General features: G+C 70.2%; 433 protein-coding genes, 9 tRNA genes, 1 other RNA gene and 2 riboswitches (2 of these 445 running past the window's edge). Of the genes, 260 read left to right on the forward strand and 183 right to left on the reverse strand.

The features are described from left to right. The 4 genes in view from H286_RS0102355 to H286_RS0102370 are tightly spaced (at most 8 nt apart) and all read right to left on the reverse strand, a layout consistent with a single transcriptional unit that may run on beyond the window. Positions 1–595, reverse strand: partial view of an aminotransferase class III-fold pyridoxal phosphate-dependent enzyme gene (locus H286_RS0102355; RefSeq protein WP_020665414.1) — the beginning only. Its footprint begins 671 nt before the window's first position; only the first 595 of its 1,266 coding nucleotides appear in the window; the start codon lies at positions 593–595; its stop codon lies off the left edge, out of view. Then, the gene (locus tag H286_RS0102360; protein WP_020096964.1) at positions 592–1,371 is read right to left on the reverse strand and encodes a hypothetical protein; all 780 of its coding nucleotides are present in this window, start codon (positions 1,369–1,371) and stop codon (positions 592–594) included. Before H286_RS0102360 ends, H286_RS0102355 begins: the two co-directional genes overlap by 4 nt. Continuing rightward, on the reverse strand, positions 1,352–1,978 hold the full coding sequence (locus tag H286_RS0102365) for a TetR/AcrR family transcriptional regulator (protein WP_020096965.1): 627 nt from the start codon (positions 1,976–1,978) through the stop codon (positions 1,352–1,354). The genes H286_RS0102360 and H286_RS0102365 overlap by 20 nt, the downstream gene beginning before the upstream one ends. Positions 1,979–1,986: 8 nt before the next feature. Beyond that, positions 1,987–2,760, reverse strand: a complete 774-nt coding sequence (locus H286_RS0102370) for an SDR family NAD(P)-dependent oxidoreductase (protein ID WP_020096966.1) — start codon at positions 2,758–2,760, stop codon at positions 1,987–1,989. 122 nt (positions 2,761–2,882) lie between these two features. On the opposite strand from H286_RS0102370, the gene H286_RS0102375 reads away from it, so the two are divergent. Both H286_RS0102375 and H286_RS0102380 read left to right on the forward strand, forming a co-directional pair. Further along, positions 2,883–3,245 (forward strand): PadR family transcriptional regulator, encoded by a 363-nt coding sequence (locus H286_RS0102375; protein ID WP_018188465.1) that lies wholly within the window; start codon positions 2,883–2,885, stop codon positions 3,243–3,245. Then, the gene (locus tag H286_RS0102380) at positions 3,242–4,618 is read left to right on the forward strand and encodes a hypothetical protein (protein WP_020096967.1); all 1,377 of its coding nucleotides are present in this window, start codon (positions 3,242–3,244) and stop codon (positions 4,616–4,618) included. Before H286_RS0102375 ends, H286_RS0102380 begins: the two co-directional genes overlap by 4 nt. Positions 4,619–4,657: 39 nt before the next feature. Here the strand turns inward: H286_RS0102380 and H286_RS0102385 are convergent, their stop codons facing one another. Then, positions 4,658–5,731, reverse strand: coding sequence for a Glu/Leu/Phe/Val dehydrogenase family protein (locus H286_RS0102385; protein WP_020096968.1), 1,074 nt, complete (start codon positions 5,729–5,731; stop codon positions 4,658–4,660). A 109-nt stretch (positions 5,732–5,840) separates the two neighbouring features. Between H286_RS0102385 and H286_RS0102390 the strand changes: the two genes are divergently transcribed. Continuing rightward, positions 5,841–6,644 (forward strand): methyltransferase domain-containing protein, encoded by an 804-nt coding sequence (locus H286_RS0102390; protein ID WP_020096969.1) that lies wholly within the window; start codon positions 5,841–5,843, stop codon positions 6,642–6,644. Between the two features lie 3 nt (positions 6,645–6,647). After that, entirely contained in the window at positions 6,648–7,124 is a 477-nt protein-coding gene (locus tag H286_RS0102395) for a YbaK/EbsC family protein (protein WP_020096970.1), read from the forward strand. A 7-nt stretch (positions 7,125–7,131) separates the two neighbouring features. Here the strand turns inward: H286_RS0102395 and H286_RS0102400 are convergent, their stop codons facing one another. Genes H286_RS0102400 through H286_RS0102435 form a run of 7 tightly spaced genes read right to left on the reverse strand, consistent with a single transcriptional unit; the run spans position 7,132 to position 16,244 of the window. Continuing rightward, complete coding sequence (locus H286_RS0102400; protein WP_018188459.1) at positions 7,132–7,476, reverse strand: UBP-type zinc finger domain-containing protein; 345 nt, start codon at positions 7,474–7,476, stop codon at positions 7,132–7,134. Between the two features lie 17 nt (positions 7,477–7,493). Beyond that, positions 7,494–9,140, reverse strand: coding sequence for an FAD-dependent oxidoreductase (locus tag H286_RS0102405; protein WP_231370871.1), 1,647 nt, complete (start codon positions 9,138–9,140; stop codon positions 7,494–7,496). A 10-nt stretch (positions 9,141–9,150) separates the two neighbouring features. Next, positions 9,151–10,983 (reverse strand): Na+/H+ antiporter NhaA, encoded by a 1,833-nt coding sequence (nhaA, locus tag H286_RS0102410; RefSeq protein WP_020096972.1) that lies wholly within the window; start codon positions 10,981–10,983, stop codon positions 9,151–9,153. Positions 10,984–11,040: 57 nt separating this feature from the next. Continuing rightward, positions 11,041–12,945: a glycogen debranching N-terminal domain-containing protein gene (locus H286_RS0102420; protein WP_020096973.1), complete on the reverse strand. Its 1,905-nt coding sequence runs from the start codon at positions 12,943–12,945 to the stop codon at positions 11,041–11,043. After that, positions 12,942–13,856: a carbohydrate ABC transporter permease gene (locus H286_RS0102425; protein ID WP_020096974.1), complete on the reverse strand. Its 915-nt coding sequence runs from the start codon at positions 13,854–13,856 to the stop codon at positions 12,942–12,944. Before H286_RS0102425 ends, H286_RS0102420 begins: the two co-directional genes overlap by 4 nt. Then, positions 13,853–14,974 carry a carbohydrate ABC transporter permease gene (locus H286_RS0102430; protein ID WP_020096975.1) on the reverse strand — a complete coding sequence of 374 codons (1,122 nt, stop codon included), beginning with the start codon at positions 14,972–14,974 and terminating at the stop codon, positions 13,853–13,855. The genes H286_RS0102425 and H286_RS0102430 overlap by 4 nt, the downstream gene beginning before the upstream one ends. Before the next feature lies 1 nt (position 14,975). Then, positions 14,976–16,244: a sugar ABC transporter substrate-binding protein gene (locus tag H286_RS0102435; RefSeq protein WP_036324042.1), complete on the reverse strand. Its 1,269-nt coding sequence runs from the start codon at positions 16,242–16,244 to the stop codon at positions 14,976–14,978. 136 nt (positions 16,245–16,380) lie between these two features. Here H286_RS0102435 and H286_RS0102440 point away from each other — a divergent pair, with 136 nt between their 5' ends. Beyond that, positions 16,381–17,388, forward strand: a complete 1,008-nt coding sequence (locus H286_RS0102440) for a LacI family DNA-binding transcriptional regulator (protein WP_020096977.1) — start codon at positions 16,381–16,383, stop codon at positions 17,386–17,388. Between the two features lie 291 nt (positions 17,389–17,679). Here H286_RS0102440 and H286_RS0102445 read toward each other — a convergent pair whose 3' ends face one another. Continuing rightward, positions 17,680–18,426 (reverse strand): IclR family transcriptional regulator, encoded by a 747-nt coding sequence (locus H286_RS0102445; protein WP_020096978.1) that lies wholly within the window; start codon positions 18,424–18,426, stop codon positions 17,680–17,682. 103 nt (positions 18,427–18,529) lie between these two features. On the opposite strand from H286_RS0102445, the gene hutH reads away from it, so the two are divergent. From hutH to hutI, 3 genes are read left to right on the forward strand one after another with little or no spacing between them, the layout of a single operon-like run. Continuing rightward, positions 18,530–20,170, forward strand: a complete 1,641-nt coding sequence (hutH, locus tag H286_RS0102450) for a histidine ammonia-lyase (RefSeq protein WP_020096979.1) — start codon at positions 18,530–18,532, stop codon at positions 20,168–20,170. Next, complete coding sequence (gene hutU / locus H286_RS0102455; RefSeq protein ID WP_020096980.1) at positions 20,167–21,831, forward strand: urocanate hydratase; 1,665 nt, start codon at positions 20,167–20,169, stop codon at positions 21,829–21,831. Before hutH ends, hutU begins: the two co-directional genes overlap by 4 nt. A gap of 1 nt (position 21,832) precedes the next feature. Next, a complete protein-coding gene (hutI, locus tag H286_RS0102460; RefSeq protein ID WP_020096981.1) occupies positions 21,833–23,065 on the forward strand; it encodes an imidazolonepropionase in 1,233 nt (410 codons plus the stop codon). Here the strand turns inward: hutI and H286_RS0102465 are convergent. The 5 genes from H286_RS0102465 to H286_RS0102485 are packed head-to-tail and all read right to left on the reverse strand — an operon-like array spanning position 23,052 to position 27,669. After that, a complete protein-coding gene (locus H286_RS0102465; protein WP_020665415.1) occupies positions 23,052–23,534 on the reverse strand; it encodes a SixA phosphatase family protein in 483 nt (160 codons plus the stop codon). The two genes, hutI and H286_RS0102465, sit on opposite strands and share 14 nt — an antisense overlap. After that, positions 23,531–24,427: an agmatinase family protein gene (locus H286_RS0102470; RefSeq protein ID WP_028497366.1), complete on the reverse strand. Its 897-nt coding sequence runs from the start codon at positions 24,425–24,427 to the stop codon at positions 23,531–23,533. Before H286_RS0102470 ends, H286_RS0102465 begins: the two co-directional genes overlap by 4 nt. Position 24,428: 1 nt before the next feature. After that, the gene (locus H286_RS0102475) at positions 24,429–25,700 is read right to left on the reverse strand and encodes a DUF445 domain-containing protein (protein WP_020096985.1); all 1,272 of its coding nucleotides are present in this window, start codon (positions 25,698–25,700) and stop codon (positions 24,429–24,431) included. A gap of 41 nt (positions 25,701–25,741) precedes the next feature. Next, positions 25,742–26,899, reverse strand: coding sequence for an acyl-CoA dehydrogenase family protein (locus tag H286_RS0102480; RefSeq protein ID WP_028497367.1), 1,158 nt, complete (start codon positions 26,897–26,899; stop codon positions 25,742–25,744). After that, positions 26,896–27,669: an alpha/beta fold hydrolase gene (locus H286_RS0102485; protein ID WP_020096987.1), complete on the reverse strand. Its 774-nt coding sequence runs from the start codon at positions 27,667–27,669 to the stop codon at positions 26,896–26,898. The genes H286_RS0102480 and H286_RS0102485 overlap by 4 nt, the downstream gene beginning before the upstream one ends. A gap of 52 nt (positions 27,670–27,721) precedes the next feature. On the opposite strand from H286_RS0102485, the gene H286_RS0102490 reads away from it, so the two are divergent. Continuing rightward, on the forward strand, positions 27,722–28,126 hold the full coding sequence (locus H286_RS0102490) for a hypothetical protein (protein ID WP_018188441.1): 405 nt from the start codon (positions 27,722–27,724) through the stop codon (positions 28,124–28,126). Between the two features lie 9 nt (positions 28,127–28,135). On the opposite strand, the gene H286_RS0102495 is transcribed toward H286_RS0102490, so the two are convergent. After that, entirely contained in the window at positions 28,136–29,341 is a 1,206-nt protein-coding gene (locus H286_RS0102495; protein ID WP_020096988.1) for an MFS transporter, read from the reverse strand. Positions 29,342–29,798: 457 nt separating this feature from the next. Between H286_RS0102495 and nrdH the strand changes: the two genes are divergently transcribed. The 7 genes from nrdH to H286_RS0102530 all read left to right on the forward strand — a co-directional run bounded on the left by nrdH (position 29,799) and on the right by H286_RS0102530 (position 38,201). After that, positions 29,799–30,032 (forward strand): glutaredoxin-like protein NrdH, encoded by a 234-nt coding sequence (nrdH, locus tag H286_RS0102500; RefSeq protein ID WP_018188439.1) that lies wholly within the window; start codon positions 29,799–29,801, stop codon positions 30,030–30,032. 3 nt (positions 30,033–30,035) lie between these two features. Continuing rightward, positions 30,036–30,473, forward strand: coding sequence for a class Ib ribonucleoside-diphosphate reductase assembly flavoprotein NrdI (gene nrdI, locus H286_RS0102505; protein ID WP_018188438.1), 438 nt, complete (start codon positions 30,036–30,038; stop codon positions 30,471–30,473). Between the two features lie 5 nt (positions 30,474–30,478). Beyond that, positions 30,479–32,611 carry a class 1b ribonucleoside-diphosphate reductase subunit alpha gene (gene nrdE, locus H286_RS0102510; RefSeq protein WP_020096989.1) on the forward strand — a complete coding sequence of 711 codons (2,133 nt, stop codon included), beginning with the start codon at positions 30,479–30,481 and terminating at the stop codon, positions 32,609–32,611. 31 nt (positions 32,612–32,642) lie between these two features. Next, positions 32,643–33,620 carry a class 1b ribonucleoside-diphosphate reductase subunit beta gene (gene nrdF / locus H286_RS0102515; RefSeq protein ID WP_018188436.1) on the forward strand — a complete coding sequence of 326 codons (978 nt, stop codon included), beginning with the start codon at positions 32,643–32,645 and terminating at the stop codon, positions 33,618–33,620. Next, complete coding sequence (locus tag H286_RS0102520; RefSeq protein WP_155900284.1) at positions 33,620–34,216, forward strand: hypothetical protein; 597 nt, start codon at positions 33,620–33,622, stop codon at positions 34,214–34,216. The genes nrdF and H286_RS0102520 overlap by 1 nt, the downstream gene beginning before the upstream one ends. 559 nt (positions 34,217–34,775) lie before the next feature. Next, positions 34,776–36,059, forward strand: a complete 1,284-nt coding sequence (locus H286_RS0102525) for an MFS transporter (protein WP_020096991.1) — start codon at positions 34,776–34,778, stop codon at positions 36,057–36,059. Between the two features lie 33 nt (positions 36,060–36,092). After that, positions 36,093–38,201: an acyltransferase family protein gene (locus H286_RS0102530; RefSeq protein WP_231370872.1), complete on the forward strand. Its 2,109-nt coding sequence runs from the start codon at positions 36,093–36,095 to the stop codon at positions 38,199–38,201. Positions 38,202–38,223: 22 nt separating this feature from the next. On the opposite strand, the gene H286_RS0102535 is transcribed toward H286_RS0102530, so the two are convergent. Continuing rightward, complete coding sequence (locus tag H286_RS0102535; RefSeq protein ID WP_020096993.1) at positions 38,224–38,709, reverse strand: hypothetical protein; 486 nt, start codon at positions 38,707–38,709, stop codon at positions 38,224–38,226. After that, on the reverse strand, positions 38,709–39,962 hold the full coding sequence (locus H286_RS0102540) for a hypothetical protein (protein WP_020096994.1): 1,254 nt from the start codon (positions 39,960–39,962) through the stop codon (positions 38,709–38,711). Before H286_RS0102540 ends, H286_RS0102535 begins: the two co-directional genes overlap by 1 nt. A gap of 145 nt (positions 39,963–40,107) precedes the next feature. Between H286_RS0102540 and H286_RS14410 the strand changes: the two genes are divergently transcribed. From H286_RS14410 to H286_RS0102555, 3 genes are read left to right on the forward strand one after another with little or no spacing between them, the layout of a single operon-like run. Next, positions 40,108–40,533, forward strand: a complete 426-nt coding sequence (locus tag H286_RS14410; protein WP_026303000.1) for a MarR family winged helix-turn-helix transcriptional regulator — start codon at positions 40,108–40,110, stop codon at positions 40,531–40,533. Beyond that, the gene (locus H286_RS0102550; protein WP_020096995.1) at positions 40,530–40,952 is read left to right on the forward strand and encodes a DoxX family protein; all 423 of its coding nucleotides are present in this window, start codon (positions 40,530–40,532) and stop codon (positions 40,950–40,952) included. Before H286_RS14410 ends, H286_RS0102550 begins: the two co-directional genes overlap by 4 nt. A 35-nt stretch (positions 40,953–40,987) precedes the next feature. After that, the gene (locus H286_RS0102555; RefSeq protein ID WP_020096996.1) at positions 40,988–41,449 is read left to right on the forward strand and encodes a DUF3817 domain-containing protein; all 462 of its coding nucleotides are present in this window, start codon (positions 40,988–40,990) and stop codon (positions 41,447–41,449) included. Positions 41,450–41,452: 3 nt separating this feature from the next. Here H286_RS0102555 and H286_RS0102560 read toward each other — a convergent pair whose 3' ends face one another. Beyond that, positions 41,453–42,583 carry a class I SAM-dependent methyltransferase gene (locus tag H286_RS0102560; RefSeq protein ID WP_020665416.1) on the reverse strand — a complete coding sequence of 377 codons (1,131 nt, stop codon included), beginning with the start codon at positions 42,581–42,583 and terminating at the stop codon, positions 41,453–41,455. A gap of 54 nt (positions 42,584–42,637) precedes the next feature. Here H286_RS0102560 and H286_RS0102565 point away from each other — a divergent pair, with 54 nt between their 5' ends. After that, positions 42,638–43,018, forward strand: a complete 381-nt coding sequence (locus tag H286_RS0102565; RefSeq protein ID WP_026302998.1) for a DoxX family protein — start codon at positions 42,638–42,640, stop codon at positions 43,016–43,018. Between the two features lie 65 nt (positions 43,019–43,083). Here the strand turns inward: H286_RS0102565 and H286_RS0102570 are convergent, their stop codons facing one another. The 9 genes from H286_RS0102570 to H286_RS0102610 form a co-directional block, all read right to left on the reverse strand. Further along, complete coding sequence (locus tag H286_RS0102570; protein WP_018188426.1) at positions 43,084–44,352, reverse strand: sugar ABC transporter permease; 1,269 nt, start codon at positions 44,350–44,352, stop codon at positions 43,084–43,086. Beyond that, on the reverse strand, positions 44,349–45,137 hold the full coding sequence (locus H286_RS0102575; protein WP_018188425.1) for an ATP-binding cassette domain-containing protein: 789 nt from the start codon (positions 45,135–45,137) through the stop codon (positions 44,349–44,351). Before H286_RS0102575 ends, H286_RS0102570 begins: the two co-directional genes overlap by 4 nt. A gap of 87 nt (positions 45,138–45,224) precedes the next feature. After that, a complete protein-coding gene (locus H286_RS0102580; RefSeq protein WP_018188424.1) occupies positions 45,225–46,313 on the reverse strand; it encodes a sugar ABC transporter substrate-binding protein in 1,089 nt (362 codons plus the stop codon). A 161-nt stretch (positions 46,314–46,474) separates the two neighbouring features. Next, on the reverse strand, positions 46,475–47,662 hold the full coding sequence (locus tag H286_RS0102585; protein ID WP_020096999.1) for an ABC transporter permease subunit: 1,188 nt from the start codon (positions 47,660–47,662) through the stop codon (positions 46,475–46,477). Then, positions 47,659–48,498, reverse strand: a complete 840-nt coding sequence (locus H286_RS0102590; protein WP_020097000.1) for an ATP-binding cassette domain-containing protein — start codon at positions 48,496–48,498, stop codon at positions 47,659–47,661. The genes H286_RS0102585 and H286_RS0102590 overlap by 4 nt, the downstream gene beginning before the upstream one ends. A gap of 11 nt (positions 48,499–48,509) precedes the next feature. Further along, on the reverse strand, positions 48,510–49,562 hold the full coding sequence (locus H286_RS0102595) for a substrate-binding domain-containing protein (RefSeq protein WP_020097001.1): 1,053 nt from the start codon (positions 49,560–49,562) through the stop codon (positions 48,510–48,512). Then, entirely contained in the window at positions 49,559–50,740 is a 1,182-nt protein-coding gene (locus tag H286_RS0102600) for an ROK family transcriptional regulator (RefSeq protein ID WP_028497369.1), read from the reverse strand. The genes H286_RS0102595 and H286_RS0102600 overlap by 4 nt, the downstream gene beginning before the upstream one ends. A 45-nt stretch (positions 50,741–50,785) precedes the next feature. Then, positions 50,786–51,649, reverse strand: a complete 864-nt coding sequence (locus H286_RS0102605) for an NYN domain-containing protein (protein ID WP_018188419.1) — start codon at positions 51,647–51,649, stop codon at positions 50,786–50,788. Positions 51,650–51,659: 10 nt separating this feature from the next. After that, positions 51,660–52,172: a hypothetical protein gene (locus H286_RS0102610; protein WP_020097003.1), complete on the reverse strand. Its 513-nt coding sequence runs from the start codon at positions 52,170–52,172 to the stop codon at positions 51,660–51,662. 105 nt (positions 52,173–52,277) lie between these two features. On the opposite strand from H286_RS0102610, the gene H286_RS0102615 reads away from it, so the two are divergent. The 7 genes from H286_RS0102615 (at position 52,278) to H286_RS0102645 (ending at position 58,791) form a co-directional block, all read left to right on the forward strand. After that, positions 52,278–53,288 carry a LacI family DNA-binding transcriptional regulator gene (locus H286_RS0102615; protein ID WP_018188417.1) on the forward strand — a complete coding sequence of 337 codons (1,011 nt, stop codon included), beginning with the start codon at positions 52,278–52,280 and terminating at the stop codon, positions 53,286–53,288. Positions 53,289–53,411: 123 nt separating this feature from the next. Next, on the forward strand, positions 53,412–54,107 hold the full coding sequence (locus H286_RS0102620) for a class II aldolase/adducin family protein (RefSeq protein ID WP_020097004.1): 696 nt from the start codon (positions 53,412–53,414) through the stop codon (positions 54,105–54,107). Positions 54,108–54,202: 95 nt separating this feature from the next. Further along, positions 54,203–55,327, forward strand: a complete 1,125-nt coding sequence (chvE, locus tag H286_RS0102625) for a multiple monosaccharide ABC transporter substrate-binding protein (protein WP_018188415.1) — start codon at positions 54,203–54,205, stop codon at positions 55,325–55,327. An 88-nt stretch (positions 55,328–55,415) separates the two neighbouring features. Next, positions 55,416–56,945, forward strand: coding sequence for a multiple monosaccharide ABC transporter ATP-binding protein (gene mmsA / locus H286_RS0102630; protein ID WP_018188414.1), 1,530 nt, complete (start codon positions 55,416–55,418; stop codon positions 56,943–56,945). A gap of 17 nt (positions 56,946–56,962) precedes the next feature. Further along, positions 56,963–58,195, forward strand: coding sequence for a multiple monosaccharide ABC transporter permease (mmsB, locus tag H286_RS0102635; protein ID WP_018188413.1), 1,233 nt, complete (start codon positions 56,963–56,965; stop codon positions 58,193–58,195). Between the two features lies 1 nt (position 58,196). Next, positions 58,197–58,337: a hypothetical protein gene (locus H286_RS15010; RefSeq protein WP_020097005.1), complete on the forward strand. Its 141-nt coding sequence runs from the start codon at positions 58,197–58,199 to the stop codon at positions 58,335–58,337. Between the two features lie 91 nt (positions 58,338–58,428). After that, a complete protein-coding gene (locus H286_RS0102645; protein WP_020097006.1) occupies positions 58,429–58,791 on the forward strand; it encodes a PLD nuclease N-terminal domain-containing protein in 363 nt (120 codons plus the stop codon). A 6-nt stretch (positions 58,792–58,797) separates the two neighbouring features. On the opposite strand, the gene H286_RS0102650 is transcribed toward H286_RS0102645, so the two are convergent. Next, a complete protein-coding gene (locus tag H286_RS0102650; RefSeq protein ID WP_020097007.1) occupies positions 58,798–59,778 on the reverse strand; it encodes a Gfo/Idh/MocA family protein in 981 nt (326 codons plus the stop codon). Between the two features lie 48 nt (positions 59,779–59,826). Between H286_RS0102650 and H286_RS0102655 the strand changes: the two genes are divergently transcribed. Continuing rightward, a complete protein-coding gene (locus tag H286_RS0102655) occupies positions 59,827–61,170 on the forward strand; it encodes a M20/M25/M40 family metallo-hydrolase (RefSeq protein ID WP_020097008.1) in 1,344 nt (447 codons plus the stop codon). Between the two features lies 1 nt (position 61,171). Here the strand turns inward: H286_RS0102655 and hrpA are convergent, their stop codons facing one another. From hrpA to H286_RS0102715, 12 genes are all read right to left on the reverse strand, one after another. Continuing rightward, positions 61,172–65,044: an ATP-dependent RNA helicase HrpA gene (gene hrpA / locus H286_RS0102660; RefSeq protein ID WP_020097009.1), complete on the reverse strand. Its 3,873-nt coding sequence runs from the start codon at positions 65,042–65,044 to the stop codon at positions 61,172–61,174. A gap of 61 nt (positions 65,045–65,105) precedes the next feature. Continuing rightward, complete coding sequence (locus H286_RS0102665) at positions 65,106–65,834, reverse strand: hypothetical protein (protein WP_018188407.1); 729 nt, start codon at positions 65,832–65,834, stop codon at positions 65,106–65,108. 17 nt (positions 65,835–65,851) lie between these two features. Beyond that, entirely contained in the window at positions 65,852–66,391 is a 540-nt protein-coding gene (locus tag H286_RS0102670) for a hypothetical protein (protein ID WP_020097010.1), read from the reverse strand. After that, positions 66,384–67,235 carry a PP2C family protein-serine/threonine phosphatase gene (locus H286_RS0102675; RefSeq protein ID WP_018188405.1) on the reverse strand — a complete coding sequence of 284 codons (852 nt, stop codon included), beginning with the start codon at positions 67,233–67,235 and terminating at the stop codon, positions 66,384–66,386. The genes H286_RS0102670 and H286_RS0102675 overlap by 8 nt, the downstream gene beginning before the upstream one ends. Continuing rightward, entirely contained in the window at positions 67,232–68,407 is a 1,176-nt protein-coding gene (locus H286_RS15120; RefSeq protein WP_231370873.1) for an FHA domain-containing protein, read from the reverse strand. Before H286_RS15120 ends, H286_RS0102675 begins: the two co-directional genes overlap by 4 nt. A 55-nt stretch (positions 68,408–68,462) precedes the next feature. Next, on the reverse strand, positions 68,463–70,934 hold the full coding sequence (locus H286_RS0102685; protein WP_020097012.1) for a transglutaminase domain-containing protein: 2,472 nt from the start codon (positions 70,932–70,934) through the stop codon (positions 68,463–68,465). Then, positions 70,931–72,280, reverse strand: a complete 1,350-nt coding sequence (locus H286_RS0102690) for a DUF58 domain-containing protein (RefSeq protein WP_018188403.1) — start codon at positions 72,278–72,280, stop codon at positions 70,931–70,933. The genes H286_RS0102685 and H286_RS0102690 overlap by 4 nt, the downstream gene beginning before the upstream one ends. Then, complete coding sequence (locus H286_RS0102695) at positions 72,277–73,266, reverse strand: AAA family ATPase (protein ID WP_018188402.1); 990 nt, start codon at positions 73,264–73,266, stop codon at positions 72,277–72,279. The genes H286_RS0102690 and H286_RS0102695 overlap by 4 nt, the downstream gene beginning before the upstream one ends. A gap of 39 nt (positions 73,267–73,305) precedes the next feature. Continuing rightward, the gene (locus H286_RS14420; RefSeq protein ID WP_155900286.1) at positions 73,306–79,245 is read right to left on the reverse strand and encodes an Ig-like domain-containing protein; all 5,940 of its coding nucleotides are present in this window, start codon (positions 79,243–79,245) and stop codon (positions 73,306–73,308) included. Between the two features lie 9 nt (positions 79,246–79,254). Continuing rightward, the gene (locus H286_RS0102705; RefSeq protein ID WP_020097013.1) at positions 79,255–80,412 is read right to left on the reverse strand and encodes a serine/threonine protein kinase; all 1,158 of its coding nucleotides are present in this window, start codon (positions 80,410–80,412) and stop codon (positions 79,255–79,257) included. Continuing rightward, the gene (locus tag H286_RS0102710; RefSeq protein WP_020097014.1) at positions 80,409–81,530 is read right to left on the reverse strand and encodes an FHA domain-containing protein; all 1,122 of its coding nucleotides are present in this window, start codon (positions 81,528–81,530) and stop codon (positions 80,409–80,411) included. Before H286_RS0102710 ends, H286_RS0102705 begins: the two co-directional genes overlap by 4 nt. Before the next feature lie 26 nt (positions 81,531–81,556). Next, positions 81,557–83,152 carry a dolichyl-phosphate-mannose--protein mannosyltransferase gene (locus tag H286_RS0102715; RefSeq protein WP_020097015.1) on the reverse strand — a complete coding sequence of 532 codons (1,596 nt, stop codon included), beginning with the start codon at positions 83,150–83,152 and terminating at the stop codon, positions 81,557–81,559. A gap of 23 nt (positions 83,153–83,175) precedes the next feature. On the opposite strand from H286_RS0102715, the gene rsmI reads away from it, so the two are divergent. Beyond that, positions 83,176–84,006, forward strand: coding sequence for a 16S rRNA (cytidine(1402)-2'-O)-methyltransferase (gene rsmI / locus H286_RS0102720; protein WP_018188398.1), 831 nt, complete (start codon positions 83,176–83,178; stop codon positions 84,004–84,006). On the opposite strand, the gene H286_RS0102725 is transcribed toward rsmI, so the two are convergent. The 4 genes from H286_RS0102725 to H286_RS0102740 form a co-directional block, all read right to left on the reverse strand. Continuing rightward, complete coding sequence (locus H286_RS0102725) at positions 83,996–84,925, reverse strand: sugar ABC transporter permease (protein ID WP_018188397.1); 930 nt, start codon at positions 84,923–84,925, stop codon at positions 83,996–83,998. The genes rsmI and H286_RS0102725 overlap by 11 nt on opposite strands. After that, positions 84,925–86,532, reverse strand: a complete 1,608-nt coding sequence (locus H286_RS0102730; protein ID WP_018188396.1) for an ABC transporter permease subunit — start codon at positions 86,530–86,532, stop codon at positions 84,925–84,927. The genes H286_RS0102725 and H286_RS0102730 overlap by 1 nt, the downstream gene beginning before the upstream one ends. 67 nt (positions 86,533–86,599) lie before the next feature. Further along, a complete protein-coding gene (locus H286_RS0102735) occupies positions 86,600–87,847 on the reverse strand; it encodes a sugar ABC transporter substrate-binding protein (RefSeq protein ID WP_018188395.1) in 1,248 nt (415 codons plus the stop codon). A 143-nt stretch (positions 87,848–87,990) separates the two neighbouring features. After that, the gene (locus H286_RS0102740; RefSeq protein ID WP_018188394.1) at positions 87,991–90,012 is read right to left on the reverse strand and encodes a beta-galactosidase; all 2,022 of its coding nucleotides are present in this window, start codon (positions 90,010–90,012) and stop codon (positions 87,991–87,993) included. A gap of 187 nt (positions 90,013–90,199) precedes the next feature. On the opposite strand from H286_RS0102740, the gene H286_RS0102745 reads away from it, so the two are divergent. The 3 genes from H286_RS0102745 to H286_RS0102755 all read left to right on the forward strand — a co-directional run bounded on the left by H286_RS0102745 (position 90,200) and on the right by H286_RS0102755 (position 93,736). Next, the gene (locus tag H286_RS0102745) at positions 90,200–91,213 is read left to right on the forward strand and encodes a LacI family DNA-binding transcriptional regulator (RefSeq protein WP_018188393.1); all 1,014 of its coding nucleotides are present in this window, start codon (positions 90,200–90,202) and stop codon (positions 91,211–91,213) included. Positions 91,214–91,277: 64 nt separating this feature from the next. Continuing rightward, positions 91,278–92,846: a methionine--tRNA ligase gene (metG, locus tag H286_RS0102750; protein ID WP_020097016.1), complete on the forward strand. Its 1,569-nt coding sequence runs from the start codon at positions 91,278–91,280 to the stop codon at positions 92,844–92,846. Beyond that, positions 92,843–93,736: a TatD family hydrolase gene (locus H286_RS0102755; RefSeq protein ID WP_020097017.1), complete on the forward strand. Its 894-nt coding sequence runs from the start codon at positions 92,843–92,845 to the stop codon at positions 93,734–93,736. Before metG ends, H286_RS0102755 begins: the two co-directional genes overlap by 4 nt. On the opposite strand, the gene H286_RS0102760 is transcribed toward H286_RS0102755, so the two are convergent. Continuing rightward, positions 93,715–94,752: a LacI family DNA-binding transcriptional regulator gene (locus tag H286_RS0102760; RefSeq protein WP_020097018.1), complete on the reverse strand. Its 1,038-nt coding sequence runs from the start codon at positions 94,750–94,752 to the stop codon at positions 93,715–93,717. The two genes, H286_RS0102755 and H286_RS0102760, sit on opposite strands and share 22 nt — an antisense overlap. After that, a complete protein-coding gene (locus tag H286_RS0102765) occupies positions 94,749–96,020 on the reverse strand; it encodes a glutamyl-tRNA reductase (RefSeq protein WP_020097019.1) in 1,272 nt (423 codons plus the stop codon). Before H286_RS0102765 ends, H286_RS0102760 begins: the two co-directional genes overlap by 4 nt. Positions 96,021–96,079: 59 nt before the next feature. On the opposite strand from H286_RS0102765, the gene hemE reads away from it, so the two are divergent. The 11 genes from hemE to H286_RS0102820 all read left to right on the forward strand — a co-directional run bounded on the left by hemE (position 96,080) and on the right by H286_RS0102820 (position 107,049). Further along, positions 96,080–97,201, forward strand: coding sequence for a uroporphyrinogen decarboxylase (gene hemE, locus H286_RS0102770; RefSeq protein ID WP_442852494.1), 1,122 nt, complete (start codon positions 96,080–96,082; stop codon positions 97,199–97,201). Then, complete coding sequence (locus tag H286_RS0102775; protein ID WP_020097021.1) at positions 97,198–98,559, forward strand: protoporphyrinogen/coproporphyrinogen oxidase; 1,362 nt, start codon at positions 97,198–97,200, stop codon at positions 98,557–98,559. Before hemE ends, H286_RS0102775 begins: the two co-directional genes overlap by 4 nt. Beyond that, positions 98,549–99,235, forward strand: a complete 687-nt coding sequence (gene hemQ, locus H286_RS0102780; protein WP_018188386.1) for a hydrogen peroxide-dependent heme synthase — start codon at positions 98,549–98,551, stop codon at positions 99,233–99,235. Before H286_RS0102775 ends, hemQ begins: the two co-directional genes overlap by 11 nt. After that, positions 99,232–100,470 carry a ferrochelatase gene (locus H286_RS0102785; RefSeq protein ID WP_020097022.1) on the forward strand — a complete coding sequence of 413 codons (1,239 nt, stop codon included), beginning with the start codon at positions 99,232–99,234 and terminating at the stop codon, positions 100,468–100,470. The genes hemQ and H286_RS0102785 overlap by 4 nt, the downstream gene beginning before the upstream one ends. Next, positions 100,467–101,378, forward strand: coding sequence for a hydroxymethylbilane synthase (hemC, locus tag H286_RS0102790; protein WP_020097023.1), 912 nt, complete (start codon positions 100,467–100,469; stop codon positions 101,376–101,378). The genes H286_RS0102785 and hemC overlap by 4 nt, the downstream gene beginning before the upstream one ends. Next, entirely contained in the window at positions 101,375–102,145 is a 771-nt protein-coding gene (locus H286_RS0102795; protein ID WP_020097024.1) for a uroporphyrinogen-III synthase, read from the forward strand. The genes hemC and H286_RS0102795 overlap by 4 nt, the downstream gene beginning before the upstream one ends. Then, entirely contained in the window at positions 102,142–103,137 is a 996-nt protein-coding gene (gene hemB, locus H286_RS0102800) for a porphobilinogen synthase (RefSeq protein ID WP_020097025.1), read from the forward strand. The genes H286_RS0102795 and hemB overlap by 4 nt, the downstream gene beginning before the upstream one ends. After that, a complete protein-coding gene (hemL, locus tag H286_RS0102805; protein ID WP_020097026.1) occupies positions 103,134–104,438 on the forward strand; it encodes a glutamate-1-semialdehyde 2,1-aminomutase in 1,305 nt (434 codons plus the stop codon). Before hemB ends, hemL begins: the two co-directional genes overlap by 4 nt. Positions 104,439–104,462: 24 nt before the next feature. After that, positions 104,463–105,074 (forward strand): hypothetical protein, encoded by a 612-nt coding sequence (locus H286_RS0102810; RefSeq protein ID WP_020097027.1) that lies wholly within the window; start codon positions 104,463–104,465, stop codon positions 105,072–105,074. Positions 105,075–105,141: 67 nt separating this feature from the next. Beyond that, positions 105,142–105,981 (forward strand): 16S rRNA (adenine(1518)-N(6)/adenine(1519)-N(6))-dimethyltransferase RsmA, encoded by an 840-nt coding sequence (gene rsmA, locus H286_RS0102815; protein WP_020097028.1) that lies wholly within the window; start codon positions 105,142–105,144, stop codon positions 105,979–105,981. Positions 105,982–106,134: 153 nt separating this feature from the next. Then, entirely contained in the window at positions 106,135–107,049 is a 915-nt protein-coding gene (locus H286_RS0102820) for a phosphodiesterase (protein ID WP_028497371.1), read from the forward strand. On the opposite strand, the gene H286_RS0102825 is transcribed toward H286_RS0102820, so the two are convergent. Continuing rightward, the gene (locus H286_RS0102825) at positions 107,009–108,577 is read right to left on the reverse strand and encodes a stealth conserved region 3 domain-containing protein (RefSeq protein ID WP_020097030.1); all 1,569 of its coding nucleotides are present in this window, start codon (positions 108,575–108,577) and stop codon (positions 107,009–107,011) included. The genes H286_RS0102820 and H286_RS0102825 overlap by 41 nt on opposite strands. Before the next feature lie 93 nt (positions 108,578–108,670). Between H286_RS0102825 and mgrA the strand changes: the two genes are divergently transcribed. The 4 genes from mgrA (at position 108,671) to H286_RS0102845 (ending at position 113,890) form a co-directional block, all read left to right on the forward strand. Then, complete coding sequence (gene mgrA, locus H286_RS0102830) at positions 108,671–109,744, forward strand: L-glyceraldehyde 3-phosphate reductase (protein ID WP_020097031.1); 1,074 nt, start codon at positions 108,671–108,673, stop codon at positions 109,742–109,744. Continuing rightward, positions 109,741–110,667 (forward strand): 4-(cytidine 5'-diphospho)-2-C-methyl-D-erythritol kinase, encoded by a 927-nt coding sequence (locus H286_RS0102835; protein WP_018188375.1) that lies wholly within the window; start codon positions 109,741–109,743, stop codon positions 110,665–110,667. Before mgrA ends, H286_RS0102835 begins: the two co-directional genes overlap by 4 nt. Positions 110,668–110,704: 37 nt before the next feature. Next, entirely contained in the window at positions 110,705–112,015 is a 1,311-nt protein-coding gene (locus H286_RS0102840) for a GNAT family N-acetyltransferase (RefSeq protein ID WP_020097033.1), read from the forward strand. 66 nt (positions 112,016–112,081) lie between these two features. Continuing rightward, a complete protein-coding gene (locus tag H286_RS0102845; RefSeq protein ID WP_020097034.1) occupies positions 112,082–113,890 on the forward strand; it encodes an ABC-F family ATP-binding cassette domain-containing protein in 1,809 nt (602 codons plus the stop codon). On the opposite strand, the gene H286_RS0102850 is transcribed toward H286_RS0102845, so the two are convergent. Beyond that, positions 113,891–114,715: a pseudouridine synthase gene (locus H286_RS0102850; RefSeq protein ID WP_018188371.1), complete on the reverse strand. Its 825-nt coding sequence runs from the start codon at positions 114,713–114,715 to the stop codon at positions 113,891–113,893. Positions 114,716–114,818: 103 nt separating this feature from the next. Next, a complete protein-coding gene (locus tag H286_RS0102855) occupies positions 114,819–115,316 on the reverse strand; it encodes a MarR family winged helix-turn-helix transcriptional regulator (protein ID WP_020097035.1) in 498 nt (165 codons plus the stop codon). 86 nt (positions 115,317–115,402) lie between these two features. On the opposite strand from H286_RS0102855, the gene H286_RS0102860 reads away from it, so the two are divergent. The 7 genes from H286_RS0102860 to H286_RS0102890 all read left to right on the forward strand — a co-directional run bounded on the left by H286_RS0102860 (position 115,403) and on the right by H286_RS0102890 (position 124,708). Further along, a complete protein-coding gene (locus H286_RS0102860; protein ID WP_020097037.1) occupies positions 115,403–119,026 on the forward strand; it encodes a glycosyl hydrolase 53 family protein in 3,624 nt (1,207 codons plus the stop codon). 69 nt (positions 119,027–119,095) lie between these two features. Beyond that, positions 119,096–119,167 (forward strand) — tRNA-Gln (locus H286_RS0102865). A 1-nt stretch (position 119,168) separates the two neighbouring features. Further along, the gene (gene glmU / locus H286_RS0102870; protein WP_020097038.1) at positions 119,169–120,641 is read left to right on the forward strand and encodes a bifunctional UDP-N-acetylglucosamine diphosphorylase/glucosamine-1-phosphate N-acetyltransferase GlmU; all 1,473 of its coding nucleotides are present in this window, start codon (positions 119,169–119,171) and stop codon (positions 120,639–120,641) included. Continuing rightward, on the forward strand, positions 120,613–121,650 hold the full coding sequence (locus H286_RS0102875; protein WP_020097039.1) for a ribose-phosphate diphosphokinase: 1,038 nt from the start codon (positions 120,613–120,615) through the stop codon (positions 121,648–121,650). The genes glmU and H286_RS0102875 overlap by 29 nt, the downstream gene beginning before the upstream one ends. Positions 121,651–121,815: 165 nt before the next feature. Then, positions 121,816–122,295 carry an FMN-binding protein gene (locus H286_RS0102880; protein WP_020097040.1) on the forward strand — a complete coding sequence of 160 codons (480 nt, stop codon included), beginning with the start codon at positions 121,816–121,818 and terminating at the stop codon, positions 122,293–122,295. Beyond that, on the forward strand, positions 122,292–123,158 hold the full coding sequence (locus H286_RS0102885; protein ID WP_020097041.1) for an FAD:protein FMN transferase: 867 nt from the start codon (positions 122,292–122,294) through the stop codon (positions 123,156–123,158). Before H286_RS0102880 ends, H286_RS0102885 begins: the two co-directional genes overlap by 4 nt. Further along, entirely contained in the window at positions 123,155–124,708 is a 1,554-nt protein-coding gene (locus H286_RS0102890; RefSeq protein ID WP_020097042.1) for an FAD-dependent oxidoreductase, read from the forward strand. Before H286_RS0102885 ends, H286_RS0102890 begins: the two co-directional genes overlap by 4 nt. A gap of 102 nt (positions 124,709–124,810) precedes the next feature. Here H286_RS0102890 and H286_RS0102895 read toward each other — a convergent pair whose 3' ends face one another. The 4 genes from H286_RS0102895 to gndA form a co-directional block, all read right to left on the reverse strand. Then, positions 124,811–126,295 carry a sensor histidine kinase gene (locus tag H286_RS0102895; RefSeq protein WP_020097043.1) on the reverse strand — a complete coding sequence of 495 codons (1,485 nt, stop codon included), beginning with the start codon at positions 126,293–126,295 and terminating at the stop codon, positions 124,811–124,813. Further along, positions 126,292–127,017 (reverse strand): response regulator transcription factor, encoded by a 726-nt coding sequence (locus H286_RS0102900; protein WP_018188361.1) that lies wholly within the window; start codon positions 127,015–127,017, stop codon positions 126,292–126,294. The genes H286_RS0102895 and H286_RS0102900 overlap by 4 nt, the downstream gene beginning before the upstream one ends. Positions 127,018–127,066: 49 nt before the next feature. Further along, positions 127,067–127,465 (reverse strand): VanZ family protein, encoded by a 399-nt coding sequence (locus H286_RS0102905; RefSeq protein WP_081630826.1) that lies wholly within the window; start codon positions 127,463–127,465, stop codon positions 127,067–127,069. 80 nt (positions 127,466–127,545) lie between these two features. Beyond that, complete coding sequence (gene gndA, locus H286_RS0102910) at positions 127,546–129,135, reverse strand: NADP-dependent phosphogluconate dehydrogenase (RefSeq protein WP_020097045.1); 1,590 nt, start codon at positions 129,133–129,135, stop codon at positions 127,546–127,548. A gap of 487 nt (positions 129,136–129,622) precedes the next feature. On the opposite strand from gndA, the gene H286_RS0102920 reads away from it, so the two are divergent. The 3 genes from H286_RS0102920 (at position 129,623) to mfd (ending at position 134,544) form a co-directional block, all read left to right on the forward strand. Then, positions 129,623–130,252 carry a 50S ribosomal protein L25/general stress protein Ctc gene (locus tag H286_RS0102920; protein WP_020097047.1) on the forward strand — a complete coding sequence of 210 codons (630 nt, stop codon included), beginning with the start codon at positions 129,623–129,625 and terminating at the stop codon, positions 130,250–130,252. 66 nt (positions 130,253–130,318) lie between these two features. Continuing rightward, positions 130,319–130,903 carry an aminoacyl-tRNA hydrolase gene (pth, locus tag H286_RS0102925; protein ID WP_018188356.1) on the forward strand — a complete coding sequence of 195 codons (585 nt, stop codon included), beginning with the start codon at positions 130,319–130,321 and terminating at the stop codon, positions 130,901–130,903. 53 nt (positions 130,904–130,956) lie between these two features. Continuing rightward, positions 130,957–134,544: a transcription-repair coupling factor gene (mfd, locus tag H286_RS0102930; RefSeq protein WP_020097048.1), complete on the forward strand. Its 3,588-nt coding sequence runs from the start codon at positions 130,957–130,959 to the stop codon at positions 134,542–134,544. A 59-nt stretch (positions 134,545–134,603) separates the two neighbouring features. On the opposite strand, the gene H286_RS0102935 is transcribed toward mfd, so the two are convergent. Next, entirely contained in the window at positions 134,604–137,276 is a 2,673-nt protein-coding gene (locus H286_RS0102935; RefSeq protein ID WP_020097049.1) for a phosphoenolpyruvate carboxylase, read from the reverse strand. Positions 137,277–137,348: 72 nt separating this feature from the next. After that, positions 137,349–138,776, reverse strand: coding sequence for a basic amino acid/polyamine antiporter (locus tag H286_RS0102940; protein WP_028497372.1), 1,428 nt, complete (start codon positions 138,774–138,776; stop codon positions 137,349–137,351). A gap of 65 nt (positions 138,777–138,841) precedes the next feature. Between H286_RS0102940 and H286_RS0102945 the strand changes: the two genes are divergently transcribed. The 4 genes from H286_RS0102945 to H286_RS14760 all read left to right on the forward strand — a co-directional run bounded on the left by H286_RS0102945 (position 138,842) and on the right by H286_RS14760 (position 142,227). Continuing rightward, on the forward strand, positions 138,842–139,489 hold the full coding sequence (locus tag H286_RS0102945) for a MazG family protein (RefSeq protein WP_020097051.1): 648 nt from the start codon (positions 138,842–138,844) through the stop codon (positions 139,487–139,489). A gap of 57 nt (positions 139,490–139,546) precedes the next feature. Then, a complete protein-coding gene (locus H286_RS0102950) occupies positions 139,547–140,803 on the forward strand; it encodes a histidine--tRNA ligase (RefSeq protein WP_020097052.1) in 1,257 nt (418 codons plus the stop codon). A 31-nt stretch (positions 140,804–140,834) separates the two neighbouring features. After that, a complete protein-coding gene (locus tag H286_RS0102955; protein WP_020097053.1) occupies positions 140,835–141,287 on the forward strand; it encodes a YdeI/OmpD-associated family protein in 453 nt (150 codons plus the stop codon). Between the two features lie 61 nt (positions 141,288–141,348). Then, a complete protein-coding gene (locus H286_RS14760; protein ID WP_331271194.1) occupies positions 141,349–142,227 on the forward strand; it encodes an SGNH/GDSL hydrolase family protein in 879 nt (292 codons plus the stop codon). On the opposite strand, the gene H286_RS0102965 is transcribed toward H286_RS14760, so the two are convergent. Next, positions 142,133–143,428: an amino acid permease gene (locus tag H286_RS0102965; RefSeq protein WP_020097055.1), complete on the reverse strand. Its 1,296-nt coding sequence runs from the start codon at positions 143,426–143,428 to the stop codon at positions 142,133–142,135. The genes H286_RS14760 and H286_RS0102965 overlap by 95 nt on opposite strands. Positions 143,429–143,460: 32 nt before the next feature. Between H286_RS0102965 and H286_RS0102970 the strand changes: the two genes are divergently transcribed. The 9 genes from H286_RS0102970 to H286_RS0103010 all read left to right on the forward strand — a co-directional run bounded on the left by H286_RS0102970 (position 143,461) and on the right by H286_RS0103010 (position 150,845). After that, entirely contained in the window at positions 143,461–143,817 is a 357-nt protein-coding gene (locus H286_RS0102970; RefSeq protein WP_018188347.1) for a GntR family transcriptional regulator, read from the forward strand. Then, a complete protein-coding gene (locus tag H286_RS0102975) occupies positions 143,807–144,814 on the forward strand; it encodes a DUF1648 domain-containing protein (RefSeq protein WP_020097056.1) in 1,008 nt (335 codons plus the stop codon). Before H286_RS0102970 ends, H286_RS0102975 begins: the two co-directional genes overlap by 11 nt. An 8-nt stretch (positions 144,815–144,822) precedes the next feature. Continuing rightward, a complete protein-coding gene (locus tag H286_RS0102980; RefSeq protein ID WP_020097057.1) occupies positions 144,823–145,503 on the forward strand; it encodes an O-methyltransferase in 681 nt (226 codons plus the stop codon). Positions 145,504–145,597: 94 nt separating this feature from the next. Next, complete coding sequence (gene eno / locus H286_RS0102985; RefSeq protein ID WP_018188344.1) at positions 145,598–146,878, forward strand: phosphopyruvate hydratase; 1,281 nt, start codon at positions 145,598–145,600, stop codon at positions 146,876–146,878. A 42-nt stretch (positions 146,879–146,920) separates the two neighbouring features. Then, positions 146,921–147,424, forward strand: a complete 504-nt coding sequence (locus tag H286_RS0102990) for an FtsB family cell division protein (RefSeq protein WP_231370874.1) — start codon at positions 146,921–146,923, stop codon at positions 147,422–147,424. Between the two features lie 87 nt (positions 147,425–147,511). Further along, complete coding sequence (locus H286_RS0102995) at positions 147,512–147,982, forward strand: DUF501 domain-containing protein (RefSeq protein ID WP_051090660.1); 471 nt, start codon at positions 147,512–147,514, stop codon at positions 147,980–147,982. After that, positions 147,979–149,268, forward strand: a complete 1,290-nt coding sequence (locus tag H286_RS0103000; protein WP_020097060.1) for a S8 family serine peptidase — start codon at positions 147,979–147,981, stop codon at positions 149,266–149,268. Before H286_RS0102995 ends, H286_RS0103000 begins: the two co-directional genes overlap by 4 nt. Positions 149,269–149,300: 32 nt before the next feature. Beyond that, positions 149,301–150,692 (forward strand): NAD(P)/FAD-dependent oxidoreductase, encoded by a 1,392-nt coding sequence (locus H286_RS0103005; protein WP_018188340.1) that lies wholly within the window; start codon positions 149,301–149,303, stop codon positions 150,690–150,692. Positions 150,693–150,772: 80 nt separating this feature from the next. Then, a tRNA-Leu gene (locus H286_RS0103010) sits at positions 150,773–150,845 on the forward strand. A gap of 5 nt (positions 150,846–150,850) precedes the next feature. On the opposite strand, the gene H286_RS0103015 is transcribed toward H286_RS0103010, so the two are convergent. Next, on the reverse strand, positions 150,851–151,663 hold the full coding sequence (locus H286_RS0103015) for a hypothetical protein (RefSeq protein ID WP_020097061.1): 813 nt from the start codon (positions 151,661–151,663) through the stop codon (positions 150,851–150,853). A gap of 112 nt (positions 151,664–151,775) precedes the next feature. On the opposite strand from H286_RS0103015, the gene H286_RS0103020 reads away from it, so the two are divergent. From H286_RS0103020 to ilvA, 3 genes are read left to right on the forward strand one after another with little or no spacing between them, the layout of a single operon-like run. After that, complete coding sequence (locus H286_RS0103020) at positions 151,776–152,342, forward strand: LemA family protein (protein ID WP_020097062.1); 567 nt, start codon at positions 151,776–151,778, stop codon at positions 152,340–152,342. A 58-nt stretch (positions 152,343–152,400) separates the two neighbouring features. After that, complete coding sequence (locus H286_RS0103025; protein ID WP_020097063.1) at positions 152,401–153,585, forward strand: AI-2E family transporter; 1,185 nt, start codon at positions 152,401–152,403, stop codon at positions 153,583–153,585. After that, entirely contained in the window at positions 153,582–154,829 is a 1,248-nt protein-coding gene (ilvA, locus tag H286_RS0103030; RefSeq protein WP_018188336.1) for a threonine ammonia-lyase, read from the forward strand. The genes H286_RS0103025 and ilvA overlap by 4 nt, the downstream gene beginning before the upstream one ends. 10 nt (positions 154,830–154,839) lie before the next feature. On the opposite strand, the gene greA is transcribed toward ilvA, so the two are convergent. Together greA and H286_RS0103040 are read right to left on the reverse strand one after the other, a co-directional pair. Beyond that, positions 154,840–155,319, reverse strand: coding sequence for a transcription elongation factor GreA (gene greA / locus H286_RS0103035; RefSeq protein ID WP_018188335.1), 480 nt, complete (start codon positions 155,317–155,319; stop codon positions 154,840–154,842). Positions 155,320–155,390: 71 nt separating this feature from the next. After that, the gene (locus H286_RS0103040) at positions 155,391–155,795 is read right to left on the reverse strand and encodes a DUF4307 domain-containing protein (RefSeq protein WP_020097064.1); all 405 of its coding nucleotides are present in this window, start codon (positions 155,793–155,795) and stop codon (positions 155,391–155,393) included. Between the two features lie 60 nt (positions 155,796–155,855). Between H286_RS0103040 and H286_RS0103045 the strand changes: the two genes are divergently transcribed. Next, positions 155,856–156,140: a hypothetical protein gene (locus tag H286_RS0103045; protein WP_020097065.1), complete on the forward strand. Its 285-nt coding sequence runs from the start codon at positions 155,856–155,858 to the stop codon at positions 156,138–156,140. Here H286_RS0103045 and trhA read toward each other — a convergent pair. Next, entirely contained in the window at positions 156,112–156,816 is a 705-nt protein-coding gene (gene trhA / locus H286_RS0103050; protein ID WP_028497375.1) for a PAQR family membrane homeostasis protein TrhA, read from the reverse strand. The genes H286_RS0103045 and trhA overlap by 29 nt on opposite strands. A gap of 119 nt (positions 156,817–156,935) precedes the next feature. Between trhA and H286_RS0103055 the strand changes: the two genes are divergently transcribed. Together H286_RS0103055 and H286_RS0103060 are read left to right on the forward strand one after the other, a co-directional pair. Then, on the forward strand, positions 156,936–157,721 hold the full coding sequence (locus H286_RS0103055) for an isoprenyl transferase (protein WP_018188331.1): 786 nt from the start codon (positions 156,936–156,938) through the stop codon (positions 157,719–157,721). A 258-nt stretch (positions 157,722–157,979) separates the two neighbouring features. Continuing rightward, the gene (locus H286_RS0103060; protein ID WP_018188330.1) at positions 157,980–159,290 is read left to right on the forward strand and encodes a PhoH family protein; all 1,311 of its coding nucleotides are present in this window, start codon (positions 157,980–157,982) and stop codon (positions 159,288–159,290) included. 63 nt (positions 159,291–159,353) lie between these two features. On the opposite strand, the gene H286_RS0103065 is transcribed toward H286_RS0103060, so the two are convergent. The 7 genes from H286_RS0103065 to xseA are packed head-to-tail and all read right to left on the reverse strand — an operon-like array spanning position 159,354 to position 165,229. Continuing rightward, positions 159,354–160,010: a response regulator transcription factor gene (locus H286_RS0103065; protein ID WP_018188329.1), complete on the reverse strand. Its 657-nt coding sequence runs from the start codon at positions 160,008–160,010 to the stop codon at positions 159,354–159,356. After that, on the reverse strand, positions 160,007–160,987 hold the full coding sequence (locus tag H286_RS0103070; RefSeq protein ID WP_018188328.1) for a sensor histidine kinase: 981 nt from the start codon (positions 160,985–160,987) through the stop codon (positions 160,007–160,009). The genes H286_RS0103065 and H286_RS0103070 overlap by 4 nt, the downstream gene beginning before the upstream one ends. A gap of 10 nt (positions 160,988–160,997) precedes the next feature. Further along, positions 160,998–162,395 (reverse strand): class II fumarate hydratase, encoded by a 1,398-nt coding sequence (locus H286_RS0103075; RefSeq protein ID WP_028497376.1) that lies wholly within the window; start codon positions 162,393–162,395, stop codon positions 160,998–161,000. Between the two features lie 48 nt (positions 162,396–162,443). Then, positions 162,444–163,082, reverse strand: a complete 639-nt coding sequence (locus H286_RS0103080; protein ID WP_018188326.1) for a carbonic anhydrase — start codon at positions 163,080–163,082, stop codon at positions 162,444–162,446. Next, positions 163,079–163,702 carry a DUF4245 family protein gene (locus tag H286_RS0103085; RefSeq protein WP_020097068.1) on the reverse strand — a complete coding sequence of 208 codons (624 nt, stop codon included), beginning with the start codon at positions 163,700–163,702 and terminating at the stop codon, positions 163,079–163,081. The genes H286_RS0103080 and H286_RS0103085 overlap by 4 nt, the downstream gene beginning before the upstream one ends. Continuing rightward, positions 163,702–163,923, reverse strand: coding sequence for an exodeoxyribonuclease VII small subunit (locus H286_RS0103090; RefSeq protein ID WP_018188324.1), 222 nt, complete (start codon positions 163,921–163,923; stop codon positions 163,702–163,704). Before H286_RS0103090 ends, H286_RS0103085 begins: the two co-directional genes overlap by 1 nt. Before the next feature lie 10 nt (positions 163,924–163,933). Then, entirely contained in the window at positions 163,934–165,229 is a 1,296-nt protein-coding gene (xseA, locus tag H286_RS0103095; RefSeq protein ID WP_020097069.1) for an exodeoxyribonuclease VII large subunit, read from the reverse strand. 85 nt (positions 165,230–165,314) lie between these two features. On the opposite strand from xseA, the gene H286_RS0103100 reads away from it, so the two are divergent. The 3 genes from H286_RS0103100 to H286_RS15200 all read left to right on the forward strand — a co-directional run bounded on the left by H286_RS0103100 (position 165,315) and on the right by H286_RS15200 (position 168,714). Next, on the forward strand, positions 165,315–166,349 hold the full coding sequence (locus H286_RS0103100; protein WP_020097070.1) for a 4-hydroxy-3-methylbut-2-enyl diphosphate reductase: 1,035 nt from the start codon (positions 165,315–165,317) through the stop codon (positions 166,347–166,349). After that, entirely contained in the window at positions 166,346–166,870 is a 525-nt protein-coding gene (locus H286_RS0103105; RefSeq protein ID WP_018188321.1) for a DUF6264 family protein, read from the forward strand. The genes H286_RS0103100 and H286_RS0103105 overlap by 4 nt, the downstream gene beginning before the upstream one ends. A 110-nt stretch (positions 166,871–166,980) precedes the next feature. Then, a complete protein-coding gene (locus tag H286_RS15200; RefSeq protein ID WP_018188320.1) occupies positions 166,981–168,714 on the forward strand; it encodes a peptidoglycan DD-metalloendopeptidase family protein in 1,734 nt (577 codons plus the stop codon). Between the two features lie 59 nt (positions 168,715–168,773). Here the strand turns inward: H286_RS15200 and fbaA are convergent, their stop codons facing one another. Continuing rightward, entirely contained in the window at positions 168,774–169,805 is a 1,032-nt protein-coding gene (fbaA, locus tag H286_RS0103115) for a class II fructose-bisphosphate aldolase (protein WP_018188319.1), read from the reverse strand. Between the two features lie 183 nt (positions 169,806–169,988). Between fbaA and glpX the strand changes: the two genes are divergently transcribed. Together glpX and H286_RS0103125 are read left to right on the forward strand one after the other, a co-directional pair. Further along, the gene (gene glpX / locus H286_RS0103120) at positions 169,989–170,978 is read left to right on the forward strand and encodes a class II fructose-bisphosphatase (RefSeq protein WP_020097071.1); all 990 of its coding nucleotides are present in this window, start codon (positions 169,989–169,991) and stop codon (positions 170,976–170,978) included. A gap of 135 nt (positions 170,979–171,113) precedes the next feature. Beyond that, positions 171,114–171,395 carry a hypothetical protein gene (locus tag H286_RS0103125; protein WP_018188317.1) on the forward strand — a complete coding sequence of 94 codons (282 nt, stop codon included), beginning with the start codon at positions 171,114–171,116 and terminating at the stop codon, positions 171,393–171,395. On the opposite strand, the gene rmuC is transcribed toward H286_RS0103125, so the two are convergent. Further along, a complete protein-coding gene (gene rmuC / locus H286_RS0103130; RefSeq protein ID WP_020097072.1) occupies positions 171,373–172,713 on the reverse strand; it encodes a DNA recombination protein RmuC in 1,341 nt (446 codons plus the stop codon). The two genes, H286_RS0103125 and rmuC, sit on opposite strands and share 23 nt — an antisense overlap. 28 nt (positions 172,714–172,741) lie before the next feature. Continuing rightward, positions 172,742–173,332, reverse strand: a complete 591-nt coding sequence (locus H286_RS0103135; protein ID WP_020097073.1) for a 3'-5' exonuclease — start codon at positions 173,330–173,332, stop codon at positions 172,742–172,744. Positions 173,333–173,442: 110 nt separating this feature from the next. On the opposite strand from H286_RS0103135, the gene ychF reads away from it, so the two are divergent. Both ychF and H286_RS0103145 read left to right on the forward strand, forming a co-directional pair. Continuing rightward, positions 173,443–174,516 (forward strand): redox-regulated ATPase YchF, encoded by a 1,074-nt coding sequence (gene ychF, locus H286_RS0103140; RefSeq protein WP_018188314.1) that lies wholly within the window; start codon positions 173,443–173,445, stop codon positions 174,514–174,516. A 10-nt stretch (positions 174,517–174,526) separates the two neighbouring features. Next, complete coding sequence (locus H286_RS0103145; RefSeq protein ID WP_018188313.1) at positions 174,527–175,300, forward strand: alpha/beta fold hydrolase; 774 nt, start codon at positions 174,527–174,529, stop codon at positions 175,298–175,300. 15 nt (positions 175,301–175,315) lie between these two features. Here the strand turns inward: H286_RS0103145 and H286_RS0103150 are convergent, their stop codons facing one another. Both H286_RS0103150 and H286_RS0103155 read right to left on the reverse strand, forming a co-directional pair. After that, positions 175,316–176,248 (reverse strand): helix-turn-helix transcriptional regulator, encoded by a 933-nt coding sequence (locus H286_RS0103150; RefSeq protein ID WP_018188312.1) that lies wholly within the window; start codon positions 176,246–176,248, stop codon positions 175,316–175,318. 20 nt (positions 176,249–176,268) lie between these two features. After that, the gene (locus H286_RS0103155; RefSeq protein WP_018188311.1) at positions 176,269–176,598 is read right to left on the reverse strand and encodes a DUF7882 family protein; all 330 of its coding nucleotides are present in this window, start codon (positions 176,596–176,598) and stop codon (positions 176,269–176,271) included. Between the two features lie 145 nt (positions 176,599–176,743). Here H286_RS0103155 and H286_RS0103160 point away from each other — a divergent pair, with 145 nt between their 5' ends. Beyond that, positions 176,744–177,667 (forward strand): helix-turn-helix domain-containing protein, encoded by a 924-nt coding sequence (locus H286_RS0103160; RefSeq protein WP_020097074.1) that lies wholly within the window; start codon positions 176,744–176,746, stop codon positions 177,665–177,667. Positions 177,668–177,677: 10 nt separating this feature from the next. Here the strand turns inward: H286_RS0103160 and H286_RS0103165 are convergent, their stop codons facing one another. Next, the gene (locus H286_RS0103165) at positions 177,678–177,869 is read right to left on the reverse strand and encodes a hypothetical protein (protein WP_020097075.1); all 192 of its coding nucleotides are present in this window, start codon (positions 177,867–177,869) and stop codon (positions 177,678–177,680) included. Between the two features lie 138 nt (positions 177,870–178,007). Here H286_RS0103165 and H286_RS0103170 point away from each other — a divergent pair, with 138 nt between their 5' ends. After that, positions 178,008–178,574 (forward strand): copper resistance CopC family protein, encoded by a 567-nt coding sequence (locus H286_RS0103170; protein WP_020097076.1) that lies wholly within the window; start codon positions 178,008–178,010, stop codon positions 178,572–178,574. A 30-nt stretch (positions 178,575–178,604) separates the two neighbouring features. Here H286_RS0103170 and H286_RS0103175 read toward each other — a convergent pair whose 3' ends face one another. After that, entirely contained in the window at positions 178,605–179,153 is a 549-nt protein-coding gene (locus tag H286_RS0103175) for a type 1 glutamine amidotransferase domain-containing protein (protein WP_018188307.1), read from the reverse strand. An 86-nt stretch (positions 179,154–179,239) separates the two neighbouring features. Here H286_RS0103175 and H286_RS15015 point away from each other — a divergent pair, with 86 nt between their 5' ends. Continuing rightward, positions 179,240–179,377 (forward strand): hypothetical protein, encoded by a 138-nt coding sequence (locus H286_RS15015; protein ID WP_020097077.1) that lies wholly within the window; start codon positions 179,240–179,242, stop codon positions 179,375–179,377. 48 nt (positions 179,378–179,425) lie between these two features. On the opposite strand, the gene H286_RS0103185 is transcribed toward H286_RS15015, so the two are convergent. Beyond that, a complete protein-coding gene (locus H286_RS0103185) occupies positions 179,426–180,904 on the reverse strand; it encodes an MDR family MFS transporter (RefSeq protein ID WP_020097078.1) in 1,479 nt (492 codons plus the stop codon). Positions 180,905–181,045: 141 nt separating this feature from the next. Here H286_RS0103185 and H286_RS0103190 point away from each other — a divergent pair, with 141 nt between their 5' ends. Then, complete coding sequence (locus H286_RS0103190; protein WP_018188304.1) at positions 181,046–182,923, forward strand: ABC transporter ATP-binding protein; 1,878 nt, start codon at positions 181,046–181,048, stop codon at positions 182,921–182,923. Positions 182,924–182,930: 7 nt separating this feature from the next. Here the strand turns inward: H286_RS0103190 and H286_RS0103195 are convergent, their stop codons facing one another. The 6 genes from H286_RS0103195 to H286_RS0103220 are packed head-to-tail and all read right to left on the reverse strand — an operon-like array spanning position 182,931 to position 189,441. After that, complete coding sequence (locus H286_RS0103195) at positions 182,931–183,893, reverse strand: glycosyltransferase family 2 protein (protein ID WP_020097079.1); 963 nt, start codon at positions 183,891–183,893, stop codon at positions 182,931–182,933. Beyond that, positions 183,893–185,032, reverse strand: coding sequence for a cysteine desulfurase family protein (locus H286_RS0103200; RefSeq protein ID WP_018188302.1), 1,140 nt, complete (start codon positions 185,030–185,032; stop codon positions 183,893–183,895). Before H286_RS0103200 ends, H286_RS0103195 begins: the two co-directional genes overlap by 1 nt. A gap of 1 nt (position 185,033) precedes the next feature. Beyond that, on the reverse strand, positions 185,034–185,891 hold the full coding sequence (gene nadC / locus H286_RS0103205) for a carboxylating nicotinate-nucleotide diphosphorylase (RefSeq protein ID WP_018188301.1): 858 nt from the start codon (positions 185,889–185,891) through the stop codon (positions 185,034–185,036). After that, positions 185,891–187,423 (reverse strand): L-aspartate oxidase, encoded by a 1,533-nt coding sequence (nadB, locus tag H286_RS0103210; protein ID WP_020097080.1) that lies wholly within the window; start codon positions 187,421–187,423, stop codon positions 185,891–185,893. Before nadB ends, nadC begins: the two co-directional genes overlap by 1 nt. Further along, positions 187,420–188,748 (reverse strand): quinolinate synthase NadA, encoded by a 1,329-nt coding sequence (nadA, locus tag H286_RS0103215; RefSeq protein ID WP_020097081.1) that lies wholly within the window; start codon positions 188,746–188,748, stop codon positions 187,420–187,422. Before nadA ends, nadB begins: the two co-directional genes overlap by 4 nt. A gap of 15 nt (positions 188,749–188,763) precedes the next feature. Then, the gene (locus tag H286_RS0103220; protein ID WP_028497378.1) at positions 188,764–189,441 is read right to left on the reverse strand and encodes an NUDIX hydrolase; all 678 of its coding nucleotides are present in this window, start codon (positions 189,439–189,441) and stop codon (positions 188,764–188,766) included. 151 nt (positions 189,442–189,592) lie between these two features. Between H286_RS0103220 and H286_RS0103225 the strand changes: the two genes are divergently transcribed. From H286_RS0103225 to gcvP, 5 genes are all read left to right on the forward strand, one after another. Further along, the gene (locus tag H286_RS0103225; RefSeq protein WP_020097083.1) at positions 189,593–190,765 is read left to right on the forward strand and encodes a MarP family serine protease; all 1,173 of its coding nucleotides are present in this window, start codon (positions 189,593–189,595) and stop codon (positions 190,763–190,765) included. 62 nt (positions 190,766–190,827) lie between these two features. Next, a riboswitch (glycine riboswitch) is annotated at positions 190,828–190,913 on the forward strand. Between the two features lies 1 nt (position 190,914). Continuing rightward, a riboswitch (glycine riboswitch) is annotated at positions 190,915–191,006 on the forward strand. Between the two features lie 74 nt (positions 191,007–191,080). After that, positions 191,081–192,445: an L-serine ammonia-lyase gene (locus tag H286_RS0103230; RefSeq protein ID WP_020097084.1), complete on the forward strand. Its 1,365-nt coding sequence runs from the start codon at positions 191,081–191,083 to the stop codon at positions 192,443–192,445. Between the two features lie 11 nt (positions 192,446–192,456). Next, positions 192,457–193,575 carry a glycine cleavage system aminomethyltransferase GcvT gene (gcvT, locus tag H286_RS0103235; protein WP_020097085.1) on the forward strand — a complete coding sequence of 373 codons (1,119 nt, stop codon included), beginning with the start codon at positions 192,457–192,459 and terminating at the stop codon, positions 193,573–193,575. Then, complete coding sequence (gcvH, locus tag H286_RS0103240; RefSeq protein WP_018188294.1) at positions 193,572–193,952, forward strand: glycine cleavage system protein GcvH; 381 nt, start codon at positions 193,572–193,574, stop codon at positions 193,950–193,952. Before gcvT ends, gcvH begins: the two co-directional genes overlap by 4 nt. Next, a complete protein-coding gene (gcvP, locus tag H286_RS0103245; RefSeq protein ID WP_020097086.1) occupies positions 193,949–196,813 on the forward strand; it encodes an aminomethyl-transferring glycine dehydrogenase in 2,865 nt (954 codons plus the stop codon). The genes gcvH and gcvP overlap by 4 nt, the downstream gene beginning before the upstream one ends. Before the next feature lie 189 nt (positions 196,814–197,002). Here gcvP and H286_RS0103250 read toward each other — a convergent pair whose 3' ends face one another. Next, the gene (locus H286_RS0103250; protein ID WP_020097087.1) at positions 197,003–198,025 is read right to left on the reverse strand and encodes a hypothetical protein; all 1,023 of its coding nucleotides are present in this window, start codon (positions 198,023–198,025) and stop codon (positions 197,003–197,005) included. 209 nt (positions 198,026–198,234) lie between these two features. Then, positions 198,235–199,029 (reverse strand): CPBP family intramembrane glutamic endopeptidase, encoded by a 795-nt coding sequence (locus H286_RS0103255; protein ID WP_018188291.1) that lies wholly within the window; start codon positions 199,027–199,029, stop codon positions 198,235–198,237. Between the two features lie 196 nt (positions 199,030–199,225). Between H286_RS0103255 and H286_RS0103260 the strand changes: the two genes are divergently transcribed. From H286_RS0103260 to H286_RS0103340, 17 genes are all read left to right on the forward strand, one after another. Next, complete coding sequence (locus tag H286_RS0103260) at positions 199,226–200,869, forward strand: peptide ABC transporter substrate-binding protein (protein WP_036324044.1); 1,644 nt, start codon at positions 199,226–199,228, stop codon at positions 200,867–200,869. A gap of 188 nt (positions 200,870–201,057) precedes the next feature. Then, entirely contained in the window at positions 201,058–201,987 is a 930-nt protein-coding gene (locus H286_RS0103265; protein ID WP_028497379.1) for an ABC transporter permease, read from the forward strand. Further along, complete coding sequence (locus H286_RS0103270; RefSeq protein WP_028497380.1) at positions 201,977–202,918, forward strand: ABC transporter permease; 942 nt, start codon at positions 201,977–201,979, stop codon at positions 202,916–202,918. Before H286_RS0103265 ends, H286_RS0103270 begins: the two co-directional genes overlap by 11 nt. Continuing rightward, positions 202,915–204,636 (forward strand): ABC transporter ATP-binding protein, encoded by a 1,722-nt coding sequence (locus H286_RS0103275; RefSeq protein WP_020097091.1) that lies wholly within the window; start codon positions 202,915–202,917, stop codon positions 204,634–204,636. Before H286_RS0103270 ends, H286_RS0103275 begins: the two co-directional genes overlap by 4 nt. Further along, the gene (locus H286_RS0103280) at positions 204,633–205,241 is read left to right on the forward strand and encodes a PH domain-containing protein (protein ID WP_020097092.1); all 609 of its coding nucleotides are present in this window, start codon (positions 204,633–204,635) and stop codon (positions 205,239–205,241) included. Before H286_RS0103275 ends, H286_RS0103280 begins: the two co-directional genes overlap by 4 nt. Before the next feature lie 228 nt (positions 205,242–205,469). Further along, the gene (locus tag H286_RS0103285) at positions 205,470–206,453 is read left to right on the forward strand and encodes an ABC transporter permease (protein WP_020097093.1); all 984 of its coding nucleotides are present in this window, start codon (positions 205,470–205,472) and stop codon (positions 206,451–206,453) included. Position 206,454: 1 nt separating this feature from the next. Next, positions 206,455–207,381, forward strand: coding sequence for an ABC transporter permease (locus tag H286_RS0103290; protein WP_020097094.1), 927 nt, complete (start codon positions 206,455–206,457; stop codon positions 207,379–207,381). Continuing rightward, positions 207,374–209,503 (forward strand): ABC transporter ATP-binding protein, encoded by a 2,130-nt coding sequence (locus H286_RS0103295; protein ID WP_020097095.1) that lies wholly within the window; start codon positions 207,374–207,376, stop codon positions 209,501–209,503. Before H286_RS0103290 ends, H286_RS0103295 begins: the two co-directional genes overlap by 8 nt. Before the next feature lie 64 nt (positions 209,504–209,567). Then, the gene (locus H286_RS0103300) at positions 209,568–211,253 is read left to right on the forward strand and encodes an ABC transporter family substrate-binding protein (protein ID WP_196800617.1); all 1,686 of its coding nucleotides are present in this window, start codon (positions 209,568–209,570) and stop codon (positions 211,251–211,253) included. Between the two features lie 126 nt (positions 211,254–211,379). After that, on the forward strand, positions 211,380–213,293 hold the full coding sequence (gene typA / locus H286_RS0103305; protein ID WP_020097097.1) for a translational GTPase TypA: 1,914 nt from the start codon (positions 211,380–211,382) through the stop codon (positions 213,291–213,293). Between the two features lie 2 nt (positions 213,294–213,295). After that, positions 213,296–214,003: an AzlC family ABC transporter permease gene (locus H286_RS0103310; protein WP_018188280.1), complete on the forward strand. Its 708-nt coding sequence runs from the start codon at positions 213,296–213,298 to the stop codon at positions 214,001–214,003. Beyond that, a complete protein-coding gene (locus H286_RS15020; RefSeq protein WP_026302984.1) occupies positions 214,000–214,314 on the forward strand; it encodes an AzlD domain-containing protein in 315 nt (104 codons plus the stop codon). The genes H286_RS0103310 and H286_RS15020 overlap by 4 nt, the downstream gene beginning before the upstream one ends. 32 nt (positions 214,315–214,346) lie before the next feature. Next, on the forward strand, positions 214,347–214,733 hold the full coding sequence (locus tag H286_RS0103320) for a DUF6113 family protein (protein WP_020665418.1): 387 nt from the start codon (positions 214,347–214,349) through the stop codon (positions 214,731–214,733). A 9-nt stretch (positions 214,734–214,742) separates the two neighbouring features. After that, positions 214,743–215,063: a ferredoxin gene (gene fdxA, locus H286_RS0103325; RefSeq protein ID WP_018188277.1), complete on the forward strand. Its 321-nt coding sequence runs from the start codon at positions 214,743–214,745 to the stop codon at positions 215,061–215,063. A gap of 16 nt (positions 215,064–215,079) precedes the next feature. Continuing rightward, on the forward strand, positions 215,080–216,195 hold the full coding sequence (dapC, locus tag H286_RS0103330) for a succinyldiaminopimelate transaminase (protein WP_020097099.1): 1,116 nt from the start codon (positions 215,080–215,082) through the stop codon (positions 216,193–216,195). Positions 216,196–216,305: 110 nt separating this feature from the next. Further along, the gene (locus H286_RS0103335) at positions 216,306–217,601 is read left to right on the forward strand and encodes a citrate synthase (protein WP_018188275.1); all 1,296 of its coding nucleotides are present in this window, start codon (positions 216,306–216,308) and stop codon (positions 217,599–217,601) included. Between the two features lie 28 nt (positions 217,602–217,629). Next, positions 217,630–218,055, forward strand: a complete 426-nt coding sequence (locus H286_RS0103340; RefSeq protein ID WP_231370876.1) for an SHOCT domain-containing protein — start codon at positions 217,630–217,632, stop codon at positions 218,053–218,055. Positions 218,056–218,058: 3 nt separating this feature from the next. Here the strand turns inward: H286_RS0103340 and dapD are convergent, their stop codons facing one another. Then, positions 218,059–219,003, reverse strand: a complete 945-nt coding sequence (gene dapD, locus H286_RS0103345; RefSeq protein WP_020097100.1) for a 2,3,4,5-tetrahydropyridine-2,6-dicarboxylate N-succinyltransferase — start codon at positions 219,001–219,003, stop codon at positions 218,059–218,061. A 37-nt stretch (positions 219,004–219,040) separates the two neighbouring features. Between dapD and dapE the strand changes: the two genes are divergently transcribed. The 3 genes from dapE (at position 219,041) to H286_RS14765 (ending at position 221,565) form a co-directional block, all read left to right on the forward strand. Then, the gene (gene dapE / locus H286_RS0103350) at positions 219,041–220,117 is read left to right on the forward strand and encodes a succinyl-diaminopimelate desuccinylase (RefSeq protein ID WP_018188272.1); all 1,077 of its coding nucleotides are present in this window, start codon (positions 219,041–219,043) and stop codon (positions 220,115–220,117) included. Then, positions 220,099–221,298 carry a hypothetical protein gene (locus H286_RS0103355; protein WP_028497427.1) on the forward strand — a complete coding sequence of 400 codons (1,200 nt, stop codon included), beginning with the start codon at positions 220,099–220,101 and terminating at the stop codon, positions 221,296–221,298. Before dapE ends, H286_RS0103355 begins: the two co-directional genes overlap by 19 nt. Before the next feature lie 93 nt (positions 221,299–221,391). Next, complete coding sequence (locus H286_RS14765) at positions 221,392–221,565, forward strand: DUF3117 domain-containing protein (protein ID WP_064506455.1); 174 nt, start codon at positions 221,392–221,394, stop codon at positions 221,563–221,565. A gap of 73 nt (positions 221,566–221,638) precedes the next feature. On the opposite strand, the gene H286_RS0103365 is transcribed toward H286_RS14765, so the two are convergent. Continuing rightward, positions 221,639–222,277 carry an O-methyltransferase gene (locus H286_RS0103365; RefSeq protein WP_018188269.1) on the reverse strand — a complete coding sequence of 213 codons (639 nt, stop codon included), beginning with the start codon at positions 222,275–222,277 and terminating at the stop codon, positions 221,639–221,641. Positions 222,278–222,352: 75 nt separating this feature from the next. On the opposite strand from H286_RS0103365, the gene H286_RS0103370 reads away from it, so the two are divergent. After that, positions 222,353–222,739, forward strand: a complete 387-nt coding sequence (locus tag H286_RS0103370; protein WP_020097103.1) for a hypothetical protein — start codon at positions 222,353–222,355, stop codon at positions 222,737–222,739. A gap of 28 nt (positions 222,740–222,767) precedes the next feature. Here the strand turns inward: H286_RS0103370 and H286_RS0103375 are convergent, their stop codons facing one another. The 3 genes from H286_RS0103375 to H286_RS0103385 are packed head-to-tail and all read right to left on the reverse strand — an operon-like array spanning position 222,768 to position 225,699. Then, entirely contained in the window at positions 222,768–223,904 is a 1,137-nt protein-coding gene (locus H286_RS0103375; RefSeq protein WP_018188267.1) for an Mrp/NBP35 family ATP-binding protein, read from the reverse strand. Next, a complete protein-coding gene (locus H286_RS0103380; protein ID WP_018188266.1) occupies positions 223,901–224,437 on the reverse strand; it encodes a DUF1003 domain-containing protein in 537 nt (178 codons plus the stop codon). Before H286_RS0103380 ends, H286_RS0103375 begins: the two co-directional genes overlap by 4 nt. Beyond that, positions 224,437–225,699 carry a magnesium transporter MgtE N-terminal domain-containing protein gene (locus H286_RS0103385; RefSeq protein ID WP_018188265.1) on the reverse strand — a complete coding sequence of 421 codons (1,263 nt, stop codon included), beginning with the start codon at positions 225,697–225,699 and terminating at the stop codon, positions 224,437–224,439. The genes H286_RS0103380 and H286_RS0103385 overlap by 1 nt, the downstream gene beginning before the upstream one ends. Before the next feature lie 72 nt (positions 225,700–225,771). On the opposite strand from H286_RS0103385, the gene H286_RS0103390 reads away from it, so the two are divergent. Beyond that, on the forward strand, positions 225,772–226,509 hold the full coding sequence (locus tag H286_RS0103390; protein ID WP_020097104.1) for a general stress protein: 738 nt from the start codon (positions 225,772–225,774) through the stop codon (positions 226,507–226,509). Continuing rightward, entirely contained in the window at positions 226,506–227,177 is a 672-nt protein-coding gene (locus H286_RS0103395) for an alpha/beta hydrolase family protein (RefSeq protein WP_020097105.1), read from the forward strand. The genes H286_RS0103390 and H286_RS0103395 overlap by 4 nt, the downstream gene beginning before the upstream one ends. Here the strand turns inward: H286_RS0103395 and H286_RS0103400 are convergent. From H286_RS0103400 to H286_RS0103410, 3 genes are read right to left on the reverse strand one after another with little or no spacing between them, the layout of a single operon-like run. Further along, complete coding sequence (locus tag H286_RS0103400; RefSeq protein ID WP_020097106.1) at positions 227,159–228,937, reverse strand: gamma-glutamyltransferase family protein; 1,779 nt, start codon at positions 228,935–228,937, stop codon at positions 227,159–227,161. The genes H286_RS0103395 and H286_RS0103400 overlap by 19 nt on opposite strands. Before the next feature lie 4 nt (positions 228,938–228,941). Further along, positions 228,942–230,360 (reverse strand): aminopeptidase P family protein, encoded by a 1,419-nt coding sequence (locus H286_RS0103405; RefSeq protein WP_020097107.1) that lies wholly within the window; start codon positions 230,358–230,360, stop codon positions 228,942–228,944. Positions 230,361–230,391: 31 nt separating this feature from the next. Then, the gene (locus H286_RS0103410) at positions 230,392–231,405 is read right to left on the reverse strand and encodes an endonuclease/exonuclease/phosphatase family protein (protein ID WP_020097108.1); all 1,014 of its coding nucleotides are present in this window, start codon (positions 231,403–231,405) and stop codon (positions 230,392–230,394) included. A gap of 56 nt (positions 231,406–231,461) precedes the next feature. Here H286_RS0103410 and H286_RS0103415 point away from each other — a divergent pair, with 56 nt between their 5' ends. Continuing rightward, on the forward strand, positions 231,462–232,337 hold the full coding sequence (locus H286_RS0103415) for a PHP domain-containing protein (protein WP_020097109.1): 876 nt from the start codon (positions 231,462–231,464) through the stop codon (positions 232,335–232,337). 14 nt (positions 232,338–232,351) lie between these two features. On the opposite strand, the gene H286_RS0103420 is transcribed toward H286_RS0103415, so the two are convergent. Beyond that, positions 232,352–233,869, reverse strand: coding sequence for a DEAD/DEAH box helicase (locus tag H286_RS0103420; RefSeq protein WP_020097110.1), 1,518 nt, complete (start codon positions 233,867–233,869; stop codon positions 232,352–232,354). A 144-nt stretch (positions 233,870–234,013) separates the two neighbouring features. Here H286_RS0103420 and H286_RS0103425 point away from each other — a divergent pair, with 144 nt between their 5' ends. Next, a complete protein-coding gene (locus tag H286_RS0103425) occupies positions 234,014–234,748 on the forward strand; it encodes a ferritin-like fold-containing protein (protein ID WP_020097111.1) in 735 nt (244 codons plus the stop codon). Between the two features lie 29 nt (positions 234,749–234,777). Here H286_RS0103425 and H286_RS0103430 read toward each other — a convergent pair whose 3' ends face one another. Then, entirely contained in the window at positions 234,778–235,068 is a 291-nt protein-coding gene (locus tag H286_RS0103430; protein WP_020097112.1) for a hypothetical protein, read from the reverse strand. A gap of 1 nt (position 235,069) precedes the next feature. After that, the gene (locus H286_RS0103435) at positions 235,070–235,291 is read right to left on the reverse strand and encodes a DUF3107 domain-containing protein (protein WP_020097113.1); all 222 of its coding nucleotides are present in this window, start codon (positions 235,289–235,291) and stop codon (positions 235,070–235,072) included. A gap of 167 nt (positions 235,292–235,458) precedes the next feature. On the opposite strand from H286_RS0103435, the gene H286_RS0103440 reads away from it, so the two are divergent. Together H286_RS0103440 and H286_RS0103445 are read left to right on the forward strand one after the other, a co-directional pair. Beyond that, positions 235,459–238,536, forward strand: a complete 3,078-nt coding sequence (locus H286_RS0103440) for an ATP-dependent helicase (RefSeq protein ID WP_020097114.1) — start codon at positions 235,459–235,461, stop codon at positions 238,534–238,536. Then, positions 238,533–241,811, forward strand: coding sequence for an ATP-dependent DNA helicase (locus H286_RS0103445; protein WP_020097115.1), 3,279 nt, complete (start codon positions 238,533–238,535; stop codon positions 241,809–241,811). The genes H286_RS0103440 and H286_RS0103445 overlap by 4 nt, the downstream gene beginning before the upstream one ends. Before the next feature lie 15 nt (positions 241,812–241,826). On the opposite strand, the gene H286_RS0103450 is transcribed toward H286_RS0103445, so the two are convergent. Next, positions 241,827–243,056, reverse strand: a complete 1,230-nt coding sequence (locus tag H286_RS0103450) for a phosphotransferase (protein ID WP_231370877.1) — start codon at positions 243,054–243,056, stop codon at positions 241,827–241,829. Positions 243,057–243,121: 65 nt separating this feature from the next. Between H286_RS0103450 and nudC the strand changes: the two genes are divergently transcribed. Both nudC and H286_RS0103460 read left to right on the forward strand, forming a co-directional pair. Beyond that, positions 243,122–244,024, forward strand: coding sequence for an NAD(+) diphosphatase (nudC, locus tag H286_RS0103455; RefSeq protein ID WP_020097117.1), 903 nt, complete (start codon positions 243,122–243,124; stop codon positions 244,022–244,024). After that, positions 244,021–245,733, forward strand: coding sequence for an ATP-dependent helicase (locus H286_RS0103460; RefSeq protein WP_020097118.1), 1,713 nt, complete (start codon positions 244,021–244,023; stop codon positions 245,731–245,733). The genes nudC and H286_RS0103460 overlap by 4 nt, the downstream gene beginning before the upstream one ends. 788 nt (positions 245,734–246,521) lie before the next feature. On the opposite strand, the gene H286_RS0103465 is transcribed toward H286_RS0103460, so the two are convergent. Next, positions 246,522–247,955, reverse strand: coding sequence for a zinc-dependent metalloprotease (locus H286_RS0103465; protein WP_020097119.1), 1,434 nt, complete (start codon positions 247,953–247,955; stop codon positions 246,522–246,524). Between the two features lie 126 nt (positions 247,956–248,081). Between H286_RS0103465 and H286_RS0103470 the strand changes: the two genes are divergently transcribed. Together H286_RS0103470 and H286_RS0103475 are read left to right on the forward strand one after the other, a co-directional pair. Then, a complete protein-coding gene (locus H286_RS0103470; protein ID WP_020097120.1) occupies positions 248,082–249,206 on the forward strand; it encodes a YlbL family protein in 1,125 nt (374 codons plus the stop codon). An 80-nt stretch (positions 249,207–249,286) separates the two neighbouring features. Then, positions 249,287–252,208 carry a UPF0182 family membrane protein gene (locus tag H286_RS0103475; RefSeq protein ID WP_020097121.1) on the forward strand — a complete coding sequence of 974 codons (2,922 nt, stop codon included), beginning with the start codon at positions 249,287–249,289 and terminating at the stop codon, positions 252,206–252,208. A 24-nt stretch (positions 252,209–252,232) separates the two neighbouring features. Here H286_RS0103475 and H286_RS0103480 read toward each other — a convergent pair whose 3' ends face one another. The 7 genes from H286_RS0103480 to idi are packed head-to-tail and all read right to left on the reverse strand — an operon-like array spanning position 252,233 to position 257,779. Beyond that, positions 252,233–253,108, reverse strand: coding sequence for a prenyltransferase (locus H286_RS0103480; RefSeq protein WP_020097122.1), 876 nt, complete (start codon positions 253,106–253,108; stop codon positions 252,233–252,235). Then, a complete protein-coding gene (locus H286_RS0103485; protein ID WP_020097123.1) occupies positions 253,105–253,413 on the reverse strand; it encodes a lycopene cyclase domain-containing protein in 309 nt (102 codons plus the stop codon). The genes H286_RS0103480 and H286_RS0103485 overlap by 4 nt, the downstream gene beginning before the upstream one ends. Next, a complete protein-coding gene (locus H286_RS0103490; protein ID WP_020097124.1) occupies positions 253,410–253,742 on the reverse strand; it encodes a lycopene cyclase domain-containing protein in 333 nt (110 codons plus the stop codon). Before H286_RS0103490 ends, H286_RS0103485 begins: the two co-directional genes overlap by 4 nt. A 5-nt stretch (positions 253,743–253,747) precedes the next feature. Beyond that, a complete protein-coding gene (gene crtI / locus H286_RS0103495; protein ID WP_020097125.1) occupies positions 253,748–255,301 on the reverse strand; it encodes a phytoene desaturase family protein in 1,554 nt (517 codons plus the stop codon). Continuing rightward, on the reverse strand, positions 255,298–256,176 hold the full coding sequence (locus tag H286_RS0103500; protein WP_018188242.1) for a phytoene/squalene synthase family protein: 879 nt from the start codon (positions 256,174–256,176) through the stop codon (positions 255,298–255,300). The genes crtI and H286_RS0103500 overlap by 4 nt, the downstream gene beginning before the upstream one ends. Next, positions 256,173–257,237: a polyprenyl synthetase family protein gene (locus tag H286_RS0103505; RefSeq protein ID WP_020097126.1), complete on the reverse strand. Its 1,065-nt coding sequence runs from the start codon at positions 257,235–257,237 to the stop codon at positions 256,173–256,175. The genes H286_RS0103500 and H286_RS0103505 overlap by 4 nt, the downstream gene beginning before the upstream one ends. Then, positions 257,234–257,779: an isopentenyl-diphosphate Delta-isomerase gene (gene idi, locus H286_RS0103510; RefSeq protein ID WP_018188240.1), complete on the reverse strand. Its 546-nt coding sequence runs from the start codon at positions 257,777–257,779 to the stop codon at positions 257,234–257,236. Before idi ends, H286_RS0103505 begins: the two co-directional genes overlap by 4 nt. A gap of 71 nt (positions 257,780–257,850) precedes the next feature. On the opposite strand from idi, the gene H286_RS0103515 reads away from it, so the two are divergent. Next, entirely contained in the window at positions 257,851–258,324 is a 474-nt protein-coding gene (locus tag H286_RS0103515) for a MarR family winged helix-turn-helix transcriptional regulator (RefSeq protein WP_018188239.1), read from the forward strand. 57 nt (positions 258,325–258,381) lie between these two features. On the opposite strand, the gene H286_RS0103520 is transcribed toward H286_RS0103515, so the two are convergent. Continuing rightward, positions 258,382–258,455, reverse strand: a tRNA-Met gene (locus H286_RS0103520). An 80-nt stretch (positions 258,456–258,535) separates the two neighbouring features. Here H286_RS0103520 and H286_RS0103525 point away from each other — a divergent pair. Beyond that, positions 258,536–259,045, forward strand: a complete 510-nt coding sequence (locus H286_RS0103525) for a DUF6328 family protein (RefSeq protein WP_020097127.1) — start codon at positions 258,536–258,538, stop codon at positions 259,043–259,045. Then, positions 259,042–259,851, forward strand: a complete 810-nt coding sequence (locus H286_RS0103530; RefSeq protein WP_020097128.1) for a carbon-nitrogen hydrolase family protein — start codon at positions 259,042–259,044, stop codon at positions 259,849–259,851. Before H286_RS0103525 ends, H286_RS0103530 begins: the two co-directional genes overlap by 4 nt. A 14-nt stretch (positions 259,852–259,865) precedes the next feature. On the opposite strand, the gene H286_RS0103535 is transcribed toward H286_RS0103530, so the two are convergent. Next, positions 259,866–261,074 (reverse strand): aminotransferase class I/II-fold pyridoxal phosphate-dependent enzyme, encoded by a 1,209-nt coding sequence (locus H286_RS0103535; RefSeq protein ID WP_020097129.1) that lies wholly within the window; start codon positions 261,072–261,074, stop codon positions 259,866–259,868. 147 nt (positions 261,075–261,221) lie between these two features. On the opposite strand from H286_RS0103535, the gene H286_RS0103540 reads away from it, so the two are divergent. The 3 genes from H286_RS0103540 to H286_RS0103550 are packed head-to-tail and all read left to right on the forward strand — an operon-like array spanning position 261,222 to position 265,447. Beyond that, the gene (locus H286_RS0103540) at positions 261,222–262,706 is read left to right on the forward strand and encodes a S1C family serine protease (RefSeq protein ID WP_020097130.1); all 1,485 of its coding nucleotides are present in this window, start codon (positions 261,222–261,224) and stop codon (positions 262,704–262,706) included. Between the two features lie 54 nt (positions 262,707–262,760). Then, a complete protein-coding gene (locus tag H286_RS0103545; RefSeq protein WP_020097131.1) occupies positions 262,761–264,005 on the forward strand; it encodes a CDP-glycerol glycerophosphotransferase family protein in 1,245 nt (414 codons plus the stop codon). Beyond that, on the forward strand, positions 264,002–265,447 hold the full coding sequence (locus tag H286_RS0103550) for a CDP-glycerol glycerophosphotransferase family protein (protein WP_020097132.1): 1,446 nt from the start codon (positions 264,002–264,004) through the stop codon (positions 265,445–265,447). Before H286_RS0103545 ends, H286_RS0103550 begins: the two co-directional genes overlap by 4 nt. Positions 265,448–265,465: 18 nt before the next feature. On the opposite strand, the gene H286_RS0103555 is transcribed toward H286_RS0103550, so the two are convergent. From H286_RS0103555 to H286_RS0103580, 6 genes are all read right to left on the reverse strand, one after another. Then, positions 265,466–266,482, reverse strand: coding sequence for a glycosyltransferase family 2 protein (locus H286_RS0103555; protein ID WP_231370878.1), 1,017 nt, complete (start codon positions 266,480–266,482; stop codon positions 265,466–265,468). Between the two features lie 47 nt (positions 266,483–266,529). After that, entirely contained in the window at positions 266,530–269,052 is a 2,523-nt protein-coding gene (locus H286_RS0103560; protein WP_020097134.1) for a glycosyltransferase, read from the reverse strand. Positions 269,053–269,083: 31 nt separating this feature from the next. Further along, entirely contained in the window at positions 269,084–270,226 is a 1,143-nt protein-coding gene (locus H286_RS0103565; RefSeq protein ID WP_018188230.1) for an acyltransferase family protein, read from the reverse strand. A 78-nt stretch (positions 270,227–270,304) separates the two neighbouring features. Beyond that, a complete protein-coding gene (locus H286_RS0103570) occupies positions 270,305–270,529 on the reverse strand; it encodes an SCO4848 family membrane protein (protein ID WP_018188229.1) in 225 nt (74 codons plus the stop codon). 9 nt (positions 270,530–270,538) lie between these two features. Further along, positions 270,539–271,390: a hypothetical protein gene (locus H286_RS0103575; RefSeq protein ID WP_020097135.1), complete on the reverse strand. Its 852-nt coding sequence runs from the start codon at positions 271,388–271,390 to the stop codon at positions 270,539–270,541. A 37-nt stretch (positions 271,391–271,427) separates the two neighbouring features. Next, positions 271,428–272,117 carry a phosphocholine cytidylyltransferase family protein gene (locus H286_RS0103580; protein WP_018188227.1) on the reverse strand — a complete coding sequence of 230 codons (690 nt, stop codon included), beginning with the start codon at positions 272,115–272,117 and terminating at the stop codon, positions 271,428–271,430. A 184-nt stretch (positions 272,118–272,301) separates the two neighbouring features. On the opposite strand from H286_RS0103580, the gene H286_RS0103585 reads away from it, so the two are divergent. Genes H286_RS0103585 through H286_RS0103595 form a run of 3 tightly spaced genes read left to right on the forward strand, consistent with a single transcriptional unit; the run spans position 272,302 to position 275,582 of the window. Further along, complete coding sequence (locus H286_RS0103585) at positions 272,302–273,747, forward strand: ABC transporter ATP-binding protein (protein ID WP_231370879.1); 1,446 nt, start codon at positions 272,302–272,304, stop codon at positions 273,745–273,747. Further along, complete coding sequence (locus H286_RS0103590) at positions 273,723–275,276, forward strand: hypothetical protein (RefSeq protein ID WP_020097137.1); 1,554 nt, start codon at positions 273,723–273,725, stop codon at positions 275,274–275,276. The genes H286_RS0103585 and H286_RS0103590 overlap by 25 nt, the downstream gene beginning before the upstream one ends. A gap of 39 nt (positions 275,277–275,315) precedes the next feature. Continuing rightward, the gene (locus H286_RS0103595; protein ID WP_018188224.1) at positions 275,316–275,582 is read left to right on the forward strand and encodes a DUF3039 domain-containing protein; all 267 of its coding nucleotides are present in this window, start codon (positions 275,316–275,318) and stop codon (positions 275,580–275,582) included. Here H286_RS0103595 and H286_RS0103600 read toward each other — a convergent pair. After that, positions 275,561–276,889 (reverse strand): nicotinate phosphoribosyltransferase, encoded by a 1,329-nt coding sequence (locus H286_RS0103600; protein WP_020097138.1) that lies wholly within the window; start codon positions 276,887–276,889, stop codon positions 275,561–275,563. The genes H286_RS0103595 and H286_RS0103600 overlap by 22 nt on opposite strands. 56 nt (positions 276,890–276,945) lie before the next feature. On the opposite strand from H286_RS0103600, the gene murI reads away from it, so the two are divergent. From murI to H286_RS0103620, 4 genes are all read left to right on the forward strand, one after another. Next, positions 276,946–277,773 carry a glutamate racemase gene (gene murI, locus H286_RS0103605; protein ID WP_020097139.1) on the forward strand — a complete coding sequence of 276 codons (828 nt, stop codon included), beginning with the start codon at positions 276,946–276,948 and terminating at the stop codon, positions 277,771–277,773. Then, positions 277,770–278,513: a ribonuclease PH gene (gene rph / locus H286_RS0103610; protein WP_018188221.1), complete on the forward strand. Its 744-nt coding sequence runs from the start codon at positions 277,770–277,772 to the stop codon at positions 278,511–278,513. The genes murI and rph overlap by 4 nt, the downstream gene beginning before the upstream one ends. After that, positions 278,510–279,103, forward strand: a complete 594-nt coding sequence (gene rdgB / locus H286_RS0103615; RefSeq protein ID WP_018188220.1) for an RdgB/HAM1 family non-canonical purine NTP pyrophosphatase — start codon at positions 278,510–278,512, stop codon at positions 279,101–279,103. The genes rph and rdgB overlap by 4 nt, the downstream gene beginning before the upstream one ends. 98 nt (positions 279,104–279,201) lie before the next feature. Beyond that, a complete protein-coding gene (locus tag H286_RS0103620; protein ID WP_020097140.1) occupies positions 279,202–280,113 on the forward strand; it encodes a cation diffusion facilitator family transporter in 912 nt (303 codons plus the stop codon). Between the two features lie 9 nt (positions 280,114–280,122). Here the strand turns inward: H286_RS0103620 and H286_RS0103625 are convergent, their stop codons facing one another. Then, on the reverse strand, positions 280,123–282,486 hold the full coding sequence (locus tag H286_RS0103625) for an ATP-dependent DNA ligase (RefSeq protein WP_028497381.1): 2,364 nt from the start codon (positions 282,484–282,486) through the stop codon (positions 280,123–280,125). A gap of 60 nt (positions 282,487–282,546) precedes the next feature. Here H286_RS0103625 and ku point away from each other — a divergent pair, with 60 nt between their 5' ends. Beyond that, a complete protein-coding gene (gene ku / locus H286_RS0103630) occupies positions 282,547–283,425 on the forward strand; it encodes a non-homologous end joining protein Ku (RefSeq protein ID WP_020097142.1) in 879 nt (292 codons plus the stop codon). On the opposite strand, the gene H286_RS0103635 is transcribed toward ku, so the two are convergent. Together H286_RS0103635 and H286_RS0103640 are read right to left on the reverse strand one after the other, a co-directional pair. Further along, complete coding sequence (locus H286_RS0103635) at positions 283,426–284,205, reverse strand: DedA family protein (protein ID WP_020097143.1); 780 nt, start codon at positions 284,203–284,205, stop codon at positions 283,426–283,428. 73 nt (positions 284,206–284,278) lie between these two features. Then, a tRNA-Leu gene (locus H286_RS0103640) sits at positions 284,279–284,360 on the reverse strand. 74 nt (positions 284,361–284,434) lie between these two features. Here H286_RS0103640 and H286_RS0103645 point away from each other — a divergent pair. The 9 genes from H286_RS0103645 to H286_RS0103690 all read left to right on the forward strand — a co-directional run bounded on the left by H286_RS0103645 (position 284,435) and on the right by H286_RS0103690 (position 290,368). Next, the gene (locus tag H286_RS0103645) at positions 284,435–285,034 is read left to right on the forward strand and encodes a hypothetical protein (RefSeq protein WP_231370880.1); all 600 of its coding nucleotides are present in this window, start codon (positions 284,435–284,437) and stop codon (positions 285,032–285,034) included. A gap of 429 nt (positions 285,035–285,463) precedes the next feature. Next, positions 285,464–285,718, forward strand: coding sequence for a hypothetical protein (locus H286_RS0103650; protein ID WP_036324045.1), 255 nt, complete (start codon positions 285,464–285,466; stop codon positions 285,716–285,718). A 247-nt stretch (positions 285,719–285,965) separates the two neighbouring features. Beyond that, the gene (locus H286_RS0103655) at positions 285,966–287,129 is read left to right on the forward strand and encodes a CpaF family protein (protein WP_020097146.1); all 1,164 of its coding nucleotides are present in this window, start codon (positions 285,966–285,968) and stop codon (positions 287,127–287,129) included. Beyond that, a complete protein-coding gene (locus H286_RS0103660) occupies positions 287,126–287,986 on the forward strand; it encodes a type II secretion system F family protein (protein ID WP_020097147.1) in 861 nt (286 codons plus the stop codon). The genes H286_RS0103655 and H286_RS0103660 overlap by 4 nt, the downstream gene beginning before the upstream one ends. After that, on the forward strand, positions 287,983–288,894 hold the full coding sequence (locus H286_RS14425; protein WP_018188138.1) for a type II secretion system F family protein: 912 nt from the start codon (positions 287,983–287,985) through the stop codon (positions 288,892–288,894). Before H286_RS0103660 ends, H286_RS14425 begins: the two co-directional genes overlap by 4 nt. A 25-nt stretch (positions 288,895–288,919) precedes the next feature. Continuing rightward, positions 288,920–289,123 carry a hypothetical protein gene (locus tag H286_RS0103675; protein WP_020097148.1) on the forward strand — a complete coding sequence of 68 codons (204 nt, stop codon included), beginning with the start codon at positions 288,920–288,922 and terminating at the stop codon, positions 289,121–289,123. A 9-nt stretch (positions 289,124–289,132) separates the two neighbouring features. Then, the gene (locus H286_RS0103680; protein ID WP_018188136.1) at positions 289,133–289,522 is read left to right on the forward strand and encodes a TadE/TadG family type IV pilus assembly protein; all 390 of its coding nucleotides are present in this window, start codon (positions 289,133–289,135) and stop codon (positions 289,520–289,522) included. Beyond that, a complete protein-coding gene (locus tag H286_RS0103685) occupies positions 289,497–289,964 on the forward strand; it encodes a TadE/TadG family type IV pilus assembly protein (protein ID WP_020097149.1) in 468 nt (155 codons plus the stop codon). The genes H286_RS0103680 and H286_RS0103685 overlap by 26 nt, the downstream gene beginning before the upstream one ends. After that, a complete protein-coding gene (locus H286_RS0103690; RefSeq protein WP_020097150.1) occupies positions 289,961–290,368 on the forward strand; it encodes a pilus assembly protein TadG-related protein in 408 nt (135 codons plus the stop codon). The genes H286_RS0103685 and H286_RS0103690 overlap by 4 nt, the downstream gene beginning before the upstream one ends. A 28-nt stretch (positions 290,369–290,396) precedes the next feature. Here the strand turns inward: H286_RS0103690 and H286_RS0103695 are convergent, their stop codons facing one another. Beyond that, positions 290,397–290,810, reverse strand: a complete 414-nt coding sequence (locus H286_RS0103695; RefSeq protein ID WP_020097151.1) for a hypothetical protein — start codon at positions 290,808–290,810, stop codon at positions 290,397–290,399. A gap of 166 nt (positions 290,811–290,976) precedes the next feature. Then, positions 290,977–292,251 (reverse strand): MFS transporter, encoded by a 1,275-nt coding sequence (locus tag H286_RS0103705; RefSeq protein WP_020097153.1) that lies wholly within the window; start codon positions 292,249–292,251, stop codon positions 290,977–290,979. 26 nt (positions 292,252–292,277) lie between these two features. Here H286_RS0103705 and prfB point away from each other — a divergent pair, with 26 nt between their 5' ends. The 8 genes from prfB (at position 292,278) to smpB (ending at position 298,894) form a co-directional block, all read left to right on the forward strand. Next, positions 292,278–293,387 (forward strand): peptide chain release factor 2, encoded by a 1,110-nt coding sequence (gene prfB, locus H286_RS0103710; RefSeq protein WP_020665420.1) that lies wholly within the window; start codon positions 292,278–292,280, stop codon positions 293,385–293,387. 114 nt (positions 293,388–293,501) lie between these two features. After that, positions 293,502–294,323 (forward strand): DUF4397 domain-containing protein, encoded by an 822-nt coding sequence (locus H286_RS0103715; RefSeq protein ID WP_018188129.1) that lies wholly within the window; start codon positions 293,502–293,504, stop codon positions 294,321–294,323. A gap of 10 nt (positions 294,324–294,333) precedes the next feature. Beyond that, positions 294,334–294,975, forward strand: a complete 642-nt coding sequence (locus tag H286_RS0103720) for a class F sortase (RefSeq protein WP_020097154.1) — start codon at positions 294,334–294,336, stop codon at positions 294,973–294,975. Next, positions 294,972–295,556, forward strand: coding sequence for an RNA polymerase sigma factor (locus H286_RS14430; RefSeq protein WP_018188127.1), 585 nt, complete (start codon positions 294,972–294,974; stop codon positions 295,554–295,556). Before H286_RS0103720 ends, H286_RS14430 begins: the two co-directional genes overlap by 4 nt. Further along, complete coding sequence (locus H286_RS0103730; RefSeq protein ID WP_020097155.1) at positions 295,543–296,286, forward strand: anti-sigma factor; 744 nt, start codon at positions 295,543–295,545, stop codon at positions 296,284–296,286. The genes H286_RS14430 and H286_RS0103730 overlap by 14 nt, the downstream gene beginning before the upstream one ends. 57 nt (positions 296,287–296,343) lie before the next feature. Then, entirely contained in the window at positions 296,344–297,426 is a 1,083-nt protein-coding gene (gene ftsE / locus H286_RS0103735; protein WP_020097156.1) for a cell division ATP-binding protein FtsE, read from the forward strand. Further along, the gene (gene ftsX, locus H286_RS0103740) at positions 297,423–298,337 is read left to right on the forward strand and encodes a permease-like cell division protein FtsX (RefSeq protein ID WP_020097157.1); all 915 of its coding nucleotides are present in this window, start codon (positions 297,423–297,425) and stop codon (positions 298,335–298,337) included. Before ftsE ends, ftsX begins: the two co-directional genes overlap by 4 nt. A gap of 80 nt (positions 298,338–298,417) precedes the next feature. Further along, on the forward strand, positions 298,418–298,894 hold the full coding sequence (gene smpB / locus H286_RS0103745) for an SsrA-binding protein SmpB (RefSeq protein WP_018188123.1): 477 nt from the start codon (positions 298,418–298,420) through the stop codon (positions 298,892–298,894). A 3-nt stretch (positions 298,895–298,897) separates the two neighbouring features. Here the strand turns inward: smpB and H286_RS0103750 are convergent, their stop codons facing one another. Further along, entirely contained in the window at positions 298,898–299,119 is a 222-nt protein-coding gene (locus H286_RS0103750) for a putative acetyltransferase (RefSeq protein WP_028497383.1), read from the reverse strand. Beyond that, entirely contained in the window at positions 299,113–300,582 is a 1,470-nt protein-coding gene (locus H286_RS0103755) for an SDR family oxidoreductase (RefSeq protein WP_020097159.1), read from the reverse strand. The genes H286_RS0103750 and H286_RS0103755 overlap by 7 nt, the downstream gene beginning before the upstream one ends. 38 nt (positions 300,583–300,620) lie before the next feature. On the opposite strand from H286_RS0103755, the gene H286_RS0103760 reads away from it, so the two are divergent. Then, on the forward strand, positions 300,621–301,031 hold the full coding sequence (locus H286_RS0103760; RefSeq protein WP_020097160.1) for an NUDIX hydrolase: 411 nt from the start codon (positions 300,621–300,623) through the stop codon (positions 301,029–301,031). 102 nt (positions 301,032–301,133) lie between these two features. Further along, positions 301,134–301,505: a transfer-messenger RNA gene (gene ssrA, locus H286_RS14770) on the forward strand. A gap of 61 nt (positions 301,506–301,566) precedes the next feature. Here ssrA and H286_RS0103765 read toward each other — a convergent pair. Together H286_RS0103765 and H286_RS0103770 are read right to left on the reverse strand one after the other, a co-directional pair. After that, on the reverse strand, positions 301,567–302,139 hold the full coding sequence (locus tag H286_RS0103765; protein ID WP_020097161.1) for a hypothetical protein: 573 nt from the start codon (positions 302,137–302,139) through the stop codon (positions 301,567–301,569). Further along, a complete protein-coding gene (locus H286_RS0103770; RefSeq protein WP_020097162.1) occupies positions 302,136–302,960 on the reverse strand; it encodes an inositol monophosphatase family protein in 825 nt (274 codons plus the stop codon). The genes H286_RS0103765 and H286_RS0103770 overlap by 4 nt, the downstream gene beginning before the upstream one ends. Positions 302,961–303,056: 96 nt before the next feature. On the opposite strand from H286_RS0103770, the gene H286_RS0103775 reads away from it, so the two are divergent. Then, positions 303,057–303,129, forward strand: a tRNA-Lys gene (locus tag H286_RS0103775). Positions 303,130–303,195: 66 nt separating this feature from the next. Here H286_RS0103775 and corA read toward each other — a convergent pair. The 9 genes from corA to H286_RS0103820 form a co-directional block, all read right to left on the reverse strand. After that, positions 303,196–304,194 carry a magnesium/cobalt transporter CorA gene (gene corA, locus H286_RS0103780; RefSeq protein ID WP_020097163.1) on the reverse strand — a complete coding sequence of 333 codons (999 nt, stop codon included), beginning with the start codon at positions 304,192–304,194 and terminating at the stop codon, positions 303,196–303,198. Positions 304,195–304,297: 103 nt separating this feature from the next. Further along, on the reverse strand, positions 304,298–304,510 hold the full coding sequence (locus H286_RS0103785; protein WP_018188116.1) for a DUF2945 domain-containing protein: 213 nt from the start codon (positions 304,508–304,510) through the stop codon (positions 304,298–304,300). Then, positions 304,498–305,100, reverse strand: a complete 603-nt coding sequence (locus H286_RS0103790; protein ID WP_020097164.1) for a DUF2238 domain-containing protein — start codon at positions 305,098–305,100, stop codon at positions 304,498–304,500. Before H286_RS0103790 ends, H286_RS0103785 begins: the two co-directional genes overlap by 13 nt. Beyond that, positions 305,097–305,915: an endonuclease/exonuclease/phosphatase family protein gene (locus H286_RS0103795; protein WP_231370881.1), complete on the reverse strand. Its 819-nt coding sequence runs from the start codon at positions 305,913–305,915 to the stop codon at positions 305,097–305,099. The genes H286_RS0103790 and H286_RS0103795 overlap by 4 nt, the downstream gene beginning before the upstream one ends. Beyond that, positions 305,912–306,703, reverse strand: a complete 792-nt coding sequence (locus H286_RS0103800) for a glycosyltransferase family 2 protein (RefSeq protein ID WP_020097166.1) — start codon at positions 306,701–306,703, stop codon at positions 305,912–305,914. Before H286_RS0103800 ends, H286_RS0103795 begins: the two co-directional genes overlap by 4 nt. Positions 306,704–306,706: 3 nt before the next feature. Next, positions 306,707–307,621 carry an ABC transporter substrate-binding protein gene (locus tag H286_RS0103805; RefSeq protein WP_020097167.1) on the reverse strand — a complete coding sequence of 305 codons (915 nt, stop codon included), beginning with the start codon at positions 307,619–307,621 and terminating at the stop codon, positions 306,707–306,709. 39 nt (positions 307,622–307,660) lie between these two features. Then, a complete protein-coding gene (locus H286_RS0103810) occupies positions 307,661–308,383 on the reverse strand; it encodes an ABC transporter permease (RefSeq protein ID WP_018188111.1) in 723 nt (240 codons plus the stop codon). Then, on the reverse strand, positions 308,380–309,057 hold the full coding sequence (locus H286_RS0103815) for an ABC transporter permease (RefSeq protein WP_018188110.1): 678 nt from the start codon (positions 309,055–309,057) through the stop codon (positions 308,380–308,382). Before H286_RS0103815 ends, H286_RS0103810 begins: the two co-directional genes overlap by 4 nt. A gap of 7 nt (positions 309,058–309,064) precedes the next feature. Further along, positions 309,065–309,901 (reverse strand): ABC transporter ATP-binding protein, encoded by an 837-nt coding sequence (locus H286_RS0103820; protein WP_018188109.1) that lies wholly within the window; start codon positions 309,899–309,901, stop codon positions 309,065–309,067. Positions 309,902–310,035: 134 nt separating this feature from the next. Between H286_RS0103820 and H286_RS0103825 the strand changes: the two genes are divergently transcribed. Next, on the forward strand, positions 310,036–311,451 hold the full coding sequence (locus H286_RS0103825; protein WP_020097168.1) for a dihydrolipoyl dehydrogenase family protein: 1,416 nt from the start codon (positions 310,036–310,038) through the stop codon (positions 311,449–311,451). Between the two features lie 6 nt (positions 311,452–311,457). Here the strand turns inward: H286_RS0103825 and H286_RS0103830 are convergent, their stop codons facing one another. Continuing rightward, on the reverse strand, positions 311,458–312,249 hold the full coding sequence (locus tag H286_RS0103830) for an IclR family transcriptional regulator (protein WP_020097169.1): 792 nt from the start codon (positions 312,247–312,249) through the stop codon (positions 311,458–311,460). Between the two features lie 70 nt (positions 312,250–312,319). Here H286_RS0103830 and H286_RS0103835 point away from each other — a divergent pair, with 70 nt between their 5' ends. Genes H286_RS0103835 through H286_RS0103845 form a run of 3 tightly spaced genes read left to right on the forward strand, consistent with a single transcriptional unit; the run spans position 312,320 to position 314,959 of the window. Further along, positions 312,320–313,126: a CoA transferase subunit A gene (locus H286_RS0103835; protein WP_020097170.1), complete on the forward strand. Its 807-nt coding sequence runs from the start codon at positions 312,320–312,322 to the stop codon at positions 313,124–313,126. 1 nt (position 313,127) lies between these two features. Further along, complete coding sequence (locus H286_RS0103840; RefSeq protein ID WP_026302973.1) at positions 313,128–313,781, forward strand: CoA transferase subunit B; 654 nt, start codon at positions 313,128–313,130, stop codon at positions 313,779–313,781. Further along, positions 313,778–314,959 carry an acetyl-CoA C-acetyltransferase gene (locus H286_RS0103845; protein ID WP_020097171.1) on the forward strand — a complete coding sequence of 394 codons (1,182 nt, stop codon included), beginning with the start codon at positions 313,778–313,780 and terminating at the stop codon, positions 314,957–314,959. The genes H286_RS0103840 and H286_RS0103845 overlap by 4 nt, the downstream gene beginning before the upstream one ends. Positions 314,960–314,966: 7 nt before the next feature. On the opposite strand, the gene H286_RS0103850 is transcribed toward H286_RS0103845, so the two are convergent. Further along, entirely contained in the window at positions 314,967–315,221 is a 255-nt protein-coding gene (locus H286_RS0103850) for a hypothetical protein (protein WP_018188103.1), read from the reverse strand. A gap of 73 nt (positions 315,222–315,294) precedes the next feature. Between H286_RS0103850 and H286_RS0103855 the strand changes: the two genes are divergently transcribed. From H286_RS0103855 to serA, 9 genes are all read left to right on the forward strand, one after another. After that, the gene (locus H286_RS0103855) at positions 315,295–316,707 is read left to right on the forward strand and encodes an alpha,alpha-trehalose-phosphate synthase (UDP-forming) (protein ID WP_018188102.1); all 1,413 of its coding nucleotides are present in this window, start codon (positions 315,295–315,297) and stop codon (positions 316,705–316,707) included. After that, positions 316,704–317,471, forward strand: a complete 768-nt coding sequence (otsB, locus tag H286_RS0103860; RefSeq protein WP_020097172.1) for a trehalose-phosphatase — start codon at positions 316,704–316,706, stop codon at positions 317,469–317,471. The genes H286_RS0103855 and otsB overlap by 4 nt, the downstream gene beginning before the upstream one ends. A gap of 9 nt (positions 317,472–317,480) precedes the next feature. After that, positions 317,481–319,187, forward strand: coding sequence for a dihydroxy-acid dehydratase (gene ilvD, locus H286_RS0103865; protein WP_018188100.1), 1,707 nt, complete (start codon positions 317,481–317,483; stop codon positions 319,185–319,187). A 41-nt stretch (positions 319,188–319,228) separates the two neighbouring features. Further along, the gene (locus H286_RS0103870; protein WP_028497384.1) at positions 319,229–321,022 is read left to right on the forward strand and encodes an acetolactate synthase large subunit; all 1,794 of its coding nucleotides are present in this window, start codon (positions 319,229–319,231) and stop codon (positions 321,020–321,022) included. Positions 321,023–321,024: 2 nt separating this feature from the next. Continuing rightward, positions 321,025–321,534, forward strand: a complete 510-nt coding sequence (ilvN, locus tag H286_RS0103875) for an acetolactate synthase small subunit (protein ID WP_020097174.1) — start codon at positions 321,025–321,027, stop codon at positions 321,532–321,534. A gap of 45 nt (positions 321,535–321,579) precedes the next feature. After that, positions 321,580–322,605, forward strand: a complete 1,026-nt coding sequence (gene ilvC / locus H286_RS0103880) for a ketol-acid reductoisomerase (protein WP_020097175.1) — start codon at positions 321,580–321,582, stop codon at positions 322,603–322,605. Between the two features lie 107 nt (positions 322,606–322,712). Beyond that, on the forward strand, positions 322,713–323,228 hold the full coding sequence (locus H286_RS0103885) for a hypothetical protein (RefSeq protein WP_028497385.1): 516 nt from the start codon (positions 322,713–322,715) through the stop codon (positions 323,226–323,228). Positions 323,229–323,232: 4 nt separating this feature from the next. After that, on the forward strand, positions 323,233–323,577 hold the full coding sequence (locus tag H286_RS0103890) for a hypothetical protein (protein ID WP_020097177.1): 345 nt from the start codon (positions 323,233–323,235) through the stop codon (positions 323,575–323,577). 122 nt (positions 323,578–323,699) lie between these two features. Beyond that, a complete protein-coding gene (gene serA, locus H286_RS0103895; RefSeq protein WP_020097178.1) occupies positions 323,700–325,304 on the forward strand; it encodes a phosphoglycerate dehydrogenase in 1,605 nt (534 codons plus the stop codon). Positions 325,305–325,374: 70 nt separating this feature from the next. On the opposite strand, the gene H286_RS0103900 is transcribed toward serA, so the two are convergent. Further along, the gene (locus H286_RS0103900) at positions 325,375–325,917 is read right to left on the reverse strand and encodes a TetR/AcrR family transcriptional regulator (protein WP_026302971.1); all 543 of its coding nucleotides are present in this window, start codon (positions 325,915–325,917) and stop codon (positions 325,375–325,377) included. Between the two features lie 58 nt (positions 325,918–325,975). On the opposite strand from H286_RS0103900, the gene H286_RS0103905 reads away from it, so the two are divergent. The 8 genes from H286_RS0103905 to H286_RS14435 all read left to right on the forward strand — a co-directional run bounded on the left by H286_RS0103905 (position 325,976) and on the right by H286_RS14435 (position 333,756). Beyond that, complete coding sequence (locus H286_RS0103905) at positions 325,976–327,523, forward strand: MFS transporter (protein ID WP_020097179.1); 1,548 nt, start codon at positions 325,976–325,978, stop codon at positions 327,521–327,523. Between the two features lie 34 nt (positions 327,524–327,557). Continuing rightward, positions 327,558–328,610 carry a 3-isopropylmalate dehydrogenase gene (locus H286_RS0103910; RefSeq protein ID WP_018188091.1) on the forward strand — a complete coding sequence of 351 codons (1,053 nt, stop codon included), beginning with the start codon at positions 327,558–327,560 and terminating at the stop codon, positions 328,608–328,610. A 49-nt stretch (positions 328,611–328,659) separates the two neighbouring features. Then, positions 328,660–329,754 (forward strand): branched-chain amino acid aminotransferase, encoded by a 1,095-nt coding sequence (locus H286_RS0103915; RefSeq protein WP_020097180.1) that lies wholly within the window; start codon positions 328,660–328,662, stop codon positions 329,752–329,754. A 3-nt stretch (positions 329,755–329,757) separates the two neighbouring features. Then, on the forward strand, positions 329,758–330,525 hold the full coding sequence (locus H286_RS0103920) for a fumarylacetoacetate hydrolase family protein (protein WP_020097181.1): 768 nt from the start codon (positions 329,758–329,760) through the stop codon (positions 330,523–330,525). Then, positions 330,518–331,753: an MFS transporter gene (locus tag H286_RS0103925; RefSeq protein ID WP_020097182.1), complete on the forward strand. Its 1,236-nt coding sequence runs from the start codon at positions 330,518–330,520 to the stop codon at positions 331,751–331,753. The genes H286_RS0103920 and H286_RS0103925 overlap by 8 nt, the downstream gene beginning before the upstream one ends. Positions 331,754–331,795: 42 nt before the next feature. Continuing rightward, on the forward strand, positions 331,796–333,310 hold the full coding sequence (gene gltX / locus H286_RS0103930; RefSeq protein ID WP_018188087.1) for a glutamate--tRNA ligase: 1,515 nt from the start codon (positions 331,796–331,798) through the stop codon (positions 333,308–333,310). Between the two features lie 69 nt (positions 333,311–333,379). Continuing rightward, positions 333,380–333,451 (forward strand) — tRNA-Gln (locus tag H286_RS0103935). 86 nt (positions 333,452–333,537) lie between these two features. Beyond that, complete coding sequence (locus H286_RS14435; protein ID WP_020097183.1) at positions 333,538–333,756, forward strand: hypothetical protein; 219 nt, start codon at positions 333,538–333,540, stop codon at positions 333,754–333,756. A 3-nt stretch (positions 333,757–333,759) separates the two neighbouring features. Here the strand turns inward: H286_RS14435 and H286_RS0103945 are convergent, their stop codons facing one another. Then, entirely contained in the window at positions 333,760–335,772 is a 2,013-nt protein-coding gene (locus H286_RS0103945; RefSeq protein ID WP_020097184.1) for a DUF262 domain-containing protein, read from the reverse strand. A 123-nt stretch (positions 335,773–335,895) separates the two neighbouring features. On the opposite strand from H286_RS0103945, the gene H286_RS0103950 reads away from it, so the two are divergent. From H286_RS0103950 to H286_RS0103970, 5 genes are all read left to right on the forward strand, one after another. Further along, positions 335,896–336,669 carry a hypothetical protein gene (locus H286_RS0103950; protein ID WP_018188083.1) on the forward strand — a complete coding sequence of 258 codons (774 nt, stop codon included), beginning with the start codon at positions 335,896–335,898 and terminating at the stop codon, positions 336,667–336,669. Between the two features lie 115 nt (positions 336,670–336,784). Further along, positions 336,785–337,567 carry a DeoR/GlpR family DNA-binding transcription regulator gene (locus H286_RS0103955; protein WP_020097185.1) on the forward strand — a complete coding sequence of 261 codons (783 nt, stop codon included), beginning with the start codon at positions 336,785–336,787 and terminating at the stop codon, positions 337,565–337,567. Beyond that, the gene (locus H286_RS0103960; protein ID WP_020097186.1) at positions 337,564–338,547 is read left to right on the forward strand and encodes a 1-phosphofructokinase family hexose kinase; all 984 of its coding nucleotides are present in this window, start codon (positions 337,564–337,566) and stop codon (positions 338,545–338,547) included. The genes H286_RS0103955 and H286_RS0103960 overlap by 4 nt, the downstream gene beginning before the upstream one ends. Continuing rightward, on the forward strand, positions 338,540–340,615 hold the full coding sequence (locus H286_RS0103965; RefSeq protein WP_020097187.1) for a PTS fructose transporter subunit IIABC: 2,076 nt from the start codon (positions 338,540–338,542) through the stop codon (positions 340,613–340,615). Before H286_RS0103960 ends, H286_RS0103965 begins: the two co-directional genes overlap by 8 nt. A gap of 34 nt (positions 340,616–340,649) precedes the next feature. Continuing rightward, positions 340,650–340,919 (forward strand): HPr family phosphocarrier protein, encoded by a 270-nt coding sequence (locus H286_RS0103970; RefSeq protein WP_018188079.1) that lies wholly within the window; start codon positions 340,650–340,652, stop codon positions 340,917–340,919. 71 nt (positions 340,920–340,990) lie between these two features. Here the strand turns inward: H286_RS0103970 and H286_RS0103975 are convergent, their stop codons facing one another. Beyond that, positions 340,991–341,629, reverse strand: a complete 639-nt coding sequence (locus H286_RS0103975; RefSeq protein ID WP_020097188.1) for an MBL fold metallo-hydrolase — start codon at positions 341,627–341,629, stop codon at positions 340,991–340,993. A gap of 115 nt (positions 341,630–341,744) precedes the next feature. Between H286_RS0103975 and H286_RS0103980 the strand changes: the two genes are divergently transcribed. Beyond that, positions 341,745–341,820: transfer RNA gene (locus tag H286_RS0103980), tRNA-Glu, on the forward strand. Between the two features lie 54 nt (positions 341,821–341,874). On the opposite strand, the gene H286_RS0103985 is transcribed toward H286_RS0103980, so the two are convergent. Next, positions 341,875–342,909 (reverse strand): DUF4349 domain-containing protein, encoded by a 1,035-nt coding sequence (locus tag H286_RS0103985; RefSeq protein WP_020097189.1) that lies wholly within the window; start codon positions 342,907–342,909, stop codon positions 341,875–341,877. Then, positions 342,906–343,466 (reverse strand): RNA polymerase sigma factor, encoded by a 561-nt coding sequence (locus tag H286_RS0103990; protein ID WP_020097190.1) that lies wholly within the window; start codon positions 343,464–343,466, stop codon positions 342,906–342,908. The genes H286_RS0103985 and H286_RS0103990 overlap by 4 nt, the downstream gene beginning before the upstream one ends. Positions 343,467–343,570: 104 nt before the next feature. Between H286_RS0103990 and H286_RS0103995 the strand changes: the two genes are divergently transcribed. The 7 genes from H286_RS0103995 (at position 343,571) to H286_RS0104025 (ending at position 351,190) form a co-directional block, all read left to right on the forward strand. Beyond that, positions 343,571–344,659, forward strand: coding sequence for a TerC family protein (locus H286_RS0103995; protein WP_018188075.1), 1,089 nt, complete (start codon positions 343,571–343,573; stop codon positions 344,657–344,659). 176 nt (positions 344,660–344,835) lie between these two features. After that, the gene (gene leuC, locus H286_RS0104000) at positions 344,836–346,278 is read left to right on the forward strand and encodes a 3-isopropylmalate dehydratase large subunit (RefSeq protein WP_020097191.1); all 1,443 of its coding nucleotides are present in this window, start codon (positions 344,836–344,838) and stop codon (positions 346,276–346,278) included. A 1-nt stretch (position 346,279) separates the two neighbouring features. Next, positions 346,280–346,876: a 3-isopropylmalate dehydratase small subunit gene (gene leuD / locus H286_RS0104005; protein WP_020097192.1), complete on the forward strand. Its 597-nt coding sequence runs from the start codon at positions 346,280–346,282 to the stop codon at positions 346,874–346,876. A gap of 65 nt (positions 346,877–346,941) precedes the next feature. Next, positions 346,942–348,306, forward strand: a complete 1,365-nt coding sequence (gene murA, locus H286_RS0104010; protein WP_018188072.1) for a UDP-N-acetylglucosamine 1-carboxyvinyltransferase — start codon at positions 346,942–346,944, stop codon at positions 348,304–348,306. Next, complete coding sequence (locus H286_RS0104015) at positions 348,303–349,073, forward strand: lysophospholipid acyltransferase family protein (protein ID WP_018188071.1); 771 nt, start codon at positions 348,303–348,305, stop codon at positions 349,071–349,073. Before murA ends, H286_RS0104015 begins: the two co-directional genes overlap by 4 nt. After that, entirely contained in the window at positions 349,063–350,211 is a 1,149-nt protein-coding gene (locus tag H286_RS0104020; protein WP_020097193.1) for an NAD(P)H-dependent glycerol-3-phosphate dehydrogenase, read from the forward strand. Before H286_RS0104015 ends, H286_RS0104020 begins: the two co-directional genes overlap by 11 nt. Beyond that, on the forward strand, positions 350,111–351,190 hold the full coding sequence (locus H286_RS0104025; RefSeq protein WP_081630828.1) for a D-alanine--D-alanine ligase family protein: 1,080 nt from the start codon (positions 350,111–350,113) through the stop codon (positions 351,188–351,190). Before H286_RS0104020 ends, H286_RS0104025 begins: the two co-directional genes overlap by 101 nt. Before the next feature lie 6 nt (positions 351,191–351,196). Here H286_RS0104025 and H286_RS0104030 read toward each other — a convergent pair whose 3' ends face one another. Further along, on the reverse strand, positions 351,197–351,673 hold the full coding sequence (locus H286_RS0104030; protein ID WP_020097195.1) for a DUF3515 family protein: 477 nt from the start codon (positions 351,671–351,673) through the stop codon (positions 351,197–351,199). A 22-nt stretch (positions 351,674–351,695) separates the two neighbouring features. Here H286_RS0104030 and thiL point away from each other — a divergent pair, with 22 nt between their 5' ends. After that, positions 351,696–352,667 carry a thiamine-phosphate kinase gene (gene thiL, locus H286_RS0104035; RefSeq protein ID WP_020097196.1) on the forward strand — a complete coding sequence of 324 codons (972 nt, stop codon included), beginning with the start codon at positions 351,696–351,698 and terminating at the stop codon, positions 352,665–352,667. On the opposite strand, the gene rsmD is transcribed toward thiL, so the two are convergent. Beyond that, entirely contained in the window at positions 352,637–353,245 is a 609-nt protein-coding gene (gene rsmD / locus H286_RS0104040; RefSeq protein ID WP_020665422.1) for a 16S rRNA (guanine(966)-N(2))-methyltransferase RsmD, read from the reverse strand. The genes thiL and rsmD overlap by 31 nt on opposite strands. A 38-nt stretch (positions 353,246–353,283) precedes the next feature. On the opposite strand from rsmD, the gene H286_RS0104045 reads away from it, so the two are divergent. The 6 genes from H286_RS0104045 to mutM are packed head-to-tail and all read left to right on the forward strand — an operon-like array spanning position 353,284 to position 358,415. Further along, a complete protein-coding gene (locus H286_RS0104045; protein ID WP_020097198.1) occupies positions 353,284–355,431 on the forward strand; it encodes an ATP-dependent DNA helicase RecG in 2,148 nt (715 codons plus the stop codon). A gap of 42 nt (positions 355,432–355,473) precedes the next feature. After that, on the forward strand, positions 355,474–355,971 hold the full coding sequence (coaD, locus tag H286_RS0104050) for a pantetheine-phosphate adenylyltransferase (RefSeq protein WP_018188064.1): 498 nt from the start codon (positions 355,474–355,476) through the stop codon (positions 355,969–355,971). A gap of 56 nt (positions 355,972–356,027) precedes the next feature. After that, positions 356,028–356,585, forward strand: a complete 558-nt coding sequence (locus tag H286_RS0104055; RefSeq protein WP_020097199.1) for a YceD family protein — start codon at positions 356,028–356,030, stop codon at positions 356,583–356,585. Between the two features lie 2 nt (positions 356,586–356,587). Then, positions 356,588–356,797 carry a 50S ribosomal protein L32 gene (rpmF, locus tag H286_RS0104060; protein WP_018188062.1) on the forward strand — a complete coding sequence of 70 codons (210 nt, stop codon included), beginning with the start codon at positions 356,588–356,590 and terminating at the stop codon, positions 356,795–356,797. Between the two features lie 10 nt (positions 356,798–356,807). After that, entirely contained in the window at positions 356,808–357,500 is a 693-nt protein-coding gene (gene rnc / locus H286_RS0104065) for a ribonuclease III (protein WP_020097200.1), read from the forward strand. Positions 357,501–357,506: 6 nt separating this feature from the next. Continuing rightward, the gene (mutM, locus tag H286_RS0104070) at positions 357,507–358,415 is read left to right on the forward strand and encodes a bifunctional DNA-formamidopyrimidine glycosylase/DNA-(apurinic or apyrimidinic site) lyase (protein WP_020097201.1); all 909 of its coding nucleotides are present in this window, start codon (positions 357,507–357,509) and stop codon (positions 358,413–358,415) included. On the opposite strand, the gene H286_RS0104075 is transcribed toward mutM, so the two are convergent. Beyond that, positions 358,412–359,500, reverse strand: a complete 1,089-nt coding sequence (locus H286_RS0104075; protein ID WP_028497386.1) for a GNAT family N-acetyltransferase — start codon at positions 359,498–359,500, stop codon at positions 358,412–358,414. The genes mutM and H286_RS0104075 overlap by 4 nt on opposite strands. 61 nt (positions 359,501–359,561) lie before the next feature. Continuing rightward, positions 359,562–359,819: a hypothetical protein gene (locus tag H286_RS0104080; protein WP_018188058.1), complete on the reverse strand. Its 258-nt coding sequence runs from the start codon at positions 359,817–359,819 to the stop codon at positions 359,562–359,564. A 425-nt stretch (positions 359,820–360,244) separates the two neighbouring features. Between H286_RS0104080 and smc the strand changes: the two genes are divergently transcribed. The 4 genes from smc (at position 360,245) to H286_RS0104105 (ending at position 365,604) form a co-directional block, all read left to right on the forward strand. Beyond that, positions 360,245–363,748 carry a chromosome segregation protein SMC gene (gene smc, locus H286_RS0104090; RefSeq protein WP_020097203.1) on the forward strand — a complete coding sequence of 1,168 codons (3,504 nt, stop codon included), beginning with the start codon at positions 360,245–360,247 and terminating at the stop codon, positions 363,746–363,748. 98 nt (positions 363,749–363,846) lie between these two features. Next, positions 363,847–364,164 (forward strand): excalibur calcium-binding domain-containing protein, encoded by a 318-nt coding sequence (locus H286_RS0104095; RefSeq protein ID WP_020097204.1) that lies wholly within the window; start codon positions 363,847–363,849, stop codon positions 364,162–364,164. A gap of 22 nt (positions 364,165–364,186) precedes the next feature. After that, the gene (gene ftsY, locus H286_RS0104100; protein ID WP_028497387.1) at positions 364,187–365,059 is read left to right on the forward strand and encodes a signal recognition particle-docking protein FtsY; all 873 of its coding nucleotides are present in this window, start codon (positions 364,187–364,189) and stop codon (positions 365,057–365,059) included. A 44-nt stretch (positions 365,060–365,103) separates the two neighbouring features. Then, positions 365,104–365,604, forward strand: a complete 501-nt coding sequence (locus tag H286_RS0104105) for a DUF2004 domain-containing protein (protein WP_018188053.1) — start codon at positions 365,104–365,106, stop codon at positions 365,602–365,604. Between the two features lie 5 nt (positions 365,605–365,609). Here the strand turns inward: H286_RS0104105 and H286_RS0104110 are convergent, their stop codons facing one another. From H286_RS0104110 to lipB, 3 genes are all read right to left on the reverse strand, one after another. Continuing rightward, the gene (locus H286_RS0104110) at positions 365,610–365,936 is read right to left on the reverse strand and encodes a hypothetical protein (RefSeq protein WP_018188052.1); all 327 of its coding nucleotides are present in this window, start codon (positions 365,934–365,936) and stop codon (positions 365,610–365,612) included. Positions 365,937–366,064: 128 nt separating this feature from the next. After that, positions 366,065–367,063: a lipoyl synthase gene (gene lipA / locus H286_RS0104115; protein WP_026302967.1), complete on the reverse strand. Its 999-nt coding sequence runs from the start codon at positions 367,061–367,063 to the stop codon at positions 366,065–366,067. Continuing rightward, positions 367,060–367,701, reverse strand: coding sequence for a lipoyl(octanoyl) transferase LipB (gene lipB / locus H286_RS0104120; protein WP_020097206.1), 642 nt, complete (start codon positions 367,699–367,701; stop codon positions 367,060–367,062). Before lipB ends, lipA begins: the two co-directional genes overlap by 4 nt. 61 nt (positions 367,702–367,762) lie before the next feature. On the opposite strand from lipB, the gene H286_RS0104125 reads away from it, so the two are divergent. Both H286_RS0104125 and ffh read left to right on the forward strand, forming a co-directional pair. Continuing rightward, positions 367,763–368,344, forward strand: coding sequence for a TetR/AcrR family transcriptional regulator (locus H286_RS0104125; RefSeq protein ID WP_018188049.1), 582 nt, complete (start codon positions 367,763–367,765; stop codon positions 368,342–368,344). Between the two features lie 12 nt (positions 368,345–368,356). Then, a complete protein-coding gene (gene ffh / locus H286_RS0104130; protein WP_020097207.1) occupies positions 368,357–369,907 on the forward strand; it encodes a signal recognition particle protein in 1,551 nt (516 codons plus the stop codon). A gap of 6 nt (positions 369,908–369,913) precedes the next feature. Here the strand turns inward: ffh and H286_RS0104135 are convergent, their stop codons facing one another. After that, a complete protein-coding gene (locus tag H286_RS0104135) occupies positions 369,914–371,071 on the reverse strand; it encodes a glutamate--cysteine ligase (protein ID WP_020097208.1) in 1,158 nt (385 codons plus the stop codon). A 185-nt stretch (positions 371,072–371,256) separates the two neighbouring features. Between H286_RS0104135 and rpsP the strand changes: the two genes are divergently transcribed. The 13 genes from rpsP (at position 371,257) to H286_RS0104200 (ending at position 380,254) form a co-directional block, all read left to right on the forward strand. Then, positions 371,257–371,667, forward strand: a complete 411-nt coding sequence (gene rpsP / locus H286_RS0104140) for a 30S ribosomal protein S16 (protein WP_020097209.1) — start codon at positions 371,257–371,259, stop codon at positions 371,665–371,667. Positions 371,668–371,671: 4 nt separating this feature from the next. Further along, entirely contained in the window at positions 371,672–371,902 is a 231-nt protein-coding gene (locus H286_RS0104145; RefSeq protein WP_018188045.1) for an RNA-binding protein, read from the forward strand. 1 nt (position 371,903) lies between these two features. Next, entirely contained in the window at positions 371,904–372,521 is a 618-nt protein-coding gene (gene rimM / locus H286_RS0104150; protein WP_020097210.1) for a ribosome maturation factor RimM, read from the forward strand. A 1-nt stretch (position 372,522) separates the two neighbouring features. Continuing rightward, positions 372,523–373,230 carry a tRNA (guanosine(37)-N1)-methyltransferase TrmD gene (trmD, locus tag H286_RS0104155; protein WP_028497388.1) on the forward strand — a complete coding sequence of 236 codons (708 nt, stop codon included), beginning with the start codon at positions 372,523–372,525 and terminating at the stop codon, positions 373,228–373,230. 48 nt (positions 373,231–373,278) lie between these two features. Further along, positions 373,279–373,746: a hypothetical protein gene (locus H286_RS0104160; protein WP_020097212.1), complete on the forward strand. Its 468-nt coding sequence runs from the start codon at positions 373,279–373,281 to the stop codon at positions 373,744–373,746. A 168-nt stretch (positions 373,747–373,914) separates the two neighbouring features. Further along, positions 373,915–374,262 (forward strand): 50S ribosomal protein L19, encoded by a 348-nt coding sequence (gene rplS, locus H286_RS0104165; RefSeq protein WP_018188041.1) that lies wholly within the window; start codon positions 373,915–373,917, stop codon positions 374,260–374,262. Positions 374,263–374,394: 132 nt separating this feature from the next. Then, positions 374,395–375,126 carry a signal peptidase I gene (lepB, locus tag H286_RS0104170; RefSeq protein ID WP_026302965.1) on the forward strand — a complete coding sequence of 244 codons (732 nt, stop codon included), beginning with the start codon at positions 374,395–374,397 and terminating at the stop codon, positions 375,124–375,126. Then, positions 375,126–375,785 carry a ribonuclease HII gene (locus tag H286_RS0104175; RefSeq protein WP_018188039.1) on the forward strand — a complete coding sequence of 220 codons (660 nt, stop codon included), beginning with the start codon at positions 375,126–375,128 and terminating at the stop codon, positions 375,783–375,785. Before lepB ends, H286_RS0104175 begins: the two co-directional genes overlap by 1 nt. 39 nt (positions 375,786–375,824) lie before the next feature. Then, complete coding sequence (locus H286_RS0104180) at positions 375,825–376,148, forward strand: DUF2469 domain-containing protein (protein WP_018188038.1); 324 nt, start codon at positions 375,825–375,827, stop codon at positions 376,146–376,148. A 90-nt stretch (positions 376,149–376,238) separates the two neighbouring features. Next, positions 376,239–376,601: a YraN family protein gene (locus H286_RS0104185; protein WP_020097213.1), complete on the forward strand. Its 363-nt coding sequence runs from the start codon at positions 376,239–376,241 to the stop codon at positions 376,599–376,601. Then, positions 376,598–378,124 carry a YifB family Mg chelatase-like AAA ATPase gene (locus H286_RS0104190; protein ID WP_020097214.1) on the forward strand — a complete coding sequence of 509 codons (1,527 nt, stop codon included), beginning with the start codon at positions 376,598–376,600 and terminating at the stop codon, positions 378,122–378,124. The genes H286_RS0104185 and H286_RS0104190 overlap by 4 nt, the downstream gene beginning before the upstream one ends. Further along, complete coding sequence (gene dprA, locus H286_RS0104195) at positions 378,121–379,287, forward strand: DNA-processing protein DprA (protein ID WP_020097215.1); 1,167 nt, start codon at positions 378,121–378,123, stop codon at positions 379,285–379,287. Before H286_RS0104190 ends, dprA begins: the two co-directional genes overlap by 4 nt. A gap of 73 nt (positions 379,288–379,360) precedes the next feature. Further along, entirely contained in the window at positions 379,361–380,254 is an 894-nt protein-coding gene (locus tag H286_RS0104200; RefSeq protein ID WP_018188034.1) for a tyrosine-type recombinase/integrase, read from the forward strand. A 5-nt stretch (positions 380,255–380,259) separates the two neighbouring features. Here H286_RS0104200 and H286_RS0104205 read toward each other — a convergent pair whose 3' ends face one another. Next, positions 380,260–380,757, reverse strand: coding sequence for a murein hydrolase activator EnvC family protein (locus H286_RS0104205; protein WP_018188033.1), 498 nt, complete (start codon positions 380,755–380,757; stop codon positions 380,260–380,262). A 287-nt stretch (positions 380,758–381,044) separates the two neighbouring features. Here H286_RS0104205 and rpsB point away from each other — a divergent pair, with 287 nt between their 5' ends. The 8 genes from rpsB to H286_RS0104250 all read left to right on the forward strand — a co-directional run bounded on the left by rpsB (position 381,045) and on the right by H286_RS0104250 (position 386,894). After that, positions 381,045–381,938: a 30S ribosomal protein S2 gene (rpsB, locus tag H286_RS0104215; protein WP_020097217.1), complete on the forward strand. Its 894-nt coding sequence runs from the start codon at positions 381,045–381,047 to the stop codon at positions 381,936–381,938. Positions 381,939–382,016: 78 nt separating this feature from the next. Continuing rightward, positions 382,017–382,844, forward strand: a complete 828-nt coding sequence (tsf, locus tag H286_RS0104220; protein WP_020097218.1) for a translation elongation factor Ts — start codon at positions 382,017–382,019, stop codon at positions 382,842–382,844. 87 nt (positions 382,845–382,931) lie between these two features. Further along, positions 382,932–383,651 carry a UMP kinase gene (pyrH, locus tag H286_RS0104225; protein ID WP_018188029.1) on the forward strand — a complete coding sequence of 240 codons (720 nt, stop codon included), beginning with the start codon at positions 382,932–382,934 and terminating at the stop codon, positions 383,649–383,651. Between the two features lie 55 nt (positions 383,652–383,706). Next, positions 383,707–384,261: a ribosome recycling factor gene (gene frr, locus H286_RS0104230; RefSeq protein ID WP_020097219.1), complete on the forward strand. Its 555-nt coding sequence runs from the start codon at positions 383,707–383,709 to the stop codon at positions 384,259–384,261. A gap of 7 nt (positions 384,262–384,268) precedes the next feature. Next, the gene (locus tag H286_RS0104235) at positions 384,269–385,300 is read left to right on the forward strand and encodes a phosphatidate cytidylyltransferase (protein WP_020097220.1); all 1,032 of its coding nucleotides are present in this window, start codon (positions 384,269–384,271) and stop codon (positions 385,298–385,300) included. After that, positions 385,297–385,851 carry a DivIVA domain-containing protein gene (locus tag H286_RS0104240; RefSeq protein WP_020097221.1) on the forward strand — a complete coding sequence of 185 codons (555 nt, stop codon included), beginning with the start codon at positions 385,297–385,299 and terminating at the stop codon, positions 385,849–385,851. Before H286_RS0104235 ends, H286_RS0104240 begins: the two co-directional genes overlap by 4 nt. Positions 385,852–385,894: 43 nt before the next feature. Further along, the gene (locus tag H286_RS0104245; protein WP_020097222.1) at positions 385,895–386,608 is read left to right on the forward strand and encodes a phage tail tip lysozyme; all 714 of its coding nucleotides are present in this window, start codon (positions 385,895–385,897) and stop codon (positions 386,606–386,608) included. Positions 386,609–386,612: 4 nt separating this feature from the next. Next, positions 386,613–386,894: a hypothetical protein gene (locus tag H286_RS0104250; protein WP_018188024.1), complete on the forward strand. Its 282-nt coding sequence runs from the start codon at positions 386,613–386,615 to the stop codon at positions 386,892–386,894. Here H286_RS0104250 and H286_RS0104255 read toward each other — a convergent pair whose 3' ends face one another. Next, complete coding sequence (locus tag H286_RS0104255; RefSeq protein ID WP_018188023.1) at positions 386,895–387,968, reverse strand: AI-2E family transporter; 1,074 nt, start codon at positions 387,966–387,968, stop codon at positions 386,895–386,897. 155 nt (positions 387,969–388,123) lie between these two features. On the opposite strand from H286_RS0104255, the gene H286_RS0104260 reads away from it, so the two are divergent. Together H286_RS0104260 and H286_RS0104265 are read left to right on the forward strand one after the other, a co-directional pair. Next, complete coding sequence (locus H286_RS0104260) at positions 388,124–389,905, forward strand: glycosyl transferase (protein WP_231370882.1); 1,782 nt, start codon at positions 388,124–388,126, stop codon at positions 389,903–389,905. Further along, entirely contained in the window at positions 389,902–390,849 is a 948-nt protein-coding gene (locus tag H286_RS0104265; RefSeq protein ID WP_020097224.1) for a tetratricopeptide repeat protein, read from the forward strand. The genes H286_RS0104260 and H286_RS0104265 overlap by 4 nt, the downstream gene beginning before the upstream one ends. A 73-nt stretch (positions 390,850–390,922) precedes the next feature. Here the strand turns inward: H286_RS0104265 and glgB are convergent, their stop codons facing one another. The 3 genes from glgB to glgX are packed head-to-tail and all read right to left on the reverse strand — an operon-like array spanning position 390,923 to position 397,281. Further along, positions 390,923–393,064 carry a 1,4-alpha-glucan branching protein GlgB gene (glgB, locus tag H286_RS0104270; protein ID WP_020097225.1) on the reverse strand — a complete coding sequence of 714 codons (2,142 nt, stop codon included), beginning with the start codon at positions 393,062–393,064 and terminating at the stop codon, positions 390,923–390,925. Then, positions 393,061–395,136: an alpha-1,4-glucan--maltose-1-phosphate maltosyltransferase gene (locus tag H286_RS0104275; RefSeq protein ID WP_020097226.1), complete on the reverse strand. Its 2,076-nt coding sequence runs from the start codon at positions 395,134–395,136 to the stop codon at positions 393,061–393,063. Before H286_RS0104275 ends, glgB begins: the two co-directional genes overlap by 4 nt. Positions 395,137–395,181: 45 nt before the next feature. After that, positions 395,182–397,281, reverse strand: coding sequence for a glycogen debranching protein GlgX (gene glgX / locus H286_RS0104280; RefSeq protein WP_020097227.1), 2,100 nt, complete (start codon positions 397,279–397,281; stop codon positions 395,182–395,184). 51 nt (positions 397,282–397,332) lie between these two features. Between glgX and H286_RS0104285 the strand changes: the two genes are divergently transcribed. Together H286_RS0104285 and mnmA are read left to right on the forward strand one after the other, a co-directional pair. Further along, positions 397,333–398,517, forward strand: a complete 1,185-nt coding sequence (locus tag H286_RS0104285) for a cysteine desulfurase family protein (RefSeq protein ID WP_020097228.1) — start codon at positions 397,333–397,335, stop codon at positions 398,515–398,517. Positions 398,518–398,526: 9 nt separating this feature from the next. Then, the gene (mnmA, locus tag H286_RS0104290) at positions 398,527–399,624 is read left to right on the forward strand and encodes a tRNA 2-thiouridine(34) synthase MnmA (protein ID WP_028497389.1); all 1,098 of its coding nucleotides are present in this window, start codon (positions 398,527–398,529) and stop codon (positions 399,622–399,624) included. Here the strand turns inward: mnmA and H286_RS0104295 are convergent. Then, a complete protein-coding gene (locus tag H286_RS0104295) occupies positions 399,581–400,603 on the reverse strand; it encodes an epimerase (RefSeq protein WP_020097230.1) in 1,023 nt (340 codons plus the stop codon). The two genes, mnmA and H286_RS0104295, sit on opposite strands and share 44 nt — an antisense overlap. 53 nt (positions 400,604–400,656) lie before the next feature. Here H286_RS0104295 and H286_RS0104300 point away from each other — a divergent pair, with 53 nt between their 5' ends. Beyond that, positions 400,657–401,352, forward strand: coding sequence for a DUF4166 domain-containing protein (locus H286_RS0104300; protein ID WP_020097231.1), 696 nt, complete (start codon positions 400,657–400,659; stop codon positions 401,350–401,352). Further along, positions 401,325–403,649 (forward strand): NAD-dependent DNA ligase LigA, encoded by a 2,325-nt coding sequence (gene ligA, locus H286_RS0104305; RefSeq protein ID WP_028497390.1) that lies wholly within the window; start codon positions 401,325–401,327, stop codon positions 403,647–403,649. Before H286_RS0104300 ends, ligA begins: the two co-directional genes overlap by 28 nt. A 3-nt stretch (positions 403,650–403,652) precedes the next feature. Here the strand turns inward: ligA and H286_RS0104310 are convergent, their stop codons facing one another. Beyond that, positions 403,653–405,353, reverse strand: a complete 1,701-nt coding sequence (locus tag H286_RS0104310) for a long-chain-fatty-acid--CoA ligase (protein ID WP_020097233.1) — start codon at positions 405,351–405,353, stop codon at positions 403,653–403,655. Positions 405,354–405,409: 56 nt separating this feature from the next. Here H286_RS0104310 and gatC point away from each other — a divergent pair, with 56 nt between their 5' ends. The 6 genes from gatC (at position 405,410) to H286_RS0104340 (ending at position 410,998) form a co-directional block, all read left to right on the forward strand. Continuing rightward, positions 405,410–405,709, forward strand: a complete 300-nt coding sequence (gene gatC, locus H286_RS0104315; protein ID WP_018188011.1) for an Asp-tRNA(Asn)/Glu-tRNA(Gln) amidotransferase subunit GatC — start codon at positions 405,410–405,412, stop codon at positions 405,707–405,709. Continuing rightward, the gene (gatA, locus tag H286_RS0104320; protein ID WP_020097234.1) at positions 405,706–407,217 is read left to right on the forward strand and encodes an Asp-tRNA(Asn)/Glu-tRNA(Gln) amidotransferase subunit GatA; all 1,512 of its coding nucleotides are present in this window, start codon (positions 405,706–405,708) and stop codon (positions 407,215–407,217) included. Before gatC ends, gatA begins: the two co-directional genes overlap by 4 nt. Continuing rightward, the gene (gatB, locus tag H286_RS0104325; RefSeq protein ID WP_018188009.1) at positions 407,217–408,734 is read left to right on the forward strand and encodes an Asp-tRNA(Asn)/Glu-tRNA(Gln) amidotransferase subunit GatB; all 1,518 of its coding nucleotides are present in this window, start codon (positions 407,217–407,219) and stop codon (positions 408,732–408,734) included. Before gatA ends, gatB begins: the two co-directional genes overlap by 1 nt. Before the next feature lie 73 nt (positions 408,735–408,807). Further along, positions 408,808–410,064, forward strand: coding sequence for a DNA polymerase IV (gene dinB, locus H286_RS0104330; protein WP_020097235.1), 1,257 nt, complete (start codon positions 408,808–408,810; stop codon positions 410,062–410,064). Positions 410,065–410,118: 54 nt separating this feature from the next. After that, positions 410,119–410,442, forward strand: a complete 324-nt coding sequence (locus H286_RS0104335) for a hypothetical protein (protein WP_020097236.1) — start codon at positions 410,119–410,121, stop codon at positions 410,440–410,442. Continuing rightward, entirely contained in the window at positions 410,426–410,998 is a 573-nt protein-coding gene (locus tag H286_RS0104340) for a hypothetical protein (RefSeq protein ID WP_020097237.1), read from the forward strand. The genes H286_RS0104335 and H286_RS0104340 overlap by 17 nt, the downstream gene beginning before the upstream one ends. Before the next feature lie 10 nt (positions 410,999–411,008). On the opposite strand, the gene H286_RS0104345 is transcribed toward H286_RS0104340, so the two are convergent. The 7 genes from H286_RS0104345 to yczE form a co-directional block, all read right to left on the reverse strand. Next, entirely contained in the window at positions 411,009–411,497 is a 489-nt protein-coding gene (locus tag H286_RS0104345) for a DUF2017 family protein (RefSeq protein ID WP_231370883.1), read from the reverse strand. Further along, on the reverse strand, positions 411,494–411,793 hold the full coding sequence (gene clpS, locus H286_RS0104350) for an ATP-dependent Clp protease adapter ClpS (RefSeq protein ID WP_018188004.1): 300 nt from the start codon (positions 411,791–411,793) through the stop codon (positions 411,494–411,496). The genes H286_RS0104345 and clpS overlap by 4 nt, the downstream gene beginning before the upstream one ends. Further along, on the reverse strand, positions 411,784–412,134 hold the full coding sequence (locus tag H286_RS0104355; protein ID WP_028497391.1) for a metallopeptidase family protein: 351 nt from the start codon (positions 412,132–412,134) through the stop codon (positions 411,784–411,786). The genes clpS and H286_RS0104355 overlap by 10 nt, the downstream gene beginning before the upstream one ends. 25 nt (positions 412,135–412,159) lie before the next feature. Continuing rightward, a tRNA-His gene (locus tag H286_RS0104360) sits at positions 412,160–412,235 on the reverse strand. 34 nt (positions 412,236–412,269) lie between these two features. Beyond that, complete coding sequence (gene orn / locus H286_RS0104365; protein WP_018188002.1) at positions 412,270–412,890, reverse strand: oligoribonuclease; 621 nt, start codon at positions 412,888–412,890, stop codon at positions 412,270–412,272. Between the two features lie 46 nt (positions 412,891–412,936). Then, positions 412,937–413,009: transfer RNA gene (locus H286_RS0104370), tRNA-Arg, on the reverse strand. A gap of 27 nt (positions 413,010–413,036) precedes the next feature. Beyond that, entirely contained in the window at positions 413,037–413,645 is a 609-nt protein-coding gene (gene yczE / locus H286_RS0104375; RefSeq protein ID WP_020097240.1) for a membrane protein YczE, read from the reverse strand. A 60-nt stretch (positions 413,646–413,705) separates the two neighbouring features. Between yczE and yczR the strand changes: the two genes are divergently transcribed. Further along, complete coding sequence (yczR, locus tag H286_RS0104380) at positions 413,706–415,130, forward strand: MocR-like transcription factor YczR (RefSeq protein WP_020097241.1); 1,425 nt, start codon at positions 413,706–413,708, stop codon at positions 415,128–415,130. A gap of 5 nt (positions 415,131–415,135) precedes the next feature. On the opposite strand, the gene H286_RS0104385 is transcribed toward yczR, so the two are convergent. Next, entirely contained in the window at positions 415,136–415,381 is a 246-nt protein-coding gene (locus tag H286_RS0104385; protein ID WP_018187999.1) for a hypothetical protein, read from the reverse strand. Between the two features lie 125 nt (positions 415,382–415,506). On the opposite strand from H286_RS0104385, the gene msrA reads away from it, so the two are divergent. The 5 genes from msrA to H286_RS0104410 all read left to right on the forward strand — a co-directional run bounded on the left by msrA (position 415,507) and on the right by H286_RS0104410 (position 419,459). Continuing rightward, positions 415,507–416,031 carry a peptide-methionine (S)-S-oxide reductase MsrA gene (gene msrA / locus H286_RS0104390; RefSeq protein ID WP_018187998.1) on the forward strand — a complete coding sequence of 175 codons (525 nt, stop codon included), beginning with the start codon at positions 415,507–415,509 and terminating at the stop codon, positions 416,029–416,031. A gap of 196 nt (positions 416,032–416,227) precedes the next feature. Next, positions 416,228–416,713, forward strand: coding sequence for a single-stranded DNA-binding protein (locus H286_RS0104395; RefSeq protein WP_018187997.1), 486 nt, complete (start codon positions 416,228–416,230; stop codon positions 416,711–416,713). Positions 416,714–416,759: 46 nt separating this feature from the next. After that, positions 416,760–417,257, forward strand: a complete 498-nt coding sequence (locus tag H286_RS15130) for a DUF6993 domain-containing protein (RefSeq protein ID WP_231370885.1) — start codon at positions 416,760–416,762, stop codon at positions 417,255–417,257. A 50-nt stretch (positions 417,258–417,307) separates the two neighbouring features. Beyond that, positions 417,308–418,987: an energy-dependent translational throttle protein EttA gene (ettA, locus tag H286_RS0104405; RefSeq protein ID WP_018187995.1), complete on the forward strand. Its 1,680-nt coding sequence runs from the start codon at positions 417,308–417,310 to the stop codon at positions 418,985–418,987. Continuing rightward, positions 418,980–419,459 (forward strand): acyl-CoA thioesterase, encoded by a 480-nt coding sequence (locus H286_RS0104410; protein WP_018187994.1) that lies wholly within the window; start codon positions 418,980–418,982, stop codon positions 419,457–419,459. The genes ettA and H286_RS0104410 overlap by 8 nt, the downstream gene beginning before the upstream one ends. A 6-nt stretch (positions 419,460–419,465) precedes the next feature. Here H286_RS0104410 and H286_RS0104415 read toward each other — a convergent pair whose 3' ends face one another. Next, positions 419,466–420,338 (reverse strand): acyl-CoA thioesterase, encoded by an 873-nt coding sequence (locus tag H286_RS0104415; protein WP_020097243.1) that lies wholly within the window; start codon positions 420,336–420,338, stop codon positions 419,466–419,468. 62 nt (positions 420,339–420,400) lie between these two features. Between H286_RS0104415 and H286_RS0104420 the strand changes: the two genes are divergently transcribed. Beyond that, positions 420,401–421,075, forward strand: a complete 675-nt coding sequence (locus tag H286_RS0104420) for a hypothetical protein (RefSeq protein ID WP_018187992.1) — start codon at positions 420,401–420,403, stop codon at positions 421,073–421,075. Between the two features lie 12 nt (positions 421,076–421,087). Here the strand turns inward: H286_RS0104420 and H286_RS0104425 are convergent, their stop codons facing one another. From H286_RS0104425 to pepN, 7 genes are all read right to left on the reverse strand, one after another. Then, positions 421,088–421,525, reverse strand: a complete 438-nt coding sequence (locus H286_RS0104425) for a globin (RefSeq protein ID WP_036324113.1) — start codon at positions 421,523–421,525, stop codon at positions 421,088–421,090. 8 nt (positions 421,526–421,533) lie between these two features. Continuing rightward, the gene (locus tag H286_RS0104430) at positions 421,534–422,625 is read right to left on the reverse strand and encodes a mechanosensitive ion channel family protein (protein WP_020097245.1); all 1,092 of its coding nucleotides are present in this window, start codon (positions 422,623–422,625) and stop codon (positions 421,534–421,536) included. A gap of 10 nt (positions 422,626–422,635) precedes the next feature. Beyond that, entirely contained in the window at positions 422,636–423,364 is a 729-nt protein-coding gene (locus H286_RS0104435; RefSeq protein ID WP_051082847.1) for a response regulator transcription factor, read from the reverse strand. Continuing rightward, a complete protein-coding gene (locus H286_RS0104440) occupies positions 423,361–424,614 on the reverse strand; it encodes a sensor histidine kinase (RefSeq protein WP_231370886.1) in 1,254 nt (417 codons plus the stop codon). Before H286_RS0104440 ends, H286_RS0104435 begins: the two co-directional genes overlap by 4 nt. 9 nt (positions 424,615–424,623) lie before the next feature. Then, on the reverse strand, positions 424,624–425,448 hold the full coding sequence (locus H286_RS0104445; protein ID WP_018187987.1) for an ABC transporter permease: 825 nt from the start codon (positions 425,446–425,448) through the stop codon (positions 424,624–424,626). Continuing rightward, a complete protein-coding gene (locus H286_RS0104450; RefSeq protein ID WP_028497392.1) occupies positions 425,445–426,359 on the reverse strand; it encodes an ABC transporter ATP-binding protein in 915 nt (304 codons plus the stop codon). The genes H286_RS0104445 and H286_RS0104450 overlap by 4 nt, the downstream gene beginning before the upstream one ends. 106 nt (positions 426,360–426,465) lie before the next feature. Then, complete coding sequence (gene pepN / locus H286_RS0104455; protein WP_020097248.1) at positions 426,466–429,015, reverse strand: aminopeptidase N; 2,550 nt, start codon at positions 429,013–429,015, stop codon at positions 426,466–426,468. Between the two features lie 124 nt (positions 429,016–429,139). On the opposite strand from pepN, the gene H286_RS0104460 reads away from it, so the two are divergent. From H286_RS0104460 to lnt, 6 genes are all read left to right on the forward strand, one after another. Next, entirely contained in the window at positions 429,140–429,676 is a 537-nt protein-coding gene (locus H286_RS0104460; RefSeq protein WP_020097249.1) for a ribose-5-phosphate isomerase, read from the forward strand. Then, positions 429,676–430,668: an Fpg/Nei family DNA glycosylase gene (locus H286_RS0104465; protein ID WP_020097250.1), complete on the forward strand. Its 993-nt coding sequence runs from the start codon at positions 429,676–429,678 to the stop codon at positions 430,666–430,668. The genes H286_RS0104460 and H286_RS0104465 overlap by 1 nt, the downstream gene beginning before the upstream one ends. Positions 430,669–430,690: 22 nt before the next feature. Next, a complete protein-coding gene (locus H286_RS0104470; protein ID WP_028497393.1) occupies positions 430,691–431,344 on the forward strand; it encodes an FMN-binding negative transcriptional regulator in 654 nt (217 codons plus the stop codon). After that, positions 431,341–432,843, forward strand: coding sequence for an amidohydrolase (locus H286_RS0104475; protein WP_020097252.1), 1,503 nt, complete (start codon positions 431,341–431,343; stop codon positions 432,841–432,843). Before H286_RS0104470 ends, H286_RS0104475 begins: the two co-directional genes overlap by 4 nt. Positions 432,844–432,854: 11 nt before the next feature. Beyond that, positions 432,855–433,385 (forward strand): gamma carbonic anhydrase family protein, encoded by a 531-nt coding sequence (locus H286_RS0104480; RefSeq protein WP_028497394.1) that lies wholly within the window; start codon positions 432,855–432,857, stop codon positions 433,383–433,385. 68 nt (positions 433,386–433,453) lie between these two features. After that, positions 433,454–435,007: an apolipoprotein N-acyltransferase gene (gene lnt, locus H286_RS0104485; RefSeq protein WP_020097254.1), complete on the forward strand. Its 1,554-nt coding sequence runs from the start codon at positions 433,454–433,456 to the stop codon at positions 435,005–435,007. 3 nt (positions 435,008–435,010) lie between these two features. Here the strand turns inward: lnt and H286_RS0104490 are convergent, their stop codons facing one another. The 4 genes from H286_RS0104490 to H286_RS0104505 all read right to left on the reverse strand — a co-directional run bounded on the left by H286_RS0104490 (position 435,011) and on the right by H286_RS0104505 (position 437,688). Continuing rightward, complete coding sequence (locus H286_RS0104490) at positions 435,011–435,382, reverse strand: RNA polymerase-binding protein RbpA (RefSeq protein ID WP_018187978.1); 372 nt, start codon at positions 435,380–435,382, stop codon at positions 435,011–435,013. A 106-nt stretch (positions 435,383–435,488) separates the two neighbouring features. Further along, positions 435,489–436,262 carry a glycerophosphodiester phosphodiesterase family protein gene (locus tag H286_RS0104495; protein ID WP_020097255.1) on the reverse strand — a complete coding sequence of 258 codons (774 nt, stop codon included), beginning with the start codon at positions 436,260–436,262 and terminating at the stop codon, positions 435,489–435,491. Beyond that, complete coding sequence (locus tag H286_RS0104500; protein WP_020097256.1) at positions 436,259–437,221, reverse strand: SPFH domain-containing protein; 963 nt, start codon at positions 437,219–437,221, stop codon at positions 436,259–436,261. The genes H286_RS0104495 and H286_RS0104500 overlap by 4 nt, the downstream gene beginning before the upstream one ends. Beyond that, entirely contained in the window at positions 437,218–437,688 is a 471-nt protein-coding gene (locus H286_RS0104505; protein ID WP_018187975.1) for an NfeD family protein, read from the reverse strand. Before H286_RS0104505 ends, H286_RS0104500 begins: the two co-directional genes overlap by 4 nt. A gap of 135 nt (positions 437,689–437,823) precedes the next feature. Between H286_RS0104505 and H286_RS0104510 the strand changes: the two genes are divergently transcribed. After that, positions 437,824–438,585 (forward strand): SDR family oxidoreductase, encoded by a 762-nt coding sequence (locus H286_RS0104510; RefSeq protein ID WP_020097257.1) that lies wholly within the window; start codon positions 437,824–437,826, stop codon positions 438,583–438,585. A gap of 16 nt (positions 438,586–438,601) precedes the next feature. On the opposite strand, the gene H286_RS0104515 is transcribed toward H286_RS0104510, so the two are convergent. Next, on the reverse strand, positions 438,602–439,534 hold the full coding sequence (locus tag H286_RS0104515) for an AEC family transporter (protein ID WP_020097258.1): 933 nt from the start codon (positions 439,532–439,534) through the stop codon (positions 438,602–438,604). 84 nt (positions 439,535–439,618) lie between these two features. Between H286_RS0104515 and H286_RS0104520 the strand changes: the two genes are divergently transcribed. From H286_RS0104520 to H286_RS0104530, 3 genes are read left to right on the forward strand one after another with little or no spacing between them, the layout of a single operon-like run. Continuing rightward, on the forward strand, positions 439,619–440,083 hold the full coding sequence (locus H286_RS0104520) for a DUF2975 domain-containing protein (RefSeq protein WP_020097259.1): 465 nt from the start codon (positions 439,619–439,621) through the stop codon (positions 440,081–440,083). Beyond that, complete coding sequence (locus H286_RS0104525) at positions 440,083–440,304, forward strand: helix-turn-helix domain-containing protein (protein ID WP_020097260.1); 222 nt, start codon at positions 440,083–440,085, stop codon at positions 440,302–440,304. The genes H286_RS0104520 and H286_RS0104525 overlap by 1 nt, the downstream gene beginning before the upstream one ends. Then, entirely contained in the window at positions 440,297–441,340 is a 1,044-nt protein-coding gene (locus tag H286_RS0104530; protein WP_036324046.1) for a hypothetical protein, read from the forward strand. The genes H286_RS0104525 and H286_RS0104530 overlap by 8 nt, the downstream gene beginning before the upstream one ends. Positions 441,341–441,595: 255 nt before the next feature. Here the strand turns inward: H286_RS0104530 and H286_RS0104535 are convergent, their stop codons facing one another. Both H286_RS0104535 and H286_RS0104540 read right to left on the reverse strand, forming a co-directional pair. Further along, on the reverse strand, positions 441,596–442,069 hold the full coding sequence (locus tag H286_RS0104535) for a hypothetical protein (RefSeq protein WP_020097262.1): 474 nt from the start codon (positions 442,067–442,069) through the stop codon (positions 441,596–441,598). Positions 442,070–442,109: 40 nt separating this feature from the next. Next, complete coding sequence (locus H286_RS0104540; RefSeq protein ID WP_020097263.1) at positions 442,110–443,339, reverse strand: ROK family protein; 1,230 nt, start codon at positions 443,337–443,339, stop codon at positions 442,110–442,112. A 187-nt stretch (positions 443,340–443,526) separates the two neighbouring features. Between H286_RS0104540 and H286_RS0104545 the strand changes: the two genes are divergently transcribed. The 5 genes from H286_RS0104545 (at position 443,527) to H286_RS0104565 (ending at position 449,265) form a co-directional block, all read left to right on the forward strand. Beyond that, positions 443,527–444,771 (forward strand): ABC transporter substrate-binding protein, encoded by a 1,245-nt coding sequence (locus H286_RS0104545; RefSeq protein ID WP_018186797.1) that lies wholly within the window; start codon positions 443,527–443,529, stop codon positions 444,769–444,771. 65 nt (positions 444,772–444,836) lie between these two features. Then, complete coding sequence (locus H286_RS0104550; protein ID WP_018186796.1) at positions 444,837–445,775, forward strand: carbohydrate ABC transporter permease; 939 nt, start codon at positions 444,837–444,839, stop codon at positions 445,773–445,775. After that, a complete protein-coding gene (locus H286_RS0104555; RefSeq protein WP_020097265.1) occupies positions 445,772–446,620 on the forward strand; it encodes a carbohydrate ABC transporter permease in 849 nt (282 codons plus the stop codon). The genes H286_RS0104550 and H286_RS0104555 overlap by 4 nt, the downstream gene beginning before the upstream one ends. A gap of 31 nt (positions 446,621–446,651) precedes the next feature. Then, entirely contained in the window at positions 446,652–447,932 is a 1,281-nt protein-coding gene (locus H286_RS0104560) for an ROK family transcriptional regulator (RefSeq protein WP_020097266.1), read from the forward strand. Positions 447,933–447,954: 22 nt separating this feature from the next. Beyond that, positions 447,955–449,265 (forward strand): glycoside hydrolase family 27 protein, encoded by a 1,311-nt coding sequence (locus H286_RS0104565; RefSeq protein WP_020097267.1) that lies wholly within the window; start codon positions 447,955–447,957, stop codon positions 449,263–449,265. Positions 449,266–449,275: 10 nt separating this feature from the next. Here H286_RS0104565 and H286_RS0104570 read toward each other — a convergent pair whose 3' ends face one another. Genes H286_RS0104570 through H286_RS0104585 form a run of 4 tightly spaced genes read right to left on the reverse strand, consistent with a single transcriptional unit; the run spans position 449,276 to position 456,070 of the window. After that, a complete protein-coding gene (locus H286_RS0104570) occupies positions 449,276–451,528 on the reverse strand; it encodes a beta-L-arabinofuranosidase domain-containing protein (protein ID WP_020097268.1) in 2,253 nt (750 codons plus the stop codon). After that, on the reverse strand, positions 451,525–452,994 hold the full coding sequence (locus H286_RS0104575; RefSeq protein WP_020097269.1) for an alpha-N-arabinofuranosidase: 1,470 nt from the start codon (positions 452,992–452,994) through the stop codon (positions 451,525–451,527). Before H286_RS0104575 ends, H286_RS0104570 begins: the two co-directional genes overlap by 4 nt. Positions 452,995–453,026: 32 nt before the next feature. Continuing rightward, positions 453,027–455,069 carry a glycoside hydrolase family 31 protein gene (locus H286_RS0104580; protein WP_020097270.1) on the reverse strand — a complete coding sequence of 681 codons (2,043 nt, stop codon included), beginning with the start codon at positions 455,067–455,069 and terminating at the stop codon, positions 453,027–453,029. Beyond that, positions 455,066–456,070: a LacI family DNA-binding transcriptional regulator gene (locus H286_RS0104585; RefSeq protein WP_020097271.1), complete on the reverse strand. Its 1,005-nt coding sequence runs from the start codon at positions 456,068–456,070 to the stop codon at positions 455,066–455,068. The genes H286_RS0104580 and H286_RS0104585 overlap by 4 nt, the downstream gene beginning before the upstream one ends. 187 nt (positions 456,071–456,257) lie before the next feature. Between H286_RS0104585 and H286_RS0104590 the strand changes: the two genes are divergently transcribed. Next, on the forward strand, positions 456,258–457,351 hold the 5' portion of the coding sequence (locus H286_RS0104590) for a glycoside hydrolase family 35 protein (protein ID WP_020097272.1). Its footprint extends 610 nt past the window's final position; only the first 1,094 of its 1,704 coding nucleotides appear in the window; it begins with the start codon at positions 456,258–456,260; its stop codon lies off the right edge, out of view.

Here is a 457,351-nt window from a genome sequence, read left to right on the forward strand (position 1 = left end):
CGACCTGCCCGCGGTTCTCGGAGAGCAGCGCCCGGAGCGCGTCGAGGTCGTTCCACGGCACGTAGAGGTTGTTCGCGACGTCCTCCTCGAGGACGCCGGGGTAGTCGAGCTTCTGCGTCCACGGCGCGACCCCGTGGTAGAACCCCTTCACGAAGACCACCTTCTTGCGCAGCGTCGCGGCGCGGGCGGTCATGATCGCGAGCGTCGTCGTGTCGCCGCCGTTCTTGGCGAACATCGCCCAGTCCGCGCTGGCGACCTGGTCGACCAGCAGCTCGGCGAAGTCGATCATGACGGTCGACGGCAGCGAGACGACGTCCTCCTTCTTCGCCTGCGCCTGAGCGGCGGCGGCGACGTCGGGATCGTTGTAGCCGAGGACGTTCGGCCCGTAGGCGCACATCCAGTCGATGAACTCGTTGCCGTCGAGGTCCCAGAACCGTGTGCCCTCGGCGCGGGCGGCGAACTTCGGGAAGCCCTCGTTCGGAAGGTGCAGTCCCTCGGTGGGACCGAGGTGCCCCGGGATGCCGCCGGGGATCACCCGCTGCGCGCGGCGGAAGGCGGCGAGGCTCTTGTCGAAGGTGTACACGGGGGAGCTCACTTTCCGAGGTAGTGGCCGACGCGGTCGAGGATGCGGCTCGTGTTGTCGACGAGGGGGATGTAGCCGCGGATGGCGATGCGCCCGTCACCGACGCACGCGAGCGCGCTCTCCCGGCCCGCGAGGACGTCGCCGGCGGTCTGCAGGTCTGCGAACCGGAAGACGGCGCGGGGCGCGGCATCCGTCACCGGAACGCGAGACAGCCGGTGCTCCTGCACCCGCAAGCGGTGGCGGAGCGCGTCGCCGACGGTGATGTCGAGGTCGCCGTCGGTCATCTGGCCCGCGCTGAAGCGGCCGGAGCGGTCGCGGTTCGCGACGATCGCGATGGCTCCCACGGCGACCTCGAGGAGCAGCACCCGGTGCGCATCGCTGAAGGCCGGGTCGGCGAGGTCGGCGTCGCTCGGGCGAAGGTATCGGCCGAGCAGGTCGCTGATCGGGGTGAACACCTGCGTGAGGAAGCGGATGCCGGCAGGCCCGGCGATCGGCAGCGGCGACCCCGTGCCGTCGAGCACGGCGTTCAGGTGCGCGGGGGAGCGGAACACGAGGGTCGCTCTCGTCGTGCCGCCATGGTCGCCCGCCGCCGCGCGGATGCCGTCCCGAGCGAAGACGAGGCTCATGGACTCGCCGCCGATCACCCGAGCGGTCAGACGCACCGGCTGCGCCAGTCCGGCGACCAGGCGCGACGCGTCGGGCGCGACCTCGGACAGCTTCGGCAGAGCGCCGAGGACGGCGTGCAGGTTCACGGCCGCGAGGACGCGCTCATCGATCTCCGTCAGCACGGGGACTCCCTTCGGTCGGTGCCCCGAGCGGGGCGGATGCCGCGGCGAACGCGGCGGCGGCGAACGATGCCGTGCGACGCGCGGAATCCGAATCACCGTCCGCCAGCCACGTCGTCGTGATCCCGTCGACGACGACGACGAGGTGGCGGGCGAGGTCGGCGACCGGCTCGGTCCACCGGTTGCCGGTGATCTCGGCCGCGTAGGTCAGCATCTGCTCGGCGGCACGGAAGTACGTCTGCCACTGCGCGCGCATCTGCCCCTGCGGGTCGCGCCGGCGGGCGACGAGGGCCAGCTCGAGCAGGGCGATCTCGTCGGCCGGGTCGTGCTCGAGCATGTCGATGTAGCCCTCGAGGCCCGAGCGGATCGCCGATGCCAGGGACGTCGGGTCGATCGCGCGGGACTCGGCGGCGAAGCGCTCCTGTTCGATGACGGTGTCGATGACGGCCGTCATCAGCTCGTCCTGCGTGCCGAAGATGTAGGTGAACGCGCCGAGCGGCATGCCCGCCTCGGCGGTGATGGCTCGGGTCGTCGCCGCAGCCACGCCCTGCCGGGCGATGACGCGGATGGCGGCGGCGATGAGTTCGCCGCGGCGCTCTTCGGGAGGCATCCGTCGCATCAGGAACCTCCCACCGCGCGTGCGGCGACGTGCAGGCGGAGGCGCCGCGGCGAGACGCGCGCCACCCAGCCCTGCACGCGATTGGCGGCGCCGACGGTGCGGACGGGGGAGGGGCGGGACGAGTCCAGCGCGTCGAACGCTTCGTCGAGGACGTCGTCGACGGTCTTCGTCGCGCCGACCTTGAACGTCTCGGACCCCGCTGCGGCGAAGAACTCCGTCTCGGTCGGACCGGGGCAGAGGGCGAGGACGGTCAGACCGGTGCCGCGCGTCTCCTGCCAGATCGCCTCGGTGAGCGAGGTGACGTAGGCCTTCGTGGCGGCGTACACCGCGAGTCCCGGCAGCGGCTGGTGGCCGGCGTTGCTCGACACGTTCACGAGCACCCCGCGTGCCTCGATCAGCTGCGGGAGCAGTTCGCGGGTCAGCAGGGTGAGGGCTGCGACGTTGACCTGCACCTCGGCGGCGACGCGCGCGGCATCCTCGTCGACGAAAGCGGATGCCGTCCCGAAACCCGCGCTGTTGACGAGACCTGCGGGACGGATGCCGCGCTCGGCGAGTTCGGCGGCGATCGCGGCCGGTGCGGCCGGGTCGGCGAGGTCGGCGGCGAGCACGGTCGCCTCGACGCGGTGCAGCCCGCGGAGCTCCTCGGCGAGGGATTCGAGGCGCTCGGCGCGGCGGGCGACGAGGACGACGTCGTGGCCGCGCGCGGCGTAGCGCCGGGCGAAGCCGGCACCGATCCCCGAGCTCGCTCCCGTGATGACGATCACGCCGGGCATGGGGCCTCCAGGAAAGTTGTACAGATGAACAAGTGCGGGTGGTCACTCAGTATGGCGATGCGCGGACGCCGCGTAAAGAATCAATCATGGGAATATGCCCGCCGATGGAGTATGAATGACTCATGGCGACGACTCTCGGCCCCACTGGCTTCTGGATCCTCACGGCGCTCGCCGGGGGGCGGCGGCACGGCTACGACATCCTGCGCGAGGTGGATGCGGCCTCATCGGGGCGCGCCGCGATGAAGGTCACGACCCTCTACGCCGCCCTCGAGCGTCTCGAGCGCGACGGACTGATCCGAGCCGACGGCGAGGAGGTCGTCGGTGGTCGCGCCCGGCGGTATTTCGCGATCCAGGATGCCGGCGGTGCGGCGCTCGAGGCGGAGGTCGCGGCGCTCGAGCATCAGGCTCGCGTGGCGCGGGAGCGGCTGCGCGCCGCAGGCCGGCCCGCAGTCCAGCCGGGCTTCGGTCGGACGGCGATCGCGTGAGCGGGCTCGACGACCGCCCGTTCCGTCGCCTGCTGGCCTGGTATCCGCGCTCGTGGCGCCGTGATCACGGCGACGTGCTCGTCGCGATGATGCTCGACGACGCCGAGCGCACCGGGCGTTCCGGTCCCTCCGGCGCCGAGAGGCGAGCCGCGATCATCCACGGCCTCGGATCGCGGCTCGGCGCCACGGCGGCCATCATCACGGCATCTCTCGCCGTCCTCGCGACCGCCGTCGGACAGGTCGGCCTGCTGTTCTTCACGGGCGGCGGACCGGCCATCCATGAGCCGGTGCTCTTCGTCATGACCGGTGTGGCGCCCGCGCTGACGGGTGTCGCTCTCGTCGCCCTGCTGCGGGCGGTTGCGCTCCTCGGGGACGGAGCCGCGGTGACCGCGACGGCGTGCCTCGCCGTCGCCGGCGTCTGCAGCGGGTTCGGGGGGATCGCATGGAGTCAGGGCTTCGATGCGGCGGACGCCGGTCTGCCGCAGACGGGCTTGGCGGCGATGACGTTGCCGCTCGCCGGTGCGGGCGTCCTGCTGACGATGGTCGCGTTCGCGCTGCTCGTCGCCCCCGCCCTCCGGCGAGCGGGGCTCGGACCTGCGGCCCGTGTCCTCGCGATCGTGGTGGCGATCATCGCCGCCCCGGTCACAGGGGCGCTCGTCTTCCTCTCGCCCGGGACCACGGCGGTCGTGGCGATCGTCGTGCTCGTCGTCGCAGCCCTGCCTCGCGTTCGGGGCGTGCGACGTGCTGCACCCGCCGTCGGCGCACCGGCGCCCACGCCTCGCGCGCCGCGCTCCTCGGCGGGTGGGGCCGCTCTCAGCCGCGCCTTCGCCGGCATCGCCCTCGCCGGTGGTGCGGTGGGCCTGGCATGGGCGTTCGCCGGAGCCGACTGGTCTCCCACGGCGCGAGGCGACGACACGGTGGCGATGCGGGAGGGCATCGTCATCCTCGCCGTCAGCATGATCCCCGCTCTGATCGCCCTCGGCGTCGTGCTGGACCGTTCGCGGCGGCGCGCCGGTCGCGATGTCTGGATCCCGGTGGCCGCCGCCGCTGCGGGGTTCGCCGCGACCGCCACGGACTACCTGGTCTCCGACGGGAACGGCTCCCTCACGATCGCGTGGGTGGGCGCGGCAGCGGCGATCGGTCTCGCACTCGCCTGGTGGGTGGTCGTGCGGATGCCGCTGAGCACGGGACACGGCTCCGCCACCGGCATCCGTATCGGCGTCGGTCTCGGGATCATGCTCGCCTACACGCTCGTCCTCGGCCTGACCCTCACGCCGATGCTCGCCTTCGCGGCTCCCGTGCTGGCGCTCGTCGTCCTGGTCCTGCCGTGGCGTCGACGCTCGCGGGCGGCGATACCCGGTGTTCCGGCCTGAGCGACCCGGGACCCGCCGCAGCGGGCCCCGGGCGCGCGCTCAGACGCTCGCGGGGACGCGGGCGCCGATCGACAGGCGCTCGGCCGCGTAGGCCTCGGCCGCCTCGAGCGGGGTGACCCCGCGGGCGGCGGCATCGTCGAAAAGGCGCCGCAGCGTGTCGCCGATGCCGTCGATGCGGGTCGCGATCTCCTCGCGGTGCCCGGGCGTGCGCGCCTCGACGTCGAGGTAGATGACACCGCCCGCGTTCGCGACGAAGTCGGGTGCGTACAGGATGCCGCGATCCGCGAGTCGCACGGCGCCGGAGCGTTCGGCGAGCGGGTTGTTCGCGGGACCGCAGACCGCGGTCGCCGCGAGGGCGTCGATGACCTCGTCAGTGAGGACGCCGCCGATGCCGGCGGGCACGAACACGTCGGCGGGCACGAGGTGCTCGGTGCCCGGCTCGACCCACGTCGCGCCGAGCTCGGCGGCGAGCGACATCTTCGCAGGGTTGACGTCGGTCACGGTGAGGATCGCGCCCTCACCCGACAGCCGGACGGCGAGGCGACTGCCGACCTGGCCGAGTCCCGAGATCGTGATGCGGCGACCGGCGACATCGGGCGAACCCGCGACGCGCTCGAGGGTCGCGCGGAGCGCCGCGTAGACACCGCGGCTCGTGGGGCCGGCGGGCTCCCCCGATCCGCCCACCGAATCCGGGAGACCCACGACGTGCGCAGTGCGCTCGCTGACGACGAGCATGTCGTCGGTCGTCGATCCCACGTCCTCCGCCGTCCGGTACTGGCCGCCGAACGACTCGACGGCGTCGCCGAGGTCCAGGAACGCCGCCCGGCGCCGATCGTCGTCGAGGGTGTCCGCCTCGCTCAGGGCGATGACGGACTTGCCGCCCCCGGCATCCAATCCCGCCGTCGCGTTCTTCAGCGTCATCGCCGCCGACAGGCGCAGAGCGTCGCCCATGGCGTCGGACCAATGCGGGTAACGCCACAGGCGCGCGCCGCCGAGAGCGGGGCCGAGCGTCGACGAGTGCAGGGCGACGGTGACGACGAGGCCGCTTCGCCGGCCCGTGATCACCTCCACGCGCTCGTGGGTGAAATCGGGCAGGGGCAGAGAATGCGTCATCGCGATCCTTGTCGACGGGCCTTGTGGGCACTGCGGTGCGAATGCCGCCGATCTGCGGCATCCGTCATCATTCTGCCTCGCATATCGGCCGCCGCCTAGGCTGTGGCCCATGCAGACCGAACGCTATTCCCACGGCCATCACGAGAGCGTCCTGCGGGCGCACAGCTGGCGGACGGCGGAGAATTCGGTCGGGTACCTGTTGCCGCATCTTCGCACCGGCGCGTCCCTCCTCGACGTCGGATCGGGCCCGGGCACGATCACGGTCGACCTCGCGCGCCGGCTCGATCCCGGTCGGGTCGTCGGCCTCGACTCCTCGGCGGAGGTCGTCGCACAGGCGCAGGCCCACGCCGCCGCCGAAGGCGTCACGAACGTCTCCTTCGAGACGGCGGACGCCTACGCCGTCGACGCCCCGGACGGCTCCTTCGACATCGTCCACACGCACCAGCTCCTGCAGCACCTCGGCCGGCCCGTCGATGCCCTGCGCGAATTCCGTCGCCTCGCCGGGCAGGGCGGCCTCGTCGCAGCGCGCGACGTGGACTACGCGGGCATCATCATCCACCCGCACGTCCCCGCGCTCGACGAGTGGCTCGACCTGCTGCTGCGCATCGGTCGTAACAATGGGGGCGAGCCGGCTGCGGGGCGGCGCCTCAAGGCGTGGGCCCGCCAGGCGGGGTTCACCGACGTCGCCGTGAGCGCGTCGACGTGGCTGTTCGAGACCGACGAGCAGCGCGCGTGGTGGGGCGGGTCGTGGGCCGATCGCGCCCTGCACTCCTCGTACGCCGAACACGCCGTCGAGCAGGGCCTCGCCGACCGGGCCGACCTCGAGCGGATCTCGGCCGGGTGGCGCGAGTGGGCCGCGGCTCCCGACGGCTGGCTGCTCATGCCGCACGGCGAGATCCTCGCGCGGGGCTGAGCGGTGACGGAGAATCTCAGCACACGCAGTCGCCTCGTCCACGACGCGCTGCGCGCAGCCGGCATCCCGGGCGAGATCGTCGTGCTGCCCGACGCGGCCTCGACCGCGGTGCTCGCGGCCGACGCCCTGGGCGTGGAGGTCGGCGCGATCGCGAACAGCCTCGTGTTCCAGTGCGACGGGCGGCCGCTGCTGGTGATGACCAGCGGGGCCCACCGCGTCGACACCGCAGCCCTCGCCGCACGGATCGGGCGAGGCAAGATCAGCCGCGCGACCCCGGAGCAGGTGCGCGAGGCGACGGGCCAGGCCATCGGCGGGGTCGCCCCCACCGGCCATCCGGCTCCCCTCGAGACGCTCGTCGACGAGGACCTCGCCGGCTACCCCGAGATCTGGGCGGCCGGTGGCACCCCGCACACCGTCTTCCCGATGACGTTCGATGAGCTCGTGCGGCTCACCGGCGGACGGGTCGTCTCGGTCGTCTGACGCGTGCTCAGGTGTGGATGAGCTCACGCCAGTTCAGGGGCACCCGGCCGCGCGGGCCGGGAGCGGGCTGATCGGCGGGGTGGCTGGTGGGCTCGGCGAGTTCGGGGCCGGTGAACATGGTCTCGTCGACGTAGTCCCAGAACCAGTCCTCGCCGGGCTCGAAGCTCTGCACGAGGCGGTGCCCGGTCTCGCGGAAGTGCGCTGTGGCGTGCTGGCCGGGTGACGTGTCGCAGCATCCGACGTGTCCGCACGCCGCGCAGCGGCGCAGGTGCACCCAGAACCCGTCCTGCTGATCGCACTCGGCGCAGCCCGCGCCCGAGGGGGCGACGTTGGTGTCGATGTCGGAGCTCATCTCATCCTCTCGATGGGTCAGTAGGCCAGGGCGCGGTGCACCGAGGCGACAGCGCTCGATCCTTCGCCGACGGCCGCGGCGACGCGCTTCATCGATCCGCGACGCACGTCGCCCGCAGCGAACACGCGCGGCGCTGACGTCTCGAACGGGAACGGCTCGCGCCCGAGGTCGCGCCACTGCGCGATGGGCTGCACGGCCACGTCGGTGCCGGTGCGGATGAAGCCGTCGGTGTCGCGGTCGATGGCGGGCAGCCACGACGTCGCCGGGTCCGCCCCGATGAAGCAGAACAGCCCGCGCGCGTCGACGGCCCCGGCGGAGTCGATCGTGACGGACTCCAGGGTGCCGTTCCCGTCGAGGGCGGTGACCTGGGATGCCGTGTGCACCCGCACGCGCGGATCCTCGGCGAGCCGGTCGGCGAGGTAGCTGGACATCCGGGTGCGGAGGTCCGTGCCGCGGATGACGAGGTGCACGGGGGAGCCGTGGGCCGCGAGGTAGAGCGCGGCCTGCCCGGCGGAGTTCGCGCCGCCGACCACGACGACCGGCTTGTTCTGCACCTGGCGGAGCTCGAGCGGGGTCGCGGCGTAGTAGACGCCGGAGCGCTCGAAGTCCTCCCACCGGTCGAGGGCGAGACGACGGTAGGCCGCCCCCGAGGTGACGATGGCGCTCCGCGCGCGGATGACGCGGTCGTCGGAGAGAGTGACGTCGAGCAGGTCCGGGCCGACCTGTGCGAGCGCGACCGCCTCGCACGGTGCGTACACGCGGACGCCGAACTTCAGCGCCTGCAGGACAGCCTGACCGATGAGATCGCCGCCGCTCACGCCGAAGGGGAACCCGAGGAAGTTCTCGATGCGCGAGGTGGATGCCGCCTGCCCGCCCGGCGCGACGGCGTCGAGCAGCACGGTGCTCAGCCCCTCGGAGGCGCCGTAGATGGCGGCCGCGAGTCCGGCCGGTCCGCCGCCGACCACGACGAGGTCGACGATCTCATCGGACTCGGCCCGGTAGCTGAGACCGAGGCGTTCCGCGACGAGTCCCGGGGTCGCCCGGGGGATCGGCTCGCCCTGGACGTAGGCGACCGGCAGGTCCTCGGCGGCGACCTCGTGCACGTCGAGCGTGTCGAGGTCGCCGGGTGCGAGGGCCACGGCCTTGTGGACGAGGTCGAGCCGTTCGGCGAAGCGCCGGAGCGACAGGAAGTCGTTCGAGGTCGTCGTGCCGACGAATTTCAGCGTCATCGCGGCGGGGCCGGTCCGGAGCGACTCGCGCCGCGCCCACAGCGCATGCAGGATGAGGTCGCAGAGCTCGTCGTCCTCGCTCATGATCTCGCGGAGTGCCGCCCGCGAGAGGCGGTGCACGCGGCCGGCTTTCGTCACCCGGGCCGACAGGAACGCGCTCTGACCGTTCAGGATGCCGAGCTCGCCGGCGAACCGCCCCGGACCGACCGTCGTGATGACCGCTTCGCCGATCCAGCGGAGCGCGTCGCGGACGATCTCGACCTCTCCCGACTCGACGAAGATCAGGTCGTAGCCCGCCTCGCCGGTGCGGAAGACGTAGTCGCCGACCTCGACGTCCTGCGGGACGGCGGCCGACACTAGTCGGCGCCAATGCACGTCGGAGAGGTCGGGCGACATCATCGCGTCCATGATCATGGGAGCGTTTTCTTGCGCCATGGCGCCCAACCTATCGACCCGCGGGCGAGACCGGTGCGTCGGATTCCGATTGCAGTGCCCGGATGAGCGACTGCGCGTCGTACGGGCCGGTGTGACGGCGGCCGTTGACGAAGAAGGTCGGCACCGAATGGATGTTCATCGCCTCGGCGTCGAACATGTCGTCGCGGACGCGACTCGCCACGTCGGGCGCGGTGAGATCGCGCTCGAACCTCGGCACGTCGAGTCCGAGACGCGCGGCCAGACGCACGATGTCGGACGGCAGCTGGTTGTCCTGGTCGGCGAACAGCCCCCGCTCGAACTCGAAGAACTTGCCTTGCTTCGCCGCCGCCTCCGATGCCTCCGCCCCGGCGAGGGCGTTGGGGTGCTGCACAGTGAGGGGGGCGTGCCGCCACACGTAGCGGAGGTTCGGTCCGAGCTCGTCCATCACTTCTTGGATCGACCCGGACGCCTTCAGGCAGAACCCGCACTGGAAGTCGCCGTACTCGACGATCTCGAAGGGAGCGTCGGCGGACCCGAAGATGTGGTCCCGGCGCGGGTCGACGGGACGCACGAGCGTCTGTCCGACCTCCTCCTCGGGGCTCCGGGCGTCAGCGATCCGGAACAGGAGCGCGCCGAGGCCCAGGGCGATGACGGATGCCGCGAGCACCCCCACCCGCGCCTGGTTCTGCGCGTCGGGGTCCTCGATCGCCAGGTCGATGATGAAGAGCGAGATGGTGAAGCCGATGCCGGCGAGGGCCGCGCCACCGCCGATGCGGTCGAGGGAGAGTCCCGGACCGAAGTCGCCGATCTTGAGGGCTTTGAGGACGGCGGTCGACCCCCAGATGCCCGCGAGCTTTCCGACGACGAGACCGACCACGACGCCCCACGTGAGAGGGGAGGTCGCGGCGGCGGCCAGGATGTCGGGGCTGAGCGAGACGCCCGCGTTCGCGAGGGCGAACAGCGGCAGGATGACGTATGCGACGTACGGCGCGTACGCGGTCTGCAGGCGTTCGTTGATCGAGATCGACTCGCGCAGGCTGTTCGCCGCGGCCCGGGCGTACTCGGTGCTCGGCGACTGCCGGAACGTGCGCGCGAGCTCGAGCGCATGCTCGACGTCGCGGCGGTCGGGCCGATAGACCGGCACGAGCAGCGCGATCGCGACGCCGGCGAGGGTGGGGTGCACGCCCGAGGCCAGGAATGCGAGCCACACGATGACGGCCAGGGTGGCGTAGATCGGTCCGCGTCCGCCGCGCAGGTAGCGGACGAGGTAGACGCCGACGAGGCCCACCGCGGCGATCAGGAGCGGCATCGGTGTGAACGTCTCGGTGTAGACGAGGGCGATGATGCTGAGCGCCCCGATGTCGTCCACGACGGCGAGGGCGAGGAGGAACACCCGCAGGCGTCCCGACCCGCGCGGCCCGATGAGCGCAAGGGCGCCCACGAGGAAGGCCGTGTCGGTCGAGATGACGACACCCCAGGCATCCGCGTTCCCGCTCGGGCCGGCGATGAGGACGAACAGGAGGGCGGGCAGGGCGAGTCCGGCGACGGCGGCGATCACGGGGACGACGGCGCGCGACCAGCTGGTCAGCTCGCCGATCGCGAACTCCCGCCTCACCTCGAGCCCGACGGTGAAGAAGAAGATCGCCATCAGCGCGTCGTTGACGAGCGCGTGCAGCGTGAAGTCGAGGTGGATGTCGCCCAGCCCGATCATCAGGTGGGTGTCCCAGAATCCGGCGTAGGTCTCGGAGGAGATGTTCGCCCACACGACGGCGGCGACGGTCGCGAGCAGCAGCAGGAGCGCGCCCATCCGGGTGCGGCCCATCCTGCCCACGTGGTCCGCGATCGAGGCGAGTTTCTGCGGCATGCATCCTCCGGGATGGGTCGAGTCGGAAGTCAGTCTCCACCCACCGGCGGGGTTCTGTCAGCCGGTCCGCGTGGCGATCTCGTGACAGACGACGGCGGCTGCCGCCGACCACGCCTGCGGTCGACAGGCTGCGGGGTAGGGAGCCGGCACGGTGACGTCGCTCGCGGCGTCACCGGCGTGGAGTTCCGGCATGCGGTAGGCGAACGCCTCGGCGGCGGCGAGCATTCCGTCGACCAGCACGCGTGCCTGGTCGGTGAGGCCCGCCCGCGCCATGCCGCGCGCGACGATCGCCGTGTCATGCGCCCAGACGCTGCCGCCGTGATAGCTGAGCGGCCAGTAGCCACCGGCATCCATCGACATCGTGCGGAGGCCGAAGCCGGACGCCATGGACGGGCCGACGAGCAGATCGGCGACGGCGCGTTCCTCGTCGGGATCGAGGATGCCGGTGCCCAGCAGGTGTCCCGCGTTCGAGGTCAGGGTGTCGACCGCCCGACCGTCGCGGTCGAGAGCGATCGCCGGGTACCGGCCCTCCGGCGTCTCGACCCAGAAGCGCTCGCGGAAGCGCGTGCGGAGGTCCGCCGCCCACGACCGCAGCCGCTCGGCGCCGCCCTCTTCGAGAGCGTCCAGGAGATCCGCGGCGCGGACCGCGGCCTCGTAGGCGTAGCCCTGCACCTCCGAGAGTGCGATGGGGCCGTCCGCGAGCGACCCGTCGCGCCACTGGATCGAGTCGCCCGAGTCCTTCCACCCTTGATTCGACAGGCCGTGGCCGGTCTCGTCGACGTAATCGAGGAAGCCGTCCGCGTTCGCCGACGCGATCACCCAGTCGAGCGCATCGTGCATCGTCGGCAGGAGATCGCGCACCTCAGCCTCCGGCATCCCGGCCTCGTGCGCCTCGGTGAGCAACGTGATCCACAGCGGGGTCGCGTCGACCGTGCCGTAGTAGAGCGGCGGCAGCGAGATGCCCTCGCCCGGCATCGTGAGCGTGCCGGCGCGCAGCTCGTGGACGATCTTGCCCGGCTCCTCCGCGGTCGCCGGGTCGGCGGTGGAACCCTGCAGCCGTCCGAGCACGCGCAGAGTGGATGCCGCCATCCCCGGGTCGACGGAGAGGAACAGGCGTGCCGCCCACAGCGAATCGCGCCCGAAGAGGGTGAAGAACCACGGTGCGCCGGCGGCGAAGAACTCGTCGGCGTTGCCGGGCAGAGTCAGGCGCAGGGCGTCCAGGTCGTCGAGCGCCTGCCGGAGCCAGCGGAACAGCCGCGGATCGACGCCGTCGACGGGCTCGAGCGCCCAGTCGACCTGTCGCGTCGTGCCCCGGACGACGAGCGACGGGTCGTCGAGGTCCACGAGCCAGGACACCGTCGCGGTCGACCGCGACGGGCAGGTCACGCGCCACGTGAGGATGAGGTCGTCGCCGCCTGCGGTCACCTCGGCGCCCGGCGCCTGCAGGCGCATCGACGCGTCGCCCGAACTCACCTCCACGGCGTCGCCCGAGAAGGTCCGTTCGACCGGGGCTGCGCCGACGGTGCCGGATTTGACGTCCTGCATCGGCGTCGCGTCCGGAGTCACCGCGACCTCGAGCACGAGCTCCACCGCCTCCTCCAGATGCGAGACGAGGGTGAACTCCTCCCTCATCCGCCCGTCGGCGACGACGCGACGCCGCGTCAGTCGGATCTTCGGGTCCGGCGTGCGGTCGTCGAGGCGTCGCAGCAACGCCTCGAAGCGCGCATCGGATGCCGACGCCGCCGAGCGGGAGATCCACTCGGGCGCGTGGGTCGCGGCATCCGTCCCGTAGCGGACGCGGGTCGCGCGGATGAAGCGCGTGTCGCCGTGGAAGACGCCGTCGATCGACGCGGTGTCGAGCGAATGGGGGCCGATCTCACCGTCCTCGCGGGACCACACCTGGGTGGGCGCGCGGAGGACGACGACGGCGTCGGACAGGAAGGGCTGGAGGCCTGCGGTCATCCCTTGACTGCTCCTTCTGAGGTGTTCATGATGCGCTTCTGGAAGATGAAGAAGACCACGGCGACGGGGATCGTCATGAGCGCCGCGGCGGCGAGCTTCAACGGATACTGGGTGCCCTGACTCAGCTGCCCGGACGACAGGCTCGCGACACCGCGCGTCAGGGTGAACAGGCCCGGGTCCTGAACAGAGACGATGAAGTGGGTCAGCTCGTTCCATGACCCCTGGAACGAGAGGATCACGATCGTGATCAGCGCGGGTCGCGCCATCGGCAGGACGACCGACCAGAACACCCGGAAGGTGCCCGCGCCGTCGATGCGCGCCTGCTCCTCGACCGAGGGAGGGATGGACTCGAAGAAGTTCTTCATGATGAACACGCCCGCCGCGTCGACGAGCAGCGGCAGGACCATACCGGCGTACGAGTCGTACATCCCGAGCTGGTTGAGCACGAGGAAGCGCGGGATCAGGAGCACCACCGACGGCACCGCCATGACGCCGACGACGAGCGCGAAGATCAGACCGCGCCCGCGGAATCGCAAACGGGCGAGCGCGTACCCGGCGAGGGAGACGAAGAACACGCGTCCGAGCGTGACGAGGATCGTGACCACCGCCGAGTTGGCAAACCACAGCGGGAGGTCGCTGTTCAGGAACAGCCGCTCGTAGGCGGCCGTCGTGAAGGTCTGCGGGATCAACGAGATGGGGTTGGATGCCGCCTCCTGCTCGCTCTTGAAGGAGGTCGCCACCTGCACGAGGAACGGATAGATGTAGACGAGGGCGAGCAGGGCGAGGACCCCGTACAGCGCGATCTGTCCGAGACGGGATGCCGGGGTGAGCCGGCGCCTCCGCTGCGGCGCGCGGTCGATCGGCTCGTCGGTGAGCGTCTTCGTGCGAGCGAGGGTTCTACTGTCGGTCACGGCCGCGCCCCCTTCGGCGTGTAGGCGCGGATGCGGCGCTTCGAGACGGGGCGCTCCCGCAGGAGCCACCGCTGGAGCAGCGTGAACGCGATGATGATGAGGAACAGGATGAAGGCGATGGCCGCGCCGATGCCCCAGTCCTGATTGCTGAACGCCGACGTATACGACAGGTAGGCGGGGGTGATGGTGGTCTTGCCCGGTTGGCCCTTGGTGCCGGTGTAGATCTGGTCGAAGACCTGCCAGCAGCCGATCAGGCCGAGCGTGATGACCGTGAAGAGCGTCGGGCGCAGCTGGGGGAGCGTGATCCGCCAGAAGCGCTGCCAGGCGCTCGCGCCGTCCATCATGCCCGCCTCGGTCAGCTCGTAGCCGACGTTCTGCAGCGCAGCGATGAACAGGAGCATGAACGTGCCGCTCGTCGTGAACACCGCCATGATGATGAACGCGCTCATCGCGACGGAGGGTCCGGCGATCCAGTCCCAGCCAGAGAGGCCGAGGAACCCGGGCTGCGAGATCGCGGCGGGCGCGGCATCCACCCCGAACACGCCGAAGAGCAGGTGCACGATGCCGCGGGGGTCGTTGAACCAGTTCGGTCCCTTGCCGCCGGTGACCGCGGCGATGAGCGCGTTGACGGGGCCGGCGGCGCTGAAGAGGAAGATCCACAGCACGGTGATGGCGACCGAGCTCGTCACCGACGGGAAGTAGAAGGCGGTGCGGAAGAAGCCGCGCGCCTTCATCATCCGGCGACTGACGAGCACCGCGAGGAACAGCGACAGCGCCGTCTGGAGAGGGACGACGAGGAAGACGTACCAGGCGTTGTTCCGCAGGGCGGTGCCGAAGTCGCGGCTGCGGAGCCCCTGGCCCGAGGTCAGCTCGCCGTAGTTGTCGAGCCCCACGAAGTTGACGTTCGGCGAGAGGGGGCTGCCACGGCCGCCCCAGTCCGAGACGCTCACCCACAGCGCCATGAGGACGGGGAGGAAGAGGAACACCCCGAGGATCACGACGACGGGAGAGACGAACAGCCACCCGGCGACACCCTCGCCGCGACGCAGACCGCGTGAGCGGTGGTCGCGGCGAGGGGTCTTCTCGGGTGCCCGCTCTGTGATGACGGGCGAGGCCATGTCAGCCGACGATCGCCTCGAGGTTGGACTGGACGCTCTTCAAGATCGTGGCGGGGTCGCCGTCCTTGAGGGTCGCCAGCTGCGCGTTGAAGTCGGTGAAGACGTCGGACACACCGTCGTTGGTCGGCACGCCCTGGGCGTAGTCCGCACCCGAGAGGAACGCCTCGAGGTCGGGGTTGTCGGTCGTCCACTGCTCGGCGGCCGACTGCACCGACGGCATGGGGCCGAACGCCTTCGAGAAGGCGAGCTGCTGCTCGGCGGTCGTCAGGTATTCGACCAGGCTGAGGGCTGCCTGCTGGTTGGGGCTGTCGGCGGCCATACCCCAGCAGTTCGTGAACTGCAGCGTGCCCTTGCCGGCGGGGCCGGCGGGCAGTTCGACGACGAGCGGGTCGACGTCGGGGTAGTCGCCGAGGGCGCCGGTGATCCAGTTGCCCTCGATGGTCATCGCGCCCAGCTGCTTGCCGAGCGCCTCTCCGCCCCAGCCGGCACCCACGTCGGCGGCGTAGGCGAACGTGCCGTCGGCGAGGTGCTCCTTCACGTAGGCGAGGGCGTCGGCGTTCTCCTGGCTGTCGGCGACGGCCGTCGCGCCGTCCTCCGACACCAGGCGCCCGCCGGCTTCGGCCATGAAGGCGCCCACCCGCTGGTATTCGCCGCTGAAGACGAGACCGGTCGTGTTGCCCGAGGTCAGCTTCTTCGCCGCTGCGGCCAGCGAGTCCCAGTCGGTCGGGATGTCGGCCTCGGTGAGGCCCGCCTTGTCCCACAGGTTCTTGTTGATGATCAGCTGGAGCGTCGAGAAGTCCTTCGGCGCGCAGAAGAACTTGTCGTCGTAGGTGAAGTTCTGCACGAGCGACGGGTAGAAGTCGCCCTTGTTCTCGAGCTGGTCGCCGTAGGCGATGACCGAGCCGTTGTCGGCGTAGCCGGCGAGCAGTTCGGTCGCGAGGTAGAAGAGGTCCGGCGGGTTGCCGCCGGCGAAGCCCTGCGAGAGCTGCTGGGTCAAGTCGGTGGCGGCGATGACCTCGGCGTCGACGCCCGAGTCCTTCGACCACGCTGCGACGGCCTCCTTGACCGCGGCCGTCTCGGCGTCGCCCGACGAGCCGATCATGATCGTGAGGGCGTCGTCCGACGAGGTGAGGCCGCCGCCGTCGGTGTCGTTCGCCCCGCCCGAGGCGGCGGGGCCGTCGTCGAAGCCCGAGCCGCCGCATCCTGCGAGGGCGAGTGTGGCGGCGAGGCCGACCCCGCCGAGCGCCATGAGTCGTCTGCTGTGTCGCATGTCCGTATCTCCTTCGATCCCGGTGCTGCGATCGTTCCGACCGTGCTGATCTCGGTCAACTTTGAACGATCAAATTGTGGAATGATGCCCAAGGTAAGAGGGTGGTCCCATCACTGTCAAGGGGGCGGGGGCGTCGATGAGTGAGAAGTCGATAACGATCGAGGACGTCGCTGTCGCTGCCGGCGTCTCGCGCCAGACGGTCAGCAACGTGCTGAACACGCCCGCCATCGTGAAGGCCGCGACCCGCGAGCGGGTGCAGGAGGCGATCTCCCGCCTCGGCTATTCGCCGCACGCCTCCGCGAGGCGGCTCCGTACGCAGCGGAGCGCGACCATCGGCATCCACCTCGATCCGTATGCCGGCGGGATCTCGGGCGTCGTGCTCGACAGGTTCGTCCACGCCCTCACCGAGAGCGCCGGCGACCGGGGCCTGCGCGTGCTCGTGTACGCGGCATCCGATCAGGACGAGGAGATCCGGCGGATGTCGGACCTCGTCCACGCCGGCGACGTCGAGGCCGTCGTCGTCACGGGCACCCGGTACGACGACCGTCGACTCGCCTGGCTCACCGAGCGCGGCGTGCCCTTCGTCTCGTTCGGACGCCCGTGGGATGCGGCGTCGCCCGAGAAGTCCGCGCACCTGTGGGTCGACGTCGACGGCGCATCGGGAACGCGTGCCGCCACCGAGCACGCGCTCACCGTCGGCCCGCGGGTCGCGTTCCTCGGCTGGCCCGCGGGCTCGCCCACGGGCGATGACCGCGAGCGCGGGTGGCGCGAGGCGATGACGGATGCCGGTGCCCGCCCCGACCTGCGCCTGTCGGCCGAGGAGCGGGTCGCCGATGCGCGCGAGCAGGTCCGCGAGCTGCTCGCGACGACCGAGGTCGACGCCGTCGTGTGCGCGAGCGACACCCTCGCCGTCGGAGCCCATGTCGCGGCCGTCGCCGCGCAGCGCGCGGACCTCTCGATCATCGGCTTCGACAACACCCCCGCGGTCGAGGCTCTGGGGCTCGCGAGCGTCGAGCAGCTGCCCGAACTCGTCGCCGCCGGCGCCCTCGACCTGCTGATGGCGGGCGGGAGCCGCATCGAGCGGCGCGCGGCGGGGGCAGGCGAGGGGCACGTGCTCGTGCAACCGCGTCTCGTGGTCCGCTGAGGCGGTTCGGAGCCTGGCGGGTCCGCAACGCCGTGCGAGCCGCGGACATGCGGGCGACACGCCGTGGTTGGCGACGTCCCACCGGGCGCGTCGCCGGGGATCTCCGCCGTTCGACGCCGGGGGCGGTATCGGATCGGTGCCGCCGCCGGGAGCCGGAGTGGTGCTGGCGCACGCCCGGCTACCGGAGGCTCCGGGCGACAACCGCGGAGCTCTCGGTCGCTGCGGGCGGGAACCGGCCTCCTCGCGCCGCGAACGGCGGAATCTCCGAGGTTGGTGCCGGGCTGAGGGTGGCTACCGCCGGCCGATGCGGCGGGAGAGGTCGGCCGCCGCGTCCGTCGCGAGCGCGGCGAGACGGTCGGGGTCGACGTCGGCACCGTCGGGCCAGGTGACGGCGATGGCGGCGGCGGGCCAGTCAGCGTGGTCGCGGACGGCGACACCGACGGAGCGGAATCCCAGCGTGACCTCGCCGTCCTCGGTCGCGTAGCCGTCGGTTCGGGCCTGCCGGAGGAGTTCCCGCAGCTCGCCGGGCCGACCTGGTCCGCGGCCGGTGCGCTGGACGGAGAGGGATGCCGCGTCGGGGAACAATGCGCGGACCTGCTCACGGGGGAGGGCGGCGAGCATCGCGCGGCCGGTCGCGGTCAGGTGCGCCGGCAGGCGTACGCCGACGTCGGTGATGAGCGTCGGCCGTCGCGGCGCGCGCTCCTCGACGATGTACAGCACGTCGCGCCCCGTCATGACGGCGAGGTGCGCACTCTCGCCCGCGCGGTCGGCGAGCTGGGCGACGATGGGACGGCCGAGGCGGGCGAGGGGCTCCTGCCGTGCGTACCCGCCGGCGAGCTCGAACGCAGCGGTGCCGAGGCCCCAGCGGCGGTCGCCGTCGAGGTGGACGACGAATCCGTGCGCCGCCATCGCCGCGAGCAGGTGGTACACCGTCGATCGGGGCAACTCGAGGTGCGTCGCGATCGTCTGCGCCGCGACGGGCCCGCGCTGATGCGCGAGGAAGCTCAGGATGCGGAGCGTCTGATCCGCCGCGGGCACCTTCGGCTTGTCTGGGATCGGCGCCCGCGGCTTGTCTGGGGTCACAGACAAAGGATGCCACGACCGCCTCCCGCGCACGGTCGCCGCGCGCTGGAATCGACTCATGCCCGTCCCCACCACCGTCACCCTCGGTGACGCCCCGCTCACCCCCGCGGAGGTCGTCGCCGTCGCCCGGCACGACGCGCACGTCGTCGTCTCGGACGCGGTGCTCGCCCGCACCGCCGAGACCCGCGCGCTCATCGAGCGGCTCGCCGACGACCCGCAGCCGCACTACGGCATCTCGACCGGGTTCGGCGCGCTCGCGACGACGTTCATCGCGCCCGACCGGCGCCGCCAGCTGCAGGCGAGCCTCATCCGCTCTCATGCGGCGGGCACGGGGCCGGAGGTCGAGCGCGAGGTGGTCCGGGCGCTCCAGCTGCTGCGCCTGCAGACCCTGGCGACGGGTCGCACCGGCGTCCGCCCGGTGGTCGTCGAGACGTACGCCGCGATGCTGAACGCGGGCATAACCCCGATCGTGCACGAATACGGCTCGCTCGGCTGCTCCGGCGACCTCGCCCCGCTCTCGCACATCGCGCTCGCCGCGCTCGGCGAGGGCCCGGTCCGCACGGCGGACGGCGCGCGGATGGATGCCGCGGACGCCTTGGCGGCCAGCGGCATCCGTCCCCTCGTCCTCGAGGAGAAGGAGGGTCTCGCCCTCATCAACGGCACCGACGGCATGCTCGGGATGCTGTCGCTCGCCCTCGCCGACCTCGACACCCTCCTGGCGACCGCCGACCTGGCCGCCGCCCTGTCTGTCGAGAGTCAGCTCGGGACCGATGCCGTCTTCGCCGCCGACCTCATGGCTCTGCGCCCCCAGTCCGGGCAGGCGGTCTCGGCCGCGAACCTGCGCCACGCGCTCGCCGACTCGCCGATCGTCGCGAGTCACCGCGATCCGGCTGTCTGCACCCGCGTGCAGGACGCCTACTCGCTCCGGTGTTCGCCGCAGGTGCACGGTGCCGCGCGCGACACCCTCGACCACGCCCGGATGGTCGCCGAGCGTGAGCTGGCCTCGGCGGTCGACAACCCCGTCGTCACGCCCGACGGCCGCGTCGAGTCGAACGGCAACTTCCACGGCGCGCCGGTCGCGTACGTCCTCGACTTCCTCGCGATCGCCGTCGCAGACGTCGCCTCGATCTCGGAGCGCCGCACCGACCGGGCGCTCGACCGTACGCGCAGCAACGGGCTGCCGCCGTTCCTCGCCGACGAGGTCGGCGTCGACAGCGGCCTCATGATCGCCCAGTACGCCGCGGCGGGGATCGTCTCGGAGCTCAAGCGTCTCGCGGTGCCGGCATCCGTCGACTCGATCCCGTCGTCGGCGATGCAGGAGGACCACGTCTCGATGGGGTGGGCTGCCGCCCGCAAGCTGCGTCGCGCGATCGACGGCCTCGCCCGCGTGCTCGCCATCGAGGTGGTGACCGGATGCCGCGCCCTCGACTTGCGCGCTCCGCTGCAGCCCGCGCCGGTCACCGGGTCCGTCCGCGATCTCGTCCGCACAGTCGTCGAGGGGCCCGGGCCCGACCGGTTCGTCGCGCCGGATCTCGAGGCAGCGACGCAGCTCGTCGTCACGGGTGAGGTCGCCCGCACCGCGTTCGGACCGGCCGGCGAGCGGACATCCGCCGCCGCGAGGACGAATGCCCCCGGATCCGTCCGCTCGAGCGCAGATCTCCGCTCGGGCACCGCACCGTTCGAAGGAGAACAGGCATGACCGACACGACCACGACTCGCACGGTCCGCGCGGAGCGAGGCGCCGAGAGAACGGCGAAGAGCTGGGGCGCCGAAGCGGCGAAGCGGATGCTGATGAACAACCTCGACCCCGAGGTCGCCGAGCACCCTGAGGACCTCGTCGTCTACGGCGGCACGGGCAAGGCGGCACGCTCGTGGGAGGCGTACGACGCGATCGTCCGCACCCTCGACGAGCTCGAGCCCGACGAGACCCTGCTCGTGCAGTCCGGCAAACCGGTCGGCGTCTTCCGGACGCACGAGTGGGCGCCGCGCGTGCTCATCGCGAACTCGAACCTCGTCGGCGATTGGGCGACGTGGCCCGAGTTCCGCCGCCTCGAGCACCTCGGCCTCACGATGTACGGCCAGATGACGGCCGGCTCGTGGATCTACATCGGCACGCAGGGCATCCTGCAGGGGACGTACGAGACGTTCGCGGCCGTCGCCCGCTCGCTCGGCCGGGACTCGCTCGCGGGCACGCTCACCCTGACGGGCGGCGCCGGCGGCATGGGCGGTGCCCAGCCCCTCGCCGTCACGATGAACGGGGGAGCCGTGCTCGTCGTCGACGTCGATGAGTCGCGCCTGCGTCGCCGCGTCGAGCACGGCTACCTCGACGAGCAGACCGCCGACCTCGACGCCGCGATCGAACGTGCCCTGGCCGCGAGGGACGCCGGCGAGGCGCGCTCGATCGGTGTCGTGGGGAACGCGGCCGACGTCTTCCCCGAGCTGCTGCGCCGCGGCATCCCGGTCGACATCGTCACCGACCAGACGAGCGCGCACGACCCGCTCGCCTACCTGCCGTCGGGCGTCGCGTTCGAGGACTGGAAGGCCGAGGCGTCGGCCGATCCGGAGGGCTTCACCGAGCGGTCCCGCGCCTCGATGGCGCGGCACGTCGAGGCGATGGTCGGATTCCAGGATGCCGGGGCCGCGGTCTTCGACTACGGCAACTCGATCCGCCGCGAGGCCGAGCTCGGCGGCTACGACCGTGCGTTCGCCTTCCCGGGGTTCGTGCCCGCCTACATCCGGCCGCTGTTCGCGGAGGGCAAGGGGCCGTTCCGGTGGGTCGCGCTGTCGGGAGATCCCGAGGACATCGCGAAGACCGACCGCGCCGTCGCGGAGCTCTTCCCCGAGGATGCTGCGCTTCACCGCTGGCTCGAGAAGGCGGCCGAGAAGGTCCATTTCGAGGGCCTACCCGCCCGCATCTGCTGGCTCGGGTACAAGGAGCGCCACCTCGCGGGCCTGAAGTTCAACGAGATGGTCGCGTCGGGTGAGCTGTCCGGTCCGATCGTCATCGGGCGCGACCACCTCGACGCCGGCTCGGTTGCCAGCCCCTACCGCGAGACCGAGGCGATGGCCGACGGGTCCGACGCGATCGCCGACTGGCCGCTGCTGAACGCCCTCCTCAACACGGCGTCGGGAGCCGCGTGGGTGTCGATCCACCACGGCGGCGGCGTCGGCATCGGGCGTTCGATCCACGCCGGCCAGGTCACGGTCGCCGACGGCACGCCGCTGGCCGCCGAGAAGCTCGCCCGCGTCCTCGTCAACGACCCCGGCACCGGCGTCATGCGCCACGTCGACGCCGGTTACGACCGGGCGAAGGAGGTCGCCCGGGAACGCGGCCTGACCGTCCCGATGCTGGACGCCTGACATGGCGACGCTGTTCACCGGCATCTCCGAACTGACGACGAACGCGGATGCCGCGGCACCGACCGCGACCATCGCCGAGGCCGCCCTCCTCGTCGACGGAGGTCGCGTCGCGTGGTCGGGTGCGGCCGCTGACGCCGAGACAGCAATCGCAGGCCGAGACAGCGGTCTGTCGCCGCTGTCTCGGGCCGCCGCTGCTGTCTCGCGGTCGGAGGTCGAGGTCACGCGCGTCGATCTCGGCGGTCGCGCCGTGATCCCGGGATTCGTCGACAGCCACACGCACCTCGTGTTCGCCGGCGACCGGGCCGACGAGTTCGAGGCACGGATGACGGGCACCCCGTATGCCGCGGGCGGCATCCGGCGGACCGTGGCGGCGACGCGGGCGGCGACCGATGATGAGCTGCGTGCTCGGCTGGCGTCCCTCGTCGCCGAACTGCACGCGCAGGGCACGACTACGTTCGAGGTGAAGACCGGCTACGCGCTGACGGTCGACGGCGAGGAGCGTCTCGCCCGGCTGGCTGCCGAGGTCACCGATGAGGTCACGTACCTCGGCGCGCATGTCATCCCCGAGGGGTCCGAGCGCGAGGCGTACGTCGACCTCGTCTACGGCGGGATGCTCGCCGCCGTCCGGCCGCACGTGCGCTGGGTCGACGTGTTCTGCGAGCGCGGTGCGTTCACCGACGCCGAGAGCGAGCGGATCCTCCGTGCCGGCGCAGAGGCGGGGCTCGGCGTCCGCGTGCACGGCAATCAGCTGGGCGAGGGACCGGGTGTGCAACTGGCGGTGCGGCTGGGCGCGGCATCCGTCGATCACTGCACCCATCTGACGGATGCCGACATCGCGGCGCTCGCGGGGTCGGACACCGTCGCGACTCTCCTGCCGGGTGTGGAGTTCTCGACGCGGCAGCCGTATCCCGATGCACGGCGGCTGATTGACGCCGGTGTGACCGTCGCGCTCGCGAGCGACTGCAACCCCGGGTCGAGCTTCACGAGCTCGATGCCGCTCATGATCGCGCTCGCGGTGCGTGAGATGGCAATGACCGTCGGCGAGGCGGTGTGGGCGGCGACCGCCGGGGGAGGCCGTGCCCTCCGGCGCGATGACGTCGGACACCTCGGCCCGGGTGCGCGCGCCGATGTGGTCGTGCTCGATGCGCCGAGCAGACGGCACCTGGCCTATCGCCCCGGCGTACCGCTCGTGCACCGCGTCTACCGCGGCGGCGAGGAGATCAGTCCGCGCTGAGGTCCCGCGGGGTGTCGATGTTCCAGCGCGCCGGCGGGGTCGCCGTCGCGACGTCCCAGTCGTCGGTGTCCCACACGAACGTCGCGACGGCGCACGTCGGCATGGCACCGATGCCCCCGTCCGAGAGCTGCTCGGCGAGCACCGTCATGCCGGGGTCGTGCGCGACGACCACGACGTCGGTGACGCCGCTGTCCGCAGCGGCGGCGAGCAGCTTTGCGCCGGGCGCGCCGTAGAGCCCCTCGTCGGTCTCGACGGGGACTCCGAGCGCGTCGGCGAAGACCTGAGCGGTCGTGCGGGCGCGGACCGCCGTCGACGACAGGATGCGCGCGGGCCGCACACCCGTCGCCGCAAGCCGACGTGCCATGATCGGCGCGTCGCGGCGGCCCCGGTCGTTGAGGGGGCGCTCGTGGTCGTCCTGACCGGTGCCCCAGTCGCTCTTGGCGTGACGGATGAGGATGAGGGTGATCATGCGAGTGCCCTTCCGGCGAGCAGTTCGAGGACGCAGAGTGCGGCGAGTCTGACGGTGCGGCCGTCCGCGGCATCCGCTGTCGCGTCGACCTCGACGACGTCGGCGCTCACGATGCGCCGGTCGCCGGTCGCCGCGCGGACCAGGGCGCGGAGCTCCCACGCCTCGAGTCCGCCGGGGACGGATGCCGGGCACCCCGGCGCGACGGAGCGGTCGCAGACGTCCACGTCGATGTCGAGGTGCACGTCGCCTCCGGCCCCGGCGATGGCCAGGGCTTGGATCATGACGTCCTCGGCGCCGCGGCGGCGCACCTCATCGAGGGTGATGACGGTGATGCCGAGGTCGGCGGCGCGTGTCGCGTAGGCGACCGAATTGGCGAAGTCGGCGATCCCGATCTGCACGATCCGACGCGGGTCGAGTCCGTCCTCGACGAGACGGCGCACGGGGGATCCGTTCGAGACGCCGTCGCGGAGGTCGAAGTGCGCGTCGAGGGTGATGAGGCCCGTGACGCCCGCGCCCTGCGCGGTCGCGTAGGTCACCGAGTTGTCGCCGCCGAGCGCGATCACGAGGTCGGCGTCGGCCCGCAGCGCGCGGACGCGCTCGCGCACACGATCCTCGCCCTCGGGACCGTCCGGATCGTCGACGTCGCCGGCATCCGCGATCCGGAGCGCGTCGTTCAGGTCGACCGGGGGAGGCCCGAGCAGCGTCGGGCTGAACCGTCGGAGCGCTTCGCGGACGGCGGCCGGCGTCGCGTGCGCCCCGGTGGGCGACAGCGAGGTGCGGAAAGCCGGCAGGCCGAGGATCGCGGCATCCACTCGTCCGTCCGGCGCGGGCCAATCCCCGGCGCGCGGCCAGAGCGGGTCTGCGGAGAGGGGGGAGTCTGCGGAGAGCGCCATGTCAGGGGAGCAGCAGGTGGGCGACGGTGAAGATCACGAGGCCCGCGAGGGCACCCACGATCGTGCCGTTCAGGCGGATGTACTGCAGGTCGCGGCCGACTTGCAGCTCGATCTTCTGGCTCGTCTCGTCGGCATCCCAGCGCTCCACCGTGTCGGTGATGATCGACGCGATGTCGTGGCGGTAACGGTCGACGAGGAAGACGGCGGCATCCGCGATGCGCTTGTCGACGCGCTCCTGCAACGCGGTGTCGGTCGCGAGACGGTCGCCCAGGTCGCCGAGGGCGGCGGTGACGCGGCGGCGGAGAGGGCTCTCCTCGTCGGCGAGCGAGCGCAGCAGACCCGCCTTCGCGGTGTTCCAGGCGTCGGCGGCGAGAGCGCGCACGCGCGGGCTGTCGAACACGGCGCTCTTCGCACCCTCGAGACGGCCGATCGTCTCCGGGTCGTGCTGCAGGTTGTCGGCGAGGCGTTCGAGGTACTGGTCGAGGGCCTTTCGCGCCGGATGCTCCGGGTCGCGCTGCACGGCCGCGACGAACTTCGTGGCCTCGTGGTAGACCGTGTCGTCGACGAGGCGCATCGCGACCGACGGCACCCACGACGGCAGACGGCGAGAGACGAGCCCGTCGAAGGCTTCGCGGTTCGCGTCGAGCCACCGGGCGATGCTGTCGACGCCCAGGTCGACCGCGCCGCGGTGGGCGTCGGCATCCACCACCCGTGACAGCCACGTGCCGAGCGAGGGACCCCACGAGGGCGAGAGGAGGTGCTCGTGAGCGAGATCGCTGATCAGGTCCTGCACCTCGTCGTCGCTGAGGGCGGTGAGGATGCCGGAGGCCATCGTCGACGCCTCGGCCGCCACCGTCTTCGCATGAGCGGGGTCCTGCAGCCAGGCGCCCGCGGTCTGCGCGATGTTCGTCGACTCGAGCTTCTGGCGGACGACGCCGCCCTCGAGGAAGTTCGTCTCGACGAATTCGCCGAGGGTGCGACCGATCTCGTCCTTGCGCTTCGGGATGATCGCGGTGTGGGGGATCGGGATGCCGAGGGGGTGTCGGAACAGCGCCGTCACGGCGAACCAGTCCGCCAGAGCGCCGACCATGCCGCCTTCGGCCGCCGCGCGCACGTAGCCCCAGCCCGAGAGGTCCTTCTCGAGGATGAACGCGATGACGAAGACGATCGCCATGAACAGCAGGGCGCCGAGGGCCACCGCCTTCATGGTGCGGAGCCCGCGGTACCGCTGCTGGTCAGCGGCGCTCAGCGAGTCGTACGGGATGCGGGCCATTCGGCCATCCTGCCACGGAGGCCCTCAGCGACCCGGGCGACTCACGGTTCGATCGGCCCCAGCCAGGCGTTCGCGAGGGCGCTGTGCACCGACTCGGGGTCGGAGGGGTGGAACACGCCGGCGAGCACGTCGCGGTAGAGCCTGCTCAGCTCGTTGCGGGTGAAGAAGGAGGACCCGCCCGCGACGAGCATCGCCTCATCGACGACCTGCTTCGCCGTCGTCGCGGCCCGGTGCTTGATCGCGGACAGCTTCGGGAACCACATCGCGCCGTGGTCGGCGAGGCGGTCGACGTCGGCGGCGAGGGACTCGACCTGCACCGGGAGGGCGTCGTAGGCGAGCGCCATGTCGGCGACGCGCCACCGGATGTCGGGGTCCTGGCTGTAGGTGCGGCCCGTCTTCTTCGAGGTGCGCGTGCGTGCCGTCTGGACGGCCAGGTCGAGGGCGCGGCGGGCGATGCCCGTGTAGACCGAGGCAAGCAGGATCTCGAAGGCGGTGAAGATCCCGAAGACCAGTGGATCGGGACTCGGACCGACCGGCAGCCGGCGCACGATCCGGTCCGCCGGGGCGACGGCGCCGTGCAGTTCGGTCGTCCGGGATTGGGTACCCCGCATCCCGAGGGTGTCCCAGTCGTCGCGGGTCACGACCGCGTCGCTCCGGGGGACGAACGCGAACACGAGCCGCGGGTCCTCGGGGTCGGACGTGTCGAGGCCGTGGAGCCCCAGGTGCGTCCACACGGGCGCGAGCGACGTGAAGATCTTGGTGCCCGTGAAGGCGTACGAGCCGTCGGGGCGGGGCGCGGCATCCGTGTCACTGCCGAACAGGACGAGGTCGTTCCCGGCCTCGCTGATGCCGAACGCGAAGACCTCTCCCGCCGCGGCGCCCTCTTGCACGAAGCGGAGGGCGTCGTCGCCGCGGTTTGCCATGACCTTCGCGACGCCGGTCCAGACGAGGTGCATGTTGATCGCCAGCGCCGTCGCGGGAGCGGCGCCGGCGAGGCGCTGCTGCAGGACGGATGCCTCTCGGAGCCCGAGCCCCGCCCCGCCGAGCTCGGTCGGCACGAGGATCGCGAGATACCCCGCGTCGCGGAGCTCGGCGAGGTCCTCGTCCGGGAAGCGGTTCTCGGCGTCGACGGCGGCGGCGCGGGAGCGGATGCGCTCGAGCAGATCGTCCTGCAGGTGGGCGGCGGGATCGAACGTCATGACGGCAGCCCCCACGTCCGGACCGCGTCGAGCAGGGCCCCGGCCGCGGCATCCGGAGCGTCGCGGTGCGGCGAATGCCCCGTGCCCGGTACGACGGACATCGACACCCGGGGATTCTGCAGCACCTCGGCGGCGAGGTCGCCCGTGAAGATCGAGTAGACCGCCGGGTCTCCCGCGATGACGTGGGTGGGGACGGCGAGACGGGATGCCGCCTCCCGCACGTCCCACGGCGTGTTCTGCAGCCCCGTCTGCTCGACGGCGAACCGGCTCGCCTGCTGGGCGGCGACCGCCTTCAACTCGATGTCGAGCTCGAGCCATTCGGGGTGCGCGGCCCGGACGGCGTCGACCGAGGTGTCGGCGAAGGCCTGCTCCTGGCTCGCGCGCACGGCTTGGCGGTCGGCGTCGAGGAGGTGGATCGCGGGGTCGACGAGGACGAGGTGACGGGTCCAGGCGGGATCCGTCGATGTGGCCACGGTCGCAGCCGCGCCGCCGAGCGAGTGGCCGAGGACGAGGTCCCACGGCGCTTCTTCGCCGGGCTGCGTGTGGACGAGGTCGATCGCGTACGCGGCGATCGTGTAGTCCAGGCCGCGTGGGGCGGTGCCGTGGCCGCGCAGGTCGACGGCGTCGACACGCCAGCCGGCGCCGGCGAGGGCGACGGCGTAGCGCCACATGAGCGCTCCGCTCGAACCGACGCCGTGGACGAGGAGTGCCCGGCGGTCGCTGCGCGGATTGCCCCAGCTCAGCCGGGGGAGAGTGACGGGTGACGGCATGCTCTCAGCCTAGGACGGGCCCCACCGGTCAGCGCAGGGCCAGGATGGGGGGATGATCTCCACCGACCTGGCACGCGAGCTGCGCGCGAGCGGCCTGATCTGGCGCCCGCGTTCCGGCGACCGGTTCCAGCTCGACGAACCCGAGTTCGAGGCCGACGTCTACACCGTCAGCGACATGACCGTCGAGGCTCGCAGCTACCCCACCGGCGATCTGCTCGCCTTCAACGGGACGACCGAGTGGGCGCTCGATTCGGTCGCCCTCGAGGACGCCCTGTGGCTGCCGTCCGAGGCGCAGCTGCGCGAGATGCTCCGCGGCACGTTCCGTTCGCTCCGTCGTCTTCCCGACATCCACGAGGTCGAGATCGAAGTGGATGCCGCCCCGCACCTCTTCCGGCACCCGCAACCCGCCGACGCGTACGCGCAGGCCGTCCTGTTCCTGCTCCGCCGCGCCGCGTGACGCGCTCGCTCAGGTGATGAGCGGGACGGGCTCGGTGTCGGGGATCGGACTCGCGTCGCGGCCGCGCAGGTCGGGGAATCCGCGGACGAACACGGCGGCGACGAGCGCGCCGGCGACGGCGAACCCGGATGCCGCGATGAACGCGCCGACCGAGCCGACGCCGTCGATGAGGAAGCCGGCGACCGCCGAACCGGCGGCGGCGCCGATGAGCTGACCGGTGCCGATCCACCCGTAGGCCTCCGCCGTCTCACTGAAGCGCACGCTCGCGCTCGTGATGGCGAACATGACGGCGAGGGCCGGGGCGATACCGAGGCCGGCGACGAAGAGCGAGGCTCCCATCCACCAGGCGTTGAGGCTGATCATGACGAGTGACACGCCGACGGCGACGATCGCGAGGCGTCGGGCCATCGCCCACCGGCCGATCGGGATGTGGCCGAAGCCCAGGCCGCCCGCGAGACTGCCGACCGCGAAGACCGCCAGGACGATCCCCGCCTCGAGGCCCTCGTGTCCGAACGAGGCGACCACGCCGGCCTCGACGGCCGCGCACGCCCCGATGAGCAGGAAGCCGGTGACGGTCGACAGCAGCACGACGGGCTTGCCGAGCACGCGCCCGAAACCACGACGGCTGCGGGGGATGCGGACGCGTCCGACTTCGGGGGAGGCGATGAACCACGCGCATCCGCCGATGAGGATGACGACGATCAGGAAGAGTGCCGGCACGGTGCCCGCCTGGGTCGCGACGATCGTGATCAGCACGGGAGCGAAGATCCAGATGATCTCCTGCAGGCTCGCATCGAGCGAGAAGAGCGGCGTCAGCTGACGGGACGTCACGATCTTGGGGTAGATCGTCCGGACGGCGGGCTGCACCGGGGGATTGGCGATGCCGGCGAGGAAGCCGAAGACGATGAACCCCGGCATCCCGAACGGATTGACAGCGAGCGCGAGGACGGCGGCCGCGCAGACGGCCGCGGTCAGGGTGAGGACGCGGCGCATGCCCCAGATGCCCATCCACCGGCTGGTGACGGGACCGGAGATCGCCTGACCGATAGAGACGGCGGCGAGGACGATGCCCGCATAGCCGTAGGACCCGGTCGACTGCTCGACGTGGAGGAGCACCGCGAGACTCGTCATCCCACTGGGGAACCGAGCCGTCAGCTGTGCCGCGATGATGCGCGCGACACCCGGTGCGCGCAGGAGCTCCGAGTATCCCGCCACCCCTCCAATCTACCGTCGGCGGCCGACATCCCAGATGTGGGGGCGAGGTCTCGCGGCGACACGCCGACGACACGCCGGGGCGCCGGATTCGCTCCCGATCCGATGTCGGAGGCCCGCCGTATCGTCCGACCTGTGGACAACCTGCCGAGCTCCGCGGGGTTTCGGCCGGATTCCTGGCCTTTTCGTCTCCGCTCGGAGGTTCCCGAATTGGGGATGAATCGGTGGACAACCTGTGTTGTATCTGTGGAGAGATGCGGAAAAACTACACGGATGTAACTACTACCCCTTGTGGTGCTTCCGGGTGTCCGTACCCATATGTAGTATTGAGCTCCCGGCGGGCCCCAACCCCTCGGAACCAGGCGGACGGGTACCCCACACCCGCGACCTGCAGACAGATTTCACCGAATCACACGGACCCCGCACCGGCGGGATCCAGAGGCAAAGAGAGGGTCGACTGATGGCGATCACCGTGTACACGAAGCCGTCCTGCGTGCAGTGCAACGCGACGTACCGCGCGCTGGACTCCAAGGGCATCGACTACGAGGTCCTCGACCTCTCCGAGGACCCGGCGGCCCTCGAGCACGTCAAGTCGCTCGGGTACCTCCAGGCTCCGGTCGTCGTCACCGACGAGGACCACTGGTCGGGCTTCCGTCCCGACAAGATCGACGAGCTCGCGTCTCGCCTGGTCTGACCGATGAGCGCGGCCGTCATGACGAACGTGCCGCTGCTCGTCTACTTCTCGAGCGTGTCGGGTAACACCGCCCGTTTCATCGAGAAGCTCGGGATGCCGGCCCGCCGCATCCCGATCCACTCCTCCGACGGCCCGCTTCGTATCGACGAGCCGTACGTCCTGGTCACCCCCACCTACGGGGGAGGCCAGGGCAAGGGGGAGGAGAAGGGCGCGGTCCCCAAGCAGGTCATCCGCTTCCTCAACGACGAGGCCAATCGGAGCCTGCTGCGCGGAGTCATCTCCGCGGGTAACAGCAATTTCGGCGAGTCCTTCTGTCTCGCCGGAGAGATCATCAGCCGCAAGTGTCGTGTGCCGCACTTGTATCGCATCGAAGTATTCGGCACGCCTGAGGACGTCGACCGCGTGAGCGGCGGATTGGAAGACTGGTGGAAGCTGCAGTGACCGATATGGCCTTCAAGACGGAGGCTCGCTTCGAGGGCATGGACTACCACGCCCTCAACGCGATGCTCAACCTGTACGGCGAGGACGGGAAGATCCAGTTCGACGCCGACAAGCGTGCCGCGCGGGAGTACTTCCTGCAGCACGTCAACCAGAACACGGTGTTCTTCCACTCCCTCAAGGAGAAGCTCGACTACCTCGTCGAGAAGGAGTACTACGAGGGCGCCGTCATCGAGGCGTACCCGTTCGAGTTCATCCAGCAGATCCACGACCGTGCCTACGCGGCGAAGTTCCGCTTCGACACGTTCCTCGGCGCGTTCAAGTACTACACGAGCTACACGCTGAAGACCTTCGACGGCAAGCGCTACCTCGAGCGCTTCGAGGACCGCGTCGTCATGACCGCCCTGGCGCTCGCCGCGGGTGACCAGGACCTCGCGAACAAGCTCGTCGACGAGATCCTCTCGGGCCGCTTCCAGCCCGCCACCCCCACCTTCCTCAACGCCGGCAAGGCTCAGCGCGGCGAGCTCGTCTCCTGCTTCCTCCTGCGCATCGAGGACAACATGGAGTCGATCGCCCGCGGCATCAACTCCGCCCTCCAGCTCTCCAAGCGCGGCGGCGGCGTCGCCCTGCTCCTCTCGAACATCCGCGAGGCGGGCGCCCCGATCAAGCAGATCGAGAACCAGTCGTCGGGCATCATCCCCGTCATGAAGCTGCTCGAAGACAGCTTCAGCTACGCGAACCAGCTCGGAGCGCGTCAGGGCGCCGGCGCCGTGTACCTCTCGGCCCACCACCCCGACATCATGAAGTTCCTCGACACCAAGCGCGAGAACGCGGACGAGAAGATCCGCATCAAGACGCTGTCGCTGGGTGTCGTCGTCCCCGACATCACGTTCGAGCTCGCGAAGAACGACGAGGACATGTACCTGTTCTCGCCGTACGACGTCGAGAAGGTCTACGGCGTGCCCTTCGGTGACATCTCCGTCACCGAGAAGTACCGCGAGATGGTCGACGACGCGCGCATCAAGAAGACGAAGATCAAGGCGCGCGAGTTCTTCCAGACCCTCGCCGAGATCCAGTTCGAGTCGGGCTACCCGTACATCATGTTCGAGGACACGGTGAACAAGGCCAACCCGATCAAGGGTCGGATCAACATGTCCAACCTGTGCTCGGAGATCCTCCAGGTCAACACGCCGACGACGTTCAACGAGGACCTCTCGTACGACCAGATCGGCAAGGACATCTCCTGCAACCTGGGCTCGATGAACATCGCCCTGGCGATGGACGGCCGCAACCTCGCCGGCACGGTCGAGACCAGCATCCGCGCCCTCAGCGCGGTCAGCGACCAGAGTCACATCCGCTCGGTCCGTTCCATCGAGGACGGCAACGACAAGTCGCACGCCATCGGCCTCGGCCAGATGAACCTGCACGGCTACCTCGCCCGCGAGCACGTCCACTACGGCTCGGAGGAGGGTGTCGACTTCACGAACATCTACTTCTACACCGTGCTGTTCCACGCCCTGCAGGCCTCGAACCGGATCGCGATCGAGCGCGGGACCGTCTTCGACGGCTTCTGGGACTCGACCTATGCCTCCGGTGAGTTCTTCGACAAGTACACCGAGCAGGAGTGGAAGCCGGCGACGGTCCGCGTCGAGGAGCTCTTCGAGGGCATCCACATTCCGACGCAGGAGGACTGGCTCGAGCTGAAGGCATCCATCCAGCAGTTCGGCATCTACAACCAGAACCTCCAGGCCGTCCCGCCGACCGGTTCGATCTCGTACATCAACAACTCGACGAGCTCGATCCACCCGATCGCGTCGAAGATCGAGATCCGCAAGGAAGGCAAGATCGGCCGCGTGTACTACCCGGCTCCGTTCATGACGAACGAGAACCTCGAGTACTACGAAGACGCGTACGAGATCGGCTACGAGAAGGTCATCGACACCTACGCCGCCGCCACCCAGCACGTCGACCAGGGCCTGTCGCTGACGCTGTTCTTCAAGGACACCGCCACCACCCGCGACATCAACCGGGCTCAGATCTACGCCTGGCGCAAGGGCATCAAGACGATCTACTACATCCGTCTGCGTCAGATGGCGCTCGAGGGCACCGACATGGCCGAGTGCGTCTCCTGCATGCTCTGATCCGGTCCGAGATTCGATAGAGGAAAAAGACATGACCCCCGAACCCCTCAAGCTCCTCGGCTCGGTCCAGGCGATCAACTGGAACCGCATCCAGGACGACAAGGACCTCGAGGTGTGGAACCGCCTCGTCAACAACTTCTGGCTCCCCGAGAAGGTGCCGCTGTCCAACGACATCCAGTCGTGGGCGACGCTCACCCCCGAAGAACGCCAGACGACGATGCGCGTCTTCACCGGTCTGACGCTCCTGGACACCATCCAGGGCACCGTCGGCGCCGTCTCGCTCATCCCCGATGCGATCACCCCGCACGAGGAGGCCGTCTACACGAACATCGCGTTCATGGAGTCGGTGCACGCGAAGAGCTACTCGTCGATCTTCTCGACGCTCGCCTCGACGCCTGAGATCGACGACGCGTTCCGCTGGTCCACCGAGAACGAGAACCTTCAGAAGAAGGCTCGCATTGTCATGGACTACTACCGCGGCGATGAGCCCCTGAAGCGCAAGGTCGCCTCGACGCTGCTCGAGTCGTTCCTCTTCTACTCGGGGTTCTACCTGCCGCTGTACTGGTCGTCGAAGGCCAAGCTGACGAACACGGCCGACATCATCCGCCTCATCATCCGTGACGAGGCCGTGCACGGCTACTACATCGGCTACAAGTTCCAGCGCGGACTCGAGACGCTCGGCCAGGCCGAGCGCGACGAGCTCAAGGACTACACGTTCTCGCTGCTCTACGAGCTCTACGACAACGAGGTGCACTACACGCAGGACCTTTACGACGGCATCGGTCAGACCGAGGACGTCAAGAAGTTCCTGCACTACAACGCGAACAAGGCGCTCATGAACCTCGGCTACGAGGCCATGTTCCCGGCCAGCGTCACCAACGTGAACCCGGCGATCCTGTCGGCGCTCTCGCCGAACGCGGACGAGAACCACGACTTCTTCAGCGGGTCGGGTTCGTCGTACGTCATCGGCAAGGCCGTCGCCACCGAGGACGACGACTGGGACTTCTGATGGTCGCGGATTCTGTGAGCGGGTTTGCGCGTGGTCAGCATCCGGTTTGGTCGGCGGCGATGGATGAGTCGTTGTCGTCTCTTTCGGCGTCCGTCGGTAGGGTAAACGGCTTGTCGGATGCTGTGGGTGCGTCAATGCTGTCGTCGCTGACGGAGTCGTTGTCTTCCATGACTCGGCCGTTCGGTCGCTTCGACGACCTATTTGATGGTGGGAGCGCGTCGGAGAAAACTATTTCAGCGAACGACTCTCGCTTCAACCAGATGCAAAGGGCTTCAGATCCCCAGTCCGTGTCGCTTGAAGAATTGCTTGCGCAGCCAGATCTTGATGACTACATCTCGCGGGTCGTCCATGATGAGCAGGAGTTCAACGCAATCGTAGGGGCCTCATCACAGCTGGCATCCGGCGACAGCTTGGAGGTTATCCCCATTACAATGCGAGGGCCCGATGGTCGGCTTTTTCGATCTGCGTCGGTCGCTCTCTCGTTGTTGGGTGGTCTCTTGACTTGGGTTGCCAACGCTGCTGTCGACGGAGTGTATTCGCCTGTGGAGGCGGTCACGGTGTTCGTCACGCTCTACTGGTGGTCGAGAGAGCTGTAGCAATTCACTCGAGACCCTGGGCAAGGCTCTCGCTACCGAGGCGAGACTGAGGCTTTTATGAGGCGCTGAGATCCGAAGGAGGGCCTCCGGCACCGCGCTGACGAGCGGATGCCGGGGGCCTCTTCGTTGTCAAGGTCACCGCAAAACGCCAAAGTGCGGGAGCGTGGAACGGCGTGTCGCGTTAGATCCCCTTGAATCGGCGTGCGGTCGCGCGATCAAGTTGGCCGGAACGGCGACGCGCAAGAGACACCGACGCTGAAAGACCCCCGGCCCGTTCTCGCGAACGATCGCCGGGGGTCTTTCGCTGTCCCGGTCGACGGCGCACGCTGCCCGTTGCGTGCGAAGCGTTCCCGGGATCCCGATGCCGGCTCGGAGCGAGCGCGGACGTCGGGGACGCACGGTGCTCGCTCATCCCCTCAGTGAGCTTCACGATCAACGCGAGATGCGGCCCCCAAGCCGCAGTGAGCACCTCGCCATCTCCTCCTTCGGAGCGGACGGCGGATCGGATCGGAGGCGAGTCGATCGTCCCGCAGCGTCGTCGCCTCTACGGTGGGGCATTGTGATCCCCACCCGCTCGCGCGCCGGCCTCTTCGGTCTGCCTGCGACGTTCTTCGGCTTCGTGGCGGCGGTCGCGTTCTCCGACATCGGCGACTCGTTCCGAGTCCTCGCCCTCGACCTCTGGTATTTCGAGCTCACGGCGGGTCGGGAGGGCGCCCGACTGACGCTTCTGCTCGCGACGGTACTCCCGGCCCTGTTCCTCGCTCCCGTCGCGGGCGCGGTGGCCGACCGGTTCGATCTGCGCACCGTCTTCATCGTCACCACCGCACTGCGCGGCATCCTGAGCTTCGGGCTGGCTGCCGCCGCTGCGGCCGGGGGACCCGGCATCCACTCGACGGTCCTGGTCGCGGCCGCCGCGATCGCCGGGGTCTTCTTCGCCTCGTCGGCGTTCGTCTTCGTCCCGCGGCTCGTGCAACGAGACATGCTTCCCCGAGCCAACGGCATCCTCGAATCGACGACGTGGGCGCTCGCGAGCGTCGGACCAGCCCTCGGCGCCGGTGCGTACGCCATGTGGGGGCCGGCGCCGTCGTTCGCCGTGGACGGCGTCTCCTTCCTCGTCACCGCAGCACTGTTTGCGCGCATCCTCCCGAAGACGACGGATGCCGAGTCGTCGATGCCCGCACGGCGGCGGGCCCGCATCCGGCTCGGCGTCGATGCGCTGGCGTCGACCGTCCGCGGCATCCCACCCGCCGCCCGTTACCTCGCCGGCCACCGCTTCGCGCTGGGACTGCTGCTCGCCTCGTACGGTGTGACGATCACTGCGGGGACGAACGCGTACGCGCTCATCTTCCTCGTGTCGGATGACCTACGGCTACCGAGCGAGGTCCTGGGTCTCGTCCTCTCGTGGAACGGCATCGTGGCGGTCATCGCAGCGCTGACGGTCGGGTTCGTCGTCCGGCGGTCGCGGATGCCGCTGGTCTTCGTGGTCTGCCTGGCACTGTTCGCCGTCGCCCAGGTCGTGATGGGGGCCGCGCCGAACGTGACGGTGCTCCTCGTCGGCGTCGCCCTGAGTGCCCTCGTCAACGCGCCGTACAACATCGCGGTCACGACCCTGTTCCAGACGTCGATCGACGACCAGTTCCTCGGGCGGGTCGAGGGTCTCGACACGGCCGTCGAGAGCCTGCTGCGCATCGCGGTGCTGCTCGGCGCGGCCGCCGTGGTGACGCTCTGGGGAGCGCGCGCCGCCGTCATCGCCTCGGCCGGGGTCGCCATGATCCTCCTCGTGGCCGGCGTCCTGCTCATGGCGCGACGCCGAGCGGCCGCCACCGACGCCGGCCGCCGATGAGGCCGGGCGGCGCATTCCGCTTAGACTCACGTGGTGACTCAGCTCGTCGACGCCCCGGGTGGGCCCCGTAACGCACCGCCCGCATCGTCGCCGGAAGCACCGCGCCACCGCGTCCGGGCGGACATCCAAGGCCTCCGCGCCATCGCGGTCGCCTCCGTCGTGGTCTACCACTTCTGGCCCTCCCTCCTCCCCGGTGGCTTCACGGGTGTCGACGTGTTCTTCGTCGTCTCGGGGTTCCTGATCACCGGGCAGATCCTGCGCGACGTCGACCGTCACCGCCCCCTCCGCTTCGCCGCCAGGTTCTGGGCCGCCCGCGTCCGACGGATCATGCCGGCCGCACTCCTTGTGCTCGGATTCGTGCTCGTCGCCTCGTGGTTCATCGTTCCTGCCTCCCAGTGGCCCCAGATCGGTCGGCACGTCCTCGCGTCGGCCCTCTCGATCGAGAACTGGGTCCTTGCCGGTGACGCGGTCGACTACGGCGCGGAAGGCGCCGCGCCGAGCCCCGTCCAGCACTTCTGGTCGCTGTCGGTCGAGGAGCAGTTCTACCTCGTCTGGCCGATGCTGCTCCTGCTCGCCACCCTGTTCGCGCGGCGCTTCGGTCCGATCGGTCGCCTGGGACGCCGGAGCGTCGTGGGAATCGTCATGGGTCTCGTCCTGGTGGCGAGCCTCTGCTTCTCGTTCATCTTCACGAACGTCGATCCCGGCGCCGCGTACTTCGTCACGCCGACCCGGATGTGGCAGCTCGCCGCCGGCGGTCTCGTCGCCCTGGTCGCCGTACGAGGCATCCGCTTCGCTCCGTGGGTCGGTGTCGCCCTGATCGGGGTCGGGTTCTTCGTCCTGAACGTGGACATGCCCTACCCGGGCATCGCCGCGATGATCCCGACGGTCGGCGCCTGCCTCGTGCTGCTCGGGGGGCCTGACGGACGATTCTCGTTCGACCGCGCCGTGAGCGCCCGACCGATCCAGCACCTCGGCGACATCTCCTACTCGGTCTACCTGTGGCACTGGCCGCTGCTGATCATCGTCCCGATCGCGCTCGGACACGAGCTGAGCATCCTCGAGGCCTTCGGTCTGCTCGCCATCATCCTCGTGGTGTCGGAAGCGAGTTACCGCTTCATCGAGCAGCCGTTCCGACGTGGATGGCTGCTGCGGACGTCTCCTCGAAGCCTCGCGCTCGGAACCGTCGCGGTTCTCATCATCGTCGCCGGCGCCGTCAGGTTCGACGCCAGCGGGCAGGCTCGGATCGAGGCCGCGGCCGCGGAGTTCGAGCAGACCATCGCCTCCGCCGACGAATGCTTCGGCGCCGCCGCGCTCGACAACACATGCGGGGATCCCTTCGCCCCGGTCGACGAGGCCGCAGCACTCGCCGGCAACAACGACCTGCCGATCGCCTCACGCAAGCCGCGCTGCTCTGACGACACCGGCCCGTTCAGCGAGGTCATCTGCCACTACGGCGATCCGAACGGAGCCCGCACGGTGCTGCTGTGGGGCAACTCCCACGCGTCGGCGTGGAGCGACGCGATCGACGCCGCGGGAAAGCGCCTCAAGTGGAACGTCATCGTGGCGTCGCGCTCCGGATGCCCGGCGACGCTGGGCACCCCGCCGCCGAACGAGATCCGCAAGACGTCCCAGGAAGAACAGAAGGGCTGCGCCGAGCGCAACGAGTGGGTCGTCTCGACCCTCGCCCCGAAGGTCGACCTCGTCGTCATGTCCGACCTCCGCGCCGGCTACGCCGACGGTGCTCGCAGCGTCGACGGTTTCGTCGAGGCGATCACGCGGGTTCGGGAAGCGGGCGCCACAGTCGTCTGGCTCGGCGACGTCCCGTTGACCGACGGGATCACCACCCGACGCGACGGCCCCGAGTGCCTCGAACTCAACGGCCAGTGCTCCAACCCCGTCAGCAAGGCGCTCGTCGCCCGCAGCGTCACCGACGAAGTCGCCAAGCGCGTACCGGACCTCCTCACGATCGATCCGACGGACCGGTTCTGCGATGACGAGCGCTGCTACTCCGCCGTGGGCGGGGTGTCGGTGTACTTCGACGGGCTTCACCTGAGCGGGACGTACTCGCGCACCCTCGGCCCCTGGCTCGCCCGCGAACTGAAGGCCTGCGCACAGGGCGCATCCTCCTGCCCCGCGCTCTGACGCCCTCCAGGGCGTGAGCGCCTCAGCGCTCGACGCGGCCGCAGGAGGACACGGCGAGGATGTCGAGCGCCACCGGCGCGTCGGCAGCGCGTTCGGTGATGTCGACGGACACGCCCGATCCCGCACGGTTGAGGCGCACGGTGGCGAGATCGACGTCGATCCCGACGGGCTCGACGGCCCAGCCGTCGCCGAGTGCGGTGGGCAGGTCCGCGATGACGGATGCCGCGTCCGCGGCGCCTGGCAGCGTCACCTGCCCCTGGATCGTCGCGAAGGCGGTCCCGCGGGGGCCGTCGACCGTGGCCGAGCCCGTTCCGCAGGGCGTTGAAGTCGGGTCGCCCGACGCCGTGTACGTCGACCCCGTCGGCATCGCGGCCACGACCTCGGTCACCGCCTCCTCGGACTGCGCGCGCACCGCGTCGAAGGACGGGCCTGCGGCGGGGGCGCATGCCGTGAGGCTGAGGGCCAAGGTTCCGACCAGCACCGTTGCTGCGACGGACCGGGCGGGCATCAGCCGCTGCTCTCGTCGGCGAGGGAGGTGAGGAGCAGTCGCACGTCCTTCAACACCGTCCCGTTCGCCGACCCGTCGCCGCTGAAGAGGCGGTTGTGAAGCGTGAGGCCCTCGGCGAGCATCGCGGTGACGGTGCCGGTCGGCTTCTCGGAGAATCCCGGGTCGACGATCGTGATGCCGGGGAACTCCTCGGGGCCGATGCCGTAGCCGATGTCGCCCATCTGGAATCCGGCGTAGTAGCGGTTGATGTCGTCCTTGGCCTGCGTGGCGTAATAAGCCGTTCCGGGCACCGTCGTGTACCCGTCTGTGGCGCCGACTCCCGCGGCGAGGAACCGGGCGGTGAATCGTGCCCCGGCCATCTCGGCGGCGCTTCCGACCTGGGACCCGGCGCTGTGCTCGTAGCTCAGCGTCGGAAGTCCGGGGAAAGCGGCGTCGATTCCCTTCACGATGCGAGCGTAGTCCGCCCCCGCCGCGGTGGCGATCGTGTTGTTCTGCGGGCCCGAAGCGAGATCGACCGAGATCTGCGGCATGGGTGCCGCGAGGACGGTGAAGGCGAGGATCGGCGCCGAAGGATCGGCGTGCTGGACCTGCCAGTTCGCGAAGGACGTGACGGGGTCGTCGTTCATGAACGTCGCGATCGACGCATTGGTCCCCGGCACGACGAAGAGGATGCCGGTGGCCGCCGCCGGATCCCCCGCCATCTCGACGATCGAGCCCCGGACCGGGTTGTACAAGTAGAGCTGGACGAGGCCGAGGGCGACTTTCGTGAGATACGCACGTTCGCGTTCCAGCGCGTCGAGGTCGCCGGCGGAGGGCGCGTCCTCGTGCGTCACGAGTCCGGCCAGGAGGACGTCGAGTCGTCCCAGGCGTTCCCGGGCTCCGACACGGTTGGCGGCGACACGGACCTCGGCGGGCAGCCCGTCGAGCGCGCCGATGAGATCCGGGACGTCGTGGATGAGCTGTGCGCGCGTGGCGAGGGTGAGGCCGCCCCACCAGGCCGAGGCGACGGTCGGCGCGGTGGAGTCGAGGATGCTCTGCAGGGCAGCGGGGGAGTGGGCGACCTCCGCCGTCAACTGCGCATGCGAGAGGGTGGCGATGTCGTCGAGGGTGAGCTGATGGGCGGAGCTCGCCAGGGTGGCGCGGACCTGCGGGACCGATCGCTCGTCGTCGGCGGAGGGGGCGTGCGAGCCGAGGGCGAACACCATCGCGGCTGCGGCGAGCGCAGCCGTCGGCAGATGGATCGCGCGGAGCATACCGCTGATGATACGGGCGCGCGGGATCTCACATGTTTCGCAGATGAGAACTCGTTCATCTCTTCCGTCGTGGCCGGAAAATCGCTACCGAATCGCGGTGGCGCGGATGCTGACCGCGGCGCGGCGTGACTCATAGACTTCTGCCGTGGCAGATACCCCCGCAGAGGATGCACCGCGCTTCAGTCCCGTCATCGCGCTCCTCGCCGTTTCTGCCTCGTGGGAGGCCCAATTGGCGGCCGAGCTGCGTGATCTCGGGATCTCGACGCGCAAGTTCGGCCTGCTCGGTCACATCGGCGCGGAGCCCGGAATCTCGTTCTCGGAACTCGCCCGCAGATCCCGCATCACGGTGCAGTCGGCTCATGCCGCCGTCCACGCCCTCGTCGACGACGGGCTGGTCGCCGACGCGACGGCGCAGGCCGGAGCGGCGAGCGACCTGAGCGTCACCGAGCGCGGGGCGGAGGTCCTGCGGGACGCGCAGGACCGTCTGGAGCGGTTGGACGAGTCGCTCTCCCACTCGTTGCCCCGGGTCGCCGAATCGCTCGGCGGCATCCGAGCGGGTGTGATCGAGTGAGCGCGCGGGCCGCGACGATCCGTCGACGCGAGGGGGCGCTGCGGAGCATCGCCCGCGTCGGCCTCGCGGTCCTGTTGACGGCCGCCGGCGTCGCGCACCTGACGGTGCTCCGGCGCGGGTTCCGGATCGCCGTTCCGGACTGGGCGACGCGCCTGTTCCGGACCGACAAGGACACGATCGTCGTCGTATCCGGTGTCGTGGAGGCGGGGTTGGGGGTCGCCCTCATCGCGCTGCCGCGTGAACGGCGCCGCGTGGGTCTGGCCGTCGCGGCCCTGTTCGTCGCCGTGTTCCCCGGCAACGTCCATCACTGGCGATCGGGTCGCGACGTGCCGGGGATGGACTCCGACGCCAAGCGCTTCGCCCGGCTGTTCTTCCAACCGGTGCTCGTGCTGTGGGCGCTGTGGGCCACGCGGCGATGACGCGACCGACGCCATCCTTCAGGTAGGCTGAAGGAGTGTTCCGCACCCCTCTCTCGATCTTCCGCATCCTCGCCATCGCCGAGGTGTTCTCCTGGACCCTCCTCATCGCCGCCCTCATCGTCCGTGCCGTGGGAGGTCCTGCCGTCGCCGTCACGATCGGCGGCGGCATCCACGGCTTCGTCTTCCTGTCGTACGGCGCGACCGCCATCCTCGTCGCTCTCAACAACCGGTGGAGCCTCGGCACCTCGGTGCTCGCGGTGGGTTCGGCCGTCATCCCGTACGCGACGCTCCCCGTCGAGAGGTGGCTGCACCGAACCGGCCGCCTCGACGGTGCGTGGCGGCTCGAGGAGACCTCGGACCCCCGCGACCGGCGGCCGATCGACCGCCTGCTGCGCTGGTTCCTGCGCCACGCCGGCATCCTGGTCGCCCTCATCGCGGTGGCGGTGGTCGCCCTCTACGTCATCCTGCTGCTCGTCGGTCCTCCCGGAGGACGGTGAGCGTCACCGACGCGTCGACACCGTCACGGTGAACTTCGCGTCGCGCGCGACCTGACGGGTAGGCCCGACGAGGCGCTCGAGATCACCCCGGTACCGCATCCCCGAGTTCCAGACGCACCACAGCTCACCGCCCGAACGCAGCACGCGTGCCGCGTCCGCGAACAGACGGAACGCGAGCCGCTCGGTCAGCGCCGCCCCGCTGTGGAACGGCGGGTTGAGGGCGATGAACGACGCGGACGCCGCGGGCCGGCCCGCGAGCAGGTCATCGCGGGCGACCTCGACCCGGCCCTCGACACCGTTCGCGGCGGCCGTCGCCCGTGCCGAGGCGACCGCCGCGGCGGACTGGTCCGAGGCGTAGACGGATGCCGCCGGATGCCGCGTCGCGAGGTGCGCGGCGACCGCGCCCGTTCCGCACGCCATGTCGATGAGCGGGTCCTCCGGCGACCCGCCGGCGGGGTCCGCCGGCAGATGTGTCATCAGGAGCCGCGTGCCATTGTCGAGCCGTGCCCCGGCGAACGCACCGCCGAAGGCGCGGATCTCGAGGTCGCCTTCGCGTCCCGCCGCCGGTGCGGGCTCGTGGCCCGCGCGTGGGTCGCGGGCGAACAGGACGCGTGATTTCTGCCGGGCGTGCGAGACGTCGATCCGTCCGAAGTGCTCGCCGAGCACGTCGTTCATTGCGAGGGTCATGTGCTTGAGGCGGCCGCCGGCCACGACGACGACGTCGGGGGAGGCGTGCGCGGCGACGAGCGCGGCGACGTCGCGGAGGGCGTCGAGCGCGCGGGGCAGGCGGACGAGCACGACCCGGGCGTCGCTGACGGCGTCGGCGTCGAGACGGACGACTCGGATGCGATCGCTCAGCCCGAGCTCCTCGGCGTTCCGGGAGATCGCCCGCTCACCGGCCAGCGCATCCTGGTGCACACGGACGTCCCGCGCGCCGTCGTGCGCGGCCGCCAGGGCGAGAGCGCCGTGGGTGTCGCCGATCGCGACGATCGACCTGGCCGGTGCGTCGGCGCGGAGGCCGGCAGATTCATCCAGGATGAGGCGGTCGGCGGCATCCGATGCCACCAGGTCGGGACCTTCGACGTCGGGGCGACGGGAGAGCCGGTCGAAGGGGAACGGGGTGGGGCTCGGCACCTCACCAGCGTAGGCGAGGGCGCCGCCGGCGCCCGGCGGGGGGATACTCGGAGGATGAAGACAATCGCTCGCTGGGCTCTCGCCGGCGCCATGGTGTTCGCCGGACTCAGCCACCTGTTCTGGGCGCGCAAGGAGTTCCAGGCGCAGGTACCCGACCTCGTGACCGACACCCTCCCGATCGACAAGGACGGCGTCGTCGTCGCCTCCGGGGCCGTCGAGATGATGCTCGGCGCCGCGCTCGTGGTCCTCCCGAAGGAGCGGCGCCGCATCGGCGTCATCCTCGCCGCCTTCTTCGTCGCGATTTTCCCCGGCAACCTCGACCAGGCGCTCAAGAAGCGCGACGGCTTCCGGCTCGACAGCGACACCGCGCGCTGGCGTCGCCTGCTGTTCCAGCCCGTTCTCGTTGCCTGGGCGCTCTGGTCCACGCGCGACTGATCCGGCCGCGAACGCCGATGCCCTCGACCGGTGAACGGTCGAGGGCATCGTTTCGTGCCGAGGGGTCAGGTGCGCATCCCGCCCGTCCGCAGCCGCGACAGCGCGTCGACGGTGGCGGCGAGGATCAGGACGCCACCCGTGACGAGGAGGTTGAACCCCGCGTCGAGCTGCAGGAGCCCCAGTCCGTTGATGATGACCGCGATGACGAGAGCGCCGATCGCTGCGTGGATGAGGCGTCCTCGACCACCGAACAGACTCACGCCGCCGACGACGGCGGCCGCCACGCCCGAGAGGACGATGTCGCGACCGACGGCACCGTCGACCGAGCCGACGCGCGCCTGGTTGAACAGCAGTGACACGACGGCGAGGCCCGAGGCGGCGACGAAGCACCACCACTTCACCCACCGCACCTTGATGCCGGCGCGGCGAGCAGCCTCGGCATTGCCGCCGATGGCGTAGACGTACCGGCCGAACCGGGTGCGGTCGAGGACGAACGTGCCGATGAAGAGGATCGTCAGCACCACCGGGACGATGATCGGCACGCCCTCGATCGGGATGATCGACTGCGACCGGTTGAGGTTCAGCACGAAAACGGCCACTCCGCCGAGGATCGCGAGCACGGCGAGCTTGGCCCACACGAGGGCGATCGGACGGTTGGGCACGCCGGCGCGGGTGCGGCGTCGGCGATCCCAGTACGACAGGCCGCCCGAGATCAGCAGCATGACCAGCAGCATCACCCAGCCGCCCCAGACGGGCAGGCGTCCGTTCTGCAGCGCCAGCAGCTCCGGCGCCTCGATCGGGTAGAGACCGCCGGCACCGATGATGAGCAGGGCGAGGCCCTGGTAGCCGAGGAACAGACCGAGGGTCACGACGAATGACGGGATGCCGATCCTCGCCACGAGGAATCCGATCAGCGCTCCGGTGGCCAGGCCCACCACGAACCCGATCGCCAGGGCGGGCGGCCACGGGATGTCGAATTTCACGTTCAGAACGACGAACGAGGCGACGCCGACTCCGCCGGTGACACCCGCCGACAGGTCGATCTCGCCGAGCAAGAGGACGAACACGAGCGCCATGCCGAGCACGACGAGGGATGCCGCCTGGCTCATCAGGTTCGCGAAGTTGATGGGGGTGAAGAAGTACTGGCTCAGCGTGCTGAACAGGATCACCAGCAGGATGAGGCCACCGACGGCGGGAAGGGCGCCCATTTCGCCGCCGCGCACGCGCTGGAGCCACGCCTTGATCTGGTCGCCGACGCCCCCTTCGACGCCGCTGCCGATGAGGTCGCTCACGACGGGGTCGGGTGCCGCCGCGGTCCGGGTGCTGGTGCTCATGCGTCGCCTCCGACGGGGATGGTGGATGTGCCCACGAGCTGAACGCCCGGCGGGATCTTGGTTCCGGTGATGTAGCCGACGATCTCGTCGCGGGTCGACTCGGCCGTCGGGACCTGGGCGACCATCTGGCCGAGGTACAGCACGGCGATATCGTCGGCGACGGCGAAGACATCAGCCAGGTTGTGGCTGATGAGGACCACGGCGACGCCCTGATCGGCGAGGCGCCGGACCAGGTTCAGCACCTGCTCCGTCTGCGCGACGCCGAGGGCGGCGGTGGGTTCGTCGAGGATGACGACGCGCGCCTTCTTGAGGACGGCACGTGCGATCGCGACCGTCTGACGCTGACCTCCGGAGAGGCTCGACACCTTCTGCCGGACGCTCTTCACGGTTCGCACCGACAGGGAGCGCAACGTGTCCGAGGCATCCTTCTCCATGCGGCCTTCGTCGAACGTGCCCCCGATGACCTCTTCGCGTCCGAGGAACATGTTCTGGACGATGTCGAGGTTGTCGCAGAGGGCGAGGTCCTGATAGACCACTTCGATGCCCAGGGCGCCTGCTTCGCGGGGGGTCCGGAGCGACTGCTCCTGACCGTCGACGAGGATCTCGCCGGTGTCGTAGGGCTGCACGCCGGCGAGGCCCTTGATGAGGGTGGACTTTCCGGCGCCGTTGTCGCCGACGAGGGCGGTCACCATGCCGGGTCGGACCGTGAGGTCGACGCCTTTGAGGACGCTGACCGGTCCGAAGGACTTCGTGACGCGGCGGAGTTCGATGATGGGTTCGCTCATGCGGGTTCTCCAGGGAGGTCGAGGGGTGTCGCGCAGACAGAGGGGAGTGGGGATGCCGCGGATCGCGGCATCCCCACTCCCGTCAGATCACTCGACGCCGAATTCGGTGCACTTGTCGGCGAGGCTGACGCCGGCGATCTCGCCGGTGCAGACGTCCGAGGCGGAGGCGTCACCGGCGGCGACGACGTCCTTGACCTTGTCGGGGCCGACGAGCTGCGGCGTGACCGAGATGTACGGCGTGCCGTCGTCGAGCTTCTGGTCGGCCGTCGGCGTCGACCCGTTCAAGAGGTCCGTTGCGACCTTGATGGCGGCCTCGGCCTCGTCCTTGACGGGCTTGTAGACGGTGGCCGTCTGCCATCCGGTCAGGATGTTGCGCAGGCCTTCCACGTTGGCGTCCTGGCCCGAGACGGCGACACCCTTGAGGTCGCGGTCCTGGAGCACCTTGATGACGCCGTCGGCGTTGGTGTCGTTGGCGGCCCAGACGCCGTCGACCTTGCCGCCGTTCGCGGTCAGTGCCTGCTCGAAGTTGGTCTGGGTCTTCGCGCCGTCCCAGACTCCCGGGGGCTCGGCGACCGGCTTGATGCCCGCCGCTTCCATGACCTCCTTCGCGCCCTTGAGGAACATCGCGGCGTTGCCGTCGGTCGGGTCGCCGCCCATGTAGAAGACGGCGGCCGTCTTCGGGTCCTTGTTCGCGGCCTTGAGGCCGTCGAGGACGGTCTGCCCCTCGAGCTTGCCGACCTCGACGTTGTCGAAGGAGACGTAGTAGTCCGCGCCCTTGAAGGGGCGGTCGTACGCGATGACGGGGATGCCCTGAGCCTTCGCCTTGGTGGCGACGCCGACGGCGGCGCCGTTGTAGTCGACGAGCATCATGACGCCGCAGCCCTTGGTGAGCTGTTGGTCGGCGATCGTCGTGTACTTCGACGTGTCACCACCGGCGTTCTGGATGTCGACCTCGAAGCCGGCGCCCGTGAGCCCCTCTTCCAGGTACTTGCGGTCGAAGTTCTCCCACCGGGGCGACGACGCGGCGTCGGGAAGGATGACGCAGGCGCGCCCGGCTTCAGCGGGAGCCGCGCCACCGCTCGAACCGGCGGGCGCCGGGGTGCTCGTGCTGGAACAGCCGGCGAGCAGGAGTGCAGCGGCCCCGAGGGCTGCGGCAACGGACAGGGACTTCTTCATCGTTCGCCTTTCGACAGTGAAATCGAGCGAGCGCGACATCGCGCTTGACGATGATCTTGATGTGTTCACGAAATGAAGTCAAGATGTGAACATAACGCTTTCGTCACCGTCGACGGTCGGCCCGAACCCTCCGAGGAAGCGCTGCGCGGCGAGCGTACGGACTAGGTCCGACCCGTGCCGAGGCGGCTGCGGCGAGTGACGGCATCCAGCGCCACGGCGAAGACCAGCACGGCTCCGGTGACCATGTACTGCACCGACGAGCTGAGGTTGATGAGCGTGAATCCCGACGAGATCGCCTGGATCACGACGACGCCCAGGAGCGCGGCGAACGCCGACCCGCGTCCGCCGAAGAGCGAGGCGCCGCCGATGATGGCCGCCGCGATCGCATTGAGGTTCGTATCCGCCGCGCCGGTGCTCTGGTTGGCCGCCGCGAGCCGGGCCGCGGCGAGGATGCCGCCCGTCGCCGCGAGCACCGAGCACAGCACGAACACCGAGACCACGACGCGGTCGACGCGGATGCCGGCCCGTCGCGCCGCCTCGATCGAGCCGCCGACCGCGAACACCGATCGGCCCCAGCGGGTGCGCGTCAGCGCCAGATGCGCGACCACGACGAGGACGACGAAGAGGACGAACATGAGTCCCACGCCGCGGGAGAGGTTGAGGTACCAGGATCCGCCGGCGAGACCGACGAGGAGCAGGGCGCCCCGGATCACGATGATGACCGTGCGCGTGCTCTCCAGTTCCGCGGCCGCTCGTCGCCGGGCCCGGCTGAGGAGCGTGGCGGTGTAGGCCAGCGCGGTCGCGGCCGACAGCACGTACGACAGCCAGGGCGGGAGGTACATCTGCTGGGCGAACTGCACGATCCACGAGTCGAAGGGGAGGTTGATCGAACCGGCGTCGCCCAGCACCCACAGCTGCACGCCGAGCAGGCCGAGCAGCCCGGCGAGCGTCACGACGAAGCTCGGCAGGCCGAGCGTGCTGCGCAAGAGCCCGTAGACGGCTCCCACGATGCCTCCGGCGGCGACCGCGGCGCCGATCGCGAGCACGAAGGGCCACTGCAGCTGCACGGCGCCCACCGTCAGGATCGCCGCCGCCACCCCCGACATCGAGCCGACCGACAGGTCGATCTCGCCGATGAGGAGGACGAGGACGATCCCGAGCGAGATCGTGCCCATCGCAGCGCACTGCATCAGCAGGTCGCTGAGGTTCCGGCTGGTCAGGAAGACGGGGTTGAGCGCCTGGAACACGACGGCGATCACGACGAGAGCCAGCACCACCGGCATCCGTCCGACGTCGCCGGATCGCACCCGGGTGAGAACGAGGCTGAGGATGCCGCTCTCCCGGTTCATCGGTCGCCGTCCACGCGGCGCCGGGCATCCGCGAGCGGGATGACGGGAGCCCGGGGTTCGTCGGGCGGGCTGACCGGCCGAACCGGGTCGAAGGCTCCCGTGATGGCGGCGATCAGCACTTCGCTCGTCGCCGTCTCGGCGTCGAACTCGCCGTTGTTGCGGCCGAGGCGGAGGACCACGATGCGGTCGGCGACGGCGAGCACATCGGTGAGGTTGTGGCTGATGAGGACGACCCCGTGGCCCCGGTCGCGCAAGCGCTCGATGAGGTTGAGGACCTCGGCGGTCTGTGCCACGCCGAGGGCAGCGGTCGGTTCGTCCAGGATCACGATGCGCGGCTCGCCGATGAGGGATCGGGCGATCGCGACGGTCTGACGCTGGCCACCCGACAGCGTCGAGACCGGCACGCGGACCGACGGGACCTTCGCCGCGAGTTCGCGCAGCAGCATCCAGGTCCGCTCTTCCATGCCCACCTCGTCGAGGCGACCGCGCTCGATGAGCTCGCGACCGAGCCACAGGTTGGCGACGACGTCGAGGTTCTCGCAGAGCGCGAGGTCCTGGAACACGGTCGCGATGCCGAGGTCCTGCGCGTCCGCCGGGCTCGAGAGCTGCACGAGCTCGCCGTCGAGCTCGATCGTCCCGGCGTCGGCGGGGTGGACGCCGGCGAGGATCTTCACAAGCGTCGACTTGCCCGCGCCGTTGTCGCCGACGAGGGCGACGACCTCGCCCTCGCGGACGCGGAAGTCCACACCGTTCAGGGCGCGGACCGCGCCGAAGCGCTTGTCGATGCCGCGCATCGACAGGACGTGATCGCCGGTGCGACGGGGGGAGACGCTCACGCTCGGTGCTCTCATTCCAGGCCTGCGGCGGCGCAGGCCTCGGCGTAGGTGGGGGTGCAGATGTCCGCGATGGTCCAGAAGCCGTCCGCGACGACGGTGGAGGCGATGTTGTCCACGGTGACAGCGACGGGGGTCAGCAGGGTGGCCGGGATGCCGTCGATCGTCGTGTCGCCGGCGGGCTTCTCACCGGCGGCGAGCTGCACGGCGACGTCGGCGGCGATCGTGGCCTGCGTGCGGATCGCCTTGTAGACGGTCATGTACTGATCGCCCTCGACGATCCGCTGGAGCGCGGTGAGCTCGGCATCCTGCCCCGTGACGATGGGGAACGGCGAGACGTCCGCAGCGCGGAGGGCGGCGATCGCTCCGCTGGCGGTGCCGTCGTTGGCGGCGTACACGGCGGCCACCTCATCGCCGTACTGCGCCAGCTGACCCGAGACCCACGCCTGCGCCTTGTCGGGACTCCAATCCGGGGTGTCGTACTCGGCGAGCACGCGCAGACCCGCCGCGGCGATCACCCGGCGGGCGCCGTCGCGGAACTGCGCTGCGTTGCTGTCGGTGGGAGCGCCGTGGACCATCAGGATGCCGCCGTCGCTGCGACCCTCCTTCTCGAGGCCTGCCACGAGGGCCTCCGCCTGCAGTTCGCCGACACGCTCGTTGTCGAACGACACGTAGTAGGCGGGCTTTCCGCCGCCGATGATCATCCGGTCGTACGAGATGACTGGCACGCCCTCGGCGGTCGCCGCCGCGAGGATGGATGCCGCGGCCCGGCCGTCGACGGGGTCGAGGACGAGGACGGCGGCTCCCGCGGCGAGCGCGGACTCCGCCTGCTGCTGCTGCCTCGCGGCATCCTGATCGGCGTTCGTGTACAGCACCTGCGCGTCGCCGAGTTCCGCGATGCGCTTCTCGAAGACGGGCCGATCGAAGGTCTCGTAGCGTGCGGTCTTCTTGTCGGGGAGGAGCAGCGCGATGATCGTGCGCGGCGACGAGTTGTCGGGGAGGGCGCAGCCCGAGAGTGCGGCAGCAGACGCCGCCACGAGCAGGACGGCCGTGAGGAACCGTCTCATGCGGGGAACGCGACCAGATCTGCGTCGACGGCCACGTGATCGAGGGCCAGGGCGATCGCGCCGCGCGTCTCGGCCCACTCCGCGAAGGCGGACGCGACGATCTCGGGCACCCCGCCGCCGAGGATCGCGCGCTCCAGGGCGTGCCGGAGCGGAGCGAGGAGGATCTCGCCCGCGCGGGCCAGCTCGCCTCCCACGACGATGCGCTCGGGGTCGATGAGGTTGCACAGGCTCGCCGCGGCGATGCCGATGTGGCGGCCGGCATCCGCGATCGTGCGCTGTGCGGCGGGGACGCCGCCGCCCGCGGCCGTGACGAGGTCACGGAGGCGATGGATGCCGTCGGCCTCGCTGAAACCGGCGAGCAGCGCAGGACCGGCGGCCACCGTCTCGAGGCAGCCGCGGTTGCCGCAGCGGCAGCGGCCGCCGTTCTCGTCGATCGTCATGTGACCGATCTGTCCGGTGCGTCCGCTGGCCCCGCGGAAGAGCTCACCGTCGACGAGGAGACCGGCGCTGATCGAGTGCCCCACGGTCACGTAGACGGACGAGGATGCCCCGCGGGCGGCGCCTTCGCGGGCCTCGGCGAGTGCGCCCAGGTTCGCTTCGCTGTCGACATGGACGGGACGCCCGATGCGCGCCGAGAGGCTGCGGGCGATGTCGACACCGTCCCAGCCGGGGAGGAGACCGGGCGTGGAGATGACCGAGGTGCGGGGATCGACGGGGGCCGGCAACGCCAGACCGACCGCCAAGAGGTCGGACAGCGATCCGCCGAGACCCTCGACCATGTCGCCGAGCAGCAGGCTGAGGCGGTCCAGCTCGGCGTCGTGCCGATGGTCGGGGGCGAGGGGGAGCGAGGTCTCGGCGACGACCGAGCGGGTCGCGTCGGCGATGGCGACGTGGAGCTTCCGCGTCGAGAAATGCGCGCCCGCCACGAGCCCGACCTGTCGGGCGAGCGAAACGAGGGTCGCGCGGCGACCACTGCGCGACGTGAAGGAGGTGTGCAGAACCCCCGTCGCCGTCAGCTCTTTGACGATGTTCGACACCGTCGCGGGGGAGAGCCCGGTCGCGCCGGCGAGCTCGATCTGCGTCAAGCGCCCATGCCGCTTGAGCGAATCGAGCAATCGTGCACGATTCGCCTCTCGCAGTGAGGACTGCGAGCCGGGCGGAGTTGACCGGCGAGCCACGGGGCCACCCTACCGTGCGGCGTGTCGCGGGCGGGGCTCTTCGTGTCAGGAGGCGTCGACGGCGCGGACGCGGACGATGTTCGTCGACTCGTCCAGCTCGGCGATCTTCGGGTGCGCTTTGACGAAGTCCGAGAACGAGCGGTGGCCCAGGGACTTCTCGCTGAACGACGGGTCCATGCGCTTGAGCAGGTTCTTCACCGCCGACAGGTGCATCCACTCCTCGTCGGTACGGACCTGCTCGAGGCGCAGCGCGCGCGAGAGGAGCTGTTCGACGGGGTCGACGGCCTTCCGCCGACGGCGGCCCGCCTGGGGCGTGCTCTCGGGGGCGGGTTCGGGCTCGGGGGTCGCGACCCCGGGGAGGGCGTCGTACGCGTCGAACTGGTCGCACGCCGCCGCGAGCGATTTGGCCGTGGACCCGGCGACGCCGACGGCGACGACGAAGCGCCCGAGCCGCTTGCACCGCTGCGCGAGCGGGACGTAGTCGCTGTCGCCCGCCACGATCACGACGTGGGTGAGGTCCTCGAGGCGGAAGAGATCTTCGACGGTGTCGACGGCGAGACGGATGTCGGCGCCGTTCTTCGCGTAGGCGGCCGCGGGGAACAACTGCACGAGGTCGACCGCGCGGGCGACGAGCTGCTGGCGGTAGAGCGAGTTCACCGGCGACGACCAGTCGGCGTAGGCGCGGGTCAGGACCAGGGTTCCGAAGGATGCCGCGTAGTCCATGATCGCGCCGACGTCGATCATGGCGGCGGCCAGGCGCTCCGAGATCTCCTTCTCGTCGGGGTCGGCCGCGATCCGTTGCCGATCCCGCGAGTAGCTGTTGCGACCGTGGACCCGGTCGTACCAACTCATGACGATGTTGTCGAAATCGAGGTAGACCGCGACGCGGGGGATGGAGGAATCCGGCATCCCCCCAGTCTTACAGTTCGCGTGCCGCCGATGTTCCGGGAACCTGATCGCGCAGGCCCAGAACGAACTCGAGGATGTCGCGTGCGGGGGCGGAGCGGACGGTGCCGCGACCGAGTGTCCAGCCGTCATCGCTCGCGCGGAGCGAAGAACCCGCGACCGCAGCGCGCCGGTCGAAGGACATGCGCGTGACGGCATACAGCGCGACGGCGCCGCTGGTGGTCGCAGAAAGGGCGACCGGCCGGTCGCCCGCGAGGTCCAGGAGGGCGCGCGTCGCCGCGACGAGGGAGCGGATCCGCACTCGTCGCCCGGAGAGGACCGCCTCGACCACATCGGCGAACCCCGGATCGTCGGATGCGGAGAGACCGGCGGCGCCCAGGAACGCGACACGCTCATCCGCGGTGCGCGCCAGGGGAGCGGCGAGCCGTACGACGTCGGCGAGGGCGATGCGCCAATCGCCCGTGACACCGGCTTCGTCGACGCGTTCCCGATTGCTGAGGGGCAGGTGGCGCGACACGTCGGACATAGCGGTCAGCATAGGTGCGGCGCGCCGGTCCGGCTGCGGCGAAAGGGTCGGCGTGCATAATGGGCCTCGGTCCGTGTGACCGTGAACATGGCCCGAGGGGGACCGATGAGCGACGATGCCGGCGGCCGGAGGGCGAGTATCCGCGACGTCGCGCGCCGAGCGGACGTCTCGCACCAGACGGTCTCACGCGTTCTCAACGACCACCCGAGCATCCGGCCCGAGACCCGCGATCGGGTCCTCGCGGCCATGCAGGAGCTGTCGTACAGCCCGAACCCCGCGGCCCGTGCGCTCGTCACCAGCAGGTCGAGGACCATCGGGATCCTGGCGGCGTCGTCGACGCAATACGGTCCGGCGTCGTCGATCGCGGCCATCGAGGCCGCCGCGCAGGCGCGGGGCTACTGGGTGTCCACGGCCAACATCGACCCGACGGACCCCCAGTCGATTCCCGACGGGCTGTCGTACCTCATGGCGCAATCCGTCGAGGGGCTCGTCGTCATCGCCCCGCAGGTCCGGGTGATCCGGGCCCTGGCCGCGCAGGCGGTCGGCGTGCCCTACGTGACCCTGCAGTCGACCGACGTCGACGCCGGCCACACCCTCGCGGTCGACCAGATCGCGGGAGCGCGCCTGGCGACACGCCATCTCATCGAGCTCGGGCACCGCTCGATCTACCACCTGGCCGGTCCGCAGGACTGGATGGAGGCGGAGTCGCGGATGCGCGGCTTCCTGGAGGAGATGAGCGCCTGGGACATCGCCACGACGGCGCCGATCCTCGGCGATTGGACAGCGGACTTCGGGTACTACGCGGGGCGCGAACTGCTGGGTTATCGGGACTTCACGGCGATCTTCTCCTCGAACGACCAGATGGCGCTGGGGCTCCTGCACGCCATCCGCGACGAGGGCCTGGACTGCCCGCGCGATGTGAGCATCGTCGGCTTCGACGACATCCCCGAGGCGGGCCACTTCTGGCCGCCACTGACGACGGTCCGCCAGGACTTCGCCGAACTCGGCAGGCGCTGCGTCGAACTCCTGCTCGACGGGTCGGCCGCCGCGGCGGCCCCGGTGCTCACGCCGGACCTCATCGTGCGGTCCTCGACGGCGCGCGCAGCGTCCGTCTGACGCCGTCCGCGCGTCGTGTTGACACGGCCCGGGTCCGAGGTGCATAGTCATCCGATGTGAACGGTCACATGACCGCCCCCGATGTCGGTGGCGGTGACCGCGCAAGACGAAGGAGTCGGGCAAGTGGTGTCGAAGGACGACGCGGAGCGGTACGTGAACGGGGTGAAGACCGAGGTCGCCGTCGCGCGCATCCGCGAGCGGGTGGCATCCCTCCTGGTCGATCTCGCCGGTCGCGGCCTCGCGTCGACGACGCTGTCCGAGCGGGTCCCCGACGCCGACCTCTTCGTGACCCGGCCGGTCCTGGCCGACGACGAACTCGCTCCCGAGAACATGATGGTCGTCTCGCTCGACGGACTGTCCGTCCCGGGCACCCCCGGTGACGACGGCGTCCTGCCCGACGACGTGGAGCTGTACGCGGCCATCCTGAAGGATGCCGGCGCCGTCGCCCTCGTGCACCTCGAAGCCGGCCATGCGGCGGCGTGGGCCGCCCGCGGCGCCGCGATCCCGTGTCTGACGGCGCAGGCGGCACGCGAATTCGGCGGCGCGGTGCCCGTCATCGCAGGTCCGGACGTGTCGGCGCCGGCGGTCATCGATTCCCTCCGTGAGGCGGATGCCCCGGCCATCCTCGTCGCCGGCCTCGGCGCGCTCTGCGTCGCGGCGAGCGCCCGCGAGGCGGTGCGTCTCGCCCAGGTGCTGGAGGGCGTCGCCCGGACAGCGAGCCTCTCGTCGGAGGCCGAGCCGCTGGAAGCGGACCTCATCGCCGACCTCTCCGGCCGTGCTCGCGCACGCCGGTCCACGATCACCGACGGCCGCCGGTAGCCCGATACCGGGCGCGGCCACTCAGAAAGACCCTCACCAGGGGCAATGCGCACAACCGAACACCACGACACCGAAGTCCAGGGAAAGGGACCACAGTGAAACTCAAGAGGATCATCTTCGTCGGCATCGCAGCCGGCGCGCTCGCGCTCTCCGCGTGCTCCACCGCATCGACCGGCGGCGGCTCCGAAGGCGGCAAGGGTGACGGCGGCCTGATCGGCGTCGCCATGCCGACCAAGAGCTCCGAGCGTTGGATCCAGGACGGCAACGCCGTCAAGAAGGCGCTGGAGGACCAGGGTTACAAGGTCGACCTCCAGTACGCCGAGGACGACATCCCCACGCAGGTCTCGCAGATCGAGAACATGATCACGAAGGGCGCCGAGGCGCTCATCGTCGCCTCGATCGACGGAACCACCCTCACCGAGGCGCTGCAGAACGCGGCGGACGCCGACATCCCCGTCATCGCCTACGACCGCCTCATCAAGGGCACCGAGAACGTCGACTACTACGCGACGTTCGACAACCAGCTCGTCGGCAACCAGCAGGCGTGGACCGTCCTGAACGGCCTGGGCCTGACCGACCTCGAGGGCAAGCCGGTCGCCGACCCGCCCAAGGGACCGTTCAACATCGAGTTGTTCGCCGGATCGCTCGACGACAACAACGCGTTCTTCTTCTTCAACGGCGCGATGGAGGTGCTCAAGCCCTACATCGACAACGGCACCCTCGTCGTGAAGTCGGGCCAGACCACCATCGAGCAGGCCGCGACGCTCCGCTGGGACGGCGAGACCGCTCAGAGCCGCATGGAGGACATCCTCACGGCCAACTACAGCGACGGCACGAAGGTCGACGCGGTCCTGTCGCCCTACGACGGCATCTCGCGCGGCATCATCTCGGCGCTGGCCGATGCCGGCTACGACGTGGGTGACGAGTGGCCGATCATCTCCGGTCAGGACGCCGAGGTCGACTCGGTCAAGGCGATCCTGAGCGGCGAGCAGTACGCCACGATCTTCAAGGACACGCGCGAGCTCGCGAAGGTCGCCGCCGGCATGGCCGTCGACGTGCTGAACGACGAGAAGCCCGAGGTCAACGACGAGGAGACGTACGACAACGACGTGAAGGTCGTTCCCTCGTACCTGCTCGCGCCGGTCCCCGTCGTCAAGGACAACGTGAAGTCCGCGCTGGTCGACACCGGCTACTGGACGGAGGCCGAGCTGGGTCTGTGACCCGGTTCGTCTGACCACCACCTGCGTCGGCGGCGGGTCCGCCCGCCGCCGACGCATCCCATCCCCCCCACCACGGAAGTCGGAGATCGTGACCGAGACCATCCTCGAGATGCGCGGCATCACCAAGACGTTCCCGGGCGTGAAGGCGCTCTCGAACGTCAACTTCGCCGTCGGGCGCGGCGAGATCCACGCCATCTGCGGCGAGAACGGCGCCGGCAAGTCGACCTTGATGAAGGTCCTGTCGGGCGTCTACCCCCACGGCACCTACGACGGCGAGATCCACTACGCCGGCGACGTCGTCGAATTCAAGAACCTGCGTGACAGCGAAGCGCGCGGCATCGTCATCATCCACCAGGAGCTGGCGCTCAGCCCGTACCTGTCGATCGCCGAGAACATCTTCCTCAACAACGAGCGCAGAGGCGCCGGCGGACTGATCGACTGGAACCAGACGAACTTCCAGGCCGCCGCGCTCCTCAAGCGCGTGGGTCTGCGCGAGAACCCGACGACGAAGGTCAACCAGCTCGGCGTCGGCAAGCAGCAGCTCGTCGAGATCGCCAAGGCCCTGTCGAAGGAGGTCAAGCTCCTCATCCTCGACGAGCCCACGGCCGCTCTCAACGACGAGGACTCGGACCACCTGCTCGAACTGATCCTCAGCCTCCGCGAGGAGGGGATCACGTCGATCATCATCAGCCACAAGCTCAACGAGATCAAGAAGGTCGCCGACACCGTCACGGTCATCCGCGACGGGAAGACGATCGAGACGATCGCGAAGACCGATGTGACCGAGGACCGGATCATCAAGGACATGGTGGGCCGTGACCTCGAGCACCGCTACCCCGACCACGAACCACAGATCGGCGACGAGCTGCTCCGCGTCGAGAACTGGACGGCCCACCACCCGCAGGACCCGAGCCGCGTCGTCGTCGACGACGTGTCGATCACGGTGCGTGCGGGCGAGATCGTCGGGATCGCCGGCCTCATGGGCGCCGGTCGCACCGAATTCGCGATGAGCCTGTTCGGCCACAGCTACGGCACCCGCATCTCGGGCAAGGTCTTCATGCGCGGCAAGGAGATCCGGACGCGCACCGTCTCGGAGGCGATCGCGAACGGCCTCGCGTATGCGACCGAGGATCGGAAGACCTACGGCCTGAACCTCATCGACGACATCAAGCGCAACATCTCGGTGGCATCGCTGAAGAAGCTCGAGAAAGCGGGGCTGGTCGACGACAACGAGGAGTTCGCCGTCGCCAACCAGTACCGCAAGAGCATGAACATCAAGGCGCCGACCGTGCTCGCCAAGACGGGGAAGCTCTCGGGCGGCAACCAGCAGAAGGTCGTCCTCTCGAAGTGGATCTACTCGGATCCCGAGGTGCTGATCCTCGACGAGCCGACGCGAGGGATCGACGTCGGAGCGAAGTACGAGATCTACACGATCATCAACAAGCTCGCGGCGGCAGGCAAGGGCGTCATCGTGATCTCGTCGGAGCTGCCTGAGCTCCTCGGTATCTCGGACCGCGTGTACGCACTCTCAGAGGGTCGCATCACCGGCGAGGTGCCCATCAGTGACGCCACCCCCGAACACGTCCTCAAGCTCATGACCATGGAGAAGCCCCGCTGACGGGGCAGGAGACACACATGTCGAACACCACCACAACCCCGGAAACCGCCGCCGGCGGCGGCATCAATCCGCCCGAGAACCGGGTCACCCGCTGGGTGACGACGGTCCTGTCCGATCTCGGCCGCAACGGCATCTTCATCGCGTTGATCGCCGTCGTCGTCCTCTTCGCGATCACGACCGAAGGCATCCTGCTGCGCCCGCAGAACCTGTCGAACCTCGTCGTCCAGAACGGGTACATCCTCGTCCTGGCCATCGGCATGGTGATGATCATTATCGCCGGTCACATCGACCTGTCCGTCGGCTCCGTGGCGGCCTTCATCGGCGCCGTATCCGGCGTCCTGGCCGTCGACATGGGACTCCCGTGGGGCGTCGCGATCATCCTGTCGCTGCTCATCGGCGCCCTCGTGGGTGCCTGGCAGGGATTCTGGGTGGCCTACGTCGGCATCCCCGCCTTCATCGTGACCCTCGCCGGCATGCTGATCTTCCGGGGCCTTGCTCTCGTCGTCCTCGGAAACCAGAACATCGGCTCGTTCCCGACCGAGTACCGTTCGCTCGGTAACGGGTTCCTCTCCGGTCTGTTCGGCGAGTCCGACCCCGACGTGTTCACGCTCGTCGTCGGTGGCGTCGCCATCATCGCCCTCGCCGTCCAGCAGGTGCGCACCCGGCTGGGACGACAGAAGTACGACCAGGACGTCGACCCGCTGCTGTGGTTCATCGTCAAGCTCGCTCTCATCGCCGTGGTGATCGGTTGGTTCACGTTCGCCCTCGCCTCGTACAAGGGCATCCCCGTCACGCTCATCGTGCTGGCGGTCCTCGTCCTCGTCTACGGCATCGTCATGAACCGCAGCGTCTTCGGCCGCCACATCTACGCCATCGGCGGCAACCGTCACGCGGCGGAGCTCTCGGGCATCAAGACGCGGCGCGTGGACTTCTGGCTGTTCGTCAACATGGGCGTCCTCGCCGCTCTCGCCGGTCTCATCTTCACGGCGCGACTGAACCTCGCCGGCCCCAAGGCGGGCGAGGGCTTCGAGCTCGAGGCCATCTCGGCCGCCTTCATCGGCGGCGCGGCGGTTCAGGGCGGTATCGGCACCATCGGCGGTGCCATCATCGGTGGCCTCATCATCGGTGTGCTCAACAACGGCATGTCGATCATGGGCATCGGCATCGACTGGCAGCAGGCGGTCAAGGGGCTCGTGCTGCTGTTCGCCGTCGCCTTCGATGTCTACAACAAGCGACGGGCCGGTCACTGACATGGCGAAGACGTCGAACACCGCGCCCGACCTCGAGCGGCCCCGCGTCACGACGGCGCGCATCACGATGTGGATCTGCGGCGGCGCCGTCGGGATCTACATGGTCGTCAGCGGCCTGATCGGTGCGCTGACCACCGGCTGATCCATCCGTTCGGATCGTCGACCCGCATCCCCTCTCTCCCTCGTGGAAGAGGGGATGCGGCGTCTCACCGCCCGCTCATAGACTCTGGCCCATGCCTTTCGTGATCTCGCTCCTCGTCCTGGCGGGGATGATCTTCGCGCTCGTCGACATCATCACGCGGGACCAGAGCCTCGTGAAGCACATGCCGAAGACGGTGTGGCTGTTCGTCGTCATCCTGCTGCCGTTCCTCGGCACCGTGCTGTGGTTCGCGATCGGCAGGGAGTACCCGCAGCGCGAGGTGCGCCGGGCGCCGCAGTTCGCGCCGTGGGCGACCGAACCCCCTGCAGCGCCGACGGGCGCGCACGACGCCCGGTCGACCGAGCAGCAGCTCGCCGACCTGGAACGCGAGATCGAGGAGGAGCGGTTGCGCGCCGAACTCGCCCGACGTCGCCGGGAGCTCGGCGACCCGGCCTGATCCGCGTCAGCTAGGCGGGTAGACGACGCCGATCTGACGTCGGATCTCGTCGAGTGTGCCCATGATGGCGATGCTCTCGTCGATCGGCAGCAGGTCGCCGTCGGTGCGCCCCTCGGCGATGAGTCGTTCGGCGTAGAGGGCCTGGAACTGCATGCCGCGACCGTCGATCTCGGTGCGGAACTCCTCGACGAGTGCGCCGTCGACATCGAAGACGCGGAAGGACGTCGGTGCGTAGAAGACGCCGTCGATCTCGATGCGACCCTTCGTCCCGACGATCTGCGCGGCGTTGGCGCCGGCACCCCTCATGGACGTGAGGAGCGAAGACACCCCGCCCGCGGCGTGACGCACGGAGATCGCCACATCGGTGTCGGCGCCCGTCTCACCCAGCTGCGCCGTCGCGAGGATCTCGGCGGGCGCGCCGAGGACGTCCCAGGCGAAGGAGACGGGGTAGATCCCGAGATCGAGGAGTGCACCGCCGCCGAGGGCGAGATCGTTGAGCCGGTGATCGGGGTCGGTGGGGAGGTTCTGCGTGTGGTCGGCGCTGAGGACCCGCACCTCGCCGATGACGCCGGCGGCGAGGACCTCTCGCAGGCGCACCATGTGGGGCAGGTACCGCGTCCACATCGCCTCCATCGCCAGCAGGCCGTGATCGGCGGCAAGGTCGCGGATCGCGACGGCCTGGTCGGCGTCGAGGGTGAGGGGTTTCTCGATGAGCACGTGCTTGCCATGCTCGAGGGCGAGGGCCGCGCACGCGAGGTGGTGACTGTGCGGCGTCGCGATGTACACGATGTCGACCTCGGGGTCGGCGACGAGCTCGTCGTACGACCCGTAGGAGCGGGGGATGCCGTACTGCGCGGCGAACTCCTGCGCCGACTCCGTGCGGCGCGAGCCCACGGCGGTGACCGTCAGGCCGGCTGTCTTCAGGTCGGCGGTGAAGGCGTGCGCGATGCCACCGGTGGCCAGGATTCCCCATCGAAGTGCGGTCATGTCCCGAGCCTATCGGCGGGTGGGGTCCACCCGACCTAGAGTCGACTCGTGGTCACGACTCCCGACGCCGCCCTCGACCGCTTCCGCGAGCTCCTGCGGATCCCGACGGTGTCGCTCGACCCCGATGCCCCGGATGCCGACGGCACGGCGTTCCTGCACTTCCACGACACCGTCGCGCGGCTCTATCCGCACCTGCACGCGTCGCTCGAGCGCGAGGTCGTCGCCGGGTACTCCCTGCTGTACCGCTGGCGCGGGAGGGATGCGGCATCCCCGCTCGTCCTCATGGCGCACATCGACGTCGTCCCCGTCGTCCCGGCGGAGTGGACGCACGACCCGTTCGCGGCGGAGGTCGTCGGGTCCGGCGACGCGGCCGAGGTCCACGCCCGCGGCGCGGTCGACGACAAGGGCTCGCTCGTGGCCGTCCTCGAAGCCGTCGAGTCCCTCGTCGCCGAGGGGTTCACACCCGAACGCGACGTCTACCTCGCCTTCGGGCACAACGAGGAGGTGGCCGGCGACGGTGCGCAGGCGATCGTCGAGGTGCTGCGGGGCCGCGGCATCCGCCCCTCGCTCGTCCTGGACGAGGGCGGCGCCGTCGTGGAGGGAGCCCTGCCGGGAGTGACCGTCCCGACCGCCGTCATCGGCGTCGCCGAGCGCGGCGTGATGACCGTGCACCTCACCGCCCGCGAGCTCGGCGGTCACGCCTCGACGCCGCCCCGCGATCCCGCGACCGCGCGACTCGCGCGGGCCGTGCTGCGCCTGCACCGCCGTCCCTTCCCGACGCGGCTCGTGCCGCCGGTGCGGGCGATGTTCGAGACGGTCGCGCCGCACACGACAGGGCCACTCCGCCGGGTGTTCGCGAGCATCGGGCTGACCGGGCGGCTGCTCGTGAAGGTCTTCCCGCGTCTCGGGCCCGAGCTCAATGCGCTCGTGCGGACCACCGCCGTCGTGACCGAGCTCTCCGGGGCGACGGGGGCGAACGTCCTCGCGACGTCGGCGCGGGCGAGCGTCAACGTGCGCCTGCTCCCGGGCGACACCGCAGCCTCGGCGGAAGCCCGCATCCGCCGGGTCGTCGGCGATCCGCTCGTCGAGGTGGAGGTGGTCTCGGCATCCGATCCGTCGCCGGTGTCGCCGTGGTCGGGTCCCGCATGGAATCGGCTGGTCGCCGCGACCCGCTCGGCGCTCGGCGACGACGTCCTCCCCACGCCCTACATCCAGCTCGGTGCGAGCGACAGCCGGTGGTTCACGGCGATCAGCGACCACGTGTACCGCTTCACGCCGTTCCACCTCACTCGCGGCGAACGCGAGGCGCTGCACTCGCACGACGAGCGGATCCGCGTGGGCTCGTGGTTGCGAGGGATCGGGTTCTACCGCGACCTGCTGCGGAAGAGCTGACTCAGCCCGCCAGCGCCTTCGAGATCCGCTGCAGCGACACGGGCTCGGCGGTGCCGAGGCGCTGGGCGAACAGGCTCACCCGGAACTCCTCGAGCAGCCAGCGGGCGTGCTCGAGGCGTGCGGGCGCGCCGGCCGGCAGCGGGAGGGTGCCCCCGGCATCCGCGAACAGGGTCGCAGCGCGCTCGTACTCGGTCATCCGCTGCCGGTCGCGGCCCGGGTTGTCCGCGAGTCCGTCCACGCGCTCCTTCGCACCCTGCAGGTAGCGGGGGAGATGCGCGAGGCGTGCGGCCCCGGTGCGCGAGAGGAACCCGGGGTGGACGAGGCCGGCCAGCTGGCCCTTCACGTCGCCGAGTGCGGCGAGCAGGGTCATGGAGTTCTGGTTCTTCACCGCGCGCTCGACGTCGCGCTGGAGGGTGAGGATGCGGGCGGCCAGCGACACGGTCTGGAACAGTTCGTCGACGACCCGAGCGGAGAACGCGTCGCGGGCGGCGGTGAACGCAGCCTCGGTACGGATGACCGCGTCGCCCATGACAGCGTCGGCGACGGCGACCCGGGCGTCCTCGATGAGCGCCTTGGCGGACGGATACGGCGATGCTGCCAGGGCGAGCTTCTCGGGCGCCGTCAGGTGGTCCATGACGTACGCGGTGGGAGAGGGCACAGCGAGCAGCAGCAGACGCCGGGCGCCCGCGCGGGTGAGCTCGGCGGCGCGTTCGGCGGTCGCCTCGATGCGCAGCGATACCCCGTCCTTCGCGTCGACGAGGGCCGGGTAGCCACGGACGACACCGCCGGCGACCTTCGTGTCGACGACCTCGCGCAGATCCCCGACGTCCCACGTCGTGATGCCGGTGCGCTCGATCGGAGCGCTCGCGGCGGCGACGGCCGCGGTCGGGGATGCCGCCGGCTGCGGCCCGCGCTTCGGCGCGAGCGAGCGGGCGACCGACTCGCGGGCACGGCCGGCGAGTCGGTCCTGCAGCTCGCGCAGGTCGCGGGACGACCCGACGGTGCGTCCGCGCTGATCGACGGCGCGGAACGAGACGCCCAGGTGGGCGGGCACCCTCTCGAGGTCGAAGTCGCGCTCGGTGACCGGCTGATGCGCGATGCGCTGGATGCGTGCGGCGAGGGCTGCGCGGAGAGTGGATGCCGGGAGCCCGTCGGTGTCCTCGGGGCCAGATCCGCGCAGCTCGTCGCCGAGGGTGGTGGCCCAGTCGGCGGCGGGGACGACGTGCCTGCGGATCGCTTTGGGAAGCGCCTTGATGAGGCCGGTGACGAGCTCGTCCCGCATACCGGGGACCTGCCAGTCGAACCCGTCGGGGCGCAGTTGTGCGAGCAGGGCAAGCGGGACGACGACGCTCACGCCGTCGTCGGGGGCGCCGGGCTCGAAGCGGTAGGCGAGCGAGAGCACCTGGTCGCCCTGACGCCAGCGCGTCGGGAAGTCGCGCTCGTCGGTCCGGGCGGACTCGCCGAGCAGGTCGGCCTCGGTCATGTCGAGCAGCTTCGGGGTGACGGGCTGCGTCTCGCGCCACCATGTCTCGAACGAGCGCACGTCGAACACGTCGTGCGGCACGCGTGCGTCGTAGAAGGCGTACACGGCCTCGTCGCCGACGAGGATGTCGCGGCGTCGCTCCCGCTCCTCGATGCGCTCGAGCTGACGGCGGAGCTCGCCGTTGCGTCGCTCGAACGCGGTGAGGCGCTTGTCGAGGTGCTGACTGTTCCACTCGCCCTCGACGAGGGCGTGCCGCAGGAACAGCTCCCGCGCCAGGTCGCGGTCCCGTCGGGCCAGCTGCACCCGGCGGCGCGGGATGATCTCGACACCGAAGAGCGTCACCTTCTCGGCCGCGACGGCAGCGCCGGCATCCTTCGACCAGTGCGGGTCGCTCAGACTGCGGTTCGCGAGGTCGCCGGCGAGATCCTCCGCCCAGGCGGGGTCGATCGCAGCGACGGTGCGACCGAACAAGCGCGACGTCTCGACGAGCTCGGCGGCCATGACGGCGTCGGGGGAGGCCTTGCGCAGACCCGACCCGGGGAACACCGCGAACGACGCGCCGCGGGCGCCGCGGTACTGCGGCAGGGGCTTCCGCGCGTTCTTCTTCGCGGGGTCGATCGTGACCGAGCGGGTGTCGAGGATGCCGATGTGCGAGAGGAGTCCCGACAGGATCGCGCGGTGCAGCGCATCCGGGTCGGCGGCTCCCGACGCCTGACGAGGGGCATCCTTCGGCGAACCGGAACGGGAGAGCGTCGAGAGCTGACGGTGCACGTCGAACCACTCGCGGACGCGGACGTAGTTGAGGTACTCGCTGCGGCACAGGCGCCGGAAGGCGCTCGAGCCGAGCTCTCGCTGCTGCTCGCGCAGGTGGTTCCAGAGGTTCAGCAGGGTGAGGAAGTCGCTCGTCGGGTCGACGAAGCGCGCGTGCAGACGGTCGGCCTCCTCGCGGCGCTCCTCGGGACGCTCGCGGACGTCCTGGATCGACAGTCCCGACACGATCGCGAGCAGGTCGCGCGAGACGCCCAGCTTCTCGGCCTCGAGCAGCATCCGCGCGAACCGCGGATCGATCGGCAGGCGCGCGATGCGGCGGCCGAGGCTCGTCAGGCGCAGGGCGCCGGTGCGCCCGCCCACGGCGCGGAGCTCGGTGAGCAGCTCGACGGCCGCCTTCACGCCGCGGCTGTCGGGCTTCGTGAGGAACGGGAACTCGGTGACGTCGCCGAAGCCGAGCGACAGCATCTGCAGGATGACCGAGGCGAGCGAGGTGCGGAGGATCTCGGGCTCGGTGAACTCGGGGCGCGCGGTGAAGTCGTCCTCGCCGTACAGACGGATCGCGATGCCCGCCGACGTGCGACCGGCGCGCCCGGAGCGCTGCTGCGCCGAGGCCTGCGAGATCGCTTCGATCGGCAGCCGCTGGATCTTCGAGCGCACGCTGTAGCGGGAGATGCGCGCCGTGCCGGTGTCGACGACGTAGCGGATGCCGGGGACCGTGAGGCTCGTCTCGGCGACGTTCGTGGCGAGGATGATCCGGCGCCTCACCCCGGCGACAGCGGACGGCTCGAACACGCGGTGCTGCTCGGCGGAGGAGAGTCGGCCGAACAGCGGCAGCACCTCGGTGGGGCGGGCGTCCTTCGCGTAGAGGCCGCGGACGGCATCCATCGCGTCGCGGATCTCGGCCTCGCCGGGGAGGAAGACGAGGACGTCGCCGTCGGGCTCCCGGTCGAGTTCGCGGAGGGCGGCGAGCAGGCCGTCGACGTCGTCCTCGGACTCCTCGTCGTGCGCGCGGTAGCGGATCTCGACGGGGTACGTGCGGCCGGAGACCTCGATGATCGGGGCGGGGACGCGCTCGCCGTCCGGGCCTGTCGCCGCGAAGTGGGCGGCGAAGCTCTCGGGGTCGATCGTCGCCGAGGTGATGATCACCTTGAGGTCGGGACGCTCGGGCAGGATGCGGGCGAGGTAGCCGAGCAGGAAGTCGACGTTCAGCGACCGCTCGTGCGCCTCGTCGACGATGATCGTGTCGTAGCGGCGGAGCAGTCGGTCGCGGTGGATCTCATTGAGCAGGATGCCGTCGGTCATCAGCGTGACCTGCGTGGCCTCGGTCACCTCGTCGGTGAATCGGACCTTGTAGCCGATCGCGCCGCCGAGGGGCACCTGCACCTCGTGCGCGAGACGCTCGGCGATCGACCGGGCCGCGATGCGGCGGGGCTGGGTGTGCGCGATGCGGGTGCGGCCGAGTTCGAGGCACATCTTGGGCAGCTGGGTGGTCTTGCCCGAGCCGGTGGCACCGGCGACGATGACGACCTGGTTCTCCGCGATGGCGCGCGAGATCTCGTCCCGCGCGGCGCTGACGGGCAGCTCCGGGGGATACGAGATGACGGGGGCGGGTGCGGACACAGCCTTCGATGGTATCGCGCGGGCGGATGCCTCCGGTCGCCCGGCCCGCCGGCGGTGCGGCTCAGCGGTCGGAGTTCTGCGGTTCGTCGAGCAGCGGCAGGTCCGCTGCCGTCACGAGACGTGAGAGCACCGCGTGCTCGACCAGGCGCGCGCGGCGGTTGGTGGCGAGCTTCCCGGCGCCGCCGCGGAGCCCCTGCACTCCCTCGCGATCGAACTTGTCGCACACGTTGTCGAGCTTGCGGTTGAAGGTCGTCAGCGGCCAGCCGAGCCGCTCCGCCGCCTTCGCGGAGGTCGGGATCTGACTCGAGCCCATCATCCCGCCGCGCAGGATCGGCTCGCAGAGGGCGATCAGAAGCAGGCGCTGGGTGGCCGTGAGGGGGACCGCACCGATCGTCGTCCCGCCGTCCGTGCTATCGCCGTCCAGCTCCACCGCGCGACCCGTGAAGCGCGCGGCGCCGTTGCGGATCGTGAACTCGTACGTGAACGCGCCGGCGGTGAACATGACGACGAGTTCGGGGAAGACGAGCGGCACGCGCGTCCCCGGTCCGAGCATCGCCTGGTACGCCCCATCCGAGGTCGCGAGGGCCACCGAGATCGACCGGCCCGTGTTCGTGAGCCACCACATGCCCTGCGAGGACTCGATCTCGAGCAGGCGACGGTGCAGGTACGGGTTCGTGTCGATGACGAGGTCGGCGTCCCGTCCGATCGAGAAGGTCTCTCCGGGCGTCGGGTGGAACCATTCGCCGCAGAACTCGATGCCGAGCTCGGCGGCGTCGGTCTCGGCCGTCATCTCTATGTCTTCCGCCATCACATTCCCCCTTGGACGATCACGATGATTCCCCACACGGCGCCCGCCACCACGGCGGCTCCGCCGATCACGACGGCGACGACGCCGCCCCGTCGGGCACGTCGGCGCGTCCTGCGATCCGGTCCGGTCGGCGGGGAGAGCGGGGCGCGGACGACCTGCGGCGCCGGCTCCGAACGTCGGGGTGCGTAGACGGCGCCGGAGACCAGGGTGCCCGGCGACGAGGCCGTGCGGGGCGTGTCGGCCCGCCCGTGCGCGACCGCCGGGGACCCGGCATCCCGCACGACACGGCGCTCGGTCACGCGTGTGCCCTCGCCCGTGCGGCGTTCGGCCACCAGCGTCTCGTCCGCCCGCCGCTCGGCGAGGCGTGTGTCGTCGTCGTCGGCGTCGGCGCGGCGTGCCGCGAGGAGCGTCTCGTCGTCCGGCACCCGACGCGCGGCGAAGAGCGTCAGGTCGTCGGGCTCGCTGTCCGGCACGCGTGTCCCGCCCCGTCGGTCCGCCCGGTCGGCGCGACGCGTGGGGTCGTCGATCGGGTCAGTCATGGCGCCTCCGGCGCGAGGGGACCGTCTCGACCTCGATCGTGCCCGTGGCCGGTTCGCTCGTGACGAGACCGCCCGTCGTGTCCTCCAGACGGGGGTGGATGCCGCCGCCCACCACGTCGATGACGATTGCGGTGACGTTGTCCCTGCCGCCGTGCGCGAGCGCCTGCGCGATGAGCGCTCCCGTCGTCTGGGCGGGCGAGGCGCCCGTCAACAGTCCGGCGCGGATCGCCTCGTCGGTGATCTCTCCCGACAGGCCGTCCGAACAGATGAGGAGCCGCTCTCCCGTGACGACCGGCAGCAGCCAGAAGTCGGCCGGGCTGCGCTCGCCGCCGACGGCACGCGTGATGACGTTGCGCCCCTCGAAGGTCGCCATGTCCTCGCGCGCGAGGCGACCGGCATCCACCATCTCCTGCGCGATCGAGTGGTCGACCGTGAGCTGCTCGAGGCGCTCGGACAGGAGGCGGTAGACGCGGGAGTCGCCGATGTTCACGACGAGCCACCGGTTCTCACCGTTCTGCTGCACGGCGATGACGCCCGTGAGCGTCGATCCGGCGCCGCGCGTCGTGCCGCGGGCGATCTCCTGCACCGACCGGTGCGCGCCCTGGACGGCCTCGGCGACCTCTTCGGGTGCCACGTCGCTCCGACCGACGAAGTCCCGGAACGCGTCGATGACCGCGGCCGATGCCAGATCGCCCGCCTCGTGGCCGCCCATGCCGTCGGCGACGAGGAAGACGGGGAAGCTCGCGAGGTGCGAGTCCTCGTTCACGCGACGGCGGAGGCCCGTGTCGGTGAGAGCGCCGCTGATGACGTCGAAGGGAGGGAGCGGTCCGGTGGTGGGGGTCATCGCGATCCTGCGTCGAGGGTGAGCTCCGCGTCGCCGAGGAGGAAGCGGCCGGCAAGGGGGACGGGGGTGCCCACGGTGATCTCGGTGTCGCTCGTGCCGACGACCACGCCGTTGGTCGAGGCGAGATCGGTGATCGTCCAGGCGTCGCCGGTCCGCCGCAGCAGCGCGTGCGTCTTGGACACCGTCCGGGTCGTGTCGTCGATCGCGATCGGCTGGGCCTCGGGGGCATCGGACGGCGGTGCGGGGTTGCGGCCCAGCACGATGGTGTCGGACGTGAGGGCGACGGTCTGTCCGGTGGGCAGACGCAAGGACGCCGCCGGGCGGCGGTGCGCCGCGAGGACCGTGTGCTCCTCGAGCTCGGTCTGCTCGCCCGGGGCCACCGCGGGCGCCGCCGGGGGAGCGGCGGGCGCGGCCGGCGCCGGCACGGGTGCGGCGACCGGAGCCAGCGGAGGCGGCGACCAGGGATGGACCGGGACGGATGCCGCGGCCGGCGTCCCGGGCCCCGGTGCTGAGGTCGGGGCCGGGGGCGCGAACGCGGACGTGTCGGCGGGAACGCCGCGGGTGTCGACGGCGACAGGTTCCGCTGCGAACGGCGTCGGGGGCAGGCCCTTCTGCGGCAGCCCCTGCCAGCGCGCCGCTCCCCACCCGATCACCGAGGCCCAGACGGGCAGCAGCAGTGCACCGAGGGCGACGAACCCGCCGCCGCGACCGAAACCGCGGTTCAGGGGGCCCATCATCCGCACCAGGAGGATCACGACGCCGGCGAGGAAGACGAGGAACAGCAGGGTCGGGACGACGGATGCCGCCAGGATCGCGCCCGCTCCATCGCCGCCGCCGCCGAACGCGGCCTCCTGAGCGGACTGCAGCAGGAGCGATCCTGCGACCGAGGCGATGACGGCGGTGAGGAGGCCGCCGCCCACGATGACCGCCGCCCACCACCCCTTCATGCCGGCGAGCTCGAAGAGCATCCAGATGTTCAGCACCGGAACCCAGGCGCGACCGCTCGGGAGACCGGCCTTGCGGAACACGGCGGCCAGGGCGAGCGAGGTCCAGACGTACACGGCCGCGAGCAGGACGAGCTGCACGAGCACGCCGAGGAGCGACACCGCGAGGGCGCCTCCCACAGTTCCGGCGGCATCGCCGATCGAGGCCAGCGGGTTCCCCGTCGTCACGCTCAACATCTGTCCTCGTCCCTCTTCGACTTCCCTCGGTCCCGCATCGCACACCCTATCTGCGGGCGGCCCGTCTGCGCGGCAGCAGGGAGCGCAGCGACAGCCGCGCCCCGAGCCGCGCCCAGAAACCCTTCTCCCCGGCGAACCGGGTGCGCTCGGCGGCCACGATCCGCCAGAACTCCTCGCTCTCGGCTGCGCTCGGCGGCGAGACGTCGAAGACCGACCGATCCGCCCAGCCGGCCAACCGCCTGCCCGGCGCCTCGTCGGCCCCGCCGGCGAACAGGCTCGCCAGCTCCTGCCTCGTCAGGTGGGCCGGTGCGGGGTAGCCGTGGTCGACCGCGGTGTCGACGTACTCCTCCCAGCCGCCGGTGAAGCGCTCCGCGACGTCGCCGCGCCGCCGCCGGTTGCGTCGGCGGACGGCCTTGACCGCCAGGACCGTCACGAGCGGCCCGATCAGGACGATGACCGCGAGCAGCGACACGCCGCCGATGCGGACGGCAGCCCACACCGCCGACAGGTCGGTCTCGTCCGCGGGCGCCTGCTCGTCCGGCAGGTCACCGTCGGACGGAGAGGCATCGGCCGGGAGCACCGTGTCCACCTCGTCGCGGCGGACGTCCGTCGGGTTCTCGGGGTCCCGCCGCTGCTGCACATCCGGCGAGGGGAAGCTGTCGTGCTGCGGCGTCGCATCGACGGGGACCCACTGGCCGGCGGCATCCTGCACCTCGATCCACGCAGCGAGATCGCCGCCGCGGCACGAGCCGTCCTCGCAGACGGGCAGGTCCTCGGCTGAGGTGAGACGGGTGCCGACGACGACCCGCGCCTCGAAGCCGAGCTGATCGGCGATCAGCATGGCAGCGACGGCGAACTGCTCGTCGTCGCCGACGGCGGCGACGAGTTCCGCATCGGAGCGGCCCGGCGCCTCGGCTTCGCGCGTCAGCAGCTGCGTGAACATCGTCCCGATGCGGTCTGCCGAGTGACCCGCCCGCGACGACTGGAACCCGCTGCCACCGAGGTCCGCCAGCCAGGACGGGGTGTCACCGGTCGGCACCTGCAGGGCGTGGCTCAGATAACCCCGGGCGCGCAGGCGCTCCACCAGGGTGTCGAGAGCGGCGCCACCGGTGCCCGCGTCCTGCGCCTCGATCCATTCCACGAGCGAGGCGGGAACGACGTCGGCGCGCAGGGACGGTCCGCTCCGGGCGGGGGTGAGGGATGCCACCGGTTCGGCCTGGCCGTCCGGGACGACCGACAGCCGGTACGCGTCGCCCTCGCCCAGACCGGGGTCGGCGAGCTCGATCGCGGCGCCCGTCGCGGCGTTGTGGAAGAACCCATCGGACAGGTCCGTCGCCCGGGTCCCGTCGAACGCGATGGCGCGGAGGCTGCCGACGGTCGGGACCCAGATGCCCGCGCCCGCTCCCATCCGGACCGAGACGCTCGCCGTGCCGTCGCCGCCGAGGCTCGAGGGCACGCGGGTGAACGCCGTCGCCGGGTCGGTGGGGCCGGCATCCGGATCGATCGCGCGCACCGTGCGACCGTCGTAGAACGGCAGGGTCGCGAGGCGCACGCGGTCGATCGTCTCGGGAGCGGCGACCGTGAACAGGACCTGGTCGTAGCGATCGTCCGCGAACGACGCGCGGTAGTCCGCGAGCGGGCTGGGCGCGCGCTCGAGTTCGAGCACCGGTGCCACCGCCGCCCGCGCCACCTCGCGCGGCTGCCCCGCGAGTGCCCACGGCCCCCAGACGGCCGCAGCGGCGGTCGCGACGACGACCATCCCCGCCGCGGTCGCCGCGCGGGTGGCGGTGCCGCGCCGCCGGGCGGTCGGGCCCCGACGCATCCCGGTCGCGTCGGCCGCGGTCCGGAGTGCGCGGCGCCGGTCGTGGGCGGTCCGCCAGACGACGGCGACGAGGGCTGCGGCGACGGACGCCGCGCCGACGAGCGTCTCGGGCTGGAGGGGGACGGCGCCGACGAGCAGCGGCGCGGCCAGGGTGCGGGCGCCGAAGACCACGCCGAACGCGGTCGGGATGAGCGCCACGGCGACCGCCGGCATCCACACCGTCTTCGCGCGCCACGCGATCGACAGGGCGGCGACGGTGACGGCGAGGAAGAGCAGGAGCGTCGGCGCGAGGGTCGCCTGGTAGGCGCCGAGCGGCAGGTCGAGGGTGAGCAGGTCCTTCCACCCGGTGACGGGCGCCGTCGCGACGTCGACGAGGGCGCGGAGCGCCGCACCCGGGGAGGCCAGCGAACCGGATGCCGCGACGAGAACTCCCAGCGCGACGTATGCGCCCAGCGCGGTGAGGGCGACCCACCATCCCGACCAGCGCCAGCGGGTGCCGACGGCCGCGACGACGTGACCGGCGACGATCCCGGCCGTCACCGCGACGATGAACGCGGTGCTCCGGTAGATCGGCCATGCGGCGACCGCTCCCACGGCGAGGACGAGGTCGAGGACGATCGCCTGGCCGATGAAGAAGCCCGCCCGCGACGGTGCGGGGAGCGGGCGGCGGGCGTCGCGGCGGAGGGGGACGGTCACGATCGCCCACCCCTCGCGAGCATCTGTCGCAGGTCGTCGAGGAGCCCGATCGAGATGACGGTCATGCTCCCGAGGCGCCGGATGCCGGGAGCCGCCGTCGGGTCGCACACGAGGGCGACGACGGCCACCTCGGACCCGAAGGCGAGCGCGGCGCTCTGCAGCTGCGTGGGCGTCAGAGTCGATCCGCAGACGAGGAAGGCGATCGAGGCATCCGGATGGCGCCCGGCCGCGAGCGCTGCGACCTCGCGGAGCGGGCTCGGGTTCTCCCCCCGACCGATGGCGGCGAGGTCGTCGAGGAGGGTCCGCGACGAGATCGTCGTCAGGGTGCGGAACGTCCGCATGCGGCCTCGCGCGAATTCGGGGATCTCCGCGCCGGCGACGACGTCGACGTCCCGCCCGTCGCGGAGGCCCCGGACGCCGATCGACGCGGTCGCGCTGACGGCGAGTTCGAACTCGTCGTCGTCGGCGTACTCGTCGCCGCCGAGTCCGAGAACGAGGATCATGCGGGAGCGGCGGGTCTCCTCGTACTGACGCACCATCATGGCGCCGGTCTTCGCCGTGGACTTCCAGTGCACCTGGCGTGGTGAGTCGCCCGGGACGTAGGGCCGGAGCGCGTGGAACGAGAAGTCGGCGTCGACGATCGTCCTCGACGGGCTCCCCTCGAGGTCGCGGATGAGTCCCGTCGCGGTGCTCCGCAACGCCGTCGTCACGGGGTGCACGTAGAGCGTGCGGGTCTCCTGCCAGGTCGCTTCACGGGTGAGGATGCCGAGGGGGTCCCCGCGCACGGTGCGGGCGGGGCCGACGGTGATGACGCCGCGGCGCAGGGTCGGGATCGCGACATCCTCGCTGGTCTCGTGGCCAGGGCGCAGCAGCGGCACGGCGACGTCGACGAGGCCGTCGCCGACGGGCAGGTCGACCCGGCCGGGGAGCGCGACGCGCCGACCGACGTTGGCGACGACGAGGGCACCCTCGACGGGCGTCCCGGCGACGACGCGGTCGTGCTCGAGGCGGAGGGTCACCTCGTAGGCGCGCGCACCGAACAGGAACGGAACCGAGAGCGCGAGGAGCAGAACGGCCGCCCCGCCCGCCACGGCGAACTCGAGCCAGCCGAGGGCGAGGCCGCACGCGAGTCCGATGACCGCGACGGCGAGGACGATCCACCCCGCGGGTGCCACGGTCTCGGCGAACCCCCGCGCCGCCCGCGCGCTCGCGCGCCGGAGCCGCCGCCATCCGCGCACCCCCCGTACCGCCAGGCGCGTCGTGGCGGGCGCCGAGCCGTAGCCCGTGCGCGTGTATCCCGTCGCGGCGAAGGTGCGGGTGAGGCGGGACTCGGTGGAGGAACTCACACGTTCTCTCGCTGACCGCGTTCGTCGAGACGCTCGCCCGACGGCGGGACGACGTCGAGGAGGACCTGCCCGATGACCGCCTCGGCCGTGACGCCGTCGAACTCGGCTTCGGGGTCGAGGATCAGACGGTGCGCGAGCACGGGCACGGCGAGCGCCTTGACGTCGTCGGGGGTGACGTAGGTGCGGCCGTGGGCCAGCGCCCACGTGCGCGACGCCTTCGTGAGCGCGAGTGCTCCTCGGACGCTGACCCCCAGCCGCACCTCGCGCGCGAGGCGGGTGGCGTCGACCACGCGCGCGATGTAGTCGAGGACGAGCGGGTTCAGGTATCCGCCGCGGGCGATGTCGGCCATGCTGACGATCCCCTGCGGGGTGATGACGGGGGAGACCTCCCGCGTCGCATCGCCGGAGCCCTCGAGGATGCGGATCGTGGCGGCGCGATCCGGGTAGCCGAGCGAGGTCTTCAGCAGGAAGCGGTCGAGCTGCGCCTCGGGGAGCCGGTAGGTGCCGGCCTGCTCGACCGGGTTCTGCGTCGCCACGACGAGGAACGGGACGGGTACGTCCCGCGTGACGCCGTCGACCGTGACGTGACCCTCCTCCATCACTTCGAGGAGCGCCGACTGCGTCTTGGGCGATGCGCGGTTGATCTCGTCGGCGAGGACGACGTTCGCGAAGATCGGCCCCTGGTGGAACTCGAACTCGCCCCGGCGCTGGTCGTACACCGTGATGCCCGTGACGTCACCGGGGAGGAGGTCGGGGGTGAACTGGATGCGGGACGCCGTCCCCTGTACCGATCGCCCCATCGCGCGCGCCAACGACGTCTTGCCGGTACCGGGGTAGTCCTCGAGCAGGAGGTGACCCTCGGACACCATCGTGGTGAACGCGAGTTCGATCACGTGCCGTTTGCCGAGCACGACCTGCTCCACGTTGTCGACGAGCGTGGTGAAGGTCTCGGCGAACCAGGCGCTCTGCTCCTGGGTGATCGTCATCGTGTTCCTCTCGGGGAAGGGGTCTCGGGGCCGCGCCGCTCAGGGAGCCGGCGGGGTGGTCTCGGTCGGGTCGGGGGATGCCGGCGGCTCCGTCTCGGGCGGCGGCGGCGTGATCTGACGGCAGTCGACGCTGACGGTGATCGGATCGAGCGCGCGGAGGGCGCCGGTCCACCCGAGGGTGTACTCGACACGCTGCGGGCCGAGGTCTCCGTCGATCACGGTCTTCCGCACCGTCGCGACGTCGGTGCCGATGTTCCGCGGGAACCAGTCCGACACCTCTTCGTCCGACCGGCACCGCGGCACGTCGTCCGTGGCCACGTACACCGGCCAACCCGCGCTTCCGCGTGCCGCGACGATGGGTGTCCGGTCGGAGCACTCACCGACGACGCCGAGGAAGGTGTCGCACCACTCCGCGGTCCACCGGTCGTCGGGCCTGTTGGGGCGCGGCTCGAAGGAGTCCCGAAGCTGATCATTCAGTCGGTACCGCAGCGTCGCTCCCTCGAACGGCGGCCGGCCGGGGTCGCTGGCCGCGCTCGCCGCGTACGTGAACCCGGAGGCCTGATCCCCGCGTGGCGTCGTCGACACCGTGTAGGTCATCGGCTCGGGCGCGGCGACGTTCCCGGTCGGGCGGGCGGTGATCGCGTCGGAGGTCACGCCGAAGCCGTCCTGGCCGTCGAAGGTGCTCGTCGCGCAGACGTAGACCGTCTTGCGTTCGAACGCGCGCGCCGCGAAGGTGCGTCGGGCGTCCCGCGAGTCCGGGCTGCACTCCGCGGCGGACACCTCGCTGAAGCCGAACAGCGCCACGGTGCCGGCGCTCTCGGCCGTCACCCGTGCGGTCACCGTCAGCGAGTCCGTCGTGGTCGTCTGCGAGAGCTCGATACTCGGGGCACCGACGCCGTGGGCGCGGAGCTCGAGTGATCGCCCCTCGGTGGACCCTCCGGCGATGGGCGGGAGGTCGAATTCCGTCAGCGGCGTCGCCGTCAGCGTCTTCGGGTCGTTCGAGCCGACTCGGTAGCCGGTGAAGGTGGCGGTCCCGCCGCGGACGGCCTGCGTCGCGCTTCCGGCGACTCCGCCGGCCAGGCGGACGCTGCCGGTCGTGTCGTCGAGCCCGGTCACGGTGACGGTCGCTACTCCGCCGTCGCGTCCGTTCGGGACCGGCGTGAACGTGGCGGCGGCGGGACGGGAGGGCGGACGGTAGGCCCACGCGGTCGTCCGCACGGTGCCGCGCGAGGCGCCCACCTCGTTGACCGCACGCGCCTCGTAGACGCGCTGTTCGCCCACCGGGGCGGAGATCGGCGCGCACACCCCGGAGGCCGGGCAGGTGGCGACCTCGCGTCCTCCCGTCGTGATGCGGTACCCCTCGACGCCCGGGTAGGAACCGGCATCCGAGGTCACCCGCAGGGTCACGGCTTCCTCGGTGTACGAGGTCCACTCGAGGCGGGTGGGGCTCGCCGGCAGACCGCGCAGGTCGAGGACGACGGAGCCGTTGCGATCGCCGCTCGACTGGCGCCCCTGCGCGTCCTCGACGACGAAGGTGCCCGCGCAGCGCGCCGCGCCCTCGGCATCCGTACTCCAGCTCGCTCGGACGGTGCGGTCGCCGGCGGGGGAGAACCGGACGCCGTCGCAGTTGCCGGCGCTCGACGCAGCCACGACCCGGAGCGGCGTGCCGGGGAGCGGGTTGACCTCGCCGTCGGCTCCGACGACCTCGATCGTGCACGAGGACTGCCCGTCCGACTGCGAGCAGGTCTTCACCGCGGATCCGCCGCGGGGAAGCGACGAGGGGGAGGGGCCGACCGTGAGCACGAGGCTCGACGCGCTCGCGTCGGGGTGGCTCGGCAGCGACACCGTCACCTCCTCCTCACGTCCGGGACGGGCCTCGTCGACGGCGGTGACGGTCAGGGCGGCGCCGTCGGCGGTCACCTCGAACTGGTTGCCGGAGTAGGCGACGTCGAAGCGGAGGGCGTCCTCGTCGGCGACGCCGGCCCATCGCACCATCCGGGTGAGGTCGTACGTCTGCGTCCGGCCCGGACGGACGCCGAGCGACGCGCTCCGCAGCGACGGCTGCGGCGTCTCGGCCTCGACGGCGACAGCGAGCGTCAGATAGGTGGGCTCGTCCTGGCCGGCCAGGCGTGCCGCCACGATGCACGAATCGGACCAGGGGGCGCCCTTCCCCGCGGTGTATCGGATGACGGTGCCCGACACGACACGGCAGGTGGCGTCCTTGCGCGCACCGCCGGCCTTGGTGCCGTCGCGGTCGAGGACGAGGGCCCCGTCCTCGGGCAGGACCACGAGGTCGGCGACATCCGCTTCGACGCTCTCGCCCTCGGCGACGCGGAGCTGCTCGACGCCGGCGCGGAGGGTGAGGCGGATCTCGTCCGTCCCCGGCACGCGCAGGAACCCGTACGTCGTCACCTCGCTGCCGTCGTAGGCGGTGCCGCTGACCTCGAACGGGATGAGGCGGGTGCGCGTCGGCAGCTCGCCCGAGATCCTCCGCCCCGACACCTCGAGGTCGCCGGGGTCGCCCCAGAGCCGCAGGGTGAGCCCGGCGACGTCGCCGGCATCCCACGCGACATGGCCGGTCAGCACGTCGACGCCGGTCGTGAACCGGTCGCGGTCCTCGATCGTCAGCACCGTGTCCGAGACGACCGGATGATCGGGCACCGGGTCACGGACGACCTTGACGACGAGGAGACCGATGGCGGTGTCGCCGTCCGCGTTGGAGACCTCGTACGAGTACGAGAAGGTGCCGAGGGCGGTGCCCGCCGTGACCGTCACCGCGCCGTCGTCGACGCTCACCCGGCCGGCCAGCGCCGCGTACTCGGGGCTGTCCGCGGGGGCGTTCGGGACGACGTCGCCGAGTTCCAAGGGACTGCCGAAAGGATCGACGTCGTTGTCCGCGGGCCGGACGACGACCGTGCTCTCGGCGCCCGCCTGCACCTGCACGTAGTCGCTGAAGGTCACCGGGCTCGGGTCGCTCTGACGGGCGATGACGCCGACGCGCACCTCGCCGACGCCCGTCCGGCCCCGGGCATCCTTCACCTGGTAGCCGAAGCGCACCTGACCCGAGACGCCCTCGCGACTCGTGTAGACGATCGACTGGCCGTCGGCCGAGATGGTCGCCGATCCCTCGGCGGGCTGGGTCGTGATGGCGTCGAGCGACACGTCGTCGCCGTCGGGGTCGACGGCGAACCGGTCGAAGCCGATCGTGACGGACTGGCCCGCGACGACCCGCCCGACGAGGGTCCGCGGGACCGGGTCGCGGTTCTCGTCGCCGCCGGTGACGGTGACGGTCACCCGCGCCGTGTCGGTCACCTCGGGGAAGCCCAACCGGTACACCGTGTACGTCAGCGCGTACGCACCCGCCGCGCGCGGCGCCAGGTAGCGCAGGACGCGTCCCGAGGCGAACGCGAGGCCGCCGCCGGTCTCGTTGACCACCGACGACGGGTCGATCGCGATGAGGGCCCCGGTGGGCGTGTGGTCGTTGTCGAGGACGGGGATGTCGACCTGGGTCCCGCCGCGGACCGTCACGGCGTCGTCGACGGCGATCGGCTGCTCGGCCGAGCCGGCCGGCAGGAGGATGACGGTCAGCTCGCCCTCGGCACCGGCGGCATCCGCCCCGCCGTCGCTCAGGCGGTAGCGCACGACGCCGAGGCGTCCCGGTGTGCCGTCGTCGGTCGTCCCACTGACCCGCAGGAGGCTCTGCCCCACGAGATCGACGCTGAGCGACGCGGTCGGGTCGCTGTCGGGTCGGATGTCGTCGAGGAGCAGCACGAGGCCGGCCGGGTTCGCCGCGGCCGACGCGACGTCGATCGTCGCGTCCTCGCCGGGACGGACGAACGCGGTGAGCGGCGGTGTCGTCACGACGGTGTCCTCGGGTGCGCGGACGGTGACGCGTGCGATGGCGGATGCCTCGCCGACACCGTCTCGCACCGAGTACTGCACGACGTACGAGCCCGGCTCGTTCGCCACGACGTTCATGCGCAGCGCGGAGGGGTTGGGGGTCGCGCTCACGCGGTCGGCGTCGAGAGCCACGAGCGAGCCGAGCGCGAGGGGTCCCGACGCCCCGGTGACGTAGGGGGTGAGGTCGACGTCGAGCGGCTCGCCGACCACACCGTTCACCGCGAACGACTCGGCCGACAGCTCGGGTGCGGGCGTGACCTGCACCGTCACCGTCTGCGTCGTCGTCGCTCCCCGCGCGTCGGAGACGACCACCGCGACCGGGATGCCGGCGGCGTCCGTCGCGCTCGGATCGGGATGCTGGTAGGTGAACTCGCCCTCCGGCGACGTCGTCGCGGTCCCCACCGCGGGGGCTCCGTCGATGCCGGAGAGGTAGACGGGGTCGCCGTCGGGGTCGACCCAGCCCCGGAGCAGGTCGGCCGAGACCGTGCCGCCGGGGGCGACCGAGAGCGTGGGCCAGGTGGCGAGGCATCCGGGCACCCCGCACCAGACGGGCGACGCGTTGTCCTCTTCGGGGACGACGCGGACCGTCACGGTCGCGTACTCCGAGAGGCGCCCGCCGGCCGAGGTGCCGTCGGTGACGCGGTAGCGGAAGGTGGTCGTACCGGTCGCGTCCGGCGCGACGTCGAGGGCGATCTGCTGCTCGGCGCCGGTGAGCGTCGCCGACCCGAAGGCGGCGTCCGCCCCGTCGAATCCGCCCGCGTCGATGCTGAGGACGTCCTCGTTGGGGTCGTGATCGTTGAGGAGGACGGGCAGGAGCGCGACGGAACCGGCGCGCACCCCGAACTCGTCGTCGACCGCGACGGGCGGCTTGGGGTCGAGCACCCGTTCGACGGGGTCGTCGGTGTCGGGGGCGGCCTCGCTCGTGTCCTCGACGCGCCACTGCTGCGACGAGGGGATGAGCGCACCGTCGGGGACACGCCAGACCCAGCCGGATCCGCGGTCGTTCAGCGCCAGGCGCGACCCGTTGCCGACGAACACGGGATCGACGCCGTCGCCGATGTCGGCGCCGGCGTAGTCCAGAGGCGTGCTCTGCGTCGGGGCCGCGCTCGACCACAGCGTCCCGCCGCCGGTGCCGTCGCCGAGCCACGCAGCCGAGACCGCCCCGCCGGAGGGAGTCGGCACGGCCGGTGTGCCGAGCCCGGGGGATTCGAGCGGCCGGTCCGCGGCGCCGGAGTCGAGCGGCACGCGCGTGATCCCGGTCGGATCGGCGATGACGGCCGCGTCCCCGCTCGTCGCGGCCCGTTGCAGCAGCGCCCCGGTCGCCGGCGTCGTCGACACGACGTCGTCCCGATCCGCCACGGCGACGTCACCCGTCGCGACGTCGTAGAGCACCCAGCGACCGCCGACCGCGCTCAGCTGCGCGTCGACGGGGGCGATCGGGGTCGGATCCTGACCGAGGATGCGCCCCGTGGCCGCTTCGGCCCGGACGACGACCTTCTCGGGCGCCGAGTAGGCGTACACGACGCCGTCGGCGTCGACGGCGACGGCGGATGCCGAGAAGCGGGGCCCCTGCTCGTTCGCGTCCCGGTCCACGTCGGCGTACGGATCGATCGGCGAGACCGCGCCGCCGCTGGACAGGGTCGCGCCGAAGACGCCGCCGCCCTCGGTCCGGTAGGCGATCGCGTCGCCCGCCGAGACGATCTCGACCGTTCCTGCCGGTGTGGGGGAGGAGGCGTCCTCATCCTCGCCGGTGAGGTCGGCGGGTTGGGCGAGGTCGACGTCGGAGTAGGCCGAGCCGCCCTCGCTGAAGACGAACAGCCGGTCGGCGGTCTGAGCCACCTGCGTCCCGTTGACCACCTGCTTGACGGTGTCGACCTCGCCGAGGTCGAGGTTGACCCGGGCGTACCCGCTCCCGGCGCCGGTCTGCAGCGCCCAGACCGTCGGATCGTCGACGGGCGTCTGCTGCGCGTCGTATCCCGGCCAGACGACCGCGAGGGTGCCGACCACCGCGACGACGGCGGTGAGCGCACCCACGCCGATCCACGTGGACCGGCGGATGCGGGGTCGCTCCCGGGGCATGCCTGCCATTCAGCCCGCTCCGCCGAGGAGGAAGAACGTGGTGGCGGCGCCCGCCAGGGTGAGCGCGACGCCCGCGCCGACGGCGAGGGCGATCACGGCGGTGCGACTCAGCCGCGGCGCGGGCTCGGCGCCTGCGAGGATGGTGCCCTCGTCGGGGCGACGGGGAGGGCCAGACTTGCGACGCGCGGGCCGGGCCGACTCGTACGCGACGCTCGGACGCACCGGACCGCGCAGGCGGTCATCGTCGAAGTCGACGGTCGCCCCGGCTGCGGCCCACTCGTCGACGGCGACTTCGAGGGGAGTGTGGGGGAGCCCCATCTGGTGCTGGATGAGCTGCAGGTCGTGAGCGAAGGCCGCGGCGGACGGATGCCGGGCGGCGGGGTCCCGGCTCAGGGCGCGGGCGAGGACGGCGTCCACCTCGGCGGGGACGTCGGGGCGACCGACGGGCGTGTACACCGCTTTGCGGATCCGCGCCTTGAGCTGGTCGCGGGTGTTCTGGCCGCGGCCGGAGCGCTCGAAGGGACTGCGGCCGGCGAGCAGCGAGTACACGGTGGCGCCCAGACTCCAGACCTCGGCCGCGATGGAACCCGAGACCCGCTCGTCGACGATCTCGGGCGCCGACCACGGCACGGACATCGCGAACACCTCCTCGGCGTCCGGTCGGGCCTCGACGGCGGCGGCGATGCCGAAATCCGAGAGGACGGGCGAACCGAAGGCGGTGACGAGGATGTTCGACGGCTTGATGTCCCGGTGCAGGAGCCCGGCGCGGTGGGCGGTCTCGAGTGCGGAGCCGATCTTCACCCCGAGCTGCAGCACCTCGGCGACGGGGATCTCCTCGCGCCGGTAGCGGTGGGTGAGCGAGGTCGGGCAGTACTCCATCACGAGGTAGGGGCGTCCGTCGGCCGACACGGATGCCTCGTGGATCGTGAGGATCGAGGGGTGGGCGCTGAGGCGGGCCATGACATCGGCTTCGGCGTTGAACATGCGCAGCACGTTCTCGTCGACGACGTCTTCGAGGAGGACCTTCACGGCCACCGGGCGCCGCGGCAGGTTCTGCTCGAACAGGAAGACGTCGGCGAAACCTCCGGCACCCAGCGGACGGACGTACGTGAACCCCGAGAGACCGGGTGGCGTGGACGGAAGCCTGTGGGACACGCGGTCGGTCATCCCGCCGTCGAGGGGTCGAGCACATCGAACACCGCGGTCACGCCGTCGCCGAGGTCGAGCTCGGTCCCGAGCGGCACCCGCGACGCCGCGCCGCCGCGCAGGAGCGCCGCGGCGCCCGTCGGCGGACGCACGATCGTCCCGTTCGTCGAGTCGAGGTCGCGGACCACGAGGGTCGTCCCGTCGAGCACCACTTCGAGGTGCGTGCCCGAGATCTCCTTGTGCGGCGAGGAGACGCGTTCGATGCGCGCACCGGCGTGACCGGCCTGCCGCGGGCCGCGCCCGAGGATCACGGGCCGGTCGAGGGGGACCGTCCGCCCGCCGGGAAGGCGCAGGCCGTAGACCGCCCCGGTTGCGGCGCGACGCGAGCCGAAGAGGGTGCGTTCGTCGGGGAGGTCCCCGCCGTCGTGGCGCTGGTCGTCCTCGCGCAGGAAGTCGGGCAGCTCGAGCTCGTCGTCGTCCTCGAAGAGCCGGGCGAACAGGCTGCGGTCGACCGAGATCGTCTGTAGGACGTCGATCTCCTCGTCGCGGGGAGTCTGAGCGGGCGCTGCGGGTGCGGGCCGGACGGGCGGCGTGATCGTGGGGACGGCGACGGTGACGGGCGCAAGGGTGCCGGGGGGTTCTTCGCCCTCGGCGGCGGGCGTCACCTCGGCGTCGGGCTCGCGGCCCGCGGGGAAGGGGCGCCCCCACGACAGTTCGTCGGCGCGGGTGACCCCGAGCCCGAGGGGCAGCAGGTCGCCGCCCGTCGCGCCGGCGTCGAGGGCGAGACGGATGCCGACGGCCCCCGCGAGCGCCGTCTCGATCCAGGTCCGCGCATCGGCCCCGGACACGCGCGTGCGATCGGAGGTCTCGACGATGGCGGCGCCGCGGACGGCCACGCGCACCGGCTGCGCGTCGTCGTCGGGGAACTCCGCGATCGCGAAGTCGGGCAGGTCGTGGATGCCGCCCGCCACGAGCACGCTCAGGACGTCCTCGAGGACCGCCGTGTCGGCGACGGCCGAGTTCCACAGCCGCGCGATGACACCCTCGGTGACGCCCGATCCGAGGAGGATGGCGAACCGATCGCCGGCGATGGCGTACCCCGACTCGGCGGCGAGCGTCGGGGTGGGGTATCGGAACACGTGCTCAGCCTACTGACGGCGCGCGGTCAGACCCATCCGCGCAGCCAGTTGTGCAGCCAGTAGAACTCGTACGGCACGCGGATGGCGGCCCAGAGGGGGTACCAGAACACCGACAGCGCGACGACGAGCGCCAGGACGAGGAGCACGATCCGGCGCGCGACGATCCGACCCGTCGCATCGATCCGGCCCGGCGAACCCCACAGGGCGCGCAGCGCGAAGGTCAGCGCCAGCACCATGAACGGGAGGATCAGGACCGTGTAGAACTGGAAGATCGTGCGATCGGGGTAGAACAGCCACGGCACGTACGAGGCGCCGACGCCGACGATCACGACGGCTGCGCGCCAGTCGCGGGTGCGGACCCCGTGGACGGCGATCCAGAGGACGGCGAGCACGCCGAGCCACCACAGCAGCGGGTTCGGCATCGAGTACAGGATCTCGATGCACCCGCGGGCGCTCGCGCATCCGTCGACGGTGTTCGCGGTGTTCCCGACGTACATCGAGGTGGGGCGGAGCAGGAGCGGCCACTGCCAGGCGGGGCTCGCGTACGGATGCGTCGAGGTGATCTCGGCCGTCGCCGTGTAGATCGTCTCGTGATAGTGCCAGAGGTTCTGGAAGGGCAGCGGGACCCACGACCAGAAGCCCTGCGCCGGGGTCGCGTCGACGTCGTGACGGCCATACCCGCCGTCGGTGGTCAACCACCCGATCCACGTCGAGAGGTAGACGACGACGGCGACCGGCACGAGCAGGAGGAACGACGCGGCGCCCTGGCGGACGGCATCCGCCGGCCAGAAGTAGACGCCCAGGCGGCGTCGGGCGAGCGCGTCGCTGACGACGACGTACAGGCCGAGCGCCCCGAGGACCCATGCCCCCGACCACTTGACCCCGCACGCCGCACCGCCGGCGATGCCCGCGGCGACCAGCCACGGCCGGCCCCACAGGACCGGAGCCCACCACGAGACGCGGCCCGCGGCATCCCGTCGGAGCATGGCCCGGGCGAGGCGGTCGAGGTGACGCCGCCGGTCGAGGAGGACGAACCACACCATGAGGAGGACGAAGAACGTGAGCAGGATGTCGAGGATCGCGACCCGGCTCATGACGATCGCGAGCCCGTCGATCGCCATCAGCCCCGCCGCGACCGTGCTGAACGCGATCGACCGGGTCAGCTGCCACGCGATCAGATAGAGGACGAGGACGGCGAGGGTGCCCGCGAGGGCCACGGCGAAGCGCCAGCCGAACGACGAGGTCGGGCCGAACAGGGCCATGCCCGCACCGATGAGGTACTTGCCGAGCGGCGGATGCACCGCGAAGCTCGGCTCGCGCGTGTAGATGTCGGTCTCACCGTCCGCGAAGCGCTGGTCGGCGCCGTCTGGCCACGTGGCGGCGTAGCCGAGGTTCCACTGACTCCAGGCATCCTTCACGTAGTACGTCTCGTCGAAGACGATCGCGTGCGGGTGGCCGACGTTCCACACCCGCAGGATGCCGGCGAGCAGCGTCACGAGCAGGGGTGCGAGCCAGCGGGCCGCCGGATGACGGAGGATCCGGCCGCGCCAGGCATCGATGCGGACGTCGAGGCGGGGCCGCAGCGGGGCCGCGGGCAGCAACGGTTCCGCGGTCGAGCTCACGGCGACCAGCCTATGCTGGGGCGGTGCTGATCCTCGCCGCGACCCCGATCGGAAATCTGGGCGACGCGACCGGGCGCCTGCGCACCGCCCTCGAGGACGCGACGATCGTCGCCGCCGAGGACACCCGCACCACCCAGCGCCTGCTGCAGGCCCTCGGCATCGAGAATCGGCCGCGCCTCATCGCCCTGCACGACCACAACGAGAAGCAGCGCGCCGCGGAGCTCGTCGCGCTCGCCGCGACCGAGGACGTCCTGCTGCTGAGCGACGCCGGGATGCCGACGGTCAGCGACCCCGGCTATGCGGTCGTCGCGGCCGCCGTCGAGCAGGGCGTGGACGTGACGGCGCTCCCGGGTCCGAGCGCCGTGATCACCGCGCTCGCTCTCGCGGGCCTCCCGACGGACCGATTCACGTTCGAAGGCTTCGCGCCCCGCAAGGCGGGGGAGCGGCGGACGGTCTTCGGCGCCCTGGCCTCCGAGGCGCGCACCATGGTCTTCTTCGAGGCGCCGTCCCGTCTCGCCGACACGCTCGCGGCCATGGCCGAGGCGTTCGGGGTGGGCCGTCGCGCGGCCGTCTGCCGCGAGCTGACCAAGCTGCACGAGGAGGTCGTCCGCGGCCCGCTCGGCGAGCTGGCGGAGTGGGCCGCCCAGGGCGTCCGCGGCGAGATCGTCGTCGTCGTGGAGGGGGCGAGCGTCCGAGCCGTCAGCGAGGACGACGCCGTCGCCCAGGTGCAGGCGCTCGTGGCTTCCGGCATCCGGTTGAAGGATGCCGCCGGCGAGGTCTCGCGAGAGACGGGACTCCCCTCGCGAGACCTCTACCGTGCCGCCGTCGCGGCGAAGAAGCCGCTCAGCCCTTGACCGAGCCGGCCGTCAAGCCGCCGACGATGTAGCGCTGCAGCGACAGGAACAGTGCCAGCACGGGGATCGAGGCGAGGATGGCCCCGGCGGCGAACAGACCCCAGTTGCTTGCGAGCTGGTTCGAGACCCACTGGAACATGCCGACGGCGAGGGTCCAGTTGTCCTCCGAGACGAGGACGATCTTCGCGATGATGTAGTCGCCGAATGCCGCGATGAAGGCGAGGAGGCCGACGACGGCGAGGATCGGGGTCACGAGCGGCATGATGAGGCGCCAGAAGATCTGGGCGTGGGTGGCGCCGTCGATCTTGGCCGACTCGTCGATCTCCATCGGGATCGTGTTGAAGAAGCCGTACATGAGGAAGGTGTTCACGCCCAGCGCGCCACCGAGGTACACGCAGATGAGAGCGATCTTCGAGTTGAGCCCGAGGACCGGGAACACCTCGCCGAGGGTCAGCAGCATCAGGAAGATCGCGACGAACGCGAGCGCCTGCGGGAACATCTGGACGATCAGGAGCGCCGTCAGGCTGATCCGCCGGCCGGAGAACCGGAATCGCGAGAAGGCGTAAGCAGCCGCCGCGCCCATGAGGACCGCTCCCGCCGCGGACGCGCCGCCGACGAGGAGCGTGTTGCCGTACCAGGCCCAGTAGCTCGTGTCGGCGAGGGCGGCGTAGTTGCCGATGTCGATGACGGAGAACAACGCGTTCGCCGCGGACAAGGTGCCGTTCGGATTGAACGACGCCGACAGGACGTACACGAGCGGGAACATCGCGTAGAAGAGGAGCCCCGCGGCGATCAGGTACTTCCAGCCGACCTCGAGCACCCAGCGCTTGCGCTGCGCGGGACGCAGGGCGGCGGTGCGAGTCGCGGACGAACCGGTTGTGATCGTCGCGGTGGTCGCGGCGGGGGAGGGAGCGGACATCACTGGTACTCCTCGAGCTTCTTGGTCTGACGGAATGCGAGGGCCGACACAGCGCCCACCACGACGAACACGAGGATCGACAGGGCGCTCGCGAGGCCGTAGTCGGCCTTGCCCCCCGAGACCCCGGAGATGTCGTAGATCGCCGAGATGAGGATGTCGGTGTACCCGAGTGCATACGGTGCGCCGGGGATCGCGGGCCCGCCGGCGTTGAACATGTAGATGATCGTGAAGTTGTTGAAGCTGAACGCGAAGGACGAGATCAGCAGCGGCGCCGTCGACACGAGCACGAGCGGCAGGATGATCGCCCGCAGCTGGCGGAACCGGCCCGCCCCGTCGATCGACGCCGCCTCGAGCGCATCCTGCGGAAGAGCCTGCAGAGCGCCGGTGCACACGAGGAAGTAGTACGGGTAGGTGAGCCAGACGTTCACGAAGAGCACCGCGCCGCGCGCGAGCCACGGATCCCCGAGCCAGTCGATGTTCGCGCCGCCGAAGAAGAGTTCGTTGATGACGCCGAACTCCGCGTTGAACATGCCGCGGAACAGCAGTGCGGACATGAACGCCGGGAACGCGTACGGGAGGATGAACAGGGTCCGGAGGATCTTCCGGCCGCGCACCCGCGGATCGTTGAAGATGAGTGCGAAGACGAGCCCCATCGCGAACGGGATGAGGACCGACAGCACCGCCCAGACGAAGGTCCAGCCGGTGACGAGTCCCAGCGTCTCGAGGATCGTCGGGTCGGTGAACAGCTTCACGAAGTTGTCGAAGCCCACGTTCACGACCCACCCGGTGGGGAGTGTCGTCCCGTCGTCGGCGACGAAGTTGCCGGTGGGGCTCGCGGTGTAGACGAGACCCGTCGCACTGTCGGTGATCGTCTGCGTCTCGGCATCCCAGGTCATCGTGGACTGGTACACCGCGCCGCTGGACCCGTCGCGAGTGCGGATCGAGCCGTCGTTGGGATCGTCCGAGACGGGGACGCGGAGGTCGATGACGGCCTGCTGCGTCGCCTGGTCGCCGATGATCTGGTTGCGAGGGACGACGGACCAGCCGGGGACCTCGGTCGCGGCGCCCGAGGCGGGAGCGGGGCCGACCGCGCTGAGCGGGTCGTCGGCGGAGCCCGCCAGGAGCTGGCCGTCCTCGACGACGGCGAAGCCGAGGTCGCCGCCGCGTTCGACGACGGTGAGGGGGAGGGTGGGGGCACCCTCGACGCGGCGCTCCCCCTGGGCGAGCGAGGCGGCGACCGCCTGCTCCTGCGAGCCGATGTGGCCGGCGCCGTAGTTCGTGAAGGCGATGTACCCCGTGTACAGGAAGATGAACACCTGGAACACGAGCAGGAACGACAGTCCCGGCAGCAGGTATTTCAGCGGGAGTGCCTTCTTGGTGAAGTAGACGACGTCGGCTGCGAGGAGCAGCGCCAGGGCGACGCCGAACACGATCCAGGACTGTGCCTGGAACGCGGCGATGATGCCCAGCAGGCCCACCGCGTTGATGAGGCCCATCAGCACCAGCTTGACCAGGAAGCCCCAGCCGAGGCCTGACCAGCGCCGGGCGTGGGACTCCGCAGCCGGCGGTGCGTCTTCCGGCAGGGTGGGGCTCTGCAGAGCCGTCATGTCATCTCCCTCTCGAGGAAAGTGGTCTCCGGGGGCGAGGCGTCGCAGCCCCGCCCCCGGAAGCGTGTCAGCCGATGGTCTTCTCGAGGTCGGCGACCATCTTGGTCCAGGTCCCCTTCGGGTCCGCACCCTTGATGACCTGCACCTGAGCGGCGTTCCAGAGGTCCCAGACCGAACCCATCTCAGGGATGCTCGGCATGGGCACACCGTTCTTCGCCGAGGCGGCGAAACCGGCGATCACGGGGTCGGACGAGACCTCCTCGGCCAGGTCGGACCAGGCCGGGATGCGGGGGTCCGCCTCATAGAGGGCCTTCTGCGCCTCGTAGGTCGCGAGGTACTTGGTGACGAACTCCTGCGCAACGAGGGCGTTCGCACTCTCGGCGCTGATGTAGAAGCCCTGCACGCCGACGAACGGGGATGCCGTCTCGCCCCCGGCCGACGGGATCGGGTTGACCTTGATCTTCGCGCCCTGATCGGTCAGCGCCTTGACGGCCCAGGGACCCTGGATCGTGTACGCGGCCTTGCCCGAGGCGAACAGCTCGTTGTTGGTGTCGTAGTCGATCGTGGTCGAGATCTCGCCCGAGCCCTTTTCGCCGTGCTCGCCGAGCCACGTGGCGAATGCGGTACCGGGCTCGCCGCCCATGCCGACGTCCTTCGTGTAGGACCCGGAGGAGTCCTGCACGAACACCGGCGCACCGAACGAGGTCTGGAGCCCGTACATCGTGTACGCGTCGCCCTTTGAGCTCTCCGTGTTGATGACGAACGGACGCTCGGCGCCCGACTTGGTGCCCGCCGCGATCATGTCGTCGAAGGTCGCGGGTGCGTCCTCGCCGACGAGGTCGGTGTTCTGGACGAGCGCGACGCTCTCGAGCGAGTAGGGCAGACCGTAGGTCTGGCCGTCGTACGTGAACGCGTCGGTCGCGACCTTCTCGAACTTGGAGGCGTTCTCGCCGAGGTCGACGGTCGCCACGACACCCGCCTGCACGAAACCGCCGAGCCAGTCGTGCGCGCCGATCGTGATGTCGGGCCCCTTGCCCGTGGGCACCTGGTTGGTGAAGTCGTTGCGGATGTCGCCGAAGTTCTTCTGGACGAGATCGATCTTCGCGCCGGTCTCCTCCTCGAACGTCTTCGCGGCGGCCTTAATGGCGGGCTCGCGGTTCTCGTCGGTCCAGACGGTGAGGGTCACGCCGCTTGCGTCGATCGGAGCCGCTGACTCCGACTGTGCCGGGGTGGTGGTGCTGCTGCCGCCGGCGCAACCGGCCAGCAGGAGGGAGCCCGCCGCCAATGCGGCGATGCCGATACCCATCTTGCGCATGGATCTTCCTTCCGGGTGTGGTCGATCCGGCGGGCCTCTGGCGAGGTCGCGCCGTCACGACCGGTGTGTGATCGTCGCGGCCGGGTGGCTGCGACGGCTTTTCTCTCAGTGCGTTCGACGGTGTCCCGTCGCGAGTCGATCGGTCATCGATCGCCCCGGTGGGCTGTGTGCGCCAGGCGGACGACGGCGACGTCGCCTCCTGCCAGCACCAGCGTGTCCCGGACGTCGGCCTGCGTGAGCAGGTCGGTTCCGGTGGTCGTGAGCGACACCTGTTCGGTGCCGTGGTTGATCGCGACGAGGTAGTCGGAGTCGGCTCCTCGGCGCACGATCGTCTCCACGCCGTCAGGCGTGCCGGGCACGTCGACACCCGCGTCGGCGTAGACCTCGCGCATGATCGCGCGGAGGCCGTCGGCATCCGGTCGGGTGCTGATGTACCAGCCGACACCGTCACCGTGGGCGTTCCGCGTCACGGCGGGACGGCCCTCGGCAGGCCCGGCGGTGTAGGTCGCGCGGACGTCGGCGGTGGTGACGACGAGATCCTCCTGCCAGATGTCGGCAGCGAAGACGTGATCGTCGACGCGGATGCCGGTGACGTGTCCCTCGCGCAGGGGCAGGTGCTCCTCGACGCGGACGCCCAGAGCGTCCGCGAGCACGGCGCCGTAGCCGCCGGGGTGGACGGCGTCGTTCTCGTCGACGACGGCGGAAAAGAACGACACGACGAGCGTCCCGCCCTGGGAGACATAGGCGGTGAGGTTCGCGGCATCCGCTGCGGTCAGCAGGTACTGCGACGGGACGACGACGAGACGGTAGCGCGAGAGGTCGTGCCCGGGGAGGGCGAAGTCGACGGTGATGTCGTCGCGCCAGAGCCGCTCGTAGAAAGCCCTGATGCGCTCGTCGTGGCTGACATCCTCGGACGGGCGCCACTCGAGGTCCTGCGCCCAGAACGACTCGAAGTCCCACAGGACGGCGACGTCGGCCTCGACGCGCGAGCCCTGTACCTCGGCCAGACGGCCAAGCTTCGCTCCGAGGTCCACGACCTCGCGGAAGACACGCGACTCGGTACCGGCGTGCGGCAGCATCGCGGAGTGGAACTTCTCGGCGCCGGAGCGTCCCGCGCGCCACTGGAAGAAGAGGATGCCGTCGGCTCCGCGCCCGAGGTGGCTCAGCGAGTTCCGGGTCATCTCACCGGGGCGCTTCGCGACGTTCCGCGGCTGCCAGTTGACGGCGGAGGTGGAGTGCTCCATGAGGATCCAGGGCTTGCCGGCTCCGACGGAGCGGCTGAGATCGGCGGCGATCGCGAGGCCGATCTCGCCCTCCTCGTCGGCCGCCCACAGGTAGTGGTCGTCCGAGACGATGTCGACCTCGTCCGCCCAGGCCCAGAGGTCGACGCCATGGTGCTGGTTGGCCATGAAGTTCGTCGTGATGGGCTGCGAGGCGTGCTCACGGATCGCGGCCTTCTCGATGCGGAAGCACTCCCGCAGCATCTCGTCCGTGAACCGCGCCCAATCGAGCTTCTGCGCGGGGTTGATGGTCGACGGGGCGGCGGCGGGTGCGCCGACGTGGTCCCACTCCTCGTAGTGCTGCCCCCAGAACGCGGTGCCCCAGGCGGCGTTGAGGCCGGCGATCTCGCCGTACTTCGCCTGCAGCCAGAGACGCCAGGCCCGGACGGAGTGCGGGGAGAAGTCCTCGCCGACGGGCACGCCGTACTCGTTGTGGATGTGCCACAGCACGACGGCCGGGTGATCGCCGTAGCGCTCGGCGAGAGCGCCGGCGATGCGGGCGATCGCTGCGCGGTACTCGGGCGCCGAGTGCGAGACCATGCCGCGGGCGCCGAAGCCCATCGGCACGCCGTCCTTCGTGACGGTGCGGGCCTCGGGGTACTGCGCGAAGAACCACGCCGGGGGAGAGGCGGTCGGGGTGCCGAGGTCGACGGCGATGCCGTTCTCGTGGAGGAGGGCGATGATGTCGTCGAGCCACGCGAAGTCGAACTCGCCCTCGCGGATCTCGAGGAGACCCCACGAGAAGATGCCGATGCTCACCATCGTGACGCCGGCGTCGCGCATGAGCCGCACGTCCTCGTCCCACACCTCGCGGGGCCACTGCTCCGGGTTGTAGTCACCGCCGTAGGCGATGCCGTCCAGATGCGGCCAAGCGGGGGTCGTCATGGTGCGAGAGCCATCCTCATCGATCGGGCTCCGTCCCCGTCGCGCCTCCGAGAGGCGACTGGGACCGGTAACAGGTTCGTCACGGAGTCTATGCGGGATGCCGCGCCCCAACCGGCCCTCGTTACCGGATTGTGACCGGTCCCAGTCCCCGTCCGGGCGGAGGGCGCCCGGGGTATAGAGTCGGCGCGTGGTCCTCCCCTCCGAGCGCAGGCGTCCCACCATCCGCGATGTCGCGGAGGTCGCGGGCGTCTCGCACGGCACCGTCTCGCGGGTCATCAACGGCGGTCGCTGGGTGTCGGAGGAGTCCCGTCTCGCGGTCGAGGCCGCCATCCAGGCCACGGGCTACACCGTCAGTCATGCCGCGCGGGCCCTCGCCACGGGCCGGGCGAACTCGGTCGCGTTCCTCCTGACGGAGCCGCAGCACCTCCTGTTCGCCGACCCCACCTTCGCGCTGCTGCTGCGCGGCGCGACCGAAGCCCTCGCCGCTCGCGACATGACCCTCGTGCTGCTCATCGCGGAGCATCCCTCGCAGTACGCCAACATCGAGCGGTACGTCCGCGCGGGGCACGTCGACGGCGTGCTCCTCATCTCGTCGCACGAGTCCAACCCGCTCCTCGCCTCCCTGACGGCGGCCGGGGTGCCGACGGTGTGCTCGGGGGTCCCGCTCGGGGACCGTGCCCACGTCCCGACGGTGTCGGTCGACGAGGAGGGGTCGGCACGGGAGATGACCCGCCACCTCCTCGACCGCGGATACGAGCGCATCGCCGTCATCACGGGACCCGACGACACTCCGGGCGGTCGCTACCGGCTGGTGGGGTTCCGCGAGGAGATGGGCGAGAAATTCGACCCGGCCCTCGTGGAGCAGGACGTCTACTCCAGCGTCGCAGGCGAGGCCGCCATGACCCGTCTCCTCGGGCGCGCTCCCGACATCGACGCGGTGTTCGCGGCGTCCGACGTCATGGCCGTGGGCGCGATCGCCGCTCTCCGCAAGGCCGGACGGCGCGTACCCGAGGACGTCGCGGTCGCGGGATTCGACGACTCGGGACTCGCGGCGACGACCGACCCGCCGCTGACCACGATGCGTCAGCCGTGGACCGAGATCTCGCGCCGGATGGTCGAGGTGCTCCTCGACGTCGTCGACGGGGGCGCCGGCGGATCGATCGTGCTGCCCACGACGCTCGTGCCGCGCGCGAGCGCCTGAGCCTCTGAGGGCGAGCACCCGTCATGAACGACGGCGGGTGCCGCGCCGCCCGTAGAATCTCCAGGTGACTTCCGGCGGCTCCTTCTACATCACCACCCCCATCTACTACCCGAGCGATCTGCCCCACATCGGGCACGGGTACACGTCGGTGGCGGTGGACGCTCTCGCGCGCTGGCACCGCCAGTCGGGGGACGACACCTGGATGCTCACCGGCACCGACGAGCACGGGCAGAAGATGCTCCGCGCCGCGACCGCGAACGGTGTCACGCCGCAGCAGTGGGTCGACAAGCTCGTCGAGGAGTCGTGGTTCCCGCTCCTGCGGACCCTCGACGTCGCCAACGACGACTTCATCCGCACGACGCAGCCCCGCCACGAGGAGCGCGTGAAGACCTTCGTCCAGGCGCTCTACGACAGCGGCTACATCTACGCGGGGGAGTACGAGGCGCTGTACTGCGTCGGCTGCGAGGAGTTCAAGCCCGAGGCCGAGATCGTCGACGGCACCGGACCGTTCGAGGGCCTCAAGGTGTGCGCGATCCACTCGAAGCCGCTCGAGCTCCTGCAGGAGAAGAACTACTTCTTCAAGCTCAGCGAGTTCCAGGACCGGCTCCTCGAGCTCTACAAGACACAGCCCGACTTCGTGCGCCCGGACTCGGCGCGCAACGAGGTCGTCTCGTTCGTCCGATCGGGCCTCAAGGACCTGTCGATCTCGCGCTCCGCGTTCGACTGGGGCATCCGCGTGCCGTGGGACGACTCGCACGTCATCTACGTGTGGGTCGACGCGCTGCTGAACTACGCGACCGCCGTCGGGTACGGCGACGACCCCGAGCAGTTCGAGCGCCGCTGGCCGGCCTACCATGTGGTCGGCAAGGACATCCTGCGCTTCCACGCCGTCATCTGGCCCGCCATGCTGATGGCCGCAGGGCTCGACGTCCCGAAGGGGATCTTCGCGCACGGCTGGCTGCTCGTCGGCGGCGAGAAGATGTCGAAGTCGAAGCTCACGGGCATCGCGCCGACCGAGATCACCGACGTCTTCGGATCGGATGCGTACCGCTACTACTTCCTCTCGGCGATCGCCTTCGGCCAGGACGGCTCGTTCTCGTGGGAGGACCTCTCGGCGCGCTATCAGGCCGAGCTCGCGAACGGATTCGGCAACCTCGCCTCGCGCACCGTCGCCATGATCGGCCGGTACTTCGACGGCGTCGTGCCGACCGCCGGCGAGCCCACCGAGATCGACCTTCGGGTGCAGCGGACGGTGGCGGAAGCCGCGACCGCTGCGGATGCCGCGATGACCGCGTTCCGCCCCGACGAGGCCATCGCCGCCATCTGGCGGATCGTCGACGACCTCAACGGGTACATCACCGAGAACGAGCCGTGGGCGCTCGCCAAGGACGAGGCGAAGCGCGAACGGCTGTCGACCGTGCTCTACACGGCCGCCGAAGGGCTCCGCGCGCTCGCGGTCCTGCTGTCGCCGGTCATGCCGCAGTCGACCACGACGCTCTGGGACGCCCTGGGCGCCCCCGGCGAGCTCACCGCGCAGCCGCTCCGCGAGGCGGGCACGTGGGGCCAGCTCCCCGCGGGCAGCCGGGTGAAGACCCTCGCGCCGCTGTTCCCGCGCGTCGAGCAGACGGCATGACGACCGACCCCACCGACCCGAGCGGCTACGTCCGCCAGCGCGAGCAATCCGCCCGGGACGTGCGCTGGCCGGACGCCCCCGAGCCCCTTCCGGTCGCCGTCTACGACAACCACGCGCACCTCGAGATCGAAGACGGCGACGAGCCGCGCGGTCTCGACGAGCAGCTCTCCCGCGCGGCCGCGGTCGGCGTGATCGGCGTGGTCCAGGCGGGCGGCGACATCGACTCCTCCCGCTGGTCCGCGTGGGCCGCGGCATCCCACCCCGCCGTGCTCGCCGCGGTCGCCATCCACCCCAACGAAGCGCCCGCCTACAAGCAGGCCGGCCGTCTCGACGAGGCGATCGCCGTCATCGACGAGCTCGCGGCCCAGCCGCGCGTGCGGGCCGTGGGGGAGACGGGGCTCGACTTCTTCCGGACGGACGAGAGCGGCATCCCCGCGCAGATCGAGAGCTTCGAGGCGCACATCGACATCGCCAAGCGCCACGGCATCGCGATGCAGATCCACGACCGCGACGCCCACGGGGCGGTCCTCGAGACCCTCGAGCGCGTCGGCGCCCCGGAGCGGACCGTCTTCCACTGCTTCTCGGGCGACGCCGACATGGCGCGCTACAGCGCCGAGCGCGGGTACTGGCTGAGCTTCGCCGGCAACGTGACGTTCAAGAATGCTCAGAACCTCCGCGACGCCCTTGCGGTGACCCCGCGCGAGCGGATCCTGGTCGAGACCGACGCGCCCTTCCTGACGCCGACGCCCCACCGCGGACGCCCCAACGCGCCGTACCTGGTGCCTGTCACGGTGCGCTTCATGGCGGCCGAGCTGGGGATGCCGGTCGACGAGTTCTGCGCGCAGCTCGCGCAGAACACGCTCGAGGTCTACGGGGCTTTCAGCGACTGAGCCCGCTTCGGCCGAGGCTTCCGCCTCGAGTCGATCGTGAGGGGCGGCCGCGTCGTCGACCCCGGCACGAGTTCCCAGGGCAGGTCGACGACCCGTGGTGCGTCGTCGAGGAGCGCCGCGGGCAACGTCTCGAACATCGCCTCGGCGGCGAGGTCCGGGCGGATGCAGACGTGCGTCACGCCGAGCCTGCGGTTGACCGCGCAGTCGGTCGTGCAGAGGGCGACGAGCTGCACGTCGCGGGGGATGACGAGGCGCATCTCCTCGAGCTGCAGGTAGACGTCGGGGCCGTCCTCCGCGCCCGCGAAGATCGCGTCGGCGCCGTCGGCGAGGGCGTCCGTGAGCAGGCGCGGGAGAGTGCGGCGGGACGCATCCACCGCCCGGACGAGGGGCTCGCGCCCGCGGACCGAGCTCCAGATCTCGTAGGCGGCCCGGCCGATCTCGTCTCGAGGCTGTCGGCCGTCCTCGGTGAGGAAGACGATGCGCTGGGCGCCCGCCCGTTCGAGCTCGTCGAGCCCCGCCCGGACGGCCGCGTCGTAGCCCGTGCGGATGCTGAGCCCCCGCGAGCCGTCGACGAACTGGTCGTCCGCGACGATCGGGATGCCGCGGGCGATCGCCGCGTGCAGCAGGGGCTGGTTGCCGCGGGCGTCGGGGACGTAGAGCGCGTCGAGGGTCGTCCCCGAGATGAGGTCGGGGTTCGAGTCCGAGAGGACTGTGACCGTGAACCCGTGCTCCGCTGAGGCGCGGACGAGCGAGATGAGCTTGCGGGCACGCTGGAGCTCGCCGCGTCGATCGCTCTCAGGGTCGTCGACCATGACGAAACCGACGGTCATGGTCCGCCCGCTCCGGAGTGCGGCCGCGTGACGGTTCGGGACGTAGCCGAGTTCGGCGGCGAGCGCCTTGATCCGCTCGCGCGTCTCGGGGCGCATGCTGCCGCGGTCGTTGAGCGCCTGGCTGATGGCCGCCGTCGACACGCCGGCGGCGCGCGCGATGTCCTTCAGCGTGACGCTCGGACTCACGGCTGTTCGCCCTCGTCCGGGGAGATGCCCTCGCGGGTGCCCGGCAGCACCGTGCGGATCGCGTCGGCCCAGTCGGCACCCGCCCCCGACGACGCGAGCGTGTGACCGCGGGCGATGAGCTGGTGGAGGAGGACGCCGGAGAAGTGGCGGAGCGCCGTCTCCACCTCGGGGGAGTCGCCGCGGCGACGGGCTCGGGTGAGTTCCTCGTCGAGGACACCGTGGACGAATCCGCGGAGGTCGACGACCGACGGCGCGACCTCGTGGACCCGTCGGGCCGCGGCGTGGCGCTGAGCCGCGGCCTGGACGATCTCGCGCGCCTGAACGACGGTCTCGGCCTCGTCGACGGGCGCGTGCAGGCGGATCGTCTCGAGGTCGAGGAGCTCGACACCGGGCAGGAGCGCCACCTCGGGATCGACGTTGCGGGGGAGGCCGAGGTCGATGACGACCTGCGCCGCCGTGCTGCCGGCGCGGGCGGTCGCGTGCGAGAAGGCCTCGAGGGCGAACGTGTCGGTCGTCGCGGTGCAGGTCACGACGACATCGGCGGCGGCGGCCTCGGCCGCGTAGTCGTCGACGCTCACGTGGACGAGGTGCTCGCGGTTCGCGAAGCGCTGACGACCCGACCGGGAGTGGACGCGGATGTCGGTGGCCCCGACCGCGCGGAGGGCGGCGAGTGCAGCGGCGGCGTAACGACCCGTGCCGACGAGCAGGACGCGGGCGGTGTCCCAGTCGACGCGGGAGCTCACCAGGTCGACCGCGAGACGGACGAGCGAGCGGCCGGATTCACCCAGCCGCGTCGTGTTCTTCACGGCGCGGGATGTCTCGGTGGCGCGCTGGAAGAGGTGCTCGAGGGGAGCGGTGGTCAGTCCGCGCCCGCGGGCCGCCTCGAGCGCGCGGCGCACCTGGCCGGCGATCTCGTCCTCGCCGACGGCGACCGAGTCGAGGCCGGAGGCGACGGTGAAGAGGTGATGGGCGACCTGATTGCCGTGTGCGAAGTCGACGTTCTCGCGGAGAGCCCGGTAGTCCATGTCGGCGGCGCCGGCGATGGCCTCCATCGCGGCATCCATCGCGGGGACGGGGGAGGCGAGGTCGGGCTCCTCGGCGAGGTCGAAGTAGGCCTCGAAGCGGTTGCAGGTGGCGAGGACCACGGCGCCGCGCACCGAGTCGTGGACCGCGGACAGACGCTCTGCGAGGTCGTCGCCGACCGTCGAGAGCCGCTCGAGCGAGTCGAACGGTGTGGAGCGCTGATGCGCGGTCAGGCAGACGAGCACGGTGCGGAGAACCCCCTTGGATCGCGACTAGTATATCGATTAACCGATTCGAGGAGTTCATCATTCCCGGCCTCAGCCACCCCCTCGTCGCCGCACGCACCCGCGAGTCGCGGCTCGTCCGCGCACTTCTGGGCGACCGCCCCGACATCACCCCCGTCTGGTTCATGCGCCAGGCGGGTCGTTCGTTGCCGGAGTACCGTGCGCTGCGGTCGCAGGGGACGATGATCGAGGCCTGCCTCGACCCCGCCCTGGCGAGTGAGATCACGATGCAGCCGGTCCGCCGTCACGGCGTCGACGCGGCCATCTTCTTCAGCGACATCATCGTGCCGCTCGCTCTCCTGGGCATCGACGTCGAGATCGCCGCGGGCCGCGGCCCCGTCTTCTCCCAGCCGCTGCGGACCGCCGCCGACATCGCCCGCACCACGGCGATCGATCCGGCGCTCGTGACCGAGCGCGGTGAGGCGATCGCGGATGCCGTGGGCCGGACGACCGCCATGCTCGCCGAACTCTCCGAAGAGCGCGGTGAGCCGTTGCCGCTCATCGGGTTCGCCGGGGCCCCGTTCACCCTCGCCGCCTACCTCGTCGAGGGCGGTCCGTCGAAGGATCACCTCGCGGCCCGGCGCCTCATCCACGAGGACCCGGCCGCATGGCGGGACCTCACGATGTGGCTCGCCGAGGTCACCGGCCGCTTCCTCGCCCTTCAGATCGAGGCGGGCGCGAGCGCGGGCCAGCTGTTCGACTCGTGGGCGGGTGGGCTGAACCCCGACGACTACCGCGCATCGGTGCTCCCGGCATCCGTCGCCGCGCTGCAGCACGCGCGATCGCTCCCGCTCCCCGAGGGCGTCGATCGCCTGCCGCTCGTGCATTTCGGCGTCGGCACCGGCGAGATCCTCGCCGACATGGCCACCCCCGACATCGACGCGCTCGGCGTGGACTACCGGGTCCGCCTCGCCGACGCGCGTCAGCGCATCGGGCGCGACCTGACCTTGCAGGGCAACCTCGATCCCGCGCTGCTGTTCGCCCCCGAGGCCGTGCGGACGGCGGAGGTCCACCGCATCCTCGAGGACGGCCTCGCCGCGCGCGCACACGTCTTCAACCTGGGTCACGGCGTCCCCATGGAGGCCGACCCCGATGCGATCTCGGCGGTGGTGCGGACGGTCCACGACTGGCGGGCGCCGTGACCCACGAGGCGACCCACGACGTGATCATCGTGGGTGGCGGTATCGCCGGTCTGACGATCGCGTGGGAGCTCGCGCGGGCCGGTCGTGACGTCGTCCTCCTCGAAGCATCCGACGACGCCGGGGGGATGCTGCGCCGCGGCGCGGCCGCGGGCCTCGAGGTCGACCTCGGCGCCGAATCCTTTGCCACACGCACGACGGGCGTCGCCGATCTCGTCGCCGACGCGCGGCTGCCCGTGCAGCTGGTCGAACCCGCCCCCGGGGGAGCGCACGTCGCTTTCCGCCGCCGGTCCGGCCGGGTGGACCGCGCGCCGCTGCCGCGTCGGGCGCTCGTGGGCATGCCCGCGGAGCCTCTCGCGGCCGACGTCGTGCGCATCCTCGGTCGTCGCGGTGCCCGACGGGCGGCCCAGGAGCGCCTCCTGCCGATGCCCGTCGGCGCCGAACCGTCGCTCGCCGAGCTCACGACCAGCCGCTTCGGCGCACGTGTCACGGCGAGTTTGGTCGAGCCGCTGTGTCGGAGCGTCTACTCGCAGAGCGCGGAGTCCGTCCGGCTGTCCTCGCTTCACCCCGTGCTGTGGGAGAAGGCGCAGGCCGCCGGTTCGCTGACCGCCGCCGTCGATGCGCTCGCGCCCGCCGTCCGTGCGGGGTCGGCCGTCCGCGGGGTCGAGGGTGGCCTGTGGCGTCTCGCCGCCGAGCTCGAGGCGGTGGCGCTCCGCGCGGGCGCGGTCATCCGCACGGGGACGCCGGTGCGTGCTGTGACCGCGACCTCCGTCGACCTCGGCCACGAGACCCTGTCGGCCGCCTCCGTGGTGATCGCGACCGGGCCGACCGCCGCCGCCGAACTCCTGGGCGTCGACGTCGCACTGGCGCCGCCCGTCGGGCTCGTCGTCGCCGAGGTTGCCTCGGACGGGTTCGACGCCTTCCCCGTCGGGTCGGGCGTGATCGCGGCCCCCGACGTCGACTGCGCCGCGAAGGCCCTGACCCACGTCGACGCGAAGTGGCAATGGGCCGCCGCAGCGCTCCCCGCCGGGTCTCACCTCGTGCGGCTGTCCGCTCGCGAGGGCCGTCACGACGAACTGACGGATGCCGCCGGTGCCGCCGCCGCGATCCGCACCCTGACCGGGGTCAGGGTCTCGCCGGGGGACGTCCGCCGTGTCGTCCCCGTCTCGTGGCCCGACGCCGTCGCGACACCGCCCGTCCGCCAGGCGGTCGCCGCTGCGGCGGCGGAGCGCGGCATCCGTCTCGCGGGAGCCATCGCGGCCGGGACCGGGCTCGCCTCGGTCATCCCGCACGCGCGCGCCCTCGCCTGCGGCCTCACCACCCCTCCCACCCCCTCCGAAGGAGTACGTCATGTCCACTGACGAGACGCCTGATCCCGGCCTCGGCTACACCCTGTTCGCGATCCTCGCGGGACCGCGTCCGCGCATCGGCACACCGACGGCGGGCGACCTCGACGCGCTGCGCGCCGTCGCGGACGGGCTCGCTCCGGACGGCGTGACCCTGCGCGGGCTCTACGACGTGACCGGCATGCGGGCCGAAGCCGACCTGATGGTCTGGCTGCACGGCGAGGACCCCGCCGCCCTCCAGAAGGCGCTCCGGCAGCTGCGTCGGACCGCCGTCCTCGCCTCCTTCACGAACGTGTGGAGTGCGATGGGCGTGCACCGCGAGGCCGAGTTCAACAAGCGCCACGTCCCCGGGTACCTCCGCGGCGAGCACGCGCGCGGGTGGCTCTGCCTCTACCCCTTCGTCCGCAGCTACGAGTGGTACCTGCTCCCCGAGGAGGACCGTTCGCGCATGCTGGCCGAGCACGGCCGCAAGGGCGCCGTCTTCCGCGACGTCGTCGCGAACACGGTGTCGACGTTCGGGCTCAGCGACTACGAGTGGCTGCTGCCGCTCGAGAGCGACGACCCGATCAGCCTCGTCGACATGATGCGCGAGCTCCGGGCCACCGACGCGCGACGTCACGTCCGCGAAGAGGTGCCGTTCTACACCGGGCGGCGCGTGGAGATCGACGAACTGGCGGAGGTCCTGTCATGAGTGCAGAGAACATCGGATCCGTGAACCCAGAGTTCCGTCCCAAGCCGCCGCGCGCGAGCGGCGTGGTCATCGCAGAGGGCGCCGTCATCCCCAACGCGACCGAGGGCGCGCGGGCGGGCGATCCGCACGCCACGATCCCCGTCGACTACGACGGGATCCTGCTGCTGGGCTTCGGCGGACCAGAGGGACAGGACGACGTCATCCCGTTCCTCCGCAACGTCACGGCGGGCCGCGGCATCCCGGACGAGCGTCTCGAGGAGGTCGCGCACCACTACCGCCACTTCGGCGGGGTGTCGCCGATCAACGAGCACAACCGCGAGCTGAAGGCGGCGCTCGATGCCGAACTCGCGGCCCGCGGACTCGACCTGCCCGTCTACTGGGGCAACCGCAACTGGATGCCGTACGTCACCGACGCGATCGACGCCGCCGTCGCCGACGGGCGGCGGAAGCTCCTCGCCATCGCCACGAGCGCCTACAGCTCGTACTCCTCGTGCCGGCAGTACCGCGAGGACCTCGCGGACGCCGTCGAGGCCACCGGGCATCAGACCGACGTGCAGATCGACAAGGTGCGCCAGTTCTTCGACCACCCCGGCTTCGTCGCGCCCTTCGTCGACGGGATCCGAGCGGGCATCGCCGAGCTCGCCGAGCGCGGCATCACCGACCTTGCGAACGAGGTCGAGATCCTGTTCTCGACCCATTCGATCCCGACCTCCGACGCCGACCGCTCGGGCCCGCCCGAGCGCGGTTTCGGCCCGGGCGGCGCGTACGTCGCTCAGCACCTGGCCGTCGGCGAGGAGATCGTCTCCCGGCTCGGGTTCCCCGGCGCCTGGCAGCTCGTCTTCCAGAGCCGGTCCGGCCCGCCGCAGGTGCCGTGGCTCGAGCCCGACATCAACGACGCGATGCAGGACCTGCCGGATCGTGGTCGAAAGGCCGTCCTCATCGTTCCGCTCGGGTTCGTGAGCGACCACATGGAGGTCATGTGGGACCTCGACACCGAGGCGATGGAGACCGCGGAGGAGCTCGGCCTCGTCGCCGTCCGCACCGCGACCCCGAGCACCCACCCCACCTACGTCGCCGGTCTCGTCGACCTCGTCGAGGAGCGCCTCGCGGGCACGCCCGCGGCCGAGCGCCCCGCCGTGACGGACCTCGGTCCCTGGTACGACGTCTGCCGTCCCGGCTGCTGCGAGAACAAGCGCCTCGGCTTCCAGCCGGCGCTGTCGGGCGTGGCGCCGTGACCCTGCGCCTGGGGACCCGGGCGAGCCTGCTGGCCACGACCCAGTCGCAGCACGTGGCGGATGCCGTGGCCGCGGCATCCGGTCGAGACGTCGAACTCGTCCCCATCACCAGCGAGGGCGACGTCCTCACGGGGCCGCTCGCGCAGATGGGCGGCACGGGTGTCTTCGCCACGGCCCTTCGCGACGCGCTGCTGCGGGACGAGTGCGACTTCCTCGTGCACTCGATGAAGGACCTGCCGACGGCGCCGTTCCCCGGCATCGTCGTGGGCGCCGTGCCGGTCCGCGCCTCGCAGCGCGACGTCCTGCACTCCCGCGACGGGCTGTCGCTCGACGAGCTGCCCGCCGGCGCCCGCGTCGGCACCGGCTCGCCGCGCCGCGTCGCCCAGGTGCTCGCCCGGCGCCCGGACCTCGTGGTCGAGGGCATCCGCGGCAACGTCGACAGCCGCCTGCGCAAGGTCGCCGACGGCCAGTACGACGCGATCGTCCTCGCCGAGGCCGGCCTTCGCCGCATCGGCCGCGACGCCGCCATCACGCAGGTGCTCGACTGGCCGACGTCCGCCGCGCAGGGTGCGCTGGCCGTCGAGATCCGCGACGGGGATGCCGCCGTCGCCGACGCCGTGCGCCTCATCGAGGACGCCGACACGGCCCTCGCCGCGAACCTCGAACGCGCCGTGCTGCGCCGGCTCGAGGCCGGCTGCGCCGCCCCCGTCGCGATCGACGCAGAGCATCACGGCGACACCGTGACACTGATCGCGCACGTCTACGCCGAGGACGGCCGCCGCTCGGTCGCCGCCTCGCGGCTCCTCGATCCGGACGTCGACGTCGATGCGGCTGCGGCCGACGTCGTCGCCGAGCTGCTCGAGGGCGGTGCCGCCGACCTCGCCGACCTGGCCGGGTCGTCCCGATGACCGGCGGCCTGCACGGCGCTCGCGTCCTGGTGCCTCGCGCCGGGGCGTGGGGGGAACGCGTCCGCGTCGACCTGCACGCCCGGGGCGCGGAGGCCGTCGTCGCCCCTCTCATCTCGTCGGCGCCGCCGCGCGACACGGCCGCCCGCGACCGCGCGTTCACAGCCCTCGCCGACGGTGCCTACGCGTGGCTGTTCGTCACGAGCGCCGCGAGCGTCGAGCAGCTCCGCCAGCACGCCGTCGCGATCCCCGCGACGACCCGCATCGCCGCCGTCGGTCGTGCGACGGCCCGCGCCGTCGCCGACGCGGGCTGGGAGGTCGACTTCGTCCCCGCCGGCGCCTCCTCGGCGACCGCCCTGGTGACACAGTGGTGCGCCGATCGGACCCCGTCGACGACGGGCCGCGCGCTCGTCGTCCGGAGCGATCTCGCGCAGGCCGTCGTGAGCGACGAGCTCGACGTCCGCGGGTTCGGCGTCGACGTCTGCATCGCCTACCGCACGGTCGGGGTCGACCTCGACCCCGCCGTCGCCGACGGGCTCCGCTCCGGCGAGATCGATGTCGTGCTCCTCACCTCGTTGAGCGTCGGCCGTGAGCTCCGGAGGCAGGTCGGGACCCTCCCGGCATCCACCCTCGTCGCCTCGATCGGTCCCGGCACGACCCGCGACGCCACGGCCCTCGGTTTCACCGTCGGTCACACCGCCCAGAGCCAGAGCATCGACGCGTTGATCGCCGAGCTCGACGCCCGCGTCCCCTCGGAGAAGTCCTCATGACCTCGTTCCCCACCCGCCGCCTCCGCCGCCTGCGCGGCACCCCCGCGCTCCGCCGTCTCGCCGCCGAGCATCACCTCGTCCCCTCGCAGCTCGTGCTGCCGGTGTTCGTGAAGGAGGGCATCGACTCCTCGCAGCCCATCTCGAGCATGCCCGGCGTGTCGCAGCATCCGCTCGACGCGATCGCCGACGTCGTCGACGAGGCGGCCGCAGCCGGCATAGGCGGGATCATGCTCTTCGGCGTGCCCGCCATGCGCGACGCGGTCGGCAGCGGCGCGACCGACCCCGACGGCATCCTGAACCGGGCAATCGCCGTCGCGGCGCGCGCCGCCGCGGGCCGTCTCACCGTGCAGGCCGACCTGTGCCTCGACGAGTTCACCGACCACGGACACTGCGGCCTGCTCGCCGCCGACGGCTCGGTCGACAACGACGCGACCCTCGAGGTCTACGCCGAGATGGGCGTCGCGCAGGCCCGCGCCGGCGCCGACGTGCTCGGCCTCTCGGGGATGATGGACGGCCAGGTCGCTGCGGTCCGCGCAGGACTGGATGCCGCCGGCTTCGCCCACGTCGCGATCCTCGCCTACTCCGCGAAGTACGCCTCCGCCTTCTACGGCCCCTTCCGCGACGCCGTCGAGTCGACGCTGCAGGGCGACCGCCGGACGTACCAGATGGACCCCGCGAACGCGCGGGAGGGCGTCGAGGAGGCTCTCGTCGACATCGCCGAGGGCGCCGACGTCGTCATGGTCAAGCCCGCCATGCCGTACCTCGACGTGCTCGCCCGCGTCTCGGACCGCTCGAACGTGCCGGTGTGGGCGTACCAGGTGTCGGGGGAGTACGCGATGATCGAGCACGCCGCCGCGGCGGGCCTCATCGACCGCGAGCGGGCCATCGGCGAGAGCCTGCTGGGTATCCGCCGGGCCGGCGCCGACGTCATCCTCACCTACTGGGCCGTCGAGGTCGCGCACTGGCTGCGCGCCGGGAAGGAACTCGCATGAGCCGCAACCAGGAGCTGTTCGACCGTGCTCGCGGGGTGATCCCCGGGGGTGTCGACTCACCCGTCCGCGCCTACGGGTCCGTCGGCGGGACGCCGCGGTTCATGGTGTCCGCGCAAGGCGCCTATGTGACGGATGCCGATGGCCGCGACTACGTCGACCTCGTCGCCAGCTGGGGGCCCGCCCTCCTCGGCCACTCGCACCCCGCCGTGGTCGACGCCGTCGTCGAGGCCGCCCGCCGCGGACTCTCGTTCGGCGCGCCGACGGCCGCCGAGACCGAGCTCGCCGAGGAGATCCGCACGCGCGTCCCCGCCGCGGAGAAGATCCGCCTCGTCTCGACCGGCACCGAGGCGACGATGACGGCGATCCGCCTCGCGCGCGCCGCGACCGGCCGCGACCTGCTCGTCAAGTTCGCCGGGCACTACCACGGTCACTCCGACGGCCTGCTCGCGCAGGCCGGCTCGGGTCTCGCGACCCTCGCCCTGCCCGGATCGGCGGGCGTCCCGGCGGCCATCGCGGCGCAGACGCTCGTCATCGGCTACAACGACCGCGCCGCCGTCGAGGAGGTCTTCCGCGCTCACGAAGGCCGGATCGCCGCGATCATCACCGAGGCCGCCGGCGCCAACATGGGCGTCGTGCCCCCGGCATCCGGATTCACGGCGTTCCTGTCGGAGATCGCGCACCGCAACGGGGCGCTCCTCATCAGCGACGAGGTGCTCACCGGCTTCCGGTCCTCGCGCTCGGGCTACGCCGGTGTGCTGGATGCGGCGGGGGAGCACATCGTCCCCGACCTCATCGCCTTCGGCAAGGTCATCGGCGGCGGGCTCCCCGTCGCCGCCGTCGCCGGTCGCGCGGACATCATGGACCTCCTCGCCCCGACCGGTCCGGTGTACCAGGCCGGCACGCTGTCGGGGAACCCGGTCGCCGTCGCCGCGGGACTCGCGACCCTGACGCACGCCGACGACGCGGTGTACCGCACGCTCGACTCCGTCGCGCACACCGTCGCGGACGCGGCATCCGCTGCGCTGACGGATGCCGGGGTACCGCACGTCGTGCAGTGGGCGGGGACCCTGTTCAGCATCTTCTTCGGCGAGTCCGTCGTGAACGGCGTGCCCGACTACGCGACGGCGACGTCGCAGGATGCCGACGCCTACGGACGGTTCTTCCACGCGATGCTCGAGGGCGGCGTCTCGCTGCCGCCGTCGGCCTTCGAAGCGTGGTTCGTCACGGCCGCGCACGACGACGCGGCGATCGGCCGGATCCTCGACGCGCTGCCCGCCGCCGCGAAGGCCGCGCGCGGCTGAGGACGCGGGGCTAGGGTGAGCCGCATGCCTCGTCGCCTGCTGTTCGCCCTGCCCGCGGCCCTCGTGGCGATCGGACTTTCGGGGTGCGGCGCGGCGGCTGCGGCGACGCCCGCCGAGATCGCCGAACGGGTCTCGCACCTCGGTGTCGACCCCGCGCTCGTGGTGACGACGACGATCGAGGGATACGACCTGGCGCCGCAGTCCGTGAACGAGACGGACGAGGGCGGCATGACCGCGACGTGGGCGAAGCCCGGCACGGGCGACATGATCACCGTGCGCACCGATCCGGGGGAGATGGATGCCGACGGCTGCGCCGCTCAGCAGTTGTGGGGCGGCGGCGAGGCCGCCTGCATTCAGGACGGCGCGACGTGGCACCGGTCGGCCGGGGGGATCGACGAGTTCGCCGTCGTCCAGGAGGGCCGAACGGTGGTGATTGTCGGCGGCGACGGCCTCGGCGCACCTCGGGATGATCTGGAAGAGGCCGCCGCGGGCCTGCGGGCTCCGACCGTCGCGGAGGTCGATCGGATGTTCGCCGAGGTGCAACGACGCCATGATCGCGGCGGACCCGTCGAGCGCGGCGACATTCCGGAGGACGGGGACGGCGCTCCCGTCGACCCGGGTGGCGAGGGCGGCTGAGCCGCCGATCATCAGGAAGCGCGGACGGCGGCGGGGTCCGGGGAGCCCGGCAACTAGGCTGGAACCCATGCCCGTCACCCTCCTCGGAGCCGCCGAGATCCGCGCCCTCGCCGCCGACCTCGACGTCACCCCCACCAAGAAGCTCGGGCAGAACTTCGTCGTCGACGCCAACACGGTCCGCAAGATCGTCACGGCCGCGCGCGTGACCTCGGCCGACCGCGTCGTCGAGGTGGGGCCGGGTCTCGGCTCGCTGACCCTCGCCATCCTCGAGACCGGCGCCCCGGTCACCGCCGTCGAGATCGACCACCGCCTCGCCGAGCGCCTGCCCGCCACCGCCGCGGCGCACGGCGTCCCCGACGGCGCGCTGACCGTCGTCGCGCAGGATGCCCTTCGCGTGAGCGAGCTCCCGGGCGACCCCGACGTCCTCGTCGCGAACCTGCCGTACAACGTCAGCGTTCCGGTGCTCCTGCACTTCATGGAGCACTTCCCGACCATCCAGCGCGGCGTCGTCATGGTGCAGGCCGAGGTCGGCGAACGCCTCGCGGCCCCGTCCGGTTCGAAGGTCTACGGCGCCCCGAGCGTCAAGGCCGCCTGGTACGGCACCTGGCGCCTCGCCGGCACCGTCTCCCGTCAGGTCTTCTGGCCGGTCCCCAACGTCGACAGCGTCCTCGTGGGCTTCGAACGGGATGCCGCGGCCCGCGGCACCGAAGAGGAGCGCCTCCGCACCTTCGCGATCGTCGACGCGGCGTTCCAACAGCGGCGCAAGATGCTCCGCCAGGCCCTGTCCGCCGTCCTCGGCGGGTCGTCCGCCGCGGCCAGCGAGGTACTCGAACGCGCCGGCGTGGCGCCTACCGCGCGCGGCGAGGAACTCACGATCGAGGACTTCGTCCGCATCGCCCGCGCGTGAGCCCTCGGCATCCGTCATCTGCTCGCGAGGCGACACCCACACCCGTTCTCGCAGACTTCGCGCGTCATTCACCCCGTGTTCCCGAAACATGCCGGTAACATTTCAGAGCACGGCGGGGGCACCCGAGCTCTCGCACTGACGGAAGAAGTGACCATGCGCCGCGCCGAGCATCCGGCCGCCGAACGGATCCTGCTCCACCTGAGTGACACGCATCTGCGTGGCCCGGGACCTCGCCTGTTCGAGAGCGTCGACGGGGAGGCATCGCTGACCGCCGCGCTCGACGCCATCGAAACCAGCGGCATCGCTCCCGACGCGATCGTCTTCACGGGGGACCTCGTCGATCTCGGCGAGGCCGCTGCGTACGACGCGATCCGCGCCCTCGTCGAGCCGTTCGCCGAGCGGCTCGACGCACGGCTCTTGTGGGTCATGGGCAACCACGACGACCGCGGCGCCTTCCGCGAGCACCTGCTCGACCAGACGCCCGCCGATCCGACGGCACCCTACGACCGGGTCGACGAGCTCGACGGGCTCCGCATCGTCACCCTCGACACGAGCGTGCCCGGGCACCACCACGGCGAGCTCTCCGACGCCCAGCTCGCGTGGCTGCGCGGCGTGCTCGCGACGCCCGCGCCGCTCGGCACGGTCCTCGCGATGCACCACCCGCCGGTCCCGAGCGTCCTCCCGCTCGCGGCGAGCGTCGAGTTGCGCGACCAGAACCGGCTGGCGGACGTCCTGCGCGGCACGGACGTCCGCGCGATCATCGCCGGGCACCTGCACTACTCGACGTTCGCGACGTTCGCGGGGATCCCCGTGTCCGTCGCATCGTCTACCTGCTACGCGCAGGATCTGACCGTCCCCGTCGGCGGTTCGCGTCCGCAGGACGGCGCGCAGGCGTACAACCTCGTGCACGTCTACGACGACACGGTCGTCCACTCGGTCGTGCCGATCGACGTGCCGCGGCCGCTGGAGTACATCGACCCCGCCGAGGCTCAGCGACGCCTGCGCGAGGCGGGCGTCACCGGCTCCGTCACGCGTGCAGCTCGACCGGGCGTGCCGGCGCTGCACTGACCGCAGGGTCCTCCCAGGGCGCGCGGACCGGGAAGAGCCGCTCGAGCAGACCCGTCACCGCGCGCACGCGCACCGCTTCGGGCACCTCGAGGTCGCCGCCGTCGTTGAGGCAGAACATGTCCACGTCCCCGCGCTCGGCGAGGCGCTCCATCCGTCGCAGCGACGCGGCCTGCGTCGTCTGGAAGTACCGCACACGCGGCGCGGTCGACGCGATCGCACGGCCCGTGAACTGCGCGTAGTAGTGGTACAGGCAGTTGGTCACCGACACGTCGGTCGCGGAGCGGAAGCGGGATGCCGCGGTGCGCCGGATCTCTTCGGGGAACTCCTGCTCGAGCTCGAACATCACCGAGCGGCGCAGCGGTGCCGCGCAGTGCTCGAGGTCGCGGACGATCGTGCGTCCGAAGCGCTCCTTGAGGAGTTCGCGGTTGAGGCGCAGCGCGTTGTCGTGACCGCTCCGTGCGACGCGGCGGGGCCCGGTGCCGATGCGGACGTCGCACTCGACGAACGACGAGACGCCAGCGGGGGAGAAGAACAGCTCGGGCGACAGCGGGCGGCCGAAGAACATGTCGTCGTTCGAGTACAGGAAGTGCTCCGACAGCCCTTCGATGCGGTGCAGCTGCGCCTCGACGGCGTGCGAGTTGTGCGTGGGGAGCACCGAGGTGTCCTCGAAGAACTCCTCGCTCCGGACGATCGTCACCTTCGGGTGGTCGAGCAGCCACGCGGGGGCGGGGGAATCGGTCGCGATGAAGATGCGTCGCACCCACGGCGCGTACATGTGGACGCTGCGCAGGGCGTACCGCAGCTCGTCGACGTGGCGGTACCGGGCGGGCCCGTCGTCGCCGTCGCCGACGACGTACTCCGACAGCTGGGCCGCGCGCTGGCGCTGGAACTCGGACGACGATCCGTCGACCCAGGAGAAGACCATGTCGATCTCGTGGGTGACCTCGCCCGGGTGGGGGTCGAACATCCCGTGCAGCGTCTGCCACGTGCGGCCGTAGCGCAGGGCGGTCGCGGGCTCGACGTCCTCCGCCGCGAAGGCGCGCCGGGTGAGGTCGTTGGCGTGCGGAGCCTCGACGAGCTCCTCGCCGAAGCGCCAGAACTCGACCCGAACGCCGTGGCCGGCGCCGTAGCGCAGCTCGCCGGCGATACGCGGACGGAACACGCGCAGCGACGACGGGCCCGACCCGCGCAGGCGCAGCTCGCCGAAGGGCACGGGCGTGCCGCCCTTGGCCTTCGCGTACAGCGGTTCGGTGACGGCTTGGTCCGTCAGTGCCGCGAGGGCGCGGTCGCGGTGAGCGAGGTCGACGACGAGACCGGGGACGGCGCGGGAGTGACGGATGAGGAGGTGCGGGATGCCGGCATCCGACAACGCATCGGCGATCAGCAGCAGATCGTCGATGCGAGCCTGTTCGGGAGTGGTGTCGTCATGGCGCAGATGAAGCATGCCTCCGACGAGGACGATGTCCTCGCGTTCGAGGAGTGCGGTCCAGGAACCACCCTCGGACGGCAGTGCAGTCAGTCGCGCCATATGTTCTCCTTGTTGTGCATATTCGGTCGAGCAAGAGTAAGTGGCGGTCGTTTCGCCGACGTTTCGGGTGTCCGGCATCGCTAGCCTGGGGTGATGACCGATTACGCGGACCGTTTCCCCTCGTCGCGCAATGGCGACACCCACCGCCCCTATCAGGCGGCGTCCTCCCGCTACGATGCGGGGGCCTTCCGCCAGGTCGGCTCGAGCGGCCTGTATCTGCCGGCGATCTCGCTGGGACTCTGGTGGAACTTCGGGGACAACATCCCCTTCGACAACCAGCGTACTCTGCTCCGGCACGCCTTCGACCGGGGCGTCACCCACTTCGACCTCGCGAACAACTACGGCCCGCCGTTCGGCTCGGCCGAGACGAACTTCGGCCGCATGATGCGCGAGGACTTCGCACCGTACCGCGACGAGCTGATCATCTCCTCCAAGGCCGGCTACGACATGTGGCCCGGCCCCTACGGCAACTACGGTTCGCGGAAGTACCTCATCGCGAGCGCCGAGCAGTCGCTGACGCGCATGAGCGTCGACTACGTCGACATCTTCTACTCGCACCGCGCCGACCCCGTGACGCCGATCGAGGAGACCATCGGCGCCCTCGACACCCTGGTCCGCCAGGGCAAGGCCCTCTACGTCGGCATCTCCTCCTACAGTGCGGAGCGCACCGAAGAGGCCGTCGCCGTGGCCAAGAGCCTCGGCACGCCGCTCATCATCCACCAGCCCTCGTACTCGATCCTCAACCGCTGGGTCGAGGACGGCCTGACGGACTCGCTCAAGACGGCCGGCATGGGCGCCATCGCGTTCACCCCGCTCGCGCAGGGCCTGCTCACCGACAAGTACCTCGGCGACGGCCGCGCCGAACGCGCCCAGAGCCGCTTCTCGCTGCCCGACGGTCAGCTGAACCAGAAGGCGCTCGACACGTTGCGGTCGCTCAACGGCATCGCTCAGCAGCGCGGCCAGACCCTCGCGCAGATGGCCATCCAGTGGGTCCTGCGCGATGAGGTGGTGACCTCTGCGCTCATCGGCGCCTCGCGCCCCGAGCAGCTCGATCAGAACCTCGCCGCCGTCGACGGTGCGCCGTTCGACGACGACGAGCTCGCCCGCATCGACGAACTGTCGGGCGCGATCGACGTCGACCTGTGGGCCGATTCGGCCAACGCGTGAGTCTGTCCCTCGATACGTCCCGGCGCGTGCACGTGCGCGCGCCGGGCAAGCTCAACCTCTTCTTCGAGGTGGGCCCCGTCGGCGACGACGGCTACCACGACGTCGCCTCCGTCTACCAGGCGGTCTCGCTGTTCGAGGATGTCTGGGCGTCGCATGCCGACGTCACGAGTCTCTCCGTGAGCGGCGACGTCGACGTATCGGGCGTCCCGCTCGACGAGTCGAACCTCGCGCTCCGCGCGGCGCGCCTCGTGACGGACGCCGTCGGGTGGGAGGGCGGCATCCGTCTCGAGATCCACAAGGGCGTACCGGTTGCCGGCGGCATGGGAGGCGGGTCGGCCGATGCTGCCGCTGCTCTCGTCGCGGTGAACGAGCTCGTCGACGGGGGGCTCAGCTCGACCGAACTGCACGCGCTGGGCGCTCAGCTCGGCGCGGACGTCCCGTTCGCCCTGCTCGGCGGCACCGCGGTCGGGACGGGGCGCGGCGACGAGCTCGCCCCCGCCCTGGGGCGCGGGTTCTTCGCGTGGGTGCTGGTGGCCGACGGCGGCGGACTTTCGACGCCCGAGGTCTACGGGACGCTCGATCGCCTCCGCTCCGAGGCCGACATCGCCCCCGACCGTGCCCTGCCGTCGGTCGACCCCGCGGTCCTCCGAGCGCTGCGCTCAGGGGATGCCGCGGCGCTGGGAACCGCGATCCGCAACGATCTGCAGCTCGCCGCCGTCCACCTGCGACCCGACCTCGCCGTCCTCCTGGACGAGGGGCTGGACGCCGGTGCGCTGGGCGGGCTGGTGTCGGGTTCCGGGCCGACCACGGCCTTCCTCGCCGCGGACTCGGAGCACGCGAAGCGGATCGCCGAGCAGCTCGCGGCGCGAGGCCACGAGGTCCACGCGGTGACGGGTCCCGTCGCCGGCGCGCGCGTGGTCTGACCTCGCCCGTGTCGGCACGTCCCCCTAGCCTGGGGGGATGAGCTCCCTCGATGACCAGTTCCACTCGGCCGCTCTCGACGACGACCTGACCGCCACCTTGGACGCGCGCGGCCTCCGCGCAGCGCGCGTCGGTGACGACGATCAGGAGGGCACCCATCGCTGGCAGGATGCCGTGGCCCGCGGCTTCCTGGGCGGGGAGCCCACCGAGGCCCAGTACACCGAGTCCTTCGCCCGCAACGGTTACCGCCGCAAGATCGGCGTGTACGACGCCGCCGGCGTGCAGACCGACGTCCCCGTCGCGACCTTCGCGTCGTGGGGGACCGAGCTCACCCTGCCCGGCGGGTCGGCCGTTCCGATGTGCGCCGTCAGCGCGGTGACCGTCGCGCCTACGCACCGGCGTCGCGGCATCCTGAGCACCCTCATGCGCGGCGAACTGCGCACCGCGGTCTCACTCGGGTTCCCGATCGCGGGCCTCACCGTCAGCGAGTCCGGAATCTACGGCCGTTTCGGCTTCGCCCCCGCGGTCACCGCCACGTCGTGGGAGATCTCCACGCGCCGCACCGGATGGATCGGCCCGGTCGCCCCGGGGCGCATCGACTACATCACGCGCGAGCAGGGCCGGGATGCCGCGACCGACCTGTACGAGCGGATCCGTCTGGCCACCCCGGGCGAGATCACCATGCCCGGCGGGCACTGGGACCGCACGTTCGGGACGCGCGCCGACGCCGAGAAGGCCGACAAGCTGCGCGTCGTCCAGTACCGCTCGCCGGCGGGCGAGGTCGAAGGCGTCGCCGTCTACAGCATCACCGAGGACGACGACGACTGGGCTGCCTCGACCGCCACGGTGTCGCGAGTGGTGGCAGGGACGGATGCCGCCTACGCCGGCCTGTGGCGCTTCCTGCTGACCCTCGACCTGGTCGGCACCGTCCGGGCCAGCGAACTGTCGGTCGACGAGCCGCTCTGGTGGATGATCGACAACAAGCGAGCCGCGCGGATCACCAGCCGGGACCACCACTATCTCCGCGTGCTCGACGTCCCGGCGACGCTGGCCGCCCGCAGCTACGACGTCGAGGACGTCATCGCCCTGGAGGTGACCGATGCGCTCGGCATCGCCGACGGCACCTTCGTCCTGACGGCCGGCGAGACGCCCGGCGTCGACGTCGTCGATGACCCGCCCCTCGGAGTCCCGCTCGTGCGTCTCGGTGTCGAAGAGCTCTCGGCGATGCTCCTCGGCGCCGTGTCCCCGGTGACTCTCGCTCGCGCGGGACGCGTCGAGACCGACGACCCGCATCGCATCGCACGCGTCTTCGCGGCGACGACGCCGCCGCGGCTGAGCTTCTGGTACTGACCGTGGTCGGGACCAGCGGGGCGGCGTACGCCGAGCGGTCAGGCGGCGCCGCGTAGCCTGGAGGCGATGGCACATCTTCTCGGGGCCGAGGCCCTGCACCTGGAATACCCGACCAAAGTGGTCTTCGACGGCGTCTCGCTCGGCGTCGACGAGGGCGACCGCATCGGCATCGTCGGCCGCAACGGCGACGGCAAGTCGAGCCTCATGGCGATGCTCGCCGGTCGCCGCGACCCCGACTCCGGACGCGTCACCGTGCGCGGCGGCGTGACGATCGGCGTCCTCGAGCAAAGCGACGTCCTTCCCGACGACCTCACGGTGGGACGCGCCGTCGTCGGCGACGGCCCCGAGCACGAGTGGGCGCGGGACGCGCGCGTGCGCGACGTCATCGCGGGTCTCCTGTCGGACCTCGACTGGGAGGCCGCCATCGGCACGCTCTCGGGTGGCCAGCGCCGCCGGGTGGCGCTCGCCCAGCTGCTCACGGGGGACTGGGACGTCCTGGCGCTCGACGAGCCCACCAACCACCTCGACGTCGAGGGGATCGCCTGGCTCGCCGAGCACCTGAAGCGCCGCTGGTCGCCGTCATCGGGTGCCCTGATGGTGGTGACCCACGACCGGTGGTTCCTCGACGAGGTGTGCACCAAGACGTGGGAGGTCCACGACCGCATCGTCGAGCCCTTCGACGGCGGCTACGCGGCGTACATCCTCCAGCGGGTCGAGCGCGACCGCCAGGCCGCCACGATCGAGGCGCGGCGGCAGAACCTCGCCCGCAAGGAGCTCGCGTGGCTGCGGCGAGGTGCCCCCGCGCGGTCGACCAAGCCGAAGTTCCGGATCGACGCGGCGAACGAGCTCATCGCCGACGTCCCCGAGATCCGCGACCGGGTCTCGCTGCAGTCCCTCGCCGTGGCGCGTCTGGGCAAGGACGTCGTCGACCTCCTCGATGCGGGTGTCGCCTACGACGGCCGTGAGATCCTCAGGGACGTCGAGTGGCGCATCGCGCCGGGGGAGCGCACTGGCATCCTCGGTGTCAACGGCGCCGGCAAGTCGACGCTCCTCGGCCTCGTCTCGGGCACGGTCCTGCCGACCAGCGGACGGGTCAAGCACGGCAAGACCGTGAAGGTCGCGACCCTCACGCAGCGGATGGACGAGCTCGACCCGCACCTGAACGAGCCGGTGCGCGTCGTCGTCTCGCGCCTGCGGACGACCTACACGTTCGGTGCCGGCTCGAAGGCGCAGGAGCTCACCCCCGGGCAGCTCCTCGAGCGGATGGGGTTCGCCTCGGCGCAGCTCTCCACCCCCGTGAAGGACCTCTCCGGCGGTCAGAAGCGACGCCTGCAGCTGCTGCTCATCCTCCTCGACCAGCCGAACGTCCTGATCCTCGACGAGCCGACGAACGACCTCGACACCGACATGCTCGCGGCCATCGAGGACCTCCTCGACTCCTGGGCGGGCACCCTCATCGTCGTGTCCCACGACCGCTACTTCATGGAGCGCGTCACCGATCAGCAGTACGCCGTCATGGGCGGCGGTCTCCGCCACCTCCCCGGCGGGATCGAGGAGTACCTGCGCCTGCGCGCGAGCCAGCCGCAGGCGACGGGCGCGGCGACTCCCGGCGGTCAGAAGGCGGATGCCGCGGCACCGACGGCATCCGCTCTGTCGGGCGCTGATCGTCGCACGGCGGAGAAGGAGGTCACGAGCCTCGAGCGTCGCATCAAGAAGCTGTCGGACCAGATCGCGAAGGCCCGGGCGGCACTCGCCGACCACGACCAGGGCGATTACGTCGGTCTCGGCGAGAAGATGCAGCACATCGCGGCCATGGAGACCGAGGTCGCCGAGGCGGAGGACCGCTGGTTCGAGCTCAGCGAAGAGCTGGGCTGATCAGACGCGGTCGGCCTCGCGCAGCGCGAGGCCGGTGGTGAACTCGCGCTGTTCGCCGCTGAGCGGATCGACGAACCGCAGTTCACGGGCCAGGAGCTGCAGCGGGCGCTCGGGATCGTCCGGCGCCTCGTCCAGCAGGTCCGGGTAGAACCGGTCGCCCAGGATGCCGAGCCCGATCCCGGCGAGGTGGGAGCGCAGCTGATGCATGCGTCCCGTGCGCGGGTGCAGCCGGAGGTGAGCCGCCGTCTCGCCGACGCGGATCGCCTCCACGAGCGTCTCGGCGTTCGGTTCGCGGTCCTCGTGGACGATCGCGCGGAGGCTTCCGCGTGTACTGGTGAGGTGCGAGCGGACGACGAGGGGGAGCGGCGGCATCCCGCTGCCCGGGATCGTCGTCACCGCTTCGTAGACCTTCTCGACGGCGCGGTCGGCGAAGAGCGTCTGGTACGCGCCGCGGGTCGCGGGGCGGACCGAGAACATGACGAGACCGGCGGTTGCGCGGTCGAGTCGGTGGATGGGCGTCAGGTCGGGGTTGTCGAACCGTTGCCGCAGTCGCACGAGGGCGGAGTTCATGAGGAACCCGCCGCCCGGTGTCGTCGGGAGGAAGTGCGGCTTGTCCACGACCAGCAGGTCGTCATCGAGGTGACGGACCGCGACGTCGTAAGGGATGGCGGGCTCGTCGGGCGGCTCGCGGTAGTACCAGACGAAGTCCTCGGCTCCCAGCGGCGTCTTGCGCGAGAGCCGCGTGCCGTCGAACGCGACCACTTCACCGCGATCGAACCGGCCGAGGAGGACCTCCGGGTCGATGTGCGAGAACCGTCCCGTCACGTATTCCGCGATCGTGGCCCATGGTCCCGTCCGGGGTACTCGGAGCCGGGTGGGACCCACCCCGTCGCGGACGGGGAGCGGAGCGCGCATCGCCATCGCGGACTCAGGCGTCGAAGCCGAGGCTGAGTTTGCGCAGGAGCCCTGCGAGGCGTTCGCGGTCGGCACGCGAGAGCTGGCCCAGCAGCTCCGCTTCAGCATCGACGAGTCGTGTGATCGCGGCATCCACCCGGTTGCGTCCCTCTTCGGTGAGGGTGACGAGCACGCCGCGGCCGTCACCGGGATCGGCGGCGCGGACGACGAGGCCGCGCTCCACGAGCCGGTCGATGCGGTTCGTCATCGTGCCGCTCGAGACGAGGGTCTGCTGGAGCAATTGCTTCGGGCTCAGCCGGTACGGCTCGCCGGCGCGGCGCAGCGCGGAGAGCACATCCCACTCCCACGGCTCCAGGTCGCTGCGGTGGAACGCGTCGCGGCGGGCACGGTCGAGATGGCGCGACAGCCGGTCCACGCGCGAGAGGACCTCGAGGGGGGAGAAGTCGAGATCGGGTCGCTGCGCGACCCACGCGCTCACGATCCGGTCGACCTCGTCGTGTTCGGGGACCATCTCCTCATCATCGCAGAGCGCCTGCTACTGTGACCGGTAACAGGCGGGCGACGACGTGACCGCCGAGATCGAAGAGGATCACCTCGATGCCTGCATCGCGCGCCCGGCGGACGACCGCCGCCACCGCCACGACCGCCCTCCTCCTCGGCATGCTGAGCGCCGGTGTGATCACCGCACCGGTCGCCTCGGCCGCCGAGGGACCCGTCGACGCGGGCATCGTCGTCCCGAAGGTCGACGGCCTGCCTGCCGGCTTCATCAACGGCGTCGACGTCTCGTCCGTGCTCTCCCTCGAGGCCTCGGGCGTCGTGTTCCGGGACGACGCGGGCGAGCCCGCCGACCTATTCGACGTCCTCGCCGACCACGACGTCACCGACGTCCGCGTCCGGGTGTGGAACGACCCGTTCGACGCCGACGGCAACGGGTACGGCGGCGGCGACGTCGATGTCGACCGTGCCGTCGAGATCGGTCGCCGTGCCACCGAGGCAGGGTTGCGGGTCCTCGTCGATTTCCACTATTCGGACTTCTGGGCGGACCCTGCGAAGCAGCAGGCTCCGAAGGCTTGGCGGGACCTCAGCGTCGACGAGAAGGCCGCACAGACGAGGGACTACACCGCCGACGTCCTCGAGGAGTTCGCCGACGCCGGCGTCGATGTGCACATGGTGCAGGTGGGCAACGAGACCAACAACGCCGTCGCGGGGGTCACCGGGTGGCCGGGGATGGCGAAGATCTTCTCGGCCGGGTCGGCCGCCGTCCGCGACGTGTATCCCGACGCCCTCGTCGCCGTGCACTTCACGAACCCCGAGACGGCGGGCCGGTACGCCGGGTACGCCGCCAACCTGAAGACGTACGGCGTCGATTACGACGTCTTCGCCTCGTCGTACTACCCGTTCTGGCACGGCAGCACGGCGAATCTGACCTCGGTCCTCCGGCAGGTGGCCGACACCTACGGCAAGAAGGTCATGGTCGCCGAGACGTCGTGGGCGCACACGCTCGACGACGCCGACGGCCACGGCAACGTCATCGACCTCCCCTCCGAGGCGACGCAGTACCCCGTCTCGGTGCAGGGTCAGGCGACCGCAGTGCGGAACGTCATCCAGGCAGTGGTGGACGTCGGTGACGCCGGCATCGGCGTCTTCTACTGGGAGCCGGCCTGGCTCCCCGTCGGTCCGCCCGACCGCCTCGCGCAGAACAAGGTCCTGTGGGAGCGGGACGGGTCGGGGTGGGCGTCGAGCTTCGCGGGGGAGTACGAACCCGAGGACGCCGGGCACTGGTACGGCGGATCCGCCTGGGACAACCAGGCGCTCTTCGCGGCCGACGGCACCCCGCTCGAATCCCTCAACGTGTTCTCCTACGCCCGGACCGGCGCCGTCGCCCCGCGCGAGGTCGTGGACGTCGAGGACCCGACCGTCTCGTTCACCGATGGGGACGACATCGTCCTCCCCGCCACGGTCGCCGTCACCTTCAACGACGGATCCGTCGACGACGAGACGGTCGAATGGTCGCGGGATGCCGAGTGGATCGGCGGGCCCGGCACGTACACGCTCGGCGGCACGACGTCGTCCGGCCATGCGACGACGGTGACCGTCGTCATCCGTCCCGTGAACGGACTGCGGAACCCGGGGTTCGAGGACGCGGACGTGTCGATGTGGCGCGTCACCGGTGAGGGACTGGCCCTGCGGGCCACCGACGATCCCCGCACGGGGGAGCGATCGGCGCACTTCTACTCCGGATCGGCCTACACCTACACGCTCCGTCAGACCGTGTCGGGGCTCCCCGCCGGTCGCTATTCCGCATCGGGGGCGCTGCAGGGCGACGGTGAGGGCAGCGACGGGAACGTCCGACTGACCGTCTCGTCCGGGGATGCGGCGGCCTCAGCCGACTTCGGGCTCGACGGCTGGCGTGCCTGGTCGACTCCCGTGACGGACGCCGTCACGGTCGCCGAGGGCGGCAGCGCGACCGTCGAGGTGGCGGCATCCCTCCCTGCCGGCGCCTGGGGCACGCTCGACGACCTCGTGCTCACCAGAGCGGCCGACGCGGTCGACACCGCGGGCCTGCGGACGCTCGTTGACCGCGCGGACGACGTCGAACGCTCGGCCGCCACCACGGGATCGATCGAGACGCTCGACGAGGCCGTTCGGATCGCGCGCCTCGTCCTGTCGTCCTCCGCGCCGAGCGCTGATCGCGTCGCCGCCGCCGAGGCCGCGCTGACCGCCGCCTTCGACGGCCTCGTGCTCGCGGGTGAGGCACCGGCACCGGTCGTGCTGCCGGTCGCCGTGACGATCGGCGAAGGCGAGCCGGTGAGACTGCCCGCCTCCGTGACCGTCCGCGCGTGGGACGGGGCGGTCCGCACCGCACCCGCGACCTGGTCGGACGCGGTCTCGTGGATCACCGGCCCCGGCGAGTATCGGGTGAGAGGCCGCGCCGCCGACACGGACGTGACCGCGGCCGTCACCGTCACGGCGGCCGCCTGGGTGCGCGACGGGGGCTTCGAATCCTCGGATGCGTCGCCGTGGACCGTGACCGGCACCGGCGCCACGATCGGCGCGACGACGGATGCCGCAGCCGGCGCGCGTGCGGTGTCGTTCTGGTCCGGGTCCGCGTACCGCTTCGCCGTGACGCAGCGCATCGCGGGTGTCACGCCCGGCACATATGCCGTCTCGGCGACCGCCCAAGGAGACGGTGAGCAGGGAGACGGAGAAGGGAACGGCGCCCTCACGGTGACCGCGACGACCGGCGGTCGCACCGTCGATGCTCCCGTCCCGCTGGAGGGCTGGCAGCAGTTCCGCACCGGCACGACTCCGGCCGTCACGGTCGGGGCCGACGGGATCCTCACGGTCGGCGTCGCCGCCGACCTGCCCGCCGAGGCGTGGGGCACCGTCGATCAGATCAGGGTCGTCCGCACCGGCGAGCGCGTCTCGACCGGCGAGCTCGCCGCCGGCATCGCCGACCTCGAGGCTCTCGACACGGCCCCCTACACCGCGTGGTCGTCGGCGCGGATCCCGGCGGCCGTCGAGAAGGCCCGCATCGTCGTGGCCGCCGCCTGGCCCACCGCGGCCGAGGTGGATCGTGCCCGGGCTCTCCTCGTCGACGTCCGCGCCGGCCTCGTCCGGACGGACGCCGACACCGCGACGGCGCGACCCGGGACGGCGACCCTGTCGAACGACAACGGGTACGACACGGGGCTCAAGGACGGCGACTACACGCTCACCATGAACCTGTGGTGGGGCGAGAACGCCTCGTCGGTGCGGTTCTACGAGAACGGCCGGCTCCTGGACACCGTGCCCCTCGCGTACCGGGGCACCTGGGCGCAGACCGCCCGAGTCCCGGTCACGGGCCGCGCGGACGGCACCTACCGCTACACCGCGGTGCTGGCGAACACCCGCGGTGAGACCCGCACCGCCGAGATGACGGTCGTGGTGGATGCCGCGGCCCCCGGCATCCCCGTCCTCAGCCACGACAACCACGACGGCGACGGCACCTTCACGGTCACCGCCAACCTGTGGTGGGGTACGAACGCGACCTCCTACCGGGTCTTCGAGGACGGCCGCGTCGTCGCGGAGGGCGACCTCGCGGCGCGCACGCCGAAGGCGCAGCAGGCGACCTATGCGGCATCCGGCGTCAGCCGCGGATCGCACGCGTACAGGGTGGAGTTCCGCAACGCCGCCGGAACGAGCACGAGCACGCCGCTCACGGTGACGGTGCGTCGCTGACGCGCCCGGAGGGACGGCGGCCGCATGGCAGACTTGTCAGGCGGCCGCCGGACCCCCGGTCGGCTGCGGTCCGCCGTGGTGTAATGGCAGCACGACAGCCTTTGGAGCTGTGAGGTCTAGGTTCGAATCCTGGCGGCGGAGCATGACCGACAACCTCGATCCGCGCCTCGCCGTCGTCATCCTCGCCGCCGGCCAGGGCACGCGGATGAAGTCCTCCCTCCCCAAGGTGCTGCACCGCATCGGGGGGCGCCCGCTCGTCGGCCACGTGCTCGACACCGCCCGCGACCTCGCTCCCGCGCACGTCGTCGTCGTCGTCCGCCACGAGCGCGACCTGGTCGCCGACGCCGTGCTCGGCGTCGCGCCCGAGGTGGTCGTCGTCGACCAGGACGAGGTCCCCGGCACCGGCCGCGCGGTCGAGGTGGCCCTCGACGCGCTCGACGACTTCGACGGCGACGTCCTCGTCCTGAGCGGCGACTGCCCGCTCGCCGACGTCGACACGCTCGACGCGTTCGTCGCCGAACACCGCGCCGTCCGTGCGGGGGCGACGCTCATGACCGCCGTCGTCGACGACCCGACCGGGTATGGCCGCATCATCCGCGAGAGCGACGGCAGCGTCGCCCGCATCGTCGAGCAGAAGGATGCCTCGCCCGACGAGGCCGCCGTCGCCGAGGTCAATGCGGGCATGTACGTCTTCGCCGCCGCGGCGCTCCGCCAGCACCTGCCCCACGTCGGCACCGACAATGCGCAGCAGGAGAAGTACCTCACCGACATCGTCGCGCTCCTGCGTCGCGCGGACGGGCGGGTCGCGGCATCCGTCGCGAAGGACGTCACCGTCACGTACGGCGTCAACGATCGCGTGCAGCTGTCCGAGGTGGGACGCCTCCTCAACGCCCGCACGGTCCGCCGGTGGCAGCTCGAGGGGGTCACGGTCCTCGACCCGGCGACAACCTGGATCGACGTGACCGCGACCCTCGCGCCCGACGTCACCGTCCTGCCGAACACCCACATCCTCCGCTCCACGAGCGTGTCGGAGGGCGCGACGATCGGGCCAGATACGAGCCTCGTGGACTGCGAGATCGGCGCGCGAGCGACCGTGACCCGCACCGACGCGACGCTCGCGGTCATCGGCGCGGGAGCCACGGTGGGTCCCTTCGCCTACGTCCGCCCGGGCACGGAGCTCGGCGAACGCGGCAAGATCGGCACCTTCGTCGAGACGAAGAACTCCACGATCGGCGAGGGCAGCAAGGTCCCGCATCTGTCCTACGTCGGCGACACGACGATCGGCCGCAATGTGAACCTGGGCGCCGGGGCGATCACCGCGAACTACGACGACATCTCGAAGCACCGCACCGAGATCGCCGACGAAGTCCACGCCGGCTCGCACAACGTGTTCGTCGCGCCCGTTAGGATCGGTGAGGGCGCGAAGACGGGTGCAGGAGCCGTGATCCGCAAGGATGTCCCGGCCGGCGCCCTCGCCCTCAGCATCGCCCCCCAGCGGAACGTCGCGGGGTGGGTCGAGAACAATCGACCGGGAACGGGAGCGGCAGAAGCCGCCGCTCGTGTCCGGTCCGCACAGGAAGCTGGCGATGGGTCGCAAGAAGCAGCACACGGTTGACCTCGACACCGAGCGCGGAATCGCGCCGGGACTGGTGGCCAAGACCAAGAAGCGTCTCGTCGTCGCGTCGGGACGCTCGCACGAGGAGCTGTCGACCGAGGTCGCCGCAGCCCTCGGCACCCAGCTGGTGCCCACGGAGCACCGCACCTTCGCCTCCGGCGAGATCCTGACCCGTTTCGAGGTCTCGATCCGCGGGTGCGATTTCTTCCTCATCCAGAGCTTCGGTCCGCCGGTCAACGAGTGGCTCATGGAGACGCTCATCATGCTGGATGCCGCCAAGCGGGCATCCGCGAAGCGCATCACCGTCGTCGCGCCGTACTTCCCGTACTCCCGGCAGGACAAGAAGGGCCGCGGGCGCGAGCCGATCAGCGCGCGCCTGGTGGCGGATCTGTTCAAGACCGCGGGCGCTGACCGGGTCATGAGCGTCGACCTGCACGCCGCGCAGATCCAGGGCTTCTTCGACGGTCCCGTCGACCATCTGTTCGCCAAGCCCGTCCTCCTCGAGTACTTCGAGAACACCCTCTCTACCGAGGACCGCGCGAAGCTCACCGTCGTGTCGCCCGACACCGGACGCGTCCGCGTCGCCGACACCTGGTCCGACAGCCTGGGCGCGCCCCTCGCCATCATCCACAAGCGTCGCGACCCCAACGTCGCGAACCAGATCACGGTCAACGAGATCGTCGGTCAGGTCGAGGGCCGCGTGTGCCTGCTCGTCGACGACATGATCGACACCGGCGGCACCATCGTGAAGGCGGCGCAGGCCCTCAAGGCCAACGGCGCGGAGCGTGTCATCGTGGCCGCGACGCACGCGATCTTCAGCGACCCCGCCGTGGAGCGCCTGCAGGACCCCTCCATCGATGAGGTCGTCGTCACCGACACGGTCCCGCTGCCCGCCGAGAAGCGGTTCCCCGCTCTCACGATCCTTCCGATCGCGCCGCTGCTGGCCCGCGCGATCCGCGAGGTGTTCGAGGACGGCTCCGTCACCAGCATGTTCGACGGCGCAGCCTGAATCTTCCTCATCCGTCGGCCGTCCGGTAGCGTCTCGTTCACCGGGCGGCCTTCGTTGTCAGCCGATGCATAGGCTTCTGCAAGCATCGCCATGTCCGGGATCGATTTCCTGGAGTCATCGCCCTTCGCTCCAGACCGGGCGGGCACGACCCAAGGAGGACCACTCATGATCCGCACCACAGCCGTACCCCGACCGCTCCGCGTCGGTGCAGCCGCCGCATCCGTCGCAGGCCTCGCTCTGCTCGCCGGATGCGCGGGCCAGACCACGTCCACCGCCGACTCCGGCACCGCCTCGCAGAATCCGGCCGCCTCGGCCGACGCCGGCAGCGGGTCGTCGAGCGGGTCCAGCAGCTTCACGGACGGCACCTACACGGCTGACGGCACCTATCAGACCCCCGAGACCATCGAGAAGATCTCGGTCACCCTGACGGTCGCGTCCGACGTGGTGACCGACGTCGAGGTCACCGGTGAGCCGCAAGCTCAGGAATCCAAGAGGTACCAGGGCGAGTTCATCGGGGGCATCAAGGATGTCGCCGTCGGCAAGAAGCTCGCCGACCTCACGGTCGACAAGGTCGGCGGCTCGTCGCTCACCAGCGGCGGGTTCAACGCGGCGGTCAAGGAGATCCGGACCGAAGCCGCGTCATGATCCCGACCGCGCCCCTCGCCCATTCCTGGGCGTTCGAGGCGATCGGGACGCTCTGGCGCATCGACGCCGCTTCCCCTCTCGACGATGGCGTCCGTGATGAGATCACGGACGCCATCGGCGCGTTCGACCGCGACTGGTCGCGCTTCCGTGCCGACTCGCTCGTGACGCGGTTGTCGCAGACGGGAGGAGGGGTACCGGCGCCCGCTGACGCGGCCGCCATGCTCGACGCCTACGACGCCCTCGACGCCGCCACCTCCGGTGCGGTGAACCCCCTCGTGGGGGAGAGCCTCGCCCGCCGCGGATACGACGCGACCTACTCGCTCGTCGACCGTGGAGCCGTGGCGGCTCCGCCCGACTGGCGGCGATCGGTGACGTGGTGGGACGGCACCCTGCGCCTCGCCGAACCCGCCCTGCTCGACGTCGGCGCTCTCGGCAAGGGCCGGCTCGCCGACCTCGTCCTGACGCGGGTGCCCGCCGGCGCTGCGGTCGTCGATGCGGGCGGCGACATCGCGATCCGAGGCACGACCCAGCGGATCGCCCTCGAGCACCCGTACGACGCCTCCGTGGCGATCGGGGTCTGGTCGGTGACGGATGCCGCCCTCTGCGCCTCCGCCGTCAACAGACGCGCGTGGGGCGAGGGTCTCCATCACGTCCTCGACGCCCGCACCGGCCAGCCGGTACGGCAATACGCGGCCACCTGGGCCGTGGCGCACGATGCGATGACGGCGGATGCCGCCGCCACCGCGCTGTTCTTCGACGGCGGCCCCCAGCTGGCCGCTGAATGGGGAGTCGGGTGGGTGCGGATGCGCACCGACGGCTCCGTCGAGTGGTCCCCCCAATGCGAAGCGGAGTTGTTCTCGTGATCTCGTCCCTCAGTGCCACCTGGAATCGTCTCCTCGGCGTCCTCGGCCGGCTGTCGATGTACCGCCTGGTCCTCCTCGCGCTGTCCGCGCTGGCCGTCATCGCGATGGTGCTCTCGTTCACCGGCGCCGTGTCGGTCGACCCCCTCGCGCTCATCGTGTCGGTCGCCGTCCTCGCGGTGTCGATCGCGGCCGTCGACGCGGTCGCCCAGCGGATCGTCCGGCGGCCGTGGCGCATCGAGTCGGCCCTCATCACGGCACTCATCCTGGTGTTCGTCCTGCGGCCCTCGCTCGAGCCGCTGGCGTTGCTCGGCCTCGTGATCGCCGGCGCGATCGCGTCGCTGTCGAAGTACGTCATCGCCTGGCAGGGACGTCACATCCTCAACCCGGCCGCCGCCGGAGCGACCGCACTCACCATCGTCAGCATCTGGGCCCCCGACCTCGGTGCATCGGCCTGGTGGGTCGGGAGCCCCGCGCTCGTCGTACCGGTGCTGCTGCTGGGACTGGCGGTCCTGGTCCGCACCGAGAAGGTCCGCGTCGTGGGACTGTTCCTCGTGATCGCGATCGCGGTGGGGCTCGTCCGCACGATCGTGCAGGCGCAGGCTGCGGGCTTCGCCCTCGACCCGGGGATGACGTTCACGAGCCTCGTGCTGTCCTCGCCCTTCCTCTTCCTCGGCGCGTTCATGCTGTCCGAGCCCCTCACGCTGCCGCCGCGACGCTGGCAGCAGTTCACCGTCGCCGCGGTGGTCGGTGTGCTGGCGGGATGGCCGATCTCGCTGGGTGCCATCACGCTCGGTCAGGAGCGTGCGCTCCTCATCGGCAACCTGGTCGCCTTCGTCTTCGCGATGCGCACCGCTGTCCGGCTGACGATCGTGGAGCGGACGGCGGTGACGCCGAGCATCCGCGAGTACAGCTTCCGAACCGAGCGTCCCGTTCGCTTCGCGCCGGGTCAGTACCTCGAGCTCGAAGTCCCGCATGCGCGCGCGGACTCCCGTGGCACGCGGCGGGAGTTCAGCATCCTCTCTTCACCTGCCGAACTGCCGCTCGTCAAGATCGCGATGCGCGAGGGATCCCAGTCGAGCTACAAGAAGGCGATCGCCACGGTGGAGCCCGGCGACGAGCTCGCGATCACGGGCATCTGGGGGGACTTCGTGCTTCCGCGCCGCACCGACGCGCCCGTCCTCATGGTCGCCGCCGGCATCGGCGTGACGCCGTTCGTGTCGCAGCTGCGGCACATCAGGCTCACGCAGGAGAGTCGTGACGTCGTGTTCGTCTACGTGGCGTCTGCGAGCGAGGAGCTCGCGTTCCGCGAGGACCTCGAGGCGGCCGGCATCCCGGTCATCGTGATCACCCGCGACGAGCCCGCTCACCTGCCCGTCGGGTGGACGTGGGGCGGCGGGGCACGACTCGACGCCGGGAGCCTCCTGCGTCTCGTGCCCGACATCGCCGGGCGTCACGCGTACGTGTCAGGCCCGCCCGCCCTCATCGCGACGCTGACCCCCGCGCTCGAGCGGGCGAAGTCGATCACGACCGACGCGTTCAGCGGGTACTGAGCCCGCGGCGCGTGCGTGAGGTCCCACTCCGGCCGGGAAAGCCGTCTCGATTCCCGGCCGGAGTGGGACCTCACGTGTTGCTACCCCCCTGAGGGGCGGGGGCTACGCTGCCGACGAGTCGGCGGGGGAGTCGGGCCGGGCGGGGAGACGCACCTCGAAGGTCGTCGAACCGGGTTCGGATGCCACGACGATCCGCCCGCTGTGGCCGGTGACGATCGCCCGGGCGATCGAGAGACCGAGGCCCGTCCCGCCGGTCTGGCGGGCGCGCGATGAATCCGCGCGGCTGAAGCGCTCGAACAGGTCGTCGACGATCGAGGGGTCGATACCGGGACCGTCGTCGTGGATGCGCAGGACGGCCTCGCCGTCGCGGGTCTCCACCGTCGTCGTCACGCGGGTGCCCGCAGGGGTGTGCACGCGGGCGTTGGCCAGGAGGTTCGCGGCGACCTGGTGCAGGCGCCCCGTGTCACCGGCGACGATGACCGGTTCGTCCGCGACGTCCAGGACCCACTCGTGGTCGGTGCCCGCGACGCGGGCGTCCGAGACGGCCTCGACGGCGAGGCGGGTGAGATCGACGGCGCTGTAGACGAGCTCCGTCCCCTCGTCGAGGCGGGCGAGCAGCAGGAGGTCTTCGACGAGCGCCGTCATCCGGAGCGACTGCGCCTGGATGCGCTCGAGCGACTCCCGGGTGGTCTCGGCGACGATGCCGGGAGCCGCCGTCCCAGACGACTCGGCCTGACGGATGCCACGCAGCGACAGCTCGGAGTATCCCCGGATCGAGGCGAGCGGTGTCCGGAGCTCGTGGCTCGCGTCCGCGACGAACGCCCGCATGCGCTCCTCGTTGCGCTGGCGTGCGGCGAGGGAGGTCTCGACGTGGTCGAGCAGCGTGTTGAGGGCGTGACCGACCTGGCCGACCTCGGTATGGGTGTCGGTGTCCTCGTCGGGGACGCGCTCGGAGATACGCACCGTCCCCTCCGAGAGGGGCATCGCCGCCACGCGGGAGGCGGTCGCAGCGACCGAACGGAGGGGGGCGAGGGCGCGACGGATGAGAAGCGCGATGATCGCGGCGAGGACGAGCAGCCCGCCGGTCGTGAGCAGCGCCACGGTCGTGACGATCCGTGCGCTCACGCTCGTGACTTCGGAGGTCGGCAGCCCGGTGGTCATGCTCGAATACGGTGCCGATTGGACGTGCAGGCGGTAGTCGCCGAGTCCCTCGACGTTCGCGTCCGCCCAGCCGGCTTCGTCGAGCGGGGTGCTGGCGATACGGCCGATGTTGAGGGTGCGGACGTCGCCCTCGTCGTCGACGTACGCCGCGCTCGGCCCGGCGATGTTGTTGACGATGAGCAGGGTGCCGCGCTCCTGCCGGCTGCGGCTGAGGATGGCCTCGGCGCGGCTGTTCAAGTCGATGACGAGCGAGTCCTGCGCGCGCGTCACCTTCGCGTCGAGGTTCTCGCGCAGGACGGATTCGAGGACCGTCCCGGTGCCGAGGCCGACGGTGATGAGGATGACCGAGACGAACGAGACGACGGCGGTGATCAGCCGTGCCTGCAGACTCCACCGGTGCCGACGGCGGCGGGGGCTGCTGCTCACTGGCTCGCTTTGATCATGTAGCCGACGCCGCGGACGGTGTGGATCAGAGGCTCCTTGCCCGCGTCGATCTTCTTGCGGAGGTAGGAGATGTACAGCTCGACGACGCTCGAGCGACCGCCGAAGTCGTAGTTCCAGACCCGGTCGAGGATCTGCGCCTTCGACAGGACGCGGCGCTGGTTGCGCATCAGGTAGCGCAGCAACTCGAACTCGGTGGCGGTGAGCTCGATCTCGTCGTCGCCGCGGAACACCTCGTGCGAGTCCTCGTTGAGGGTCAGGTCGCCGACGCGGAGGATCGGGTCGGCCGTGCCGGCGGATGCCCCGGCCCGCCGCATGAGGCCGCGCAGCCGCGCCACGACCTCTTCCAGGCTGAACGGCTTGGTGACGTAATCGTCACCGCCCGCCGTGAGGCCGGCGACGCGGTCGCTGACCGAGTCCTTCGCCGTCAGGAACAGGACGGGCACGTCGTCGCCGGCCTGGCGCAGGCGCTGCAGCACCGACATCCCGTCGAGGTCGGGCATCATGATGTCGAGCACCATCGCGTCCGGCGCGAACTCGCGCGCGGCGTTCAGCGCGTCGAACCCCGACCCGGCGGTGCGGACCTCCCACCCCTCCATGCGCAAGGCCATCGAGAGCAGATCGGTGAGCATCTGCTCGTCGTCGACGACAAGGACGCGCAGAGGGGAGCCGTCGGGGCGCTGGAGCAGGGGGGCAGGCATCGTCATGATTCCATTCTCATGACATATCTATGAGCGGGCTATGCCTTCGCTTCGGTCACGCTCGGGATTCCTCGTACCGACGCGGGTTCGGCGGTGAGAGGAGGAAGGCGAGCAGCAGCATGAGGCACATCCCGATGACCGACCCGAGGGCGTTCGCGATGATGTCGCGCACGTCCGCCACGCGCGCATCGAGCAGGAGAGCCTGGAGCGTCTCGATCGTCGCGCTCGCGAGCGCGCCGATGAGGGGAGCGGCCCACCAGCCGCGCACGCCGAACCACAGCACCGCGATCACCCCGAGCGGGACGAACATGGCCACGTTGGCACCGAACTCGACGCGGTCGAACGTGATCCACGCGGTCGACGGCCGCTCGGCGAACCACGCCAGGAGCCGGTTGAGACCCGAGGCGATGTCGGAGCCGTACGGCGCCGCGCGCAGCGTCATCCACGCGACCATCCAGGCGTAGAGGCCCGTGAGGATCGCGAGGACGACGCGCGCGGCGACGCGGTGGACCCGCAGCGCCGTATCGCTGCGGCTCAGTGGGTGTCCTCGGCCTCGACCTCGGTCCGATCAGCCGACCACAGGGTGTGGAAGGTGCCGTCCTTGTCGATGCGCTTGTAGGTGTGCGCGCCGAAGAAGTCGCGCTGACCCTGGATGAGGGCGGCCGGCAGGCGGTCGGCGCGCAGGCCGTCGTAGTACGCCAGCGACGAGCTGAAGGCGGGAGCCGGGATGCCGGCGGCCGCCGACACGCGCACGATCTCGCGCCAGGCATCCTGGGTGCGGCCGAGCGCCTCGACGAAGTAGGGCGCCGTCAGCAGGACGGGGAGATCGGCCTGCTCGTCGTACGCGTCGGCGATGCGGTTGAGGAACTGGGCGCGGATGATGCAGCCGCCACGCCAGATCTTGCTGACCGCTCCGAGGTCGATGTTCCAGCCGTACTGGGCGGCACCGGCGCGGATCTCGTCGAAGCCCTGGCTGTACGCGACGATCTTCGAGGCGTAGAGGGCGAGCCGGACCTGCTCGATGAAGGCGTCCGCGTCGGGGACGGTGAAGTCCTCGGAGGAGGGGCCGGGGAGCTCGCCGGCGACGTCGCGCTGCTCGCGGTGGCTCGACAGCGACCGGGCGAAGGTGGCCTCGGCGATGCCGGAGACGGGGACGCCGAGGTCGAGGGCGGTCTGCACCGTCCACGCGCCGGTGCCCTTGGCGCCGGCCTGGTCGACGATGACGTCGACGAGGGGCTTGCCGGTGGTGGCATCCGTCTGGCGGAGAACCTCGGCGGTGATCTCGATCAGGTAGGACTCGAGCTCGCCGCGGTTCCACTCCTCGAAGACGTCGGCGATCTCGGCGGGCGTCTTGCCGGTGCCGCGGCGGATGAGGTCGTACGCCTCGGCGATGAGCTGCATGTCGGCGTACTCGATGCCGTTGTGCACCATCTTCACGAAGTGGCCGGCGCCGTCGTGGCCGATGTGGGTGACGCAGGGCTCGCCCTCGGCGACCGCGGCGATCGACTTCAGGATCGGGCCGAGCGTGACCCACGCCTCGTCGGGACCGCCGGGCATGAGGGACGGGCCGTTCAGCGCGCCCTCCTCGCCGCCCGAGACACCCATGCCGACGAAGTTGTAGCCCGCCTCGGAGACCGCCTTCTCGCGACGGATGGTGTCGGTGAACAGGCTGTTGCCGCCGTCGATGATGATGTCGCCGGGCTCGAACACACGCATGAGCTCGTCGATGACGGCATCGGTCGGCTTTCCGGCCTTGACCATGATGATCGCGGTGCGCGGCTTCTGCAGCGACGCGGCGAACTCCTCGTAGGTGAAGGCGGGGACGAACTCGGCCTCGGGGTGGGCCTCGATCAGCTCGTCGGTCTTCGAGCGCGAACGGTTGAAGACGGCGACCGTGTTGCCCTCGCGCGACGCGAGGTTGCGGGCGAGGTTGGAGCCCATGACCGCGAGACCGACGACGCCGATGTTGGCTTCACCGGAGTCGCTGCCCGTGGCGGACGCCTCGGGGTGCGTGGGACGGTCGACCTCTTCGGGCTGCGGAGCCCCTTCGTGCTGCCGGGTGGCTTCGTGAGGAGCCTGGTCCTGGTCGTTGGAGTGTCCGGGGGAAGAGGGGGACGACGACATGCGTAGCTCCAGGTCTGCGTGAGGTGTGAGCGGATCAGGGGTTGATGCCGGAACCGGCGAAGCCCCTCCCGGTCACTGTATCCGCTGGCCCGGAGGGGGAGTCTCGTGTGACGGGGTCAGTCCTTGTAGCTGCGGCCGAGGGAGAAGAAGGCGCCGACGACGCAGACGGCGGTCACGGTGCTCAGAGCTCCGACGAACCAGAGCAGTGCGTGCGACATCCATCCGTAGTCCATGGGTTCCTCCGTGTTCCGGGCGTGGGGGACTGACGTTCCATCGTATCCACCGCGCTGGTAGACTCGGTTCGAACTTCGGCGAGGGATGCACGGCATCCGTGATCGACGCGGTGAAGCAGGCTTCGCGGCTTTCCTCACGCGCACGCGTTCGAGTCGAACCACAGACCATGTCTGGGCCGCATCGGCCCCGACGACAGACGAGGCCGTACCGGCCCCGATCGACTGGGCCGAGAAGGCCCGCAAGGAGAACACTCATGGTGACCGAGACCGACACCAAGGTCGTCGCTGAGCTGCGCGAGCAGTTCGGCAAGGGCTTCGCCCGTCGTCTGCGCGCTGCAGGCAAGATCCCCGCCGTCATCTACGGCCACGGCACGGACCCCGTCCACGTCGCGCTGCCCGGCCACCAGGTCGCGCTGCTCATCCGCCGCGCCAACGCGCTGCTCGAGCTCGAGATCGACGGCAAGCAGCAGCTCACGCTGGTCAAGGACGTCCAGAAGGACCCCGTGCACCAGATCATCGAGCACATCGACCTCCTCGTCGTGAAGAAGGGCGAGAAGATCGAGGTCGACATCCCCGTCTCGGTGACCGGCGAGCCGTTCCCCGGCACCATCGCGAACCTCGAGAACACCACGGTGACGCTCGAGGTCGAGGCCACCCACATCCCGCAGAACGTCGAGGTCTCGGTCGAGGGCCTCGAGGACGGTGCGCACGTCACCGCCGCCGACCTGACGCTGCCCCGTGGTGCGGTTCTGGTGACCGACCCCGAGACGCTCATCGTCGGTGTCGCCCTGCCGCCGGCTCCGGTCGAGGACGAGGCGGAGGAGTCCGAGGAGGGTGCCGAGGCATCGTCCGACGAGGCTCCCGCCGAGGAATCCGCCGAGTAAGACATCACCGTTCGAAGCCCGTCGCCGCATCCGCTGCGACGGGCTTCGTCGTCGGAAGGACTCTCCATGGCCGACACCTGGCTGATCGTGGGACTCGGCAACCCGGGACCCCGCTACGAGGCGACCCGTCACAACGTCGGGCAGATGGTGATCGACGAGCTCGCGCGGCGACGCTCCGAGTCCCTGCGGTCGCACAAGGCGAACGCGCGGGTGGCCGAGACATGGCTGCGTCCGGGGGCGGCGAAGCTCGTGCTGGCCAAACCGAACTCGTTCATGAACGTCTCGGGCGGTCCGGTGTCGGCGCTCGCGGCGTTCTACTCCGTGCCCCCGGAGCGCGTCGTCGTCGTCCACGACGAGCTCGACATCCCGTTCGACTCGCTCAAGCTCAAGGTCGGCGGCGGGCACGGCGGCCACAACGGCGTCCGGGACGTCGCGAAGGCCCTCGGCACCCCCGACTTCCCGCGCGTCCGCGTCGGCATCGGTCGCCCGCCCGGACGTCAGGATCCGGCGGACTGGGTGCTCGACCCGTTCGGTGCCGTCGAGCGGCCCAACCTCCCCATCGCCATCGGGGATGCGGCGGATGCCGTCGAGCAACTCGTCGACGAAGGCCTGCTCGCCGCGCAGCAGCGGCACCACGCACCGCGCGCCTGAGTCGCCTCGACCGCGGCGGATCCGATGTCCGATGCGCCGCGTAGACTTCCCCGGTGACAATTCCCGGGATCGTGCGCGCCCTCGAACAGGCTGACAGCTTCCGGGAGGCCCTCGACGGCGCCGACTCGGATGTCGACTTCTCGGCGGTGACGGGCCTCGATGCCCCGCTCCTGGCCGCGCTGCTCGAACGCCGCGTGGCGTCGGGTCGGCCTCCCGTGCTGCTCCTCGTGGCACCCACCGGGCGCCGCGCCGAGAGCATCGGCGCCGCCGTGCAGTGCCTCCTCCCCGACGCCGCCGTCCGGCACCTGCCCGCATGGGAGACGCTGCCGCACGAGCGGTTGAGCCCCAGCGCCGAGACGGTCGGCCGGCGCCTCAGCGTCCTCCGAGAGGCGGCGGACTGGGACGGCCGCACGCCCCTCGTGGTCACGGCATCCGTCCGCGGGGCGCTGCAACCGATCGCGGCGGGACTGACGGATGCCGGTGTCGTCCGGCTCGAGCTCGGCTCGCGCGGCCTCGAGCTCGACGACATCGTCCACCGCCTCGTCGACCTCGCCTACCACCGGGTCGACATGGTCTCGCGCCGCGGCGAGTTCGCCGTGCGCGGCGGCATCCTCGACGTCTTCCCCCCTGTCGCCGATCACCCGTACCGCGTCGACTTCTTCGGCGACGAGATCGACCAGATCCGTGCGTTCTCGGTCGCCGACCAGCGCTCGCTGCCGGGTGACGTGCGCGACGTGACCCTGCTCCCGAGTCGCGAACTCCTCCTCACCGACGCCGTGCGCGAGCGGGCTGCGGGCCTTCGGGATCGGATGCCGGGGCTCGGCACCATGCTCGAGAAGATGAGCGAGGGCATCCCCGTCGAGGGCATGGAATCGCTCCTCCCCGCCGTCGCCGACGCCGTCCTGCCGCTCGTGGACTACCTCCCCGAGGGTGCCGCCGTCGCGGTCGTCGACCCCGAGCGTGCCGTGACCCGCGCGATGACCCTCTCCGAGACGAACCGCGAGTTCCTCGAGGCCGCCTGGAGCGCCGCGACGGCGGGAGCCGACAGCCCCGTCGACCTCGGAGCGGGGGACTTCCTGACCCTGCCCGAGCTGCGCGAGGCGGCATCGGCCCGCGGCGGCGTCTGGTGGAGCCTCAGCACCTTCGACTCCGGTGCGGCGGATGCGGCCGAGGAAGGCCTCGTCGAACGTGCGGATGCCGCGGTCCGGATCCCCGCGACCGCCGTCCCGTCGTTCCAGGGCAACGTCGAGGGGGCGAGCGAGCACATCGGCAACCTCCTCGGTGCCGGCTGGCGCGTCGTCGTCGCCGCCTCGGGTGCGGGGCTCGTCGACCGTTCGCGCGACGTCCTGTCCGAGCGCGGTCTCGCGGCGCGGACCGCCGAGGCGATCACCGAGGTCCCCGACGCGGGGATCGCCGTGTCGACCGTCGCGACGCTCGAGGCCGGGTTCCTTTTCGCCGACGCGAAGCTGGCCGTGTTCACCGAGAGCGACTTCTACGGTCGGACGATCGGCGGCGACAACCGCGTCGTGAAGAAGCTCGCCTCGCGTCGGCGCAACGTCGTCGACCCGCTCCAGCTGACACCGGGCGACCACGTCGTCCACTCCACCCACGGCATCGGCCGGTTCGTCGAACTCGTCCAGCGCGAGGTGTCGTCGGGCGGGCGGAACGCCGTGAAGAGCAAGCGCGAGTACCTCGTCCTCGAGTACGCGCCCTCCAAGCGCGGGCACCCCGGCGACAAGCTGTACGTCCCCACCGATCAGCTCGACCTGCTCTCGCGGTACGTCGGCGGCGAGGCGCCGCAGCTCTCGAAGATGGGCGGGTCGGACTGGGCTGCGGCCAAGGGCAAGGCCCGCAAGGCCGTCCGCGACATCGCCGTCGAGCTCGTCAAGCTCTACTCGGCGCGGATGTCGTCGAAGGGCTACGCGTTCGGTCCCGACACGCCCTGGCAGCGCGAGCTCGAGGAGGCCTTCCCGTTCGCCGAGACGCCGGATCAGCTCCAGACGATCGACGAGATCAAGGCCGACATGGAGAAGCCGATCCCGATGGACCGCCTGCTCTCGGGCGACGTCGGCTTCGGCAAGACCGAGGTCGCCGTCCGCGCCGCCTTCAAGGCGATCCAGGAGGGCAAGCAGGTCGCGATGCTGGTGCCGACGACACTCCTCGCCAAGCAGCACCTCGAGACGTTCTCCGAGCGCTTCGCCGGATTCCCCGTCAAGGTTCGTCCGCTCTCGCGGTTCCAGACGGCGAAGGAGGCCAAGGACACCCTCGCCGGGCTCGCCGACGGCACGATCGACATGGTCATCGGGACGCACCGCATCCTCACCGAGAAGGTCGCCTTCAAAGACCTCGGCCTCATGATCATCGACGAGGAGCAGCGCTTCGGCGTCGAGCACAAGGACTCCCTCAAGAAGCTCAAGACCAACGTCGACATCCTCGCGATGAGCGCGACCCCGATCCCGCGCACGCTCGAGATGGCGGTCACCGGCATCCGCGAGATGTCGACGCTGGCGACGCCGCCGGAGGAGCGGCATCCGATCCTCACCTACGTGGGGCCCCGCAGCGACAAGCAGATCGCCGCAGCGATCCGACGCGAGCTGCTGCGCGAGGGACAGGTGTTCTTCGTGCACAACCGGGTCTCCTCGATCCAGCGGGTGGCCGCGCAGCTGGCGGAGCTCGTGCCCGAGGCGCGCATCGCCGTCGCCCACGGTCAGATGGGTGAGCACGCGCTCGAGCAGGTCGTCGACGACTTCTGGGAGCGCCGGGCGGACGTGCTCGTGTCGACCACGATCATCGAGACCGGTCTCGACATCGCCAACGCGAACACGATGATCATCGACCGCGCCGACAAGTACGGCCTCTCCCAGCTGCACCAGCTGCGCGGCCGCGTCGGTCGTGCCCGCGAGCGTGCCTACGCGTACTTCCTGTACGACGAGAACAAGCCGTTGAGCGAGACCGCCGCCGACCGACTGGAGACGATCGCCGTCAACAACGACCTCGGCTCCGGCATGCAGGTGGCGCTCAAAGACCTCGAGATCCGCGGCGCGGGAAACCTGCTCGGGGCGGAACAGGCCGGCCACATCGCCGGCGTCGGATTCGACCTCTACCTCCGCATGATCGGAGAGGCGGTCGCGACATTCCGCGGCGAGGACACCGAGGGCCCCACCGAGCTGCGCCTCGAGCTGCCCGTTCAGGCGCGCATCCCCGAGTCGTACATCGACAGCGAGCGGCTGCGTCTGGAGGCCTACCAGAAGCTGTCCGCGGCTGCATCCGTCACGGCGGCGTCCGACGCGATCGACCTCGTCCTCGAGGAGCTCCGCGACCGCTACGGTACGCCGCCCGCAGAGGTCGACGGCCTGATCGCGATCGCACGACTGCGGCGTCGCGCCGCCCAGTCGGGGCTGTCCGACGTCGTCGCGATGGGACCGAACCTCCGGATCGCGCCCGCGCACCTCGCGGACTCGATCCGCGTGCGCCTGCAGCGGCTGCATCCGAAGTCGAAGGTCGTGTCGGGCGGCGAGGCCATGGTCGTGCCGTTGCCGACCGCCGGGGGAGAGGCTCTGGCCGATGCCGACCTCGTCGCCTGGACGAGCACGCTGCTCGACCAGATCTTCCCGCTGCCGGCCGACGACGCCACGGCCTGAAACGAGACGCCCCGCCCGACGACGTGTCGGAGCGGGGCGTTCGTCGATCGCAGGGGGGGTCAGCCGGTGTTCTGCAGGCCGGCGGCGACCCCCGATACCGAGAGCAGCAGCAGACGCTGCAGATCGGGGTCGACCTCGCCGCCCGCCGCGTCGCGCAGGCCGCGGAGCGCCCGCAGCTGCAGGAGGGACAGGGCGTCGACGTACGGGCTCCGCATCTTCACCGCGCGGCCGAGGACCGGACGGTTGGAGAGGAGTTCGGTCCCGCCGGTGAGCTTCACGACCCAGGCGCGCGTGAGGGCCATCTCGTCGCGCACGAGCGCCGCGAGGTCGTCGCGGTCGCCGAGCTCGAGGTAGTGCCGCGCGATGCGGTCGTCGGTCTTGGCGAGGCTCATGGCGACGTTGTCGATGAGGGTGCGGAACAGCGGCCACTGCTCGTACGCCTCGCGGAGCGCATCCTCGTCGCCCACGGCGTCGAGCGCCGTGCCGAGGCCGAACCAGCCGGCGAGGTTGATGCGCGCCTGCGTCCATGCGAACACCCACGGGATGGCGCGGAGGTCCTCGAGGGACTCGACCGACAGGCCGCGGCGCGCGGGCCGGGACCCGAGCGCGAGCAGCCCGATCTCCTCCATCGGCGTGACCTGGGCGAACCACGGCGCGAAGCCGGGCGCCTTGACGAGTGAGAAGAACCGTTCCCGGGATGCCGCGTCCATGATCCGGGCCACGTCGGCGTATCGTTCGGCGGCCGACCGGTTGCGCTCCTCGATCGACGGTGCCGACGCCATGAGCATCGCCCCGGCGACCTGGTCGATGTGGCGCATCGCGATCGAGCGGTCGCCGTAGCGGGCGAAGATGACCTCGCCCTGCTCGGTCAGCTTGAACCGGCCGTCGACGGAGTGCGGCGGCTGCGCCAGGATCGCGGAGTTCGCGGGGCCGCCACCGCGCCCGAGGGCACCACCGCGACCGTGGAAGAGGGTGAGCTCGATGCCCTGTGCGACCGCCCACGCCGAGATCTCGGCCTGAGCCTCGTACAGCGCGAGGTTCGCGGCGACGGGCCCCACGTCCTTCGACGAGTCGGAGTACCCGAGCATGACCTCGAGGCGCCGTCCCGTCGCCGCGAGGCGCGACACGAACTGCGGGTGCTCCACGATCTCCGCCAGGATGCCGGGGGCCGCCTGCAGGTCCGCGAACGTCTCGAACAGCGGGATCACGTCGAGCACCGGGGGAGTGCCGTCGGGGCCGACGGCGTGCCGCGCGAGCGTGTGCACGGCGGCGAGATCGTCGGCCGAGCGGGTGAAGGAGACGATGTAGCGTCCCGCGGCGCGGGGGCCGTAGCGCTCCTGCAGGAACGCGATCGTGCGGAAGACCTCGAGCACCTCTTCGGCCAGCTCCGACCGTTCGGACCCGCCCTGCTCGAGCTCGGCGAGGACCTTCGCATGCACGGCGGAGTGCTGACGCACCTCGAGCTCGGCCAGGTGGAAGCCGAACGTCTCGACCTGCCAGATCAGCTGCTGCAGGTGACCGTAGGCCTGGCGGGGCGCACCGGCCTGGACGAGCGCGTCCTGCACGGTCCGCAGGTCCGCGAGCAGGTGCTCCGGGTCGGCGTAGGCGAGGTCGGCGTTCCGGGTGCGGGTCGCCGCGATCTTGCGGGCGAGCAGCAGCAGGATGCGGCGGTACGGCTCGTTGGGGGAGCGCTTGGCGATCTCCGCCGCGGCATCCTCGTCGGCGTCCTTGAGCTTCTGCCACAGCGCCCGGACGGCGGCCGTCGGCGGGGTTGACGTCGCGTCCAGGGTCAGGGTGCGTCCGACGCGGCCCGCTGTCCGCTCGAGGCCCAGGAGCACGTGCTCGCTCGCGATGGCGGCGGCCTTGCGGGTCGTCTTCGCCGTCACGAACGGGTTGCCGTCGCGGTCGCCGCCGACCCACGAGCCGATGCGCACGAACGGGCGGACGAGGGGCGGGCGGGCCCCGGCATCCTCGCCCTGCAGCGCGTCGTCGACGCGGCGGTACACGTGCGGTATCGCGGTGTAGAGGGTCTCGTCGAAGACGCCCATGACCGAACGGACCTCGTCGGTCGGCGACGGCTTCTCGGAGCGCAGCGGCGCGGTCCGCCACAGCGTGTCGACCTCTTCGAGCATGCGACGCTCCGCGCGGCGGCGGTCAGCGCTGTCGGCGTCGGTCGTGTCGCGGTCGGCGAGGAGCTCGGCGAGACGCCGGATGCTGGAGGAGACCGCGCGGCGACGGGCCTCGGTCGGGTGCGCCGTGAAGACCGGGTGGAAGCGAAGACCCTGCAGGCGCTCGCGGGCGGCATCCTCACCGATCTCTTCGGCCAGGCTCCGGTAGGCGGCGGTGATCGAGTCGCTCGCGTCCTTCTCCTCGACGCGGCCGCCGCGCTCGCGGAGGATGCGGACGCGCTGGTGCTCCTCGGCGAGGTTCACGAGGTGGAAGTAGCAGGTGAAGGCCCGCGCGACCTCCTCCGCCCGCTCGAGCGTGTACGAGTCGGCGATGGCGGCCGCCCGCGCGAACGCCTCGGGAGTGTCGTCGGTGTAGGCCTGGATCGTGGCGATGCGCAGGCGCTCGACATCCTCGAACAGGCCCGGCGAGCCGCTCTCACGGAGCACGCGGCCCAGGAGCGAGCCGAGGACGCGCACGTCGGCGCGCATCTGTTCGGGGATCTTCTGCTCGGCCTCGTACCGTCCGACGAGGTCGATCGCTTCGGTGTTCGTGAGTTCGTGCACCGTCTCACGCTAGCGGGGGTTCTCGGGGCTTCCTGACACCATGACGGCGCACGACGCCGACCCGCGGTCGGATCAGATCGAGATCGCCCCGGTGGCGATGAGGATGACGGCGATCACCGCTCCGGCCGCGGCGAGGACGAACAGCCCGAGCTCGACGGGGGTGAAGACGCGGGCCTTCTGCTCGCGACGCCCGATCACGTACAGGACGGTGCCCGGCACGATGATGACGAGGCACAGCAGCAGGTAGGTGAGCCCGGCCGCCCAGAGCAGGTAGGCCGTGTAGAGCGTCGCGGCGGCGGAGACGATGAGTTCGCCCGCACGGCGGGACGCACCGTCCTGGATCGCGAGCTTCAGCCCGTAGGCCGCCGAGAGGAAGAACGGGATGAGGACGAGCGCGCTCGTGAGCTCGAGCGCGGCGTCGAACGCGTTCTGCGCGAACAGGACGACGACGAGCATCACCTGCGCGAGCACGGTCGAGAGGGTCAGCGCGCCGATGGGCGTGTCGTTCCGGTTCGTGCGGCGCAGGAAGGCCGGCAGATCGCCGGCCTGCGCCGCCGACAGGAGGACCTCGGCGGCCATCAGCGTCCATGCGAGATAGGCGCCGAGCACGGCGACGATGAGCGCCACGGCGACGAAGACCGCGCCCCAGCCGCCGACCGCCTGCTCGAGCACGCCACCCATCGAAGGTTGCCGCAGCCCGGCGAGATCGCTGCGGGGCAGGATGCCGTACGACACGATCGTCACGGAGGCGAAGACGGCGAGGACGCTCAGGAACCCGAGGACGGTCGCCCGCCCGACGTCGCTGCGACGGCGGGCGTGGCGGGAGTTGACGCTCGCGCCCTCGATGCCGATGAAGACGAACACCGTGACGAGCATCGTCGCCCGGATCTGCTCGCCGAGACCGGTCATGTCGCCGCCGCCCCAGTTCGCGGCGAAGACGGCGGGGTCGAACACCGTCAGGCAGAGCACGACGAAGACGACGATCGGCAGGACCTTGGCCACCGTCACGATGCGGTTGAGCGAGGCCGCCTGCCGTACACCGCGGCGGATGAGCAGGAAGAACAGCCAGATGCCGACCGAGGAGACCGCCACGGCGAGGACCGTGTTGCCCTCGCCGAGGGCGGGGAAGACGCCGCCGAGGGTGGAGGTGATGAACACCCAGTAGAAGACGTTGCCGACGCATGCACTCGCCCAGTAACCGAACGCCGCGAAGAAGCCGAGGTAGTTGCCGAAACCGGCCTTCGCGTAGCTGAAGATCCCGGCGTCGAGGTCGGGACGGCGGAGCGCCAACCGGTGGAAGACGAGGGCGAGCATCAGCATCCCGCTTCCCGCGATCGCCCACGAGATGAGCGCGCCGGCGACACCGGTCGACTCGGCGAAGGTCGAGGGGAGCGAGAAGACCCCGGCGCCGATCATCGATCCCACGACGAACGTGGAGAGCGTGAACATCGAGACGCGGGTCCCGCCGGCCGCGGACACGGTGGAGACGGGGGAAGTCATCGGACCAGGGTACGTCGGGCGGTGCACGGATGCCGCGGCCCGGCATCCCTCGTATCGTTGCGGTCATGCCAGACTCCCTGCCCGCATCGAACGGCCTGCGCCGCGCCGCTCTGACGATGCACGCCGTCCGCGACCGGTGCGTCTGGACGCAGCGGATCGGCCACGACGACCTCGTCCCGTACCTGCAGGAGGAGGCGGCCGAGCTCGTCGACGCCGTCGAGACGGGAACGCGCGACGACCTCAAGGAGGAGCTCGGCGACCTGCTCTGGCAGGTGCTCTTCCACGCCGAGATCGCGTCCCGGGATGAGAGTGACCCCTTCGACATCGACGACGTCGCGGACGCGCTCGCCGAGAAGATGATCCGCCGGCACCCGCACGTGTTCGGCGACGCGATCGCCACCACGCCCGAGGAGGTCCTCGTCCACTGGAACGCCGCGAAGGCCGCCGAGAAGAAGACGCGCACGAGCGTGCTCGACGGGGTGTCGACGCACATGCCGTCGCTCGCGCTCGCCCAGAAGATGCTGGGGAAGGCGGCGCAGGTGGACGTGATCCCCGCCCCGGCCCCGGCGGCGCTCGCGAGCGAAGCCGAGCTCGGTGACGCGCTCCTCGCCCTCGTGGCTTTCGCCCGTTCGGAGGGATGGGATGCCGAGCGCGCCCTGCGGCAGCGCCTGCGCACCCTCGCCGACGCGGTGCGTGCGGCCGAGTCCTCCTGACGTCTCGTCGCGGTCTGGAAGAATGGACCCGTGCCCTCCGTGAACCCGCCGCGCGGTATGCGCGACTTCCTCCCCGCCGACAAGGCCCGCCGCGAGCGCGTCCTGGCCGTCATCCGTGACCGCTACCGCGCCCACGGGTTCGACGAGATCGAGACGCCCGTCGTCGAGGACTACGAGCGTCTGCACGCGGGGATCGGCGGCGACAACGAGAAGCTCGCGTTCAACGTCCTCCGCCGCGGTCTCGACGCCGACGCGATCCGGGATGCCGCGGGCGACCCGGCGGCGCTGTCCGACCTCGGTCTGCGCTACGACCTGACCGTGCCGCTCGCGCGCTTCTACGCGACCAACCGGGCTCAGCTCCCGTCGGTGTTCCGCGCGATCCAGATCGCGCCCGTCTGGCGTGCGGAGCGTCCCCAGAAGGGTCGCTACCGCCAGTTCGTGCAGTGCGACATCGACATCATCGGCGACGCGACGCCGCGCGCCGAGGTGGAGCTCCTCACCGCGAGCCTGGACGTCCTCGATGCGCTCGGCCTCGAGGGCGGCACGATCCGGATCAACGACCGCCGCGCGCTCGACGCGATGCTTGCGGTCTTCGGTTTCGCCGACGCCGACCGCGCGGGTGTCCTCATCACGATCGACAAGCTCGACAAAGTCGGTGCCGAGGGCGTCGTCGCCGAGCTCCGCGGCCGGGGCGCGGACGAGCCCGCCGTCGCCGCGCTGGAGGCGTTCCTGACCCGCCCGCAGACTCGCGAGTACCTCCCGTTCGGCGAGGCGCAGATCCGCAAGGCGCTGCCCGCCGGGGTCCCCGATGACGTGGTCGCGCACCTGGTCGGCATCGGCGAGGCCGTCGCCGCCGCCCGCGGCGAGACGGACGTGCCGTTGCGCTTCGACCCGTTCCTCGTGCGCGGCATGGGGTATTACACCGGCACGATCTACGAGCTCGCGCACCCGTCGGTGTCGTACTCGCTCGGCGGCGGTGGTCGCTACGACGGCATGATCGGACGCTTCCTCGGGCAGGACGTGCCCGCTGTCGGGTTCTCGATCGGCTTCGAGCGGATCGTCGATCTCGTGGGAGCGGCCGAGGATGCGGCATCCGCTGCCGTCGTCCTCATCGCCGATCGCGACGTCCCGCTCGTGGAACTGGCGACCCACAAGGCCTTCTTCGTCTCGCAGGGTGCCCGCGTGCGCCTCGAGCAGCGCACGAAGAACCTCAAGGGTCTGCTGGAGCGCTCCGCGGCCGACGGCTACACGTCGTTCGCGACCGTATCGGCCGGCGCCGAATCGTCGGCGCTCGAGACGCGCCCCCTCGGGTGACACGGCGGGTCCGCGCTGCTAGCGTGCGGCCATGACCCTCCACGTCCGCACGGTGTTGCCGAAGAACGGGCCCGCGACCGCGATCGAACTGACCGACGAGCAGGTCGAGGACCTCGGCGGCGGCAAGCGCGCCGCGGTCGTCGTCACGATCGGGGGGCGACGTGCACGCCTGCGGCTGAGCGTCATGGGCGGGCGAAACCTCATCGGCATGTCGAAGGCCGCGCGCGCGGAGCTCGGCGTCGAGATCGGCGACGAGGTCGATGCGCAGATCGACCTCGACGGCGAGGATCGTGCCGTCGAGGTCCCGGAAGACCTGGAACGCGCTCTGGATGCCGAGCCGCAGGTCCGCGCCGCCTTCGACGCCCTGGCGCCGTCGCGCCGGAAGGAGATGGTGCGCTCCGTCGTCGAGGCGAAGAAGGCGGAGACCCGCGAGAAGCGGATCGCCGGCGCCATCGACACGCTGCGCTCACCGGGAAGCGCCTGACGTCCCCGACTCGTCACCGGGACGTCGTGCGACGTTCACCGTCGGGGTGTGTGCTCAGCGGGTGCCACGATCGACGCGGGTTCCGGCCCGACTCACCCTGATCGCCTCCGCCGGAGGGGTCGCCGGCGCACTGCTGCTGGGCGCCCGTGCCGGCTTGGCGCGGCAAGCCGCGATCGCCCGGCGGCGCATCGGCAAGCCGCTCGGCGACGCTCCGCCCGAGGCCGACCGCGTGTGGCGGCCGGGCCTGGGCGGTGAGCCGGTCGACCTCCTGCTCCTCGGCGACTCCATCGCTGCCGGGCTCGGGGCCCAGCACCGCAAGGAGACGCTCGGCGGCCGACTCGCGAAGGGCCTCGCCGGCGAGCTCGACCGTCCCGTCCGACTGCGGACGGCCGCCGTGGTCGGCGCCGAATCGGCCGACCTCGCCGGGCAGCTCGCCTCGCTCCCCAAGGACTACCGCGCCGACGTCGCCGTGATCGTCGTGGGCGGCAACGACGTCACGCACCGCGTGCCGGTGCCGGTGGCGACCGGACACCTCGCCGATGCCGTCCGCCGCCTCCGGAGGACGGGCGCGGCGGTGGTCGTGGGAACCTGCCCCGACCTCGGCGCGCTCCGTGCCGTGCCGCAGCCGCTGCGGACGATCGGGTCGCGCGCGTCGCAGCAGCTCGCTGCGGCGCAGGCAGACCGTGCCCGCGCGGAGGGGGCGGGGGTCGTGTCCCTGCGACGGGCCGTTGGACCCTTCTTCCGCATCGACCCCGACGGCATGTTCAGCCTGGATCGCTTCCACCCGAGCGCCCTCGGATATCGCCGGACGGCGGAGGCGCTCGTCCCGGTCGTGAGGGACGCCCTCAGGCAGCCCGGCGTCGAAGGCGCAGCATCCGATATCCCAGTCCCACCACTAGCACGGCGATCCCGACGGGGACAGACGGCCATGGCAGGGTGACCACGAGCGCGACGCATCCGGCCCCGCCCAGGACCTGCAGGATGCGCGGGTAGCGCCGCGCTCCGCCCCGCTGTCGGAAGGCCGCGATGTTCGCGACGAGGTAATACGTCAGGACGCCGAACGACGAGAAGCCGATCGCCCCTCGGACGTCGCCGAGCAGGACGATGGCCACGACCACCGCGACGACGGCGATCTCGGCGTTCCGCGGCACGTGCCACCGCGGGTCGACCGCCGCGAGCAACCGCGGCAGGTCGCCCTCCCGGGCCATCGCGAACGAGGTCCGTCCGATCCCGGCGATGAGGGCGAGCAGGGCGCCGAGGGATGCCGCGGCCGCACCGACGCGGACGATCGGGGCGGCGGCATCCCACCCTGCGGCGCGGACGACGTCGACGAGGGGTGCGGTCGCGGCGGCGAGGCCGTCCGGGCCGAGGACGCGGAGGGCGGCGACGCCGATCACGGCGTACACGACCAGTGCGCCGCAGAAGGCGAGGACGATCGCCCGCGGGATCGTCCTCGCGGGGTCCCTGACCTCCTCGCCGAGGGTCGCGATGCGGGCGTACCCCGCGAAGGCGAAGAACAGGAGCCCGGCCGCCTGGAGGATGCCGAGCGGCCCCGAGACGAACCACCCCTGGCCGAACCACCCCGACGCCGTCGCCGCCGTCTGCGCAGGCGGCGAGGCGAACCCGGCGACGGCGGTGACGCCGAGCACCAGCAGAACGATGGTCACGAGGATGCGTGCCACCTGAGCGGTGCGGGTGATGCCGAAGAGGTTCACCGCGCCGAGGGCGAGGGCCGCCCCCGCGGCGACGGGGCGTTCCCACCCGGCGGGAGCGACATAGGCGGCGAACGTCAGGGCCATCGCCGCGCAGCTGGCGGTCTTCCCGATCACGAAGCCCCACCCGGCGATGAAGCCCCACCAGGGTCCGAGTTCCGCGCGCCCGTGTGCGTAGACGCCGCCGGATGTCGGATGCACCGCCGCGAGCTGCGCCGTCGAGGTGGCGTTGCCGAAGGCGACGAGTGCGGCGATCCCGAGCCCGACGAGGAGTCCCGTCCCGGCCGCCTGCGCCGCAGGGACGAACGCGGCGAAGACCCCGGCGCCGATCATCGCGCCGAGACCGATGACCACGGCGTCCGCGAGCCCGAGACGACGAGCGAGGGCGGGGGAGGACACGGCGTGAGCGTACCGAACCGAGGAGAACATCTTGATAGTTATAGTTGCGCTATAATTAGTGCATGTTGATCCGTGTCGACCCCCAGAGCTCGGTGCCGCTGTTCGCGCAGATCGCCGATGCCCTCCGCGCCGACATCACCGCCGGCCGGTTGAGTGACGGCGAGCGGCTCCCGGCCGCACGCGAAGTGGCCGACGCGCTCCGGGTGAACCTCCACACCGTGCTTCACGCCTACCAGGATCTCCGCGACGAAGGGCTCGTCGACCTCCGCCGCGGCAGGGGCGCCGTCGTGACCCCTGCCGGTGCGGCCCTCGCCGGCCTCGGGGCGGAGATCACCGCTCTGGTCGACCGCGCACGATCCCTCGGCGTGTCGCCCGACACCCTGTCCGCCCTCGTCAAGGAGGCTGCTCGTGACCACTGACCGCCCGACCGTCGTCCGCCGCCGGTTCACCCTCGTCGCTCTCGTGATCCCGGTCGTCGTCGTCGTCGCCTCGATCGCCGTGCAACTCGTCCTGCTGCCGCAGGTCCCGCCGACCATCGCCACCCACTGGGGGTGGACCGGGCGGGCCAACGGCTTCTCGCCGTCCTGGCTGATGCCCCTCGTCACCGCTCTCATCGGAGGCGCGATCCCTGTGGCGGTCTTCGCCCTGGGCGTCGGTGGTCTCCGTCGGGGCGATCACGGTTCCTCGTACCGGCTGCTCGGCGCCGTGGCGGTCTTCATCGCGGTGCTCGTGGCGGGGCTGGGGGCGGCGACCCTCGGCATCCAGACGGGACGAGCGGATGCCGCCGCGGTGCTGCCCCCGCTCCTGCTGCCCGGCGTCATGATCGCCGCGCTCGCCGCCGGCGCCGTGGGATGGGCGATCCAACCCCACGCACCGTGGCGCCCCACCCCGGGCGGCACCTCCGCCGAGGTGGACGTCCGACCGGGGGAGCGGGTGGTCTGGCTGCAGGGCGTCTCGCTGGCCCGCGCGGGAGTCGTCGTGCTCTCGGTCGTCACCGTCATCGGGGTCGCCGCGGCGGTGCCGGTCGTGCTCCTGGCGGACCCCGCGGCGTCGTGGATCTCGCTCGGCGTCGTCATCGTGCTCGCGGTCCTGTTCGCCGTGACGCTCCGCTACCACGTGCGCGTCGACCCCGAAGGTCTCACCGCGGTGTCGGCCGCCGGATGGCCCCGCGTCCATGTCCCGATCGACAACGTCATGTCGGCCGAGGTCGTCCAGGTGTCGCCCATGGGCGAGTTCGGCGGGTGGGGCATCCGCCGGTCGGCGCAGGGCCGCGGCGTCGTCCTCCGAAGGGGTGAGGGCGTCCGCGTGCACCGCCGCGACGGGCAGACGCTCACGGTCACCGTCGACGACGCGGCCACCGCCGCGGGGCTGCTGAACGCCTACGCCGCATTGACGGCCGGGCGGCGGGGCGATTGAGTGGCGGCATGGCGCATCCCTCTCCCCACGACCCCACCGCCGAGCGGTGGAACGACGTCGACGCGTACCTGACGGGCACCCTGGTCGCCCCCGACGAGGCGCTGTCCGCCTCGATCGCGTCCCTGGCCGACGAGGGGATGCCGGAGATCGAGGTGGCGCCCCTCACAGGGAAGCTCCTGCACCTGCTGGCGCGGATCGCCGGTGCCCGGCGCGTCCTCGAGGTCGGAACCCTCGGCGCGTACTCCACGATCTGGCTCGCCCGCGCTCTGCCCGCGGGTGGGCGCGTCGTGACGATCGAGGCCGAACCGCACAACGCGGAGGTCGCGCGCCGCAACCTGGCTCGCGCCGGTGTCGCCGACCGGGTCGAGGTGCGTGAAGGGCGCGGTGCGGACGTCCTCCCGACCCTCGCCGGCGATGAGCCCTTCGACCTCGTCTTCATCGATGCCGACAAGGAATCCAACGCGCTGTACCTCGACTGGGCCGCGCGGCTCGGTCGCCCAGGGACGGTGGTCGTCGTCGACAACGTCGTGCGTTCCGGTCATGTCGTCGAGACGGATGCCGGGGCTCAGGTCGACGGCGTCCGGGCGGGGCTCGAGATGCTCCGCGACGATCCGCGGTTCGAGGCGACGGCGCTCCAGACCCTCGACCGCAAGGGCTGGGACGGCGTGGCCATCGCGCTCCTCGTGTGACGCGCGGTCCTGTGCGGCATCCCTCGCCTCACTAGACTCGATGACGGACCGACGACGCTCCCGTTCCATCCTCCACAAGCAAGGAGAAACCCCCGTGGCATTGATCGAGGCAGTAGGCGCACGCGAGATCCTGGATTCGCGCGGCAACCCGACCGTCGAGGTGGAGGTTCTGCTCGACGACGGCATCGTCCAGCGCGCAGCCGTCCCCTCCGGCGCGTCCACCGGCGCCTTCGAGGCGTACGAACTCCGCGATGGCGACAAGAGCCGCTACGGCGGCAAGGGCGTCCTCAAGGCCGTGAACGCCGTCATCGACGAGCTGGGACCCGCCATCGAGGGCGTCGAGGCCAGCGAGCAGCGCATCGTCGACGAGATCCTCATCGCGACCGACGGCACCGAGAACAAGTCGCGCACCGGTGCGAACGCCATCCTCGGCGTCTCGCTCGCCGTGGCCAAGGCCGCCGCCGACAGCGCCGACCTCCCGCTCTACCGGTACCTCGGCGGACCCAACGCGCGCGTCCTGCCCGTGCCGCTGTTCAACGTCATCAACGGCGGCGAGCACGCCGACAACGGCATCGACATGCAGGAGTTCTTCCTCGCCCCCATCGGCGCCGAGAGCTTCTCCGAGTCGCTCCGCTGGGGCGCCGAGGTGTACCAGGTCCTGAAGAAGGAACTGCAGGCCGCCGGCTACGCCACGGGCCTGGGCGACGAGGGCGGCTTCGCACCCGATCTCCCCAGCAACCGCGAGGGCCTCGACTTCCTCGTCAAGGCGATCGAGAAGGCCGGCTTCACCCCCGGGCGAGAGATCGCCCTCGGCCTCGACGTCGCCGCCACCGAGTTCTTCAACGACGGTGTCTACCGCCTCGAGAACAAGGACTGGTCCGCTGAGCAGCTCGTCGACTACTACGCCGACCTCGTCGACTCGTTCCCGATCGTCACGATCGAGGACGCGCTGGCCGAGGACGACTGGGACAACTGGACCGCTCTCACCGAGCGCCTCGGCAAGAAGGTGCAGCTCGTCGGCGACGACCTGTTCGTCACCAACCCGCAGCGTCTGTCCGACGGCATCAAGCGGGGAGCGGCCAACTCGCTCCTCGTCAAGGTGAACCAGATCGGCACGCTCAGCGAGACGCTCGACGCAATCGATGTCGCGCACCGCGCCGGCTACACCACGATGCTCTCGCACCGCTCCGGCGAGACCGAGGACACCACCATCGCCGATCTCGCCGTCGCGGTGAACTCGGGTCAGATCAAGTCGGGCGCGCCCGCTCGGAGCGAGCGCGTCGCGAAGTACAATCAGCTTCTGCGCATCGAGGAAGACCTGGGCGAGGCAGCGGAGTTCATCGGCGCCGCCGCATTCCCGCGCTTCACCGCCTGACCCGCGAGCGCACTGCACCGACATCCACGAGAAGGGGGAGCCATGGACACGCCATCGGCTCCCCCTTCCCGTGTCTCCCGCGGTCGGCGCGCCCGCGACGCGGGCTCCACGACGCGTCGCGTGGACGTCCGGGACTGGGTCGGCGGCATCCGGATGTCGGGGTTCATGGGGATCATGCTCGGCCTCGTCGTGCTGGCGGCCTTCGTGCTCGTGCCGACGATCGGCACCTACGTCGATCAGCGGCAGCAGATCGCCGCGCTCACGCACGACGTGAAGGCGACGCAGGACGAGATCGCGCAGCTGAAGACGGAACGCGAACGCTGGCGTGACGAGGCGTACATCGTCGCGCAGGCGCGAGAGCGGCTGTACTACCGGCGCCCCGGCGAGGTCGTCTACCTCGTCGCGGACGATCTGCCCTCGAACACGATCCAGCCCGAGCAGCGCCCCGTCAGCGGGAGTGTGCAGGAGACCCGGCACGACTGGATGACCCAGTTCCTGCGGTCGGTGACCGAGGCGGGCATGGCCAAGACCGTCGCCCCGGGCTGACGCCCAGCCCCCGCGCGCGACGCCGGGTACCCTTGAGCGGTGCCCCATCCGACGCTCATGCCCGCCTCCGCTGCCGACCACGACACCATGCGTGAACAGCTCGGCCGGCCCATGCGCGGTGTCATCGGCATCGCGGCGCGCTGCGTCTGCGGCAACCCGACGGTGGTGGCCACCGAGCCGCGGCTCCCCGACGGCACGCCGTTCCCCACCTTCTACTACCTCACCCACCCGGGGGCGACGGCGGCCATGTCGGCGCTGGAGGCCACGCAGGTCATGCGCGAGCTCAACGACGACCTCGCCGCGGACGAAGATCTCGCAGCCGCGTACATGGCCGCGCACGTCGCGTACCTCGCCGATCGGGAGGTCCACGGCTCGGTCGAGGAGATCTCCGGTGTGTCGGCGGGAGGCATGCCCACCCGCGTCAAGTGCCTCCACGCCCTCGCGGCCCATTCGCTCGCCGCCGGGCCCGGGGTCAACCCGATCGGCGACCTCGCCCTCGCCCGCGGCACCTGGTCGCCCGAGCGCTGCACCTGCGCGACGCCGAGGACGACCGGATGAGGGGAGCCCGCGCCGCCCTCGCCGCCGCGGTCGTAGGGGTGTCCATCCTCCTGACCGCCGCCGCGCCCGCACCGACGCCGTCCCCGTCGCCCGCCCCGATAGACCCGGTGCGGAACATGGAGTATTGGCTGAAGGAGTACGGCATCGCCGACGCCTGGAAGACGACCAAGGGCGCCGGGACGACGATCGCCGTCATCGACACCGGCATCGGACGAGGCCCGAAGGAACTCGACGGTGCCGTCGTCGGCGGGGCCGACTTCTCAGGCGTGGGCACGGCCGACGGTCGCACCCCCGTCGGTGACGAGGACCGCAACCACGGCAGCTGGGTCGCGTCCCTGGCGGCCGGTCGCGGCACCGCTCCCGACAAGGGGATGACGGGGGTCGCGCCGGAAGCCGACCTCCTGTCGCTGTCCATCGGCTTCGGAGACAACGCGAGCGTGCCCTTCGTCGATCAGGTCGCCGAAGCGATCCGCTGGGCGGTCGACCATGGCGCAGACGTGATCAACCTCTCCTTCACCACGAACACCCTCGACTGGGATCGCGCGTGGGATGACGCCTTCCTCTATGCGTTCGATCACGACGTGGTCGTGGTGGTCGCCGCGGGCAATCGCGAGAGCGGCACCGAGGAGGTCGGCGCCCCGGCGACGATCCCGGGCGTCCTCACCGTCGGCGGTGTCGATCGCGAGGGTCGCGCCAGCAACACGGCATCCACTCAGGGCATCACGATCGGCATCTCCGCCCCCAGCGAGGAACTGCTGGGAGTCTCCGCCAACGGCGACCTCGTCATCTGGGACGGGACGAGCGGCGCCGCTCCGATCGTGGCAGGTGTCGCCGCGCTGGTCCGCTCGGCCCACCCCGAGCTGAGCGCGGGCAACGTCATCAACAGGCTCATCAAGACGGCGACCCCCTCCGACCGGGTGAAGAAGGTACCCAGTGCGCTGTACGGATACGGTCTCATCAACGCCGCCAAAGCGGTGACGGCGTCCGTCCCCCCGGTCTCGGCGAACCCCGCGGACGACCTGCGCGACTGGATCCGCCTGTACCGTCGCGCCGAGTCCTCTCCCGCGCCGAGCGCCACGCCGACGCCGTACGAGGTCGCGCCGCTTCCCGCAGCCGAGCCCCCGAGCGGTGCCGTGTCCCCCTTGCTGCCGAGCAGTGACACGCTGCGCTACGGTACGGTGCCGCTCGTCGTTCTCAGCCTGGGGACTATACTGGTCGTGCTCGGGGTCACCGCTGCTGCCCGGCGCATCCGATCGGCGCGCACCCCGCGACCGCCGAGCCGTTGAATCAAGGAGTTCTTCCGACTGTGACTACCACTGTGCCCAAGATTCTGGTCGTCGGAGGCGGCTACGCCGGTTTCTACACGGCGTGGAAGCTCGAGAAGCACCTCCGCAAGGGTGAGGCCGAGGTCACGATCGTCGACCCGCTTCCGTACATGACCTACCAGCCGTTCCTCCCCGAGGTCGCGGCCGGCGAGATCGAAGCCCGCCATGTGGTGGTCGGCCTCCGTCGTCACCTGAAGCGCACGCGCGTCGTGACGGCGAAGATCACCGGCATCGACCACGCGAGCAAGACCGCCACGGTCACCCCCGAGGACGGCGAGCCCTGGCAGGAGCAGTACGACCAGATCGTCGTCACCGCCGGCGCCGTCTCCCGCACCTTCCCGATCCCCGGCATCGCCGAGAACGCCATCGGGCTGAAGACCGTCGAAGAGGCCGTCGCGATCCGCGACCGCATCCTCACCAACTTCGACCGCGCCGCGAACCTCCCGGCCGGCCCCGAGCGGGACCGCCTGCTCACGGTCGTCGTCGTCGGCGGCGGATTCGCGGGCATCGAGGTGTTCGCCGAGACGCGCGCCTTCGCCAGTGCGCTGCTGAAGAACTACCCGAACATCACGTTCGAGGAGACCCACTTCCACCTCATCGAGGCCATGGGCCGCATCATGCCCGAGGTGTCGCTCAAGACGAGCGAGTGGGTCCTGAAGGACCTCGCCAAGCGCGGCGCGAACGTGCACCTCGACACCCAGGTGAAGGGCGCCGTCGACGGCAACGTCGAGCTCTCCACCGGCCAGGTCATCCCGACCGACGTCATCATCTGGACCGCTGGCGTCATGGCGAACCCGACCGTCGTCCGCGGCAGCGACCTCCCCGTCGAGGAGCGCGGCCGCATCAACACGCGGGCCGACCTCCGCGTCGGAACGCCCGAGGCCTTCGTCGAGGGCGCCTGGGCGGCCGGCGACGTCGCTGCGGTGCCCGACCTGAGCGGTGGCGGTGTGGGGGGCTTCTGCGTCCCGAACGCACAGCACGCCGTCCGCCAGGGCAAGCTGCTCGCGAAGAACGTCGTCGCCGTGCTGCGGGGCGAGGAGCCCAAGGAGTACTTCCACAAGAACCTGGGCGCCGTCGCCGGCCTCGGTCTCTACAACGGCGTGTTCCAGTCCGGCAAGATCGCCGTCAAGGGCTTCTTCGCCTGGATCGCGCACCGCGGCTACCACGGCCTGGCCATGCCCACCTTCGAGCGCAAGTTCCGCGTCGTCGGCGACTGGTGGCAGAACTTCTGGCTCGGCCGCGACAACGTCTCGCTCGAGACGCTGCAGAACCCGCGCGAGGTCTTCGAGCGGTTCGCGTCGCGTCCGCGCCCGGCGGCTCCCGAGACACCCCCGATCGACCCGAAGTCGGTCGCCGCGGAGAAGACCGGCACGGTCGCCAGCTGATCGCCCCCTTCGAACGACCCCCGTCCGGCGCCTGCCGGCCGGGGGTCGCTCTCGTTGCGGCCGGGATACCCTGGCCACGGGCCCCCATAGCCCAATGGCAGAGGCAGGCGACTTAAAATCGCTTCAGTCTGGGTTCGAGTCCCAGTGGGGGTACGGTCTCATCCCGCCAGGATGCTGGGGGGATCGGAATCCCGCCAGCGTTCGATCGTTTGGGTCGTCCAGAACACGGCGAAGGCGCCGAGCGCGATCGCTTCGCCGATGAGCACTCCGACGGTCTGGGGATGCCGGATCGCGGCGATGATCGTCAGGACGAGCGCCGCCACCATGACGACCGCGACGGCCGTGTACACCCGCCGGTAGACGGATGCGGGGCGCTCTCCGCCGCCGAACACGGTGACGAGCGGAACGGCGGCGAACATCGCGAAGAAGCAGACGGTCGCGACGAGGTGCAGGTTGACGCCCCCGGCGAAGGGAAAGCCCCGGGAGAGTCCGGGCGTGAACGTGAGGACGCCCAGCGAGGCCGCGGTGACCACCGCGATGCTCCCGACGATCACGACCCGCCGCCGTGCGATCCCACCCCGGGCGGCGAGCACGATCCCCAGGACGACGGCGGCCGCGACCATCACGATGTAGACGCCCACGCCGTTGCGGACGGTCGGCAGGACGTCGTCGGGCACGAACGCCCTCTCGCGATAGCCGGTCGGGACGATGGCGATGAGCGGGGCGAAGACGGCGGCGACGTCAAGCAGGATCGACTCCGCATCGCGTCCCGACAGTGCCAGCAGCGCGACGGCCGCAGCGGTGAGGCCGCCGACGAACACGCCTCGGGCGGGGGAGTAGAAGTAGGCGCTGATCGAGGGGAGCGGCACCCAACCGTCCTGCGCCATCTGGAAGAGGACGGATGCCGCGATGGCCACCACGATCCCGACGAGGGCGAGGCGGAGGGAGCGATGCGTCTGCAGACCCGTCACACCTGCGACCCTACAAGCCGCATCCCGTGTGCAACGCCTGGGAACAGACGCTCGCGGTCCGCACAGGAGACGTCCCCGTCGTTAGGATGATGAGGCTATCGATCGGAGATTCATGGAATACCTCATCCCGGTCCTCGTCGTCGTCGCCCTCCTCGTCATCGTCGGCGTCTACCTGTGGGCCACCTACAACTCCCTCGTCGCCCTGGCTGTGAGGGTGGATGAGGCGTGGAGCGACATCACGGTGCAGCTCAAGCGCCGTGCGGACCTGCTGCCCAACCTCATCGAGACGGTCAAGGGCTACGCCGCTCACGAGAAGGCGGTCTTCGAGAACGTGACGCAGGCGCGTGCCGAGACGCTCACGGCGTCCACGCCCGCGGACGCGGGTGTGGCCGAGGGCCACATGCAGCAGGCGCTCAAGTCGCTGTTCGCCGTCGCGGAGGCCTATCCGCAGCTGCAGGCGAGCCAGAACTTCCTCCAGCTCCAGCAGGCGATCGTCGACACCGAGGACAAGATTCAGGCGTCGCGCCGCTTCTACAACGGCGGCGTCCGCGAACTGAACACGAAGATCAAGGTGTTCCCCAACAACCTCTTCGCCCGCCGGCTCGGTTTCGGTGAGCGGGAGTTCTTCGAGGTCGTCGACGGTGCGGCGATCGCCGAGCCGCCGAGGATCCAGTTCTGACTGCGACGCCGGGCGGAGGCGCGCCGTCCCGCATGGCCGGGCGTCCTAGGATGAGCCAGTGAGCGGCACCGACGACAAGCCCCGCAACGGCTTCTTCGACTCCCTCCGTGCACGCACGGTGTCCACCGACGTGTCGGGGACGGTCCCGCGCGGCCTGAAGATCGCGACTGCCTACGCGTGGCGCTTCCTCGTCCTGGCGGCGGCGATCGCCGTCATGGTCTGGATCGTCATCCAGCTGCGGCTGCTGATCATCCCGCTCCTGGCCGCGATCCTCATCACCGCTCTCGTGTGGCCGATGTTCACCCTCCTGCTGCGGCGTCTACCGCGCTGGCTCGCGCTCATCATCACCCTGCTCGTCACGGTCGCCATCATCGGCGGACTCCTCTGGGTGGCGATCTGGCAGATCACGCAGGATGCGGCATCCGTTCGCAACCGCACGATCGCGGGGATCGGGCAGTTCCGGGACTACCTCATCGACGGTCCGCTCCACCTCACCGGGCGCGAGATCGACGACGCCGTCCGGCAGGGCTTCGGGATGCTCCAGGAGCAAGCGCAGCTGCTGTGGTCGGGTGCGCTGGCGATCGGGTCGACGATCGGGCATGTGGCGACCGGCATCCTGCTGACGCTGTTCATCCTCATCTGCATCCTCGCCGACGGCGGCGGCATCTGGCGCTGGGTCGTGCGGCTGTTCCCCCAGCGCGCCCGTGACGCCGTCGACGGCGCCGGCCGGGCCGGATGGCGCACGGTGATCACCTATGCCCGCACGCAGCTGCTCGTCGCCACGATCGACGCGATCGGCATCGGCGTCGGCGCGGCCCTCCTCGGGGTGCCGCTCGCGGCCCCGATCGGCGTGCTGGTCTTCCTCGGCGCGTTCGTCCCCTTCGTGGGAGCGGTGCTGACGGGCGCTCTCGCCGTGTTCCTCGCCCTCGTCTACAACGGGCCGTGGATCGCCCTCTGGATGCTCGTCATCGTCCTCGGCGTCCAGCAGATCGAGGGCCACATCCTGCAACCGCTCCTGATGGGGGCAGCCGTCAAGGTCCACCCGCTGGCCGTCGTGCTGGCCGTGGCAGGGGGCGCGATGATCGCCGGGATCGCGGGCGCGGTGTTCGCCGTCCCGCTGGCGGCCTTCGTCAACGTGGTCTGGCTCTACCTCTCGCGGCGAGGGTGGGAGAAGCCCGTGGATGCCGGTCCTGACGACCTCATCTGGAGCACCGTGCCGCGAAGCAGGAGGATGACCGCGTGAGCGAACAGGCGAAGATCGCCGCCCCCACCCTGGCGGAGTTCGAGGCCGCCGCGACCGAGCTCGCCGGTGTCGTCTCGCGCACCCCCGTGGAGGGCTCCGACTTCCTGTCGGGAGTCCTCGGCGCCCCCGTGCACCTGAAGCTCGAGAACCTTCAGCGCACCGGCTCGTTCAAGATCCGCGGTGCGACCTACCGGCTGTCCCGCCTCACCGAGGAGGAACGGGCCCGCGGCGTCGTCGCCGCGTCCGCCGGCAACCACGCGCAGGGGGTCGCCCTCGGGGCGCAGACCCTCGGCATCCGTGCCACCATCTTCATGCCCCTGGGCGTGCCGGTACCCAAGCTCCTCGCGACGCGCGGATACGGCGCGGACGTCATCCTCGAGGGGGCGACGGTCGAGACGCCGCTCCGCCTCGCGCAGGAGTTCGCCGAGCGCACCGGCGCCGTGTTCATCCCCCCCTACGACAACCACGACATCATCCTCGGCCAGGGGACCCTGGGCCTCGAGCTCATGGATGAGATCCCCGGGCTCGAGACCGTCGTCGTCGGCATCGGCGGGGGAGGGCTCGCCGCCGGCGTGGCCGCGGCCGTGAAGGCGCGCGCCGCCGCCGAAGGTCGCAGCATCCGGGTCATCGGCGTGCAGGCAGAGAACTCCGCGGGATACCCGGGCTCGCTCCTCGCCGGCCGTCCGCTGGACGCGGAGCACACGTCGCCCACGATCGCGGATGGGATCGCGGTGAAGCGGCCCGGCACGATCCCGTTCGACATCATCCGTGACCTCGTGGACGAGGTCGTCACGGTGAGCGACGATGACATCGCCCGCGCGATCCTGGTGCTGATCGAGCGCGCGAAACAGGTCGTCGAGCCCGCCGGCGCGGTGGGAGTGGCCGCGATCCTCACCGGCAAGGTCGTCGCGTCGGGACCGACCGCGGCGATCCTCTCGGGAGGGAACATCGACCCACTGCTGCTGCAGCGCGTCGTCGCGCACGGCCTGGCGGCATCCGGTCGGTACATGACCCTGCAGATCCCGTTGCCCGACCGTCCCGGTCAGCTCGCACGGGTGTCCGAGCTGCTGTCGGTCGTGGGAGCGAACGTGATCGAGGTGCTGCACACCCGCCACGGACAGGGCCTGCAGATCAGCGAGGTCATCCTGCAGCTGAGCGTCGAGACGCGCGGTGAGGAGCACCGCGCTCAGGTTCTCGCGATCCTGCAGGACGCCGGTTACGCGCCGACGGTCGTCCCGAACTGACCGGAGCCGGTCACTGACCGGTGTAGGTCTCGACCTTCACGATCTCGACGGAGATCTCCTTGCCGTTCGGGGCGGTGTAGCTTGTCTTCTCGCCCTCGCGCAGGCCCATGATGGCTTCGCCGAGGGGGGATGCCTCGCTGTAGACGTCGAGCTCGCTGTTCGCGCCGATCTCGCGGTTGCCGAGGAGGAACACCTCTTCGCCGCCGGCGACGATCGCAGTGACGACGGTTCCCGACAGGACCGTGCCGTCGGATTCGGGCGCGACGCCCACCTTCGCGTCCTTCAGCAGCTGCTGGAGCGTGCGGATGCGCGCCTCCTGCTTGCCCTGCTCGTCCTTCGCCGCGTGGTAGCCGCCGTTCTCCTTGAGGTCGCCTTCTTCGCGGGCGGCCTCGATGCGCTTGGCGATCTCTTCGCGGCCCGTCGTCGAGAGCTCTTCGAGCTCGGCGGCGAGGCGGTCGTAGGCCTCCTGGGTCAGGAACGTCTCGGACACGTGATCTCCCGGTGCGGTCGATGGGTAAGCCAAACGCCCCGGCAAGTCACCGGGGCGCGAGAAATCCCAGCTTAGAGGATCCAGCAGGAGCGGACAAAACCTGTCGTGGCTTCGGCCGTGGTGCGGATGCGTTCGGTCAGGGCGCGGGTGTGGTCGTCCGAGGACTCCAGTTCGACGACTCTGAACCCGACGATGCCGTGATCCGGGTCCTGCGCCTCGAGCGCACACGCGACCTTGGTGTCGGGTCTGATCGACACCTGGAATCGGACCTCGACGGTGTGCTCGTCGACGACGGCGAACCCGGTCGAGTCGGCGTCCACCGAGTTGATCGCATTCGACACGGTCGACCAGCCGAGAAGACCTGTCGCGGCGACGGCGACGACACCGACGAGAACCCAGGTCATGCGGCGGGATGCCGTCGACCGGGTGCGCCCGTACCGCTCGGCGAGCTTGCGGTCGACGTCGGTCAGGGTCATGCGGCATCCGTTCTAGGCTGGGATCCCAGGCTATTCGCTCTGGCTGAGGAATGAGGTCACATGCCGGATCTGCGAGGGCTCGCAGCCACCCCGTCTCCCACCCCGACCGGACCGCCCGCCGAGCTGGTGACGCCGGGTATCGCGGGATTCGTCGCCATCGCGGTGGTGGCGATCGTGATCGTCCTCCTGGCGATCGACATGCTGCGCCGCATCCGCCGTGCTCAGTACCGGTCGGACGTCAACGAGATGCTGGATGCCGAGGAGGCAGCAGCTCGTGGAGAGGTCGCGCCCCGCGACGAGGAGGGACCCGAGGACCTCACGCCGGGAGGCCCAGCGAGGGGCTGAGCGGTGACAGCGAGATCAACAGGCACGCGGTCCAGTGGCAGAGGAACGCCAGCACCGTGCAGACGTGGAAGATCTCGTGGAACCCGAAGTGCCCCGGCCACGGGTTGGGGCGCTTCAGGGCGTAGACGATCGCACCGCCGGTGTAGAGCAGTCCGCCCACGATCACGAGGAACATCATCGCGACGCTCGCGCGCAGCAGGTCGCCCAGGTACATGACGGCGGCCCAGCCGAGCAGCAGGTACAGCGCGACGTAGAGCCAGCGCGGCGCGTTGATCCAGAACACCCGGAACAGGATGCCGAGCAGGGCGCCCGACCACACCAGGACGAGCAGCAGCGTCCCCTGACCGGGGGCGAGGGCGAGGGTGGCGATCGGCGTGTACGTCCCCGCGATGAGCAGGAGGATGTTCGCGTGATCGATGCGCTTGAGCACGATCTTGGTCCGCGGGCCCCAGTCGAAACGGTGGTAGAGCGCGGAGTTGCCGAAGAGCAGCAGCGAGGTCACCATGAACACGGCGGCCGCCCACTTCGCCGGGGCTCCCTGCGCGAGCGCGATCAGGACGACTCCCGCGACGATCGCGACCGGGAATGTGCCCGCGTGGACCCACCCGCGCCAGGTGGGTCTGATCTCGACCTGTTCGTCGACCGCCGCCGCTTCGAGGAGGGGCAGCTGAGGCATCTCGGCTCCGTCGTCGGGAAGGTTTCGGGTCACGTCCCCGAGCCTACGCGCGCCGTCATACCGGCGGCTGAATACGCGCCCCTCCCACTCCGATCGCCCGGCCGGAGTAGCGTAGCCCTGTGACCCGCGCCCCTTCGACCCAAGGACGCGGACTGCTGTACCGCCTCTACAGCTCGAGGCTGCGGCGCGAGATCGAGGCGGGCACGGTTCCGCACCACGTCGCGATGATGATCGACGGCAACCGCCGATGGGCCCGCCAGCTCGGGTACACGACCGTGTCGCACGGCCACCGCGCCGGTGCCGCGAAGATGCACGAGTTCCTGCGCTGGTGCGACGAGCTCGGCATCCAGGTCGTCTCGCTCTACCTGCTCTCGACGGACAACCTCGTCAAGCGCGACTCGCAGGAGCTCACGGACCTCATCGAGATCATCGCCGACCTCGCCGAGACCCTCTCGCACGAGCCGGGATGGCGCGTGAAGCACGTCGGTCGCGCCGAGGTGCTGCCGTCCGACCTCGCCGACGGCCTCCGGACGGCGGAGGCGCGCACCCGGGAGAACACCGGACTCCACGTGAACCTCGCGGTCGCCTACGGCGGCCGCGGTGAGATCGTCGACGCCGTCCGCAGCATCATCGCGAAGCACAACGAGAAGGGCGGCTCCCTGGAGGAGCTCGCCGAGAGCCTCACCCCCGAGCAGATCGGCGAGCACCTGTACACCGGTGGTCAGCCGGACCCCGACCTCGTGATCCGGACCTCGGGGGAGCAGCGCCTGAGCGACTTCCTGCTGTGGCAGTCCGCGCACAGCGAGTTCTACTTCGTCGAGGCGCTCGGGCCGGACCTGCGCGAGGTCGATTTCCTCCGCGCGATCCGCGACTTCGGCGACCGGGATCGGCGCTTCGGCAGCTGAGATCGACACGGGCGGATGCCGCCGGTGCACTCGACACGGAGAGTTCACACGTCGGACACATCAGGCGGCGTGTCGTGGCCCCGGAGTGTCGCCGGGGGAGCCTACGTTCATCCCAACGGGCAGAGCGTCCGTTCGGGTCGGCCTCTCACGACTCGTGACCCCTGGTCGACTCGTGACTGCCGGGTGGGTTCCCACCCGGGGCGGGAGTGGGTTGTGGCCACACGAGCACCTGAGAAGCAGCGTTACCAGGACGAGTCCATGGAGGGGGCCGAGGATCAGGACCTCCGCACCTATGTGCTGGACACCTCCGTCCTCCTGAGCGATCCGCGGGCACTGTTCCGGTTCGCCGAGCACTCCGTCGTGCTGCCGGTCGTCGTGATCACCGAGCTGGAGCGCAAGCGCCACGATCCCGAGATCGGGTACTTCGCCCGCCAGGCGCTGCGTCACCTGGACGAGCTGCGCGTCGAGCACGGTCGGCTCGATTTCCCCGTCCCCGTCGGCGACGAGGGCACACTCCGGGTCGAGCTGACCAACACCGACCCGACCGTCCTCCCCGCGGGGATGCGGCTGGGCGACAACGACACCCGCATCCTTTCGGTCGCCATGCACCTGAGCCAGGAGGGGCAGTCCGTCACGGTCGTCTCGAAGGACCTGCCGATGCGCGTCAAGGCGGCCTCCCTCGGCCTCCACGCCGAGGAGTACCTCGCCGAGCAGGCGGTCGATTCCGGGTGGACGGGGATCGCGTCGATCGACCTGTCGGGCGACGAGGTCAGCGACCTCTACGACAGCGAGATCGGCGTCAGCGAGGACGTGCGCGGGCTCCCCGTGAACACGGGCCTCGTGATCCACTCCGAGCGCGGATCCGCGCTCGGCCGGGTCACCGGCGACGGCTCGTACAAGCTCGTCCGCGGTGATCGCGACGTGTTCGGTCTGCACGGCCGCTCGGCCGAGCAGCGGATCGCGATCGACCTGCTCCTCGACCCCGAGGTGGGCATCGTCTCGCTCGGCGGACGCGCCGGCACCGGCAAGTCCGCGCTCGCCCTCTGCGCAGGTCTCCAGTCGGTCCTCGAGCAGCAGCAGCAGAAGAAGATCATCGTCTTCCGCCCGCTCTACGCGGTCGGCGGACAGGAGCTCGGTTACCTGCCCGGCGACCAGCAGGAGAAGATGAACCCCTGGGGTCAGGCGGTGTTCGACACCCTCGGGTCCGTCGTCACCGGCAACGTCCTCGAGGAGGTCGTCGCGCGGGGGATGCTCGAGGTCATGCCGCTCACGCACATCCGCGGCCGCTCCCTCCACGACGCCTTCGTCATCGTGGATGAGGCGCAGTCGCTCGAGCGGAACGTCCTGCTGACCGTCCTCAGCCGCATCGGGCAGAACTCCCGCGTCGTGCTCACCCACGACGTGGGACAGCGCGACAACCTGCGGGTGGGACGCCACGACGGCATCGCGTCGGTCATCGAGACCCTCAAGGGCCACGACCTGTTCGGCCACGTCACGCTCGTGCGGTCGGAGCGTTCGGCGATCGCCGCACTCGTGACGGACCTGCTGGAAGCCGGCGAACTCAGCTGAGCCGCATCCTGCACGCCACGACGCCCCCGGCCGACGGACCGGGGGCGTCGTGTGTCGGACATGTCACTCCCAGCGGTAGCCCTCGCCGCGCACCGTCATGATGTGGTCGGCGCCGAGCTTGGCGCGCAGATACCGCACGTAGACGTCGACGACGTTCGATCCCGGGTCGAAGTCCAAGCCCCACACCCGGCTCAGCAGGACCTCCCGCGTGAGGACCTCGCCCGCGTTCCGGACGAACTGCTCGGCGAGGGCGAACTCGCGCGACGACAGCTCCACCTCACGGCCGGCCACGGTGGCTCGGCGAGACAGGATGTCGAGCGTGACGTCTCCGCGCGTGAGCGAGGTGGGAGCGCTCGCGGCACTGTCGCGCAGCCGGGACCGCACGCGTGCCATGAGCTCGGCCACCGCGAAGGGCTTCGGGACGTAGTCGCTGGCCCCGGCATCCAATCCTTCGATCGTGTCGTTCGTCCCGCTCCGCGCGGTGAGCATGATCACCGGCGTCGTGTGGCCCGCGCCGCGGAGCTCGCGGAGGACGTCGAACCCGTCCATGGTGGGCAGTCCGACGTCGAGCACGATGAGGTCGACGTCGCCCGAGAGCGCGATCTCGAGGGCGTCGGGTCCGTCCTCGGCGCCGACCGCCTCGAACCCCTCCGCGTGCACGGCGCGCGAGACGAGCGACACGATGTGCGGTTCGTCGTCGACGATCAGGATGCGGGTCATTCAGTGGCCTCTCGCTGCAGCAGAACATCGCCGGCGCGGATGGGTGACGGCAGCGCCCCCCGGGTGCCGATGGGTATCTCCAGGGTGAACGTAGCACCGCCGCCGGGGGTGTCGGCGACGGCGCAGTACCCGCCGTGGGCCTTCGCGATCGCGTCGACGATCGCCAGGCCCAGACCCGAGCCGCCGACATGTCGTTTGCCCGTTCCGCGGTCGAAGCGGCGGAAGATCCGGTGGCGGACGGCGGGCGGGATGCCGGGGCCGTGGTCGCGCACCCAGAGCTGCGCTCCGGCGGCGTGGACGGCGCTCCCGATCTCGATCACCGTGCCGGTGGGGGAGTACTTGGCGGCGTTGTCGGCGAGCTGCACCCACGCCTGCAGCAGACGATCGCCGTCGGCGCGGATCACCGCATCCGCACCCTGCTCGACGCGCCAGTCGTGGTCGCCGATCACCCCGACCATCTCGAAGACCCGCTGGGTGAGCGCGGCGAGGTCCACCTCGCCCGTGGAGAGCTGTCCGCCCTCGACGGCCGCCAGCACGTCGATGTCGCCGATGAGGCGGGTCATACGGTCGAGCTCGGCGATGCCGAGCGCGCGGATCGCCTCGACGTCGTCCGGGTCCGCGGCATCCATCATCTCGAGGTGGCCGCGGACGATCGTGATGGGCGTCTTCAGTTCGTGACGCACATCGTCGAGCAACCGCTGCTGGGCCTCGAACGCGCCTTCCACCGTGTCGCCGGCGGCCAGTGCGGCCAGCCCTCGGCGCTCGAGGACCGCCCAGCCCACGACACCCACGCCCGCCAGGGCGGGGACCGTGGCGATCGCCCAGATCAGCGCGGTCCACCCGGCGGCGGCCGGGGCGACCAGCAGCACGACGACGAACGCCGCCGCGCCCACGCCGACGAGGCCCGCTGCGGCGACCGCGAGAAGGATCCCGAGTCCCGGCGTGCCCCGTCGCGGTGGTGCGGCGGCGCTGTTCACGCTCCGATTATCAACCCGGGTGGGTCATCGAGAGGAGGTCGAGCTTCTCATCGAGCTGCTGCTCGGACAGCTCGCCCCGCTCGACGTAGCCGAGGTCGATCACGGCGTCCCGGACGGTGATGCCCTTCGCGACGGAGTGCTTGGCGATCTTCGCGGCAGCCTCGTACCCGATGAGCTTGTTGAGCGGGGTCACGATCGAGGGCGACATCCCCGCGTATGCGGCGGCGCGCTCGACGTTCGCCTCGAGCCCGCTCACCGTCTTGTCGGCGAGGACCCGCATGGCGTTGGAGAGCAGCCGGATCGACTCGAGCAGCGCCGTACCCATCACGGGGATCGCGACGTTGAGCTCGAACGAGCCGGATGCCCCGGCCCAGGCGACCGTCGCGTCGTTGCCGATGACGCGGGCGGCGACCATCAGGGTCGCCTCGGGGACGACGGGGTTGACCTTGCCGGGCATGATCGACGACCCCGGCTGCAAGTCGGGGATGTGCAGCTCTCCAAGGCCGGTGTTCGGTCCCGACCCCATCCAGCGGATGTCGTTGTTGATCTTCGTGAGCGAGACGGCGATGGTGCGGAGTGCCCCGGATGCCTCGACGAGACCGTCGCGGTTGGCCTGCGCCTCGAAGTGGTCCTTGGCCTCGGTGATCGGCAGCTCGGTCTCGGCGGCCAGGAGCTCGATGACCTTCTGCGGGAAGCCCAGGGGGGTGTTGATGCCCGTGCCGACGGCGGTGCCGCCGAGGGGGACCTCGCCGACGCGCGGGAGGACGGCCTGGACGCGCTCGATGCCGAGACGCATCTGACGCGCGTAGCCGCCGAACTCCTGACCGAGGGTGACCGGTGTCGCGTCCATGAGGTGCGTGCGGCCGCTCTTGACGACGCTCTTCCACGCCAGCGCCTTCTCCTCGAAGGCCACGGCGAGGTGGTCCAGGGCGGGGATCAGGTCGTCGATGAGGGCCTGGGTGACGGCGATGTGCACCGACGTAGGGAACACGTCGTTGGACGACTGCGACGCGTTGACGTGGTCGTTCGGGTGAACGCTCGAACCGAGCTTGCGGGTCGCGAGGGTCGCGAGGACCTCGTTCATGTTCATGTTCGACGAGGTGCCCGAACCGGTCTGGTACGTGTCGACCGGGAACTGCGCGTCGTAGGCGCCCGTGACGACCTCGTCCGCGGCCCAGGCGATCGCGTCGGCGATCGAGCCGTCGAGGGTGCCGAGGTCCTTGTTGGCCAGCGCGGCGGCCTTCTTGATGCGCGCCAGGGCCGCGATCTGCGTCGACTCGAGTCCCGAGCCCGAGATGGGGAAGTTCTCGACGGCGCGCTGGGTCTGCGCGGCGTAGAGCGCGTCCTTCGGCACGCGCACCTCACCCATCGTGTCGTGCTCGATGCGGTAGTCGGTCTCGTCAGTCATGTCGTTCACGTCCTCGTTTCACGTGTCTGCGGAAGGGGGATGGGGGCGTCAGCCGGCTTCGCCGACGACGACGTCGGGGATCGCGGTGCCGTCGGCCAGGCGATAGTTCGCCCCGACCACCGCCACGCGTCCCTCGGCCACGGCGTCGCTGATGAGCTCGGAGGAGTGCAGGATGCCGGCGACGGTGTCGCGCAGGTGCTCGCGGCCGACCTCCTCGGCATCCACCGACGCTGCACTCGAGCCGGGGGTGGCCTGCAGGACGCGGCGGACGGCGGGAACGATCGGTGCGACCTGGCGCCAGATGCCGGCCGGGAGGGCGGGCGCGTCGGGAGCCGTCGATTCGATGGCGGCGCGGACGGCGCCGCACTCGTCGTGCCCGAGGACCACGATCAGCGGCACACCCAGGACGGCGACGGCGTACTCGAGACTGCCGACCACGGAGTCGGAGATCACCTGCCCGGCGTTGCGGATGACGAACAGATCGCCGAGTCCCTCGTCGAAGATGATCTCCGCCGCGAGTCGGGAGTCGGAGCAGCCGAACAGGGCCGCGGTCGGACGCTGCACGTGCGCCAGTTCATGGCGACGCTCCGCATCCTGTCGGGGGTGCTGGGGCTCTCCGGCGACGAATCGGCGGTTGCCGGCGAGCATGGCGGACCAGACGTCGGACGGGCGGGGGTTCTCGCTCATCGCGCCTCCTCTCTCAGGGTGCGGATCTGGTCGCCGAGGCTCTCGGCGACCGTCGTGGCGGCGCCTTGGTCGGTGGACTCGGCCAGGCCGATGACGACCGTGTCGGAGCCGATGGTCGTGGACAGGGCGTAGGTGATCTTCTCCACCGACGACGGCAGGTCGTAGACGTCCCACTCGATGCCGTCGATGGTCGACGTGCCGGTGGGTGCGTAGCCGCCCAGCTCTCGCGACACCCACTGCGCGGGCGGGTCGAACGCCTGGGTGACCTCGACGTAGCCGCTCGACGGGGCGTACACGATGCGCCACTCACCGCCGTCGACGAGCGCGGAGTTGGCACGCCACGATCCGGGCACTTCGGGGACGATCACACCGCGTCCGACGGTCTTCTCGGCCGCCGCTGCCGCGGCGGGGACATCCGCCTCGGGGGTGTCGGCGGGGGTGCCCCGTGGCACGCCGAGGTAGACCACGGCCATGATGCCGAGGCAGACGATGAGCGCGGCGATCAGGTTGCGGAAGGTCTTGCTGGACCGGTAGCGCTGCGACGACGCGGCCTTGCGGGCTGCGGTCTCGTCCGGCGTTTCGGGCCGGCCGAGCTCGGCGACGACGCGGGGTTTGGCCATCAGGACGCGGTCCCGCCGTCGGGGCGCGCCTCGTCGAGCCGCCGCTTGGCGCCCAGCAGCCATTCCTCGCAGCGCGCCGCGAGGGCCTCGCCGCGCGTCCACAGGCTGAGCGACTCCTCGAGCGTGGGCGACCCCTGCTCGAGTTTCGCGACGACCTGGACGAGCTCGTCGCGGGCCTGCTCGAAAGTGAGGCTCGAGACATCACCCGCGTCGCTCGTCATGGCTCCCATCCTAGATCGCGGAGGGAGCGGCATCCGCCCCCGTCTCGGCGATCTCGCCCGCCGAGCGCGCCGCGAACGAGCCGCGCCCCACCGTCACGACGACGTCGGTCCCCGCGGGCGCCTGCTCCGCGTCGCGGACGATGCCGCCGTCGGGGAGGTGCGCGATCGCGTAGCCGCGGTCGAGGGTGGCGCCGGGGGAGAGGGCGCGGAGGGATGCCCGGAGCTCAGCGGTCGAGCGGGCCGCGGCATCCCATCTGCGGGTCATGACGTCGCGACCGCGGGACGTCAGCGCGACGATCTCCTGCGCGCGGCCGGTCAGCAGGGACTCCGGATCCCGCAGGACCGGGCGCGAGCGCAGCTGGGCGAGCGCGGCGATGTCGTGGCCGACACGCTGGGTCAGCCGGGTGCGAGCGCGGCTCCGCAACTGCTGCACGAGGGCCCGCTGCTCGGACACGTCCGGCACGACCCGCTTGGCGGCGTCCGTCGGCGTGGAGGCCCGGAGATCGGCGACCTCGTCGAGGAGGGGGTGGTCGTTCTCGTGTCCGATGGCGGAGACGACGGGGGTGGATGCCGCGGCCACCGCGCGGACGAGCCTCTCGTCGCTGAAGCCGAGCAGGGTCTGCGGATCGCCGCCGCCGCGGGCGATGATGATGACGTCGACCTCGGGATCGGCGTCCAGCTCGCGGAGTGCGGCCAGCGTCTCGGGGACGCAGCGGTCGCCCTGCACGGCCGCATGGATCGTCCGGAACCGGACGTGCGGCCAGCGCAGCTCCGCGTTGCGGTGGACGTCCTTCTCCGCGTCGCTGCGCTCACCCGTGATCAACCCGATGACGTGGGGCAGGAACGGAAGCGGCTGCTTGCGTGCCGGGTCGAAGAGACCCTCTGAGCGGAGCGTCGCGCGTAGTCGCTCGAGCCGCTCGAGCTGATCCCCGAGACCGGTGTGACGCATGGCGGAGACGGTGAAGCTGAAGTCGCCCGTCTTCACGAAGTAGTCGGCCTTGACGCACGCGACCACACGGTCGCCGATCTTCAGGTCGCCGGGGGTGCGCTGCAGCGTGGAGGACCACATGCGGAACGAGAGCATGCCGTCGCCCGAGGCATCCTTCAATCGTCCGAAGACGTGACCACCGCGGAGGTTCCACGCGGTGATCTCGCCCTCGACCCAGACCGCGCCCCACTTCTGCACGAAGTCGCGGATGGTCTCGTTCAGACGGGAGACCGAAGTCGGGGTGTCGGGGGAGGAGTCCCGCGGGTGCACCGCATCCGGCGGCGGGACGGCACCCGCCTCGGTCTGGAAAGTCGTCACGGTGACCCATCTTGGCGCACACGTCCCCCACCCAGCCCGGGGTTCGTACAATCAAGGGGTGACCTCACCTGCCGTTTCGCTGCCGATGCCCCGGATCCCGGGAGCCCGCGGGCGGCTCGTCGATCTTCCCGTCCAGGGCGCCAAGCGCGTCCTCCTCGCCGCACCCCGCGGGTACTGCGCGGGTGTCGACCGTGCCGTCATCGCCGTCGAGAAGGCGCTGGAGCGGTACGGCGCCCCCGTCTACGTCCGCAAGCAGATCGTCCACAACATCCACGTCGTGACCGAGCTCGAGTCGATGGGCGCGATTTTCGTCGACGAGGTCGACGAAGTCCCCGAGGGTGCGCACGTCGTCTTCAGCGCGCACGGGGTGTCGCCCGCCGTCGTGAACGCCGCCGCGGACCGCGGACTGCAGGCGATCGACGCCACCTGCCCTCTCGTGACGAAGGTCCACCGTGAGGCCGTCCGCTTCGCCCGCGACGACTTCGAGATCCTCCTCATCGGACACGACGGCCACGAAGAGGTGGAAGGGACCGCCGGGGAGGCACCGGATCACGTCACCGTCGTGAACTCGCCCGACGAGGCGGACCGCGTCGTCGTGAAGGATCCCGACAAGGTCGTCTGGCTCTCGCAGACGACGCTGTCGGTCGACGAGACGATGGACACGGTCCGTCGGTTGCGCGAACGGTTCCCGAACCTGCAGGACCCGCCGTCGGACGACATCTGCTACGCGACGCAGAACCGCCAGGTCGCGATCAAGAAGGTCGCTCAGGATGCCGACCTGGTGATCGTCGTCGGCTCGGCGAACTCCTCGAACAGCGTCCGTCTCGTCGAGGTCGCCCTCGAGTACGGCGCGAAGGCGGCCTACCGCGTCGACTACTCGCACGAGATCAAGCAGGAGTGGCTCGACGGTGTCGAGACGGTCGGCGTCACGTCCGGCGCATCCGTTCCCGAGGTCCTCGTGACCGAGGTGCTCGAGGATCTGGCCGGAGCGGGCTATCGCGACGTCGCCGAGGTGAAGACCGCAGAGGAGGACCTCATGTTCTCGCTCCCGAAGGAACTGCGTCAGGACCTCGAAGGTCGCCGTGACGAGCGCGCTCTCGGGGGACGGAACCGCTCGTGAGCGAGGAACCCCGACCGCGACCGCAGTACGGGGAGTACGCGACGCCCGAGCAGCAGCGGGCGGCGATCCGTCAGCCCGAGCCGGCAGCGCCGGCACCCGTCGACGCCCCGCATCCGCCGACGGCTCCCGCCACCACTGTCGCGGCGCGCCCGACCCGGACGGCGGACCGCATCATCACCGTCGCGCTCCTGGTGTACGGGCTCGTCACCGTCGTGAGCGCGATCCCGCAACTCGTCGACTTCACCGCGTTCGCGAAGACGTGGATGGAGGTCGCGGGCGTCGAGGGCGAGTTCACCAATACGGCGCAGGGCGCGCTGTGGGGCGGCGTCGGCGCGACGGTGTTCGCCGTCGGGTGGGTGCTCACCGCCGTTCTGTCGTGGTGGTCGCTCGCACGCGGGCGAGTGAGCTGGTGGATCCCGCTCGTGGGAGCGATCGTGACGTTCGTCATCGTCAGCGTCTGCCTCGTCGTGCCGCTGTTCGGCGACCCGGGGCTCGTCCGCGGACTGGCGCTCACCTCCTGAGGCCGGCGGCCCCGACCGCCGCTCCGGACGGTTGGAGAACGCCTTCCCTGCCTGATACTTTTACGGCTGCTGCGGGTTCTCCCTCGCGCGCTCATCTCGGGAGGGGAACTGTGACCGGCACACACCGGAGGTTCGCCTCCACCGCCATCGCCGTGGCCTGCACCGTCGGGATGCTGCTCGCCTCGCCGTCGGCGGCGGCGACGGCGGCGACGCCGGCCCCGATCGCCACCCCCGCAGCGACAGCCGCCGCGCTGACGCCCGGCACCGTGGCCGTGACGGGTGCTCCCGCCGTCGGCCGCACGCTGACCGCCGCGGTCGCCGGTTTCGGGCCCGCCCCGGTCGTCCTGACCTATCAGTGGTTGCGCGGCACGGCGGCGATCCCGGGAGCCACGGCGTCGACCTACGCACTCGTCTCCGCGGATGCCGGGGCCTCGGTCTCCGTCCGCGTGACCGTGTCGAAGGCGGGATACACGTCGCTCGTCCGCTCGAGCAGCGGCGTCACGGTCGAGCGCGTCCTCGGCGCGCCGTCGGGCGTCACCATCTCGGGGGCGGGAACGGTCGGGGGAACCTTGACGGCGAACCCGGGGACGTGGACGCCCGCGGGCGTGACCGTCGGGTATCAGTGGTTGCGCAACGGCGGCGTGATCCCGGGAGCGACGGCTCGCACCTACCGGATGGTGGCCGCCGATGCGGGCACGACCGTGTCCGTCCGCGTGACGGGCGTGAAGTCCGGGTACACGACCGCGTCCCGGACGTCAGGCGGGGTCGCTGTCCTCGCCTCCTTCACGACGACGCCGACGCCGACGATCTCCGGTTCCGCGACCGCGGGCGGTGTGCTCCGGGTGAACACCGGCACCTGGCAGCCTGCGCCGACGCAGTTCGGCGTCCAGTGGCGCGTCGACGGCAACCCCGTCGACGGTGCGACGGGCACGAGCTGGGAAGTGCCGACCGGGGTCGCCGGGCGGTCGGTGTCCGTCTCGGTGACGGCGTACCGCGCGAACCATCGGCCGGTCACGAAGACGTCCGCAGCGCGGTCCGTGTCGTGGTCGCTTGGGACATCCATGACCCCGGGGACGATGCTCCGGCCCGGAGTGAAGCTGACCTCTCCCGACGGTCGCTCCGCTTTCGGCATCCTCGGCGACGGCAACGTCGGCCTCACCCGCGGATACGCACTGACGAGGACCGCGAGGACCACGTTCGCCTTCGACGGCCGGCTCTCGTTCACCAAGGACGGCGAACTCCTCCTGCTGAACCAGTACGACGTCGTGCTCTGGAGCTCGCGGACGGCCGGCCTCGGAGCCACGGGCGCCGTGCTCGGCAACGACGGTGTCCTGCGCCTGGTCGACGGCAACGGCGACGATGTGTGGACGAGCGAAAAGATGGCGGCGCTGCCGGACGCGACGGGAGCCGCGGCATCCGTCCCGGGGCGCTACGGCTGGGCGTACCCGCTGCGCCCGAACGGGAAGTTCACCACCTACGCCGGCCACAGCGGCGACGACATCGCCGCTCCCACGGGGACGCCGATCTACGCAATGCGCGGCGGCACGGTCTCGGTGCGCGAGGTGTGGATCACGAGCGGATGCCCCTCGTGGGCTCCGAACAAGACGAAGCAGAAGGAGGTCGTCGTCACCTCGACCGTCGACGGCCACCGCTTCGAGCAGGTGTACGCCCACCTCAGCGCGTTCTCGGTGAAGACCGGCCAGTCCGTGGCGGCCGGGCAGCGGATCGGTTCGGTCGGCTCGACGGGCTGCTCCACCGGGCCGCACCTCCACACGGCGTTCGCCGTGGACGGGGTGCGCTACGAGCTCTACCCGCGCGACGTCCTGGGCACCGCCTCCTACTGACGCTCCGCACGACGAAGCCCCGGTCCGCAGAGAACCGGGGCTTCGTCGTACGAGGGAGGTCAGACGCCGAGCGACTTGCCCGCCGAGCCGAGCTGCTGCGTGGCGGCGACGACGCGCTGCGCCATCGCCGACTCGGCGACCTTGCCCCACGCGCGCGGGTCGTACTGCTTCTTGTTGCCGACCTCGCCGTCGAGCTTCAGGACGCCCTCGTAGTTGGCGAGCATGAAGCCGGCGACCGAGCGGGTGAAGGCGTACTGCGTGTCGGTGTCGATGTTCATCTTCACGACGCCGTTGGCGACCGCGGTGGCGATCTCATCGTCCGACGAGCCGCTGCCGCCGTGGAAGACGAGGTCGAGGGGCTTCGGGCCGGTACCGAAGTGCGCGGCGATGCCTTCCTGGATCTCACCGAGGAGCTCGGGGCGGAGCTTTACGCCGCCCGGCTTGTAGACACCGTGCACGTTGCCGAAGGTGAGGGCCGAGATGTAACGGCCGTTCTCGCCGAGACCGAGGGCCTCGACGGCCTTGGTCACGTCGGCGACGGTCGTGTAGAGCGCGTCGTTCGAGCCCTCGTGCTGGACGCCGTCCTCTTCGCCGCCGACGACGCCGACCTCGATCTCGAGGATCGCGTTGATGTTCTTCATCCGGGGGAGCAGGTCCCGTGCGATCTCGATGTTCTCGTCGAGGGGAACCGCCGAGCCGTCCCACATGTGCGACTGGAAGATCGGGTTGCGGCCCGCCTTGACCTCGGCCTCGGAGGCCTCAATGAGCGGCAGCACGAAGCCGGGGAGGGCGTCCTTCGGGCAGTGGTCGGTGTGGAGGGCGACCGTGATCGGGTAGTTCTTTGCGACCTCGGTGACGTACTTGGCGAACGCCAGGGCGCCGGTCGCACGACCCTTCACCGTGTGGCCGGCGAAGTAGTCCGCGCCGCCGGTGGTGACCTGGAGGATGCCGTCGGAGCCGGCCTCGGTCAGGCCCTGGAGGACGGCGTTGATGGTCTGCGAGCTCGAGACGTTGATCGCGGGGTAGGCGAAGCCGCCTGCCTTCGCGCGGTCCAGCATGTCGGCGTACTGGTCGGGTGTGGCGACGGGCATGTCAGCTCCTCGGGAAAGTCAGTGATTCACCGCAACTCTATCGAAGGGATGCCGCTCCCTCCCGAGCCGGCACGCTCGCCCAGAAGACAGCCTCCCTTCCGGATCGGAAAGATTCCGCATTCCTTCATCAGGCGAGGCCGGGAAACACGTGGTCGGCGGCGGCAACGGTCCTAGGCTGAGCCCATGGTGAGCCTGACTGCCGACATGAGTCCGCTGCATCCCGACCGCAACCTCGCGCTGGAGCTCGTTCGCGCGACCGAGGCAGCCGCGATCCGATCCGTTCCGTTCATCGGACGAGGGAAGAAGGAGCTCGCCGACGGCGCCGCCGTCGACGCCATGCGGGCGTTCCTCACCACGGTGAACTTCGACGGTGTCATCGTGATCGGCGAAGGGGAGAAGGACAACGCCCCGATGCTCTTCAACGGCGAGCGTGTCGGCACGGGGCGGGGGCCGCAGTGCGACATCGCGGTCGATCCGATCGACGGCACGACACTCACCGCGGAAGGACGCAACAACGCCCTCTCGGTGATCGCCGTGGCCGACCGCGGAGCGATGCTCGACGCCTCGACCGTCTTCTACATGGACAAGATCGTGACGGGTCCCGAGGGTGTCGGAGTGGTCGACATCCGCCTGCCGATCGCGGAGAACATCCGCCGCCTGGCCAAAGCGCTCGACAAGCCCGTCGACGAGCTCGTCGTCTCGGTGCTGAACCGTCCCCGGCACGCCCGGCTGATCGAGGAGATCCGGGATGCCGGTGCCGGCACGCGCCTCATGAGCGACGGCGACGTCGCGGGCGGCATCAACGCCGCGCGCCACAACGCGCGCACCGACATGTGCGTGGGTGTCGGCGGCAGCCCCGAGGGCATCGTCACCGCCTGCGCCATCAAGGCGCTCGGCGGCCACATCCAAGGTCGTCTGTGGGCGCGCGACGACGACGAGAAGCAGCGCGGGATCGACGCGGGCCTGAAGCTCGACGACCACGTCTACGAAGCTGATGACCTCGTCCGCGGCAACAACACGCTCTTCGTCGCGACGGGCGTCACCAACGGCGAACTCGTGGCGGGGGTGCGTCGCGCGGGTGACTTCGTCTACACCGAGAGCGTCGTGCTCCGCGGGGCATCCGGGACGCTTCGCCGCATCTCGTCGGAGCACCTCACCTCGAAGTGGCTCTGAGTCGGATCGCTCGCCGGGCGACTGGATAGCAGACACGCGCCGGGCGTCAACCCAGGATCACGGACGAGGCCTCTGGCACAATGGGCCGTGGTGTCAGAGATCCCCGGCACTCGCCACCGCCCCTCAGGAGTCCACATGTCCACCGCATCCAGCGATCCGCGCACGGGTCAGCTCTCGCTCACCGGTCACCTGCCCGTCACGCCGACGGGACAGATCCCGGTCGTGGGGCAGACGACAGCGGGGCCGCGTCCGGTGACGGCTCAGATCCCGGTGATCGACGACCCCGCACGTCGTCCGGATGTGCTGTTGCGTCGACGGATGCCTCCCGGGCACGAGATCAGCGCATGGTGGATGATCGGCGCGTTCGTGGCGGTGTCGCTGGGCGTCGTCGGCCTCATGACGTTCTTCCCCTCCTGAGCTCACCCTCGTCGGTCAGCCGGTCGCGGAGAGCACCGAGGTCGGCCGACGTGTGCGCGGAACCGTCACCGCGCTCGACTCCGTCGAGGAGTTCGGGAGCGGTCAGTCGTCTCGTCGTGGATTCGATGGGACGCGGTGTCGACAGCGTGTCGAGTTGGGTGTCGTCGATGCCGGGGAACCGCCGTGCACTGACGAGCACCCGCGTCTCGAGGGAGCCGGCGAAGCGGTTGTAGCTGTCGACGGTCCGTTCGATGGCGCGGCGGAGGTCGTCGGCGTGGCCGGCGAGCGACCCGAGCCGGTGGTACAGCTCGTTGCCCAGATCGAACAGCCGGCGCGCTTCGGTCGACACGTCCTGCTGCGTCCACGTGTAGGCCACCGTCTTGAGGACCGCCCAGAGGTTCACGGGGGACGCGAGCGCGACCCTCCGTCCGAACGCGTACTCCAGCAGGGCGGGATCCTCTTCGAGGGCGGCCGCGAGGAGGGACTCGCTCGGGATGAAGCAGACGACGAACTCGGGGCTCGACGGCATCCCCGCCCAGTAGCGCTTCTTCGCGAGAGCGTCGATGTGGGCGCGGACCGCGGCGACGTGCTTCGCGAGCAGGCGACTGCGCCGTGCACCCTCTTCGCCCACCGCCGTGACGGGGATCGCGCTGGCTTCGAGATAGGCGTCGAACGGCGCCTTCGCATCGACGGCCAGGGCCTTCTCGCCGGGGAGGCGCACGATGAGGTCGGGGCGACCGCTGCCGGCGTCGGAGGAGATCGAGGCCTGCGTGTCGAAATCGACGTAGCGGGTGAGGCCGGCGGACTCGACGATGCGGCGCAGCTGCGTCTCGCCCCAGACACCGCGCGTCCCATTGGAGCGGAGGGCGCCCGCCAGCGACTCCGTCGTGGCTCGCAGCGCCTCGTCCGACTCCCGCGACCGTCGCAGCTGCTCGGCGAGCGAGCCGAACTGCTCCTGCCGGTCGCGTTCGAGGTGATCCACCTTCTGCTGCATTGCCGTCAGGGTCTCCTGCACGGGGGCGAGGGCGCGGAGCACCGTCTGCTCGCGACGCTCCCGCTCGTCCCGAGCCGCCTGCTCGGCGTGCACCCGGCTCGTGACCTCTCGGTGAAGAGCCCGCTGCTGGTCAAGTTGGGTCTGCAGCGCGTCACGTGCCGCCTCGGCGGCCGAGGCGCGCGCCTGCAGGTCCGTGCGGCGGTTCGCTTCACGAGCGGCGACGAACGCGCCGGCGGCCAGGGCGCCGGCGATCAGGCAGATCACGGCGAGCACGGTGGCGAAAGCGGCATCCATGACGTTCATCGTGCCCGAGGGGTCGGACATCGCCCCGTCGCCGCGCGGCGGCAGGGCCTCAGGACGCGGAGGCGGGAACCGGCTGCGGGATCTGCGGGATGCGGACGCCGAGCAGCATCGCGAGCTCGACGAGGTCGCCGGCGCCGGCTCGCGCGCCCGCATCGATGACGATCTGTGCGCACGCGAGGGCATCGGCGGTCGCGTCGTGGTGGGCGAAGTCGAGGTGACCGGCGGCCGCCGCGACGAACGGCAGGCGATAGGACGGCAGGTCGTAGGTCTTCCGTGCCACGTGCAGGCTGCACAGGTAGCGCGCGGGCGGGGCGACGTGTCCCGTCACCTCGCAGGCGCTGCGCAGCACCCGCATGTCGAACCCCGCGTTGTGGGCGACGAGGATGTCGTCGCCGACGAAGTCGAGGAGGCGCGGCAACTGCTCGACCCACGTCGCGGCTGATGCGACGTCGCTCTCTCGGATGCCGTGGATGCCGACGTTGATCTCGAAGAACCGGTCGTGACCCGCGGGAGGGCGGATGAGCCAGCCCTCGGAGGCGACGACGCGGCCGTCGCGGACCCGGGCGAGCCCCACCGCGCAGGCCGAGGCGTTCGAGGAGTTCGCCGTCTCGAAGTCGATCGCGGTGAAGTCCAGGCCCATGTGATCCACCTTCACCGCCGATCCCGACGGGGATGCGGAGGCGCGCCGCCGCCGGTCCGGACCGGCGGACCGCACGGCGGCGGCCCGCCCGCCGCGTAGAGTGGATGCCCGTGGCTCTCACCATCGGAATCGTCGGACTGCCCAACGTCGGCAAGTCCACCCTCTTCAACGCTCTCACCAAGAACGACGTGCTCGCGGCGAACTACCCGTTCGCGACGATCGAGCCGAACGTCGGCGTGGTGAACCTGCCGGACCCGCGTCTGGACGTGCTCGCCGGGATCTTCTCCTCGGAGCGCATCCTCCCCGCGACGGTCTCGTTCGTCGACATCGCCGGCATCGTCCGCGGTGCGAGCGAGGGTGAGGGCCTCGGCAACAAGTTCCTCGCCAACATCCGCGAGGCCGACGCCATCGCGCAGGTGGTCCGCGGCTTCGCCGACGACGACGTCGTCCACGTCGACGGGGCCGTGAACCCGAAGAACGACATGGAGACGATCAACGCGGAGCTCCAGCTCGCCGACCTCGAGACGCTCGAGAAGGCGATCACGCGGTACGAGAAGGAGGTCCGCGGCAAGAAGCTCGACCCCTCGGTGCTCGAGACCGCGAAGGCCGCGCAGGACGCCCTCCAGCGCGGTGAGCTCCTCGCCGCATCCGGCATCGACCTCGCCCCCATTCGCGAGCTCGGCCTGCTCAGCGCCAAGCCGTTCATCTTCGTCTTCAACGTGGACGAGGCCGTCCTGATGGATGCTGCCCGCAAGGCGGAACTCGCCGCCCTCGTCGCGCCCGCTCAGGCCGTCTTCCTCGACGCGAAGATCGAGTCGGAGCTCGCCGAGCTCGACCCGGAGGACGCCGCGGAGATGCTCGCGTCGACCGGTCAGGAGGAATCCGGCCTCGACCAGCTCGCCCGCGTCGGGTTCGACACCTTGGGCCTGCAGACGTATCTGACGGCCGGCCCCAAAGAGGCCCGTGCCTGGACCATCGGAAAGGGCTGGAAGGCGCCGCAGGCTGCGGGCGTCATCCACACCGATTTCGAGAAGGGCTTCATCAAGGCCGAGGTCATCTCGTTCGAGGACCTCGTCGCGACCGGCTCGGTCCAGGAGGCTCGCGCCAAGGGCAAGGCGCGCCTCGAGGGCAAGGACTACGTCATGCAGGACGGCGACGTCGTCGAGTTCCGTTTCAACAACTGAGGATCCTCCCATGACACAGATTCAGCGCCAGGTGTTCGACGCCGAGGCTCGTGCCATCCCGTTCATCGACGAGGGAGAGGGTCCCGCTCTCGTCCTCATTCCCGCGCAGGGTCTCGACGTCGCCTACCTCGGCGGCCTCGCGAGCATCCTCGAGGAGGAGGGGTTCCGGATCGTCCGCATCGGCTCCCGCCGTCCCGGCGGCGCCGCGGCGTCCATGCACGATCTCGCGCAGGATGTCGTCGACGTCCTCGACCACCTCGGGGTCGGCTCCGCGTGGATCGGCGGTCACGCGTTCGGCGGCGCCGTCGCTCGCACCGTGGCGCTCGATCACCCCGGTCGTGCCAGCGGCGTGCTCCTGCTCGGCGTCGAAGCGGCCCGCGCCCTCGATGACGACGCGGCCCGTGCCCTGCACAGCGCCTTCTCCGCCCCCGTGGACGCGCCGGACACCGACGCCGTCCGCGCCCTGGTCGGACCCGGGATCTCCATCCCGGTGGCGTGGGATGTCTTCGCGCGGTCGCGCGACCTCGACGTCGAGGAACTCCAGAGCGCCGCGCTCGCCTCGACACCGGTCGCCGAATGGGCGAGCCTCGCCTCGTCGTTGCCGATCCTCATCATCCAGGGCGCCGTGGACCCGATCACGCCGCCCGCGAACGGCGACGACCTCCAGGCGACCGCAGCAGACCGGACGAGCGTCGTCCGTCTGCCGGATGCGGGACACCTGTTCCCGATGACGCATCCCGGTGAGACGGCGTTCCAGATCGAGGACTACCTCGGCTGGGATTGACGGCCGCGGCTCCGGTCAGCGGCGAAGCGTCTCGTGGGGGAGTTCCCCGAACTCCGCCCGGTAGTGCTGAGCGAACCTCGGGAGGTGGGCGAACCCCCACCGTCGGGCGATCTCTGCGACGGTGATCGCCTCGGCATCCGCTGACGTCAGGTCGCGGTTCACGGCCACGAGCCGAGCCGCACGGACGTACGACGCGGGCGTCACGCCCAGCGTCCGCTGGAAGGCGCTTTGGAGGCCCCTGACGCTGAGACGGGCCGCGGCGGCGATGTCGGCGACGCTGAGCGGCTCGCCGAGGTGGTCGTCGATGAAGTCCGTCGCACGGGTGACGGCCGCGGAGCCGCCAGTCGACTCGCCCGTTTCGGCGTCGATGCCGAAGGTGCTGACCGTCGCGGCGAAGACGGCGTCGACGGCAGCCTGTCGGATGAGGTCGTTGCGAAGGAGGGTTTCGTCGTCGAAGATCCGACTCACATGAGCGATCGTCGCCTCCCAGTGGTCCTGCAGGTCCGACGTGAGGGCGCCCCGATGCGGGAAGCGTCCGGCGGAGCTGAGGTCACGGCCCGAGAACGCTCCGAGCGCCGCGAGATCGAGGCCGATGGCCTCCGCATCGGCCGTCGAGGACCATGTCTCGGCTGAGCCGGGCGTCAGGAGGAAGGGGGCGCTGACGTCCAGAGGCGAGTCGTTGCTCACGGCGCGGACCCCGCCGCTGGCGACGCGACCGACGGCGACGTATCCCGACACGTCGACGTGCGCGTGGAGGAAGCCCGTGGTGCGGAGCCGGGTGAGCCTGAGCCTGTCGTCCCCGAGGGTCCGCTGGTGCAGTGAGAAAGCCGAATCCGCCTCGCGGATGGTCACGCCCGAGGCGACATGACGGAGCGCCTCTCCGGCGGACTTGATGTCGAACGCCTCGCGCGTCGTGTCGAGGACGCGGGAGGCGCCGTCAGCTGGCATGCCTCATCTTCTCGACCTCATCAGATGGATCCGCTGGATGCCGGCACCGAGGCGCCCTGCGGCTCGGGCACGACGTACAGGCCCGTCGGGGAGTTCGCGACGTGGCTCAGCGCGTCGAGCCAGGCGGGGTTGAGCGAAGGCTGTCGGCTGCCGAAGTACTGCCAGTGCAGGTCTGCACCAGGATGCAGCCACACGACCTGACGCCCGTCGCCGAGGCTCTGATCGTTCCGCCACATGAAGGTGAACGCTTCGCCGCGGCGCAGCTTCGTGGTGATAACCAGCTGCAGGTGCGCCAGCAGGCGATCCTCGAAGTCGGCTCGGATGCGGTCGTTGTAGATGAACTTGCCCACGGGGTCCTTTCGGCGTTCTTGATATCCATTATGCGCACATCATCCGTAATACGCAGTATCAGAGTCGTCCCGAGAGGCACCGCGGGACGTACCCTGGGAACGAGGGTCCCGTCGGACCGCAGTCGACAGGGGAGAGAAGGACAGCGTGCCCGCGCTCCGTGAGCATTTCCGCTCCGCCGATCTCGGTGAGGCGGAGGCCTACATCACCCGCAGTTACGGGAGCGTCGATCTCGACGCACAAGACCTCACGTTCGAGGAATCGAGCGTCGGGGACGAGCGATTCGCGCTGCGGCGTCTGAACATCGGTGGCGGGTACAGCGCGGAGTGCGACCTCGACGCGATCATCGTGGTGCACAGCGACGCACGGTACGAGTGGGAGATCGACGGCGAACGCGGCGACGCGGCGGATCCCGTCCTCTTCCAACCGGGATCGACCCTCGCCTGTCGCCTCCAGGACACTCGCGTGCAGGTGGTCGCGTTGCCTATGGACGCGTTGACGGACCTCGCCCGGACCGTCTACAACGATGACACCCTCACGGTGCGTTTCGACGGCACGCGTCCCGCCGACCCGACGCTCCTGCGTGCCTGGCGATCGGCGTCCGCTCTGGCGTTCTCCGCCGAGGCGACTCTCGACAACGATCTCGCGCGCGCCTCCATGTTCCGCTCGATCGCGGTGTCGACGCTCGAAGCGTTCCCGCTCATCGGCGATCGCGCCCAGCGCGTGGAGAGCGTCGCCCAGCAGCAGCGGGCCTACCGCGCTGCGGTGTCGTTCTTCGAGCAGAACGCCTCACTCCCGATCACGGTCGACGACGCGGCGGCGGCGGCCGGTGTTGGAAGCGGTGCGCTCCGACGCGCATTCCGGGGGCACTCTGTCGCGGGGCGCTCTCCGCTGGAACACCTCACGGCCGTCCGACTGGACGCCGCCCACGCAGACATCGTCGGAACCGCGATGGGGTCGGTCGACGATCTGAGTGAGATCGCGTCGCGGTGGGGGTTCACGGAGGAGGGGCTCCGTCGGCATCACCTGGCCGCGTACGGGACCCGCCCCGAGGATCTGCTCGGCGTCTGACGCTCCAGCCCTACTCCGCGTCGGCTTCGGGCTGCCCCTGTCCGGGTCCCGGACGGAACGCGGCATCGTCGGCGATGTCGACCCGGGTGACGCCATCGTGCTCCGTCACCAGATAATGCGCCTCGGCGGAGGGGGCGCCCCGGTCCTCGGGACCCTCCACGTCGGGGGCGAGGTCTTCGGGTCCGCTGTCGGTCGTGTCCATCTCGGTGTCCTTCCGGTGGGTTCGGTCGTCACGATAGATGCCGCGCCGAGGCGGTGCTCGGGGCTTGCTCCGGACCGGGACCCCGGGTAAGCCGCCGCGAGGCAGGCGACGCACAGGCGGGGATGGCAGGCTGGACGCATGCCCGTCGCCTCGCCGCCTCCGACGTCCGTTCGATCCGCGTGGTCCCGTATCGCCGCGTTCTCGGCCGGTCTCGCGGCACTCCTCATCTTCACGGTCGCCGGCCCCGCGTCCGCGCACGACGAACTCCTGGGCAGCACGCCCTCGCCGAACGAGCAGCTGAGCACGGCCCCCACATCGGTCGTCCTCACCTACTCCGCCGCGATCCTGCACGAGGGGGCCGAGATCGTCGTGCTGGATGCCTCGGGCAAGGACTGGACCGACGGGGACCCCGCCATCGACACGAACACGCTCACCGTCCCCGTCGCCTCGGGCATGCCCGAGGCGGGGTACCTCGTGGAGTGGCGGGTCGTCTCCAGCGACGGTCACCCGATCAGCGGCACGATCCCCTTCGCGGTCGGCGACGCGACGCCTCTGCAGTCCTCGCAGGCGACCCCGGATGCCGGTGGTGACGGCATCTCTGTGGTGCCGTTCGTCGTGGGCGGCATCGTGGTCGTGGTCGTCGTCGCGGTGGTCGTCGCGATCGCGGTGGCCCGTCGACGCACGACGCCCCCGTCGCGCGACTGAGTCGCGGCCGGGGGCGTCGAGCGCGGGGGATCAGACGGTCTGCGCCGCGTGACGTCCTTCGGCGATCTCCTCGACCAGCTTGGCGTTGAAGGCCGGCAGGTCGTCGGGCGTGCGGCTCGAGACGAGCCCGGCGTCGACGACGACCTCTTCGTCGTGCCAGGTGGCCCCGGCGTTGACGAGGTCGGTGTGCAGGCTCGGGTAGCTCGTGAGCGTGCGACCCCCGAGGACGTCCGCCTCGACGAGCAGCCACGCCGCGTGGCAGATCGCCCCGACCGGCTTGTGCTGGGCGAAGAAGTCGCGGGCGAAGCGCACGGCCGAGGCATCCAGTCGGAGGTCGTCGGCGTTCACGACGCCTCCGGGGAGGACGAGCGCGTCGTACTCGGCTGCGTCGGCGTCGTCGGAGGTGACGTCGACGCGCTGCTCGTGCCCGTTCTTGCCGGTGATGCTGCCCGAGTCGGGAGCGATCATGATCGCTGCGGCCCCGGCATCCGTCACGGCCTGCCAGGGGGAGGTCAGTTCGCTGTCTTCGAATCCATCGGTCGCGAGGAAGGCGACGCGCTTTCCGGTGAGGGTGCTCATGCCCTCGACGCTAAGCGGTGCGGCGCGGGAGGTTCAGGCCCTTGACCCCTGAGCCGGTGCCGGTTACGCGGCGTAGCATGGACGGCATGGCCACCTCGAACCTGCCGACCCCGTCCCTGCAGCCGATCTCGACGCTGTCGAACGCGACGGAGGACACGGACGCCCTCGAACTCCTGGACGAGGGCGCATCGTGCTGCGGCGGGGGCTGCTGCAGCACCAACTGACCCGCGCTGCCTCAGCCTGAGGCGGCCTGAGGCGTCGCTTCGCCGCGGTCAGTGCGCGAGCGCAGGGGCTCCGTCCGCGTCGGTCTCGGCGGGCTTGCGGACGAACAGGGCGAGCCCGACCGCTGCGGTCGCGACGATGGCCCCGACCACGAACGCCGCGTGGACGCCGTCCGCCTTCGCGAGCACCTCATCGGTCCCGTCCGCCATCCGCGCGGCGGTGGTCACGGTCATGATCGTCACGAAGAGCGCGGTCCCGGCAGCGCCGGCGACCTGCTGGAGCGTCCCCACGGTCGCCGACCCGTACGGGTAGAACCGGCGGGGAAGTGAGCCGAGCGCCGAGGTCAGCAGTGGCGTGAACGTCAGGCCGAGTCCGAGGTTCAGGGCGAGGTGCACCGCGATGACGAAGGGCACCCCGGTGTTCACGTCGAACAGCGTCATGCCCCACAGGGCGGCGGCCGCGATGATCATGCCCGGGATCACGAGGGGCGTGGGGCCGAAACGGTCGAAGGCGTTGCCGACGAACGGCGCCATGACACCCATCAGGATGCCGCCGGGAAGCAGCATGAGCCCGATGCCGAGGACGTCGAGGCCGAGCACCTGCTGCAGGTAGATCGGCAGCAGGACGATGGAGCCGAACAGCGCCGCGAAGACCACGACCACCAGTACGACCGCCAGCGAGAAGGTCCGGGTCTGGAACGTGCGGAGGTCGAGGAGTGCACTGTCGGTCTTCTGCAGGTGAAGCTGACGCAGCACGAACAGGACGAGGGCCACGGCGCCGACCGCGAGGGGGATCGCGACGGGGATGGGAGCGTGCCCCGACGCGGACTCGCCGATCGCGCTGAAGGCGTAGATGAGCCCGCCGAAGCCGAGTGCGGACAGCGGAACGGAGAGGACGTCGAAGCGGGCGTCGGCGCGTGTCTCGGTGACGTTCTTCACCCAGACCGCGCCGAGGGCGATCGCGATGAGGGCGATGGGGAGCATCACCCAGAAGATCGCGTGCCAGGTCAGCGTCGACAGGATCAGACCCGAGACCGTGGGTCCGATCGCGGGGGCGACGGCGATGACGACGGTGATGGTGCCCATCATCCGGCCGCGGTGAGACGGCGGGACGATGTTGAGGACCGTCGTGAACAGCAGCGGCATCATGATCGCGGTGCCGCTCGCCTGCACGATGCGCCCCGCGAGGAGGAACCCGAAGTCGGGGGCGAGGGCGGCGATCAGAGTGCCCGCCGCGAACAGGCTCATGGCTGTGAAGAAGACCGTGCGGAGGGGGAAGCGCTCGAGCAGGAAACCGGTCAGCGGGATGACGACCGCCATCGTCAGGAGGAAGCCCGTCGTGAGCCACTGGCCGGTGGCGACGGTGATCCCGAGGTCGGCGACGATGTCGGTCAGGGCGACGCTCATGGTCGTCTCGTTCAGGATGACGACGAAGGCGGCGACGACGAGCAGGGCGATGACCGGCCCGGTCCGGCGCGGAGCCGACTCGGACGAGAGGGTGGGCGTGGAGGCGGTGTCCGACAGGGGCACGTGAGTCCTTCGACAGAGGGGCGGGGCAGCTGGCGCGAGAGAGCGCATGCGACGCGGGTCGTTCAGCCTAACCGGCGCGCACCGCCGCGCATTCCCGCGCGGCCGGTGGTGTCGCGGCGGGGCTAGGGTGACGGGATGAGCATGGGCGGACCCGGAGGCGGTCGCGGCGGGTTCCGCGCTGTCGACGAGGCGGCGCAGCGAGAGCGCAACGCGTCGGCTCCCCGCATCCCGGATCTCGGTCGACGCGTGGTCGCCCTCTTCCGTCCCTACCGTCGCCGGTTGGTCGTCACGGCGATCCTCGTGGTCCTCGGTGCGGCGGTCGGGGTGATCCCGCCGCTGCTCGTCCAGCGCATCTTCGACGACGCGCTCTTCCCCGTCGACGGGTCCGCGCCGCAGCTTGGGCTCCTGGGCGTCCTCGTCCTCTCGATGATCGGGCTGTTCGTCCTCGGCGCGGCGCTCGGGATCGCGCAGACCTGGCTCACCTCGACCGTCGGCAACCAGGTGACGGGAGACCTGCGGGTGCGCATGTTCGCCCACCTGCAGGCGATGGACCTCGGCTTCTTCACACGGACGAAGACGGGCGTCATCCAGTCGCGGCTGCAGAACGACGTGGGCGGGGTGTCCGGCGTCCTCACCAACACGGTCACGAGCATCCTCGGCAACACGGTCACGGTGATCTCCGCGCTCGTCGCGATGCTCCTCATCGACGTCCGGCTGACCCTCATCGCCGTCGTCATGATGCCCGTGCTGATCCTCGTGCAGCGACGCGTCGGGCAGGTGCGCGCCCGCATCGCCGGACAGACGCAGGAGTCCCTGTCGGAGCTCAGCGCCATCACGCAGGAGACCCTGAGCGTCTCCGGCATCCTGCTGTCGAAGTCCTTCAACCGCCAGCGGGCCGAGTCCGACCGCTACGCCGCCGAGAACCGCACGCAGATCGGACTGCAGGTGCGGCAGGCGATGAGCGGGCAGGGCTTCTTCGCCGTCGTGCAGATCATCATGTCGTCGGTCCCGGCGATCATCTACCTCGTCGCGGGCTTCTTCATCACGGGGGACGCCGTGCCCATCACCGCGGGCGCGGTCGTCGCCTTCACGACGGTGCAGGCGCGCCTGCTCATGCCGCTCATGGGGCTCATGCGCGTCGCGCTGGACGTGCAGACCTCGCGCGCGCTGTTCGCCCGCATCTTCGAGTACCTCGACCTGCGGCCGGCGATCGCCGACACCGCGGCCGCGGTCGACGTCGCGGACGCCCCCGGTCCGGTCGGCCGGATCGAGTTCCGGGGCGTCTCGTTCCGGTATCCGGATGCCGGGCCCGACAGCCCGGCAACGCTCGACGGCGTGTCCTTCGTCGCCGATCCGGGGCAGCACGTCGCGTTCGTGGGGCCGTCCGGTGCCGGCAAGACGACGATCCTGTACCTGGCGCCGCGGCTCTACGAGCCCACCGCGGGGACGGTCCTGTTCGCCGGCGCCGACCTGCGCTCGCTCGCACAGGCGTCGGTGATCGACCGCATCGGGATCGTGTCGCAGGAGACCTACCTCTTCCATGCGACGATCCGCGACAACCTGCGGTACGCGAGGCCTGACGCCACGGATGCCGAGATCGAGGCGGCGTGCATCGCCGCCAACATCCACCACGTCATCGCCGGCTTCGAGGACGGGTACGACACCGTCGTGGGCGAGCGCGGATACCGCCTGTCGGGCGGCGAGAAGCAGCGGATCGCGATCGCCCGCGTGCTGCTGAAGGACCCGCCGGTGCTGCTGCTCGACGAGGCGACCTCCGCGCTCGACACCGTCTCGGAGCGGGTCGTCCAAGAGGCGATCGACGAAGCGGCGCGGGGCCGGACGACACTGTCGATCGCGCATCGACTGTCCACCGTGATCGCCGCCGACGTCATCCACGTCGTCGAGGCGGGGCGCATCGTCGAATCCGGTACCCACGCCGAGCTGCTGGCCGCCGGCGGTCTCTACGCAGAGCTGGCCGCGCAGCAGGTCGCCGCGGGCAGGATCGAAGGCGCGGGCTAGAGCGCGCTCACCACCCGCTCGCGGCGGTCACGAGCGGAGCGGATGCCTCGTCGAGCGTCACGCCCTCGCGCGCGGCGCGATCGGCGAGATCGCGAGTGAAGGCGCCGAGCAGCTGCCGGTACGCGTCGTCGGGGTGATGCTCGGCGACCCGGACGAGGCCCGGGACGTCCATGTCGAGGATGAGGCGGACGCGAGCGCGAGCGGCGCCCGGGTGGCCGGCGGTGTCGAGGACGTCGATCCCGCCGCGCATCCCGTCGAGGTAGTCCCGCAGCACCGACACGGCGTGACGGCGCTGCGTGATCGAGGTGCCGTCGGCGCGCTCGCGCCAATGGACGACGACGTCGGGGATCACGTCGATCGCTGAGGCGGCGACGTACATCTGCTGCGCGACCACCTGGTCCTCGTAGGCGCGCTCCTCGGTGAAGCGGAGTCCCGCGCGACGCCAGAGGTCGGTGCGGCTCACCTTCGACCAGGCGACGATGTTCCCCGACACGTCGGGGTGGTCTGCGAGGGTCGTGCGTCGCCGGCCGGGGGAGGTGGATGCTGCGACCCACGGCTGGACGACACCGGGGGAGTAGTAACCGGCGGCATCCGCGCGCAACCGCACGTAGGCGCCGACGGCGATGTCGCTGCTGGAGTCCTCGAGGCTGCCGACGAGCAGGTCCAGCGCCCCGGGGGTCATGACGTCGTCGGCGTCGAAGAACCCGACGTAGGGGGTGTCGACGAGCGCGAGCGCCTCGTTGCGCGAGGCGCCGAGTCCCTGCGCGACCTCGTGGCGCACGAGCGTGAAGCGCGGGTCGTCGGCGGCGGTGGCGGCGAAGATCTCCGCCGTCGCGTCGCGGGAGGCATCGTCGACGAGGAGGGCGCGGAAATCCGTACGCGTCTGTGCGCGCAGGGAGGCGAGGGCTTCCTCGGCGAACGCGCCGACGTCGCGTCCGGGCACGATCACGGTGACGGTCGGGGTGCTCATCATCGCGATCGTACCGCCGCGATCGATGCGGCGATCGCGTCGGCGAGGGGCCCCGGATCGATCTCGGCGCGGTGCCCGAAGCTGAACCGGACCGACGCCTGCGCGACCTCGGGAGCGACGCCGAGAGCGAGGAGGACGTGCGACGGCTCGTCGCTGCCGGCCGCGCACGCGGATCCGCTCGAAGAGACGACACCGCGACGCTCGAGCTCGAGGAGGACCGCCTCTCCGCTGACCCCGGCGAAGGTGAAGCTGGCCGTCCCGGGGAGCCGGCGCGACGGATGCCCCGTGAGACGGGCCTCGGGGACGAGGGCGAGCACGCGCTCGGTGACAGCCTGTCGGAGCGCCGAGACCCGCTCCGACGACGTTCCGCGTTCCCGTTCGGCGAGCTCGAGGGCGACCGCCAGTCCCACGGCGCCCGCGACGTTCTGCGTGCCGCTGCGGCGATCGCGCTCCTGGCCGCCCCCGTGGAGGAGCGGTTCCAGGGGGATGCGGCCGCGGATCGCGAGTGCTCCGATGCCCTGCGGTGCGCCGATCTTGTGGCCGGCGATCGACAGGGCGTCGGCGCCGGTTCCCGCGAGGGGGAGCCAACCGGCGGCCTGAACGGCGTCGAGGTGGAAGGGGACGTGTGCGTTCGCCGTGACGGCGGCGAGGCCGGCGGCATCCTGCACCGTCCCGATCTCGTTGTTCGCGTAGCCGAGCGACACGAGCGCCGTGTCGTCGCGCAGCGCGTCGGCGAGGACCTCGGGGGAGACGAGGCCGTCCGCATCGACCGGGAGTCGCGTGACCGCCGTGCCGTGGACCCGTTCGAGGTAGTCGACGGAGGCGAGGATCGATTCGTGCTCCACAGCGCTCGTCACGACGTGCCCGGCGCGACCGTGACGGAGGAGTCCCGCGAGGACGACACCCTTGATCGCGAGGTTGTTCGCCTCCGTCGCGCCCGAGGTGAAGATCACATCGCCCGGTCGCATCCCGAGGACGGACGCGACGCGACGTCGCGCATCGGCGAGGACGGCGGCGGCGTCCTCGCCGACCGTGTGGTGGCTCGACGGGTTGCCGTAGCGCTCGCCGAGGAAGGGCAGCATCGCCTCCCGCACCTCGGGACGGACGGGGCCCGTCGCCGCGTGATCGAGGTAGAGCACCTCAGGCCTCGTCGATGCGGACGTCGAGTCCCAGGTCGAGAGCCCGCGCGGAATGTGTCAGCGCACCGACCGAGATGACGTCGACCCCGGTCTCGGCGATCGCACGTACGGTGTCGAGCGTGACCCCGCCGGACGCCTCGACGGTGGCCCGCCCCGCCACCTGGAGGACTCCCGTCCGGAGGCCCTCGAGCGTGAAGTTGTCGAGCATGATCGTGCCGATGCCGGCGGCGAGCACCGCCTCGATCTGGTCGAGACGGTCGACCTCGACCTCGATGTGGGCGGTGTGGGGCAGGCGGGTCTTGGCGTCGAGGATCGCCTCGGTGACCGACAGCCCCGAGCGGGTGAGGACGGCGAGGTGGTTGTCCTTGGCCATCACGGCGTCCGACAGCGAATGGCGGTGGTTGGCGCCGCCGCCGCTGCGGACCGCGTGGCGTTCGAAGGCGCGCAGGCCCGGTGTCGTCTTCCGGGTGTCGGCGATGCGCACGCCCGTCCCGGCCACCGCGTCCGCATAGGCGGCGGTCACGGTCGCGATGCCCGACATGCGCTGGACGAAGTTCAGGCCGATCCGCTCCGCGGTCAGGATCGCGCGGGCGGGGCCGGTCACGACCGCGAGGACGTCGCCCCGCGCGAAGCGGGCGCCGTCCGTCACACGCACGTCCACCTCGACCCGGTCGTCCGTGAGGGTGAACGCGGCGGAGAAGACGGCGCCCCCGCTGAACACGCCGGCTTCGCGCGCGACGAGTTCGGCCGTCGCGGTGGCGGATGCCGGAATCAGCGCCTCGCTCGTGATGTCACCCCACGGGGCGTCCTCGAGGAGGGCTGCGCGGACGGTGGTCTCGATGACGGCGGGTGAGAGCATCACGCAGCCCCTTCCAGGTCGGGTCGGACGCGCGCATCGGCGGAGGCCGGGTCGTCCGTGCGCTGGTGGGAACCCACCGAGCCGGTCCGCGCGAGCGCGGCGGCGACCATGAGCTCCGCGACGAGCAGGAGGTTGGCGTCCTCGTGCTCCGCCAGGGACACCGGCGGGGTGGCGGAGGTGCGCCAGGCCGCGAGGGTGCGGGCCGCGCGGCGGAGGCCGTCGCCGTCACGCGTCACCCCGGCATCCGCCCACATGAGCTCCTGCAGCGCGCGCCGGGTGAAGGGCGGGTGCGGGATGCCGTCGGGTGCCGACACGACGACGGCGGGGGTGCCGGCGGGCACCGGCCACGCCGCGCCCTCCGTGGCCGCGGCATCGCCGGCGCGGGCGCCGAACACGGCGCCTTCGAGGAGGGAGTTCGAGGCGAGACGGTTCGCCCCGTGGACGCCGGTCCGCGCGACCTCTCCGACCGCGTACAGGCCCGGGACGTCGGTGCGGCCGTCGAGGTCGGTGACCACGCCGCCCATCAGGTAGTGCGCGGCCGGCGTCACGGGGATCGGCTCGCGCGCCCAGTCGAGCCCGCGCGAGCGGACGGCGGCGTCGATGGTCGGGAACCGGGCGGCGAGGAACCGTGATCGCTCGTCGGGGTCGGAGCTGTGCACCGCGGTGGTGTCGAGGAGGACGGGACGCCCGCCCTGGCGCGCCATCGCGGCGGTGATCGCACGGGCGACGACGTCGCGGGGCGCCAGCTCGCCTTCCGGGTGGGCGTCGAGGGCGAACCTGCGTCCGCTCTCGTCGCGGAGGACAGCGCCCTCGCCGCGCACGGCCTCCGAGACGAGGAAAGCGTCGCCCGTGGCGAGCACCGTGGGGTGGAACTGCACGAACTCGAGATCTCGGACGGCAGCGCCCGCCCGGGCGGCGAGGGCGATCCCGTCACCGGTCGCCACGGCGGGGTTGGTGGAGTGGGCGAACAGCCGGCCTGCGCCACCGGTCGCGAGGATCACGGCGTCCGCCTCGATGCGCCCGCCGCCCAGGGTCTCCACACCGGCGACGCGACCCTCCCGGCGAACCAGGTCGGTCACGTACGTGTGCTCGAGGACGCGGATACCGCTCCGGCGGATCTGCTCGACGAGGGCGCGCTCGATCTCCGCACCGGTCGCGTCGCCCCCGGCGTGCAGGATGCGGGGGGACGAGTGCGCTCCCTCGAGGCCCGCGCGGAGCGTCCCGTCGGCGTCCCGGTCGAACCGGACGCCGGCCGCGATGAGGTCCCGGATGCGATCGGGGCCCTCCGTGACCAGGACGTCGACGGCGCCCGGATCGGCGAGTCCCGCTCCGGCGACGAGGGTGTCGCGCGCGTGGTCGATCGGCCGGTCGTCGGGGGAGAGCGCGCCCGCGATGCCGCCCTGCGCGTACCGTGTGTTGGCTTCGGCGAGCTCGCTCTTGGTGACGATCGTGACCGTCGAGCCACCGGCATCCGCGTGGAGTGCGGCGGTCAACCCGGCGATGCCCGAGCCGACCACGACGACGGTGGTCACGGCTTGGCCGCCAGCATCCGCTCGAGGGCGACGCGCGCCGGCTGGGCGACATCGGCCGGCACGGTGATCCGGTTGCGGACCTCACCGGCGACGAGCCCCTCGAGGATCCAGGCGAGGTAGCCCGGGTGGATCCGGTACATCGTCGAGCACGGGCAGACGACCGGGTCGAGGCAGAAGATCTCGTGCTGCGGGAACTGCGCCGCCAAGCGTTGGACGAGGTTGATCTCGGTGCCGATCGCGAACGTTGTGGGCTCGGTGGCGGCGGCGATGGCCTTGCGGATGTAGTCCGTCGATCCCGCTTCGTCCGCCGCGTCCACGACGTCCATCGGGCACTCGGGGTGCACGATCACCCGGACGCCGGGGTGCTCCGCCCGCGCGGCGGCGATCTGGTCGACCGTGAACCGGCGGTGGACCGAGCAGAAGCCGTGCCAGAGGATGACCCGGGCGTCGGCGAGCTCCGCCTCGCTCGATCCGCCGAGCGCTTTCCGCGGATTCCACATCGGCATCTGCTCGAGGGGGACGCCCATGGCCTTCGCCGTGTTGCGGCCGAGGTGCTGGTCGGGGAAGAAGAGCACGCGACGTCCACGGGCGAACGCCCACTCGAGGACCGTCCGCGCGTTGGACGAGGTGCAGACGATCCCGCCGTGTCGGCCCACGAAGCCCTTGATCGCGGCGGAGGAGTTCATGTACGTCACGGGGATGACGGGGAGCAGCCCCTCGGCATCCGGAGCGTCCATGTCGCCGTAGACGTCGGAGAGCTGCTCCCAGCACTCCTCGACCTGGTCGATGTCGGCCATGTCGGCCATCGAGCACCCGGCGGCGAGATTGGGGAGGATGACGGCCTGCTCGGGGCGGGAGAGGAGGTCGGCGGTCTCGGCCATGAAGTGCACACCGCAGAAGACGATCGCCTCGGCGTCGGGGTGCTCGAGGGCGGCGTTGGCGAGCTGGAAGCTGTCGCCGACGTAGTCCGCGTGGGTGACGACCTCCTCGCGCTGGTAGAAGTGGCCCAGCACGACGACGCGCTCGCCGAGGGTGTGCTTCGCGGCGACGATGCGGGCCGCGAGCTCGGCCTCATCCGCCTCGCGGTACTCGGCCGGGAGCTGCCCCTGTCGCGGAGCACCGGTCGGGATGACGTCGCCCATCGACGAGCCGGGTCCGTAACCGGGGCGGGTGTCGAAGGTCCACGGGCCGGCCGCGAGGTCGGTGTTGCAGGTCTCGGCGGTGGTCTCGCCGGCGACGATCGCCTGGATCTCGTGATCGACGCTGGGATCGATCGGTCGGGTATCGATCGGTCGCGGCTGCAGGGTGACGGGGGTTGCGCTCATGTCGGTTCGGGTCCTTCACTGCGGGAGCGGGCCGCGGTCGGCCAACTCGACGTCCTGGTTGTAGCGGTAGAGGCGGGCGGGCCGGTGGCTTCCGGTGCGGAAGTCGTCGGTGGGGATGAGGGTGTCGGATCCCTCCACCTGGCGGCGGAAGTTGGCGGGGTCGAGGCGCCTGCCGAGGATCGCCTCGTACACGTCGCGCAGCTCGGCGAGGGTGAAGCGGTCCGGGAGGAAGCCGTGGGCGATGCGGCTGTAGCCGACCTTGTTGCGCAGTCGCCACAGGGCGTAGTCGACGATGTGGTTGTGATCGAAGGCGAGCGCGGGGAGGGCCGTCGCATCGAACCAGGCGACATTGTGCTGTTCCGTCGCTTCGGTGACGTCCTCGCGCACGAGCGCCCAGTACACGATGGAGACGACCCGACCGGGGGAGCGGCCGAGGTCGCCGAACGCGTAGAGCTGTTCGAGATAGCTCGGTGAGAGCCCGGTCGTCTCTGCGAGGGTGCGGGATGCCGTGGCCTCGAGGTTCTCCGCGGGGTCCACCCACCCGCCGGGCAGAGCCCACTGACCCTCGTGCGGGTCGCGCGTCCGGCGCACGAGCGGCAGCTCGATGCGGGCGTCGTCGGCCTCGCGGCGCAGGCGGAAGATGACCGTCGACACGGCGACGCCGATGGAAGCGGGGGGAGTTGTTCTTGTCATGGTGACCTTAAGTACGGGACCGATCTTAAGGTCACTTCGACACGAACCGCAACATGGACGATGACACGAACCGATTTCCCAGCAGCCGCGTCCTACGCTGATCACGAGTGACCGCCGGCTCTCCCGGGCGGACTCGTCAAGGGAGGCCGCCGTGCTCGTCGTCGACATCATCGTCGTGCTCGTGCTCATCGCCGCACTGTTCGGCGGACTCCTGCGCGGTCTCGTCGCGACGGCGGGCACGCTGATCGGCGTCGTGCTCGGCGCCGTCCTCGCTGTCTGGCTGACGCCCGTCATCGCTCCGACCTTCGCGGGGTGGGAGTACCGCAGCCTCGTGCTCGCGATCATCGCGCTGGCCATCGTGGTCCTCCTCGCTTCCCTCGGCACGGCGGTGGGCGCTCGCGTGCGCCGACGGGTCGATCGGGTCAAACTCGCCCCGCTCGACCGCATCCTGGGCGGCCTCGTCAACACCGCCGCAGCCGCCCTCGTCCTCCTCCTCGCGAGCGGGGCGATCGTCGGATCCGGGATGCCGGTGGTCGCCCCCGCCGTCGCCTCCTCGCGCGTGCTCGGCGCCATCGACGCCCTGACCCCGCCGGCGGTCGATTCGGCGCTCGCCGAGTTCCGCGGATTCATCGTCGACGAGGGCATCCCGCGCGTGGGCGAACTGCTCGCCCCCGAAGTCGAGCCGACGGCGCCCCCGGTCGCGCTCGACGATCCGCAGCTCGAGCGGGCCGGGGCATCCGTCGCCCGCATCAGCGGCAACGCGTACGCATGCGGCGCGTCCCTGACGGGATCCGGTTTCGTGGTGGCGACCGACCTCGTCGTCACGAACGCCCACGTCGTGGCCGGTGTCGACACCCCGCTCGTGGAGCTCCCCGGTCGCGATGCCGAGGAGGGGCGAATCGTCTACTTCGACCCGATCGACGACCTCGCGGTCATCAGCGTCTCGGGGCTCGACGCCCGCCCGCTCCCGATCGTGGGCGACGTGGCGGCCGGCACACCGGTCGCCGTGCAGGGGTACCCCCTCGGCGGTCCGTTCACCAGCAGTGCGGCATACGTGCTGTCGGTGGGCGACGCGATCGTCTCGGACATCTACGAGAAGAGCTCGCAGCCCCGCGAGATCTACGCGCTCCAGGCGGACGTTCGGCCCGGCAACTCGGGCGGACCGCTGCTCACCGAGGCGGGCGAAGTGACCGGTGTGGTCTTCGCCCGAGGCCAGGACGACGCATCGCGCGGCTACGCGATGACGACCGACGAGCTCCGCCCCGCGCTGGAGGTCTCACCCGACGCGGCGACGGTCTCGTCGGGGGAGTGCACGAGCGACTGACGCCGTATCGGCGCAGCGGGCCCCGATGATAGGCTCGCGCTCACAATCGCACACCGGACCATCGCGTCTGCTCGGGAGAAGCCCTCGTGGCTGCCGAAGGAGCAATCCCTCCCCGGAATCTCTCAGGCCCCCGTACCGAGCCGACATGGTCACTCTGAAAAGCGGCATTCTCGGATGCCCGCCGACGGGGCAAGCGGGCATCGCCCGTGAAATCTCTCAGGCCGATGACAGAGGGGGAGGAACTCACCCGCATCCCGCTGCGCCGTCAGGAGTTCCGTTGTTCCCACCGTCACACCCACCCGCTCGATCATCGCGATGACTCCGGGCATCGGCGTCTTCGACCTCTTCACCGTCGGTATCGGGCCGTCCAGCTCGCACACGGTGGGACCGATGCGAGCCGCCGCGGACTTCGTCTCCCGCATCGATGCCGACGCGGCGAACCGCGTGCAGGTCGATCTGTACGGCTCCCTCGCGGCGACCGGTCGCGGACACGGCACGCTGACCGCCGTCCTGCTCGGGCTCGAGGGCCTCGAGCCCGACGTGGTCCTGCCCGCCCAGGTCGAGGAGCGGACGGCCGCGATCGCCGACGAGCGTCGGGTGCGGGTGGGCGGCACGGGCGAGGTCCCGCTGTGCGAGGACGACGTCATCCTCCACCCCCTCACGATCCTCCCGGGGCACACCAACGGGCTGCGGCTGCGGGCCTGGGATGCCGCGGATGTCCTCCTCGACGACGCCGTCTACTACTCGACCGGCGGCGGCTTCATCGTGCGCGACGGCGAGCAGGCGCAGGCGGCGGCGACGGCATCCGTCCCGTTCCCCTTCGAGACCGCGGCGGAGCTCCTCGCCCACTGCGACCGCGAGGACCTGTCGATGGCCGAGATCCAGCGCCGCAACGAACTCGTCTCCCGCACCGGCGACGAGATCGACGGCGGCATCCTGCATCTCGCCGATGTCATGAGCGAGAGCGTCGTCTCAGGTGCCTCGCGCGAGGGGATGCTGCCGGGCGGCCTGCGGGTCCCGCGCCGCGCGCCCGCCTGGCGCAACAGGCTGCGCCTCGACGACCCGACGGGCGACGATCCCGCCCTCTGGCAGGAGTGGGTGAACTTCGTCGCCCTCGCGGTCAACGAGGAGAACGCGTCCGGCGGGCGGATCGTGACCGCACCGACGAACGGCGCCGCGGGGATCATCCCCGCCGTCCTGCACTACGCGACCCATTACGCGGCGAAGGGGCGGTCTCGCGACGAGGTCGTCATCCCCTTCCTGCTCACCGCGGCCGCGATCGGCGTCCTCTACAAGGCGCGTGCCTCGATCTCGGGTGCCGAGGTCGGTTGCCAGGGCGAGGTCGGTTCCGCGTCGTCGATGGCGGCCGCGGGACTCGCGGAGGTCCTGGGAGGGACGCCCCGGCAGGTCGAGAACGCCGCCGAGATCGCGATGGAGCACAATCTCGGCCTCACGTGCGACCCGATCGGCGGTCTCGTGCAGATCCCGTGCATCGAACGTAACGCGATCGCCGCGGCGAAGGCGATCAACGCCGCCAAGATGGCGCTGTGGGGCGACGGCACCCATCGCGTCTCGCTCGATGAGGTCATCGTGACCATGCGCGAGACGGGGCGGGACATGAGCAGCAAGTACAAGGAGACGGCGCTCGGCGGCCTCGCGGTCAGCGTCGTGGAATGTTGAGCGGAGACGGCATGACCGAGACCACGACCGAGCCGCGGCGATCGCCGCTGCATGAGCTGCACGAGCGGCTCGGCGCATCCTTCACCGATTTCGGCGGCTGGCTGATGCCCGTCCGCTACACGTCGGACCTCGCGGAGCACCACGCCGTGCGGGGGAGCGCGGGACTGTTCGACATCTCGCACATGGCGGAGTTCCGCATCGAGGGTGCGGGGGCGGCGGACTTCCTCGACCGTGCCCTCGCGGGTCGGCTCTCGACGATGAAGGTGGGAAAGGCCAAGTACTCCCTCGTCCTTGCGGACGACGGCGGCATCGTCGACGACGTCATCGTGTACCGCATCACCGAGGACGAGTTCCTCGTCATCTCCAACGCGGGCAACCGTGCCGAGGTCGCGGCCGCCTTCGCCGCCGTCGAGGCCGGTGACGCGCGCATCGAGGACATCACCGACCGGATGTCGCTCATCGCCGTGCAGGGCCCGGCGGCCCGCGGCATCCTCGAAGCCACCGCGGGGATCGAGGACGTCGATCCCGCGTTCGCGGACATGACCTACTACTCCTGGGCGCTCGGGTCGTTCCAGGGTCGGAGCCTGTTCGTCGCCCGTACCGGGTACACCGGCGAGGACGGCTTCGAACTCATGGTGCCGAACGAGACCGCCGAGGGCCTCTGGCACGCCGTCTCCGAGGCGGGCGCCGTGCACGGGCTCGTGCCCGCGGGCCTCGCCGCCCGCGACACGCTCCGCCTGGAGGCGGGGATGCCGCTCTACGGCCACGAGCTCTCGCGGGACATCGCCCCCGCGCAGGCCGGGCTCGGCCGCGTCGTCGCCCTCGACAAGGAGGAGTTCGTCGGCAAGGACGGTCTCGCCGCCCGCGACCTCGACGGCGCCCCCGTCCTCGTCGGTCTCGCCGCCGAGGGCCGCCGCGCCGGTCGTGCCGGCTACGCCGTGCTCTCCGGCGACGAGACCGTCGGCGAGATCACCTCGGGAGCCCTCAGCCCGACCCTCGGCCATCCCGTCGCGATGGCCCTCGTCCACCCCTCGGCATCCGCTGAGGGCACCGTCCTGACCATCGACGTCCGGGGGACCCGCATCCCCGCGACCGTCACCGCCCTCCCCTTCTACCGGAGACAGAAATGACCGACCTCACCGCCCTGTCCTACACCGCCGAGCACGAGTGGATCGCCTTCGACGGCGACGTCGCGACCGTCGGCATCACCGACTACGCCGCCGAGAAGCTCGGTGACGTCGTCTTCGTCGAGCTCCCCGCCGTCGGCACCGCCGTCACCGCGGGCGACACCTGCGGCGAGATCGAGTCGACCAAGTCCGTCGGCGAGCTCTACGCGCCGCTGACCGGAGAGGTCGTCGAGGTCAACGACGCCGTCGTGGACGACCCGTCCTCCGTCAACGCCGGTGCCTTCGACGCGTGGCTCGTCAAGATCAAGGTCGACGGGGCGCCCTCGGGCGACCTCCTCGATCGCGACGCCTACGTCGCACTGACGGGCGGCGACGCGTGAGCTCGACCTTCCGCGACCGCCACATCGGCACCGACTCGGCCGCGCAGGCCGAGATGCTCCGCGTCCTCGGCCGCGACTCGGTCGAGGGTCTCGTCAGCACGGCTGTGCCCGATGCGATCCACGTCGCCGAGCGCGACAGCATCATCCCGCCCGCGGCGACCGAGGCGGAGGCGCTCGCGGAGCTCCGCGAACTCGCGTCGCAGAACCGCTCCGCGCGCGCGATGATCGGCCTCGGCTACTACGACACGCTGACCCCGTCGGTCATCCAGCGGAACGTCCTCGAGAACCCGTCCTGGTACACGGCGTACACGCCGTACCAGCCCGAGATCTCGCAGGGCCGCCTCGAGGCGCTCATCAACTTCCAGACGATGGTGACCGACCTCACGGGCCTCGCGACCGCCAATGCGTCGATGCTCGACGAATCGACGGCCGTCGTCGAGGGAATGCTGGTCGCTCGCCGCGCCTCGAAGTCCGCGTCGAACGTGTTCCTCGTCGACGCCGACGCGATGCCGCAGACGAAAGCGCTGCTGCACCACCGCGCCGCCGCCGTCGGCGTCGAGATCCTCGAGACCGATTTCGCCGAGGTCCCCGAGGTCCCCGAGGTCCCCGAGGCGTTCGGCGCCTTCGTGCAGTACCCCGGCGCGACCGGTCGGGTCTGGGACCCGTCTGACGTCATCGCCGCCGTGCAGGCGCAGAAGGGGCTCGTCGTCGTCGCGGCCGACCTCCTCGCGCTCACGCTCCTGCGCTCCCCGGGATCGATGGGCGCGGACGTCGCCGTCGGGACGACGCAGCGCTTCGGCGTGCCCATGGGCTTCGGCGGACCGCACGCCGGCTACATGGCCGTCCGCGCCGGTCTCGAGCGTCAGCTGCCGGGGCGCCTGGTCGGCGTGTCGATGGATGCCGCGGGCCAGCCCGCCTACCGTCTGTCGCTGCAGACCCGGGAGCAGCACATCCGCCGCGAGAAGGCGACGTCGAACATCTGCACCGCCCAGGTGCTGCTGGCCGTCATGGCCGCGATGTACGCCGTCTACCACGGCCCCGACGGGCTCAAGCGGATCGCCGAGGAGACCACCGCCAAGGCGTCGCTCCTGCGCGACTGGCTGGTCGGGTCGGGCGCCGAGGTCCTGCACGAGGCGTACTTCGACACGCTCGTGGTCCGCACTCCGGGACGCGCGGAGGACGTCATCGCCGATGCGCGCCGCCGCGGCTACCAGCTGTGGTTCCGCGACAGCGACTCGGTCGGGATTTCGGTTGACGAGACGACGACCGTCGCGGACCTGCAGGCCGTGGCATCCGTCTTCGGCGTCGACTCGTCGAAGGTCTTCGTTCCCCTCCGGGACCGGAACGCCCACCTGCCGGCGGCTCTCCGTCGCGTGGACGAGTACCTGACGCATCCGGTGTTCAACACGCACCGCTCCGAGACCGCCATGATGCGGTACCTGAAGCAGCTCGCCGACCGCGACTACGCGCTCGACCGCGGCATGATCCCGCTCGGCTCGTGCACGATGAAGCTCAACGCGGCGACCGAGATGGCGGCGGTGTCGTGGCCCGAGTTCGCGCGGGTCCACCCGTTCGCGCCGGCCGACGACGTCGCGGGCTACCTCGTCATGATCGAGCAGCTCGAGGCGTGGCTCGCCGAGGTCACCGGGTACGACGCGGTCTCGCTGCAGCCGAACGCCGGGTCGCAGGGCGAGCTCGCGGGGCTCCTCGCCATCCGCGGCTATCACCACTCGCGCGGCGACCTGCACCGGGACGTCTGCCTCATCCCGTCGTCCGCGCACGGCACCAACGCGGCATCCGCCGTCCTCGCGGGGATGCGGGTCGTCGTCGTCGCGTGCGACGAGGCCGGCAACGTCGACCTGGCGGATCTACGAGCCAAGGTCGAGACGCACGCCGACAGCCTCGCGGCGCTCATGATCACGTACCCGTCGACGCACGGCGTCTACGAGCACGACGTCATGGACATCACCGGCGCCGTCCACGCCGCGGGCGGTCAGGTGTACGTCGACGGTGCGAACCTCAACGCGCTGCTCGGGTTCGCCCGCTTCGGCGACCTCGGGGGCGACGTGTCGCACCTGAACCTGCACAAGACGTTCGCGATCCCGCACGGCGGCGGCGGACCCGGTGTGGGCCCCGTCGCGGCGAAGGCGCACCTCGCCCCGTTCCTGCCCTCCCACCCGATGGCGCAGCGAGCCGAGCACGCCGGCGGTCACGTGTTCGACGGCGGTCCGGTCTCGGCGGCGCCCTACGGCTCGGCATCCATTCTGCCGATCTCGTGGGCGTACGTGCGGATGATGGGCGCCGACGGCCTTCGTCAGGCGACCGCCGCCGCGGTGCTCGCGGCGAACTACGTCGCGCGTCGCCTGGAGGGCCACTACCCGGTGCTGTACGCGGGTGAGGGCGGGCTCGTCGCGCACGAGTGCATCCTCGACCTGCGTCCGCTCAAGGAGGCCACGGGCATCACGGTCGACGACGTCGCCAAGCGGCTCATCGACTACGGCTTCCACGCCCCGACGATGTCGTTCCCGGTCGCGGGGACGCTCATGGTGGAGCCGACGGAGTCCGAGGACCTCGCCGAGCTCGACCGCTTCGTCGAGGCGATGATCGCGATCAGGGCCGAAGCGGATGCCGTGGCCGCGGGGGAGTGGCCGGCGAACGACAACCCGCTGGTGAACGCGCCGCACTCCGCGGCATCCGTCATCACCAGCGAGTGGGCGCATCCGTACCCCCGCGAGATCGCCGTGTACCCCGTACCCGGCATCGTGCGCACGAAGTACTGGCCGCCCGTCCGCCGCATCGACAACGCCTACGGCGACCGCAACCTCGTCTGCGCCTGCCCCCCGATCGAGGCCTTCGCCTGAGGCGGCCGGGCCCCGCGCGTTCTTTCGCGAGACTGCACGCTGACGCCGAGACCGCGGGCTAACACCTCGGTCTCGGCGCGTCCGTGCAGTCTCGCGGCGCGGGATGCTGTCGCCCCCGCGGACCCCGGAGCGCCGCCGCACGAGCCCGGCCCGCCCCCGAGACTGCACGCAGCGCACGAGACCGCGGCTTCAGGCCCCGGTCTCGGCGCGTGCGTGCAGTCTCGCGGCGGGGAGACGCGGCGCGAGCGCGGCGCGAGCCGTCGCGAGACGGTACGGGTCGGGGAGCGCGATGCGCGGAAGACCTGCGCCGCGGAGGATCCCGTCCAGCGCATCGGGGTCGACGAGGTCCGACCAGCCCCAGTGCAGGACCGACCGGATGCCGCGTGACCGGAGTCTGTGGTCCCGCTCACGGCGCGCGCGCAACAACGACGCCCGGTCGCCGAACCGGCCGTCGTATTTGAGGTCGCCGTCCGCCTCACCGACGATCTCCGATCCGGGCCACCAGAAGTCGGAGCGATCGGTCGCGCCCGGTCCGCTCCACTCCGTCTGCAGCTCGGGTTCCTCGTAGCCGAGCAGTTCGATGATCGCCCGGCTCGCGGACTCGAGCGTGGACTCCGCCTCCGCCCGGGCACGATGCAAGGGCCACCGGGCGATGCGGCGCCCCCGCGAACTCGGTCGCTGCTCGTTCTGCTCGACGAGCGACTCCACGGATGCCGCCGGATCCAGTCGCAGTGCGGCGTCGGCTGCGATGAGCCCCACCACGACGTGCCGAGCTCGCGCGAGATCGACGGCGCAGTCCGACGGCGAGACGGCGGCGAACCCGCCGAGGTCCACGACGTCCCGCGCGCCCGTCGTCGTGTGCATGCGGAGGCCCGCGTGCAGGCGCGAGGTGCGGGTCGGATCGCTCAGGGCGTGGACAACGCCGGGATCGCCGAGGATCGGCATCCCCCAGATCGCCGCGGCCGACTCATGGCTCAGGACGAGCCCCGGGTGCACGAGGATCGTGGCGTGGATGCGGGCCACGTATCGGTCCCACGGGGCCAGCGGTCGCCACTCCGTGATCGGCGTGTAGACGCCGCGCACGACGGACACGAGCTCGCCGCGTGCCGCGATGCGCGCGGCGTGGGGCACGTCCCGCGCCCGCAGGAGCGGAACGGGGCACGCGACGGGAGCGCGACGGACGACGGGCAGGGGATCGGCGATCACGGGCATGGCCCCGATGGTCCCGAGCCGTCACCGTCCTGACCGCCACAGCAGCACGCCCCGTGGACACCCCGCCCGCCGGCCTCGCGGTGGAGGAACCGTCCGCCGCCCCCGGTCCCCTCCACGAGACTGCACGCGGCCCACGAGACCGCGGCCCCACGCCGCAGTCTCGGCGCGACCGAGCAGTCTCCCGGAACCCGGAACCCGACCCCGGAACCCTACGCCGGCGGTCCGAACACCCCCGGCCACCACGCGGCGGCGAGGGGGTACCCGACGAACGCCACGATGTCGATCAGCACGTGCGCGACGACGAGGGGCATGACCCGACCCCACCGCGAGTAGACCCAGCCGAACACGACCCCCATCGCCATGTTCCCGATGAGCGGACCGAAGCCCTGGTACGCGTGGTACGAGCCCCGCAGCGCGGCGGTCGACAGAATGATCGCCCACGTGTTCCAGCCCAGCTGACGCAGCCGGTCGAACAGGTATCCCACCATGATGACCTCTTCGAGAAGGCCGGCTCGGAGCGCGGCGAGAAGCAGGAGCGGCACCGTCCACCAGGAGGAATCGATCGGCGAGGCATCCACTTGGACGGTGATGCCCATGACGCGGCCGAGCGCATAGAGACCGAGACCCGGCACGCCGATCACGAGGACGAGGAGCGCGCCACCACCGAGGTTGCGTCCGAACCGCTCGAAGGTCAGGCCGATCTTGGCGAAGCCGGAACGGGCCGGCTCCCAGAGCAGATAGATCGCCAGCGCCACGGGCGCGAAGGCGAAGAACGCGTCGAGGAACTGGCCGATGACGTCCCACACCGCGGACGGCGCCGCACCCGGATTGAGCGAGGTCTGCTGATCGCCGAGGGGCGCGCGGGTCAGCGCCTCGATGAGTGCGAGCACCGAATACACCGCCGACCGGCCCAGCGAAAGGGCGAGAACGATCCCGATCTCCCACCACAGACGCGCGCGTGACGGCGTGGACGTGGCGGCGGGGGAGTCCGTGAAAGCGGCCATCCGGTCAGGATGCCACGTCCGCACGAGTGCGGGATGCTGCGGGGCCCCACCGATCAGACTGCTTTATCCAGAGGTTCCCAAGTAAAGGCTGTGTAACGGTCTTGTGAGGGATTTGTCGCATTGCGCTCAGCCTGCTTAGTGTGCTTCTCATCACGCCTGGGTCGCTAAGCCTCGACCCGGGCTTTCATTAGGTCTCATGGAGGACACTTTGAAGCGCAACAAGATCGGCGTGGCGGGCCTCGCCCTGCTCGGCGCCACCAGCCTGGTTCTCGCAGGCTGCGCGAGCAGCGGTGGCGACACCAACACGGACGACAACTCGTCCGGCGGCACCACGACCGAGGTCATCACGACCAACGGCTCGGAGCCCCAGAACCCGCTCATCCCCACCAACACGAACGAGACCGGTGGCGGCAAGGTCGTCGACTCGATCTTCGCCGGCCTCATCTCGTACAAGGCCGACGGCTCGGTCGAGAACGACGTGGCCGAGGACATCGCCGTCGACTCGCCCACGCAGCTCACCGTCACGCTCCGCGATGGTGTGACGTTCTCCAACGGAGACCCCGTCACCGCCGATAGCTTCATCGATGCCTGGAACTACGGTGCTCGACTGGCCAACAAGCAGAACGCCTCGTACTTCTTCGAGGACATCGAGGGCTTCAGCTACGAGAAGGACGTCGAGAAGCTCTCCGGACTCAAGAAGGTCGACGACCAGACCTTCACCATCACGCTGAACAAGCCCGCCTCGGACTTCGCGCAGCGTCTCGGCTACTCTGCATTCTTCCCGCTCCCCAAGGTGGCGTTCGAGGACATGAAGGCCTTCGGTGAGAACCCGATCGGCAACGGCCCGTACAAGCTCGCCAAGGAAGGCGCGTGGGAGCACAACGTTCGGATCGATCTCGTTCCAAACGACAGCTATGACGGTCCTCGTACGCCGAAGAACGGTGGCCTGGACATCGTCTTCTACTCGACTCAGGACAGCGCCTACACTGACCTGCTCGGCGGCAACCTCGACGTCCTTGACGCGATCCCCGACAGTGCCCTCGAGAGCTACAAGACCGACCTCCCCGACCGCTCGGTCAACCAGCCGGCCGCGATTTTCCAGTCGCTGACCATCCCCGAGTGGCTCGACGGCTTCCAGACCGACGAAGAGGGCAAGCTCCGCCGCGCGGCGATCTCGCACTCGATCAACCGGGACCAGATCACCGACGTGGTGTTCAAGGGCACGCGCACGCCGGCGAAGGACTTCACCTCGCCCGTCATCGACGGCTGGAGCGACTCCGTTCCGGGCAACGACGTCCTCGACTACGACCCGGAGCTCGCCAAGGAGCTGTGGGACCAGGCCGACGCGATCAAGCCGTACAGCGGCGAAGACTTCACGATCTCGTACAACGCTGACGGCGGCCACCAGACGTGGGTCGACGCGGTCGCGAACTCGATCTCGAAGACACTCGGCATCAAGGCCGTCGGCAAGCCGTTCCCGGACTTCGCGACCTACCTCGACGCCCGCGACAACGAGAAGGTCGATGCCTTCCGCTCCGGCTGGCAGGCGGACTACCCCGGTCTGTACAACTTCCTCGGCCCGCTGTACGCAACCGGTGCAGGATCCAACGACGGCAAGTACTCGGACAAGAAGTTCGACGACCTGCTCGCCAAGGGCATCAGCGAGACGGATGAGGCTGCACGCAACTCCACCCTCCTCGAGGCTCAGTCGGTCCTCTTCGAGGACCTCCCCGCCATCCCGCTCTGGTACTCCAACGTCAACGGCGGTTGGGCCGACGGCGTGAAGAACGTGGAGTTCGGCTGGAACTCAGTGCCCCTCTACTACGAGATCACCAAGTAATCTCATAAACAGCATCACCTCACACGAGGCGGTGACGGTCACCCGTCACCGCCTCGTGGCGTGACCCGTTCATCTCACCGTTCTCTCAGGATTCCGGTCCGAGGATGGGAACCTCAGGGGCGCCGCGCTGCGGGGCCCTTCTTCGTGCGTCAGCACAGCAACGTCTTTTCCCTGAAAGGGGGCCGAGGGTGGCCTATTACATCCTCCGACGGATTCTGCAGGTGATCCCCGTATTCCTCGGGGCGACCCTGTTGATCTATTTCATGGTCTTCGGCCTTCCGGGTGACCCGATCGCCTCGCTGTTCGGCGACAAGCAGCCACCTCAAGCCGTCATCGACGCTATTCGCGAGCAGTACCGTCTGAACGACCCGTTCATCGTCCAGTACGCGAACTACCTGGCTGGCATCTTCCGGTTCGACTTCGGCACCACCTTCTCGGGCCAGAGCGTCAACGACGTCCTCGCCCGGACGGTACCCGTCACGATGCGACTCGCCGTTATGTCGGTCGCAATCGCCTTCGTCCTGGCACTCATCATCGGTGCCCTGTCGGCGATCTGGAAGGGCTCGATCTTCGACAACGGCGCTCTCGTGACCGCTCTCATCTTCATCGCGATCCCGATTTTCGTCCTGTGCTTCCTCGCGCAGTACTTCCTCGGTGTCCAGCTGGGGTGGTTCCGCCCGACGGTCGGGGGCCAGAACGACTGGGGCGACCTGTGGCTTCCCGCCATCGTCCTGGGTCTGAGCATCTACGCCTCGAGCATGCGGCTCACGCGCGCGTCGATGATCGAGACCCTGGGCCAGGACTGGGTGCGCACGGCGTACTCGAAGGGCCTGTCGCGTCGTCGCGTCATCCCCGTGCACGTCCTCCGCAACTCGATGATCCCTATGGTGACGGACACCGCAACCCAGTTCGGCGTTCTCATGGTCGGCGCCACCGTCACGGAGGGCATCTTCAACGTGCCCGGTGTCGGCAACACCCTGTTCAGAGCCATCACGAGTCGGGAAACCCCCACCATCGTCTCCTTCGTCACGATATTCGTCGTGATCTACGTGTTGGTGAACCTAGTCGTCGACCTTCTCTACGGCCTGCTCGACCCGAGGATCCGCTATGTCAAGTAACTCCACCCACTACGTTGCTGCCGCGCAGACCGAAACCGTGGTGGTCGACCAGCTCCACCTCAGCGACAAGAAGAGCAACCTCTGGCTCGACGCCTGGCGCGACTTGCGGCGCCGTCCGACCTTCTGGGTCTCGGTCGTTCTCTGCGTTTTCATCATCGTGATGGCTGTCGTGCCGAACCTGTTCACGTCTGTGGGGCCTTCCGGCGCGGCGTGCGACCTCGCGAACAGCAACGCGGATGCGTCCGCGGGCCACCCGCTCGGCTACAACTTCCTCGGCTGCGACATCTGGTCGCGCCTGGTTCACGGCACTCGCACGTCGGTCCTGGTCGGCGTGATGGCCACCGCCATCTCGACGGTGATCGGGGTCATCATGGGCGCCTTGGCCGGTTTCTACGGCGGGTTCCTCGATTCCCTGCTGTCGCGAGTCGGTGACGTCTTCTTCACGATCCCTTACATCATCGCCGCCGTCGTCGTCATGTCGGTGCTGGCGGACTACCGCAACGAGTTCGTCCTCGCCCTCGCCATCGGAGGGTTCTCCTGGGCGAGCACCGCCCGCATCGCTCGGGCAGAGGTTCTGCGCGTGAAGCAGTCGGACTATGTGACGGCGTCGATCTCCATCGGCCTCTCCCGGTTCCGCACTATGCTCACGCACGTTCTGCCGAATGCGATGGCGCCCGTCATCGTCGTGACGACGCTGAGTCTCGGCACGGCCATCGTCGCGGAATCGACGTTGTCCTTCCTCGGAGTCGGGCTCGGAGGGGCGACTGTGTCATGGGGTGCCGACATCAGCCAGGCGCAGACGCAGATCCGTTCTGCTCCGTTGGCTCTGTTCTGGCCCTCCCTGGCGCTTACCGTCACGGTGCTCGCGTTCATCACCCTCGGTGAGCTCCTCCGCGACGCCGTCGACCCGAAGTCGAGGGCCCAGCGATGAGCGATATCGAGAACCCCACCAGCCGCGCGCGTCTGCGCAGCAGCACCAAGGAGAGCGTCGTGTCGCAGCCCCTTCTGCAGATCCGTGACCTCACCGTGTCGTTCGGCACGGGCAAGAAGGCGCGCGAGGTCCTGCACGGTGTCGACCTCGATGTCTTCCCGGGCGAGACCGTCGCCATCGTCGGGGAGTCCGGGTCGGGCAAGTCGACGACGGCAGCCGCCGTCATCAACCTGCTCCCGGGTACGGGAGCGGTCACGGGCGGGTCCGTCACGCTCGACGGTGTGGACCTCCTCGGCGCCAGCCGCCGTGAGATGGAGTCCATCCGCGGACGCGACATCGGCTACGTCCCGCAGGACCCGATGTCCAACCTGAACCCGGTCTGGTCGATCGGATTCCAGGTCGAGGAGGCGGTCCGCGCCAACGGCCTGGCATCCAACCGCAAGGAGGCCCGCGCCCGCGCGATCGAGGTCCTGAAGCAGGCGGGGCTGGCCGATGCCGAGCGTCGCATGCACCAGTTCCCGCACCAGTTCTCCGGCGGGATGCGTCAGCGGGCGCTCATCGGCATCGGCCTCGCAGCCGACCCCAAGCTCCTGATCGCGGACGAGCCGACGAGTGCGCTCGACGTCACCGTGCAGCGCGTCATCCTCGACCACCTGGCCTCGCTGACCCGCGAGAAGGGGACGGCCGTCCTGTTCATCACGCACGACCTCGGCCTCGCCGCAGAGCGTGCCGATCGCATCATCGTCATGAACCAGGGCGAGATCGTCGAGTCCGGTCCGAGCCGAGCGATCCTCGAGGCTCCGCAGCATCCGTACACGCAGCGCCTCGTCGCGGCCGCCCCGAGCATCGCCTCGCAGCGCATCCAGGCGGTCGCCGAGCGTCGCGGTGTCGAGCACCTCGAGGAGGTCGTGGACGCCAAGCCCGTCGTCGAGGTCCGCGATCTCGTCAAGGAGTACAAGATCCGTTCAGGCGGGTTCCGCAGCGAACCGTTCCGTGCGGTCGACGGTGTGTCCTTCCAGATCCCGCGCGGCAAGACCCTCGCACTGGTGGGGGAGTCCGGTTCGGGCAAGTCGACCGTCGCCAAGATGGTCTTGCAGCTCGAGAAGCCGACGAGCGGCTCCGTCCTCGTCGACGGCGCGGACACGTCGGGCATGAGCCGCAAGGAGGTCTTCGGGCTGCGCAGCCGTATGCAGCCCGTCTTCCAGGACCCCTACGGCTCGCTCGACCCCCTGCGCAGCATCGGCGCTCTCATCGCCGAGCCGCTGCGCGTGCACGGCGTGGGCGACGAGAAGTCGCGTCGCGAGAGGGTGTTCGAGCTGCTCGACCAGGTGTCGCTCCCGCGTGAGGTCGCCTGGCGCTACCCGAACGAGCTCTCCGGGGGCCAGCGTCAGCGCATCGCCATCGCGCGCGCCCTCGCGCTCAAGCCGTCGATCGTCGTCCTCGACGAGGCCGTCTCGGCGCTCGATGTGCTCGTTCAGGACCAGATCCTGCGCCTGCTCGCCGAGCTGCAGTCCGAGCTCGACCTGACCTACCTCTTCATCACGCACGACCTCGCCGTCGTGCGTGTGGCCGCCGACCTCGTCTGCGTCATGGAGCAGGGTCGCGTCGTCGAGCAGGGCACCGTCGACGAGATCTTCGCGTCGCCGGCGGAGGACTACACGAAGCGGCTCCTCGCCGCCATCCCGGGTGCGGAGATCCCGCTCGGCGGAAACCTGTGAGCAACACCCCTCGACACGGCGAGGCGGGCTCGGGATCATCCCCGGCCGCCTCGCCGCGGGTGTTCCGCGCCCCGTCGGGGATGGCCGCGCTCATCCTGGCGTCGATCGCCGCGCTCCTGCTCCTGGGCGACGCGGTCGTGCGTGCGGGCTGGGCCGAGATGCTCCTGCTGGCGCCCTGGCTCCTCCTGGTCGTCTGGTTCATCTATGTCGCGATGTTCGCGTCCCATGTCTCCATCGACGCCGACGGCGCGACCGTGCAGAATCTCCTGCGCATCGTGCGCATCCCGTGGGCCCGGGTGAGCGACGTCGGCGTCCGTTACCAGGTCAGGTTCACCCTGGATGACGGGCGGATCGTCAATGCGTTCGGCGGCCCGGTGGCGGGTCGCCCGGCCCGCCCGGGCGTCCGGGCCGCGGACAACCCCCGCGCGCGCATCCCTCCCGCGCTCCGTGACCTCGAGCTGATCCGCGAACAGTGGCTGGCGGCCGCCGAAACCGGTTCCACCACACGGGTCTCGCGCAGGTGGGATCTCCCCACCCTCGGCGTGTTGCTGTTACTGGCGCTCTGGGCACTGGGCGCCGTGATAATCAGCGGCGCTGCGGGCTGAGCGTACTGGCGGTTTTGCGGCGCGTTCACAGGCATTTTGCGAGCAGGTCACGCAATGTTACGTTCATACAAACAGTTCTCCAGACGGTCTTGTCAGCGTTGATGAGCGAGTTAGGGTCGTTGAGGCCGGACCCGGTTCCGGCACTTCGAACGCAACGCAAGAGCGCGTAAGCCCGAGAAAGAGCACCACCATGTCTGTGCCAGCGACCCGAATCACCGGGATCTCCCGGTGACGCTGTACGTCTTCCGCCGGTTCGTCAACTACGCGATCCTGAGCCTGATCGCCACGTGTATGGCCTACGTCCTGGCCAGCGCGATCTTCAGGCCCGGCGACGCCTTCTACGGACGCAACCCCCGCCCTCCGCAGGCGTCCATCGACGCCTCCCTCGCGCAACTCGGGCAGAGCCCGGACATGCCCGTGCTCGTCCGGCTCTGGCACTGGCTCGTCGGCCTGTTCACGCAGGGATCCCTCGGCATCACGATCGGCAAGCAGCCGGTCGTCGAGGAGATCATCGCGCGCTCGGGTGCGAGCCTGCGCCTCCTGCTCATCGGATCGATCATCGGCGCGATCGTCGGCGTCCTCCTCGGCGTCTGGGGCGCGGTCCGGCAGTACCGGGCGAGCGATCAGATCGTCACCTACTCGTCCTTCCTGATCTTCGCGACGCCGACCTTCGTCATCGGCGTGCTGCTGATGATCGGCGCGACCGCTCTGAACAACGCGCTCGGCGTGCAGCTGATCACCTTCACAGGCGAGTACAGCGCCGGTATCAGCGGCGGGTGGTGGGACCTCACGGTCGACAGGGCGATACATCTCCTCCTCCCGACCATCGCGCTCGTCCTGATGAGCGCTGCCACCTACTCGCGCTATCAGCGCAGCGTCATGCTGGACGTCCTCGGAGCCGACTACATCCGCACCGCACGCTCCAAGGGTCTCGAGCGCGGGCCGGCGCTCTTCCGCCACGGCGTGCGCATCGCACTCATCCCGATGTCGACCTTCTTCGCGTACAGCTTCGGCACGCTCGTCGCCGGATCCGCGATGCTCGAGATCGTCTTCAGCTGGCGCGGCATGGGTCAGTTCCTCCTCCAGGCCGTTAACACCAATGACGTCAACGCGGCAGCGGGAAGCACCCTGTTCGTCGCCATTCTCGTGCTGCTCTCCTCGACGTTCTCGGAGATCATCTACGCCGCCCTCGATCCCCGTGTGAGGAGCTGACATGGTCATCGCTCAACAAGAAGCGGTCGAGGCGAGCCTCGACGACGACCAGACGATCACGAAGCAGCGGCGTCCGCTCTCGCGCAACGGGCTCGTCTGGCGTCGCCTGCGGGGGATGCCGCGATTCTGGATCGGCGCGATCGTGTTCGCGCTCATCGTGTTGCTGTCCATCGTGGGTCCGCTCATCACCCCGTGGTCCATCACCGATCGCGACCCGTACAACATGGGGATGGGCCCCACCCTCCGACACTGGTTCGGGACGAACAGCATCGGGCAGGACATCTTCGCCCAGACGCTCGCGGGCTTGCAGAAGTCCCTCATCATCGGACTCGTCGCCGGCATCCTCGGCACGCTGCTCGCCGCCGTCATCGGCTCGATCGCCGGCTACGTCGGGGGCACGACCGACAAGATCATCAGCTGGTTCACCCACCTGCTGCTCGTCGTCCCGTCCTTCTTCATCCTCGTGCTGCTGAGTCCGCTGTTCAAAAGCCTCTCCTGGATCGCGCTGACGTTCTTCCTCGCGATCTTCAGCTGGATGATCATGGCGCAGGTGGTCCGCAACCAGACGCGGTCGCTGCGGAACCGCGACTTCGTCCGGGCCGCCCGCTACATGGGGCTCCCCACCCGGAAGATCCTGAGCCGCCACATCCTGCCGAATATCGCGTCGCTGCTGATCATCGACGTGACCCTCGGCATCGTGTCGATGATCATGTCCGAGACCTCGCTCAGCTACTTCGGGTTCGGTGTGCAGAAGCCGGACGTGTCGCTCGGCACGCTGCTGGCGGACGGGACCTCCGCGGCGGTCACACGCCCGTGGCTGTTCGTCTTCCCGGCCGGCGTCCTCATCGTCCTTCTCTTCGCCATCAGTCTCATCGGCGACGCCCTGCGCGATGCGATCGACCCGACCTCGGGGGCCAACCGTGCCTGAATCCCTCCTCACCCCCTCGACTCCGCGCCGCAGCCCCCTGCTGTCGATCCGCGACCTCAGCGTCACCTTCCCCCAGCGCGGTTCGGGTGACGTGCAGGCCGTGCGCGGCATCTCGTACGACGTGCACCCGGGCGAGTTCCTCGGCATCGTCGGCGAGTCCGGATCGGGCAAGTCGGTGTCCTCCCTCGCCGTCATGGGCCTCCTGCCCACCAACGCGCAGGTCACCGGCTCGATCGAGTTCGAGGGCAAGCCCCTCCTCGGAATGGACGACAAGAAGCTCTCCCGCATCCGCGGCAAGGAGCTCGCCATGGTCTTCCAGGACCCGCTCTCGGCCCTCACGCCCGTCTACACCGTCGGCGACCAGATCGCCGAGGCGCTGCGCCTGCATGACGGGAAGCTGTCTGCGCAGGCGGCGGCGGCTCGCGCCGTCGAGCTCCTCAAGACGGTCGGCATCCCCGACCCGGATCGCCGGGCCAAGGCGTTCCCGCACGAGTTCTCGGGCGGGATGCGCCAGCGGGCCATGATCGCGATGGCCATCGCGAACGACCCGAAGGTGATCATCGCGGACGAGCCGACCACGGCCCTCGACGTCACCATCCAGGCGCAGATCCTCGAGGTCCTCGAGAAGGCCAAGGAGATCACCGGCGCCGCCGTCGTCCTCATCACGCACGACCTCGGTGTCGTCGCCGGTCACGCCGACCGGGTCGGCGTCATGTACGCCGGCAAGCTCGTCGAGCTCGGCACGACGGACCAGGTCTTCCACGAGCCGCAGATGCCGTATTCGATCGGCCTGTTGCGCTCCGTTCCCAACATGCTGACCGCCGGTACGCAGCGCCTCGTTCCTCTCGAGGGGCGCCCGCCGTCCCTCGCGGCGCTGCCGAAGGGATGCCCCTTCGCGGCCCGCTGCCCCATCGCCGTGGACGCGTGCCGCGAGGTCGAACCCGACCTGATCGCGCACGACCCGGCGTCGGGCCCCGATCACGTCGCCGCCTGCATCCGGGGGAGCGAGATCGCCAGCGGTGAGCTTCCCCGCGGCGAGGTCTTCACGGTGGCGGACCCGATCATCGACGGCGAGCTCGTCGACTCCGGTGCGGAGCCGGTCGTCGAGGTCACCGACCTGCGTCGGCACTTCCCGCTGATGAAGGGCGCGCTCTTCCCTCGTCGGGTGGGCACCGTCCGCGCCGTCGACGGCGTCTCGTTCTCCCTCAAGCCGGGTCGCACGATGGGCCTGGTGGGGGAGTCAGGGTGCGGCAAGACGACGACCATCCTCGAGATCATGGAGATGACCGCACCGCAGGCCGGATCCATCAAGATCAACGGCAAGGATGTGGGGTCGCTCAGCGCCCGCGAGCGCCACGCGCTTCGTCGCGACGTGCAGATCGTCTTCCAGGACCCGATGGGGGCCATCGACCCGCGTCTTCCCGTCAGCGAGGTCATCACCGAGCCGCTGTGGGCGATCGGGGCGAGCAAGTCGGACCGCGACAAGCGCGCTCTGGAACTCCTCGACCTCGTCGGCCTCGATCCCTCCATGGCCGACCGCTACCCGCACGAGTTCTCGGGTGGTCAGCGCCAGCGCATCGGCATCGCCCGCGCCCTCGCGACGAACCCGTCGGTCATCGTGCTCGACGAGCCGGTCTCGGCGCTCGACGTCTCGATCCAAGCAGGTGTCATCAACCTGCTCGAGGACCTCAAAGCCCAGCTGGGACTGTCCTACCTCTTCGTCGCCCACGATCTCGCCGTGGTGCGGCAGATCGCCGACGACGTGGCCGTCATGTACCTCGGTTCGGTGGTCGAGCAGGGGCCCGTGTCGACGGTGTTCGACAACCCGCAGCATCCCTACACCAAGGCCCTCATCTCGGCGGCTCCCATCCCGGACCCGCGCATCGAGCGCGGGCGGGCGCGGGTTCTCCTGCAGGGGGATCTGCCGAGCCCGACGCAGGAGATCAGCGGATGCCGCTTCCGCACCCGCTGCCCCCTGTACAAGCTCCTCGACGAGACGCGGCAGGACATGTGCCGCTCCATCGAACCCGAGCTGACGCCGCACGGTCGTGCGCGCGTCGCGTGCCACCACGTCGACGAGTCGACGCTGGTGGACGAGGTCGCACTGTCGACCGCATCCTGAGCCCCTCCGGCGGCGGCACCATTCCGCCGGTGGTCACCAAAAGGTAAACGAGAGGAACAATCACATGAAGATTCGAGGTGCAAAGCCGTTCGGGTCTTTGGCGCTGCTCGGCGTCGCCGCACTCGTGATCTCAGGTTGTGCTGCCGGCAACACCGGTGCGCCCACCCAGAGCGAGTCCGCAGCGCCGGAGCTGCCCGCCACGGCATGGACCCGGGCCGACGCGGCCAAGGTCAAGGACGGCGGCACGCTGACCCTCGCGGTCGGATCGATGCCGGTGCAGTTCAACATCAACCAGGTCGACGGCAACGAGGCGGACACCGTCGACATCGTAGAGGGGACCACCGGTGGGCCCTTCAAGATCAAGGAAGACGGCACCCCCGTCGTCGACGAGAACTACGCGTCGTCCGCCGAGCTCACGAGCGATGACCCGCAGGTCGTCGAGATCAAGCTGAACCCCGACGCCAAGTGGGAGGACGGCACCCCCATCACGGCCGCCGACTACATCGCCTACTGGAAGGCGCAGAACGGCACGAACGAGGCGTACATTCCGGCCTCGACCGCCGGCTGGGAGGACGTCTCCTCGGTCGAGCAGGGATCGAGCGAGTTCGACGTCAAGATCACGTTCTCGAAGATCTACGCCGACTGGCAGGGCCTGTTCACGGGCGGGCTGCTCCCGGCATCCATCTCGAGCGACCCCGCAGCCTACAACGACGGCTACCGCACGAAGGCCGTTCCGTCCTCAGGTCCGTTCAAGATCACGAAGATCGACACGACCGGTCAGGTCATCACCCTCGAGCGCAACCCGCAGTGGTGGGGCGCGACGCCGAAGCTCGAGACCGTCCTTTACCGCGCGGTCAGCCAGGACCAGCAGAGCTCGTCGTTCGCCAACTCGGAGATCGACGCGCTGTACATCTCGGCCAACGCGGATGCCTACCAGACGGCCAAGACCCGCTCGGACGCGAAGATCGAGACCTCGGGTGGCACGACCTGGACCCACGTAACGATGAACGCCAAGGAGGGCCCGCTTGCGGACGTCAACGTCCGCAAGGCCGTCGAGGCGATCGTCAACCGCGAGCAGATCGCCGCGTCGGCGAACACGCCCGTGGACGCGCCGGCCATCACCCAGGGCGACTACATCTTCATGCCTGGGCAGAACGGGTACGAGGACAAGGCTCCCAAGACGGACACCGCGAAGGCGGCGGAGTACCTGAAGGAGGCCGGTTACGAGGGCAGCGAGGGCGAGAGCTGGACGAAGGACGGCACCGCTCTCAAGCTCACCGTGACCGTTCCCGCCGACACGGCGACGAACATCCAGCGCTCCGAGCAGGTCCAGGCCGACCTGAACGCGTTCGGCATCCCCGTCGAGCTCGTCACGGTTCCCGCGGCGACGTACTTCAGTGACTACGTCATCCCGGGCAACTTCGAGATGGTGTCGTTCTCGTGGGTGGGCACCGCCTTCCCGATCTCGTCTTCGGAGGCGCTGTACTACCCGGTCGACTCCGAGTCGAACTTCACCGGCACCACGGATGAGAAGCTCGGCGACCTGTACGACCAGGCCAACTCCGAGCTCGACCCGGCCAAGCGCATCGAGATCGCCAAGGAGATCAACGATGTGATCTGGGGCTACATGCCGATGTTCCCGATCGCGCCGCTCCCGAACGTCTACGCGGTCAAGGACGGCCTCGTCAACTGGGGTGCCACCCAGTTCGAGACCATCGACTGGACGATCGTCGGCTGGGCTGCCGAGTAAGCAGCAAGACGCACAGCAGCGGCGGGGCGGGGACCGAAAGGTCCTCGCCCCGTCGGCGTGTCGACACCTGCGGTAAAGTGGACTGCCGGCATCCCGGCATCACCCTCTCTGCAAGGAACCCCCTTCATGGCGCACGCCCTTCGTCCTGACCTCCGTAACGTCGCGATCGTCGCGCACGTCGACCACGGCAAGACGACGCTCGTCGATGCCATGCTCCGCCAGACCGGTTCGTTCGGCTCTCACGAGCACATGGAAGAACGTGCCATGGACTCGAACGACCTCGAGCGCGAAAAGGGCATCACGATCCTCGCGAAGAACACGACGATCACGTACTCCGGCGCCCACTCGTCCGAGCCCGTCACGATCAACGTGATCGACACCCCCGGCCACGCCGACTTCGGTGGCGAGGTCGAGCGCGGTCTGTCGATGGTCGACGGTGTCGTCCTGCTGGTGGATGCCTCCGAGGGCCCGCTCCCGCAGACCCGCTTCGTCCTGCGCAAGGCGCTCGAGGCCAAGCTCCCCGTCATCCTCCTGGTCAACAAGACCGACCGCCCCGACGCGCGCATCGCCGAGGTCGAGGAGGAGGCCCACGACCTGCTCCTGGGGCTCGCCTCCGACCTCCAGGACGACGTGCCCGACCTCGATGTCGACGCGCTCCTCGACGTCCCCGTCGTCTACGCGTCCGGTCGCGCCGGTGCCGCTTCGCGGAACCGCCCCGAGAACGGCTCGCTCCCCGACAACGACGACCTCGAGCCGCTCTTCGGCGCGATCCTCGAGCACGTCCCGGCTCCGTCGTACGACGACGAAGCGCCCCTCCAGGCCTGGGTCACGAACCTCGACTCGTCGCCGTTCCTCGGCCGTCTCGCACTCCTGCGCGTCTTCAACGGCACGCTGAAGAAGGGCCAGACGGTCGCGTGGGTCCGCGCCGACGGTTCGACCAGCAACGCCCGCATCACCGAGCTCCTGAAGACCCGCGCCCTCGAGCGCTACCCGGCGGAGTCCGCCGGCCCCGGCGACATCGTCGCCATCGCGGGCTTCGAGAACATCACGATCGGCGAGACGATCGCCGACCCCGAGGACATCCGTCCGCTCCCGGCCATCACGGTCGACGATCCGGCCATCTCGATGACGATCGGCACCAACACCTCGCCCCTCATGGGCAAGGTCAAGGGTCACAAGCTCACCGCGCGCACGGTCAAGGACCGCCTCGACCGCGAGCTCATCGGCAACGTGTCGCTCAAGGTCGTCGACATCGGCCAGCCCGACGCGTGGGAGGTCCAGGGCCGCGGCGAGCTCGCGCTGGCGATCCTCGTCGAGAACATGCGCCGCGAGGGCTTCGAGCTCACGGTCGGCAAGCCGCAGGTCGTCACGCGCCGCGACGAGAAGGGCAAGCTCACCGAGCCCTTCGAGCACCTCACGATCGACGCCCCCGAGGAGCACCTCGGCGCGATCACGCAGCTGATGGCGAGCCGCAAAGGCCGCATGGAGACGATGACGAACCACGGCACCGGCTGGGTGCGCATGGAGTTCATCGTCCCGTCGCGCGGTCTCATCGGCTTCCGCAGCGAGTTCCTCACGATCACGCGCGGCACGGGCATCGCGAACGCGATCTCGCACGGCTACGACGAGTGGGCCGGCGCGATCTCGACGCGTCAGAACGGCTCGATCGTCGCAGACCGCTCGGGTGTCGTGACTCCGTTCGCGATGATCGCCCTGCAGGAGCGCATGAGCTTCTTCGTGCAGCCGACCGAAGAGGTCTACGAGGGCATGGTCATCGGCGAGAACTCGCGCGCCGACGACATGGACGTCAACATCACGAAGGAGAAGAAGCTCACGAACATGCGTTCGTCGACCTCCGACTCCTTCGAGTCCATGACGCCGCCGCGGGTGCTGACGCTGGAAGAGAGCCTCGAGTTCGCCCGCGACGACGAATGCGTCGAGGTCACGCCCGAGAAGGTGCGCATCCGCAAGGTCGTGCTCGACGCGACCGAGCGCGGCCGCGCGGCATCGCGGCTGAAGCGCCAGGACGCCGGCTCCTGACGGTGACGGGGGAGCAGCCGCCGATTCGTCGGGCCTGGCGCGACTCCCTCGGTGTCGTGCTCGCGACGAGTGCCTACGGCATCTCGTTCGGCGCGCTCTCGGTGACCTCGGGTCTGGACGTCTGGCAGACCTGCGTCCTCAGCCTCCTGATGTTCACCGGCGGATCGCAGTTCGCGTTCGTCGGTGTCATCGGGGGCGGAGGCCTGCCGGGTGCCGCCATCGCCTCGGCGGGGCTCCTCGGCATCCGCAACGTGGCCTACGGTCTGCGGATGTCGTCCGTCGTCGGCGACGGGTTCTGGCGGCGGGCCGCGGCATCCCATTTCACGATCGACGAATCGACGGCCGTCGCCCTCGCGCAGACGGATGCCGCGGCTCGCCGCATCGGCTTCTGGGTGACAGGCGTCGGCATCTACGTCGGCTGGAACCTGACGACGCTGGCGGGCGCGCTGCTCGGCGACGTTCTCGGCGATGTGAAGGCCTACGGATTGGATGCCGCTGCCGCCGCCGCGTTCCTCGCGCTGCTGTGGCCGCGGCTGCGGAACCGTCAGGCGATCGCGGTGGGTGCCGCCGCCGCGGTGGTCGCGGCCGTCCTCACGCCGGCGCTCATGCCGGGTCTCCCCGTCCTCGTCGCGGCGCTGGTGGCGATCGTCGTGGGCTGGACGAACTGGCTGGGCTCCCGGCCGACGACGTCGACAGGGGACCCCGCATGACGCTGTGGCACACGATCCTGCTCGCGGCCATCGTGTGCGTGGCCCTCAAGACGGCCGGCTACCTCGTGCCGCCGGCGTGGTTCGAGGCGCCTCGCCCCTCCCGGACGATCGACCTCCTCACCGTCGCGCTCCTCTCGGCGCTGGTCGTCGTGCAGACGCTCGGCGTGGGCCAGGCGATCGTGCTCGACGCACGCGTTCCCGGTCTGCTCGTCGCGGCGGGTCTCCTCGTCGTCAGAGCGCCGTTCCTCGTCGTGGTCGCGGCAGCCGCCGCGGTCGCGGCACTCCTGCGTCTGTGGGGCTGGGCGACCTGATCGGTCAAGGAGTGCCCGCCTAGACTGTGCAGGTGAATGCCCTCTTCGCCCGCATCGCCACCTGGGTGCTGGCCGCCGTCATCGGCGTCGTCTACGGCGTCGCCGGCACGATCGGCCAGGCGGCGACCTGGGGTGTCGTCCCCGTCGGTCTGATCGTCGCTTCGGTCGGCTTCGTCGCCCTGCTGATCGCGGTGCGGACGCTGACGGGGGAGCGCGCCTCCGCGCTCGCCTGCGGGCTCGGCGCCCTCGTGGCCACGCTCCTGTTCGCCAACGAGGGTCCCGGCGGGTCCGTCGTGGTGCCGGCGCCCCCGGAGGGGACCGTCGTCACGCCCGGGCTCATCTGGACGTTCGTCGTCCCGCTGGCCGTCGCACTCGTCGTCGCGTGGCCGACGGCATCCCGCGTCCGATCCACGAACTAGACTCGTCCTGTGACGTATGTGATCGCCCTCCCGTGCGTGGATGTCAAGGACCGAGCCTGCATCGACGAATGTCCCGTCGACTGCATCTACGAAGGCGAACGCTCTCTCTACATCCACCCCGATGAGTGCGTCGACTGCGGCGCCTGCGAGCCGGTGTGCCCCGTCGAGGCCATCTACTACGAAGACGACCTCCCCGCCGAGTGGCAGGACTACTACACGGCCAACGTGGAGTTCTTCGAGGATCTTGGTTCGCCGGGCGGCGCCGCGAAGGTCGGCGTCATCGCCAAGGATCACCCCGTCATCGCTGGTCTTCCTCCGCAGGCCCACTGAAACTCGCTGAGCCGACATGAGCGTCCACGACCTCGCGGACTACCCCTGGGACGCCGTCGCCCCCTACGCGGCGCGAGCACGGCAGCATCCCGGCGGGATGGTCGACCTCTCAATCGGTTCCCCCGTCGATCCGACGCCCGGTGTCGTCTCCGAGGCGCTCCGACGCGCCACGGACGCTCACGCCTACCCGCAGACCGTCGGCACTCCGGCGCTGCGCGAGGCGATCGCGGCCTGGTACGGCCGCCGGCGCGGCGTGCCGGGCCTCACGCCCTCCCAGGTCATCCCGACCGTGGGCTCGAAGGAGCTCGTCGCCCTTCTGCCGCTCCTTCTCGGCCTCGGCACCGGCGACACGGTCGTTCACCCGCGCGCGGCCTACCCGTCCTACGAGGTGGGGGCACGTCTCGTGGGTGCGCAGGCCTTCGCGTCGGATGATCCCGACGAGTGGCCCACGACCACGCGGCTCGTGTGGCTGAACACGCCCGGCAACCCCGACGGTCGGGTCCTCGACGTCGCTGAGCTCCGACACGCCGTGGAGCGCGCTCGCGAGCTGGGTGCCGTCCTGGCCTCAGACGAGTGCTACGCCGAGCTGGGGTGGGAAGGGCCGTGGGCGGATGCCCCGGTGCCCAGCATCCTCGATCCCCGGGTCGCGAGCGGCGACCTCACCGGCCTCCTGTCGGTCTACTCGCTCAGCAAGCAGTCGAACCTCGCGGGCTACCGGGCGGCGTTCGTCGCCGGCGAAGCGGACCTGATCGAGCGCCTCGTGACCACCCGCAAGCACCTCGGGCTGATGGTGCCCGGGCCCGTGCAGGCCGCCATGATCGCCGCGCTCGAGGACGATGCGCACGTGGTGCACCAGCGCGAGCTCTACCGTGCCCGCCGCGACATCCTGAAGCCGGCCGTCGAAGCCGCCGGTTTCCGGATCGACCGCAGCGAGGGCGGCCTCTACCTCTGGGCGACGGCGGGGGAGGACGCGTGGGAGTCCCTCGCGCGCCTCGCCGACCTCGGCATCCTCGCCGGGCCCGGACACTTCTACGGATCCCATTTCCCCCAGCATGTGCGGTTCTCGCTCACGGCGACCGACGAGCGCATCGCCGAAGCCGCGCGGAGGCTCGCGGCATCCGTCGAGGCCTGACCCTTCGTAGGCTTCCTCCTACGAATTCCGCTATCCATTGAGCGCGACAGCACATGTGCTCACTGCCCAGTAGGCTGTAAAGACCGCTCCGACGACCGCAAGGAGGCTTCGTGACCAACGCGGACACCCCTCAGATCGCCACCGTGACCATCGGTGACACGAAGGCAGAACTCCCGCTCATCTCGGGAAGTGAAGGGGTGCCGAGCGTCGACTTCTCCACCTTCACGAAGCAGACCGGGCACACGTCCCTCGACTACGGGTTCGTGAACACCGCGTCGACGAAGTCGTCGATCACGTACATCGACGGCGACCAGGGCATCCTGCGCTACCGCGGGTACCCGATCGAGCAGCTCGCGCAGCACAGCACGTATCTCGAGGTGGCCTGGCTCCTTCTGTACGGCGAACTGCCGACGGAGGACGAACTCGCCGGGTGGGACGAGAAGATCCGTCGCCACACGCTGCTGCACGAAGACCTCAAGCACTTCTTCTCGGCGCTGCCGCACACCGCGCACCCCATGTCGGTGCTGTCTGCGGCCACGGCGGCCCTCTCGACCTACTACGAGGGGCAGAGCGACCCGCACAACCCCGAGCACGTCGAGCTCAACACGATCCGCATGCTCGCGAAGCTGCCGGTCATCGCCGCGTACGCGCACAAGAAGAGCATCGGGCACGCCTTCCTGTACCCCGACAACTCGCTGAGCTTCGTCGACAACTTCCTCAAGCTGAACTTCGGCAACAACGCCGAGCCGTACGAGATCAACCCCGTCATGTCGCGGGCGCTCGAGCGCCTGCTGATCCTCCACGCCGACCACGAGCAGAACGCGTCGACCTCGACGGTCCGCCTCGTCGGTTCGACCGGGGCGAACCAGTTCTCCTCTATCTCCGCCGGCATCAACGCCCTGTACGGGCCGCTTCACGGCGGCGCGAACGAAGCCGTCCTCGACATGCTGGGCCGCATCCGCGACTCCGGCGAGAGCGTGCAGCGCTTCGTCGAGCGGGTCAAGAACAAGGAAGACGGCGTGAAGCTCATGGGCTTCGGGCACCGCGTCTACAAGAACTACGACCCGCGCGCGAAGCTCGTCAAGGAGTCGGCCGACGAGGTCCTGCGCGAGCTCGGCGTCGTCGACCCGCTTCTGGCGCTCGCCAACGAGCTCGAGGAGATCGCGCTCAGCGACGACTACTTCAAAGAGCGTCGCCTGTACCCGAATGTCGACTTCTACACGGGCGTCATCTACAAGGCAATGGGCTTCCCCACGCGCATGTTCACGCCGTTGTTCGCAATCGGTCGCCTGCCCGGCTGGCTCGCTCACTGGCGCGAGATGCAGAACGATCCGCAGACGAAGATCGGCCGTCCGCAGCAGCTCTACACGGGTGCCACCGAACGGGATTACCCGACCTCCCACTGACGCGGTCATCGCCCGCTAAAGTGTGCCCATGATGGTCCACGGGGGAGTTGTCGCGCACGTTCTGTCGGCACCGGTGATGCCGATCCCGGATGACGGGGACAGCGGTTTCTTCGGCCCGGGGATGCCGGGGCCCGACATGGGCGGTGCCGGAGACGCGTTCTCTGCGTTCTTCGGACTGGCCGTCGTCCTGGTGATCGCCGGAGCGGTGTTCTCCGTCGTGGTCGCGGCGCGGAAGCGTCGGATCCTCCGGGATGCCGGCATCGATCCGTTCACGGTGGATGCGGCGATCGCCGCCAAGGTCCTCCGCAGCGACCTGCTCGCTCCCTCGACACCGGCAGCGCAGGTCGCGCCGTCGATCGAGAAGCGCCTCGCGGAGCTCGACGACCTCCGCGCCCGCGGCGTCATCAGCGAGGACGAACACCGAGAGGCGCGCGCGGCGGTCCTGAAGGGCTGAACCTCAGGCGTGGAGGTCGGCGTTCAGCGTCACGCCGACGCCCTCGCGCCGAACCGCCTCGACCGTCCCGGTGAGCGAATTGCGCCGGAAGAGGATGCCGTTCTGCCCGGAGAGCTCGGCGGCCTTGACCGTCGGGCGCGTGCCGTCGTGGCGCGGCGGCTCGCCTGCCAGGGAGACCTTGGTCCCAGCGGTCACGTACAGGCCCGCTTCGACGATGCAGTCGTCACCGAGCGAGATGCCGATGCCCGCGTTCGCGCCGAGGAGTGTGCGCCGGCCGATGGAGACCCGGTGTTCACCGCCACCCGAGAGGGTGCCCATGATCGAGGCGCCTCCGCCGACGTCGCTGCCGTCGCCGACGACGACGCCCTGCGAGATGCGGCCCTCCACCATCGACGCGCCGAGCGTACCGGCGTTGAAGTTGACGAAACCTTCGTGCATCACCGTCGTACCGGGCGCGAGATGTGCGCCCAGGCGCACGCGCGAGGCGTCCGCGATCCGGACGCCGGCGGGCACGACGTAGTCGGTCAGGCGGGGGAACTTGTCCAGGCCGTTCACCTGGATGCCCGCCCGCTGCAGTCCGGCGCGGAGGCGGGTGAGGTCGTCGGGATGCACGGGGCCGGCGCTCGTCCACGCGACGTTCGGCAGGTGGCCGAAGATCCCGGTGAGGTTCAGCTCGTTCGGGGCCACGAGGAGGTGCGAGAGGGCCTGAAGACGCAGGTACGCATCGGGGGTGCTCGCCGGCGGGGCGTCGAGGTCGATCTCCACGACGATCACGTCGACCGTGACGGCACGGCGCGGGTCGGGTCCGGCGAAGGCGGCGAGCTCGCTCGTGTCGACGTCGGCAGGGGCGCGGCCTGTGGCGGGAGCCGGGAACCAGGCGTCGAGCACCGTGCCGTTCTCACTCGTCGTGGCCAGACCGATACCCCACACCCACCGCGCGTCACTCATGGTTCCAGGCTATCGGGCCGTCGTTAGACTCGACGTCATGCCCCGGCTCGACCTCCGCTCCAGCGCCGTCGACCTGACGCGCACCATCTGCGACATCCCCAGCGTCTCCGACGACGAGACCGTCCTCGCCGACGCGATCTTCGAAGCGGTGTCCGCGTTGCCGCACCTCGACGTCCACCGCGACGGCGACACGATCGTGGCCCGCACGTCCCTCGGACGCGCGCAGCGCGTCGCGATCGCCGGGCACATCGACACGGTCCCCATCAACGACAACGTACCGACGCGGAACGTCGACATCGACGGCGAGCGGTACCTGTGGGGCCGCGGCACGGTCGACATGAAGGCGGGCGTCGCGGTGCAGCTGAAGCTCGCCGCCGAGCTCACCGACCCCCGGGTCGACATCACCTGGATGTGGTACGACCATGAGGAGGTCGCTGCCGACCTCAACGGGCTGACCCGACTCGCGGCATCCCGTCCCGATCTCTTCGAGGCGGACTTCGCGATCCTGGGGGAGCCCTCGAACGGTCAGGTCGAGGGCGGGTGCAACGGCACGCTCCGCGCGGTCATCCGCACGACGGGCGTGCGCGCGCACAGCGCCCGCGCCTGGATCGGCGAGAACGCGATCCACAAGGCCGCGCCCGTCCTCGCTCGGCTGGCCGAGTACCGGTCCCGCGAGATCGAGGTCGACGGGCTGCTCTACCGCGAGGGTCTCAACGCGGTCGCCGTCCGCGGGGGCATCGCGGGCAACGTCATCCCCGACGCCTGCGAGATCGATGTCAACTACCGCTTCGCCCCGAACAAGGATGCCGCGGCCGCCGCGGCGCACGTGCGGGACGTGTTCGCCGGCTTCGAGGTCGAGATCGTCGACCTCTCCGAGGGCGCCCGTCCGGGGCTCGATGCGCCGCTCGCCCAGGAGTTCGTCGCCGCGGTCGGGGCAGTGCCCAAGCCCAAGTACGGCTGGACGGATGTCGCCCGGTTCTCCGCGATGGGTGTGCCCGCCGTCAACTACGGCCCGGGCGACCCGTCCCTCGCGCACCACGACGAGGAGCGGGTGCCGCTCTCGCAGATCGAGGACGTCGAGCGGGGTCTGCGGGCATGGCTGAGCGGCGACTGAGGACCGCAGCCTCCGTCGCCGGCACCGTCGCCGCCGTCTACGTCTCGGCCCGCCTCCTCACCACGCTGTTCTTCTGGATCGCCGCCGAGCTGTCGGGTCCGACCTCGCGGTTCGGGGCGGACGCCTCCATCTCCTCCCTGGCGATGGGCTGGGACTCCCAGTGGTACTGGGTCATCGCCGACCAGGGCTACCCGTCGGCCCTTCCGGTGACGGATGCCGGTCAGGTCACCGAGAACGCGTGGGCGTTCCTGCCGCTGTACCCCTGGCTGGCTCGTGCGCTCGGGACGGTACTGGGCGGCTACCCCGCCGGTGCGATCGTGCTGGCGCTCGTCGCGGGGTACGCGGCATCCGTCGCGCTCTTCCTGCTGCTTCGCGGCCGGATCGGCGAGACGGCGGCGCTGTGGGCCGTCGTGTTCTTCGCCAACGGTCCGCTGGCGGCGCTTTTCCAGATGGGGTACGCGGAATCGCTCGGACTGCTCTGGCTCTTCCTCGCGCTGTGGGCGCTCGTGCAGAGGCGGTTCGGGTGGCTGTACCTGCTCGTCGTCCTCATGGGCTTCACGCGACCGGGCGTCCTCGCGTTCGCCCTGCTGCTCGGGCTCTACGGAATCTTCCGCTGGTTCCGACGACGCGACGATCCGCTTCCGGTGTCGCACATCGTCCACATCGTCGCCCTCGGCGCCCTCGCCGTGATCGTCGGCTTCGCCTGGCAGGTCATCGCAGGGATCGCGACGGGCGACCCGTCGGCGTACCTCGAGACCGAGCTCGCCTGGCGGCGGAGCTGGGTCGGGTCCGAGGAGCAGTTCATGCCGTTCATCGCCTTCTTCCAGGCGGCGGCCATCTGGTTCGGCCTGTGGGGGTTGCCGACGGCGCTCGGACCGGTCCTCCTCGTCGTGCTGATCGTGGGCGCCGGTGTCCTTCTCGCCCGGTCACCGCAGGTCCGCCGGCTCGGGCCGGAGATCCGGCTGTGGGGCGTGAGCTACCTCGTCTACCTCCTGGCGGTGTTCTTCCCGCAGTCGAGCATCTTCCGACTCCTCCTCCCGCTCACCCCCGTTGCGGCGGGCGTTGCGGTCCCGAGCTCGCGGTGGTGGCGGGTCGGCATCCTGGTCCTCTGCGTGACCGGACAGTGGGTCTGGATCCACGAGATGCTTGCGCTGGGGGACACGTTCTTCCGGATTCCATGACGATATGCGTGCGCTGAGACTCGCGCGCGCCATCGGCGATCACCCCATTGGGTAGACTAATGGGGTAGGCCGAAGACGAAAAGGAGCCCCACAATGGCAGCCATGAAGCCGCGCACCGGAGACGGACCTATGGAGGCCGTCAAGGAGGGCCGTCTCATCATCGTGCGTGTCCCGCTCGAGGGGGGCGGTCGACTTGTCGTCTCGGTGAACGATGACGAGGCGAAGGAACTCCACAGCGTTCTCAGTGGGGTCGTCGGCGCCGCCTGACCCCGGATCGATACGAAAGGCCGGCCCCTCGGGGCCGGCCTTTCGGCGTTTCTCGGATGCCGCGGCGAAGCGATCAGCTCTGGTCGGCGACCGTCGTCAACTGGAGCAGGCCCTCGCCGACGATGGACAGCGCGCCGAGGACGGCGGGGGAGTCCTGCGTCTCCTGGATCAGGGACCGGTAGGCGCTCTCGAGGGGGCCGCGCTTGACGGGATCGGCGACGGCGCCGCCGGCGAGCACCCGAGGCACGAGCACCGTGCCGCCGGCGCGAGCCAGACGCAGCCCGTGCTCGACGTACTCGATGACCCCCTCGGGGTCGGCATCGATGAGGACGATGTCGTAGGACGCCTCGTTCATCCGCGGCAGGACGTCCGCGGCGCGGCCGGTGATGAACCGCACCCGAGCCGGCGGGATGCGGGAATCCGTGAACGCCTTCCGGGCCACGGCGAGGTGCTCGGGTTCCTTGTCGATCGTCGTCAGTGTCGCGCGCGGCGACCCGTGCATGAGCCAGAGGCCGGAGACCCCGCCGCCCGTGCCGATCTCGACGATGTTGAGCGCGCGGCCGGCCGCCGCGATGACGGCGCACTGGGCGCCGACCTCGGGACTGATCGGGTTCGCGCCGATCTCGAGGGCGTGAGCGCGGGCGCGGGCGATGGCCTCGGGCTCGACCGTCGCCTCAGCGGCGAATCGGCGTACCGCTTCGTGATCTCCCATGTCGTGAACCTCCACGCGTCAGCCTAGGCGGGTCGGCACCCCGCAACCCCCAGGCGCACGGGTAACCTGGGAACCATGTCATTCGGGCTCGATCTGGAGAAGATCCTCCTCATCGGACTCATCGCCGCCCTCCTGCTCGGCCCCGAGCGCCTGCCCGGTTACGCCGCGTCCCTCGCGAGACTCACTCGCCGGGTTCGTCAGTGGCTCGACGGCGCACGCACCCGGGTCAAAGAGGAGATGGGCGATGACTTCGACGAGATCGAGTGGCGCAAGCTCGACCCGCGACAGTACGACCCGCGGCGCATCATCCGCGAGGCGCTGATCGACGACGCCCCGGTTAAGCCCGTCGCGACGACGCCGGCAGCGGCGGTCGCGCTGGCCGAGCCGCCCGCCGTCGAGGCGAGCGGGGACGAGACCCCGGCGGACCTGCGTGCGGTGCCGTTCGACTCCGAGGCGACCTGACGGGCGGCATCCGCCGTCTGTCGTCGGATCAGGAGCGCGAGACGGGCAGCGACCGCCCGGCCAGCGAGCGCCGCGTCGTGGCGATCGCATCGGCGATCGCGGAGATCGCCCGCGCCGCGGTGTCCTCGGGCTCGCCGATCACGACGGGGACGCCCACGTCGCCACCCCGCCGGAGCGCGGCGCTCAGCGGGACGGACCCGAGGAGCGGCACCGTGAGTCCGCCGACTGAGAGGGCGGCCGCGACGGCCTCGCCGCCGCCCTGACCGAACAGGTCGAGGACGCTGCCGTCGGGAAGCATGAACGCCGTCATGTTCTCGATGACCCCGATGACCGACTGGCCCGTCTGACGGGCGACGACACCGCTGCGCACAGCGACGTCGGCCGCCGCCGCCTGCGGAGTGGTCACGACGAGGACCTCCGCGTGGGGGAGCAGCTGGCCCACCGAGATGGCGACGTCCCCCGTTCCCGGCGGCATGTCGATCAGGAGCACGTCGAGGTCGCCGAAGTGCACATCGGTGAGGAACTGCTGCACCGTGCGATGGAGCATGGGACCGCGCCAGGCGACAGCGGGGGACGCATCCGGGGGCAGGAACATGCCGATCGAGATCGTCTTCACGCCGTGTGCCACGGGAGGCAGCATGAGGTCGTTCAGACGGGTCGGCTGCGGGGGCCGGCCATCCTCGTCGACGAGGCCCAGGAGCCCGGGGATCGAGAACCCGTGGACGTCCGCGTCGATGAGCCCCACGGCGAGTCCGCGGGAGGCCAAGGCGGCCGCGAGATTCGCGGTGACGGTGGACTTGCCCACACCGCCCTTGCCGCTCGTGACGGCGATCACCCGGGTCAGCGAGTCCGCGGTGAAGGGCATGCGCTTGGTGCCGCGGATCCGTTCCACGAGGGCGGAGCGCTCCGCCGCGGTCATGACGCCGACGTCGACCGCGACGTCGGCGATGCCCGGGACGGATGCCGCGGCATCCCGCACGTCGCGTTCGATGCGGTCCGCCGCGGGGCAGCCGACGATCGTCAGGGCGATGCCCACACGGGTGATGTCGCCGTCGACGGCCACATCGCGCACCATGTCGAGTTCGCCGAGCGGGCGGCGCAGTTCGGGGTCGATGACGGCCGACACCGCGGCGCGGACCTGCTCGGCGGTCGCGTGCGTACTCACGACGTCGAGTGCTCGTCGCCGGGGCGATCGTGGTCGCGCTCGTCGAGACGATCCAGCAGCGACCTCAGCTCCTGGCGGAGGACGTCGCGGCTCACCACCTCGCTCTGCATGTCGGTGAGCGCCATCCGCAAGGCCACGACCTCACGGGCGAGGTACTCGGTGTCGGCGAGATTCCGCTCGGCCCGCTGACGGTCCTGCTCGATCTGCACCCGGTCGCGGTCGTCCTGGCGGTTCTGCGCGAGGAGGATGAGCGGAGCCGCGTACGAGGCCTGCAGCGAGAGCACGAGGGTGAGGGCGGTGTAGCCGAGCGCCGCGTCGTCGAAGCGGAGCGACTCGGGGCCGATCGTGTTCCAGGTGATCCACGCGACGCAGAAGAGGGACAGGATCAGCAGGAAGACGGGGGTGCCCATCGCCCGGGCGATCCACTCGGTGAAGCGTCCGAACCGATCACGCGACGGCTGCGGCGTGCGGCTGAGGACGCTCGCCCGGCGACCGCGCGGTGCTTCGAACCCCGACTTCGGTGCGCGCGCCATCATCGCCGCACCCCCGGGGTCTGCCGCGGGGCATCCTGCGAACGCCAGTCATCGGGCAGGAGGTAGTCGATGACGTCGTCGACGGTGACGGTGCCGACGAGGTGCCGAGCCGAGTCGACGACGGGGAGCGAGACGAGGTTGTAGCTCGCGAGCAGACGAGCCACCTCGGCGGCGCTGGCCGAGACGGTGACCGGCTCCACGCTGTCGTCGATGATGGCGCCGAGCCGCTCGTGCGGCGGGTAGCGCAGCATCCGCTGGAAATGGACGACGCCGAGGAGACGCCCCGTCGGGGTCTCGTACGGGGGCAGCGTGACGAACACCGCCGCGGCCAGCGCGGGGTGCAGTTCGTGACGACGGATGAGGGCGAGGGCTTCGGCGACGGTCGCGTCGGCGGACAGCACGATGGGCTCGCTCGTCATGAGACCGCCGGCCGTGTCGGGCCCGTGCTCGAGGAGGGCCCGGACGTCCTCGGCCTCCTCGGGCTCCATCAGGTCGAGAAGCTGGCCGGCGCGGGCGTCGGAGAGCTGCCCCAGCACGTCGGCCGCGTCATCGGGCTCCATCGCGTCGAGGACGTCGGCGGCGCGCTCGTCGCCGAGGGCCTCGAGGATGTGGACCTGGTCGTCCTCGGGCATTTCTTCGAGCGCGTCGGCGAGTCGATCGTCGGGGAGCTCCTCGGCGACCTCGAGGAGGCGGTCCTCGGGGAGATCGAGAAGGGTGTTGGCGAGGTCGGCAGGCTTCAGCTCGGAGTACGAGGCCACCAGCAGCTCGGCGGACTGCGTCTGGCCGGCCACCTGCTCGTCGCGGACGTCGTTCCACTGCGCGAAGGTCGTCGGCCCCTTGGCAAAGGGCGAGGCGCTCGTCTTGGGGCGCCGGAGGAACAACTGACCGACGTGCCATTCGCCGAGGCGGTCGCGTTCGATCGCCACGTCCTCGATGACGGCGGAGCCCGACCCGTCCGTGAGGTGGACGCTGCGGCCGATGAGCTCGGTCATGACGCGCACCTCACCGCCCCGCTGCTCGAAGCGGCGCACGTTGATGAGGCCCGTCGTGATGACCTGACCGCTGGCGATCGAGGTCACGCGGCCGATGGAGAGGAAGACGTTCCTCCTGCCGGGGATCTCGACCACGAGGCCGACGACCCGCGGAGGGTCGTCCTTCCGGTAGATGACAACCACGTCGCGGACCCGTCCGAGCCGGTCGCCCGACGGGTCGAAGACGGCGCACCCGGTCAGGCGCGCGACGAAGACCCGCTGCGTACTCACCCGACCAGCGTAGTCGGCGGATACCTCACGGTTCCTGCGCCGACGCAAAGGGGCTCGTGGGAGACTGACACCATGAGCATGATGGGCGGGGCCCCGAAAGAGCACGGTGCGACGGTCGCGGAGTACACGTCGTACGAAGCGGCGCAGAAAGCCGTGTCGACGTTGATCGCCTCGGACGTGCCCGCCCCGGACATCGCCATCGTCGGGCGCGGACTGCGATCGGTCGAGCGCGTCACGGGGCGTCTGGGGTACGCGACGGCCGCCCGCTCCGGTGCGATCAACGGCGTCCTGCTCGGCCTGCTGTTCGCCGCCATCTTCGTGCTCGGGAGCCCGGGAGCCGTCCTGCAGCTCTTCGTCGGCGTCATGCTCGTCGGCATCGCGATCGGCATGCTCCTGAGCATCATCAGCTACTCGATCCTCCGTCGGCGACGCGACTTCACCTCGGTAACGCAGGTGATCGCCGACCACTACGACGTCACCGTGCTGTCGCGGAGCTTCGGTCGGGCCACCGAGCTGCTCGGTGGGTCGCGCACGTCGGCACCGCGTCCCGCGCCGCCCGTGGATCTGACCGACCCGCCGCGGTACGGCGAACGGATCGAGCCCGGCGCTGCCACTCCGCAGTCCGGGGAACGCGTCGATCCGGCGCCGTCCCCCGCCGCGGGCGAACGCGTCGACCCGGCCGCGCCACCGCAGTACGGCGAGCGTGTCGATCCTGCGCCGGCGCCTCCCGCGACGCCGCCCCAGACCGCTCCCGGTCAGGGAACTCCCGGCCAGCCGACCGGGCAGGCCGCCCCCGACGCTCCGCGATGATCGTCGTCGCCCTGCCCTCGGGCGGGGTCGAGCTCGACGCCTGGATGGACGAGGCGGACGATCCGAGAGCCGTCATCGCTCTCGCTCACGGCGCGGGGGCGGGTCACGAGCATCCGTTCCTGGTGGGTGCCGCGCGGGCGTGGGCGGACGCCGGCTTCACGACGGTCCGCTTCGACTTCCCCTACCGACACGCCGGGCGACGGATGCCGGGCCCCGCCGCACACGCCGTCGAGACGTGGGCCGCGGTCGAGACGTTCTGCCGCGAGGCGGCACCGGGCCTCCCGTTCGTCGCGGCGGGCAAGTCGTACGGCGGTCGCATGGCGTCGATGGCGGCGGCCGAGGGACGGATCGGGGCTGACGCGCTGGTGTACCTCGGGTATCCGCTGCACCCGCCCGGTCGACCCGAGAACGCGCGCACGGCCCATCTGCCCGCGGTGACCGCGCCGCAGCTTTTCCTGGCCGGCACCAAGGATCCGTTCCTGCAGCCGCTCGTTGACCTCGAAGCGGCCGTCGCCGCGTGCCACGATGCGGAGATCCGCTGGTTCGAGGGCGGCGGCCACTCGTTCGAGGTCGCGGGGCGGAAGCTCCCCGCAGACGAGGTGGGCGCGGCGACGGCGCGGTCGGCCGTCCCGTGGCTGACCGCCCGGCTTCAGCGCCCGGCCGCGTAGCCCTGCATGCCGCGGGGGTTGGCGGCGCCCCACAGGATGCCGGTGCCCCGGTCGATCCCGACCGCTGACAGCCGGCCGAGCGACCATTCGCCCGCCCTCGTGACGCGGTGGCCCCGCTCGGCGAGACCGGTCAGGACGGCGTCGTCCAACCGCTCCTCGGCGACGAGGCCGATCGGGTCCCACGTGCGCGGCCAGAACGAGTCGACCATCGCCGCCGTGTGCAGCGTCGGAGCCTCGATGGCCTGCTGCGCGGTGTACGCGCCGACGAGCATCCGCAGCAGCATCGGCAACTGCCACTGGTCCTGCTGGTCGCCGCCGGGTGTGCCCATCGCGATGCGGGTGGTCCCGTCGTGGACGAGCGTCGGGGACAGGGTCGTCCGCGGGCGATCGCCCGGCCGGAGCGCGGCGGGGGAGGCGTCGTCGAGCCAGCACATCTGCAGTCGCGTCCCGAGGCAGAAACCCAGTGAGGGGATCGTGGGGGAGGACTGCAGCCAACCGCCGGACGGGGTGACGGACACGATGTTGCCCCACCGGTCCACGACGTCGATGTGGCACGTGTCGCCGCGGGTGGCGCCGGTGCGGTCGACCGTAGGCTCGCCCGTCCCTGCGGCGGACGCACCTTCCTGCCGGAGCGGTGGCTCCCACGGTTCCGCTCCGGGGAGTGCGGCGGGCCGCCACCGCGACGACGCGTGGTCACCGATCTCCGCGCGCCGGGAGGCGATGACGGCGTCCGAGAGGAGGGGGCCGGCGTCCGCGCCCTCGCCGAAGTACGCGTCGCGGTCGGCGAGGACGAGCTTCAGGACCTCGATGACCGTGTGCGCACCCGTGAGGGTCGAGGGGTCCAGGTCGGCCTCCGGAAGGGGCTCGAGGATGCGCAACGCCTCGAGCAGGGCGGGTCCCTGGGACCAGGCATCCGCTTTGAACACCGTCCGACCGCGGAACGGCACCGACATTGGCGTCTCGTAGCGCGCCGGTGCGTCGATGAGGTCGTCGGGGGTCAGGACGGCGACATGATCGGTGCCGCTGGAGTGGCGATGCGGACGCGAGAGGAAGGCGCAGGCGTCGGTGAGCAGGCGCCGCCATTCGGCTCGCGCCGCGTCGATGCCGACCGCCCGGTCATCCGCCTGTCCGGCCGCGGCGGCGACGCGCCGGAGGACATCCGCGTACGCGGCGTTGCGGTGAAGGTCGCCTGCCGCCGGGACGCGGCCGTCCACGAGCCACAGCTCGGCCGACGACGTCCAGTGGTCCCGGAACAGGTCGGCGACCCGGCCGATGGTGGCTGCGGCCGCCGGCAGCAGCGGATGCCCGTCGTCGGCGTAGTCGATCGCGTACGCCACGACGTCGGCCACCGACCACGTCCCGTGGTCGCGGAGGAGGAGGAGCCATGCGTCGACGGCGGCCGGGATCGCCGCCGCGAGGCCGCCGGCCCCGGGGACGAGATCGAGTCCCTCACCTCGGAAATGGCTGATCGTCGCGCCGGCGGGCGCCGCGCCCTGGCCCATGAGGACCGTGGGGGCCGCGGCATCCGCCGGTTGGAAGAGTCCGACGAGATCGCCGCCGGGACCGTTGAGGTGCGGTTCGACGATGTGCAGTACGAACCCACCCGCGCAGGCGGCGTCGAACGCGTTGCCGCCGCGCTCGAGCACGGCTTGAGCGACCGCGGTCGCCGTCGCATGGGTCGACGCGGCCATGCCGAACGTCCCCGTCAGCTGGGGTCGCGTCGTGAAAGCGGGCGGCGGTGTGTAGGCGGACGCGGTCATCGATTCAGGCGCGGGCGCGGGCGATCCAGGCCTCGATGTCGTCGGCGGTGCGCGGGATGTGGGCGGAGAGGTTCACCGGCCCGTTCTCGGTCATGAGGATGTCGTCTTCGATGCGCACGCCGATCCCGCGGTACTCCTCGGGCACGGTGAGATCGTCGATCTGGAAGTACAGGCCCGGCTCGATCGTGAAGACCATGCCCGCCTCGAGCACGCCGTCGTAATACATCTCGCGTCGCGCTTCTGCGCAGTCGTGCACGTCGATCCCGAGGTGGTGGCTCGTCCCGTGGACCATGTAGCGGCGGTGCTGACCGCCGCGGTCGGCGTCGAGCGCCTCCTCTGCGGTGACCGGGAGCAAGCCCCACTCGGCGGTCCGCGCGGCGATGACCTCCATCGCGGCCTCGTGGATCGCGCGGAACTTCACGCCCGGGCGGGCTGCCGCGAACGCCGCGTCCGCTGCTTCCCGCACGGTCTCGTGGATGCGGCGCTGCACGGGCGAGAACGTGCCCGACACGGGGAGGGTCCGCGTGATGTCGGCGGTGTAGAGGCTGTCGACCTCGACGCCGGCGTCGATGAGGACCAGATCGCCGGGGACCACGGCGCCGTCGTTGCGCGTCCAGTGCAGGTAGCAGGCATGAGGACCGGATGCCGCGATCGTGTCGTACCCCTCGCCGTTGCCGTCCGTGCGGGCGCGCAGGTGGAACACGCCCTCGATGGCACGCTCGCCGCGAGGGGTGTCGATGATGCGGGGGAGTTCGGCGACGATGTCGTCGAAGCCGCGACCGGTGGCCTCGACGGCGAGGCGGAGCTGGGCGATCTCGTACGGGTCCTTCACCAGGCGCAGCTCGGAAACGAAGCGCGTGAGCTCGTCATCGGCCTCGAGGGCGAGGTCGTCGTCGGTGCTCGTGAACGCATCGACGTGGGCCGTCGCGAGTCCGAGGTCGGCGGCGACCGCTTCGAGGGAGGGGCGCGGGCCGATCCAGAACTCGCCGATGGATGCGTCGGCGTAGAACTCGGTCGTCGTGCGATCGGCGCGCTCGCGCAGGTAGAGGGTCACGTCGTGACCGCCCTCGACGGGTTCGAAGACCAGGACGGAGTCGGGCACGGCGTCGGCGCCCCAGCCGGTCAGGTGCGAGAAGGCGGAGTGGGCACGGAACGGGTAGTCGGTGTCGTTCGAGCGCTGCTTGAAGGAGCCGGCGGGGATGACCAGGCGCGACCCCGGGAACGCGGCCGAGACGGCGGCTCGACGTGCGGCGGCGTAGGGGGCTTCGGCTCGCTGCGGCGGCAGGGAGGCGGGCCGCTCGGCCCATCCGGTCGAGATCGACTCGAGGAAGCCCGCGGGGAAGGGCTGCTTGCGGTTCGTGGTCGCTGCCGCCGGGGTCTCGGTGGTCTCCTGGGCGATGGTGTCGCGCTCGTCGGTGGTCATCTTCCCAGTCTCGCACCGACCGTCGACCTCGTCAGCCCACCGGCTCCAGTTGCACGATGACGGGGCGGTGGTCTCCGCCGGACCCGTCGAGGGAGGTCACCACGACCGAGCCGGTGGCGCGCCAGGCATCCGTCGTCATCACGTGGTCGATGGGCGCACCCAGCAGAGCCGGCCAGGCCGTGTCCCAGGTCCCGACCGCGCCGTTGCCCGTCGTCGAAGCGGCGTCCTGGCAGCGTCCGAGGGTGCCGCCGTGGGTGCCGAGCCGGCTCATGTGGTCGATCGTCGCGTTGAAGTCGCCCGCCAGGATGACGTTCGCGCTCGCGCACTGGTCCGCGATCCAGCGGAGGTCGCTGCGCCAGTGCGCCATGTCGTTCTGCCTCGGCGCGACGGCGTGGACGGCGACGACGGTGGGGCCCTCCCCGTTGACGGGCATCGCGACCACGCTCGGCACGACGGACGTGTTCTTCGTCCCGGAGGAGTCCGATTCGACCACGGCGTAGTCGCCGAGGTCGGGGGAGATCAGGAGCGTCGTGTAGGTGGCATCCCACCCCTGGTAGTTCTCCTCGTGCACCCACATGGGGTTGCCGCGCTCGCGCATGGCCACGGCGATCGCCTTGCCGGTCTCGTCGGTGGTCTCGGGGAGAGCGACGATGTCGACGTCCATCGCGATGGCCGTCGTCACGATCGCGTCGACGTCGGTGGCTTCGCCGGCGGTGTTCCACGTCATGACGCGGACGCTGTCGGCGGTCGGCTCGGGGAGCCCCGACGTCCCGAGGCCGCGGAAGGCGAGGATGCCGACGTTCGCCGCGCAGGCGAGGATGCCGATCATCGCGAGACCTGCTCCGAAGCCGCGTGTGCGGCGCCCGAGGCAAACCAGCAGACCGATGAGCGCGAGGACGGCGAAACCGACGGCGACGACGGGTCGCAGCGACACGAGCTGCGCGATCGGGAAGGTCTGCTCGAGACGGAAGAACTGAGGCCACGTCAGGATCGCTGCGCCGACGGCGGCGGCGATCGTGAAGAGAATCCCCGTCAGTCGCAGCACATCACGACACTAAGCGGGCAGGCTGGGGACTTTCTGCGCGCGGTACGCTCGTGACCATGTCCGCAGGGTCCTCCGCTCCATCGGCCCCGCACGGGCCCGGCGATCTCCACCTGCACTCGGACCACTCCGACGGCACCGAGCCGCCCGCGGTCGTCATGGCCGCCGCTCACCGTCACGGCATCCGGACGGCCGCCCTCACCGATCACGACACCACGTCGGGGTGGGCGGAGGCAGCGGATGCCGCCGTCTCTCTCGGGATGTCGTTCCTGCCGGGGATGGAGCTGTCGGCGCGGCACGAGTGGCGGAGCGTCCACGTCCTCGCCTATCTCATCGACCCCGAGGACGCGGGCCTGCGTGCCCTCACCGATCGCATCCGGCGGTCGCGGCTCACCCGTGCGCGGACGATGGCCGAGCGCATCGGACGCGACTACGACCTCACGTGGGAGGACATCGAGGCCCAGACGGCGGAGGGCGCGACCGTGGGGCGTCCCCACATCGCCGACGCCCTCGTCGCCCGCGGGCACGTCCGCGATCGCGGCGAAGCGTTCGGCGGCATCCTCTCACCGGCCAGCGAGTACTACGTGGCCCTGTACGCGCCCGATCCGGTCACCGCCGTCGCGGCCGTGGCAGGCGCGGGAGGCGTCCCCGTGATTGCGCACCCCGCCGGGCGGGCGGGACTCCTGCCGAACCGCGTCGTCCGCGGAATGCTCGACGCCGGCCTCGCCGGGTTCGAGCTCGGGCACCGCGAGAACGTCGAGCCCGCGCTCGGGGAGTTGCGGCGCCTGGTCGCGGAGCGGAACCTCATCGCGACCGGGTCGAGCGATTACCACGGTCGCGGCAAGCCGAACGTGCCGGGGGAGAACACCACGTCCGAGGACGCGATCGCGCGGATCGTCGCCCTCGGGACGGGGAGCGCGGTCGTCACGCCGTAGCGCGACGACCCGGCTCAGGCGCCGGGGATCGGTGCTGCGCCGCCGGATCCGCCGCGGCGGCGGCGACGGCGCCGCGCGGGGGCGGGCTTGCCGTCGTGGTGCTCCTTGCCGGCCCCGTCGTGCGTGCCGGCGCCGTCCACGGCGCGGTCCGCCGAATCCGACGTCGAGTTCGCCGAGTCGGATGCCGCGGCGCCGGGCTCCTGCTCGAACGTCGAACCGACCTTGACGTCGTCCCCGCGGCGGCGACGGCGACGACGGCTGGTGCCGGCATCCGCTGACTGGTCCGCGGCGGCGTCTGCAGCCCGGGCGGGCGCCGCGGACGAGCGCGCGGGAGCGGCCTTGGGGGCGGCGGTGATGCGACCCTTGGTGCCGACGGGGATGTCGAGCTCCTCGAACAGGTGAGGGCTCGACGAGTAGGTCTCGAGGGGTTCGGGCTGGCCGAAGTCGAGCGCCCGGTTGATCAGCGCCCACTTGTGCAGGTCGTCCCAGTCGACGAAGGTCACCGCGATGCCCGTCTTGCCGGCACGGCCGGTGCGGCCGGCGCGGTGGAGGTACGTCTGCTCGTCATCGGGGATCGTGTGGTTGATGACGTGGGTCACGTCGTCCACGTCGATGCCGCGCGCGGCGACGTCGGTCGCGATGAGGACGTCGCGCTTGCCCGCCTTGAAGGCGGCCATCGAGCGCTCGCGGGCCTCCTGGCTCATGTCGCCGTGGACGGCGCCGGCGCTGAAGCCGCGGTCGCTGAGCTCGTCGACGAGGCGCTGGGCGGCGCGCTTGGTGCGCGTGAAGATGACGGTCTTGCCGCGACCCTCGGCCTGCAGGATGCGTGCGATGACCTCGTCCTTGTCGAGCGAGTGCGCCCGGTAGACGAGGTGCTTGATGTTGGCCTGCGTGAGGCCCTCGTCGGGGTCGCTCGCCCGGATGTGGATGGGGTTCGACATGAAGCGGCGGGCGAGCGCGACGATCGGGCCCGGCATGGTCGCCGAGTAGAGCATCGTGTGACGGACGGGCGCGACTTTCTGGAAGATCTTCTCGATGTCGGGGAGGAAGCCGAGGTCGAGCATCTTGTCTGCTTCGTCGAGCACGACCTCGGTCGCATGCGACAGGTCGAGCAGACGCTGGTTGTTGAGGTCGATGAGTCGGCCCGGGGTGCCGACGACGATCTGCGCGCCGGCCTTGAGCTGGTCGATCTGACCCTCGTAGGCCTTTCCGCCGTAGATGGCGACGACGCTCGTGGCGCGGCCCGAGGTCAGCATGTCCATGTCTTCATAGACCTGAACGGCGAGCTCGCGCGTCGGGACGACGATGAGGGCCTTGACGCCGGGCTCGGGGTTCAGGCCGAGGCGCTGGACGACGGGGATGCCGAAGCCGAAGGTCTTGCCGGTACCGGTCTTCGCCTGGCCGATGATGTCCTGGCCGGGAAGGCCCAGCGGAATCGTCTGCTCCTGGATGGGGAACGTGTCGACGATCCCCTTGGCGGCGAGGGTGTCGACGATGTCCTGGTCGACGCCGAGCTCTGCGAACGTGGTCATGCTTCTCCGTGCCTGTCTGGCGGTGAGATGCCGCCGTGATGTGGGTCCACGCCCTTCACTCAGCCCCAGGCGCGGGGTCCCGATCCGACGCCGGGACGGATCCACCCTACCGGAGGGGTGCCTCCCGCCCCGTAGGCTGGCCCCGTGGTGAGGTGGTTCTGGCAGCGACGGCGACCCCCCGGGCGCATCCTGCGGTTGCGGTCCCGCGATGAGGCGAGCGACGTTCGCCGTGTCGACTTCCAGCAGCTCGCCCCCGACGTCGCGACGTACCTCGGTCAGGCCGCCTACCTGCAGCTCGGCTACGTCGAGACGCTGAGCTCGGTCATCGAACGCAGTCCGGAGCTCGCGCACAAGGAGTCTCTGTCCCGTGCCGCCGGCGCGGCGCTGTTCAAGCATCAGGCCCTCGTGGCGCTCATCCGCGACCGCGGTGACGATCCGCTCGAGCTCATGCTGCCGTTCCGCGAACCGCTCGACGCGTTCCGTCGGGCGACCCACGGCATCCGTCCCCTCGAGACCATGCTGACGGTGCACGTCACCGCGGGCCTGCTCGACGACTTCTACCTCTCGCTGTCGGGGAGCTACGGCGACACGGGCCGCCGCGCCGCCGCCATCCTCCGAGCGGATGCCGACCGGTCACCGCTCGTCGGCATCATCACCGACGCCATCGCGGCCGACGACGAACTGCGGTCGCTTCTCAGCCTGTGGGGGCGCCGACTCGTGGGCGACACGCTCCTGGTCGCCCGGGGCGCACTCCGCTCGGGCGCCGCAGAGCGCCCGGGTGCGCTCGATCGGGACGACGAGAAGCAGGTCGAGCCCGTGTTCACGCAACTGCTCGGCGCGCACTCGCGACGGATGACCGGCATCGGCCTCGACGCCTGAGAGGGCGCGGGCTCCCGAGGAGGCGCGGGCTAGGCGATGCCGAGTTCGGTGCGCGTCCGCGCGTCGTGTGCGGCGCGCAGCCGCGACAGCACGAGCAGAGCGGTGGGCGTCACCACGACGGGGACGGCGATGCTCACGAGCCAGATCCATCCCTGATCCGGACCGACCCCGGCCCACGTCATGGCTGTCCAGGTGCCGGCACCCAACAGGCTCCCCAGCAGGGGGCCGAGGGCCACGCCGCGCAGGGAGCGCAGCGGCAGCGCGTAGTGCGCGGCCGCCCCGGCGATCGCCCCGAAGACCAGTGCCAGGACGACGAGCATGTCAGGCGACGAAGCCGACGCGCCGGGACTGGTCGGTGCCGACCTCGACGAACGTGATGCCCGCCGTGGGGATGAAGTAGGTCGCGCCCTTCGCGTCGGCGAGGGTCACGTAGCTCGCGCCGCTGTCGAGGGCGGTGATGATCGTCTGCTTCACGGCGTCGGCCGTCTCGTTCGAGTCGAAGCCGAGCTCGCGCGAGTTCGCGATGCCGATGCGGATCTCCACGGTGATGCCTGCCTTTCCCGGCCCGGGTCTCCGAGCGCTTCTCGAGCCTACGACACCCGCTCCCGCCGTGGCCGCGGGCCCGCGCTCGCTGTCGGCGAACGCGGCTGCGCCCGGCGTGCGGGAGGGGTGGTGCACCGGTGTCGGCGACGCCGATTAGCGTGGAGCGCATGCCCGCCGCGCCCCTCCGTTCCGACCCGGCGCAGGATGCGGTGTCCTCCCTCCCCTCCGACGCGTCCGGTGTCGTGATCGGAGCTCCCGGCACCGGCAAGACCTCGACCCTGGTCCGTCGCGTCGTCGCGCTCGTCGACGGCGGGATGCCGCCCGAGCAGATCCTCGTGCTCACCCCCACGCGCACGGCGGCCACAGCGCTCCGCGACCGCCTCGCCGTCGGCGTGGGCGTGGCGACGAGCGGCCCGCTGGCCCGCTCCGTCGCCGCCTTCGCCTATCAGGTCGTCCGCGCGCACGCCGTCCACCGCGGTGACGAGCCGCCGCAGCTGCTCACCGGCCCCGACGAGGACCGCATCATCGGCGACCTTCTCGCCGGCGACGCGGAGGACGAACAGAGCGGGCCGTCGCGATGGCCGGAATGGCTGCCCGCAGACATCCGCTCCGGCGCGGGTCTGCGCGCGGAGATCCGCGCCTTCCTCGCCGAGATGACCACCCTCGGCATCGAACCCGAGCAGCTCGCGGCGCGCGCCGCGGCGACCGACCGCCCCGTCTGGGCATCGCTCGCATCCTTCGCGCACGAGTACCGCGCCGTCCGCGCCCGCATGCGCGGCGCGCACCGTGACGCGGCGGGTCTGGTGCGCGAAGCGGTCGGGCTCCTCCGTGACGCTCCCGCGGGCTCGCCCGCTCTCGGCGCGGTCGCGGGACTGCGCGCCATCCTCGTCGACGATGCGCAGGAGGTCACCCTGGGCGGGGTCGAACTGCTGGAGGCGTGCCGGATGCGGGGCGTCGCGGTGCTGGCCTTCGGCGATCCGGACGTCGGATCGGGGTCCTTCCGCGGCGCCCGCCCCGAGAACTTCGCCCGCCTCGCCACGACCACGTACGTCCTGGGCAGCGTGCACCGGGGGACCGCCGCCCAGCGCGACCTCACCGCCCAGGTCACGTCCCGCATCGGCGCGGCGGGATTGGTGGCGCACCGGCATCCGCCCGTCGGCCTCGAGGCCGACGACAGCGTGCGCGCCTTCGCGCTGCGCTCGGGGGCGGAGGAATTCGATCTGATCGCCCGGCTCCTGCGCGAGCGGCACGTGCACGACGGTGTCCCGTGGGAGCAGTGCGCGGTCATCGCCCACGATTCGCGTCAGGTGACGGCGCTCGAGGCGGAGCTGTCCGCTCGCGACGTCCCGACCGCCGCCGTCGGCCCCGCGCGAGCCCTTGCCGAGACGCCGATCGTGCGCGACCTCCTGCGCGCGGTCGACCTGGCCGCCGTCGCCACCGAGCTCCGCACCGACGACGACGTGCTCGACGTGCTCGTCGGCGGGGGACTCGATCCCGTCGAGCTGCGGCGGCTGCGCGCCGCCCTCCGCCACGCCGAGCTGCGATCGGGTGGGGAGAGGTCGGCTCGCGAACTGCTGGCGGCGGGCGTGCGGCATCCGATCGAGTTCGACGTCATCGACACGCCCGAGGCGCGACGCGCGGCTCGACTCTCGCGGACGCTCGCCGAGGTGGGCGAGCAGCTCCAGTCGGGTGCGACCGCGCACGAGCTGCTGTGGACGGTGTGGGAGCAGCGGGGACTCGAGCGCCAGCTGCGCACACTCGCCGACGGCCAGGGTCCGCTCGCCGATCAGGCGCGGCGTGACCTCGACGCGGTCGTCGCCCTCTTCGAAGCCGCGAAGCGTCACGGCGAGCGGGAGGACGGCACGGCGCCGATCGATCACCTCCGCGCGCTGCTGTCGTCCGAGGTCGCCGAGGACCGCCTGCGGACCGGGACGGTGGCCAGCGGCGTCCAGATCTCGACGCCGGCAGCGGCGCTCGGGCTCGAGTTCGACACCGTCGTCGTCGCCGGTGTCCAGGACGGCGTCTGGCCGAACCTGCGCCTGCGGGGGAGCCTGCTCGAGACGGCGCGGCTCGCCGAACAGGACGCCGACGTCGACACCGCCGACCGCCGACGGGCCGTACTGCACGACGAGCTGCGGCTGTTCGCGCGCGCCGTCTCGCGAGCACGGTCGCATCTCGTCGTGACCGCGGTCGACGACGACGATTCCGGCCCGAGTGTGCTGTTCGAGCTCCTGCCTCCCGCGGCGCCGGCTCCGCGTGCTGCGGAGCACCCCCTGACCCTCCGAGGGCTGGTCGCGAGCCACCGACGCCGTCTGACCGACCCGCGCACCACCGAATCCGATCGGACGGATGCCGCCGGGCAGCTCGCATTGCTCGCGGCGGCGGGCGTGCCGGGTGCCGACCCGGCCCAGTGGTACGGCCTCGCCGAGCCGACCTCGACAGCCCCGATCCGCGACCTCGACGCCGAACCCCTGCGCATCTCGCCCTCCCGCATCCACGCACTGGAGCAGTGTCAGCTCGATTGGGTGATCGGTGATCTCGGCGGCGATCCGGGCGGCGCCGTGGCGGGTCTCGGGACCCTCCTGCATGCCGCGCTCGAGCATGCCGACGCGGCGGACCCCGAGGCGCTGTGGGCGTTCGTCGAGGAAGGCTGGTCGCAGCTCGAGTTCGAGGCGGCCTGGATCGACGAGGCCGAACGCCGCCGCGCCCGCGACCTCGTGTCGCGCCTCGCCGCCTACCTCCGCGAGACCGAGCGAGCCGGCACGACCCTCGTCGGCGCCGAGCCCCACTTCGAGGTGCCGCTGCCGGTGGCGGATGCCGCGCATCCCGCGATCCTCTCGGGCTACATCGACCGGGTCGAACGGACGAGGGACGGACGCATCGTCATCGTGGACCTCAAGACCGGCCGGAGCGAGGCGACGAGCGACCGCGCCGCGGTCGACAATCCGCAGCTCGCCGCCTACCAGCTCGCGTTCGAGCGGGGGGCGATCCCCGAGGTGGCAGGCGCCGCGCCGGGCGGAGCGAAGCTGCTCGTCCTGAAAGGCACCCGGAACGCACCGTACGCCGAACCGCGCCAGGAACCTTTCGACGACGAGACGCGCGCCGCGTTCCTCGGCCGCGTCGACGAGGCCGTCCGCGTGATGCGGGGGACCTCGTTCGTCGCCCCGTTCGAGGAGCACTGCCGTGACGACCACAGCCGTGGCCTCTGCCGCATCCACACGATCGGTCCGGTGAGTTCCGCGTGAGCACCGCTCTCCTGCGTCCCGAGACCGTCGCGGCGGCCCTCGGACAGTTCCCGCCGACGCCCGAGCAGTCGGCTGTCATCTCCGCCCCCCTCGCCCCGGCTCTCGTCGTCGCCGGTGCCGGCAGCGGCAAGACCGAGACGATGGCGGGCCGCGTCGTGTGGTTGGTCGCGAACGGACTGGTCCGCCGGGACGAGGTGCTCGGCCTGACCTTCACGCGCAAGGCCGCGGGCGAGCTCGCAGAGCGGATCGGCTCGCGCCTGCGCCGCCTGGCCGAGTTCGAGCGGCGCGGTCTGCTTCCGCACCTCGAGCGGCTGAACGACGAGGGTCGACTCGTCGTGTTCGGCGAGCTGGAGCGAGCCGGCGCGCCCGAATCGGCGCGCCGCGCGGCGCTCGACGCGCTGGCCCCCGAGCCGACCACCCCCGAAGCGGGCGACGCTCTGCTGGAGCGCCCCGCCGTGTCGACCTACAACAGCTTCGCGGACGCCATCGTGCGCGAGAACGCGGTCCGCATCGGGCGCGATGCCGAAGCGGTCGTGCTCAGCGAGTCGGCCGCGTGGCTGCTCATGCGTCAGGTGGTGCTCTCCTCCGACGATACGCGCCTGCCCGATCGCATCGAGCGGCCGTCGACGATCATCGATGCGGCGCTGCGGATCGCACGCGACAGCGTCGACAACCTCGCCGACCTCGATGACCTCGACGCCTTCGCGGAGGAGTTCCAGGGCGTCCTCGAGCGGCCCAGTCAGCGAGCCGCCACCACCGTGTACGCCGACGTGCGGACGGCGGCCGAGAAGGTGTCCGGGCTCGCCGTCCTCACCTCGCTCGCCCGCACCTACGAAGCCGAGAAGCGGCGGCGGGGCCTCATCGACTTCTCCGACCAGGTGGCCGGCGCCCTCCAGGTCGTCCGCGCCCACCCGTCGGTCGCCGAGGAGCTCCGCCAGCGTTACCGGGTCGTGCTCCTCGACGAGTACCAGGACACGTCCGTCGTGCAGACCGACCTGCTGGCCACCCTCTTCCGCGACACGGCGGTGATGGCCGTCGGCGACCCGCACCAGTCCATCTACGGCTGGCGCGGCGCGAGCGCAGGCAACCTCGGCGACTTCGCGCGGTCGTTCGACCCGGATGCCGGGGCCCGCACCTACTCGCTCCTGACGAGCTGGCGAAACGGCGTCGACGTCCTCCGCGCGGCGGGCGCCGTGCTCGCGCCGCTGGAGGCACCCGTCGAGGTGGGGACGCTGAGACCTCGCGAGGGCGCGCCGACGGGTCGCGTCGACATCGTGGTCGAGACGGACGTCGACGCCGAAGCGGATGCCGTCGCCGAATGGTTCGGAGCGGTACGGGACGAGCGGCGCCGAGGTGGGCGGTCGACGACGGCGGCCGTCCTCGTCCGCAGCAAGAAGCACATGCTCCGATTCGCGGACGCGCTGGGGCGACGCGGCATCCCGCATCGGATCCTCGGACTCGGGGGGCTTCTCTCGACGCCTGAGGTGGTCGACGTCGTCTCGGCCCTCCGCGTGATCAGCGACCCGCGGGCCGGGTCCGCCCTCATCCGCCTGCTCTCGGGGCCCCGCTGGGCGATCGGGCTCGCCGACCTCAGGGAGCTGGCTCAGGTCGCCGCGCGTCTCGTCCGTCACGACACCGCCCTGCAGCCCCTGCCTCCCGAGCTCGCCGAGACGATCCGCTCGTCGGCGGGGGACGAAGGCGGCTCACTCGTCGCCGCTCTCGACTTCGTGGCCCGTCAGAAGCCCGACCACGGCTGGCTCGCCGGGTTCACCCCCGCGGCGCGGGAGCGCCTCCGTGACGCGGGATCGGTGTTCGCCGGGCTCCGGCGAGCCGCGGGTCTGCCGATCCCCGAACTCGTGCGTCTCATCGAGAACGAGCTGCGCCTGGACATCGAGCTCGCCGCGAACGAATCGCGCGGTCCGGCACGGACGGCATCCGATCAGCTCCGGGCGTTCATCGACGAGCTCCACGGCTTCCTGCAGACGGATGAGCGGGGTTCGCTCCCGAGCCTGCTGGCCTGGCTCGATCGGGCGGAGCGAATCGACGAGTTCGCCCCGCGCACCGAGCCGCCCGAGGACGACGTGGTCCAGCTGCTCACGATCCACGGGTCGAAGGGCCTCGAGTGGGATGCCGTGGCCGTCGTCCGAGGCGTCGAGGAGGAGCTGCCTGCCCGCTTGCAGGATTCGAAGGGATGGCTCGGATTCGGTGTGCTGCCGTACTCCTTCCGCGGCGACCGGGAGTGGCTGCCCGATCTGCGGTGGCGCGCACCCGACGCCCCCTCCCAGCAGGACCTCAAGACGGCGCTCGGGTCGTTCACCGACGGCATCCGGGAGCGCCACCTCGCCGAGGAGCGTCGTCTCGCCTACGTCGCGGTCACGCGCGCCCGCGAGCACCTGCTGATCTCTGCCTCGCCGTGGGCCGGCACCAAGAAGCCCCGTGAGGTCAGCCGGTTCGTTCGCGAGATCGCGGAGGAACTCGGGATCGCGCTTCCCGACGCGGACGTCGCCGAAAACCCGTACGAGGGTGCCCGGGCGACGCTCGACTGGCCGATCGACCCCCTCGGATCGCGCGCACCCCGGGTGCGGGAGGCCGCGGCCCGGGTCGAGGCGGCGATGAACGCCCCGGCGGCGACCCCGACACGCGACCTCGACCTGCTCCTCGCCGAGCGTGCGGCGCGCGCGGCCGGCCGCGAGAGGGTCGCGCCCACCCGCATCCCCGCATCCCGGTTCAAGGACTTCGTCGCCGACTACGACGCGGCGGCGACGGCGGTCGCCCGCCCCCTGCCCGAACGGCCCTACCGGCAGACGCGGCTCGGAACGCTGTTCCACGCGTGGGTCGAGCAGCGGTCCGGTCTCGTCGGTCGGTCGCGCTCGGTCGACGACGTCCTCTGGGACGACGACGAATCGGTCTCGATGTCACCGGCCGACGCGGATGCGCTCGACCGGCTGCGCGACGCGTTCCTGGCGTCCGAGTGGGGTCCCCTTCAGCCGATCGAGGTCGAGACGGAGATCGATTTCGTCGATCCCGATGCGCTGGGCGACGGCCGTCCCCACATCGTCATCTGCAAGCTGGATGCGGTGTACCGCCGGGGCGACCGGATCGAGATCGTGGACTGGAAGACAGGCCGCCCGCCGCGCACCCCGGCCGAGCGCACCGAGCGGATGCTCCAGCTCGAGCTGTACCGCAGGGCCTACCACGCCAAGCACGGGGTTCCGATGGACCGGATCGACGTCGTGCTGTTCTACGTCGCCGACGGTCTCATCCTCCGCGGCTGACGAGGCGGCGGCGGGTCAGGCGGTTCCCGTCCAGCGGCGGAGCGCGTTCTTCGCGGCGTCGTCGGGGTCGCTCTCCTCGGCGGGGGTCTCCGCCTGTGCACCCGCCCAGTCGCCGAACTCGAGGGCCTCGGTCTCCTGGTCGACGACGGATGCTGCCGGCGCCGCATCGTCGTCCTCGTACCCGTCGAGCATGCCGGGGTCGTAGGCATCGGTCTGCATGGAGGTGTCGATGGCCCCCGTGGTGCTGGCCGGCACGCGCCCCAGTGCGGCCAGGGCGTCGTCGATGCTGACGGTCCCCGATCCGATCGGCGCCTCGTCGCGGACGCTCTCGTCGAGGGACTCGAGGAGGGCCACGGCATCCGTCATGACCGACTCCGACGCCGTGTCGTGACCGTGCACGAGCCACTTGGCGAACTCGAGCTCGGCGTGCAGCCGGGCGCGCTCGGCGAGCATCGCGTCGGGGGCGCGCCCGCTCGCCGCGGCGTAGGCCACGACGACGTCCGCGGCGGCGTCGGGTGCGCTGGCGACCCAGCGCAGATCCTCCGCGGGGTCGCCGACGCTCAGCCCGCCCCAGTGGAGTAGCCCGGCGACGGTGGGAACCCCCTCGACGTCGGTCAGGGTGAAGGATGCCGGATCGACGCCGCCGAGGATGACGGTGGGTTCGAGGTTCCACAGCGCATCCAGCGCGACAGCCCGGCTCCACCGTCGCAGGAGGCCGAAGGGCAGTCGTCCGGTCGACTCGGCGCGGTCCAGGAGACGCTCGGTGTCCGCCCGCACCTGCGCGGCCGTGCGGGCGGCCAGGCCCGTGCCGTGGACGATGGAGGTGGGGAGCTCGTGGATGCCGGCGATGGCGGCCGCGATGGCGGTTGCGACGCCGCGCCCCGGCGGGACGTGGGCGGCGTCCACCCGATAACCGGCGAGGTAGGTCTGCACGCGCGCCGTGCGGCCGCCGACGCGGGAGGTCCCGAGGGTCTCGGGGGCTCGGAAGGGCAGCATGGCCCGGACTCCGGGCGTGAGGGCGCCGAGCGCCGTCGTCTCGCGGACGGCGTCCGCCTCGGCCTCGTCGCTCTCGGGAACGCGGACGACGAGCCGGGTGCCGTCGTCGAGGTGGAGGAGCGCGCTGTCGTACCGGTGGCCGACGTCTTCGCTGAGTGCAGCCGCACCCGTGATGCTCGTGCGCACACCCGACGCCTGCGAGAGAGCCGCCGTGGCGGCCGCGGCTAGAGTGAGAGGAGAGCGTGCCATGCCCCCCAGGGTAGGCGGGGCACGGCCCCGCGCCCCCCACGCCACGCCCGCAAGAGAGGTCCTCGATGACGACGAAGGACGTCCCGCCGCCCCTGGCGCGAGCGGTCATCGACCGTGCAGCCGAAGAGCGGCTCGACGAAGGTCTGCTCACCCGCATCCGAGCGGATCGCGACACGCGCGTGCTGCTGCTTCACGGCGACCGCGCGCCGCTCGACGAGAACTCGGCGCTGCGCTGGCTCACCCCCGAGGCCGTTCCCGGTGACGCCGTCTGGGCGTTCCTCGGCCGCGATTCCCAGCACCGCGCGGTCGCCGTGGCGGCCGTGTCGCCGAAAGCCGACGAGCCGACGGTGGATGCCGCGGGGTGGGGGAGTCTGCGCGTCGTCGGAGGCGATCTCGACGCCGACGAGGCGGGCCGCTTCGTGCAGGGGCTGAGCCTCGGTCGCTGGCTGCTCGACGCCCCGTTCTGCCCGGCTTGTGGCGGGGCGACCGAGATCCGGCAGGCGGGCTGGTCCCGCCGGTGCGTCGTCTGCGGTCGCCAGCACTTCCCCCGGACCGACCCCGCCGTGATCGTCGCCGTCGCGAGCTCGGACGGGGAGCGTCTGCTGCTCGGGCGGAACGCCGCGTGGGGCGACATCCCGACCTATTCGACGTTCGCGGGGTTCGTCGAGGCCGGCGAGTCGCTCGAGACCACCGTCGAGCGCGAGGTCGCCGAGGAGGCGGGCGTCCGCCTCGACCGCATCGTCTACCGCGGATCGCAGGCGTGGCCGTACCCGCGCTCGCTCATGCTCGGCTTCACCGCCTTCGCCGTCGCCGACGATGAAGCCCGTCCCGACGGCGAGGAGATCCTCGACGTGCGGTGGTTCACCCGGGCGGAGATCCGCGAGGCTCTGGCGGGTGGCGGCGACATCCGTCTTCCCGGGCCGGCCTCCATCGCCCGGAGCCTCATCGTCCGATGGGTCGGGGAGTGAGCGCGGACCCGCTCGCCGACCTCGACGACCGCCAGCGCGAGGCGGCGAGCACCCTCCGCGGTCAGGTGTGCGTCCTCGCCGGCGCCGGCACGGGGAAGACGCGCGTCATCACCCACCGGATCGCGCACGGCGTCGACACCGGCGCCTATTCGCCGCAGCGCGTCATGGCGGTCACCTTCACAACGAAGGCGGCCGGCGAACTGCGGGGCCGGCTCCGAGCACTCGGCGTCGAGGGCGTCGCGGCCCGCACCTTCCACGCCGCGGCCCTCGCCCAGCTGAACTTCTTCTGGCCTCAGGTCGCACGCGACACCGCGCCGGCGATCGTCGACAGCAAGGTGAAGCTCCTCTCGCACGCGGCGGACGGGATCGGTCTACGACTGGATGCCTCGACGCTGCGCGATGTGGCCTCCCAGATCGAGTGGCGGAAGGTCACGATGCGCTCGATCGAGGACTACGCCGACGTTCGGCCCGGCGGCATCCCCGGGCTGTCGATCGACCCCCTCGTGGGCCTCCAGCGCGCCTACGAGAAGCTGAAGGACGAGCGTCGCCAGCTCGATTTCGAGGACGTCCTGCTCGCCTGCGCCGGGATGATCGAATCCGAGCCGCGCGTCGCCGCTGCCGTTCACGAGCAGTACCGCCACTTCACCGTCGACGAGTACCAGGACGTCTCGCCCGTGCAGCACCGCCTGCTGCAGCTGTGGCTGGGCGATCGCAAGGATCTGTGCGTCGTCGGCGACGCGAGCCAGACCATCTACTCGTTCGCCGGCGCCGACCCCCGCTACCTGCTCGAGTTCGCCGAGCGCGACGACGACGTCACCGTCGTCCGCCTCGAACGCAACTACCGATCGGATGCCGCGGTCCTCGCCGTCGCGAACGAGCTCATGCGCGGGCGACCCGGCGCCCTGCAGCTCGTGACACCGGCGCCCGCCGGCCCCTCGCCCGAGGTGACGTCCTACGAGGACGACGCGGCCGAGGCGAACGGCATCGCGGACCGGATCGCCGCGCAGCTCCGGGAAGGTGTCGACCCGCACGACGTCGCCGTGCTCTACCGGCTGAACGCGCAGTCGGCCCCGCTCCTGGCCGCCCTCTCGAGCCGCGGCATCCCGGCGACGGTCCTCGGAGGTAAGCGGTTCTGGGACCTCCCCGAGGTGCGCCAGGCGCTCATGGCCCTCCGCGGTGCCTCCGTCGCGCCGCTGTCGGGTTCGTTCATCGCCACGGTGCGCGACGTCCTGCGATCGCTCGGACTGACCGACGAGGCACCCCCCGCCGGCGGCGCGCTGCGCGAGGCCTGGGAAGCGCGGGCCGCGGTGCTCCGCCTCGCCGAGGAAGCGCCCGACGGGACCACGCTGCGAGGCTTCACCGACGAGCTCACCGCCCGCGCCAAGGCGCAGCACGAACCCGCGATGCGCACCGTCACCCTCGCGACCCTTCACGCCGCGAAGGGCCTCGAATGGCCCCACGTCCACCTCATGGGTCTCAGCGAAGGGCTCCTCCCGATCTCGTACGCGACGACGTTCGAGCAGATCGACGAGGAGCGGCGTCTCGCCTACGTGGGCGTCACGCGGGCCGCGCGAACGCTGTCGCTGTCGTGGGCGCAGCGGTCGGGGAACCGGGAGCGTCAGCGCTCCAGATTCCTTCAGGAGATCGGCAGAGGCACCCTGCGTGAGGGCGGTGTTCGCGGCTCTCGCGCACCCCGTCCGCGGCGCTGAGGACGACGGAGCGTCCGACCGCGCCGCTGCGCAGCATTCGGGCCGCGAGGGTCGCCGCCTCGACCAGCAGGAGCGGGTCGGTGGGGACCGACGGTCGCGCGAGCAGCTGCGCCGCCACGAGCGGCCAATCGGGGTCGCGATCGCGCCGATACGCGTGGACGCAGGCGATGCAGGCGGTCTCCCCGGGGACGACGAACGGACCCACGACGACACGGTCGCCCGACAGCTCGATCGGAAGATGGGGGATGTCGTTCGCGGTGAGCCGCGCGGCGCGATGCGGATCGACCAGGCGCGACGCGACGACGACGATCGGTTCGGGCGCCGTCGGCAGAGGCCATCGGGCGGTGTCGACGACGTCCAGTCCCGCGGCCTGCATCCCGCCGACGAGCGTGGTCTCGTCCTCGTGGCGCAGATCGGCCGGCAGCTCGACCCGGACGGCCGGTGCGGGCGCCGCCTCGGGAGCGAGGGCCTTCTCTATGCGACGCAGGAACGCATCCGCTTCGTCGTCGGTCGCACCGAGCTCCCGCGCCAGCGGCGCGAGCCGTGCATCCGGGATGCCGCTCACGAGGGCATCGAGCAGACGCTCCTGCCACGGCGTCAGACCGGTGAGCGGTCGCTCGTCGTCCATCCCGAGCTGGACGCTGGTCGGGGTCCGCCACAGCGGGGGATGAGAGGGGGCGAGACGCAGCATGCCGCGATTCTGACGTCGCGTCCCCGCGTCCGCCGGGGCCGTCCACAGGCGAACGCTGAGGACAGGCCTCAGAGCCGCTGTGGAGGAGGCTCGGGGATCAGACGGGCCGCGGCCCCGTCGGGCCGTCCTCGCCGGGCGCATCCGGCTCGTCTGGCTCGTCGTCGGCAGGAGCCGCATCCGTCGGATGCTCCGCGGCTGCCTCCTCGTCCAAGAGGGCCGCGAGGGCGTCGTCGAACGCATCGCGTTCGGGCTCCTCGCCGCGCTCGCTCGCCTGCAGCCGTGCCACCAGCGCGGCCGGATCGTCAATGTCCTCAGCCGTCGGGATCAGGTCGGGGTAATCCCAGAGGCGGTCGCGGACCGTCGGACCGACGGCATCCGTCACCGCGCGCCACATGGCGGCGGCTTCGCGCAGTCGACGGGGACGCAGTTCGAGGCCGACGAGGGAGGCCATCGCCTGTTCGCCGGGCCCGCCGACGGCGCGGCGGCGGCGGACGGCCTCGGCGATGCGGTCGGCGGAGGGCACGCGCGCGGTCGCGTCGGCGGTGACGACGTCGACCCAGCCCTCGATGGTCGCGAGGAGGTTCTCGAGCCTCGTCAGGGCGGCGACCTGCGCCTCGGAGCGCTGGGGGAGGAGGGCGCCGCTCTCGATGGCCGCCTTCAGCTCTTCGGGGGCGGACGGATCAAACCGCGAGGCGAGGTCCTCGAGGGCGTCCGTGTCGACGTGGACGCCGCGCGCGAAGTCGGTCACCTGTGAGATGACATGCAGGCGCAGCCACTTCGCGTGACGGAACAGTCGCGCGTGGGCGAGTTCGCGGGTGGCCAGCACGAGCGCGAGCTGGTCCTCCTCGATCTCGAGGTCGCGGCCGAAGTCCGCGAAGTTCTGCGGCAGGATCGCCGCGTCCCCCGTGGGCATGAGAGGGATGCCGACGTCGCCACCGCTCACGACCTCGAGCGACAGGCGTCCGATCACCGCACCCAGCTGCGACGCGAACAGAGCGCCGCCCACGCGGCGCATGAGGCGTCCCGCGCCCTGGATGGCCGAACGCATCTCCTCGGGCGTCTGCGACTCGAGCGCTGCCATGAGCGCGTCGCTGATCGACGTCGCCACCGGCTCGGCGAGCTCCTGCCACACCGGGAGGGTCGCCTCCACCCACTGGCCGCGGGTGATCGGCTGCGGAGCCTGCGCGAGCTCGGCGATCGCCGTCACCTCGCTGAGCCACAGCGCGGCGAGGGCGAAGGCCTGATCGAACTCGGTCCGCGACCCTGCCGTGATCCCCAGCCCGTCCTGATTCGCGATGTGCAGGGCCTGGGTCTTCGCGGCGGACCAGTCGAGGCCGTCGTCGTCCCCGTCACCGGCCATCGCCGCCTGGAACTGGCGCATGATGTTCTGCATCATCGCGGGGTCGATGCCCATGCCCGACAGCTGGCGGAGCTGCTCGGGGTCGATTCCGCCCTGACCGCTGAGCATGCGTCGGAGCATCTCGGCGAGGTCGTCGTCGCCGGGCAGATCGTCGTCCGAGGGATCGGTCATGTCAGGCGCCTTTCAGCAGGGGTGAGACGTCTCGTTCTACGCTAGTGGCAGGTTTTCTCCGCCCGGTCCGAGCGGGAGACGTCCCGTGTACGCCGGCCGCGAACGAGCGCCGGAGGAAGGACCCGCGTGTCGCTCTTCGACAACGCCGCCGAGCCGGCTGCCGCCCCGCCGTCCCGCCGTTCCCGTCGCTTCTCCGCGGGGGTCTGGGCTCTCGTCGTGGCGCTCGTCGCCCTGCTCATCCTGAGCTTCCTCCCCACCGGTTTCGTGATCCAGCGGCAGGGACCGGTCGTCAACACCCTGGGGTCGGCCGAGAACGCGTCCGGCGACGACGTCCCCCTCATCTCTGTGAGCGGTGCGAAGACGTACCCCACCGCGGGCGCCCTCGACCTCACCACCGTGCAGGTCGTCGGCAACCGCGAGACCACGCCGTCCTGGTTCGAGCTCGCGAAGGCGTGGCTCGATCCCGGCGAAGCCGTCCTCCCCATCGACGACGTGTTCCCGGCGGGGACGACGACCGAGCAGCGCAACGAGGAGAACGCCGCGCTGATGGTCGACTCCCAGAAGGAGGCCACGGCCGCCGCGCTCACCGAACTGGGGTACGAGGTCGGGGCCCACGTCGGCGTCGGCGCACTGAGCGACGACTCCGCCGCGAAGGGCATCCTCGAGGTCGGCGACGAGATCGTCTCGGCGAGCGGCACGCCGATCGAGGACACCGCGCAGCTGCGATCCCTGATCAACGAGCGGAGAGGTCAGCCCGTCGAACTGGTCATCCGCCGGAACGGTGCCGAGCGGACGGTCACCGTGACGCCCTCGCGCACCACCACGAAGGACGGCACGGTCTGGATCATCGGGATCACGACCTCGCGGGACTTCGATTTCCCCATCGACGTGAAGATCCAGCTCGACCGGATCGGCGGGCCCAGCGCCGGCCAGATGTTCGCCCTCGGGATCATCGACACCCTGACTCCCGGCGAGCTCAACGGAGGCAAGCAGGTCGCCGGAACGGGCACGATCGACGCCACCGGCACGATCGGGCCGATCGGCGGCATCCGTCAGAAGCTCTACGGCGCGAAGGATGCCGGGGCCACCTACTTCCTCGCCCCGGAGAAGAACTGCAACGAGGTCGTCGGCCACATCCCGGACGGCCTGCGCGTCGTCCCCGTCTCGACCCTCGACGACTCGCTCACAGCCCTCGACGCGATCCGCACCGGCACGGGCGTGGACAAGCTCCCCGTGTGCGCCGCCGGTTGAGTCCGCAGCGCCCCTGCGATTCCGCCCAGAGCGCATCCCGCCGCCGCCGTCCGCGAGTCGGCCCCGCCTAGGATGAGAGTGTGACCTCGACACCTGCCGGACCGGCCACGTCCACCCCTCCGAACCCCGTTCGCCGCACGATCGCCATCACGGTCGGAGTCCTCGTGGTGCTGGTGATCGCGTTCTTCGCGTTCGCCAGCCTGTACACGGACTGGCAGTGGTACAAGCAGCTCGGCTACGACAGTGTGCTGGTGACGCAGTGGACGGCCCGTGTCGTCATGTTCGTCATCGGGTTCGTCGCGATGGCGGCCCCCGTCTTCGCAGCCATCCAGCTCGCGTACCGTCTCCGGCCGGTGTACGCCCGACTGAGCTCGCAGCTCGATCACTACCAGGAGGTCGTCGAGCCGCTCCGACGCCTGGCGATGTGGGGCATCCCCGTCTTCTTCGGCTTCTTCGCGGGCTTCGCCGCCTCGGCGCAGTGGGAGACCGCCTGGCTGTGGGCCAACGGTGTCACCACCGGTCAGAAGGATCCGCAGTTCGGCCTCGACACCGGCTTCTACCTGTTCCAGATGCCGTTCTACAGCGTCGTGCTCGGCTTCACGTCCGCAGTGCTGCTGATCTGCCTTCTCGTGACCGTCGTCGTCGCCTACCTCTACGGCTCGGTGCGCGTCGGGCAGCGCGAACTCCGCATCTCCAAGGCGGCCCGCATCCAGCTCGCCATCGTCGCTGCGCTGTATCTCGCCGTACAGGCGGTCAGCCTCTGGTTCGACCGGTTCAAGACGCTCACGACACAGGGCGACCGGTTCACCGGCGCCAGCTACGTCGATGTCAACGCGGTCATCCCGGGTCTCGCAATCCTGTCCATCGCCGCGGCGATCGTCGCCGCGCTGTTCGTCGTGACGGCCATCATCGGCCGGTGGCGCTTCCCGCTCATCGGAACCGCGCTGCTGATCGTCTCCTCCCTCGTCGTCGGCGTCGCCTACCCGTGGGCCGTCAGCCAGTTTCAGGTCGCGCCGAACCTCGAGACCTACGAGGCGCCCTACGTCGACCGCAACCTCGCGGCGACGAAGTTCGCCTACGGCATCGACGGGCTCGAGAAGACCGAGTACGAGGCGGTCACCACGGCAGAGAAGGGTCAGCTCCGCGCCGACGCCGAGACCACCGCGTCGCTGCGCATCATGGACCCTGCCATCATCGGACCCACCGTGCGCCAGCTCGAGCAGTACCGCTCGTACTACCAGTTCCAGAACCCGCTCGACGTCGACCGGTACGAGATCGACGGCAAGATGCAGGATGCCGTCGTGTCGGTCCGCGAGCTGAACCTCGACCAGCTGGGCAACGCCCAGTCCTGGTACAACAACACGCTCGTCTACACGCACGGCTACGGTGTCGTGGCGGCCAAGGGCAACGACCGCACCGCGGACGGCGATCCCGTCTTCCTCGAGCGCGGCATCCCGACCTCCGGCGACCTCACCAACGAGTCGAAGTACGAGCCCCGCATCTACTTCGGCGAGTCGTCGCCGCCCTACTCGATCGTCGGTGCCCCGAAGGGCAGCGACCCCGTCGAACTCGACTACCCGCGTGGCGAGGACGGCGCCGGTCAGACCCGTACGACGTTCACCGGCAACGGCGGCCCGAACATCGGCAACGCCTTCAACCGGTTGCTGTACGCGCTGAAGTTCCAGTCGACCGACATCCTGTTCTCCGACGGGATCAACGACGACTCGCAGATCCTTTACGACCGCAACCCGCGCGATCGTGTCCAGAAGGTGGCGCCCTACCTCGAGCTCGACAGCGATCCGTACCCGAGCGTCGTGGACGGCCGCGTCGTCTGGATCATCGACGGCTACACGCTGAGCAACAACTACCCGTACTCGTCGATCGTGAGCCTGCGGGACGCGATCTCCGACACCACGAACCGCGCCCCGAGCGTCGCGCTCGACGACGTGAACTACATCCGCAACTCGGTCAAGGCGACCGTCGATGCGTACGACGGCTCGGTCAAGCTTTACGCCTGGGACGACCAGGACCCGATGCTGAAGGCCTGGCAGAAGATCTACCCGTCGACCCTCCGCCCCATCAGCGAGATGTCCGGCGACTTGATGAGCCACGTGCGCTACCCGACGGACCTGTTCAAGGTGCAGCGCGCCATGCTCGGGACCTACCACGTCGACGACGCGCAGTCCTTCATCCGCCGTGACAACGCGTGGCGGACGCCGCAGGACCCGGTGACCCAGTCGAACCTGCAGCCGCCGTACTACCTGACGATGCAGATGCCGGGCCAGCAGGACCCGACCTACTCGATGTTCACGTCCTTCATCCCGGCGGCAGAGGGTGATCAGGAGCGCAACGTGCTCATGGGCTACCTCGCGGTCGACGCCAACGCCGGCGGCACGAAGGGCGAGAAGAACCCCGATTACGGCAAGCTCCGCATGCTGGAGATCAGCGCGGATGTCTCGGTGCCCGGCCCCGGTCAGGTGCAGAACACCTTCAGCTCGAACGAGACCATCGCGCAGCAGGTGAACCTGCTGCGACAGGGTCAGTCCGAGGTCCGCAACGGCAACCTGCTGACCCTCCCCGTCGGTGGCGGTCTGCTCTATGTGCAGCCGATCTTCGTGCAGGCGTCGAGCGGAACCCAGCTGCCCGCCCTCCGCAAGATCCTCGTCGCGTTCGGTGACGAGGTCGCCTTCGAGGACACCCTGCAGGAAGCGCTCGACAAGCTGTTCGGCGGCGACTCCGGCGCGACGACCGGCGATGAGGGAACGACGCCGTCGCCTTCGCCGAGCGGGTCGCCGAGCCCCAGCGCGACGCCCGGCGGCGGACAGAACGAGACGCCCCCCGCGGGTGTCGGCGACGAGATCGCCCGCCTCCTGCAGCAGGCCCGTCAGGTCATGACGGCGCGTGACGACGCCATGCAGAAGGGCGACTGGGCCGCCTACGGCGAGCAGGACAAGGCGCTCACCGACATCATCAACAGGCTCATCCAGCTCGACGGGGAGTGATCCCGCTGATCTGGTGGGGGCGGTTCACGACAGGAACAGCCCCCACCAGATCACCAGCAGTGTCACCACGAATCCGGCGAACTGGTTGAGCCAGAGGAACCGGTCCCAGCCGCGGGTGGCGGAGGCGGCATCCGCGTCGGTCACCGAGCGGTAGGGCCACACGGTGGCGAGGTACGGTAGCGCGACGATCGCGGCGAGCGGTCCCGGCCACGCGGTCCCGAGCATCGCAACGCCCGACGCCGCGTAGGCGACGAGCGAGAACCGCACCGTCCACGCCGCACCGCGCGCGGTGGCGATCGATGAGATCCCCGCCTCGCGGTCGGCGACGACATCCTGCACGGCGCCGAACGCGTGCGACGCGACACCCCACAGCGCGAACGCCACGATGATGAGCACGAGCTGCGGCGTCCACGTCGCGCCGGTCAGAACGAGGGCGTACACGGCGGGCGAGAAGAAGTGGATGCTGCTCGTCACCGAATCCGCGAAGGGGCGCTCTTTGAGGCGGAGGGGCGGCGCGCTGTAGAAGACGACAGCGAGCAGACTGAGCCCCAGGACGAGCCACGACAACGGTGGGCCCGACAGCACGAGGAAGACGACGAAAGGGAGACCCAGCAGACCCGACGCCCACAGGGTGGGGGCGTGCAGGCTCTTCTCGAGGATCGCTCCGTGCGCTCCGCCCTTGCGCGGGTTCCGCAGGTCGGACTCGTAGTCGAACACGTCGTTGATGCCGTACATCGCGACGTTGTACGGGATCAGGAAGAAGATGGTCCCGATGACCAGGACGAGGTCGATCTCGCGTGCGGCCAGCAGATACGCCGCCGCGAACGGATATGCCGTGTTGATCCAGCTCACGGGGCGGGAGGACACGAAGAGCTGGCGGGCGAAGCGGAGGGGCGTCACGCGGCATCCCTCCTCTCGGGCAGCAGCGCACCGATCGCCGGGAGGAGGAAGGCGACGCACAGCGGGTAGGCGAAGTCCTCTATCGGGGCGAGGCCGACGCGGATGCCGCTGATGTGCTCCTCGGGGTAGGTGAAGAGGTCGGCGGCGATCATCACGTTGTCGAACACCGCCGTCAGGAGGACGAGGATGCCGGCGGTCCACAGCGACGCGACCAGGCGCTCTCGTCGCTGCGGGCGGCGGAGCGAGAAGAGGGTCACGACAACGGTGACGACGACGAACGGGAGGACGATCAGCGGGTAGGTCATGCGGCGTCCCGGCTCCGTGCTCGCGTGCGTCTCCGCGTGACGAGGGCGTGGACGACCAGCGTCAGGTGGCAGAGGAACGCCAGGAAGACCGGCTCCTCGAGAGGCAGGTGGGGGGCGAGATCGATGCCGACGAGCAGAGGACTGTCGCCGCGGACGAAGACGCCGGCCGCGATGCCCACCAGGTCCCACACGAGGAGGAACGCCGTACCGCAGGCGATCAGCAGCAGGCTGCGACCAGGGTCGGCGGCCACTGCGAGGCGGTGCCTCAGGTCGATCGCGATCACACCGAGCGCCGAGAGGATCAGGGCGCCCAGGTACAGCCCGGGCACCGCCGTCAGCGTTCCGAGGCGAGCGGCTCGGGAAGGTGTCCGGTGGACACGTCCCCGTCGAGGAGCTTCACGACGAGCTCGGCCGAGATGAGGCACATCGGGAGGCCGACGCCGGGGAGCACGGTCTGACCGGCGTAGAGAAGGCCATCGACCTTCGAGCGCAGCCCCGGGCGGAACATCGCCGACTGCCCGAGGGTGTGAGCGAGGCCGAGCGCACCGCCCCGGAACGAACCGAAGTCGGCGGCGAAGTCGCCGGGCGAGATGGTCCGGCGCACCCGGACGCGATCAGCGAGATCGGCGACACCGGTCCACGACGCGATCTGAGCGATGACGGCATCCGCAGCGGCTTCGATCGCCGGGTCGCCGGCGCCGTCGACTCCGCCATGTCCGAGCTCCGGAGCGGCGGGCATGGGGACGAGGACGAAGAGGTTCTCGTGGCCGGCGGGCGCCACGTCGTCATCGGTGGCGCTCGGCCGGCAGACGTACAACGAGGCGGGGTCGGGGATCGCACCGGCGTGCTCCGCGCCGAAGATTGCGTCGAAGTTCGCCTTCCAGTCCTTCGTGAACAGCAGGGTGTGGTGTTCGAGCTCGGGGAGCTCGCCTTCGACGCCCAGGAGGATGAGGAGCGCTCCGAAGGACGGCACGCGCTTGTCCCACCACGCGTCGCTGCGAGACCGCAGCTCCGGCGGAAGCAGCGCGGTCTCGGTGTGGTGCATGTCGGCGGTCGAGATGACGTGGTCCGCCTCGATGCGGGTGCCATCGGCGAGACGGACGCCGGTGGCCACATCGCCGACGGTGATGATCCGCTCGACGCGGCTGCCGGTGCGGATGACCGCGCCGCGCTCTTCGGCGAGGCGGGCGATCGCTCGGATGATCTGCACGAAGCCGCCGCGGGGGTAGAGCACGCCGTCGTCGAGGTCGAGGTGGCTCATCAGGTGGTACAGGCTCGGCGCGTCGTACGGCGAGCCCCCGAGGAAGACCGCCGGATAGCCGAGGACCTGTCGCAGGACCGGGTTGGCGAACCGCTTCTCGACGTGCGTCGACAGGGGGCGCAGGAGGAGCGGCAGCAGCGTGCCGAGCTTGCTCAGCACGTCGGGGTGGGTCAGCCCCTTCAGCGAGACGTAGGGGTCGTACAGGAAGCGCGAGACCGCGAGGTCGTAGATCTCGCCGGCGGAGTCGAGGTACGTCGCGAGCTTCTCGCCGGCGCCGCTCTCGCGGGCCTCGAACGCGGCGACGGCGGCATCCCGTCCCGAGACGACGTCGAAGGGCTCGCTCTCGCCCTCGTGGTACACGCGGTAGGCGGGATCCAGCCGCACGAGGTCGAGCTGCTCGGCGGCCGTGGTACCGAGCAGAGCGAAGAAGTGATCGAAGACCTCGGGCATGAGGTACCAGCTGGGGCCGGTGTCGAAGCGGAAGCCGTCCTTCTCCCAGCTGCCGGCGCGCCCGCCGACGTCGTCGAGCGCCTCAAAGACGGTGACCTCGTCGCCTCGGTCGGCGAGGAGCGCAGCGGTGGCGAGACCGGTGATGCCTCCTCCGATGATCGCGATGCGGCGGGTCATGCGGGGGACCTCCGGGAGGGTCGTCGGGCGGGGAGGACGGTGCGGTGGGCGACGGCCGCGCGGACCGCGATCGCCGCCTTCACGGGGTTCGGGACGCGGACCCTCGTGTCCAGATCGGCGGTGCGGTGCAGGCGGTCGGCGAGCGAGGCGAACAGGCCGTGCGCGGTCGCGACCGCGACGCGGCAGTCCGCGGGCAGGAGCGGGATCGTCGCGGCCGCGGCATCCAGGTCGGCATCGATGCGTGCGAGGACCTGCTCGCGTCGCGCGGCGCCCCCGTCGACGCCGAGGTAGTCCCGGCCCAGGCGGCCGGCGTCGTCGGCGTGGTCGCGCAGGAAGTTGATGTCCTGGAAGGCGGCCCCGAGGCGGCGCGCGCCGGACACCAGGGCCGGGTCCGGGTCGCGCGGCGCGGCGGATCCCGCGTTGACGAAGACCTGGAGGCACATGAGCCCGACGACTTCGGCGGAACCGTAGACGTAGTCGTCGTGCGAGGCGTCGTCGTGCTGGGCCTGCTCAAGGTCGGTGCGCATCGAGGTGAAGAACGGCTCGATGTGCACGCGGGCGATCCCGCACTGGCGGGCGGTCCGCGCGAAGGCGTGGACGACGAGGTTGGCGCTGAACCCCCGCGCGATCGCGGCGTAGGTCTCGGCCTCGAGTGCGTCGAGGACGTTCCGCTGCTCGTCGAGCGGGACGCCGGCCGCCTCGGCCGCTCCGTCGACGATCTCGTCGGCAACGCGCACCAGGGCGTACACGTTCCGCACGTGCGGGCGCACGCGTCCGCCGAGGAGATTCGTCGCGAGCCCGAACGAGGTCGAGTAGGCACGGATGACGGATGCCGCCGCCACCGTCGCGGTCTCGTCGTAGAGCGTGTCGGTCATCGGGGGATGCGGTCCTCGACGGCGGCGGCCAGTGCGGCGAGGAGGACGACGGCGTCGCGGGGGAGCGAGGCGTCCGCCGCACGGCCGCGCGCCGAACGGAGGGTGTCGGCGATCAATTCGACCGCTCGCTCGCGCGCGCCGCTGGCGGCCAGTTCGCGCTGTGCTTCGGCGATCGCGATCGGCCCGGTCGGCGCCATCGCGAGGGCGGAGGCGATGCGAGGCCAGGCCTCGGTCTCGGCCGCCATGGCGATGAGCGGGGTGCGCTTGGACGCACGGAGGTCCGCCCCCGGTTCGCGTCCCGCCTCGGCGCGCGACCCGAAGGTGCCGATGAGGTCGTCGGCGAGCTGGAAGGCGACCCCGATCGCGGACCCGGCCGATTCGAGGGCGGCCCGCTCGTCGTCGCTCGCCCCCGCCAGCAGTGCGCCTGCGGCGAGGGGAGCCTGGAAGGAGTAGAACGCCGTCTTGTCGCGTGCCGTGCGGATGAGCGAGTCGGCCGGGGGGAGGTCGGCGCCGATGGTCTGCTCGACGTCGGCGAGTTCGCCCGCCGCGGAGACGAGGAGAGCGTCGTCGAGGAGGACGAAGAGGGCAGCCCGATGGGGGGCGGTGACGGGCGCGGTCGCGATGAGCCTCGTCGCCTCGAACAGCAGCAGGTCGCCGGCGAGGACGGCCGCGGCTGCGCCGAGCAGGTTCGCATCGTCGTGGTCGCCGCCGAGGGCGTGTGCGCGTTCACGGAACCGTCCGACGACGTTCGGGATGCCGCGCCGTTCGACGTCGCCGTCGATCAGGTCGTCGTGGACCACGAACGCCGCGTGGAGCAGCTCGAAGGCCGCGGCGACGCGCCAGAGCCCGGGGGAGTGTCGGATGTCGCCGCCGAACGCCTCGAACGCGGCGACCACGAGCGCGGGCCGCAGGCGCTTGCCACCGGTGGCCGATGTCGCGGTCGCCTCGCCGAGCGCCGCGGAGGCTTCGCCGAGGGCGGCCGATCGGATGCGCAGGCGGTCGAGTGCGACCTCGAGAGCGTCATCGATCTCGCGTCGGGCGATCGATGACAGGGCGATCACGAGGCTCTCCTGCGGGCGTCTGGCACCAGCTCGAGCTGCTGCGCCTGGAGGACGAGCCACGGGCTGAAGGCCCAGGGGGCGGCACTGATCGACGTGTCCAGGTCGGCGGGGTCGACCCAGCGCGCCTCCGCGACTTCGTCGGGGTTGAGGCGGGGTTCGTCGTCCGTGTAGGCGACGTACACCGGGCAGATCTCGTTCTCGACGATTCCCGACGCGTCGACGGCGCGGTAGCGGAACTGCGGCAGCGTGAGGGTGACGTCGCGGAGGGTGAGCCCCACTTCGTGCGCCGCGCGGCGGTGGACGGCATCCACCATCGACTCCGAAGGGCCCGGGTGCCCGCAGAACGAGTTCGTCCACACGCCCGGCCAGGCGGCTTTGCTCAGGGCGCGGCGGGTGACGAGGAGCTCGCCGCGCGAGTTGTAGACGTGGCAGGAGAACGCCAGATGGAGGTGCGTGTCGGTACCGTGGACCGTTGCCTTCGGAGCGGTGCCGATGTCGCGTCCGTCGTCGTCCAGCAGGATGACGTACTCGATGTCTGACACAGGTCCTCCGTACTTTGCTAGATTATCTAGCAATCAATCGTCATGCTACCTATCGAGCGAGGAGGTGTCCAATGGTGGCCAATCCATGGGTTCCGGGCAGTGAGCGCGATGCCATCGTGATGAGCGCCCTCGAAGCGATCCGCGCGTTCTCCGACTCCTTGGATCGAATGTACGCGGGTATGCGCGGTGACATGGACATGAACACGACCGACCTCGCCGCGCTCCGGATGCTCATCATCCGCGAGCAGCACGGGGAGGTGGTCAAGCCGAACGATCTCGCCACCCACCTCGCCATCTCGACGGCGTCGACCACGAAGCTGCTCGACCGTTTGACGGCCGCCGGTTACCTCGTCCGCAAGCCGCATCCGCATGACCGCCGCGCCCGCATCGTGGCGCTCACGGATGAAGCGCGGGTCACCTTCCGTCGCCACTTCGGCGAGCGTCTCCAGCGGATGCGTGACGCTGCGGACGCCTACACCGATGATGAGCTGCGCGCGATCGTGCGCTTCCTCGCCGACATCGAGCGCGCGATGCTGCCCGCCTGATCGAGCCGGACAACAAAGAAGGCGCCCCCTCCGGAGAGGGGACGCCTTCTTCTTTCGTTGCGGGGACAGGATTTGAACCTGCGACCTCTGGGTTATGAGCCCAGCGAGCTACCGAACTGCTCCACCCCGCGGCACAAGAGAAAACACTAGCACGCGTTTCAGGCGGACGCGAATCGGTGCCGGAAAGCCCCGAGTTCGGCAGGATGAGGACATGCTTCCGCGTGAGATCGACGCCGCCGCCGACGCACAGACGGACGGGCGCGACGAGACGCGAGACGAGCGGGCCGACCGCAACTGGAACGAGGTTCTCCAGGAGCTCCGCGTGCTGCAGACCGGAACTCAGATCCTCACGGGCTTCCTCCTCGCACTCGCGTTCCAGCCGTCGTTCGGGGATCTCGCCGGGGCGCAGCGCATCGGCTATCTCGTCCTCGTCCTCCTGTCGGCCCTGAGCGCCGTCGTCGCCCTCGCGCCCGTCTCGGTGCACCGCATCCTGTTCGCACGTCGTGCGAAGCCCACGATCGTCCGCTTCGGTCACGGCTGCATGCTCGCCGCCCTCGGTCTCGTCTCCGCGCTCCTGGTGGGCGTCGTCGCGTTCGTCTTCGATGTCGTGGTGGGGAGTGCGGCATCCTGGATCGCAGGCGTCGCCCTAGGCATCGTCATCGTCGCCCTCTGGCTCGTCGTCCCTGTCATCACCCGCTTGCGGTCGGAAAGGACCCCATGACCGACTCGCCCCTCGGCGTCGCAGTGGCGCAGTTCGCGCCGTCCGCCGACGAGACAGCCAACCTCGAGGCCATCTCGGAACTGGTCGCCCGCGCCCGCGGCCGAGGCGCGCGGGTCGTTCTGTTTCCCGAGTACTCGAGTTACTTCGTCGACCCGTTCGACGCCTCGCTCGCCGAGCACGCGCAGGACCTCGACGGCGCGTTCGTGACCGCCCTCACGGCACTGGCGCGTGACCACGACGTCGTGATCGTCGCGGGCCTCGTCGAACGTTCCGACACGGACGGGCTCGTGCGCAACACCGTCGTCGCGGTGGATGCCGGTGGGCTCATCGCGCGCTACCGCAAACTCCACCTCTACGACGCGTTCGGACAGCGCGAGTCGGACTGGGTGGAGCCGGGAGCGCTGGAGGAACCCGAGACGTTCGAGGCTTGCGGCATCCGCTTCGCCCTCATGACCTGCTACGACCTGCGGTTCCCCGAGGTCTCCCGCGTGCTCGCCGACACGGGAGCGCACGTCCTCCTCGTCGCCGCGGAGTGGGTGCGCGGGCCTCTGAAGGAGGATCACTGGCGAACGCTCCTCCAGGCTCGGGCCATCGAGAACACGCTCTACGTCGCGGGTGCCGATCACCCGCCGCCGTTGGGCGTGGGGCACTCGGTCGTCATCGACCCGCAGGGAGTGCCCGTCGTGACGATCGGCGCGGGCACGGATGTCGCCGTCGCCCACGTCGACGCGGCGACCGTCGCCCGCGTCCGCCGTGTCAATCCCGCGCTGGCCCTTCGGCGGTACACGGTCGCTCCGCGCGACTGAGCCGCCTCCGGGGGTCACGACGCGGATGCCGCCAGCCGCCGCGCCGCCTCGGCGATGACGTCCGTCCGCTTGCAGGCCGCGAATCGGACCAGGGTCTCGTACCGATCCCGGTGCTCCGGCGTCGCGAACGCGGTGAGCGGGATCGCGGCGACACCGACGCGCTCAGGGAGGGCGCGGCAGAACGCGGCGGCATCCTCGCCGGGAGCGAGCATCGAACGCACATCGGCGACCGTGAAGTACGAACCCGCGGGCGTGGACACCTCGAACCCGGCGTCGCGCAGGCCCGCGCCGAGCAGGTCGCGGCGCTCCCGCTGGGTCGCGGCGAGGTCGTCGAAGAAGGTGTCGGGCAGGCCGAGACCGACGGCGATGGCGGGTTGGAAGGGTGCTCCGTTGACGTACGTCAGGTACTGCTTGACGGCCAGCACCGCGTCGACGAGGTCTGCCGGCCCGCTCACCCAGCCGACCTTCCACCCCGTGGTTCGGAACGTCTTGCCGCCCGACGAGATGGTGAGGGTCCGCTCGGCGGCGCCGGGCAGCGTCGCGAGGGGAACGTGGTCGGCGTCCATGACGAGGTGCTCGTAGACCTCGTCCGTGACGATCAGCGCGTCGTGACGCTCGGCGAGTCGGACGATCTCGTCGCGGACCTCGTTCGAGAACACCGTTCCGGTCGGGTTGTGGGGGTCGTTGACGAGGATGATCCGGGTGCGGTCGCGGACGGCGGCACGCAACTCGTCGACGTCGGGTTCGAGCGACGGCCAGCGCAGCGGCACGGGCACGAGGCGTGCACCGGCCAGGGCGACGGCGGCCGCGTACGAGTCGTAGTACGGCTCGAAGACCACGACCTCGTCGTCCGGCCCATCGAGCAGGGCGAGGAGGGCGGCGGTCAACGCCTCGGTGGCTCCGGCCGTGACGAGGATCTCGCGCTCGGGATCGACGTCGATGCCGTAGAAGCGGTGCTGATGATCGGAGACCGCCTCCCGGAGGACCGGCATTCCTCGTCCGGCCGGGTACTGATTCACTCCGTCGCGGATGGCGGCGATCGCCGCGTCCAGCACCTCGGGCGGTCCGTCCTCGTCGGGGAACCCCTGGCCGAGGTTGACGGCATCGTGGCGGAGGGCGGCGGCGGTGATCTCGGCGAAGATCGTCGGGGCGAGCTCGCCAGCGGGGGAGAGGAGGCCTGCGCCGCGCGCCGCGCGTTGCCAGGCGCCGGGGATGTGCAGCACGGGGCCAGCGTAACGCTCCGCCTCGCGGGACGCCCTCGTGGGCGACCCGCGGCGGCGTCTGCTCCCATAGGCTGATCGGAGGGTCGGCATAGCTGGTCCACAGACTCCGGGAGCACTCTGAAGACGCCTCGGAAAAGGAGCAGTCCCATGAGCGATTCGAACACCCCCGACCCCCACACGCCTGACGCAGCGGTGCCGCCGCGTCCGCCGATGCCCGACTCGGGTGCGCCCTCGCAGCCCACCGCATCGACGACGCCCCTCGCGCAGCCGGCCGGTCAGGGCTGGTACGCGCAGCCGCACGGCCAGCAGCCGTACGGCCAGCACTCCCAGGGCCCGGATTCACACGGACAGCACGCCCCGGGCGCGGCGTTCTCGTCGCAGCCGGCGGGCGCGGTCGCCGACGACGGCCACGCGCGTCCGCACGACGCGAAGATCGGCTCCGGCAAGATCGTCGCCGTCCTCGTGGCCGCCGCGATCGTCGGCGCCGTCTCGGGCCTGGGCGGCGCGGCGATCGGCAGCGACGTGTTCCACCAGAACGGCACGGTCGCGTCCTCGAACGGCACGACCCAGGTCACCGTCAACGACCCCGACAACGTCAACCAGACCACCGGAATCGCGGCGAAGACCCTGCCGAGCGTCGTCACCATCAGTGCGACATCGTCGAACGGCGGCGGCACCGGCTCCGGCGTGATCCTCAGCGAGGACGGCTACGTCGTGACCAACACGCACGTCGTCACCCTCGACGGTGCGAGCTCGGACGTCGCCCTGCGGGTGACGACCTCGGACGGTCGCGTCTACGACGCGAAGGTCGTCGGCACCGATCCGATCTACGACCTCGCCGTCATCAAGCTGACGGGCGCGACCGGACTGACCCCGATCGACTTCGCGGACTCGACCAAGCTGAACGTCGGCGACACGACCGTCGCGGTCGGCGCGCCGCTCGGCCTGTCCAACACCGTCACGACCGGAATCGTCAGTGCGCTGAACCGCTCGATCCAGATCGCCTCGTCGGCGGTACCCGATTCGGGCGAGCAGCAGGAGGATCAGGGGCAGAACGGCCAGTCCCCGTTCCAGTTCGACTTCGGTCAGGGCCAGCAGCAGGGTTCGGGATCGGCCGGGACCATCTCCATCGCCGTGATCCAGACGGATGCCGCCATCAACCCGGGCAACTCCGGCGGCGCGCTCGTCGACGACGAGGGCAAGCTGATCGGCATCAACGTCGCCATCGCCACCGCCGGCGGCGGGTCGTCGTCCTCCAGCGAAGCCGGGTCCATCGGCGTGGGCTTCTCGATCCCCTCGAGCGTCGTCAAGCGCGTGACCGACGAGATCATCAAGGACGGCTCTGCGACGCACGGTCTGCTCGGCGCCATGGTCGGCAACTCGGCGGACCAGAAGGACAGCACCGTGGCCGGTGCCCTCGTCAGCGATGTGACCTCGGGTGGGGCAGCGGCGAAGGCGGGATTGAAGGCCGGCGACATCGTCACCGAGTTCAACGGCGTGCCGGTCCGCGACGCGACCGACCTGACCGCTCAGGTGCGCGCCCTGGCCGCCGGTTCCGACGCGAGCGTCGTCTACGTCCGCGGCGGGAAGTCCTTCACCGCCGACGTGACGCTCGGCAAGCTCACCGACTGACCGCTCCGACGCGACCTTCCGAGTCACGACCCCACCCCGCGATAGGCTCGCGGGATGGGGTCGTTCTCGTTCTCGTCGGGCAACGGCGCGCAGGTGGCCCGGCTCCCGCTCCATGTGCTGGGCCTCGTGGCGACGCGGATCATCCCGAGGTCGACCGACCTGTGGGTGTTCGGGTCGGCTGCCGGCGTCGGCGAGGGTGCGTGGGCGCTCTGGCAGGTCGCCGCGGAGCAGGGTGAGCGAGCCGTCTGGCTGACCGGGTCGGCGCGCGACGACGAGATGGCTCGGCGTGCCGGTATCCCCTCGGCCCGCAAGCAGGGCTTCCGCGGCTTCTGGCTCACGGCGCGCGCACGAGTGGTCGTCGTCACGCACGGCGCCGGTGACGTCAACCGATACGCGACGGCGGGATCCTTCCTCGTGCAGCTCTGGCACGGCATCCCGCTGAAGCGGCTCGGTCTGGATTCCCCGGTGACCGCGCGCGCTCCCCTCCCGATCCCGGGCTTGGCGCGGCTCCTCCGGGTCGCCTACGAGCGGACCCAGCGCCGCATCCGGCTCCTGCCTGCCGCATCGCACCTCGTCCGCGGCCGCCTCGAGTCCGCGTTCGGGCTCGGGTACGACCGGATCGTGGTCACGGGCGAACCGCGCGTCGACGTGCTTTCGACGGGCCCTTCGGCAGCGGAGGCGCAGAGCACGGTCGAGTCCCTCGTCGGCTCCGTGGGGTCCTCCCGCCTCGTGCTGTACGCCCCGACGTGGCGCGACGGCGCACCCGACCCCGCCGTCCCCACGGCGGAGGAGTGGCACGCCATCACAGCGTCCCTGGCCGCGCAGGATGCCGTGCTGGTGATCCGCTCGCACCCGCTGGGCGCGGGCGAATACTCGCCGCCGGACGCGGACGGACGGGTGCGCCTCCTCGGGGCGGATCTGCTCCCCGACGTGACCCCCGTCCTCCGCGCGTTCGATGCGCTCATCACCGACTACTCCTCGCTCGTGTTCGACACCGCGCTGATCCCGCTGCCGGTCGTCTTCTTCGCCCCGGACGAGGCGCAGTACGCCGCGGAGCGCGGTTTCTACGGCCGGTACCGCGATGTCGCCGGGGAGGACGTCGCGACGAGCTGGGCCGAGGTGATGCGCCACCTCGACGGCGTGCTGCACGACGACTCCGAACGAGCCCGGCGCCTCTCCCGCGCCGAGGAGCTGAGCCGCCGCGTGCACGCCTACCGGGACGGCCGAAGTGCCGAGCGCGTGTATCGTGCCATCCGGCGCGCGCTCGCGTCGGCGCATCCGTCGAGGGGGAACGAATGATCCACGCCGCCTTGCAGGCGGGCGACGGCCTCGTCCTGAACGCATCCGGGGCCGCTCCCTCGGACATCCGCGCCATCGGTCCCCGTGCGACGGTGACAGCCGTGATCTCGACGACGGATGCCGGGTGGCGGGCTGTCCTGCCCCTTCGGGTCGCTCGGTGGGGCGGGCCGATCCTCGCTCTTCCCCGCGGTCGGTACCGCCTCGAGGTCGACGGTCGGGTCCAGAGCCGGGGCGACGTCGTGGACCTCGGGCGGACGACGGGGGAGTCGCTGGCGGTGGAGCTCGCCGATGGTGCGGTGGTCGTCTCGCCGCCGCTGCGGGACGCAGACACGTCGCCGGCGGGCCAAGCGGCGCTCGAGCGTGACTATGCGACCGTTCGCGGACCGCTCGAGAACGCGGTGTTCTTCGAGAGCTTCTACGGGCGCAACGCCAGCTGCAACCCGCGGGCGATCGACGCGGAGATCTCTCGCGTCGCGCCTGCCGTCACGAGGTACTGGAGCGTCGTCGACCTCTCGGTGGAGGTTCCCGAGGGTGCCGTCGCCGTCGTCGAAGGCTCGCCGGAGTGGTGGCACGCCCGGGGGGTCTCCCGTCTCCTTGTCGTCAACGACTGGCTGCGGCGCCGCTTCGTCCGCCGCCCCGGCCAGCGCATCCTGCAGACCTGGCATGGAACGCCGCTTAAGCGTCTGGCCCTCGATCGGCCTGGCTTCGACCCGCGCCGCGCGCTCGCGGTGATCCGTGAGAGCCGGCGCTGGGACGTTCTCCTCGCACAGAATCCGTACGCGGCCCGCATCCTGTCGAAGGCGTACGGATTCTGGCGCCGTCCGGTGTGGGTGGAGGGCTACCCGCGGAACGACGTGCTCGCCTCAGGCGACCGGGACGCGGTCCGCCGGGGTCTGGGGCTCGAGCCCGATGACCGGGTGCTCCTGTACGCGCCGACCTGGCGGGACGATCGCGAGCAGATGGTCGACTACCTCGACCTCGAGCGGCTGGCAGCGGATGCCGGTGCCGTGATCCTCGTGCGCGGGCACTCCCGTACGCTCCTGTCCGGCGCCGACACGGGCGGGTCGCGCGTCATCGATGTGACGGCGTATCCCGACATCTCGGCTCTGCTGCTGGCCGCCGACGCCCTGATCACCGACTACTCGTCCGTCATGTTTGACTTCACGGCGACCGGCAAGCCGATCTACTTCTTCGTCCCCGACCTCGCGCATTATCGGGGCAAGCTCCGTGGGTTCTACTTCGATCTCATCGAGCGGGCGCCCGGCCCACTCACCTCGACGCAGGACGAGCTCACCGCGGCGCTGGCGGATCCCAGGGCGACGAAGGGTCACGCGGAGCGGTACGCGTCGTGGGTCGCGCGGTTCAACGCGCGTGACGATGGCCGAGCGGCCGAGCGGGTCGTCGCCCGTCTGCTCGATCAGGGGATGATCGCCCGCTACTGAGGCCGCGGCATCCGCTCGTCACGGGAGCGGCGTGTTGCGGTCCAACCGGGAGGTGTCGACGGTGTCCTTCGCCCCGCGGAGCAGGCCGCTGAGGAACCCGCCGCCCCAGGACAGGTGCATCGTCGGAAGCACGAGGGTGAGCCACGCGCGCTCCGGCACGCTGCGGCCGGCCGTCGCACTGAAGCCGAGGATGCCGAGGACGTAGAGCGCGAGCGGCAGGTGGACGACGGACAGGATCGCGGACGCGACGCCCGTGAGGAGACCCGTCGCCTGCAGGATCCCGAGGACGATGCTCGCGGCGACGGCTACGACGAGAGCCGGCGGAGCGAAGAAGCGGAGCGAGTTCTGCCGTCCGAGGCGCCGGACGAGCTCTCCGCGCCACGTCCCCGTGGCGACGAACTGACGCGCCAAGCGAGCCCAGCTCTCGCGTGGCCAGTACGTGACGGACAGGCGCGGATCGAACCACACGCGGTATCCCGCGTGGCGGATCCGGAGGTTGAGCTCCCAGTCCTCGCCGCGTCGGATGGTCTCGTCGAAGAGTCCTACCTCCTCCAGGACCGCGCGGCGCATCACCCCGAGGTAGGCCGACTCGGCGGGTCCTTCGGGCGCGCCGCCGTGGTACGCCCCTCCGCCGAGCCCGATGGGGGAGTTGTAGGCGATGGCGACGGCGCGTTGGAAGGGCGTCCGGCCGTCCGCCCGCATGACGCCTCCGACATTGGCGGCGCGGACCCGATCGAGGGTCGCGAGAGCCTGGCGGGTGTATCCCGGCGCGAGTTCGGAGTGCGCATCGACGCGGACGATCGTCGGATGCCGGGCGCTGCGGATCGCCAGGTTCAAGGCCACGGGGATGTCGGCGCGGGGGTTGTCGACCAGGCGGATCCGCGGGTCGGCATCGGCCAGGCGATGGGCGAGCTCGGTCGTGCCGTCGGCGGAGGGTCCGAGGGCGAGGACGAGCTCGGCCGGGCCGTCGACGTCCTGCTGCAGGACCGTCTCCACGGCCCGCTCCAGGTAGTCCCGTTCATTGAGCACAGGCATCACGAATGTGACGCCCGCACCGGGAGCGGGCACCGGCGCGTCGAGAGTCACCGTGCTCCGGGCGATCGTCGGGCAGGCTGGGTCGGCGCCGTCCGCGGGACGAGCGCGTCGAACTGGGCGAGGACCTCCGCGGTATAGGCGTCGACGTCGAGGGATGCGGGGGTCACACGGCCCTCGAGGAACGCCCGCATCCCGTCGGCGAGGGCGTCATCGTCTCGGTCGACGATGTGCATGTCGTCGCCCGGGAGCGCGCCCCGGGCCGAGCCGAAGGCCGTCGACACGATCGGCAGAGCCAGCTGAGCCGCCTCGATCAGCACCATGGGCTGCCCCTCGTAATCGCTCGAGAGGACGAAGCAGTCGCAGCGCTGCATGACCGAGACAGGGTCGCGCAACGGCCCGGTCAGGAACACCCGTCCGGTGAGGCCGGCGTCGCGCACCTGCTGCTCCAGGGTGTTCCGGAGCGGCCCGCCGCCCACGATGAACAGTTGCGTGTCGGGGGCTGTGTCCGCCAGGCGCGCGAACGCCCGGATCAACCGCGCGTGGTTCTTCTCCGTTGAGAGGCGTCCCACGGTGACGAATCGGCGGATGCCGGGCACGGCGAGCGCGGTGTCGACGGCCTCGCCCAGTCCGGCATCCTCGCTCTCCGGGCCGCTGTCCGCTGTCGGTGCCGTCGAGACCACGTCGGGCAGGTTCCGGAGCGTGACGAACCGGTCGGCGGAGGCGAACTCCGCGAGTTCGGTGCGGTTGAGGTCAGTGAGGGCGGGGGAGACCGAGACGAGCTGGTCGTAGGCCCGGTACATCGCGAAGACGCGTCCGAGCGAGCGGCGGAAGGCCTGCTTGCCGTGAACCGTCCGATCCCGGTCGGCGGCCATCTCGTTGTGCAGCCAGATCGCACGGGTCGCCCGCGGCGAGTGGAGCAGCAGGTGTGCCCAGAACGGGCTGTAGCCGCTGAAGTCGGCGACCCAGTCGAACTTCGCGGACCCGAAGATCCTCGTCCACTCGTCGTGCCACAGGGACTTGTGGCCGAGTCGCCGGTGCGCCCGGAGCGGATCGGTGCTCACGTCCGCCACGCGGCGCAGGACCTGGCGCACCTTGAGCCCGTTCATGCCGCCGACCCGGAAGACCTGGCGGATGCCGGAGTCAAGCCGTGACTGGTTGTGCTGCGTCGTCGCGCCGCGCGGGTAGGCCATGAGAGCGGTGACGTCGTACCGCTGGGTGTCGAGCGAGTTGAGGAGGTTGACCGCGGCGGTCGTGATGCCGTTCAGCCGCATCCCGCCGAGGTAGAACAGCAACCGCGGTCGGTCGTCGCGGCGGACCGGCCGCACGCGGCGACCGTCCGTCAGTCCGCGGAAGACGATGTCGATCACCCGTGAGGTCGCCCGACCGTCGTCGAAGGGGACGAAACGCTCGGCCCACTCCGCGTACCGGGGGTGCGGCGTCGCGTCGTCCGCCATCAGCCCGGCGAGGTCGCGGCCGAGCTCGACGGGATCGGTGCGGACGGGTCCCGGCAGCTCATCGAGCGGCATGTAGGTGCCGCGGACGGCCGAGTAGTCGTCGCCGTCCGGGACGAGGAAGCCCACGGGACGGCCCGTGGCGAGGTAGTCGAAGAAGATCGACGAATAGTCCGTGACGAGGGCGTCCGCGAGTCCGAGCAGGACATTCGTCGCCGTGGTGTTGGGGACGAGGAGACGCTTCAGAGCGGGGATCCGCGTCGCCGCGCGGTGCACCACCTGGTGCGTCTTGAGGAGGACGGTCGTGTCGTCGCCCAGCTCTCGCTGCATGCCGGCGACCTGCTCGGCGAGGTGCGCGAGGTCGGCGTCCGGCGCCTGGAAAGACGATCCGCGCCAGGTGGGCGCGAACAGGACGATCCGCTTCCCGGTCAGGTCCGTCCCGAGCGCGCAGCCCAGTTCGGCGACGCGCTGCGCGCGTTCGGCGTCCGACATCCACTGCCGATCGATGCGCGGGTAGCCCTCCTCGATGATCGATCCGCGATAGACGTTCCGCAGCTGGTAGGCGTCTTCGTACATGGTCTCGGCCATGAAGGGGTTGGCAGCGAGCAGGTAGTCGGCGTTCAGCAGGTTGCGAAGCGTGTTCGCCGACTCGCGCGCGCCGCCGGGCATGTCGAACCCCATCAGCTTCAACGGTGTGCCGTGCCAGGTGTTCAGGTAGACCTGACCCGTGCGCTTGCTGAACGCCGGCGGGAACGTGGCGTTGTTGACGAGGTAGCCCGCGGTCGAGAGGGCCCGCCAATAGGCGCCGCTGCCGCGGCGGACGACCACGACGTTCGACGAACCGGCGAACTCGGCACGCACGGCGGCTGCGGCATCCGTGTCACTGATCGCCCAGATGTGCGTCAGGTCGGCGAACTCCGGGTCCGCCAGGAGCGCGCGGAAGATCGCCTCGGGGTTGCAGAGGGCGCCGTTGCCGGCGAACGACTCGTAGACGACGGTGCGGCGACGGATCGGGAGCGAGCGAGCCCACGCGATCTGCTCGGACGTCGGGATGCGCTTCGCGCGGGTGAGGGCCCAGCGGACGGCGCGGGTGACGGCAGGCGGAAGGGGCGAACGCATGTAGGTGTGCTGTGCTCTCGTCGACGGCAGATCAGGGCGCGACTTCACCCGCCCGGCGACGCGCTCGCGCCGCGACAGCTCGGTGGACGCGTCGCGCCAACGTATGCATTCTAGCTTCGACTCCCTCGTAGAACCCCCAGGCGACTAGGAGGCTGATCGGGATCCCGAGCACTCCGACGAGCAGCCAGGCCTCCGAACCGAAGGCGAATGCGAGGGTCGCGAGCACCGGCACGTGCACGAGGTAGAGACTGAACGAGATCTTTCCGAGCCATTGGATGGGTCGCGTCTCGAACAGTCGGATGGCCGGGCCCCAGGCGAGCGCCACCAGGACGATGCCCGCGGCACCCGGAGCCGCGAAGGCCCAGAGCACGGTGCTGAGGTCTGTCCCGCTGGGCACGATCGGCCGGGCCAGCCAGCTCGCGATGAGCATCGCGACGCTCACCAGCGTGAACAGGGGCATGAACCATCGGGGCCGCGGACGCTCCACCCACGCCAGCAGATCCGGCATCCGCGCCGCCATGATCGTGCCGACGATGAAAACCGGGAAGTAGAGCAGCTCGCTCTGCTCGAAGATGCGACCAGCGACGCTCAGGCCGCAGCAGACGATCACCGCTGCGAGCGCGTGACGCCGCACGAGGAGGGCGAGCGCCGTCGCCAGGGGCAGGACGATCGAGTACAGCAGTTCCCAGTGCAACGACCACAGGGGATTGTTGAGCGGGTACTGGCGCGGCACGAGCGATGCCTGCGCGAGGAAGGAACCGACCGATACCGACTCGGCGTGCGTCTCGGCCATCCATGATCCGGCTGGCATCGCGGAGCGATCGCGGGGGACGAGGAAGATGAGGAGGGCACTCAGCGCCAGCGAGGCGATCACCGGCCCGTAGAGGCGGACGACGCGAGCCGAGAGGAAGCCCATCCAGGAGAAGTTCTCTCGGAACACCGGGAGGACGACGACGAGACCCGACAGCACGAAGAAGACGAGGACCGCCTCATTGCCGGCGGTGAGGAGCTTCACCGGGGACTCGGAGATGACCGCCCAGCTGACGGTTCCCTCGAGGAGGGGTTCCGCGATCAGCAGCCAGTGGTGCAGGAGGACGACCAGCGCGGCGACCCCGCGCAGCCCGTCGAGGCTCTGGATTCGGCCTGTCGGCTGCTTCGGGGGAGTCGTGACCACTCGACAACGGTAGTCACTGTCGAACAGAGCCCCACACCACTTGCGCCGGGGCGGGGCCGTGTGCAGGACCGGACGTCGTCAGTTCCCCGTGCCGGTCGCCGCGACGATGGCGGCGACGAGGGATGCCGCCGCGAGCAGCAGCGCCGCTCCGATGAGGATCGCATGGACGGTGAGGAACCTCGTGGGACGACCGTTCGCGTCACGTGCCCGCGGATCGCGGGAGACACGGCGGTAGAACGTCGGCCAGACGATCACGTTGAAGGCGGCGTTCAGGATCAACAACGTGACGAGAAGGGGGAGCACGCGGCCACGCTACTCGTTGTCCGGGGCCCCGGCGCCGCCGTCTCCACGCCGACGTCGGCCGCGGAGACCGCGTCGGACCGACGGCGGGCGCACGGCGTCGCGAGGACGGGGGGCGAGTTCGCTCGGGAAGGCGAGGGGCGGCGGGCCGAAGGCGCGTCGGGCGCCCACGACGACGCGGCGGCCGAGGATGTGGTTGCCGCTGCCCCCCACGACCGCCCCGACGCCGAACGGGAGCGCCCGTCCGATGAGCGACGCACCGCCCTGCGCGGCGAACCGTCGGATGAAGGAGGCTTTGAGCCGATCGATGAGGGGGCCGACCATGGCCTTCGGCAGCGAGGTGGTCACCAGCTTGCCCCAGTAGGCGTCGCGTCCTGGGCCGACGCCCCGCACCTGGCCGGCGAACTGGCTGACGAGATCGACGCCCTCCTTGCCCGCCATGAGCGTGAGCACGAGAGCGCGGGCGCGGTCGGGATCGGTGACGCGGAAGCCGTGCACCTCCGCCAGGGACTGCGCGAACAGCGCGGTCGTCTCGAGGAATCCGACGGTCTCGGCTCCGCTGAGCGCCAGGGTGACCGCCGTGCCGATGCCGGGGACGACGGCAGTCGCTCCGACAGCGGCCCCACCGGTGGTCACGGCTGCCAGGTAGCGCCGTTCCAGTATCCGGATGACGTCGGCGGGCGTCGCCTCCGGATGACGTGACCGGATCGCGTGGAGGTGCGCTCCGACCGCCGGTTGCTGGACAGCGAGCACCCGATCGAGGACGCGGATGAGCCAGGGGTGCTCCGGCGAGCCGACCGGCGGGAGACCCCCCACCCAGGCGGCGTCATCGGGGAGCGAGTGGATGCGGGGAACGTCGGTCATGTGTGTGCTCGCGGCCCTCGGCCGCTCGCGCGGCGCGTCAGACGTAGAAGTTGGCCCGCTCGAGGTCTTCGGCGAAGTCCACCTCGACGGCGTAGAGATCGGAGATGTCGAGAGGGCGCAGCTTCAGGCCGTTCTCGGCCACGGCGAGCTCGAGTCCACGCTCGAAGTAGTCCTGGTTGTCGACGTTGCCGAGCTGCGCGATGAGCGCGGGCTTGTCGGCACGGGAGATGTAGTTGATCCCGACGGCTTCGCCGAGGCCGCCGACGACCGTCTTCGACAGTTCGGCGATGTTGCCTTCCGCGTCGACGGTGTACTTGACCTCTTCGTCGCTCACCTTCGAGGTGTTGACGGTCACGAAGGACTGCTCGGCCTCGACCAGGGCGAGCGCGCGCCCGAGTACGCGGGGGTCGAAAACGACGTCGCCGTTCATCCACAGCACGCCCGACTTGCCCGTGGCCTTGAGCGCGCGAAGAAGGCTCTTCGACGTGTTCGTCTGGTCGTAGCGGTCGTTGTAGACGTAGTCGACGTCCGGGAACGCCTCGACGATGGTCTCGGCGCGGTAGCCGACGACCGTCGTGATGGGGGCGGCAGGTCCGAATGCAGCGTGGATGTTGTCGTGCTGCTGCCCCATGATGCTGCGGCCGTCGTTCAGGGTCGTCAGCGGCTTGGGCAGGCTGCGGCCGAGCCGCGAGCCCATGCCGGCTGCGAGAATGACGATCTTGGTCACGTGGTGCTCCTGACGATGTGGTCAATGTCCGTTCATCGGAAAGACACATCTTCGTGCCGGGTCAATGCTATCCGGGGTGCCTGAAAAGGGCCCGTATCCAGGTCCGACGTTGCGCATTCGTGATAACTCACACAACGTGACACTCCCTCAGGAGCGGCGCACGCCGGCTTGATAGGTTTATCCCGTGACGCCTCCCAAGACACGACCGCCCCGCAAAAAGGCGCCCGTGTCCGGCGCCGGCACCGCCGTCCCGCCGCCGCCCGAGGTTCCCGCCGCCGTGGCCGCCGCCGAGCTGCCGGGGACGCCTGTGGATGCCGACGCTCCCGAGGTTCCGCCGAAGCCCGAGATCCCGGCATCCGTTGCGGCGGCACGCTTCGAAGAGCCGATCGTCGCCGACCAGGAGCCGCAGGACCTCGATGAGGGAACGGATGTCGCTGCCGGCGACCCGGACCCGATCCCCGAGACAGAGCCGGTCGCCGAGGCGGAGCCCGAGCCGGTGAGGGAAGCCGAGCCCGAGCCGATGCCCGAACCCGAGCCGGAGGGCGAGCCCGAGCCCGTCATCGAGCCTGAGCCCGAGTCGCCCGCGGACACGCATCCGGAGGTGATCGAGGTCCCCCAGGAGACCGAGGACATCGAGGTTTCGAATGTCGCTGATGTCTCCGTGCCTGCGGATGCCGCAGAGGTCGAAGAGCCGTCGGACGTGACGGTCGACCCCCAGGAAGGTCCCGGCCCGACGGACGCGGACGCTCCCACCGTCGCGTTCGAGGTCGAGGAGGCGGAGGAGCTCGCTCCGGAAGCGCCCGCGACCGCCGTTATGCCGCAGATGGATGCGGAGGTCGAGACCGAGGCCTCCGAAGAGACGACGCGGCCGACGCCCGCCCTGCGGATGACGGATGTCTCGAAGTCGTTCGGCCGCACGCGCGCGGTGGATGCGGTGGACCTCGAGATCCCGGCGGGGAGCTTCTACGGGATCGTGGGGCCCAACGGTGCGGGTAAGACGACGACCCTTTCGATGATCGCGGGCCTCCTGCGTCCCGATGGGGGGACCATCGAGGTCGGCGGGATCGATCTGCGACGCGACCCCCGGGGCGCCAAGGCGCTCATGGGGGTCCTGCCCGATCGACTCCGCACCTTCGAGCGGCTCACGGGGCGACAGCTCCTTCACTACTACGGGGTCCTCCGCGGTCTTCGCGGAGCCGTCGTCGCCGAACGCACGGAAGACCTCGGCCGGGCGTTCGACCTCACGGCCGCCCTCGCCCGTCCCGTCTCCGACTACTCCGCCGGCATGACGAAGAAGATCATGCTCGCGGGGGCGATGATCCACGCCCCCCGTCTGCTGGTGCTCGACGAGCCCTTCGAAGCGGTCGATCCGGTCTCGAGCGAGGTCATCCTCGACATCCTCTCCGCCTATGTCGCCCGAGGCGGCACGGTCGTCCTCTCGAGTCACGGCATGGAGCTCGTCGAGCGCGTCTGCGACGGAGTGGCGGTCATCGTCTCGGGTCAGGTGCTGGCGAAGGGCACCGTCGACGAGGTGCGCGGGGATCACACCCTCGCGGAGCGCTTCATGCAGCTCTCCGGCGGCCTCAGCGACGTGGAGGGGCTGGAGTGGTTGCACACGTACTCCGACTGAGGCTCGCGCTGCTGGTCGGCGCCCTCAACGCGCGGCCTCTGGTCCTGCTGCGACGGCTCGCGGGCTTCGCTGTCCTCGCCCTCGCGGTGGCGGCCGTCTGCGTGGCCCTCATCCGACTCGACCGTGTTCCCGACGGCGAGGCGGCGACGCTCACGGTGGTGGGAAGCTCCCTCCTGGTCGCGGGCTTCTTCCTGATTCCGCTGTTCAGCGGCGTCGAGGACCCGCTCGATCCGCGTCGGTTCGTGGTCACGGGTGAAGAGCCGGGACGGGTGGCCTGGTCGGTCGCGCTCGCATCGCCGCTCGGCATCCCGGGTCTGGTCGTCGTCGCGGTCGCGGCGGCGATGATCGCGGCGTGGACCGGCCACGGCTCGCCGGCCGGTCTCGCCGTTCTGGCAGCGCTCCTGCTCGTCGGAACCTCCGTGCTCGCGGCCCGGTGCGCGATGGCGGTGTCCGCCGTGGCCCTCCGCGACCGGCGGTCGCCTCAGCTCACCGGCCTGATGGTGACGGCGGCTGGTGTCGTCGCGATCCCCGTCGCCGCCTTCGCGTTCTCACTGGAGTGGTCCGGCGGACTGCCGTCCCAACTGACGGAGGCGGCGCAGGTGCTCGCCGTCACCCCGTTCGGTGCGGCATCCGCCATCGCGGTCCGTAGCGGAGGCGAACTCGTCGCATCAATGCTCGTCGCGGTCGGCACACTCCTCGCCCTTGCGGCGCTGTGGCAGCTGCTCGTCCGGACTCTCATGACCTCGACCGAGCGCGTCGTGCCGGTCGGGGAACGTCGCGGACTCGGCTGGTTCGCCGTCATGCCCGGCACGCCGGGCGGAGCCATCGCCGCCCGCAGCATCGTCTACTGGTTCTCCGATCCTCGCTACCTCGCGAATGTCATCGTCGTCCCGGTCGCCTCGGTCCTCATCGTGACACCCCTCCTGGTGGTGGGCGTCCCTCTGCAGACCGTCGCGCTGATCCCACCCCCGATCCTCGCCTTGTTCCTGGGCTGGCTCGTGCACAACGACCTCGCCTACGACTCGACGGGGGTCTGGCTGCACATCTCGGCCGGAGTCCGTGGCGTCGCCGATCGCCTCGGACGCCTCGTCCCCATAGTCTTGGTGGGTGTCCCGCTCCTGGCGTTGGCGATCACCGCGTCGATCTGGATCCACGGGCGATGGGCCGTGCTGCCGGCGCTCGTCGGAGTGTGCGTGAGCCTGTTCGCCACTGGCTTGGGTCTGAGCTCCATCTCCTCGGTGGCCGCCCCGTACGCGGTCTCACGACCGGGGGAGGGACCGTTCGAGCAGCCTCAGCGCACGGGCGGCTCGATGACGCAGGCGCTCGTCCTGCTCGGTGCGATCCTCCTCTCCGCGCCGGCGCTCTGGTGGGGGTGGCTGTCCCTCGCCGGCGACGAGGATGAGGCGTGGACGTCCTTCTGGAGCGGTGTCGGCGTCGGGGCGGCGGTCCTCGTCGTCGGCGTGGCCATCGGCGGGGCCCTCTTCGAGCGTCGCACCAGCCGCACCATGGAATTCGCCGAGACGCTCTGACCCGACCACGCGGCGCCGCGTCGCAGTACACTCGGGGGAATGAGCACGCCGATCGACAGCCCGGATCAGGGCGGCCTCGCCACACTCGACCGTGAGCTCGAGGAGCTCATCCGCGAGGAGGCGATCGAGCCCGGCGACCATGAGCGGTTTTCGCACTACGTCAAGAAGGACAAGATCCTCGAGTCGGCCATCACGGGCAAGCCCGTGCGCGCACTCTGCGGCAAGAAGTGGACGCCGGGTCGCGACCCGGAGAAGTTCCCGGTCTGCCCGACGTGCAAGGAGATCTACGCCTCGCTGACCTCGTAAACGGTCGGCAGGGCGGGATCGGCGCGACTGAGCGCCAGCGCCATGACCGGGAGTTCTTCCCGCACGCGCAGGTGGTGGGCCCGAGCAGCGGTGACACCGTCGGCGCCTAGGTGGGCGGCATCCGCATCACCGCGATCGACGAGCACGGTCTGCAGCGGCCGGGCGTCGGGGTGCGCGGAAGGTGGGTCCACCTCGTCGAACCCGTCGGCGACGGCGACGACCTCCGCCGTCGCCACACCGTCCGCCCGTCGCCGGAACGCGGCCTTCCGGCCTCCGATGGACGCCTTCGACGTGGAGGCCTTCGCGACCGGGACCCAGCCGCCGTCGACACCCTGGCGGGCGACCAACTTGTAGACCATGCCGGCCGTCGGCGTACCCGACCCGGTGACGACGGAGGTACCGACGCCGTAGGCGTCGACGGGGGATGCCGCCAGTGCCGCGATCGCGAACTCGTCGAGATCGCTCGTCACGGTGATCTTGGTCTCGGTCGCACCGAGTTCGTCGAGCTGCCGGCGCACCGAGGCGGCGACGGTAGGAAGGTCGCCGGAGTCCAGTCGGACGCCGCCGAGCCCGGTGCCGGCGACGCGGATCGCGGTCTCTACGCCCTGGCGGATGTCGTACGTGTCCACGAGCAGGGTGGTGTCGGTTCCGAGCGCGTCGATCTGGCTGCGGAATGCGTCCTCCTCGCTGTCGTGCAGCAGGGTCCACGCGTGGGCGGCGGTTCCCATGGTCGGGATGCCCCAGGAGCGGCCGGCCTCGAGGTTGCTCGTGGCGGAGAACCCCGCTATGTAGGCGGCGCGGGCCGCCGCGACGGCGGAGCGCTCGGCGGCGCGGCGCGAGCCCATCTCTGCGAGGGGGCGGTCACCGGCGGCGATGCTCATGCGGGCCGCGGCCGTGGCGACGGCCGAGTCGTGGTTGAGGATGCTGAGGGCCAGGGTCTCGAGGATTACGGCTTCGGCGAACGTGCCCTCGACCGTGAGGATGGGGGAGCCGGGGAAGTACAGCTCACCTTCGCGATAGCCGCTGATGGTTCCGCTGAACCGGTACCCCTCGAGGTAGCGGACCGTGGCCGGGCTCACGATGTCGTTGTCGCGGAGGTAGGCGAGCTCGGCATCGTCGAAGCGGAAGTCGACGATCTCCGACAACAGCCGGCCCGTGCCGGCGACGACGCCGAAACGACGGCCGCCGGGCAGGCGCCTCCCGAACAGTTCGAAGACGCAGCGCCGGCTCGCGGTGCCGTCGCGCAGGGCGGCATCCAGCATCGTGAGCTCGTAGCGGTCGGTCAGCAATGCTGTGGACATGCCCATGCGGTCACTCTATCCAGGCGCGGACGAAGTCCTCACCGAGACTAGGCTGGTCGATCGTGACGGACGCACCGATCGGGATCTTCGACTCCGGAGTGGGCGGGCTCACGGTCGCCCGTGCCGTCTCGCAGCTCCTGCCGCGGGAATCCATCCTCTACATCGGCGACACGGCGCATTCGCCCTACGGGCCGAAGCCCATCGCGGACGTCCGCCGGTACGGTCTCGAGGTGCTCGACACCCTCGTCGACCAGGGCGTGAAGATGCTGGTCATCGCCTGCAACACCGCATCCGCTGCCCTCCTTCGCGATGCCCGCGAACGGTACGACGTGCCCGTTGTCGAGGTCATCGGTCCCGCGGTCCGAACCGCGATCTCCACCACGCGCAACGGCCGCATCGGCGTGATCGGGACGGCGGGGACGATCGGATCCGGTGTCTACCAGGACATGCTCGGCGTCAACGAGCGCCTCAGCGTGTTCGCTCAGGCGTGCCCGCGTTTCGTCGACTTCGTGGAGGCGGGGGTGACCGACTCCCCGGATGTCCTCCGGGTCGCGGAGGAGTACCTCGCGCCCCTTCGCCATGCCGGCGTCGACACTGTCGTGCTCGGATGCACGCACTACCCGTTCCTCGAGGGCGCGATCAGTTACGTCATGGGTCCCGATGTGTCGCTCGTCTCGAGCGACACCGAGACCGCCAAGGACGTCTACCGCCAGCTCGTCTCGCGCGACCTGCTCGCCGGGCACGACGCGACCGCGACCCACGTCTACGAGGCGACCGGCGATTCCGCCGACGACTTCCTCCGACTCGCCGACCGGCTGATGGGACGCGGCGTCAGCGCCGTGCGTCTCGTCCAGACCGGTGCCATCGACCTACCGAAGGGGACCCCATGACCGAGACCACCCGCGCCGACGGCCGTGCCGTCGACCAGCTCCGCCCCATCACGATCGAGCGCGGCTGGAGTGCGCACGCCGAAGGGTCTGCGCTGATCTCCTTCGGCGGCACGAAGGTGCTGTGTACGGCATCCTTCACCAACGGCGTCCCGCGCTGGCTGACCGGCAAGGGCAAGGGATGGGTCACCGCCGAGTACGCGATGCTCCCGCGCGCGACCAACTCCCGCAACGACCGCGAGTCGATCAAGGGCAAGGTCGGCGGTCGCACTCACGAGATCTCGCGCCTCATCGGCCGTGCGCTCCGGGCCGTCGTCGACACGAAGGCCCTCGGCGAAAACACCATCGTCATCGACTGCGACGTCCTGCAGGCCGATGGCGGCACCCGCACCGCCGCGATCACGGGCGCGTATGTGGCCCTGGCAGACGCGATCGAGTGGGGTCGCGCGAAAGGCTTCGTCGGCAAGAACGCCAAGGCCCTGCACGACTCCGTTGCAGCAGTGTCGGTGGGCATCATCGACGGCGAGCCGATGCTCGACCTCGCCTACGTCGAGGACGTCCGCGCCGAGACCGACATGAACGTCGTCGTGACCGGTCGAGGCCTGTTCGTCGAGGTCCAGGGCACCGCCGAGGGTGCGCCCTTCGACAAGCGCGAGCTCGACGCCCTCCTCGAGCTCGGCGTGAACGGCTGCGGCGACCTCCGCGAGGCGCAGCTCGCCGCACTGGCGCAGGAGCTCGCGTGACGACGCGCCGCATCGTCCTCGCCACGCACAACGCGCACAAGGTCGAGGAGTTCGGAGCGATCGTCGCGTCGACCCGTCCCGATCTCGAGGTCGTCGGATACGACGGCCCAGAGCCCGTCGAGGACGGTGTGACGTTCGCGCAGAACGCCTTGATCAAGGCGCGCGCCGCGGCCGCCCACACCGGCCTCCCGGCGATGGCGGACGACTCCGGGATCGCCGTCGATGTGCTGGGCGGGTCCCCCGGGGTGTTCTCCGCGTACTGGGCGGGGCACAAGAAGGACGGCGTCGCGAACTACGAGCTCCTGCTCGATCAGCTCGCCGACATCGCCGATCCGCACCGGACGGCGCAGTTCGTCTCGACGATCGCGCTCGTCGTCCCCGGTGGCGAGGAGCACGTCGTGACCGGAGTCTGGCCCGGTCGTCTCGCGACCGCACCGACCGGAGAGAACGGCTTCGGCTACGACCCCGTGTTCCTGCCGGACGACGCCGCGGGCCGTTCCGCGGCGGAGCTCACGCCGGCGGAGAAGAACGCGTCGTCACACCGAGCACGGGCGTTCGACGCGCTCGGCCCCCTGCTGACGGCACTGTGACGCCGCGCGGGCTCTTCCGCTGAGGCTGAGAATCGGACTCATTCCCGAGTTGCGGGATGAGGCCGCCCGCCCCGGCGTGCCGTCCTAACCTCGTAGGTATGCACGATCACGCACCCACCGGCATCCGGGGAGGACACCCGCGGCGTCTGCTCGCGGTCTCCCTGGGGATCACCGCGACGGTGCTCGTCGTCCAGCTCGTCGGTGCGATCCTCACCGGGTCGCTGGCCCTCCTCGCCGACGCCGGCCACATGTTCACCGACAGCTCGGGACTTGTGATCGCGCTCATCGCCGCGTCGGTCGCGGCGCGCCCCGCGGACGAACGGCAGACCTACGGCTACCAGCGCGCCGAGGTGTTCGGCGCGTTGCTGAACGCCGTGATCCTCATCGCCCTCGGAGCGTGGATCGCGACCGAAGCCGTCGGCCGACTGATGCGACCCGCGGACGCCGAGGTGCAGGGCCTGCCGATGCTCGTCGTCGCCGTCATCGGCCTCATCGCCAACGGCGTCTCGCTCTACGTCCTGAGCGTCGCGCAGCGCACGAGCATCAACGTGCGCGGCGCCTACCTCGAGGTCCTCGGCGACCTGCTCGGGTCGGTGGTCGTGATCATCGCGGCCGGCGTCATCTGGGTGACGGGATGGATGCCGGCTGACGCCGTGGCCTCGCTGGTCATCGCCGCCCTGATCGTGCCGCGCGCCATCACCCTGTTGAAAGAGGTGTTCGCCGTGTTGGGGGAGCGCGCACCGGCGGGGACGAAGGTCACCGACATCCGCGACCACATCCTCGGCACCGAGGGGGTCGTGGACGTGCACGACGTCCACGTCTGGCAGCTCACGCGCGGCGCGCCGGTCTTCACGGCGCACGTCGTCGTCGCGACGGACTACTTCGCGGATGATCGCGCCGGTGCGCTTCTGTCCCAGCTGCAGTCCTGCCTCGCACGCCACTTCGACGTGGAGCACTCGACGTTCCAGCTCGAACCGGCAGGGCACGTCGAGCACGAAGCCCACGCCTGACGGTGGTGGTCAGCCTTCGGCGTGGACGTCCGTCGGAGCCTTGTCTGGGCGAAGCCCTCGCCAACGGGCATGACGGAGGGTTCCACTCGGCGTCGCCTCGGCGTACTCCACCTCGCCGACGACCTCGGGCCTGACCCACAGCGCATCGGATGCCTCGGCACGACCGATGTCGACGAAAGGGTTCTCGGCGGTGCGGAGGGGTGAGAGCTCGGCATCCAGACGTGCGAGCGTCGCTTCGCTGAAACCGGACCCGACGCGACCGATGTAGCGCAGCCCGCCGTCGGTGGGGATTCCCATGAGCAGCGAACCGATCTCGCCGGTGCGGCCGCCTTTGCCCGGTCGGATGCCTCCGATCACGACCTCCTGCATCAGTGTCAGTTTGACCTTGAGCCACTGCTCGCTGCGCACCCCCCGGCGGTAGGTGGACGCGGGGTCCTTCACGACGACGCCCTCGAGTCCGAGCTGCTGCGCCGTCGCGAGGGCATCGTCCACGTCGCTCGCGACGGGAGGTACGACGATGGGATCGATCGTGCCCTCGGCGACGCCCTCCAGCAGCTCTCGTCGTTGCGACAGAGGGAGTGGAGCGGCATCCGTCCCGTCGACCTCGAGGACGTCGAACAGCAGGAACTGCACGGGGATCCGGGCCGACTCGCGGTCGATCTCGCCGGCCTTCGTGAGGTGCATGCGGTGCTGGAGCAGCGAGAAGCTCGGCCGGTTCCGATCGTCGAGCGCGACGATCTCGCCGTCGACGACGCAGGCGGCGGCGCCGAACCCGGGGTCGCCGCCGGTCAGTTCGGGATACCGCGCGGTGATGTCGGCGCCGCTTCGCGCGCGGAGCTTCAGTCGTTGGCCGTCCCAGATCCCGAGGGCGCGGACGCCGTCCCATTTGAATTCGACCCACGGACCCCAGCGGGTGGCCGCATGCCGGGCGAGCGCCGCGTTCGACGACGTCGCGAGCATCGGTGCGGGTGCGGGTGCGGGTGCGGATGACGGCGGGGTGGCGGCAGGCCCCGGGGCCTTCGCCTTCATGCGGTGCAGCAGCCATTGCGACTTCTCACCGTCGCCGCTCGTGCGGATGAGGGCGAGCCTCGCGGTTCCGAGCGGCCCGTCGCCGCGCCCGGTGGCAGTGAAGATCACCTCGTCGTCGCGCCATTTCTCGAGCTCGAACGTGCCCGAGTCCCAGATTGACATCGAGCCCGCACCGTATTCCCCGGCGGGAATGTCGCCGGAGAACTCGAGGTATTCCATCGGATGCGGCTCGGTCATGACGGCGAGGTGGTTGGTCGAAGGCGACTCCGGGATGCCGCGCGGCACCGCCCAGCTGACGAGAACGCCGTCGTGCTCGAGTCGCAGGTCGTAGTGCAGCCGCCGAGCGTGGTGCTCCTGGATCACGAACCGGGAGCCCGCGGGGACGGCGGAGCCCGCGGGCGACGGGGGGACCGGCTCTGGCGTCTTCGCAGCCGTCCGCTTCGCGATGTAGGAGCGCAGGGGACCGGCATCCGTCGGCGCGAGTGCGGCGAGGAGGTCGCCGTCCGCCGCGACCCGATCGAGCACCTCGTCGACGAGCAGCTGCCGCAGGTCGGGGTCGTCGAGTTCTGCCCACGTGCGGGGAGCAGCGACCGTGGGCCGCTCGCGTCCACGGAGCGAGTAGGGCGCGATGGTCGTCTTCTTGCCGTTGTTCTGGCTCCAGTCGAGGAACACCTTGCCGGGCCGGGCCGCCTTCGACATCTGACTCACGACGAGGTCGGGATGGTCGGCCTCGAGCGCCCGGGCGAGTTCCTTCGCGAAGGCGCTGATCTCGTCGCTGGTCCGGCTGCCGTCGAGCGAGGAGTAGAGGTGGATGCCCTTGCTGCCGCTCGTGACGGGAAGCGGCTCCATCCCCAGATCGGTGAGGATCGCGCGCGCCCACCGTGCGACCTCGGCGCACTCGGCGAGGCCGATGCCGGGGCCCGGATCGAGGTCGAGCACGAGACGGTCGGGGTTCCGTCTCGCCCCGTCCGCGCCGAAGCGCCACTGCGGCACGTGCAGCTCGATCGACGCGACCTGTGCAAGGTACACCAGGGTCGGAACCCCGTCGACGAGCGGATAGTCCTTCGCCCCGGTCGAATGCTCGATGGGCCTCCGAGCGATCCACGACGGCGCGCCCGCCTCGAGGTGCTTCGCGAAGAACGAGCCTTCGCCGGTGCCGTCTGGCCAGCGGATGCGGGTGACCGGGCGACCATCGAGGTGCGGCAGCATCGCCGGAGCGATCCGCGTCAGGTAGTCGATGACCTCGCCTTTGGTGGTCCCCGTCTCGGGGTACATCACCTTCTCGAGGTTGGTCAACCGCAGCCTGCGGCCGTCGACGACGACCTCCTGCGGTGCGGCTGGCATGGGGCCAGATTAGTGTGCAACCCCTATGACGCCACCGCAGCGCGGGTGTCTACTGGGGGCATGAGATCGATCTGGAAAGGCGCGCTGACCTTCGGGCTCGTCAATGTGCCCGTCAAGGTGTACTCGGCGACGGAGGACCACGACGTGTCCCTCCACCAGGTGCACGCGGCCGACGGCGGCCGCATCCGGTATCAGCGCATCTGCGAGATCGACGGCGAGGTCGTGCCGTACTCCGACATCGACAAGGCCTACGACGACGGCGAGCGCACCGTCGTCCTCACCTCCGATGACTTCGCGGCGCTGCCCAGCGAGCGCAGTCGCGAGATCGAGGTCGTCGAGTTCGTCCCCACCGAGCAGATCGATCTGCTCACCCTCGACAAGGCCTACTACCTCGAACCCGACTCGAAGAGTCCGAAGGCGTACGTCCTGCTGCGTCAGACGCTCGAGCAGACCGATCGCACGGCGATCGTGCGGTTCGCGCTGCGGCAGAAGACGCGACTCGCGGCACTCCGCGTGCGCGGCGACGTCCTCGTGCTGCAGACGCTCCTGTGGGCGGACGAGGTGCGCGAGGCATCCTTCCCCGTGCTCGACGAGCCGGTGAAGATCTCGAGCAAGGAGCTTGAGCTCTCGGCATCCCTCGTCGACAGCTTCTCGAGCGACTTCGATCCGACCGAGTTCACCGACGACTATCAGAAGGAACTCCGAACCCTCATCGAGGCGAAGCTCGACAAGGGTGAGGCGTTCGACACCACCGAGACCTTCGGGGAGAAGACGGATGCCGAGGGCGGCGAGGTCATCGATCTGATGGCGGCACTCCGGGCCAGCGTCGAGAAGAGCCGTGCGGCGCGGTCGGGGTCGGAACCTGCGAAAAAGGATGCCGACGCCGACACGGCGTCGGCGCCGGCGAAGAAGAAGCCCGCGAAGAAGAAGGCGTCCTGATCAGAGCCGGGGGGTGTCCCCGCGGGAGCCGTCCTGCTTCTCGTCGAACGCCTCGGGCTCGAGGACGAGGTCGCGTGCTTCCTTCGGGTCGATAACGCCGTCCGAGCCGGCCGCCATCTCTCGCTTGACCTTGCGCTTCTCGGCGAAGTAGTGCCACACGATGAAGACGAGGGTCCCGGCGACGGCCGCGAGGAGGATGACGTCGATGTACGAGGCGACGAACTCGCCGACGCCGGGGATGAGGCTGACGAGGTAACCGATGACGGTGAGGCCGAAGCCCCAGATGACCGCACCGATCAGGTTGTAGAGCGAGTACTTGTGCCACGCCATCTTGCCGACGCCTGCAGCGACCGGCGCGAAGGTGCGGACGATCGGCACGAAGCGGGCGAGGATGACGGTGACGCCGCCGTAGCGCTCGAAGAAGGCGTTCGTGCGATCGACGTTGCTCCGGCTGAAGAGTCCGGATTCCTTGCGTTCGAAGACCGCGGGGCCGCCCTTGCGGCCGATGAGGTACCCGACTTCGCCGCCGAGGAAGGCCGAGAGGCCGATGAGCAGGCCCACGATCCACACGTTGATGCCGAAGACGCCGTTGGGGGCGTGCGTCACCGGGTTGGAGAGGAGCCCCGCCATGATCAGGAGGGTGTCGCCCGGGAGGAGGAACCCGACGAGCAGGCCGGTCTCGGCGAAGATGATGAAGCAGACCACGACGAGCGCCCACGGACCGGCGGCGTTGATGATGGTCTCGGGATCCAGCCAGGGGATCAGTGCGAAGGGGTGCACGGAGGTCCTTCAGGTCGCGACGGCTGGCCGGCCGGCGGAATGGGCGCAAGGTGTGAGACACGACGGTGCCTCGTGCGGAAGGGGGGACTTGAACCCCCACGCCCGAAGGCACAGGAACCTAAATCCTGCGTGTCTGCCGATTTCACCACTCCCGCTGGTGGGTTCAGTCTAGGGCGCCGGGTGGGAGGGACCTGGGAGGGATAACCCCCGAATCGGTAACCTCTGTCGCGTGACTGCGCCTCGATCTCTCATACCCGTGATCCCGCTCCTCGCCCTCGCCGGCTTCCTCGCCGGATGCGCGCCCGCCGCCCCCGCCGTCTCCGACGAGGGATCCGCAGGGCCGAGCGCACCCGCCGCCGCGGGCGACGGCGGGACGGCGGCCGTCCGGGAACTTCCCGGCATCTCGAGCTGCGATCAGGTCGCCGCCGTCGTCGGCGACTACATCGACGGCATCCCGCTCGACGAGGAGAACTCCTACGTCCAGCCGGACGCCATCGGTTGCGCCTGGGTGACCCCTGCGGACGCGGTCAGCGAGCTCTCCGATATCCAATCCTTCACCGTGGACATCTCGGAGGGCATGGACGAGGTGCCCGATGCGGATGAGGCTACCGGCCTCGGCATGGACATGTACTTCGACGACCCGCGTCTCGAGAAGGTCGGCGGCGTGGGGCTCTGGATGGATGCCGATTCCGCAGCCGTCGGCGGGGGAACGGGCTCTGTCCTGGTGCCCGGCGTCGACATCGTGATCAGCGACTCGCGCTGGGGGCAGGACGGCCGCCTCACGAAGGACAGCCTCGTGAGCGTCGCGCTCGCTCTCCTCGATCTCTGAGGCCTGCCGTCGGTGTGGATATCCAGGCCGCATAGGCGTGGAGCGACGCCGAGGGATGGCGTGGTACTGCGATAGACGCGGGCAATTCCGTAGACGAACCGACGCCGTGCTGCGAAGGTCTCGGTATGGCAAGCGAGAGCGATTCAGGGGCGCACGCGGCTGGCGGTCTCATCACGCAGCGGATGGCCGCCGAACGAGGGCGCGTGACGGCGACCGTCTATCTGCTCTGGGGAGCAATGTTGCTGGCCACGGCTGTGACACGGGGCGTGCCATCGGAGACGGTGGAGTGGGTTCTCGGCGCCGCTACTGTGATCCCGGGTGCTGGTCTCATCGTGTTTGGCGTACTCGCCCTGCGCGCGCGTAGGAGGCGGATCTCTGAGTTCGAAGCCCGACACGGCGTGGGCGCGGGGCAGCAGTCTCCTGTGGCCCGTGGTCGGCGTCGCACTGCAGGCAGCGAACGATTCGATGGGTGAACGTGGCCCATGGTTCCACATCGTCGGTGTCTGCACCTTCGCGCTACTGCTGGTCTACTTCGTCGGACTGCTCATCTTGACGCTTGCGACTGGTGTGAGATTCTCGATCCCGCAGTGGCTGGTGGTCGGGCTGCTGATCCTGTCTGCGGTGCTCGGCGTTGCGTGGCAGATCCGCTGTCTCGTTCTCGCCATCCGAGTACGCGACCGATGATTCTCACGAACCCGCTGATGGTTCGTCTCCTCGCACACCTCTACGCTTCCGGCATGGGTCACTACCCCGTCGCACCGAGGGATTCGAATGTGGCGGAAGGACGACGGATCGACGCCACCCGACGAGGACCCGGCGGCTGGCGGCCGTGAGGGGACGGAAGGCTGAGGCGGGTCGTCATCCGCGATGATGCGTCGCGGTGTGGATAACTCCCACGCCGAGGCGCGGGCGGTTGCGAGGATCCCAGGCCATGAGCATCGCGTCCCCCCTTGCGCCGACCCGCGGTCTCGCCGCGCTCGCGGAGCGGGTGCGGGAACGCTTGCGCAGCGAGGACGTCGATCCTTCCCGAGACCCCGACCGCGCGGCCCGGATCGCCCGGGCCGAGGTGCGCCGTCACAACGACTTCGCCCTCGCGCGGGGAATCGACGTCATCGAGGACGAAGCGGCATCCGTCCGCGACATCCTCTCGACCGTCGCCGGGTACGGCCCCCTCCAGGCGCTGTTGGACGACCCCGATATCGAGGAGATCTGGATCAACGCCCCCGACAAGGTCTTCATCGCGCGAGAAGGGCGGAGTGAGCGGGCTCCGATCGTGCTCAGCGACACGGCGGTGCGTGACCTCGTCGAACGGATGCTGCACGCGACCGGCCGACGCGTCGACCTCAGCCAGCCGTTCGTCGACGCGTCGCTGCCCGACGGCTCGCGTCTGCACGTCGTCATCCCCGATATCACCCGTCGGCACTGGGCCGTCAACATCCGGAAGTTCCTCACCCGCTTCCGCACCCTGGACGATCTGGTCGCAGCCGGGTCGGTCCGCCCCGAGGCGGCCTCGGTGCTGCGAGCCGCGATGCGCGACGGCACGAGCGTCATCGTCTCCGGAGCCACGCACGCAGGGAAGACGACCCTACTCGGCGCGCTCATCGCGTCCGCTCCTGTCGATGACCGCATCGTCACGGTCGAGGAGACGTTCGAGCTCAACGCCCAGGCTCCCGACCTCGTCGCCCTCCAAGGTCGTCAGCCGAGCCTCGAGGGAACCGGTGAAGTGTCGCTCCGCCGCTTGGTCAAGGAGGCTCTCCGTATGCGGCCCGACCGCCTGGTCGTGGGAGAGGTCCGCGATGCCGAGGCGCTCGATCTGCTGCTCGCCCTGAACACCGGCGTACCCGGCGCGGCGACGATCCACGCGAACTCCGCGGGCGACGCGCTGCGCAAGCTGGCATCGCTGCCGCTCCTGGCCGGTCGCAACATCGACCGCGACTTCCTCCTGCCGGCCATCGCCGCGTCCGTCGGCCTGGTCGTGCATTGCCGACGGGATGTCGCCGGTCGGCGAGCCGTCGTCGAGATCATCGCGCCCACCGGGCGGGTCGTCGACGGCGCCGTCGAGACGCGTCGCGTGTTCGGGGGTGAGGGCGTGTGACGACCATCCTGGGGCTCACCCTGGCCGCCGGCATCCTGCTCACGCTCGCACCCTGGCTCTGGCCTCCGCGTGCGCGCCGTGCAGAGGCGCCGCAGCGCGATGGCACCGTCGCCCGGCTCCTGCAAGCCGCGGGATTCGGCCACGCGACGACGGGCCACCTCGCCTCGATCAGTCTGGCCGCCGCCGCCGTCGCAGGGGCGATCATCTGGTTGATCACCGCACTCCCCGCCTTCGCCGCCGTCGCCGCGGTGGCCGGATTCTTCGCGCCTGCGGGATGGCTCCGCGGGCGCGCGCGGCGATTGCAGAAGAGCCGCCGTCAGATGTGGCCGGATGTATGCGACCTCCTCGTCGCCTCCGTCCGGTCGGGCATGTCCCTGCCCGACGCGGTGTCGGCGCTGGGGGAGGTCGGTCCGCCGTCGCTGCGTCCCGCGTTCAGCGCGTTCTCCTCGGACGTGTCGGCCTCCGGTCACTTCGATTCGAGCGCGCTCCGCCTGAAGGCGCGGCTCGCCCACCCCGTCGCCGACCGCATCATCGAAGCCCTGCGGATGGCGCGCCAGGTCGGAGGCACGGAGCTCACGAGCGTCCTCCGCGCCCTCTCGGCGTCCGTGCGCGCCGAGGCCGCGCTCCGGGCCGAGATCGAAGCCCGGCAGTCCTGGATCCGCGGCGCTGCGGTTCTCGGTGTCGTCGCGCCATGGGTGATCCTCGGTCTGCTCGCGCTGCGCCCCGAGGGCGCCGCCGCATACAGCAGTCCGGAAGGCGTCGCGGTCATCCTCCTGGGAGCGGCGGTGTCCGTCGTCGCCTTCCGCCTCATGGTCGGCATCGGCCGCCTCCCGGAGCCGCGGCGGTGGTTCGCATGAGCGGGCTGACCGAACTCGCGCTCGCCATCGTGCTCGGGGGCGCTTTCGCAGCCGGCCTCGTCCTGGTCTCAACCCGGATCCCGCGTCTGGCGGCGCCGACGCTCTCACGTCGGATCGCACCGTATCTGCGCGACATCGCCGATCCGCGGGGCCTCACCCCTTTGGCATCCGCCCGCGGCGACTGGCGCACCCGCCGGGACCGTGTCATCTCCTCTTTCGGCGGCGCCGCGCGACTCGAGCACCGTCTCCGTCAGGCCGGGTGGACGCAGGATGCCGCGGCATTCCGCGCCCGCCAGCTCACCTGGGTCCTCCTCGGTGGTCTCTTCGGCGGGGTCGTGCTGGTCGTCCTCGCCCTCGCCGGCCGGCTCACTCCCGGGTCCGCGCTCCTGCCGCCCGTCCTGGCGCTCTCGGCCGCCGCGGTGCTCGATCTGCGGCTCACGTCCGCGGCCCGCCGCAGGCGTGCGCGCGTCGAGGAGGAGCTCCCGACGCTTCTCGAGTTCCTGTCCCTCTGCCTCGCGGCGGGCGAGGGTCTGCGCGACGCACTCAGGCGGGTGGGGGAGATCGGCACCGGCGAGCTCACGGTCGAGATCCGCCGCGCGGTCCTCGACAGCGGCACCGGCTCGAACCTGTCCGACGCGCTCCTCGATCTCGGGCGGCGCCTCGACGTTCCCACGCTCTCCCGTGCGATCGAGCACCTCGTCGCGGCGATCGACCGCGGCGCCCCCTTGGCGGGTGTGCTGCAGGCACAGGCCGGCGACGCGCGCGAGGACGCCAAACGATCGCTCATCGAGCAGGCAGGGAAGAAGGAGATCGCGATGCTCTTCCCGATCGTCTTCCTCCTCCTCCCCATGAGCGTCCTGTTCGCGGTCTTCCCCGGCATCGTCATGCTGCGCCTCGGGGTCGGCTGACCACCTGATCCGAAAGGAGAACATCATGATCCGTCCCTCTCTGGCGAGACTCCGCACCGCGTGGGGTGCCGTCGTCACCCGCCTCCGCGATGACGAACGCGGCGACGTCCCCGGCTGGGTGCTGATCACCCTCATGACCGCCGGACTGGTCGTCGTGATCTGGGCGCTCGCGGGACCTGCCCTGTCGCAGCTGTTCGAGCAGGCGATCGACCAGGTCTCCAGCTTCTGAGGGCGAAGGATGCGGCGGCTGCTCTCCGATGAACGCGGCTCGACTCCGGTCGAGTTCGTGCTCGTCGGCGTGTTACTGACCGTCCTGACCCTCGGTGTCCTGCAGCTGGGGCTCGCCGTCTACGTCCGGAACGTCGTGCACGATGCTGCTGTCGAGGGCGCCTATTACGCCGCCCTGGCCGACGTCGACACGCAAGCGGGAGCGGCCCGCACGCGCGACATCGTCGAGCGCACCGTGGGCGGGGATTTCCTGGAAAGCGTGACGGCGACGGATTCACGGGGTCTGGGATACGACACCGTTTCCGTGACGGTGACGACCGCGCTCCCGCTCGTCGGCCTCCTCGGCGTTCCGCACGGGTGGGAGGTGACCGTCCATGCTCCGGCCGAGAGCTTCGACTGAGCGTTTCGCGGAGGACGAGCGCGGGTCCGCGGCACTGGAGTTCATCGTCGGCGGCGTCGTCCTGCTCGTCCCCATCGTCTATCTCGTCGTGACCCTCGGGCTCATCCAGTCGCACGCGCTGGGAGTCGAAGCGGCGTCGAGGCACGTGGCGCGGGCCGTGGCATCCGCCGAGAGCGCGGAGGACGCCGACGACCGTGCCGCGACCATCTTGGACGCCCTGGCGCGCGAGTACGACATCCCGAGGGACTCGCTCGCTGTCGACGTCTCGTGCGTCGGAACTGCTGCGTCGTGCCCGGCCGCAGGCGCGATCGTCCGGGTGACCGTCGCCTCGTCCGTCCCGTTGCCTCTCGTGCCGCCGGTCCTCGGCCTCGACCAGGCGGCCCGTGTGGGCGTCGAGTCGTCGTCGGTCCAGAAGGTCTCGCGCTACTGGAGAGACGGATGATCCGCCGCGACGAAGAAGGAAGCGTGCTCCTGCTCACGATCGGCTACGCGCTTCTCGCGCTCGTCCTCGTGTTCGTCTCGGTGGACGCCACGAGTCTGTACCTCGCGCACAAGCGCACGCAGGCCGCAGCGGATGCCGCGGCTCTCGCGGGCGCGGACGGGTTCACGCTCGACCTGGTGGGCGATCAGCCGCGCGCACAGCTCACCGATGAAGGGGTGCGGGAACAGGCTGAGGCGATCGTCGCGGTCGAAGACGACGTGACGCTCGTGACCGCGGGCTCACCGGACGGAGTATCCGCGCGAGTGACGGTGTCGACGACGTGGCATCCGCCGATATCCTCGCTCTTCGTTCCCGCCGGGGTGGTGCTCGACGCGACCGCCACGAGTCGGACGGCGCTCGACTGAGCCGCATGCGGCCGCGCGAGTCCGGATGTCAGTGCGCGTCCGCGTTCCGGATGAGCTCGAACCGCCGGTCAGCTTCGGCTCGCTGAGCCTCGACGGTCGTCACGGTCTCCGGGTCGGCCGGCTCGAAGACGTCGACGAGATCACCGATCCGGTCCGTTCCGACGCGGTAGGCGCGGAGCCCGCCGCCCTGGTCGCGCGCCATCTCGCTCGGCCACACGTCCGTCTGCGCGCCGACGACACCGATGCGCCACCCGAGCGGTTCGAGGTGTCCGCGTATGCGGCAGAGCGCCTCGAACGCGTCGTCGGCGACCTCGTCGATCGTGTCGAACCGGGCGCTCGAGATCGTGACGGCGTACCGCCACCCCTCGCGCCGCCAGCCGATGGTCGCCGGAACGGTCTCCTCCCCACGGCGCACCGCGATCTCGAGGGAACGGCCCGTCATGGCACGTTCACGATGTCGGCGGGGTCTGTGGCGATGTCGACGACCTGCTGGAGGTTCGACGAACGGTTCGTGTTCCACGCGCTCATGGTCGCTGGCCCTTGTCGTCTACCGATTGGATGACGCTCTCGAGGTCTGTGCCCAAGTTGCGGACGAGAAGGGTGCCCGGTCAGCGGTTGACGTGCGGCAAGAACCGCGGCAGCCAGCGGATGAAGGCGAGAGCTCCGAGCAGCCCGATGACTCCGACGGCCCCTGCCGCGAACGACAGCGAAGAGACCGCCGTGATGCCCGTCACGATCAGCGGGGTGGTGGCACCGCCGGCATCCGTCAATGTGCGCCACGACCCGAGGAAGGGCGCCGGATCATCCTTCGGTGCGAGATCTGCACCGATCGTCAGCAGGATGCCGCTGGACAGGCCGTTGCCCACGCCCAGCACCGCCGCGAACATCGCGAACCACATCTCGGCACTCGCGCCGTCGTGCGTGACCGAGAGGGCGAGGAAGCCGCTCCCCATCAGGACCATCGCCGGAAGTGCGGCCCACAGTCGTCCGAACCGGTCCATCACCTGCCCGCTCGCGTAGAAGAGGGCGAAGTCGAGCGCGCCGGAGATGCCGACGACGAGGGCGATCGACTGAGCGTCCAGCCCGATCGATACGCCCCACAACGGCAGGACGACCTGACGTGCGGACCGGACCGCCGAGAGGCTCGCCGCAGCCAGTCCGACACGCGACAGCACCCGACGGTGCAGCCACATCGTGCGGAACACGCCCACCCGCTCGGCGATGGGGATCGAGCCGGTTACGGGTTCACCGGAGTCCTCGGCCTCGTGGCTGCGGACCGTCTCGGCGACGAACTGCTTCTCGGGGTCGGGTCCGAAGGTCACCAGCACGATGAGGGCGACGAGGCAGACGGCGAAGAACCAGATCGTCGACCGCTCGTCGCCGAACAATCCGATGAGTGCCGCCGCGATGAAGGGACCCGTGAACATCCCGAGGCGGAACGTCCCGCCCAGAAGCGACAGCGCACGAGCGCGGAACATGACCGGCACACGGGTGGTCATGAACGAGTGGCGCGCCAGGCCGAACGCGGCGGCGCAGGAGCCGATGAGGAACACCGCACCGGCGAACACCGGCAGGGACGGCACCAGGGCGGCGGTCAGCGAGACGACGAGCGCAAGAGAGCCCGCGGCGATCATCGTCACCCGCTCGCCGAACCGGGCGACCGCCCAGCCCGCGGGCAGATTGCCGACCAGCTGCCCGACGACCAGCAACGAGGCGATGAGGGCCGACAGGGCGACATCCGCCCCCAGGTTGCTGGCGAGGATCGGGATGAGGGGGAGCACCGCTCCCTCGCCGATCGCGAAGAGGACGGTCGGCGCGTAGACCATGGGTCCGAAACGCCAGAGCACCTCCCGGGCAGTGGGGGAGTCGGGTCGGTCGGTCATCGCCATCCACGTTACTCTGGAGTGTCATGCTTGAATTCGATCCGTCTGTGCAGATCCAGGCCCTCCGTTCCACCTTCGGTGAGATCAAGGCGGTCGTCGATGTCGACGCGCTCACCGCCGAGATCGCCCGTCTCTCCGACGAGGCGGGCGCTCCCGATCTCTGGGACGACGTGGAGAAGGCGCAGAAGGTCACCAGCGCCCTGAGCCACCGTCAGTCCGAGCTGAAGCGCGTCACCGAGGTCGAGCAGCGACTCGACGACGTCGAGGTGCTCGTCGAGCTCGCCCAGGAGATGGACGACGAGGAATCCGCCGAAGAGGCTCGCCGCGAGATCGTCGACCTCGAGAAGGTCATCAGCCAGCTCGAGGTGCAGACGCTCCTCGACGGCGAGTACGACGATCGCGGCGCGGTCGTCACGATCCGCTCGGGTGCCGGTGGCGACGACGCCACCGACTTCGCCGAGATGCTCATGCGCATGTACCTGCGGTGGGCCGAGCGCCACAAGTACCCCGTCAAGGTGATGGACACGTCCTTCGCCGAGGGCGCGGGCATCAAGTCCGCGACGTTCGAGGTCGACGCCCCCTACGCGTACGGAACGCTGTCGGTCGAAGCCGGCACGCACCGTCTCGCCCGCATCAGCCCGTTCGGCTCAGCCGACAAGCGTCAGACGAGCTTCGCCGCCGTCGAGGTGATCCCGGTGATGGAGGAGGCCCAGGAGGTCGACATCCCCGAGGGTGACATCCGCGTCGACGTCTTCCGCTCGTCGGGCCCCGGTGGTCAGTCGGTTAACACGACGGACTCCGCGGTCCGCCTCACGCACCTCCCGAGCGGCATCGTCGTCTCGATGCAGAACGAGAAGAGCCAGATCCAGAACCGCGCCGCAGCCATGCGCGTGCTGCAGACGCGGCTCATGCTCCTCCAAAAGGAGGAGGAGGCGGCGAAGAAGAAAGAACTCGCCGGTACGATCACGGCGAGCTGGGGCGACCAGATGCGCTCCTACTTCCTCTACGGTCAGCAGCTCGTCAAGGACCTTCGGACGGGCCACGAGGTCGGAAACCCCGCCGTCGTCTTCGACGGAGACCTCGACGGGTTCATCGCGGCCGGTATCCGCTGGCGCAAGCGCAAAGACGACGACTGATCCACGCCGGGTGGGGTGAAAGATTTTTCATCCACCTGCATCCATACGGGGCAGACAGCCGGAATACCTCTGTGACAGCGCGAACAGCTCGCGCCGGATCAGAAGGAGTTCCTCATGCGCAAGACACTCTCTGCGGGCGTGGCTCTCGGTGCCGCCGTGGCCTTCGCCGCTTTCGTCCCCGCATCGGCCGCGACGTCGGACGATGCAGACCTCGCGGTGCTGCACGCGATCCCCGACACCCCGGTCGACGTTTATGTCGACGGCAAGCTGACGATCGACGACTTCCAGCCCGGCGACCTCGGTGGTCCGCTGCAGCTGCCCGGCGGCACCTACTCGGTCGCCCTGACGGCGGCGGACGCGACGGATGACTCCGCGCCCGTCCTCGGACCCATCGACCTCACTCTCGAGGCGGGAAAGAACTACACCGCGGTCGCGCACCTCGACGCCGCAGGCCAGCCGGCGGCGAACCTCTTCACCAACGACACGTCGAAGACCGCCGCCGGCGAAGGCCGGCTCACGGTCCGGCACGTCGCCGCCGCCCCGGCCGTCGATGTGCTGGCCGGTGGGGAAGCGGTCATCAGCGGGCTCGAGAACCCGAACGAGGAGTCGCTCGACCTGCCCGCCGGAACGGTCAGCGCGTCCGTCGCCCTCGCCGGCACGACCGACCCTGTCATCGGGCCGGCAGACGTCGACGTCGCGGAGGGCGAGCTGACGGTCGTCTATGCGTGGGGTTCGGCCGAGGCCGGCAACCTCGCGCTCGCGACGCAGACGATCGACGGCCTGCACTCAGGCCCCGGTGGGGTCAACACCGGTTCGGCCGGACTGGTCGCCGAGAACGGTACGAATGGCTGGGTGTTCGCCGGCGGTGCCGCGCTCATCGCCGGGCTGCTCGCCGGTGGCGTCTACGCGACCCGAGCCGCCAAGGCTCGCCGCTGAGGTCACCGACATGCGCCGCCTGCTCCCGCCCACCGTCGTCTTGACGGTCATGATGCTCGCGGCCTGCGCGCCGGTCCCGGAGGCGGATCCCTCCTCCGGGACCGGCACCGGTGCGACCGGGACGGTCTCCCCGACTCCGGCGACCCCCACGCCGGAGGTCTCCGTCCCGGTCGCACCGGCCACCCCGGCAGCCCTCGACCCGGTGCCTGCGCCCGAGCGCCTCAGGCTGGACGCTCTGGGCGTCGACATGCCGGTCGAGCCCGTCGGCGTCCAAGCCGGCGGCGAGATGCAGATCCCGGAGCGGCCGTCGACAGCCGGGTGGTACCGCTTCGGTGTCGCGCCGGACGATGACGCAGGGACCACGGTGATCGCCGCGCACGTCGACGACCGGGAGTTCGGCATCGGTCCGCTGGCGAAGCTCCGCGAAGCCCGTGCCGGTGACGTCGTCACGGTGACGGATGCCGACGGTGCCGCCACCGACTACGTCACCGAGTCCGTGACCTACATCCCTCGGGCCGAGCTTCCGGTCGACCGGCTGTTCACCCGCGACGGACCCCGCATGCTCGCCGTGATCACCTGCGGTGGTGATTTCGACCAGCAGACCCGGACCTACAGCGATAACGTGGTGCTCATTGCACGGGCCCGGTCATGAGTCTGACCACCGAGCCCCGGCTCGCTGCACGGAAGGAGCAGGCCGTAGACGACGACATGCAGCTCGCGGAGAGGTTCGCGACCGGCGACGAGACGGCGGTGAAGGCCATGTACGACCGCTGGTCGAGGATCGTCTACACCCTGGCGGTGCGCTCTCTGGGCGACACCGCCGAGGCGGAGGACGTCACGCAGCGGACCTTCGTGTCGGCCTGGACCTCGCGCTCGTCGTTCCGGCCGGGCCGGGCACCGCTGGGCGCGTGGCTCATCACGATCGCCCGGCGCCGCATCGCCGACGCCCACGAGGCCCGTGCGCGCGCGGCGCGCCTCGAGGAGGCCCTCAAGTCGGTCGTGCCCGAGTCCACGGTCGAGCACGACCTCTCGGATGCGATGCTCGTCGCCGACGAGGTGGCCCAGCTCGAACCCGACGCCCGTGCGGTGCTCGCCCTCGCGTTCTACGAGGACCTCACCCATCAGCAGATCTCTGAACGGCTCGGGATGCCGCTGGGTACCGTGAAGAGTCACATCCGCCGAAGTCTCACCCGTCTGCGAAGCCGATTGGAGGCGCACCATGTCACATCTTGACCCCGAGGTCGCCGCTCTCCTCGCGATGGGTGAGCAGGCGTCCGACGAGGACCGCCGCCACCTGGATGCCTGTGCCGACTGCGCGGCGGAGGTCGCCTCCTTCGCGCGCGCCGTCCTCGCCGGCCGCGCCACCGGCGAGGGCGAAGCCCTGTTGACGCCTCCCGATCGCGTGTGGGAGTCCATCCGCTCCGAGCTCTCCCTGCCGGACGACACGGCCGAGCCCGCGGCTCACCCGCGAGAGGCATCCGTCGCCGCCCCCGCTCGCCCGCACGTCGCACCGAGACGTCGGCGGATGAGTCGGCGCCCCGTGTTCTTCGTCCTCGCCGGTGCCGTCGCGGCGGTCGTCGCGATCGTGACCGCCGTGTGGGCGTCCGGGGGCATCGTGCCGCGTCCGCAGGTGATCTCCGAGGCTCGACTGGACGGGTTCCCGTCGTGGTCGGGCGCTGTGGGGGAGGCTCTCCTCGAACGCGTGGACGGGCACGACCGCGTGAGTGTCGACCTCGACGCATCCGTCCCCGACGACGGCTACCGCGAGGTCTGGCTCCTGACGGGCGACGCCAGCGACCTGGTGAGTCTCGGCATCCTGGACGGCTCGTCCGGGAGGTTCGACATCCCCGACGACATCGACCTCTCGAAGTTCACCGTCGTCGACATCTCGCAGGAGAACGTCGACGGCGATCCGGGACACTCGGGGGACTCCATCGTGCGGGGAACCCTGTCAGCCCCCTGAGTGCCCGGGAGTGTCGCTGACGGATGCCACGGGCATCGCGCTTAGGCTCATCTGGCCATGATCCGGTTCGAAAAGGTCTCCAAGCGTTACCGCGGTACGAGCAAACCCGCCCTCAGCGACGTCGAATTCGATGTGCAGCGCGGTGAGTTCGTGTTCCTCGTCGGCGCCTCCGGCTCGGGGAAGTCCTCGTGCCTGCGTCTCATCCTCCGAGAGGACACGGCCTCCGACGGACGCGTCGTCGTCCTCGGGCGCGACGTGCGGGGTTTGAGCACCCGCAAGGTCCCGTACTTCCGCCGCCACATCGGGTCGGTGTTCCAGGACTTCCGCCTGCTCCCCAACAAGACGGTGTTCCAGAACGTCGCCTTCTCGCTTCAGGTCATCGGGTCCAGCCGCGCGTTCATCCAGCAGTCGGTGCCCGAGGCGCTCGCCCTCGTCGGTCTCGACGGCAAGGAGAAGCGCCTTCCGCACGAACTCTCCGGCGGTGAGCAGCAGCGCGTCGCCATCGCGCGCGCGATCGTCAACCGCCCCCAGATCCTCCTGGCTGACGAGCCGACCGGAAACCTCGACCCCGGCACTTCGATCGACATCATGCAGCTGCTCGCTCGCATCAACGCCGGCGGGACGACGGTCGTCATGGCCACCCACGAAGCCGGCTTCGTCGACCAGATGCAGCGCCGCGTCATCGAGCTCCGCGGCGGCGTCATCGTCCGCGACGAGCGCGGTGGTGGCTACGGTGACACTTCGAGTCTTCCCGTCCTCCGGCCGGAGACCGTCAAGGGCGCTGCGGCGACCGCGGCGCTGACGGCGGTCCTCGAGCTGCAGAAGCAGATCGTCTCCTCGGGCGACACCGGAGCCGTCGAGCCGCTGCCGGAGGTCGTGGAGCCCCCGGCGCCTCAGCCCGACGCGGTGCTCCCCGCTGTCCCGGTCGTGAACGACCCGCCGGTTGCGGACTCGCCTCCGAACGAACAGCAGACGCAGGATGCCGCGACCCCGGCAGCCGCATCGGAGCCCGACACCGGCACCCGCGGCATCCCGATCTCGCCTGCCGAGATCGACCTCGCGGGTATCGATGGACTGGGGGCGGCCGACCGACTCGGGCTCGGACGCCGCGACGAGGACGAAGTGGGGCCCACCGCATGAGAGCTCGTCTCGTCCTCGGTGAAGCGCTCACCGGGCTTCGCCGCAATGCCTCGATGGTGATCTCGGTCATCCTCGTCACCTTCGTCTCGCTCACGTTCGTGGGTGCCGCGATGCTCATGCAGATGCAGATCGCGAAGATGCAGGGGTACTGGGCGGAGCGCGCCCAGGTCGCGGTCTTCATGTGTCGGGACGGCTCGACGCAGACGACGTGCAGCGGCGGCGAGGCCTCCAAGGACCAGCTCGCGGCCGTGGCCGACAAGCTCAAGAGCCCCGCCCTCGACGGCATCGTCCGGAGCGTCCGCTTCGAGACCCGGGACGAGGCCTATCAGAACGTGCTCGACCTCATGGGCGAGGACTACAAGGACTTCATCACCCCGGCCCAGCTCAACGAGACCTACTGGGTCAACCTCGTCGACCCCACTCAGACGGAGGTCATCGACGAAGCGTTCAGCGGTATGGACGGTGTCGAGCAGGTGAAGGACCAGATGGAGTACCTGCAGCCGCTCTTCTCGGCGCTGACCATCGCGACCTACTTCGCCGTCGCCATCGCCGGGCTGATGCTGGTCGCGGCGGTCCTCCTGATCGCCACCACCATCCGGCTGTCCGCGTATGCCAGACGTAAGGAACTCGGCATCATGCGTCTCGTCGGGGCATCCAATCGTTTCATCCAGACCCCCTTCATCCTCGAAGGCGTGTTCGCGGCCCTCCTCGGCTCGGCGCTCGCGAGCGTGACGATCTGGCTGGGGGTGCAGTACGGCGTCCGAGGGTACCTCGTGAACGAGATCGACTTCGTGACCACCTGGATCGACGGACGGGACGCGCTCCTGGTCATCCCGGTGATCGTCGGACTGGGGCTCGTCCTCGCTGCACTGTCGGCGAGCTTCGCGATCCGCAGATGGCTGCGCACCTGAGCCCTGCCCACGCGGCGACCCGGCTCCGTTAGACTGGCAGACCGGCTGCGCGCGGAGCGCCGTCGTGTCGAGGAGTCATCATGCCCAGGGAACGCGGGGAACAGGTCATCGCGACCAACCGTCGCGCGCGCCACGAGTACGCCATCGAGAAGACCTACGAGGCGGGCCTCGTGCTCACCGGCACCGAGGTCAAGTCGCTCCGGCAGGGGCGCGCGAACCTCAGCGACGGCTACGCGTTCATCGACGGGGGACAGGCGTGGCTCGACGCCGTGCACATCCCGGAGTACTCGCAGGGCCATTGGACGAACCACTCGACCAAGCGCACGCGCAAGCTCCTGCTGCATAAGGAGGAGATCGTCAAGCTCTCGCACGCGATCTCCGCAGGTGGCTACACGCTCATCCCACTGAAGCTCTACTTCTCGGACGGTCGCGCCAAGGTCGAGATCGCCGTTGCGAAGGGCAAGCGCGAGTTCGAGAAGCGGCAGACGATCCGCGAACGCGAAGACAAGCGCGAGGCTGAGCGGGCCATGCGCGGCCGCAACCGCCTCGGCGAGTGACGCTCAGGCGGTTCCGGTCCGGCGTCGGGGTTCCGGCGGCGGGGGAACGGCCTTCGCCGCGATGACGGCTGCTCGGGGGATGCGTTCCACGCCGCGCTTGCCGTCGACTACCACGAGATCCACATCGATCGAGATCAGCTCGCCCAGCGCGTCGGTCGCGCGTCCATCGGGCAACTGGTAGCGCACCACGACGCGGGTCCCCGGGGCTGGGAACCGCGTCACCATCGGCTGGGGGCGTAGTCCTTGAGGAACACCCCGAAGACGTCCTCGCCCGCTTCTCCGAGCACGATCGGGTCGTAGACGCGCGCAGCGCCGTCGACGAGGTCCAGTGGGGCATGGAAGCCCTCCTCGGCAAGACGGACCTTGGTCGGGTGGGGGCGCTCGTCGGTGATCCAGCCGGTGTCGACGCTCGTCATCAGGATGCCGTCCGATTCGAACATCTCGCGCGCACTGGTGCGGGTCAGCATGTTGACGGCGGCCTTGGCCATGTTGGTGTGCGGATGCCCCGGACCCTTGTATCCGCGCTCGAAGACGCCCTCCATCGCGCTCACGTTCACGATGTAGGTGCGGCGTGCAGGGCTCGCAGACATCGAAGGGCGGAGCTTGGAGACGAGGAGGAAGGGTGCCGTGGTGTTGGCCAACTGCACTTCGAGCATCTCGAGCGGATCGACCTCCTCCACCCGCTGAACCCATGAGTTCGAGTGGTCGAGGTCGGGGATCAGTCCGCCGGCGTCGATCGCGGTTCCCGCGGCAAGCCGGTCGAGCGAGGTCGATCCGGCGGCCATCGCCTCGCGGGTCAGGGTGTCGGCGCGGTCCGCGGCCGCCGCGAGGATCGGGTGGGCGCTCACAGAGCGCTCGAGGGCCTCGGGGTGCCGGTCGTTTGTGTGCCCGAAGGTGACGAGCGCCGGGAGGGGGCCGTCGGGAAGGGGCGCCAGCTCGGCGTCGACCAGCGGCTGGTAGGCGCCGGGGGAGCGCCGGACGGTCTGCGTCGCGTTGTTGATCAGGATGTCGAGCGGTCCGGATGCGGCGACGTCGTCGGCGAGGGCGATCACCTGGGCCGGGTCGCGCAGGTCGATCCCGACGATCTTCAGCCGATCGATCCACTCCGGCGAGTCGGGCAGGGCACGGAAGCGCCGCACGGCGTCGCGGGGGAAGCGGGTCGTGATCGTCGTGTGGGCGCCGTCGCGGAGGAGCCGAAGAGCGATGTACATGCCGATCTTGGCGCGTCCGCCCGTCAGCAGTGCGCGTCGTCCGGCGAGATCGGTGCGCGCGTCACGCTTGGCGTGGCTGAGGGCCGCGCACTCGGGGCAGAGCTGATGGTAGAAGGCGTCCACGACCGTGTACGGCTCCTTGCAGATGTAGCAGCCGCGCGCCTTCTGCAGGACGCCCGCGATCGGCGCGGCGGTGCGTGTCGCGATCGGGATGCCGCGCGTCTCGTCGTCGATGCGGTCGGGGGCGCCCGTCGCCGTGGCGTGCACGACGGCACGGTCGGCGTCGGCGATCGCGGCGCGGATCTCGCGGCGGCGCTCCTTCTTCGCCGCCTTGAACATCGCGGCGGTCGCCTGGCGGACGGCGATGAAGTCGGGGTGCGTCCGGGGGAGCGACGACAGCTCGGAGAGGACGCGGAGCGTCGTGGCGAGGTCTGCGGGATCGATCCCCTGGTCGTCGGGGGAGATGTCGGGAAGCACATGAGATTGTACGTCGGGTCGCCTGTTAGCGTTCTCGCGTGACCCCGCCCGACGCCGCATCCGTACCGTCCATCCGCGTCTCGGCCGCGGTCATCCGGGATGACACGGGCCGATTGCTCCTCGTGCGCAAAGCCGGGACGACCGCGTTCATGCAGCCCGGCGGCAAGCCTGAGCCCGGCGAGACGCCGGACGAGACGCTCGTGCGGGAGCTCGCGGAAGAGCTGGGAGTGATCGTGTCGGTCACTGCACTCCGATCGCTCGGCGTGTTCCACGCCGCCGCGGCCAACGAACCCGGGCACGTGGTCGTCGCCGACGTGTTCGACGTCTCGATCGCCGGTCAGGAACCCGCTGCGGCTGCCGAGATCGCCGAGATCCGGTGGGTCACGGCGGAGGAGACGGGGGCCCTCGAGGTCGCGCCGTTGGCGGTCGAGTACTTCCTCCGCGGGTGACACCGCCCCGGTCGGTGGTAGTCTGGGATGCTCGGACGCTCCGGCATCCGAGTGTTGACAACTCCACAGAGTGACAACGGTCCACACACCGCCAGGTGTCTCGGGGATGATCGGTTTCGACATCGCCTGTGACTCTGCGAGAAGCGGGCCGAGGATGCAGGGTTATCTCGTAAACGATCTCTGCGAACCAATAACTGCCAATAAGAAGCAGTCCGACTTCGCCCTCGCTGCGTAAGCAGCCAGCTCGAGTCCGTCAGTCCGTGAGTGATCCCCTCATGGTCCCTGGCGTCATTTAAGGGATCTCGCTTCGTGGCGTCGCCTGAGCGTCACGCGGGACTTTTTCAGGCTGGGCTCGTCGACTCACGTGTCTGTACTAAGGGTCGGGGCCGAGCAGAACGCCATTTACAGACTGCGCCCGGAGAAGACGCCGTCTCTCAGCGATGGACGGGGGTTCGATTCCCCCCATCTCCACGAACCGTTGTCACGGAGCAGAAGCCCCCGGTCCGTTCGCGGATGCGGGGGCTTCGTCGTCTCTTCAGCCGAGGTCGATCAGGTCGAGGCCCTGTCTCGTGTCCGAGACCTCCACCCAGCCGTTGCGGAAGAGGTAGGTCATCCCGTACCCCTCGTCATCCACGCGGAGGGCGCCCGCGGGATCCTCGGTGATCAGCACGCCCCGAGGATCGTCCTTTCGGATCCATCCCTCGGCCTGCAGCGCCGCCTGGGTCGCCGACGCGTCGGCCTCGCTGATCGGCGACCATCCGAAGAGCACCAGATCATCGTTCGTCGGCGAGGCGAAGTCTCCCCACGTGCAGGAGATCCCCTTCGGGAGTTCGAGGTCGAGGATCACGAACGGGTCCTCGCGAACCGTCCAGCCCGTCGACGTGAAGGTGTCGATGGTGTCCGAGGAGAGCATGTTCTCGCACGTGACGTCCTCGGGGACGATCGTGGCCGCAGAGGACGGTGTCGACGCGGATGCCCCGGGTGCCGCAGCGCCGCTCGGATCACCACCCGGGCCTGACGTCGGAGTGCACGCCGTCGTCACCGCCACGACGGCCGCGATGAGGACGGCGACCGCCGTCCGCTTCCGGTGTGAAAGATTCGACCTCACGTCCGCAACATCCCGAGGAACGTGTCATGGAGGATGCCGTTGGTCGCCAGCGACGAGCGCGCGTCCAGACGCTCCCCGCCGTCGATGTCGGTGAAGCGGCCACCCGCCTCGAGGACGATCGGCACGTGGGCGGCGATGTCGTACTCGCGGACGTCGAACTCCGCGACCATCTCGAGACGGCCCTCCGCCAGGAGCATGTAGGGCCAGGCGTCTCCGTACCCCCGGTCGCGCCACACGGCCCGCGTGAGACGGAGGAGGGAGTCTGTGCGGCCCGCGGCATCCCACTGACCGATGCTCTGGAAGCTGATGCTCGCGTCTGCGGCGGTCGCGACGTCCGACGTGCGGACGCGCCTCGTCGTGCCGTCGGCGCCCCGGGTCCACGCGCCGGCACCGGTGGCGGCCCACCATCGACGCGAGATCGCCGGTTGGCTGACGACCCCGACCCGGGGAACGCCGTCGACCACAAGGGCGATGAGAGTGGCCCACATGGGGATGCCCTTGAGGTAGTTCGCGGTGCCGTCGATCGGGTCGATGATCCACTGGCGGCGGGTGTCTCCGCTCGTGCCGTACTCCTCGCCGAGGATCCCGTCCTCGGGACGCTCGCGTGCGAGGAGATCGCGGATCGCTCGCTCCGTCGCCAGATCGGCCTCGGTGACGTGCGTCGCGTCGGCCTTCGTGCTGACCTCGAGATCGGGGGCGTCGAAGCGTTCCATCGATGCGCTGTCCGCGGCATCCGCGAGGCGGAGCGCGAAGGCGAGATCGTCGCGGAGGTCACCGTCGTACGGCGCGAGCCAGGGCGTCGAAGAGGGAGGGGGCGTCACGCTGTCCAGGATACGGCGTGTGCCTGGGGGCCTCGATTGGCGCAGCGCGCGATCGTGATGCTAGTGTTGACCCTCGGTTCGAGTTCTTCGAATCACGCACCTCTAGCTCAATCGGCAGAGCAACTGACTCTTAATCAGTGGGTTCCGGGTTCGAGTCCCGGGGGGTGCACGGACGGCCCCGATCACTCTCGCCAGTGATCGGGGCCTTCTGCTTTTCCTGGGCGCAGAGGCGGCCTCAGAGCCAGTGTTTGCGCTTGAAGACGGCGTACAGGACGACCGAGCTCGCGACCATCAGGCCGAGGGCCATGGGGTATCCGAACGTCCAGTGGAGCTCGGGCATGTTGTCGAAGTTCATGCCGTAGATCGTGCCGACGAGGGTCGGTCCGAAGAGGATCGCCGCCCACCCCGAGATCTTCTTGACCTGCTCGTTCTGCTCGAGCGAGGTGTCGGTCTGCCGCTGCGTGACGAGCGTCGAATGCACCGTCAGGGCGTTGTCGAGGATGGAACGGAAAGCGGCGATCCGTTCGTTGACGCGGATGACGTGGTCCAACACGTCCCGCAGCGAGCGCTGGAGCTCGATGTCGACACCGTACTTGTCCGAGCCCTGCAGCAGTCGTTGCAGCATGTCATCGAGCGGCAGAGTGGACTTGTGGAGGGCGATGACTTCGCGGGCGAGCGCGTAGATGCGCTGCGACAGACCGGCGTCATCGCCGCCGAAGAGCGTTTCCTCGATCTCGTCGATGTCGTTCTCGACGCCTGCGATCACCGGCGCGTACTCGTCGACGACCTGATCGAGGATCGCGTACAGGATCGCCTCGGGTCCCATGCCCAACAATTCCGGCTGCTCCTCCATGCGAGCGCGGACACGCGCGAGGTCGGGGGAGTCGGCGTGGCGGACCGTGACCACGAAGTCGGGGCCGACGAAGACGTGGAGCTCGCCGAACGCCACCGATTCCTTCTCGTCGTCGTACTGGGCGGGACGGAGCACCGCGAACAACACGTCGCCGTAGCGTTCGAGCTTCGCCCGCTGGTGGCCGGCGAGAGCGTCCTCGACGGCGAGCGGGTGCAGCGAGAACTCGGCCGCCACGGCGGCCACCTCGGCCTCAGTGGGGCGGTACAGGCCGATCCACGCCATGCCGTTGTGGTCGCGCATGTGCTCGAACGTCTCGCTGAGATTCGAGGGGTCCTGGATACGGCGGCCGTTGACGTACACGGCGTTGTCGACGATGGGCATGCGACGATTCTCCGTCCTGCGAGGTGAACAGATGCCGCGCGCCGCGCCGCGCCCGCTCGCCAGACCCGGTGAACCGGGTGGAAGCGAGGCGTGCGGCCTCCCCTCAGGACGACAGCTTGTTCAAAGCTGAACCCTTGTGGGCGGCTTTCGCACCCGTCTTCTCCGACTCGACGATGAACGCAGGCTCATCCGTCGAGGCGGTGAAATCCTGCCCATCGAATGTGAAGTCCCTCGTCTTGCGTTCCGTGATCTTGCCCTGGGTGCGTCCCTGCGACGTGTTCCAGCTGACGCGATCGCCTTTCTTCAGGTCCGCCATGATTGTTCCTTCCTGTCTGCCGCGACGAGCGCGGTCCTCTCGATGGGGATTCGGATGATCAGGATGCCGGCGACGAGAGAACCGAGCCCGCCGACGGCCATGTCCCCGATGGTGTCTTGATAGGTGACGAAGATGTCCGGCGCGAGGAACGTCTTGCCGGCCCACTCGACCATCTCCCACAGCGCGCTGATCGCGAGGCCGATCGTCGGGACGAGGACGACGCTCGATCGCCGGTCGGCGCGTGCCGGAACGACCTCGAAGCGCCGGAGGACGAGGAAGGCGATGGTCGCGATCACACCGGTGGCCACGAAGTGGACGGCGATGTCCCACCACGCGATGGAACGGTACAGGTCCAGGACGTTGCTCCATGCCGCGACGGTGACCGTGACGCCGTACAGGACATCGAGACCGGGCCGTGCGCCGATCGCTCGGGGCACGAGGAGGGCGGGCAGAGCGAGCGCCAGGATCCCGGCGTCCGTCGGCGTCCACCAGAGAAAAGCCGCTGCCACACTCAGCAGGCCCAAGACGCGGATACCGTCGGCCGCCCACTCGGCGGAGGATCGCGGCGGCCGCAAGAATTCGGATCTCATCGCGGTACCTCGATGGCGGCATGGACCGGGAGGTGGTCCGACCCGGCCACGCCGTCCTCCAGGCGGGCGTCGATGCCTACGCGTTCCACGGCGACGTCCGGAGTCGTCAGGATCCAGTCGATGCGCTCACCCCCGCGCACAGGCGGGCGGTACCCGCTGTACGTGCCCCAGGGCGGGGTCACGCGTTCGGCTGCCGTGGTCCAGGCATCCGTCAGCAGGTCGCCGCGGGTGAGGGCCTCCAGCGCGGGCGAACCTTCGGCTGCGTTCATGTCACCCATCACGACGGTGGGGAGCCCTCGCCGTCGCACCACCTGACGGATCTGCTCGGCGGCGCGGACGCGAGACCGCGACGAGAACGGATCCAGGTGCGTGTTGATCACGGCAAAGGACGCTCGTGCGCGTCGGTCCCGAAAGACTCCGATCACCATCGCCCGAGGCAGCGGGTTGCCCCACGACCGGGAACCGGCGACCTCGGGCGAGGCCGATAGGGCGAGCTGCTGATGATCGATGAGCTCGAGCCGCGATCGATCGAAGAAGATCGGGCACCCCTCGCCGCGTCCGCCGCGTCCGCGTCCCACGCCGATGCGCCCGTACTCGCCTCCTAATGCCCGGGCGATGTCACGAGCGGGACCTGGAAGCACCTCCTGCAGGCTGATCACCGAGGGCGATTCCCTCGAGAGCGACGCCAGGAGCGCGGGGCGGCGCCGCTCCCATCGATCGGCACCGCGGGAGAGCCCGCGCGGGAGCGGCCTGCGCACGTTCAGCGTCGCCACGTGCAGGAGATTGCCCTCCACCTCGCCGAGGACGGGGTTCATGCCGACATCCTCGATGCTGTGCTGCGGCGGTCCGCGCGTCGACGTGCGGACCGCGCCCACCGGATCGGTGCGAACTCCTCCGGCCAATGCCGGACGACGGTTCGGATGCCGCGGCGCACACGGCGGCGGAAAGCGGATGCAGACGCGAAGGGGCGCATCGAGATGCCCATCGCCGCTGAGGGCACGAACCGGATCCGATGTTCCTTTCCGAGATGGAACGAGAGATCGAGGTCGTCGTGGATTTCGGGGTCCGTGCGGTGGACGACCGTGCTCACCCGCCGCCAGGCTGACCGGCGCATGGCGAGGTTGGACCCGAAGAGGGGGAGGTGTCCGAGGGTCGGCGTGAGGACGGCGGCGTAGGCGCCGAGGTAGGCGACCGCCAACGGCGACCGGAGGAAGCGCGGGCCGTCGATGAACCGAGCAGCGCCCGCGAAGACATCCACCTCGGGGCGCTCGCGGGCTTGTGCGCTCATGACCTCCACCCAGGTCGCCGCCGGGATGCAGTCCGCGTCGAGGCGGAGGATGAGGTCGCCCTCCGCGGAGTCGTACCCGGCTGCCGCCGCTGCGGGAATGCCGGGCTGGTCGCAGGAGACGACCCGCGTCCCGCCCTCGCGCGCGACACCGGCCGAATCGTCCGACGAGCCGTTGTCGACCACGACGATCTCATCGGGCCGACGGGTCTGCAGCGCAAGGGCCCGCAGGCACCGCCGGAGTCCGTCGGCGTCGTCCTTCACGGGGATGACGACGGTGACGGATTCGACGGTGGGCTGCGGGCCCAGAGCTGTCATGTGTCAGCCGAGGTTGTCGGCGATCCACTTCTTGGCGATGTCAGCGCTCGAACGCTGGTCGACAGTGGACTCGACATTCATCGCGACGAGCTCCTCGGGGCTCATCGCCTCGCTGACCTTGTTGATCGCATCCGCGATCTCGTCGGCCTTGTCGGCGTTCGCGATCGGCACGACGTTCGCAGCGAGGAACAGTCCCTTCGGGTCCTCCAGCGTGACGAGATCCTCCGTCTTGATCCGCGGGTCCGCGCTGTAGACGTTGGCGACCTGGATGTTCCCCGCGACGAGCTCGTCGACGGTCGTGTCGGCCGTCGCCTCGAACTTGGCGTCGACGCCGTAGACCTTCTTCAGGTCGGTGAAGTACGGCCGCTGCTCGAGCTCGGGGGCGCCGCCGAACGTCAGGTCCTTGATGCTGGCCAGGTCGCCGATCTCGGTGAGGTTGTTCTCTTTCGCGAAGGCGGCCGTCACGTTGTAGGAATCCTGGTCGGTCGCCGGCGAGTAGTCGAGAGCCTTCAGGTTGTCCGGAAGGACCTTCACCATTGCGTCGTAGACCTCGTCGGACGACCCGGCAGTGGCCGACTTGTCGTAGTACTGCAGCAGGCTGCCGGTGTATTCGGGGAAGAGGTCGATGGACCCGTCCTCGAGCGACGGCATGTAGGCGTCGCGCTGGCCGATGGCGAATTTCCGCTCGACGGAGAAGCCGTCCTTCTCCAGCACCTGGGAGTAGATCTCGGCGATGATCTCGTTCGACGGGTAGGACTGCGAGCCGACGACGATCGTCTTGGACTGCTCGCCGCCGCCCTCGTTGCCGCTCGAACCGCTGCCCTGGAGGGAATCGCTCGAGCCGCAGGCGGACAGCGCGAAAACGGCCGCGGCGGCGAGGCCGACGACGGGAAGGATGCGGGTGCGTGTGATGGACATGGATGCCTCCGGATGGGGTGGTGGTCAGGATGCCCGGTCTCAGGTGGCCGGGACGGGGGCGCGCCGGGTGCGACGACGCGTGGGGGAAGAGTTTTGCACGGCGACGCCGCGGGGAACGACGATGCGCTGGAACAGTGCGAAAGCGCCGTCCAGGACGAGGGCGAGGATGACGACGACGATCGAGGCGCCGAGGATCTGTGCGGCGTTGCGGGTCTGGATGCCCTGGATGAGGGCGAACCCCAGTCCGCCGAGCCCCACGTACGCGGCGATGGTGACGGTGGCCACGACCTGCAGGACTGCGGAGCGGATGCCGCCGATGAGAAGCGGCAGACCGAGGGGGACTTCAATCTTCCACAGGATCTGCATCGGAGTCATCCCGACGGCGCGGCCCGCCTCGACGGTGGAGCGGTTGATCGCCTCGATACCGGCGTACGCGCCGGCGAGGATCGAGGGGATCGCGAGGAGGACGAAGGCGACGACCGCGGCCTGCTCCTTGAAGTTGACGCCGATCACCAGGTAGAGCAGGACGACGAGACCGAGGGATGGCAGGGAGCGGGCGGCGCCGGACAGGAACACCGCGATCTCGCGGCCCTTCCCGGTGTGACCGATCGCCCACCCGGCGGGGATGGCGATGACAGCCGCGATCGCGACCGACCCGAAGGTGAAACCGAGGTGCTGCAGGATCGCCTCCCAGAGGGGGAGGTACCCGGTGGTGCGGTCGGGGGAGAAGATCCACGCGAACGCGTCGAGGAAGACGTTCATGCCGTCACCTCCGCCGCACGGGCGCGTTGCCGCGGCACGCGGATCCGTCGGGTCCACGGCATCAGCGCGCGTCCCGCGAGGACGAGCGCCAGATCGATCACGAGGGCGATGACGACGACGGCGAGGACGCCCGCCAGCACCTCGGGGATGATGCGTCGCTGCGACCCGTTCGTGAAGAGGTATCCCAGGTTCTGCACACCGATGAGGGCTCCGACGGTGGCCAGGGAGATGGTCGACACCGCCGTCACGCGCAGACCCGCCAGCATGACCGGCCCGGCGAGGGGGAAGTCGACCGTCCAGAATCGCCTGACCGGGCCGAAGCCGACAGCCACCGCGGCGCTGCGGACCGCGGCATCCACCGACGCGAGACCGTCGGTGACGGAACGCGTCATGATCGCCACGGCGTAGATCGTGAGCGCGACGACCAGGTTGGTCTCCGACAGGAGGCCGATGCCCGTCGTCGCGCTGATGAGGGCGAACAGACCGAACGAGGGGATCGTGTAGAGGATGCCCACCACGCCCAGGAGTGTGCCGCGCAGGCGCGTGAATCGGAACGCCGCCCAGCCGAGCGGGATCGCGAGGACGAAACCGAGCACGATCGCGATGGCGCTCTGCCGCAGGTGGGCGAGCGTGAGTTGCCCGATCAGGTCGAGGTTCTCGACGACCCAGTTCATGGAGCCGTCACCCCTCGTCCTCCGGCGACCCCGGCAGGAGGACGCCTTGGGTCCGACCGGATCCGTCCACGAGCACCGTCCCGCGGTCGGTCTGCTTCGCGTGGAAGGCACGCGCGCCGCGATCGGCGCCGATGAAGCTCGCGACGAACTCGTCGGCGGGGGCTTCGATGATCTCCGAGGGCGTTCCGTGCTGGGCGATCCGGGCGCCCTTCTGCAGGATGACCACCTGGTCACCCAGCAGGAAGGCTTCGTCGATGTCGTGGGTCACGAACACGATCGTCTTGTCGAGTTCTCGCTGCAGTCGGATGACCTCGGCCTGCAGTTCCTTGCGGACGATGGGGTCGACGGCGCCGAACGGCTCGTCCATGAGCAGGATGTTGGGGTCCGCAGCGAGCGCACGTGCGACGCCGACGCGCTGCTGCTGGCCGCCGGAGAGCTGAGCGGGGTAGCGATCGGCGAACGCGGTGTCGAGGCCGACGACCTCCATCAACTCCATCGCGCGCCGACGCGCGGTCGCGCGGGTCTGGCCGGTGAGCACGGGCACGGTCGCGATGTTGTCGGCCACCGTGTAGTGGGGCAGGAGTCCGGCGTTCTGCAGGACGTACCCGATGCTGCGCCGCAGCTGGACGGCGTCACGGGAGCGGATCGACTCGCCGTCGATCATGATGTCACCGGACGTCGGTTCGATCAGGCGGTTGATCATCCGCAGCAGCGTGGTCTTGCCGCAGCCCGAGGATCCGACCAGGACCGTCGTCTTGCGCGCGGGCATCTCGAGCGAGACGTCGTCGACGGCGGCGGGGCCGTCGCCGAAGCGCTTGGTGACGGATCGGAATTCGATGGCCATGGGCGTCCTTTCGGCCGGTGCTTCAGCAAACCACAGACCCCCGACATCCCGGCAGTCTCCGGCGTCCATTGACGTCTTTCCCCGGGTATGGCAAGGGCGGGACATTACGGCCGGGCGCTCGCTACGGTGTCGGCATGAGCACACGCGAGTACGACCTCATCGTCATCGGAGCCGGCCCCGTCGGCGAGAACGTCGCGGACCGGGCCGTCCGCGGCGGGTTGACCGCCGCGATCGTCGAGAGCGAGCTCGTCGGCGGCGAGTGCTCGTATTGGGCGTGCATGCCGTCGAAGGCGCTTCTGCGCGCACCCGCCGCACTGCGCGCGGCTCGGGACGTCGCGGGAGCGGCCGAGGCGGTGAACGGCGGCGTCGACGTCGCGGCCGTCCTCGCGAGGCGCGATCGCATGGTGCACGACTATCAGGACACCTCCCAGGTCGAGTGGCTGCAGGGCGCGGGCATCGATCTCGTGCGGGGCCACGGCCGACTGTCTGCCGAGAGGGAGGTAACGGTCGAAGCGGCCGACGGCTCTACGACGGTCCTGCGGGCACGCCACGCGGTCGCCGTGTGCACCGGGTCGGCCGCACTCCTTCCCGACGTCCCCGGTCTTCGGGATGCCGCGCCGTGGACGAGCCGCGAGGCCACCGGCGTGACTGACGTTCCCTCGTCCCTCGTCGTGCTCGGCGGGGGCGTCGTCGGCGTCGAGATGGCGACGGCGTTCACCGCCTTCGGAACGGACGTCACGGTGATCGCCCGGTCGTCGCTCCTCAGCGGGCTCGAGGGCTTCGCCGGCGAAGCCGTTCAGAAGTCGCTTACCTCGGCCGGCGCGACCGTCCGCACCGGGGTCGGCGTGACGGGCGTCGAGCGCTCGGACGGCGGCGTGACCGTGTCGCTGGACGACGGGTCGTCGGTCCGCGCCGAGGAGATCCTCGTCGCGACGGGGCGCGTGCCCCGGACCGAGGATGTCGGTCTCGACGTCATCGGCCAGAAGGCGGGCGCCTGGATCGAGGTCGACGACACGCTGCGGGTCCCCGGGAGCGATTGGCTGTACGCCGTCGGCGACGTCAACCACCGCGCCCTGCTCACGCATCAGGGCAAGTATCAGGCGAGGATCGCCGGTGATGTCATCGCCCGGCGCGCGGCCTCGACGGATGTCGACACCTCCCCGTGGGGTCCCCTCGCGGCGACGGCCGACCACGCCGCCGTCCCGCAGGTCGTGTTCACCGAGCCCGAGGTCGCCGCCGTCGGGCACACCGAGGCGTCCGCTCGCGCGGCCGGGATCGACGTGAAGATCGTCGATTACGACCTGTCGTGGGTCGCCGGGGCGAGCACGCATTCGGACCGGTACGAGGGGATGTCGAGGGCCGTCATCGACGCCGAGCGCGGAGTGCTCGTGGGTGCCACCTTCGTCGGCCCGGACGTCGCCGAACTCCTGCACGCCGCCACGATCGCGATCGTCGGCGAGGTCCCGCTGCACCGACTGTGGCACGCCGTCCCGGCCTACCCGACCGTGAGCGAGGTCTGGCTCCGCTGGCTGGAGTCGGCCGGGCTCTGAGGCGCCTCACGCCCGCCGGGCCGACTGGACGCGCGTCGTCAGCTGATGCGCGTGGGCCAGGAGCAGGCGCCCGAGGTCGGCGAGCCGATCGGGGCCGAAGCGGAACTCGACGCCGGTCAGGCTCAGCGCCCATGCGGGGTGTCCGGCGTGGTCGAAGACGGCCGCACCGATGCCCCACGAACCGGGGACGATGAGCCCCGGATTGACGGCGTAGCCCCGGTCACGCGTCTCGGCGATGCGCATCTGGAGCGCTGCCGCATCGTGGGCACCGCCCCATCGTCCCGGCAGGTCGGGATGGCGGTCGAGATACGCGTCGACGTCGCCCTGCGGAAGGAAGGACAGGATCGCGAGGCCCGCGGATGCGACGCCCAATGGGAAGCGGACACCCTCGCTCAGGACGAAGGACCGGATGGGGAAGGATCCTTCCTCCCGCACGAGGCAGACCGTTTCGTCGCCGCGGCGCACGGAGAGGAACGCGCTTTCCTCGGTCTTCACCGCGAGGGAGCGGACGATGTCCGCAGCGATGTGGGTGATGTCGTAGCGAGGTGCGGCTGCGGCCCCCATGAGGAACAGCTCCGGGCCGGCGAGCCAGCGGGCGGTGCGGTCGTCCTGGTCGACGAGCCCCTCCGCGCGCAGGGCCGAGAGCAGCCGGTGCGCCGTCGTCCGGGTGAGCCCCGCATCCGCGGCCAGTTCGCGAAGTCCTTTGCCGGTCATGCCGGCTGCGCTCACGAGTCGCAGGAGGAGCGCGGCACGGGCGATCGCCTGTGCGCCGGGGACGGATGCCGTGGGTCGTTCCACATCGTGGACCCTACGGGTCGAGCGATCCACATGGCAACGACATCCTCGACCGGGGACGCGGGTGCGGGCGATGCTCGAGGGAGACGACACGAAGGAGTGCGCAGTGATCGACAAACGCGTGGCCGGACCGGCTGAGGCGGTCTCGGACATCCCGGACGGAGCGAGCATCGCCGTCGGCGGATTCGGACTCTCCGGCAATCCGACCGCCCTGATCGAGGCCCTTCTCGAACAGGGGACGGCCAACCTCTCGGTGGTCTCGAACAACTGCGGCGTGGACGACTGGGGGCTCGGCGTGCTGCTGCGCGCACATCGCATCCGCAAGATGACCTCCTCCTACGTCGGCGAGAACAAGGAGTTCGAGCGCCAGTTCCTCTCCGGCGAGCTCGAACTCGAGTTGACGCCGCAGGGCACGCTGGCCGAGAAGCTCCGCGCGGGCGGCGCCGGCATCGCCGCGTTCTACACCCAGACCGGAGTCGGGACGCAAGTCGCCGAGGGCGGCTTGCCGCGCCGCTACGACGGCGCCGGCGGGGTGGCTGTGGCGTCCGCACCGAAGGACGTCAGGGTCTTCGATGTGGCCGGCTCCGCGAAGGAGTTCGTCCTCGAGGAGGCCATCACGACCGACTTCTCGCTCGTCCACGCGCGCCGCGGCGACCGGCACGGCAACCTCGTCTTCGCTAAAGCGGCCCGCAACTTCAACCCGCTCGCCGCCATGGCCGGGCGGGTGTGCATCGCGCAGGTCGAGGAGCTCGTCGAGCCGGGCGAGCTCGATCCGGATGCCGTTCACCTCCCGGGCGTCTACGTGCATCGGGTCGTGGAGGTCGGCACCGGCATCGAGAAGCGCATCGAACGACGGACGATCACGGCGGAAGGGCAGTGACATGGCGCTGACCAGGAATGAGATGGCGGCCCGTGCTGCCGCGGAGCTCAGCGACGGCTCCTATGTGAACCTCGGCATCGGGTTGCCCACCCTCGTGCCCAACCACGTCCCGGAAGGCGTCACCGTCGTCCTCCAATCCGAGAACGGGATCCTCGGCGTCGGTCCGTACCCGCGGGAGGCCGACGTCGACCCCGACCTGATCAATGCGGGCAAGGAGACGGTGACGACCCTTCCGGGAGCGGCCTTCTTCGACTCCGCGCTCAGCTTCGGCATGATCCGGGGCGGCAAGATCGACGCCGCCATCCTCGGTGCGATGCAGGTGTCCGCCGCCGGAGACCTGGCGAACTGGATGATCCCGGGGAAGATGGTCAAGGGGCCTGGCGGGGCCATGGACCTGGTCCACGGTGCCGGACGCGTCATCGTCCTGATGGAGCACGTCGCTCGCGACGGGTCGCCGAAGATCGTCGCCGAGTGCTCGCTTCCCCTCACGGGCCGCGGGGTGGTCGATCGCATCATCACCGACCTCGCTGTCATCGACGTCACGCCGCGCGGGCTCGTTCTCGTCGAGACGGCGCCCGGAGTGAGCGTGTCCGAGGTCCGCGAGGCGACGGAGCCCGAACTGATCGTCCCGAGCGATGCGAAGGTGGAGTCATGAGTGAAGAGATCGTGATCGTCGGTGCCGCCCGGACGCCGCAGGGCAAGCTCATGGGCGCCCTGTCGTCCCTGTCCGCCCCGCAGCTGGGGGCCATCGCGATCCGCGGTGCGCTGGAGCGCAGCGGAGTGGATCCCACCGCGGTCGACGCCGTGATCATGGGCCAGGTGCTCCCGGCCGGGTCGGGCCAGAATCCGGCGAGGCAGGCGGCTCTCGGCGCCGGCATCGGGTGGGACGTCCCGGCATCCGCTGTCAACAAGGTCTGCCTGTCGGGACTCACCGCCATCATCGATGCGAAGCGGCTGATCGCCTCGGGGGATGCCGCGGTCGTCGTCGCCGGCGGGATGGAGTCGATGTCGCGCGCGCCCCACCTCCTCATCGGCTCACGCGACGGCTGGGCGTACGGCTCGGTCGAGGTGCTCGACCACATGGCGTTCGACGGTCTCACCGACGCCGCGGAGGGGATCTCGATGGGTCTGTCGACCGAGCAGCACAACCCCGCGCTCGGGCTCACGCGCGAGGCGCAGGACCACGTCGCCGCGCTGTCCCACCAGCGTGCCGCCGCCGCGGCCGAGCAGGGTGTCTTCGACGACGAGATCGTCCCCGTCGAGGTGCCGCAGCGGCGAGGCGACCCGGTCCGCGTGGTCGCGGATGAAGGCGTCCGCCCGGACACCACCGTCGAGACCCTGGCCCGGCTGCGCCCCGCGTTCTCCACCGACGGCGACATCACGGCAGGCAACGCCTCGCCGATCTCCGACGGCGCCGCCGCGGTCGTCGTGACCACGCGGTCCCGCGCCGAAGCGGAGGGGTGGGCGATTCTCGCGACGGTCGGTGCGGCGGGTCAGGTGGCCGGACCCGACAACTCCCTGCACTCCCAGCCCGCGCGCGCGATCGCGCAGGCGCTCGGACGTCAGGGCATCGCGGCATCCGCTCTGGACCTGGTCGAGATCAACGAGGCCTTCGGCGCCGTGGTCGCCCAATCGCAGCGGGAACTCGGCATCGACGAGTCGATCGTCAACGTCCACGGTGGCGGGATCGCCATCGGGCATCCGATCGGAGCGTCCGGTGCGCGCCTAGTCGTCCACGCCGTGCGTGAGCTCCAGCGACGGGGGAGTGGCACGGCCGCGGTGGGCCTGTGCGGCGGTGGCGGTCAGGGCGAGGCGCTCATCCTGACCCGCTAACGGAAGATCAGCGCGAGAGGCGGCGCTTCAGCAGCTTCTTCTTCTCGCCGTCGCGCGGCGAGTCCATCGGGATGAGCTTGCCGCGCGACGCGCGACGGGTGTCGACGACCGATCCGACCGCGAGAGCGAGGGTGATGCCCCAGCTGAGCCAGGCGAGCGCGGTGCGCCAGGTGAACGGCTCGGGGCTGCGCGCGGAGCGCAAGAGAGTGACGCCTCCTGTGAGGGCCGAGAGAAGACCGGTTCCGAACAGGTATTTGCGCATACCACCCACGCTAGTGCGCCCGACGCATGGCGTGGCGGTTGTTAGCCTGAAGTCATCCATCGAGAGGAACACCGTGACCGTGGCTTCTGACTTCGTCGTCGTGTCCAACCGCCTTCCGGTCGACCGGACGGACGACGAGAACGAACCCTGGCGGCGCTCGCCCGGCGGCCTCGTGACGGCGCTCGATCCCGTGATGCGGAGCACCCACGGTGCCTGGGTCGGCTGGCCGGGACAAGCGGACATGGAGCTCGAGCCGTTCGAGTTCGACGGCCTCCAGCTCGTCCCCGTCACGCTGTCGGCCGACGACATGCAGCTCTACTACGAGGGCTTCTCGAACGACACGATCTGGCCGCTCTACCACGACGTCATCGCGGCGCCGACGTATCACCGCACGTGGTGGGACGCCTACGTCAGGGTCAACAAGCGATTCGCGGAGGCCGCGTCGACCCACGCCGCCGAGGGCGCGACGGTCTGGGTCCACGACTACCAGTTGCAACTCGTCCCGAAGCTCCTCCGCGAGCTCCGTCCCGACCTGACCGTCGGCTACTTCCACCACATTCCGTTCCCCGCATACGGCCTGTACGCGCAGCTGCCGTGGCGACGCCAGGTCCTCGAGGGCCTGCTCGGTGCGGACGTCATCGGCTTCCAGCGGGTGGCGGATGCCGGGAACTTCGCTCGTGCCGTGCGCCGCCAATTGGGGTTCGACACCAAGGCCGGCGCGATCGCCGTCCCGACGGAAGACGGGGGCGTCAGGACCGCCGTCGCCCGCGCCTATCCGATCTCGATCGACGCGGCCGAGTACGAGGAGCTCGCGAAGCGTCCCGACATCCGGGCTCGGGCCGAGGAGATCCGCTCGAGTCTCGGCAACCCGAAGGCGATCCTGCTGGGCGTCGACCGGCTCGACTACACGAAGGGCATCCGACACCGGCTGAAGGCGTACGGCGAACTGCTGGCGGACGGCCGCCTGTCGGTGCACGACGTCATCCTCGTCCAGGTCGCGAGTCCCAGCCGCGAGCGCGTGCAGACCTACATGGAGCTCCGCGACGAGATCGAGCTCACCGTCGGGCGCATCAACGGCGATGCCGATGAACTCGGCTACAGCGCGATCCAATACCTCCACCACTCGTACCCGCGCGAGGAGATGGTCGCGCTCTTCCTCGCGGCGGACGTCATGCTGGTCACGGCTCTCCGCGACGGCATGAACCTCGTCGCCAAGGAATACGTCGCGAGTCGCGTCGACGGCGGCGGGGCGCTGGTGCTCAGCGAGTTCACCGGGGCGGCCGACGAGCTCACGCAGGCCATCAAGGTGAATCCGCACGACATCACCGGACTGAAGGACGCCATCATGCAGGCGATCGACATGCCGCAGAAGGAGAAGGACCGCCGGATGCGGGCTCTTCGCCGTCGGGTCCGTGAGAACGACGTCGCGAAATGGTCGGAGAGGTTCATCTCGGATCTGAACGCCGCCCGGAAGGAACACCCGTGACCGATCTCACCGACATCGCACGTGCCCATCGGCTGCTGGTCGCGCTGGACTTCGACGGAACCCTGTCGCCGCTCGTCGACGACCCGATGAGCGCGCGGATGGCTCCGGCGGCCCGCTCCGCCGTCGAGGCGCTGCTCGCGGCGCCCGACACCGCCGTGGCGTTCGTGTCGGGCCGGTCGCTCGGCGACCTGCGGATCATCGCCGAGCACTCCGACGACTCGCCGATTCTGCTGGCCGGCTCGCACGGTGCGGAGTACCTCATCCCCGGCGCGCCCGCGGACGAGGCCCTGGACCCCGCCGACATCGAGGTGCGGGACCGGCTGCGAGCTGACGTCGAGAAGCTGGCCGAGGGAGCCCCCGGCTCCTGGATCGAACCGAAGACGTTCGGCTTCGGGGTGCACCTGCGGACCGTGACCGACGCGGCCGCTGCCGAGCGGCTCCGGGCATCCGTCGATGCGCTGATGGCGGATGCCGCCCCGCACTGGCGCCGGCGTCAGGGCCACGACATCGTCGAGTACGCGTTCACCGACGCCGGGAAGGATGCCGCCGTCTCCCACCTCCGCGAGGTCGTCGGCGCGACCGCCGTCGTCTTCGCCGGGGACGACCTGACCGATGAGGACGCCCTCCGCTCGCTCGGACCCGACGATCTCGGCATCCGTGTCGGTGCGGGGGAGACCGCGGCATCCGTCCGTGTGGCAGACATCGAAGAACTCGCCGCAGTGCTGTCGACTGTCGCACACGAGCGCGTCGCTTCGCGGCAATAGACTTCGAGAATGCCCTCTCCCGACGAGAACATCGACATCAAGCCCCGCAGTCGCGCGGTCACCGACGGCATCGAAGCCACGACGTCCCGCGGAATGCTCCGCGCGGTCGGCATGGGCGACGAGGACTGGGACAAGCCCCAGATCGGCATCGCCTCGAGCTGGAACGAGATCACGCCCTGCAACCTGAGCCTCGACCGGCTCGCGCAGGGAGCCAAAGAAGGCGTGCACGCCGGAGGCGGTTACCCCCTCCAGTTCGGCACCATCTCGGTCTCGGACGGCATCTCCATGGGCCACGAGGGCATGCACTTCTCCCTCGTGAGCCGTGAGGTCATCGCCGACTCGGTCGAGACGGTCATGATGGCCGAGCGCCTCGACGGCTCGGTCCTGCTCGCCGGCTGCGACAAGTCGATCCCCGGCATGCTCATGGCCTCCGCCCGCCTCGACCTCTCGAGCGTCTTCCTCTACGCGGGCTCGATCGCGCCGGGCTGGGTCAAGCTCAGCGACGGCACCGAGAAGGACGTCACGATCATCGACTCCTTCGAGGCGGTCGGGGCGTGCCTGGCCGGCAAGATGAGCGAGGCCGACCTCAAGCGCATCGAGTGCGCGATCGCGCCCGGCGAGGGCGCATGCGGCGGCATGTACACCGCCAACACGATGGCATCGGTCGCCGAGGCTCTGGGGCTCAGTCTTCCCGGCTCCGCGGCGCCGCCCTCCGCCGACCGTCGCCGCGACTACTTCGCCCACCGCTCCGGCGAGGCCGTCGTCAACCTGCTCCGCCAGGGCATCACGACCCGCGACATCCTCACGAAGGAGTCCTTCGAGAACGCGATCGCGCTCGCGATGGCCCTCGGCGGTTCGACGAACGTCGTCCTGCACCTGCTCGCCATCGCCCGCGAGGCCGAGGTCGACCTGACGCTCCACGACTTCAACCGCATCGGCGACAAGGTCCCGCACGTGGCCGACATGAAGCCGTTCGGCACCTACGTCATGAACGACGTCGACCGGCACGGCGGCATCCCGGTCATCATGAAGGCCATGCTCGACGAGGGCCTCCTGCACGGCGATGCGCTCACCGTCACGGGCAAGACGCTCGCCGAGAACCTGCGCGACCTCGACCCGGACCCGATCGACGGCACCGTCATCCACACCTTCGACGACCCGATCCACGCGACCGGCGGCATCACGATCCTGCACGGCTCGATGGCGCCCGAAGGTGCCGTTGTGAAGACCGCGGGGTTCGATGCCGCCGTCTTCGAGGGACCCGCCCGGGTGTTCGAACGCGAGCGCGCCGCGATGGACGCCCTCGAGGAGGGACGCATCGCCGCCGGCGACGTCGTCGTCATCCGATACGAGGGGCCCAAGGGCGGTCCGGGCATGCGCGAGATGCTCGCCGTGACCGCCGCCATCAAGGGCGCTGGCCTCGGAAAAGATGTACTACTGTTGACGGACGGACGATTCTCAGGCGGCACAACCGGCCTGTGCATCGGCCACATAGCACCCGAAGCGGTGGACGCTGGTCCCATCGCCTTCGTGCGCGATGGTGATCTGATACGGGTCGATATCGCGGCTCGTTCTCTCGACCTACTCGTCGACGAAGCTGAGCTGAACTCCCGCCGTGAGGGCTGGGAGCCCCTTCCCCCGCGCTATACCCGTGGCGTGTTGGCCAAGTACTCGAAGCTCGTGCGCTCCGCTGCGGAGGGCGCGACGACGGGCTAGGCCCCACACACTCGTCATCCATCACCACAGAGGTCTCTCTCATGTCTTCTGACACCGTTGCCGCTGTGCCCCGGCCACCCGCCGGAGGCGCGTCCCACCCCGTGCTCACCGGAGCGCAGGCCGTCGTCCGCTCACTGGAGCTCTTGGGCGTCACCGACGTCTTCGGCCTCCCGGGTGGAGCCATCATCGAGGTCTACGACCCCCTGATGGACTCCACGGACCTCCGCCACATCCTGGTCCGGCACGAGCAGGGCGCCGGTCACGCCGCCGAGGGGTACGCCGCGGCATCCGGTCGTGTCGGCGTCGCGATCGCGACCTCCGGCCCGGGCGCGACCAACCTCGTCACCGCGATCGCGGACGCCTACATGGACTCGATGCCGATCGTCTGCATCACCGGGCAGGTGTACTCGACCCTGATGGGGACGGATGCCTTCCAGGAGGCCGACATCGTGGGCATCACCATGCCGATCACGAAGCACTCGTTCCTCGTGAAGGATCCCGCCGAGATCCCCGGCGCGATCGCCGCGGCGTTCGAGATCGCCTCGACCGGTCGCCCAGGCCCCGTGCTCGTCGACATCACGAAGGACGCGCAGCAGGCCAAGGCGCCTTTCATCTGGCCGCCGAAGGTCGACCTCCCCGGGTACCGGCCGGTGACGAAAGCCCACGGCAAGCAGATTCAGGCCGCGGCGCAGCTCATCTCCGAGGCCAAGAAGCCCGTCCTGTACGTGGGCGGTGGCGTGGTCCGCGCGGGGGCTGCCGCTGAGCTCCGCCGTTTCGCGGAGGCCACCGGAGCCCCTGTCGTCACGACCCTCATGGCGCGGGGAGCGTTCCCCGACTCCCACCCGCAGCAGCTCGGCATGCCGGGCATGCACGGCACGGTTCCGGCCGTCCTCGCGCTCCAGGAATCCGACCTGCTCATCGCACTCGGCGCACGGTTCGACGACCGCGTCACCGGCAAGGCGGCGCTGTTCGCCCCCGACGCCAAGGTGATCCACGTCGACATCGACCCCGCCGAGATCGGCAAGATCCGCGCCGCAGACGTTCCGATCGTGGGCGACCTGAAGGACGTCCTCGTCGACCTCGATGCCGCGTTCGCCGGGGTCGAGGGGCCGGACATCTCGGAGTGGTGGTCGTACCTCGACGGCCTCCGGACCGAGTTCCCGCTCGGTTACGCGCCGACGACGGACGGTCTGATGTCGCCGCAGCACGTGATCCAGCGCATCGGCGAGATCACCGGACCCGAGGGCGTGTTCGCCTCGGGTGTCGGTCAGCACCAGATGTGGGCCGCGCAGTTCATCGGCTACGAGCGCCCCAACGCGTGGCTGAACTCCGGCGGCGCCGGGACGATGGGCTACGCCGTCCCCGCCGCGATGGGGGCGAAGGTCGCCCAGCCCGACCGGGCGGTGTGGGCGATCGACGGCGACGGCTGCTTCCAGATGACCAATCAGGAACTCGCCACCTGCGCGATCAACAACATCCCGATCAAGGTCGCGATCATCAACAACTCGTCCCTCGGCATGGTGCGCCAGTGGCAGACCCTCTTCTACGACGGGCGCCACTCGAACACCGACCTCAACACGGGTCACGACAGCATCCGCATCCCGGACTTCGTCAAGCTCGCCGAGGCGTACGGCTGCCTCGGCATCCGGGTCGAGAAGGCCGAGGACGTGGATGCCGCCATCCAGCTGGCACTGGAGACCAACGACCGTCCCGTCGTCATCGACTTCGTCGTGAGCGCCGACGCGATGGTGTGGCCGATGGTGCCGCAGGGCGTCAGCAACAGCTACATCCAGTACGCGCGCGAACACGCGCCGGCATTCGAGCAGGGGGACTGACGATGAGCAAGCACGTCCTGAGCCTCCTCGTGGAGGACAAGCCCGGTCTGCTGACGCGCGTGGCGGGCCTGTTCGCCCGCCGTGGCTTCAACATCGACTCGCTCGCCGTGGGCGTCACCGAGGTGCCGGGGCTCTCCCGCATCACGGTCGTCGTCGACGTCGAGGAGCTGCCGCTCGAGCAGGTGACGAAGCAGCTGAACAAGCTCGTGAACGTCATCAAGATCGTCGAGCTCGACTACGCGACCTCGGTCCAGCGCGAGCACATGCTCGTCAAGGTCCGCGCCGACAACCAGACGCGCTCGAACGTCATCGAGGTCGTCAACCTCTTCCGCGCGTCCGTCGTCGACTACGCGACCGACGCCCTCGTGGTCGAGGTGACCGGTGATCGCGGCAAGGTCGACGCCTTCCTCAAGGCGCTCGAGCCCTTCGGTGTGAAGGAGCTCGCACAGTCCGGCATGGTCGCCATCGGCCGCGGCGGCAAGAGCATCACCGAGCGCGTCCTGCGCGGCTGACCCCAGCACTTCTCTACCGACATCTACAAGGAGACACACACGAACATGGCTGAGATCCTCTACGACGCCGACGCCGACATCTCGCTCATCCAGGGCAAGAAGGTCGCCATCGTCGGGTACGGCTCGCAGGGCCACGCCCACGCCCAGAACCTCCGCGACTCCGGCGTCGAGGTCGTCATCGCCCTCAAGGACGGCTCGAAGTCCGCTCCCAAGGCCGAAGAGGACGGCTTCGAGGTGAAGTCCGTCGCGGATGCCGCCGAGTGGGCCGACCTCATCATGATCCTCGCGCCCGACCAGCACCAGCGCGGCATCTTCAACGACGAGATCAAGCCTCACCTCGCGGCCGGCAAGACGCTCGCCTTCGCGCACGGCTTCAACGTGCGCTTCGGCTACATCGAGGTCCCCGACGACGTCGACGTCATCCTGGTCGCCCCGAAGGCCCCCGGCCACACGGTGCGGCGCGAGTTCGTCGCGGGCCGCGGCATCCCCGACATCATCGCCGTGGAGAAGGACGCCTCGGGCCAGGCCTGGAGCGTCGCGCTCTCGTACGCCAAGGCCATCGGCGGAACCCGTGCAGGCGTCATCAAGACGACCTTCACCGAAGAGACCGAGACCGACCTGTTCGGCGAGCAGGCCGTCCTCTGCGGTGGCGTGTCGCAGCTGGTCCAGTACGGCTTCGAGACTCTCTCCGAAGCGGGCTACCAGCCCGAGATCGCCTACTTCGAGGTGCTCCACGAGCTGAAGCTCATCGTCGACCTCATGTGGGAGGGCGGCATCGCCAAGCAGCGCTGGTCGGTCTCCGACACGGCCGAGTACGGCGACTACGTCTCGGGCCCGCGCGTCATCGACCCGAGCGTCAAGGAGAACATGAAGGCCGTCCTCGGCGACATCCAGTCGGGTGCCTTCGCCAAGCGCTTCATCGACGACCAGGACAACGGCGCCGTGGAGTTCCAGGAGCTTCGTGCCAAGGCCGCCGCGCACCCGATCGAGGCCGTCGGCAAGGACCTGCGCGCGCTCTTCGCGTGGAAGCAGCAGGACTCGGACTACACCGAAGGCTCCGCCGCGCGCTGACCCTCGGCATCCCGCCCTCGGCGCATCCGCCGAGACCGGCTTGATATGAGCCACGGAGGCCCGGCCCTTACAAGGGGTCGGGCCTTCGGCGTCGGTAGACTCGATCCGTGCCTTCCGAGCCCCGAGACGACGAGGACGCCTTCCGCTGGGAGGGCGACGATTCGCCGACCCGTCCACCCCGCCCCGAGCGGAGCGAGACGTCCCTGCCGCCCGGCTTCCGCGCGGTCGGGAGGGGGAGTGCGCCGCAGCCGGCGGCTCCGGCGGCCGAGCAGGATCCTGTGCCTCCGGCAGGGGAGAAGGGGTCGGGGGAGGACCGCGCCGAGGCGGGACCACCGGCATCCCTCGGGAACGTCGCGCTCGTCACGCTCGGTCTCCTCGGCGGGATCTACCTGCTGTACACCGTCGGCTGGGCGCTGGGTGGCGCTCGTACGGCGCTCGTGATCTCGGCGTTCCTCGCGCCCTGGGCTGTCGTCCCGGCGCAATGGGCGGCGGTCGCGGCTCCCGTCCTCTGGTTCGGGGTGTCGATGCTCCTCACGCGCGCCTCGGCGACGTGGGTGCGCTTCGTGTGGCTCATCGTCGGTGCGTTCCTGCTCGTGCCCTGGCCCTTCGTGAGCGGAGTGTGACCCCGTGACGACGTCTTCCCCCACCGTTCGCCGCTCACCGTCGTGGCTGCGGGCCACGGTCGCCGGCGTGTTCGGGCTCTTCTACGCCTACGCCGTGTGGACCGCTGTGGCCTTCCTCGTCGCGCAGGCCACCGCGGTCGAGGGCCTCACCGGCGCCGGCTGGGCCTTCCTCCTCTTCCCGGTCGTCTTCCCGATCATCGTCTTCGTCGCGGGGGTGGTCCTCGGCCGTCGGCGCCCGCTGCTGCACCTCGCCGCGATCCTGCTCGTGGGGCTCGGGCTGGTCGGCGTCTTCTGGCTCAACGTCCTCACGTTCGCGATCACGAACGGCAACTCGCTCTTCGGCTCCTGAGGTCCGTCACACGGTCGGGGCCGTGCGGTCGGATTCGCTAGGCTGGCCGTGCCGCGTACCGTCGTCGGTCCCAGCCCGACCGGCCGCGTGGCGATCCACACTCGCGTACCCGAAGGTCTGCCGTGCCCAAGCCTGTCGTCCTGATCGCCGAAGAACTCTCTCCCGCCACGATCGAGGCCCTGGGCCCCGATTTCGACGTCCGATCCGTGGACGGTGCCGACCGTGCCGCCCTCCTCCCGGCCCTCGCCGATGCGGACGCCGTACTCATCCGTTCCGCAACGAAGATGGATGCCGAGGCGATCGCCGCGGCTCCGTCGCTCAAGGTCATCGCCCGTGCCGGCGTCGGTCTCGACAACGTCGACATCAAGTCCGCCACGAGCGCGGGCGTCATGGTGGTCAACGCCCCGACGTCGAACATCATCTCCGCGGCCGAACTCACCGTCGGTCACATCCTGAGCCTCGCGCGCCACATCCCGGCGGCCCACGCCTCGCTCGCGGCCGGCGCGTGGAAGCGCTCTTCTTTCACGGGCACCGAGCTGTTCGAGAAGACGGTCGGCATCATCGGCCTCGGCCGCATCGGCGCCCTCATCGCCGCTCGACTGCAGGCGTTCGGCGTCTCGGTCGTCGCGTACGACCCCTACGTCACGCCGACCCGCGCGCAGCAGCTGGGCGTGCAGCTCCTCGGGCTCGACGAGCTGCTGAAGACCAGCGACTTCGTCACGATCCACATGCCGAAGACCCCCGAGACGACCGGCATGATCGGCGCCGCGCAGTTCGAGATGATGAAGGACACGGCGTATGTCGTGAACGTCGCCCGCGGTGGTCTCATCGACGAAGAGGCGCTGCACACGGCGCTCAGCACCGGCCAGATCGCCGGCGCAGGACTCGATGTCTTCACGAGCGAGCCGCCGAAGGAGGACGGCACGGCGTTCCCCCTGCTGTCCCTGCCGAACGTCATCGTCACGCCCCACCTGGGCGCCTCGACCGAAGAGGCTCAGGAGAAGGCGGGTGTCTCGGTCGCGAAGTCCGTCAAGCTCGCGCTCGAAGGCGACCTGGTCCCGGACGCCGTGAACGTCGCCGGCGGCGTGATCGACCCGTTCGTGCGTCCCGGCATCGCGCTCGTCGAGCAGCTGGGTCAGATCTTCACGGGGCTCGCGCCCAGCGCCCTCACGAGCCTCGACATCGAGGTCCGCGGAGAGCTCGCCGACTACGACGTCAGCGTCTACCGCCTGGCGGCGCTGAAGGGCATCTTCACGAACATCGTGAGCGAGAACGTCTCCTACGTGAACGCGCCGCTGTTCGCCGAGCAGCGCGGCATCGAGACCCGACTGATCGTCGAGTCCGAGAGCCCGCTATACCGGAACATCACGATCCTCCGCGGCACGCTGTCCGACGGCACGGTGCTCACCGTGGAGGGCACCCTCGCGGGCACGCGCATGGTGCCGAAGGTCGTCGGCATCAACGGCTACGAGGTCGAGGTGCCGATCAACCGGTACCACGTCGTGATGCGCTACGCCGACCGGCCCGGCATCGTCGCGATCTACGGTCAGAAGCTCGGCGAAGCGGGCATCAACATCGCGGGGCTCCAGGTCGCGCGGCCCGACGCGAGCGGCCGCGCACTGTCGGTCCTGACCGTCGATTCGCCGATCCCCGAGCCGATGCTCGACGAGCTCCGCGCTTCGGTCCAGGCCGACCTGTTCCGCCAGATCGAGCTCACCGAGGTCTGACGCACCGGCATCCCTCGTTCCCCTGTCGCATCACGCCGCGTGCGGCGGTCGTTCGTGACAGGGGAGCGGGTCAGCGTGCCGCGCGCTCGACGAGCGCGATGAGTGCGTCGAGGTCATCGCCCTGCGGGATGGGTCCCGGGACGCCCTGCGTGGCGAGCGCGCTGTTGAAGTAGAGCCCGTCGCTCACGAGCAGGACGAGCTGCAGTGCGCTCTCGTCGCGGGTGTGAGGGCGGAGCGCATCCTCCCAGACGCGTCGCGCGTCACGGAGGGCGACGGATGCCGCGTCGTGGCCCGTCTGCGCCAGACGTGACGTGGCGACGATCGCGCGGTCGAGCGGGGTGTCGGACTGCACGGACGTGCGGACGAACACCGCCACGATCCCGTCGGGGGAGCGCAGCATCTCCTCGACGTCCAGGTCGACGAGGCGCCGCATCCGCTCGATGAGCGCCGACTCGAGCGCTTCCTTCGAGGCGTAGTGGTAGAGCAGACCGCCCTTCGAGACGCCCGCCGCTGCGGCGACGGCATCCATCGTCGCGCCGCGGGCACCGCCGTCGATCAAGGCGGCCTCGAACGCGTCCAGCACGCTTTCTCGCGCCCGCGGTGGTCTGCTCACGTCTCTTCCCTCTCGTCGGTCGACTCTGTTACTATACCGGCTGGACGGTGTATAAATCATGACGTTGACGGAAGAGATCCGCGTCGCCGACGCGGCGGGTGTGCGACAGGGGTGGCGCGGCTGGGCTGCGCTGGCGGTGCTCATGCTGCCCGTGCTGCTGGTGTCGGTGGACAACACGGTGTTGAGCTTCGCGCTGCCCGAGATCGCACGCGACCTGACTCCGACGAGCGCGCAGCAGCTCTGGATCATCGACGTCTATCCGCTCGTCCTGGCAGGGCTCCTCGTCACGATGGGATCCCTCGGGGACCGATTCGGACGCCGCCGGCTGCTCATGATCGGAGCGACCGGCTTCGCGGGCATCTCCGCCGTCGCTGCCTTCGCCCCGTCGGCCGAGCTCCTGATCGCCGCCCGCGCCGCCATGGGGTTCTTCGGTGCCATGCTCATGCCGTCGACGATGTCGCTGCTGCGGAGCATCTTCACCGACCGCGACCAGCGCCGACTCGCGATCGCGGTCTGGGCGTCGATGTTCTCTGCGGGCTCCGCTCTCGGACCCATCGTCGGAGGACTCCTGCTGGAGCACTTCGCGTGGGGGTCGGTGTTCCTCCTCGCGGTCCCTGTCCTGATCCCGCTGCTCGTCCTTGCGCCGATCCTGGTCCCCGAGAGTCGTGACCCGAAGCCGGGCCGCATCGACCCCGTCAGCATCGCCCTCAGCATGGCGACCATGGTGCCGATCGTTTACGCCATCAAGGAGTTCGCCGTTCACGGTCCGGGCATCCTGCCGGTCGTCCTCGTGGTCGCGGGTCTGGCGTTCGGGCTGATCTTCGTGCGTCGTCAGCTCCGGTCCGACGCGCCGATGCTCGACATGCGACTGTTCCGGACGGGCGCGTTCACCGGCGCGCTCCTCGTCAACCTCTTGAGCGTCGTCGCCCTCGTCGGGTTCCTGTACTTCGTGACGCAGCACCTGCAGCTCATCGTCGGACTGAGCCCGCTGCAGGCGGGCCTCGCGCTCGTCCCCGGGCTCGTGTTGATGATCGTCTCAGGGCTCACGGTCGTCCCGATCTCGCGCCGGGTATCGCCGCGCGTCGTCGTGCCGGTAGCGCTGTCGCTGTCGGTCGCCGCGTATCTCATCATCGCGATGTCGACGGATGCCGCGGCCCTCGGCACGCTCATCGCCGCCTTCGGGCTGCTCGGCCTCGGTATCGGCGCGGCCGAGACCGTGTCGAACGAGCTGATCCTGGCGACGGCTCCGCCGGCCAAGGCAGGCGCGGCGAGTGCCGTGTCCGAGACGGCCTACGAACTCGGGGCCGTTCTCGGCACGGCGGTGCTCGGCGGCATCCTCACCGCGCTCTACCGTTCCGGGATCGTCCTGCCCGACGGGGTGCCCGCTGAGACGGCGGCAGCGGCGCTCGAGACCCTGGGCGGAGCGGTCACCGCCGCCGACGGGCTGCCGGCGGGTCTCGGCGAGCGCGTGCTCGAGGCCGCGGCATCCGCTTTCGATTCCGGCGTCGGCGTCACCTCGATCATCGGGGCGGTGCTGGTCGTCTGCGCCGCCGTGATCGCGGCCACTACGCTGAAGGGGACCCGCACCGCGCACGTCGAGCACTGACGACGCGCGGTCCACCCCGACAACGAGGAGAGCGATGTCGCGCGTCGTGAAGCTGGCCGTCATCCCCGGAGACGGCATCGGTCCGGAGGTCGTCGCAGAGGCCGAGAAGGTCCTCGACGCCGTGACGGACGGTGCCGACGTCGCCTTCGAGAAGACCCGATTCTCACTGGGCGCCGCGCGCTACCTCGAGACGGGCGACACGCTCACCGACGAGGACCTCGCCGCCATCGCCTCGCACGACGCGATCCTCCTCGGGGCCGTCGGCGGGATGCCGGGCGACCCGCGCCTGAAGGACGCGAACATCGAGCGGGGCCTGCTCCTGAAGCTGCGCTTCGCCCTGGACCACTACGTCAACCTCCGTCCGTCGGTGCTGTACCCGGGGGCGTCCGGACCCCTCGCTGATCCCGGGGACATCGACTTCGTCGTCGTCCGTGAGGGGACCGAGGGGCCCTACGTCGGCAACGGCGGCTCCATCCGCACGGGGACCCCGCACGAGATCGCGAACGAGACGTCGGTCAACACGGCGTTCGGCATCGAACGGGTCGTCCGGTTCGCCTTCGCGCAGGCCGAGAAGCGTCGCCAGAAGCTCACCCTCGTCCACAAGACGAACGTGCTGGTGCACGCGGGCGGGATGTGGAAGCGGATCGTCGACGAGGTGGCTCAGGAGCACCCCGGCGTCGCCGTAGACTACCTGCACGTCGACGCGGCGACGATCTTCCTGGTCACGAACCCGGGCCGCTTCGATGTGATCGTCACCGACAACCTCTTCGGCGACATCCTGACCGACTTGGCCGGCGCCGTCACCGGAGGCATCGGCCTCGCCGCTTCGGGGAACATCAACCCTGACGGCGCGTTCCCGTCGATGTTCGAGCCCGTGCACGGTTCCGCGCCCGACATCGCCGGACAGCAGATCGCCGATCCCACCGCCGCGATCCTCTCCGTCGCCCTCCTGCTCGAGCACCTCGGGCTGGGTGACGAGGCCCAGCGCGTCACCCGCGCGGCCCGAGAGGACATCGAGGCGAGGGACGGCTCCGCCCGCACGACCGCGCAGGTCGGCGACGCCATCACCGCACGCCTCCGGGCGTAATCTGACTGGATGCGCGTCGCGCAGACACCGCGCGAGGAACAGGAATGATATGACCCTCACCGACTCGACCGCCGCCCCGCTCACCTTCTCGGTGACGAAGAACCTGGCTGCGGCGTCGCCGTCCGCCCGCGAGGAGATCCTCGCGAACCCCGGGTTCGGCACGAACTTCACCGACCACATGGTCGACATCTGCTGGTCGTCGAAGGGCGGCTGGCACCGCCCGCGCGTCTCGCCCTATGGACCCATCTCGCTGTCGCCGGCGGCCGCCGTGCTGCATTACGGCCAGGAGATCTTCGAGGGCATCAAGGCGTACCGCCACGCGGACGGCTCCATCCACACGTTCCGGCCCGACGAGAACGCCGCGCGCCTGCAGCGGTCGGCACGACGGATGGCTCTGCCCGAGCTCCCCGCCGAGTACTTCCTGCAGTCGCTCCGCGAGCTGATCGCCGTCGACGGCGCCTGGGTTCCGTCCGGTGACGACCAGAGCCTGTACCTGCGTCCGTTCATGTTCGCCAAGGAGGCCTTCCTCGGGGTCCGCCCGGCCGAGAAGGTCGCCTACTACGTGATCGCCAGCCCCGCGGGCGCCTACTTCAAGGGCGGTGTCACCCCCGTCAAGATCTGGCTGAGCGAGGACTACGCGCGTGCCGGCAAGGGCGGCACGGGAGCGGCGAAGACCGGCGGCAACTACGCCGCGAGCCTCCTGCCTCAGGCCGAGGCCTACGAGAAGGGCTGCGACCAGGTCGTGTTCCTGGACGAGGACGGCAACGTCGAAGAACTCGGTGGCATGAACGTCGTGTTCGTCATGAAGGACGGGACGCTCGTGACGCCCGAGTCGGAATCGATCCTCGCCGGCATCACCCGCAACTCGATCCTGCAGCTCGCGGAGGACCGCGGGCACCGCGTCGAGCGCCGTCCCGTCTCGCTGACCGATTGGCGCGAGGGCGTCGCCTCGGGTGACATCGTCGAGGTGTTCGCGTGCGGAACCGCCGCCGTCGTCACCCCGATCGGAGCGCTGAAGGCGTCCGGCTTCGAGGATGTGCAGCCCACGGGCACTCTCGCGCTCGAGCTCCGTCAGCACCTCACCGACATCCAGTACGGTCGCGCCGAAGACGTGCACGGCTGGCTGACGCGGCTGGACGGCTGAACCGTGCGCATCGTCCGTTACCGCCGCAACGAGGCCATCCGCTACGGGATCATCGACGAGAAGGAGGTCGTCGAGCTCGCCGGTGACCCGATGTTCGCCGGGTTCGAGACGACGGGGGAGCGGATCCCTCTCGCCGAGATCACCCTCCTCGCCCCGTCCATCCCACGCTCCAAGGTGGTCTGCGTCGGCAAGAACTACCGGGACCACGCGGCCGAGATGGGCGGCGAGGCCCCCGGCGAGCCGCTGCTGTTCCTGAAGCCGAACACGTCGGTCATCGGTCCGGATGACGCCATCGTCCGCCCGCCGCAGTCCGAGCGCACCGATTACGAGGGCGAGCTCGCCGTGGTCATCGGCCGCGTCGCCAAGAACGTCCCCGCTGAGAAGGCCCTCGATTACGTCTTCGGCTACACGATCGGCAACGACATCACGGCGCGCGACCTGCAGCGCTCCGACGGCCAATGGTCGCGTGCCAAGGGCTTCGACACCTTCTGCCCGCTGGGTCCGATCATCGAGACCGAGTTCGACCTCGACGGCGGCGCGCGCATCGTCTCCCGGGTGAACGGCGAGGTCCGTCAGGACGGTCCGATCTCCGACATGGTGCACTCCGTGCCGGACATCATCGCCTACGCGTCGGCAGCGTTCACCCTCCTCCCGGGCGACGTGATCCTCACGGGCACACCGGCGGGGATCGGCGAGTTCCACGCCGGTGACGTGCTCGAGGTCGAGATCACGGGTCTCGGCATCCTGCGCAACACGGCGCGGAATGCCTGACGGGACAGACCCCACCCTCTCGACGACCGACATCGCCCGCATCCAGCGGCAGACGGTCGGCGTCCTCGCCGCGGGGCAGGTCCTCGGCGGCGTCGCCTTCGGCTCGACGGTCTCACTGGGGGCGCTGCTGGCGGCCGACCTGTCGGGTGAGGAGTCGCTGTCGGGGTTCGCGACGGCATCCGTCACCCTCGGTGCCGCCCTGTGCGCGATCCCGCTCGCACGACTCGCCTCGGCGCAGGGGCGCCGGCGTGCGCTGACCCTCGGGAACCTGCTGGCCCTCGTCGGGATCGCGGTGGTCATCACCGCGGCGGCGCTCCGCCTCTTTCCGTTGCTCCTCGTCGGCGTCATCCTCATCGGTGCCGGCAATGCGGGCAACCTGCAGTCCCGGTTCGCGGCGACCGACCTCTCGGGTCAGGGGCGTCGCGGACGCGACCTCGGCACCGTGGTGTGGGCGACGACCGTGGGCGGGGTCGTCGGCCCGCTCATGCTGACGCCCGGCGAGGCGGTCGGTCAGTGGCTCGGGATGCCGCCCCTCACCGGCTCGTACGCGTTCTCGATCGTCGCGCAGACGCTCGCCCTCATCCTCTACCTCGTCGCCCTCCGGCCCGACCCCCTGAAGGTCGCGCAGCAGCTCGCTCGCACGAGGGATGCCGGTGCGACCCGCGTCGTGGAAGTGGACCGACCGATCGTGGCCCGCTACGCGGTGTTCGCCGTGGCCGGCTCGCACGTGACGATGGCGTCGGTCATGGCCATGACCCCCGTCCACCTGTCGCACCTCGACCCTCGGAACGTGACCACGATCGTCGGCGTCACCATCGCCCTGCACGTGTTCGGGATGTACGGCCTGTCGCCGGTCTTCGGCATCCTCGCGGATCGCTGGGGTCGGCTGCAGACGATCCTCCTCGGACAGGCGATCCTCGCCGCGTCGCTCGTCACCGCGGCGGTCGCTCCGAACTCGCCCACCGCGGTGCTCATCGCTCTCCTGCTCCTGGGACTCGGGTGGAGCGCGGCGACGGTGGGCGGCGCGGCGCTGCTGACCGAGGCCACGCCCACCGAGCTCCGGCCTCGCCGGCAGGGGCGCAGTGACACGGCGATGACGCTGTCGGCGGCCATCGGGTCCGTGCTGGCCGGCGGCATCCTCAGTCTCATCGGGTACGGCGGGCTCGCGCTCGTCGCTCTCGCGGTCGTCATCGCGATCACCGTGCTCTCTCCCTACGCGCGTCGCTGACCGAGCGGGCCGGTCGAAGGCGCGGCCGTAGACTGGACGGTGATGTCGACTGCACCGCACCCCCTCACCACGACCGCTTCCGGCTCGGACGTCCGCGTCCGCTTCTGCCCCTCGCCGACCGGCCTCCCGCACGTCGGGATGGTCCGCACCGCCCTGTTCAACTGGGCGTACGCGCGGCACACCGGAGGCAAGATGATCTTCCGCGTCGAGGACACCGACGCGGCACGCGACAGCGAGGAGAGCTACCGTCAGCTCGTCGACGCGCTCACCTGGCTCGAGATCGACTGGGACGAGGGCGTGGAGAAGGGCGGACCGCACGAGCCGTACCGCCAGTCGCAGCGCCACGACATCTACCGCGAGGTCCTCGACAAGCTCATCGCCTCGGGCGCCGTCTACGAGTCCTACTCGACGGCCGAGGAGATCGACGCTCGGAACGCCGCGGCGGGCCGCGCGAAGCAGCTCGGGTACGACAACTACGACCGCACACTCACCGACGAGCAGAAGGCCGCCTTCCGCGCCGAGGGACGCGAGCCCGCCTGGCGCCTGCGCGTGCCCGAGGAGGACGTGACCTACGTCGACCTCATCCGCGGCGAGGTCACCTTCCCCGCCGGGTCGTTCCCCGACTTCGTGGTGGTCCGCGCTGGCGGCATCCCGCTCTACACGTTCACCAACCCCGTCGACGACGCGCTCATGGGAATCACCCATGTTCTCCGCGGCGAAGACCTGATGCCCTCGACGGCGCGCCAGCTCGCCCTGTACGGCGCACTGATCGACGCCGGCGTGACGGACTTCGTGCCGCGCTTCGCGCACATGCCGCTGGTGCTGGGGGAGGAGGGCACCAAGAAGCTCTCCAAGCGCGACCCGAAGGCCGACCTCTTCCTGCAGCGCGAGAAGGGCTTCATCCACGAGGGTCTGCTCAACTACCTCTCCCTCCTCGGCTGGTCCATCGCCTCCGACCGCGACGTGTTCACGCGTCAGGAGCTGATCGAGGCGTTCGACATCGTGAACGTCAACCCCAACCCGGCCCGTTTCGACCAGAAGAAGGCCGAGTCCATCAACGGCGACCACATCCGGATGCTGGAGCCCGACGACTTCGCGTCGCGTCTGGTGCCCTACCTTGTCGGCGCCGGCGTCGTCAGCACGCCTCCCACCGACGCGCAGCGCGAGATGCTCGCCAAGGCCGCACCGCTCGTCCAGGAGCGCATGCAGATGCTCGGTGAGGCCCCGGGCCTTCTCGGCTTCCTGTTCCGCGACGTCGAGACGTACGACGAGGACGCTCTCAAGGGGCTTCCCGCTAACGCGGCGGAGGTCCTCGCCGCATCCATCGAGGCTCTCGAGGGTGTGCCCGCCGACGCGTTCCACGCGGAGGCCGTCCAAGCGGCGCTCGCGGGCTCGCTCATCGACGGACTGGGGCTCAAGCCCCGTGTCGCGTACGGCCCTGCCCGCGTCGCGCTCAGCGGCCGGCGTGTCTCGCCGCCGCTGTTCGAGTCGATGGAGCTCCTGGGCAAGGACGTGTCGATCGCCCGCCTCGAGAAGCTGAGGGCGACACGCGGCTGATGCCTCGGTTTGGCCGGGACCGCGCCGTGGGCTAAGCTTGACCCTCGGAACGGTTCCGGCCGGATCCAGTGGGGTATGGTGTAATTGGCAACACGGCGGTTTCTGGTTCCGTTGTTCTTGGTTCGAGTCCAGGTACCCCAGCAAGATGAAAAACCCCCGCTCTGGCGGGGGTTTTGCTTTTCCTGCGAGAGCTGTCGCGGCTCGCCGCGCAGGCGCACAATGGTCCCATGGGACTCTTCACGCAGCGACCCGAAGAACCGTCGGAATGGGGCGGTCTTCCCTCCGAACCTCTGGAGCCGACGAACCCGGTCGACCGTCTCGGTGAGGGCCCGGCGCTCGGCGGGTGGACGCCCGACCTGCTGTCGCAGGCACCCGTGACGGCGACCTGGATCGAGATCCCGGTCGATCCCGCACCCGAGGCGGATGGCGGCGCCGACGGCGATTGAGTCTCAGCGCATCGCGTCGCCGATGTAGGAGTACTTCACGAAGACCTCCGACGCCCAGCCGGCCTCTTCGAGCACGTCCTGGACCGCGGAGAGCATGTACTTGGAATCCCACCCGAGGTAAAGGTACTGACCCTCGCCCAGCTCGTCCCACTGGCCGTTCCACGCCATCTCGGGATACACCGGGCCGCCCTGGCGGGCGCTGTAATCCACGACGCTCTGACGCGAGTCCGCCCACAGCCGGGCGAAGACGCGGTTGAACAGGTAGCGGACGTCCCGGACGTCCCAGTGCTCACCGCGGTACTCGACGTAGTCGAACTCCCGCTGCCACCCACGGGGCCACCCGCGGCGCTTCTTGGCGTCGAGGATCGGCGTGAGGTTGTCGTCGTCGATGCCCACGACGGCGGGGCGGCGCCAGGCATCCATGAAACGGGCGGTCAACTGCTCGGTGCGCGCGGCGATCTGCGCCGTCGACCACGCCGCGGAATCCGCGACCTCACGGGTCAGCGGGAGCGAGCTCGTCGCGTACGCCGTGCGCTTCGCGGGGAACGACGCGTCGAACACGCGGTCCGCGAGGTCCTCCTCGAGGAGCGTGAGGTTCCCGAGGGTGTTCACGAGCGCCCGGTGCGCGTTCTGCTCGTCGTCGGTGAGATCCGCCCATCGGCCGACCCCGTCGCCGCTCCAGTCGTCTGAGGGAGCCGCGGGCAGCACGTGATCGAGGACGAGGCCCGCATCGGCGTCGATCCCCGCGAGTCGCTCGAGGACGAAGGCCGCGTGCGGCAGCTCGCCGTAGCGGAGGCCGACCCGCGTGCGCTCATCGGACGGCGTGATGCGCGCGATCGCGAGGACGAGGGACTCCATGCCCTCGTCCGCGGCCCGGCAGAACCGGGCGACGAGACGGTCGATCGGCAGGCCGACGACGGTCCGGCGCAGCAGGAGCGACTCCACGTGGGTGAGAGCCAGGGAAAGATCGGATGCCGACAGCTCACCCCGCAGGTGGTCGCGGTACAGACGCATCGCGATGGGGTACATGCCGCGACCGAGGACGTTGATCGCCCCGAAGTGGCGGGCAATGGCGGCATCCGTCGCCGTGGCGGGTTCGAGCAGGAGCCGATAGATCTCCGAAAGTTCCCGCCACTGCGTCGCGTTCTCGAGGAGGGTGGCGCGGTCGAGGCGGGGGAACTCGTGCCGGAACGCGTCGTAGACACCGCGCTCGCCTTCGACGAGGACCTCGCGGCCGGTCAGCATGACGAGGTAGTCCCTCCAGAACGCGCCGATCTGCTCGCCGGTGTTCGCTTCGAGGGGGAGCCAGTACTCGTTCTCGATCTCGCTCTGCTCGGCGTGCGAGAGTCCCATGAGGACGTAGTTGTGGATGAGTTCGTGGTCGCGGAGGGGCTCACCCGTCGAGTTGAGGCTCTCGAAGATCTGCTGGGCGTTGGCGCCTACGCCCAGGGTGATCGACACGTGCTCGAGTTTGCGCAGACCGCGCCAGATGCCCGCCGCTTCGTCGGGACGGATCTGGCTGCGGAAGAACGCGTAGTTGTCGTCGAACCGTGACGCACGGTCGGTGTCGGCGGGGGAGCGGCGGTCGAGGACCACGCTCTCGAAGACGTCCGCCCACGCCCGGTGCGGACGGAGCTTCGTCCGGAGGGGATCGTCGCGGCGCACGAGGACGGCTTCGAGCTCCTTCGCGAGTGCCGGATCGTCGGTGCGGAGCGTGTGATGAAGAGCGGCGATGAGCAGCATCAGTGTCGTCACCCGCTGCTGTCCGTCGATGAGGACGAGATGCGCGTCGTCATCGACCGTGGTGCTCGCCGTCGACAGGATCGACCCGATGAAGTGCGTCTGACCGTCCTCGCTGGCGGCGACGGCGCGGATGTCGCCGAGGAGCTGCTCGCACCCTCCGATGTCCCATCGGTACTGCCGCTGGTACACCGGCACGACGATCGTGGTGTCCGAGGCGGAGAGCCACTCGATCGTGTTGACGGCGGTCGCATCGACGTTCGTGGCGCTGCTCATGTTCCTCGAATCGCTCCTCGAATTTCCCCGGTCGAGTCTACTGACGCTCTCAGAGCCGCTAGGTAGGCTGACCTAAGTCGGGCCTGTAAAAACTTCGCTCGTCCGACAGAAAGGTTGATCCGCATGGGTTACATCAAGAGTGCTCTGCTCGAGGAGACCGGATACGTCGTCCTCGACATGTACGGCAAGGAAATCGATCCCAAGGAATGGCTCGACATCGAGTACGTCGACTGGAAGTCCTCCGGCGACACCCGGTTCGCGCCGCTCGCGTCCGCCAAGGGTGAGATCGAGTGCAACGGCTTCTGGAACCACCAGCCGCCGCGCACTGACAAGGACGGCGTCTGGATCCCGTCGCAGACCGAGAAGGCGCCCACACTCACCGAGCGCGCCCTCGAGCCCGGCTCGAACGTCGGACGCTGCCGCATCATCGAGCTGCAGCCGAACACGTACGCCGACGCGCTGTACAACCTGCACCAGGACGACAACAACCGGCTGAACCCCGACGGCACCGGCTGGGTCGTCCGCAGCTTCTTCAACCTCACCGATGACAAGGACAGCTTCTTCGTCCTTCGCGACAACCGCACCGACCCGAACGGCGAGACCCGCATCGCCCTTCCCGCCGGGGCGCAGCTCGTCATCGACACGCAGCGTCTCTGGCACGCCGCCTACCACCCGGGCGACGCGCCTCGGTACTGCCTCATCACGTCGTGGGAGTCCGGCCCCGAGCTCGACGCCTACATGGAGAAGTACAACGGTGTGAACAAGGTCGAGAGCGTCCCGCTCGACCAGGAGACCATCGACGCCGGCCAGGCCGAGCAGGAGCGCCGCATCGCCGCTCGTGCCGCCGCGCTCGCTGCCCGTGGTCAGCGCGAGGTCCTCGCCATGAGCGAGGCCTGAGCCTTCCTCCACCTCGACGACGCCCCCGGTTCCGGCCGGGGGCGTCGTGCTGTATCCCATTCTTGTTTCGTGTTGGTTTCTGTTGTAACGTGTGGTCTTGTTCGAGGAGGACCACATGTACGCAACGGAGCGCCAGCAGCAGATCGAGCAGCTGATCGCCACTGACGGTCGTGTCGCCGTGGTCGACCTCGCCGATCGCTTCGGGGTCACGACTGAGACGGTCCGCCGTGATCTGGCAGCCCTCGAGCGGACCGGGGTGGTCCGACGCGTTCACGGCGGAGCGGTCCACCGCACCCGGGCCAGCACTGCCGAGGCCTCCGTCGCGGAGCGCGCGTCGCAGCGTAGCGGCTCCAAGCAGACCATCGCCCGCGCCGCCGTGGGCCTGCTCGGCGAGGAGCTCGACGGTGCTCTGTACCTGGATGCCGGCACCACGACGGGCGCCATCGCCCAGCTTCTCGCGACCGGGCCCCACCCCGCGGGCGACCTCGAAGTCGTCACCCACTCCATGTCCGTCGCCCACATCCTGGCCGGTGCGCAGGGGATCGGACTGACCGCCATCGGCGGACGGGTCCGCGGACTCACCGCCGCAGCCGTCGGAGCCCAGACGGTCGAGGCGATCGGACGCTTGCGGCCCGACATCGCCTTCATCGGGACGAACGGCGTCGCGGCAGGGTTCGGCCTCAGCACCCCCGACCCCGACGAGGCGGCCGTGAAGCGCGCGATCGTCGCCTCCGCGCGTCGCGTCGTGGTCGTCGCCGACGGGGACAAGTTCGACGCCGAGCTGCTCGTGTCATTCGCGACGCTCTCGGACGTCGACGTCCTCCTGACCGACACCGCGCCCACGGGAGATCTCGCGGGCGCCCTGCGCGAGGCCGATGTGGAGGTCCAGCTCGCATGATCGTCACCCTGACCACCAACCCCTCGCTCGATCGCACCATCGCCCTCGGCGAGCCGCTGCGCGTCGGCGAGGTGCAGGCGGCGCTCGGCGCACGGGAGGATGCGGGCGGCAAGGGCATCAACGTCGCACGCGTCGTCGCCGCGGCATCCCTCCCCACTCTCGCGGTCCTACCGCTCGACGCAGCCGACCCCTTCGCCGTCGCGTTGGCAGCCACCGGCATCCCCGCCAGGATCGTTCCGCATGACGGCGCCACCCGCGCCAACGTCACGATCGCCGACGAGGCCGGTACGACGACGAAGCTCAACCTGCCGGGTGCGGCGTTCACCGAAGCGGATGCCGCGGCCCTCACCGCCGCGGTCGTCGCCGCCACGCAGGGCGCCTCCTGGCTCGTCCTCGCGGGCTCGCTCGCCCCGGGACTGCCGGACGACTACTACGTCACCGTCATCGAGGCCGTCCGTTCGGCGTGGGGCGCCGCGGCTCCTCGCATCGGCGTCGACACCTCGGGACCGGCGCTCGCGGCCGTCGTCGCCTCGGGCCGCCCCGACCTCATCAAGCCGAACGACGAGGAACTCGTCGAACTCGCGGGGCGGAACCTCGACACCACGGTCGCCCTCGCCGACGCCGTCGCCGCGATCGCCGCCGACCTCGTGCCCGCGCGGGTAGGCGCCGCACTCGTCACCCTCGGTGGTGACGGTGCCGTCCTCGTCACCGACGACGGGTCCTGGCACGGTACGCCGCCGCCGACCCGCGTCCGCAGCACGGTGGGCGCAGGCGACAGCTCCCTCGCCGGCTACCTGCTGGCCGAGACGACCGGCGCCGCGCCCGAGGAGCGGCTGCGCTCCGGCATCCGCTACGGATCCGCCGCCGCGGCCCTGCCCGGCACGCAACCCCCGACCCCGAACGACCTGTCGACCGGCGAGGTGCCGGTCCGACGACTCCTGCAGCAGGACAACCCGACCACTGGAGGTCACCGTGACTGAGATCATCACCGCGGAACTCGTCAGTATCGACGAGCCGCTCGGCGCCGACAAGCGCGCCGTCATCGACGCGCTTGCGCAGCGCGTCGCCGCGCAGGGAAGGGCCACGGATGCGGCTCAACTCGCCGCCGACGCCTGGGCCCGCGAGGAGAAGGACGAGACCGGCCTGCCCGGCGGCATCGCGATCCCGCACGCGAAGAGCGCCGCCGTCACCCAGGCATCGCTCGCCTTCGCGAGGCTGAACCCGGGTGTCGACTTCGGCGCTGAGGACGGCGGGGCGGACCTCGTCTTCCTCATCGCGGCTCCCGACACCGCGGCCGAGGAGCACCTCGCCGTGCTTTCGAAGCTCGCGCGCAGCCTCATGCGCGACGACTTCACCGCCGGTCTTCGCGCCGCGACGACCGCCGACGAGGTCGTTGCGATCGTCCGCGACGCGATCTCGGACGCTCCGGCCGCCGCAGCCGCCGATGCACCGGCACCCGCTTCGCGCGCCGAGGCTCGCGCCGCTGGCCCGTCCGCGTCGGCCACCGACGACGGACTGATGATCGACGGGCGCCCGGCGCGAATCGTCGCCGTCACGGCCTGCGCCACGGGTATCGCCCACACCTTCATGGCGGCGGACGCACTCACGGCGACCGGTCAGAAGGACGGCGTCGACCTGACCGTCGAGCCGCAGGGCTCGAGCGGCTACAAGGCCATCGACCAGCGGATCATCGACGAGGCCGACGCCGTCATCTTCGCCGTCGACGTCGACGTCCGCGAGCAGGCGCGGTTCGCCGGCAAGCCCGTGGTCCGTTCCGGTGTGAAGCGCGGCATCGAGCAGCCTGCTCAGATGCTCCGCGAAGCCGTCGCCGCCGCGAAGAACCCGAACGCTCCCCGCGTTCCCGCCGCGTCGGGTGCCGCGACCGCCAGCGAAGCCGCGCCGACCTCGCTCGGCGGCGCCATCCGCAGGGCGCTGCTCACCGGTGTGAGCTACATGATCCCGTTCGTCGCCGGTGGCGGTCTGCTGATCGCCCTCGGATTCGCCCTCGCCGGGTACGAGATCGCGAATACCGCGGACGGTCACACCGTCAACAACGCGATCTTCACGCTCCAGAACTTCACCCTCTGGAACCTGCCGCCCGAGGGTCTCGTCTACTACCTCGGCGCCGCCGCATTCCAGATCGGTCAGCTGTCGTTCGCGTTCCTGGTTCCCGCCCTGGCCGGTTACATCGCGTACGGCCTGGCGGACCGGCCGGGTATCGCCCCCGGTTTCGTCGCCGGTGCCGCGGCCACCTTCATGGGTGCGGGCTTCATCGGCGCCATCGTCGGCGGTCTGCTCGCCGGTCTCGCCGCGTGGTGGCTCAACCGCCTGTCGGTCCCTCGCTGGCTGCGTGGCCTCATGCCGGTCGTCATCATCCCCTTGCTCGGCTCGATCTTCGCGTCGGGGCTGCTGCTGTTCGTCTTCGGCGGTCCGATCGCGGCGCTGACGAAGCTCCTCAACGACTGGCTGTCCGGACTCTCCGGCGCCGGCGTCATCCTGCTCGGCGTCATCCTCGGGCTCATGATGTGCTTCGACCTCGGTGGGCCGCTCAACAAGGTCGCCTACGGCTTCGCCACGGCGAACCTCGCGCAGGGCATCGCCGGCGACGAGCGCTACCTCCAGATCATGGCCGCCGTCATGGCAGCCGGAATGGTCCCGCCCCTCGCGATGGCCCTCGCCTCGACCGTCCTCGGACGCGGGCTCTTCACCGCCCCGGAGCGTGAGAACGGCAAGGCGGCCTGGCTGCTCGGTGCCGCATTCATCTCGGAGGGTGCCATCCCGTTCGCCGCGGCCGACGTGTTCCGCGTCATCCCCTCGGCGATGCTGGGCGGCGCCGTGACGGGCGCGCTGTCGATGTTCTTCGGCGTCACATCGCGTGCCCCGCACGGCGGCGTTTTCGTCTTCTTCGCCATCGACAACTTCTGGCTGTGGCTGCTGTCGATCGCCGTCGGCACCGTCGTCAGCGCGGTCGCCGTGGTCCTGCTCAAGCGCTACGCGCGCCGTCGCCCCCTCGAGGTCGATGCGCCCGCCGTGGCCGTCACGGCATAGTCTCGTCATACCGACTCAAGGAGGAAGAATCACCATGGCCGAACGGACCGCAACCGTCGCGAGCAGCTCCGGACTGCACGCCCGCCCCGCCAAGCTCTTCGTGCAGGCGGTCAAGGAGACGGGTGTGCCCGTCACGATCGCCGTCCCCGGCGGTCCTGACCAGAACGCCGGCAGCATCCTCACCCTCATGGGTCTGGGTGCCACGCAGGGCACCGTCGTCACGCTCAAGGCCGAGGGCGAGGGCGCCGACGAGGCGCTCGACAAGCTCGTCGCCTTCATCGAGACGGACCACGACGCCGAGTGAGTCTCGACCCTCACAAATGACGGATGCCGCGGAGCGAAAGCCCCGCGGCATCCGTCATTCTGTCGAGGTGCTCAGGTGTCGGCGGACTCGCCCGGCTCGAGCTCCAGGAACTCGCCGCCGTTCTGCTCGGTCGCCCACTTGAGGCGGTCGCGGTGCATCGCGAGACCCGCGCGCGACAGCGTCATGTCGTGGGTTCCGAACGCACGACGAGGCTTCACCGCGAGGACGTAGTCGATCGCCTCGCCGATCTTCAGCCAGGGCGCCCCGACGGGTGCTGCGAGGAGGCCGACATCGAGGCCCTCGGGGACGGCGTAGGAGTCACCGGGGTAGTAGAACTCGTCGTTGACGAGCACACCCAGGTTGTCGATGACGGGGATCGACTCGTGGATCACGGAGTGCGTCCCGCCGAAGAAGCGCATCCGGAACGGGCCGACCTCGACCTCGTCCCCGACGCCGACCGTGGTGACGTCGTAGTCGGATGCCGCAGCCGCGACGCCGGCCGGGCCGAACACCGGCACCGACGGCGCCTGCGAACGGATCGCGTCGAGCTGCGCGGGTGTCCAGTGATCGGGGTGCTCGTGCGTGAGGACGACGCCGACCAGGGTGCCGAGGTCGTCGAGGGGGAGGGTGAAGGAACCGGGGTCGATCAGGAGGGTCTTGCCCTCGCTGTCGAGACGGAGGCAGGCATGTTCGTGCTTCGTAACGCGCATGCGTCCAGTCAACCCACGACGCCGCGAGGTTGGCAAGGGCGCGCCGATTTTGCGCGACTGTGAACGTCGTGCATAATTGAACGGTTGCCTCCGCAGGGAGGGAACGAAAAAGTACGGCCCCATCGTATAGCGGCCTAGTACGCCGCCCTCTCACGGCGGTAACGCGGGTTCGAATCCCGCTGGGGTCACCACATGACGAAACCCTCGACCGACAGGTCGGGGGTTTCGTCGTTTCCGATGCGTTCTCAGGCGTCGTCGGCGGTGGCGTCGGTGCGTCGCCGCCGACGCGCACCCCGCGCCACCCGGACGATGAGGACGACCACCGCAGCGACGGCGAGCCAGGGGAGGAGGAACCCCAGGCCGATCACGACCCCGTTGAGGGTCACGAGCAGGGCGTTCCAGCCGGTGGCGAACCCGTCACCGAACCCGTCCGGCTCGGCGGCCACAGCCTGGCCGGGGCGCGAGATCGTGATGGTCGCGCTCGAGAGCGCGACATCGTCGGCGAAGGTCTTCTCCCGGGCGCGCAAGGCGTCGAGATCCGCCTGACGCTGGGCGAGTGCGTCCTCGGCCGCCAGGACGTCCGCCGTGCTCGCGGCATCCGCGATCAGTCCGCGGAGGCGCTCCACGGACGTCTCGAGCGACGCGATCCGGGCGCGGAGGTCCGTCGTCTCGGCCGTGACGTCGTCCCGTGAGATGTCGGTGGCTCGGACGGCGCCCAGGTCGTCGAGGTCGCGGAGGAAGTCCGTGAGGCCCGTCGCGGGGATGCGCACCGTGATGCGGGCATCCCCGGTGGCCGCAGCGTCATCCGTCGCCGCGTCGCTGACGGTCAAGGACTCGACGTACCCCCCGGATGCCTGGGCTCTCGTCCCGATCTCATCGGCGGCATCGGCGGGGTCGTCGGCCTCGAGGCGCGCCTCGGCGCGGGCGATCACGGCTCGCTCGTCGACGGGCGCTGCGGCCGCGCCGGCGTCGCCGAGATCCTGCAGGCCACCGCTCATCTCGGTGCCCTCGGCAGCCGGTCGTGCCATCGACTCCTGCGACGCGGCGCCGTCGGCGATGGATCCGGCGCCGGCGCCGCTCCCGAGGGCCGGGCCGACGAACCCGGCGACGACGAGGACCGCAGCCGCTGCGGCGGCATAGGCCCATCCGCGTCGACGACGCCGCGTCGCACCGTTGCGGGCGGTGCTCTCCGTCGCCGCGATCTCGGCGAACAGCGCCCTCTCGATGTCGTCCTGACGCGAGCGGGTCAGTTCCGGCAGTGCGATGTCGTCCGTGGTCATGATCCCTCCGTTCCCAGGGCCGTGCGCAGGCGGGTGCGGACCCGCGAGAGGCGGTTGCGGACGACGGCGTGCGAGATCCCCAGTTCCTCGGCCGCCGCCGCGTAGGCGTATCCCTCGGTGGCGCACAAGCGGAAGATCTGCTGATCGAGCGGCGACAGGGTCCCGAGCTCCGCGACGACGCGCTCCGCCAACGCCGAGCCGATGACCTGATCCTCGACGTCGACCGTGCCGGGGATGGTCTCATCGACCCCCGCGTCGGTGTTCAGCCGGTCGCGCCGCTGTCGCCGCATCCGATTCGCACTCTGGAACCGGCAGATCGTCACGAGCCACGGAAGGAGCGAATCGCTCACGAGATCGAGCGTCGGCAGGCGCCGCCACGCGACGAGGAAGGTCTCCTGCATGACGTCCTCCGCATCCGATGTGTCGCCCAGGAGCCCATGGGCGAGCCAGTACACGGGCCGCGCGTAGGCGCGATACAGCTCGCGGAAGGCCTGCTGGTCGCCCCGTGCGGCGGCTGCCACCAGGTCCGCGTCACGCCGTGCGAGCGGGTCGGCCATGGCATCCTCGTTCGTCCTGTCGATGGGGAAGTGTCGCCGCGTGAGGGATCGTCTCAGACAACTCGAAAGGTACTCTTAGGGTCGCCCCCGCACGAAAGGCCCCCATGGAGCTCCCCCTCTGGTTCGAGGTCGGCTCGCTCGTCGGTCTGACGCTCATCCTCGTCGCCGACCTGCTGCTGATCATCAAGCGCCCGCACGTCCCGTCGACGAAGGAATCCACCCTCTGGGTCGTGTTCTACGTGGCGCTCGCCCTCCTCTTCGCGCTCCTGATGCTCGTCGTCACGAACGGGGAGTACGCCGGGCAGTTCGTCGCGGGCTGGCTGACCGAGTACAGCCTCTCCATCGACAACCTCTTCGTGTTCGTGCTGATCATGAGCCAGTTCTCGGTGCCGCGGGCGGCGCAGCAGAAGGTGCTGATGGTCGGGATCATCATCGCGCTCGTCCTACGGGGCATCTTCATCCTGCTGGGCGCCGCCATCATCGAGCAGTTCAGCTGGGTCTTCTACCTGTTCGGCGCCTTCCTCATCTACACGGCCTGGAAGCAGGCCTTCGACGGTGAGGACGACGAGGACGAGGAGAAGAAGGAGAGCTTCCTCGTCAGGCTCCTCCGGCGCCGGATGAAGGTGTCCGAGGAGTACGACGGTGCGAAAGTGCGGACGGTGATCGACGGCAAGAAGGTCTTCACGCCGATGATCATCGTGTTCGCGGCTCTCGGCATGACGGACCTGCTGTTCGCGATCGACTCGATCCCAGCGATCTTCGGCATCACGCAGAGCGCCTTCATCGTCTTCACGGCGAACATCTTCGCGCTGATGGGGCTCCGTCAGCTCTACTTCCTGCTCGGCGGACTCCTCGACCGGCTGAAGTACCTGCACTTCGGCATCGCGTTCATCCTGGCGTTCATCGGCGTCAAGCTCGTCCTCCACGCCCTCCACGAGAACGAGCTGCCGTTCATCAACGGCGGGGAGCACGTGGAGTGGGCTCCGGAGATCTCCACCTGGGTGTCTCTCGGGGTCATCGTCGGTTCGATGGCGGTCGCGACGATCGCCAGTCTCATCGCGGCGCGCCGCGAGGGGTTGCGGGAACCGCTCCCCGCAACCGGGCCGACGCCCGTCCGCCACGCGGAGGACGTCGCCGCCGAACAGGGGACCCCTCCCACGGTCGAGACGCGTCCCTCCGACGACGCCCGGTGAGGATCGCCGCGCGTCCGTCCCTGACCGGGGCGCGGTCGCGCACGTCGCCGGGAGGCCGGTGATAGTCTGACGCCGTGCGGACCGCTCGACTCCTTATCGGCCGCGACGAGACCTCGTTCTGAGCCCTCTCTCGTCGCGGAGGCTGTCGCGGGCGCCATCCGACATCAGGAGACAACATGAGCACGATTCCCGACCGTCCCCGGACCCTCGCTGAGAAGGTGTGGGACGACCACCTCGTCGTGAAGGGCGAGGGCGGCAGCCCCGACCTCATCTACATCGACCTGCACCTCGTCCACGAGGTGACGAGCCCGCAGGCCTTCGACGGTCTCCGCGCGGAGGGACGACCGGTCCGCCGTCTCGACCTCACGATCGCGACGGAGGATCACAACACGCCGACGCTCGAGATCGACAAGCCGATCGCCGACCTCACGAGCCGCACGCAGATCGAGACCCTCCGCCGCAACGCCGAGGAGTTCGGCGTCCGCCTGCACTCGCTGGGCGACAAGGAGCAGGGGATCGTGCACGTCGTGGGACCCCAGCTGGGTCTGACGATGCCGGGCATCACCGTGGTCTGCGGCGACTCCCACACCTCGACCCACGGCGCGTTCGGGGCGATGGCATTCGGCATCGGCACGAGCGAGGTCGAGCACGTCCTCGCGACGCAGACGCTGCCGCTCAAGCCTTTCAAGACCATGGCGATCACCGTCGAGGGCACCCTCAAGCCCGGCGTGAGCGCGAAGGACATCATCCTCGCGATCATCGCGAAGATCGGCGCGAACGGTGGGCAGGGCTACGTCCTCGAGTTCCGCGGCTCGGCCATCCGCTCCCTCTCTATGGAGGGGCGTATGACGATCTGCAACATGTCGATCGAGGCGGGCGCCCGAGCGGGGATGATCGCGCCGGACGAGACCACCTTCGCGTACGTGAAGGACAAGCCGCACGCCCCGCAGGGGGCCGACTGGGACGAGGCGGTCGCCTACTGGCGGACGCTGCCCTCCGATGAGGGAGCCGTCTACGACGCGGAGGTCTTCCTCGATGCCGACGAGCTCGAACCCTTCGTCACGTGGGGCACGAACCCCGGCCAGGGCGTCTCGCTGAACGGCGTCATCCCCCAACCCGCCGAGATGGCCGACCCGAACGAACGCGCGGCCGCGGAGCGGGCTCTGGAGTACATGGATCTCGCGCCGGGCACCGCCCTGAAGGACGTCGCGGTGGATGCCGTCTTCATGGGCTCGTGCACGAACAGCCGCATCGAGGATCTCCGCCAGTTCGCATCGATCGTGGCGGGTCGCACCAAGGCCCCGGGCGTCCGCGTCATGGTGGTCCCGGGTTCCGCCCGCGTCCGTCTCGAAGCCGAAGCCGAGGGGCTGGACAAGGTCTTCACGGACTTCGGCGCCGAATGGCGCTTCGCCGGATGCTCGATGTGCCTCGGGATGAACCCCGACCAGCTCGCCCCGGGGGAGCGCTGCGCCTCCACGAGCAATCGCAACTTCGAGGGCCGCCAGGGCAAGGGCGGCCGCACCCACCTCGTGTCGCCGCTGGTCGCTGCGGCGACGGCGGTCCTGGGCCGCCTCGCGAGCCCGAGCGACCTCGACGCACTGACCCTGACGGAGGCCTGACATGGAGAAGTTCACCCGCCACATCGGCGTCGGCGTGCCCCTGAAGCGCTCCGCGGTCGACACGGACCAGATCATCCCGGCCGTCTACCTGAAGCGCGTCACGAAGACGGGTTTCGAGGACGCGCTCTTCGCGAACTGGCGACAGGACCCCGAGTTCGTCCTCAATCAGGATGCCTACCGCGGCGGATCCGTCCTCGTCGCCGGCCCGGACTTCGGGACGGGGTCGAGCCGTGAGCACGCCGTCTGGGCTCTTCGCGATTACGGATTCCGCGTCGTCCTCAGCACGAAGTTCGCCGACATCTTCCGCGGCAACTCCGGCAAGCAGGGCCTCGTCACCGGCGTCGTCACCGAAGACGTCCTCGAGGCCATCTGGGCGGCTCTCGAGGCTGACCCCGGCCGCGAGATCACCGTGGACCTCGAGACACGAACGGTGGCGGTCGGCGACCTCCAGGCCTCGTTCGAGATCGACGATTACACTAGGTGGCGGCTTCTCGAAGGGCTCGACGACATCGGGCTCACGCTGCGCAGCGAAGATCAGATCGCGCAGTTCGAGGCGCGCCGCGAGGCGTGGCGGCCGCGGACGCTCCCCGTCCGCTGATCGGCCAGCGCCCCGCACAACGGGGCCGACCACGCTTCCTCGACACCAGTAATGAGGTCCCACCCATGAACACACTTCTCAGCGACTCCGCGTCCACCCCCGCCGGCGGCGGTAATACGGGTCAGACGCTCCGGATCCGCGGCGGACGACCGTTGCGCGGCCGGGTCGAAGTGAAGGGGGCGAAGAACCTCGCCACGAAGGCGATGGTGGCCGCCCTCCTGGGTGAGACCGCCAGCATCCTCCGGGATGTGCCGGACATCAGCGACGTCCATGTCGTGCGTTCGCTCCTCGAGGTCCACGGCGTCCACGTCGAGGACCTCGAGGACGGCGTCCTCCGGCTCGACCCGAGCGGAGCGGTCTCGGCTCACATGGAGGAGATCGACGCCCACGCCGGTGCGTCCCGCATCCCGATCCTCTTCTGCGGACCTCTGCTGCACCTGCTCGGCCAGGCGTTCATCCCCGACCTCGGCGGATGCCGCATCGGCGACCGCCCGATCGACTTCCACCTCGACGCGCTCCGCTCGTTCGGCGCCATCGTCGACAAGCTCCCGAGCGGCATCCGGCTGTCGGCGCCCGGCGGCCTTCACGGCGCCAACATCGAGCTGCCCTACCCGAGCGTCGGCGCGACCGAGCAGGTTCTGCTCACCGCGGTCCGGGCGAAGGGGACGACCGAGCTTCGGAACGCGGCCATCGAGCCCGAGATCATGGACCTGATCGCCGTCCTGCAGAAGATGGGCGCGATCATCTCCTACGAGCCCAACCGGGTGATCTTCATCGAGGGCGTCGAGTCTCTCCGCGGCTACGACCACCGGGCGATCTTCGACCGCAACGAGGCCGCCTCGTGGGCCGCCGCCGCCCTGGCCACCGACGGCGACATCTTCGTCGGCGGCGCCAAGCAGCAGGAGATGCTGACCTTCCTCAACGTCTTCCGCAAGGTCGGTGGCGACTTCGACATCGCCGAGGACGGCATCCGCTTCCGCCGCGGCGGTCCGCTCAAGCCCGTCATGGTCGAGACCGACGTGCACCCCGGGTTCATGACCGACTGGCAGCAGCCGCTCATCGTGGCCCTGACGCAGGCCGAGGGTGAGTCCGTCGTCCACGAGACCGTGTACGAGAACCGGCTCGGCTTCACCCGCGCTCTGGTCCAGATGGGCGCCGACATCGTCGTGCACCCCGACGGCATCGCGAGCTCCGAGCGACGCGTTCCCCGCCGCGCCCTCGAGCAGGCCGCTGTCATCAACGGTCCGACGCCCCTCCACGGTGCCGACGTCGTGGTCCCGGACCTCCGCGGCGGCTACTCCTACGTCATCGCCGCGCTGGCGGCCGAGGGAGAGTCGACCGTTCGCAACATCGGGATCATCCGTCGCGGCTACGAGAAGTTCCTCGAGAAGCTGACGGACCTCGGCGCCGACTTCGACGTCACGGAGTGACCCGGGTGAGCCCTCGTCGTCACGCGTCGGCTGAGAAGACCCGCCCGAGCGTCTTCTGGCCCGCCGCCATGATCGTCATCCCCGCCACGGGATGGTTCGCGAAGATCGAGATCGAGGGCGCCGAGAACCTGCCGCTCGAGGGCGCCTACGTCCTCGCCCCGAACCACTACAGCGAGTTCGATCCGGTGATCGTCGCCGTCGCGACCTGGCGGATGGGCCGGGCGCCCCGGTTCATGGCCAAGGAGAGTCTGTTCAAGGTCCCGGTCCTGGGTGCCCTCCTGCGGGCGACGGGCATGATCCCCGTGGCCCGGGCCTCGAACTCGGCGGCGGCGACGCAGACGCTCGCGCAGTCGAACGCCCTCGTCGCCGAGCAGCGCGGCGTCATCGTGTATCCCGAGGGTTCGCTGACCCGCGACCCCGACATGTGGCCGATGCGGGGCAAGACGGGCGCCGTGCGCCTCGCCCTCGCCGCGGCCGAGACACTCCCCGTCATCCCCGTCGCGACGTGGGGTGTGCAGGAGATCCTGCCGCGGTACGGGCGCCTGCGGCTGTGGCCGCCGCGTCGCCGGGTGCGCGTGCTCGTGGGTCCTCCCGTCGACCTGTCCGCGTTCACCGACACGACCCCCGCCACGCTCGTCGCGGCGACGGATGCCGTCATGCGGGACATCTCGATCCTCCTCGGCCGCCTCCGCGGGGAGGAGCCGCCCGCCGAGCGCTGGAATCCGGCCAAGCACGGGCAGAACGAAACGGGACGCCTTGACTCCTAGGGAATCGTCGCGCCGCGACGCCGCCGCTCCCCGGGTCGCGGTCCTCGGTTCCGGAAGCTGGGGAACGACGTTCGGGAAGGTCCTCGCCGACGGCGGCGCGGACGTCATGATGTGGGCGCGACGCGCCGAGCTCGCTCACGAGATCCGCGAGGGCAAGCGGAACTCGCAGTACCTCCCGGGCATCAACCTGCCGCGCGGGCTGTCCGCGACCCACCACCTCGCCGAGGCCCTCGACGGGGCGACGCAGGTCTACATCGCCATCTCCAGCCAAGCGCTCCGCCAAAACCTCAAGGCCGTCCGCCCCATCCTCGCCGCCGGCGACGCGCCCATCGTGTCGCTGATGAAGGGCGTGGAGAAGAAGACCGGACTGAGGATGAGTCAGGTCCTCGAGCAGGAGCTCCGTTGCGACCCGGACCGCATCGCCGTGGCATCCGGCCCGAATCTCGCCCTCGAGATCGCCCGCGAGCAGCCGACCGCCGCGGTCATCTCGTCGTCGAGCCAGGAGACGGCCGAAGCCGTTGCGCGCATCGCCCGCAACACCTACTTCCGCACGTTCGTCAACACGGACGTCATCGGCACCGAGTTCGGCGGGGTGCTGAAGAACTTGATCGCGGTGGCGATCGGCATCGTCGACGGTGTCGGCTACGGCGAGAACACGAAAGCGTCGATCATCACGCGAGGCCTCGTCGAGATGACGGATTTCGCCGTCGCCCAGGGGGCGCAGCCCGAGACGCTGCAGGGACTCGCCGGACTCGGCGACCTGATCGCGACGTGCCAGTCGCCCCTCAGCCGCAACAACACCGCCGGCCGCCTGCTCGGACAGGGCTACAGCTTCACGGAGGTCGTGAAGCAGATGGACCAGACGGCCGAAGGCCTCGCCTCCGTCGCCCCCGTCCTCCAGCTCGCCAAGGAAGCCGGCGTCCAGATGCCCATCGTCGAGCAGGTCAAGATGGTGCTCGACGGCACGATGAACCCCCGTGACATCGCACCGCACCTCACAACGGATGACGATGAGCCCACGGAGGAGAGGACTCAGAATGGTTCAGGCGGTAGTGGTTCTGCTCTTCGGAGGGCGTTCCAGCGAGCATTCGATAAGTTCCGCCACGGCGGGCGGGGTGCTGCGCGCGATCGATCGTGAGCGGTACCGCGTCATCCCCGTCGGGATCACGCGCGAGGGAGCGTACGTCCTCGAGGACGACGATCCCGACAAGTTCGCGCTGAATCCCGAGCGGCTCCCCGAGGTCGTCGACAACGGCACGCGGATCGTCTGGCCGGAGTCGACGGCGAACCGGACGCTGTCGGTGCGTCGCCCCGACGGGGCGGTCGAGTCCCTCGGTGAGATCGATGTGGTCTTCCCCATCCTCCACGGCCGCTTCGGCGAGGACGGCACCGTCCAGGGCTTCCTCGAGCTCCTCGACCTGCCCTACGTCGGAGCGGGCCTGCTCATGTCGGCGATCGGGATGGACAAGCACACGACCAAGAGCGTCCTCCGCGCGGCCGGCGTTCCCGTCGTGCCGTGGGTGACCGTCACCCGCGCAGCGCTCGAGCGCGACGATGACCTGTGGCGACGCCGCATCCGTGCCCTCGGTCTTCCGGTCTTCGTGAAGCCGGCCCGCGCCGGGTCCAGCGTCGGCGTGTCGAAGGTGTCCGAATGGGAGGGCCTGGATGCCGCCCTCGACACCGCCTTCGCCGAAGACACCAGCGTTCTCGTCGAGCAGGCCGTGACGGGGCGCGAGGTCGAGTGCGGCGTCCTGCAGGGCCGGGACGGCGCCGAGCCGCGCGTCAGCGTGGCGGGGGAGATCGTCGTCAGCGGGCGGGATTTCTACGACTTCGAGGCGAAGTACCTCGGCGCTCCCGGGATCGATCTCGTCTGTCCAGCCGACCTGCACGACGGTGAGTTGCGCGAGATGCAGCGGGTCGCGGCGCAGGCGTTCGAGGCGGTCGGGGGACAGGGGCTGTCGCGCGTCGACTTCTTCTACACCGGCAGCGAGTTCTTCGTGAACGAGGTGAACACGATGCCCGGGTTCACCCCGATCTCGATGTTCCCGACGTGCTGGATCCAGAGCGGGCTGAGCTACCCCGACCTGATCACCGAGCTCATCGAACTGGCGCGGTAAACCGGGTCAGGGCTGCCCCTCGGTCGGAGCCACGCACTTTCCGGTGACCTCGAACCGCTTCGTGATCAATCGGCTGAGCGCCGAGACGGGACCGCTCGACGAGACGGCGTCGTAGTCGAGGATGAGCTCCGCTGCGGGCGTCCGCCCGTAGGTGGCGATCCGGTACAACGGCGCGCGCGAGTCGTCCACGACCCAGTCGACGCCGTCGACCGTGAAGCACGGGAGCGTCGTCGGTCCCGTCGGTTGCGTGCCGCAGGTGAATTGCACGGTCGTCGGGTCGCCCCACGCCGCGGTGGACTGCGCGTCGGTCCAGCGCCGCGACTGATCTCCCAGGACGTCGGGGAGGAGGACCATCACCTGTGCGCAGCGCGGATCGTCGGCGTTCGGAGCGGCCTTGACGGCGACGGTCGAGGAGCAGCCGGACAGGGCGGCGACCCCGGCCACGAGCAGGGCGAGCGCAGTGGTCGAGCGGGTCCGGGGCATCGCTCCAGGCTACCGTGGACGCATGGGTGAGCTCCGTGTGCGCGACGTGTCCGAGAAGGAGCTCCTGGCCAGCATCCTCCGTGTGCTGGGACCGGCGTCGCGTGCCGAGATCGGCCCCGGGGACGACGCCGCCGTGCTCGCCGTTGCCGGCGGGCGGATCGTGGCCACGACCGACACCCTCGTACACGGGCCCGACTTCCGCCTCGCCTGGACCTCACCCTACGATCTCGGCTACAAATCCGCTGCGGTGAACATCGCCGACGTCGCTGCGATGGGCGCGAGGCCCACAGCGCTGCTCGTCGCCCTGGCGCTGCCGGACTGGCTGCCGGCGACCTTCGTCGAGGCTCTCGCGACCGGCTTCCGCGACGCCCTCGCCGAACTCGCGCCGGGCTGCGCGGTCGAGGGGGGCGACCTCGCCGTCTCCGAGACGCTCACGGTCGCCGTCACCGCCCTCGGCGTGCTCGACGGAGTGGAACCCGTCCGCCGGTCCGGCGCGCGTCCCGGAGACGAGATCGCAGTGGCGGGTGAGCTGGGCGCGGCGGCGCGGGGCCTTCGGATCCTGTTCGACCGGTTCCGGGATGCCGCCGGCACACCCGTCCCGATCGATCGCGACGTCCTCGCGCCTGCCGAGCAGCACGACCTCGACGCGCAGTTGCGCCCTCGTCCGCCGATCGAACTCGGCGTTCTCGCCGCGCGGGCGGGAGCGACGGCGCTCATGGACGTCTCCGACGGGCTCCTGCTCGATGCCTCACGGATCGCGGACGCCTCGCGCGTGACGCTGTCGATCGATGTCGATCTCGATGACGACGCACTCTCGGGCGGCGAGGACCACGCTCTCCTCGCCTGCTTCCCGGCCGGGTCCACGCCGACCGGCTTCGAGGTCATCGGCCACGTGCGGGTGCGCGGCGACGCCGCCGTCCTCGTGCAGGGCGCCGTCCCCTCGGCGCGAGGCGGCTGGGATCCCTACGCCGACTGGGACTCGGCGCTCGGCTGACCCGCGTCCGCGGCATCGGCGGGGGCGAGCCACCAGAGGGTCGTGTCGCCGTACTTCTTCACGCGGTCCACGACGAGGCCTGCGGGCAGATCGGGCTCGCCGGAGCGCGTGGCCCGTTCGACGACGACGACCGCGGAGTCGGTGAGCCGAGGAGTCAGGAGTGCGAGCGTTGTGGACACCTCGGCATCCGTCATGTCGTAGGGCGGGTCCACGAACACGAGGTCGAAAGACGGTCCGCCGGCGCGGAGGAACGCATCCGCGGAGGACCGGTGCACCGTCACCCGCCGATCCGGGAGACTGCGGGCGGCGGCTCGGACGTTCCGCTCGATGACGGATGCCGCGCGCGGCGCCCGCTCGACGAGGTCGGCCGACGACGCCCCGCGGCTCACGGCCTCGAGCCCGAGCGCGCCTGATCCCGCGTAGAGATCGAGGACGGCGGCGGACTCGATGAGGTTCGCGGATTCCAGAGCGCCGAACAGCGACTCCCGCACACGTTCGCTCGTCGGCCGCGTCCCGGCGCTCGGGACGGCGAGCGGCAGCGATCCGGCGGCCCCGGCGATGATCCTCGTCACCCCCACACGATATCCGCGTCGGCGGTCGCTCGTAGACTCATCGCATGGCCTCGTACTCGCTCGACACGCCCCTGCACGAGGCGGTCGGCGACAACCTGGCGAAGGGGCTGAAGCGCGCCTTCCACATGACGACCGTGGGGGAGTTGCTGGGGCACTACCCGAGGCGGTACGCCAACCGCGGGGAGCTGACACACATCGCCGCTCTTCCGGTCGGCGAGCTCGTCACGATCGTGGCCGAGGTCCGCTCCGCGTCGACGAGGCCGATGCGGGGCCGCCGGGGGGAACTCGTCGAGGTCGTCATCGGCGACGGCGAGGGAACCATGTCGCTCACGTTCTTCGGGCAGTCCTGGCGCGTGAAGGATCTCACGGCCGGCCGGCAGGGCATCTTCTCCGGCAAGGTGGGGGAGTACCGCGGTCAGAAGCAGTTGACGCATCCCGACTACCAGCTCTTCGACGACGAGGGAACGGCGCGGCTCACCGCGGAGGCGTGGCGGAATCGCCCCATCCCGATCTATCCGGCGACGAGCACCTTCTCGAGCTGGCAGGTCAAGAAGTGCGTGGACCTGGTGCTCCCTGCGCTGACGGGCGTGCCCGAGCCTCTCCCCGACGCCTTCCGCGCCGCTCAGGGCCTTCTCGACGCCCGCACGGCGCTGACCCGCATCCACGATCCGGAGTCCTTCGACCAGATCGATCCGGCACGCGAGACCCTCCGGATGCACGAGGCGTTCGTCCTTCAGGCAGCCCTCCTGCAACAGCGTCACTTCGTCCGGATGATGTCCGCGACCGCCCGGCCACCCGGCGACCTTCTCGCCCGATTCGACGCACGGCTGCCGTTCGAGCGCACACCCGACCAGCTGAGCGTCGGTGACCGCATCGCCGCGGACCTCGTCGCCCCGTGGCCGATGAACCGCCTCGTGCAGGGCGAGGTGGGGTCCGGCAAGACCCTCGTCGCGCTCCGAGCCATGCTCCAGGTCGCCCAGTCGGGCGGGCAGTCCGCGCTGATCGCCCCGACGGAGGTCCTGGCCGCCCAGCACGTGCGTTCCATGGCTCGGATGCTGGGACCCGAGCTCGCACCCGAACTCATGCCCACGTTGCTCACCGGGCAGCTGGGCGCGGCCGAGCGGCGACGGACGGCCCTGCGGGTCGCCTCGGGGCAATCGCGCATCGTCGTGGGAACCCACGCGCTGCTGAGCGAGTCCACGACGTTCGCGGATCTGGGTCTCGTCGTGGTCGACGAGCAGCATCGCTTCGGGGTCGACCAGCGCGAGACGCTGCGCGCCAAAGGGAGTTCGCCGCACGTCCTCGTCCTCACCGCCACCCCGATCCCTCGTACGGTCGCCATGACCGTGTTCGGCGACCTCGACGTGTCGACGATCCGGACGATGCCCGGGGGCCGCGCCGGGATCTCGAGCTTCGTCGCGCCCGTGGGGGAGAAGCCCGCGTGGTTCGCGCGCGTCTGGGAGCGCGTCGCCGAGGAGGTCCGACTCGGGAGGCAGGCGTTCGTGGTGTGTCCGGCGATCGACGCTGCGACCGACGCGACCGACGAGGAGAGTCCCGAGACCGATGAGCCCGCCCGGACCCGCTGGGGAGTCGTGCAGGCGGCCGCGCTGCTGTCGGGGCATCCCGATTACCGGGACATCCGCGTCGAGATCCTCCACGGCAAGATGCCCGGTGACGAGAAGGATGCCGTCATGCAGGCCTTCGCGCGAGGCGACACCGACGTGCTGGTCGCCACGACGGTGGTCGAAGTCGGTGTCGACGTCCCGAACGCCTCGACCATGGTGATCCTCGAGGCGGATCGATTCGGCGTCTCGCAGCTCCACCAGCTCCGCGGGCGTGTCGGCCGCGGCTCAGTTCCCGGGCTCTGCCTGCTGGTCACCGAGGCCGACCCGTTCACGCCGGCACGACAGCGCGTCGAGGCCGTCGCCGCGACGACGGACGGTTTCGAACTCGCCGAGGTCGATCTCGAGCTGCGCGGCGAGGGTGACGTCCTCGGTGACGCGCAATCCGGCGTGCGGTCGTCGCTGCGGCTGCTGCGCGTCGTCGCCGATGCAGACCTGATCGCGACGGCCCGCGCCGAGGCGGAGCGTCTTCTCGCCGACGACCCGACCCTCGACGGAGCCCCTGGACTCGCTGCGGCGATCGCCGGTCGCGTGAGTCAGCGGGAACGCGCGGCGCTCGCGAAGAACTGAGCCGGGGCGCGGCGCGGGCTCTCTGTCGTTAGGCTCGACGGCATGAACAACCGGATCGCCGTGGTGCCGGGCTCGTTCGACCCGCCGACGCTCGGGCATCTCGACGTCATCCGGCGCGCCGCAGCCCTCTACGACCAGTTGCACGTGCTCGTCGTGCACAACCCCGGCAAAGAGGCGATGCTGCCGATCGCTCAGCGACTGTCGCTCCTCGAACAGTCGATCTCCGAGAGCGACATCGACGGCGACGTCATCGTGGCCGCCTGGAGCGTCGGCCTCCTCGTCGACTATGCGACCGACGTCGGCGCCGGAGTCCTGGTCAAGGGAATCCGCTCCCAAGTCGACGTCGCCTACGAGACCCCGATGGCGATCGTGAACCGGCATCTTGCGCACATCGAGACCGTGTTCCTGTTGCCCGACCCCGCTCACGCCCTGGTGTCCAGTTCGCTCGTGCGTCAGGTGGCATCGCTCGGCGGGGATGTGTCGCCGTTCGTGCCCGCGCCGGTGGCTCGATTCCTCGACACCGGTGCTCGCGAAGGCTGATCCGGCCCGGGAGCTCCCCGTCCCGCGTACGATGGACGACCGTGGTCAGAAAGCGTGTGAGCGGTCCCCTCGTCCTTCCCGTCCGCGACATCCTCCGGGCTCCCGGGGAGATGCGCGAATTCGAGCTGACGGTGCCTGTCGCCGAGAAATGGGGCGAGGGACTCGCCTGGGTTCCGGCGGGTGAAGACGTCCATGTCGACGCTCGTCTGGAATCCGTCCACGAGGGCATCCTCGTCACCGCGGAGATCTCCACGACCTACGACGGACAGTGCAGCCGGTGCCTCACGGACCTGACACGCTCCCTCGAAGTCGAGTTTCAGGAGCTCTTCGGGTATTCTGGGGACGAAGCGACTGACTTCGAGGTTCAAGACGACCACGTGGATCTTGAAACAGGAGTCAGGGATGCGATCGTCCTGTCGCTTCCGTTCCAGCCGGTGTGTCAGCCGGACTGCCCCGGACTTGATCCGTCCACGGGTGAGAAGCTGACCGAAGCACCGGTCACGGAGACTCAGATCGACCCGCGCTGGACTGCGCTGGCCGCCTTGTCGGCCCCACCCACAGACCACGACGGCGAAGCATCACGCCCCGCCGCCGACGACACAGAGAAGAGCTGACCATGGCAGGTAACCCCCCGAAGCGGAAGGTCTCCCGCTCCAACACCCGTTCGCGTCGCGCGCAGTGGAAGGCCGAGGCCCCCACGCTCGTCAAGACCATCGAGAACGGCAAGGTCGTCTACAGCCGTCCCCACCAGGCGAAGGTCGTCACCGACTCGCAGGGCACGGAGCTGTTCCTCGAATACAAGGGCCGCAAGGTCGCCGACATCTGATCGGCGCGTCGTGACAGACGCCACCACCGATCACTCGGTGCTCACACACAAGCTCGGGGTCGACATCGACCCCGAGCTTGTGTCGCTTGCGCTCACCCACCGGTCGTACGCCTACGAACACGGGGGGATCGCTCACAATGAGCGTCTGGAGTTCCTCGGCGACTCCATCCTCGGGATGGCGGTCACCGTCCATCTCTACCGCTCGCACCCCGACCTCGACGAAGGGTCGTTGGCCAAGCGTCGTGCGAGCGTGGTGTCGACGGTCGCGTTGGCGGAGGTCGCCCGCGGAATGGGGCTCGGAACGCATCTGCGGCTCGGCCGCGGTGAGGACCAGACCGGCGGACGCGACAAAGACTCCATCCTCGCCGACACGACGGAGGCGCTCATCGGCGCCGCCTATCTGTCTGCGGGAATCGAGGAGGCCACCGCGCTCGTCCTCCGCCTGGTGTCGCCGCTGATGGCGGATCCCGAGCGTTACGGTGCGGCGATGGACCCGAAGACCGCGCTCCAAGAGCTCGCGGCACGATCCGGGCGTCCGGTCCCTTCGTACAGCGTCGAAGCCGAGGGGCCCGATCACCACCGGGTGTTCACCGCGACCGTCGCCGTCGGCGATGTGTCACGAAGCGGCCGCGGCTCCAGCAAGAAGCAGGCCGAGATGGCGGCTGCTCTCGCCGTCTGGCGCGAGCTGTCGGCTCGGTCCTGAGCAGACGTGCCCGAGCTCCCCGAAGTCGAGGTCGTCCGCGCGGGCCTCGCCCCCGCCCTGGCTGGCTCGCGGATCGAGGCCGTCACGGTCCTCGATCCGCGATCGCTGACCCGACACGATGGCAGTGCAGCAGATTTCGAGCACCGCCTGACCGGGCGGAGGGTGGACGCCGTCGTCCGTCGCGGCAAGTTCTTGTGGATGCCGCTCGGCGACGCCGACGGGCGCGGCGAGTCCGAGGCGATCGTCGGTCACCTCGGTATGAGCGGCCAGATGCTGCTGCGCTCCTCGGGGACGCCGGAGCTCCGCCACGAACGGATCCGGTTCGACATCCGGCATCCCACCCATGCCGATGTCGCTGTGGTTTTCGTCGATCAGCGCACCTTCGGCTCGCTGGCCCTGGACCGGCTGATCCCCACACCTGACGCCGCGGCCGGCGGCTGGGGGAGCGAGGCACCCCTGGTCCCGACTCAGGTCGCGCACATCGCGCGAGACCCCCTCGACCCCGCTTTCGAAGAGACCGTGTTCCGTGCCCGGTTGGCACGCACGCGTTCAGCCATCAAACGGGTGCTGCTCGACCAGACCGTGGTGAGCGGCATCGGGAACATCTACGCGGACGAGTCGCTCTGGGCGGCGCGGATCCACCCGGAGCGCTCGGCCGACGACCTCTCGTCACGCGCGGTGCGCAGGCTCCTCGACGAGGTTCGGGCAGTGCTGCACCGAGCCCTCGCCGAAGGGGGGACCAGCTTCGACGCGCAGTATGTGAACGTCAACGGGCAGGCCGGCTACTTCGCCCATTCCCTCAACGCGTACGGCCGCACCGGCGAAGCCTGTCCCCGCTGCGGCACACCGATCGTGCGCGTGAGCTTCACCAACCGGTCGAGCCACTACTGCCCCAGGTGTCAGCGCCGGGGCTAGTCGAGCACCTTCTTCCACGCTCCGATGTACGCGGCGGGTGCGAACCCGATCGCCTCGTTGATGCTGAGCATGGGACGGTTCTCCTCGGCGTTCCAGGTGATGATCCTCGGTGACTGGGGTGCGATCTCCCGCCAGCGGAGGATCCCGGCGCACTTGATGAGCTGCCCGAGTCGGTGTCCCCGGTGTTCGCGGAGCACCAGGGTGTCCATCTGCTGGCTTGTCGCGGTCGGGTCCGCGCCGGAACACAGCTCGTTGAAGGCGACCACCTGACCGGAGGCTTCGTGGACCGCCGCGGTGACCAGCACGGTCTGTCCGGCCTCGAGGTAGCGAGCCTCGTGCCGTTCGAGGCGTTCGAGATCCCATACCTCCTCGTCCACCTCCAGGCCGGCGGCCGGAGCATCCGTAGACATGCGGGACTTCGCCCACGCGAAGCTCTCCCGGTACCGGTCCGGCACGGGCAGCCTCCATTGCTCGACCCGGTAGCCGGCCGCGTGAACCAACGCCTCTGCCTGCATCGCCGTGACCGTCGACAACGACGGCTCGAACTCGAGGATGCTCTTGCGGTCGACCTGTTCGAGGGTGTGGCCGTGGCGCCGGTAGTAGCGCGCCGGACGATCGAGCGGGATGGTCCCGAAGCCGGTGGGAGCGGCCAGTCGTTCCGTCGGGGCCCCGGGGTGCGGTTCGGGATGCTCCGCCCAGGACTCGAGGACGGTGCGACCCGCCTTCCGCGCGGTGTCCTCGACGACGCCGAGAAGCTCGCTGCCGATGCCTCGACCCTGGACGCGCTCGAGGAGCTCGATGATCCAGTAGGCGACCTGCGACCCCTCCTCTGCGGGGATGTCGACGATGACCCGGCCGACGACGTCGTCGCCGACGATGACGATCCAGCTGCGCTTGTCGTTGTCGGGGTTCTCCTGGAAGTGCGGCAACAGCTGCGCCGCGGTCGCGGCTTCGTCGTCGTTGTCGCTGATCTCTCGATAGATCTCGTTACGGACGTCGACCATCGCGAGGAAGTCGGCGGCGTCGGGCGCATCGACGGATGCGGGAACGGTAAGGGGACGGAGTTCGTAGGGTGCGGTCGTCATGGTCTTCTTCCGGGACGGAGTGTGGTCGGGGGCTGCGACGGTGTCGCAGCCCCCGAGAGGGTCATCGACGCGGGGCGAGGAGCGCACGGCGGCGGTCCCATTCGGCTTCGCGCGCATCGCGGGCGAGCCGCTCTCGGCGGCGGGAGTCGATCTGTTCGCGATCGGCGCCGGGACGGGTGCTCCACAGGAGCAGTGCCAACGCGAGCCGCAAGGCCAGTCGGTCGATGATCGTCTGACGGGCGGTGATGCCCGTCGGGGTGGGATGCTGCAGCGCGGCGATGACCGCCGAGGTGCGCTGCGGCGCGGTGAGAGTGCGCATGAGGTGATCTCATTTCGATCGTTGCAGTGAGGTGCCGCGAGCGCGGCGGAGTATCGTGCCGCAGCACGAAGGAGCACGTCCGTGTCCGGGGCCGGTGGCCCGGCGAACACGGGGTGGAGAGGACGCGGAACGTCCGGGGGCAGGGAGGCGCACTCCGTCCGAAGACGGAGCTCACGTGAGGCGGCGGTTAGTGGCCGGTGTGAGCGCGCGTGTCCGCAGCGGCGCCGAAGGAGACGGTCCCCGAGGCGAACGGGAACGCGATGAACGCTTCTCCAGTGGGCATCATGTCGATAATCATGTCGAGGACCTCCTTTCTCAGACTTCTGACGCGAGCCCCGACACTAGCGTCGCCCCGGGCGCGCCGTCAAGAGACGGCGACGATTCGTCCGCTAGCGTGGACGCGACGACGACACCGGAGGCCCCTCATGCACCTGAAGAGCGTGACGCTCAAGGGGTTCAAATCCTTCGCGCAGCCCACGACGTTCGCCCTCGAGCCCGGGGTGACGTGCATCGTCGGCCCCAACGGGTCAGGTAAGTCGAACGTCGTCGACGCGCTCGCCTGGGTGATGGGGGAGCAGGGGGCGAAAACGCTCCGCGGCGGCAAGATGGAGGACGTCATCTTCGCGGGCACCGCGACCCGTGGTCCCCTCGGTCGTGCGGAAGTGCAGTTGACGATCGACAACTCCGACGGTGTCCTGCCGATCGAGTACAGCGAGGTGACGATCAGCCGGACGCTGTTCCGGAACGGGTCGAGCGAATACGCCATCAACGGCGAGACCTGCCGGCTTCTCGACGTCCAAGAGCTCCTGAGCGACTCCGGTCTCGGCCGTGAGATGCACGTCATCGTCGGTCAGGGGCGCCTCGACACGGTTCTCCAGGCGAGCCCCGAGGATCGACGTGGCTTCATCGAAGAGGCGGCGGGCATCCTCAAACATCGCCGCCGCAAGGAGAAGACCCTCCGCAAGCTCGATGCCATGGAGGCCAATCTCACGCGGCTCAGCGACCTCGCCGGTGAACTCCGCCGACAGCTCAAACCGCTCGGCAAGCAGGCCGAGATCGCCCGTGAAGCCGCGACGATCGCCGCCGTCGTCCGCGATGCGAAGGCACGACTGCACGCGGACGAGCTCGCGCGGCTCCGCGCCGAACTGGCCGATCACTCGCAGAACGAGCAGGAGCGTCACGCCGAGCGACTGGTGCTGCAGGACCGCGCCGAGGGATTCCGCCGCCGCATCGAAGAGCTCGAGAACGACCAGCGTGCCGAAGCGGTCGACCGCGCTCGCGCGATCACGTTCGAGCTCGGCCGCGTTCAGGAGCGGCTCCGCGGGCTCTATTCGCTGGCAGGACAGCGTCTGTCGCTTCTCGAGGACGACACGCAGCCCGCCGAGGCCGGCGCGACGGTCACTCAAGCGGTCATCGACGAGGCGCGCGCGGAGATCGATGAGATCGGCTCCGGCTTGGGCACTGCGCAGGATGCCGCTGCTGCCGCTGCTCGCGAGGTCATCCGCGCCCGCGCCGAGCTCGATGCCCTCGACACGGACATCGCCGCCCAGAGCGCCCTCGTCTCGGAACACGACATGCGGCTCGCATCCCTGCGCGGGCGTTTCGAGGCCGCCACATCGAAAGCGGAGGCACTGCGCGCCGCGGTGGAACGTCAGCAGCGCGCGCTCGATGCCGCGGAGCAACGTCGGAACGAGGCCGAAGCGGCTCTCGCCGAGATCGAGCCCGCGTCGGAAGGACCTGCGGACTCCGCAGCGGAGTTCGCGGCCGCATACGATCGCGCGCAGCGGGAGGCGACGGAGGCCGAGAGCGGGGTGGGCGGGATCCGTGAACGGCTCCACGCCGCCGAACGCGAACGGGAGTCCCTCCTCGCAGAGACGGCAGCGCTCGGTCGAGCCCTCGACATACGGAATGCGGCGGCCGCGGTCGTCGACCGCGGAGGCCCCGGCATCCGTGGAATCGTCAGCGATGCCATCCGGGTCACGCCGGGCTTCGAAGCGGCGGTCGCCGCAGCGCTCGGTGCGCTTGCCGATGGCGTCCTGGTGGACGACCTCGAGACCGCCAGAGGCGTCGTCGAGACTGTCCGCGAGCACGACCTCGGCGTGGTCGACATCGCGGTGGCGGACGGCGCCGCCGCGCCCCGACCAGCGCTGCCCGGGGAGTGGACCTGGGCAGCCGACGTGGTCGACGCGCCCTCGGGTGTTCGCGCCGCCCTCGCGGAGGTGGCGATCACCGCAGACCTCGAAGACGCGTACGTCGCAGCGCGGACCGCGGCGGACTCGGGCGTCCACGTGATCGTCGTGACGCGCGCAGGCGAGACCGTCACGGCCAGCACCGTCCAAGCCGGATCCGGACAGTCCCGGTCGCGCATCGAACTCGGCGCCGAGCGGGATGCCGCGAGCGAGAGACTCACCGAGGTCACGGTGGTCGCCGATTCGATGCGGGAGGCCCTCACCGACGCCCAGGCCCGGTGGGATGCCGCGCGTCAGCGCACCCGCGAGACGCTGACCGCGCTCCGCGAGCACGACTCCGCCCTCGCGGCTCACGCGGAGCAGATGAACCGGGCCACCGTCCGCCTCGAATCCGCCGCCGCCGAGTGCGAACGTCTCGACGCCGGGCTCCGCCAAGCCGAGGCCGCGGCCCGAGACGCCGAGACGGCCGCCCGGGCCGCGGGGGAGGCGTATCGCGCCGCCGAGGAGTCACCGCGGCCGATCCTCGACGCGTCGGCTCGCGACGGCCTGCTCGACGCGCTCGAGTCGGCTCGGACGCGTGAGATGGATACGCGCCTCGACGTCGAGACCCTCCGCGAGCGTGTCCGCGCGGCCGAGTCGCGCGTCGCCCAGCTCGAGCGCCAGCGTGAGCGCGAGCGTGCAGCCGCCGAAGCCGCGGCACGGCGCGCCGTGGTTCGACGGGCGCAGCGCGCCGTTGCATCGGAGGTCGTGGCCGCGTTGCCGCCCGTCCTCGACTCGATCGATCGATCAACAGCGCAAGCACGGGTCGAGCTGGAGCGTGCGGAGCAGACGAGAACGGCCTTGACGGCGGAACTGGCGGAGCTCCGCAAGGAGGATGCGGGGGTCCGCGAGCGGTTGTCGCGGGTCACCGAGTCGGTGCACGGTCTCGAGCTGCAGATGCACGAGAAGCGTCTTCACGTGCAGAGCCTCCTCGAGCGGGTCCAGTCTGAACTCGGTCTCGACGAGAGTATTCTCCTCGCGGAATACGGTCCGGATGTCCCCATCCCCACCTCGGACGAGGGGGCCTCTGAATCGTTCGATCGGGCCGCTCAGCGACGCCGACTCCAGGAGGCGGAACGCAAGCTCTCGCAGCTCGGACGCGTGAACCCGCTCGCGTTGGAGGAGTTCGCGGCGCTCGAGCAGCGGCACTCCTTCCTCACTGCTCAGCTCGACGATCTCGTCCGTACCCGGACGGATCTGCTGACGATCATCGAGGAGCTCGACGAGCGGATGCAAACGATCTTCCTTGCGGCATTCGAGGACACGAAGGTCGCGTTCGGCGAGGTCTTCCCCATCCTCTTCCCGGGAGGCACGGGATCGATCTCCCTGACCGATCCGGACAACCCCTTGACGACGGGGATCGATGTGGCCGTGCGCCCCGTCGGGAAGAAGATCGAACGACTCTCGCTCCTCTCGGGCGGTGAACGTTCTCTCGCCGCCGTGGCCCTGCTCACCGCCATCTTCAAAGCGCGACCGAGTCCCTTCTACATCCTCGACGAGGTGGAAGCGGCGCTCGACGACGCGAACCTGGGTCGACTGCTCGGGGTGTTCGAGCAGCTACGGGAGTCGAGCCAGCTGATCGTGATCACTCATCAGAAGCGGACGATGGAGATCGCTGATGCGCTCTACGGCGTCTCGATGAGGCAGGACGGCGTCTCGGCCGTCGTGGGACAGCGGGTGCGCGAGCGCGCGACGGCGTGATCGACCGCGTCCTGTGTGTAGCCTGTGAGCGGGGGAACACGACGTATCCCACACGATCGACAGGGGTGGGAATGAAGGTTCGTACGAGCGTTCGCCGGATGGCGATGATCGCAGTTCTGGCCGTCGGGCTGGCGGGAGCACCGGCGGCGGCAGCCGTCGCAGCACCGGGGCCGGCGGCGTCGGTGACGGCGGCGCGGATGGTCCCGGCGGCGAAGCCCGTCGTGAAGACCTACAAGAACTGTACGGCGCTCAACAAGGTGCATCGGGGCGGTGTCGCGAAGGCCGGCGTCACTCACAACAAGGTCAACGGGAAGAAGCGGGCCTTCGGGGTGCGGCCGACGTTCTCGACGGCGCTGTACAACGCCAACAAGAAGATGGACCGCGACAAGGACGGCATCGCCTGCGAGAAGGGCTGATCCGGTCAACTAGCCTGGGATCATGGCGGAGAGCTCCTGGTCCCTTGGTCGCGCACTGCGCGGGTTGTTCGTCAAGCCGACGATCGATGACGACACGTGGGAGGACCTCGAGACGGCTCTCCTGACGGCTGACTTCGGTCCCGACGTCACGGAGCGCATCGTCGACGAGCTCCGCGAGAATGTGGAACGGTTCCGGACCACGGATCCGAAGGACCTCCAGCGGATGCTGCGCGAGACCCTCGAGGAGCATTTCGCGAAGTTCGACACGACCCTCCGCCTCAGCGAGCGTCCGGCCGTCGTCCTCGTGGTCGGCGTGAACGGGGTCGGTAAGACGACGACGATCGGCAAGTTCGCCCACTACCTCCGGCGCTTCGGCCGAAGCGTCGTCGTCGGCGCAGCCGACACCTTCCGCGCTGCGGCCGTCGACCAGCTCGCCACGTGGGCCGAGCGCGGCGGGGCGGCGATCGTGCGGCCTCAGCAGGAGGGGCAGGACCCGGCATCCGTCGCGTTCCAGACGATCGACTACGCGATCCGCACCGGGACCGAGATCGTCCTGGTCGACACGGCGGGTCGGCTGCACACCAAGGCGGGTCTCATGGACGAGCTCACGAAGATCCGTCGGGTGATCGAGAAGCAGGCTCCGATCAGCGAGGTCTTGCTCGTGCTCGACGCCACGACGGGGCAGAACGGTTTGATGCAGGCTGAGGCGTTCCTCGAGCACGCGGGTGTCACAGGCCTGGTGCTCACCAAGCTCGACGGGTCGGCTCGCGGTGGCTTCGTCCTCGCCGTGCAGGAGCGCACCGGTATCCCGGTGAAGCTCCTCGGGCAGGGTGAGGGGGTCGGCGACCTGACCGGATTCACGCCTCACGTGTTCGCTTCGGCGCTCGTGGATTGAGCGAGTCGGTCGCGCGCGGGCCCCGAGGCTGGTTTCATTGAGACATGGCGATCGAGCACGACTACTTCGGACTCCTCGAGTCCGGACCCGACGGGTCGATCTTCTGGTCTGAGGTCGTGGACTTCGGTGATCAGCGGGTCACCGTCGACCTGACCGCGCCCGATCAGGATGACGTCTCCATCGACGCCCTCGACGTGGCCGCCGCGATGATCGCCGCGCTCGAGTCGATCGACCTCCGGGCCCGTAACGCGATGGTGTCCGAGCTCGACGACCGGACGAGCGAGGTGACCGAGTTCATCCTGCAACAGCAGGAGATTCTCGGGGAGGACATCGAGGACTTCCTCGTGGACGTCTCCGGCGACACGCACATGGACGTCATTCGTTCCCTGCAGCTGATGAGCATGACGATCCTCGCCGACGAGCACGGGGGCAAGGATCCGTTCGCCGTCCTCGAGTACGCGCTCGACCCCGACTCGACCGACGATGTGCTTCTCGTGAACCTCGATGTCTCCGGCGCGGTGCAGTCGGTGACCAGCGCCGACTGACCCCGTCACCCCTTCGACGCGTGGGCCCATTCGAGGGCGTCCCGCAGCGTCGCGAGGTCGCGGTACCACGTGCGGACTTCGACACGGCATCGCACCCGCTCGATGCGGGTGTCGTACTCACCGCACTCGGCGAGTGCCTCCGAATCGGTGGGCGGGTACTCCGCTGAGCCGTCGTAGTAGTGGATCTCGAAGCCGTTCTCCGCGTCGCCGGTGACCGAGACCACGGTGTCGGCGGGTGGTTCCGCGGTGGGCGCCGAGGCCGTCACGTGGGGGAGGACTGCCGCCGAGAGGGCCAGCCCGAGGGCGGCGGTGACGGTGAGAGGTGTGCGCATGATTCTCCTTCATCGGGATGCCGAGGTCCGGCATCCCGATGAAGGTACGGGCGCCCTGCTCCACCACGTCCTGCCGGTACCGACCCGGCGGAGACCGTCGCACTGAGGGCAGCTGTGGAGGAAGCGGGTCACACCGCCTGGGCGAAGCCGGCCTCGTCGGCCTCCGCGGCCAGATGCGCCAGGGCGGCCGGGATCTCTCGCCCCTTCGATCGCATCGATCGTGCCCACAGCCGGCCCGCCCGGTAGGACGACCTCACGAGCGGGCCTGCCAGAACGCCCAGGAAACCGATCGATTCGGCGAGTTCGCGGAGTTCCACGAACTCCTGCGGCGTGACCCAACGGTCCACGGGCAGGTGCCGGGGCGTCGGGCGCAGGTACTGGGTCAGCGTGATGATGTCGGTTCCGGCGGCGTGGAGGTCCCGGAGGGCCTCTTCGATCTCGTGTCGCTCCTCACCCATTCCGAGGATCAGGTTCGACTTCGTGATCAATCCGGCATCCCGTGCCCGGGTCAGGACTCCCAGCGACCGGTCGTACCGGAATGCCGGTCGGATCCGCTTGAAGATGCGCGGCACCGTCTCCACGTTGTGGGCGAAGACCTCCGGCCGAGCCTCGAACACGACGTCGAGGAGTCCCGGATCGCCGTTGAAGTCCGTCGCGAGCAGTTCGACCCCGGTTCCGGGATTGTCCGCGTGGATACGGCGGACGGTCTCGGCGTTCAGCCAGGCGCCGCCGTCGGGGAGGTCGTCGCGCGCCACGCAGGTCACGGTGGCGTACCTCAATCGCATACGGCTGACGCTCTCGGCCACGCGCCGAGGCTCATCCGTGTCGTAGTCCGCCGGCTTGCCGGTGTCGATCTGGCAGAAGTCGCAGCGGCGCGTGCACTGGGAGCCGCCGATGAGGAACGTCGCCTCCCGGTCCTCCCAGCATTCGAAGATGTTCGGACAGCCCGCCTCCTGGCAGACGGTGTGCAGGCCTTCGTCCTTCACCAGTGTCTGCAGGGCCTGGTATTCAGGGCCCATGCGGGCCTTCGTCCGGATCCACTCGGGCTTGCGTTCGATCGGGGTCTGCGCGTTGCGGACCTCCAGACGGAGCATCCGACGGCCCTCCGGCGACGCGGACCCGCTCATGCGGCGACCTCCGCCCCGAACTCCTCGGCGAACGCCGCGCTGACGGTCGGCAGCACCTCGGCGGGGGTCAGGTCCCGACCGAGGACCGTGCTGAGGGTCGTGACGCCGGCGTCCGCGATCCCGCACGGGATGATGCGGCTGAACGGCTCGAGCGTGTTGTCGCAGTTGAGGGCGAATCCGTGCATCGTGACGCCGGCCTGCACCCGGACCCCGATCGCCGCGATCTTCTCGACAGCTCCCCGGTGTTCGACCCACACCCCGCTGCGGCCGTCCACGCGCATCCCCGGGACGCCGAAGGATCGGGTCACGCGGATCAGGATGCTCTCCAGCCGACGGACGTGAGCCACGACGTCGACGGGCTCCGTCAGGCGGACGAGGGGATAGGCCACCAACTGGCCAGGACCGTGCCACGTGATCTTGCCCCCTCGGTCCACGTCCACGACGGGCGTGCCGTCGATCGGCCGCTCGTGGGCCGCGGTGCGCGCGCCCGCGGTGTAGACGGCGTCGTGCTCGAGCAGCAGCAGGGTGTCTCCGCGGCGGCCGTCGACGATTTCGGAATGCAGCTGACGCTGCAGCGCCCAGCCCTCTCGGTAGGGCACGAGGTCGGGCGACAAGCCGACCGTCCGGATCTCGATCACGTGAGCCTCCTCAGGGGTTGTTGGACTGCGTGCAACAATACGCCCCCGGTAAGCTCGTCGCATGACGTCCGGCCGGCCCCGCGCGTCGTCTCGGGAAGTCCTGTCCGAGGCGGCCTGCGAGCTCTTCCTCGAGCGCGGCTTCGACGCGACCTCGATCACCGACATCTCCCGTCGCGCGGGCGTGAGCCGGTCCAGCTTCTTCAACTACTTCGAGTCGAAGGAAGCGATCCTCTGGTCGTCCCTGGACGAGCGCATCGACCGCCTTCGTGGCGACGTCCCGTTCATCGACCCGGCCGCTGCTCTCACGACGCTGTGCCGCGACCTCGAGCCCGACAGTCTCGCCCTCGCTCTGGTCAACACCGAGGCCATGGGGCTGACCGACGAGCTCGAGCGCGGCGCCGCGGTGCGCCACGCCAGGATCGCGCGAGCCGTCGCGGCATCCGTCATCGCACACGGCGCCGATCAGGTCGAGGCTGCAGTGTGCGGCGCGGCGCACGCCGGAGCCGTGATGGTCGCCATCGAACGATGGGCGCGCGGCGGGGTGGCCCGCGCGACGCTGGCGATGGAGCTGGCGCACGCCCTGGTTGTGGCGGAGGTCACTCTCCCGTGGAGCCGGGCGGGGGACTCCCGCTCTCTCGACTAAACTCGATCCATCATGGCTACCTTCGGCACGCTCTCCGATCGTCTCACCGAGACCTTCCGCAACCTCCGCACGAAGGGGAAGCTGTCGCCCGCCGACATCGACGGCACCGTGCGCGAGATCCGTCGCGCACTGCTCGACGCTGACGTCGCACTGCAGGTCGTCAAGGAGTTCACCGGCAAGGTGCGCGAGCGCGCACTCGGTGACGAGGTCAGCCGGGCGTTGAACCCGGCTCAGCAGGTCGTCCAGATCGTCAACGAGGAGCTCGTCGCCATCCTCGGCGGGCAGCAGCGCCGTCTGCAGTTCGCCAAGCAGCCCCCCACGGTCATCATGCTGGCCGGTCTCCAGGGGTCCGGTAAGACGACGTTCGCGGGAAAACTCGCCAAGCAGCTCGAGAAGGACGGTCACACTCCGCTCCTCGTCGCGTGCGACCTCCAGCGCCCCAACGCCGTCAACCAGCTGACCGTCGTCGCGGAGCGTGCCGGCGCGGCCATCTACGCGCCCGAGCCGGGCAACGGCGTCGGTGACCCGGTCAAGGTCGCCCGGGACGGCGTCGAGCACGCGCGACGTCAGCAGTTCGACACCGTGATCATCGACACGGCCGGCCGCCTCGGCGTCGACGCCGAGCTCATGAAGCAGGCCGCCGACATCCGCAAGGCGACCGCGCCGGACGAGGTCCTCTTCGTCATCGACGCGATGATCGGTCAGGATGCCGTGAACACGGCCAAGGCGTTCCAGGACGGTGTCGACTTCACCGGTGTCGTGCTCTCCAAGCTCGACGGCGACGCACGCGGTGGTGCCGCGCTGTCCGTGGCCTCCGTGACCGGTCGCCCCATCATCTTCGCGTCGACGGGTGAGGGCCTCGACGACCTCGAGCCCTTCCACCCCGACCGCATGGCGAGCCGCATCCTCGACCTCGGCGACATCCTCACCCTCATCGAGCAGGCCCAGCAGGCCTTCGATGAGGAGGAGGCGCAGCGCGTCGCTGAGAAGCTCGCGACCGAGCAGTTCACCCTCGAGGACTTCCTCGAGCAGCTCCAGCAGGTCCGCAAGATGGGCTCGATGAAGAAGATGCTCGGGATGCTGCCCGGTATGGGGCAGATGAAGCAGCAGATCGAGAACTTCGACGAGCGCGAGATCGACCGGACCGAGGCGATCATCCGCTCCATGACGCCGGGAGAGCGCCGCAATCCGAAGGTGCTCAACGGCTCGCGTCGCCTCCGCATCGCCCGCGGCTCGGGCATGACGGTCACCGACGTGAACCAGCTCGTGCAGCGCTTCGACCAGGCGGCCAAGATGATGAAGACCGTGGCTCGCGGCGGCGTCCCCTCGATGCCGGGGATGGGTGCTGTCGGCGGCAAGCCGGGCGCCTCGAGCAAGCGCGGGAAGAAGCAGAAGAGCGGTGGCGGATCGCGCTCCGGCAATCCCGCCAAGCGCGCGGCCGAGAACGCGGGCATCACGTCGGCGAGCACGGCGGCATCCGGCTCCGGGTTCGGGCTCGGCGCACCCGCTCAGCCGAGCGAGGCCGACCTCGCCGAGATCCAGAAGCTCTTCGGCAAGGGCTGAACCGGCTCAGCCGACCGAGACGACGTCCCGGAGGCTGGGTCCGCCGCGGAATTCCCGGATGAGGTGGTGCACCACCTCGCGCAGGTCGCCGTCGGCGGCATCGGCCACCCGGATCTGTCGCTCGTAGCTCGCGCCCTGGTCGAGGATCTGCGCGACGCCGGCGAATTCCTTCGCGCAGTGGAGCTCCGCGGCGATGGGAGAGAGCGAGTCGACGATCTCGCGGAGATGGTCGGCGACGGGGCGCTGCCGCCCGTCGCGGTCGACGATGACGTCGGCCTGCAGTCCGTAGCGTGCGGCCCGCCACTTGTTCTCGCGGACGAACCACGGCTGGATCGTCGGGAGGGCCCGCCCCTCGTCGAGCATCCGCGAGAAATGCTCGGCGAGGACCTGCACGAGGGCGGCGACCGCAGCGAGTTCGGGGAGCGTTGACATGCCGTCGCACGCGCGGATCTCGATGGTGCCCCACCGTGGTGCCGGCCGGATGTCCCACCGCACCTCGGTCGAATCGGCCATGACCCCCGTGCGCTCCATGTCGCCCAGGTAGGCCTCGTACTCGGCCCACGACTCCAGCGGCCAGGGGAGCCCCGCCGTCGGGAGCTGCTGGAAGACGAGGGCGCGGTTGGACGCGTACCCCGTGCGGTCGCCGGCCCAGAACGGACTCGAGGCGGACAGCGCCTGGAGGTGGGGGAGATAAGCCGAGAGCGCGTTGATCATGGGGAAGACCTTCGACACGTCCTCCACCCCGACGTGGACGTGGATGCCCCAGATCATCATGTTGCGCCCCCACCACTGGGTCCGCTCGATGAGCTTGTGGTAGCGCGTCTTGTCCGTGACCTGCTGGTCGTACCAGCGTGCGAACGGGTGGCTGCCGGCGCAGAGGAGCTCGACGCCCAGGGGATCGGTGACCGTGCGGACGAGATCGATCGCATCCCCGATGTCGTCCACCGCCGCCGCGACGGTGTCGCCGACGCCGCTCGTCACCTCGATGGTGTTCGTCAGGAGCTCGCCCGTGACCGTGTGACGCTCGTGCCGCGTCTGCTCCTCGACCTGGTCGAGGATGCCGGGGGCCGCCGGCACGAGATCACCGGTCGACCTGTCGGCCAACATGATCTCCCATTCGATTCCGACGGACGAACGGGCGGATGTGGCGAAGGTCACCGTCATCGGCCCAGTGTGGCACGCCGATCCGGCGGTTCGCGGCATCCCTCTCCATCTGGCAGAATGGACGGTTGGACCGCCTTGCCCGACCCTCTATCCGGCTCGGAGGTCCACCGCAGAGCTCCCGCCGGGTGTGCACCCCACGCTCCAGGCGACGTTCATCATCATTCGCAACACCATTCAGGAGAATTGTGGCTGTCAAGATCCGTCTGAAGCGCATGGGCAAGATCCGTGCGCCGTACTACCGCATCGTCGTCGCCGACTCGCGCACCAAGCGCGACGGTCGCGTGATCGAGGAGATCGGCAAGTACCACCCCACCGAGCAGCCCTCGTTCATCGAGGTCGACTCGGAGCGCGCGCAGTACTGGCTCTCCGTCGGCGCGCAGCCGACCGAGCAGGTCGCCGCCATCCTCAAGCTCACGGGCGACTGGGGCAAGTTCAAGGGCGACAAGGACGCGGTCTCGACCGTGAAGACCGCCGAGCCGAAGGCTCCCTTCGAGCTCGACTCGTCGAAGAAGTCGGTCGTCAAGCCGAAGGCCGAGAAGAAGGCCGAAGCGCCCGCCGCCGACGCCGAGGCCGCCGACGCGACCGAGTCCGAGTAAGACCTTGCTGGCCGCCGCGCTCGAACACATCGTCAAGGGGATCGTCGATCACCCGGATGACGTCACCATCGCCTCCAGCTCCTCGCCTCGCGGCGAGGTGCTCGAAGTGCGTGTGCACCCCGATGACCGGGGTCGTGTGATCGGGCGCGGCGGACGCACGGCGAAAGCCCTGCGCACCCTCATCTCCGCGCTGGCCGACGGCTCGCGCGTCCGCGTCGACGTTGCGGACGACTGAGATGTCGGCGAAATCGGCCCGAACGCAGTTGCGTGTCGGGCGCCTGGTCAAGGCGCACGGCCTCAAGGGCGCCCTCAAGCTCGAGCTCTACACGGATGACCCGGACGGGCGTTTCGTCACCGGTGCCGTCTTCACGCTGCAGGTCCCGGAGTCCTCGCCCTGGCACGGCAAGACCGTGACCGTCCGCGAGTTCAAATGGATGAACTCGCACCCCGTCGTCTTCCTCGAGGGGATCGACGATCGCAGAGCGGCCGAGTCCCTCGTGCGGGCGATCCTGTGGATCGAGCAGGATGCCTCCGCTCCGGTCGTCGAAGACGACGCCTGGTACGACCACCAGCTCGTCGGGCTCGACGTCGTGCGCGACGGCGATGTCGTCGGCAAAGTGGTCCGTGTCGACCACTTCCCGGCCCAGGATCTCCTCGGAGTCCAGCTGACGCAGGACGGCGACCGCGAGGTGCTCGTCCCCTTCGTGAAGGCCATCGTTCCCGAGGTGGACATGGCTGCCGGCCGGCTGATCGTCACCCCGCCGCCAGGCTTGTTCGAAGAGCTTCCCGCCGACGACGACCACTCCGAGGGATCCTCGGACGAGGTCGCCGATGAGGACGTCCGCGGAGCCTGACGTGCGCATCGACGTCGTCACGATCTTCCCCGCATTCTTCGACGTCCTGGAGGTCTCGCTGCTCGGTCGAGCGCGCGGAGCCGGCCTCCTCGACATCCGCGTCCACGATCTCCGCGAGCACGCGACCGATCGTCACCGCACCGTCGACGACACGCCCTACGGGGGTGGCGCCGGGATGGTGATGAAGCCCGAACCCTGGGCGCTGGCGCTGGATGAGATCGCCGCCGCAGGTCACGACGCCGAGGATGCGGCATCCGGACCGCTCTTCCTCTTCCCCTCGCCTGCGGGCGAACGGTTCACGCAGTCCCTCGCCCGCGAGTGGAGCCACGAGCCGCACATCGTCTTCGGCTGCGGACGGTACGAGGGTATCGACGAGCGCGTCTTCTCGTACGCCGCGACCATCGGCCGCGTGCGCCTGGTGAGCCTCGGAGACTACGTGCTGAACGGCGGTGAAGTCGCGGCCATGGCGATGATCGAAGCCGTGGGGCGACTCGTCCCGGGCGTTGTCGGCAATCCCGAGAGCCTCGTCGAGGAGTCGCACGAGGACGGGCTGCTCGAATACCCCTCCTACACGAAGCCCGCGTCGTGGCGAGGGTACGAGGTTCCCGACGTCCTGCTGAGCGGTCACCACGGACGTGTCGCGCAGTGGCGTCGCGACCAGCAGGTCGAGCGCACCAGGACGCGTCGCCCCGACCTCCTGCCCGAGTAGCCGGAACCCGCAGAGGCCGGTCGGTCCTCGTCGTCGTAGCATCGGAGGATGCCCCTGCGTCGTGGATTCTTCTTCTGGCTCCTCCCGAGCGCGGCCATCCTGCCGCTCTGGCTCCTGGTGGGCTGGATCGTCTCGGACGCCGGTGGGTGGGCGCTCGCTTGGGTCCTCGTGATAGCGATCCCGTCCGTACTCGTCGGTCAGCTCATCCTGACCCTCCTCATCCGCTCCCGAGGGACCGTCCGGCACACGCGGACGGTGTCATGGTGGGATGCAGGCGGTGTCGGCCTCTGGCACGTCCTGACGATCGCGGTGGGCTTGTTCAATCAGACGTGGTTCTGGCCGCTCCTGATCGCAGCGACCGTCGTGTACCTCGCCGTCTTCTGGTCCTCGCTCCGGCAGCTGTTCCAGGAGGCCCGCCCCTCGGTGATCCTCCGTCGCTACACGGCCCCGGCCACGACAGGACGTCGCGATCCTTCGGTGGTCGTCCTCGAGGAGAAGCGCGACCCCCTCGTCTGATCCGGGCGCGTTTGGAGGGGGTCGGCATCCATGGCAGAATGGACGCTTGTGCCCTGACAGACCTCTGCCTCGGGGGAGTTCGGAGCCGCATCGGCGCCGACAGGGCACCGCATCCTTTCTCCTCTAACTCTCGCGATCGACCTGGGGCGGTCGCAGGAAGTGACGATCATGCAGATCCTCGACTCCGTCGACGCAGCCTCGCTGCGGTCCGACATCCCCGTCTTCAACGCCGGCGACAACGTGAAGGTCCACGTCAACATCACCGAAGGCAACCGCTCGCGCATCCAGGTGTTCCAGGGTGTCGTCATCGGTCGCTCGGGTGACGGCGTCCGGGAGACGTTCACCGTTCGCAAGATCAGCTTCCAGGTGGGCGTCGAGCGTACCTTCCCGGTGCACAGCCCCGTGATCGACCACATCGAGGTCGTCACCCGCGGTGACGTGCGTCGCGCGAAGCTGTACTACCTGCGCGAGCTGCGCGGCAAGAAGGCGAAGATCAAGGAGAAGCGCGACCGCTGAGCGCTTTTCCACGGATGCCCCGGGACACTGTCCCGGGGCATCCGTCGTTCCCGGGTGTTTCGATCCCCGGTCCAGCCGTCATGTGCGACGCTGGTGGATGGTCGCCGAACCCCGGCGCCGGTGAAGGACAGCATGACCACCGACTCCTCGTCGCCCGCCGTCGACAGCGACACGCGTCCCCGTCGCGGACCGTGGCCTTTCATCCGCGACCTCCTCGTGATCCTGCTGGTCGCGGTGCTCGTCTCCTTCCTGGTGAAGACGTTCCTCGTGCGGTCGTTCTACATCCCGTCGGGCTCGATGGAGCGAACGCTGCTGAAGGGCGACCGGATCCTCGTCGATGAGCTGACGCCCCGCTTCGGTGCGTACGAGCGCGGCGACGTCGTGGTCTTCCGCGACCCGGGCGGGTGGCTTCCGACGACCTACGAGCCCGAGCAGCCCCCGCTGACGGCTGCGCTGGACTGGCTGGGATCCCTCGTGGGCCTGACGGCGTCCGACAGCGAGGATCACCTGATCAAGCGCATCATCGGCCTACCCGGCGATCACGTGATCTGCTGCAACGCACTGGGGCAGGTCACGGTCAACGGCGTGCCGATCGACGAGACCCCGTACCTCGATCTCGGCCCCTCGCAGTCCGCCCCCGAGGAGTTCGACTACGACGTCACGGTCCCCGAGGGCTCCGTCTGGGTTCTCGGCGACAACCGCGACAACTCTCAGGATTCCCGATACCAGCAGGATCAGCCCGGTCACGGCTTCGTCCCGATCGACAACATCGTGGGGCGGGCATTCCTCATCACCTGGCCGTTCGACCGGTTCGGGACGATCGACTTCCACCACGAGGTGTTCAGAGGGGTCCCGGCGCCGTGATGGCGGCGGTCGCGCCGACGCTGACCTTGGAGCGCCGCCTGCTGAAAGAGCACTCGCTCGTCATCGCGTGCGACGAGGTCGGTCGGGGCGCGCTGGCAGGACCGGTCGCCGTCGGGGCGGTGGCAGCGGATGCCGCCTTCAGCCGCCGCCGGATACCGGAGGGGCTCCGTGACTCCAAGCTCATCGTCGAACCCCGACGCGCGGGCATCGCCGAGCGGGCGCGCGCATGGGTTCCCGCGCACGCTGTCGGGTGGGCGTCGGCGGCCGAGGTGGACGACGTCGGCATCATCCGGGCGCTCGGCCTCGCCGCGGTGAGGGCGATCGAAGGACTGGGTGCCCAGGGGGTCGACATCGACGACGCCCTGGTGATCCTCGACGGCAACCACGACTACATCACCCCCGTCTCCGCGGTGGGTCGCGGTGTCCGGCCCGTCATCAAAGCGGACCGGGACTGCGCGTCGGCATCGGCGGCATCCGTCATCGCGAAGGTCTCACGCGACGAGTACATGAGCGGACTCGACGGAGACGCCCCCGTCTACGGCTGGTCGCGGAACAAGGGTTACGCGAGCGCAGAGCATCGCGCAGCCATCGAGACCCACGGTCTGAGCGTGCATCACCGGGCGTCGTGGGCCATCGCGTCGGCGCCGACGCTGTTCTAGGTCCGCGCGCGCCGAGCGCCCGCCTAGGATGGAATCACCATGGATGACGAAGTCTTCGAGGACTACGACCGCGAGCTGGAACTGGCTCTGTACAAGGAGTACCGCGACGTCGTCGGTCAGTTCCAATACGTGATCGAGACCGAGCGACGGTTCTACCTCGCCAACGATGTGAACGTGGTCCGCCGCGACACCGAGCACGACTTCTACTTCGAGATCTCGATGACCGACGTCTGGGTGTGGGACATCTACCGCGCCGATCGGTTCGTCAAGTCGGTCCGCGTCCTCACCTTCAAGGATGTGAACGTGGAGGAACTGCAGCGTCGGGACTTCCAGCTCCCTGAAGAGCTCTCGCTCGACGGCTGAGCCTCCTCCCCAGGTCGGGTTCCGTCGCGTGGCTCCACGGGTCCGGCAGTAGCGGCGGGAAACGGATCGCGCGCCCTCGACAGTGGGGGAATGGCAGCGAAAGACGACCTCGGCCGAGCGGGCGAAGAGCGTGCCGAGAGGCACCTTCGCACCCTCGGCTACCGCATCCTCGATCGGAACTGGCGAAGCCGCAGCGGCGAGATCGACATCGTCGCCGCCCGCGGAAGGGACCTCGTCGTCGTCGAGGTGAAGACGCGACGCGGCGAATGGTTCGGCCATCCCTTCGCCGCCGTGGATGCGAGGAAGCGGGATCGCCTTTGGCGCCTGGGCGCCGCCTGGGTCGTCGCTCACCCTGACGCAGCTCGGGGGAGGCGACTGCGGCTCGATGTGATCGGCGTCACAGGCCCGGATCCCGAGTCGGCGGTCGTGGAGCACCTGGAGGACCTCCGATGAGCCTCGGCCGTACGTGGTCCGTCGTCCTCACCGGGTTGGTGGGAGACATCGTGGAGGTCGAAGCGGACCTCTCGAACCAGATCCCCGGCTTCTCCATCATCGGTCTGGCGGACAAGGCGCTCGGCGAAGCGCAGCAGCGGGTCCACAACGCCTGCGCCAACAGTGACCTCGCGTTGCCTCGTCGCCATGTGACGGTGAACCTGTCGCCCGCGAACCTTCCCAAGCGGGGTTCGGCGTTGGATGTCGCCGTGGCCATCGCTGCAGTGGCGACCGAGGCCCCGCTGGATCGGGAGTCGCTCGCCGAGACGGTCCACCTGGGCGAACTGGGTCTCGACGGCAGGCTGCGCCCCGTCTCGGGGATCCTCCCGGCCGTCCTGGCGGCCGCGCGGGCCGGCTTCCGCCGGGTCATCGTCCCCCACGGCAACCTCGCCGAGGCGGCGCTCGTGGAGGGGATCGAAGTGCGAGGCGCCGTCAGCCTGCGCGATGTCGCACGGGCGCACGGACTGGACGTGCCCGACGTCGAGACCGAGCCGGTCGCAGGCCCGGGCGACGTCGAGACCGATGAGGTGGCGACGCCCGATCTGGCTGACGTGATCGGCCAGCGCGACGCCGTCGAAGCCCTCATCGTCGCCGCGGCCGGCGGCCATCACCTGCTGATGAGCGGCCCGCCGGGGGCGGGGAAGACGATGTTGGCCAAGCGTCTGCCAGCCCTCCTGCCCGACCTCGACGACGAGACGGCCCTGCAAGTGGCGTCGATCCGCTCGCTCGCAGGTCTGCCCGTCACGACGCTTCGTCGCCGACCGCCGTTCGAAGCGCCTCACCACACCGCGTCGGCCGTTGCTCTCGTCGGCGGGGGGAGTCGGATCCTGCAGCCGGGGGCGATCGCTCGAGCGAGTGGGGGAGTCCTGTTCCTCGACGAGGCGGGAGAGTTCAGCGGGCATGCGTTGGACGCCCTCCGCCAGCCCCTCGAGTCGGGCCGCATCGAGATCCACCGGGTCGGCTTCCGTGCGGTTCTGCCCGCGCGGTTCCAACTCGTGGTGGCGACGAACCCGTGTCCCTGCGGCAACTACGGCGTCCCGGGAGGTGCCTGCTCCTGCCCTTCGCTCGCCATCCGGCGCTACCTCGGCAGACTGTCAGGCCCCCTCATCGACCGGATCGACATCGAACTGGGGTTGCAGCGCGTGTCCGCGACGCAGAGCGTGGTCGCAGGGATGTCGACGGACGAGGCGCGCGAGCGAGTCTCGGGTGCACGCGACCGCGCACGTCACCGTCTGTCCGACACCCCCTGGCGCACCAACAGCGAGGTGGAGGGAACATGGCTCCGATCCGGCCCGCTTCGCCCCGAGCCGTCGATCACGCGCCCGCTCGACGACGCGCTGCACCGTGGCTCCCTCACACTGCGGGGTTACGACCGAGTCCTCCGAGTGGCGTGGACGCTCGCCGACCTCGGCGGGCGGGGCCATCCGAATGCTGCGGACATCGGCGGTGCGCTGTACCTCAAGAGGGGAGCGTCGCCGCGATGAGCTCCGACCTCACCGCCTGGCGCGGTCGCCTGGCGGGCCTCGTGCCCGCCGCGATACTCGACGACGCGCAGGCCGTCGCCCGGCATCACGCCGCCGCAGTGTGGTCGTGTCTCACCGAGCCCGGCGACGGCGTGGCCGGCGCCCTCATCTCGGAGATGGGGGCGGTCGAGGCACTCGATGTCGCCGTCAGGGATGCCGACACCGGGAACGCGGCCGTCGACGCCGGGCGACGCCGCTGGCGTGCGCGCTGGGCGACCGTCGACGACGCCTTCGACCGCGCGAGGCGCGTCCGCGCGTCGCTCATCGTGCCGGGAAGCGCCAAATGGCCCGCGGCGGTGGAGGATCTCGGCATCCACTCGCCTCATGCACTCTGGACCCGGGGCGACGCGGAGGCGTTGCGCCGAGACGGTTCCGCCCTCGCCCTCGTCGGAGCCCGTGCGGCGACCGCCTACGGGGAGCACGTCACCGCTGAGCTCGCCACGCAACTGTCCCACCGGGGCGCGTCGATCGTGTCGGGGGGCGCGTACGGCATCGACGGCATGGCGCATCGCGCGTGCCTCGCAGCGGGCGGAGTCACCGTCGCCGTGCTCGCAGGGGGCGTCGACCGAGCATATCCAGCCGGTCACGCCGATCTGCTGGGGCGCATCGCCGGAGGTCCCGGGGTCGTCGTTGCCGAGGTCCCGTGCGGGACGGCGCCGACGAAGTGGCGGTTCCTCCAGCGCAACCGGCTGATCGCTGCGCTCGGCCGCGCGACCGTCGTGGTGGAGGCGGGCTGGCGCAGCGGGTCGCTCAACACCGCAGGTCATGCAGCAGCGCTGGGCCGACCGCTCGGGGCCGTCCCGGGACCGGTCACGAGCGCGGCGTCGGCGGGATGTCACCGGTTGCTGCGGGAGTACGACGCGCGCTGCATCACGTCGGCGGACGATGCCGCGGAACTGTACGGCGGCGCGGAGACATCCGGATCGACGTCGCCGGACAGGACGGACGATCGGACGCGCGTCCTTGACGCCCTGAGCTTCCGGAGTCCGAGGACGCCGGAGGATGTCGCGCTCCGGGCGGGATTCGCGCCCGAAGAGGCCCGAGGGCTCCTCGCGGTGCTCGAGCTCGAGGGGCGGGCTCGGCGCGGTCCGGACGGATGGCGGCGTTCAGCGTCCCCGGGATGAGGCGGCGCCTCCGCCGCGCATCGGCACGCCTCCCGCCGACACGGTCATCGCGCGGCATCCTGGGAAGGTGCGTATGTCGGCGGCGGTCCTGCTCTACACGGAGCACGCGGAACGCGTGCGCCGGCTCTCCGCCGCCACGGTGCGGGCGTATCGCTCCGACCTCGCGGACCTCGCCGTTTTTCTGGGCGACCCCGAGCTCGACCGCATCGACGTGGAAGACCTGCGGGAGTGGCTGTGGGCGGCGACCCAGCGCGGCACTGCGCGGGCGAGCCTTGCTCGGCGCACCGCATCCGTGCGCGGCTTCTTCGCGTGGGCGGCGGGGGAGCGATTGCGCGAGGACGACCCGACCCTGCGGCTCGTGACCCCCAAGCGCGGCCGCACCCTCCCCGCCGTCGCGTCGTCGTCGTCGCTTCAGCACGCCCTCGACGATCTGCGCGTCGAGGCTGACGCCGCGGGGGACCCGATTGTCCTCCGCGATGCCGCGCTCCTCGAACTCCTCTACGGTTCGGCCCTGCGGGTGTCCGAAGCCTGCGGCCTCGATCTCGACTCGCTCGACCGCGGAGCGGCGACGGTCCGGGTGTTCGGTAAAGGGGGCAAGGAGCGCGTCGTGCCCTACGGGGCGCCCGCAGCTCTCGCGCTCGACGCCTGGATCGTCCGTGGACGGCCCGCCCTCCTCGCCGGTACGGAGGCATCCGCGCTCTTCCTCGGCGCGCGCGGCGGACGCCTGGGCGTGCGCACCGCGTACGACGTCGTCCGCCGCATCGTCGGCCCCGTCGTGGGAGCGGATGCCGTCGGCCCCCACGCCCTCCGCCACTCGGCTGCCACGCACCTGCTCGACGGCGGTGCCGACCTCCGCGCGGTGCAGGAACTCCTCGGGCACGCGAGCCTCGGGACGACGCAGATCTACACGCACGTATCCACCGAACGACTGACCGCGGCCTACCGGCTGGCCCACCCGCGCGCCTAGGGCGCTCAGCAGCAGGGCAGCAGCACGGCCCGTGGGACGCGACCCATCAGCGCGAGGGGGTTCACGTACTCGCCGTCGTGCCGCACGCCGACGTGGAGGGAGCCCGGCCCTGCATGACCGCCCTCGGAGATCCGGCCGATGGGGTCGCCGGCCCGCACGACGTCACCGGGGGCGACGGTCGGCGTCACGGGCTCGACGCTCGTGACCCATCCGCCCCCGTGATCGATGCTCACCACCCCGCGATCGACGACGGTGCCGGCGAACGCCACGACCCCGTCCGCGGGCGCCGCGACCACGTCGTCGGCGGGCCCGATGTCGATGCCCCGATGCCCGGGTCCGTAGTCGTGCGCGGGCGCCTCGAAAGGAACGAGGACACGGGCTCCGCTCACCGGTAGCCGCCAGGAGGGCGGCGGGTCCTCCGCGGCAGCCGCGCCCCAGGGCGCCAGAGCGAGCAGAAGGGCGAGAGCCGCGGTCGACGCGGGGGAGCGAAGGATGCGGTGCATCCCCTGATCGTCGACGGGTGCGACAACAGCGCGACGACGGGTTCGCCATCCGGGGGATGATCCGTCGTTCCGCGGCGCGGGGGAGAAGCCCCGTTCTTGCTATGCTGATGGGGCACCTCGCTCGTCGGGGTGACTACGCGTGCCCTGAGCGGCTCGATCCGACCACGTCGATCGACATCGCGGCATCCCACCCAACGGTCTCCTCCGGGAGCGGGTGCGTGCCGGGCACCAGGCTCGTCGCGACCAACGGTCCGGCGCGATCAACCACACAGAACAGGAGAACGGCCATGGCCGTCGTCACCATTCGCCAGCTGCTCGACAGCGGCGTCCACTTCGGACACCAGACCCGCCGGTGGAACCCGAAAGTCAAGCGCTTCATCCTCACCGAGCGCAGCGGCATCCACATCATCGACCTGCAGCAGTCGCTCGGCTACATCGACAAGGCGTACGAGTACGTCCGCGAGACCGTTGCCCACGGCGGCACCGTCCTTTTCGTCGGCACCAAGAAGCAGGCGCAGGAGATCATCGCCGAGCAGGCAACGCGCGTCGGCCAGCCCTTCGTCAACCAGCGCTGGCTCGGTGGCCTCCTCACCAACTTCTCGACGGTCTCCAAGCGCCTCGCTCGCATGAAGGAGCTCGAGGAGCTCAACTTCGACAACCCCTCGGAGAGCGGCTTCACGAAGAAGGAGCTGCTTCTCAAGAAGCGCGAGCTCGACAAGCTGCACAAGTCGCTCGGCGGTATCCGCAACCTGACCAAGACGCCGTCGGCCATCTGGATCGTCGACGCGAAGCGCGAGCACCTCGCGGTCAGCGAAGCGCAGAAGCTCGGCATCCCCGTGATCGGCATCCTCGACACGAACGCCGACCCGGACGAGTTCCAGTTCCCGATCCCGGGCAACGATGACGCGATCCGCTCGGTCAGCCTGCTGACGCGCATCATCGCCGACGCCGCCGCCGAGGGTCTCATCCAGCGCCACAACCCGACCGATGAGTCGGCCGAGGCCGAGCCGCTGGCCGACTGGGAGCGCGAGCTCCTCGAGTCCGCTCCCGCCGAGCAGGCCGACGCTCCGGCTGCGGAGGAGTCCGCTGCCGAGGCTCCTGCCGAGGAGGCTCCGGCCGCCGAGGAGGCTCCGGCCGCCGAGGCGACCGAGGCTCCCGCCGAGGCCAAGTCCGCCGAGTGATCTTCCCGTCGGCGCCCCGCCACCCGCGGGGCGCCGACGTCCGGATACAACCACCCAACTACTGAGGAGCCGCCACCCATGGCAAACTTCACCATCGCCGACATCAAGGCGCTGCGCGAGCAGCTCGGCACGGGAATGGTCGACACGAAGAAGGCGCTCGAGGAGGCCGAGGGCGACCTCGAGAAGGCCGTCGAGATCCTCCGCCTCAAGGGCGCGAAGGGCAACGCGAAGCGTGCCGACCGCTCGACGAGCGAGGGCCTGATCGCCGCACGCGAGCAGGACGGCAAGGTCACGCTCATCGAGCTGAACACCGAGACCGACTTCGTCGCGAAGAACGAGCGTTTCATCGCGCTCTCCGAGAAGGTCCTCGACGCGGCTGCTGCAGCCGGTGCCGACTCGGCCGAGGCTGCTCTCGCCGCCGACGCCGGTGGCAAGACGGTCGCCGACCTCATCTCCGACGAGGCCGCGATCATCGGCGAGAAGGTCGAGCTGCGCCGCGTCCGCACCCTGTCCGGTGACGCGTTCCAGGTCTACCTGCACAAGACGAGCAAGGACCTGCCCCCGCAGGTCGGCGTCGTCGTCGCCTACTCGGGTGACGACGCCGAGACCGCTCGCTCGATCGCGCAGCACGTCTCGTTCGCCAACCCGACGTACCTCTCGCGCGACGAGGTCCCCGAGGCCGACGTCGAGAAGGAGCGTGAGATCGTCACCGAGATCTCCCGCAACGAGGGCAAGCCCGAGGCCGCCCTTCCGAAGATCGTCGAGGGTCGCGTGAACGCGTTCTTCAAGCAGGTCGCCCTGCTCGACCAGGACTACGCGAAGGACAACAAGCTGTCCGTCGCCAAGGTCGCGGCCGACGCCGGGATCACGATCACCGGCTTCGCCCGCTTCAAGGTCGGCGCGTAAGCAGATGGACGAGGGGTTCGCATCGGAAGATGCGGACCCCTTTTCCGTGCCGTTCGATAGTCTCCCCCTAGACGAGAGGATCCCCGCGTGATCGATGAGAACACCGGACGCCGTCGCGTCCTTCTGAAACTTTCCGGCGAAGCGTTCGGTGCCGGCCAGCTCGGCGTCAACCCCGACGTGGTCAGCCAGATCGCCCGAGAGATCGCGGCGGCCGTCGACCGCGTGGAGGTCGCCGTCGTCGTCGGCGGCGGGAACTTCTTCCGCGGCGCTGAGCTGAGCCAGCGCGGCATGGACCGCGGCCGCGCCGACTACATGGGCATGCTGGGCACGGTGATGAACGCGCTCGCCCTTCAGGACTTCCTCGAGCAGGCCGGCGCCGCCACACGCGTGCAGTCCGCGATCTCCATGACACAGGTCGCCGAGCCCTACATCCCGCGCCGCGCCGAGCGTCACCTCGAGAAGGGCCGCGTCGTCATCTTCGGCGCCGGCGCCGGACTTCCGTACTTCTCGACCGACACGGTGGCCGCGCAGCGCGCCCTCGAGATCGGAGCGGTCGAGGTCCTCGTCGCCAAGAACGGCGTCGACGGCGTCTACACCGCCGACCCGAAGACGGATGCCTCGGCGCAGAAGCTCGACACGATCACCTATCGTGACGCTCTGCAGCGTGGCCTCAAAGTCGTCGATTCGACGGCGTTCAGCCTGTGCATGGACAACGGCATGGACATGCGCGTGTTCGGTATGGAGCCAGCCGGCAACGTCACCCGTGCACTCCTCGGAGAATCGATCGGCACGCTCGTCAGCGTCTGAGGTCCACCCGGCCGACGACTAGACTCAACAGGACGTACCGACGAATGGAGAGACCGTGATCGCCGAGATCCTGGCCGACACGAAGACCCGCATGGCCCGCGCCGTCGAGGCTGCGAAAGAGGACTTCTCGACCGTCCGCACCGGACGCGCGAACCCGCAGCTGTTCCAGAAGGTCATGGTCGAGTACTACGGCACCCCGACCCCGCTGGCGCAGCTCGCATCGCTCAACGCGCTCGAGGCTCGCACGCTCGTCATCACCCCGTACGACAAGTCCGCGTTGAAGGGCATCGAGCAGGCCGTCCGCGACATGCCGAACCTCGGCGCGAATCCGTCGAACGACGGCAACGTCGTCCGTGTCACGATGCCCGAGCTGACGGCTGACCGCCGCAAGGAGTACGTCAAGCTCGTCAAGACCAAGGCGGAGGACGCGAAGGTGCACGTCCGCGGCATCCGTCGCAAGTCGAAGGACGAGCTCGACGCTCTCAAGGGCGAAGTGAGCGACGACGACCTCGCTCGTGCCGAGAAGGAGCTCGACGCGGTGACCAAGACGCACGTCGACCTGATCGACGAGGCGTTGAAGCGCAAAGAGGCAGAACTCCTCGAGGTCTGAGATCGTCATGTCCGAAGACGCATCGGGGAAGGCGCCCGGACCGGACGCCTCCCCGAGCCGATCCGACTCGCGCCGCGGCGGGGATGCCGCGGCGGACTCGTCGTCCTTCCAGGCTCACGTGCGTGCAGCGCGCAGCGAGTTCGAGAGCCAGATCGAACGTGCTCGGGTCGAGTTCGAAGAGGCCAACGAGCGTCTGAACGCGCGCTCCGGGCGCAATCTCCTCGTCGCCACCCTGATCGGTCTCGCGATCGGTGCGGTGGTGCTGGGGTCGCTGCTGTTCTGGAAGTGGGCGTTCATCGCCTTCGCCGTGCCGCTGTGCCTCATGGGAGCCCTCGAGTTCACTCGTGCCCTCCAGGCCGCGGGCCGTCGGATCGACCTCGCCGCGCAGCTGTCGGCCGGTGTCCTGGTCCTCGGCGCTGCGTTTGTGGGCTACCTGACGCAGTGGTTCGTCATCTTCGCCGCCGTCGTCCTCGTCGTCGTGTGGCGTCTCGTCGCCCAGATGGCGGCTCATGACGGGCGGCGGTACGGCGACGTGGTCAGCGATGTCCTCGCCAGCGGTCTGATCCAGCTGTACGTCGTGTTCCACGGCAGCCTCGCACTGGTGATCCTGCGTCAGGATCACGGCGAGCTGTGGTTGCTCGCCGTACTCGTCATCGCCGTGGCGGTGGACACGGGTGCGTACGCCAGCGGTGTCGCGCTCGGTCGGCATCCGATGGCCCCTCGGATCAGCCCGAACAAGACCTGGGAGGGGTTCGGCGGCGCCGTCGTCGCCAGCCTCGTCGCCGGCGGGCTGCTCGGCGTGCTGATGCTGCAGATCCCGCTCTGGGCCGGCCTCATCCTCGGACTCGCCATCCTCGTCTCCGCGACGGTGGGCGACCTCGGCGAGTCCCTCATCAAGCGCGACCTCGGCATCAAGGACATGAGCTCCTTCCTCCCCGGCCACGGGGGAGTGCTGGACCGCCTCGATTCGATCCTCCCGTCGCTCGTCCCCGGCCTCGCCCTGTACATCCTCCTGAATCCGTTGAGCGCACTGACATGACCGAACTGACTTCGCCCGCCGCTTTTCCCGCCTCCGGCCGCCGGAAGGGTTACGCGCGGCAGCCCGTCGACGAGTTCCTCGCCTCGACGCGCGCGGCGTTCGAGACCGAGGGTACGACGGTGACGTCCGAGGACATCCGGAGCGCGGCTTTCCCGATCGTCCGGGACGGGTACGCCGTCGAGGCCGTCGACGCCGCCCTGGCACGCATTGAGGATGCGTTCGCGCAGCGGGAGCGGGCCGCGGCGATGTCGCAGCGCGGCGCGCGCGCGTGGGTGGGCGCGTCCCGTGCGCTCGCCCAGGAGATCCTCGACAGGCTGTCCCGCCCCGCCCACCACAAGTTCCGGCGCGTCTCGCCCCTTCGCTTCGGGTATCGCGTCGACGAGGTCGACCTCGTCGCGGGTCGCGTCGCGCGGTACCTCGAGGCAGGCGACGGGCTCACGATCGAGCAGGTGCGCACGGTGGCGTTCCGTATGCAGCTCCGTGGCTACGACGAGGCGCAGGTGGATGCCGTGCTGGATGCGGTGGTCGACGTGATGCAGTCCGTCGGATGACCGCGTGGCGGCGGTTCCCCGCCGCGGATATGATCGGTGCACTGTGACTTCCGGCAACGAGATCCTCCCGTCCCGCACCGGCGTCGCCGCGCGGTCGGGCCGGCACTCGGCACTCGTCGCACCTGCTTCTCGCTGGTCGCGTCGTCGCGGTGTGCTCGGGGCGTTCGCGGTGATGGCGACGGCGGGGTTCGTGGCGGCATCCCTCGTCCCGCTCGTCTCGTTCCCGAACACCGCTGAGGCGACCGAACTCGACCCGATGTCGCTCTACGCCTCCACGGTCCACGACGCGCAGCAGTATCACGCCGGCGAGGCCCCGGTCCTCGAACTCGACCGTGCGAGCGAGTACACGGTGTACGTCAAGCCGACCCCCACTCCGACGCCCACTCCCACCCCCGCGAAGAAGTCCGGCTCGGGCTCGTCATCCGGGTGGAGCCCGCCGTTCGTGACCCCGAATCCCGGGAGCGCGCAGGCCATCGCCTACGACATGGTGACCGCGCGCGGCTGGGGCGACTCGGAGTTCGCCTGCTTGGTCGCGTTGTGGAAGAAGGAGTCGGGCTGGCGCGTCAACGCGTACAACGCCTCGAGCGGTGCCTACGGGATCGCCCAGGCCACTCCCGGACGCAAGATGTCGTCCGTGGGCTCTGACTGGCAGACGAACCCGGCGACACAGATCACGTGGGGACTCGGCTACATCCAGGGCCGGTACGGCACCCCGTGCGGCGCGTGGGGGAAGTCGCAGCGTTCGGGCTGGTACTGAGCCGATGCCCCGCTCGCACCGCCGGAAGCCCACCGGCTCCGACGCATCCTTCGATCGCCTGCTGGCCGGCTGGAAGCGGACCGAGCAGCGACGCGGTGTGGAATGGACCGTTCAACCGGTGTCGGCCGTCCAGGCGCAGAAGGAGTACACCTGCCCCGGCTGCGGCCGCACGGTGCCGCGGGGAACGGCGCACGTCGTCGTCTGGCGTGCCGACGGTGTGCTGGGGGATGCCGCCGATCTGGCGGCGCGGCGCCACTGGCACACCGCCTGCTGGCGGATCGCCTGATCAGAGTTCGTTCTGACGCGGGATCAGGACCTGTCGGTAGATGATCAGCACGCTTGCGGCGACCGGGATGGCGATGAGGGCGCCCAACAGGCCGAGGAGCGAACCGCCCGCCAGCGCCGCGATCACGACGACGGCGCCGGGGACCGAGACCGCGCGGCTCATGATGCGCGGCGAGATGAAGTACGCCTCGACCTGCATGTAGACGAGGTACCAGATGAGTGCCACGAGGGCGGTCAGGGGAGAGGCGAGCCCGAGGCATGCGATCACGATGATGGCAGATCCGGTGAGCGTACCGACGAGCGGGATCAGAGAGAAGAAGAAGGCGATGACGGCCAGAACGGCCGGGAACGGCGCCTTGATGATCGAGAGGAAGACGGCGCTCAGGATGCCGTTGATGGCACCGAGGATGACCTGCCCCATGACGTAGTAGCCCACCGAGGCGGTGATCTGCTCGGAGAGGTCGACGAACCGCTCCCGCTTGGATGCCGGGGCGAGTTGGTAGACGGAGCGCTTAAGCGACCGCATCGACGCGGTGAAGTAGATGGTGAGGATCAGGACGATGATCGTCCCGGTGGCGAAGGCGACGATCCCCGCGCCGAAAGACAGCAGGCCGGATCCGAGGGACGCGCCGATGTCGGTGAAATCGAGTCCGTTCCACCAGTCATTCACGTAGTTGAGGACCATGTCGACCTGCAGGAGCGGGAAGGTGTCGGCCAGCCACTTGCTGACGACCGTGATCGGGTTCCACTCGCCGTTGATCGCGCTGTCCACGAGGCGCTGAGTCTGCTGGACGAGCTTGGCGATCTGGTCCACGAGGACGGGCACGACGATGAGCACGAGGGCGGACGCGATAGCGAGGAGCCCTGCGAAGGTCGCCACCAGGGCTCCCCAGCGCGGGAGGCCGCGGCGCTCGAAGAAGGAGACGACGGGGTCGAGTCCAAGAGCGAGGAACAATGCCGTGCCGATGTAGAGGAACACCGTCGACAGCGTCTGCACACCGGTCAGGATGAGGATGCCCACGCCCACGCCGAGCGTGGCGATCAGTGCAGTACGGAACGGATGCTGGATCTTCACGTCGGCCCTTTCCCAGGTCTGCACTCACCCTAGTTCTCTCATAGCGACCTCATGAGCAGACACACGCTCCCACGCGTTTGCCAGCGCCGTTCGCTAGGCTGGAATGTCGATCGACCATGCACCCCCTGATGCAGGTCGGAGGAGGGCGGCGGTTCGTGAGATTCGTGTGGGCGATCATCGCCTTCGTACTGGCCACGGTGATGATCGGTGCCGGCATCGCACAGCGCACGATCCTCGAGGCTCCCACGACCGAGACGGCGAAGATCTCGACGGATGGTGCAGAGCCGTACGTTCTGATCGACGGGGCCGTGCTCGCGAGTCATCCCGGTGCGCAGACCGTTCGCATCGACGGGACCGGTCAGGTCTTCGCCGCCTACGGGCGGACCCAGGATGTCACGGCGTGGCTCGCACCGACGCCGTACGTGCACGTGACCCTCGGTAAGGACGGCGAACCGACGTCGAAAACGGTCCCCGCCTCGGCTCCGGTCGAAGGTGCGTCGCCGACGGCGTCTCCCGCCGGATCCGACCTGTGGCTGGACGAGTTCCAGCAGGACGGTTCGCTGGCGACGACGCTGCGGCTGCCCGAGGACATGAGCGTCCTGGTCGCCTCCGACGGCTCGGCGGCCGCCCCCTCCGCCATGAGTGTCTCCTGGCCTACGGGCGCGACAACCCCCTGGGCGGGTCCTCTCCTGGCGGGCGGCATCGCAATGGCCGTCGTGGGGTTGGTCCTCTACATCCTCGCTCTCCGTCATGTACGGCGCTCCCGCGGTCCCCGCCGGAAGGGTCTGCCGCTCACGCAGACCCAGCCGATCGACCTCGCGGTCGAAGAAGCGGAGAAGGGCGTGATCACCGCAGCCCCCACCCGGCGGCGCCTGACGATCGGCCGTCGACGCAGCGTGGTCGCGCTCTCTGCTCTCGTGGCAGGGGGCATCGCTCTGACCGGCTGCTCGCCCGAGGCATGGCCCGATCTGCAGCCCGGGACGACGCCCTCTCCGACTCCGTCGGTCATCGTCCCGGAAGGTCAGGGTGCTCCGGCCGTCACCCAGACGCAGGCCGAACGGATTCTGACGAGGATCTCCGAGCAGGTGCAAGCCGCCGACAAGGCCAACGACCCGAAGGCGGCGGCGGCCAGGCTGACAGGCCCCGCCCTCGTGGAACGGGAGACCAACTACCGCCTGCGCACGGCACTTCCGAAGGCGGAGGCCCTCCCGGCGATCCCCTCCGGTGACATGACGGCGTTCCTCCCGCAGGCCCAGAACGACTGGCCCCGCATGTTCCTCGCCGTCGTCGAGGACGCCGACGGAGTCGGGACGGTGTTGACCGCCACGCAGGAGAATCCCTGGGCCGAGTACAAGGTCGCCTACATCTCCAGTCTCCGGGCCGACGCCAGCATGAACCTCGCGGCCAAGTACGTGGGCGCCGTCGCCGTAGAGCCGAACTCGCCGTTCCTCCTCATGCCGCCCAAGGACCTCGCGGCCGCGTATGCGGACGTTCTCGACAAGGGTGCCAAGAGCGAATTCGCCGGCATGTTCGACGAGAAGAGCGACACCTTCCGCCCGCTGGTGGCGGAGAACCGCGCGACGCTCCTGAAGAACTTCAACGAGACCGGTGAGAAGACCGGCCGCGTCTCCTTCCTCGCCGAGCCCGGCCCGTCCGAGCCACTCTCACTCGTCACGCTCGACAGCGGCGCGATCGTCGCGGTCACGGTGACGGAGAATGAGACGATCGTGCCGACCGACGAGGACGCCGTGATCAAGCTCGGCGACAACGTCGTCGTGAAGGCGCTGTCCGGCGTCTCGCAATCGAGCACCGGATTCCGCACCCGTTACACCGATCAGCTGTACTTCTTCGTCCCCGCGCAGGGGTCGAACGACAAGATCCAGCTGCTCGCCTCCCGTTCCAACGTCCTCGACGCCAAGGTGGTTGAGAAAGAGTGAGTACCCCCGCCCCCGGTGCCGTCCTGCGCGGCGCCGTCGACCTTTCGTCCCTCCGCAACCGGCCCGCCGGCCCGGCGCCCGCCGGCGGCACCGCGCCCTCGCCGGACGGGCAGGCACCGGCATCCCGCCTCGTCTTCGACGTCACGGATGCGGACTTCGGGCAGGTGCTCGAGTTGTCGAAGACGGTTCCCGTCGTCGTCGACCTCTGGGCCGAGTGGTGCGGTCCGTGCAAGCAGCTGAGTCCCGTGCTCGAGAAGCTCGTCACCGAGCTCGGTGGTCGACTCGTGCTCGCGAAGGTTGACGTCGACGCGAATCCCCAGCTCGCCCAGAGCTTCCGTGCCCAGTCGATCCCGCTCGTCGTCGCGCTCGTCGCGGGGCAGCCGGTGCAGCTGTTCACCGGTGCGGTCCCCGAGGCGCAGGTGCGCGAGGTGTTCACGCAGCTTCTGCAGCTCGCCGCCCAGCACGGCGTCACCGGCACCATTCCAATGGAGGGGGCACCGACGGCCGAGGGCGATGACGCTGCTCCCGCGCTCCCGCCCCTGCATCAGGCGGCGTTCGATGCGATCGAGGCCGGCGACTATACCGCTGCCGCGACCGCGTACGAACAGGCGCTGACGGAGAATCCCCGTGACGAGGATGCGAAAGCCGGGCTGGCGCAGGTCCACCTGCTCGCCCGCGTGCAGCACCTCGATCTCGCCGAGGCCCGCGCGGCTGCCGCATCAGCGCCGGCCGACGTCGACGCGCAGTTCGCGGTCGCAGACCTCGATCTCGCGGGTGGTCATGTCGACGACGCGTTCGCGCGCCTGCTGGACCTGTTCGCGGCTCTTCCCGCCGAGGAGCGTGCTCCCGTGCGGGAGCGCCTGCTCGAGCTGTTCGGTGTCGTCGGAGACGCCGATGCGCGGGTGATCCGGGCGCGCGGTCGTCTGGCGAGTCTGCTGTTCTGACGGCTTCCGCAGACGATGGAGAAGGGGTCCGGGGCTGAGCCCCGGACCCCTTCTTACGCCTCGCGGCGGTTTCTCACGCCTCGCGGCGGTGGCGGAGCCAGAGGACGCCCAGCGGCGGCAGAGTCACGTGCGCGGTGCCGTCGGCATCCGTCGTCACGCCTCCGAAGTTGCCGACGCCCGAACCGCCGAACTCGGCCGCGTCGGAGTTGAGCACCTCGGCCCATGCACCGGTTTCGGGCAGCGTCAGTCGCACGTCGTGACGCGGTGACCCGGCGAAGTTGCACAGCACCACGACCGTTCCGCCGTCGTGGTCGCGCCGTGCGAACCCGAGGACGTTGCTGTCGGGGGAGTGCGGCCAGACCCTGGAGAACGCCTCACCGTCGCTGTCCCGCGACCACAGGGGCGCCTCAGCACGGTAGGTGTGGTTGAGGGCTGACACGAAGTGCTGCAGCTGCTGGTGCGCGGGCTGGTCCAGCATCCACCAGTCGAGACCGCGTCCTTCGGACCACTCGGACATCTGCCCGAACTCCTGGCCCATGAACAGAAGCTGCTTGCCGGGGTGCCCCCACATGTACGCCAGGAAGGCGCGCATGTTGGCGAGTTGCTGCCAGTGGTCGCCCGGCATCCGGGTGAACAGCGATCCCTTGCCGTGCACGACCTCGTCGTGGCTGATCGGCAGGACGAAGTTCTCGCTGAAGGCGTAGACGAACGAGAACGAGAGTTCACCCTCGTGATGAGCGCGGTACAGCGGGTCGCGGCCGATGTAGACGAGCGAGTCGTTCATCCAGCCCATGTTCCACTTGAAGCCGAAGCCGAGACCGCCCTGGCTGGTCGGCGCGGTCACTCCCGGGAAGCTCGTCGACTCCTCGGCGATCATCGCGATGCCGGGGTAGCGCTTGTAGGCCGTGGCGTTGACCTCCTGCAGGAAACGCATCGCTTCGAGGTTCTCGCGGCCGCCGTGGATGTTCGGCTCCCATTCGCCCTCTTCGCGGGAGTAGTCGAGGTAGAGCATCGAGGCGACGGCGTCGACCCGCAGCCCGTCGACGTGGAACTCCTCGAACCAGTACAGCGCGTTGGCGACGAGGAAGTTCCGCACCTCGTTGCGGCCGTAGTCGAAGATGTACGTGCCCCAGTCGCGGTGCTCACCGCGGCGCGGATCCGGGTGCTCGTACAGGGGCGCGCCGTCGAAGCGGGCGAGAGCGAACGCATCCTTCGGGAAGTGCCCCGGGACCCAGTCCATGATGACGCCGATGCCCGCCTGGTGGAGGCGGTCGATGAGGTAGCGGAGCTCGTCGGGCGTACCGAAGCGGCTCGTCGGGGCGTAGTAGCCGGTGACCTGATAGCCCCAGGAGCCGCCGAAGGGGTGCTCGGCGAGCGGCAGGAATTCGATGTGCGTGAAGCCCTGCCCGCCGACGTAGTCGACGAGTTCGTCGGCGGCCTCGCGGTAGCCGAGTCCCGGACGCCAGGACCCGAGGTGGAGTTCGTACGTCGACATCGGCCGGTCGTGCACCGACCCGCTCGCGCGGTCGGCGAGCCACTCGTCGTCCGACCAGGTGTACTCGCTCTCGGTGACGACGGATGCCGTCGCGGGCGGGACCTCCGCGCGACGCGCCATCGGGTCGGCCTTCATGACCCACTGCCCGTCGGCGGTGAGGATCTCGAACTTGTACGCGGATCCCACCCCGATGCCCGGGACGAACAGCTCCCAGACGCCGGTGGAGCCCAGGGAACGCATGGCGTGCTGCGTGCCGTCCCACCCGTTGAGGTCGCCGACGACGCGGACGGCCCGGGCGTTGGGAGCCCAGACGGCGAACGACACGCCGCTCAGCGCGTCGTAGTGGCGCACGTGCGCACCGAGCACCTTCCAGAGCTGCTCGTGGCGTCCTTCGCGGATGAGGTGGAGGTCGACCTCGCCGACCGTCGGCAGATGGCGATAGGGGTCGTCGACACGGTAGTCGGGCGCCCCCTCGTAGGTGGCGACGATGTCGTAGGCGGTGGGCTGGACCGTCGTCTCGCCCTCCCAGACGCCCGCGCGGATGTGTCGGAGCTCGACGCGGGCGCCGTCGGAGAGGACGGCGGTCACGGTCTGCGCGAAGGGACGGCGCGCACGCACCACCCACTCGTCGCCGTCCTGGTGGGGGCCGAGCACGTCGTGCGGGGCGTGGTAGGAGCCGGCACCGACGGCATCCAGGATCGAATCGTCGGGACGGGTCATGAGCGTGCCTTCACGTGGAGGATGTGGACGGGTTCGGCGAACGCGTCGAGGCGGACGTAGTTGTGTTCGTTCCAGGTCCAGCGGGCGCCGGTGACGAGGTCCTCGACGTCGTAATCGTGGCCGCGGGGGAGACCCCAGAGCTCCGAATCGACGTGGACCGTCGTTTCGCGCGCCGAGTGCGGGTCGACGTTGGCGACGACGATGATCGTGTCGGATTCGCCGGTCGGTGACAGGGGAGCCGGCAGGTGCTTCGCGTAGGCCACGATCGCATCGTCGTCGGACCCGAGCACGTGGAGCCCGCGGAGCTGTCGGAGCGCGGGATGCGCGCGTCGGATCTCGTTGAGCCGGCGCAGGTACGGCGCGAGCGAGTCGCCCGCGGCTTCCGCGGCCTCCCAGTCGCGGAACTTGTACTCGTACTTCTCGTTGTCGATGTTCTCTTCCGAGCCGGGGCGCGCGACGTTCTCGTAGAGCTCGTAGCCCGCGTAGACGCCGTAGCTGGCGCCCGCGGTCGCGGCGAGCGCCGCACGGATGCGGTAGGCCGGCCGACCGCCGAACTGGAGGTATTCGGTGAGGATGTCGGGGGTGTTCACGAAGAGGTTCGGCCGCATGAAGTCGGCTGTCTCATCGGAGATCGACGCGAAGAACTCCTCGATCTCGGTCTTCGTGTTGCGCCAGGTGAAGTACGAGTAGCTCTGTTGGAAGCCGCTCTGCGCCAGCGCGCGCATCGGCATCGGGCGCGTGAAGGCCTCGGCGAGGAAGATGACGTCGGGGTGCTCCGCGTTCACCGTGCGGATGAGCCACTCCCAGAACTGCAACGGCTTGGTGTGCGGGTTGTCGACGCGGAAGATGCGTACGCCCTGGCGGATCCAGTGGTGGACGATGCGCAGGACCTCGGCGCGGATGCCTTCCGGGTCGTTGTCGAAGTTGACCGGGTAGATGTCCTGGTACTTCTTCGGCGGGTTCTCCGCGAACGCGATGGATCCGTCCGGGAGGGTCGTGAACCACTCGGGGTGCTCCGTGACCCACGGGTGGTCGGGCGCGGCCTGGAGGGCCAGGTCGAGCGCGACCTCGAGTCCCTGGGCGGCGGCCGCGTCGACGAACGCGCGGAAGTCCTCCAGCGTGCCGAGGTCGGGGTGGACCGTGTCGTGGCCGCCGGCGGCGGAGCCGATGGCCCAGGGGGAACCCGGGTCGCCAGGACCGGCATCGAGGGTGTTGTTCGGACCCTTGCGGTTCACTTCGCCGATCGGGTGGATCGGGGGGAGGTAGAGGACGTCGAAGCCCATGGCCGCGACGCCGGGAAGGCGCTTCGCCGCTGTGCGGAAGGTGCCGCTGCGGACGGTGCCGTCCGGCATCCGCTCGGCGCCCTCGGAGCGGGGGAAGAACTCGTACCAGGCGCCCACACCCGCGCGCTCGCGCTCCACGAGGAGCGTGTTCTCCTCGTGGACGGTGTGGAGTGAGACGGCGGGCCGGTCGGCGAAGGCGTCGGCGAGTCCCGGGTCGCGGACGACGATGAGTGCGGCGGCGTCATCGACGGAGTCGTCCCGGAGCGCGCGGGCGGCGGCCGCGAGGGCGGTTCGTTCGTCTGCCGGTCGGGTCTTCTCCGCGGCTGCGCGTTCGAACAGGCGAGCACCCGTCTCGCGCATGAGGATCGGGTCGACTCCGGCCGCGATCTTCACCTCCGCGGCATGCCGCCACGTTGCGTAGTCATCGGCGAATGTCTCGAAACGGAAGCGCCAGGTGCCCTGTTCGAGGGGTGCGACGTGCACCTGCCAGGTGTCGAAGCCGTCGTCCAGCGGATGCAGCCGGTGCAGACTCGCAGCGCCGGAGGGTGACGTCAGCCGCAGGTGCACTCCGATCCGGTCGTGTCCTTCACGGAACGCGGCGACCGTGAAGGGCACCGCCTCGCCCACGAAGGCCGACGGGGCGAACCTGCCGCCGGGAACGCTCGGACGGTGCGAGGCGATCGGGATGCGGCCGTTGCGAATACCGGCATCCTTCTTCGTCGCCTTCGCCGGGCGAAGGGGGATCTCTGCGGAGCTGCGGACGGAAGCGGGGGAGATCGGTGAGGCCACGTTCCGAACCTACCGTTGCCGGGCGGACCCGGAAACGGCCCTGGATCACTCGGCCCGGAACAGGTACATTGACGTCCCCGCCGCCGGGAAGGTCTCGCCGGGGGTTCGGACATCCGCGTGATCGGACGGCCGTTCGTCGACGCTCGACCAGAGCGGGACGAACCTGGTGACCCCGTCCAGCGCGGGCAGCGTGATGTCCGTCGCCCGCTCGCGACCGTGGACCACCAGGAGGATGCGGTTCGGCGCCTCGTGCTCCGGAGTCGACTGGGCGTCGTACTGCAGGGTCCGGTGGGACGGATCCGTCCACTGCTCCACCGACATGGTTTGGCCGTGCTCGTCGTACCAGTCGATCACCGAGGCGCTCGGCACCGTCTTGTCGGCATGCGCGAACCGCACGGGTCGGAGCGCGGGGTTTTCGCGGCGGATGCGCGTGAGCAGCTCGACGTGCGCGCGGAGCTCCTCCTGCCAGTCGCTCAGGTCCCAGTCGTACCAGGTCAGGTCCGAGTCGTGGCAGTACGCGTTGTTGTTGCCGTCTTGGCTCCGGCCGATCTCGTCGCCCGCGGTGATCATCGGGACACCTGCGGACAACAGGAGCGTGCCCATGAGGTTCCGCATGGCCCGCCGCCGCGTGCGCAAGACCGCCTCGTCGTCGGTCGGTCCCTCGAAGCCGTGGTTGAAGGATCGATTGGTGTCCGCGCCGTCGCGTCCGTGCTCGCCGTTGGCGTCGTTGCGCTTGACGTCGTAGGAGACGAGGTCGTGCAGGGTGAACCCGTCGTGCGCGGTGACGAAGTTCACGCTCGCGAGGGGTCCCCGCTCGGCGCTGAACGTGTTGGCGGAGCCGGCCAGGCGGGTGGCGAACCCGCCGATGCCGACGGGCGTCACGTCCGCGCGCCGCGAGTAGTCGATGTCACTCAGCCAGAAGTTCCGGACCCGATCGCGGTACCGGTCGTTCCACTCGCTCCACCCCGTGCCGAATCCGCCGGTCTGCCATCCGCCCAGGCCGACGTCCCACGGCTCGGCGATCTTCTTCACGCCGGTGAGCGCGGGGTCGTCGATGATCGCGCGCAGCAGCGGATGGTCAGCGGTGAACGTGTGCGAGGCATCCCGTCCCAGGGTCGGCGCCAGATCGAATCGGAACCCGTCGATCTGCACCTCATTCGCCCAGTAGCGGAGGGAGTCGAGGACCAATCGGGCCGCGGCGTCCGTCGAGGTGTCGACGGAGTTCCCGCATCCGGTCACGTCGATGTAGGTACCGTCCTCGGCCTGCCGGTAGTAGGCGCGGTTGTCGATGCCGCGGAAGCTCGACCGCGGCTCCCCGAGCCCCTGCTCGGAGGTGTGGTTGTAGACCACGTCGAGGATCACCTCGATGCCGGCCTGGTGGAGCAGCTTGACCATGCCCTTGACCTCGCGGAGCACGGCGCCTGCGCCCTCGGCCTGCGCCGCCGCGGTCGCATACGGGGCGTGGGGCGCGAAGAACCCCACCGAGTTGTATCCCCAGTAGTTGGTCAAGCCCAGCTGCAGCAGGCGCGGCTCGCTGGCGAAGGCGTGGATCGGGAGGAGCTCGACGGCGGTCACGCCGAGGCGCTGGTAGTGCTCGATCATCGCCGGGTGCGCCATGCCGGCGTACGTGCCGTGCAGCGCCGCCGGGACCCCGGGATGCCGCTTGGTGAGCCCCTTGACGTGCGCCTCGTAGACGACGGTGCGGTCGAGGGGCGTCTCGGGCTTGCGCACGCCACCCCAGTCGAAGCACTCGTCGACGACGACCGATCTCCAGGAATGGATGCCGGGCACCGCCAGCCCGCGCGCGTACGGGTCGATGAGGAGGGTCGCGGGATTGAATGTCATCCCCGGGCCGTGCGGTCCGTCGACGCGCACGCTGTATCGCACGCCCGGGCGGAGCACGGGTGTCGTCACCTCCCAGACGCCGCCGCCCGCGGGCGAGAGCGGCAGAGTCTCGACGATCCAGTCGGGGTCGTCGTCGTCGAACACGACCACCTCGACGGCGCTCGCGTCGCCGGACCAGATGCGCAGGGTGGCGACGCCGTCGTGCAGACGTACCCCGAGACGGTCGTACGTGTCCGAGAGGAGGTCTGCGGCGGGGGAGACGGATGCCGCGGTGGTCGGGTCGGCCGGGGCGGAGATCATGCGTTCTACAGTAGTGAGCAGGTGATGGACGACAGCGGCAGGCGGAGGGCGATGGGGGTCTATCTGGACCACGCGGCATCCACGCCGCTGCGGCCCGAAGCGCGCGAGGCGTGGCTCGCTGCGGCGGAGCTGACCGGGAACGCGTCCTCGGTGCACGGTGCGGGGCAAGCCGCACGCCGCGTCCTGGAGGATGCGCGCGAGCGCATCGCGGCGGTCCTCGGCTGCGATCCGATCGAGGTCGTCTTCACCTCGGGGGGCACGGAGTCCGTCAACCTCGGCGTGAAGGGTCTGTGGTGGGCGCGGGAGCCCGACCGCTCGGCGATCGTCCTGCCCGACGGCGAGCACCATGCGACCCTCGACACGGTCGAGTGGCTCGCCGCAGCCCAGGGGGCGCAGGTCCGCCCGGTGCCGTTGGACCAGGAGGGGGCGATCGACGCCGACGCCTTCGCCGCGGTGCTGCCGGGTGCGGCCCTCGCGACGGCGCTCGTCGCGAACAACGAGGTGGGGACGGTGTCCGACGTGGCCCGGCTCGCCGCGGCCGCAGCGGATGCCGCCGTGCCGCTGCACCTCGACGCGGTGGGCGCGATCGCCCACACACCGATCGACTTCGCCGCGCTCCGCGGAACGGGGAATGCGCCGCACGGACTCGTCGCCGCCAGCGTCTCGGGTCACAAGGTCGGCGCTCCCGTCGGTACGGGGGCACTCGTGGTCTCGCGGTTCGCCCGAATCGGCGCCGTCCTCCACGGCGGCGGACAGCAGCGAGGTCTCCGCTCCGGCACCCCCGACGTCGCGGGTGCCGCTGCCGTCGCCGTCGCCCTCGAGCTCACAGCGGCTGAGCGGGACGCCGAGTCGCCGCGACTGACGGCGCTCGCGGGTCGGCTGGCCGACGGCATCCGTCGCGTCGTCCCCGGGGCGCGCCTGCTGGGCTCGCCGGACCGGCGGCTGCCGGGCCACGTCCACGTCCTGTTCCCCGACGCGCTGGGCGAGACCCTGCTGTTCCTGCTCGACCACTCCGGCGTCGAGGTCTCCACGGGGTCCGCGTGTCAGGCCGGGATCGCGGAACCGAGCCACGTCGTCATGGCGCTCGGATACGGCGACCGCGAGGCGCGCTCGGTCCTGCGGATCACCCTCGGGCGATCGAGCACGGCGGACGACGTCGACGCGTTCCTCGCGGCGCTCCCGGATGCGCACCGGCGAGCCGCGGCATCCAGCGCCCGTGCGGCCGCCCGCTCGTAGACTGGAACGATGCGCGTACTGGCAGCGATGAGCGGCGGGGTCGATTCGGCGGTTGCCGCGGCCCGAGCCGTCGACGCCGGACACGACGTCGTCGGCGTCCACCTCGCGCTCTCGCGTGCGGGCGGGACGCTGCGCACGGGCAGCCGGGGCTGCTGCACGATCGAGGACGCCCTCGACGCGCGGCGCGCGGCGGATCTGCTCGGCATCCCGTTCTACGTGTGGGACTTCTCCGAGCGTTTCCGGGACGACGTGATCGACGACTTCATCAGCGAGTACCGGGCGGGGCGCACCCCGAATCCGTGCATGCGCTGCAACGAGAAGATCAAGTTCGCGGCTCTCCTCGAGCGCGCGATCGAGCTCGGATTCGACGCCGTCTGCACGGGCCACTACGCGACCCTGGTCGACGGCCCCGAGGGCCGCGAGCTGCACCGCGCGTCGGATGAGGCGAAGGACCAGTCCTACGTCCTCGGTGTGCTGACGGCGGATCAGCTCGCGCACACGTACTTCCCGCTCGGCACGACCCCGTCCAAGGCGGTCGTCCGCGCTGAGGCCGCCGAGCGCGGCCTGACCGTCGCCCAGAAGCCAGACAGCCACGACATCTGCTTCATCCCCGATGGCGACACCCGCGGCTGGCTGGCCGAGAAGGTCGGCGCCGAGCAGGGCGACGTGCTCGACCGGGACGGCGCCGTCGTGGGCCGCCACGAGGGTGCGCACGCCTTCACCGTCGGTCAGCGTCGCGGCCTGCAGCTCGGCGTGCCGGCCGCGGACGGCAAGCCGCGCTTCGTCCTCGAGGTGCGTCCCGTCTCGAACACCGTCGTCGTCGGTCCCAAGGAGGCGCTCGCGACGGCGGAGATCTCCGGGGAACGGCACAGCTGGGCCGGCCGTGCGCCTGAAGACGGCGCGTTCGCGTGTCACGTCCAGATCCGGGCACACGCCGACCCGGTGCCGGCGCGTGCCACGGTGGCCGCAGGCTCGGTGACGGTCGTCCCCGACGACCCCTTCGACGGGGTCGCCCCCGGTCAGACGGCGGTCCTCTACGACGGAACGCGCGTCATCGGTCAGTTCACGATCGCGCGGACCGTGTCCGCCGTGCCGCAGGACGCCTGAGCCTCCGCTCGCGTTCGACGGACGCGAGCGCCTCGCGCAGGTCGGTGTGCGAGAAGCGGAAACCCGCATCGACCAGTCGCTCGGGCGCGACCCATCTGCTCTTCAGGATCAGCTCGGGCTCGGTGCGGAGGACCCACATGGCGATCTCGAGCATCCAGCGGAGCGAGGGGATTCCCACCGGCATCCCGACGACGCTCCGGAGGGAGCGCATGAGCGACCGGTTGTCGGATGCCTCGGGCACCGCGACGTTCACGACCCCCGCGATGTCGTCCCGCCGCACGAGGAACCGGATCGCGTCGAGCACGTCGTCGATGTGCACCCAGCTGAACCGCTGACGGCCGCGCGTGCGGTACCAGGGCGGCCGTCCGCCGGTGGGCTCGTCGCCGATGCCGCGATAGCGACGGTGCGGCGGAACCCAGCCGTCGTGCTGCGGCCCGCCGAGGCCGGTACGGGCGAGGGTGAGCAGCATGCGTGTCGCGGGACCGTCGCCGACGACGATCGCCAGGCGGAGCGCGACGCGCCTCGTCGCGGGGAGGTCGCCGGCGAAGAAGGCGCGCTCCCACGCCTTCGCGACGTCGACCGAGAACCCGGCGCCGAGCTCGCCGGTCGGCTCGGTGTTCGGCCGGTCCATCGCGTGGCGGTAGATGGTCGCGGTCGACGAGTTCACCCAGAGTCCCGGCGGGACGGATGCCGCCGCCACCGCATCGTGCAACGCCCGCGTCGTCTCGACACGGGAAGCCAGGATCGCGTCGCGGTTCGCATCGGTGTAGCGGCAGTCCACGGATTTCCCGGCGAGGTTGACGAGAAGGTCCGCGCCGTCGATCGCTGCACGGAGCGCCTCGGGGTCGTTCCAGGACACGCGGGAGGTCCGACCCACCTCGACGACGTCGTAGCCGTCGGCGCGGAGAGAGGCGGCAAGAGCTTCGCCGATGAACCCGCCGGCTCCGGCGACCACGGCACGGGGACGGTCGGTGCTCATGCCTCGACGCTACAGGCACCGGCCGCCACCTCCGCCCGCGGTAGATTCCGAGCATGACCACCGCCGCCGGGGACGCCCCGGCATCCGTCTACCAACGCGTGCTCGGTGAGGCGTACGGCGATCTGCCGCCCGTGCTGGCGCGGTACTTCGGTCCCATCCCTCCTGGGCACGTCGGGGTCGGGGAGGGGACGTACGACACCGTCGGATCCCGCTACCGCCTGATCGCGTGGCCGCTGCTCGCTTGGTCGGCGCGGCACGACATGCTCTTCCCCGAGGCGGGTGAGCAGGTGCCGTTCCTCGTCGAGAACCGTCCCCTCGCGGACGGTCTCGCCGGATCGCGGTGGTTCGCGTTCCCCGGCCGGCTCCGGGTCATGCGCGACACGATGCGTGCCGGTGACGGCGAGATCATCGAGAGGATCGGCCGTCGCGGTGGGTTGGAGGTACGCCTTCGCCCCGCCGTCGCGGACGGCCGGATGGTGCTGCGCTCAGGACGACTCGCGTGGCGGGTGCGCGGCATCCGCGTCCCTCTGCCCCGGGTCGCCTCGGTCACCGTGCAGGAGAGTGCGGGCCAGGGCGGCGACGGGCGTCAGCGCGTCGACGTCCGGCTCCGGATGCCTCTCCTCGGCGAGGTCTTCCGGTACTCGGGATCGTTCGCCTACCGCATCGTGCGCGACGACGACAGCGGCTCAGGAGTGTCGGCCGCCCTCCCTACACTGTCGATGTGGCTGACGCAGAACTCCCCGCACTGACACTCGATGAGGCGCGCGCCGCCGCCGAGAGCCTCACCGAGAAGATCCTCGGTGCGCGCGAGGCGTATTACGGCGGCGACGTGGGGCTCGTCGACGACGCGACCTATGACGGGTGGATGCACGAGCTCGAGGCCATCGAGCGCGCGCATCCGGAGCTGCAGGGCCAGGACTCGCCGACGCAGACGGTCGGCGCGGCCGAATCGTCGATGTTCGCCCCCGTCGAGCACGCGGAGCGGATGCTGAGCCTCGACAACGTGTTCTCGCCGGAGGAGTTGCGGGAGTGGTGCACGAAGGCCGAGGCCTCGGCCGGACGCCCGGTGCGCTGGCTCACCGAACTCAAGATCGATGGTCTCGCCATCTCGCTGCGATACGAGGACGGGGTCCTGACCTCGGCCGCGACCCGAGGCGACGGCCGCATCGGCGAGGACGTGACCGTCAACGCGGTGCGCGTGGCCGGCATCCCCGATCGACTGGCGGGGGAGGGGCATCCCGCTCTCGTCGAGGTCCGCGGCGAGGTCTTCATCCCCGTCGCGGCGTTCGAAGAGCTCAACGCGCTTCAGGCGCGGCTGCGAGAGCGCGTCATCGCTGACGCGGCCGTGCGGCCGCGGTACGACGAGGAGAAGGCCCAGAAGAGCGCCGCCCGGCGCTTCCCCGCGTTCGCCAACCCGCGCAATGCGGCCAGCGGCGGACTCCGCCAGCAGCTCGACAAGAAGTCGGGTCTCGAGCTGGAGGCCGGCGAGGCCCGTCTCGCATCGCTGCGCATGTACGTGCACGGGATCGGCGCGTGGCCGGACCCGCCCGTCGCCGCGCAGAGCGACGTGTACGGGCTTCTGGCCGAGTGGGGGCTCCCGGTCAGTCCCTACCCGCGCACCTTCGACGACGTCGACAGCGTCCTCGATTTCGTTGCGGAGTACGGCGAGAAGCGACACTCCGTTGCGCACGAGCTCGACGGCATCGTCGTCAAGGTCGACGAGCTCTCGCTGCACGATGAGCTCGGCGCGACCAGTCGCGCGCCGCGGTGGGCGATCGCCTACAAATACCCGCCGGAAGAGGTGCAGACGCGGCTCGTCGACATCATCGTGTCGGTGGGGCGCACGGGCCGGGCCACGCCCTACGCGCAGATGGAGCCCGCACTCGTCGCCGGAAGCGTCGTGCGTCAGGCCACCCTTCACAACCAGGACGTCGTCAAGGCCAAGGGCGTGCTGATCGGCGACATCGTCGTGCTGCGCAAGGCGGGCGACGTCATCCCCGAGGTGCTCGGGCCGGTCGCAGAATTGCGCGACGGCACCGAACGGGCGTTCGTCATGCCGACCGAATGCCCCGAGTGCGGCTCGACGCTCGCCCCCGCAAAGGAAGGCGACATCGATCTGCGCTGCCCGAACACCCGCGGCTGCCCCGCGCAGGTTCGCGGACGCGTTGAACACATCGGCTCCCGCGGCGCGCTGGACATCGAGGCGCTCGGCGAGGTCACCGCGGCCGCCCTGACGCAGCCGCTCCCGCCGCAGGAACCCGCCCTCGACACCGAGGCGGGGCTGTTCGACCTGACGGTGGAGCGGCTCGTCCCGATCGAGGTCATCGTCCGGGACTCCGAGACCGGCGAGGCGCGCGTCGACGAGAAGACCGGCGACGTGATCCGACGCGCTCCCTTCCGCCGCAACCCCAGCGCGGCGGAGAAGAAGGAGGGTCTCACCGGCCCGCAGCCGTCGGCTCAGGCGCTCACCCTCATCGACGAACTCGAGAAGGCCAAGACGAAGGACCTCTGGCGGTTCCTCGTCGCCCTCAACATCCGGCACGTCGGTCCGGTCGCCGCCCGTGCGCTGGCGCAGTACTTCGGCTCACTCGACGCCATCCGCGCCGCCTCGCGCGATGAGCTCGCCGCCGTCGACGGCGTCGGAGGGATCATCGCCGACGCACTGCAGGACTGGTTCGCGGTCGACTGGCACGTCGACATCGTCGATCGCTGGGTCGCGGCCGGTGCGCGCCTGTCGATCCCGGGTCACCCCGGGCCCGGTGCCGCCGCAGCAGCAGGCGGCGTCCTCGAGGGCATCACGGTCGTCGCGACCGGCTCGCTCGAGGGCTACACCCGCGAGGGCGCGCAGGAGGCGATCATGCAGGCGGGGGGGAAGGCGGCATCCAGCGTCTCGAAGAAGACCGACTTCGTCGCTGCCGGCCCCGGCGCGGGATCGAAGCTCGCGAAGGCCGAAGCGCTCGGGCTCCGCATCATCGATGCGGCTCAGTTCCACCTGCTCGTCACCGAGGGGCCGGACGCCCTCGGCGAGGCCCCTGCGGCGGAGTGAGGCTCAGTCCTTCTGCGCGAGCAGCGCGTCCCGCACCTGGCGCCGCAGCACCTTGCCGATGAGCGAGCGCGGCAGGTCGTCGACCGGTTCGATGCGACGCGGAACCTTGTACGGGGTCAGTCGTGTCCGCGCGAAGGAGCGGATGTCGTCGACGTCGAGGGCGGTCACGCCGGGGGCGGGGATGACGACGGCCACGACCTGCTCGCCGCTGTGCGGATCGGGCAGGCCGACCACGGCGGCATCCGCCACCTGCGGGTGCTGACGGAGCGTCGCCTCGACCTCGGACGGTGAGACGTTGAAGCCGCCCGTGACAATCAGCTCCTTCAGCCGGTCGACGACCCGGAAGAAGCCGTCTTCGTCGCGCTCGACGATGTCCCCGGTGCGGAACCAGCCGTCCTCGAGGACCTTCTCCGTCTCCTCCGGCTTGCCGTAGTACCCCGAGAAGACCTGCGGTCCGCGCACCACGAGCTCGCCGGGCTCGCCGACACCGAAGACGCGCGACGGGTCCTCCGGATCGACGACCCGCGCGTCGGTCCCGGGGACAGGGATGCCGATGGTCCCCGCCTTCCGGCTGTCGGCGGGCGGGTTCACCATTAAGACGGGCGAGCACTCGCTGAGGCCGTAGCCCTCGATGAGGTAGCCGCCCGTGGCCTCCTCGAAGGGTTCGACGAGCGCCGGCGAGAGGGCCATCGCCCCCGACACGCCGATCCCGATGCCCCGGATCGACGCGCCGGTCTCACGGGCACGAGCGAGCAGGCGCTCCGCGATGGGCGGGACGAGGGGCAGGACCGTCGGCGGGTGCTTCTTGATCGCGTCGATCACCATGTCGGCGTCGAACTTCGGGAAGAGCACGAGACGCGCTCCCATCGACATCGCGAACGTCAGGCACAGCGTGAGCCCGTACGCGTGGAACATCGGCAGGACGGCGTAGAAGACGCATCCGTCCCCGCGGACCACCGCCGGGATGAACGCCTGACTCTGGCGGGCGTTGGCGAGGAGGTTCCGATGGGTGAGTATCGCACCCTTGGGCGTGCCCGTCGTTCCGGAGGTGTACTGGAGGACCGCGAGGTCGTCGGTGGCCGGGCGCGGGTGGGATGCCGGGAGCGGCTCGGTCCGGACGAGGTCCTCCCACGTGTGCGTCCCGCGCACCGGTGCGGTGAGCGCCTCACGGGATTCGCGGGCCTTGGCGATCGGCAGCCGCAGCGCGAGCCGCGTGTGCAGCGGGAGCGCCGTCGTGATGTCGACCGACACCAGTGCATCGACGTGCAGGTCCGCCGGGAACTCCTGGACGGTCGCGACGACCTTGTTCCAGACGATCGCGTGGCGCGCACCGTGGTCCTGGAACTGGGTCCGCAGCTCCCGCGGCGTGTAGAGCGGGTTGTGCTCCACGACGACGGCCCCCAGGCGCAGGACAGCGTAGAAGGCGACGATGTGCTGCGGGCAGTTGGGAAGGACGATCGCGACCCGGTCGCCCTTCTTCACCCCGAGGCGGCGCAACCCGGCCGCCGCTCGACCCACGGCATCCGCCAGCGCGGAGTAGGTCGTCTCCTTGCCGAAGAACTGCAGCGCGGCCGCCTTCGGGTAATCGCGGACGGAGTCGTCGAGCAGATCCATGAGCGACCCGGTGACGGGCGGGAGATCGAGCGGGACGCCGGCGTCGTAGGACGAGAGCCAGGGGCGATCGGCGGAGATCGAATCGGTCACGTCCTCAGCCTAGGGCGAGCGCTCGGACGACGAGTGGCCCGAACTAGACTGGGGGAGTGTCTGAAATCACCCCCGATCTCGTGCGCCATCTCGGCGTGCTCGCCCGGATCCAGCTGAGCGACGAGGAGGTGGAACGCCTCACCGGCCAGCTCGATGCGATCGTCGACAACATCGCCAAGGTCTCCGAGGTCGCCACCCCCGAGGTCGCCGCGACGAGCCACCCGATCCCGCTGAGCAATGTGTTCCGTCCCGATGTCCCCGGCGACATGCTGAGCCTCGACGAGGTGCTGCAGAACGCACCGGATGCCGCCGACGGCCGGTTCCGCGTGACCGCGATCCTGGGGGAGGAGCAGTGAGCGACATCCTGAAGCTGACCGCTGCCGACCTCTCGGCGAAGCTCCGTTCCGGCGAGCTGTCGAGTGTCGAGGCCACGCAGGCCCACCTCGACCGGATCGCCGCCGTGGACGGCGACGTCCACGCCTTCCTGCACGTCTCGGACCACGCGGTCGAGGTCGCCCAGGACATCGACCGGCGCCGCGCCGCGGGCGAGGAGCTCGGCGAACTGGCCGGCGTCCCGCTCGCCATCAAGGACGTCCTCGTGACGACCGACATGCCGTCGACCAGCGGATCGAAGATCCTCGAGGGCTATATGTCGCCCTACGACGCGACCGTCGTGTCGCGCTCCCGCGCCGCCGGCCTCGTGCCGCTCGGCAAGACCAACATGGACGAGTTCGCCATGGGCTCCTCGACGGAGCACTCCGCGTACGGCCCGACCCACAACCCGTGGGACCTCGACCGGATCCCCGGCGGGTCTGGCGGTGGCTCCGCTGCGGCGGTCGCCGCCTTCGAGGCACCGCTCGCCCTCGGCTCCGACACCGGCGGCTCGATCCGGCAGCCCGCCCATGTGACCGGCACCGTCGGCATGAAGCCCACCTACGGGGGTGTCAGCCGCTACGGCGCCATCGCGCTCGCGTCGAGCCTCGACCAGGTCGGCCCCGTCTCGCGCACGGTCCTCGACTCGGCGCTCCTGCACGACGTCATCGGCGGGCACGATCCCCACGACGCCACGTCCCTCACCGACGCGTGGCCGTCCTTCGCCGCCGCTGCGCGCGAGGGGGCGACCGGCGAGGTCCTGAAGGGCCTGAAGGTCGGCGTCATCCGCGAGCTCGACGACTCCGGCTTCCAGACCGGCGTCTCGGAGTCGTTCCGCGCCTCCCTCGCCGCGATGGAAGCCGCCGGCGCCGAGATCGTCGAGGTCAGCGCACCCCACTTCGAGTACGGGGTCGCCGCGTACTACCTGATCCTCCCCGCGGAGGCCTCCAGCAACCTTGCCAAGTTCGACTCCGTGCGCTTCGGCATGCGGGTGAACGTGCCCGGTGGCACCGTCGAGGACGTCATGGCCGCGACCCGCGACGCCGGCTTCGGCGACGAGGTCAAGCGGCGCGTCATCCTCGGCACCTACGCCCTGTCGGCGGGGTACTACGACGCCTACTACGGCAGCGCTCAGAAGGTCCGCACCCTGATCCAGCGCGACTTCGACGAGGCGTTCGCGCAGGTCGACGTCATCGCGACGCCGTCGGCGCCCACGACCGCTTTCCGCCTCGGCGAGAAGCTCGACGACCCGATCCAGATGTACCTCAACGACGTGACGACCATCCCGGTCAACCTCGCCGGCGTCCCCGGCATCTCGATCCCCTCGGGCCTCGCGGCGGAGGACGGGTTGCCCGTCGGCATCCAGTTCGTCGCCCCCGCCCGGGAGGACGCACGTCTGTACCGCGTCGGCGCGGCCCTCGAGGCCCTGCTCGTCGACAGCTGGGGCGGTCCGCTGCTGGACCGCGCCCCGATCCTCGGAGGAGCCCGCTGATGGCCAAGGACGCGCTGATGGACTTCGACAAAGCACTCGAGCTCTTCGAGCCGGTGCTGGGCTTCGAGGTGCACGTCGAGCTCAACACCGAGACCAAGATGTTCTCGCCGGCGGCCAACCCGGCGCACGAGGCGAACCACGACGCAGCTCCCAACACGCTCGTCGCCCCGGTCGACATGGGCCTGCCCGGTTCGCTGCCGGTGGTCAACGAGACCGCGGTCCGCTACTCGATCAGCCTGGGCCTCGCCCTCGGCTGCTCGATCGCGCCGTCGAGCCGGTTCGCGCGGAAGAACTACTTCTACCCGGACCTCGGCAAGAACTACCAGATCTCCCAGTACGACGAGCCGATCGCCTTCGAGGGCAGCGTCGAGATCGAACTCGAGGGCGGCGACCTGGTCGTCGTCCCGATCGAGCGCGCGCACATGGAGGAGGATGCCGGCAAGCTCACCCACATGGGCGGTTCGACCGGTCGCATCCAGGGCGCGGAGTACTCGCTCGTCGACTACAACCGCGCCGGCGTGCCGCTCGTCGAGATCGTCACCAAGCCGATCTTCGGCACCGAGCACCGTGCTCCGGAGGTCGCCAAGGCCTATGTGGCGGCGATCCGCGACATCGTGCGGTCACTCGGGATCTCGGAGGCGCGCATGGAGCGCGGCAACCTCCGTTGCGATGCGAACGTTTCGCTCCGCCCCCGCGGTCAGGAGAAGCTCGGCACGCGCACCGAGACGAAGAACGTCAACTCGATGCGTTCTGTGGAGCGTGCCGTCCGTTATGAGATCCAGCGTCAGGCGGCGATCCTCGCCGGTGGCGGCACGATCACGCAGGAGACGCGCCACTGGCACGAGGACACCGGGCGCACCTCGCCCGGCCGCCCGAAGTCGGATGCCGACGACTACCGGTACTTCCCCGAGCCTGACCTCCTGCCCGTCGAGCCGTCCGAGGAGTTGATCGAGGAGCTGCGCGCCGCGCTCCCCGAGGCGCCCTCGGTGTACCGACGACGGTTGAAGACCGAGTGGGGCTTCACCGACCTCGAGTTCCAGGACGTCGCCAACGGCGGTCTTCTCGCCGAGGTCGAGGCGACGATCGCCGCCGGCGCGTCCCCGGCATCCGCTCGCAAGTGGTGGACGGGCGAAGTCACCCGTGTCGCCAACGCGCAGGGAGCCGAACCCGCCGCGCTGGTCTCGCCCGAGTCGGTCGCAGAGCTGCAGAAGCTGGTGGATGCCGGCACGCTGACCGACAAGCTCGCGCGTCAGGTGCTCGAGGGCGTCATCGCGGGGGAGGGGACCCCGCAGGAGGTCGTCGACGCGCGTGGTCTCGCCGTCGTCTCGGATGACGGCGCCCTGATCGCCGCCATCGACGAGGCCCTCGCCGCGCAGCCCGACGTCCTGGCGAAGATCCAGGACGGCAAGGTCCAGGCTGCCGGTGCCGTCATCGGCGCCGTGATGAAGGCCATGAAGGGCCAGGCGGATGCCGCACGCGTCCGCGAGCTCATCCTGGAGCGCGCCGGACAGGCCTGACGCTGATCGAGGATGCCGCCGCGCCGCTGCCCGATCCGGGCTCGGTGTCGGCGGCATCGTCGACAATGGAGGTATGGGACGCGGAGACGGGACGGGACGGATCGTCTCGCCCGACGGCGCCGACGACACCGGCACCCGCATCCTCCACGTCGACATGGACGCGTTCTACGCGTCGGTCGAGGTCCTGTACGACCCGTCGCTGGCGGGTAAACCGCTCATCGTGGGCGGGATGGAGGGGCGCGGCGTCGTCTCGAGCGCGTCGTACGAGGCTCGCCGCTTCGGGGTGAGGTCGGCGATGTCGGTCGGCCGGGCACTCCAGCTGTGCCCGCAGGCGATCGTCGTGGTCCCGCGGTTCGAGCGGTATTCGGACCTGTCGAGGAAGGTCATGGCGATCTTCCGCGACGTCACCCCGCTCGTGGAGCCGCTCTCGATCGACGAGGCCTTCCTCGACGTGAGCGGTGCGCGCCGTCTCTGGGGGAGTCCCGGCGAAATCGCTCGGATGGTCCGCCGCCGGGTTCTGGAGGAGACCGGACTGACGTGCAGCATCGGCGTCGCGGCCACGAAGCACGTCGCGAAGATTGCCTCGACGGTGTCGAAGCCCGACGGGCTGCTGATCGTCGCTGAGCCTGACACACAGGCGTTCCTCGCTGCTCGCCCGGTCAGCGCGCTCTGGGGCGTCGGTCCCAAAGCTGCAGAGGCCCTCGAAGCGCGCGGCATCCGGATGGTGTCCGACATCCTGAACACCCCGCGGAGCGTCCTCGATCGAGCGCTCGGCCCGGCGATGGGCGCGCGTGTCTCGCAGCTCGCGCGCGGCCACGACCCGCGGTCGGTGCAGACGGAGCACACCGAGAAGAGCGTCGGGCACGAGGAGACCTTCCTCGAGGATGTCTCCGACACGGCGATGCTCCGGAGCGAATTCCGCCGTCTCGCCGACAGGGTCGCCTCTCGATTGCGCGCGGGCGGCTGGGAAGCGCGGACGATCGCCATCAAAGTGCGGTTCGCGGACTTCACGACCCTTTCACGGTCGGTGAGCGTGCCTGAGCCCACGAACGTCGGTCAGCGGATCGGCGACGTCGCCCTCGAGCTCTTCGGAAAGATCGACCTCGTTCAGCCCGTCCGGTTGATCGGGGTCCGAGGCGAGAAGCTCACGGGCGACGGTATCGGAGGTCTGGCACTGTGGGACGACGATGCGGAGTGGCGGCGGGTGGATGCCGCTCTCGACGACGCCCGCAGCAGGTTCGGGCGCGGCGCTGTCACGCGCGCGAGCACCCTCGGGCCGCGACGAGACGTCAACGCCCTCCCCACCAACCCGCGCCCGGCGCCGGACTGACCCGAATCGGCGCAACCCCCTGCTTTCCGGGTCGCCTGCGGCTACCGTGAGGGCATGGCAAACCTCCCCCTCGAACTCGGCAAGCAGTTCGCCTCGCTCGGCGTGACCACCGTCTACGGCGAACAGCAGGACGTCGACGGCATCCGGATCATCCCCGTCGCCCTGACCTGGTCGGGCTTCGGCGCGGGAGAGGACACGTCGGGCGGTGCAGGCGGCGGAGGCGGCGGCGGCGCCGCGATCCCGATCGGTGCGTACATCCGCACCGGCGACGACCTGCGCTTCGAGCCGAATCTGGTCTCGCTCGTCGCCGTCGGCATCCCGTTCGTGTGGATCGCGGGACGGGCGCTCAGCCGCGTCATCCGTGCACTCAAGCGCTGATCCGCTCGGGGCTGCCCTCGTCGTCGCGGTCGACGACGTCGCGGACGCCGTTCACGGCGTGCGGCGCGAGCCGGCGGTGGTGCTGGTCGACGGTCGTTCCGGCGCCGGGAAGTCGACGTTCGCGGACCTCCTCGCCGAGCGGCTGGCGGGTGCGGCGATCGTGCGACTCGACGACGTCTACCCCGGCTGGGACGGCCTGCGCGACGGCGCGGACACCGTACGTCAGGGCGTCCTCGTGCCGCTGCGCAGGGGCGAACCGGGGTCGTGGCCGGTGTGGGATTGGACGACGGATCGGCCCTCGGGGCAGGAGAGGCGCGTCGCCCCCGCGGCCGTCGTCATCGTGGAGGGTTCCGGTGTGCTGACGCCCGCATCGGCCCCGCTCGCGGACGTCGCCGTATGGCTCGACGCGCCCCGGGACGCCCGCCGCGTGCGCGCGCTCGGACGGGACGGCGAGACGTACCGACCGCACTGGGAGCGGTGGGAGAGGCAAGAAGAGGCGCACCTCCGGGATCACCACCCGGATCAGCTCGCGAGCCACGTCTTCCGGCTGCCCTGAACGTCCCTGCTCAGGCGCCGAGCGCCTGCACGAGCATCTCGAGGCGGTAGCCGATCCACTCGTACACGCCGAACCGGGCGTCGCCGTCGCCGCGCTGCTCTTCGTCCGTCACCCCGAGCCGGTCCGCCAGCACCAGCCGAAGGGCGGCGAGCGTGCGGAGCCAGGCACCGGCGGCATCCGGGGTCAGGTCGACCACGAGGATGTCCTCGGCGGTGGCGCGGTCGAGCTGATCGATGTCGAGGTCCTGCCCGTCGTGCCGCAGGGACGCGCGGACGATGCCCGCATCCGCCGCCCGTCGTGCCAGGAGGTCGTCCTCGGTCAGGCGACGGAACTCCGCCGCTGCCTCTGCGTCGTCGGCGTAGGCGTCCGGCACGAGTCGGCGCACGGCCGGGTCGGAGCCGTCGTGCGAGGTCACGACGTCTTCGAACTGTCCGACGAGATCGGACAGATGCGCGGCTTCGAGGAGCGTCAACTCCATGGCGACAGCGTGGCCAGTCACGACCCCGCCTCTCGCACGGTCGCCCACAGCCCGTAGTCGTGCATCGCCTGAGCGTGCAGCTCCATCTGCTCCCGCGACCCCTCGGCGACGACCGCGTGCCCGTCGTGGTGGACGGCGAGCATCAGCCGGTGCGCCTTCTCCCGCGAGAATCCGAAGTACTGGCGGAAGATGTGCTCCACGTAGCTCATGAGGTTGACAGGGTCGTTCCAGACGACGGTCTGCCAGGGTCCCGAGGTGGATGCCTGCAGGTCCGTCCGCTCGTCGATCTCCGGCGACGCGATGCTCATCAGGCCCACCCCAGCTCGTGCAGTCGGGCATCGTCGATGCCGTAGAAGTGGGCGATCTCGTGGACGAGGGTCGTGTGCACCTCATCACGGAGGTCGTCGACGTCATCGCACGCGTCCAGGTGCGGTTCTCGGTAGAGGATGATGCGATCGGGGAGGTCACCCATGCCGTACTGATCCCGCTCCGTCAACGCGAGACCGTCGTACAGCCCCAACAGGTCGAGCGAGCCGTCCTCGGGACGGTCCTCGACGACGAACACGACGTTGTCGAGCCCCGCGACCATGTCGTCGGGCAACCCATCGAGTTCGGACGCAACCAGATCCTCGAATGCCTCGGCATCCATATCGATCATGACCACGCCTCACGCGGAGAAGATATGGGGTGAGTAACGGGACTTGAACCCGCGACCCCCTGGACCACAACCAGGTGCTCTACCAACTGAGCTATACCCACCATGTGCCCGTCTCCGGGCAACCCCACAAGTGTATTACAGTCCGGAGGCGAACGACGACACGGCGGATGCCGCGGCGGTGCGCGCGTCGTCGCTCGACGGTCCGGGGGCGTCCACGAAGACCGTCTCGCGGTAGTACGCGAGCTCGCGGACGCTCTCGCGGATGTCCGCGAGGGCGCGATGGCCGCCGTCCTTCGCCGGAGCGTTGAAGTAGGCGCGGGGGTACCACCGGCGGGCGAGCTCCTTCACGCTCGACACGTCGACGTTGCGGTAATGCAGCCACCGATCGACGCGGGGCATGTAGCGCGCGAGGAACATGCGGTCGGTGCCGATCGTGTTCCCGGCGAGCGGGGCCTTGCCTTCGGGGACGAACCGCTGGATGTACTCGAGCACCTGGAATTCGGCGTCGGCGAGGCTCACCCCGTTCGGGATCTCTGCGAGAAGGCCGGAGCTCTCGTGCATCTTCGTCACGAAGTCGTTCATGTGCGCGAGGGCGGAGTCGTCGGGCTTGATCACGATCTGGAAGCCGGGGTCGAGGACGTTGAGCTCGAAATCGGTGATGACGACGGCGACCTCCACGAGCTCGTCGACCGACAGGTCGAGGCCCGTCATCTCGCAGTCGATCCAGACGAGGCGGTCGTTCTCCGCAGCTGACACGTGGTCTCCTCCCACAGGAGCCGACCGCAGATGCGGCGACTCGGAGCCCCTCCAGGAGGATTCGAACCCCCGACCTTGCGGGTAGAAACCGCTCGCTCTGTCCACTGAGCTATGGAGGGAAGGATGCTCGTCCCCCAGGCTACCGCTCAGACCGAGATCGTCGCGCGGCGCACGCGCAGGGCGCGCCACCGGGCCGACACATCGAGGGCGACGTGCACGCCGGGACCGATGAGGACCGCGAACAGCACCGTGCCGAGGCCCACCGTTCCGCCGAGCAACCACCCGGTGACGAGGACGCTCCCTTCGACGGCGAACCGGCAGACCCAGATCGGCCATCCGAACCGAGCGTGGAGGCCCGTCATCAACCCGTCGCGCGGCCCCGGTCCGAGGTCGGCGCCGAGGTAGATCCCGGATGCCGCGGCGATGAGCGCGATGCCGAACACGAAGACGAGAACGCCCCAGAGGTAGTTCTCGACGGGCGGGATGACCGCAAGCGCCCCCTGCATGACGGTTCCGACGACGAGGATGTTCGCGATCGTGCCGATGCCGGGGCGTTGACGGAGCGGGATCCAGGCGAGGAGGACGAGCGCGCCGGTGATGACGACGATCCAGCCGATCCCGATACCCGTCTGCACGGAGAGTCCCTCGGCGAGGACCGTCCAGGGGTCGAGTCCGATGCCGGCCTGGACGAGGACGGCGCAGCCGATGCCGAACAGGGCGAGTCCGATGACGAGGCGGAGGAGGCGCAGAAGCATGGACCCATTCCACCGTAAGATTGGCCTTCTGTATGCAGTCCAATCTCGAAAAGGTGGACCATGGACTCTCGGATCGGTGCCCGAAGCCTCGCCGCTGCACTCGGTGGCTGGCGGACCAGGACGCCCACCTACGAGGCCCTGGCCGACGGCATCCGTCTTCTCTGTCTCGATAACCGCGTCGCCGCCCACACCGCCCTGCCCGCCGAGCGCGAACTCGCGGCGACACTCGGCCTGAGTCGGGCGACGGTCGCGGCGGCCTATCGCTCGCTCCGCGAGAGCGGTCACATCGAGAGCACGCGGGGATCGGGCAGCATCACGCTTCCCCAGGTGCGCCGAGGAGCCGGTCGAGTGTTCGACGACGGCGAGGGCATCGACCTGCAGCAGGCCAGTCCGGCGGCGTGGCCCGGCCTTGCGGGCGTCATCGCCGAGGTCGGAGCGGATGCCGCATCCCTCGTCGGCCGGCCCGGTTACGACATCGTCGGCAGCAGCGAACTCCGGACGGCCATCGCCGACCGCTACACCGCACGCGGGATTCCGACTGCCCCGGACGAGATCCTGGTCACGAACGGGGGACAGCACGCCATCCACCTCGTCACGGCCGCTCTCCTCGGGCCGGGGATGACGGCGCTGCTCGAGACGCCCACGTACCCGCATGCGACCGAGGCGATCAAGGCCACGGGAGCTCGCGTGACCGGAACACCGGTGACCGTCGACGGCGGCTGGGACCTCGATCGTGCCGAGCAGACCTTCCGGCGTGCGCGTCCGACCCTCGCCTATCTCATGCCGTGGTTCCAGAACCCGACGGGGCGGTCGATGTCCCCGACGGATGCCGCGACCTTCCGCGCCGCAGCCGAACGCGCGGGGACGGTGCTCGTGATCGACGAGACGACCGCCGAGCTGATGATCGACGGCACCGCGCCGGAACCGTTGGACTTCGGACCCCATGCCGTGCGGATCGGTTCACTGGGCAAGACGGTGTGGGGTGGGCTGCGGGTCGGCTGGGTGCGGGCGGACCGAACCTTCGTGCGGCGACTCGTGGCTTCTCGCCCCCGTCGCGATCTCGGTACCGCCGAGTTCGAGCAAGCCGTCGCCGCGCGTCTCATGCGTCTGATGCCCGACATCCTGCCGCAGCGCGCCGAGCTTCTCGGCCGGGGGAGGGATGCCGCCGTGGCCGCGCTCCGCGCATCGTTCCCGACGTGGGATGTCCCCGTCCCGGCGGGCGGCGTCTCGTTGTGGGTGGGGATGGACGCTCCGCTCAGCGGATCGCTCGTCCTGGCGGCTCGGCGCGAGGGAGTCCTCCTGTCGGCGGGCCCACGCTTCTCCGTCGACGGCGGATACGACGCGCACCTTCGCGTGCCCTTCACCGCCCCGCCCGAGCAACTGCGCGACGCGATCACGGTGCTGGCACGACTGTGGCCGGAAGTGGGCGGCGCCGGCGCGGGGCACGCGCAGGACGAGAGCGAGGCCGTCGCCGCCATCGTCTGAGCGTGTCAGCGCGAGTCGTGGAGGACGGCCACCGCGTCCTCCATCCGCCAGAAATCGCCGAGCTCGACGAAGCCACCGGCCGCAGGGCGGAACCGGCGCGCGCGATAGCGCGTGGCGAGGTCGTCGCCGATGCGGGCCACGTGTCCGACGACCCGGCCCTCGGGGTCGACGACGCGCGACAGGCGGTCGGAGACAGGTGTGAGGCGATATCGGCGGAGCCGGACATCGGTGTTCGGTGCGATGGTGGTCACGGGGCCTCCTCTGCGTCGATTCGCAGGGTACGCTCGGCCACCGACACGCACCTTCGGGACGGAACATCGCGCCCGCCGTCGGCGTTGTCCCTCGTGACGATCCCACAGTGAAAGGAAGGTCTCGCATGCAGACCTATGTGCTTGCCGGAGGCTGCTTCTGGTGTCTCGACGCCGCGTACCGCGCTCTCGAGGGAGTCGAGTCGGTCGAATCTGGCTACATCGGCGGTTCCGTGGCGTCGCCCACGTACGAGCAGGTGTGCACCGGCACGACCGGTCACGCTGAGGCCGTCAAGGTGACGTTCGACGAGGAGATCATCCCTTCCGACGTCATCCTCGATGCGTTCTTCACCATGCACGACCCGCGCCAGCTCAACCGGCAGGGCAACGACGTCGGCACCCAGTACCGCTCCGCCATGTTCCCCGCCGATGACGCGCAGCGCGAGGAGTTCCAGCGCGCCGCGGAACGTGCCGCGGATTGGTGGGGTGGCGGACTGGTCACCACGATGGAGCCCCTCGGCGAGTGGTACCCCGCCGAGGACTACCACCAGGACTTCTTCACCAAGAACCCGGGCCAGGGCTACTGCCTGGCCGTCGCGGTGCCGAAGGTGAACAAGGTCCGGGCCCGGTTCGGGGAGTACGCCCGCCGCTGATCCTCCCCGGCGGACCTCATGGTCTCCGCCTTCTCCCCACGCGCCCCGGTCGCCGACGGTTTCCACCGTTCGGCGACCGGGGCGCCGTCGTGCCGGGCGTCAACGGAATCCTGAAGGGGCTCCGACGCCCGCCGGGCACGCGGGCGTCGGAGCATCGAGCGGGCACAACCGTGCCCCGACGACTGAAGGAGTCGAAATGAAGGATCACATCACGATCGTCGGCAACGTCGGGGCCGACCCCGAGTACCGTCGACTTCCCGACGGCACGCCCGTCGTGTCGCTGCGGGTCGCCAGCACCGACCGCCGTTACGACGTGAAGGCGGGCGCGTGGGTCGACGGGCTCACCAGCTGGTACCGCGTCTCGGTCTTCCGGACGCTTGGAGAGCACGTCGCCGCTTCCGTCCGTCGAGGTCAGCGCATCGTCGTGCACGGAACCCTCGCCATCAAGCGGTGGGAGGCCGGTGACAAGTCCGGAACGGATGCCGAGATCGACGCCGTCGCACTGGGACACGACCTCGCCTTCGGGACGTCGGTGTTCACGCGCGACGAGAAGCCGCGCGGTCAGGCCGACACCGGCGAATCGGCGACGGAGTGGGCGGCGCCGGGCGCGGAATCCGGGGCCGACGCAGACAGCGCGGACGAGCGGACCTGGCAGGCCGAACCCGCCGCCACGCCGTTCTGACTCGCACCCAGCCGGCTCGGAGGCCGCACGCCCTAGACTCTCGCCCGTGCGCAGACACCAGCCCTCCCGGGGATCCCGCCTGCTCCTGCTCGCGCTCTCGCCCGTGGTGGTGGTGACGCTCGCCGCATGTGCACCCGGGTCGAGCCCGGCGCCCTCCGAGCCCGCGACCTCCTCTGCGGCTGCGCCCAGCCCCGCGGGGTCGGCGACACCCACCCCCACAGCCGCTGCGGACTCCGCCGAGGCGCGTCTGCCCGACTTCACGTCGGTGATGGATGCCGTCTGGCGGGACTCGGCATCCGTCAAGGGGCGCGTCTACGTCGACGCCCTCGTGGCGGCGGGGTTCCCGAAGAAGGCGATGCAGGTCACGGAGGACGAGACCTCGATCGGCAATCCCGCGGACAGCATCCAGTTCTCCGTCCGAATCGGCGACGAGTGCCTCGTCGGACAGGTCGGTCCGTCGGTGGCGAAGCCGACGGCGCTCGTGATGCCCGGCCTCGCCGACGGTGCGTGCCTGCTGGGACAGACCCGATCGATCGATTGGTGACACCCGGACCGTCCCGTCACGAGGGACGACCCACGTAGACTTGGGCCGTTATGGCCGAATACATCTACTCCATGGTCCGCGCCCGCAAGGCCGTCGGCGAAAAGCTCATCCTCGACGACGTCACGATGGCGTTCCTGCCCGGCGCCAAGATCGGCATGGTCGGCCCGAACGGCGCCGGTAAGTCGACGATCCTGAAGATCATGGCGGGTCTCGACACCCCGTCCAACGGCGAGGCGAAGCTCTCGCCCGGGTTCTCGGTCGGCATCCTCATGCAGGAGCCCGAGCTCGACGAGTCGAAGACCGTCCTCGAGAACATCCAGGACGGCGTGGCGATCAAGCCCAAGCTCGACCGGTTCAACGAGATCTCCGCGCTCATGGCCGATCCCGACGCCGACTTCGACGCGCTCCTCGCCGAGATGGGGACGCTGCAGGAGGAGATCGATGCCGCGGACGGCTGGGATCTCGACTCGCAGCTGTCGCAGGCCATGGACGCACTCCGCACGCCTCCGGCAGACGCCGCGATCGCCCCGCTCTCCGGTGGCGAGAAGCGCCGCGTCGCCCTCGCCAAGCTCCTGCTCCAGAAGCCGGACCTTCTGCTCCTCGACGAGCCCACCAACCACCTCGACGCCGAGAGCGTGCTCTGGCTCGAGCAGCATCTGCAGGCCTACAAGGGTGCGGTCATCGCCATCACCCACGACCGGTACTTCCTCGACAACGTCGCGGAGTGGATCGCCGAGGTCGACCGCGGCCGCCTCATCGGCTACGAGGGCAACTACTCGACCTACCTCGAGAAGAAGGGCGAGCGTCTCGAAGTCCAGGGCAAGAAGGACGCCAAGCTCGCGAAGCGCCTGAAGGAAGAGCTCGAGTGGGTCCGCTCGAGCGCGAAGGGCCGCCAGACGAAGTCGAAGGCGCGCCTGGCCCGCTACGAGGAGATGGCGGCCGAGGCGGAGCGGACGAGGAAGCTCGACTTCGAGGAGATCTCGATCCCGCCCGGGCCGCGCCTGGGAAGTGTCGTGATCGAAGCCAAGAAGCTCCAGAAGGGCTTCGACGGCCGATCGCTCATCGACGGCCTCAGCTTCAGCCTGCCGCCGAACGGCATCGTCGGCGTCATCGGCCCGAACGGCGTCGGCAAGACCACGCTCTTCAAGACGATCGTCGGCCTCGAGCCCCTCGACGGCGGCGACCTGAAGATCGGCGAGACCGTCAAGATCAGCTACGTCGACCAGTCGCGCTCGAACATCGACCCGAACAAGACGCTGTGGGAGGTCGTCTCGGACGGCCTCGACATCATCACGGTCGGCAAGACCGAGATCCCCTCGCGCGCCTACGTCTCGAAGTTCGGCTTCAAGGGGCCGGACCAGCAGAAGAAGGCGGGCGTGCTCTCCGGCGGTGAGCGCAACCGCCTGAACCTCGCGCTCACGCTGAAGGAGGGCGGGAACCTGCTCCTCCTCGACGAGCCCACGAACGACCTCGACGTCGAGACCCTGAGCTCCCTCGAGAACGCTCTGCTGGAGTTCCCCGGCTGCGCCGTGGTCATCACCCACGACCGGTGGTTCCTCGACCGCATCGCGACCCACATCCTCGCCTACGAGGGCACCGCCGAGAAGCCCGACCAGTGGTACTGGTTCGAGGGCAACTTCGAGGCGTACGAGGCGAACAAGATCGAGCGGCTCGGCGCCGACGCGGCGAACCCCGCGAAGTCGACGTACCGCAAGCTCACGCGTGACTGACCGCCGCATCCGGGTTCCCATCCACCTGCGGTGGGGCGATCTCGACGCGTACAACCACGTCAACAACGCCGCGATGCTGAAGCTCCTCGAGGAGGCGCGCGTGCGCGCCTTCTGGGTGCCCGGCGCGGGGGAGCGGGTCGTCCCGACCGCGGTCATCGACGCGAGCCACGGCGCGGCGCAGCTGACCCTCATCGCCCGCCAGGAGATCGAGTACCTCGCACCGGTTCCCTACCAGCGCGATCCGATCGACGTGCAGATGTGGTTCGGGAAGATCGGCGGATCGAGCGCCGAGGTCCACTACGAGGTCTTCACGCCCGCGGGCCAGGAGCCGCAGACGCTGTACGCCCGGGCATCCACCGTCATCGTCCAGGTGGATGCCGGGACTGGCCGTCCCGTGCGGTTGTCGCCCGAAACGCGGAAGGCCTGGGAGCCGTTCCTCGGCGAACCGCTGCCGCCGCTCGGACGACGCTGAGTCCGGTCAGTCCGCGTCCGGGATGCGGACCATGATCTCCTGAGCGACGGAGGCAACCAGTTCTCCCTCGCGAGAGAAGATCCGCCCCGTCGCGAGCCCTCGGCCGCCCTGCGCGCTCGGCGACTGCTGGACGTACAGCAGCCACTCGTCGACGCGGGCGGGACGGTGCCACCACATGGCGTGGTCGAGACTCGCGACCTTCAGTCCGGGCGTGGCCCACGAGGCTCCGTGGGCACGGAGGACCGATTCCTGGATCGTCAGATCGCTCATGTACGCGAGCGCGGCCCGGTGCACGCGCGGATCGTCGGGAACCTCGCCGCGCGTGCGCACCCACACCGACTGGTGCGCGACGCGGTCGCTGCCGACGCTCGCATAGATGGGATCTTCGACGTGGCGCACCTCGACGGGGCTCTGATCGAAGTGGCGCTTGCTCATCGGGTGCAGACCAGCCAGGACGGAGTCATCGGACAGGTCATCCGGTCCGGGGATGCCGCTCGGCATCTCGTCCTGGTGCTCGAGTCCCGTCGCGTCGACCTCGAAGGACGCGATCATGGAGAAGATCGGCACGCCCTCCTGGAAGGCCTGGGTGCGCCGCGTGGAGAATGACCGCCCGTCGTGGATGCGATCGACCGAGAAGGTCATGCCGCGCGTCGAGTCACCCGGGCGGAGGAAGTACCCGTGCATCGAGTGGGCGGCGCGGCCGTCGTCGACCGTCCGTTCCGCCGCGATGACCGCCTGCGCGAGGACCTGACCGCCGAACACCCGACCCAACGGCATCGCCTGCGACACCCCGGTGAAGATGTCCTCCGTGGTGCGGGCGTCGCTCGAGGACAGATCCAGGACGGCCAGCAGCCCGTCGACGTGGCCCGATTCGCTCACGGCGTTCCTTTCCGGGGAGCCCGATGTCATCCCGTGGGCGCCCGGTTGGTAGTTTAGGTCGGATGTCCCCGCAGCTCGTTTTCCCCGACCCGCGCTCGGCGGCCGACCTCCTCACGTTCGCCGGGCGGGCCGCTCGGCTGGGCGACCCGGCGGTGCGGCTGCGGGCCGCCGGCGGGACCCTGGCCGTCTCCGCGGCCCCGCTGTCACCGCGCGGCTTCGGCGACGACACCCCGACGGTCCTCGGGATGCGCTTCCTCTCCATCGACCCCGAACTGGAGTGCGACCTCGTCGTGGATGCCGGTGCCCTCCGCGCGGGCGAGGACCCGACGCGTGTGGGACTTCCCGACAGCGGCGTCTCCGCCGCGTGGGCGGGCATCTCGCCGCCCCGCGCGGGCTGGCTGCCCGGCTCGCCGGTCGCGGTCGATGCGCTCGCACGGTCGGTCCGTCGCGGAGTGGATGCCGTGGCGACGGCGCTGCCGGCGGCACCCGGCGAGGACCTCGTCCGGACGGTCCGAGCCGCCGTGTGGGGCGCACCCGACGCAGAGCTGGACGGTCTCGTCGCGGGAGTGGCGTTCGCGGCGGACGCCCTCGGGTTCCTCGGCGCGGACGGGAACGAAGAGGCATCCGTCCGACGGACCGGGACGTGGACCCGTGTCAGCCTGTCCCGCGGACACGTGCTGGTCCGGGCCGGCAACCCGACCGGACTGACCACGGTCCGCTCGACCGGCGGTCGCTGACCGCGCGGGGGCTCACGCCCCGGGGTGCAACGGCAGGTTCGTGCCGCCATGGGGCTCGGTTTGCTGGCCGGCGCCGGTCGGTTCGAAGGTGTTCACCATCGCGTGGGCGGCGCGCTGAAGATAATCCCAGAGGGTCGCCTCGTGCAGAGGCGACAGCTGCGCTTCGTCCACCGCGATCCGCATCGCCCGCAGCCAGCGGTCGCGCGCCTCGGGGTTGACGTGGAAAGGCATGTGACGCATGCGGAGGCGCGGGTGACCCCGCGTCTCGCCGTAGGTCGTCGGTCCGCCCCAGTACTGCTCGAGGAACAGCAGCAGCCGCTCAGCGGCGGGTCCGAGGTCCTCCTCGGGGTACATCGGCCGCAGGATGTCGTCGGCGGCCACTTCGCGGTAGAAGGCATCCACGAGGCGACGGAACACGTCGTGTCCGCCGACCTCGTCGTAGAAGCTCATCTGCTCGCTCACGGCGCCGCACTCCCCTCGGGGGCGTCCCCGTCGGTCCGTCCCCGCTTCTTCGGACGCCACGCGAGACGCTGCGGCGCCGCCGGCGGAGTGATCTGCTGGGGCTTCGTCTTGGGCGGGTTCGCACCGCGCACGCTCTGGGCCGCGTCCGCTCCGGTGAGGAAGACGGAGTCGAGCTGGGGGAGGGGGACGCCCAGCTCGTCGAGCGCCTTCTTCAGTCGTGCGCGCAGCGCACGGGACACGTCGTCCTTCGCATTCGGGCGGGTCCTCATCACGAGGCGCGTGACGATGGTCTCGCCGCCGATGGACTCGAGACCCCAGACCTCGGGCTTGTCGATGATGCGCGTGCGCCACTTCGGTTCGCGGACGAGGTCCTTCGCGGCCGTGAGCATCGCGTCCTCGACGGCGTCGAGGTCGGCGTCGACGGGCACGCCCACGTCGATGACGACGCGCGCCCAGCCTTGCGACATGTTGCCGATGCGAAGGATCTCGCCGTTGCGGACGAACCACAGTGTGCCGTTCACGTCGCGGACGTGGGTGACGCGGACGCTCACGTACTCGACGACACCCGTCGCCAGCCCCACGTCGACGACGTCGCCGATGCCGATCTGGTCTTCCGCGACGATGAAGATGCCGTTCAGGACGTCCTTGACGATGTTCTGCGCTCCGAATCCGAGGCCGGCGCCGATCGCCGCCGACAACAGGGTGAACGACGCGAGGACACCCGGGTTCAGGATGTAGACGATCGTCAGCGCGGCGATGATGACGATCGCGACGTTGACGATGTTGGTGAGGATCGACCCCAGGGTGCGGGTGCGCTGCACGACCCGGACCTGTGCGAGCGGCGACATGTCGATCGCGCGCGTGTCCTCCGCCGCGGCGCGCGACTTGGCGCCGGTGACGATGCGATCGACGACCCGGCCGATCAGCCTGCGCATGATCCACGAGAGGAGCAGCGCGAGCACGACGGTCACGACTACCCACAGGAGGCTCCAGCCCGCCGAGACGAGGAAGGCCAGGAATCCGTCGCGGATGGCCTCCCACCCTTCGGGAGGTGTCGAAGCGGATGCGGCGTCAACGATCGTGGTCATCGTCTCGATCCTAACGACGCGTTCCACCGTCCACCTGAACGCCCTCGGCAGCGTGCTCCCACGGACTCGCCAGCCCGTGGGCGATGAGGACGGCGTGGACGCGGTCGCGGGCCGGGAGCTTCGCGAGAATCCGGCCGACATGCGTCTTGACCGTCGACTCGCCGAGGAACAGTTCCTCGGCGATCTCGGTGTTCGTGAGGCCCCGCGCCATCGCCTGCAGCACGTCCTGCTCGCGCGATGTGAGGAGATCGAGCCCGGCCGACCCCGTCGCCGACGGGGGAGCGGCATCCGCCCCCTGTCCTGCGGTGACGAGTTCGATCATCCGCCGGACGATGCGAGGGGCGAGAGTGGCTTCCCCCGCGGCGACGGCGCGGACAGCGGCGACGAGCTCATCGCGCCCGGCATCCTTCAGGAGGAAGCCGCCCGCTCCGGCGCGGAGGGCGCCGAACGCGTACTCGTCCAGATCGAACGTGGTGAGCACGAGCACGCGGGCGCCGGGGTGGTCCCGAGCGATCGTCGCCGTGGCCTCGATTCCGTCGACCCCCGGCATCCGGACGTCCATCAGGACCACATCGGGACGCAGGCGTGCCGTCGCCTCGATGGCCTCCGCACCGTCCCCGGCCTCGCCGACCACCTCGATCCCGTCGGCGGCTTCGAGGACCATGCGGAACCCGAGGCGGATGAGCGATTGGTCGTCGACGATCAGCACCCGCACCGCGGCGGAAGGGGACGTACTCATGAGGTGGACTCCTGTCGGGGAATGCGGGCGGCGACCGACCAGCCGTGGGGACGGCGCGGACCTGCCGTGATGGTGCCTCCCGCGAGCCCGACGCGCTCTCGCAGACCGCGCAGGCCGAAGCCGGCGGTGTGCTCTGAGGCGGACGTCGGCAGGCCGTCGTCCGTGACGGTGACGGACACGCCGTCCGGATCGTGCTGGATCGCCACGTCGATGCGGGTGGCCGCCGACGCATGGCGGAGGACGTTCGTCACGCTCTCCTGCACGATCCGGGAGACGGCGAGCTGAGTGCGGGAGTCGAGATCTGCCGGATCACCCGAGACGACCAATCGGGTGTCGAACCCGGCCGCACGCGCGGACGCGACTGTCTCCGTCGTGGTGTCCCGGGCGAGCGGCGCGAGCGGAGCCGCATCCGCGTCGCGCAGGATGCCGAGGGTCGCCCGCATGTCTTTCAGCGCCTCTCTGCCCGTCGCCGCGATGGCCTCGACGCCGGGGCGCGTGCGCTCGGCATCGTTCGAGGCTGCCACGCCTTCGGCCAGGGCGACCATGACGGTGAGCGAGTGGGCGACGATGTCGTGGAGCTCCCGCGCGATGCGCTCGCGTTCGGTCGAAGCGGCGAGCTGAGCCTGCTGGTCGCGCTCGACGACGAGGCGTTGTGAATGGTCGATCAGCGCCTTCACGTACCTGGCGCGGGAACCGACGTTGGCTCCGATCAGCCCGCCGATCACCGCGTTGAGGCCCTCGTTGACGAGCGAGCCCCAGACGACGGTCGTCGAGCTGAGATCGGTCGCGATCAGGACGAGACCGGCACCTGTGAGGACGGTCATGACGGTCCCGGCTCCGATGAGAGCCGCGCGAGAACCGACGTGGACGGCGACCGAGTAGGTGGCGACGAGCAGGAGCGGACCGTTGATCGGCGCCGGCGCGAACATGTATGCGAGAGACACGACGCACGAGGCGGCGAGGACGATGAGGGGATGCCGTCGCCGGATGAGGAGAGCCAGGCACCCCAGGACGACGACGACGCTCAGCGCGGGCAGCACGCTCTGCCACTCCCGCGAGTTGGTACCGATGCCCTCGGGCAGGATCGGCGTAGCGATCACCGGAATCGTTGACACGAGGAGGCACACGACCACGACGAGGATGTCTGCGAACAGCGGATGCCGTGCCCAGTACCGCCGGAGGAGCCCCGGCGGACGCGGAAGCCGCAGCTCCCCCTCGCTGGAGGAGGAGCTGCGGCTTCGATTCGTCACGCCAAGACCCTACGCGTCCCGCGTCCGCAGGACTGCCCAGCCCCCGACGAGAGCTGCCGCAGGCCAGGCGAGCAGCACGATGACGTTCCGCACGGTCTCGTTCGCGGGGTTCGTCGTCAGGGCCGCCGCGGCGGACGACGGCAGGTAGTTGTAGAGGTCGATGAGCCATTGCCACGACTCACCGCCGAACGAGAACAGGCTCACGACGATCGGCAGCACGAAGAGGATGCCGACGGTCGCCGCGATCGCCCCGGCGCCGTTCCGGATGAGAAATCCCCACCCCAGGCCCAGCAGGGCGAACGTCGCCATCGAGATGACCGCCCAGCCGAGGGGGATCCAGGTCCGTTCCGCGTCGCCCCATTCGAAACCGTTCTCACCGTAGATCGGTGTGACGACGAGCACGGAGATGAGCGAGGTCACGACGGTGGTGGCCACCAGGGTGACGGTCACGACCAGCGCCTTGGCGAGCAGCACCGCACCTCGTCGCGGCTCAGCCGTCAGGCTCGACCGGATCATCCCGGTGGAGTATTCGCCCGTGATCGCCATCGCCCCGAGGATGCCCGCCACGAGCATCGTGAACTGCAGCGGCGACACGACGGCGGTCGTCGGATTCAACGACATCTGACCGGCGGAGTCGCCAAGGCTGTTCATGACCAGCGCGATCAGCAGCGAGATGCCGACCGCCAGGACGACCGTGACGATCAGCGACCACCACGTGGAACGCAGGGTGAACAGCTTGAGCAGTTCGCTCTGCACCAGGCGGAAAAAGCCCAGACGGTAGGACGATGGTGCCGTGGGACGAACCGCGGCGCGGGACTCGGTCGTGATGGTCATGATGCGGCCCCCTGCGTGCGGTATTCGACGGACCCCTCGGTGAGGGCGAGATAGGCGTCCTCGAGCGATCCGCTGCGCGGGGTCAACTCGTGGAGGGCGATGCCGTGCTGCGCCGCGATCTCGCCGACGGCGGCAGCCGTGGTGCCGGCGATGTCGAGGAGGCCGGGTTCCGACGACGTGACGGTGATCCCGGTTCCCGCGACCAGCTGCGCGAGTTCGGCGGCGCGCGGGGAGCGGACGCTGACGGCGCTCCGTGTCCATGCCGCGACGAGATCCGAGATGCTGGCGTCGGCCAGCACTCGACCGCGGCCGAGGACGATGACGTGATCTGCTGTGAGGGACATCTCGCTCATGAGGTGACTCGACAGCAGCACGGTGCGGCCGGATGCCGCCTGTGCGCGCACGAACTGGCGCACCCAGCGCACGCCCTCGGGGTCGAGACCGTTCACGGGCTCGTCGAGGATGAGCGTCTGCGGGTCGCCGAGGAGCGCCGCCGCGATCCCGAGCCGCTGTCCCATGCCGAGCGAGAACTTGCCGGCTCGGCGCTTCGCGACGCTCTGCAGGCCGGTGATCTCGATCACCTCGTCCACGCGTGAACGGGGGATGCCGTGGGTCGCCGCCATGGCCAGCAGGTGGTTGCGCGCGCTCCGCCCGGTGTGCACCGCCTTCGCGTCGAGGAGGATCCCCACCTCGGTCAGAGGCGAACGCAGCGATCGGTAGTCGCGTCCGTCCAGCGTGACGCGTCCGGCGGTCGGCTTGTCGAGTCCCACGATCATCCGCATGGTGGTGGACTTGCCGGCGCCGTTCGGCCCCAGGAACCCCGTCACCTTGCCGGATTGGACCGTGAAGTTCACGCCATCGACGGCTGTTTTGTCTCCGTACCTCTTCGTGAGGCCTTCTGCAACGATCATGCAGCCCACGCTACGGAGCGGCTGGCCCACCCCGCGTCCCCCGTGAGCGGGAGATCGCGGCGGGGCATGTCCCCCTGTGGTACGACATGCCCCGCCGCGGCCGTGCTCAGTCCTGCGCGTCGCGCTCCTGCACCGAGAGGGCGCGCTCGACGCCCGCGAGGTTCTCGTTCACGAGACGACGCAGGGCCGCGGGTGCGTCGCGGTGGTCTGCGAGCCATCCACGCGTCGCGTCGCGCAGCGCGGTGTTCGCCAGCGGCGCCGGGAACAGGCCCACGATGAGGTACTGCGCGATCTGGTACGTGCGCGACTCCCAGACGGGCAGCAGCATGTCGAAGTACGCGCCGACGAAGTCGCCGAGAGCCTCGATCCCGGCGGGGTGGACGAAGCCGGCCGCCGCCGAACGGACGACCGTGTTCGGAAGATCGGCGTTGTCGATGAGCGACGCCCAGGCCGCACGCTTCGCGTCGACCGTGGGCAGCGCGGCGCGCGCCTGTGCGGCGAACTCGCCGCCCTTGGCGGTGTTGTCGGACGCCAGCGCGTCGTCGATGTCGGCAGCCGAGACGACGCCACCGGCGGCGAGCGAGACGAGGAGGGCCCACGAGAGGTCCGCATCGATGTCGAGTCCGGGGAGGGTGAGTTCACCCGAGCGCAGCTGTCCGACCCGCTCCCAGTCCGCGGCGGTCGCGGCCGCCGAGGCATAGGCCGTCACGAACTGCAGCTGGCTGTCGCTTCCCGCCTCCGCATCGCGGGCGAGATCCCACAGGCCGTCGGCGACACGCTGGCGCGCGGCATCCCGCTTCTCCGGCGACACGTACGAGTTCGCGGCCAGCTGGAGCTGCCCGAGCGTCGTGCGGACGGTCGTTGACTCGGTCTCGGTCCCGATGTTCTGGAGCACGAGATCGATGTACTCGGATGCCGAGGCTTCGGCGTCGCGCGTCTGATCCCACGCGGCACCCCAGACGAGTGAGCGGGCGAGCGGGTCGCTGATCTTGCTCAGGTGGGCCGTCGCCGTCTTGAGCGACCGCTCGTCGAGGCGGATCTTCGCGTACGCCAGGTCGTCATCGTTGAGGAGGACGAGGTCGGGCTGAGTGAGGCCGACGAGCTCGGGCGCCTCGGTGAGGTCGCCATCGACGTCGAGTTCGACGTGGTGGGTCCGGACGAGCGTGTCTGCCTGGAGCGAGTAGAAGCCGACCCCGAGGCGGTGCGGGCGGATCGTCGGGTAGTCGGCGGGCGCCGTCTGCACGATGGCGAACCGCGTGATGGTGCCGTCGCCGTCGACGCGGATCTCGGGGGCGAGCGTGTTCACGCCCGCGGTCTCGAGCCACTTCTTCGACCAGGTCGTCAGCTCGCGGCCGCTGGTGGCCTCGAGCTCGACGAGCAGGTCGCTGAGCTCCGTGTTGCCCCAGGCGTTCTTCTGGAAGTAGGCCGACACCCCGGCGAAGAACGCCTCGATGCCGACCCATGCGGCGAGCTGCTTGAGGACGGAGCCGCCCTTGGCATAGGTGATGCCGTCGAAGTTGACCTGCACGTCCTCGAGGTCGTTGATCTCGGCGAAGACCGGGTGGGTCGAGGGGAGCTGGTCCTGGCGGTACGCCCAGGTCTTCTCCATGGCGTTGAACGTCGTCCACGCCTCGGTCCATTCGGTCGCCTCGGCGGTCGCGATCGTGGAGGCCCACTCGGCGAACGACTCGTTCAGCCAGAGGTCGTTCCACCACTTCATGGTGACGAGGTCGCCGAACCACATGTGGGCGAGCTCGTGGAGGATCGTGACGACGCGACGTTCCTTGACGGCATCCGTCACCTTGGAGCGGAAGACATAGGTCTCGGTGAAGGTCACCGCGCCGGCGTTCTCCATCGCACCTGCGTTGAACTCGGGAACGAACAGCTGGTCGTACTTCGCGAACGGGTAGGGGACGCCGAACTTGTCCTCGAAGTAGGCGAAGCCCTGCCGCGTCTTCTCGAAAACGTAGTCGGCGTCGAGGTACTGCCACAGGCTCTTGCGCGCGTAAACGCCGAGCGGGATGGTGCGACCATCCGAACTCGTGAGCTCGGAGAACACCTGCTCGTAAGGACCGGCGACGAGCGCCGTGATGTAGGAGGAGATGCGCGGGGTCGGGTCGAACGACCAGGTCGCGACGCCGTCGCCGGCGGGCTGCGGCTCGGGGGTCGGGGAGTTGGAGACGACCTTCCACGCGTCCGGAGCGGTGACGGTGAAGCGGAATGTCGCCTTCAGGTCGGGCTGCTCGAAGACGGCGAAGACGCGCCGGGAATCCGGCACCTCGAACTGCGAATAGAGGTAGACCTCGCCGTCGACGGGGTCGACGAAGCGGTGGAGGCCCTCGCCCGTGTTGGTGTACTCGCAGTCGGCGACGACGACGAGCTCGTTCTCGTCGGTGAGCCCTTCGAGGGCGATGCGGGAGTCCGCGTAGACGGCGGAGGGGTCGAGCGTCCGGCCGTTGAGGGTGATCTCGCGGATGCCGCGGGCGATCAGATCGACGAAGGTCGAGGCGCCGGCGGTCGCGGCGAAGCGGATGACGCTCCGAGACTCGAAGACCTCGTCACCGGTGGTCAGATCGAGCGTGACGTCGTACGAATGCGTCTCGACGGTCGCGCGGCGCTCCTGCGCTTCGATGCGGGTGAGGTTCTCTCCAGGCACGTTCGTGTCTCCCAGGGGTGAGGGTGGGGTGCCGCGGACGGGCGCTGCTGGCGCCGACGGCAACCGTCACAGCCTACGCCGCCGTCTCGCCGGAACGTGGTACCGGCGTCCCTAGAATCGTCACATGCGCATCCACATCGCGACCGATCACGCGGGCATGGAGTTCTCGACCCGCCTGCAGCACCACCTGGCCGAGGGCGGTCACGACGTCGTCGACCACGGGCCGATCGAGTACGACCCCCTCGACGACTACCCCTCTTTCTGCATCCGTGCGGCGCAGGCCGTGGCCGAGGATCAGGCGCGCGGCGTCGAGACGCTCGGCGTCGTCTTCGGCGGCTCCGGCAACGGCGAGCAGATCGCGGCGAACAAGGTGCGCGGCATCCGTGCGGCCCTCGTCTGGAGCATCGCGACGGCCGAGCTGGCCCGCGAGCACAACGATGCGAACGTCATCGCGATCGGCGCCCGCCAGCACACGTTCGACGAGGCCGTCGGGTTCATCGATCGATTCATCGCCACACCGTTCTCGGGCGAGGAGCGCCACGCGAGGCGCATCGCCCAGCTCGCCGCGTACGAGACCGACGGCACGCTCGAGGCCGACCCTCGCGCCGTGACGCCCGACGTGCTCGACGCCTCGGAGACGTTCGACCCGGAAGCCGGCTGATGCCCGAGGGGCATTCCGTCCACCGCATCGCCCGCCAGTTCGACCGCAACTTCGTGGGGCGGCCCGTGTCCGCCTCGAGCCCTCAGGGGCGTTTCTCCGAAGGGGCTGCCGTCCTCGATGGACGCACGCCGACCGAGGCGCGCGCGGTCGGCAAGCAGATGTTCCTGGCCTTCGACGAGGACGTGTGGCTGCGCGTGCACCTGGGCATCTACGGCGCGTGGGATTTCGCCGGCGAGATCCTGCTCGATCCGACGATCGCCTCGGCGAACGGACGCATGGGGCAGACGAACCAGCGCGGCGTCGACCCCGTTTACGACGCCGCCGGCGAGAACTCGCTCGCGTCCATCGGCGCGCCGCGGCGGGCCCGCGGCGCCGTCCGTATGAGCGAGCAGACCCGAGGTCTCGACGGCCAGACGGATGCCGAGTGGCCGCCGCCCGTCGTCGGCCAGGTGCGTCTGCGCCTGCTGACCGACTCGACGTGCGCGGACCTGCGCGGCCCCACCGCCTGTCAGGTGCAGACGGTCGACGAGATGCTCGCCACCGTCGCAGCTCTCGGGCCCGACCCGCTCGTCGACGACGTCGCCGAGGGCGAGGAGCGTTTCGTCGCCGCCGCGCGCCGCAAGCCCACCCCCATCGGGCAGCTGCTGATGGACCAGAAGGTCGTCAGCGGGATCGGCAACGTCTACCGCGCCGAGATGCTCTTCCGCGCGAACCTGAACCCCCACACCCCCGGCCGCGACGTCCCGGAGGAGACCCTCCGACTGCTCTGGCAGGACTGGGTGCGCCTCCTGGCCATCGGTGTCGAGACCGGTCAGATGATGACGATGGACGACCTCGACCCCGAGGCGTACCGACGCGCCATGGCGCATCGCGACGACCGCCACTGGGTCTACCACCGGGCCGGTCTGCCGTGCCGGGTGTGCGGGACGGAGATCGTCCTCGAGGAGATGGCGGCCCGCAAGCTGTACTGGTGCCCGCGGTGCCAGGCGTGACTGCGGGGGAGGGGCAGCGGCGATGAGGCAGAATCCGAGCTTCGCCATGACCGACGTGACCGAGATGCGCCGCCTCATCGACGCTCATCCGTGGGTCACGATCGTCAGCGACACCGAGGCGGGCCTCGTCGCCTCGCACTACGCCGTCCTCCTCGACCCGACGCGGGACGATCTGACGATCGTCGGCCATGTCGGGCGGCCCGACGACCTCATCCACGGACTGGGGCAGTCCGAGCTCCTCGTGATCGTCCAAGGCCCGCACGGGTACATCTCGCCCGGCTGGTACGGCGACGGCCCGGCGGTGCCGACGTGGAACTTCGTCTCGGCCCACCTCCGCGGCGTTCCAGAGATCCTGACTCCGGAGGAGAACCTCGAGGTGCTCGAGCGCCTGGTCGACCGCTTCGAATCGGGGCTGCCCGAACCGCGACCGATGTGGCAGGCGCCCAACGACGAGGAGTTCGTCCGCCGGCTCGAGAAGGGCACCGTCGGCTTCCGGCTCACGCCCACTCACGTCACGGCGAAGCGCAAGCTCAGCCAGAATCGGCCGGACGAGGTGGTCGACACGATCATCGACCGACTGGATGCCGGGGCGAGCCCCTACGCGGATCCCCGCCTCGCCGACGAGATGCGCCGTTCGCGCGACGCCATGCGCCGGGCGCGTGAGGGGCAAGGATGAGTGCCGAACGGGGCGATGAGGTCGGCGTCATCGCAGGGGTCCGTCTGACGGGGGCCGACCGCGTCGACCCGTTCGGTGACGACCCCGTCGACGTTCACGTGCGAGGCGGCGTCATCGCCGACATCGCGCCCGCGGGTGCCTTGCCCGCCCGCGGGACCGTCGTCGACGGCGCCGGTGGGTGGCTCCTGCCGGGCCTCTGGGATCACCACGTGCACACGGTCCAATGGGCCCTCACCGCACAGCGGACGCCGCTCGGCGACGTCGCGAGTGCTGTGGAGGCGGCATCCGTCATGGGACGCGCCCCCATCCTCGACGACGGGCGTCGCATCGGCACCGGCTTCCGCGACGCGTTCTGGGCGGACGCCCCCACGCTCGATCTGCTCGACGCGGCGACGGGGGAGGTTCCGACCTACCTCATCAACGCCGACGTCCACAGCGTGTGGCTGAACAGCGCCGCGTTCCGCCGGGCGTCGATCGCTCCCACTGCCGACGGGATCCTGCGCGAGGAGCCCGCGTTCGAGATTTCCCGGCGCCTCAACGACCTCGAGCCGGCAGTGGTGGACCGGTACGTGGTCGGGGCGCTCGACCGCGCGGCATCCCGCGGTGTCACCGGCATCGTCGACCTCGACATGGCGTGGAACGCGGATGCCTGGGCTCGCCGGGTCGCGGCCGGCTTCGATGCCGTGCGCGTCGCCTTCGGCGTGTACCCGGAGTTCCTCGAACGGGCCGTCGCCGAGGGACTCGCGACCGGCGATGCGCTCGATCCCCGCGGCCTCATCCGTGTGGGATCGCTGAAGGTGATCACCGACGGATCACTGGGGACCCGCACTGCGGCGTGCTCGCATCCCTACCCCGACGATCCGCACAACACGGGCGTCATGACGGTGGCACCGGACGATCTCCGTGCCCTGATGGTGCGGGCGACCGGTGCGGGGCTGTCCTGCGCGATCCACGCGATCGGCGACGTCGCCAACTCCCACGCGCTCGACGCGTTCGCAGCCACGGGCGCGACGGGCACGATCGAGCACGCGCAGCTCGTCGCCCATGCCGACATCCCCCGGTTCGCCCGGCTGGGCGTGGGAGCGAGCGTGCAGCCGGAGCACGCGATCGACGACCGCGACCTGACCGATTCCGTCTGGTCCGCGCAGACCGCCCTGCCCTACCCGCTCCGCTCGCTCGCCGACTCCGGTGCCAACCTCCTGTTCGGTTCGGATGCCCCGGTCTCGCCGCTCGACCCCTGGGCCGCGATGGCTGCGGCGGTCCACCGCACGCGCGGGGGACGTGAGCCGTGGCGACCGGATCAGGGACTGTCTGCAGCGATCGCGCTCGCGGCATCCACCGCCGGAGGTTCGCTGACGGGGAGCGCCCTCGAGCCCGGGGGCACCGCCGACCTCGTCGTCGTCGACAGAGACCCGCTGACCGCGACGGACCCCGAGCTGCGGACGACGCGCGCGGCAGCGACGATCCTCGCCGGCCGCCTCACCCACATCGACGGCTGAGGAGCAGAACCATGACCGTGTCACCTGACGCCACTGTGATCTCTGTGGCGGGCGGCGTCCCGTCCGTCCCCGACTCGGCCTTCGTCGCCGCGGGCGCCCGCCTCGTCGGCGCCGTCTCCCTCGGGGAGCGCGCGAGCATCTGGTACAACGCCGTCCTCCGGGGCGACAGCGCGCCGATCGCGATCGGGGCGCGGAGCAATGTGCAGGACGGCGTCGCGATCCACGTCGACGCCGCGCACGGGGTGGACGTCGGAGAGGACGTCTCGATCGGCCACAACGCCGTCGTCCACGGCTGCCGCATCGGCGACGGAACGCTCGTCGGCATGGGGGCGGTCGTCCTGTCCGGTGCCGACATCGGACCCGGATGCCTCATCGCCGCCGGCGCCGTGGTCCTCGAGGGGACGGTCATCCCGAGCGGGTCGCTCGTGGCGGGTGTGCCCGCGCGCGTTCGACGTGAGCTGACCGACGAGGAGCGCTCCGGGATCCTCCGCAACGCGGAGATCTACCTCGGTCACGCCGAGCGGCACGGTGCTGTCTCGTGACCGGGACCGTCTGGCGACCGGGACCGTCTCCAGCCTCGCCATAGCCCGACTCATCTAGGCTTCCGTCCGTGCCCGAACGCCCCCTGCTGCCCCTGTGGCTCGCGTTGCCCGTCGCGATCGCCGGGGGAGCGGTGCTGGACCTCGCCTTCCCCGACATCGGCATCTGGCCGCTCGCGTTCGTCGGCGCCGCGCTCACGCTCGTGACCCTGATCGGCCGCTCCGCGTGGGGTTCCGTCGCCGTGGGCGCCGTGTTCGCGGCATCCTTCTACCTGCTCCACATCGCGTGGATCACCCGCTACCTCGGCGCTGTCCCGTGGTTCGCTCTCGCGGGGGTGGAGACGATCCTCAGCGCGGTCGGAGCGATCGTCATCACGCTGTCCTACCGATGGCTACCGCGTTTGGTTCCCGGGTCCTGGGCACGCGTGACCCTCCTTCCGGCGCTGGTCGCCGCAGCGTGGACGGCGCGCGAGCAGTTCATGGGCTCGTGGCCCTACACCGGCTTCCCCTGGGCACGACTCGGAATGAGCCAGGCCGACAGTCCGCTCGCGGAGCTCGCGTCGTGGCTCGGTGTGAGTGGTCTCACCTTCGTGATGGTGTTCGTCGTCGCCGCTGCCATCGAAGCCGTACGCCTGCGCGTGTGGCGTCGCGTACGCCTGCTCGCACCCGCCGCCGTCGCTGCCGCCGTCCTGGTCCTCATCCCGCAGTTCCCGACGACGGATGCCGGAACCATGCGCGTCGGCGCGGTGCAGGGCAACGGGCCCTCGGGCTTCTTCGACAGGCGCGAGCCCTACGACGTGTTCCGGGCCCAGCTCGCGGCGACCCAGCCCCTCATCGGGAAGAAACTCGACGTCCTGCTGTGGCCCGAGGGCGGTGTCGACGCCGACCCGCTGAACAACAGCTCCATCGCAGGAGCGTTGGACGACCTGTCCCGGGAGGTGGAGGCGCCCCTACTCGTGAATGCCGCCACCGAGCGCGACTCGCTCGTCTACAACACCTCGATGCTGTGGCAGGCAGGCCAGGAGAACCCGCTGGCGATCCACGACAAGACCCATCCCGTGCCGATGGGGGAGTACGTGCCCGATCGCTGGTTCTTCGAAGCCTTGGCACCTGATCTCGTCGGCCTGATCACTCGCGAGTACACTCCGGGTACGAACCCCCCGTTCTTCGATGTGAACGGCGTGGGCGTCGGTTTGGCGATCTGCTTCGACGTCATCTACGACGACGTGATCTGGCAGGGTGCCAGGGACGGCGCCGAGGTGTACATGTTCCAGACGAACAACGCCGATTTCCGCGGGACCGACGAGAACGTGCAGCAGCTCGGATTCGCGCGCATGCGGGCGATCGAGACGGGCCGCGCCGTCGTCAACATCTCGACAGTGGGGACCAGTCAGGTCATCGGTCCGGACGGCTCCGTCATCGACGGCCTGGCCGCAGACACCTCCGGGGCCCTCCTGGTGGACGTCCCGTTGCGCACCGGCCTCACACCCGCCGTCGTCATCGGCCCGGCGGTGCAGTGGGTCCTCGGCTGGTCGGCCCTCCCCGTGCTGCTGCTGCTCGGCGTCCTCGTCCGCAGGCGCACGAAAGCGGCGCCGTCCGCGAAGGACGACGCCGCTGAAGTGTGAGGGTCAGGCGCTCAGTTTGCCGGAGTTCTCGCCGCGTCGGGATCGCAGGAGAGCCAGTCGCTCCTCGAGCAGCTCTTCGAGCTCGGGGATGGTACGACGCTCCATGAGCATGTCCCAGTGGGTGCGAGCGGCCTTGTCACCGGAGTGGTCCACCACGGCGACGGTGTCGCCGATGCGGCGGAGTGCTTCGGCTCCGCAGGTCCGGCATTCCCAGGCCTCAGGGACCTCAGCGTCTGCAGCGAAGGTGAGAACGGTCTCCCGCTCGCACTGCGTGCAGACGTAGGTGTGGTTGGTGCGCTCTACGAATACGACGCCTTCTTCGCTCTGTAGGCTCGAAGCGCCGAGACGCATGCCGCGAAGGCTGCGATCTGCCATTGTGTGGTCCTCTCGTCGTCCTCAGGTATAACGAACCCACCTGTGCGGATCATCCGAGAAGACCTCAATCGATGTGGTATTCACAGCCGACTTCCAGGCCCGGAGGTTATAGCGATTTCGCCCGTGCGGCCGCGCCGAGATCGGCTCGGTCCGTGACGATGCCGTCCACCCCGACACCGATCAGTCGTGTCATGGCGTCGGGGTCGTTCACCGTCCAGACGTGGACTTCGATGCCCCTCGCATGAGCAAGATCGAGCAGCCGGCGCGACAGGATCGGGATGCCGCGGTGGCGTTCGGGGATCTGCAGGGCGTCCACCCCGTCGAGTCGTCGCGCGGCGAGGCGGGGGAGGCGCGCCGCCAGCGCGGCGAGCACGCCGGCGAGCGTCCGTGCGCCCGCCGAGGTCGCCGGCTCGCCGCCCTGCGACCGGGCGGCCGCGAGGGCGACCTCACGCCGGCGATCCGAGAAGCTCGTGAGGAGGACGCGGTGGGCTTCGCGTGCGACGAGCGTGCCGACCTGGTGGGCGACGGCATCCGCCTTCACATCGAGGTTGAATCGGGCATCGGGGAACGCCTGAAGGACGTCGGGGAGCACCGCGAGACCGCCTCGCGTCGACATGATGTCTGTGAGCTCTCGGGTCCGTATGTCAGCGACGCGGCGGGGATCGCCGGTGACGCGGCGAAGGTCATCGTCGTGGAAGAGGACGACGTCGCCGTCCGCGGTCAGGTGGCAGTCCGACTCGAGATAGAGCGTCCCCGTCGCCCGGCCCGCCGCGAGGGCGGCGACGGAGTTCTCGGCGACGTTCTCGGAATCGGACGGCACGAAACCGCGGTGGGCGAGGATGCGGGGGGTCGCCTCACCGAGGAACCACGGGTGGGTCATGACGTCGGAGTCGTCCCGTCTGCGGGCCTCGGCTTCGAGGCGTGCGCGTCGGAGCCGCCGAAGGCCGTGCTGAACGAATTGAGGGCGTTCGTGAACTCGCTCGGGATGATCCAGAGCTTGTTCGAGGAGCTCTCGCTGATCTTCGGCAGCATCTGCAGGTACTGGTAGGCGAGGAGCTTCTCGTCGGGATCACCCTTGTGGATGGCCTCGAAGACGAACTGGATCGCCTCGGCCTCGCCCTCGGCGCGGAGGACCGCGGCTTGCTTGTCGCCCTCGGCGCGCAGGATCTCGGCCTGACGTCGCCCCTCGGCCTCGAGGATCTGCGACTGCTTGGAACCTTCCGCGGTGAGGATCGCGGCGCGGCGGTCGCGCTCTGCGCGCATCTGCTTCTCCATCGAATCCTGAATAGACACCGGCGGGTCGATCGCCTTCAGTTCGACGCGCGAGACGCGGATGCCCCACTTGCCCGTCGCCTCGTCGAGGACGACGCGCAGCTGAGTGTTGATGTTGTCCCGGCTGGTCAGTGCCTCTTCGAGGTTGAGACCACCGACGACGTTGCGGAGCGTGGTCGTCGTCAGTTGCTCGACGGCGCCGAGGTAGTTGTTGATCTCGTACGTCGCTGCCCGCGCGTCGGTGACCTGGAAGTAGACGACCGTGTCGATGGAGACCACGAGGTTGTCCTCGGTGATGACCGGCTGAGGCGGGAACGAGACGACCTGCTCGCGCATGTCGACCAGCGGCAGGAGGCGGTCGATGAACGGGATGAGGAGGTTCAGTCCGGGGGACAGGGTGCGCTGGTAGCGCCCGAGTCGCTCGACCACCCCGGCGTAGGCCTGCGGGATGATCCGGATCGAGCGGAAGAGGACGACGACGACGAAGATCGCGACGACGACCAGCAACACGACGACGAAGATCTGACCGACGAAGTCACCGGCGTTGACGGTGAGGGGGATTCTCATGCGGGGTTCCCTTCTTCGGGTGCCACCACGACGGTGGCGCCGCGGACGGCGGTGACGGTGACGCGCTGACCGGGGGAGACGGATGCCGCGGCATCCGTCAATCGCGCCGTCCACGTCTCACCGTTGTCGAGCTTGACCGAGCCGTCGCCGTCGACGAAGGCCGAGACGACCCGCGCGGACATCCCGGTAAGAGCGTCCACGTTGGTCGGGATGTGCTGACTCGAGCGGTGCAACGCCCGCAACAGGAGCGGACGAATCGTGAACAGCAACAGCGCCGAGACGGCCGCGGCCGCGAGGATCTGAAGCCACCAGACGCCACCGACGAGGTTCACTCCCAGCCCGCCGACCAGCGTGCCGGCAGCGAGCATGAGGAAGGTGAATTCGAGGGTAAGCAGCTCGATGATGACGAAGAGGACCGCGAGCACCAGCCAACCGATCCACAGGTACTGGATGAGGTCCGGGAACATCGTCGGCTCCTTCGGTGGGCGTGTCCTCGCACACTACCAACGGGCTCCCTCGCGCGGGTCGGACGCGCCAGATTGATAGGCTCATCGAGCCCCATCCGCCTCGCGCACCCGCCGAGCACCTCGCAGGAGAGCCCCATGTCGCAGCCCGTCCCCGCCGCATCCCTGACCGGTAAGACCGCCCTGGTGACCGGGTCGTCGCGAGGCATCGGTGCCGACACGGCGCGGTACCTGGCCCAGGCGGGCGCGAACGTGGTCATCAACTTCCGCAACAAGGCCCCTCGAGCCGAAAAACTTGCGACCGAGCTGCGGGAGCTCGGCGTCGAGGTGCTCACCGTCGGCGCGGACCTGACAGATGCGGCATCCGTGTCGGAGATGGTCTCGGCGATCGAGGAGCGTTTCGGCTCGCTCGACATCCTCGTGCTGAACGCGTCCGGCGGCATGGAGGGCGGCATGGCCGAGGACTACGCCCTGACCCTGAACCGCGACGCCCAGGTGGGTGCGCTCGAGGCCGCGCTCCCGCTGATCCCGGCCGGTGGCCGCGTCGTTTTCGTCACGAGCCACCAGGCCCACTTCATCCACACGACGCCGACGATGCCCGAGTACGAGCCCGTCGCCCGCTCCAAGCGTGCCGGAGAGGACGCCCTGCGCGAGCGGATCCCGGCTCTCACCGAGAAGGGCGTCGAGTTCGTCGTGGTCTCGGGCGACATGATCGAGGGCACCATCACCGCGACGCTGCTGGAGCGCGCCAACCCCGGTGCGATCGCCGAGCGTCGCGAGAGCGCCGGCAAGCTCTACAACGTGTCGGAGTTCGCGGCCGAGGTCGCCCGCGCCGCGGTGGAGCCGATCCCCGCCGACAACACCCGCCTCATCGGCGACACGAGCTCGTTCGGCGACTGACGGCGCCCCGGCGGGTTCAGCCGCCCGGTCGCAGGAGCAGGACCACGACGAACAGTACGGGGACGCATCCGATCGTCGTCACGAAGACGGTGTCCCGGGCGATCGTCTGCCCGATCGCGTATCGCTGCGCGTAGTTGAAGACGTTCTGCGCGGTCGGGAGCGCGGCGAGCACGGTCACGACGAGGACCTCGGCGGGGGAGAGGCCGAAGACGAATTGCGCGAGAACCCACGCCACGACGGGCATGACGAGCAGCTTCAGGCCGGCGGCGAGGAGGATGTCGCGGCGTCGTCCCGGCGTCCCCAGCACCCGCTGGCCATGGAGTGAGATGCCGTAGCTGATCAGCAGGACGGGGACGGCGGCGCCCGCGATCAGCTCCATTGGCGCGATCACGATCTGCGGAAGCGGGATGCCGGTGGCCGAGACGATCGTGCCGAGAAGCGATCCCACCACGATGGGGTTCGAGATCGTCCGGCGCAGGATCGGCCACGGCCGCCGTCGTCCGTCCGTCGTCAGGGCTTCGAAGATCGCCATCACGACGGGTGTGAGCACGAGCAGCTGGAAGAGGATCACCGGTGCGGGGTACGCCGCGCTTCCGAGCACGTAGAGCGACAGCGGGATGCCGATGTTGTTCGAGTTGACCTGACCGGCCGAGAGGAGGCCGATGAGGATCTCGCCGGCCGGTCGTCGCCAGACGAATCGCGAGACGGCGGCGAAGATGGCGAACACCGAGACGGCTGCGAGCGCCGAGACGGGCAGGAGCGCGGAGAACAGCGTCGCGACGTCGGCGCGCGCCAGCACGACGAAGAGGAGGAACGGACTCAGCACGAAGAACGTGATCCGACCGAGGACCTGGCCGCCGGTGGGACCCAGGAGGTCGATGCGTCCGATGATCCACCCGACCATGATCGCGACGCCGATGACGGCGAATCCGGTGAGCACCTCGATCATCATTCGAGCCTACGGGGAGTCACGGTTGCCCGGAGACGGGGGAGTGGCTATCGTTTTTCGATAGATGGCTATCGAAAGGCGCTCATGAGTCGTGTAACGATCCTCACCCTGCGGACGGCGCTCGCTCTGTCGTTGCTCGGGTCCTTGGCGGTGCAGATCCTGGTGCTTCCGACGATCTGGAACGACCTCGGGGCGCTGCCGACCGCGTGGCGAGTGACGGTCATCGTGATCCTCGCCCTCTGGCTCGTGTGCCTGCAGGTCGTCGCGCTCTGCATCTGGCGGCTCGTGTCGATGGCTGCAGCCGACGCGGTGTTCTCGGTCGGTGCTTTCCGCTTCGTCGACGCGGTCATCGCAGCGATCGCCGTAGCCGCCGTCCTCACCGGGGCGCTGGCGACGATGCTGGTACCGGGATCGGCCGCCCCCGGAGTGGTGGGGATCGTCTACGGCGCAGCCCTGGCGACCGGGGGAGTCGCGCTCGTCGTAGTCGTAATGCGGTCACTGCTGCGGAAGGCGATCGAGATGCGTTCCGAGCTCGACGAGGTCGTCTGATGCCCATCGTCGTGGACATCGATGTCATGCTCGCGCGGCGGAAGATGGCCGTGGGTGACCTGGCCGCCCGCATCGGCATCACACCGGCGAACCTCGCGGTGCTGAAGAACGGCCGGGCGAAAGCCGTCCGGTTCACGACGCTCGACGCGCTCTGCGAGGCGCTCGACTGCCAACCGGGTGATTTGCTGCGCTGGGAGCCGGCCGAGGATACGGGTGGCTGACGCACGGCGCGTGGCCGTCGGCATCCGAGTCCTCACAGCGGTGGTGGCAGTTCTCATCGCCGCAGCGATGATCGCCGTAGCGGTGTCGACGAGCGAGGAAGGCGAGGGCACGACGGTTCTCGTAGGGACGCTGGATTCGCCGCAGATCGTGGCTGTGCTCATCCTGGTGGGCGTGATCGACCTCACTGTCCTCGTCTTCAGTCTGCGAGCGACGAGGGTCGCGGGCCGCGTTGGAGTGATCGTGGCGAGGGTCGCGGCAACCGGAGCGGTGCTCGTCGCGGGCGCAGGTGTGTTCCTGGCGACGTTCCCGACCACCATCGTGTCGCCGCTCATCGACGATGACGGATGCGACACCGGTTACCTCGTCCGCGAGGAGAACCACTGGCTGTCGAGCTCGAGCTCCCTGTACCGCATGGACGGTCTCGTTGCGACCGGCGTGGCGACGATCTCGAACGCGGATGGCGGGATGCCGTTCCACGAGCGCGCGTACGGCGCCTCGGAAGAGGACGGAACTCTGCGGGTGTCGGCTGCCTCCGCGGGCAGTGGTGTCGTCGAAACGGTGACCGTGCCTGAGCTGACGGGGCACGTGCCGGAGTGCGGGCTGAAGCGTCCGACGTATCAGGCGGATCGTCCGTCGCCGACGCCGACTGCGCCGGCACCCGTCAGTCTGGAACGCGCCGAGGCGGAACTGGAGCGCATGTACGCAGCGACACTCGCTGCGGTTCCTGGAGCCGTCGGCACGGACGGCCGCGCCGTGGCGTCGTCCGCGCCGACACGGACGACATGCGATCGTGGCGCCGCGCAATCGGCGCTGACGTTCGCGTTCGCAACCGAGGACAACGCGGCGTCACTGGAGAAGATCCTCGCGACGTGGGATGCCGCCGGGTACGAGGTCGATCGTGCGATCCAGACGGACATCCGCTTCGATCCGATCACGACGGTCACCCTGCGCATCGCCGATCGTTCAACGATCGACGGAACGATCCACGGGACGATCACCTCAGGGTGTCTCTCCGAACAAGAGAACATCCGATAATGCACATTATGTCAACTCGGCGACGGGCGACGACGCAGGTGCTCCCCGGCCAGAGGATGGACGGGTGACCGACCGACGAAGCGACGATCGCGAGATCGACGTATCGGACGCCGGAGTGGGACTGGACGGCGGCGCTCGTGACGCACGGTGCCTTCCATCAGATCGCGCTTCATCCGGAAGATCTCGTCGTCCGTGTCGCGATCGGACGGGATGCCGCTGCGCGTACGGCTCGCGAGCGGCTCACAACCCGAGGATCTAGCCTGCGTTCCCGTTGAGGACACGCTGCAGGTAGTCCTGGAACCTCTCGAACCCGCCTTCGAGGGCGAGGGCAAGTTCCGTCGCGCTGCCGACCAGGACCGCGTCGTCAGGATCGGGGAAGTCATCACCGTCGTGGATGCCGGCGATGCCGAGGTAGGTGGGATCGCCCTGCGGATTGACGATCATCAACCTCCCCGCCGTGCACAGGTCGAACACGAAGGCGCACTCCGACGAGCTGAGCGTCGCGTGCGGAAGTGTTCCGGTGACCGGCTCAGGCTGGTCGAGGGCGTCCAGTGCCAGGTCGCTCCAGGCCCCGTCGAAGGACAGCGCGGCACCGTCCGCAGAGAACAGCCCGCTGCCGTCGGAGTGCACCGACAGTCCACGTGCATCGAGGAACGCGGCCAGGCCGTCCCGGTCGGCGTCGCCGAGATCGCCGCCGTCGATCGGGTAGAAGCTCAGGGAGAAGCCCATGTCCTCAGTATGGCCGGCCGCACGCCGGTTCGACCGGCCCTCACAGGGCGAGCGGAAGACGCGTCGTCGAGAGGCCGACGTCGCCGAGGAAACGCTCGAACGCCAGCGTCGCCATCCCGATGGCGACCGAACTCCCCCGCACCGTCGACACCCCGAGTTCCCGCGGCGTGGTCGCGCCGATCGGTGCCCGGCGCTGCAATTCGCGCCTCGTGGGCTCGACCAGGTCATCGCCGAGCGTCCACGCGGTCCAGCCCGTCAGCATCATCACCTCGGGATCGATGATCGAGGCCAGGTCGCCGAGCGCCGCCCCGAGGTAATGGGCAGTGCGCGCCAGTACGTCGTCGATGACCGGGTCTCCCCCGGCCCGGCGGTGCGCCTGTGCCAATCCGTCGATGAACTCGCGCTGCGGGACGACGGCGAGCTCGTGATCGGGAGCGATCTCCCGAAGGGTGACCTGGATGCCGGGTGCCCCCACGTACGCTTCGACGCATCCCCGGCGACCGCAACGGCAGGTGCGCCCATCGAGGACGAGAACGGCGTGACCCCACTCCCCTGCGCTGTGCGTCGCGCCCCGCAGGATCTTCCCCTCGAGCACGATGCCCGCTCCGACACCCGTGCCGAGGTTGGCGATCACCATCGAGGCCGCGGTACGGCCCCGCCCGAACCAGAGTTCGGCCGTCGCGATGGCTTTCAGCGGGTTCTCCACGACGAGCGGAAGACCGATGCGCTCACGCAGCTGGCGGAGCACCTCGACGTTCCGCGCGGCCCAGCGGGGAGCGACGGCGTCCGCCGACTCCTCCGCACTGATGAGGCCGGGCAGGGCGATGCCGGCGCCGAGGACACGCTCGCGGTCGATCGCCGTCTCGCGGAGAGCCGTGTCGACGGCGCGGACGATGGTCTCGGTCACGCTGCTCGCCGACGGAAGGGACTCGTCCATCGGGACCTCGACGGAGCCGATCTCCTCGAGGCTCGCGTCGAACACGATCGCGCGGACGTAGGTCTCGGCGACGTCGATCCCGAGGATGCGGCCGCGGTCACCGTTCACCCGCAGCATCGTCGTCGGTCGTCCGGCACCGAGTGCCGAGCTGCCGGCATCCACCACCAGGCCCTCGCCGCGGAGCTCCTGAACGATGGTCGCGACGGTGGCGACGCTCAGCCCCGTCGTCTGGGCGAGCTCGTTACGCGTCGAGGTTCCCGCCGAGAGCAGACCGTGCAGGACGTCGAGACGCGACTCGCTGCGGATGTCGCGCGACGATCTCTTCCCGACCACTGTCTCTTCTCTCCGGCATCCCCACGACCTACGCGACTGCCTGCATGAATACTGCCAGAGCCGAACCGATTCTGGATCAGGGGTAGACCACCCCTTCTTTTAAGCGTTAGATTAAGGGCGATCGGTGCGACGGCGGACCGATCGGATACCCGTATCGCCGTCACCATCCCGCAGAGAGGCGAGAAGGATGACATCACCCAAGCGACGCAAGCTCGCAATCACAGCAGCACTCCTCAGCGCATCCGCGCTGTTGATCTCCGGATGCTCGAGCGGCGCGGGCGGCGGTGCGGACGGCCCGATCACGCAGTTCTACCACCAGTACGGCGAAGACGGCGTCCAGGACGCCGTCAACCGCTGGGCGGACGATTACAAGGACGCCAAGATCGACCTCCAGTGGGTCGAGGGCGACTACGCACAGCGCGTCAACGCCCTGCTCGCATCGGGCCGCGGGGTCGACCTGTTCGAGTACAACGCGATCAACGTCGAGGCGGCTCGACAGGGGCAGTACGCAGATCTCACGGACATCGTCGAGCCTGTCAAGGACGACATCCTCCCGATCGCCCTCAAGCCTGTCACGATCGACGGCAAGTACTACGGCATCCCGATGATCACCGATGCCCAGCTGTTCGTCTACCGGCCCTCCATGTTCAAGGAAGCCGGCATCGAGGTCCCCACGACGTGGGACGAGCTCGTCGAGGCGGCCAAGAAGCTCACGAACGCCGACCACAAGGGCCTGTTCCTCGGCAACGACGGTGGCGCGGGCATCCTCGCAGCCAACCTGCCGCCGGCAGCTCCCGGCGGCATCATCAACGACGAGAACACGAAGGTCTCGCTCGACTCGCCCCAGCTCGCCGACGCGCTGACCTCGGCTCACGATCTCTACGACTCGGGCTCGCTCCTGATGGGCGCACCGACCGACTGGTGGGACCCGACGTCCTTCATCGCCGGTGATGTCGCGATCAGCTGGCAGGGCCTGTGGGCGATCCCCGCCCTCAAGAAGGCGCTCGGCGACGACGTGGGCGCATTCGCGGTCCCGGCGCTCGAAGGCGGACAGCCCATCGTGGGCGTCTCGCAGTGGAACGAGATGGTCGCCGGCAAGTCGGGCAAGATCGAGAAGGCGAAGGAGATCGCCAAGAAGCAGTGGATCGACGACACAGACTGGCAGATCGAGTTCAGCACCAAGTACGGATTCCACATCCCGCCGCTGAAGTCCGCCCGCGAGCAGGCCAAGAGCCTCGGTGACGGCATCGCGAAGGACATCGTCGACCTGACCACGGAGTACGGCTGGACCGGCGGCCCGTACTACACGCCCGCGATGAGCACAGCGCTCACCGACGCGGTCAACCGCATCGTCGTCGAAGGCGCGGACGCGAAGTCCGAGCTGGCTGCGGCTCAGACCACGATGCAGGGCATGCTGGACGCACTCCAGTGACTCAGCTCAACACTCCGGTGGCCCGGGTCTCAGACCCGGGCCACCGGCCCACTCCCCCGCCGTCCGTGCCGCGACGCCGGCGTCCGATCCGAGGCACCCGGCGTGCCTTCTGGCTCTTCGTCAGCCCGTTCTTCCTCGGCCTGCTGATCTTCAGCATCATCGCGCTGTTCTGGGGTTTCTATCTCAGCTTCACGCGCGCCGTTGCGACCATCACGCCGACCGACTTCGTCGGCTTCGACAACTACGTCTCGCTGCTGACCGACCCGAGCTTCCTGTCATCGCTCCTGTCGTTCACCGTGTTCGCGGTGCTCGTCGTGCCGACCACCCTCATCGTCTCGCTGGTCCTCGCGATGCTGGTGGCGAACCTCCCGGTCGCCCGCGCCTTCTTCCGATCCGTCTTCTTCCTGCCGACGGCGTTCTCGTACGTCATCGCGTCCTTGATCTGGAAGCTCGGCATCTTCAGCGGATCGACCTCCTCCGTCGCCAACTCGGTGCTCTCCTCGCTCGGGCTGCCGACGGTGGATGCCTGGCTGACGCAGTCGCCCTACTACTGGGTCGTCATCGTGAGCGTCCGCCTGTGGCTGCAGGTCGGTTTCTACATGCTGCTGTTCATCGCCGGCCTCCAGCGGATCCCCGAGACGCTGTACGAAGCCGCGGCGATCGACGGCCTGTCCCGCGGACCCCGGCGATTCTTCGCGATCACGTGGCCCCAGCTCCGCCCCACCACGGCGGCCGTCATGCTCCTCCTGCTGGTGGCGGCGTTCCAGGCGTTCGACGAGTTCTACAACCTCGTACGGACGATCCCCTCGGTCCGACCACCCCTCCTCTACATCTACAACCTCTCGTTCCAGCAACTCGACTACGGCAAGGGTTCCGCGGGTGCGTTCGTCGTCACGGCGATCGTCGTCCTCGTCGCCCTCCTGCAGTCGCGCTTCTTCGGATTCGGTGCCGCTGACGAGACGAAAGCGCCGCGCCGCGGTGCCCGGAAGGGACGCGCCTCATGAGTGTCGTCGGAAACCCCGTCCGCCGGAGGGTCGAACTGACCTTCCGCTACGCGGTCCTCATCGTCCTCGCACTGCTGTTCCTGATGCCGCTGTACGTCATGGTCAAGACCGCGGTCTCGCAGCCCGAGGACGTCACCTCCAAGACGTTCGTGTGGTGGCCCGCGAACCCCAACTGGGGCAAGTTCGCGGAGATCTTCGCCGACGAGCGCTTCGGACAGTCCCTCGTGACCTCGGCGATCATGGCCGTGTCGATGACCGTGGGGCAGATCATCATCGGCGCCCTCGCGGGGTACGGGCTCGCCCGCATCCCGAACCGCGCCTCGAAGCCGCTCCTGGCGCTGACCGTGACGATGCTCCTCATCCCGAGCGCCACCACGTTCCTCCCGAACTACCTGATCGTCTCGTGGCTCGGATGGACCGAGAGTCTGCAGGGCATCGTCATCCCGACGCTGTTCACGGCGTTCAACGTCTTCCTCTTCCGACAGTTCTTCATCTCGTTCCCGAGGGAACTGGAAGAGGCCGGCAAGCTCGACGGCCTCGGGTACATCGGCACCTTCGTGCGCGTGGTGCTGCCCAACTCGCTCGCTTTCGCCGCGGCTCTCACCGTTCTCGGCTTCCTCGGCGCATGGAACGCGTTCCTCTGGCCACTCGTGGTCGCCGGTACGGGATTCGGCGCGCTCACTGTGCAGGTCTACCTGTCGTCGTTCATCACGGCGCAGACCTTCGACTACACCGGGTTGTTCGCCGCGGGCTTCCTCGCCTCCATCCCCGTCCTGCTCGTCTTCATCCTCCTGCAGCGGTGGCTGCTGCGCGGTGTCGCGGAGACAGGGCTCGGGGGCGCCTGAGCCCCGCTCGGGTCAGAGACCTGCGACGACCATGACCCGTACTCGATCCTCGAGTGAGATCCGCGACGCCTCCCGGCGCGAGATCGTCCGCGCACTCGTCGTGCAGGGAACGGCCACGCGGACCGAACTCGCGCACGCGACGGGACTCAGCGCTGCGACGGTGTCGAACCTGGTCGCGGAGCTACGGGAGGCCGGGTTCATCGCGGATGCCGGGACCGACAGCGCCGGCACCGGTCGACCGACGACGGTGCTGCGGATCGACGGCGAGGGAGGCTCCTTCCTCGGGATCGACCTCGCCGAGACCTACGTCCGTGCCGTCGTGTTCGACGCCGCCGTGACGGAGATCGGCGCCGCGAATGTCGAGATCGATGAGGAGTGGGTGTCCGTCGACAGCGTCGCCGATGCTCTCCTGCGTGCCGTCGACCTGGCGCTCGAGAGAGGCGGCCGCGCGGCGAGCGACATCCTGGGGGTGGGCCTCGGCCTGCCCGGGCTCCTGTCGACGGACCGCACCGGCACCGTGGCGACGCCCGGATGGGCGGCGCACGTGCGCCGACTGGAGGACCGGGTGCGCCCACGCCTCCCGGGACCCCTGGTGACGGCGAACCCCCTGCAGGCCGTGGGACATTCGGAGATCTGGTTCGGCGCTGCTCGCGGGCGCTCGAGCGCTGTCGTCGTGAATCTCGGCACGGGCGTCGGTGCAGGCATCATCGTCGAAGGGCGGGTCCTCCGCGGTGCGACGCATACGGCGGGCGAATGGGGCCACACGGTCCTCGAGCTCGACGGGCGCTTATGCCGCTGTGGCCGCCGGGGGTGCGTCGAAGCGTACGTGGGGGTGCCCGGCATCCGTCACACCCTCAGCGAGGTGGATCCCGATCACGCGCTCCTGCAGCTCCACCAACGGGAGTTCATCGAGGGGCTCCGCGACGCGGTGGGCGATCCCCCCGTCGCCGAGACGCTCGCGCGGACCGCGCGGTACCTGGGCATCGCCCTGTCGGACATCGTCGCGGTGCTCAATCCGGAGGTCATGACCCTCACCGGTTGGACCGCGTGGGCGCTCGGAGACGCGCTGCTGCCGGCCGCGCGGATCGCCCTCGCCGAGCGTGCTCCAGAACTGACCGCCGCGCGTCTCGATCTCGGAGTGTCACCGGTCCAGGTCAACAGCGTCGCGACGGGGATGGCCGTGCTCGCTTTCGAGAACCACCTCGACTCGAGCGCTCTCGCCCGCCGCGTGCGGTCGCGCCCCGGTCCGCGAGTGGAACCGCCCGGTCCTCCACCGACCGCCTCATCCGCCCCTCAGCCCGTCGCGGGCTGAGGACGAACCCGACAGGAGTCACATGGTCCTCGCACGCCCGGATCGCCCGCCGATGGGATGGAACAGCTGGGACTGCTTCGGCACGACGGTCACCGAAGCGGAGGTGCTCGCGAACGCCCGCTTCATGGCGGAGCACCTGCGGGACGCCGGGTGGGACACCATCGTCGTCGACGCGGACTGGGCGGATCCCGACGCTCGCTCCCACGGCTACAACGACGACGCCCGGCTGCACATCGATGAGCACGGGCGGCTCCTCCCCGACCCGGCGCGCTTCCCCTCCTCGTCCGGCGGCGCGGGGTTCGGACCACTCGCCGCGCAGATACACGCGCTCGGTCTGAAGTTCGGGCTGCACGTCATGCGCGGCATCCCTCGTCGCGCGGTGGCGGAAGGCCTGCTGCTGCACGGCACCTCGACGCCGCTGTCGGCGATCGCCGACTCCGCGAACGACTGCGAGTGGAACCCTCATTTCGTCGGCATCGATCATGCCCATCCGGACGCCGCGGCGTACTACCGTTCGACCGTCGCCCTCTACGACGCGTGGGGTGTCGACCTCATCAAGGCCGACGACATGCTCTGGCCTTACCAGGAGCAGGACATATCGGCCTACAGCGCGGCAGTGGAGTCCGCCGAGCGCGAGATCATCCTCAGCCTCTCCCCCGGCCGCGACCTATCCGCGGCTCACCGCGGGCATCTCGCCGAACACGCGAGCATGTGGCGCATCTGCGATGACGTGTGGGACCGGTGGGAGGATGTCGCAGACAACCTCGGACGCATGGCACGATGGGCGCCGCATGCGCGCCGGGGTGCCTGGCCGGACGCCGACATGCTGCCGCTCGGCCGCATCGGGATCCGTGCCGAGCGTGGCGAGCCACGAGACGATGCGCTCACCCCCGCCGAGCGGCGGAGCCTGCTGACGCTCTGGACGATCGCCCGCTCGCCGCTCATGTTCGGGGGCGACCTGCCCTCGACCGGGCCCGAGACGATCTCACTCCTGCAGAGCCCCGCCCTGGTCGACCTGCTGACGCGAGCGGAGTCGTCCGGTGAGATCCGACGCGAGAACGGCCTCGTCCTCTGGCACGCGACCGGCGGCGCCACGACGTGGATCGCGGCGGTCAACACCACCGGCTCCGCCGTGACGGCGACCCTGGACACGAGGGACCTCGGACTCGGCCCTGCACCCAGGCCGATCGTCGACGTGTGGACGGATGCGACCGTACCCACGCGCCCGGGTCGGCGAGGAGACGAGACCGTCCGCGGCGTCGCGCCGGACTCGACCGCCGTCGACCTCCGCCTCGACGCGCACGCGTGCGCGTTCTGGCGGCACGACGCCTGAGGGCCGCCGATCAGGCGACCGCCGCGCTCATCAGGCGGGCCTCGGTGAGGCGCGGAGTGCCCTCGCCTGCCCCGTCCACCACGACGACCCAGCGAGACCGGCCGTCGGCGTAGGCGGCGAGGTCGATCTCCATGCCGTCGCCGTCGCCGGCATCGACGATGCGGTCGACCACGACGTCGTCCCCGATCCCGACGATCATTCGCCGGCCGACCGCATCCGCGAGCCAGGAGACACGCAAGGTCGCCGCCGACGCACCCCAGTCCTGCAGGACGAACGTCGACGGACCGAGGAACCTCCGCCAGTGCACCGCGTCGTATCCGGACTCCGTGCCGGCCAACGTCAGGGCGTGATCGGATTCCGGCTGCTGCTGACCGAACCTCACCGCGTCGATCGTGCGCGAGTCGAGCTCGTCGGCGCGTGCGTCCTCGGCGAGGAGCGCGGTCAGGCGGGTCGCGGCATCCCCGTCTGACGCGAAGGGGAAGGCGAGGATGTAGCGGTCATCGTGCAGAGAGGCGAAAGGTTCGAGCACGATCTCGCGCCGGGTCGGGGTCGCCGGCAGCACGACGACGGGGCCTTCGGAGCGGTCCGCCGACCGCACGTCTTCGGGTGTCAGGATCGGCGCCGCTGCAAGCGGGAGCAGCGCCCCGCGGGCGATGTGGCCCATGCGGGCGTCCGTCGCGAGCGGGTCGACGGCGGGATGAGGCAGACGCTCGGCGAGCACGCGCGGCCCGTCGACGAGGGTCGCCCACCCGGACCCGTCGGGGGCCGCCTCGACGCGGAGCATAGGCGGCAGCGTGAGCCAGACCGTCGTGCGGTCGGTCCACGTGCGATCGATGCGGAACCAGCCATCGGGCGCCGGCCGGTACGCGGTGCCGTCGACCAGGGCCTCCGCCGTCCCGGCATCCACCCCCTCCGGCAGACGGATCCGCAGAACGAAGGAGCGCGGAGTCGGCACGCTCACGTGGATGCTCGCGTCGTCCCCGAACGGACGGTCGGTCTCGGTCTCGACGACGACGTCCTCGACTCGGGCGCGTGCACCGACGAGGAGGTTCACGTCGACACGCCCGGGAGCCTGCGCGAATGCCGCGGCGGCGAACCGGGCAGGAGCCTCGAGACCGGTGCCCATGCAGCACCAGAATCCCGTCTCGCGTCGGGAGTAGACGCGATGGTGGCCCGGCCGGTGCGACGTGAAGTACACGATGCCGCCGTGGTCGGGATGCTGCGCCGAGAGCACGTGCGCGCTGAGGGCGCGGTCGATGTAGGCGAGGTGCTCGGCGCCGCCGTCGAGCCGGTGGAGCTCACGGGCGAGTTCGACCATGTTCACCGTGTTGCACGTCTCGGGGCCCTCGCGCGCCGTGAACATGGTCGACCAATCATCGCGCGGCGGGAAGTGCTCGCGCACGCTGTTCCCGCCGATCGAGGTCGTCCGGTGCCGCGTGACGCTCTCCCAGAAGGTCCGGGCCGCGGCGGCGAACTGCTCGCCCCAGCCGAGTCCGGCGAGGACGGCGTGTCCGACGACGATCGGGATCTGCGCGTTGGCGTGCAGCCCGTCCAACGGATCACGCCCCGCCGCGAGCGGCTCCCACAAGGCGCGGACGGCGAGACGGACGGCGAGCCCGCCCGGGCGCTCGTCGTCGGTGAACTGCGACCATCGACCGAGGGATGCCGCCAGGCCACCGGATTCGGTCCGGAGGACCATCTCGACGTCGGCGGCTCCGAGCGGTGCGAACACCCGCAGCCACCACTCGACGAACTCCGCCGCAACGGTCCGTCCGAGCGCGGAGTCGGCGTACACCGCGGCGTCGATGACACCCGTCAGCGTCTTGTGGAGGTTGTACAGCGGCACCCACCGCCCGTCGAGATCGAACGTCTGCGCGTCGATCCGTCCGTTCTCGATCTCGCTCCAGAGGGCGACGCCGTCCGGCACGCCCCCGACGTAACCCGTGCCGTGAGCGACCTGGCAGTCGCGGAGCCCGGTGAGCAGCAGCTCGAGACGCTCGCGTGCGGCGGCCGACCCGCCGGCCGCGTGCGCCGACAGCGCGCTGAGGACGTGCCCGAGCGTGTGCCCGTCGAGTCCCTCCGACTCCCAGCCGCCGTATCCCGGACCCGTCGCCAGCCCCGCCTCCCGGCGGAACGGCGCGAGCAGCCGCTCGGGGTCGAGGTCCAGCGCCGTCCGCAGAGCGCGCTGCTGCGCGGCGGCGAACGGACCGTTCGTCAGTGCGACGGCGGCGAGCGGCAGCAGCTCGGCTGCCGTCTCGCTCATCCGGCTGCCCGCACCCGCACCGTCACGATGCTGCGCGGCGGCAGCGCGAGACGGAGGTCGGTGCCCGCCACGACGGTTCCGTCGAAGTCGACCGGGGCGACGGCATCCGGTTCGTCGAAGGTGTTGTGAGCGGATGCCGCCGCGTGCAGGATCCGGGCGCTCACGACCTCGCCGATCCGCTTGGGCAGCCGCAGTGCGAGCTCGGCCTCGGTCTCGAGGTCCCAGTTGACGGCGCTGACGGTGTAGACGCCGTCCTTGACGCTGACGGTGTGGTCGAGGTGCGCTCCGCCACGACCGCCCGAGCGCCCGCCGTCGTCGACGGTCTCGACGAAATCGGCGTCCTGGTGGTCGATGTACATGCCGAACGCGTGGAACGTCGGGGTCTTCAGCAGGCGCGGGCCGTCGGTGAGGAGCATCGCCTGGAGGACGTTCACCATCTGCGCGATGTTCGTCATCCGGACGCGGGCGGCGTGACGGTGGAAGATGTGGAAGTTCACCGCCGCGACCATCGCGTCGCGCATCGTGTTCTGCTGGAACAGGAAGCCCGGGTTCGTCCCCCGCTCGACGTCGTACCAGGTGCCCCACTCGTCGACGAAGAGGCCGACGCGGCGCGCCGGGTCGTGCCGGTCCATGATCTCGCCGTGACGGCGCAGGAGCGTGTCCATCTGCCGCGTGCGGTGGATCGTGTCGTACCAGGCGGCGTCGTCGAAGCTCAGCGCGGCGCCCTTCACGTCCCACTCCCCCGTCGGGAGCGTGTAGTAGTGGAGGCTGAGCGCGTCCATGTGCCCGGCGGCGCGCGCCATGAGGACGTCCGTCCACTCGTAGTCGTCGGCGTTCGCACCGCACGCGACCTTCGCGACGTGGCTGTCCCCGTAGTCGCGCACGAACGTCTGGTACTGGCGGTAGAGGTTCGCGTAGTGGAGAGGGAGCATGTTGCCGCCGCATCCCCAGCTCTCGTTTCCGACCCCGAAGAACTGCAGCTTCCACGGCTGGTCGCGCCCGTGCGCGCGGCGGAGTTCGGCCATCGGGGTGTGCTTGTCGAGGGTCATGTACTCGACCCAGTCCTGCATCTCGGCCACCGAGCCGCTGCCGACGTTGCCGTTGACGTAGGCCTCGGCGTCGAGCTGGTGGAGGAGCTCGAAGTACTCGTGGGTACCGAAGGTGTTGGGGTCGACGACACCGCCCCAGTGCGTGTTGACCATCGCGCGACGCTGCTCGGTGGGCCCGACGCCCCCGAGCCAGTGGTACTCGTCGGCGAAGCAGCCGCCGGGCCAGCGGACGACGGGCACCTTGATCTCGCGGAGGGCCGCGATCGCGTCGGTGCGCAGACCGTTCTTGTGCGGGATCTCGTCCTGCTCGCCGACCCACAGGCCCTCGTAGATGCCGCGACCGAGGTGCTCGGCGAACTGGCCGTAGATGCGTCGGTCGATGCGGTGGGCGCGGGTCGTCGCGGTGATGAGGCTCATTCGGTTCTCTCCATCGAGGGTGTGAGGTCGGATCAGGACAGGCGGATGTCGGGCAGGTCAGCGAGTCGGGCGAGCGCCGATCCGACGCGGCCACCGCGGTGGAACACGGGAATCGACGCGAGAGGGGCGTCGACCGTCACGGTCTGACCGCCGGCGTGCGACGCTCCGCTCCGCGCGTCGGTCCATGCCGTCCCCGCGGGCAGGTAGACGTCCCACCGGGTCGCCCCCGGCTCGGTCACCGGGGCGATGAGGATGTCGGGCCCGAAAAGGTACTGCCCCGGTGTCGTCCACGCCCGCTCGTCGTCGGGGAACTCGAAGAACATGCCGCGCATGACGGGGGCTCCGTCACGGTGAGCGTCCGCCATCGCCTCGCGGGTGTAGTCCCGCAGGTCCTCTCGCAGCCGGATGTACTCCACGAGGAGGGCCTCGATCTGCTCGCCGAAACTCCACACCTCGTTGTCGGCCCCGGACCCGACGCGCGCGACGCCTTGGGCGTCTACGACGGGGATCCCGGGTACGCGATCGCCGTGCAGACGCATGACGGGACTGAAGGCCCCGAACTGGAACCAGCGGATGAGGAGCTCGTGGAACGCGGGCTCCCGTACATCGCCGCCGGTGAACCCGCCGATGTCGGTCGTGAACCAGGGGATGCCGGCGGCCCCCATGTGGATCCCCGCGGCGATCTGCGCCTTCAGGTCTGCGAAGGTCGAGTGGACATCGCCCGACCACACCAGCGCGCCGTGCCGCTGCGATCCGGCCCAGGCCGCCCGGACGAGCGAGACCGGCTGATCGTTGCCGTCGGCACGGAGGCCGTCCGCGATCGCGCGGGTGAACTCCCGCGGGTAGAGGTTGGCGACCTGTGCGCTCGACCCCGCAGCGAGCCGGTAGTTCTCGAAGTGATAGGCCCCGTACTCGGGTTCGGCCTCATCGAGCCAGAACGCGGTGATGCCGTAGGCGCCGTAGTTCTCGGCGAGCTTCTGCCACAGGAACTCGCGCGCCCGGGGTTCGGTCACGTCGAGGAACCGCGTGTATTGGCCGTCGAAGTAGTACTGGACGTCGATCCCGCGCCGGGTGCGCACGAGCATGTTCCTATCGCGCAGCTCGTCCCAGTTCTCGGACTGCGGCACCACCTGCGGCCAGACCGACACCATGAGCTCGATCCCGAGCTCGCGGAGCTCCGCCGTCATCGCGGCGGGGTCGGGCCAGAACTCCTCCTCGAAGCTCCAGTCCCCCATCCACCGCCAGTGGAAGAAGTCGGCCACGATGACGTCGATCGGGATGCCGCGGCGGCGGTACTCGCGCGCGACCGCCAGGAGCTCGTCCTGGGTCGAATAGCGCAGCTTGCACTGCCAGAACCCGAGGCCGTATTCCGGCATCATCGGCGCATGACCCGTGGCTTCCGCGTACGCGGCGGCGATCTGCGACGGACGCGGATCCGCGCACACCCACCAGTCGAACTGGGTCGCGCTCTCGGCTTCCCATTCGGTGCGATTCGCCCCGAACACGGCGCGGCCGATCGCGGGGAGGTTCCAGAGGAAGCCGTACCCGGCACTCGAGACGACGAACGGGACGGAGGTCTGCGAGTTGCGGTGCGCGAGCTCGAGCACCGTGCCCTTCAGGTCGACCAGGTTCTGCTGGTACAGCCCCATCCCGACGAGGTGCTCGTCCGCCGGGGCGGCGAGGCTCAGCCGCAGCCGGTGGTCGCCGCCTTCGGTCGGACGGAACTCGCGCGCGGCGAGTTTGAGGGCCCCGCCGTCGCGGATCTCCTCAAACAGGAGGCGGCCGTCGGCATCCTGCACCTGCAACCGCAGTCGGGGTGTGTGGAACCCCACCGACCAGTCGTGGTAATCCTCTTCCTCGGCGACGACGCGGACCCCACCGGCCGCGATGGTCGCGACGGCGCCCTCGATGGACACTTCGGCGCGGGAGTCGGGCACCTCGACGAGGGCGCCGGGAGCGTCGTCGATCGGGCCGAGAGCGGCGCGCACGCGCACGCCGCTCCCCCAGGCCTCGATCGAGACGGTCTGTCCGTCGCCGCGCCAGAGCACGCCGGTGTGCGAGGGGTGGAACGTCATGAGGTCGCCTTTCGGGGAGCGGTGGCCGTGCTCCCGCGCACGACCAGTCGGGTGGGGACGAACAGTCGATGGACGGCGGCGGCGTCGTCGATGCGCGCGAGGAGGACGTCGACGGCCGCGCGCCCGACCTGCTCGAACTCCTGGTGGACGGAGGTGAGCGGCGGCCAGAACTGCCCCGCCTCGGGCATGTCGTCGAAGCCCACGACGCTGACCTGCGAAGGAATCGCGACGCCGGCCTCGTGGAACGCGCGGAGCACCCCGAGGGCCATCTGATCGTTGGCCGCGAACACGGCGGTCACGGCGGGTTCCCCGCGCAGACGGCATCCTGCGTCGTATCCAGACTGCGCACTCCAGTCCCCGCGCTCGAGGGTGGGGGCCGTCCGCCCCGCGGCGGTCAGCGCCACCCGCCATCCCTGCTCGCGGCGGACGGCGGAATACGAGCTCACCGGGCCCGCCACATGGTGGACGGTCTCGTGCCCGAGCTCGAGGAGGTGCGTCACGGCTTGACCGGCGCCCATCGTCTGATCGGTGTCGACGAAGGAGCGGTCGTCGAGGGCGGACGCATCGACCACGACGACGGGCAGGTCGTCGGGAAGGGGCAGATCCTCTCCCGCCGAGAGGTGATCGCCGATCGCGATGACGAGCCCGTCGACGGCCTGGTCTCGCGCACGCTCGATCGCCTCGGCGACGGCGCTGCGGTCGAATCGCGAGGTCGGCACGAGGGCGACCGCATAGCCGGATGCCGCGCCCGCGCGGGAGATCGCCTCCCACGTGCGGACGCTACCGTACGACGTCAGATCGCTCATGATGACGCCGATGCTCCGATACCGGGCTGAGCGCAGCGCACGCGCCGCCCGGTTCGGCCGGTATCCGAGTTCCCGCATGCTCGCCAGGACGCGCTCCCGCGTCGGCTCGTCCACCCGCGCGCCGCCCGTAACGACGCGGGAGACCGTCTGCGCCGAGACGCCCGCGTGGCGAGCGACGTCGGCCTGCGTGGGCACGCCATGAGGTGTTCCGCCACGACGTGCCACAGGCTCGTCGAGGGGTGCATCGGCACCCGTCTCCGGGGCCGGTCGCGTGCTACGCTGAGGCGACATGATTGCGTAAACATAGCAGTTCGCGCAGCGGCACGTCACCCCTCCTCGACGCAGGCGGGTACCCGGACGAACAGCTCCGAGCGGAGATCACATGAGCACTTTCGCCATCGGCGACCGCGACTTCCTGCTGGACGGCCGGCCCCATCGGATCATCTCCGGCGCGATGCACTATTTCCGGATCCATCCCGGCGACTGGGCCGACCGCATCCGCAAAGCACGCCTCATGGGGCTCAACACGATCGAGACCTACGTCGCCTGGAACGCGCACGAGCCCGTCGAGGGCCAGTGGAGCGAGGAGGACGGCCTGGACCTTGGCCGCTTCCTCGACCTGATCGCCGCCGAAGGGCTGCACGCCATCGTCCGCCCCGGCCCGTATATCTGCGCCGAGTGGCACAACGGGGGCCTCCCGACCTGGCTGACGGCGACCCCCGGCATCCGGTTGCGACAGACGGATGCCGCCTATCAGGCAGCGCTCGAGACCTACCTGCGCCGCGTGTACCGCATCGTCGCGCCCCGTCAGATCGACCGCGGCGGCAACGTCGTCCTCGTCCAGATCGAGAACGAGTACGGTGCCTACGGCTCGGACAAGGACTACCTGGCGGAGCTGGTCCGCGTGACGAGGGATGCGGGCATCACGGTGCCGCTCACCACGGTCGACCAGCCCGAGCCCGACATGCTCGAGGCCGGGTCGCTCCCCGGCATCCATCTGACCGGTTCGTTCGGCTCACGGGCCGGCGAACGTCTCGCCACCCTCCGACAGCACCAGCCCACGGGACCCCTCATGTGCTCGGAGTTCTGGGACGGATGGTTCGACTGGTGGGGCAGCACGCATCACACGACGGATGCCGGCGCCGCCGCTGCCGAACTGGACGACCTCCTGGCCGCCGGAGCCTCGGTGAACATCTACATGTTCCACGGCGGGACGAATTTCGGCACGACCAACGGCGCGAACGACAAGGGCCGGTACCTGCCCATCGTGACGTCCTACGACTACGACGCCCCGCTCGACGAAGCCGGCGATCCCACGGCGAAGTTCCACGCGTTCCGAGAGGTGATCGCGAAGTACGCCGTCGTCCCGGACGACCTGCCGCCGTCGGCGACGCCCCGTCCGGAGTTCTCCGTCGCCCTGACTCCGCGCCGCACGTCCGACGCCGGAGTGCAGCGCTCACTGCCCGGGAGGGTCAC

The organism is Microbacterium sp. 11MF (assembly GCF_000383475.1).
Classification (GTDB): domain Bacteria; phylum Actinomycetota; class Actinomycetes; order Actinomycetales; family Microbacteriaceae; genus Microbacterium; species Microbacterium aquilitoris.

Bases quoted from the DNA above. Each gene is read 5' to 3' on its own strand.
- leuD (WP_020097192.1), top strand. From the start codon at position 346,280: ATGGAGAAGTTCACCCGCCACATCGGCGTCGGCGTGCCCCTGAAGCGC.
- H286_RS0103550 (WP_020097132.1), top strand. From the start codon at position 264,002: ATGATCCACGCCGCCTTGCAGGCGGGCGACGGCCTCGTCCTGAACGCA.
- H286_RS0103075 (WP_028497376.1), bottom strand. From the start codon at position 162,395: ATGACTGACGAGACCGACTACCGCATCGAGCACGACACGATGGGTGAG.
- H286_RS0102670 (WP_020097010.1), bottom strand. From the start codon at position 66,391: ATGACTGACCCGATCGACGACCCCACGCGTCGCGCCGACCGGGCGGAC.
- H286_RS0102440 (WP_020096977.1), top strand. From the start codon at position 16,381: ATGAGTGAGAAGTCGATAACGATCGAGGACGTCGCTGTCGCTGCCGGC.
- nadA (WP_020097081.1), bottom strand. From the start codon at position 188,748: ATGAGCGCAACCCCCGTCACCCTGCAGCCGCGACCGATCGATACCCGA.
- H286_RS0104515 (WP_020097258.1), bottom strand. From the start codon at position 439,534: ATGATCGAGGTGCTCACCGGATTCGCCGTCATCGGCGTCGCGATCATG.
- H286_RS0102980 (WP_020097057.1), top strand. From the start codon at position 144,823: ATGGCGCATCCCTCTCCCCACGACCCCACCGCCGAGCGGTGGAACGAC.
- H286_RS0103485 (WP_020097123.1), bottom strand. From the start codon at position 253,413: ATGACCTACCCGCTGATCGTCCTCCCGTTCGTCGTCGTCACCGTTGTC.
- H286_RS0104580 (WP_020097270.1), bottom strand. From the start codon at position 455,069: ATGACGTTCCACCCCTCGCACACCGGCGTGCTCTGGCGCGGCGACGGA.
- H286_RS0102945 (WP_020097051.1), top strand. From the start codon at position 138,842: ATGCCAGACTCCCTGCCCGCATCGAACGGCCTGCGCCGCGCCGCTCTG.
- H286_RS0102995 (WP_051090660.1), top strand. From the start codon at position 147,512: ATGCGTGAACAGCTCGGCCGGCCCATGCGCGGTGTCATCGGCATCGCG.
- H286_RS0104300 (WP_020097231.1), top strand. From the start codon at position 400,657: ATGACCACCGCCGCCGGGGACGCCCCGGCATCCGTCTACCAACGCGTG.
- H286_RS0103800 (WP_020097166.1), bottom strand. From the start codon at position 306,703: ATGACAGCTCTGGGCCCGCAGCCCACCGTCGAATCCGTCACCGTCGTC.
- fbaA (WP_018188319.1), bottom strand. From the start codon at position 169,805: ATGCCCGTCGCCACACCCGACCAGTACGCCGACATGCTGGACCGCGCG.
- H286_RS0103825 (WP_020097168.1), top strand. From the start codon at position 310,036: ATGAGCACACGCGAGTACGACCTCATCGTCATCGGAGCCGGCCCCGTC.
- H286_RS0103795 (WP_231370881.1), bottom strand. From the start codon at position 305,915: ATGAACCCCGTCCTCGGCGAGGTGGAGGGCAATCTCCTGCACGTGGCG.
- H286_RS0102475 (WP_020096985.1), bottom strand. From the start codon at position 25,700: ATGGCCCGCATCCCGTACGACTCGCTGAGCGCCGCTGACCAGCAGCGG.
- H286_RS15020 (WP_026302984.1), top strand. From the start codon at position 214,000: ATGACGCTGTGGCACACGATCCTGCTCGCGGCCATCGTGTGCGTGGCC.
- murA (WP_018188072.1), top strand. From the start codon at position 346,942: ATGAACACACTTCTCAGCGACTCCGCGTCCACCCCCGCCGGCGGCGGT.
- H286_RS0103430 (WP_020097112.1), bottom strand. From the start codon at position 235,068: ATGCTCGTCGTCCTGGCACTGGTCTTCGGGGCGATCGCCGGGGCGGCC.
- H286_RS0103810 (WP_018188111.1), bottom strand. From the start codon at position 308,383: ATGAACGTCTTCCTCGACGCGTTCGCGTGGATCTTCTCCCCCGACCGC.
- H286_RS0103555 (WP_231370878.1), bottom strand. From the start codon at position 266,482: ATGCCTGTGCTCAATGAACGGGACTACCTGGAGCGGGCCGTGGAGACG.
- H286_RS0102375 (WP_018188465.1), top strand. From the start codon at position 2,883: ATGGCGACGACTCTCGGCCCCACTGGCTTCTGGATCCTCACGGCGCTC.
- H286_RS0103530 (WP_020097128.1), top strand. From the start codon at position 259,042: ATGACCGACTCGCCCCTCGGCGTCGCAGTGGCGCAGTTCGCGCCGTCC.
- H286_RS0104430 (WP_020097245.1), bottom strand. From the start codon at position 422,625: ATGACCACGATCGTTGACGCCGCATCCGCTTCGACACCTCCCGAAGGG.
- H286_RS0104460 (WP_020097249.1), top strand. From the start codon at position 429,140: ATGCGCATCCACATCGCGACCGATCACGCGGGCATGGAGTTCTCGACC.
- H286_RS0103925 (WP_020097182.1), top strand. From the start codon at position 330,518: ATGCCTGACGGGACAGACCCCACCCTCTCGACGACCGACATCGCCCGC.
- H286_RS0103655 (WP_020097146.1), top strand. From the start codon at position 285,966: ATGAGCATCGCGTCCCCCCTTGCGCCGACCCGCGGTCTCGCCGCGCTC.
- H286_RS0103525 (WP_020097127.1), top strand. From the start codon at position 258,536: ATGCTTCCGCGTGAGATCGACGCCGCCGCCGACGCACAGACGGACGGG.
- H286_RS0103595 (WP_018188224.1), top strand. From the start codon at position 275,316: ATGAGCACGCCGATCGACAGCCCGGATCAGGGCGGCCTCGCCACACTC.
- hemB (WP_020097025.1), top strand. From the start codon at position 102,142: ATGACCTCGTTCCCCACCCGCCGCCTCCGCCGCCTGCGCGGCACCCCC.
- H286_RS0102875 (WP_020097039.1), top strand. From the start codon at position 120,613: ATGGGTCGCAAGAAGCAGCACACGGTTGACCTCGACACCGAGCGCGGA.
- H286_RS0103255 (WP_018188291.1), bottom strand. From the start codon at position 199,029: ATGGCCGCTTTCACGGACTCCCCCGCCGCCACGTCCACGCCGTCACGC.
- H286_RS0104240 (WP_020097221.1), top strand. From the start codon at position 385,297: ATGACCGAACTGACTTCGCCCGCCGCTTTTCCCGCCTCCGGCCGCCGG.
- H286_RS0103365 (WP_018188269.1), bottom strand. From the start codon at position 222,277: ATGGGAGATCACGAAGCGGTACGCCGATTCGCCGCTGAGGCGACGGTC.
- H286_RS0102580 (WP_018188424.1), bottom strand. From the start codon at position 46,313: ATGAAGAAGTCCCTGTCCGTTGCCGCAGCCCTCGGGGCCGCTGCACTC.
- lipA (WP_026302967.1), bottom strand. From the start codon at position 367,063: ATGAGCGGGTCCGCGTCGCCGGAGGGCCGTCGGATGCTCCGTCTGGAG.
- H286_RS14430 (WP_018188127.1), top strand. From the start codon at position 294,972: ATGAGTCTGACCACCGAGCCCCGGCTCGCTGCACGGAAGGAGCAGGCC.
- dprA (WP_020097215.1), top strand. From the start codon at position 378,121: ATGAGCTCCGACCTCACCGCCTGGCGCGGTCGCCTGGCGGGCCTCGTG.
- glgX (WP_020097227.1), bottom strand. From the start codon at position 397,281: ATGATCTCCGCCCCGGCCGACCCGACCACCGCGGCATCCGTCTCCCCC.
- H286_RS0103065 (WP_018188329.1), bottom strand. From the start codon at position 160,010: ATGACCCGCATCCTGATCGTCGACGACGAACCGCACATCGTGTCGCTC.
- H286_RS0102675 (WP_018188405.1), bottom strand. From the start codon at position 67,235: ATGACCCCCACCACCGGACCGCTCCCTCCCTTCGACGTCATCAGCGGC.
- ilvC (WP_020097175.1), top strand. From the start codon at position 321,580: ATGGCTGAGATCCTCTACGACGCCGACGCCGACATCTCGCTCATCCAG.
- H286_RS0104505 (WP_018187975.1), bottom strand. From the start codon at position 437,688: ATGTTCCCGGACCTCATCCAGTACCTGTGGATCGGTTGGCTGGTGCTC.
- H286_RS0103905 (WP_020097179.1), top strand. From the start codon at position 325,976: ATGACGTTGACGGAAGAGATCCGCGTCGCCGACGCGGCGGGTGTGCGA.
- H286_RS0102795 (WP_020097024.1), top strand. From the start codon at position 101,375: ATGACCGGCGGCCTGCACGGCGCTCGCGTCCTGGTGCCTCGCGCCGGG.
- yczE (WP_020097240.1), bottom strand. From the start codon at position 413,645: ATGCTTCTGCGCCTCCTCCGCCTCGTCATCGGACTCGCCCTGTTCGGC.
- H286_RS0103085 (WP_020097068.1), bottom strand. From the start codon at position 163,702: ATGGCCAAACCCCGCGTCGTCGCCGAGCTCGGCCGGCCCGAAACGCCG.
- H286_RS0104110 (WP_018188052.1), bottom strand. From the start codon at position 365,936: ATGCGCACACCTCTCACCGTCACCGCCGCCCTCGGGCTGGCCCTCTCG.
- H286_RS0103060 (WP_018188330.1), top strand. From the start codon at position 157,980: ATGGAGGGGGCCGAGGATCAGGACCTCCGCACCTATGTGCTGGACACC.
- dinB (WP_020097235.1), top strand. From the start codon at position 408,808: ATGGGACGCGGAGACGGGACGGGACGGATCGTCTCGCCCGACGGCGCC.
- H286_RS0103675 (WP_020097148.1), top strand. From the start codon at position 288,920: ATGATCCGTCCCTCTCTGGCGAGACTCCGCACCGCGTGGGGTGCCGTC.
- H286_RS0103380 (WP_018188266.1), bottom strand. From the start codon at position 224,437: ATGGCGCGCGCACCGAAGTCGGGGTTCGAAGCACCGCGCGGTCGCCGG.
- H286_RS0102565 (WP_026302998.1), top strand. From the start codon at position 42,638: ATGAAGACAATCGCTCGCTGGGCTCTCGCCGGCGCCATGGTGTTCGCC.
- H286_RS0102610 (WP_020097003.1), bottom strand. From the start codon at position 52,172: ATGTCCGACGTGTCGCGCCACCTGCCCCTCAGCAATCGGGAACGCGTC.
- H286_RS0104160 (WP_020097212.1), top strand. From the start codon at position 373,279: ATGCCCCTGCGTCGTGGATTCTTCTTCTGGCTCCTCCCGAGCGCGGCC.
- H286_RS0103000 (WP_020097060.1), top strand. From the start codon at position 147,979: ATGAGGGGAGCCCGCGCCGCCCTCGCCGCCGCGGTCGTAGGGGTGTCC.
- H286_RS0103970 (WP_018188079.1), top strand. From the start codon at position 340,650: ATGGCCGAACGGACCGCAACCGTCGCGAGCAGCTCCGGACTGCACGCC.
- H286_RS0103690 (WP_020097150.1), top strand. From the start codon at position 289,961: ATGATCCGCCGCGACGAAGAAGGAAGCGTGCTCCTGCTCACGATCGGC.
- H286_RS0103575 (WP_020097135.1), bottom strand. From the start codon at position 271,390: ATGACCGACGTTCCCCGCATCCACTCGCTCCCCGATGACGCCGCCTGG.
- H286_RS0102435 (WP_036324042.1), bottom strand. From the start codon at position 16,244: ATGCGACACAGCAGACGACTCATGGCGCTCGGCGGGGTCGGCCTCGCC.
- H286_RS0102825 (WP_020097030.1), bottom strand. From the start codon at position 108,577: ATGGCGCGACTGACTGCACTGCCGTCCGAGGGTGGTTCCTGGACCGCA.
- H286_RS0102520 (WP_155900284.1), top strand. From the start codon at position 33,620: ATGGTCGCGGATTCTGTGAGCGGGTTTGCGCGTGGTCAGCATCCGGTT.
- H286_RS0104520 (WP_020097259.1), top strand. From the start codon at position 439,619: ATGAGTCGTGTAACGATCCTCACCCTGCGGACGGCGCTCGCTCTGTCG.
- H286_RS0103150 (WP_018188312.1), bottom strand. From the start codon at position 176,248: ATGCCAGCTGACGGCGCCTCCCGCGTCCTCGACACGACGCGCGAGGCG.
- H286_RS0102730 (WP_018188396.1), bottom strand. From the start codon at position 86,532: ATGACGGCTCTGCAGAGCCCCACCCTGCCGGAAGACGCACCGCCGGCT.
- H286_RS0104030 (WP_020097195.1), bottom strand. From the start codon at position 351,673: ATGCCCCGGACCCGCTCGACCACTGCGCTCGCCCTGCTCGTGGCCGGG.
- H286_RS0103370 (WP_020097103.1), top strand. From the start codon at position 222,353: ATGTCATTCGGGCTCGATCTGGAGAAGATCCTCCTCATCGGACTCATC.
- H286_RS0103975 (WP_020097188.1), bottom strand. From the start codon at position 341,629: ATGCGCGTTACGAAGCACGAACATGCCTGCCTCCGTCTCGACAGCGAG.
- H286_RS0102480 (WP_028497367.1), bottom strand. From the start codon at position 26,899: ATGACGTTCGATCCCGCCGCCCACCTGCAGGACGATCTGCTCGAGCGC.
- dapD (WP_020097100.1), bottom strand. From the start codon at position 219,003: ATGAGTGACGCGCGGTGGGTGTGGGGTATCGGTCTGGCCACGACGAGT.
- H286_RS0104480 (WP_028497394.1), top strand. From the start codon at position 432,855: ATGACCGTGTCACCTGACGCCACTGTGATCTCTGTGGCGGGCGGCGTC.
- H286_RS0102725 (WP_018188397.1), bottom strand. From the start codon at position 84,925: ATGTCCGCTCCCTCCCCCGCCGCGACCACCGCGACGATCACAACCGGT.
- rpsB (WP_020097217.1), top strand. From the start codon at position 381,045: ATGGCCGTCGTCACCATTCGCCAGCTGCTCGACAGCGGCGTCCACTTC.
- pth (WP_018188356.1), top strand. From the start codon at position 130,319: ATGGCCGACACCTGGCTGATCGTGGGACTCGGCAACCCGGGACCCCGC.
- ftsY (WP_028497387.1), top strand. From the start codon at position 364,187: ATGGCGGAGAGCTCCTGGTCCCTTGGTCGCGCACTGCGCGGGTTGTTC.
- H286_RS0104025 (WP_081630828.1), top strand. From the start codon at position 350,111: ATGGTTCAGGCGGTAGTGGTTCTGCTCTTCGGAGGGCGTTCCAGCGAG.
- H286_RS0103165 (WP_020097075.1), bottom strand. From the start codon at position 177,869: ATGGACACGACCGACAGCGGACCCGAAGACCTCGCCCCCGACGTGGAG.
- H286_RS0104560 (WP_020097266.1), top strand. From the start codon at position 446,652: ATGACCCGTACTCGATCCTCGAGTGAGATCCGCGACGCCTCCCGGCGC.
- H286_RS0102470 (WP_028497366.1), bottom strand. From the start codon at position 24,427: ATGGCGCTCTCCGCAGACTCCCCCCTCTCCGCAGACCCGCTCTGGCCG.
- H286_RS0102385 (WP_020096968.1), bottom strand. From the start codon at position 5,731: ATGACGCATTCTCTGCCCCTGCCCGATTTCACCCACGAGCGCGTGGAG.
- H286_RS0102695 (WP_018188402.1), bottom strand. From the start codon at position 73,266: ATGACGATCACCCAGGAGCAGAGCGCCTGGTTCGCCGAGACCTTCACC.
- H286_RS0102705 (WP_020097013.1), bottom strand. From the start codon at position 80,412: ATGACCGACCGCGTGTCCCACAGGCTTCCGTCCACGCCACCCGGTCTC.
- H286_RS0102430 (WP_020096975.1), bottom strand. From the start codon at position 14,974: ATGGCCTCGCCCGTCATCACAGAGCGGGCACCCGAGAAGACCCCTCGC.
- nrdH (WP_018188439.1), top strand. From the start codon at position 29,799: ATGGCGATCACCGTGTACACGAAGCCGTCCTGCGTGCAGTGCAACGCG.
- H286_RS0103220 (WP_028497378.1), bottom strand. From the start codon at position 189,441: ATGACAAGAACAACTCCCCCCGCTTCCATCGGCGTCGCCGTGTCGACG.
- H286_RS0103355 (WP_028497427.1), top strand. From the start codon at position 220,099: ATGGCTGAGCGGCGACTGAGGACCGCAGCCTCCGTCGCCGGCACCGTC.
- H286_RS0102615 (WP_018188417.1), top strand. From the start codon at position 52,278: ATGAGCGACGATGCCGGCGGCCGGAGGGCGAGTATCCGCGACGTCGCG.
- H286_RS0103020 (WP_020097062.1), top strand. From the start codon at position 151,776: ATGGAATACCTCATCCCGGTCCTCGTCGTCGTCGCCCTCCTCGTCATC.
- H286_RS0102740 (WP_018188394.1), bottom strand. From the start codon at position 90,012: ATGACGACCCCCGCTTGGCCGCATCTGGACGGCATCGCCTACGGCGGT.
- H286_RS0103720 (WP_020097154.1), top strand. From the start codon at position 294,334: ATGCGCCGCCTGCTCCCGCCCACCGTCGTCTTGACGGTCATGATGCTC.
- H286_RS0102665 (WP_018188407.1), bottom strand. From the start codon at position 65,834: ATGACGGCCGAGACCGACGCCGCCGAGCTCGGCATCGAGTTCTGCGGC.
- H286_RS0102920 (WP_020097047.1), top strand. From the start codon at position 129,623: ATGGTGACCGAGACCGACACCAAGGTCGTCGCTGAGCTGCGCGAGCAG.
- H286_RS0102405 (WP_231370871.1), bottom strand. From the start codon at position 9,140: ATGGCGCAAGAAAACGCTCCCATGATCATGGACGCGATGATGTCGCCC.
- H286_RS0103515 (WP_018188239.1), top strand. From the start codon at position 257,851: ATGGTGGCCAATCCATGGGTTCCGGGCAGTGAGCGCGATGCCATCGTG.
- H286_RS0103945 (WP_020097184.1), bottom strand. From the start codon at position 335,772: ATGAGCAGCGCCACGAACGTCGATGCGACCGCCGTCAACACGATCGAG.
- H286_RS0103950 (WP_018188083.1), top strand. From the start codon at position 335,896: ATGGGTTACATCAAGAGTGCTCTGCTCGAGGAGACCGGATACGTCGTC.
- H286_RS0104295 (WP_020097230.1), bottom strand. From the start codon at position 400,603: ATGAGCACCGACCGTCCCCGTGCCGTGGTCGCCGGAGCCGGCGGGTTC.
- H286_RS0104575 (WP_020097269.1), bottom strand. From the start codon at position 452,994: ATGAGCCTCATCACCGCGACGACCCGCGCCCACCGCATCGACCGACGC.
- H286_RS0104190 (WP_020097214.1), top strand. From the start codon at position 376,598: ATGAGCCTCGGCCGTACGTGGTCCGTCGTCCTCACCGGGTTGGTGGGA.
- rplS (WP_018188041.1), top strand. From the start codon at position 373,915: ATGCAGATCCTCGACTCCGTCGACGCAGCCTCGCTGCGGTCCGACATC.
- H286_RS0103545 (WP_020097131.1), top strand. From the start codon at position 262,761: ATGGGGTCGTTCTCGTTCTCGTCGGGCAACGGCGCGCAGGTGGCCCGG.
- lepB (WP_026302965.1), top strand. From the start codon at position 374,395: ATGACCACCGACTCCTCGTCGCCCGCCGTCGACAGCGACACGCGTCCC.
- H286_RS0102900 (WP_018188361.1), bottom strand. From the start codon at position 127,017: ATGACGATGCCTGCCCCCCTGCTCCAGCGCCCCGACGGCTCCCCTCTG.
- H286_RS0104185 (WP_020097213.1), top strand. From the start codon at position 376,239: ATGGCAGCGAAAGACGACCTCGGCCGAGCGGGCGAAGAGCGTGCCGAG.
- H286_RS0102970 (WP_018188347.1), top strand. From the start codon at position 143,461: ATGTTGATCCGTGTCGACCCCCAGAGCTCGGTGCCGCTGTTCGCGCAG.
- H286_RS0103835 (WP_020097170.1), top strand. From the start codon at position 312,320: ATGCTCGAGGGAGACGACACGAAGGAGTGCGCAGTGATCGACAAACGC.
- H286_RS0103300 (WP_196800617.1), top strand. From the start codon at position 209,568: ATGAAGATTCGAGGTGCAAAGCCGTTCGGGTCTTTGGCGCTGCTCGGC.
- crtI (WP_020097125.1), bottom strand. From the start codon at position 255,301: ATGACCCGCCGCATCGCGATCATCGGAGGAGGCATCACCGGTCTCGCC.
- thiL (WP_020097196.1), top strand. From the start codon at position 351,696: ATGGGTGAGCTCCGTGTGCGCGACGTGTCCGAGAAGGAGCTCCTGGCC.
- H286_RS0103045 (WP_020097065.1), top strand. From the start codon at position 155,856: ATGCCGGATCTGCGAGGGCTCGCAGCCACCCCGTCTCCCACCCCGACC.
- H286_RS0102370 (WP_020096966.1), bottom strand. From the start codon at position 2,760: ATGCCCGGCGTGATCGTCATCACGGGAGCGAGCTCGGGGATCGGTGCC.
- rimM (WP_020097210.1), top strand. From the start codon at position 371,904: ATGTCGGCGAAATCGGCCCGAACGCAGTTGCGTGTCGGGCGCCTGGTC.
- H286_RS0102860 (WP_020097037.1), top strand. From the start codon at position 115,403: ATGCCTGCATCGCGCGCCCGGCGGACGACCGCCGCCACCGCCACGACC.
- H286_RS0103145 (WP_018188313.1), top strand. From the start codon at position 174,527: ATGACACAGATTCAGCGCCAGGTGTTCGACGCCGAGGCTCGTGCCATC.
- H286_RS0103705 (WP_020097153.1), bottom strand. From the start codon at position 292,251: ATGACCGACCGACCCGACTCCCCCACTGCCCGGGAGGTGCTCTGGCGT.
- H286_RS0103250 (WP_020097087.1), bottom strand. From the start codon at position 198,025: ATGCCCGTGATCGCCGATCCCCTGCCCGTCGTCCGTCGCGCTCCCGTC.
- H286_RS0103275 (WP_020097091.1), top strand. From the start codon at position 202,915: ATGAGCGATATCGAGAACCCCACCAGCCGCGCGCGTCTGCGCAGCAGC.
- nudC (WP_020097117.1), top strand. From the start codon at position 243,122: ATGACGACGAAGGACGTCCCGCCGCCCCTGGCGCGAGCGGTCATCGAC.
- H286_RS0103685 (WP_020097149.1), top strand. From the start codon at position 289,497: ATGCTCCGGCCGAGAGCTTCGACTGAGCGTTTCGCGGAGGACGAGCGC.
- H286_RS0102955 (WP_020097053.1), top strand. From the start codon at position 140,835: ATGACCCTCCACGTCCGCACGGTGTTGCCGAAGAACGGGCCCGCGACC.
- H286_RS0102465 (WP_020665415.1), bottom strand. From the start codon at position 23,534: ATGATCACCCTCATCCTCATCCGTCACGCCAAGAGCGACTGGGGCACC.
- rph (WP_018188221.1), top strand. From the start codon at position 277,770: ATGACCGAGACCACCCGCGCCGACGGCCGTGCCGTCGACCAGCTCCGC.
- H286_RS0102595 (WP_020097001.1), bottom strand. From the start codon at position 49,562: ATGAGACGGTTCCTCACGGCCGTCCTGCTCGTGGCGGCGTCTGCTGCC.
- hutH (WP_020096979.1), top strand. From the start codon at position 18,530: ATGCCCGTCCCCACCACCGTCACCCTCGGTGACGCCCCGCTCACCCCC.
- H286_RS0104525 (WP_020097260.1), top strand. From the start codon at position 440,083: ATGCCCATCGTCGTGGACATCGATGTCATGCTCGCGCGGCGGAAGATG.
- H286_RS0102575 (WP_018188425.1), bottom strand. From the start codon at position 45,137: ATGAGCGAACCCATCATCGAACTCCGCCGCGTCACGAAGTCCTTCGGA.
- H286_RS0102840 (WP_020097033.1), top strand. From the start codon at position 110,705: ATGAGCTCCCTCGATGACCAGTTCCACTCGGCCGCTCTCGACGACGAC.
- smc (WP_020097203.1), top strand. From the start codon at position 360,245: ATGCACCTGAAGAGCGTGACGCTCAAGGGGTTCAAATCCTTCGCGCAG.
- H286_RS0102390 (WP_020096969.1), top strand. From the start codon at position 5,841: ATGCAGACCGAACGCTATTCCCACGGCCATCACGAGAGCGTCCTGCGG.
- H286_RS0102645 (WP_020097006.1), top strand. From the start codon at position 58,429: ATGCCTTTCGTGATCTCGCTCCTCGTCCTGGCGGGGATGATCTTCGCG.
- glpX (WP_020097071.1), top strand. From the start codon at position 169,989: ATGGTGAGCCTGACTGCCGACATGAGTCCGCTGCATCCCGACCGCAAC.
- H286_RS0104490 (WP_018187978.1), bottom strand. From the start codon at position 435,382: ATGGCAGATCGCAGCCTTCGCGGCATGCGTCTCGGCGCTTCGAGCCTA.
- nhaA (WP_020096972.1), bottom strand. From the start codon at position 10,983: ATGCCGCAGAAACTCGCCTCGATCGCGGACCACGTGGGCAGGATGGGC.
- ftsE (WP_020097156.1), top strand. From the start codon at position 296,344: ATGATCCGGTTCGAAAAGGTCTCCAAGCGTTACCGCGGTACGAGCAAA.
- mgrA (WP_020097031.1), top strand. From the start codon at position 108,671: ATGACCGATTACGCGGACCGTTTCCCCTCGTCGCGCAATGGCGACACC.
- H286_RS0104355 (WP_028497391.1), bottom strand. From the start codon at position 412,134: ATGATCGATATGGATGCCGAGGCATTCGAGGATCTGGTTGCGTCCGAA.
- H286_RS0103840 (WP_026302973.1), top strand. From the start codon at position 313,128: ATGGCGCTGACCAGGAATGAGATGGCGGCCCGTGCTGCCGCGGAGCTC.
- corA (WP_020097163.1), bottom strand. From the start codon at position 304,194: ATGCCCATCGTCGACAACGCCGTGTACGTCAACGGCCGCCGTATCCAG.
- hemL (WP_020097026.1), top strand. From the start codon at position 103,134: ATGAGCCGCAACCAGGAGCTGTTCGACCGTGCTCGCGGGGTGATCCCC.
- rpmF (WP_018188062.1), top strand. From the start codon at position 356,588: ATGGCAGGTAACCCCCCGAAGCGGAAGGTCTCCCGCTCCAACACCCGT.
- H286_RS0103390 (WP_020097104.1), top strand. From the start codon at position 225,772: ATGAGCATGATGGGCGGGGCCCCGAAAGAGCACGGTGCGACGGTCGCG.
- H286_RS0103540 (WP_020097130.1), top strand. From the start codon at position 261,222: ATGAGCGATTCGAACACCCCCGACCCCCACACGCCTGACGCAGCGGTG.
- smpB (WP_018188123.1), top strand. From the start codon at position 298,418: ATGCCCAGGGAACGCGGGGAACAGGTCATCGCGACCAACCGTCGCGCG.
- H286_RS0102605 (WP_018188419.1), bottom strand. From the start codon at position 51,649: ATGCCGGATTCCTCCATCCCCCGCGTCGCGGTCTACCTCGATTTCGAC.
- H286_RS0102420 (WP_020096973.1), bottom strand. From the start codon at position 12,945: ATGACCGCAGGCCTCCAGCCCTTCCTGTCCGACGCCGTCGTCGTCCTC.
- H286_RS0103960 (WP_020097186.1), top strand. From the start codon at position 337,564: ATGATCGTCACCCTGACCACCAACCCCTCGCTCGATCGCACCATCGCC.
- H286_RS0103715 (WP_018188129.1), top strand. From the start codon at position 293,502: ATGCGCAAGACACTCTCTGCGGGCGTGGCTCTCGGTGCCGCCGTGGCC.
- H286_RS0103420 (WP_020097110.1), bottom strand. From the start codon at position 233,869: ATGACCACGTTCGCAGAGCTCGGCGTCGACCAGGACATCGTCGACACC.
- gcvT (WP_020097085.1), top strand. From the start codon at position 192,457: ATGACCGAGACCACGACCGAGCCGCGGCGATCGCCGCTGCATGAGCTG.
- H286_RS0104095 (WP_020097204.1), top strand. From the start codon at position 363,847: ATGGCGATGATCGCAGTTCTGGCCGTCGGGCTGGCGGGAGCACCGGCG.
- H286_RS0104450 (WP_028497392.1), bottom strand. From the start codon at position 426,359: ATGATCGTTGCAGAAGGCCTCACGAAGAGGTACGGAGACAAAACAGCC.
- H286_RS0102845 (WP_020097034.1), top strand. From the start codon at position 112,082: ATGGCACATCTTCTCGGGGCCGAGGCCCTGCACCTGGAATACCCGACC.
- H286_RS0103090 (WP_018188324.1), bottom strand. From the start codon at position 163,923: ATGACGAGCGACGCGGGTGATGTCTCGAGCCTCACTTTCGAGCAGGCC.
- H286_RS0103680 (WP_018188136.1), top strand. From the start codon at position 289,133: ATGCGGCGGCTGCTCTCCGATGAACGCGGCTCGACTCCGGTCGAGTTC.
- gltX (WP_018188087.1), top strand. From the start codon at position 331,796: ATGTCGACTGCACCGCACCCCCTCACCACGACCGCTTCCGGCTCGGAC.
- H286_RS0104395 (WP_018187997.1), top strand. From the start codon at position 416,228: ATGAAGGATCACATCACGATCGTCGGCAACGTCGGGGCCGACCCCGAG.
- H286_RS0102950 (WP_020097052.1), top strand. From the start codon at position 139,547: ATGCGCGACTTCCTCCCCGCCGACAAGGCCCGCCGCGAGCGCGTCCTG.
- ilvN (WP_020097174.1), top strand. From the start codon at position 321,025: ATGAGCAAGCACGTCCTGAGCCTCCTCGTGGAGGACAAGCCCGGTCTG.
- H286_RS0103290 (WP_020097094.1), top strand. From the start codon at position 206,455: ATGGTCATCGCTCAACAAGAAGCGGTCGAGGCGAGCCTCGACGACGAC.
- H286_RS0103395 (WP_020097105.1), top strand. From the start codon at position 226,506: ATGATCGTCGTCGCCCTGCCCTCGGGCGGGGTCGAGCTCGACGCCTGG.
- H286_RS0104475 (WP_020097252.1), top strand. From the start codon at position 431,341: ATGAGTGCCGAACGGGGCGATGAGGTCGGCGTCATCGCAGGGGTCCGT.
- H286_RS0102905 (WP_081630826.1), bottom strand. From the start codon at position 127,465: ATGGTCGCGTGGATGACGCTGCGCGCGGCGCCGTACGGCTCCGACATC.
- gatB (WP_018188009.1), top strand. From the start codon at position 407,217: ATGGCCAAGGACGCGCTGATGGACTTCGACAAAGCACTCGAGCTCTTC.
- H286_RS0104425 (WP_036324113.1), bottom strand. From the start codon at position 421,525: ATGAGCTTCTACGACGAGGTCGGCGGACACGACGTGTTCCGTCGCCTC.
- H286_RS0103500 (WP_018188242.1), bottom strand. From the start codon at position 256,176: ATGACCGACACGCTCTACGACGAGACCGCGACGGTGGCGGCGGCATCC.
- H286_RS0104435 (WP_051082847.1), bottom strand. From the start codon at position 423,364: ATGAGTACGTCCCCTTCCGCCGCGGTGCGGGTGCTGATCGTCGACGAC.
- H286_RS0103730 (WP_020097155.1), top strand. From the start codon at position 295,543: ATGTCACATCTTGACCCCGAGGTCGCCGCTCTCCTCGCGATGGGTGAG.
- H286_RS0103910 (WP_018188091.1), top strand. From the start codon at position 327,558: ATGTCGCGCGTCGTGAAGCTGGCCGTCATCCCCGGAGACGGCATCGGT.
- H286_RS0102485 (WP_020096987.1), bottom strand. From the start codon at position 27,669: ATGCCGTCACCCGTCACTCTCCCCCGGCTGAGCTGGGGCAATCCGCGC.
- H286_RS0103750 (WP_028497383.1), bottom strand. From the start codon at position 299,119: ATGGTGACGCGGTTCCCAGCCCCGGGGACCCGCGTCGTGGTGCGCTAC.
- H286_RS0104045 (WP_020097198.1), top strand. From the start codon at position 353,284: ATGGCCTCGTACTCGCTCGACACGCCCCTGCACGAGGCGGTCGGCGAC.
- H286_RS0103415 (WP_020097109.1), top strand. From the start codon at position 231,462: ATGTCCGCAGGGTCCTCCGCTCCATCGGCCCCGCACGGGCCCGGCGAT.
- H286_RS0103040 (WP_020097064.1), bottom strand. From the start codon at position 155,795: ATGACCCTGACCGACGTCGACCGCAAGCTCGCCGAGCGGTACGGGCGC.
- H286_RS0103845 (WP_020097171.1), top strand. From the start codon at position 313,778: ATGAGTGAAGAGATCGTGATCGTCGGTGCCGCCCGGACGCCGCAGGGC.
- H286_RS14435 (WP_020097183.1), top strand. From the start codon at position 333,538: ATGGGACTCTTCACGCAGCGACCCGAAGAACCGTCGGAATGGGGCGGT.
- H286_RS0102365 (WP_020096965.1), bottom strand. From the start codon at position 1,978: ATGCCTCCCGAAGAGCGCCGCGGCGAACTCATCGCCGCCGCCATCCGC.
- H286_RS0103790 (WP_020097164.1), bottom strand. From the start codon at position 305,100: ATGAGATCCGAATTCTTGCGGCCGCCGCGATCCTCCGCCGAGTGGGCG.
- H286_RS0103805 (WP_020097167.1), bottom strand. From the start codon at position 307,621: ATGTCCATCACACGCACCCGCATCCTTCCCGTCGTCGGCCTCGCCGCC.
- H286_RS0103170 (WP_020097076.1), top strand. From the start codon at position 178,008: ATGCCCGTCGCCTCGCCGCCTCCGACGTCCGTTCGATCCGCGTGGTCC.
- H286_RS15010 (WP_020097005.1), top strand. From the start codon at position 58,197: ATGGCGAAGACGTCGAACACCGCGCCCGACCTCGAGCGGCCCCGCGTC.
- H286_RS0103465 (WP_020097119.1), bottom strand. From the start codon at position 247,955: ATGACCGATCCCTCGGACGACGATCTGCCCGGCGACGACGACCTCGCC.
- H286_RS0104565 (WP_020097267.1), top strand. From the start codon at position 447,955: ATGGTCCTCGCACGCCCGGATCGCCCGCCGATGGGATGGAACAGCTGG.
- H286_RS0104080 (WP_018188058.1), bottom strand. From the start codon at position 359,819: ATGCGCACTCTCACCGCGCCGCAGCGCACCTCGGCGGTCATCGCCGCG.
- H286_RS0103450 (WP_231370877.1), bottom strand. From the start codon at position 243,056: ATGGCACGCTCTCCTCTCACTCTAGCCGCGGCCGCCACGGCGGCTCTC.
- H286_RS0104545 (WP_018186797.1), top strand. From the start codon at position 443,527: ATGACATCACCCAAGCGACGCAAGCTCGCAATCACAGCAGCACTCCTC.
- ilvD (WP_018188100.1), top strand. From the start codon at position 317,481: ATGCCCTCTCCCGACGAGAACATCGACATCAAGCCCCGCAGTCGCGCG.
- H286_RS0102490 (WP_018188441.1), top strand. From the start codon at position 27,722: ATGATCTCCACCGACCTGGCACGCGAGCTGCGCGCGAGCGGCCTGATC.
- H286_RS0104500 (WP_020097256.1), bottom strand. From the start codon at position 437,221: ATGAGAATCCCCCTCACCGTCAACGCCGGTGACTTCGTCGGTCAGATC.
- typA (WP_020097097.1), top strand. From the start codon at position 211,380: ATGGCGCACGCCCTTCGTCCTGACCTCCGTAACGTCGCGATCGTCGCG.
- H286_RS0104235 (WP_020097220.1), top strand. From the start codon at position 384,269: ATGTCCGAAGACGCATCGGGGAAGGCGCCCGGACCGGACGCCTCCCCG.
- H286_RS0104335 (WP_020097236.1), top strand. From the start codon at position 410,119: ATGGCAAACCTCCCCCTCGAACTCGGCAAGCAGTTCGCCTCGCTCGGC.
- H286_RS0104180 (WP_018188038.1), top strand. From the start codon at position 375,825: ATGGATGACGAAGTCTTCGAGGACTACGACCGCGAGCTGGAACTGGCT.
- mmsB (WP_018188413.1), top strand. From the start codon at position 56,963: ATGTCGAACACCACCACAACCCCGGAAACCGCCGCCGGCGGCGGCATC.
- H286_RS0104495 (WP_020097255.1), bottom strand. From the start codon at position 436,262: ATGACCCACCCGTGGTTCCTCGGTGAGGCGACCCCCCGCATCCTCGCC.
- mnmA (WP_028497389.1), top strand. From the start codon at position 398,527: ATGCGCGTACTGGCAGCGATGAGCGGCGGGGTCGATTCGGCGGTTGCC.
- H286_RS0102965 (WP_020097055.1), bottom strand. From the start codon at position 143,428: ATGTTCTCCTCGGTTCGGTACGCTCACGCCGTGTCCTCCCCCGCCCTC.
- H286_RS0103985 (WP_020097189.1), bottom strand. From the start codon at position 342,909: ATGACCACGGACGACATCGCACTGCCGGAACTGACCCGCTCGCGTCAG.
- H286_RS0103600 (WP_020097138.1), bottom strand. From the start codon at position 276,889: ATGGGCATGTCCACAGCATTGCTGACCGACCGCTACGAGCTCACGATG.
- H286_RS0104510 (WP_020097257.1), top strand. From the start codon at position 437,824: ATGTCGCAGCCCGTCCCCGCCGCATCCCTGACCGGTAAGACCGCCCTG.
- H286_RS0103080 (WP_018188326.1), bottom strand. From the start codon at position 163,082: ATGAGCGAGAACCCCCGCCCGTCCGACGTCTGGTCCGCCATGCTCGCC.
- yczR (WP_020097241.1), top strand. From the start codon at position 413,706: ATGGACTCTCGGATCGGTGCCCGAAGCCTCGCCGCTGCACTCGGTGGC.
- gcvH (WP_018188294.1), top strand. From the start codon at position 193,572: ATGACCGACCTCACCGCCCTGTCCTACACCGCCGAGCACGAGTGGATC.
- nrdF (WP_018188436.1), top strand. From the start codon at position 32,643: ATGACCCCCGAACCCCTCAAGCTCCTCGGCTCGGTCCAGGCGATCAAC.
- leuC (WP_020097191.1), top strand. From the start codon at position 344,836: ATGAGCACGATTCCCGACCGTCCCCGGACCCTCGCTGAGAAGGTGTGG.
- H286_RS0102855 (WP_020097035.1), bottom strand. From the start codon at position 115,316: ATGGTCCCCGAACACGACGAGGTCGACCGGATCGTGAGCGCGTGGGTC.
- H286_RS0102585 (WP_020096999.1), bottom strand. From the start codon at position 47,662: ATGAACCGGGAGAGCGGCATCCTCAGCCTCGTTCTCACCCGGGTGCGA.
- ffh (WP_020097207.1), top strand. From the start codon at position 368,357: ATGGCTACCTTCGGCACGCTCTCCGATCGTCTCACCGAGACCTTCCGC.
- H286_RS0103560 (WP_020097134.1), bottom strand. From the start codon at position 269,052: ATGCGTTCGCCCCTTCCGCCTGCCGTCACCCGCGCCGTCCGCTGGGCC.
- H286_RS0102400 (WP_018188459.1), bottom strand. From the start codon at position 7,476: ATGAGCTCCGACATCGACACCAACGTCGCCCCCTCGGGCGCGGGCTGC.
- H286_RS0103870 (WP_028497384.1), top strand. From the start codon at position 319,229: ATGTCTTCTGACACCGTTGCCGCTGTGCCCCGGCCACCCGCCGGAGGC.
- H286_RS0104075 (WP_028497386.1), bottom strand. From the start codon at position 359,500: ATGACGACCGCACCCTACGAACTCCGTCCCCTTACCGTTCCCGCATCC.
- nrdI (WP_018188438.1), top strand. From the start codon at position 30,036: ATGAGCGCGGCCGTCATGACGAACGTGCCGCTGCTCGTCTACTTCTCG.
- H286_RS0103820 (WP_018188109.1), bottom strand. From the start codon at position 309,901: ATGGCCATCGAATTCCGATCCGTCACCAAGCGCTTCGGCGACGGCCCC.
- H286_RS0104175 (WP_018188039.1), top strand. From the start codon at position 375,126: ATGGCGGCGGTCGCGCCGACGCTGACCTTGGAGCGCCGCCTGCTGAAA.
- H286_RS0102785 (WP_020097022.1), top strand. From the start codon at position 99,232: ATGAGTGCAGAGAACATCGGATCCGTGAACCCAGAGTTCCGTCCCAAG.
- rmuC (WP_020097072.1), bottom strand. From the start codon at position 172,713: ATGTCCGACCCCTCGGGCACGATGAACGTCATGGATGCCGCTTTCGCC.
- H286_RS0102540 (WP_020096994.1), bottom strand. From the start codon at position 39,962: ATGCTCCGCGCGATCCATCTGCCGACGGCTGCGCTCGCCGCAGCCGCG.
- H286_RS0103785 (WP_018188116.1), bottom strand. From the start codon at position 304,510: ATGGCGGACCTGAAGAAAGGCGATCGCGTCAGCTGGAACACGTCGCAG.
- ftsX (WP_020097157.1), top strand. From the start codon at position 297,423: ATGAGAGCTCGTCTCGTCCTCGGTGAAGCGCTCACCGGGCTTCGCCGC.
- H286_RS0103990 (WP_020097190.1), bottom strand. From the start codon at position 343,466: ATGGCCGACCCGCTCGCACGGCGTGACGCGGACCTGGTGGCAGCCGCC.
- H286_RS0104200 (WP_018188034.1), top strand. From the start codon at position 379,361: ATGTCGGCGGCGGTCCTGCTCTACACGGAGCACGCGGAACGCGTGCGC.
- dapE (WP_018188272.1), top strand. From the start codon at position 219,041: ATGCCCCGGCTCGACCTCCGCTCCAGCGCCGTCGACCTGACGCGCACC.
- msrA (WP_018187998.1), top strand. From the start codon at position 415,507: ATGCAGACCTATGTGCTTGCCGGAGGCTGCTTCTGGTGTCTCGACGCC.
- H286_RS0103625 (WP_028497381.1), bottom strand. From the start codon at position 282,486: ATGCCAGCCGCACCGCAGGAGGTCGTCGTCGACGGCCGCAGGCTGCGG.
- H286_RS14765 (WP_064506455.1), top strand. From the start codon at position 221,392: ATGGCAGCCATGAAGCCGCGCACCGGAGACGGACCTATGGAGGCCGTC.
- H286_RS0102940 (WP_028497372.1), bottom strand. From the start codon at position 138,776: ATGACTTCCCCCGTCTCCACCGTGTCCGCGGCCGGCGGGACCCGCGTC.
- hemQ (WP_018188386.1), top strand. From the start codon at position 98,549: ATGTCCACTGACGAGACGCCTGATCCCGGCCTCGGCTACACCCTGTTC.
- nrdE (WP_020096989.1), top strand. From the start codon at position 30,479: ATGGCCTTCAAGACGGAGGCTCGCTTCGAGGGCATGGACTACCACGCC.
- hutI (WP_020096981.1), top strand. From the start codon at position 21,833: ATGGCGACGCTGTTCACCGGCATCTCCGAACTGACGACGAACGCGGAT.
- H286_RS0102885 (WP_020097041.1), top strand. From the start codon at position 122,292: ATGATCCCGACCGCGCCCCTCGCCCATTCCTGGGCGTTCGAGGCGATC.
- H286_RS0103815 (WP_018188110.1), bottom strand. From the start codon at position 309,057: ATGAACTGGGTCGTCGAGAACCTCGACCTGATCGGGCAACTCACGCTC.
- H286_RS0102990 (WP_231370874.1), top strand. From the start codon at position 146,921: ATGGACACGCCATCGGCTCCCCCTTCCCGTGTCTCCCGCGGTCGGCGC.
- H286_RS0103340 (WP_231370876.1), top strand. From the start codon at position 217,630: ATGATGGTCCACGGGGGAGTTGTCGCGCACGTTCTGTCGGCACCGGTG.
- H286_RS0103100 (WP_020097070.1), top strand. From the start codon at position 165,315: ATGCCCCGGATCCCGGGAGCCCGCGGGCGGCTCGTCGATCTTCCCGTC.
- H286_RS0102810 (WP_020097027.1), top strand. From the start codon at position 104,463: ATGCCTCGTCGCCTGCTGTTCGCCCTGCCCGCGGCCCTCGTGGCGATC.
- H286_RS0104420 (WP_018187992.1), top strand. From the start codon at position 420,401: ATGTCCCCGCAGCTCGTTTTCCCCGACCCGCGCTCGGCGGCCGACCTC.
- H286_RS0103695 (WP_020097151.1), bottom strand. From the start codon at position 290,810: ATGACGGGCCGTTCCCTCGAGATCGCGGTGCGCCGTGGGGAGGAGACC.
- H286_RS0104125 (WP_018188049.1), top strand. From the start codon at position 367,763: ATGACGTCCGGCCGGCCCCGCGCGTCGTCTCGGGAAGTCCTGTCCGAG.
- H286_RS0103915 (WP_020097180.1), top strand. From the start codon at position 328,660: ATGACCCTCACCGACTCGACCGCCGCCCCGCTCACCTTCTCGGTGACG.
- H286_RS0103995 (WP_018188075.1), top strand. From the start codon at position 343,571: ATGGAGCTCCCCCTCTGGTTCGAGGTCGGCTCGCTCGTCGGTCTGACG.
- H286_RS0103620 (WP_020097140.1), top strand. From the start codon at position 279,202: ATGCACGATCACGCACCCACCGGCATCCGGGGAGGACACCCGCGGCGT.
- H286_RS0104470 (WP_028497393.1), top strand. From the start codon at position 430,691: ATGAGGCAGAATCCGAGCTTCGCCATGACCGACGTGACCGAGATGCGC.
- H286_RS14420 (WP_155900286.1), bottom strand. From the start codon at position 79,245: ATGCCCCGGGAGCGACCCCGCATCCGCCGGTCCACGTGGATCGGCGTG.
- H286_RS0104535 (WP_020097262.1), bottom strand. From the start codon at position 442,069: ATGGGCTTCTCCCTGAGCTTCTACCCGATCGACGGCGGCGATCTCGGC.
- trhA (WP_028497375.1), bottom strand. From the start codon at position 156,816: ATGCCTCAGCTGCCCCTCCTCGAAGCGGCGGCGGTCGACGAACAGGTC.
- nadC (WP_018188301.1), bottom strand. From the start codon at position 185,891: ATGCTCTCACCCGCCGTCATCGAGACCACCGTCCGCGCAGCCCTCCTC.
- H286_RS0103135 (WP_020097073.1), bottom strand. From the start codon at position 173,332: ATGGGCCTGGACTTCACCGCGATCGACTTCGAGACGGCGAACTCCTCG.
- gndA (WP_020097045.1), bottom strand. From the start codon at position 129,135: ATGTCGTCGTCCCCCTCTTCCCCCGGACACTCCAACGACCAGGACCAG.
- H286_RS0104555 (WP_020097265.1), top strand. From the start codon at position 445,772: ATGAGTGTCGTCGGAAACCCCGTCCGCCGGAGGGTCGAACTGACCTTC.
- glmU (WP_020097038.1), top strand. From the start codon at position 119,169: ATGACCGACAACCTCGATCCGCGCCTCGCCGTCGTCATCCTCGCCGCC.
- H286_RS0102570 (WP_018188426.1), bottom strand. From the start codon at position 44,352: ATGAGCACCAGCACCCGGACCGCGGCGGCACCCGACCCCGTCGTGAGC.
- H286_RS0102880 (WP_020097040.1), top strand. From the start codon at position 121,816: ATGATCCGCACCACAGCCGTACCCCGACCGCTCCGCGTCGGTGCAGCC.
- H286_RS0103175 (WP_018188307.1), bottom strand. From the start codon at position 179,153: ATGAGCACCCTCACCGGAAAGCGCGTCGCCTTCCTCGCGACCGATGGA.
- H286_RS0102755 (WP_020097017.1), top strand. From the start codon at position 92,843: ATGACGACCGACCCCACCGACCCGAGCGGCTACGTCCGCCAGCGCGAG.
- H286_RS0104570 (WP_020097268.1), bottom strand. From the start codon at position 451,528: ATGAGCGAGACGGCAGCCGAGCTGCTGCCGCTCGCCGCCGTCGCACTG.
- H286_RS0103270 (WP_028497380.1), top strand. From the start codon at position 201,977: ATGTCAAGTAACTCCACCCACTACGTTGCTGCCGCGCAGACCGAAACC.
- H286_RS0104285 (WP_020097228.1), top strand. From the start codon at position 397,333: ATGGGGGTCTATCTGGACCACGCGGCATCCACGCCGCTGCGGCCCGAA.
- hutU (WP_020096980.1), top strand. From the start codon at position 20,167: ATGACCGACACGACCACGACTCGCACGGTCCGCGCGGAGCGAGGCGCC.
- dapC (WP_020097099.1), top strand. From the start codon at position 215,080: ATGAGCGTCCACGACCTCGCGGACTACCCCTGGGACGCCGTCGCCCCC.
- H286_RS0104445 (WP_018187987.1), bottom strand. From the start codon at position 425,448: ATGACCATCACGACCGAGTCCCGCGCCGCGGTTCGTCCCACGGCACCA.
- H286_RS0103440 (WP_020097114.1), top strand. From the start codon at position 235,459: ATGCCCGCCGCGCCCCTCCGTTCCGACCCGGCGCAGGATGCGGTGTCC.
- H286_RS0103195 (WP_020097079.1), bottom strand. From the start codon at position 183,893: ATGAGCACCCCGACCGTCACCGTGATCGTGCCCGGACGCGACGTCGGC.
- H286_RS0104105 (WP_018188053.1), top strand. From the start codon at position 365,104: ATGGCGATCGAGCACGACTACTTCGGACTCCTCGAGTCCGGACCCGAC.
- H286_RS0103400 (WP_020097106.1), bottom strand. From the start codon at position 228,937: ATGACCGCGTCCGCCTACACACCGCCGCCCGCTTTCACGACGCGACCC.
- H286_RS0103190 (WP_018188304.1), top strand. From the start codon at position 181,046: ATGGGCGGACCCGGAGGCGGTCGCGGCGGGTTCCGCGCTGTCGACGAG.
- H286_RS0104205 (WP_018188033.1), bottom strand. From the start codon at position 380,757: ATGCACCGCATCCTTCGCTCCCCCGCGTCGACCGCGGCTCTCGCCCTT.
- H286_RS0102535 (WP_020096993.1), bottom strand. From the start codon at position 38,709: ATGCCCGCCCGGTCCGTCGCAGCAACGGTGCTGGTCGGAACCTTGGCC.
- H286_RS0102820 (WP_028497371.1), top strand. From the start codon at position 106,135: ATGCGCCGCGCCGAGCATCCGGCCGCCGAACGGATCCTGCTCCACCTG.
- H286_RS0102650 (WP_020097007.1), bottom strand. From the start codon at position 59,778: ATGACCGCACTTCGATGGGGAATCCTGGCCACCGGTGGCATCGCGCAC.
- rsmA (WP_020097028.1), top strand. From the start codon at position 105,142: ATGCCCGTCACCCTCCTCGGAGCCGCCGAGATCCGCGCCCTCGCCGCC.
- H286_RS0104250 (WP_018188024.1), top strand. From the start codon at position 386,613: ATGCCCCGCTCGCACCGCCGGAAGCCCACCGGCTCCGACGCATCCTTC.
- H286_RS0104465 (WP_020097250.1), top strand. From the start codon at position 429,676: ATGCCCGAGGGGCATTCCGTCCACCGCATCGCCCGCCAGTTCGACCGC.
- H286_RS0103230 (WP_020097084.1), top strand. From the start codon at position 191,081: ATGACTCCGGGCATCGGCGTCTTCGACCTCTTCACCGTCGGTATCGGG.
- H286_RS14425 (WP_018188138.1), top strand. From the start codon at position 287,983: ATGAGCGGGCTGACCGAACTCGCGCTCGCCATCGTGCTCGGGGGCGCT.
- tsf (WP_020097218.1), top strand. From the start codon at position 382,017: ATGGCAAACTTCACCATCGCCGACATCAAGGCGCTGCGCGAGCAGCTC.
- H286_RS0104135 (WP_020097208.1), bottom strand. From the start codon at position 371,071: ATGACGGTGACCTTCGCCACATCCGCCCGTTCGTCCGTCGGAATCGAA.
- H286_RS0103260 (WP_036324044.1), top strand. From the start codon at position 199,226: ATGGAGGACACTTTGAAGCGCAACAAGATCGGCGTGGCGGGCCTCGCC.
- H286_RS0103850 (WP_018188103.1), bottom strand. From the start codon at position 315,221: ATGCGCAAATACCTGTTCGGAACCGGTCTTCTCTCGGCCCTCACAGGA.
- H286_RS0103955 (WP_020097185.1), top strand. From the start codon at position 336,785: ATGTACGCAACGGAGCGCCAGCAGCAGATCGAGCAGCTGATCGCCACT.
- H286_RS0103125 (WP_018188317.1), top strand. From the start codon at position 171,114: ATGTCCACCGCATCCAGCGATCCGCGCACGGGTCAGCTCTCGCTCACC.
- ettA (WP_018187995.1), top strand. From the start codon at position 417,308: ATGGCCGAATACATCTACTCCATGGTCCGCGCCCGCAAGGCCGTCGGC.
- H286_RS0102735 (WP_018188395.1), bottom strand. From the start codon at position 87,847: ATGCGCAAGATGGGTATCGGCATCGCCGCATTGGCGGCGGGCTCCCTC.
- H286_RS15015 (WP_020097077.1), top strand. From the start codon at position 179,240: ATGGCCACCTCGAACCTGCCGACCCCGTCCCTGCAGCCGATCTCGACG.
- coaD (WP_018188064.1), top strand. From the start codon at position 355,474: ATGAACAACCGGATCGCCGTGGTGCCGGGCTCGTTCGACCCGCCGACG.
- glgB (WP_020097225.1), bottom strand. From the start codon at position 393,064: ATGACCCGTCCCGACGATTCGATCCTGGATGCCGTCGGTGCCGGCTCC.
- H286_RS0103405 (WP_020097107.1), bottom strand. From the start codon at position 230,360: ATGACCACCGACGAGCGCGACACCATCGCCCAGGAGACCACCGAGACC.
- ku (WP_020097142.1), top strand. From the start codon at position 282,547: ATGAGATCGATCTGGAAAGGCGCGCTGACCTTCGGGCTCGTCAATGTG.
- prfB (WP_020665420.1), top strand. From the start codon at position 292,278: ATGCTTGAATTCGATCCGTCTGTGCAGATCCAGGCCCTCCGTTCCACC.